Origin of the sequence: Sphingomicrobium aestuariivivum (genome assembly GCF_024721585.1) — a bacterium.
GTDB classification, from domain to species: Bacteria; Pseudomonadota; Alphaproteobacteria; order Sphingomonadales; family Sphingomonadaceae; genus Sphingomicrobium; species Sphingomicrobium aestuariivivum.
Genome location: NZ_CP102629.1, coordinates 1,213,426 through 1,610,000 on the forward strand (window position 1 = coordinate 1,213,426; position 396,575 = coordinate 1,610,000).

At 67.3% G+C, this 396,575-nt stretch carries 390 protein-coding genes, 6 tRNA genes and 1 pseudogene (2 of these 397 only partly in view); 228 read left to right on the top strand and 169 right to left on the bottom strand.

Translation table 11 applies throughout. The features are described 5' to 3' along the window. Positions 1–1,908 carry the 5' portion of a PAS domain-containing protein gene (locus NUW81_RS06350; protein WP_245111605.1) on the bottom strand. It extends 288 nt beyond the left edge of the window, so 1,908 of the gene's 2,196 nt are visible here — the first part of the coding sequence; its start codon is at positions 1,906–1,908; its stop codon lies beyond the left edge, outside the window. Positions 1,909–2,081: 173 nt separating this feature from the next. Here NUW81_RS06350 and NUW81_RS06355 point away from each other — a divergent pair. Next, a tRNA-Thr gene (locus NUW81_RS06355) sits at positions 2,082–2,157 on the top strand. Between the two features lie 139 nt (positions 2,158–2,296). Here NUW81_RS06355 and NUW81_RS06360 read toward each other — a convergent pair. Then, positions 2,297–7,165, bottom strand: a complete 4,869-nt coding sequence (locus tag NUW81_RS06360) for an autotransporter domain-containing protein (protein ID WP_245111608.1) — start codon at positions 7,163–7,165, stop codon at positions 2,297–2,299. Between the two features lie 282 nt (positions 7,166–7,447). Between NUW81_RS06360 and NUW81_RS06365 the strand changes: the two genes are divergently transcribed. Continuing rightward, positions 7,448–8,533 carry a sensor histidine kinase gene (locus tag NUW81_RS06365; RefSeq protein WP_245111612.1) on the top strand — a complete coding sequence of 362 codons (1,086 nt, stop codon included), beginning with the start codon at positions 7,448–7,450 and terminating at the stop codon, positions 8,531–8,533. Continuing rightward, positions 8,530–9,312 (top strand): LytR/AlgR family response regulator transcription factor, encoded by a 783-nt coding sequence (locus NUW81_RS06370; RefSeq protein WP_245111614.1) that lies wholly within the window; start codon positions 8,530–8,532, stop codon positions 9,310–9,312. Before NUW81_RS06365 ends, NUW81_RS06370 begins: the two co-directional genes overlap by 4 nt. A gap of 128 nt (positions 9,313–9,440) precedes the next feature. On the opposite strand, the gene NUW81_RS06375 is transcribed toward NUW81_RS06370, so the two are convergent. Then, positions 9,441–12,650, bottom strand: coding sequence for a TonB-dependent receptor (locus NUW81_RS06375; RefSeq protein WP_245111616.1), 3,210 nt, complete (start codon positions 12,648–12,650; stop codon positions 9,441–9,443). A gap of 236 nt (positions 12,651–12,886) precedes the next feature. Here NUW81_RS06375 and NUW81_RS06380 point away from each other — a divergent pair, with 236 nt between their 5' ends. Then, positions 12,887–14,389 (top strand): tryptophan halogenase family protein, encoded by a 1,503-nt coding sequence (locus NUW81_RS06380; protein ID WP_245111618.1) that lies wholly within the window; start codon positions 12,887–12,889, stop codon positions 14,387–14,389. Between the two features lie 78 nt (positions 14,390–14,467). Here the strand turns inward: NUW81_RS06380 and NUW81_RS06385 are convergent, their stop codons facing one another. After that, on the bottom strand, positions 14,468–16,846 hold the full coding sequence (locus tag NUW81_RS06385) for a glycoside hydrolase family 3 protein (protein ID WP_245111619.1): 2,379 nt from the start codon (positions 16,844–16,846) through the stop codon (positions 14,468–14,470). A 173-nt stretch (positions 16,847–17,019) separates the two neighbouring features. After that, positions 17,020–17,880, bottom strand: coding sequence for a bestrophin-like domain (locus tag NUW81_RS06390; RefSeq protein ID WP_245111620.1), 861 nt, complete (start codon positions 17,878–17,880; stop codon positions 17,020–17,022). 173 nt (positions 17,881–18,053) lie between these two features. Here NUW81_RS06390 and NUW81_RS06395 point away from each other — a divergent pair, with 173 nt between their 5' ends. The 4 genes from NUW81_RS06395 to NUW81_RS06410 all read left to right on the top strand — a co-directional run bounded on the left by NUW81_RS06395 (position 18,054) and on the right by NUW81_RS06410 (position 22,970). Further along, the gene (locus tag NUW81_RS06395; protein ID WP_245111621.1) at positions 18,054–19,097 is read left to right on the top strand and encodes a LacI family DNA-binding transcriptional regulator; all 1,044 of its coding nucleotides are present in this window, start codon (positions 18,054–18,056) and stop codon (positions 19,095–19,097) included. Between the two features lie 22 nt (positions 19,098–19,119). Continuing rightward, positions 19,120–20,328 (top strand): MFS transporter, encoded by a 1,209-nt coding sequence (locus NUW81_RS06400; protein ID WP_245111622.1) that lies wholly within the window; start codon positions 19,120–19,122, stop codon positions 20,326–20,328. 125 nt (positions 20,329–20,453) lie between these two features. Further along, positions 20,454–21,896 carry a sugar MFS transporter gene (locus NUW81_RS06405; protein ID WP_245111624.1) on the top strand — a complete coding sequence of 481 codons (1,443 nt, stop codon included), beginning with the start codon at positions 20,454–20,456 and terminating at the stop codon, positions 21,894–21,896. 126 nt (positions 21,897–22,022) lie between these two features. Then, entirely contained in the window at positions 22,023–22,970 is a 948-nt protein-coding gene (locus NUW81_RS06410; RefSeq protein WP_245111627.1) for a ketopantoate reductase family protein, read from the top strand. Here NUW81_RS06410 and NUW81_RS06415 read toward each other — a convergent pair. The 7 genes from NUW81_RS06415 to NUW81_RS06445 form a co-directional block, all read right to left on the bottom strand. Then, positions 22,962–24,287 (bottom strand): ABC1 kinase family protein, encoded by a 1,326-nt coding sequence (locus NUW81_RS06415; RefSeq protein WP_245111629.1) that lies wholly within the window; start codon positions 24,285–24,287, stop codon positions 22,962–22,964. The two genes, NUW81_RS06410 and NUW81_RS06415, sit on opposite strands and share 9 nt — an antisense overlap. 71 nt (positions 24,288–24,358) lie before the next feature. Next, positions 24,359–26,113: a methyl-accepting chemotaxis protein gene (locus NUW81_RS06420; RefSeq protein WP_245111631.1), complete on the bottom strand. Its 1,755-nt coding sequence runs from the start codon at positions 26,111–26,113 to the stop codon at positions 24,359–24,361. Positions 26,114–26,277: 164 nt separating this feature from the next. Further along, positions 26,278–26,775, bottom strand: a complete 498-nt coding sequence (locus NUW81_RS06425; protein WP_245111633.1) for a DUF4126 domain-containing protein — start codon at positions 26,773–26,775, stop codon at positions 26,278–26,280. Beyond that, the gene (gene fahA, locus NUW81_RS06430; protein ID WP_245111635.1) at positions 26,742–28,040 is read right to left on the bottom strand and encodes a fumarylacetoacetase; all 1,299 of its coding nucleotides are present in this window, start codon (positions 28,038–28,040) and stop codon (positions 26,742–26,744) included. Before fahA ends, NUW81_RS06425 begins: the two co-directional genes overlap by 34 nt. Then, positions 28,033–29,313, bottom strand: coding sequence for a homogentisate 1,2-dioxygenase (hmgA, locus tag NUW81_RS06435; RefSeq protein ID WP_245111637.1), 1,281 nt, complete (start codon positions 29,311–29,313; stop codon positions 28,033–28,035). The genes fahA and hmgA overlap by 8 nt, the downstream gene beginning before the upstream one ends. Before the next feature lie 71 nt (positions 29,314–29,384). Further along, on the bottom strand, positions 29,385–29,585 hold the full coding sequence (locus NUW81_RS06440) for a hypothetical protein (protein WP_245111638.1): 201 nt from the start codon (positions 29,583–29,585) through the stop codon (positions 29,385–29,387). 10 nt (positions 29,586–29,595) lie between these two features. Beyond that, positions 29,596–29,988 (bottom strand): DUF202 domain-containing protein, encoded by a 393-nt coding sequence (locus NUW81_RS06445; protein ID WP_245111639.1) that lies wholly within the window; start codon positions 29,986–29,988, stop codon positions 29,596–29,598. Positions 29,989–30,099: 111 nt separating this feature from the next. On the opposite strand from NUW81_RS06445, the gene NUW81_RS06450 reads away from it, so the two are divergent. Together NUW81_RS06450 and NUW81_RS06455 are read left to right on the top strand one after the other, a co-directional pair. After that, positions 30,100–31,506 (top strand): hypothetical protein, encoded by a 1,407-nt coding sequence (locus NUW81_RS06450; protein WP_245111640.1) that lies wholly within the window; start codon positions 30,100–30,102, stop codon positions 31,504–31,506. Positions 31,507–31,604: 98 nt separating this feature from the next. After that, positions 31,605–32,114, top strand: coding sequence for a hypothetical protein (locus NUW81_RS06455; RefSeq protein ID WP_245111643.1), 510 nt, complete (start codon positions 31,605–31,607; stop codon positions 32,112–32,114). Positions 32,115–32,132: 18 nt separating this feature from the next. On the opposite strand, the gene NUW81_RS06460 is transcribed toward NUW81_RS06455, so the two are convergent. Continuing rightward, positions 32,133–32,207 (bottom strand) — tRNA-Thr (locus tag NUW81_RS06460). A 92-nt stretch (positions 32,208–32,299) separates the two neighbouring features. Between NUW81_RS06460 and NUW81_RS06465 the strand changes: the two genes are divergently transcribed. Continuing rightward, positions 32,300–32,440, top strand: a complete 141-nt coding sequence (locus NUW81_RS06465; protein WP_245111645.1) for a hypothetical protein — start codon at positions 32,300–32,302, stop codon at positions 32,438–32,440. 11 nt (positions 32,441–32,451) lie between these two features. Here NUW81_RS06465 and NUW81_RS06470 read toward each other — a convergent pair whose 3' ends face one another. Next, positions 32,452–34,242, bottom strand: coding sequence for an aminopeptidase P family protein (locus NUW81_RS06470; protein ID WP_245111647.1), 1,791 nt, complete (start codon positions 34,240–34,242; stop codon positions 32,452–32,454). Positions 34,243–34,428: 186 nt separating this feature from the next. On the opposite strand from NUW81_RS06470, the gene NUW81_RS06475 reads away from it, so the two are divergent. The 5 genes from NUW81_RS06475 to NUW81_RS06495 are packed head-to-tail and all read left to right on the top strand — an operon-like array spanning position 34,429 to position 39,818. Next, positions 34,429–36,510 carry a S9 family peptidase gene (locus tag NUW81_RS06475; protein WP_245113717.1) on the top strand — a complete coding sequence of 694 codons (2,082 nt, stop codon included), beginning with the start codon at positions 34,429–34,431 and terminating at the stop codon, positions 36,508–36,510. Next, positions 36,507–37,928: a M1 aminopeptidase family protein gene (locus NUW81_RS06480; RefSeq protein WP_245111650.1), complete on the top strand. Its 1,422-nt coding sequence runs from the start codon at positions 36,507–36,509 to the stop codon at positions 37,926–37,928. Before NUW81_RS06475 ends, NUW81_RS06480 begins: the two co-directional genes overlap by 4 nt. Continuing rightward, entirely contained in the window at positions 37,925–38,329 is a 405-nt protein-coding gene (locus tag NUW81_RS06485) for an acyl-CoA thioesterase (RefSeq protein WP_245111652.1), read from the top strand. The genes NUW81_RS06480 and NUW81_RS06485 overlap by 4 nt, the downstream gene beginning before the upstream one ends. Positions 38,330–38,361: 32 nt before the next feature. Beyond that, on the top strand, positions 38,362–39,003 hold the full coding sequence (gene maiA / locus NUW81_RS06490; protein WP_245111655.1) for a maleylacetoacetate isomerase: 642 nt from the start codon (positions 38,362–38,364) through the stop codon (positions 39,001–39,003). 26 nt (positions 39,004–39,029) lie between these two features. Continuing rightward, the gene (locus NUW81_RS06495; protein WP_245113719.1) at positions 39,030–39,818 is read left to right on the top strand and encodes a class II aldolase/adducin family protein; all 789 of its coding nucleotides are present in this window, start codon (positions 39,030–39,032) and stop codon (positions 39,816–39,818) included. A gap of 4 nt (positions 39,819–39,822) precedes the next feature. Here the strand turns inward: NUW81_RS06495 and NUW81_RS06500 are convergent, their stop codons facing one another. Further along, positions 39,823–40,545 carry a hypothetical protein gene (locus NUW81_RS06500; RefSeq protein ID WP_245111658.1) on the bottom strand — a complete coding sequence of 241 codons (723 nt, stop codon included), beginning with the start codon at positions 40,543–40,545 and terminating at the stop codon, positions 39,823–39,825. Between the two features lie 57 nt (positions 40,546–40,602). Between NUW81_RS06500 and NUW81_RS06505 the strand changes: the two genes are divergently transcribed. Then, positions 40,603–41,298 carry a type 1 glutamine amidotransferase domain-containing protein gene (locus NUW81_RS06505; protein WP_245111661.1) on the top strand — a complete coding sequence of 232 codons (696 nt, stop codon included), beginning with the start codon at positions 40,603–40,605 and terminating at the stop codon, positions 41,296–41,298. 175 nt (positions 41,299–41,473) lie between these two features. Continuing rightward, complete coding sequence (locus NUW81_RS06510; RefSeq protein WP_245111664.1) at positions 41,474–42,259, top strand: YbaY family lipoprotein; 786 nt, start codon at positions 41,474–41,476, stop codon at positions 42,257–42,259. Between the two features lie 49 nt (positions 42,260–42,308). On the opposite strand, the gene NUW81_RS06515 is transcribed toward NUW81_RS06510, so the two are convergent. The 3 genes from NUW81_RS06515 to NUW81_RS06525 form a co-directional block, all read right to left on the bottom strand. After that, a tRNA-Pro gene (locus tag NUW81_RS06515) sits at positions 42,309–42,385 on the bottom strand. An 80-nt stretch (positions 42,386–42,465) separates the two neighbouring features. Beyond that, on the bottom strand, positions 42,466–43,776 hold the full coding sequence (locus NUW81_RS06520) for an FAD-dependent oxidoreductase (RefSeq protein ID WP_245111666.1): 1,311 nt from the start codon (positions 43,774–43,776) through the stop codon (positions 42,466–42,468). Positions 43,777–43,829: 53 nt separating this feature from the next. Next, complete coding sequence (locus tag NUW81_RS06525; protein ID WP_245111669.1) at positions 43,830–44,153, bottom strand: polyhydroxyalkanoic acid system family protein; 324 nt, start codon at positions 44,151–44,153, stop codon at positions 43,830–43,832. Between the two features lie 67 nt (positions 44,154–44,220). Here NUW81_RS06525 and NUW81_RS06530 point away from each other — a divergent pair, with 67 nt between their 5' ends. Beyond that, positions 44,221–44,880 carry a D-Ala-D-Ala carboxypeptidase family metallohydrolase gene (locus NUW81_RS06530; RefSeq protein ID WP_245111671.1) on the top strand — a complete coding sequence of 220 codons (660 nt, stop codon included), beginning with the start codon at positions 44,221–44,223 and terminating at the stop codon, positions 44,878–44,880. Between the two features lie 107 nt (positions 44,881–44,987). After that, positions 44,988–47,564, top strand: a complete 2,577-nt coding sequence (gene clpB / locus NUW81_RS06535) for an ATP-dependent chaperone ClpB (protein ID WP_245111673.1) — start codon at positions 44,988–44,990, stop codon at positions 47,562–47,564. A gap of 91 nt (positions 47,565–47,655) precedes the next feature. Here the strand turns inward: clpB and NUW81_RS06540 are convergent, their stop codons facing one another. From NUW81_RS06540 to NUW81_RS06550, 3 genes are all read right to left on the bottom strand, one after another. Then, positions 47,656–47,943, bottom strand: coding sequence for a hypothetical protein (locus tag NUW81_RS06540; RefSeq protein ID WP_245111676.1), 288 nt, complete (start codon positions 47,941–47,943; stop codon positions 47,656–47,658). A gap of 32 nt (positions 47,944–47,975) precedes the next feature. Next, positions 47,976–48,278 (bottom strand): hypothetical protein, encoded by a 303-nt coding sequence (locus NUW81_RS06545; RefSeq protein ID WP_245111679.1) that lies wholly within the window; start codon positions 48,276–48,278, stop codon positions 47,976–47,978. Positions 48,279–48,360: 82 nt separating this feature from the next. Next, positions 48,361–48,651: a hypothetical protein gene (locus NUW81_RS06550; RefSeq protein WP_245111681.1), complete on the bottom strand. Its 291-nt coding sequence runs from the start codon at positions 48,649–48,651 to the stop codon at positions 48,361–48,363. 159 nt (positions 48,652–48,810) lie between these two features. Between NUW81_RS06550 and NUW81_RS06555 the strand changes: the two genes are divergently transcribed. Beyond that, entirely contained in the window at positions 48,811–50,247 is a 1,437-nt protein-coding gene (locus NUW81_RS06555; RefSeq protein WP_245111684.1) for a putative 2OG-Fe(II) oxygenase, read from the top strand. Between the two features lie 132 nt (positions 50,248–50,379). Here NUW81_RS06555 and NUW81_RS06560 read toward each other — a convergent pair whose 3' ends face one another. The 3 genes from NUW81_RS06560 to xseA form a co-directional block, all read right to left on the bottom strand. Then, positions 50,380–53,400: a TonB-dependent receptor domain-containing protein gene (locus NUW81_RS06560; RefSeq protein ID WP_245111686.1), complete on the bottom strand. Its 3,021-nt coding sequence runs from the start codon at positions 53,398–53,400 to the stop codon at positions 50,380–50,382. Positions 53,401–53,613: 213 nt separating this feature from the next. Then, positions 53,614–53,829, bottom strand: coding sequence for a DUF2093 domain-containing protein (locus NUW81_RS06565; protein ID WP_245111688.1), 216 nt, complete (start codon positions 53,827–53,829; stop codon positions 53,614–53,616). A 2-nt stretch (positions 53,830–53,831) separates the two neighbouring features. Then, positions 53,832–55,454 carry an exodeoxyribonuclease VII large subunit gene (xseA, locus tag NUW81_RS06570; RefSeq protein WP_425335871.1) on the bottom strand — a complete coding sequence of 541 codons (1,623 nt, stop codon included), beginning with the start codon at positions 55,452–55,454 and terminating at the stop codon, positions 53,832–53,834. On the opposite strand from xseA, the gene purD reads away from it, so the two are divergent. From purD to NUW81_RS06585, 3 genes are read left to right on the top strand one after another with little or no spacing between them, the layout of a single operon-like run. Next, entirely contained in the window at positions 55,453–56,712 is a 1,260-nt protein-coding gene (gene purD / locus NUW81_RS06575) for a phosphoribosylamine--glycine ligase (protein WP_245113721.1), read from the top strand. The two genes, xseA and purD, sit on opposite strands and share 2 nt — an antisense overlap. 30 nt (positions 56,713–56,742) lie before the next feature. Further along, complete coding sequence (locus tag NUW81_RS06580; protein ID WP_260508484.1) at positions 56,743–57,198, top strand: hypothetical protein; 456 nt, start codon at positions 56,743–56,745, stop codon at positions 57,196–57,198. An 11-nt stretch (positions 57,199–57,209) separates the two neighbouring features. Continuing rightward, complete coding sequence (locus NUW81_RS06585; protein ID WP_245111696.1) at positions 57,210–57,737, top strand: helix-hairpin-helix domain-containing protein; 528 nt, start codon at positions 57,210–57,212, stop codon at positions 57,735–57,737. Between the two features lie 19 nt (positions 57,738–57,756). Here the strand turns inward: NUW81_RS06585 and NUW81_RS06590 are convergent, their stop codons facing one another. Continuing rightward, positions 57,757–59,085, bottom strand: coding sequence for a hemolysin family protein (locus tag NUW81_RS06590; protein WP_245111699.1), 1,329 nt, complete (start codon positions 59,083–59,085; stop codon positions 57,757–57,759). Between the two features lie 157 nt (positions 59,086–59,242). On the opposite strand from NUW81_RS06590, the gene NUW81_RS06595 reads away from it, so the two are divergent. Then, the gene (locus NUW81_RS06595) at positions 59,243–59,932 is read left to right on the top strand and encodes a YiaD family glycine zipper/OmpA-like lipoprotein (protein ID WP_245111701.1); all 690 of its coding nucleotides are present in this window, start codon (positions 59,243–59,245) and stop codon (positions 59,930–59,932) included. A gap of 70 nt (positions 59,933–60,002) precedes the next feature. On the opposite strand, the gene NUW81_RS06600 is transcribed toward NUW81_RS06595, so the two are convergent. Both NUW81_RS06600 and NUW81_RS06605 read right to left on the bottom strand, forming a co-directional pair. Then, a complete protein-coding gene (locus NUW81_RS06600; RefSeq protein WP_245111704.1) occupies positions 60,003–60,461 on the bottom strand; it encodes a nucleoside deaminase in 459 nt (152 codons plus the stop codon). Between the two features lie 41 nt (positions 60,462–60,502). Then, positions 60,503–60,844 (bottom strand): hypothetical protein, encoded by a 342-nt coding sequence (locus NUW81_RS06605; protein ID WP_245111706.1) that lies wholly within the window; start codon positions 60,842–60,844, stop codon positions 60,503–60,505. A gap of 142 nt (positions 60,845–60,986) precedes the next feature. Here NUW81_RS06605 and rpmB point away from each other — a divergent pair, with 142 nt between their 5' ends. Next, positions 60,987–61,277: a 50S ribosomal protein L28 gene (gene rpmB, locus NUW81_RS06610; protein WP_245111708.1), complete on the top strand. Its 291-nt coding sequence runs from the start codon at positions 60,987–60,989 to the stop codon at positions 61,275–61,277. Positions 61,278–61,318: 41 nt separating this feature from the next. On the opposite strand, the gene NUW81_RS06615 is transcribed toward rpmB, so the two are convergent. The 3 genes from NUW81_RS06615 to cobS all read right to left on the bottom strand — a co-directional run bounded on the left by NUW81_RS06615 (position 61,319) and on the right by cobS (position 65,203). Then, positions 61,319–62,233, bottom strand: a complete 915-nt coding sequence (locus tag NUW81_RS06615) for an esterase-like activity of phytase family protein (protein WP_245111710.1) — start codon at positions 62,231–62,233, stop codon at positions 61,319–61,321. A 145-nt stretch (positions 62,234–62,378) separates the two neighbouring features. Continuing rightward, positions 62,379–64,196, bottom strand: a complete 1,818-nt coding sequence (cobT, locus tag NUW81_RS06620) for a cobaltochelatase subunit CobT (RefSeq protein WP_245111712.1) — start codon at positions 64,194–64,196, stop codon at positions 62,379–62,381. Next, the gene (gene cobS / locus NUW81_RS06625; protein WP_245111714.1) at positions 64,196–65,203 is read right to left on the bottom strand and encodes a cobaltochelatase subunit CobS; all 1,008 of its coding nucleotides are present in this window, start codon (positions 65,201–65,203) and stop codon (positions 64,196–64,198) included. Before cobS ends, cobT begins: the two co-directional genes overlap by 1 nt. Positions 65,204–65,322: 119 nt before the next feature. On the opposite strand from cobS, the gene NUW81_RS06630 reads away from it, so the two are divergent. Together NUW81_RS06630 and NUW81_RS06635 are read left to right on the top strand one after the other, a co-directional pair. Next, positions 65,323–65,682 carry a DUF1428 domain-containing protein gene (locus NUW81_RS06630; protein ID WP_245111715.1) on the top strand — a complete coding sequence of 120 codons (360 nt, stop codon included), beginning with the start codon at positions 65,323–65,325 and terminating at the stop codon, positions 65,680–65,682. 52 nt (positions 65,683–65,734) lie between these two features. Next, a complete protein-coding gene (locus NUW81_RS06635; RefSeq protein ID WP_245111716.1) occupies positions 65,735–66,580 on the top strand; it encodes an oxygenase MpaB family protein in 846 nt (281 codons plus the stop codon). Here NUW81_RS06635 and NUW81_RS06640 read toward each other — a convergent pair. After that, entirely contained in the window at positions 66,577–67,164 is a 588-nt protein-coding gene (locus tag NUW81_RS06640) for a J domain-containing protein (RefSeq protein ID WP_245111717.1), read from the bottom strand. The genes NUW81_RS06635 and NUW81_RS06640 overlap by 4 nt on opposite strands. Here NUW81_RS06640 and NUW81_RS06645 point away from each other — a divergent pair. The 4 genes from NUW81_RS06645 (at position 67,163) to NUW81_RS06660 (ending at position 70,025) form a co-directional block, all read left to right on the top strand. Further along, a complete protein-coding gene (locus tag NUW81_RS06645; protein WP_245111718.1) occupies positions 67,163–67,468 on the top strand; it encodes a BolA family protein in 306 nt (101 codons plus the stop codon). The two genes, NUW81_RS06640 and NUW81_RS06645, sit on opposite strands and share 2 nt — an antisense overlap. Then, a complete protein-coding gene (locus NUW81_RS06650) occupies positions 67,465–68,346 on the top strand; it encodes a pirin family protein (protein ID WP_245111719.1) in 882 nt (293 codons plus the stop codon). Before NUW81_RS06645 ends, NUW81_RS06650 begins: the two co-directional genes overlap by 4 nt. 61 nt (positions 68,347–68,407) lie before the next feature. Beyond that, the gene (locus NUW81_RS06655) at positions 68,408–69,106 is read left to right on the top strand and encodes a hypothetical protein (protein WP_245111720.1); all 699 of its coding nucleotides are present in this window, start codon (positions 68,408–68,410) and stop codon (positions 69,104–69,106) included. Between the two features lie 34 nt (positions 69,107–69,140). Next, a complete protein-coding gene (locus NUW81_RS06660) occupies positions 69,141–70,025 on the top strand; it encodes an alpha/beta fold hydrolase (protein ID WP_245111721.1) in 885 nt (294 codons plus the stop codon). Here the strand turns inward: NUW81_RS06660 and NUW81_RS06665 are convergent. Then, entirely contained in the window at positions 70,005–71,063 is a 1,059-nt protein-coding gene (locus tag NUW81_RS06665; protein WP_245111722.1) for a DUF2332 domain-containing protein, read from the bottom strand. The genes NUW81_RS06660 and NUW81_RS06665 overlap by 21 nt on opposite strands. A gap of 56 nt (positions 71,064–71,119) precedes the next feature. On the opposite strand from NUW81_RS06665, the gene nusB reads away from it, so the two are divergent. After that, positions 71,120–71,563, top strand: coding sequence for a transcription antitermination factor NusB (gene nusB, locus NUW81_RS06670; protein ID WP_245111724.1), 444 nt, complete (start codon positions 71,120–71,122; stop codon positions 71,561–71,563). 3 nt (positions 71,564–71,566) lie between these two features. Here nusB and NUW81_RS06675 read toward each other — a convergent pair whose 3' ends face one another. Continuing rightward, on the bottom strand, positions 71,567–72,583 hold the full coding sequence (locus tag NUW81_RS06675; RefSeq protein WP_245111726.1) for an alpha/beta hydrolase: 1,017 nt from the start codon (positions 72,581–72,583) through the stop codon (positions 71,567–71,569). A gap of 69 nt (positions 72,584–72,652) precedes the next feature. On the opposite strand from NUW81_RS06675, the gene thiL reads away from it, so the two are divergent. From thiL to NUW81_RS06725, 10 genes are all read left to right on the top strand, one after another. Then, positions 72,653–73,621, top strand: coding sequence for a thiamine-phosphate kinase (thiL, locus tag NUW81_RS06680; protein ID WP_245111728.1), 969 nt, complete (start codon positions 72,653–72,655; stop codon positions 73,619–73,621). 186 nt (positions 73,622–73,807) lie between these two features. Further along, positions 73,808–75,976, top strand: coding sequence for a sodium-translocating pyrophosphatase (locus tag NUW81_RS06685; RefSeq protein WP_245111730.1), 2,169 nt, complete (start codon positions 73,808–73,810; stop codon positions 75,974–75,976). A gap of 116 nt (positions 75,977–76,092) precedes the next feature. After that, positions 76,093–76,311 carry a translation initiation factor IF-1 gene (infA, locus tag NUW81_RS06690; protein ID WP_147042814.1) on the top strand — a complete coding sequence of 73 codons (219 nt, stop codon included), beginning with the start codon at positions 76,093–76,095 and terminating at the stop codon, positions 76,309–76,311. A gap of 14 nt (positions 76,312–76,325) precedes the next feature. Further along, on the top strand, positions 76,326–76,901 hold the full coding sequence (locus NUW81_RS06695; RefSeq protein ID WP_245111732.1) for a Maf family protein: 576 nt from the start codon (positions 76,326–76,328) through the stop codon (positions 76,899–76,901). Beyond that, entirely contained in the window at positions 76,894–77,805 is a 912-nt protein-coding gene (locus NUW81_RS06700; protein WP_245111735.1) for a ribonuclease E/G, read from the top strand. The genes NUW81_RS06695 and NUW81_RS06700 overlap by 8 nt, the downstream gene beginning before the upstream one ends. A 52-nt stretch (positions 77,806–77,857) precedes the next feature. Then, positions 77,858–78,718 (top strand): dienelactone hydrolase family protein, encoded by an 861-nt coding sequence (locus tag NUW81_RS06705; RefSeq protein ID WP_245111737.1) that lies wholly within the window; start codon positions 77,858–77,860, stop codon positions 78,716–78,718. 32 nt (positions 78,719–78,750) lie between these two features. After that, entirely contained in the window at positions 78,751–78,930 is a 180-nt protein-coding gene (locus tag NUW81_RS06710; protein WP_245111740.1) for a DNA gyrase inhibitor YacG, read from the top strand. A gap of 43 nt (positions 78,931–78,973) precedes the next feature. Continuing rightward, a tRNA-Phe gene (locus NUW81_RS06715) sits at positions 78,974–79,049 on the top strand. A gap of 63 nt (positions 79,050–79,112) precedes the next feature. Further along, positions 79,113–80,342, top strand: coding sequence for a Na+/H+ antiporter NhaA (gene nhaA / locus NUW81_RS06720; RefSeq protein WP_245111742.1), 1,230 nt, complete (start codon positions 79,113–79,115; stop codon positions 80,340–80,342). A gap of 71 nt (positions 80,343–80,413) precedes the next feature. Then, positions 80,414–81,688, top strand: a complete 1,275-nt coding sequence (locus NUW81_RS06725) for a hypothetical protein (RefSeq protein WP_245111744.1) — start codon at positions 80,414–80,416, stop codon at positions 81,686–81,688. 60 nt (positions 81,689–81,748) lie between these two features. On the opposite strand, the gene NUW81_RS06730 is transcribed toward NUW81_RS06725, so the two are convergent. Next, positions 81,749–82,678, bottom strand: coding sequence for an electron transfer flavoprotein subunit alpha/FixB family protein (locus tag NUW81_RS06730; RefSeq protein ID WP_245111746.1), 930 nt, complete (start codon positions 82,676–82,678; stop codon positions 81,749–81,751). Further along, a complete protein-coding gene (locus NUW81_RS06735) occupies positions 82,678–83,424 on the bottom strand; it encodes an electron transfer flavoprotein subunit beta/FixA family protein (protein WP_245111749.1) in 747 nt (248 codons plus the stop codon). The genes NUW81_RS06730 and NUW81_RS06735 overlap by 1 nt, the downstream gene beginning before the upstream one ends. Positions 83,425–83,549: 125 nt before the next feature. Between NUW81_RS06735 and NUW81_RS06740 the strand changes: the two genes are divergently transcribed. Beyond that, positions 83,550–84,179, top strand: coding sequence for an exopolysaccharide biosynthesis protein (locus tag NUW81_RS06740; protein ID WP_245111751.1), 630 nt, complete (start codon positions 83,550–83,552; stop codon positions 84,177–84,179). Between the two features lie 54 nt (positions 84,180–84,233). Here the strand turns inward: NUW81_RS06740 and sucC are convergent, their stop codons facing one another. Then, positions 84,234–85,430, bottom strand: coding sequence for an ADP-forming succinate--CoA ligase subunit beta (gene sucC / locus NUW81_RS06745; RefSeq protein ID WP_245111752.1), 1,197 nt, complete (start codon positions 85,428–85,430; stop codon positions 84,234–84,236). A gap of 92 nt (positions 85,431–85,522) precedes the next feature. Here sucC and dinB point away from each other — a divergent pair, with 92 nt between their 5' ends. From dinB to NUW81_RS06770, 5 genes are all read left to right on the top strand, one after another. Next, positions 85,523–86,635, top strand: a complete 1,113-nt coding sequence (gene dinB, locus NUW81_RS06750) for a DNA polymerase IV (protein WP_260508485.1) — start codon at positions 85,523–85,525, stop codon at positions 86,633–86,635. Between the two features lie 161 nt (positions 86,636–86,796). After that, positions 86,797–87,330: a CarD family transcriptional regulator gene (locus NUW81_RS06755; protein WP_245111753.1), complete on the top strand. Its 534-nt coding sequence runs from the start codon at positions 86,797–86,799 to the stop codon at positions 87,328–87,330. Positions 87,331–87,513: 183 nt separating this feature from the next. Beyond that, on the top strand, positions 87,514–88,251 hold the full coding sequence (locus tag NUW81_RS06760; RefSeq protein WP_245111754.1) for a head GIN domain-containing protein: 738 nt from the start codon (positions 87,514–87,516) through the stop codon (positions 88,249–88,251). A 24-nt stretch (positions 88,252–88,275) separates the two neighbouring features. Then, complete coding sequence (locus NUW81_RS06765) at positions 88,276–89,022, top strand: head GIN domain-containing protein (protein WP_245111755.1); 747 nt, start codon at positions 88,276–88,278, stop codon at positions 89,020–89,022. 51 nt (positions 89,023–89,073) lie between these two features. Next, entirely contained in the window at positions 89,074–89,766 is a 693-nt protein-coding gene (locus tag NUW81_RS06770; protein ID WP_245111756.1) for a GIN domain-containing protein, read from the top strand. Between the two features lie 3 nt (positions 89,767–89,769). Here NUW81_RS06770 and NUW81_RS06775 read toward each other — a convergent pair whose 3' ends face one another. Together NUW81_RS06775 and mgtE are read right to left on the bottom strand one after the other, a co-directional pair. Next, positions 89,770–90,174 carry a DUF1489 domain-containing protein gene (locus NUW81_RS06775; protein WP_245111757.1) on the bottom strand — a complete coding sequence of 135 codons (405 nt, stop codon included), beginning with the start codon at positions 90,172–90,174 and terminating at the stop codon, positions 89,770–89,772. Positions 90,175–90,214: 40 nt separating this feature from the next. Beyond that, positions 90,215–91,543: a magnesium transporter gene (gene mgtE, locus NUW81_RS06780; RefSeq protein ID WP_245113726.1), complete on the bottom strand. Its 1,329-nt coding sequence runs from the start codon at positions 91,541–91,543 to the stop codon at positions 90,215–90,217. A gap of 194 nt (positions 91,544–91,737) precedes the next feature. Here mgtE and NUW81_RS06785 point away from each other — a divergent pair, with 194 nt between their 5' ends. The 4 genes from NUW81_RS06785 to NUW81_RS06800 all read left to right on the top strand — a co-directional run bounded on the left by NUW81_RS06785 (position 91,738) and on the right by NUW81_RS06800 (position 97,135). Next, the gene (locus NUW81_RS06785) at positions 91,738–93,294 is read left to right on the top strand and encodes an amidohydrolase family protein (protein ID WP_245111759.1); all 1,557 of its coding nucleotides are present in this window, start codon (positions 91,738–91,740) and stop codon (positions 93,292–93,294) included. A 57-nt stretch (positions 93,295–93,351) separates the two neighbouring features. Next, the gene (locus NUW81_RS06790; RefSeq protein ID WP_245111761.1) at positions 93,352–93,801 is read left to right on the top strand and encodes a peptidylprolyl isomerase; all 450 of its coding nucleotides are present in this window, start codon (positions 93,352–93,354) and stop codon (positions 93,799–93,801) included. A 10-nt stretch (positions 93,802–93,811) separates the two neighbouring features. Continuing rightward, positions 93,812–94,570, top strand: a complete 759-nt coding sequence (locus NUW81_RS06795) for an SDR family NAD(P)-dependent oxidoreductase (RefSeq protein ID WP_245111762.1) — start codon at positions 93,812–93,814, stop codon at positions 94,568–94,570. 228 nt (positions 94,571–94,798) lie between these two features. Then, positions 94,799–97,135, top strand: coding sequence for a CDC48 family AAA ATPase (locus NUW81_RS06800; protein ID WP_245111763.1), 2,337 nt, complete (start codon positions 94,799–94,801; stop codon positions 97,133–97,135). A 3-nt stretch (positions 97,136–97,138) separates the two neighbouring features. On the opposite strand, the gene NUW81_RS06805 is transcribed toward NUW81_RS06800, so the two are convergent. Both NUW81_RS06805 and NUW81_RS06810 read right to left on the bottom strand, forming a co-directional pair. Beyond that, complete coding sequence (locus NUW81_RS06805; RefSeq protein WP_245111764.1) at positions 97,139–98,431, bottom strand: MFS transporter; 1,293 nt, start codon at positions 98,429–98,431, stop codon at positions 97,139–97,141. Continuing rightward, positions 98,431–99,591: a phospholipase D-like domain-containing protein gene (locus tag NUW81_RS06810; protein WP_245111765.1), complete on the bottom strand. Its 1,161-nt coding sequence runs from the start codon at positions 99,589–99,591 to the stop codon at positions 98,431–98,433. The genes NUW81_RS06805 and NUW81_RS06810 overlap by 1 nt, the downstream gene beginning before the upstream one ends. 119 nt (positions 99,592–99,710) lie before the next feature. Here NUW81_RS06810 and rpoZ point away from each other — a divergent pair, with 119 nt between their 5' ends. Beyond that, the gene (gene rpoZ, locus NUW81_RS06815) at positions 99,711–100,046 is read left to right on the top strand and encodes a DNA-directed RNA polymerase subunit omega (RefSeq protein WP_245111767.1); all 336 of its coding nucleotides are present in this window, start codon (positions 99,711–99,713) and stop codon (positions 100,044–100,046) included. A 78-nt stretch (positions 100,047–100,124) separates the two neighbouring features. On the opposite strand, the gene NUW81_RS06820 is transcribed toward rpoZ, so the two are convergent. After that, positions 100,125–100,628 carry a winged helix-turn-helix transcriptional regulator gene (locus tag NUW81_RS06820; protein WP_280638875.1) on the bottom strand — a complete coding sequence of 168 codons (504 nt, stop codon included), beginning with the start codon at positions 100,626–100,628 and terminating at the stop codon, positions 100,125–100,127. Between the two features lie 145 nt (positions 100,629–100,773). On the opposite strand from NUW81_RS06820, the gene NUW81_RS06825 reads away from it, so the two are divergent. Both NUW81_RS06825 and NUW81_RS06830 read left to right on the top strand, forming a co-directional pair. Beyond that, positions 100,774–101,064, top strand: coding sequence for a CC_3452 family protein (locus tag NUW81_RS06825; protein WP_245111769.1), 291 nt, complete (start codon positions 100,774–100,776; stop codon positions 101,062–101,064). 107 nt (positions 101,065–101,171) lie between these two features. Continuing rightward, positions 101,172–103,268: a RelA/SpoT family protein gene (locus NUW81_RS06830; protein ID WP_245111770.1), complete on the top strand. Its 2,097-nt coding sequence runs from the start codon at positions 101,172–101,174 to the stop codon at positions 103,266–103,268. Between the two features lie 24 nt (positions 103,269–103,292). Here the strand turns inward: NUW81_RS06830 and NUW81_RS06835 are convergent, their stop codons facing one another. Next, positions 103,293–105,605 carry an NADP-dependent malic enzyme gene (locus NUW81_RS06835; RefSeq protein ID WP_245111771.1) on the bottom strand — a complete coding sequence of 771 codons (2,313 nt, stop codon included), beginning with the start codon at positions 105,603–105,605 and terminating at the stop codon, positions 103,293–103,295. 97 nt (positions 105,606–105,702) lie between these two features. Between NUW81_RS06835 and mutS the strand changes: the two genes are divergently transcribed. After that, positions 105,703–108,315: a DNA mismatch repair protein MutS gene (gene mutS / locus NUW81_RS06840; protein ID WP_245111772.1), complete on the top strand. Its 2,613-nt coding sequence runs from the start codon at positions 105,703–105,705 to the stop codon at positions 108,313–108,315. Next, on the top strand, positions 108,315–111,059 hold the full coding sequence (locus NUW81_RS06845; protein WP_245111773.1) for a [protein-PII] uridylyltransferase: 2,745 nt from the start codon (positions 108,315–108,317) through the stop codon (positions 111,057–111,059). Before mutS ends, NUW81_RS06845 begins: the two co-directional genes overlap by 1 nt. An 85-nt stretch (positions 111,060–111,144) precedes the next feature. On the opposite strand, the gene NUW81_RS06855 is transcribed toward NUW81_RS06845, so the two are convergent. The 4 genes from NUW81_RS06855 to thrS form a co-directional block, all read right to left on the bottom strand. Beyond that, positions 111,145–114,255: a TonB-dependent receptor gene (locus NUW81_RS06855; protein WP_280638876.1), complete on the bottom strand. Its 3,111-nt coding sequence runs from the start codon at positions 114,253–114,255 to the stop codon at positions 111,145–111,147. A gap of 213 nt (positions 114,256–114,468) precedes the next feature. After that, complete coding sequence (gene infC / locus NUW81_RS06860) at positions 114,469–114,987, bottom strand: translation initiation factor IF-3 (protein WP_245111774.1); 519 nt, start codon at positions 114,985–114,987, stop codon at positions 114,469–114,471. A gap of 144 nt (positions 114,988–115,131) precedes the next feature. After that, positions 115,132–117,336: a methyl-accepting chemotaxis protein gene (locus tag NUW81_RS06865; protein WP_245111777.1), complete on the bottom strand. Its 2,205-nt coding sequence runs from the start codon at positions 117,334–117,336 to the stop codon at positions 115,132–115,134. 155 nt (positions 117,337–117,491) lie between these two features. Beyond that, complete coding sequence (gene thrS / locus NUW81_RS06870) at positions 117,492–119,510, bottom strand: threonine--tRNA ligase (protein ID WP_245111779.1); 2,019 nt, start codon at positions 119,508–119,510, stop codon at positions 117,492–117,494. 140 nt (positions 119,511–119,650) lie between these two features. Between thrS and NUW81_RS06875 the strand changes: the two genes are divergently transcribed. From NUW81_RS06875 to NUW81_RS06920, 10 genes are all read left to right on the top strand, one after another. Further along, entirely contained in the window at positions 119,651–119,827 is a 177-nt protein-coding gene (locus NUW81_RS06875) for a hypothetical protein (RefSeq protein WP_245111781.1), read from the top strand. Continuing rightward, on the top strand, positions 119,824–120,435 hold the full coding sequence (locus NUW81_RS06880; RefSeq protein ID WP_245111784.1) for a hypothetical protein: 612 nt from the start codon (positions 119,824–119,826) through the stop codon (positions 120,433–120,435). The genes NUW81_RS06875 and NUW81_RS06880 overlap by 4 nt, the downstream gene beginning before the upstream one ends. Further along, entirely contained in the window at positions 120,432–120,626 is a 195-nt protein-coding gene (locus tag NUW81_RS06885; RefSeq protein WP_312025069.1) for a helix-turn-helix transcriptional regulator, read from the top strand. Before NUW81_RS06880 ends, NUW81_RS06885 begins: the two co-directional genes overlap by 4 nt. A 33-nt stretch (positions 120,627–120,659) precedes the next feature. Further along, positions 120,660–122,378 (top strand): alpha/beta hydrolase family protein, encoded by a 1,719-nt coding sequence (locus tag NUW81_RS06890; RefSeq protein ID WP_245111789.1) that lies wholly within the window; start codon positions 120,660–120,662, stop codon positions 122,376–122,378. 74 nt (positions 122,379–122,452) lie between these two features. Continuing rightward, positions 122,453–123,223: an alpha/beta fold hydrolase gene (locus NUW81_RS06895; RefSeq protein ID WP_245111790.1), complete on the top strand. Its 771-nt coding sequence runs from the start codon at positions 122,453–122,455 to the stop codon at positions 123,221–123,223. Then, the gene (locus NUW81_RS06900) at positions 123,223–123,942 is read left to right on the top strand and encodes a tetratricopeptide repeat protein (RefSeq protein ID WP_245111791.1); all 720 of its coding nucleotides are present in this window, start codon (positions 123,223–123,225) and stop codon (positions 123,940–123,942) included. The genes NUW81_RS06895 and NUW81_RS06900 overlap by 1 nt, the downstream gene beginning before the upstream one ends. Next, positions 123,939–124,361 (top strand): VOC family protein, encoded by a 423-nt coding sequence (locus tag NUW81_RS06905; RefSeq protein ID WP_245111792.1) that lies wholly within the window; start codon positions 123,939–123,941, stop codon positions 124,359–124,361. The genes NUW81_RS06900 and NUW81_RS06905 overlap by 4 nt, the downstream gene beginning before the upstream one ends. Then, a complete protein-coding gene (gene gloB / locus NUW81_RS06910) occupies positions 124,355–125,107 on the top strand; it encodes a hydroxyacylglutathione hydrolase (protein ID WP_245111793.1) in 753 nt (250 codons plus the stop codon). Before NUW81_RS06905 ends, gloB begins: the two co-directional genes overlap by 7 nt. Beyond that, on the top strand, positions 125,107–125,574 hold the full coding sequence (locus NUW81_RS06915; RefSeq protein ID WP_245111794.1) for a YybH family protein: 468 nt from the start codon (positions 125,107–125,109) through the stop codon (positions 125,572–125,574). The genes gloB and NUW81_RS06915 overlap by 1 nt, the downstream gene beginning before the upstream one ends. A 71-nt stretch (positions 125,575–125,645) precedes the next feature. Continuing rightward, positions 125,646–126,041 carry a DUF6491 family protein gene (locus NUW81_RS06920; RefSeq protein ID WP_245111796.1) on the top strand — a complete coding sequence of 132 codons (396 nt, stop codon included), beginning with the start codon at positions 125,646–125,648 and terminating at the stop codon, positions 126,039–126,041. Positions 126,042–126,044: 3 nt separating this feature from the next. Here NUW81_RS06920 and NUW81_RS06925 read toward each other — a convergent pair whose 3' ends face one another. Together NUW81_RS06925 and NUW81_RS06930 are read right to left on the bottom strand one after the other, a co-directional pair. Then, positions 126,045–126,752: a CPBP family intramembrane glutamic endopeptidase gene (locus NUW81_RS06925; protein WP_245111797.1), complete on the bottom strand. Its 708-nt coding sequence runs from the start codon at positions 126,750–126,752 to the stop codon at positions 126,045–126,047. Positions 126,753–126,811: 59 nt separating this feature from the next. After that, entirely contained in the window at positions 126,812–128,578 is a 1,767-nt protein-coding gene (locus NUW81_RS06930) for an AMP-dependent synthetase/ligase (protein ID WP_245111800.1), read from the bottom strand. 142 nt (positions 128,579–128,720) lie between these two features. Here NUW81_RS06930 and NUW81_RS06935 point away from each other — a divergent pair, with 142 nt between their 5' ends. After that, on the top strand, positions 128,721–130,391 hold the full coding sequence (locus tag NUW81_RS06935; protein WP_245111803.1) for a gamma-glutamyltransferase family protein: 1,671 nt from the start codon (positions 128,721–128,723) through the stop codon (positions 130,389–130,391). A gap of 3 nt (positions 130,392–130,394) precedes the next feature. Here NUW81_RS06935 and NUW81_RS06940 read toward each other — a convergent pair whose 3' ends face one another. Then, positions 130,395–131,432, bottom strand: a complete 1,038-nt coding sequence (locus NUW81_RS06940) for a quinone-dependent dihydroorotate dehydrogenase (RefSeq protein ID WP_245111807.1) — start codon at positions 131,430–131,432, stop codon at positions 130,395–130,397. Between the two features lie 71 nt (positions 131,433–131,503). On the opposite strand from NUW81_RS06940, the gene NUW81_RS06945 reads away from it, so the two are divergent. The 10 genes from NUW81_RS06945 to NUW81_RS06990 all read left to right on the top strand — a co-directional run bounded on the left by NUW81_RS06945 (position 131,504) and on the right by NUW81_RS06990 (position 139,353). Then, on the top strand, positions 131,504–133,321 hold the full coding sequence (locus NUW81_RS06945) for a DUF885 domain-containing protein (protein WP_245111809.1): 1,818 nt from the start codon (positions 131,504–131,506) through the stop codon (positions 133,319–133,321). A gap of 123 nt (positions 133,322–133,444) precedes the next feature. Further along, positions 133,445–133,840 (top strand): SUF system Fe-S cluster assembly regulator, encoded by a 396-nt coding sequence (locus NUW81_RS06950; RefSeq protein WP_245111812.1) that lies wholly within the window; start codon positions 133,445–133,447, stop codon positions 133,838–133,840. A 32-nt stretch (positions 133,841–133,872) separates the two neighbouring features. Next, positions 133,873–135,327: a Fe-S cluster assembly protein SufB gene (sufB, locus tag NUW81_RS06955; protein ID WP_245113730.1), complete on the top strand. Its 1,455-nt coding sequence runs from the start codon at positions 133,873–133,875 to the stop codon at positions 135,325–135,327. Continuing rightward, positions 135,324–135,503 carry a hypothetical protein gene (locus tag NUW81_RS06960; RefSeq protein ID WP_245111814.1) on the top strand — a complete coding sequence of 60 codons (180 nt, stop codon included), beginning with the start codon at positions 135,324–135,326 and terminating at the stop codon, positions 135,501–135,503. The genes sufB and NUW81_RS06960 overlap by 4 nt, the downstream gene beginning before the upstream one ends. A 3-nt stretch (positions 135,504–135,506) precedes the next feature. After that, complete coding sequence (sufC, locus tag NUW81_RS06965; protein ID WP_245111817.1) at positions 135,507–136,250, top strand: Fe-S cluster assembly ATPase SufC; 744 nt, start codon at positions 135,507–135,509, stop codon at positions 136,248–136,250. A 2-nt stretch (positions 136,251–136,252) separates the two neighbouring features. Further along, entirely contained in the window at positions 136,253–136,993 is a 741-nt protein-coding gene (locus tag NUW81_RS06970; protein WP_245111819.1) for a SufD family Fe-S cluster assembly protein, read from the top strand. Further along, positions 136,990–138,198 (top strand): SufS family cysteine desulfurase, encoded by a 1,209-nt coding sequence (locus NUW81_RS06975; RefSeq protein WP_245111822.1) that lies wholly within the window; start codon positions 136,990–136,992, stop codon positions 138,196–138,198. Before NUW81_RS06970 ends, NUW81_RS06975 begins: the two co-directional genes overlap by 4 nt. Continuing rightward, on the top strand, positions 138,195–138,683 hold the full coding sequence (locus NUW81_RS06980) for an SUF system Fe-S cluster assembly protein (protein ID WP_245113733.1): 489 nt from the start codon (positions 138,195–138,197) through the stop codon (positions 138,681–138,683). Before NUW81_RS06975 ends, NUW81_RS06980 begins: the two co-directional genes overlap by 4 nt. After that, positions 138,683–139,033 (top strand): HesB/IscA family protein, encoded by a 351-nt coding sequence (locus NUW81_RS06985; protein WP_245111824.1) that lies wholly within the window; start codon positions 138,683–138,685, stop codon positions 139,031–139,033. The genes NUW81_RS06980 and NUW81_RS06985 overlap by 1 nt, the downstream gene beginning before the upstream one ends. A 41-nt stretch (positions 139,034–139,074) precedes the next feature. Beyond that, a complete protein-coding gene (locus NUW81_RS06990; protein WP_245111827.1) occupies positions 139,075–139,353 on the top strand; it encodes a hypothetical protein in 279 nt (92 codons plus the stop codon). On the opposite strand, the gene NUW81_RS06995 is transcribed toward NUW81_RS06990, so the two are convergent. Further along, positions 139,350–141,623 carry a S8 family peptidase gene (locus NUW81_RS06995; protein ID WP_245111829.1) on the bottom strand — a complete coding sequence of 758 codons (2,274 nt, stop codon included), beginning with the start codon at positions 141,621–141,623 and terminating at the stop codon, positions 139,350–139,352. The two genes, NUW81_RS06990 and NUW81_RS06995, sit on opposite strands and share 4 nt — an antisense overlap. Positions 141,624–141,767: 144 nt before the next feature. Here NUW81_RS06995 and NUW81_RS07000 point away from each other — a divergent pair, with 144 nt between their 5' ends. Both NUW81_RS07000 and dapD read left to right on the top strand, forming a co-directional pair. Continuing rightward, a complete protein-coding gene (locus tag NUW81_RS07000; protein WP_245111831.1) occupies positions 141,768–142,442 on the top strand; it encodes a pyrimidine 5'-nucleotidase in 675 nt (224 codons plus the stop codon). Beyond that, a complete protein-coding gene (dapD, locus tag NUW81_RS07005; protein ID WP_245111832.1) occupies positions 142,439–143,257 on the top strand; it encodes a 2,3,4,5-tetrahydropyridine-2,6-dicarboxylate N-succinyltransferase in 819 nt (272 codons plus the stop codon). The genes NUW81_RS07000 and dapD overlap by 4 nt, the downstream gene beginning before the upstream one ends. 90 nt (positions 143,258–143,347) lie before the next feature. Here the strand turns inward: dapD and NUW81_RS07010 are convergent, their stop codons facing one another. Next, the gene (locus NUW81_RS07010; protein WP_245111833.1) at positions 143,348–143,884 is read right to left on the bottom strand and encodes a TlpA family protein disulfide reductase; all 537 of its coding nucleotides are present in this window, start codon (positions 143,882–143,884) and stop codon (positions 143,348–143,350) included. 53 nt (positions 143,885–143,937) lie between these two features. Here NUW81_RS07010 and NUW81_RS12025 point away from each other — a divergent pair, with 53 nt between their 5' ends. Both NUW81_RS12025 and NUW81_RS07020 read left to right on the top strand, forming a co-directional pair. After that, positions 143,938–144,309: a hypothetical protein gene (locus tag NUW81_RS12025; protein ID WP_312025026.1), complete on the top strand. Its 372-nt coding sequence runs from the start codon at positions 143,938–143,940 to the stop codon at positions 144,307–144,309. Next, positions 144,309–145,172: a UTP--glucose-1-phosphate uridylyltransferase gene (locus tag NUW81_RS07020; RefSeq protein WP_245111834.1), complete on the top strand. Its 864-nt coding sequence runs from the start codon at positions 144,309–144,311 to the stop codon at positions 145,170–145,172. The genes NUW81_RS12025 and NUW81_RS07020 overlap by 1 nt, the downstream gene beginning before the upstream one ends. A gap of 2 nt (positions 145,173–145,174) precedes the next feature. Here the strand turns inward: NUW81_RS07020 and NUW81_RS07025 are convergent, their stop codons facing one another. Beyond that, complete coding sequence (locus tag NUW81_RS07025; protein ID WP_245111835.1) at positions 145,175–145,747, bottom strand: HNH endonuclease; 573 nt, start codon at positions 145,745–145,747, stop codon at positions 145,175–145,177. 203 nt (positions 145,748–145,950) lie between these two features. Between NUW81_RS07025 and gluQRS the strand changes: the two genes are divergently transcribed. The 9 genes from gluQRS to NUW81_RS07070 are packed head-to-tail and all read left to right on the top strand — an operon-like array spanning position 145,951 to position 152,392. Next, positions 145,951–146,799: a tRNA glutamyl-Q(34) synthetase GluQRS gene (gene gluQRS, locus NUW81_RS07030; protein WP_245111836.1), complete on the top strand. Its 849-nt coding sequence runs from the start codon at positions 145,951–145,953 to the stop codon at positions 146,797–146,799. A 9-nt stretch (positions 146,800–146,808) separates the two neighbouring features. After that, a complete protein-coding gene (locus NUW81_RS07035; protein WP_245111839.1) occupies positions 146,809–147,006 on the top strand; it encodes a twin transmembrane helix small protein in 198 nt (65 codons plus the stop codon). Positions 147,007–147,025: 19 nt separating this feature from the next. Beyond that, the gene (locus NUW81_RS07040; RefSeq protein WP_245111842.1) at positions 147,026–147,592 is read left to right on the top strand and encodes a cob(I)yrinic acid a,c-diamide adenosyltransferase; all 567 of its coding nucleotides are present in this window, start codon (positions 147,026–147,028) and stop codon (positions 147,590–147,592) included. A gap of 50 nt (positions 147,593–147,642) precedes the next feature. Further along, the gene (gene egtB, locus NUW81_RS07045; protein ID WP_245111844.1) at positions 147,643–148,887 is read left to right on the top strand and encodes an ergothioneine biosynthesis protein EgtB; all 1,245 of its coding nucleotides are present in this window, start codon (positions 147,643–147,645) and stop codon (positions 148,885–148,887) included. Then, entirely contained in the window at positions 148,871–149,845 is a 975-nt protein-coding gene (egtD, locus tag NUW81_RS07050; RefSeq protein WP_245111846.1) for an L-histidine N(alpha)-methyltransferase, read from the top strand. The genes egtB and egtD overlap by 17 nt, the downstream gene beginning before the upstream one ends. Positions 149,846–149,901: 56 nt before the next feature. Further along, a complete protein-coding gene (locus tag NUW81_RS07055) occupies positions 149,902–150,210 on the top strand; it encodes a YggT family protein (RefSeq protein ID WP_245111849.1) in 309 nt (102 codons plus the stop codon). Beyond that, positions 150,210–151,103 (top strand): bifunctional methylenetetrahydrofolate dehydrogenase/methenyltetrahydrofolate cyclohydrolase FolD, encoded by an 894-nt coding sequence (gene folD / locus NUW81_RS07060; protein ID WP_245111851.1) that lies wholly within the window; start codon positions 150,210–150,212, stop codon positions 151,101–151,103. Before NUW81_RS07055 ends, folD begins: the two co-directional genes overlap by 1 nt. Then, positions 151,100–151,738, top strand: coding sequence for a hypothetical protein (locus NUW81_RS07065; RefSeq protein ID WP_245111853.1), 639 nt, complete (start codon positions 151,100–151,102; stop codon positions 151,736–151,738). Before folD ends, NUW81_RS07065 begins: the two co-directional genes overlap by 4 nt. Positions 151,739–151,741: 3 nt before the next feature. After that, on the top strand, positions 151,742–152,392 hold the full coding sequence (locus NUW81_RS07070; RefSeq protein WP_245111855.1) for a MarC family protein: 651 nt from the start codon (positions 151,742–151,744) through the stop codon (positions 152,390–152,392). Here NUW81_RS07070 and NUW81_RS07075 read toward each other — a convergent pair. Beyond that, positions 152,370–154,181: an AcrB/AcrD/AcrF family protein gene (locus tag NUW81_RS07075; RefSeq protein ID WP_245111857.1), complete on the bottom strand. Its 1,812-nt coding sequence runs from the start codon at positions 154,179–154,181 to the stop codon at positions 152,370–152,372. The genes NUW81_RS07070 and NUW81_RS07075 overlap by 23 nt on opposite strands. A gap of 168 nt (positions 154,182–154,349) precedes the next feature. Here NUW81_RS07075 and NUW81_RS07080 point away from each other — a divergent pair, with 168 nt between their 5' ends. Genes NUW81_RS07080 through NUW81_RS07090 form a run of 3 tightly spaced genes read left to right on the top strand, consistent with a single transcriptional unit; the run spans position 154,350 to position 156,543 of the window. Then, the gene (locus NUW81_RS07080) at positions 154,350–154,775 is read left to right on the top strand and encodes a GtrA family protein (RefSeq protein WP_245111859.1); all 426 of its coding nucleotides are present in this window, start codon (positions 154,350–154,352) and stop codon (positions 154,773–154,775) included. Then, positions 154,772–155,740: a glycosyltransferase family 2 protein gene (locus tag NUW81_RS07085; protein ID WP_245111861.1), complete on the top strand. Its 969-nt coding sequence runs from the start codon at positions 154,772–154,774 to the stop codon at positions 155,738–155,740. The genes NUW81_RS07080 and NUW81_RS07085 overlap by 4 nt, the downstream gene beginning before the upstream one ends. After that, positions 155,737–156,543, top strand: a complete 807-nt coding sequence (locus NUW81_RS07090; protein WP_245111863.1) for a class I SAM-dependent methyltransferase — start codon at positions 155,737–155,739, stop codon at positions 156,541–156,543. Before NUW81_RS07085 ends, NUW81_RS07090 begins: the two co-directional genes overlap by 4 nt. Here the strand turns inward: NUW81_RS07090 and NUW81_RS07095 are convergent. From NUW81_RS07095 to NUW81_RS07185, 19 genes are all read right to left on the bottom strand, one after another. After that, the gene (locus NUW81_RS07095) at positions 156,533–158,065 is read right to left on the bottom strand and encodes a hypothetical protein (RefSeq protein ID WP_245111866.1); all 1,533 of its coding nucleotides are present in this window, start codon (positions 158,063–158,065) and stop codon (positions 156,533–156,535) included. The genes NUW81_RS07090 and NUW81_RS07095 overlap by 11 nt on opposite strands. Beyond that, complete coding sequence (locus tag NUW81_RS07100; protein ID WP_245111868.1) at positions 158,055–159,281, bottom strand: SAM-dependent methyltransferase; 1,227 nt, start codon at positions 159,279–159,281, stop codon at positions 158,055–158,057. The genes NUW81_RS07095 and NUW81_RS07100 overlap by 11 nt, the downstream gene beginning before the upstream one ends. Before the next feature lie 46 nt (positions 159,282–159,327). Further along, entirely contained in the window at positions 159,328–160,521 is a 1,194-nt protein-coding gene (gene rlmN, locus NUW81_RS07105) for a dual-specificity RNA methyltransferase RlmN (protein WP_245111870.1), read from the bottom strand. A 57-nt stretch (positions 160,522–160,578) separates the two neighbouring features. Next, positions 160,579–161,043 (bottom strand): hypothetical protein, encoded by a 465-nt coding sequence (locus NUW81_RS07110; RefSeq protein WP_245111873.1) that lies wholly within the window; start codon positions 161,041–161,043, stop codon positions 160,579–160,581. Then, a complete protein-coding gene (locus NUW81_RS07115) occupies positions 161,028–161,495 on the bottom strand; it encodes an A24 family peptidase (protein WP_245111876.1) in 468 nt (155 codons plus the stop codon). Before NUW81_RS07115 ends, NUW81_RS07110 begins: the two co-directional genes overlap by 16 nt. Beyond that, the gene (locus tag NUW81_RS07120) at positions 161,492–162,298 is read right to left on the bottom strand and encodes a tetratricopeptide repeat protein (protein WP_245111879.1); all 807 of its coding nucleotides are present in this window, start codon (positions 162,296–162,298) and stop codon (positions 161,492–161,494) included. Before NUW81_RS07120 ends, NUW81_RS07115 begins: the two co-directional genes overlap by 4 nt. 56 nt (positions 162,299–162,354) lie before the next feature. Continuing rightward, positions 162,355–164,025 (bottom strand): LytR C-terminal domain-containing protein, encoded by a 1,671-nt coding sequence (locus NUW81_RS07125; protein WP_245111881.1) that lies wholly within the window; start codon positions 164,023–164,025, stop codon positions 162,355–162,357. A 40-nt stretch (positions 164,026–164,065) separates the two neighbouring features. Further along, complete coding sequence (locus NUW81_RS07130; protein WP_245111883.1) at positions 164,066–165,046, bottom strand: type II secretion system F family protein; 981 nt, start codon at positions 165,044–165,046, stop codon at positions 164,066–164,068. A gap of 9 nt (positions 165,047–165,055) precedes the next feature. Then, positions 165,056–166,054, bottom strand: a complete 999-nt coding sequence (locus NUW81_RS07135; protein WP_245111884.1) for a type II secretion system F family protein — start codon at positions 166,052–166,054, stop codon at positions 165,056–165,058. Beyond that, entirely contained in the window at positions 166,054–167,250 is a 1,197-nt protein-coding gene (locus tag NUW81_RS07140; RefSeq protein ID WP_376741967.1) for a TadA family conjugal transfer-associated ATPase, read from the bottom strand. The genes NUW81_RS07135 and NUW81_RS07140 overlap by 1 nt, the downstream gene beginning before the upstream one ends. 227 nt (positions 167,251–167,477) lie before the next feature. Further along, positions 167,478–168,680, bottom strand: coding sequence for a CpaE/TadZ family protein (locus NUW81_RS07145; protein WP_245111886.1), 1,203 nt, complete (start codon positions 168,678–168,680; stop codon positions 167,478–167,480). A gap of 22 nt (positions 168,681–168,702) precedes the next feature. Then, positions 168,703–169,353, bottom strand: a complete 651-nt coding sequence (locus tag NUW81_RS07150; RefSeq protein WP_245111887.1) for a TadE/TadG family type IV pilus assembly protein — start codon at positions 169,351–169,353, stop codon at positions 168,703–168,705. After that, positions 169,350–169,871: a TadE/TadG family type IV pilus assembly protein gene (locus NUW81_RS07155; RefSeq protein WP_245111888.1), complete on the bottom strand. Its 522-nt coding sequence runs from the start codon at positions 169,869–169,871 to the stop codon at positions 169,350–169,352. Before NUW81_RS07155 ends, NUW81_RS07150 begins: the two co-directional genes overlap by 4 nt. Beyond that, complete coding sequence (locus NUW81_RS07160) at positions 169,868–171,541, bottom strand: pilus assembly protein TadG-related protein (RefSeq protein ID WP_245111889.1); 1,674 nt, start codon at positions 171,539–171,541, stop codon at positions 169,868–169,870. Before NUW81_RS07160 ends, NUW81_RS07155 begins: the two co-directional genes overlap by 4 nt. A gap of 42 nt (positions 171,542–171,583) precedes the next feature. Further along, positions 171,584–171,871: a hypothetical protein gene (locus tag NUW81_RS07165; RefSeq protein ID WP_245111890.1), complete on the bottom strand. Its 288-nt coding sequence runs from the start codon at positions 171,869–171,871 to the stop codon at positions 171,584–171,586. Then, on the bottom strand, positions 171,861–173,363 hold the full coding sequence (locus tag NUW81_RS07170) for a type II and III secretion system protein family protein (protein WP_245111893.1): 1,503 nt from the start codon (positions 173,361–173,363) through the stop codon (positions 171,861–171,863). Before NUW81_RS07170 ends, NUW81_RS07165 begins: the two co-directional genes overlap by 11 nt. Continuing rightward, a complete protein-coding gene (gene cpaB / locus NUW81_RS07175; RefSeq protein WP_245111895.1) occupies positions 173,360–174,268 on the bottom strand; it encodes a Flp pilus assembly protein CpaB in 909 nt (302 codons plus the stop codon). The genes NUW81_RS07170 and cpaB overlap by 4 nt, the downstream gene beginning before the upstream one ends. 197 nt (positions 174,269–174,465) lie before the next feature. Beyond that, a complete protein-coding gene (locus NUW81_RS07180; protein ID WP_245111898.1) occupies positions 174,466–174,663 on the bottom strand; it encodes a Flp family type IVb pilin in 198 nt (65 codons plus the stop codon). 444 nt (positions 174,664–175,107) lie between these two features. Then, the gene (locus NUW81_RS07185) at positions 175,108–175,917 is read right to left on the bottom strand and encodes a DUF2569 domain-containing protein (RefSeq protein WP_245111900.1); all 810 of its coding nucleotides are present in this window, start codon (positions 175,915–175,917) and stop codon (positions 175,108–175,110) included. A gap of 265 nt (positions 175,918–176,182) precedes the next feature. Between NUW81_RS07185 and NUW81_RS07190 the strand changes: the two genes are divergently transcribed. The 5 genes from NUW81_RS07190 to NUW81_RS07210 all read left to right on the top strand — a co-directional run bounded on the left by NUW81_RS07190 (position 176,183) and on the right by NUW81_RS07210 (position 182,254). Next, complete coding sequence (locus NUW81_RS07190) at positions 176,183–177,544, top strand: glycosyl transferase family protein (RefSeq protein WP_245111903.1); 1,362 nt, start codon at positions 176,183–176,185, stop codon at positions 177,542–177,544. Further along, on the top strand, positions 177,541–178,728 hold the full coding sequence (locus tag NUW81_RS07195; RefSeq protein WP_245111905.1) for a hypothetical protein: 1,188 nt from the start codon (positions 177,541–177,543) through the stop codon (positions 178,726–178,728). The genes NUW81_RS07190 and NUW81_RS07195 overlap by 4 nt, the downstream gene beginning before the upstream one ends. A 67-nt stretch (positions 178,729–178,795) precedes the next feature. Beyond that, complete coding sequence (locus tag NUW81_RS07200) at positions 178,796–179,707, top strand: sulfite exporter TauE/SafE family protein (RefSeq protein WP_245111907.1); 912 nt, start codon at positions 178,796–178,798, stop codon at positions 179,705–179,707. Between the two features lie 2 nt (positions 179,708–179,709). Beyond that, the gene (locus NUW81_RS07205; protein ID WP_245111909.1) at positions 179,710–180,474 is read left to right on the top strand and encodes a TIGR02186 family protein; all 765 of its coding nucleotides are present in this window, start codon (positions 179,710–179,712) and stop codon (positions 180,472–180,474) included. Between the two features lie 91 nt (positions 180,475–180,565). Beyond that, a complete protein-coding gene (locus NUW81_RS07210; RefSeq protein ID WP_245111912.1) occupies positions 180,566–182,254 on the top strand; it encodes an ATP-binding protein in 1,689 nt (562 codons plus the stop codon). 178 nt (positions 182,255–182,432) lie between these two features. Here the strand turns inward: NUW81_RS07210 and NUW81_RS07215 are convergent, their stop codons facing one another. Next, positions 182,433–183,746, bottom strand: coding sequence for a M23 family metallopeptidase (locus NUW81_RS07215; protein ID WP_245111914.1), 1,314 nt, complete (start codon positions 183,744–183,746; stop codon positions 182,433–182,435). Positions 183,747–183,919: 173 nt separating this feature from the next. Between NUW81_RS07215 and NUW81_RS07220 the strand changes: the two genes are divergently transcribed. The 7 genes from NUW81_RS07220 to NUW81_RS07250 all read left to right on the top strand — a co-directional run bounded on the left by NUW81_RS07220 (position 183,920) and on the right by NUW81_RS07250 (position 190,872). Continuing rightward, positions 183,920–186,472, top strand: coding sequence for a helicase-related protein (locus NUW81_RS07220; RefSeq protein WP_245111916.1), 2,553 nt, complete (start codon positions 183,920–183,922; stop codon positions 186,470–186,472). Positions 186,473–186,516: 44 nt separating this feature from the next. Beyond that, positions 186,517–186,759 carry a S4 domain-containing protein gene (locus tag NUW81_RS07225; protein ID WP_245111918.1) on the top strand — a complete coding sequence of 81 codons (243 nt, stop codon included), beginning with the start codon at positions 186,517–186,519 and terminating at the stop codon, positions 186,757–186,759. Positions 186,760–186,862: 103 nt separating this feature from the next. Further along, positions 186,863–187,201, top strand: coding sequence for a ferredoxin FdxA (fdxA, locus tag NUW81_RS07230; RefSeq protein WP_245111921.1), 339 nt, complete (start codon positions 186,863–186,865; stop codon positions 187,199–187,201). Positions 187,202–187,311: 110 nt separating this feature from the next. Beyond that, positions 187,312–189,039 (top strand): DUF4261 domain-containing protein, encoded by a 1,728-nt coding sequence (locus tag NUW81_RS07235; RefSeq protein ID WP_245111923.1) that lies wholly within the window; start codon positions 187,312–187,314, stop codon positions 189,037–189,039. 74 nt (positions 189,040–189,113) lie between these two features. Continuing rightward, positions 189,114–189,962: a MipA/OmpV family protein gene (locus NUW81_RS07240; protein ID WP_245111925.1), complete on the top strand. Its 849-nt coding sequence runs from the start codon at positions 189,114–189,116 to the stop codon at positions 189,960–189,962. Positions 189,963–190,016: 54 nt separating this feature from the next. After that, positions 190,017–190,505, top strand: coding sequence for an EF-hand domain-containing protein (locus NUW81_RS07245; protein WP_245111928.1), 489 nt, complete (start codon positions 190,017–190,019; stop codon positions 190,503–190,505). A gap of 73 nt (positions 190,506–190,578) precedes the next feature. Next, positions 190,579–190,872: an EF-hand domain-containing protein gene (locus tag NUW81_RS07250; RefSeq protein ID WP_245111930.1), complete on the top strand. Its 294-nt coding sequence runs from the start codon at positions 190,579–190,581 to the stop codon at positions 190,870–190,872. A 79-nt stretch (positions 190,873–190,951) separates the two neighbouring features. On the opposite strand, the gene NUW81_RS07255 is transcribed toward NUW81_RS07250, so the two are convergent. After that, complete coding sequence (locus NUW81_RS07255; protein ID WP_245111934.1) at positions 190,952–192,988, bottom strand: alpha/beta hydrolase family protein; 2,037 nt, start codon at positions 192,986–192,988, stop codon at positions 190,952–190,954. A gap of 150 nt (positions 192,989–193,138) precedes the next feature. Here NUW81_RS07255 and NUW81_RS07260 point away from each other — a divergent pair, with 150 nt between their 5' ends. The 8 genes from NUW81_RS07260 to NUW81_RS07295 all read left to right on the top strand — a co-directional run bounded on the left by NUW81_RS07260 (position 193,139) and on the right by NUW81_RS07295 (position 199,614). Continuing rightward, entirely contained in the window at positions 193,139–193,759 is a 621-nt protein-coding gene (locus NUW81_RS07260) for a TetR/AcrR family transcriptional regulator (protein WP_245111935.1), read from the top strand. Positions 193,760–193,928: 169 nt separating this feature from the next. Next, entirely contained in the window at positions 193,929–195,863 is a 1,935-nt protein-coding gene (thiC, locus tag NUW81_RS07265; protein ID WP_245111936.1) for a phosphomethylpyrimidine synthase ThiC, read from the top strand. 40 nt (positions 195,864–195,903) lie between these two features. After that, positions 195,904–197,091: a DUF262 domain-containing protein gene (locus NUW81_RS07270; RefSeq protein WP_245111937.1), complete on the top strand. Its 1,188-nt coding sequence runs from the start codon at positions 195,904–195,906 to the stop codon at positions 197,089–197,091. Continuing rightward, entirely contained in the window at positions 197,091–197,729 is a 639-nt protein-coding gene (locus NUW81_RS07275; RefSeq protein ID WP_245111938.1) for a HEPN domain-containing protein, read from the top strand. Before NUW81_RS07270 ends, NUW81_RS07275 begins: the two co-directional genes overlap by 1 nt. Before the next feature lie 217 nt (positions 197,730–197,946). Next, on the top strand, positions 197,947–198,270 hold the full coding sequence (locus tag NUW81_RS07280) for an HPF/RaiA family ribosome-associated protein (protein WP_245111939.1): 324 nt from the start codon (positions 197,947–197,949) through the stop codon (positions 198,268–198,270). Positions 198,271–198,541: 271 nt separating this feature from the next. Beyond that, entirely contained in the window at positions 198,542–198,787 is a 246-nt protein-coding gene (locus tag NUW81_RS07285; protein WP_245111940.1) for a hypothetical protein, read from the top strand. Positions 198,788–198,827: 40 nt separating this feature from the next. Further along, positions 198,828–199,067 (top strand): hypothetical protein, encoded by a 240-nt coding sequence (locus NUW81_RS07290; protein ID WP_245111942.1) that lies wholly within the window; start codon positions 198,828–198,830, stop codon positions 199,065–199,067. Between the two features lie 334 nt (positions 199,068–199,401). Further along, complete coding sequence (locus tag NUW81_RS07295) at positions 199,402–199,614, top strand: cold-shock protein (RefSeq protein ID WP_245111944.1); 213 nt, start codon at positions 199,402–199,404, stop codon at positions 199,612–199,614. Positions 199,615–199,684: 70 nt separating this feature from the next. Here the strand turns inward: NUW81_RS07295 and NUW81_RS07300 are convergent, their stop codons facing one another. Next, positions 199,685–200,116, bottom strand: a complete 432-nt coding sequence (locus tag NUW81_RS07300; protein WP_245111947.1) for an OsmC family protein — start codon at positions 200,114–200,116, stop codon at positions 199,685–199,687. Between the two features lie 406 nt (positions 200,117–200,522). On the opposite strand from NUW81_RS07300, the gene NUW81_RS07305 reads away from it, so the two are divergent. Beyond that, positions 200,523–200,867 carry a hypothetical protein gene (locus NUW81_RS07305; protein ID WP_245111949.1) on the top strand — a complete coding sequence of 115 codons (345 nt, stop codon included), beginning with the start codon at positions 200,523–200,525 and terminating at the stop codon, positions 200,865–200,867. 22 nt (positions 200,868–200,889) lie between these two features. On the opposite strand, the gene NUW81_RS07310 is transcribed toward NUW81_RS07305, so the two are convergent. The 3 genes from NUW81_RS07310 to NUW81_RS07320 all read right to left on the bottom strand — a co-directional run bounded on the left by NUW81_RS07310 (position 200,890) and on the right by NUW81_RS07320 (position 202,798). Further along, entirely contained in the window at positions 200,890–201,654 is a 765-nt protein-coding gene (locus tag NUW81_RS07310) for a SpoIIAA family protein (RefSeq protein WP_245111951.1), read from the bottom strand. A 65-nt stretch (positions 201,655–201,719) separates the two neighbouring features. Then, a complete protein-coding gene (locus NUW81_RS07315) occupies positions 201,720–202,169 on the bottom strand; it encodes a hypothetical protein (RefSeq protein WP_245111954.1) in 450 nt (149 codons plus the stop codon). 41 nt (positions 202,170–202,210) lie between these two features. Then, complete coding sequence (locus NUW81_RS07320) at positions 202,211–202,798, bottom strand: hypothetical protein (RefSeq protein WP_245111955.1); 588 nt, start codon at positions 202,796–202,798, stop codon at positions 202,211–202,213. A 195-nt stretch (positions 202,799–202,993) separates the two neighbouring features. Here NUW81_RS07320 and NUW81_RS07325 point away from each other — a divergent pair, with 195 nt between their 5' ends. Then, the gene (locus tag NUW81_RS07325) at positions 202,994–203,830 is read left to right on the top strand and encodes a hypothetical protein (RefSeq protein ID WP_245111956.1); all 837 of its coding nucleotides are present in this window, start codon (positions 202,994–202,996) and stop codon (positions 203,828–203,830) included. A gap of 99 nt (positions 203,831–203,929) precedes the next feature. After that, positions 203,930–205,162, top strand: coding sequence for a hypothetical protein (locus NUW81_RS07330; protein WP_245111957.1), 1,233 nt, complete (start codon positions 203,930–203,932; stop codon positions 205,160–205,162). Here the strand turns inward: NUW81_RS07330 and NUW81_RS07335 are convergent. Both NUW81_RS07335 and NUW81_RS07340 read right to left on the bottom strand, forming a co-directional pair. Continuing rightward, a complete protein-coding gene (locus NUW81_RS07335) occupies positions 205,159–205,587 on the bottom strand; it encodes a GFA family protein (RefSeq protein ID WP_245111958.1) in 429 nt (142 codons plus the stop codon). The genes NUW81_RS07330 and NUW81_RS07335 overlap by 4 nt on opposite strands. Next, positions 205,584–205,916, bottom strand: coding sequence for an Mpo1-like protein (locus tag NUW81_RS07340; RefSeq protein WP_245113735.1), 333 nt, complete (start codon positions 205,914–205,916; stop codon positions 205,584–205,586). The genes NUW81_RS07335 and NUW81_RS07340 overlap by 4 nt, the downstream gene beginning before the upstream one ends. Before the next feature lie 96 nt (positions 205,917–206,012). Here NUW81_RS07340 and NUW81_RS07345 point away from each other — a divergent pair, with 96 nt between their 5' ends. Further along, positions 206,013–207,368, top strand: coding sequence for an NAD-dependent succinate-semialdehyde dehydrogenase (locus NUW81_RS07345; protein WP_245111959.1), 1,356 nt, complete (start codon positions 206,013–206,015; stop codon positions 207,366–207,368). 59 nt (positions 207,369–207,427) lie between these two features. On the opposite strand, the gene NUW81_RS07350 is transcribed toward NUW81_RS07345, so the two are convergent. Beyond that, positions 207,428–208,897, bottom strand: coding sequence for a S41 family peptidase (locus tag NUW81_RS07350; RefSeq protein WP_245111961.1), 1,470 nt, complete (start codon positions 208,895–208,897; stop codon positions 207,428–207,430). Between the two features lie 123 nt (positions 208,898–209,020). After that, positions 209,021–209,548 (bottom strand): peroxiredoxin, encoded by a 528-nt coding sequence (locus NUW81_RS07355; RefSeq protein ID WP_245111963.1) that lies wholly within the window; start codon positions 209,546–209,548, stop codon positions 209,021–209,023. Between the two features lie 70 nt (positions 209,549–209,618). Between NUW81_RS07355 and NUW81_RS07360 the strand changes: the two genes are divergently transcribed. Continuing rightward, positions 209,619–210,203 carry a hypothetical protein gene (locus tag NUW81_RS07360; protein WP_260508486.1) on the top strand — a complete coding sequence of 195 codons (585 nt, stop codon included), beginning with the start codon at positions 209,619–209,621 and terminating at the stop codon, positions 210,201–210,203. On the opposite strand, the gene NUW81_RS07365 is transcribed toward NUW81_RS07360, so the two are convergent. Then, positions 210,134–210,820 carry a 1-acyl-sn-glycerol-3-phosphate acyltransferase gene (locus NUW81_RS07365; RefSeq protein ID WP_245111967.1) on the bottom strand — a complete coding sequence of 229 codons (687 nt, stop codon included), beginning with the start codon at positions 210,818–210,820 and terminating at the stop codon, positions 210,134–210,136. The genes NUW81_RS07360 and NUW81_RS07365 overlap by 70 nt on opposite strands. 100 nt (positions 210,821–210,920) lie before the next feature. Between NUW81_RS07365 and NUW81_RS07370 the strand changes: the two genes are divergently transcribed. Both NUW81_RS07370 and NUW81_RS07375 read left to right on the top strand, forming a co-directional pair. Continuing rightward, a complete protein-coding gene (locus tag NUW81_RS07370; protein WP_245111970.1) occupies positions 210,921–211,151 on the top strand; it encodes a hypothetical protein in 231 nt (76 codons plus the stop codon). An 86-nt stretch (positions 211,152–211,237) separates the two neighbouring features. Next, the gene (locus tag NUW81_RS07375; protein ID WP_245111973.1) at positions 211,238–211,834 is read left to right on the top strand and encodes a fasciclin domain-containing protein; all 597 of its coding nucleotides are present in this window, start codon (positions 211,238–211,240) and stop codon (positions 211,832–211,834) included. A gap of 112 nt (positions 211,835–211,946) precedes the next feature. Here NUW81_RS07375 and NUW81_RS07380 read toward each other — a convergent pair whose 3' ends face one another. Both NUW81_RS07380 and NUW81_RS07385 read right to left on the bottom strand, forming a co-directional pair. Further along, positions 211,947–212,603 carry a 5'-methylthioadenosine/S-adenosylhomocysteine nucleosidase family protein gene (locus NUW81_RS07380; protein ID WP_245111975.1) on the bottom strand — a complete coding sequence of 219 codons (657 nt, stop codon included), beginning with the start codon at positions 212,601–212,603 and terminating at the stop codon, positions 211,947–211,949. A gap of 101 nt (positions 212,604–212,704) precedes the next feature. Next, positions 212,705–212,851, bottom strand: coding sequence for a hypothetical protein (locus tag NUW81_RS07385; RefSeq protein ID WP_245111977.1), 147 nt, complete (start codon positions 212,849–212,851; stop codon positions 212,705–212,707). A gap of 190 nt (positions 212,852–213,041) precedes the next feature. Here NUW81_RS07385 and NUW81_RS07390 point away from each other — a divergent pair, with 190 nt between their 5' ends. Continuing rightward, positions 213,042–214,826: an SLC13 family permease gene (locus tag NUW81_RS07390; protein WP_245111980.1), complete on the top strand. Its 1,785-nt coding sequence runs from the start codon at positions 213,042–213,044 to the stop codon at positions 214,824–214,826. A gap of 95 nt (positions 214,827–214,921) precedes the next feature. Here NUW81_RS07390 and NUW81_RS07395 read toward each other — a convergent pair whose 3' ends face one another. After that, a complete protein-coding gene (locus NUW81_RS07395; RefSeq protein WP_245111982.1) occupies positions 214,922–215,110 on the bottom strand; it encodes a PspC domain-containing protein in 189 nt (62 codons plus the stop codon). Between the two features lie 285 nt (positions 215,111–215,395). Beyond that, positions 215,396–215,644 (bottom strand): hypothetical protein, encoded by a 249-nt coding sequence (locus NUW81_RS07400; protein ID WP_245111985.1) that lies wholly within the window; start codon positions 215,642–215,644, stop codon positions 215,396–215,398. 132 nt (positions 215,645–215,776) lie between these two features. On the opposite strand from NUW81_RS07400, the gene NUW81_RS07405 reads away from it, so the two are divergent. After that, positions 215,777–217,591 carry an ABCB family ABC transporter ATP-binding protein/permease gene (locus NUW81_RS07405; RefSeq protein WP_245111986.1) on the top strand — a complete coding sequence of 605 codons (1,815 nt, stop codon included), beginning with the start codon at positions 215,777–215,779 and terminating at the stop codon, positions 217,589–217,591. Between the two features lie 101 nt (positions 217,592–217,692). After that, entirely contained in the window at positions 217,693–219,141 is a 1,449-nt protein-coding gene (locus tag NUW81_RS07410) for a DUF1996 domain-containing protein (protein ID WP_245111987.1), read from the top strand. 6 nt (positions 219,142–219,147) lie between these two features. Here the strand turns inward: NUW81_RS07410 and NUW81_RS07415 are convergent, their stop codons facing one another. Then, on the bottom strand, positions 219,148–220,608 hold the full coding sequence (locus tag NUW81_RS07415; RefSeq protein WP_245111988.1) for a helicase HerA domain-containing protein: 1,461 nt from the start codon (positions 220,606–220,608) through the stop codon (positions 219,148–219,150). Between the two features lie 92 nt (positions 220,609–220,700). Here NUW81_RS07415 and NUW81_RS07420 point away from each other — a divergent pair, with 92 nt between their 5' ends. Both NUW81_RS07420 and recQ read left to right on the top strand, forming a co-directional pair. Continuing rightward, positions 220,701–221,117, top strand: coding sequence for a protein tyrosine phosphatase family protein (locus NUW81_RS07420; protein WP_245111989.1), 417 nt, complete (start codon positions 220,701–220,703; stop codon positions 221,115–221,117). Between the two features lie 41 nt (positions 221,118–221,158). Further along, complete coding sequence (recQ, locus tag NUW81_RS07425; RefSeq protein ID WP_245111990.1) at positions 221,159–222,922, top strand: DNA helicase RecQ; 1,764 nt, start codon at positions 221,159–221,161, stop codon at positions 222,920–222,922. Between the two features lie 13 nt (positions 222,923–222,935). Here recQ and NUW81_RS07430 read toward each other — a convergent pair whose 3' ends face one another. From NUW81_RS07430 to NUW81_RS07445, 4 genes are read right to left on the bottom strand one after another with little or no spacing between them, the layout of a single operon-like run. Then, positions 222,936–223,163, bottom strand: coding sequence for a putative signal transducing protein (locus NUW81_RS07430; protein WP_245111991.1), 228 nt, complete (start codon positions 223,161–223,163; stop codon positions 222,936–222,938). Further along, the gene (gene tldD, locus NUW81_RS07435; protein ID WP_245113737.1) at positions 223,160–224,524 is read right to left on the bottom strand and encodes a metalloprotease TldD; all 1,365 of its coding nucleotides are present in this window, start codon (positions 224,522–224,524) and stop codon (positions 223,160–223,162) included. Before tldD ends, NUW81_RS07430 begins: the two co-directional genes overlap by 4 nt. 56 nt (positions 224,525–224,580) lie before the next feature. Next, positions 224,581–224,781: a zinc-finger domain-containing protein gene (locus NUW81_RS07440; RefSeq protein ID WP_245111994.1), complete on the bottom strand. Its 201-nt coding sequence runs from the start codon at positions 224,779–224,781 to the stop codon at positions 224,581–224,583. Positions 224,782–224,816: 35 nt separating this feature from the next. Next, the gene (locus tag NUW81_RS07445; RefSeq protein WP_245111996.1) at positions 224,817–226,214 is read right to left on the bottom strand and encodes a serine hydrolase domain-containing protein; all 1,398 of its coding nucleotides are present in this window, start codon (positions 226,212–226,214) and stop codon (positions 224,817–224,819) included. A gap of 92 nt (positions 226,215–226,306) precedes the next feature. Between NUW81_RS07445 and NUW81_RS07450 the strand changes: the two genes are divergently transcribed. From NUW81_RS07450 to NUW81_RS07460, 3 genes are read left to right on the top strand one after another with little or no spacing between them, the layout of a single operon-like run. Next, positions 226,307–227,230: an ABC transporter ATP-binding protein gene (locus NUW81_RS07450; RefSeq protein ID WP_245111998.1), complete on the top strand. Its 924-nt coding sequence runs from the start codon at positions 226,307–226,309 to the stop codon at positions 227,228–227,230. After that, on the top strand, positions 227,227–228,813 hold the full coding sequence (gene nadB, locus NUW81_RS07455) for an L-aspartate oxidase (RefSeq protein WP_245111999.1): 1,587 nt from the start codon (positions 227,227–227,229) through the stop codon (positions 228,811–228,813). Before NUW81_RS07450 ends, nadB begins: the two co-directional genes overlap by 4 nt. After that, a complete protein-coding gene (locus NUW81_RS07460) occupies positions 228,810–229,496 on the top strand; it encodes a Crp/Fnr family transcriptional regulator (protein WP_245112000.1) in 687 nt (228 codons plus the stop codon). The genes nadB and NUW81_RS07460 overlap by 4 nt, the downstream gene beginning before the upstream one ends. Positions 229,497–229,504: 8 nt before the next feature. Here the strand turns inward: NUW81_RS07460 and NUW81_RS07465 are convergent, their stop codons facing one another. Together NUW81_RS07465 and NUW81_RS07470 are read right to left on the bottom strand one after the other, a co-directional pair. Next, positions 229,505–229,939, bottom strand: a complete 435-nt coding sequence (locus NUW81_RS07465; RefSeq protein WP_245112001.1) for a hypothetical protein — start codon at positions 229,937–229,939, stop codon at positions 229,505–229,507. A gap of 70 nt (positions 229,940–230,009) precedes the next feature. Next, on the bottom strand, positions 230,010–230,207 hold the full coding sequence (locus NUW81_RS07470; RefSeq protein WP_245112002.1) for a hypothetical protein: 198 nt from the start codon (positions 230,205–230,207) through the stop codon (positions 230,010–230,012). Positions 230,208–230,367: 160 nt separating this feature from the next. On the opposite strand from NUW81_RS07470, the gene polA reads away from it, so the two are divergent. Both polA and NUW81_RS07480 read left to right on the top strand, forming a co-directional pair. After that, on the top strand, positions 230,368–233,181 hold the full coding sequence (gene polA, locus NUW81_RS07475) for a DNA polymerase I (RefSeq protein WP_245112005.1): 2,814 nt from the start codon (positions 230,368–230,370) through the stop codon (positions 233,179–233,181). Then, entirely contained in the window at positions 233,178–234,704 is a 1,527-nt protein-coding gene (locus NUW81_RS07480; RefSeq protein ID WP_245112008.1) for a lipopolysaccharide biosynthesis protein, read from the top strand. The genes polA and NUW81_RS07480 overlap by 4 nt, the downstream gene beginning before the upstream one ends. Positions 234,705–234,836: 132 nt before the next feature. On the opposite strand, the gene purH is transcribed toward NUW81_RS07480, so the two are convergent. Genes purH through NUW81_RS07500 form a run of 4 tightly spaced genes read right to left on the bottom strand, consistent with a single transcriptional unit; the run spans position 234,837 to position 239,974 of the window. Next, the gene (gene purH, locus NUW81_RS07485; RefSeq protein WP_245112009.1) at positions 234,837–236,423 is read right to left on the bottom strand and encodes a bifunctional phosphoribosylaminoimidazolecarboxamide formyltransferase/IMP cyclohydrolase; all 1,587 of its coding nucleotides are present in this window, start codon (positions 236,421–236,423) and stop codon (positions 234,837–234,839) included. Between the two features lie 8 nt (positions 236,424–236,431). Then, entirely contained in the window at positions 236,432–238,042 is a 1,611-nt protein-coding gene (locus tag NUW81_RS07490) for a heparinase II/III family protein (protein ID WP_245112012.1), read from the bottom strand. Then, the gene (rpe, locus tag NUW81_RS07495) at positions 238,042–238,695 is read right to left on the bottom strand and encodes a ribulose-phosphate 3-epimerase (protein ID WP_245112014.1); all 654 of its coding nucleotides are present in this window, start codon (positions 238,693–238,695) and stop codon (positions 238,042–238,044) included. The genes NUW81_RS07490 and rpe overlap by 1 nt, the downstream gene beginning before the upstream one ends. Positions 238,696–238,717: 22 nt before the next feature. Further along, positions 238,718–239,974, bottom strand: coding sequence for an RsmB/NOP family class I SAM-dependent RNA methyltransferase (locus NUW81_RS07500; RefSeq protein WP_376741968.1), 1,257 nt, complete (start codon positions 239,972–239,974; stop codon positions 238,718–238,720). A 28-nt stretch (positions 239,975–240,002) separates the two neighbouring features. Between NUW81_RS07500 and NUW81_RS07505 the strand changes: the two genes are divergently transcribed. Further along, positions 240,003–240,170, top strand: coding sequence for a DUF1674 domain-containing protein (locus NUW81_RS07505; protein ID WP_376741941.1), 168 nt, complete (start codon positions 240,003–240,005; stop codon positions 240,168–240,170). Between the two features lie 127 nt (positions 240,171–240,297). On the opposite strand, the gene NUW81_RS07510 is transcribed toward NUW81_RS07505, so the two are convergent. Continuing rightward, positions 240,298–241,287 (bottom strand): NAD(P)H-dependent glycerol-3-phosphate dehydrogenase, encoded by a 990-nt coding sequence (locus NUW81_RS07510; protein ID WP_245112019.1) that lies wholly within the window; start codon positions 241,285–241,287, stop codon positions 240,298–240,300. Next, complete coding sequence (tsaD, locus tag NUW81_RS07515) at positions 241,284–242,315, bottom strand: tRNA (adenosine(37)-N6)-threonylcarbamoyltransferase complex transferase subunit TsaD (RefSeq protein WP_245112022.1); 1,032 nt, start codon at positions 242,313–242,315, stop codon at positions 241,284–241,286. The genes NUW81_RS07510 and tsaD overlap by 4 nt, the downstream gene beginning before the upstream one ends. An 81-nt stretch (positions 242,316–242,396) precedes the next feature. On the opposite strand from tsaD, the gene hemC reads away from it, so the two are divergent. From hemC to NUW81_RS07540, 5 genes are all read left to right on the top strand, one after another. Next, a complete protein-coding gene (gene hemC / locus NUW81_RS07520) occupies positions 242,397–243,308 on the top strand; it encodes a hydroxymethylbilane synthase (protein WP_245112026.1) in 912 nt (303 codons plus the stop codon). Next, positions 243,308–243,985: a uroporphyrinogen-III synthase gene (locus NUW81_RS07525; protein WP_245112030.1), complete on the top strand. Its 678-nt coding sequence runs from the start codon at positions 243,308–243,310 to the stop codon at positions 243,983–243,985. The genes hemC and NUW81_RS07525 overlap by 1 nt, the downstream gene beginning before the upstream one ends. Further along, positions 243,982–244,794 (top strand): hypothetical protein, encoded by an 813-nt coding sequence (locus NUW81_RS07530; RefSeq protein WP_245112032.1) that lies wholly within the window; start codon positions 243,982–243,984, stop codon positions 244,792–244,794. The genes NUW81_RS07525 and NUW81_RS07530 overlap by 4 nt, the downstream gene beginning before the upstream one ends. A gap of 99 nt (positions 244,795–244,893) precedes the next feature. Further along, entirely contained in the window at positions 244,894–246,066 is a 1,173-nt protein-coding gene (locus tag NUW81_RS07535; protein ID WP_245112033.1) for a serine hydrolase, read from the top strand. A gap of 32 nt (positions 246,067–246,098) precedes the next feature. Further along, positions 246,099–246,848, top strand: a complete 750-nt coding sequence (locus NUW81_RS07540) for an inositol monophosphatase family protein (protein WP_245112035.1) — start codon at positions 246,099–246,101, stop codon at positions 246,846–246,848. Here NUW81_RS07540 and NUW81_RS07545 read toward each other — a convergent pair. The 9 genes from NUW81_RS07545 to NUW81_RS07585 are packed head-to-tail and all read right to left on the bottom strand — an operon-like array spanning position 246,845 to position 254,840. Then, on the bottom strand, positions 246,845–248,017 hold the full coding sequence (locus tag NUW81_RS07545; protein WP_245112037.1) for a BaiN/RdsA family NAD(P)/FAD-dependent oxidoreductase: 1,173 nt from the start codon (positions 248,015–248,017) through the stop codon (positions 246,845–246,847). The genes NUW81_RS07540 and NUW81_RS07545 overlap by 4 nt on opposite strands. 15 nt (positions 248,018–248,032) lie before the next feature. Continuing rightward, entirely contained in the window at positions 248,033–248,632 is a 600-nt protein-coding gene (hisIE, locus tag NUW81_RS07550; RefSeq protein WP_260508487.1) for a bifunctional phosphoribosyl-AMP cyclohydrolase/phosphoribosyl-ATP diphosphatase HisIE, read from the bottom strand. Further along, a complete protein-coding gene (gene hisF / locus NUW81_RS07555) occupies positions 248,629–249,396 on the bottom strand; it encodes an imidazole glycerol phosphate synthase subunit HisF (protein WP_245112039.1) in 768 nt (255 codons plus the stop codon). The genes hisIE and hisF overlap by 4 nt, the downstream gene beginning before the upstream one ends. Then, positions 249,383–250,105 carry a 1-(5-phosphoribosyl)-5-[(5-phosphoribosylamino)methylideneamino]imidazole-4-carboxamide isomerase gene (locus NUW81_RS07560; protein WP_245112042.1) on the bottom strand — a complete coding sequence of 241 codons (723 nt, stop codon included), beginning with the start codon at positions 250,103–250,105 and terminating at the stop codon, positions 249,383–249,385. The genes hisF and NUW81_RS07560 overlap by 14 nt, the downstream gene beginning before the upstream one ends. Continuing rightward, positions 250,102–250,686: an imidazole glycerol phosphate synthase subunit HisH gene (hisH, locus tag NUW81_RS07565; protein WP_245112044.1), complete on the bottom strand. Its 585-nt coding sequence runs from the start codon at positions 250,684–250,686 to the stop codon at positions 250,102–250,104. Before hisH ends, NUW81_RS07560 begins: the two co-directional genes overlap by 4 nt. Beyond that, the gene (gene hisC, locus NUW81_RS07570) at positions 250,683–252,332 is read right to left on the bottom strand and encodes a histidinol-phosphate transaminase (protein ID WP_245112047.1); all 1,650 of its coding nucleotides are present in this window, start codon (positions 252,330–252,332) and stop codon (positions 250,683–250,685) included. The genes hisH and hisC overlap by 4 nt, the downstream gene beginning before the upstream one ends. Further along, positions 252,329–253,627 (bottom strand): histidinol dehydrogenase, encoded by a 1,299-nt coding sequence (gene hisD, locus NUW81_RS07575; protein WP_245112049.1) that lies wholly within the window; start codon positions 253,625–253,627, stop codon positions 252,329–252,331. The genes hisC and hisD overlap by 4 nt, the downstream gene beginning before the upstream one ends. Next, on the bottom strand, positions 253,624–254,511 hold the full coding sequence (hisG, locus tag NUW81_RS07580) for an ATP phosphoribosyltransferase (RefSeq protein ID WP_245112051.1): 888 nt from the start codon (positions 254,509–254,511) through the stop codon (positions 253,624–253,626). Before hisG ends, hisD begins: the two co-directional genes overlap by 4 nt. After that, positions 254,508–254,840 (bottom strand): YerC/YecD family TrpR-related protein, encoded by a 333-nt coding sequence (locus NUW81_RS07585; RefSeq protein WP_245112055.1) that lies wholly within the window; start codon positions 254,838–254,840, stop codon positions 254,508–254,510. Before NUW81_RS07585 ends, hisG begins: the two co-directional genes overlap by 4 nt. Before the next feature lie 312 nt (positions 254,841–255,152). Between NUW81_RS07585 and aroF the strand changes: the two genes are divergently transcribed. Genes aroF through trpA form a run of 7 tightly spaced genes read left to right on the top strand, consistent with a single transcriptional unit; the run spans position 255,153 to position 262,665 of the window. Continuing rightward, complete coding sequence (gene aroF / locus NUW81_RS07590; protein ID WP_245112057.1) at positions 255,153–256,166, top strand: 3-deoxy-7-phosphoheptulonate synthase; 1,014 nt, start codon at positions 255,153–255,155, stop codon at positions 256,164–256,166. Then, complete coding sequence (locus tag NUW81_RS07595; RefSeq protein ID WP_245112060.1) at positions 256,163–257,668, top strand: chorismate-binding protein; 1,506 nt, start codon at positions 256,163–256,165, stop codon at positions 257,666–257,668. Before aroF ends, NUW81_RS07595 begins: the two co-directional genes overlap by 4 nt. Continuing rightward, positions 257,665–258,264, top strand: a complete 600-nt coding sequence (locus NUW81_RS07600; RefSeq protein WP_245112066.1) for an anthranilate synthase component II — start codon at positions 257,665–257,667, stop codon at positions 258,262–258,264. The genes NUW81_RS07595 and NUW81_RS07600 overlap by 4 nt, the downstream gene beginning before the upstream one ends. Positions 258,265–258,274: 10 nt before the next feature. Then, positions 258,275–259,321, top strand: a complete 1,047-nt coding sequence (gene trpD / locus NUW81_RS07605) for an anthranilate phosphoribosyltransferase (RefSeq protein ID WP_245112068.1) — start codon at positions 258,275–258,277, stop codon at positions 259,319–259,321. Beyond that, positions 259,314–260,690: a bifunctional indole-3-glycerol-phosphate synthase TrpC/phosphoribosylanthranilate isomerase TrpF gene (gene trpCF / locus NUW81_RS07610; protein WP_245112071.1), complete on the top strand. Its 1,377-nt coding sequence runs from the start codon at positions 259,314–259,316 to the stop codon at positions 260,688–260,690. The genes trpD and trpCF overlap by 8 nt, the downstream gene beginning before the upstream one ends. Continuing rightward, positions 260,687–261,871: a tryptophan synthase subunit beta gene (trpB, locus tag NUW81_RS07615; RefSeq protein WP_245112073.1), complete on the top strand. Its 1,185-nt coding sequence runs from the start codon at positions 260,687–260,689 to the stop codon at positions 261,869–261,871. The genes trpCF and trpB overlap by 4 nt, the downstream gene beginning before the upstream one ends. After that, on the top strand, positions 261,868–262,665 hold the full coding sequence (trpA, locus tag NUW81_RS07620) for a tryptophan synthase subunit alpha (RefSeq protein ID WP_245112075.1): 798 nt from the start codon (positions 261,868–261,870) through the stop codon (positions 262,663–262,665). Before trpB ends, trpA begins: the two co-directional genes overlap by 4 nt. Here the strand turns inward: trpA and NUW81_RS07625 are convergent. Further along, positions 262,662–263,162, bottom strand: a complete 501-nt coding sequence (locus NUW81_RS07625; RefSeq protein WP_245112077.1) for a DUF2721 domain-containing protein — start codon at positions 263,160–263,162, stop codon at positions 262,662–262,664. The two genes, trpA and NUW81_RS07625, sit on opposite strands and share 4 nt — an antisense overlap. An 82-nt stretch (positions 263,163–263,244) precedes the next feature. Continuing rightward, positions 263,245–263,319 (bottom strand) — tRNA-Gly (locus tag NUW81_RS07630). A gap of 169 nt (positions 263,320–263,488) precedes the next feature. On the opposite strand from NUW81_RS07630, the gene NUW81_RS07635 reads away from it, so the two are divergent. From NUW81_RS07635 to NUW81_RS07645, 3 genes are read left to right on the top strand one after another with little or no spacing between them, the layout of a single operon-like run. Next, entirely contained in the window at positions 263,489–264,400 is a 912-nt protein-coding gene (locus NUW81_RS07635; RefSeq protein ID WP_245112080.1) for a tetratricopeptide repeat protein, read from the top strand. Further along, a complete protein-coding gene (locus NUW81_RS07640; protein WP_245112083.1) occupies positions 264,397–265,029 on the top strand; it encodes an LON peptidase substrate-binding domain-containing protein in 633 nt (210 codons plus the stop codon). The genes NUW81_RS07635 and NUW81_RS07640 overlap by 4 nt, the downstream gene beginning before the upstream one ends. Positions 265,030–265,073: 44 nt before the next feature. Beyond that, complete coding sequence (locus NUW81_RS07645) at positions 265,074–265,448, top strand: hypothetical protein (RefSeq protein ID WP_245112086.1); 375 nt, start codon at positions 265,074–265,076, stop codon at positions 265,446–265,448. Positions 265,449–265,451: 3 nt separating this feature from the next. Here NUW81_RS07645 and NUW81_RS07650 read toward each other — a convergent pair whose 3' ends face one another. After that, on the bottom strand, positions 265,452–266,666 hold the full coding sequence (locus tag NUW81_RS07650; protein WP_245112088.1) for an FAD-dependent monooxygenase: 1,215 nt from the start codon (positions 266,664–266,666) through the stop codon (positions 265,452–265,454). A gap of 94 nt (positions 266,667–266,760) precedes the next feature. On the opposite strand from NUW81_RS07650, the gene NUW81_RS07655 reads away from it, so the two are divergent. The 4 genes from NUW81_RS07655 (at position 266,761) to ribA (ending at position 271,908) form a co-directional block, all read left to right on the top strand. Then, a complete protein-coding gene (locus NUW81_RS07655) occupies positions 266,761–269,094 on the top strand; it encodes an FtsK/SpoIIIE family DNA translocase (RefSeq protein WP_376741942.1) in 2,334 nt (777 codons plus the stop codon). 99 nt (positions 269,095–269,193) lie between these two features. After that, positions 269,194–269,808: a LolA family protein gene (locus NUW81_RS07660; protein WP_245112091.1), complete on the top strand. Its 615-nt coding sequence runs from the start codon at positions 269,194–269,196 to the stop codon at positions 269,806–269,808. A gap of 250 nt (positions 269,809–270,058) precedes the next feature. Then, positions 270,059–270,865 (top strand): exodeoxyribonuclease III, encoded by an 807-nt coding sequence (xth, locus tag NUW81_RS07665; protein ID WP_245112093.1) that lies wholly within the window; start codon positions 270,059–270,061, stop codon positions 270,863–270,865. After that, on the top strand, positions 270,865–271,908 hold the full coding sequence (ribA, locus tag NUW81_RS07670) for a GTP cyclohydrolase II (RefSeq protein WP_245112095.1): 1,044 nt from the start codon (positions 270,865–270,867) through the stop codon (positions 271,906–271,908). The genes xth and ribA overlap by 1 nt, the downstream gene beginning before the upstream one ends. A gap of 5 nt (positions 271,909–271,913) precedes the next feature. Here ribA and NUW81_RS07675 read toward each other — a convergent pair whose 3' ends face one another. After that, positions 271,914–272,561 (bottom strand): YggS family pyridoxal phosphate-dependent enzyme, encoded by a 648-nt coding sequence (locus NUW81_RS07675; RefSeq protein WP_245112097.1) that lies wholly within the window; start codon positions 272,559–272,561, stop codon positions 271,914–271,916. 22 nt (positions 272,562–272,583) lie between these two features. On the opposite strand from NUW81_RS07675, the gene NUW81_RS07680 reads away from it, so the two are divergent. Beyond that, positions 272,584–273,102, top strand: a complete 519-nt coding sequence (locus NUW81_RS07680) for a thiamine phosphate synthase (RefSeq protein ID WP_245112100.1) — start codon at positions 272,584–272,586, stop codon at positions 273,100–273,102. 18 nt (positions 273,103–273,120) lie between these two features. On the opposite strand, the gene NUW81_RS07685 is transcribed toward NUW81_RS07680, so the two are convergent. Further along, the gene (locus NUW81_RS07685; RefSeq protein ID WP_245112102.1) at positions 273,121–273,879 is read right to left on the bottom strand and encodes a hypothetical protein; all 759 of its coding nucleotides are present in this window, start codon (positions 273,877–273,879) and stop codon (positions 273,121–273,123) included. A 174-nt stretch (positions 273,880–274,053) separates the two neighbouring features. On the opposite strand from NUW81_RS07685, the gene NUW81_RS07690 reads away from it, so the two are divergent. The 4 genes from NUW81_RS07690 to NUW81_RS07705 are packed head-to-tail and all read left to right on the top strand — an operon-like array spanning position 274,054 to position 278,527. Beyond that, on the top strand, positions 274,054–274,497 hold the full coding sequence (locus tag NUW81_RS07690; RefSeq protein WP_245112104.1) for a DUF3576 domain-containing protein: 444 nt from the start codon (positions 274,054–274,056) through the stop codon (positions 274,495–274,497). A 3-nt stretch (positions 274,498–274,500) separates the two neighbouring features. Next, positions 274,501–277,023, top strand: coding sequence for a leucine--tRNA ligase (gene leuS / locus NUW81_RS07695; protein WP_245112107.1), 2,523 nt, complete (start codon positions 274,501–274,503; stop codon positions 277,021–277,023). Beyond that, on the top strand, positions 277,020–277,517 hold the full coding sequence (gene lptE, locus NUW81_RS07700; RefSeq protein WP_245112109.1) for an LPS assembly lipoprotein LptE: 498 nt from the start codon (positions 277,020–277,022) through the stop codon (positions 277,515–277,517). The genes leuS and lptE overlap by 4 nt, the downstream gene beginning before the upstream one ends. Further along, entirely contained in the window at positions 277,514–278,527 is a 1,014-nt protein-coding gene (locus tag NUW81_RS07705; RefSeq protein ID WP_245112110.1) for a DNA polymerase III subunit delta, read from the top strand. The genes lptE and NUW81_RS07705 overlap by 4 nt, the downstream gene beginning before the upstream one ends. Before the next feature lies 1 nt (position 278,528). Here the strand turns inward: NUW81_RS07705 and NUW81_RS07710 are convergent, their stop codons facing one another. The 9 genes from NUW81_RS07710 to hemE all read right to left on the bottom strand — a co-directional run bounded on the left by NUW81_RS07710 (position 278,529) and on the right by hemE (position 287,569). Then, complete coding sequence (locus NUW81_RS07710) at positions 278,529–279,389, bottom strand: ParB/RepB/Spo0J family partition protein (protein WP_245112111.1); 861 nt, start codon at positions 279,387–279,389, stop codon at positions 278,529–278,531. Continuing rightward, positions 279,389–280,174, bottom strand: a complete 786-nt coding sequence (locus NUW81_RS07715) for a ParA family protein (RefSeq protein ID WP_245112112.1) — start codon at positions 280,172–280,174, stop codon at positions 279,389–279,391. The genes NUW81_RS07710 and NUW81_RS07715 overlap by 1 nt, the downstream gene beginning before the upstream one ends. Further along, positions 280,171–280,791, bottom strand: coding sequence for a 16S rRNA (guanine(527)-N(7))-methyltransferase RsmG (rsmG, locus tag NUW81_RS07720; protein ID WP_245112114.1), 621 nt, complete (start codon positions 280,789–280,791; stop codon positions 280,171–280,173). The genes NUW81_RS07715 and rsmG overlap by 4 nt, the downstream gene beginning before the upstream one ends. Further along, positions 280,781–282,571 carry a tRNA uridine-5-carboxymethylaminomethyl(34) synthesis enzyme MnmG gene (gene mnmG / locus NUW81_RS07725; protein WP_245112116.1) on the bottom strand — a complete coding sequence of 597 codons (1,791 nt, stop codon included), beginning with the start codon at positions 282,569–282,571 and terminating at the stop codon, positions 280,781–280,783. Before mnmG ends, rsmG begins: the two co-directional genes overlap by 11 nt. A gap of 54 nt (positions 282,572–282,625) precedes the next feature. After that, positions 282,626–283,894: a tRNA uridine-5-carboxymethylaminomethyl(34) synthesis GTPase MnmE gene (mnmE, locus tag NUW81_RS07730; protein ID WP_245112118.1), complete on the bottom strand. Its 1,269-nt coding sequence runs from the start codon at positions 283,892–283,894 to the stop codon at positions 282,626–282,628. Continuing rightward, the gene (locus NUW81_RS07735; RefSeq protein ID WP_245112120.1) at positions 283,894–284,628 is read right to left on the bottom strand and encodes a TerC family protein; all 735 of its coding nucleotides are present in this window, start codon (positions 284,626–284,628) and stop codon (positions 283,894–283,896) included. Before NUW81_RS07735 ends, mnmE begins: the two co-directional genes overlap by 1 nt. Positions 284,629–284,651: 23 nt before the next feature. After that, positions 284,652–285,908 (bottom strand): transcription termination factor Rho, encoded by a 1,257-nt coding sequence (gene rho, locus NUW81_RS07740; protein WP_245113743.1) that lies wholly within the window; start codon positions 285,906–285,908, stop codon positions 284,652–284,654. A gap of 171 nt (positions 285,909–286,079) precedes the next feature. Next, the gene (locus tag NUW81_RS07745) at positions 286,080–286,532 is read right to left on the bottom strand and encodes a CopD family protein (protein ID WP_245112122.1); all 453 of its coding nucleotides are present in this window, start codon (positions 286,530–286,532) and stop codon (positions 286,080–286,082) included. Between the two features lie 5 nt (positions 286,533–286,537). Continuing rightward, the gene (hemE, locus tag NUW81_RS07750; RefSeq protein ID WP_245112123.1) at positions 286,538–287,569 is read right to left on the bottom strand and encodes a uroporphyrinogen decarboxylase; all 1,032 of its coding nucleotides are present in this window, start codon (positions 287,567–287,569) and stop codon (positions 286,538–286,540) included. Positions 287,570–287,869: 300 nt separating this feature from the next. Between hemE and NUW81_RS07755 the strand changes: the two genes are divergently transcribed. The 10 genes from NUW81_RS07755 (at position 287,870) to NUW81_RS07800 (ending at position 293,934) form a co-directional block, all read left to right on the top strand. Further along, entirely contained in the window at positions 287,870–288,445 is a 576-nt protein-coding gene (locus NUW81_RS07755) for a Maf family protein (protein WP_245112125.1), read from the top strand. Then, positions 288,442–289,296 (top strand): shikimate dehydrogenase family protein, encoded by an 855-nt coding sequence (locus tag NUW81_RS07760; RefSeq protein ID WP_245112127.1) that lies wholly within the window; start codon positions 288,442–288,444, stop codon positions 289,294–289,296. The genes NUW81_RS07755 and NUW81_RS07760 overlap by 4 nt, the downstream gene beginning before the upstream one ends. Continuing rightward, a complete protein-coding gene (gene coaE / locus NUW81_RS07765) occupies positions 289,293–289,886 on the top strand; it encodes a dephospho-CoA kinase (protein WP_245112130.1) in 594 nt (197 codons plus the stop codon). The genes NUW81_RS07760 and coaE overlap by 4 nt, the downstream gene beginning before the upstream one ends. Before the next feature lie 7 nt (positions 289,887–289,893). Next, entirely contained in the window at positions 289,894–290,604 is a 711-nt protein-coding gene (gene dnaQ, locus NUW81_RS07770) for a DNA polymerase III subunit epsilon (RefSeq protein ID WP_245112132.1), read from the top strand. 56 nt (positions 290,605–290,660) lie between these two features. Next, on the top strand, positions 290,661–291,227 hold the full coding sequence (gene hpf / locus NUW81_RS07775; protein ID WP_245112135.1) for a ribosome hibernation-promoting factor, HPF/YfiA family: 567 nt from the start codon (positions 290,661–290,663) through the stop codon (positions 291,225–291,227). A gap of 58 nt (positions 291,228–291,285) precedes the next feature. Then, the gene (locus NUW81_RS07780; protein ID WP_245112139.1) at positions 291,286–291,750 is read left to right on the top strand and encodes a PTS sugar transporter subunit IIA; all 465 of its coding nucleotides are present in this window, start codon (positions 291,286–291,288) and stop codon (positions 291,748–291,750) included. Then, a complete protein-coding gene (locus NUW81_RS07785; protein WP_245112140.1) occupies positions 291,731–292,207 on the top strand; it encodes a PaaI family thioesterase in 477 nt (158 codons plus the stop codon). Before NUW81_RS07780 ends, NUW81_RS07785 begins: the two co-directional genes overlap by 20 nt. Continuing rightward, entirely contained in the window at positions 292,204–292,548 is a 345-nt protein-coding gene (locus NUW81_RS07790) for a DUF1491 family protein (protein ID WP_245112141.1), read from the top strand. Before NUW81_RS07785 ends, NUW81_RS07790 begins: the two co-directional genes overlap by 4 nt. Positions 292,549–292,714: 166 nt before the next feature. Continuing rightward, positions 292,715–293,401: a cell wall hydrolase gene (locus NUW81_RS07795; protein WP_245112142.1), complete on the top strand. Its 687-nt coding sequence runs from the start codon at positions 292,715–292,717 to the stop codon at positions 293,399–293,401. A 65-nt stretch (positions 293,402–293,466) separates the two neighbouring features. Beyond that, positions 293,467–293,934: an MmcB family DNA repair protein gene (locus NUW81_RS07800; protein WP_280638881.1), complete on the top strand. Its 468-nt coding sequence runs from the start codon at positions 293,467–293,469 to the stop codon at positions 293,932–293,934. A 4-nt stretch (positions 293,935–293,938) separates the two neighbouring features. On the opposite strand, the gene NUW81_RS07805 is transcribed toward NUW81_RS07800, so the two are convergent. Next, complete coding sequence (locus NUW81_RS07805; RefSeq protein WP_245112144.1) at positions 293,939–294,559, bottom strand: ankyrin repeat domain-containing protein; 621 nt, start codon at positions 294,557–294,559, stop codon at positions 293,939–293,941. 57 nt (positions 294,560–294,616) lie between these two features. Between NUW81_RS07805 and NUW81_RS07810 the strand changes: the two genes are divergently transcribed. Continuing rightward, on the top strand, positions 294,617–295,054 hold the full coding sequence (locus NUW81_RS07810; RefSeq protein WP_245112145.1) for a YcgN family cysteine cluster protein: 438 nt from the start codon (positions 294,617–294,619) through the stop codon (positions 295,052–295,054). Beyond that, on the top strand, positions 295,044–295,745 hold the full coding sequence (locus NUW81_RS07815) for a M48 family metallopeptidase (protein WP_245112148.1): 702 nt from the start codon (positions 295,044–295,046) through the stop codon (positions 295,743–295,745). The genes NUW81_RS07810 and NUW81_RS07815 overlap by 11 nt, the downstream gene beginning before the upstream one ends. Here NUW81_RS07815 and NUW81_RS07820 read toward each other — a convergent pair. Together NUW81_RS07820 and msrB are read right to left on the bottom strand one after the other, a co-directional pair. Further along, entirely contained in the window at positions 295,713–297,833 is a 2,121-nt protein-coding gene (locus tag NUW81_RS07820) for a transglycosylase domain-containing protein (RefSeq protein WP_245112151.1), read from the bottom strand. The two genes, NUW81_RS07815 and NUW81_RS07820, sit on opposite strands and share 33 nt — an antisense overlap. A 49-nt stretch (positions 297,834–297,882) precedes the next feature. Further along, a complete protein-coding gene (gene msrB / locus NUW81_RS07825; RefSeq protein WP_245112152.1) occupies positions 297,883–298,284 on the bottom strand; it encodes a peptide-methionine (R)-S-oxide reductase MsrB in 402 nt (133 codons plus the stop codon). 98 nt (positions 298,285–298,382) lie between these two features. On the opposite strand from msrB, the gene NUW81_RS07830 reads away from it, so the two are divergent. Next, positions 298,383–299,207 carry a universal stress protein gene (locus NUW81_RS07830; protein WP_245112153.1) on the top strand — a complete coding sequence of 275 codons (825 nt, stop codon included), beginning with the start codon at positions 298,383–298,385 and terminating at the stop codon, positions 299,205–299,207. Between the two features lie 4 nt (positions 299,208–299,211). On the opposite strand, the gene NUW81_RS07835 is transcribed toward NUW81_RS07830, so the two are convergent. The 3 genes from NUW81_RS07835 to NUW81_RS07845 form a co-directional block, all read right to left on the bottom strand. Next, entirely contained in the window at positions 299,212–300,240 is a 1,029-nt protein-coding gene (locus tag NUW81_RS07835) for a TIGR00341 family protein (RefSeq protein WP_245112154.1), read from the bottom strand. A gap of 81 nt (positions 300,241–300,321) precedes the next feature. Next, a tRNA-Leu gene (locus NUW81_RS07840) sits at positions 300,322–300,408 on the bottom strand. Positions 300,409–300,497: 89 nt separating this feature from the next. Then, on the bottom strand, positions 300,498–301,361 hold the full coding sequence (locus NUW81_RS07845) for a zinc-ribbon domain-containing protein (RefSeq protein WP_245112155.1): 864 nt from the start codon (positions 301,359–301,361) through the stop codon (positions 300,498–300,500). 114 nt (positions 301,362–301,475) lie between these two features. Here NUW81_RS07845 and ftsE point away from each other — a divergent pair, with 114 nt between their 5' ends. The 4 genes from ftsE to NUW81_RS07865 are packed head-to-tail and all read left to right on the top strand — an operon-like array spanning position 301,476 to position 304,276. Then, on the top strand, positions 301,476–302,177 hold the full coding sequence (gene ftsE, locus NUW81_RS07850; RefSeq protein ID WP_245112156.1) for a cell division ATP-binding protein FtsE: 702 nt from the start codon (positions 301,476–301,478) through the stop codon (positions 302,175–302,177). Next, complete coding sequence (locus NUW81_RS07855; RefSeq protein WP_245112158.1) at positions 302,178–303,032, top strand: cell division protein FtsX; 855 nt, start codon at positions 302,178–302,180, stop codon at positions 303,030–303,032. Then, positions 303,029–303,562: a YdcF family protein gene (locus NUW81_RS07860; protein WP_245112161.1), complete on the top strand. Its 534-nt coding sequence runs from the start codon at positions 303,029–303,031 to the stop codon at positions 303,560–303,562. The genes NUW81_RS07855 and NUW81_RS07860 overlap by 4 nt, the downstream gene beginning before the upstream one ends. 3 nt (positions 303,563–303,565) lie before the next feature. Then, positions 303,566–304,276, top strand: a complete 711-nt coding sequence (locus NUW81_RS07865; RefSeq protein ID WP_245112163.1) for a lysophospholipid acyltransferase family protein — start codon at positions 303,566–303,568, stop codon at positions 304,274–304,276. An 8-nt stretch (positions 304,277–304,284) separates the two neighbouring features. Here NUW81_RS07865 and pheT read toward each other — a convergent pair whose 3' ends face one another. Further along, positions 304,285–306,735, bottom strand: a complete 2,451-nt coding sequence (gene pheT / locus NUW81_RS07870; protein WP_245112165.1) for a phenylalanine--tRNA ligase subunit beta — start codon at positions 306,733–306,735, stop codon at positions 304,285–304,287. After that, positions 306,732–307,808: a phenylalanine--tRNA ligase subunit alpha gene (gene pheS, locus NUW81_RS07875; protein WP_245112167.1), complete on the bottom strand. Its 1,077-nt coding sequence runs from the start codon at positions 307,806–307,808 to the stop codon at positions 306,732–306,734. The genes pheT and pheS overlap by 4 nt, the downstream gene beginning before the upstream one ends. 61 nt (positions 307,809–307,869) lie before the next feature. Here pheS and NUW81_RS07880 point away from each other — a divergent pair, with 61 nt between their 5' ends. Continuing rightward, complete coding sequence (locus NUW81_RS07880; protein WP_245112169.1) at positions 307,870–308,772, top strand: DUF5996 family protein; 903 nt, start codon at positions 307,870–307,872, stop codon at positions 308,770–308,772. A 55-nt stretch (positions 308,773–308,827) separates the two neighbouring features. Here the strand turns inward: NUW81_RS07880 and rplT are convergent, their stop codons facing one another. Beyond that, positions 308,828–309,196 carry a 50S ribosomal protein L20 gene (gene rplT / locus NUW81_RS07885; protein ID WP_245112171.1) on the bottom strand — a complete coding sequence of 123 codons (369 nt, stop codon included), beginning with the start codon at positions 309,194–309,196 and terminating at the stop codon, positions 308,828–308,830. A 21-nt stretch (positions 309,197–309,217) separates the two neighbouring features. Continuing rightward, positions 309,218–309,418, bottom strand: a complete 201-nt coding sequence (rpmI, locus tag NUW81_RS07890) for a 50S ribosomal protein L35 (RefSeq protein ID WP_245112174.1) — start codon at positions 309,416–309,418, stop codon at positions 309,218–309,220. Positions 309,419–309,646: 228 nt separating this feature from the next. Here rpmI and NUW81_RS07895 point away from each other — a divergent pair, with 228 nt between their 5' ends. Continuing rightward, complete coding sequence (locus NUW81_RS07895) at positions 309,647–310,078, top strand: hypothetical protein (RefSeq protein ID WP_245112175.1); 432 nt, start codon at positions 309,647–309,649, stop codon at positions 310,076–310,078. Here NUW81_RS07895 and NUW81_RS07900 read toward each other — a convergent pair. Further along, a complete protein-coding gene (locus NUW81_RS07900; protein WP_245112176.1) occupies positions 310,075–311,007 on the bottom strand; it encodes a ribose-phosphate pyrophosphokinase in 933 nt (310 codons plus the stop codon). The genes NUW81_RS07895 and NUW81_RS07900 overlap by 4 nt on opposite strands. Positions 311,008–311,108: 101 nt before the next feature. On the opposite strand from NUW81_RS07900, the gene NUW81_RS07905 reads away from it, so the two are divergent. The 9 genes from NUW81_RS07905 (at position 311,109) to ribH (ending at position 319,280) form a co-directional block, all read left to right on the top strand. Further along, positions 311,109–312,767, top strand: coding sequence for an NAD+ synthase (locus NUW81_RS07905; RefSeq protein WP_245112177.1), 1,659 nt, complete (start codon positions 311,109–311,111; stop codon positions 312,765–312,767). Position 312,768: 1 nt separating this feature from the next. Continuing rightward, complete coding sequence (locus tag NUW81_RS07910; protein ID WP_245112178.1) at positions 312,769–313,251, top strand: hypothetical protein; 483 nt, start codon at positions 312,769–312,771, stop codon at positions 313,249–313,251. 129 nt (positions 313,252–313,380) lie between these two features. After that, positions 313,381–314,682 (top strand): glutamate--tRNA ligase, encoded by a 1,302-nt coding sequence (locus tag NUW81_RS07915; protein WP_245112179.1) that lies wholly within the window; start codon positions 313,381–313,383, stop codon positions 314,680–314,682. Between the two features lie 97 nt (positions 314,683–314,779). Further along, positions 314,780–315,445 carry an energy transducer TonB gene (locus NUW81_RS07920; RefSeq protein ID WP_245112180.1) on the top strand — a complete coding sequence of 222 codons (666 nt, stop codon included), beginning with the start codon at positions 314,780–314,782 and terminating at the stop codon, positions 315,443–315,445. 47 nt (positions 315,446–315,492) lie between these two features. After that, positions 315,493–315,819 carry a hypothetical protein gene (locus tag NUW81_RS07925; RefSeq protein WP_245112181.1) on the top strand — a complete coding sequence of 109 codons (327 nt, stop codon included), beginning with the start codon at positions 315,493–315,495 and terminating at the stop codon, positions 315,817–315,819. A gap of 26 nt (positions 315,820–315,845) precedes the next feature. Beyond that, positions 315,846–316,814, top strand: a complete 969-nt coding sequence (gene ribD / locus NUW81_RS07930) for a bifunctional diaminohydroxyphosphoribosylaminopyrimidine deaminase/5-amino-6-(5-phosphoribosylamino)uracil reductase RibD (RefSeq protein WP_245112183.1) — start codon at positions 315,846–315,848, stop codon at positions 316,812–316,814. 101 nt (positions 316,815–316,915) lie between these two features. Further along, positions 316,916–317,527: a riboflavin synthase gene (locus NUW81_RS07935; protein WP_245112185.1), complete on the top strand. Its 612-nt coding sequence runs from the start codon at positions 316,916–316,918 to the stop codon at positions 317,525–317,527. Positions 317,528–317,577: 50 nt separating this feature from the next. Next, entirely contained in the window at positions 317,578–318,858 is a 1,281-nt protein-coding gene (gene ribB, locus NUW81_RS07940; protein WP_245112188.1) for a 3,4-dihydroxy-2-butanone-4-phosphate synthase, read from the top strand. Further along, positions 318,858–319,280, top strand: coding sequence for a 6,7-dimethyl-8-ribityllumazine synthase (gene ribH / locus NUW81_RS07945; RefSeq protein ID WP_245112190.1), 423 nt, complete (start codon positions 318,858–318,860; stop codon positions 319,278–319,280). The genes ribB and ribH overlap by 1 nt, the downstream gene beginning before the upstream one ends. Here ribH and NUW81_RS07950 read toward each other — a convergent pair whose 3' ends face one another. Both NUW81_RS07950 and NUW81_RS07955 read right to left on the bottom strand, forming a co-directional pair. Continuing rightward, complete coding sequence (locus NUW81_RS07950) at positions 319,281–319,910, bottom strand: SOUL family heme-binding protein (RefSeq protein ID WP_245112194.1); 630 nt, start codon at positions 319,908–319,910, stop codon at positions 319,281–319,283. Beyond that, on the bottom strand, positions 319,907–320,995 hold the full coding sequence (locus NUW81_RS07955) for an alkene reductase (RefSeq protein ID WP_245112196.1): 1,089 nt from the start codon (positions 320,993–320,995) through the stop codon (positions 319,907–319,909). Before NUW81_RS07955 ends, NUW81_RS07950 begins: the two co-directional genes overlap by 4 nt. A gap of 80 nt (positions 320,996–321,075) precedes the next feature. Here NUW81_RS07955 and NUW81_RS07960 point away from each other — a divergent pair, with 80 nt between their 5' ends. The 4 genes from NUW81_RS07960 to feoB are packed head-to-tail and all read left to right on the top strand — an operon-like array spanning position 321,076 to position 324,802. Further along, on the top strand, positions 321,076–321,951 hold the full coding sequence (locus NUW81_RS07960) for a DMT family transporter (RefSeq protein ID WP_245112199.1): 876 nt from the start codon (positions 321,076–321,078) through the stop codon (positions 321,949–321,951). A gap of 5 nt (positions 321,952–321,956) precedes the next feature. Beyond that, entirely contained in the window at positions 321,957–322,613 is a 657-nt protein-coding gene (locus tag NUW81_RS07965; RefSeq protein WP_245112201.1) for a COQ9 family protein, read from the top strand. Positions 322,614–322,673: 60 nt separating this feature from the next. Beyond that, a complete protein-coding gene (locus tag NUW81_RS07970; protein WP_245112202.1) occupies positions 322,674–322,955 on the top strand; it encodes a FeoA family protein in 282 nt (93 codons plus the stop codon). Further along, on the top strand, positions 322,952–324,802 hold the full coding sequence (gene feoB, locus NUW81_RS07975) for a ferrous iron transporter B (RefSeq protein ID WP_245112205.1): 1,851 nt from the start codon (positions 322,952–322,954) through the stop codon (positions 324,800–324,802). Before NUW81_RS07970 ends, feoB begins: the two co-directional genes overlap by 4 nt. A 3-nt stretch (positions 324,803–324,805) precedes the next feature. Here feoB and NUW81_RS07980 read toward each other — a convergent pair whose 3' ends face one another. Beyond that, positions 324,806–326,962 carry a TonB-dependent receptor plug domain-containing protein gene (locus NUW81_RS07980; RefSeq protein WP_245112207.1) on the bottom strand — a complete coding sequence of 719 codons (2,157 nt, stop codon included), beginning with the start codon at positions 326,960–326,962 and terminating at the stop codon, positions 324,806–324,808. A gap of 176 nt (positions 326,963–327,138) precedes the next feature. Between NUW81_RS07980 and ssb the strand changes: the two genes are divergently transcribed. Beyond that, positions 327,139–327,651: a single-stranded DNA-binding protein gene (gene ssb / locus NUW81_RS07985; RefSeq protein ID WP_245112208.1), complete on the top strand. Its 513-nt coding sequence runs from the start codon at positions 327,139–327,141 to the stop codon at positions 327,649–327,651. A 3-nt stretch (positions 327,652–327,654) separates the two neighbouring features. Here the strand turns inward: ssb and NUW81_RS07990 are convergent, their stop codons facing one another. Continuing rightward, a complete protein-coding gene (locus NUW81_RS07990; RefSeq protein WP_245112210.1) occupies positions 327,655–328,185 on the bottom strand; it encodes a YceD family protein in 531 nt (176 codons plus the stop codon). Beyond that, on the bottom strand, positions 328,182–328,700 hold the full coding sequence (locus tag NUW81_RS07995) for a ubiquinol-cytochrome C chaperone family protein (protein ID WP_245112213.1): 519 nt from the start codon (positions 328,698–328,700) through the stop codon (positions 328,182–328,184). The genes NUW81_RS07990 and NUW81_RS07995 overlap by 4 nt, the downstream gene beginning before the upstream one ends. A gap of 132 nt (positions 328,701–328,832) precedes the next feature. Between NUW81_RS07995 and NUW81_RS08000 the strand changes: the two genes are divergently transcribed. The 3 genes from NUW81_RS08000 to NUW81_RS08010 are packed head-to-tail and all read left to right on the top strand — an operon-like array spanning position 328,833 to position 331,274. After that, positions 328,833–329,291 carry an outer membrane protein assembly factor BamE gene (locus tag NUW81_RS08000; protein ID WP_245112214.1) on the top strand — a complete coding sequence of 153 codons (459 nt, stop codon included), beginning with the start codon at positions 328,833–328,835 and terminating at the stop codon, positions 329,289–329,291. A 58-nt stretch (positions 329,292–329,349) separates the two neighbouring features. Further along, a complete protein-coding gene (locus tag NUW81_RS08005; RefSeq protein ID WP_245112215.1) occupies positions 329,350–330,111 on the top strand; it encodes a tryptophan 2,3-dioxygenase in 762 nt (253 codons plus the stop codon). Then, on the top strand, positions 330,108–331,274 hold the full coding sequence (locus tag NUW81_RS08010) for a kynureninase/PvdN C-terminal domain-containing protein (RefSeq protein ID WP_245112218.1): 1,167 nt from the start codon (positions 330,108–330,110) through the stop codon (positions 331,272–331,274). The genes NUW81_RS08005 and NUW81_RS08010 overlap by 4 nt, the downstream gene beginning before the upstream one ends. Here the strand turns inward: NUW81_RS08010 and NUW81_RS08015 are convergent. Continuing rightward, positions 331,271–331,882: a TetR/AcrR family transcriptional regulator gene (locus NUW81_RS08015; RefSeq protein WP_245112221.1), complete on the bottom strand. Its 612-nt coding sequence runs from the start codon at positions 331,880–331,882 to the stop codon at positions 331,271–331,273. The two genes, NUW81_RS08010 and NUW81_RS08015, sit on opposite strands and share 4 nt — an antisense overlap. Positions 331,883–331,997: 115 nt before the next feature. On the opposite strand from NUW81_RS08015, the gene NUW81_RS08020 reads away from it, so the two are divergent. The 7 genes from NUW81_RS08020 to recF all read left to right on the top strand — a co-directional run bounded on the left by NUW81_RS08020 (position 331,998) and on the right by recF (position 343,732). Next, positions 331,998–334,358: a TonB-dependent receptor gene (locus NUW81_RS08020; RefSeq protein WP_245112223.1), complete on the top strand. Its 2,361-nt coding sequence runs from the start codon at positions 331,998–332,000 to the stop codon at positions 334,356–334,358. A gap of 80 nt (positions 334,359–334,438) precedes the next feature. Further along, positions 334,439–335,716 carry a spinster family MFS transporter gene (locus NUW81_RS08025; RefSeq protein ID WP_245112228.1) on the top strand — a complete coding sequence of 426 codons (1,278 nt, stop codon included), beginning with the start codon at positions 334,439–334,441 and terminating at the stop codon, positions 335,714–335,716. 48 nt (positions 335,717–335,764) lie between these two features. Further along, a complete protein-coding gene (locus NUW81_RS08030) occupies positions 335,765–336,805 on the top strand; it encodes a hypothetical protein (protein WP_245112230.1) in 1,041 nt (346 codons plus the stop codon). Next, positions 336,802–337,323: a fasciclin domain-containing protein gene (locus tag NUW81_RS08035; protein WP_245112233.1), complete on the top strand. Its 522-nt coding sequence runs from the start codon at positions 336,802–336,804 to the stop codon at positions 337,321–337,323. The genes NUW81_RS08030 and NUW81_RS08035 overlap by 4 nt, the downstream gene beginning before the upstream one ends. A 174-nt stretch (positions 337,324–337,497) precedes the next feature. Then, positions 337,498–341,172: a PAS domain S-box protein gene (locus tag NUW81_RS08040; protein ID WP_245112236.1), complete on the top strand. Its 3,675-nt coding sequence runs from the start codon at positions 337,498–337,500 to the stop codon at positions 341,170–341,172. A gap of 222 nt (positions 341,173–341,394) precedes the next feature. Beyond that, the gene (gene dnaN, locus NUW81_RS08045; protein WP_245112238.1) at positions 341,395–342,495 is read left to right on the top strand and encodes a DNA polymerase III subunit beta; all 1,101 of its coding nucleotides are present in this window, start codon (positions 341,395–341,397) and stop codon (positions 342,493–342,495) included. A gap of 184 nt (positions 342,496–342,679) precedes the next feature. Further along, positions 342,680–343,732 carry a DNA replication/repair protein RecF gene (gene recF, locus NUW81_RS08050; RefSeq protein WP_245112241.1) on the top strand — a complete coding sequence of 351 codons (1,053 nt, stop codon included), beginning with the start codon at positions 342,680–342,682 and terminating at the stop codon, positions 343,730–343,732. Here the strand turns inward: recF and NUW81_RS08055 are convergent. Then, entirely contained in the window at positions 343,698–344,990 is a 1,293-nt protein-coding gene (locus NUW81_RS08055) for a DUF2254 domain-containing protein (RefSeq protein WP_245112244.1), read from the bottom strand. The two genes, recF and NUW81_RS08055, sit on opposite strands and share 35 nt — an antisense overlap. On the opposite strand from NUW81_RS08055, the gene NUW81_RS08060 reads away from it, so the two are divergent. From NUW81_RS08060 to NUW81_RS08070, 3 genes are all read left to right on the top strand, one after another. Continuing rightward, positions 344,926–346,548 (top strand): S41 family peptidase, encoded by a 1,623-nt coding sequence (locus tag NUW81_RS08060; RefSeq protein WP_245112248.1) that lies wholly within the window; start codon positions 344,926–344,928, stop codon positions 346,546–346,548. The two genes, NUW81_RS08055 and NUW81_RS08060, sit on opposite strands and share 65 nt — an antisense overlap. 157 nt (positions 346,549–346,705) lie before the next feature. Beyond that, a complete protein-coding gene (gyrB, locus tag NUW81_RS08065; RefSeq protein ID WP_245112251.1) occupies positions 346,706–349,129 on the top strand; it encodes a DNA topoisomerase (ATP-hydrolyzing) subunit B in 2,424 nt (807 codons plus the stop codon). A gap of 36 nt (positions 349,130–349,165) precedes the next feature. Beyond that, a complete protein-coding gene (locus NUW81_RS08070; RefSeq protein WP_245112256.1) occupies positions 349,166–349,948 on the top strand; it encodes an endonuclease/exonuclease/phosphatase family protein in 783 nt (260 codons plus the stop codon). Here the strand turns inward: NUW81_RS08070 and rpoN are convergent. Genes rpoN through NUW81_RS08095 form a run of 5 tightly spaced genes read right to left on the bottom strand, consistent with a single transcriptional unit; the run spans position 349,945 to position 353,962 of the window. Next, complete coding sequence (gene rpoN, locus NUW81_RS08075; RefSeq protein ID WP_245112257.1) at positions 349,945–351,381, bottom strand: RNA polymerase factor sigma-54; 1,437 nt, start codon at positions 351,379–351,381, stop codon at positions 349,945–349,947. The genes NUW81_RS08070 and rpoN overlap by 4 nt on opposite strands. 9 nt (positions 351,382–351,390) lie before the next feature. Then, positions 351,391–352,173 carry an LPS export ABC transporter ATP-binding protein gene (gene lptB, locus NUW81_RS08080; RefSeq protein ID WP_245112259.1) on the bottom strand — a complete coding sequence of 261 codons (783 nt, stop codon included), beginning with the start codon at positions 352,171–352,173 and terminating at the stop codon, positions 351,391–351,393. Next, complete coding sequence (locus tag NUW81_RS08085; protein WP_245112261.1) at positions 352,173–352,703, bottom strand: LptA/OstA family protein; 531 nt, start codon at positions 352,701–352,703, stop codon at positions 352,173–352,175. The genes lptB and NUW81_RS08085 overlap by 1 nt, the downstream gene beginning before the upstream one ends. Next, positions 352,700–353,338: an LPS export ABC transporter periplasmic protein LptC gene (gene lptC / locus NUW81_RS08090; RefSeq protein ID WP_245112263.1), complete on the bottom strand. Its 639-nt coding sequence runs from the start codon at positions 353,336–353,338 to the stop codon at positions 352,700–352,702. Before lptC ends, NUW81_RS08085 begins: the two co-directional genes overlap by 4 nt. Before the next feature lie 3 nt (positions 353,339–353,341). Next, positions 353,342–353,962, bottom strand: coding sequence for a ribonuclease D (locus NUW81_RS08095; RefSeq protein ID WP_245112264.1), 621 nt, complete (start codon positions 353,960–353,962; stop codon positions 353,342–353,344). Positions 353,963–354,205: 243 nt separating this feature from the next. Here NUW81_RS08095 and NUW81_RS12030 point away from each other — a divergent pair, with 243 nt between their 5' ends. Beyond that, entirely contained in the window at positions 354,206–355,066 is an 861-nt protein-coding gene (locus NUW81_RS12030; protein ID WP_280638882.1) for a cold-shock protein, read from the top strand. Positions 355,067–355,256: 190 nt separating this feature from the next. Then, positions 355,257–355,571 carry a hypothetical protein gene (locus tag NUW81_RS08110; protein ID WP_245112265.1) on the top strand — a complete coding sequence of 105 codons (315 nt, stop codon included), beginning with the start codon at positions 355,257–355,259 and terminating at the stop codon, positions 355,569–355,571. A gap of 3 nt (positions 355,572–355,574) precedes the next feature. Here the strand turns inward: NUW81_RS08110 and NUW81_RS08115 are convergent, their stop codons facing one another. Continuing rightward, a complete protein-coding gene (locus tag NUW81_RS08115) occupies positions 355,575–357,161 on the bottom strand; it encodes a cisplatin damage response ATP-dependent DNA ligase (RefSeq protein WP_245112267.1) in 1,587 nt (528 codons plus the stop codon). Between the two features lie 33 nt (positions 357,162–357,194). After that, positions 357,195–357,686 (bottom strand): Dps family protein, encoded by a 492-nt coding sequence (locus NUW81_RS08120; protein ID WP_245112270.1) that lies wholly within the window; start codon positions 357,684–357,686, stop codon positions 357,195–357,197. Positions 357,687–357,881: 195 nt separating this feature from the next. On the opposite strand from NUW81_RS08120, the gene rpmG reads away from it, so the two are divergent. Continuing rightward, positions 357,882–358,049, top strand: coding sequence for a 50S ribosomal protein L33 (rpmG, locus tag NUW81_RS08125; protein ID WP_245112271.1), 168 nt, complete (start codon positions 357,882–357,884; stop codon positions 358,047–358,049). Between the two features lie 167 nt (positions 358,050–358,216). On the opposite strand, the pseudogene NUW81_RS08130 reads toward rpmG, so the two are convergent. Further along, positions 358,217–358,576 (bottom strand): annotated as a pseudogene (locus NUW81_RS08130) (response regulator); the annotation flags it as partial. 61 nt (positions 358,577–358,637) lie between these two features. Between NUW81_RS08130 and NUW81_RS08135 the strand changes: the two are divergent. From NUW81_RS08135 to NUW81_RS08160, 6 genes are read left to right on the top strand one after another with little or no spacing between them, the layout of a single operon-like run. After that, positions 358,638–358,904, top strand: coding sequence for a DUF3572 family protein (locus NUW81_RS08135; RefSeq protein WP_245112272.1), 267 nt, complete (start codon positions 358,638–358,640; stop codon positions 358,902–358,904). Continuing rightward, positions 358,901–359,539 carry an HAD family hydrolase gene (locus tag NUW81_RS08140; RefSeq protein WP_245112273.1) on the top strand — a complete coding sequence of 213 codons (639 nt, stop codon included), beginning with the start codon at positions 358,901–358,903 and terminating at the stop codon, positions 359,537–359,539. Before NUW81_RS08135 ends, NUW81_RS08140 begins: the two co-directional genes overlap by 4 nt. Continuing rightward, positions 359,536–360,285 carry an SDR family NAD(P)-dependent oxidoreductase gene (locus NUW81_RS08145; protein WP_245112274.1) on the top strand — a complete coding sequence of 250 codons (750 nt, stop codon included), beginning with the start codon at positions 359,536–359,538 and terminating at the stop codon, positions 360,283–360,285. Before NUW81_RS08140 ends, NUW81_RS08145 begins: the two co-directional genes overlap by 4 nt. Before the next feature lie 32 nt (positions 360,286–360,317). After that, positions 360,318–360,779 (top strand): RidA family protein, encoded by a 462-nt coding sequence (locus NUW81_RS08150; RefSeq protein ID WP_245112286.1) that lies wholly within the window; start codon positions 360,318–360,320, stop codon positions 360,777–360,779. Next, positions 360,754–361,476, top strand: a complete 723-nt coding sequence (locus tag NUW81_RS08155) for a glycerophosphodiester phosphodiesterase family protein (RefSeq protein WP_260508488.1) — start codon at positions 360,754–360,756, stop codon at positions 361,474–361,476. Before NUW81_RS08150 ends, NUW81_RS08155 begins: the two co-directional genes overlap by 26 nt. Then, positions 361,457–362,584, top strand: a complete 1,128-nt coding sequence (locus NUW81_RS08160; RefSeq protein WP_245112288.1) for a GNAT family N-acetyltransferase — start codon at positions 361,457–361,459, stop codon at positions 362,582–362,584. Before NUW81_RS08155 ends, NUW81_RS08160 begins: the two co-directional genes overlap by 20 nt. Before the next feature lie 3 nt (positions 362,585–362,587). On the opposite strand, the gene NUW81_RS08165 is transcribed toward NUW81_RS08160, so the two are convergent. After that, complete coding sequence (locus NUW81_RS08165; RefSeq protein ID WP_245112289.1) at positions 362,588–363,502, bottom strand: isoaspartyl peptidase/L-asparaginase family protein; 915 nt, start codon at positions 363,500–363,502, stop codon at positions 362,588–362,590. Between the two features lie 94 nt (positions 363,503–363,596). On the opposite strand from NUW81_RS08165, the gene NUW81_RS08170 reads away from it, so the two are divergent. From NUW81_RS08170 to NUW81_RS08190, 5 genes are all read left to right on the top strand, one after another. After that, the gene (locus tag NUW81_RS08170) at positions 363,597–364,499 is read left to right on the top strand and encodes an SPFH domain-containing protein (protein WP_260508489.1); all 903 of its coding nucleotides are present in this window, start codon (positions 363,597–363,599) and stop codon (positions 364,497–364,499) included. Positions 364,500–364,522: 23 nt separating this feature from the next. Next, a complete protein-coding gene (locus NUW81_RS08175; RefSeq protein ID WP_245112294.1) occupies positions 364,523–364,723 on the top strand; it encodes a type II toxin-antitoxin system antitoxin in 201 nt (66 codons plus the stop codon). Positions 364,724–364,832: 109 nt separating this feature from the next. Further along, positions 364,833–365,099: a hypothetical protein gene (locus NUW81_RS08180; protein ID WP_245112296.1), complete on the top strand. Its 267-nt coding sequence runs from the start codon at positions 364,833–364,835 to the stop codon at positions 365,097–365,099. A gap of 10 nt (positions 365,100–365,109) precedes the next feature. Next, positions 365,110–365,352 carry a hypothetical protein gene (locus tag NUW81_RS08185; RefSeq protein WP_245112298.1) on the top strand — a complete coding sequence of 81 codons (243 nt, stop codon included), beginning with the start codon at positions 365,110–365,112 and terminating at the stop codon, positions 365,350–365,352. 2 nt (positions 365,353–365,354) lie between these two features. Continuing rightward, positions 365,355–366,293, top strand: a complete 939-nt coding sequence (locus NUW81_RS08190) for an alpha/beta fold hydrolase (RefSeq protein WP_245112300.1) — start codon at positions 365,355–365,357, stop codon at positions 366,291–366,293. On the opposite strand, the gene NUW81_RS08195 is transcribed toward NUW81_RS08190, so the two are convergent. From NUW81_RS08195 to NUW81_RS08205, 3 genes are read right to left on the bottom strand one after another with little or no spacing between them, the layout of a single operon-like run. After that, a complete protein-coding gene (locus NUW81_RS08195; RefSeq protein ID WP_245112302.1) occupies positions 366,290–367,171 on the bottom strand; it encodes a S1/P1 nuclease in 882 nt (293 codons plus the stop codon). The genes NUW81_RS08190 and NUW81_RS08195 overlap by 4 nt on opposite strands. Further along, the gene (locus tag NUW81_RS08200; protein ID WP_245112305.1) at positions 367,168–368,202 is read right to left on the bottom strand and encodes an isoaspartyl peptidase/L-asparaginase family protein; all 1,035 of its coding nucleotides are present in this window, start codon (positions 368,200–368,202) and stop codon (positions 367,168–367,170) included. Before NUW81_RS08200 ends, NUW81_RS08195 begins: the two co-directional genes overlap by 4 nt. Before the next feature lie 29 nt (positions 368,203–368,231). Beyond that, entirely contained in the window at positions 368,232–368,897 is a 666-nt protein-coding gene (locus NUW81_RS08205; protein ID WP_245112307.1) for an SDR family oxidoreductase, read from the bottom strand. A 90-nt stretch (positions 368,898–368,987) separates the two neighbouring features. Between NUW81_RS08205 and ispG the strand changes: the two genes are divergently transcribed. The 7 genes from ispG to NUW81_RS08240 all read left to right on the top strand — a co-directional run bounded on the left by ispG (position 368,988) and on the right by NUW81_RS08240 (position 375,954). Then, positions 368,988–370,121, top strand: coding sequence for a flavodoxin-dependent (E)-4-hydroxy-3-methylbut-2-enyl-diphosphate synthase (gene ispG, locus NUW81_RS08210; RefSeq protein ID WP_245112308.1), 1,134 nt, complete (start codon positions 368,988–368,990; stop codon positions 370,119–370,121). Positions 370,122–370,128: 7 nt separating this feature from the next. Further along, a complete protein-coding gene (locus tag NUW81_RS08215) occupies positions 370,129–370,497 on the top strand; it encodes a hypothetical protein (protein ID WP_245112309.1) in 369 nt (122 codons plus the stop codon). A gap of 3 nt (positions 370,498–370,500) precedes the next feature. Next, entirely contained in the window at positions 370,501–371,412 is a 912-nt protein-coding gene (locus NUW81_RS08220) for a histone deacetylase family protein (RefSeq protein WP_245112310.1), read from the top strand. A gap of 67 nt (positions 371,413–371,479) precedes the next feature. Beyond that, on the top strand, positions 371,480–371,686 hold the full coding sequence (locus NUW81_RS08225) for a hypothetical protein (protein ID WP_245112311.1): 207 nt from the start codon (positions 371,480–371,482) through the stop codon (positions 371,684–371,686). Positions 371,687–371,734: 48 nt separating this feature from the next. Then, entirely contained in the window at positions 371,735–372,247 is a 513-nt protein-coding gene (locus NUW81_RS08230) for a retropepsin-like aspartic protease family protein (RefSeq protein ID WP_245112312.1), read from the top strand. A gap of 40 nt (positions 372,248–372,287) precedes the next feature. Next, positions 372,288–373,184: a DMT family transporter gene (locus tag NUW81_RS08235; protein ID WP_245112313.1), complete on the top strand. Its 897-nt coding sequence runs from the start codon at positions 372,288–372,290 to the stop codon at positions 373,182–373,184. 121 nt (positions 373,185–373,305) lie between these two features. After that, positions 373,306–375,954, top strand: coding sequence for a TonB-dependent receptor plug domain-containing protein (locus tag NUW81_RS08240; protein ID WP_245112316.1), 2,649 nt, complete (start codon positions 373,306–373,308; stop codon positions 375,952–375,954). Here NUW81_RS08240 and ppa read toward each other — a convergent pair. Beyond that, positions 375,951–376,484, bottom strand: coding sequence for an inorganic diphosphatase (gene ppa / locus NUW81_RS08245; protein WP_245112317.1), 534 nt, complete (start codon positions 376,482–376,484; stop codon positions 375,951–375,953). The genes NUW81_RS08240 and ppa overlap by 4 nt on opposite strands. A gap of 105 nt (positions 376,485–376,589) precedes the next feature. Between ppa and hisS the strand changes: the two genes are divergently transcribed. The 4 genes from hisS to NUW81_RS08265 all read left to right on the top strand — a co-directional run bounded on the left by hisS (position 376,590) and on the right by NUW81_RS08265 (position 380,514). Next, the gene (gene hisS, locus NUW81_RS08250; protein WP_245112318.1) at positions 376,590–377,867 is read left to right on the top strand and encodes a histidine--tRNA ligase; all 1,278 of its coding nucleotides are present in this window, start codon (positions 376,590–376,592) and stop codon (positions 377,865–377,867) included. Further along, positions 377,867–378,943: a peptide chain release factor 1 gene (gene prfA, locus NUW81_RS08255; RefSeq protein ID WP_245112319.1), complete on the top strand. Its 1,077-nt coding sequence runs from the start codon at positions 377,867–377,869 to the stop codon at positions 378,941–378,943. Before hisS ends, prfA begins: the two co-directional genes overlap by 1 nt. Beyond that, positions 378,940–379,749, top strand: a complete 810-nt coding sequence (gene prmC / locus NUW81_RS08260; protein WP_245112320.1) for a peptide chain release factor N(5)-glutamine methyltransferase — start codon at positions 378,940–378,942, stop codon at positions 379,747–379,749. Before prfA ends, prmC begins: the two co-directional genes overlap by 4 nt. 249 nt (positions 379,750–379,998) lie before the next feature. Further along, positions 379,999–380,514 carry a DUF4167 domain-containing protein gene (locus NUW81_RS08265; RefSeq protein ID WP_245112321.1) on the top strand — a complete coding sequence of 172 codons (516 nt, stop codon included), beginning with the start codon at positions 379,999–380,001 and terminating at the stop codon, positions 380,512–380,514. Here the strand turns inward: NUW81_RS08265 and NUW81_RS08270 are convergent, their stop codons facing one another. The 15 genes from NUW81_RS08270 to NUW81_RS08340 all read right to left on the bottom strand — a co-directional run. After that, positions 380,515–381,261 carry a prepilin peptidase gene (locus tag NUW81_RS08270; RefSeq protein ID WP_245112322.1) on the bottom strand — a complete coding sequence of 249 codons (747 nt, stop codon included), beginning with the start codon at positions 381,259–381,261 and terminating at the stop codon, positions 380,515–380,517. It lies immediately after the preceding gene. Beyond that, positions 381,258–381,965: a type II secretion system protein N gene (gene gspN, locus NUW81_RS08275; protein WP_245112323.1), complete on the bottom strand. Its 708-nt coding sequence runs from the start codon at positions 381,963–381,965 to the stop codon at positions 381,258–381,260. Before gspN ends, NUW81_RS08270 begins: the two co-directional genes overlap by 4 nt. Beyond that, positions 381,962–382,435: a type II secretion system protein M gene (locus tag NUW81_RS08280; protein WP_245112325.1), complete on the bottom strand. Its 474-nt coding sequence runs from the start codon at positions 382,433–382,435 to the stop codon at positions 381,962–381,964. The genes gspN and NUW81_RS08280 overlap by 4 nt, the downstream gene beginning before the upstream one ends. Beyond that, complete coding sequence (gene gspL, locus NUW81_RS08285; protein WP_245112326.1) at positions 382,432–383,526, bottom strand: type II secretion system protein GspL; 1,095 nt, start codon at positions 383,524–383,526, stop codon at positions 382,432–382,434. Before gspL ends, NUW81_RS08280 begins: the two co-directional genes overlap by 4 nt. Continuing rightward, positions 383,520–384,482, bottom strand: a complete 963-nt coding sequence (gspK, locus tag NUW81_RS08290) for a type II secretion system minor pseudopilin GspK (RefSeq protein WP_245112327.1) — start codon at positions 384,480–384,482, stop codon at positions 383,520–383,522. The genes gspL and gspK overlap by 7 nt, the downstream gene beginning before the upstream one ends. Next, on the bottom strand, positions 384,479–385,087 hold the full coding sequence (gene gspJ, locus NUW81_RS08295; RefSeq protein WP_245112328.1) for a type II secretion system minor pseudopilin GspJ: 609 nt from the start codon (positions 385,085–385,087) through the stop codon (positions 384,479–384,481). The genes gspK and gspJ overlap by 4 nt, the downstream gene beginning before the upstream one ends. Further along, positions 385,087–385,446 (bottom strand): type II secretion system minor pseudopilin GspI, encoded by a 360-nt coding sequence (gene gspI, locus NUW81_RS08300; protein ID WP_245112329.1) that lies wholly within the window; start codon positions 385,444–385,446, stop codon positions 385,087–385,089. The genes gspJ and gspI overlap by 1 nt, the downstream gene beginning before the upstream one ends. A 2-nt stretch (positions 385,447–385,448) precedes the next feature. Further along, complete coding sequence (locus tag NUW81_RS08305) at positions 385,449–385,916, bottom strand: GspH/FimT family pseudopilin (RefSeq protein WP_245112331.1); 468 nt, start codon at positions 385,914–385,916, stop codon at positions 385,449–385,451. Beyond that, positions 385,894–386,340 (bottom strand): type II secretion system major pseudopilin GspG, encoded by a 447-nt coding sequence (gspG, locus tag NUW81_RS08310; RefSeq protein ID WP_245112334.1) that lies wholly within the window; start codon positions 386,338–386,340, stop codon positions 385,894–385,896. The genes NUW81_RS08305 and gspG overlap by 23 nt, the downstream gene beginning before the upstream one ends. 3 nt (positions 386,341–386,343) lie before the next feature. Beyond that, on the bottom strand, positions 386,344–387,573 hold the full coding sequence (gene gspF / locus NUW81_RS08315; protein WP_245112336.1) for a type II secretion system inner membrane protein GspF: 1,230 nt from the start codon (positions 387,571–387,573) through the stop codon (positions 386,344–386,346). Next, entirely contained in the window at positions 387,573–389,093 is a 1,521-nt protein-coding gene (locus NUW81_RS08320; RefSeq protein ID WP_245113748.1) for a GspE/PulE family protein, read from the bottom strand. Before NUW81_RS08320 ends, gspF begins: the two co-directional genes overlap by 1 nt. 80 nt (positions 389,094–389,173) lie before the next feature. Beyond that, positions 389,174–391,318, bottom strand: coding sequence for a type II secretion system secretin GspD (gene gspD / locus NUW81_RS08325; protein ID WP_245112338.1), 2,145 nt, complete (start codon positions 391,316–391,318; stop codon positions 389,174–389,176). 15 nt (positions 391,319–391,333) lie between these two features. Beyond that, positions 391,334–392,143 carry a type II secretion system protein N gene (locus tag NUW81_RS08330; RefSeq protein WP_245112342.1) on the bottom strand — a complete coding sequence of 270 codons (810 nt, stop codon included), beginning with the start codon at positions 392,141–392,143 and terminating at the stop codon, positions 391,334–391,336. 133 nt (positions 392,144–392,276) lie between these two features. Further along, positions 392,277–395,042, bottom strand: coding sequence for a TonB-dependent receptor domain-containing protein (locus NUW81_RS08335; RefSeq protein ID WP_245112343.1), 2,766 nt, complete (start codon positions 395,040–395,042; stop codon positions 392,277–392,279). A 91-nt stretch (positions 395,043–395,133) separates the two neighbouring features. Further along, positions 395,134–396,575 carry the 3' portion of a beta-helix domain-containing protein gene (locus NUW81_RS08340; RefSeq protein ID WP_245112344.1) on the bottom strand. Its footprint extends 115 nt past the window's final position, so only the last 1,442 of its 1,557 coding nucleotides appear in the window; its start codon lies beyond the right edge, outside the window; its stop codon occupies positions 395,134–395,136.

The following is a 396,575-nucleotide window of genomic DNA, read 5'->3' on the forward strand; positions in this document are numbered from 1 at the left end:
CTCGCCCTGACCGAGATCTTGGCGGTGGCCATAGGAAAGCGCGGCAGCGAATTCGGTGAGGCGTGTCTTGTCGTATTCGACCCCGAAGACGAGCTTGACGATCGGCGTCATCGGCGCGCGAGCCTGGACCGTCAGTTCGGCGGCTTCGAGAAGCGCGGCATAATGGTCGGGCTCGGCCTCGGCGACGAGGCTGAAGTCATAAGCCTGTCCGAGCGCGCGGTAGAGCGCCGAGCGGCTGCGGCTGTCGGCATCGTTGGACAGCGCGGCGGCTTCGCGCGCGGCCTCCAGCCAGGTCTCGAGCTGCGAGGGTTCGGACGCGACCTCTTCCTCGGCGACGTCCTCGACCTCTTCGGCTTCGGCGGCGAGTTCGAGCGGCTCGTCATCCACGATGTCATCCGTGATCACCGTGTCCTCGAGCGCTTCGGGGAGCGGGGCCGGTTCGTCCTCGACCGCCACCAGTTCTTCCGCGACCGGTTCGTCGGCGACGTCCGTAACATCTTCCACTTCCTCGACCGCTTCGAGCTGTCGGGCCTCGACGGCTTCCTCCGGCTCGAAAGCAGGCTCGTCGGCAACGACAGGCGCAGCCTCTTCAACGAAGGCCGGCTCTTCGGCGGCAGCTTCGGCGAGCGGATCAAGAGCGACCGGCTCTTCCTCTTCAACCGGTTCGACGACGGGCACGTCGAGTTCGAGCGCCTCTTCCTCGTCGGCAAGGGCGGCAGCGGGGACATGATCCTCCTCGACCACCGCATCGAGTTCGAGCGGTTCGTCGGCCTCGGCAGCGGGATCCGACTCTTCGACGGCACCGAGCTCGAGCGTTTCGTCGAGCCCTTCCTCGCCCATGTCCGACAGCGGGTCGGGGCGGTCCATCTTCTCGAAGCGGCCGGTCAGCTCGGCATAGGCATCATTGTCGGTCTCGGCTTCTTCCTCGCCCTCGTCGTCCATCTCGTCCGGCAGGTCGACCGCCGCGAGCGCGGCATAGTCGACGCTGTCGGTCTCGCGGTCTTCATCGTCGGGTTCGACGGGCGCGAAAGCCACGACGCCGGGCGCGCTCATGTCGACCTCGGGCAGCGGCTCGGGGACGAAGACTTCCTCGTCTTCCACCTCTTCCTCCGGCGAGGCGATGACCTCGGGCTCGCCCTCGGCTTCGGCCACGGCTTCGAGGACCACCTCTTCTTCGGCGGGTTGCTCGACGGCCTCTTCGGCTTCGGCGAGCACCTCCTCGGCGGCGGCGAGGATGTCGCCGACATCGGCGGCAGCATCGCCAGTTTCGGTTTCGGCCTCGACCTCGGCTCCGGCCTCGGCATCCTGCACCTCCGGCTCGGCTTGCGGGCCGTCGCCCTGCGGCAGCGGCGCGGGTGCATCGAGGTCTTCGAGTTCAGCGGCGGCCTCTTCCTCTGCCTTGGCGCGCGCTTCGGCATCGGCGGCGCGCTGTTCGGCGGTCTTCCAGTTCACGACCGCATAGACAAAGTCGATGGTCCGGTCGTCGGACGAGAAGGGCATGAGGATGCCGCGATAGACGGGACCGTCGCCGACTTCCTCGGCGCTGCCGCTCTCGAAGCCAACAGGCGCGCGGCATTCCATCAGCCGCTCATAATGTTCGGCGACCGCGCCGAGCATCGAATCGCGCGGCACCTCGCTCAGCTTCTCGATCGATTCGCCCACCCCGCACTGGGTCCGGATCGCCTGCCCGACATAGGGCAGCGTGGGATCCTCCGCGCCATTGGTGAAATCCATCAGCACGCTGTTGAGGGCGAAATTCTGCAGATCGGCGGGTTTCAGGTCGTCGATCGAAGGGAAATCGCGCCCGTCGAGCAACGAATACCAGTAATTGTAGGCCCGCACCTGCATGCGGCGATCGGCGATCGCCGTTTCGGCACTCTTGTCGAACTGCTTCTGATCCGCGTGCATTCGGCCCACCCCGGCTAATGATATCTTCTGCGGGAGCATGGCGGAGCGGGCTGAAAAAAGCGTTAAGCGCGCTGAAACCAGTCTTTGCGCGCGATGGACCCACCCAAGGCTTGAAAGGGGCGGGGCACCTTGGTAGAGGCGCGCATCCGCGAGCCCTTCGGGCCGATGGAAACGCCGCAGTAGCTCAGCTGGTAGAGCACGTCATTCGTAATGATGGGGTCGGGGGTTCGAGTCCCTTCTGCGGCACCACTTCCTTTTACATCCAGACCTGTTGCCGTGACGGTTCGTCGCGCATCGTCGCGCGTGTGTCAGTCACAGGAAAAAGGGAGCCGCCACCGGCGACTCCCTCCCCCCCGTTTTCCGGCACAAGAGGTGCGGGTGCTTCCCCTTAGAAGCGTACGCCCAGCCCGCCACGCAGGCTGACCCCTTCCACCTCGCCGAAATCGAATGACCCCTGCGCGAACAGCGAGATGCTGTCGTCGAAGGTCAATGCCACACCGCCGAGCGCCTGCCCGAACAGCCCTACTTCCTCGTCGCTGACGCGGATGCTGTCGGCGCCCGAGGTGAAGACGACGTCATTGGCGCCGCCGCTCTCGTTGACGAGGAACAGCCCCGCATAGGGATTGAGCGTCGCCTTGCCGGTGCCGAGGCGCGCGCCGGCGCGGGCGCCGAGGCGGGCGCGAAGGCTGTCGCTGTCCTCGAGCGCGAAGCTGCCGCCGTCAACGTCGAAGCCGTCGAGCGAGGCCGAGGCATAAGCCACGCTCGCTTCGGGCATGACGTAGAGACGGCCCATGTCCATGCGGTAGCGCAGGCCAAGGCTCGCCCCGAAGGCGTCGACGTCGAGCGTGTCGCGGAAGTCCGCGCTCGCAAGGTCCATCTCGAGTTCGCCCTGGTCGAACTTGATCATGGCATCGGCGCTGAGGCGACCGTCGTCATAGCCCGCGACAAGACCGATGTTGGTCATGTCGGCGTCCATCATGTTGCCGCTCTCGCGGATCCGGAGCTCGCGCGAGCCGGTGCCGGCGACGAGGCCGACATGGACCATGCCGAAGCGCGTGCCGATGCCCGCCTCGAGACCCGTGCCCTGCTCCTCGCCGGTCAGCGCGAAGCTGTAGCCGGTGCCGTCATGGCTGATCGCGAAATCGGTCGCATCGCGCTCCTGCTCGACGTCATAGGCCTGACCGAACACGCCCCAGCGCCCATCGCCCGGCAGGGTGCGCAGTAGCGACAGGCTGTCGCGCGCCGCCTCGGCCGACTGGTGCCACAGGCCGGTGACGAGCACGCCCGCGCGGGCCGGCTCGATGACCTCGCGGTCGGGGGCGAGGGCGAGACCGATGAGCCCCGCCTCTTCGGTCAGGCGCCAGTTGAGGAAGCCCGCGTCGCGGGTCGTTTCCTCGACGGTGAAGACCGCGCCATCGGCATTGCCGGTGACCTCGACGAAGAGGATCTCGTCATCGAGCTCGGGCGTGAGGCCGACGACCTTGAGCGCGCTCGTGCCCTCGACGTCGCCGAGGACGAGGCGGTCGCCATCGCCGCTGGCGTCGAACAGCAGGGTGCTGCCCTCGCCCGCCACGAACAGGCTGCCCGTAAGGTCGAGCACGTCTTCGACGCCATTGTCGAGGAAGGCGATGGTGCCGTCATTCTCGAAGATCTCGAGGCCGGCGAAGTCCGCCATACCGTCGACGCGAACGGTGCCAGTGTTGACGAACATGTCGTCGCCCGCACCGAAGTCGCTGGTGCCGCCGGCGATGAACAGGCCGTCATTGGCGAACAGGTCGTTGCCGGCGCCGAGCATGAACAGCCCGTCGAAGGTGCCGCCAGCCTCGACCGTCACGGTCGTGCCGGCAAAGCCGCCATGCATCATCGGGGTCGAACCGAGGATCGGGTCGTCCGCCTCGTCGCCCGGCAGTTCGTCGCCGCCGATGAGATCGTCGGGATCGGCGGGCATGCTGTCGTCATAATCCTCGACGAGGAGCGCATACTGGCCTTCGGCACCCTTGAGCATGCCGCCATCGCGGATGGTGACGCTGTTGTCGCCGAGACCCGAGATGCGCACGCCGGTGCCCTGCTGCGCCTCGACATGGCCCTCGATGGCCACGTCGACCGAGCTGTCGCCGCCGCTGACGATATTGATGGCGTTGGAGCCGAGTCCCGCGACCGAGACGTCGCCGACGGTCACGTCATGCGCACCGCCCCAGGTGTAGGCGAGGACATCGACGCCGTTGGCGCCGTCGCCCGAGGTCGCGATCGACCCCGCGCTCACGCTGACATTGCCGCCGAAGCTGTCGATGAAGATGGCGTGGCTCGCACCATAGGGCGAGGGTTCGCCCTCGCCGTCGGCGAGTTCGGCGCCGATCGGCAGGCCGGGGCCGTCGAGGTCGTCGCCGGGATCTTCCTCGACCGGCGGGACATAGGTGCCGCCCGTGGTGGTGACGCTGTCGGCGGTGAGCGTGACGTCGGCGCCCTCGCTGACGATGCGGATGCCGCGCGCGCTGTCGCCCGAGGTGGCGATGATGCCGGCCTCGACGACGAGCGCATCGACCGGCTCGCCCAGTTCGCTGGTCATGCCGAGGCGGCCGATGGCGATGGCGTCGGCAAGGTCGCCCGAGGTGACCGCGCTGCCGACCGTGAATTCGCCCGCCTGCGCGAGGAAGGTGCGAAGGCCGGTCGCCATGAAGCCGGTGGTCTCGATGCTGTCGACGGTGACGTCCATGCGGTGGCGCATGCCGTCGAGCCAGACGGCGGCGGCCTCGTCGCCCGAGGTCGTCACCGAGCCTGCATCGAGGACGAGGTCGAAGGTGCCGTAGCCCGCGCCCCAGTCGATCGCGCGGAACTCGATGCCGGTGGCATTCTCGCCTTCGGTCACGACCGAGCCGATGCCCACGTCCCAGCTCGAGATGGTGGTGGTCATGGTCACGCCGCGACCCGACCAGCCGTCGGTGTGGACGCTGCCGATGTCGGCGGTGACGTGCGTGCCCTCGGCATAGGTGCGGTTGCCGAAGGTGAGGCCGATGCCGCCCGCCGCGTCGATCGAGCCGATCGAGATGTCGGCATTGCCGTCACCGCGGATACGCCCCGCCCAGCCATAGCCGGTCGAGCCCTCGAAGTCGGGATTGCCCTGATAGCCCTCGACGGTGATCGCGCCGATGTCGACGGTGATGTCGCCGCGGTAGCTCGCGACCGCCACCGCGCGCCCGAAGGTCTCGAAGGCATAGCCCTCGGGCGGGACGACGGAGAAGCTGACGCTGTCGGCAGTCATCGCGATATCATCGAAGCCGGTCAGCGAGACGCCGAGGCCATTGGTGCCGCCGACCACGTCGACGTCGCCGAGCAGTGCCGAGACGCTGCCGTTGATGGCGGTCGCCTGGAGGCCGCTGGTATTGTCACCACCGACCACGTCGAGGTCGCCCAGTGCGACCGAGACATCGCCGCCCTCGGTATAGAGGTCGATCCCGATGGCCCACGGCAGGTCGAAGCTCGCCGAGGCGCTGTCCGCCATGAAGCTGATATCGTCGTTCGCGACGATCTCGGCGATGCGGCCGTCGGCGACATTCACGCTGCCGAGATCGATGGAAACGCTGCCGCCGGTGCCGACGAGGAAGCCGTCGGCCCCGAGGCCGGCCACGCTGACGCTGCCCGCGGTGACGGCGACATCGCTGCCCGCGCCGCCCATCAGCACCATGCCATGCGCGCCGTCGCCGGCGGTCGACAGGCTGTCGAAGGCAGCTTCGAAATTGCCCGAGAGGTCGGCGGTGACGCCATAAGCGCCCGCGCCCTCAGTCGACAGGTCGCCGATCACGAGATCGACCTTGCCGAGCGTCGACAGGTCGAGGCCGTGGGCATAGGCGCCCGCCGTCGAGAGCGTGTCGAGATCGACCAGCAGATAGCCCTGCCCCGTCATGGCGAGGACGCCCGAGCTGCCCTCGCCCGCGGTGGTGATCGAGGTGCCGACCACGTCGGTGCGATAGATGCCGCCCGTCAGGACGACGCCGTTGGAATAGGCGCCGAGGGTCGAGATGCTGTCGACATAGATGCCATGCTCCTCGGCATCGCTGACGACCGCGGCGGCATTGTCGCCGGCGGTCGCGATGCTGCCGGCCTTGAGGAAGTTCCAGGTCTGGCTGGTCATCTCGACACCGGTCGAGCCATGGCCCGCGGTCGTAACGCTGCCGAGGTCGAGATAGTTGTTGAGATAGGCCTCTGAAACGACACCGCTGCTGTTCATGCCGCTGGTCACGACCTCGTCGACGAGGATGAGCGAGCCGCCATAACTAGCGACCTGGCTGAGGCCGGTGGCGCCGTCGCCCGTGGTCTCGATCCGGTCGCCGATGGTCTCGCCGCCAAGCCAGTTGGTGATCTCGAGACCGGTCGCGCCGTCACCGGCGGTTTCGACCGAGCCGAACTGCGTGCTGGTCAGGAGGCCCTCGGTGACCACGCCCTTGGCATTGGCGCCCTCGGTGGTGAGCGTGTCGACGCTGACCTGCGCGATGCCATAGGCATAGACGTCCATCCCGACCGAATTGTCGCCCGAGGTGTGGACTTCGGTAAAGCTCACATAGGCATAGTCGATATCCGAATGGACACGCACGCCGGTGGCGTCATCGCCTTCGGTGATGACCACGCCGCCGCTGACGCTGGCGCCCGCGATGAGCTCGCCGCCGCCGCCATACCAGCCGCTCTCGCCCGCGCCGCTGCCGAACGGGTCGAGCGGGTCGGACGGACCATAATAGCCGTAGCCGTCATCGGCGGGCTCGAAAAAGCCGTAGGAGAAAACATCGACGCCGGTCGAGCCGTTGCCCGAGGTGGTGACATTGGCGACCTGCACGGTGGCCTTGCCATAGGCATAGACGTCCACGCCCTCGCTATCCGCGCCGGTGGTGACCACGTCCTGCGCGTTGACGAAGGCCGAGCCGTAATAGCTGTCGGCGTCGATGCCCGGCGCGAAGTCGCCGCTCGTCGTCACGCTGCCGACGATGAGCGTGAGGTCGCCGTCTGCATATTCGGCGACGGTCGTGTCGCTCGTCTCGATGATGACTTCCTTGTCCTCATAGACCGGCGCGGGATCCATGGGATCGATCGGGTCGATCGGATCGAGCGGGGGCAGGAGCAGTTCCGACATGTCGGGGGCGACGAGGCCGGCCATGTCTTCCGCCTGCGCATGGGCGGGCGCGGCGAGCGCGAGCGCGGCGATGCCGGCTGCGGCGAGCAGCTGCGCGCGACGGCTGGCGGGGGTGGGCTGAAGGACGGGTTTCGGCACGTGTCGGTCTCCTCGTTCGCGCGGGGAGACGGAGCGAACGACGCCCGTGACGGACAAGTCCGCGCGCCGTTCAATCATCCCCCCGCCCCGGCGGAAGGATGCGTGGGGCAACCGACCGCCGGGATGCTTGTCGCCGCCCCCTGACTGGAGCCGGCTTCACCCTGCCTGTTGCAAATCGCCACGCACTTTCTTGTCATTTTGCCACGAACGACCGTAAGCCTGCTGCGAACAACAACAGGATATGCGCGCGAAGCGGCGCGCGGTGGCGTAATGACGATGTTGATGAAGCGTTTTTCCTATCCGGCCATCCTCGAGGCAGGCCAGCGTTCGGTATGGCGTCCCGCCACCGCCGCCGTGCTGCTCATCTGGCTGTTCCACTTCCTCACCGTGAACGGCATCGGCCTGTTCTACTTCGGTGATGGCTGGCAATATCTCGACCAGCGGGTGTTCGTGATGGCCTTCGGTATCCTCACGAGCCTCGGGCTCGTGTGGGTGATGCAGGCGACATGGCGCTGGTCGGTCATGGCCAAGATCGCGCTGGTGACGGCCTGCGCCTGTCTTGCCGCCGCGCCCTATGCCACCGTCAACTGGTACCTCATGTATTACATCGAGGGCGACGTCGATAACTGGGACATTCCCTGGTGGATCGGCTGGTCGAAGGGCGCCAACCTGTTCATGGCGCAGATGGTCGCCACCGTGGCGGTGCAATATGCCGTGCGCCTGCTCGCGCGCGAGGAGCGGCTCCACTCGATCGAGCGCGCGGCGCGCTCGAGCGAGCTGAAAGCGCTCCGCTACCAGGTCAATCCGCACTTCCTCTTCAACTCCTTGAACGCGGTCGCCGCGCTGGTCGAGGACCAGCGGCACGAGGAAGCCGAGAACATGCTGATCGACCTTGCCCATTATTATCGCGCCGCGCTGACGGTCGACCCGCTCGCCGACGTGCCGCTGGGCGAGGAAGTCGAGGCGCAGCTCGTCTATGCCTCGATCGAGCAGCAGCGCTTTCCCGACCGCTTCGTGATGGAAACCGACATCCCACCCGAGGCCGCGCGCCTGCCCGTGCCCTCGCTCATCCTCCAGCCGCTGATCGAGAATGCGATCAAGCATGGGGTGGCGCGCTCGCGCTCCAAGGTGCGCGTCAGGATTACCGCGGTACGGACCGCCGACGGCGCGCTGCTCGTCAGCGTGCGCGACCGTCATGCGGGCGCGCTCGAACCCGACACGCGCAAGGCCAAGGGCACCGGTACCGGGCTCGGCAACGTGCGCGCGCGGCTCGTCGCCCGATACGGCAATGCCAGCGGGCTCGAGACCGAACAGCATGACAATGGCTTCGAGGTGCGCCTTCGCGTGCCCGTCATGGAGATGGCATGAGGACGCTGATCGTCGATGACGAACCGCTGGCGCGCCGCCGCCTGTCGCAGCTGCTCGCCGCCCTCCCCGACGTCGACCTCGTCGGCAGCGCGAGCGATGGCAGCGAAGCGCTACGCCTCAGCCGCGAGCACCGGCCCCAGCTCATGCTGCTCGATGTCGAGATGCCCGGCACCGACGGCTTCGACGTCGTAGAGGCGCTGGCGGCCGAGCCCGCAGGCCACGCCCCGCTGATCATCTTCACCACCGCCTTTTCCAAATTCGCGGTGCAGGCCTTCGATTGCGGCGCGGTGGATTTCCTCACCAAGCCCTTGCGTCGCCAGCGGCTGGACCTCGCGCTCGAACGCGCGCGGCGCAGCCTCGTGGCGCGCGAGGCCGACGGCCGCCTCGCCGCGCTCCATGCGCAGGTCGACGAATTGCGCCGCGACCGTGACAGCGCGGGCTCGAAGGCCGATCCGCTGTGGATCCCGCAGGGCGGCCAGCTCGTCCGCGTCATGCCCGAGGAGATCGACCGCATCGATGCCGAGGGCGAATATGTCCGCCTCCACGTCGACGGGCAGAATGTCCTCCACCGCATGTCGCTGACCCAGATGCTCGAAGAGATCGGCGATGACGGCATGCTGCGCGTCCACCGCAGCCACGCGGTCCACCACCGCGTCATCCGCGCGCTCACTCGCAACAGCTGGGGCGGGCCGGTGTTGCTGCTCGAGGACGACCGGCAGGTGCCGGTGGGCCGCAAGTTCGTGCCGCAGGTGAAGGCCGCGCTCGGCCTCGAGGGCTAGGCCTTCCCCGACATAGCTGTCCGCTGGCTGCGGCCTCGCGCGCCTCTCCTTGCCACGCGCAAAGAAGAAGAGGCCCCGGATCGCTCCGAGGCCCCTCCCCCTTTTTCGGCCGTTCCCGGCGCTTCGGCTTAGAAGTCGAAGCGCGCGAGGAAGGTGAAGCGACGGTCGTTGCGGAACGCCGAACGGGTGATCCGCGTGCCATCATAGTCGATCAGCTGGCTGGTCTGGGTGACCTCGTCGAGGAGGTTCACGCCCTGCACACCCACCTTCACATTATCCGTGACGGCGTAGAAGATCGACGCGTCGAGCTGCCCGGTGTCCTCGCCGTAGATCGGCGAGAAGGGGAAGATCACGTCGCGCGGGGTCTGCAGGAATTCCGAGCGCCAGTTGTAGGCGGCACGGGCCGACAGGCCGGCATATTCGTAGAACAGCACCGCGTTGACCGTGTGCTCCGAGACCCCCGCGAGCGGGAGACCCTGGGCGAACGGGCTCTGCTGGGCGCCGCCGGCATCGTTGAAGAACTCGCCGCCGTCCACATAGGTGTAGGTCAGCTGCGAGCCGAGGCCGCCGAGCGCGCCGGGCAGGAAGTCGTAGACCTGCTGGTAGGCGACTTCGACACCCTTGAGCGTGCCGCTCTCGAGGTTCTGCGGGCCATCGACGCGAACGTCATAGCTCTGCCCGGTGACCGAGTTGGTCAGCTGGTTGACCACCGCACCCGAGGTGATGACGTCGTCGATGTCCTTCATGAAGCCGGTCACGGTGATCGAGCCGACCGTGTCCCAATACCATTCGAACGAGAGGTCGTAATTCCACGCCTGCACCGGGTTGATGAACGGGTTGCCGGTGAAGATCGCGAACAGCGGACCGCTGTCGAGCGTACCCGAGGCATTGAGGATGCCGATGTTGTCGCCGACCACGCCGCCGACGCCGTTGGCGGCAAGGTCGGGACGGCTGATCGCCTTCGACACCGCACCGCGCACCAGCATGCCGTTACCGAAGTCGAGGCGGGCGTTGAAGCTCGGCAGCCAGTTGTCGTAGCTGCGGCCCGTGCCGAGATCGGTGCTCGCACCGTTCAGTGCCGCGACATAGTCGGGCACGCGCTCGGGCGCCTCTTCGAGGAGGGTACAGAAGCTGCGGTTGAGGTCGGGGTTGCCCGCGATGAAGGCGCAGACCGCCTCGACGTCCGACACTTCGGCGATGCCGTTGCCGTTACCGCCCAGTTCCGGATTGTCGATGACGCCCGGCTCGGGGAAGCTCAGGATACCGTCGCTGCGCACCGTGGTGCGGGCGTAACGGACACCGAAGTTGCCGTCGAGCACCCAGCCGTTACCGAACTCATGTTCGTAATCGGCACGACCATAGAGGCCGAGCGTGTCTTCGCCGACGCTGTTGATGCTGCCCGGCTGGAAGATCGGGTTGCCATCTTCATCGACCGGCAGGAGGTCGCGCGCTTCGGGCGATCGGGTGAAGTCCTGGATCGCCTGGAACTGCGCCTCGAGGGTGCCGCCGAGGTAGCTGTCGAGCAGGCCGTCGTCGCCATAGTAGTAACCCTGGCCGACCGGCTGCGCGACATTGCCGCGCTGGAAGCCGTCACCGAACGGGTTGTACAGGCTCGCCTGGTTCGGGAAGTCGACGACATAAGCGCCGCCGCCCGCACCGTAGAAGCGGTCGGGCTGGTTCTGGCCCCAGCTCCAGTCGCCGTTACGCGTGGTCCAGGTGTCACCGAGGTTCGACCAGACCTGGTAGGTCGCCGCACGGGTCTTCTGGTTGCGCTCGGCCCAGCGGGCGCCGAAGCGAACGCGCTGGAGCGGACCCATCTCGAGATCATATTCGACATCGCCCTTGAGCGAGTTGAGGTTGCCTTCGTTGCGCAGGCGACCGTCGAGGTGGAACCAGTAATAGATGCCTTCCGGATCGGCATTGGCGGTAAGGCCGGTGCCGTCCGCGCCCTGGCCGGCGGCGAGGAACTGGACGTTCGGGGTTTCGCCCGAATTGTCGAAGTAGATGTCGCTGAAGGTGCGCATCGCGGTGATCACACCGTCGAGGCTGCGATCCGAGTTGATCGTCTGGAATTCGACGTTGGCACGCAGTCGATCGGTGAAGACCATGTCGACATCGACCGAGAAGTCCTCGGTCATCGCCTCGTCCTGCTGCACGAAGCGCAGGTTTTCGGTCGGGATGCCCTGGATGCCTTCCTGGCTGGTCTGGGTCAGCGTCGCTGCGACGAGCTGGTTGCCGATGATGACCGGGTTGGTGCCGGGCGCGATGATCGGGCTGAAGGCGTCGTCGTTGACCTGCGCCAGCACCGCGAATTCCTCGAGGCTGCCTTCGGTTTCGGCACGGAGATATTCGGTGGTGATGAGCAGTTCGCCGCCGGCGCTTTCGAACTGGGCGACGCCCGAGAAAGCGTTACGGTCGCGGGTCAGGTCGGTGGTGCGCACGCCCGCGCCCTTCGGCGCGATGATCAGGCCCGAGGTGTCGAAGCCGTCGGGACCGACCGGGTCGACGTCGCCGTTGATGCCGCCCGAACCGGTCGGCAGCGAACGGAAACAGGGCTGGTCGGCGAGCAGCGTGGCTTCGCGGAAGCACGGGTCGGTGATCTGGCTGGCGTCGGTGCGCGTGACCAGTTCCTGCTGGGCGTAGGCCGCCTGCAGGCCGATGGTGCCGGCCTCGAAGTCCCAGGTGTTCGACACGAGGGCCGAGAAACCGGGCGACCATTCTTCGGCGAGGTCGCCGACATTGGCTTCGACCGTGCCCGCGACCTTGAGGCCCGGGTTGTCGAGCGGCTTGCGGGTGACGAGGTTGACCGTCCCCGAGATGCCGCCCTCGACCATGTCGGCGGTCAGGTTCTTGTAGACCTCGACGCGGCCGAGCAGTTCGGGCGAGACGTCGTTGAAGCCGAGCGTACGGCCGCCGTTGGCCGAGAAGATGTCACGGCCGTTGAGTTCCGAACGGACGTAGGGAAGGCCGCGGATGATTACGCCCGAGCCTTCGACCGAGAAGCGGTCGGGATCGTCGCGCTGGACGAAGCGGCTGATGTTGACGCCCGGGACGCGCTGCAGCGATTCGGCGACCGAACGGTCGGGAAGCGCGCCAATGTCCTCGGCGGTGATGACGTCGACGAAGGTGTCGGCGTCGCGCTTGATGTCCTGCGCGGTGTTGAGGCTGCGGAGGAAGCCGGTGATGACGATGCTGTCATCTTCCTCGGTGATCGGGGCGTCGGTGCCCTCGAGCTCCTCGGCTTCGTCTTCGGCCTGGGCCGGATCGCTCGCATCCTGTGCATAAGCGGGCTGCGACATCGCCATGACCATGGCAAGGCCCGAGGCCGTGCCGAACATGCGCAAGTTAAACAGATTCTTCTCTTCGGTAGCCAAAAGATCCTCCCCGATATTATTGGCAAGCGCTGGAATCGCGCAGATTTTGACGGTTCAGGTGTAAAGAAGCGTGTGATCGCTCACAAGAAAAGAATGGTCGTTCACAATATGTCGCATTTCCGTTAATTTGCCGACATTTAGCGGGCTTCGGGGGCTTCGACTGTTGCGCCCGGGTTACAGGTGGAGAGGACAGCAGCGGCATGGGTTTGAAGAAGATCGTGATCGTCGGCGGGGGCACCGCGGGCTGGATGGCGGCGGCGGCGCTGTCGCGTCTGGTGCAGTCGCGAACCGTGGAGATCACCCTCGTCGAGAGCGAACTGATCGGCACCGTCGGCGTCGGCGAGGCGACCATCCCGCCCTTCCAGAACTTCAACGACCGTCTCGGCATCCCCGAGACCGAATGGATGTCCGCCGTCCAGGGCAGCTTCAAGCTCGGCATCCACTTCGTGAACTGGGAAACGCAGGGCGACAGCTATTTCCACCCCTTCGGCAACTATGGCTATGCCGTCGACAGCGTCTCCTTCCACGAGATCTGGATGCGCTACCGCATGGCCGGCGATGCGCGCCCGCTGCACCATTTCAGCCCCGAGACCATGGCGGCGATGCACCGCAAGTTCATGCACCAGGAGGAAGGGCAGGAACTGCCGGCGATCAACTATGCCTACCATCTCGACGCGACCGCTTATGCGCGCTTCCTGCGGCGCTATGCCGAGGGTCGCGGCGTGGTCCGCAAGGAGGGCAAGGTCGTAAAGTCCGACCTTCATGGCGAGAGCGGCTTCGTGAAGTCGATCACCATGGACGACGGCACCGAGATCGCGGGCGATTTCTTCATCGACTGCTCGGGCTTCCGCGGCCTCCTCATCGAGGGCGCGCTCGAGACGGGTTACGAGGACTGGACCCACTGGCTCCCGTGCGACCGCGCGGTGGCGATCCCGAGCGAGGGCGACGGTACCGTCCTTCCCTATACCCGCGCGACCGCGCACAGCGCGGGCTGGCAGTGGCGCGTGCCGCTGCAGCGCCGCAACGGCAACGGCCATGTCTATTGTTCGCAGTTCATGGAGGCCGACGAGGCCACCGACATCCTGTTGAAGAACATCGACGGCAAGCCGCTCGCCGACCCCAATCACCTGCGCTTCACCACGGGACGCCGGAAAAAATTCTGGAACAAGAACGTCGTCGCCGTCGGCCTGTCGGGCGGCTTCATGGAGCCCTTGGAATCGACCTCGATCCACCTCATCCAGAGCGCCATCGCGAAGGTCGCTGGCATGCTCAGCACCGACGGCATCACGCCGGCGCAGGAAGACACGTTCAACCGCCTGATGGGCAAGGAATTCAGCCGCATCCGCGACTTCCTCATCCTCCACTACAAGGCGACCAAGCGCGACGATTCGGACTTCTGGAATTACTGCCGGACGATGGACATCCCCGATTCGCTGCAGGAGAAGATCGACCTGTTCAAATTGAACGGGCAGGTCTTCCGCGAGGAGGACGAGCTGTTCGCCGAGACGAGCTGGGTGGCGGTGATGATGGGCCAGGGCATCCTGCCCGGCCGCCCCAGCGCGATGGCGCAGAGCCTCGACCTCGACAAGCTGCGCGGCGAATATGAGGGCATGGACCAGTCGATCAAATATCTGGTCGGCAAGATGCCCGGCCACGACCAGTATCTGCAGCGCTTCTGCCCCGCCGCCATGGCCGCCGAATAAGCGCTTGCACCTCGCAACGAGAAAGGCCCGCCCCCCGATGAGGGGAGCGGGCCTTTTCTTTTGTCCCTTGGCGGCGGCCTAGAAGGAGCAGGCCATCCCTTCGGGCATGTCGACGCGCGACACTTCGGCGATGACCATCGAGAAGGGCGCTTCGCTCGAGATGGTGATGCTGTCGCCCATCCCCGGCATGCAGGCCTCGGTAATCAGCATCTCGCGATCGGCCTTGCCGGCCGCGACCGCCATTTCCTGCGTCACATCGACGGTGGTGTCGCCGACGCTGACGCGGACGGCGCCCGCAGGCGCGGTGTCGACCGAATAGAGGATGCGGTAGCCGCCCTCGCCCTCGGGGCCGGCCAGCGTCAGGCTGCTGCCCGGGCCGAAGGTGACGAGGCGGGCATCTTCCTGACGGTTGCGGTCATAGCCGCGCACGACCACGCCGCCGCCCGAACCGACGAGGTTGGGGAAGGCCGTGCCGCCCGCGCTCGCGGTGATCGAGGAGGCGAGGCGACCGTCGGCGTACCAGGTCGAGCCGGCAGCACCCAGATAGGCGCATTCCTCGCTGAGCTCGGGCAGCGCACTGGTCTCTCCGAGGCCGCGACCGTAGCCGACCTCGAACAGCGCCCCTTGCGCGCCGTTGACGGGGGTGCCGTCACAGGCGGCGGGCCAGCTGAACGAAAGGCGGCCGGTGGCGGGCATGGCGCCGTAGAGGACGTCGGCAACGCCCGCGCCCTCGCCGCCCGGCAGCCAGCTCGCCACGAAGGCGTCGGCGGCGTTGATCTCGCGGTTCATCCACATCGGGCGGCCCGAGAGGAAGACGGCGACGGCGGGAATACCGGCCTCTTCATACTGGCGGAGCAGTCCGAGGCCTTCCTCGTCGGCGAAGACCATGTTCTTCCGGTCGCCCGCGAATTCGGCATAGGGCTCCTCGCCGAAGACCACGACGGCGACGTCGGGCTTGGCGTCATAGCTGCCGTCTTCCGACAGGGTCGCGCTGCCGCCGCTCGCGGTGGCGGCGGCCTCGAGGCCCGCCCAGATGGAGGTGGCGCCCGGGAACATGTCGTTGCCCAGCTCCTTGCCGCCCTGCCAGGTCAGCGTCCAGCCGCCCGCGGCCTGCGCGATCGAATCCGCGGCCGTGCCGGCAACGAGGATGTTGGTGCCGGGCTTCAGGGGCAGCACGCCGTCATTCTTGATGACGACCTGGCTCTTGGCGACCGCCTCGCGGGCGATACCGCGATGCTCGGCGCTGCCGAGCTTCGAAAGGTCGCCCGCATTGGCGCGCTCGGACGGACGCCGGGCATTGTTGCCGATGATGCCGGCGCGGATCTTCATGCGGAGCACGCGGCCGGTGGCCTCGTCGAGGCGCGCCATCGGGATGGTGCCGTCGTTCACTTGAGCGACCAGCGTGTCCATCAGCCCCTTCCAGTCGTCGGGGACCATGTAGATGTCGAGACCCGCGAGGAGCGACTGCGGGCAATTGGTGACGGTGCAGCCGGCAACCTGCTGGTGCCCGTTCCAGTCGCCGACGACGAGGCCGTCGAAGCCCAGTTCGCCGCGCAGCACGTCGGTCAGCAGGGCCTTGTTGCCGTGCATCTTCTTGCCGTTGATCGAGTTGAAGCTGGCCATGATCGTCTCGACCCCGGCGTCGATCGCGGCGGGATAGGGATAGGCGTGGATCGCCTTCAGCGCCTCGATGTCGCCGTTGACGTCGCCCTGGTCGACACCCTGTTCGGTGCCGCCGTCGCCAAAGAAGTGCTTGGCGGTGGCGATGACATGGCCTTCGCCGAGACGGTCGGCATCGCCATTCGCGCCCTGCAGGCCCTCGACCAGCGCGGCGCCCATGGCGGCGACGATGCGCGGGTCTTCGGAATAGCTTTCGTAGCTGCGGCCCCAGCGGTCATCGCGCGCGACCGCCACGGTCGGCGAGAAGTTCCAGTCGATGCCGGTCACCTCGATCTCGGTCGCGGTAGCCGCGCCGATGCGGCGCACGAGGTCGGTGTCGCGCGTCGCGCCGAGCCCGATATTGTGCGGGAAGATGGTGGCGCCGATCACGTTGGTGTGGCCGTGCACCGCGTCGGTGCCCCACATGGTCGGGATCACGGGCTCGTCGCCCTCGAGGGGCTGGACCGAGGCCATGTACATCTCGTCGGCATAGCGCAGCCATTCGCCGGCGGGGGCATATTCATCGCCATAGGGACCGCCGTTGCCGCCGTTGAGGTAACTGCCGAAGCGGTAGCGCTCCATATCCTCGGGGGTGAAGCTGTTGATCTGCGGCTGGATCAGCTGGGCGACCTTGCGCTCGACGCTCATGCGCGAGAGGAGGTCGGCGACCAGCGCGTCCTCGGCATCTTCGACGCTCGTGGCGGCGGGCGTGGAGGTGGTCTCTACGGTGGTGGTGGCGCAGGCGCTCAAGGCGGTGGCGGCCATCAACAGGCCGAGCGTAGGGGCGATGCGACGCATGGGTGTCACTCCTGTTCAACGCGGGATCGGGCTTCGACGGGCCAGCGCTTGGGCTGCCCGCCTCGTTCCCGAACCGCTAATCTCTCTCCTGACGAGGATCCGACCCGTGCGGGAAGGCGCCTCGCTCCGCGCCAAGCTGTATCAGATTTGTGAGCGTTCACAAGGGCTAGGGACTAGCGCATCTCGAGATAGGGCTGGATCGCCTGCTCCATGTCGCGGTCTGGATCGAAGGAGAGGAGCAGCGCCTTCAATGGCGCCTGCTGCTCGCGCAGCATCCCCACCGTCGGCCGATCGATATCGATGATGAGGAGCATCGACAGGCTGAGGAGGAGGAACAACACCACCGCCGCCAGCCGCGCCCAGAAGCCGACCAGCGAATAGCCCAGGATCAGCGCGGCGATCATGATGTAGACCAGCAGCACCGCATAGACCGCCGAGGGCACCTTCGCGAGGCGGGCGTTCTTGCGCGCGGTATCCATGTCGATGACCTCGTTGATCGAGCCGACGAACTGGGCGGTGATCGGGCTCGCGCCCTGCCCCTCCACCATCGCGCTGGTCTGCGCCCACATCTGCCCGAGCAGCACCTCGTTGCGCACGAGCCGTTCGGGTAACTCCTCGTCGATCCCCCCCGACAGGTCGAGCCGGTTCTGCGCATAATCCTCGAGCGTCTCGCGCAACTGGCCGCGCCACGGCTCTTCGATGAGCGAGGTGCGAAGATGCGCGGTGCCGATGGCATTGGCCTCGACCAGCACCAGCTCGCGCCGCTCCTCGAACCGGCTCAATGACAAGGAAAAGGTGAAGCCCATCAGCAGCGCGAGCAGGCCAAGCACCGCGGAGACGACATAAGCCTCCTGCCCTCCCTCTTCCTTGCGCTCGGGCAGGAACAGTCGCGGCGACTTGCGGATGGCATAGCCGACGAGCGCGGCGACCAGCATGCCGCCGAACAGCACGAGCGAGATGTCGATGAGCGAGGAGCGGTCGAAGATATCGACGAGGGTTTGGGGAATGAAGATGTTCCCGTCTGCCTCGTTCATCCGCGCTTCCCTTCGCTGCCCCGCCGACTCCGGAAATTAACGCAAATCTATACGCGCATGCCGGGTGAACGGAAAGCTGGGCTGTTCGCCGATAACTTGACTTCCTTGTCCCCGCGGAGCTTTTTGGCTTGTGGGGCCGCCCTGCGGAAGCGTAGGGCGCGCAGGGAGGGATTATGAAAAAGCGTTCGGTGACCATCGAGGATGTTGCGCGCGTGGCCAACGTGTCGCGCCAAACGGTAAGCCGCGTGCTCAACCGGCTGCCCTCGGTCAGCGCCGATGCCAAGGCCCGCGTCGAGGAGGCGATCGCCGAGTTGGGCTATGTCCCCAACCTAGCGGCGCGGCGCATGGGCGGCGCGAAAAGCTTCCTCATCATGGCGATCAACGATCGCGCCCGCACCATCGAGAACTGGGCCGCGGGGCGCGGCAACGACTGGGTCGACCAGATGCTCTACGGCGGCATGATGGCCTGCGAGGAACGCGGCTATCACATGCTGTTCGAGCTGGTGGACACCGAGCCCGCGCTGGCGGCAGGGCAGATGCAGCGCATCCTCACCAGCCTCCAGCCCGACGGCTTCATCCTGACCCAGCCGCACAGCGAGAATCCCAAACTGGCCGAGCAATTGAAGGAGCGAGGGCGCCCCTTCGTGCGCATCGGCCTGCCCAATCCCGACATCCCCGCCGTCTCGGTCCACATGGACGAGGCGGGCGCCGCGCGCGCGGCGGTCGAGCATCTGATCGATTTCGGCCATCGCGACATCGCGCTGCTCGCGGGCAACAAGCAATATGCGGGCAGCATCGCGCGCCGCGAGGGCTATGCCGAGGCGATGGCCGAAGCGGGCCACGAGCAGCGCATCGAGGAAGGCGACTTTTCCTACGACAAGGCCGCCGAGATCGCCGCCCACTGGTTCGACGGCGATGACGGCCCGAGCGCCATCATCGCCGAGAATGACGAAATGGCCTTTGCCGTGCTGCGCGAGGCGGGTCGGCGTGGCATCAAGGTGCCCGAACAACTGTCACTGCTCTCCTTCGAGGACACGCCCGGCGTGCGCTTCTCGGTGCCGCCGCTGACCGCCATCCGACAGCCGACCGCCAAGATGATCGGCAAGGCCTGCGACCTCCTCATGGACCGCGCCGAGGGCAAGGACGCGGAGGAAGATGTCCACGTCCTGCCGTTCGAACTGATCATCCGCGAGACCACGGGTCCCGCGCCCAAGTGACCTTGCGCGAAAGGCGCCGAGCATGACCGGTTTCGAGCGCCGCCTCGTCCTTGCCAACCTCGGCGCCTTCACCGCCTTCATGCCGCTGCTCGTGCTGCTCTTGCCGCGGCGGATCGAGGCGGTGGCGCCGACCGGGGCGCTGGCGCAGCTCTCCCTCCTCCTGCTCGTCGGCGGCCTCGTCGCCAGCGGCGCGCATGTGCTGGGCGGCTGGTGGAGCGATCGCTGGATGGCGCGCACCGGCAGCCGCCGCACCCAGATCGCGATCGGCCTCGTCGCCGTCCTCGCCAGCCTCGTCGCGTTCGGCAGCGCGATGACCCTGACCGGCCTGATGGCAGCGATGATCGGCTTCCAGTTCAGCTTCAACATCCTGTTCGCGCCATTGAATGCGCTCCTCGCCGACTATGTCCCCGATCCGCGCAAGGGACTGGTCGCTGGGGCGGCAGGCGGCATGCTTCCGCTCGCCGGCTTCACGGTCAGCATCGTCGGCTGGGTTTCGGCCAGCGATGCCGCCTGGCCCTTCGCGATGGTCGCCGCCGCGGTAGGGCTCGGCATCGCCCCGCTGCTCCTCGGCTGGACCCGCGATCCCGTGATCGCCACCGCACCGCTCGGCGAAGCACCGGGCTCGGCGGCATGGAAGCTACTCAAGGGCGATTTCGCTTATGCCTGGATCGCGCGGCTGCTGGTCCAGTTGGGCGCGGTCGTGGTGATCAGCTACCTCTTCCTCTACGTCGACACGGTCGCGCGCGGGGCACCGGGCTTCGGGGAACGCAATGCCTCGTCGGCGGTGGCGCTGCTGGCGCTCGTCTCCAACCTCTTCGCCATCGCCGCGGGGCTGCTCGCGGGGCGGTGGAGCGACCGGCTCGGCGCCCGCCGTCCGGTTCTCGTCGCTACCGCGCTTCTCATGGCGGCGATGCTGGCGCTGCTCGCGCTCGCCCCGCACTGGGGGGTGGTGATCGCCGCCCATGCGCTCTTCACCGCTGCACTGACCGCCTTTCTCGCGGTCGACAGCGCGATGGTCGCCAGCCTCGTTGCCGGCCGCCGCCGCCGCGGCGCGCTCCTCGGCATGATGAACCTCACCAACACCCTGCCCTCGGTGCTCGCCCCCGCCATCGCGCTCACGCTCGCCCAAGCGGCGCTGGGCGGCGCGGCGCTCGTCACGCTGCTGTGGCTGGCGGCAGGTGCCACGGTCGTCGCCGCGTTGGCAGTGTTGCGCATCCGCACCATACGCTAACCCCTTCCCTTCAAGCGACAATCGCGGCACAAAAGCGATAGACGCGCACTCTGTGATCGTTCACAGTCGCGCCTCGTTTCCCGGCAGGCCCCTGCCGGGTCATTCTCTATGGGGGAGGATTTTTCATGGTTTCAGTGTCGCCCGATGCGGCCACCAGCACCGATAGCCGCCCGGTTATCGACGAGGACGGCGGCGTGCATGCGCCCGGCCTCAACTATTTCGTCTTCGCGCTCTTCTTCATCTTCGGCGGGATCACGTCATTGAACGACGTCATCATCCCCAAGCTGAAAGAGCTGTTCACGCTCAGCTACACCGAAGCCATGCTGGTGCAGTTCTGCTTCTTCACCGCCTACCTGCTGATCGGCATCCCCGGCGCCAAGCTCGTCAAGAAGATCGGCTACATGCGCGGCGCGGTGGCGGGTCTCGTCACCATGATGGCGGGCTGCCTGCTGTTCATCCCCGCGAGCCAGACCGCGACCTATCCGGTCTTCCTCCTCGCGCTCTTCGTCCTCGCCTCGGGCGTGGTCGTGGTGCAGGTCGTCGCCAACCCGCTGATCAGCATGCTCGGGCCGCAAAGGACCGCGCACAGCCGCCTCACCTTCGCGCAGGCGTTCAACTCGCTCGGCACCACCGTCTTCCCGATCGTCGGCACGATCGTCATCCTCGGCAGCCTTGCCACGGTGACCGCCGACCAGCTGTCGGGTGTCGAACTCCAGCAGTATCGCCAGGAAGAGAGCGCTGCCATCTGGAAGGGCTATCTCGGCCTCACCGTGCTGATCGGCATCGTCGCGGCCGCCGTCTGGGCCTTCCGCAAGCGCCTGCCGCATGATGCCAAGAGCATGGGCGAGAGCAAGCTGGTGTCGTGGAACCGCTATGCCATCGGCATCGCCATCGTCCTCGTCGGCGGGCTCGTCGCGATCAACCGCTTCGGCCTGTTCGAGGAAGACCAGGTGGCGCAGGTCGTCGGCCTGCTCATCATCCTCGGTGCGCCGATCCTGTGGCTCTTCGACAACGACCTCCTGAAGCGCACCCGCTTCGGCTATGGCGCGCTCAGCATCTTCCTTTACGTCGGTGCCGAGGTCGCGATCGGGTCGATCATCGTCAACTACCTGATGCAGGAAAGCGTCCTCGGGCTGCCCGAGAGCGAAGCCGGCAAGCTCATTGCCGTCTACTGGGGCGGCGCGATGGTCGGCCGCTTCATCGGCTCGGGCCTCTTGCGCATCTTCTCGCCCGGCAAGATCCTCGCCTTCAACTGCCTTGGTGCCATCGCGCTGATCACTGTCAGCATGATGTCGACGGGCGAAGTGGCGGGCTATTCGCTGCTCGCGGTCGGCCTCATGAACTCGATCATGTTCCCGACGATCTTCAGCCTCGCCTGCGAGAAGCTGGGGCCGCGTGCGGCCGACGGGTCGGGCATCATCAACATCGCCATCTTCGGCGGTGCGGTGGTTCCCGTCGTGTTCGGCATGGTGGCCGATGCCACCAGCCTGTCGAGCGCGCTCGTCCTGCCGATCATCTGCTACGCGATCATCATGGGCTTCGGCATCTTCGCCCGGCGCCCTGCCTGATGCGCTGACCGCCCGCGGGCGATCCAGAAGAGGGCGTCGCGGCCAGCCGCGGCGCCCTTTTTCTTTGTGGCTCGGAACCGCGCCCCCACAGCTCGCGCTTGGTCAGGAACAGATGGACGGGTGGATATGAGTAACAAGAAGTTCGTGGCAATCATCGGCGCCGGTTCGGTCGGCTGTTGGCTCGGCGGGCGCCTGCGCGCCGCGGGCCACGAGGTCGCCATCCTGCGCGAGAAGTCGCGTATCCAGCGCGACAACGAGATCATCGTCCTCGAGGAGGGCGAGGAAGAAGAACGCGTCGAGCTGCCGGTATGGGAGGCGCTCGAGCCCAAGCCCGACATCATCCTCCTCGCGGTAAAAGCGATGTTCCTGCCGCAGGTGGCGCCGCTCTTGGCCGCCAACATGAAGGAGGACACGCTCGTCCTGCCCCTGCAGAACGGCGTCCCCTTCTGGTTCGCGGGCGACGAGACGGTGATCGATGTCGATCCCGTCGGCTCGGTCCGTACCGCGGTCGGCCAAGCCAATATCATCGGCACCGTCGTCCACGCCTCGGTCAGCCGCAAGGGCGACTGGATCACTGTGGGCAAGGCCGACAAGCTCTTGCTCGGCGAACCCTCGGGCTCGCACAGCGCGCGCGTCGCCGAGCTGGTACAGCTGTTCCGCGACGCCGGCGTGCCGAGCGCACAGTCGGACAATATCCGCAACGACATCTGGTACAAATTGTGGGGCAATCTCACGATCAACCCCTTGTCCGCGCTGACCCGCCAGACGGTCGACCGGCTGCTCGACGACGAGGACGTGCTGTCCTTCATCCGTCGCGGCATGGAGGAATGCGCGGCGATCGGCGAGGCGATCGGTTGTTCGATCAGCGACAGCATCGACGACCGGCTCGACGTCACCCGCACGCTGGGGGTGTTCAAACCCTCGATGCTACAGGACCTCGAGGCGGGCCGCCCGCTCGAATATAAGGCGCTGGTGGCCGCGCCCCGCGCCATCGCGCGCGAGCATGGCATCGAGACCCCCGCCATCGACGCGCTGCTCGGGATGATCCGCCAGCTCGATGGCGGCCTAGTCTAACGCCGCGTCGACCAGCGAGCGGATCTCGACCCGCGCCTTCAAGTTGGCCGCGAGCAGCGCGGTGCCCGAAATCTTGCGCTGGACGAACAGGGTCTCGGCGGGCGGCAGGTGCCACGCCGAGCGGTCCTCGGCGATCCGCATCCCCTGTTCGCGCAGCCCCGCGACAAAGCCGCGGTCGCCGAAATCGAACGGGCCGGGACGCGCGAATTCGGTGACGATCACGTCGATCATGCCGTCGACCAGCGCGCGATGCTTGTCGGCGGCCACGGCGCTCATGAAGCCCGCCGCCACCGCCGCCTCGCGCACGCCGTCGCGATCCTCACGGCGTACGGCGGCGAGGATGTCGCGATAGGCAGCGGCGATGTCCGGATCGACGGCCCGCGCCGCGCCGAAGTCGAGCAGCACCAGCCGTCCCGTCTCGGGCTGGTAGCGGTAGTTGGCGAAATTGGGATCGGTCTGCATGACCCCGAAATCGAACAGCTCGCGCAGCACCAGCTCGATGAGCTCGCCCATCACGCGGTCGCGCACCTCTTGCGGCTCGGTCAACAATTCCTCGATGGCCACGCCCTCGACGAAATCCATCGCGAGAATGTCGGGCGTCGTCAGCTCGGGCACCAGCCCCGGGACGACATAGCGGTCATCACCCTCGAGCCGCGCCTTGTAGGCCGCCAGCTGCTGGCCCTCGCGCTCGTAATCGGCCTCCTCGGCGAGCTGCGTCTTGGCCGCCTCGAGCAGCGGCGCGATGTCGAGTTCCTTCGGCAGCAGCCCCGACACGCGCAGCAGCGTCGCGACATTGTCGACATCGCTGTCGATCGATTGCGCCACCCCCGGATACTGGATCTTCACCGCCAGTTCGCGCCCGTCGGGAAGGGTCGCGCGATGCACCTGCCCGATCGAGGCCGCCGCCATCGGGGTCGGCTCGAAGCGCTTGAAACGGCGGCGCCAGTCGGCACCCCATTCGGCCTTGAGAAGGTTGTTCAATTGCTGCGGCGGCATGCGATGCGCCTGGTCGCGAAGACGGGCGAGGATGGCGGCAAGCTCGGGCGGCAACAGGTCGCCCGCGTCCATCGAGATCATCTGCCCCAGCTTCATCGCCGCGCCGCGCAGGTGCGAGAGGCGGTCGGTCACCCGCGCGATATTGGCCGGCGTCAGCATGAGGTCGCGGGCCTTTACCCCCTCCCCGCGCGCGAGCCGCCGCGCGCCTTCACCAACCATGCCGCCCACGACACCGAGGCCGAGCCGCGTGAACTGGCCGACGCGTGCGGCGCGGCCTGCGGGAACGGCGCGTGTCGGCCTGTCGTCTCGGGGATCGTCCATGCCCCCCAGATGGGAAGCGGGGGCGGCTCTCGCCACCCCCGCCCTTGGTCCCGTTCCTGCGCTCCGGCCGTTCAGGCCGCGCGCAAATGCTCGAGGAATTCGTCGAGCTGGTATTTCAGCTCTTCCGATTGCGTGCGCAGCTGGCCGGCCGCATCGAGCACCGCCTTCGAACTGGCACCCGCCGTCCGCGCGGCCTGCCCGACCTCGGCGATATTGTCGTTGACCATCTGGGTGCCGCGCGCGGCCTCGTCGATCGAGCGCGCCACTTCGGTCGAGGCCAGCGACTGCTGCTCGACCGCCGAGGTGACCGCGAGGCTGACTTCCTCGAGATGGCCGACCTTGGCGGCGATCGCGCCCAGCGCTTCGGCGCTTTCCGACGAGCCTGAACGGATCGATCCCAGGAGGCTTGCGATCTCGCCAGTGGCATCGCGGGTCTGCCCCGCCAGCGCCTTCACTTCGGCGGCCACGACCGAGAAGCCCTTGCCCGCCTCGCCCGCGCGCGCCGCCTCGATGGTGGCGTTGAGGGCAAGCATGTTGGTGCGTCCCGCGATCGAGCCGATGAGGCCGATGATATCGTCGATGCGCGCGACCGAATTGGCCAGCTCCTCGATCCGCGCGTCGGCGGCGCGCACGTCCTGCGCGACCTCGCGGGTGATATTGGCGGCGCCGCCCATCTGGCGGTTGATCTCGCCGATCGACTCGTTGAGCTCGTCGCCCGCCGACGCCACTGTCATCACGTTGGACGAGGCCTGCTGCGAGGCCGAGCCGACGAGCTGCGCCTGCTGCATGGTCTGTTCGGCGGTGCTCGCCATGCCTTGCGCGGTGGCGTGCAGTTCGTCCGAGCTTTCGCCCACTTCGCGCGCGACGCGGCCGACATATTGTTCGAAGCGTGCGGCCAGTTCGAGCATCTCGAGACGGCGTGCCTCGTCGGCCGCTTCCTTCTCGGCTTCGCGTGTCCGCTGGGCCTCGACCTCGCGGCGCGCGGCATCGGCCTGCGCACGCTGGAGCTCTTCCATCTCGGCAGCATTGGCCTTGAAGACCTCCATCGCGCGGGCCATTTCGCCGACCTCGTCGTAACGCTCCTGTTCGGGCACCTCGACATTGCGCTCGCCGCGCGCGAGGCGCAGCACCGCATCGGTCAGGCGCCGCACGGCATTGGACAGGTCGGTGGACGTGCTGAAGGCCGCACCCGCGCCGACCAGCATGACGATCACGACCATGATCGAGATGCCCCATTCGGTCTGGGTCGCGAGCGTCTGCGTATGCTCGTGGAGCCTGGCTTCTTCCTGCGCCGCGATTTCCTCGACCTCGGCGATGTCGGCGGTGATCTTGGCGGCATCGGCCTCGACCCGCCCGAGCAGCGCCAGCGTCGCCTCGTCCATCACCACCTCTTCCACTTCCTGTGCCGCGAAGTGCGTCTCGGCCTCGTCGATTATCGCGCCGAGATCGTCGAGCCGGACGCGCACGTCGGCCAGGTCCTTGCGCTCGATCTCGAGGTCGGCGAGCGCCAGCGATTCATCGACCATCTGGTAGGCGCGCCCGAGCGAGGCGAGCGCCTTCTCGCGGTCCTCGTCATGATGCGCCTCGAGATAGGCGGTGGCATAGCCGGTCGCGCGCGCGGCTTCGGTCTCGAGCCGCGAGGCGGTCAGCGCGAAGCTGGCGGTTCGGGCATATTGCTCGGCATCCGAATTGATCGAGATGACGCTGACGCAGCTGGAAATACCGAGGATGGCGGTGAGACCGAGGACGGCGCCGAAACCGCTCCGCAGTTTGACGTTGATTGCCTGCCGCTCGTACCAGCCGGACAGGACGGGAATCTTAAACATGCTTTACAAATCCGCTACTTAACTACTGACGCGGAGCTTGCCCGTCTTGGCTCACTCTTAGCGAAGCGGAATTGATCGGAGATGCTTAAAACGCCGTAAATGTGAACGTTCCCGTACCGTCTTTTGACGGTAGCGTAGCGGGTCCGGACGGCGAACGACCCGTTTCAGGCTGCGAACGACACGATCAGTATGATCCCGCCGATGACGAACGCATCCTCGAGCAGCGCGGCGGGAAGGTCACGGCCGAATCGCTTGCCCAGCGACAGGCGGAGGGGGAGCGTCGCATAGGTGCCGACAAGCGCACCAAGTGCACCAAGCGCGGCGCCGAGCCAGCCCGAGGCCGGATCGCTTGCCCCGAGCGCGATCGCCCCGCCGACGAGCGCCCCCATCGCGCTGCGGCCGATGACGGCGGGCACCCAGGTGCGCTTCCGCGTCGTGACCTTGTCGCCATAGAGCTCGCCCAGCGCGAGCAGGGTCAGCAGCGCGGCGGGCGCGGGCGCGCCGAGCCAGCCGAGCCCCGTGCCGGCGATGTCGAGCCAGCCGAAGGCCGCGCTCCACGCCACCAGTGCGATGGCTGCGAAGGTGCGCGGCCCGTTGAGGACTCCCGCGAGGAGGGCGAGCAGCAGCGTCATCCGCGCGCCGCCAACACGCGTCCCGAACATTCGCCGAGCGAGATGCCGGGCTGGCCCTCGGCATGCGCCCGCGCGGTGAGCGTCACTTCATCCCCATCCTCGAGGAAGGTGCGGGTCTCGCCATTGGGCAGGGTAATCGGCGTCTTGCCCCCTTCCGACAGCTCCATCATCGAGCCGAAGCCCGATTTTTCGGCGGTCGAGAGCGTGCCCGTGCCGATGAGGTCGCCGGGCTGGAGGTTGCAGCCGTTGCTGGCATGGTGGGTGACGATTTGCGCCGCCGACCAGTACATGGCCGCAGCCGCCTCGCCCTCGCTCAGCCGATAGGGCGCTTCGCCCGCAGCGCGCATCTTCTCGGTCGACAGCAGCACTTCGAGGCGGATGCCGAGCGCGGCCTTCTCTGGCCCGCCCTGCAGGTAATCGAGCGGCTCGGGGTCACCCTCGGGGCGCTTGGGCATGTCCTGCATGTAGGGCGCGAGCGCCTGCGGGGTGACGACCCACGGGCTCACGGTAGTGAGGAAGCTCTTGGCGAGGAACGGCCCCAAGGGCTGGTATTCCCACGCCTGCAGGTCGCGCGCCGACCAGTCGTTCAAGAGGCAATAGCCCGCGATATGGCTCTCCGCCTCGCCGATGGGGATCGGTTCGCCGAGCGCGTTGCCCTCGCCAATCCAGATGCCCATCTCGAGCTCGTAATCGAGCCGCGCCGAAGGGCTGCGCACCGGCGCGGCACCGTCTTCGGCGGGGCGCTTCTGGCCCGCGGGGCGCACCACCGGATGGCCCGAGGCGCGGATGCTCGAGGCACGGCCGTGATAGCCGATCGGCACATATTTATAGTTGGGCAAGAGCGGATTGTCGGGACGGAACAGCTTGCCGATGTTGGTCGCGTGATGGATGCCGACATAGAAGTCGGTATAGTCGCCGACCAGCGCGGGCAGCTCCATCTCGACCTTGTCCTTGCCGATGAGATGCTGGCCGACGACGGCGCGATAGTCGCTGTCGGTGAGCAGCTGCGACAGGCGGCTGCGAAGGCCCTGCATCGCCTCGGCGCCCAGCGCGAAGAGCGCGTTGAGCATCGGCTGCTGGAGCGCCTCGCGCACGTCCTCGTCCTCGATCAGCTCGCCCTGCGCCAAAGCGTCGAGATCGAGCACATAGTCGCCGATCGCAGTGCCGATACGCGGCAGGCCGTCGTCCGCCGAGAAGACACCGAGCGGCAGGTTCTGGACGGGCCAGTCGGCATGGCCGTTGGCGCCGTCGACCCAGCAGTCGAGATCGGGCGAATTGGTCGGGTCGTTATGCATCGGTCACCTTTGCTTTGGGGAAGCCCTGCCAGGCTTCGTCATAATCGGGCTGCGCGCTTTCAACTGCGAAATCGGTCGGGCGGTAGGGCCAGCAGGTCTCGACCATGAAGGCCAGCGTGCCCTCGTAACGCTCGGGCTCGAGATCGGCTGCGCTCGCCTTCTTCCACGTGTCGACGTCGGGGCCGTGGCCGCTCATGATATTGTGCAAGCTGATGCCGCCCGGCGAGAAGCCCTCGGCCTTGGCGTCATATTGCCCGAGAATGAGCCCCATCGCCTCGCTCATCACGTTGCGGTGGAACCACGGCGGGCGGAACGTGTCCTCGGCCACCATCCAGCGCGGCGGGAAGATGACGAAGTCGGCATTGGCGCGCCCCGGCACTTCTGACGGGCTGGTCAGCACGGTGAAGATCGAGGGGTCGGGATGGTCGAAGCTGACCGTGTTCATCACGTTGAAGCGCGACAGGTCGTAGCGCATCGGCGCGACATTGCCGTGCCAGGCGACGACGTCGAGCGGGCTGTGGTCGAGCATGGTCGCCCACAGCTTGCCGCCGTGCTTCTGGACGAGCTGGTGGTCGCCGTCCTTGTCCTCAAAGGCCGCGACCGGCATCTCGAAATCGCGCGGATTGGCGAGCCCGTTGGCGCCGATGGGCCCGAGGTCGGGCAGCCGGAAAGGCGCGCCGTAATTTTCGGCAACATAGCCGCCCGCACCGCCTTCGGGCACCTCGACACGGAAACGGATGCCGCGCGGGATGAGCGCGATATGCCCCGGCGGCACGTCGAGGCGGCCCATCTCGGTAACGAGGTGGAGACTGCCGCGCTGCGGGATGAAGAGCAGTTCGCCATCGCTGTTCATGAAGCTGCGGTCCGCCATCGAGACATCGGCCCGGTAAACGTGCAGCGCCACGCCGGTGAGGTCGGCCGGATCGCGCGTCACGAGCATGGTCGCGAGGCTGTCGACGAAATCCTTCTCGGCATCGAGCGCGGGCGGGTCCCAGCGCAGCCGGTTGGGCGCAAGCGGCTTGTCGCTCCCCTTGGCGGTCAGCAGCGCATTGCCTTCATAGGGCTCGTAAGGCGGGTGATCGGCGGTCGGGCGCAGGCGGTAGAGCCAGCTGCGCAGGTTTTCGGGCCGCGCCATGGTGAAGGCGCTCGCCGAGAACTGCTCTGCATAGAGACCGAAGGCGGGCCGCTGCGGGCTGTTGCGCCCGACGGGCAGCGCGCCCTCCACGGCCTCACTTTCGACATGGCTGCCAAAGCCCGTCAGATAGTCACCCATAGCTGCTCCCTCCTGTGGGCGAACGGGTGGCGGCTCGCCGCGCTCCTGTCAATCGCACCGGGCGCGCGGGGTCAGGCGACCGCGCCCTCGGCGGCCGAATAGGCGCCCTCGGGGACGTCGGCGGGCACTTCGACATCGACATCGGGGATGGTGATGCCGAGCTCGGCGCGGAACAGGAAGACGAGCAGGATCAGGATCACCGCGAACAGGATGATCAGCGCCACCATCGAGCGCTCGGAGCCTTCGACGGCCAGCGGATTGTCTTCGGTCATGGGCAATGCCCTAGCCGAAAAAGAGCCAGATGCCGACAGCAACCATGACCGCGCCTGCCGAAATCCCCGCGGCGACGACCTCCATTCCCTTGGTCGAGGGCTCCTTCACGAAATTGGCGCTCATCCGCTTGATCGCCCCGCACATGCGGCGCTTGGCGCCCTGCACGACGATGATCGCGAGGATCATGAAAAAGGTCGCCATCGCCTTGGGGACCCAGGCGGGCTCGAACTGGCCGAACAGCGCGCGAAGGCCGAGGCCGAGGCCGATCAGCCCCATGCCCGAGCCCATCCAGCTGGCCATCGTCCGCTCGACCGCCATGATCGTGCGATCCTCGGCCAGATCGGTGCGATCCTCGGCCAGTTCGTGATTGTCGCGATCGTGACTGCTGACGCCGCCAACCATGCAATTCCTCCGCTTGCCTGCCTCTGAAACGGCTGGCGAGCGGGATCGTTTCGCAAGTGGATTTGTCGCCGGCACCTTGCGGTGAGGCAATAAACGTGGATGAGTTCGCGCATGTCGGGAGCCCATGCGACGCGCCAGCCGCCCCGCCACCTGCTGGTGGCCCTTGGTCCCTTTGCCGTGCTTCTGGCGGCCGCGCTCTACAACGGCCACCCGCTCCTCCTGCCCGACAGCGGCCCGTTCATCCACGGCGCGACCGGCCATAGCGTCCAGTACGAGCGCTCACCGGTCTACGGCTTGTTCGGCGCGATCTTCATGCTCGGGCGCGAGACGACCGCCATGTTGTGGCTTTGGGCGATCGCTCAAGGAGCGCTGGTGGCAATCGCGATGGCGCTCCTGTCGCACCGCCTCCTGCCCGGCTGGTCCGCCCGGCAGCGGTCGCTGCTGCTCGGCGCGCTGGCGCTGGTCACCTCCTGGGGCTGGCACGCGATGCAGATCTCTCCCGACGCCTTCGCCGGGCTGGTCGTCATCCTCGCGGTCCTGCTCTTCGCCGAGCCGCGGCAGGGCGGTGCCCCCTTCATCGGCATGCTGCTGGTGCTTGCAGCGACGGTCCATTCGACCCACCCCCTCCTGCTCGTGGCGGTAACGCTGGGCAGCGCGGCGGTGGCGGCGCTGTCGCGGCAGGCGGTCGCCCCGATCCTTGGCAAGGGCCTCGGCTTTTCGGCGCTGTCCATCGGCCTGCTCGTCATCGTCAACGGCCTTGCGCACGAGCGTTGGTCGCACGCCCCGATGGGCGATTACTTCGCCTTTGCCGCGCTCCAGCAGGAAGGGCTCACGGCGGCTTGGCTGGAGGCAAGCTGCGCAGGGGACGCACCGCCCACTCCGCAGCTTTGCGCGATGCGCACGCAGCTGGGCCGCGACAGCCAGCAGATCCTGTGGCAGCGCGGTCATCCCCTGAATGCCGCCGTGCACGACCGGACGGACGCCCGTCCGCCGCACCTGCAGGGCGAGATGGCCACCGCCTGGAAGGGCGCGATCCTCGCCGACCCCGCGGGCTTCGCGCGCTCGGCCATCCGCGACCTGGGGGCGCAGCTGGTCATGGTCGCGCCGCTCAACGACTATTGCCCCGACCCCTGCGCGGTTCGCGGCGCCACGCTCGATCGCTGGGTCGGCGACGTCGATCCGGCGCTGATGGAGAACTTCCTCGCCTCGCGGCAGGCCACGGGTCGGCTGCCACGGCAGGAAATCCGGATGCTGGTGGTGCCCCTGACGCTGCTGTCGCTCCTGCTCCTGCCGGTCCTGCTGCTCCTGTGCTGGCGGCGGCTGCGTTTCCCGACACGGCTGTTCATGGCCGCGCTCTTGAGCGCGCTCCTCGCCAACGCCTTCCTCGCGGGGGTCTTTTCGGAGCCCGATGACCGCTACCAGAGCAGGATCGCCTGGCTGGCGCCCTTCGCCATCGTGGTGGCGCTGGCCGACCTTCGTTCGAGACGCCACGGGCGCCACGACGGAAGGAGCGGCTGAAGCATGCCTCGACGACCCCGCACGACCAAGTCTCGGGGTCCCCTCGCGGAACGCCGCCCCCTATCGCCGTGTTGTGGCCGGGAAAAGGGGGAAAACCCATGCCGACCAAGACCACCACGCTCGCCTGGAGCGCTTTCACCTTTTTCCTGATCCTCGGGGTCGGGGCCTGGTATGCGATCGGCGCGACCTATCGCGATGCCGAGGCGACCCAGCTCCTCGAAACGCTGTCCGACACGGGCCTTTATCTCGGCTCGGCGGGCGCGGGCGCCTCGGCAACGATCCTCGCGCTGATGCTCACCCTGCTCGGCTTCGTGCGCAAGATCGACGTCGACTTCGACCAGGTCGTCAACGGCCATATCGACCGCATCTCGAAATTCGCCACCGCCTCGCTGATGCTGTCGCTCCTGCTCCTCCTGCTGCTCGCTTTTCCGATCGGCGACTTCCAGCAGATGCCGCAAAGCTGGTTCGGCGTGCTGTTCCACCTCGTCTTCGCGGCGATGACGCTGGTGATCGCCTTCATCGCGCTTACGGTGGCCACACTCTACGCGACCGTGCAGGCCGTCATCGGCGGGGTCGCGGACGCCGTCGAGGACGAGCAGGAAGACTGAATGTCGGCGGAAAACCGCTGGTGCTGCCGGAGAGATTTGAACTCTCGACCTCTCCCTTACCAAGGGAGTGCTCTACCCCTGAGCTACGGCAGCATCTCTAGCGGGAACGGCGCGCCCTATCGCCAAAGCATGGCGACCTGTCAAGCATCTTGGCGAGCGCTTCGTGCTGTTTTAACGAGCCCCCCATGACGACCGAGAAGGACGAGAAGGCAAAACGCCTCGCCGAAGCGCTCCGCGCCAACCTGCGCCGCCGCAAGGGACAGGGCAAGGAGATGGCGAAAGAGCGCTCCGGCGAATCGAAAAAGCCGGACGAATCAGGCGCCTAAGGCCGCTGGCGCTAGAGCGGCTTGCACTGGGCCTCGAGCCACTCCTTGTCCTCGCCCGTGAGCTGCGAGCCGATCTTCTCCATCACCTGCGCGTGATAGTCGTCGACCCACCGACGCTCCTCGGGGGTCAGCATCTCCTTGTCGATGAGGCGCCGGTCGAGCGGCGCGAAGGTCAGCGTCTCGAACCCGAGCACGCGGCGGCCCTCCACCTCATGCGCGACGACGAGCACGAGATTCTCGATCCGCATGCCGTACTCGCCTTCCTTGTAGAAGCCGGGCTCGTTCGACAGGATCATGCCCTCGCGCAGCGGCTCGTCGGCGCCCGCATAGGCACCGCCCGGCGGCGAGATGCGCTGCGGCCCCTCGTGCACCGCGAGGAAGGCGCCGACGCCGTGCCCGGTGCCATGGGCGAAGTCCTCGCCGATCTCCCACAGATATTGCCGCGCGAAGCTGTCGAGGCGCCCGCCCGAAATACCTTCGGGGAAGCGCGCGCGGGCGATGGCGATATGGCCCTTGAGGACGCGGGTGTAGCGGTCGATCATCTCGTCCGTGGGCGTCCCGACGATCACCGTGCGGGTGATGTCGGTGGTGCCGTCGAGATACTGCCCGCCCGAATCGACGAGGTAGATCTGGTTGTTCTCGAGCTTGGCGTTCGACTTTTCATCGACGCGATAGTGCGGCAGCGCGCCATTGGCGCCCGCGCCCGAGATGGTGTCGAAGCTGATGTCCTTCAGCTCGCCCGTCTCCTCGCGCAGCGCATAGAGCTTGGCCGCGACCGACAATTCGTCCTGCCCGCCCTTGGGAGCTTCCTCCTCGAGCCACTTGAGGAACCTGGAGATGACGACACCGTCGCGCTCCTGCGCGGCGCGGTGGCCCGCGATCTCGGCCTCGTTCTTGATCGCCTTGGGCAGCACCGCGGGATCACGCCGCGCGATGACCTTCGCCCCGCCCCGCTCGAGCGCCATCTCGATCGCGGCCACCGAGCGTTCGGGATCCACCGCGACGGCCTTGCCCGAATAGCTGCCTTCGAGATGCGCCTCGAAGTCCGAGCGCTCGTGGATGCGCACCTCCTCGCCGAGGTGGTTGCGAAGCTCGCCATCGACCTTGTCGCCGTCGAGGAACAGGTCGGCCGTGCCGTCGGCCTGCACGACGAGAAAGGCGAGCGCGACCGGCGTGTGGGTCACGTCCTTGCCGCGCACGTTCAATGCCCATGCGATCGAATCGAGCGCGGCGATCACCGCCGCATCGGCTTCCTCTTCCTTGAGCCAGGCGGCGATATCGGCGCGCTTGGCAGCCGAGGACTTGCCGGCGAGGTTCTGCGAATAGGGTTCGAGCTTGGCCTTCGACGGCGCGGGCTGGTCGATCCACACCTTGTCGATGGGATTGCGCTCGACCGCGACCAGCTCGGCGCCCTTGTCGGCGAGCGCCTTGGTCGCCGCCTTCACCCAGGCGCGGGTGTGGAGCCACGGGTCGAAACCGATGCGCCCGCCCGACGGCGCCTTCTTCGACAGCCACTGGGCGATGCTCGTCTGCGGCACGTCCTCGTAGCTGAAGAGCTCGCCGTCGACCTGGTTGCGCACCTGGATGGTGTAGCGCCCGTCGGTGAAGATGGCGGCTTCCTCGGGCAGCACCGCGGCGGCGCCCGCCGAACCGTCGAAGCCGGTCAGCCACGCCAGCCGCTGGGCGTAGCTGCCGACATATTCGGACATATGTTCATCGGTAAGCGGGACGACGAAGCCGTCGAGCGCATCGTCCTTCAGCTGGGTGCGCAGGGCTTCGAGGCGGTCGGCGTGGGTGGACATTCATTCTCCTCTGCCCGTCTGTTGGGCGAAATTCTCTGTTGCTTGGTCTCCTATAGCACCTAGTGTCGCGACAACGAATGTGAAGGAGCATCATCGATGAAGCGTCGCCTCCTCGCGGCAGGCATTGCCCTCGCCGCGCTCAACGCCCCCGCCATTGCCCAGCCTACCCCTGCCCAGAAGGACAGCATGACCGACATGCCAAAGCCCCCCGTCGCCGAACAGCGCGACTACAGTTTCACCCGTCACGGCATCACCGTCGAGGACCCTTATGCGTGGCTGCGCGACGAGGGCTATCCGGTCGTCGATGACGAGGATGTGCTCGCCTATCTCAACGAAGAGAATGCCTATTTCGAGGCGTGGAAGAAGCCGCGCGAGGAAGAGATCGAGGCATTGTTCGAGGAGATGAAGGCGCGCATCAAGGAGGACGACAAGGGCGTCCCGGTGAAGAATGGCGACTATGTCTACTGGTCCGAATTCGCGCCGGGCACGCAATATCGCCTGTGGTATCGCAAGAAGGCCGACGGCACCGCCAGCGACGTCACGCCCGACAATGGCACCCTCATCTATGACGAGAACAAGGAAGCCGAGGGCCACGAATATTTCCGCCTCGGCGGCTATGAGGTCAGCCCCGATGCGACCAAGGCGATCGTGCTGACCGACCGCAACGGCTCGGAGCGCTACACCATCGAGGTCATCGACATCGCCAGCGGTGAGGTGCTCGAGACGGTCAGCGATACCGCGCTCGGCAGCCCCGAATGGGACAAGGCGGGCACCGGCTTCTTCTACACCGTCGCCAACGAGAATTGGCGCACCTACGAGGCCTTCTATCACCCGCTCGGCGCCGATCCCGACAAGGATCGCCTCGTCTTCGAGGAAACCGAGAACCAGGCCTTCACGGTGAGCCTCGGCAAGTCGACCGACGAGAATTACATCTTCCTGTCGACGGGCGAGAACAGCTCGAACGAATATTATTTCATTCCCGCCGACCAGCCCGAGGCCAAGCCGCAGCTGATCATGCGCCGCCGTCCCGACATCCAATATTCGGTCGATGCGAGCCACGGGAAATTCTGGATCGTCACCAATGACAATCACGTCAATTTCCGCCTTGCGCAGGCCGATCCCGCCGATGCGCAGAAATGGCATACGGTGATCCCGGGGTCGGATACCTTCTATCTCGAGGATATCGACGCGCACCGCGACCACCTGCTCGTCTCGGGCCGCCTCGACGGCTTGGACCAGCTGTACCTGCGCGACTATGACAGCGGCGAGATGACCCGCATTCCCTTTGAGGAAGCAGCCTATACCGCGGGCTTCGCCGGCATGGCCGACTATGCGCCCGACCAGTATCGCATCGGCTACAGCTCGATGGTCACGCCCAATACGGTCTACGACTACGACCCCGACACGCAGCAGTTCACCACCCTCAAGGTGCAGGAAATCCCCTCGGGCTATGATCCCGAGAAATATACCGTCGACCGCCTGATGGTGGACGCGCGCGACGGCGCCAAGGTGCCGGTCTCGATCGTCCGCCGGAAGGACCATGAGCTCGACGGCTCGGGGCGCCTCTTCATCTATGGTTATGGCGCCTATGGCAGCGCCATCCCGCCCTATTTCTCGACCGCGCGCCTGAGCCTCGTCGATCGCGGCTATGCCTATGCCATCGCCCACATCCGCGGCGGCGACGACCTCGGCTACCAGTGGTTCCTCGACGGCAAGCTCAAGAAGCGCACCAACACCTTCAACGACTTCGTCGACGTCACCCGCGGCCTCATCGAGGCGGGCTATGCCAAGGAAGGCATGGTCGCCGCGCAGGGCGGCTCGGCGGGCGGCGAGCTGATGGGCGCGATCGTCAACCAAGCGCCCGAGCTTTACGGCGCGATCGTCGCCGACGTGCCCTTCGTCGATGTCTTGAACACCATGCTCGACGACACGCTGCCGCTCACCCCGGGCGAGTGGAACGAATGGGGCAATCCCATCACCGATCCCGAGGCGTTCGAATATATCCTGTCCTACAGCCCCTATGACAATGTGAAGGCGCAGGACTATCCGCCCATGCTCATCACTGGCGGCCTCAACGATCCGCGCGTGACCTACTGGGAGCCCGCCAAATGGGCCGCCCGCCTGCGCGCCACCAAGACCGACGACAACCCGCTGTTCCTCAAGATCAACATGGGCGCGGGTCATGGCGGCAAGTCGGGGCGTTGGAACTCGCTTTACGAGACCGCCGAGGCCTATAGCTTCGTGCTCGACCAGGTCGGCGCGGAGTGAAGTTCGCGCTCGGCCTCGCGCTGAGCCTCCTCATGGGGGCGGCCGCCTGTTCGGCCGCCCCCAGTGATTATGAACGCGCCCGCGCCGGCACGCCGGTGATGGAAGCCACCGTCGCCGTCGCCGAAGAGGTCGCCGGTGCGCCCGGGCGCTACGACCTCACCCTGAAACTGCGCGACGAGGCGCCGGTGTGGATCTTCCTGCGCTCGGGCCTCGCGCGGGACGACCGTACGAGCTGGCGCGCGCAAAGCTGGAAGGTGATCACCGACGGGGTCGAGCTGGTCCGCATCGGCCATCATGAAGCACTCGTCGCCTCCGACGGGGGCTACCTGCCTCCGACGGTCGAGATCGCCTTCACCCCCTACGAGCGCATGCTCGAGGCGGACTACCAGCCGGCGGTCCCTCTGGGCGAGGCCACCGCGCTCTTCTCCGACCATTTCACCCTTCGCCCCGCCGCCTCGGTCGCCGCCGTGCAGTCGCTTGGCGCCGACTGGACGATGCTGCCCGACTATGCCGGCGGCCACCCGCTGGTGCGCTTTCGCGAAGGCTTCCATCATGGCAGCGACGAGGGGCCATTCGCGCTCGAGGCGCCCGCCTATGTCGTTCATGGCGAGGTGCCCTCGACCGGCAACCGCGCCATCGCCATGCGCGTCCATCCGGGCGTGCCCGACTGGCTGACAACCCAGCTCGAGACCGAAATCCCCGCCATCCTCGGCTATTATGCCGACCGCCTCGGCCCCCACGACAACGGCCGCCCCGACCTGTTCGTCACCTGGGCCGGCCCCACGCAGGGCACCGTCAGCCTCGGCGGCAGCGTGATCGACAGCCAGATCGTGATGCGGCTCGAGGGCGAGGGCCTCGCCGTTCCAAGCACGATCGCCGGCCGGCAGGCGCGCCAGTTCATCGCCCATGAGGCCGCCCATTTCTGGCTCGGCAACCTCGTCGACTATGGCCGTCCCGGCGATGCCTGGACCAGCGAGGGCGGCGCCGACCTCCTCGCGCTGCGCGCTACGCAGGCGGTCGATGCCGCCGAGGGCGCGGCGCTCGAGGCGCGCACGCTGCGCTCGAGCTGGCGCGAATGCCTCCGCCTCGGTGCCGGCGGCCCGCTCGCCAGCGCGCCCGAGCGCGGGGCGGGGCAGGCCTTCTACGGTTGCGGCTTCCTGTTCGGGCTCGTCGCCGAAAAGGCCGCGCGCGATGCCGGCGGCGACTTCTTCAGTTTCTGGTCGGGGCTGATCGACCGCCACGGCGGCGACGGCACGGTGAGCGCCGAGGAATGGCTGCGCCACTATGTCGACATCGGCGGCAACCAGCTCGCCGCAGCGCGCATGCGCGGGCTTGCCTTCAACCGCGCCACCGACGCCGAGCAGCTCGAGACGCTGTTCGCCGCCGCTGGCCTCACCCCGCCGGAGTTCCAGCCATGAGCAGGCCAGAATTCACCATGGAACTGACCGCGCAGCGCGCCGACATCGACGAGCTCGGGCACGTCAACAATGCGGTCTGGGTGCAGTGGATCCAGAAGGTCGCCATCGCCCATTGGGACGCCGCCGCGCCTGACGAGCTCAAGGACGAGGTCTTCTGGGTCGTGACCCGCCACGAAATCGACTATCTGCGCGCGCTCGAGGAAGGCGAAACCGTCACCGCGCGCACCTGGATCGATCCTGAAGCCAAAGGCGCGCGCTCGGTCCGCCATATGGAGTTCGAGAAAGACGGCAAGGTGCATGTTCGCGCCGCCACGCAGTGGGCGATGATCGACAAGGCAAGCGCCCGGCCCGCCCGTGTCCGCGCCCGCCACCTCGCGCCTTTCACCGGCACGGGTGATTGACGCGGCATTAGGGAAAGCGCAGTCTCCCGCCAATGACGCGACCCATCCTCCACGATTATTATCGCAGCTCGGCCAGTTACCGGGTCCGTATCGGCCTCAACCTCAAGGGGATCGATTACCATTCGGAGAAGGTCGATCTCGTCTCGGGAGCGCAGAAGGACGAGGCCTACAAGGCAAAGAACCCGCAAGGCTTCGTGCCGATGCTGGAGATCGACGGCCACCGCCTGACGCAGAGCCTCGCCATCCTCGACTATCTCGACGCCACCCGGCCAGAGCCGCCCTTCGTGCCCGACAATCCCGCCGATCGCGCCCATGTGCTCGCGCTGGCCACGCTGGTCGCCTGCGACATCCATCCGCTCAACAATTTGCGCATCCTCAAATATCTCAAGCAGGAGCTGCGCTGCGAGGAGGCCGCGAAGGACGAATGGTATCGCCACTGGGTGCGCGAGGGGTTCGATGCGCTCGAGAAACTCGCCGCACCGCGTGCCGGTGCCTTCCTGTTCGGCGACCAGCCGACGCTGGCCGACATCTGCCTCGTGCCCCAGCTCTACAATGCGCGCCGCTTCTCGGTGCCGATCAACGATTATCCGCATCTCCGGCGGGCCGACGAGAGCGCGAGCGCGCATCCGGCATTTGCCGACGCCCATCCCGACAAGCAGGAAGATCATCCATGAACCGCGCCGACAAGCTCACCGAGGCCATGAAGGGCGCGGTGCCGATCGACAGCACCGACATCCCGAGCCTGAAGGGCAAGGTGTCGGAAGAAGAATGGCAAGCCCGCGTCGAACTCGCCGCTGCCTATCGCCTCGTCCACCATTTCGGCTGGGACGACCTCATCTTCACCCACCTGTCGGCGCGCGTGCCGGGGCCCGAGCATCATTTCCTGCTCAATCCCTACAACCTCATGTTCGACGAGGTCACCGCCTCCTCGCTGGTCAAGGTCGACCAGAACGGCCATGCGGTTGACGACACCCCCTTCATGACCAACCCCGCGGGCTTCACCATCCATTCGGCGCTGCACATGAACCGCGAGGACGCGCATGCGGTGATGCACCTCCACACGCCCCACGGGCAGGCGGTGAGCGCGCATGAGGACGGGCTCCTGCCGCTGACCCAGACAGCCATGCTGGTGCTCGGCGATCTCGCCTTCCATGACTATGAAGGTGTCGCCGTCGACCTCGACGAGCGCGAACGGCTCGTCGAACATCTCGGCGACAAGTCGATGATGATCCTCCGCAACCACGGCACGCTGGCGACCGGCGGGTCGGTCGGAGAATGTTTCATCCGGCTCTATTATCTCGAGCGCGCCTGCGAGGCGCAGGTGCTGGCGCTCTCGGCCGGCCCCGGCAAGCTCAACATGCCCCCGCAGGGCGCTCCCGAGATCACCGCGCAGCAGGGCGGCGCGGGGCTTCCGATCGTCGCCAAGATGCTCGCCTGGCCCGCGCTGATGCGCAAGGCCTATCGCCTCGACCCGAGCTTCGCGACCTAGGGCGCTAGAGCCCCTCGTCCATCCGGATCCACAGCGCGCGCGCCATCGCGATGGCGTGGCCCGACTCATCGTGGATCACGCTGCCCGAATGGAGCTTGCGCCCGTCGGCCTCGAGCGACCAGCCGGTGACGGTGAGCGCTTCGCCGGGTGCGGGGCGCCGCTGGACCTGCGCTGCGATCCCCGCCAGCAGGGCCGGCGTGTCGACCAGCCCCGTGGCGAAATAGGAGGGACAGTCGAGCGCTGCCCAGACATAGCGCGTTGCCACCAGCCCGTTGGCACCGCCAAGGTCGCCGCGCGGCACCCAGCGGTCGGCGGCCAGTCCGCTCGCCGCATCATGGCCGGTGATGAGGTGCAGCGCCTCTTCGGGATCGCGCAGCGGGCCGCACACGAAGCAACGCGGTGCCATATGCTGTTCGGCTGTCGGGAAATGCGCCTTGGCCCGTGCGATCGCCTCGTCTCCCGGCGGTGACGGCATCGGATCGAGATCGAGCGGTTTGCCCAGCGCCTCTGCCTCCACCAGGAGCCTGTCGCCGTCCATCAACCGCGCACCGGACGCATCGCGCACCAGCTGTAAGGCGCGATCGAGCGGGGTCGGCGCATGGAGCCGGACCTTCGCCGCCGGGCCGCCAACCGCTTCGGCGACGACCCCCGAGACATAGCCGCCATTGCCCATCCCGTCGGGTCCGCGGAACCGGCTGTCGATGATGATCGGATCGCTCGCTGTCATGGGCGCGTTGTAGGAGGGAAGACGCGCGCCGTCACCCTCATCACAGGAGCGAACATCATGAATATCCTCATCGTCCTCACCAGCCATGACGAACTTGGCGACACCGGCGAGAAGACCGGTTTCTGGCTCGAGGAGCTGGCCGCGCCTTACTATGTCCTCAAGGACGCGGGCCACCGCCTCACCCTTGCCAGCCCCAAGGGCGGCCAGCCCCCGCTCGACCCCAAGTCTGACAGCGAGGACAGCCAGACCGAGGACACCAAGCGCTTCAAGGCCGACCCCGAGGCGCAACAGAAGCTGGCCACCACCAAGCTCCTCTCCGACATCGACCCCGGCGACTATGACGCGGTCTTCTATCCCGGCGGCCACGGCCCGCTGTGGGACCTTGCCGAGAGCGAGACCTCGAAGAAGATCATCGAGACGACGTTGCGCTCGGGCAAGCCGGTCGCGCTCGTCTGTCACGCTCCCGCCGTCCTCAAGATCGTCGAGAGTGAAGACGGCAAGCCGATCGTGGAGGGCCGCAAGGTCACCGGCTTCACCAACGAGGAAGAGGAACAGGTCGGCCTCACCGATGTCGTCCCCTATCTCCTCGAGGACGTGCTCAAGCGGCAGGGCGCCGAATGGAGCGAGGGCGGCGTGTTCGCCGAACATGTGGTCGCCGACGGCCTCCTCATCACCGGCCAGAACCCGCCTTCCTCGGGTCCCACCGCGCAGGCGCTGTGCAAGGCACTCGCGGCCAAGGAGGAATATGCCTGATCAGCGATAAAATCGCTGGATTCCGCGATGAACGGGGCCGGTTCGCCGGCCCCGCTTCTTCAACTCGAAACTAACATATGTTAGTTCATGTGCTGCGCTGCCGGGGGTGGAGAGACAGCGACGGCCCCGGCGCCATGTCCGGTCCGGGGGCGTGCAATGTCAGGAGTGCCGCCCCATGAGCCGCCATATGACGTTCGATCCCGCTTATGCCTTCGCCATCGCGGCGTTCCTTCCGCTCGCCGCCTGCGCCACCGACGATTACGACACTGCCGCCGAGACCTACACGATCGAAGGCGAGATGACCTATCGCGAGCGCATCGCGCTGCCCCCCGGCGCCTATTATCGCGCCACCCTGCTCGACGTTTCGCGCGCCGATGCGCCCGCCGACGTGATCGCCTCCGAGGTGCGCCGCGTCGACGAGGGCGAATCGGTCCCGCTCGACTTCTCGATCGAGGCCGACAGCGACCGCTTCATCGCCAATCACCGCTACAGCGTGCGCGCCATGATCTACAATGTGAACAACGAGTTGTTGTGGACCAGCGATACCAACCACCCTTACGATCCCGCGCCGGGCGCGACCGACATCGGCACCATCATGCTGGTGCGCACCGGCGGCCAGCAGGGCGCGACCGGCCTGTCGGGCACGTGGGAGGTCTATGCCATCAACGGCACGGCCATCACCTCCGAGAACAAGCCGAGCATCACGTGGAACGACGGGCAGGTTTCGGGCTCGACCGGCTGCAACCAGTTCACGGGCTCGTTCCAGCAATATGGCGACCGCGTGCAGATCGGCGACAATGTGGCGATGACGCAGCGCGCCTGCGTGCCGCCCTATGACGCCATGGAGCAGCAGTTCATCGGCACTTTCAACGATCTCGCGGGCTTCCGCTTCAATGGCGAAGGAATGGTGACCTTCATCGCCTCGAACGGCGGAACGCTGACGGCGCGCCCCGCCCAATAGGGCGCGGCCGCCCGCGGCGGGGCGATCCGGTAACGGTGCTGTGAGAAAATGGTCGGGGAGAGAGGATTCGAACCTCCGGCCCCTGCCTCCCGAAGACAGTGCTCTACCAGGCTGAGCTACTCCCCGACTGACGCTCGATATCCCGAACGGAGGGGCAAGGACGAAGCGCTCCCTAGCTTCCCCTTGGGGGTGATGCAAGCGGCATCTTACTTGTGACCGAGCAGGCGCAGCATTTCGCTGGTCGAGACCATCTTTTCGCGCGGGCTGCCGGCGCGCGCGGCGGCCTCTTCCGCCGCCTCGATCTTGCGCCAGTCATCGAAGCAGGTCGCCAGCACATCGCGCGAATCGAGCAGGGCATCGAGCCCCTCGCCGCCCGCCTTGCCGCCGTCCGAGCCGGCCGGCATCGCCGCCTCGATCTGCCCCGCGACCTCATAGCCGTCTGGCCGGTTGGTACCGATCGTCCCCGTCGGACCGCGCCGCGCCCAGCCGACCGCATAGAGCCCGTCCCCGATGACCCCGTCCTCATTGGCGAAACGCCCGCCGCGATGATCGTAGGGCACCCCCTCGATCGGCGGCGATGAATAGCCGATGCAGCTGATGACGAGGCTGGCGGACAGGACATATTCCTCGCCTGTGCCCCGCGCCCGCCCGTCGGGGTCGAGCCGCGTGCGCTCGACGATAACCCGTTCCACGCGCCCCTCGCCCTCGATCCGCACGGGCCGTGCGAAAAAGTCGAAGCGGATCGCCTTGTCCTTGTCGCAGTCCTCCGCCGCATAGCCGCGCAGCAGCGCGACCGACTTGGCGAGCCCGCGATCCTCGAGGTCGTCATCGGCGCTCTGCGGCGGAAAATCCGCCTCGTCCACCACCGGACAGGCGATCTCCAGCTGGCCGAGCTCGGAAAGTTCCTTGGGTGTCATCGCGATCTGGTGCGGCCCGCGGCGGGCGAGGATGGTGATGTCGGCGACGCGGCTGCGCTCCAGCGCCTCATAGGCATGGGCGACGATGTCCGACCCTTCGAGTTCGCCCAGCGTCTTCGACAGGATACGCGCGACGTCGAGCGCCACATTGCCCGCGCCGATCACCACCGCGTGCGTGCCATCCAATGGCGGCTCGTGGGTGGCATGGTCGGGATGGCCGTTATACCAACCGACGAAGGCGGCCGAGCCCATCACCCCGGGCAGGTCCTCGCCCTCCAGCCCAAGCTGGCGGTCGTTGGGCGCGCCGGTCGCCATCACCACCGCATCATAGAGCTGGCGCAGTTCGGCGACGGTCACCGCATCGCCGATCGACACATTGCCGAGGAAGCGCACATTGTCGGCCTCGGCGACCTTGTCGTAGCGGATCGCGACCTTCTTGATCGACTGGTGGTCGGGCGCCACGCCGAAGCGGATGAGACCGTAGGGGACAGGCAGCCGGTCGATGATGTCGATGCGGGCGCTGTCGCCATAGGCCTTGGCGAGTGCCTCGGCGGTATAGAAACCCGCCGGTCCCGAACCCACGATCGCGAAGTGACGCATGGCCCTGCCTCCCTGTTTTCCAGGAACGACCATAGCAGCCGTGCGAGCGCGCGCTAGTCGAGCGAGCGATCCTCGAGGAGGAGGTCCTGCCCGTGGGTCTTCATCGCGCTCTCGATCGCGCCCTTGAACATGCCGAGCATGCCCGGAAGGTCGATGGTGCAATGCACATTGGCGTCCTCGACGATGATCACCGCCTTAACCTCCTGCCCCATCGCGCCCACGGTGAGGTTGAGCGTGTCGCCCTCCCACGCCTCGTGGACCTCGGCCATCCCGCCCGGGATCGCATCCTTGAGGCGGTGGGTATTTCCGGCAATGCGCGCATGTGCCTCGGCTTTTCCGAGGCTGTGCGGCAAATCGACTTCCAACGGCGTGCTCATGGGCCTAGGCTGGAGTGATGCAGGACCCTTTGCAAGCCTTGTTCGTCGATAAGGCATGGTCACTCCGATGAGCCTTGTCACCGCGATGCTGCTCGCCATGGCGCCGGTCGCGCCCACGCTGCCCGACACGGCCGCCGACTATATCGAGCCGGGGCAGGACTTTGCGGGCTACAATGCGTGGCGCGCCAACAATCCCGCGCGGCAGGCCGAGATCGACGCCTATTTCTCCTATCTCGACACTTCTGGCGTCGGCGACGTGGTGCCCAAGTGGCAGCTCCTGCGCACCGCCAGTTCGTGGCGCGAATGCAACCAGCCGCCCTATGAAGTGCCGCCGCGCCAGAACTGGGACGGAATCGTCAACACGCTGCGCTATCTCGGCGAGGCGGTGAAGCCCGCGGTCGGCGAGATGGAAGTGCTCTCGGGCTATCGTAACCCTTACCTCAACAGCTGCGCGGGCGGCTCGGCGCGTTCGGTGCACCGCACCAACATCGCCTTGGACGTCGTCCCCCGCTATCCGTTCGACCGCAACGAGCTGATGAGCCGCCTGTGCACCATCCATGCGCGTTACGGGCGGCGCTACGACGCGGGCTTCGGCTTCTATGTCGGCATCCGCTTCCACGTCGATGCGTGGAAATATCGCATCTGGGGTGTCACCGAAGAGGAAGGCGGTCGCCAATGCGGCATCGCCCTCCAGCGCCGCGAGGCGGCGCGGATCGACCAGTTCTGACTGTGTTGGTCGAAAAATACAGTCGACCCCTTGTGTTGCAGCTTTGCAACATTACATTCGAGCCAAGAACAGACCTTTTCTCCGCTTTTTGTTGAGGGGCAAAACAGATGGATCTCGAAAAACTCACCGAACGCGCCCGCGGCTTCCTGCAGGCAGCCCAGACCATCGCGGCGCGCGAAAATCACCAGCGCATCACGCCCGCGCATCTCGTCAAGGCGCTGCTCGATGACGAGCAGGGCATGGCCGCGGGGCTCATCGCCAAGGCGGGCGGCGATGCCAGGCAGGCGCGCTCAAATGTGGACACGCTCGTCGCCAAGGAGCCGAGCGTCACCGGCGGCGGCGCAAGCCAGGCGCCGGGCGTCGACGGCAACACCATGCGCCTTCTCGACAAGGCACAGGAAGTCGCCGAAAAAGCGGGCGACAGCTATGTCACCGTCGAGCGCCTCCTCCTCGCCGCGACCCTCGGCTCGGACGATGTCGCCAAGGGCCTCAAGGACGCGGGCGTCACCGCGCAGGGGCTCAACAAGGCGATCGAGGACCTGCGCGGCGGGCGCACCGCCGATACGCAAAATGCCGAGGACCGCTATGACGCGCTGAAGAAATATGCCGTCGATCTCACCGAGAAGGCGCGTGCTGGCAAGCTCGACCCCGTCATCGGCCGCGACGAGGAAATCCGCCGCACCGTGCAGGTGCTGGCGCGCCGCACCAAGAACAACCCGGTGCTGATCGGCGAACCCGGCGTCGGCAAGACCGCCATCGCGGAAGGGCTGGCCCTTCGCATCGCCAACGGCGACGTCCCCGATGGCCTCAAGGACCGTACGCTCGTGTCGCTCGACATGGGCGCGCTCATCGCGGGTGCCAAATATCGCGGCGAATTCGAGGAGCGCCTCAAGGGCGTGATCGACGAGGTGAAGCAGTCCGACGGGCAGATCATCCTCTTCATCGACGAGATGCACCAGCTGGTGGGCGCGGGGAAGAGCGAGGGCGCGATGGACGCCGGCAACCTTTTGAAGCCCGCCCTGTCGCGCGGCGAACTGCATGTCATCGGTGCCACCACGCTCGATGAATATCGCCAATATGTCGAGAAGGACGCCGCGCTCGAACGCCGCTTCCAGCCGGTGATGATCGAGGAACCGACGGTGCCCGACACCATCTCGATCCTGCGCGGCCTCAAGGAGAAATACGAACTCCATCACGGCGTGCGCATCACCGATGCCGCGCTGGTGGCGGCCGCGACGCTGTCGAACCGCTACATCACCGACCGCTTCCTGCCCGACAAGGCGATCGACCTCATGGACGAGGCGGCGAGCCGGATCCGCATGGAGGTGGAATCGAAGCCCGAGGAAATCGAGAAGCTCGACCGCCGCATCATCCAATTGAAGATCGAGCGCGAGGCGCTGAAGAAGGAAAGCGACCAAGGCTCGAAGGACCGGCTCGAGAAGCTCGAGAAGGAGCTTGCCGACCTCGAGCAGGAATCGGCCGAACTGACCCAGCGCTGGCAGGCCGAGAAGGACAAGATCGACGCCGAGGGCGACCTCAAGGCCGAACTCGATCAGGCCCGCATCGAACTCGAACAGGCGCAGCGCGGCGGCGACCTCGCACGCGCGGGCGAGCTGCAATATGGCCGCATCCCCGAATTGGAGAAGAAGCTCGAGGCCGCCTCTGCCGCCACCGAGGGCGCGATGCTGCGCGAGGAAGTGACCGACGAGGACATCGCCTCCGTCGTCTCGCGCTGGACCGGCGTGCCCATCGAGAAAATGATGGAAGGCGAACGCGAGAAGCTCCTCCAGATGGAAGAGCTGCTGGGCAAGCGCGTCATCGGCCAGAGGGAAGCGGTCGACGCCGTCTCCAAGGCCGTGCGCCGCAGCCGCGCCGGGCTCCAGGACCCGGGCCGTCCGCTCGGCTCCTTCCTCTTCCTCGGCCCGACCGGCGTCGGCAAGACCGAGCTCACCAAGGCGCTTGCAGAATTCCTGTTCGACGATCCCACCGCCATGGTGCGCATCGACATGTCCGAGTTCATGGAGAAGCACAGCGTCGCCCGCCTCGTCGGCGCGCCTCCCGGCTATGTCGGCTACGAGGAAGGCGGCAAGCTCACCGAGGCGGTCCGCCGCCGCCCCTATCAGGTCGTCCTGTTCGACGAAGTGGAGAAGGCGCATTCGGACGTCTTCAATATCCTCCTGCAGGTGCTCGACGACGGCCGCCTGACCGACGGGCAGGGCCGCACGGTCGATTTCACCAACACGATCATCATCCTCACCTCCAACCTCGGCAGCCAGTATCTGGCGCAGCAGGATGAGGATGCCGACCCCAAGGTGGTCGAGGACCAGGTGATGGAAGTGGTGCGCGGCCATTTCCGCCCCGAATTCCTCAACCGCCTCGACGAGATCATTCTGTTCCACCGGCTCTCGCAGAGCCACATGGGGCCGATCGTCGATATCCAGCTCAAGCGCCTGCAGAAGCTGCTCGACGACAAGAAGATCGAGATCGATCTCACGCAGGCTGCCCGCGACTGGCTCGGCCGTGTCGGCTACGATCCCGTCTATGGCGCGCGTCCCTTGAAGCGCGCGGTGCAGAAATATCTGCAGGACCCGCTCGCCGACGAGATCCTCGCCGGGCGCGTGCGCGACGGCATGACCGTGAAGGTCGAGGAAGGCGACGGCCAGCTCGTCCTGACCCCCGCCTAGGGCGGCGGCAAGCGACCAACGAGAAAGGGGCGTCCACCATGCGGTGAGCGCCCCTTTTTTATCGTCTCGCCGGGCCGTGGCCCGCGCGGTCCTATTTGAAGTCGGTAGGCGTGCGGGTGGCCTCGCGCACCGAATCCTGCACGTCGCGTTCGATCAGGTCCCATTCCTGCTGGGTCTTGCAGATCTGGCGCTTGCCAAGGCGCGTGCCCGGGGGCGGCGGGAAGCGCTTGCAGACATAGGCATTGTCGCCGCGCGCCTCGGCCGTCTCCTCGGCGGCCTTGGCGGCGGCTTCCTCGCGGGCGCGCTGGTCGGCCGGCTGCACGGCGAGCGCGCCGCTCGGCACGGCGATGACGAGGCCTGCGATCAGGATCGACTTCATTCCACTTCCCCTTTGGACGCCGAGCGCCCCGCTTACTGGCCCGGTCCCTTGCTCTGCAGCGCCCGGCGGGCATTTTCCTGCGACGAGGTGCGCACGTCGCTGTCGATCTGGTCCCACTCCTGCTGCGTCTTGCAGATCTGGCGATCACGGCCGAGGCGGGTGCCCGTGGGCGGCGGGAATTTACGGCACACATAGGCATTGTCGCCGCGCGCATCGGCAGTGGCCTCGGCGGCCGCGGCGGCGGCCTCCTCGCGGGCCTGCTGCTCGGCCGGCGGTGCCGCCGTCACGGCGGCGCTCGCGCCGAGGATCAGCGCGGCGGTCAGAAAGGTCTTCATCGGTCTTGGCTCCCTCTAGTCCCGGCGACCGGCCGGGGTCTTCGGGGGGAGCCTAACGCGCGTCGCGGCGAAAAGCGAATCGCTAGTCCTGCAGCGCCTGGCGGGCGTTTTCCTGCATCGCCGTCTTGATCTGCTCCTCGATCGACTGCCACTCGGCAGCAGTCTTGCAGATCTGGCGGCCGCGGTTGAGGCGCGAGCCCGTGGCGGGCGCGATCCGCTTGCAGACATAGGCGTTGGCACCGCGATCCTCGGCGGTCGCCAGGGCGGCCGCGGCAGCGGCGTCTTCCTTGGCGCGCTGGACATCGCCCCGGTCCTGCTGCGGGCCACCCACCAGCATCGCGCCGGCGATCATCGATAGGGTCAGGATGGTCATGTCGCTTGCTCCTTACCGGCCCGCTCCCCTCATGGCGGCGGACACAGCATCATAGCGCAATGATGCCGGTCGACAAAGCAAGGCCTTGGCGATGAAGCCGGGGCAGCCATCGATGAAGGGGGGTGGACAAGGCGGAGGCACCCCTCCAGCAATGCGGGGATGAGCGAGACGGACGCGGCGATCGGACAGGCCCTCGAGGCATGGGACGAGGAGGAAGCCGCACGGCTCGTCCTCGAGGTGCATGAGAGCGCCACCCTGCCGCCCCGGCGCCTTGTCGAGCGCGCCCGCCAGATCGACCGCAACGACCTTGCGCTGCGCATCCTCGGCGACCAGTCCCGCCCCAACCGGCTAGGCATGCTGTCGCTGCGCAAGGAGATGGGCGAGCCGGTCGCCGACGAACTGCTCGCACTCGCCGATAAGGGTCGCCCCGCGCTACTCGAGACCGTCTCGGCGTTCGAGATGGAAGGCCGCGCGGACGAAGCCGTCGCCCTGCTCGAGGCGCGCCTTGCCGACGAGCCCGACTGGGTCGAGGGCCACCAGTCGCTGGCCCAGCTCGCATGGATGGGCGGGCATGATGATGCCGCCGCAAGCTTCCGCGACGCGATCGCGGCCATGCCCGGCAACGAGGTCCTGCGCGCCGCCTGGCTCGGCACGCTGAAGACGATGGACGACCCGGAGGCGCTCGACGCCGGCTGGGCCGCCGCCATCGCCGATTTCCCCAATTCGCCGCTTATCTCGATGGTCGGCGCCGACCTCCTGTCCGAGCGCGGGCGCTACGACGAGGCCGACGAGCAATTCCGCCGCCTCGTCAACATGCAGGACCAGGCGTTCGACGGCGCGCGCATGCGCCACCTCATGCGCACGGGTCGCTACGAAGGCGTGCTGCAGGTCGGACAGGAAGCGCTATCGCGTCACGGGGACGGCGAATGCTGGGCCTGGTTCGGGGCGGCGCTGAAGGCGCTCGGCCACCCCCACGCCGACTGGTTCTTTCGCGGCCACGACCTGTTCAGCGAGCAACGCATCGACCTCGAGGAGGAAGAACGCGCCGCACTGGCCGCGAAATTGCGCTCGCTCCACCATGCCGCGGGGCCGCCCTTCGGCCAGAGCCCGCGCGGCGGCACCCAGACCTTCGGCAACCTGTTCAAGCGGCGCGATCCCGAGATCGTCGCCGCGCGCGCCGCGATCCGCCGCGCCGTGCGCGCGCATGTCGAGGCGCTGCCGCCCGCAGAGGCCAACCACCCCTTCCTCGCGCACCGCGACGCGCGCCCGATCGCCATGGTCGGCAGTTGGTCGATCCTGCTGAAAGGTGGCGGGCGCCATGTCAGCCACATCCACAGCCAGGGCTGGCTGTCCTCGGCGCTTTATGTCGACCTGCCCGACACGCTCGGCAGCGGCGATGATGCCGGCAGCCACGACGGCTGGCTCCAGATCGGCGAGCCGCTCATCACCGGCGGCAAGACGATCGAACCGATCGCGCGGATCCGCCCCGAGCCATTGAAGCTCGCGCTCTTCCCCTCGATCTTCTGGCACGGCACCGAGCCGTTTTCGGACGGCGAGCGTCTGACCATCGCCTTCGACATGACCCCGCTGCGCTAGGCGCGGCACCTGCTGCCATTAGCGAAAAGGCAGCGCCACCGGCGCCGCCTCTCTCCTTGCGCGCACGGCGCAAAGAAAAGGGGGCGGAGCTTTCGCTCCACCCCCCAATCCTTCGGTCCTTGACCCAGTTCGTTAGAACTTGATCGAGGTGCTCGCGAACAGATAGCGACCAACCGGCGAGTAGGTACCCGCCCAGGTGTTGGCGTTATCCGTGCCGTAGTCCGCGGGGACCAGCGGCGGCGAGATGTCGAAGATGTTGTTCACACCGACCATGAGACCGATGTCGTCCGTCACGTCGTAGGTGAGCGTGAGGTCGAACAGGTTCCACGATTCGATGTTACCGGCCGGATCGGGTTCACCCGAGAAGCCACGGTCGGCGTCGGTGATGAACTCGTCGAGTTCGACACCGCCGATGTGACGCCAACGGATCGAGGCACCGAAGCCGTTGTCCATGTTGTACGCCGCACGCAGGGTGTGACGCCATTCCGGCTGCGGGAAGCCACAGGTGCCACCGACATAGCCGGCGCAATCCACGACCCCGTCACCACCGTCGGCAGGGATGCCCTGATCGAAGGCATATTCCATCAGGTAGGTGCCGAGCAGGTCGAGGTTGAGACGACCCGGGCCGACGTCACGGCCGTAGCTCAGACCAAGGTCGAGACCTTCGGTCGAGAAGCCACCGATGTTGACGTTACGGTCGACGACGAAGCCGTTCTGACCCGCCCACAGCGAACCCGAAACGGGGTCACGGGTGATGCGGTCACAGAATTCGGCGTTGCCGGTCAGGCCGCACTGACGAACGATCAGTTCGGCACCGTAGGTCGAAATCGCCTGTTCAACGTCGATCTGGTAGTAATCGAGGGTGGCAACGAAGCCCGGAAGGGTCGTGCCGCCTTCGAACACCACACCGGCAGTCCAGGTGTCGGCTTCTTCCGGCTGGAGGTTCGGTTCACCGCCGAACACACCGTTGTACTGCGACGCCGGGCTCGGGGTGATGCCGCCATACTGGCCAGCGGTCACACCGGTGTTGGCGCACTGCGCTGCGGTGAATTCGGGCGTGGCGCCCGAGCACGGATCGGTACCGTTCCACAGGCCACGCTGGACCGGGCCGAACAGTTCGACCACGTTCGGGGCGCGGACCGCGCGGTTGTAACCACCACGGAACTTCACCTCGTCGATCGGCTGGTATTCGGCCAGGATCTTGTAGGTGTCGGTGGTCGCACCGGTCGAGTAGTCCGAGTAGCGATAGCCGAGTTCGAGCGCGAGACGCTCGACACCGGTCATGCCCGAGATGATCGGAACGAGAAGTTCGCCGAAGATGTCGGTGACGTTGTAGCTGCCTTCGACCGGCGGCTGGTTACCACCCTGGCCGGCAAGGTCGCCGGTCTGGAAGGTGATGTCCGGCTGGGTCACGAGGCCGACGTCGCGATATTCAACACCGATGAGGCCGCCAACGGCTTCCATCGGATCGATGTTGAACAGTTCGCCGGTGACATAGCCCTGGACGACGGTTTCATCGACGTAGCCGGTGACCTGGCCCGGGACGAGCACATAGTCGAGCGACGCCTGGGTGATGCCGTCTTCGGGGTTGTCGACGATGCCCGAACCCTGGAACGGGTTGTAGGGCACACAGCCCGCGGCAACCGCGGTCGGGTCGGCGCAGATCACGTTGCCGTTCGAATCCGTGGTGGCCTGGAGGGCCTGGCGGAGACGCGACAGCGAGAAGTCGTTCGAGTAGAACGAGGCATAGTCGGTCAGGCCGTACTGGGCGCTGACGTCGTAGCTGAAGCGGTCGGTGATGTCGCCGCGAAGGCCACCGACGAGGCGATAGGCGGTGTGGCGCAGGTTGTTGTTACGACCACCACCTTCGACGTTACGCTTACCGATGAGCAGCGGGACGACGCCGTCGGCGACGGGATCGTCACCGGCATCTTCCACACCGTCGATCGCGGCGCAGAGCTCGGCGCCCTGGGCAGCCGACAGCAGCGGGCTGTCGCACGAGATGTTGTAGACTTCCGCGAAGAAGGTGCCCGATTCAGCGATCTGGGCGTCCGAGCGGTCGTCCATGAACATGAACTCGGCATAGGCTTCGACGTTGTCGTTGACTTCATAGTTGGCGAAACCGCCAGCGGTCCAACGCTTGTCGGGACGCTGGAAGAAGTTCACCGGCGCATAGTTGTAGAGCGGCGCACCCGCACCACCGAAGTCCGAGAAATCGTCCGAACCACCGGCGATACCGAAGAAGTAGTCACCGAAGGTCGGGTCGACGATGGTGGCCCACGGCGAGTTGAACGAACCGCCGCAAACGCCTTCGTCATCGATGGCGCAGGACGAGTAGTCGCGGTCGCCCTGGAGGATCGGTTCGATCTCGCGGTAGCCGACGTAGAGGACCGCGTTGCCGCGACCGTCGTCGAAGCCGGCGCCCATGGTCAGGGTGACGTCGAGCGTGTCGCCGTCCCACACCGAACCCGTCGGATATTCGAAGCCACGCGCGTCGAGGCTGTCGATGATCGACACGCCGCCGAAGTCACGCTCGCCACGGTTGTCGTGCTGGTAGACACCGTACGAAGCATCGAGCTGGATGCCTTCGAAGTCGGTGTTCATGATGAAGTTGACAACACCGGCCACAGCGTCGGCACCGTAGGTCGCCGAGGCGCCGCCGGTCAGAACGTCCACGCGCTCGATGAGCGAAGCGGGGATCTGGTTGATGTCGGCGACGGGGTTGTTGGGGTCACCCGGCTGGAGGCGACGGCCGTTGACCAGCACGAGGGTGCGGGCCGAGCCGAGGCCGCGAAGGTCGACCGTGGCGGTGCCGCTCGCGCCGTTCGAAACGAACGCGGTCTGGCCCGGGGTCACCTGCGGGAGCGAGTTGAGAAGGTCTTCGACGCGGGTGGTACCGGTCTGGGCGATGACTTCCTCGCCCACGACGGTCACCGGGCTGGCGCTGTCGATGTTCGGACGCGCGATGCGCGTACCGGTGATGACGATGTCTTCGACTTCGTTGATGGGCGTGCCCTCAGCGTTGACGTCGACATTCTGCTGTTCGACCGGGCCAGTTTCCTCGCCCATGTCCTGTGCAAAGGCAGGCGCCGAGAACGCCATGCCGGCGATCACGGTGCTGGCCAGCAGCACGTTCTTCTTTTCGATCTTCATAAATTCCCCTCTCGTCGTCAGCCCCCGGGCCGACGTGAAAAGCTAGATGTAACGACGCTCATCGCCGCCATCGCTCGGGACGCTAAGGGGAAAGGTTCGTTACGCAACCGCAGGAGCGCTCGAAAAGACACTTTTGCGACAGCTGTTGCTTAGCCGACACAGGGGCCGGAAACGGGGTTACGGGCGCGTAAACCCCAGAGTTCAGCCAATCGTTCAGCCGATCGTGCCGCCTCTAGCCCGCCGTTCGGCTTCCAAGCTAGCATGGGCGTCGACATAGGCCTCCTGCCGTTCGACAGACCAGTATTTCAGTTCTGCGAGCGGAATCCGGCTTCCGGTGACGGCGCAGCGCACGAAGGTGCCGTGAGCGATCAGCCGGAAGGTGGCATCGTCATAATGAAGGCGCGCCTCGCGCCCGCCGCCCAGCAGCATGATCAGTCTCCGTTGTCGTCGCGGGCGTCGAAAAGGCCGCCCTGGTCGGGGGCGAGATAGGGTTTCCGCGCCCGCTTCGCAACGGGGCGGCGGGCAGGAGGTGCCCCCTCACCCGCCGGCACCACGGCAAGGCGCCCGTCGTGGAAGACGAGGTCCAATGTCCCCGCCCTTCTTGCGACCTCAACGCCGGTGACGACATCGTCCCCCGCCATGACCCGCACGAATCCCCGCTCGAGCGGCCCGTCGGGGTGCGCGAGCCTGGCCATGCTCCATGCAGCATCGAGCCGCTGCGACAGGTCGTCCAGTCGCCGCTCGATCGGTTCGGGCCGGAGCCGCGCGAGGATCGAGCGGCTGCGCGCCTCCTCGCGGCGATAGTGCTGGCGGAGCCCCGCAAGAGCGCGTTCGCCCTGCTGGTCGAGCCGCGCCTGCCCGCGCCGCGCGCCCTCGCGCAGCCCGTTGGCAAGGCGTTCTCCAGCAGCCGTCACCCGCTCCTGTCCGGCGACTACCCGGCGATCGAGCACCGCAGGCTGTTGCCTTGAGGCAACTGCTGACAGCCGAGCCGCCGCGGCCTGCGCCTGCATCACCAGCCCCGAGCGCAAGCCGCGCGCCGCTTCTGCGAGACGCCGCTGCGGCAAGTCGGTCAGTCGGCGGGCCGTGGGCAGCCGCTCGGCCAGCCCTGCCACCCGTTCGCCGCGCTCGCGCAGCGTGCGCGCCATGCGCTCGTTCATGCGGCGGTCGAGTTCGCCGAGCCAGCCCTTCAATTCGGCCAGCACCGGCACCGCCATCTCGGCAGCGGCGGTCGGGGTCGGGGCACGCTTGTCGGCGGCATGGTCGATGAGGGTGACGTCGGTCTCGTGGCCGACCGCGCTGATCAGCGGGATCGAGCAGTCGGCGGCGGCGCGCACCACCACTTCCTCGTTGAAGGCCCACAAATCCTCGATCGAGCCGCCCCCGCGTGCGACGATGAGGAGGTCGGGACGCGGCACCGGCCCTGACCCGTCGAGCGCGTCGAAGCCGCGGATGGCGGCGGCGACCTGCGCGGCGGCCGTCTCGCCCTGCACCGGCACCGGCCAGAGGATGACATGGCTCGGACAACGGTCCTCGAGCCGGTGAAGGATGTCGCGGATGACCGCGCCGGTCGGGCTGGTGACCACCCCGATCACGCGCGGGAGATAGGGCAGCGGCTTCTTGCGCGCCTTGTCGAACAGCCCCTCGCCCTTCAGCGCCGCCTTGCGTTTTTCAAGCAGCGCCATCAGCGCGCCCTCGCCCGCCAGCTCCATCGAATTCACGACGATCTGGTATTTGGAGCGGCCGGGGTAGGTGGTGACCTTGCCCGAGGCGATGACTTCGGCGCCATCCTCGGGGGCGAAGGCGAGCCGCCCCGCCTGCCCCTTCCACAGCACCGCGTCGATGCAGGCGTCCTCGTCCTTCAGCGTGAAATAGCAGTGGCCCGAGGCCGCGCGCTTCCAGCCCGAGATCTCGCCGCGCACGCGCACATGGCCGAAGCGGTCCTCCACAGTGCGCTTCAGCGCGCGGGAAAGTTCGCCCACACCCTGCGCGGGCGAATTGTCGCCGGGGCTTTCGGACGCTAACAGGCCGGAAACGGGTGGCTTGGAGGCGATGATGAAGATCCTGCTCTTGGGTTCGGGTGGACGCGAAGATGCGCTGGCGTGGCGACTTTCGCAATGCGGCTCTTGCGAGGAACTGCATGTCGCGCCGGGCAATCCCGGCATGGCGCGCTGGGCCGACGAGGTCCACAGCCTCGACCTCGGCGACATCGACGGCACGGTCCGGCTGGCCCACGGGCTCGGCGCCGACCTCGTCGTCGTCGGCCCCGAGGCGCCGCTGGTCGCCGGCCTTGCCGACAAGCTCGAGGCGGCGGGCATCCCCTGCTTCGGCCCCGGCAAGGGCGCGGCCATGCTCGAGGGATCGAAGAGCTTCACCAAGCGCATCTGCGACGATGCGGGCATCCCCACCGCCGCTTATGAGGAAACCGCCAGCGTCGAGGCCGGCCTTGCCGCGATCGAGCGCTTCGGCGTGCCCGTCGTGGTCAAGGCCGACGGCCTCGCCGCGGGCAAGGGCGTGACCGTCGCCATGACCCGCGAGGAAGCCGAGGAGGCGGTGCGCGAGGCGGGCGATGCGCCGCTGGTGATCGAGGAATTCCTCGAGGGCGAGGAAGCGAGCCTGTTCGCCCTGTGCGACGGGGAGAGCGTGCAGTTCCTCGCCTCGGCACAAGACCACAAGCGCGTCGGCGAGGGCGACACCGGGCCCAATACGGGCGGCATGGGTGCCTATAGCCCCGCCCCCGTCCTCACCGACGACCTCGCCGACCGCGCGATGCGCGAGATCGTCGCGCCGACCGCCAAATGGCTGAGCGAGCAGGGCATGGCCTATCGCGGCGTTCTCTATGCCGGCCTCATGCTGACCAAGGACGGCCCCAAGCTGATCGAATATAATGTCCGCTTCGGCGATCCCGAATGCCAGGCGATCATGCCGCGCATCGCGGGCGACCTTGCAAAGGCGCTGCACGCGGTGGCGTCCGGCGGGCTCGAGAAGGCCGAGCCGCTGGCGCTCGAGGAGGCGCATGTGATGACCGTCGTGGTGGCCTCGAAGGGCTATCCGGCGGGCTCGACCAAGGGCGGCGCGATCAACGGCATCGAGGCGGCCGAGGAGGATGGCGCGATCGTCTTCCAGGCGGGCACCGCGCGTGCCGACGACGGCCAGCTGGTCGCTGCGGGCGGGCGCGTGCTCAACGTCACCGGCGCGGGCGAGAGCCTCGAGGATGCGCGCGATGCGGCCTATGCGGCGCTCGAGAAGATCGACTTTGCCGACGGTTTCCACCGCTCCGACATCGGCTGGCGCGAGTTGGGCCGGGATGGCTGATTGCCGCCCCTTGCCAGCCCCTCGCGGGCCGTGGCACAGCGGTCGGCGATGAAGCCGCGCCTCGTCCTCCTTCTCGGCATCGCCCTCGTGGTGGTCGCCACTGCCCTGTGGCACGGGCCCGCCGGCCAGGCGGCGGCGCGCTATACCTTCGAGACCGAGGAACTCGCGCGGCGCAATCTCGACTATTACGAGATGCCGCACATCACGCCCTTCGTCGAGCGCGAGCCGTTGACGCGGCGGCTGTGGCTGGCGGGAGAGGCCAATGACTTCCAGCGCGAGGAACTGGCGCGCATCCTGTCGGGCCTGCCGCAGGTCGAGGACGTGCAATGGATCGTTCCGGACGGTCCGCGCGTCGTCGAGGGCACACCGCTATTGCCGCTCGTCATCGAGGTCGAGCTGGCGGGGCTCGCCGCCTTCGGGGCGGGCCTGTTGATCGCCTTCTTCCTGTTCGGTCGCCCCCGCGACCCCTATCGTTTCGAGATCTGAGGAGCATTTCCATGGACACGCTCATCCAAACCTACTGGCCGGTGATCGTCATCGCGCTGGTCGTCGGCATCATCGCCGGCTGGCTCATCTTCCGCCCCAAGCAGCGCGTCACCCTGTCGGATGACAGCGCGCCCAAGCGCCCGCATATGCAAGCGGCCGAGACCAAGGGGACGATCATCGCCGACGGGCGCTCGAAGGAAGGCCGCACGGTGGTCGACGAGGCCGCCGCGGGGCTGACCGACGTGACCGGCCAGTTCATGCAGGCCGAGGTGCACGAGCAGTTGCCCGGCGCGACCGGCGAGCCCGACGATCTTCGCAAGCTGAAGGGCGTGGGCCCCAAGCTGGCGACCGCATTGAACGATCTCGGCATCGTGCGCTACGACCAGCTCGCCAAGCTCACCCCCGCCCAGCTCGAGAAGATCGACGAGCATCTCGGCAGCTTCAAGGGCCGCCTTCAGCGCGACCGCGTGGTCGAGCAGGCCGACTATCTCGCGCGCGGCGACATGGACGGTTACCGCACGAAGTTCGGCAACCTTTAGGGGCCGAAACTTCTAAGGTTCAGGACGCCGCCGGAGCTTTCCGGCGGCGTTTTTTCTGGCGCGCGGCGATGAGCTTGTCGATCTTGCGCCCGTCCATATCGACGATCTCGAAGACCCAGCCCTGGAAGGCGAATTTCTCTCCTTCCTCGGGGAGGCGGCGCAGCACCGCCAGCGCGAGCCCCGCGGCGGTCGAATAGTCGCGGTCCTCGTCGAGCTTGAGGCCCAGCTTCTCGACGAGGATCTCCGCATTGGCGGTGCCCGAGACAAGCCACGAGCCGTCCTCGCGGGCGCGCACGGGCTCTTCCTCGTCCTCGTCGTTGCGGAAGCTGCCGGCGAGCGCGATGAGGATGGAGCCGGGCGTCACGATGCCGTCGAGATGGCCATATTCGTCGTGGACGAGCGCGAGCGGCACCTCGGCCTCGCGCAGCACGTCCAATGCGTCCATCGCGTCCATGAGGTCGGGGATGATCGGCGCGGGGCGCGCGAGCGCGGTGAGGTCGAGCGCCTGCCCGTCGAGCATGGCGTCGAGGAGGTCACGCGCGCTGACGATCCCGACGATATCGTCGACCGAGCCATTGGCGACCGGCAGGCGGCTGTGCGGGGTGTTGGACAGCTCCTCGCGGATGTCGGCCACGCTGGCGTCGGCGGCGAGCCAGTCGATCTCGGTGCGCGGGGTCATGATCTCGCGCACGGGGCGGTCGGCAAGGCGCACGACCGAGGAGATGATCGCGCGCTCGGATTCCTCGAGCACGCCTGCCGATTGCGCCTCGGCGACGACGAGGTGGAGTTCCTCGGCGGTGACCGCCTGGTCGTTCTCGCGGTTCATCCCGGCGAGCTTGAAGATGAGCGCGCTGGTCTTGTCGAGGATCCAGACGAGCGGCGCGGTGATGCGGCTGAGGCTCGCCATCGGGCGCGACAGCATGGCGGCGATGGGCTCGGGGTTCCTGAGCGCGATCTGCTTGGGGACGAGTTCGCCGATGACGAGGCTGACATAGGTGGTCAGCACGATGACCAGCCCGAAGCCGACGCTGTCGGCGGTGGCCCCCGCCATCCCCAGCAGCTCGAGCCGCTGCGCCACGGGTTCGCCGAAGGTCGCGCCCGAATAGGCACCCGCGAGGATGCCGATGAGGGTGATGCCGATCTGGACGGTCGAGAGGAAGCGGCCGGGTTCGCTGGCGAGGTCGAGCGCGCGCGCCGCGCCGCTCGAGCCCTGCTCGGCCATCGAGCGTAGCCGCGAGGGGCGCGCCGAGACGATCGCCAGTTCGCTCATCGCGAGCACGCCGTTGAGCCCGATCAGCGCGAGCAGCACGAAAAGGTCGAGAACAGGAAAGGGTTCGGGCGAAATCATGGTCGTTATCGTCATTCCTTTGGCGGCTTAACGGTGATCCGACAAGTTCGCGCGTTCAGTTGAGGTTCCGAAACGTTTCGTAAAGGGCACGGATGGAACCAAGGAGGGGGGAGGCTCTTTCTTCCTCCGATATTTGAGTTTCCAAGGGAGTTTTTCAATGAAAATGACGCACAAGATGACCGCGATCGCCGTCGTGGCGGGTCTCGGGACCGCGGCCTGCACGACCGATGCGATGACCGGCAACAAGCGCGTGTCGACCGAAGCCGCGATCGGCACCGGCGCCGGCGCCGTGCTCGGTTACCTCCTCGGCGACATCATCGGCGGCAAGAACGATCGTACCGCCAAGATCATCGGCGCGGGTGTCGGTGCGGTCGCCGGCGGCGCCGTCGGCGCCTACATGGACAAGCAGGAGCAGGACCTGAAGCGCGCCACCGCGGGCACCGGCGTCGATGTCATCCGCGACGGCGACGAGCTCCTCCTCCGCATGCCCTCGGGCATCACCTTCCCGACCGACAGCTACTCGATCCAGCCCGAGTTCCGCACGACGCTGAACGAGGTGGCGAACACGCTGAAGACCTATGATTCGACCTATATCGACGTCATGGGCCACACCGATTCGACCGGTTCGGACAGCTACAACCAGACGCTGTCGGTGAACCGTGCCAATGCGGTCGCCGACTATCTCGCCATGCAGGGCGTGCAGCGCGCGCGCATGGCCACCGTCGGCTATGGCGAATCGCAGCCGATCGCCGACAATTCGACCGAATATGGCCGCGCGCAGAACCGCCGCGTGGAAATCAAGGTCGTCCCGGTGACCCAGAATGACGTGAACGCCGCGGGCTACTAAGCCCCGGCGCGATCGTTCGCGAATGATGAGGCCCTCGTTCCTTCGGGAACGGGGGCCTTTTCCTTATGCGCTATCGCCGCTCGGCGAAGAAGGCGCGCAGCATGGCGGCGGCCTCCTCCTCGCCCAGCCCCGCCAGCACCTCGGGGCGGTGGTGGCAGGTCGGCTGGCCGAACAGGCGCGGGCCATGGGCGACGGCGCCGCCCTTGGGATCCTCGGCGGCATAGGTGAGCCGTTCGATGCGGGCCAGCGCGATGGCGCCCGCACACATGGCGCAGGGCTCGAGGCTCACATAGAGATGGCAACCGACGAGCCGCTCGCTGCCGAGCGCCTTCGCGGCGGCGCGGATCGCGACCATCTCGGCATGGGCCGAGGGGTCGGCGTCGCGGCGCATGCGGTTCTCGCCCTCGGCCAGCAGCTTGCCCGCGGCATCGGTGACGACCGCGCCGACGGGCACCTCGCCTGCCGCTGCGGCAGCGGCGGCAAGGTCGAGCGCACGGCGCATCGGGGCGGGGAGCGGAAAGGCGGTCATCGCCTCCCCCGCTAGCGCGAGATCGAGGGGATTGTCACGCCTCAGGAGGCGGCAGGGAAGGTCCCGGCCGGCGCGGCGTCGCGCTCGGCGCTGCCGGTCTCGGGCTCGTCGGCAGCAGCCTCGGTATCGGCCATCCGTTCGGTCGCCGTTCCGACAGGCGGCTCCGGTGCGCCGGGGGAGCGGGTGCCCGCCTCGACTTCGAAGCCCGGGCCCTGGTCACGCATGTCGGCGACCCCGTTGTCGATGGTCGGCGTGGCGGCGCGGATCCGCTCGTTACTGCCACCGATGAAACCGAAGCCGACCGCGATGATGGCGGCGACAAGGATCAGCAAGATGATAGCGACAAGGGCGCGCACGGCTTTCTCCTCCGGTGGATGGGTCACGTCAAAAACGTCAAAATCGCGAGTCGGGTTGCCGACACTGGTGGAAACGGTCGGCGAATCGGTTGACCTTCGCGACAGGTCGGGCTAGGTGGCAGCGCTTTCCGGGACCGGTGCGGTCCCCAACCGACACAGGACGAAGATTATGTCGCGCGTCTGCGAACTGACCGGCAAGGGCCGGCAGGTGGGCAACAACGTTTCCCACGCCAACAACAAGACCAAGCGGGTTTTCCTTCCGAACCTGCAGAACGTCACGCTTCTGAGCGAGACCCTCGACCGCCGCGTCAAGCTGCGCGTGTCGACCCACGGTCTGCGCTCGGTCGAGCACAATGGCGGTCTCGACAACTGGCTCCTCAAGACCAACAGCGACAAGCTGTCGGCCAAGGCTGCCAAGCTCAAGAAGGAAGTCGCCAAGGCGAAGGCCGCGCAGGCCTAAGCTTTCGCGTCTGACCGGTCGCGTCCGCGGGCGCGATCCGACTAGCCGAACGGCCACCCATCAGGCGGGACATCGTACCGGACCAGCAAGGTCCGCTGCGGTGCCCGCCCGTTGTCGTCCGTCACCAGCCAGACATGATAGCCGTCATCCGCCGCCGCGCTGATGGCGATTCCCTCGGCATTGTCGAGAATGCCGAGCCCGAGCGGCTGCGGGTCCGAGACAAGGAGCCCGCCTTCCGCGACCTCGAGCCGCGCTACCGTCGCGCGCAGCCCGAAGATCGAGATGCCGCGTTCGAGCAGCAGCCCGTCATCGCGCCCAGGCCAGCGCGCCGCGCCGGTCGGCATGAGGCTCGTGCCAGTGATGGCGACGGGTTCGAACCGCCCGCCGGCGAAGCGCAGGGCGCGCTCGCCGTCCTCGCCGATGACGTAAAAGCTGTTGCGCGCGGCGAACATCGCCTCGGCGCCGCGATTGTCGTCGGCAAAGCCCGGCAGCGGTTCGAGATGCTCGACCTGCGCATCGCGCACGAGGAGGCGGGCATAGCCCTCGAAGGTGACGACCAGCCGGTCACGGTCGATGGCGATTGCCTCGGCATCCGATGGCCAGCCGATGGCGGTGAGCGGGAAGCGGACGAGCCGCGCGCGCCGCTGGTCCGGTGCGGGCGGCTCCATTTCGACGCCGATACCGAGATCGCTGAGGATGACGAGCTGGCCATCGGGCGCGATATCGAGTCCCGACCATCCCGAGGCCGCGAGGGCGCCCGGCGCCACGTGCCATGCCGCGCCGACCCGCCAGCCGGGCGGCAGGTCGTCGCCGAGGGCCGCAGGCGAAAGCGAGCGATCGATGTCGCCCTCGCGCAGCGGCGGTGTCCACCCCCAAAAGAGGTCGTGGCGCAAGTCGAACTGCATGATGGCGGCAAACAAGAGGCCGGCACCGAGGAGCCTGAACGGTAGCTGCATCGGCTATTCAGTCCCCGTCAGGCGCGAATCATGCATAAGTGTTTGCAGAGACAGGGTTTCCCCCCTTTTCCCTGTCCCATTATCCCTCGCGTCGCGTATCGAGGGTGGGCCCGGACGGCTGCTACCGTCCGGGCCCGTTTCATGTTCAGCGCATCTCGACATCGAAGAGCCCGGCGAGCTGGTCCATCAGCGCGCCGCCCAGCTGCTCGGCATCCATGATGGTGACCGCGCGCTTGTAGTAGCGCGTGACGTCATGGCCGATGCCGATGGCGGCCAGTTCGACGGGCGATTTCGTCTCGACCCAGTCGATGACCTGCCTGAGGTGCGTCTCGAGATAGGCGCCCGAATTGGCCGAGCCGGTCGAATCGTCGACCGGCGCCCCGTCCGAGATGACGATCAGCAACCGGCGCTCCTCGGCGCGCGCGATCAGTCGCTGGTGCGCCCAGATCAGCGCCTCGCCGTCGATATTCTCCTTCAAGAGTCCCTCGCGCATCATCAGGCCCAGCGGGCGGCGGGCGTGGCGATAGGGTTCGTCGGCCTGCTTGTAGATGATATGGCGAAGGTCGTTGAGGCGCCCCGGCTGCGGCGGGCAACCCGCCGCGCGCCAGTCCTCTCGGCTGAGACCGCCCTTCCACGCGCGGGTGGTGAAGCCGAGGATCTCGCTCTTCACCCCGCATCGCTCGAGGGTGCGCGCCAGCACGTCGGCGCAGATGGCCGCGATCGAAATGGGGCGCCCGCGCATCGAGCCCGAATTGTCGATGAGCAGGCTGACGACCGTGTCCTTGAACTCGGTATCGCGCTCGATCTTGTAGCTTAAGGAATGGGTCGGCGAGACGACGACGCGGGCGAGCCGCGCGGCATCGAGCAGGCCTTCCTCCTGGTCGAAGTCCCAGCTCCTCGCCTGCTGCGCCATGAGCTTGCGCTGGAGGCGGTTGGCGAGCCGCGTGACGACGCCCGCCAGCCCCGCCACCTGTCCGTCGAGATAGGTGCGCAGGCGATCGAGTTCGTCGGCGTCGCACAATTCCTCGGCATGGACGATCTCGTCATGCGCAGTGGTGAAGACCTTGTAGCCCTCGCGCGGGGCCTCGGCCCAGTCGGGGCGGCGGCCCTGCCGCGGCTCGTGCGCGGCGTCCGAATCCTCGCCCGTCTCGGGAATGTCGGCATCGTCCATCTCGGCCGAGCCGTCATCCTCGCCTTCCTGTTCCTCGGGCCGCTGTTCGGGCTCGCCTTGGTCCTTTGAGGCGTCGTCTTCTTCCTCACTGTCCTCGCCGTCGTCGCCGCCTTCCTCGGGGGGCTGTTCGTCCTCTCCCTCGTCGGGATCCTCGGCCTCGCCGTCCATGTCCTCCTCAAGGTCGAAGTCGAGGTCGGCGAGCACCTTGCGGATGAGCGCGGCATAGGCGTCCTGATCGTCCAATGCGTCGGCCAGCGCATCGAGGCTGTCGCCGGCCTTGGCCTCGACCGTCTCGCGGACGAGGTCGAGCTTGCGCTGGACGGCCTGCGAGGGCGGCTCGCCCGTCAACCGCTGGCGAGCCATGAGGCCGACCGCGATCTCGAGCGGCACCTCCTCTGGCGAGCGCGCGCGCATCAGCGGCGACACGCGCACGCGCGCTTCGGCATGCGCCTTGAGATTGCCCTTCACCCCCGGAAACTCGCGCCCGCCCAGCGCCTCGACGCGGGCGGTCTCGAGCGCATCGTAGAGCGCGCGCGCCTCGACATCGGCGGGGGCGCGCCGCAAATGCGCGGGTTCGTCGTGGAAGCGGTGCCGGAGCGCCAGCGCATCGGCGGCGCCGCGTGCCTCGGCGACCAGCGCGGGCGCGAGGTCGCGGCCCGGCGAGGGGATGCGCCCCTCCCCGCTCTTTCCCTGCTCGGCAAAGGCGACCTCGAGCGTCTCGTCACGGGCAAGCGCCCGCGCCGCGCCGGTCAGCGCGCGGCGGAACAGGTCGAGATTGTCGGGCTCGGGCATCAGCCCGCGCGGCTCGCCACGCTCTCGGGCAGGTCCTCACCGAAGACGCGCTGGTAATATTCGGCGATCACCGGACGCTCGGCCTCGTCGCACTTGTTGAGGAAGGAGACGCGGAAGGCATAGCCGACATCGCCGAAGATAAGCGCATTCTGCGCCCAGCTGATGACGGTACGCGGGCTCATGACGGTCGAGATGTCACCGTTGATGAAGCCCTGGCGCGACAGGTCGGCGACCTTGATCATCTGCTCGACGGTCTTCTTGCCCTCGGGCTTGTCATATTCGCCCGACTTGGCCAGCACGATGCGCGCCTCGGTCTCGGCGGGGAGATAGTTCAGGGTGGTGACGATGTTCCAGCGGTCCATCTGGCCCTGGTTGATCGCCTGCGTGCCATGATAGAGGCCGGTGGTGTCGCCGAGGCCGACCGTGTTGGTCGTCGCGAACAGGCGGAACCAGGGGTTCGGCTTGATGACGCGGTTCTGGTCGAGGAGCGTCAGCTTGCCTTCCGTCTCCAGCACGCGCTGGATGACGAACATGACGTCGGGGCGGCCGGCGTCATATTCGTCGAAGACGAGCGCGACGGGGTGCTGGAGGCACCAGGGCAGCAGCCCTTCCTTGAACTCGGTGACCTGCTGGCCGTCCTTGAGGACGATGGCATCGCGGCCGACGAGGTCGATGCGGCTGATGTGCGCATCGAGGTTGATGCGGATGAGCGGCCAGTTGAGGCGCGCGGCGACCTGTTCGATGTGGGTCGACTTGCCCGTGCCGTGATAGCCCTGGACCATGACGCGGCGGTCATGCGCGAAGCCCGCGAGGATCGCGATCGTCGTGTCGGGATCGAACACATAGGCGGGGTCCGCGTCGGGAACGCGGGGGTCGGCCTTGGAAAAAGCGGGGACCATCATGTCGCTGTCGATGCCGAAGGTGTCGCGGACGCTCACCTCCATGTCGGGGGCGGACAGGACCAGCTCTTCGGCGGTGTCGATGGGCGCGTTCATCGGATCGTTCATGGGGGTGGACTTAGGGGTTCGGGCCCGATCCGACAACAATGGTCTTTCGGGAGGTGGTCGCGCGATAGGCCCGACTCCGCCGACGCTGCTATGGCCTCATTAGCAACAGGGAGACGATCATGGCCTATGTCGACGGTTTCCTCATTCCCGTTCCGAAGGACAAGCTGGATGCCTATCGCGCCACCGCCAAACGGATGGCGCCGCTGTTCAAGCAGTGGGGCGCGCTACGCGTCGTCGAGACGATCGAGGATGATTGCCCCAAGGGCGAGCGGAACGACTTCCACACCGCCGTTCTGGCCGAAGCAGGAGAAGTCACCGTCTTCAGCTGGACCGAGTGGCCCGACCGCGACACGCGCAATGCAGCGTGGGGGAAGATGGAAGAGCATATGAAGGCGCATCCCGAGCTGATGGACATGCCCTTCGACGGCAAGCGCATGATCTACGGCGGCTTTATGCCCCTGCTCGACACCGAGGCGTGACGGCACAAGCGCCAGCTAGGCAGGCAGCGAGCGCCTCGCTTATGCTGGTGCCATGCCGGTCGAAGCCGTCCGCCAGCGCCTGATCGCCCATGTCCGCTCGGTCTTCAACGAGCGGGGGCAGCAGCCTGTCCCGCCGTCCGATGACGCCTGGTTCGAGAAGGACAGTCCGATCCGGCTGGTCCATGCCGATATTGTGGGCATGATGGTCGGCGGGGTTCGCGGGCTCCTCCTCCAGATGCTCCATCCGCATGCCCTGCAGGGCGTGCTCGACCATTCGGACTTTCGCGCCGACATGCACGGACGCCTGCGCCGCACCGCGCGCTTCATCGCGGTGACCAGTTTCGGCCATGCCGATGCTGCGCAGGAGGCGGTCGACCGCGTCAATCGCATCCATGCCGCGGTGGGAGGCAGCCTGCCGGACGGCGGCGCCTATCGCGCGACGGACCCGAGGGTGCTGGCGTGGGTCCATGTCGCCGAGGCGACGAGCTTCCTTGCCGGCTATCGCCGATATGTCGCGCCCGACTGGCCGCAGGCCAAGGCCGACCGCTATTTCGAACAGTTCGCGCTGATCGCCGACAAGCTGGGTGCCGATCCGGTGCCGCGTAGCGAGGCCGCGGCGACGGCGATGTTCGAGGACATGCGCGGCGACCTCGCGACCAGTGCGGCGGCGCGCGAGGTGGCGCGGCTGGTGCTGGCCCAGCGCCCGCCGGGAACCCCAGCCGCGCTGCAGAAAATGATCGCCGCCGAGGCGGTGGCTCTACTGCCCGACTGGGCGCGGGGGATGCTGGGCCTCAATGCGCCGCGGCTGTCGGCGCTGCCCGCACGGCTCGGCACGCTGGCCACCGCGCGGACCCTGCGCTGGGCGTTCCGGCAGCAGGGCGGCTATCGCGGGAGCTAGGCGAAAGCGGGGCTCTTCTTCAGCCGCTGGAAGGCGTCGATGACGGCGCGCAATCTGGCTTCGTGGCGCCGGTCGCCGCCATTGCGGTCGGGATGATATTTGCGCACCAGCGCGGCATAGGCCTTGCGCACGCCGTGGAGGTCGGCGTCATTGCCGAGCCCGAGGACATGGAGCGCTTCCTGTTCGCTCGCCGAAAAGCGGGCGCGCACCGCCTCCTCGCGCATCGAGGCGCCGTTCCGGAAGCGCGCGGCAATGGCATCGAAGGGATCGTCGAAATCGGCCCAGCGCGGCCCCGGGTCTCCGACATCGGTGAAGTTGAAACGCTTGCCGCCGTGGCTCTCGCGCCGCGGGATCGGCGACTGTTCCTCGGCGATTTCCTGCGGGCTCATGCCGGCGAAATAATTGTAGGCGCTGTTGTGCTGTCGGACATGGTCGAGGCACAGCCAGCGCACCTCGCCGGGGCCGTCGAAATCGCCCGGCGTCACGGGCGCGCGGAATTCGCCCGCATCGCCGCAGCCGGGAACGGCGCATCGCCGGCCCGAGCCTTCGACGCGGCCATGGAATTTTTCGTGTCTTCTGGTCATGCGCTCGCGCCCCTATATGGGAGCGATGGAGACAAAAACCAGCGCCGAGATCATCCGCCGCCTGACGAACGCCCTCGCGCCCGTCACCCTGAAGCTCGACAATGACAGCGCCGCCCATGCCGGCCACATGGGCGACGACGGCTCGGGCGAGACGCACTGGTCCCTGCATATCGTGTCGGCGCAGTTCGACGGATTGAACCGCGTCCAGCGCCAGCGGCTGGTCTACAAGGCGATCGGCGACCTCATGGACAATCCGATCCATGCGTTGGCGATTCTGGCGCAGACACCAGCGGAGGCCGCATGAGCGAATTGAAGGAAATCACCCCGAGCGTCCACGACCTCGGCAGCTTCAAGGTCCGCCGCGTGCTGCCGAGCCGCCCGCGCACGATGGTCGGCCCCTTCATCTTCGTCGACGAATTCGGCCCCGCGCAGATGGCCACCGGCGAGGGCATGGACGTGCGCCCGCACCCGCATATCAACCTTGCCACCGTGACCTATCTCTTCGAGGGCGCGATCCATCACCGCGACAGCCTCGGCACCAGCCAGGTCATCCGCCCCGGCGCGATCAACCTGATGACCGCGGGCGAGGGCATCGTGCATTCGGAGCGTAGCCCGCAGGAAGAACGCGATGCGGGGCCGCGGCTCTACGGCATGCAGACATGGCTTGCCCTGCCCGACGGCAAGGAAGAGATCGCCCCCGCCTTCGACCATGTCACCGAGGAGCATCTGCCGCTGATCGAGGACGTCAATGCCTCGGCCCGAGTGCTGATGGGCAGCCTGTGGGGCAAGAGCGCAGGCACACTGCAGCACAGCCCGACCATCTATGCCGATATCATCCTCGACAATGGCGCGATCCCGATCGACGCCGACGCCGACGAGCGCGCGGTGATGGTGACCGAAGGCGTGATGAGCCTCGATGACCAGCCGCTCGAGCCGTTCAACCTCTATATCCTCAAGCCCGGCGAGGCGATGACGCTGAAGGGCAAGGGCCGCGCGATGCTGCTTGGCGGCGGGGCTTTTTCCACCAAACGCCACGTGTGGTGGAATTTCGTCTCCTCGAGCCGCGAGCGGATCGAGCAGGCGAAGGAGGACTGGAACGCACACCGCTTCCCGACCGTGCCCGGCGACGATGTCGAGCGCATCCCCATCCCCGAGGTGCCCAAGACGGTGAGCTATCCTTGAGACTTGCCGCGCTAGCAGCGCGCTGACAGGGTGCACCGCGTAGCGTCTGGGGAGTGAGCCGATGTTGATGGCAGGTCTGTTGATGGTGTTGGCTGCTCCCGACTGGGATAGCCGACATCCTCACGCCAAGGCCTTGCCTGCCGCGCCGGTCGAGGAAATTTCGCCCGACACATGGCGGGAATTGCTGCTGCCCGAGCGCGAGCCTGGCCCGGTCGAGCGGGTGCAGATCAGCTATCGCAACGACAGGCCCGACCGGGTGACCCTTTACGCCGCCGCTGAAACCCATCGCGCAAATATCTGTGTGCGAGCCGCTCACCGCTTCTATTTGACGCACGAGGACGGACGGATCTTCGCCTTTGGCGGCAAGACATCGCACGAGCTACGTTATGGCGGCGACTGCGCGTCCGAAGAACAATGGGCGCGGGTCAGCCCGTTGCTTGATGTCGAGCAGGCCGTTTCACTGGTCGAACGGCTTCATGTGCTACAGGTCGAGGCCGCAACGGGCGATACCGCGGCGACATTCCGCTGCTGGGACCGGAGTGAGCAGGACAAATGCGATGGCAGCGCGGCGACGGTCTTCTCGAACATCGACTTGTCGCGGCTCGTCTTCATCGGAACCACCACACGAGCCGGCACTTTCTCGGCCCGGGCATCGGACGGGGATGATGAGCTTGGCTGGAGCTTGAGCGGTCGGATGGATTTGACGCCGCGGGCATCGCTCTTCATCGACTATGGATCGCCCCCGCCCGCGGCCTTTTAGGCGCGGCCCGGAAGCCATGGGAGGAAAGCCCTAGATGAAGACCGAGCGTATCAAGCTGTCGACCGGCATCAGCCTCAACGTCGCCACCGCCGGTCCCGGGGACGCGCGGCCCGTCATCCTCCTCCACGGCTTTCCCGAATCGCACCGCACGTGGCGCGGGATCGTGCCGCTGCTCGAGGACCGCTTCCGGCTCATCATGCCCGACCAGCGGGGGTTCGGCGGGTCGGACAAGCCGCACGACCTCGATGACTATCGCACCGACAAGGCGATTGCAGACCTGCTCGCGCTGGCCGAGGCGCTGGGGCACGACAGGTTCAGCCTCGTCGGCCATGACTGGGGCGGTGCGGTGGCCTGGGCGGCGGCGCTCAGGGGCGGGCCGCATATCGAACGCCTCGCCATCATCAATTCGCCCCACCCGCTCATCTTCCAGAAAACGCTGATCGACGATCCCGCCCAGCGCGAGGCGAGCCAGTATATGCGCCGCTTCCGCGAGACGGCGATGGAAGAGCATATCCGCGAAATGGGGCTCGAGACCTTCTTCGAGAAGAGCTTTGCGCCGCATGTCGACCTCGCTTCCATCCCCGACGAGGATCGCAGGGCCTATCTTGAGGAATGGGGCGGCGAACGCGCGCTCGAGGGCATGCTCGCCTGGTATCGCGCGGGGCCGATCCTCGTGCCCGCGATGGACGAGGAGGATGTGCCCTATCCCGACTGGGTGATGACGGGCGTGCCGAAAATCCGCATCCCCACGCTGGTCGTCTGGGGGATGAAGGACCCGGCCCTCCTGCCCTGCCAGCTGGACGGGCTCGATGCACTGGTCGAGGACCTGACCGTCAAGAAGATCGACGATGCGGGTCATTTCGTCCCGTGGGAGAAGCCCGAACCGGTGGCCGAAGCGCTACACGCCTTCCTCGGCTAGCCAATCGATCCAGCCGCCATGCGCATGTCCGTGCGCGAGCGTGACTTCCGCCTCCCCGCGCGGCCAGTAGCGGACCTTCAGCACATGGCGCAGCAGCGTGCGGTCGCCCTCGAGGCTGACCCAGGCGAGCGGCTGCGCTGGGGTGGCCGCCCTCCCCGCCTCCTCCATCGCGAGGCGGATACGGGCTTGCGTCTCTACCGGCAGATATTGCCAGACGAGGCTGTGCATCAGCACGCGGGTGACGTGATTCGCTCGCGGCGCGGCAAGCTGCGTCTCGACGAACTCGGCGGCATCGGCGTGGACGACATGCGGAGCGCCGTGGGCCTCGGCGAGGTCGAAGACGGCATGGAGCCGCGCGGTGCGCTCTTTCATCTCGGGCCAGACATAGGCAGCAAGGCGGATGCGGTCCGCCTCGCTCGAAAGGTCGAGCGGGTCGCGGTCGCAGCCGGTGGTAGAGATGATCTCGACCGGCGCGTCGGGCGGCGGGGGGCCTTTCCATTTGGGCGCGAGCCGGACGGGGCTGTCCGCAGGGCCGGCGCGCGTGCCGCCGAGGTCGATGCGGAAACGGTCCAGCATGAGGTTGATGCCCGCGCTCGAGCCGATTTCGACCAGCTCGAAGCGCGGGCCGAGCCCTTGGCCCGCCAGCCATTTCAGCCCCGCCATCAGCCCGGCCGCGCGGCCCGCCTCGTTGGTCTGCGGCGGCCCCTTCATCCACGGCAGGATCGCAGCCTCATGCGTTGCGAGCACCGCGGCGACGAGGGGCCCGACCTCCTCACGCCGCAGTTCGCCCGCATAAAGCGGCGTAAGGCGCGGCTCGGCGCCCGACAGATGGAGCGCCTGCAACCCCGCCGCGACGCGCAGCGGCACGACATCGTGCAGCGGATCGCGCGGCCAGTCGTGGACCAGCCGCCCGAGCGCGCTTTCGGGATCGAGCCCGTCCCACACCGCCTTCACGATGGCGGCAGTGAGCGGCGCGCCATTGGCGCGGCAATAGTCGACCTGGTTCGAAAAGGCCTGTGCAGGAGTGGCGGTCATCATCGCTCCTTCGCGCACACCCTTGCATTCAAATGGGTTAGCGCGCAAAGGCACGCCCCATGTCGAGATCGAAAAGCCGTTCCGCCGCGCGGCTCGCCGCCGTCCAGGCCCTCTACCAGCAGGAAATGGAAGGCACGGGCACCGCGCAGCTCATCCACGAATTCCACGAACACCGCCTCGGGCAGGTGATCGAGGACGTGCAATATGCCGAGGCCGAAGTGCTGTTCTTCGACGACATCGTCGCGGGCGTGCTGGCGCGCAAGGACGATCTCGACGAGAAGATCTCGGCCAAGCTCAGTGAAGGCTGGAGCCTCGACCGTCTCGACCGCGCGATGCGCGCCATCCTGCGCGCGGGCACCTACGAGCTGGTCGCGCGCGCCGACGTGCCGCGCGGTGCGGTGATCGACGAATATGTCGATGTCGCCGACGCCTTCTTCGAGCAGCGCGAAAAGGGCTTCGTCAACGGCCTGCTCGACGCCATCGCCAAGGATGTGCGCGGCTAGCCCTTACGGGTCGTAGCGGTCGAGAAAGCCGAGCGGGATGTCGACCCGCTCGCGCCAGCCGTCCTCGTCATGCTCGGCGCCCTTGAAGCGGCGGCTCTCGAAATGGGTCGGCGCCCAGCCGCCCTTCGTCATCATTTCCGCAAAGGCGACATAATAGGGTTCGTAGCTTGCATCGAGCGTGGCGGTGCCATGATCGACGTAGAGCATGTTCATCTCGGGATCGATGTGGGTCGAATCGAGATAGGCGTCCCACGCCGCGACCATGTCGGCGACATGCGCGGGCACTTCCGCCTCGTCCTCGATCGGGTTGCCAAGCGCGAAATGGGTGGAAAGCCCCGCGCCCTGCCCGAACACCTTGGGATATTCGGCCACCGCATAAAGGCTCATCAGCCCGCCCATCGAGGCGCCCATCACCGCCGTGTTGGCGGGGTCGGCATGGGTCGGATAGCGGCGGTCGATATAGGGCTTGAGGCGCGTGACCACCCAGTCGAGATACTCGTCGCCGCGAAAGGCCGAGCGGTCGAGCCGTTCCTCGCCGATCGTCGCGGCCAGCGCAGCGCGTCGCTGGGGCGGCAGGAAGTCGAGCAGCTTTTCCGGAAAGAGCGAGAGCCAGCGCGTCTCGGGGCTGCGGATGCCGACGACGATCCATTCACGCAGGTCGCCGCGACGGCTCAATCGCGTGATCGCCTCGTCCATCCCCCATTCCTTGCCGTAATTGGTGAAGGCGGGGTCGAACAGGTTCTGGCCGTCATGCATGTAGAGAACGGGAAAGCGGGCACGCGGGTCGCGGCCATAGGATGGCGGGGTCCAGACCCACACCTCGCCGACACCGGCGGCGGCGCCATCGGCGAACATCATCTGGGTGATACGGCCCGAGGAAATGGCCGGCAGCGCGGCGGCGCCCGGCAGCGTGTCCTCGGGGCCTTCGGCAGTCACCTGGTCGCTTGTCAGGCCGGCGGCATCGACGGGCGGCACTTGTGCCGGCGGGGCATCCTGCAGGCCAGCCAACAGGGCCAACATCAACGCGATTGGCAAAATCCCCTCCCTCGTGCGATTGCAGGAGCGATCATGCCGCCAGAACGCCCCCCTGTGAAGCCGTCATCGAGCCTCGAGGCGCGGCTGCACGCGCGTCTCCGGCTGCTCGCCGACCATCCTGCCGCTGCCGGGCTTGCCGACGATGTCGCGCATCTCGACGGCCGCGTGCTGACCCATGACACCATTGTCGAAGGGGTACATTACCGCGCCGACGACCCACCCGAGAGCGTGGGCTGGAAGCTTGCCGCGGTGAACCTGTCGGACCTCGCTGCCAAGGGTGCGCGGCCCGTCGGTGCGCTCCTGTCGCTGACCATCGGCGCGCCCCTCGGGGACAGCGAAGCGGGCGAATGGGAAGAGCGGTTCCTGGCGGGCCTCGCGGCGGCGGGCGAGAGCTACGGCCTGCCGCTCATCGGCGGCGACACGGTCGCGCTACCGTCAGGCGCGCCGCGCGTCCTCGGCCTCACCGCGATCGGCGAGCCGGCAGGACCGCCCCCGCGCCGCGACGGCGCGCGGGACGGCGACCTCCTCCTCCTCGTCGGCACGCTTGGCGGGGCGATGGCGGGGCTCGAGGCGCTCGACAAGGACGCCGCCGCCGAAGGGCCGCTGGTCGACATCTACCGCCGCCCCGTGCCGCTGCTGGCGGCGGGACAGGCGCTGGCGCCCTTTGCCCATGCGATGATGGACGTGTCCGACGGGCTGCTGCTCGATGCGCGGCGCATGGCGCAGGCGAGCGGGCTCGGCGCGAGCATCGACCTCGGCGCGCTGCCGCTCGAAGCCGCTTTCGTCGCGGAGAAAGGCGACACGCGCGCCTCGCGGCTGTTCGCGGCGACGGGCGGCGACGATTATGCGCTGCTCGCCGCCATCGCCCCCGAAGACGAGGATGTGGTAAGACAATCTTTACCAAGACGGGCGAGGGTGGAGATCGTCGGACGATTGGCGTCCGGCACCGGTCTTGCCCTCACCCATGACGGCGAACCGGTCGCACTGCCCGAAAGGCTCGGCCATGAACATGATCGCGATTGATCCCCGCCGCTTCCTTCTCGGCATGCTCGGCCTGATGAGCGGCAGCCTGTTCGCGCTGACCCTTTCCTAACCCACATCAACCTCCCTTTTGACCAGCCTTGCGCACTGGCAAATGTGCGTTACACCTGTTGGTCGTTACATCATGGGAACGGCATACTCGCCGTCCCGAACAGGGGGGTTTCCAGTATGGATCTGGTGTTGATCGCGATTGCCTGCGGCGTCGTTGCGCTGCTCTACGGCATCATTACCTCCCGCCAGGTGCTCGGCGCACCGGCGGGCAACGAGCGTATGGTCGAGGTGGCCGGCGCCATCCAGGAAGGCGCCAAGGCGTATCTCAAGCGCCAATATACGGCGATCACCATCGTCGGCATCGCCGTGGCGATTGTCGTGCTGCTCTTCCTCGGCGTGGTCGCCGCGATCGGTTTTGCCATCGGCGCCATCCTGTCGGGTGTCGCGGGCTTCATCGGCATGAACGTCTCGGTCGGCGCCAATGTGCGCACCGCCGAAGCCGCCCGCACCAGCCTGCAGGGCGGCCTGACCATGGCCTTCCGGTCGGGCGCGGTGACGGGGCTTCTCGTTGTCGGCCTCGCGCTGCTCGCGATCGCGGGCTACTTCGCCTATCTCATCGGGCCCGGCGGCTATGCGGCCGACGACAGCACCGTCGTCATCGGCCTCACTGCCCTCGCGCTCGGCGCGAGCCTCGTGTCGATCTTCGCGCGTCTTGGCGGCGGCATCTTCACCAAGGCCGCCGACGTCGGTGCCGACCTCGTCGGCAAGGTCGAAGCCGGCATCCCCGAGGACGATCCCCGCAACCCTGCCGTGATCGCCGATAACGTGGGCGACAATGTCGGCGACTGCGCGGGCATGGCGGCCGATCTGTTCGAAACCTATGTCGTCACCGTCGGCATCACCATGGTGCTCACCGCGCTGCTGCTCGGCCCCGTTGCGGGCGACCTGCTCGTACCGCTCATGGCGCTGCCGCTCCTTATCGGGGGCGCGTGCATCCTGACCAGCGTCATCGGCACCTATTTCGTCAAGCTCTCGGGCAATTCGACCAACGTGATGGCGGCCATGTACAAGGGCTTCATCGTCTCGGCGGTGCTCGCCGTGCCGCTCATCTGGTTCGCCATCCAGTTCGCGCTTGGTGACATGACCGCCGAAATCGGCGGCGTGATGACCGACGTCGATCCGGGCGCGCCGCTCGCCGAAGAGGGCACGACCACGCTCAGCGCCTTCACCGGCATGGACCTGTTCTGGTGCGCCATGGTGGGCCTCGTCGTCACCGGCCTCATCATCTTCATCACCGAATATTACACGGGCACCAACTACCGCCCCGTGAAGTCAATCGCCAAGGCCTCGGAAACGGGTCACGGCACCAACGTCATCCAGGGCCTCGCCATCAGCCTCGAGGCGACCGCGCTGCCGACGCTCCTGTTCGTCGTCGCCATCGTCATCGCCTTCCAGCTGGCAGGCCTGATGGGGCTGGCCTATGCGGCCACCGCGATGCTCAGCCTCGCAGGGATGGTCGTGGCGCTCGACGCCTATGGCCCCGTCACCGACAATGCCGGCGGCATCGCCGAAATGTCGGGTCTCGATGACAGCGTGCGCGAGAAGACCGACCTTCTCGACGCGGTCGGCAACACGACCAAGGCGGTGACCAAGGGTTATGCCATCGGTTCGGCGGCGCTCGCGGCGCTCGTCCTGTTCGCGGCCTATACGACCGATCTCCGGAAGTATTTCCCCGACACCGATGTCGATTTCAGCCTCGAGAATCCTTACGTGATCGTCGGCCTGCTCCTCGGCGCGCTGCTGCCCTACCTCTTCGGTGCCCTCGGCATGACCGCGGTCGGCCGTGCGGCGGGCGACGTCGTCATCGACGTGCGCGAGCAGTTCAAGGCCAAGCCCGGCATCATGGACGGTTCGGAACGCCCCGATTACGCCAAGACGGTCGATCTCGTGACCAAGGCAGCGATCAAGGAAATGATCGTCCCCTCGCTCCTGCCGGTGCTCGCGCCGGTGGTGGTCTATTTCGCGGTCACCGCGGTGGCGGGCCAGCAGAACGGCTTTGCCGCGCTGGGTGCGCTGCTCCTCGGCGTCATCGTCTCGGGGCTCTTCGTGGCCCTCTCGATGACCTCGGGCGGCGGTGCCTGGGATAACGCCAAGAAATATATCGAGGACGGCAATCACGGCGGCAAGGGCAGTGAAGCCCACAAGGCCGCGGTGACGGGCGACACGGTCGGCGATCCCTACAAGGATACCGCGGGTCCGGCCGTCAATCCGATGATCAAGATCACCAACATCGTCGCGATCCTGCTGCTCGCGGCGCTGGCGGGGGCGGGTCACGGGCTGATCTGACCTCGATCAACAGCCAAGATGGGCGGGAGCGCGGGGCAACCCACGCTCCCGCTTTTCTTTTCAGGGGCTTCCCGCTAAGGGGCGTGGCACCACTTAACCGCGAAGAAGGATGGACATTGGCCAAGGAAGAACTTCTCGAGATGCGGGGTCGGGTGGTCGAGCTGCTGCCCAACGCGATGTTCCGCGTCGAGCTGGAGAACGGCCATGAGATCCTCGGGCACACCGCCGGCAAGATGCGCAAGAACCGCATCCGCGTGCTGACCGGCGACGAAGTCCTCGTCGAGCTGACCCCCTACGATTTGACCAAGGGTCGGATCACCTACCGCTTCAAGTAAGGGCACCGCCCCCGATGAAGCTTGTCCTCGCCTCGGCATCGCCCCGCCGCCGCGAATTGCTGGCGCGCATCCATGTGACGCCCGACCTGATCGATCCCGCCGATATCGACGAGGATCCGAAGGCGGGCGAACTGCCGCGCCCCCATGCCGGCCGCCTCGCGTCGGAAAAGGCGGCGGTAGTCGCCGCGCGTCACCCCGACGCGCTCGTGCTGGCGGGCGATACGGTGGTCGCGGTCGGGCGCCGCATCCTGCCCAAGGCCGAGGACGAGCAGACGCTGCGCGACTGCCTCGCCTTGCTCTCGGGCCGCCGCCACCGCGTCTTCACCGGCATTGCCGCCGTCGCCCCCGACGGGCGCAAGTGGGAGAAGGTCGTCGAGACCATCGTCGCCATGAAGCGCCTCAGCCAGGACGAGATCGACACCTACGCCGCCATGACCGAGGAATGGATGGGCAAGGCCGGCGGCTATGGCCTGCAGGGCTATGGCGAGGTCTATGTCCGCTTCATCCACGGCAGCCATTCGAACGTCGTCGGCCTGCCGCTCGCCGAGACGCGCAACATGCTGAAAGCAGCGGGATACCCCCTTGCCTGAGTGGATCCTCGAGGAAGGCATCGGCGAGACCCGCGCCGCGCTCATCGAGGGCGATGACATTCTCGAGGCCCGCGTCCGTCGTCATGGCGTGACGCCCGCGGGCACGATCCTCGATGCAAAGCTTCTCGCCATCGCCCCCCGTGTCACGGTGGAAGCGAACGGCGAACAATTCCTCCTGCCGCGCGGCGCAAGCGGGATCAGCGAGGGCGCGACCATCCGCATCCGCGTCACCCGCGAGGCGCTGGGCGGCGCGGAGCCGTGGAAGCGCGCGCTCGCCATCCAGAGCGACGAGGCCCCCGCCCCTGCCCCGCCTCTGGCGGACGGCACACCCGGCACGATAACCGGCTGGGACGACCTCATCGAGGAAGCCCGCACCGGCATGATCGACTTCGACGGCGGCCAACTGCGCATCGAGCCGACCAGCGCCATGACCATGATCGACGTCGACGGCTGGCTCGTCGCCGACAAGCTCTCGCAGATGGCCGCCTGGGCGAGCGCCCGCGCCATCCGCCGCCTCGATCTTGGCGGCGCGACCGGCATCGACTTCCCCACCATCGAGGGCAAGGAGGCGAAGAAACAGGTCGGCGACATCCTCGACATGTATCTCGAAAAACCCTTCGAGCGGACCGCGATGAACGGCTTCGGCTTCGTTCAGGTCGTGCGCCCCAGGACGCGCGCCAGCCTCATCGATCTCGCCGCCGACCGCGCCGCCTTTGAGGCCCGCGCCCTCCTGCGCCGCGCCGAACGCCACGTCGGCGCCACGCGAATCGAGGCCCACCCCGCCGTCATCGCCGCGCTGCGCCCCGACTGGATCGCCGCATTGGAGCGCAAGGTCGGCGGCACGGTAACGCTCGAACCCCGCCCCGACCTCTCGCTGTCAGGCGCGACGGTCCAGGGCGCATAAGCGGAACTTCGGCCAGCGCTCCCGCCTTGGGGTCTCGAAGGAGACACCATCCATGTGCAAGCGCTCGCCCCTCGACCCCGACCTGCTCAAGATGAGCCGCCGCCGCTTCGCGGTGCTCGGCCTCGCCACCACGCTCGCGGCCTGCGCGGGCGGCGGCATGGGCAGCCCCAAGGGCCTGCGCGAGCGCCGCGTCTCCATTTCCACCGCCAGCGGCACGATGGACGGCTTCTTCGTCCACCCGAAGGGCGAGGCGTCCGCCGCCGTCATCATGTGGCCCGACATCGCCGGCCTGCGCCCTGCCTTCGAAGTGATGGCGCGCCGGCTCGCCGCCACCGGCCGCGCAGTGCTCGTCGCCAATCAATATTATCGCACCGGCACCGCCCCCCTGTTCGACGACTTCGCCGACTTCCGCGAGCAGGAGGGTTTCTCCAAGGGCCGCCCGTGGCGACAGGCGCTCACCCCCGAGGCGATCGCCGCCGATACCCGCGCCATCGTCAACTGGCTCGACGAAGAGGACGCCGTCGAAAGCGATGCCGGCATCGGGGTGCAGGGCTATTGCATGGGCGGTCCCTTCGCCTTCCGCTCGGCCACCGCGCGGCCCGACCGCATCGCGGCGGTCGCGAGCTTTCACGGCGGCGGGCTGGTGACCGACGCGCCTGACAGCCCGCACCGCCAGCTCTCGGGCAGCGAGGCCGCCTATCTCGTCGCCATCGCGCAGGACGACGATGCCGAGGAACCCGAGAACAAGTCGGTGCTGCGCGGCGCGATGGCCGCCACCGGTCGCCCCGCCGAGATCGAGGTCTATGCGGGCGACCATGGCTGGACCGTACTCGACAGCCCCGCTTACGACGAGGCCGCCGCCGAGCGTGCCTTCGGCCGCCTGCGCGCGCTTTACGACCGCGTGCTGGGTTGAACGGGCGCGCCGTCCGCGCCATGTGAAGCCGCATGCCGAACACGCCCGCCACCTGCCCCGTCTGCAAGAAGCCGACGGTGAATGAATACCGCCCTTTCTGCTCGCGCGGCTGCAAGGATCGCGACCTCCTGCAGTGGCTCGGCGACGGCTATCGCATCCCCGGTCCGCCCGTCATGCAAGAAGGGCTGGACAGCGATGACGAGGCTCGCTAGAGGCCCCTCACCGCAAGCGGCATCCGCCGCGCGATGACCCGGCGCCTGGGTAGCTCAGTTGGTAGAGCATGCGACTGAAAATCGCAGTGTCGGCGGTTCGATCCCGTCCCCAGGCACCATTTTCCACACACTGTGACCTTTAGGCCCTTGGCGAGCGCGCCTGCGTCTGTCTATCAGGCGTCATGGCCAAGACCCCCCAAGATGTCGCCGCGCAGGAAAAACTCGCCGGGTTGGTGCTGATCGGCGCCGCGCTCGCCGCCCTGATCGCTGCCAATTCGCCCTTCGCGGAAAGCTATCACCACCTGCTCGAGTACAAGTTCGGCCCGAGCTGGCCGCGCTTCGGCACCTTCAGCGTGGAATATTGGGTCGTTGACGGCCTCATGGCGATCTTCTTCCTGCTCGTCGGGCTCGAGGTGAAGCGCGAATGGTTCGAGGGCCGCCTGTCCTCCCCGCGCGAACGCCGCCTGCCGATCATCGCCGCGATCGGCGGCATGGCCGTGCCCGCCCTCGTCTTCGCGATCGTCGTCGGCTTCGATCCCGCCGTCCTCCACGGCTGGGCCATCCCCGCCGCCACCGACATCGCCTTCGCGATCGGGGTGATCGCCATCCTCGGCCGCTATGCGCCCGCTTCGATCAAGCTCCTCCTCGTGACCATCGCCATCGTCGACGATATCGGCGCGGTCATCATCATCGCGCTCTTCTATACCGCCGACCTCAACACCTATGCCCTCGGCGGCGCGCTCGCCGTGATGGGGATGATGGCGGTCATGGCGATGTACGGCGTACGCCGCCTTCTCTGGTATCTCATCGGTTTTGCCATCCTCTGGTATCTCGTCCTCGCCTCGGGCGTGCACGCGACCATCGCGGGCGTCATGGCCGCGCTCACCATCCCGCTCGGCACCGGCGAGAAGAAGTCGCCGCTGCGCCAGCTCGAGCATGACATCCACCCCTGGGTGATGTTCCTCATCGTGCCCGTCTTCGGCTTCGTTGCCGCCGGCGTCGAGCTGCCCTCGAGCATGGACGCATTGTTCCAGCCGCTGCCGCTCGGCATCATGCTCGGCCTGTTCATCGGCAAGCAGATCGGCGTCTTCGGCGCCATCTGGGCCGCGGTGAAGCTGCGCCTCGCCACCCGTCCGCGCGGCACCCGCTGGGCGCAGATCTATGGCGCGGCCATGCTGTGCGGTATCGGCTTCACCATGAGCCTGTTCATCGGCGCGCTGGCCTTCCCGGGAGAGCCCGAGCTGGTCGATGCCGCCAAGATCGGCACGCTGGCAGGCTCGCTCCTTTCGGCAATCGCCGGCTTCCTCGTCCTGCGCTTCACCCCGCCGATCCCGAGCCGGACCGACGACATGGAGCGGGTCGACGACCTGTTCGCGGGCGACGCGGACGATCCCGAGGCCGCCAAGGAATAGACGCGGGACTTTCCCGCATCCGCCAAGCCGACTAGCCTCCTCCGTGACCATCCACGGGGGAGCCCTAGTCCATGCGCCTGATCACCGCCCTTCTCGCCACCGCCGCGCTTGCCGGCTGCGCCACGACCGATGCGCCGCCCGCGCTGACCCTCGACGAGATCGCCGAAGCCTATGTGAAGGCGACGCTGGAGATCGGCACGCATGAGGAGGGCTATGTCGATGCCTATCACGGCCCCGCCGAATGGCGCGAGGCCGCCGAGGCGAGCCCGCGCGACAAGGCGGCGCTGAAGGCCGAGGTCGGCCGCCTGCGCGCGGCGCTCGGGGACATCGCGCCCGAGGACCCGCTGCTCATCGCGCGCCGCGACGCGCTCGATGCCCAGCTGCGCGCGGCATCCGCCCGGCTCGAGATGATGGAGGGGCGCGCCTTCTCCTTCGACGAGGAGGCCCGCCTCCTCTATGGCGCCACGCCCGCGCCCCGCGACCTGTCGAGCTTCGATGCGGCGATCGCGCGGCTCGACGCGCTGGTGCCCGGCGACGGGCCGGTGGCGGCGCGGGTCACCGACTATGTCGATCGCTTCGTCATTCCCGACGACAATGTCGGCGAGGCGATCCTTGCGGCCACCGCCGCCTGCAAGGCCGCGACGATCCCGCACATCGCCATGCCCGAGGGCGAGGCCTATGAGCTGGAGCTGGTGCGCGACAAGGTCTGGGGCGGCTACAACTGGTACCAGGGCGGCTCGCAGAGCCTCATCCAGGTCAATCTCGACAGCGACGTGACCCCCGACGAGGCGATCATCCTCGGCTGCCACGAAGGCTATCCGGGGCACCATCTGTTCAATTCGCTGCTCGAGCAGGAGCTGGCCGACAAGCGCGGCTGGGTCGAATATTCGGTCTATCCGCTCTACTCCCCCCAGTCGCTCATCGCCGAGGGGAGCGCCGACTATGGCCGCCGCCTCGCCTTCGACGATGCCGCCACGCTGGCGCTCTACCGCGACACGCTCTTCCCGCTGGCGGGGTTCGATCCGGCAGAGGCCGAACGCTATCACGCCGTCACCAGCGCGATGGGCGGGGTCGAGGAGGTGCAGCAGCTCGTCAGCCGCGCCTATCTCGACGGGGACATGACCCGCGCCGAAGCGGTGCGGGCGCTGATGGACTATTACCTCCAGAACGAGGCGCAGGCCGAGCGCAAGGTCGCCTTCGCCGAGGCCAACCGCGCCTATGTCATCAACTATGCGCTGGGCGAGCAGATGGTCGAGCAGTGGATCGAGGCGCGCGTCGCCGAGGGCATGACGCACTGGGAAGCGCTCGAGCTGATGCTGACCACCCCGGTCGTGTTGGGCGAATAGCAAAAGGGCCGCGCCACCCGACGGTGACACGGCCCCTTCCTGTCCGGTTTCGGAAAAGCCCTAGAGCTTCTCGGTCAGCTCGGGGACGATCTGGAAGAGATCGCCGACGAGGCCGATGTCGGCGACCTGGAAGATCGGCGCTTCCTCGTCCTTGTTGATGGCGACGATGACCTTCGAATCCTTCATGCCGGCAAGGTGCTGGATCGCACCCGAGATGCCGATGGCGATATAGACTTCGGGGGCCACGATCTTGCCGGTCTGGCCGACCTGGTAGTCGTTGGGAGCATAGCCCGCATCGACCGCGGCGCGGCTGGCGCCGACGGCGGCGTTAAGCTTGTCGGCGAGCGGGTCGAGGAGCTTGTGGAAGTCCTCGTTCGAGCCGAAGGCACGGCCGCCCGAGACGATCACGCCCGCGCTGGTCAGCTCGGGACGATCGCCTTCCGACAGTTCGGCCGAGACGAATTCCGACTTGGCGCTGTTCGCGCCGGCGTCGATTGCCTCGACGCTGCCCGAACCACCCTCGGCGGCGGCCTTGTCGAAGGCGGTGCCGCGCACGGTGATGACCTTTTTCGCATCCGACGACTGGACCGTCGCGATGGCGTTGCCGGCGTAGATCGGGCGCTTGAACGTGTCGTCGCCGTCGACCGCGATGATGTCGCTGATCTGCGCCACGTCCAATTTGGCGGCGACGCGCGGGGCGACATTCTTGCCGGTCGTGGTGGCGGGCGCGAGGAAGGCGTCATGGTGACCCATCTGGTCGACGATGATCGGCGCGACATCCTCGGCGAGCTGGTGCTCGAGATGCGCGGCATCGGCGACATGGACCTTGCCGACACCGTCGATCTTGGCAGCGGCTTCGGCGACGCCGCCGACGTCCTTGCCGACGACGAGCAGGTGCACTTCGCCGAGCTTGGCGGCGGCGGTCACCGTGGAAAGGGTGGCGTCCTTGATGGCGGCGCCGTCATGTTCGACGAGAACGAGCGTCTTCATCAGGCAACTCCCAGTTCTTTGAGCTTGGCGACCAGTTCATCGACACTGCCGACCTTGTCACCGGCCTCGCGCACGGGCGGCGGGGCGACATTGGTGATGGTGAGGCGGCGCGTGACGTCGACGCCATAGTCATCGGGCGTCTTGGTCTCGAGCGGCTTCTTCTTGGCCTTCATGATGTTGGGCAGCGAGGCGTAGCGCGGCTCGTTCAGGCGAAGGTCGGTGGTGACCACGGCGGGAAGCTGGAGCTTCACGGTCTCGAGGCCGCCGTCGATCTCGCGGGTCACGCTGACCGCGCCATCGGCGGGCTCGACCTTCGAGGCGAAGGTGCCCTGGCCCCAGTCGAGCATGGCGGCGAGCATCTGGCCCGTCGCATTGCTGTCGTCGTCGATCGCCTGCTTGCCGAGCACGATCATGTCGGGGTTCTCGTCAGCGGCGACCTTGGCGAGCAGCTTGGCCACGCCCAGCGGCTCGACGTCTTCATCGCTCTGGATGAGGATGGCACGGTCGGCGCCCATCGCGAGCGCGGTACGCAGCGTTTCCTGCGCCTTGGCCGGACCGACCGAGACCACGACGATCTCGTCGGCCTTGCCGGCTTCCTTGAGGCGCACGGCTTCCTCGACGGCGATTTCGTCGAAGGGGTTCATGCTCATCTTGACGTTGGCGAGATCGACACCGCTGCCATCGGGCTTGATCCGAGGCTTGACGTTGTAATCGATCACCCGTTTCACGGCGACCAGCAGCTTCATGGGCTGACTTCTCCTGACTGAAATTTCGAGTGCGATATGCTTGGCTAAAGAGCGCGCGTCAAATGGTCGGAGTTCCGTAGGGGCCGGAAACGCAACATTTCGCGACCATCCGTTGTTGGGCCGTCATGAGTACGCATGACAGCAAGGGCGAGATCGGCCCCGTGAAGTCGGTCGGCGACATCGTCGAGGGGCTCGAGGAGATCGGCGAGAAACAGGACTGCGTGTCGGTCGGCGACGTCGCCGATGCCTTTGGTACGCGTACCTATGCGCCCTTCCTCATCGTGCCCGCGCTGCTCGAGATCACCCCCTTGGGCGCCATCCCCGGTGTGCCGACCGTGCTCGCGGTCACCATCTCCATCTTCGCCTTCCAGATGCTGCTCGGGCGCGACCATATCTGGATTCCCGACTTCCTCGAGAACCGCCGCGTTACCGGCGACAAGCTCAAAAAGTCGGCGGAGAAGGCCGAGGGCGTGGCCGAACATATGGACCAGTGGTTTCACAGGCGCTTCAAGGGGCTGACGCGCGGCGTCTTCATCAAGCTCGCCGCCATCGTCATCCTCGCGCTGTGCGCTGCCGTGCCCTTCCTCGAGGTGCTGCCCTTCGCCAGCTCGGGCCCGATGCTGGCCATCGTCTTCATCGGGTTGGCGCTGCTGGTGCGCGACGGGCTCCTGCTCGTCATCAGCGTGAGCGTCGGCCTCGCTGCGGTCGCGGCGGGGCTCGGCTATTTGCTGATGGGTGGCGGTGGCGGCGGCTGATACGAAAAAGGGCCGCCGAAGCGACCCTTTCCCTTGTTCGATGATGGCAGGGGCCTAGGCGGCCTGCTTGACCTCCGCGACGATCTTCTTGGCGGCATCGCCAAGGTCGTCGGCGGCGATGATCTTGAGGCCGCTGCTGCCCAGGATTTCCTTGCCCTTCTCGACATTGGTGCCCTCGAGGCGGACGACCAGCGGACGGTCGAGGTCGACTTCCTTGGCCGCCGCGACGATGCCCTCGGCGATCGTGTCGCAGCGCATGATGCCGCCGAAGATGTTGACGAGGATGCCCTTCACGGCGGGGTCCGACAGGATGATCTTGAAGGCCGCGGTGACCTTCTCCTTGTCGGCGCCGCCGCCGACGTCGAGGAAGTTGGCGGGGAAGGCGCCGTGCAGCTTGATGATGTCCATCGTCGCCATGGCAAGGCCCGCGCCGTTGACCATGCAACCGATGTCGCCGTCGAGCTTGATGTAGGCGAGGTCGTACTTGGAGGCCTCGACTTCCATCGGATCCTCTTCGGTGAGGTCGCGCAGTTCCTCGATGTCCTTGTGACGGAACATGGCGTTCGAATCGAAGCCGACCTTGGCGTCGAGGACCATCAGCTTGTCGCCCGACACGGCGAGCGGGTTGATCTCGATCTGCGAGGCGTCGGTGCCGTGGAACGCCTTGTAGAGCGCGGCGGTGACCTTGGCGGCCTGCTTGGCGAGGTCGCCCTTGAGGCCCAGCGCGGCAGCGACCGAACGGCCGTGATGCGGCATCAGGCCGGTCGCGGGATCGATGGTGAAGGTGTGGACCTTCTCGGGCGTGTCATGCGCGACCTGCTCGATGTCCATGCCGCCTTCGGGGCTGGCGACGATGGCGAGGCGGCCCGAGGCACGGTCGACCAGCATGGCGAGATAGAATTCGCTGTCGATGTCGACGCCATCGGTGACGTAGAGGCGCTGGACTTCCTTGCCCTCGGCGCCGGTCTGGATGGTGACGAGCGTGTTGCCGAGCATGTCCTTGGCGTGGGCTTCGACTTCCTCGATCGACTTGGCGAGGCGAACGCCGCCCTTCGAGCCCTCGGGCAGTTCCTTGAAGGTGCCCTTGCCGCGGCCGCCGGCATGGATCTGCGCCTTGACCACCCAGAGCGGGCCGGGGAGCCGCTTGGCCGCCTCGACCGCCTCTTCCACGCTCATCGCGGGGATGCCGGCAGGCACCGGGGCGCCGAATTCCTTGAGGAGTTCCTTGGCCTGATACTCATGGATGTTCATGCGGTTCGTCCTTCGCTTCGCGAAATGTCTAAAGAGTCGCCGCGCCCTAAAGCATATCGGGGCGGAGAGGAAAAGGCGCTAGGAGGGGACATGTGAGTGTGAACCCCGATTCTCCAGACCTGCCCGAACCCGGGGCCGACGGGCGCAAGATCATCCATGTCGACATGGATGCCTTCTTTGCGTCGGTCGAACAGCGCGACCATCCCGAGCTGCGCGGCAAGCCCGTCGCGGTGGGCGGCGGACACAGGGGTGTCGTCGCGGCAGCAAGTTACGAAGCGCGCGAGTTTGGCGTGCGGAGCGCGATGCCGAGCGTCACCGCGCGGCGCAAATGCCCCGACCTCATCTTCGTGAAATCGCGGTTCGATGTGTATCGCGAGGTCAGCCAGCAGATCCGCGACATCTTCGCAATCCATGCGAGCGCGGTGCAGCCCCTCTCGCTCGACGAAGCCTTCCTCGACGTCACCGACGATCCCCACGGCCTCGGCTCGGGCAAGGCGATCGCCGAGGACATTCGCGCGCGGATCAAGGCGGAGACGAACCTCACCGCCTCGGCGGGCGTCTCTTATTGCAAGTTCATCGCCAAGCTCGCCTCCGACCAGAACAAGCCCGACGGCCTGTGCGTCATCCCGCCCGCCAAAGGCCCCGCCTTCGTCCAGAGCCTGCCGGTCAAACGCTTCCACGGGGTGGGCCCCAAGACCGCCGAGAAGATGAACCGGCTTGGCATCATGACGGGCGCCGACCTTGCCGCCTGGCCCTATCGTGAGCTGCGCGCGCGCTTCGGGTCGAGCGCCGACTGGTATTACCGCATCGCCAGAGGCATCGACGAGCGCCCCGTGAGATCGGACCGCGTGCGAAAAAGCTGCTCCGCCGAGCGGACGTTTGGCGAGGATGTGCGCGGCGAGGCCGAGACCTATGCCGAGCTCGACCGCGTGAGCGAGATCGCCTGGGCGCGGATCGAGAAGGCGAATTTCAAGGGCCGGACGGTCAATCTCAAGGTCAAATATGCCGACTTCGAGATCATCACGCGGGCCAGGAGCTTCACTGCCCCCGTGACCGATGCGGAAACCTTCCACGCCGCGGGTCGTTCGCTCCTCAGTCCCCTGTTTCCGCTGGAAAAAGGCGTGCGTCTCTTGGGATTGGGCCTGTCGTCCCCCGTGGAGGAGGAGTTGGGTGGTCCAAAACAACTGGGACTCGCATTTGAATAGGATTTCTGTTATATAATTGTCATTCACGAGCCGCCGCGCCAACGCGACGGCTTCTTCACGCAGGAACACTCACCAACGCTGCACGCAACATGGGGCCGGTCAACGTACGGGGGACGCGACCGCTTCAGCATGCCCAGCGTGGTCCAACGGAGAATTTATCTATGGCGAGCAAGGCCCTTAGCTTCGATGTCGGCGATTATGTCGTGTACCCCAAGCACGGTGTCGGCAAGGTCATCGAACTGCAGTCGACCGAGATTGCCGGTGCCAAGCTCGACCTCTACGTGCTCCGTTTCGAAAAAGAGAAAATGACCCTCCGCGTCCCCGTCAACAAGGCGGAATCGACCGGCATGCGCAAGCTGTCGTCGGACAAGGCGATGAAGGAGGCGATGGAAACCCTCAAGTCCAAGCCCAAGGTCAAGCGCACCATGTGGTCGCGCCGCGCGCAGGAATATGAAGCCAAGATCAACTCGGGCGACCTCATCCTGATCGCCGAGGTGACCCGCGACCTGTTCCGCGCCGACGACCAGCCCGAGCAGAGCTATTCGGAGCGCCAGATCTTCGAGGCCGCCTCGAGCCGCCTCGCCCGCGAACTCGGCGCGATGGAAAAGACCGACGAGAAGACGGCGCTCAAGAAGATCATCAAGGTGCTCGATGACGCCGCGAAGATCTGGAATGCGGAAAAAGAGGACGCCTAAAAACGTCCGGGGGATCCGCGACGCATCTTCTGATGCCTGATCGACCTGATCACCAAGGGGCCCGGCCGGAAACGGTCGGGCCTTCTCGTATCCGCCGTTGGTCGAAAAGCCCGCCCCGCCTTCTTGTGCCTCCCTCTTGGATGGCGTATTAGAGTGCCAACACAGTAGGGACGCCAAAGCATCATGTTCGTCAAAGCCAGCACCATCGCGCTTCTCACCGGCGCCATTTCCTCTTGCGCCGACTTCGTGAGCGAGGATCGGATCGAGATCGAGACCGGTCCCGCCGTCACGCGCACCATCGAGGCGCAGGACTTCGACCGGCTCGCGGTGAGCGGTCGCTATGACGTGATCGTCGTGCCGGGCGAAGCGGTGGCGGTCGAGATGGTCGGGCCCGAAAACGTCATCGACCAGACCGAATTCTCCTTCGCCGACGGGCTTCTCACCATCCGCCCGGAAGAGCGCGGCAGCGTCATTTTCCGCTGGGCCGATGACAAGGTGCCGACGATCCGTATCACTTCGCCCGGCATCAGCGAGGCGACCATCCTCGGCTCGGCCGACGTGCGGCTCGAGGCCGTCGACGCCGAGGCCTTTACCGGCAACATCAAGGGCTCGGGCGACCTTCGCCTCGATGCAGTGAATACAAAGACGCTGGCATTTGACGTGCGCGGTTCGGGCGACATCTCTGCCGCAGGCACGACCGAGCGGCTCGACATTGCCATCGCGGGGTCGGGCGACATCAGCACGCGCGAACTCATCGCCGCCAATGCCGACATCAGCATCGCCGGATCGGGCGACGTCAATTCGCGGGTCACGGGCGAAGCCGACGTTCGCGTCGCCGGCTCGGGCGATGTCGTCGTCAGCGGCGGCGCGACCTGCAACATTTCCAAGGCCGGCAGCGGCGACGTCAGCTGCACGAGCTAGGCACCCAAGGACGGAGCTAGGATCATGATCTTCAAGGCCACCACCATCGCGCTGATGAGCGGCGCCATTTCGACCTGCATGGGAAATCTCGACATTATCGACGGCGATGACGTCTCGATCGAGCCGGGCCGCGTCGTCACCGAGACGGTCCAGGTCGCCGATTTCAGCGACCTCGTTGTGGCGGGCGCCTACAATATCACCGTCGTGCCGGGCGAGGATATCGTCGTCACGGCAGAGGGCGGCGAGAATATCATCCGCCACACCGAGTTCGACGTCGAGGACGGCACCCTCGAGATCAAGACCCGTCGCGACGCCGACGGCAAGCGCGTCAGCTGGGACGGCAACAACAAGATCGACATCCGCATCACCCACCCCAATATCGAGGGCGCGTCCATCGCGGGCTCGGGCAGCGTGCAGATCGCCGAGGCCTCGGGCAGCCGCTTCGACGGCTCGATCGCCGGCTCGGGCGACTTGCGGATCGACAGCCTCACCGCCACCAGCGCCGATTTCTCGGTCGCGGGCTCGGGGGACATCTACGCCTCGGGCAAGGTCTCGCGCCTCGATATCTCGATCGCCGGGTCAGGCGGGTTCGAGAACCCCGAGCTGGAAGCCGAGAGCGCCGATGTCTCCATCGCCGGATCGGGCGATGTCGCCGCGATCGTGACCGGCGCGGCCGACGTCTCGATCATCGGGTCGGGCGACGTCGTCTTCACCGGCGGCGCCGAGTGCACCGTCTCCAAGGCCGGTTCGGGCGACGTGACCTGCAGCTAGGCGCGCGCCTCTTCTGGCGTTGTTAACCATTTTGGGCGATGGTCCTTTTCCATGAGGATCATCGCCCTTTTTCTTGCCGCCCTCTCCCTAGCCAGCCCTGCGCAGGCCGAGGAGCGTCGTTTCACCGTCACCGACTTCGACAAGGTCCGCCTCGATGGCGGCTTTGCTGTCGAGATGGTGACCGATCGCTCGCCCTTTGCCATCGCCGAGGGCAATTCGGCCGCGGTGGACGGGGTGCGCATGCGGGTCGAGGGGCGCACGCTCATCATCTCCGCCAACCGCTCCAACTGGTCGGGCAGCGAGCGCGACCGCGCCGAACCGGTCGCCATCCGCATCGGCACGCACAATGTCCGGCAGGTTTGGGTCAATGGTTCGGGCATGATCGCGATCGACAAGGTGAAAGGTCCGGCTTTCGGCCTTGCCATCCAGGGTGCGGGCCGCGCCACCGTCGGCAATGTCGTCGTCGAGGAACTCGAGGTCGCGCTAAACGGCGCGGCGAGCGCCGAGGTGGCGGGCGATGTCGAGGATGCCACGCTGATCGTGCGCGGCATGTCGTCGCTGGCCGCCGAAGGGCTGGAGAGCGACCGCGCCATTATCGGCGTGGACGGTCCCTCGATGGTCCGTCTCGGCCCCGCGCGCGAGGCGCGGATCGACGCCATCGGCACCGGCGACATCAGCCTTGCCGGTCGCCCCAATTGCGAATTGCGCCTCGTCGGCTCGCCGAGCGTGACGGGCTGCCGCTAGGCCTCAGACCAGCGCCAGCGCGGCAAGCTTGCCGTAGAGCCGCGGCGGCAGGGCACCGATGCCGGTGCCGTCATCCTCGTCGCCGGGCGCATCCTTCGCCTCGAGATAACGCCAGCCCTGGTGCGCGCGCTTGGGCTGCGCCGCGCAGGGCTCGAGCTGGTCCGACAGGACGATATCCCAGCGCCCGTCGGAACGCTCCTCGAAGCCGATGACCTTCGAGCGGGCGACGATGCGATGCTTGACGATCCAGTGCAGGCGACCGCCGTTGAGCACCTCGGCGTGGCGCACGGGGCGGCGCTTGGTGACAATGCGTACCTTGCCCCCGCTCGCGCGCCGCGCGATCCGCTTCTCGAGCGTCGGCAGGCTCGCGCAGCCATAGGCCACCTTGGTCATGTGCACGCAGGACATGGGCCACAAAGTGGCGCTTTCCTGCTGCCCGTTCAATACCTTACAAAAGGACCGCGCTGGCCAGCCCGAGGAAGGCGAGGAAGCCCATCGTGTCGGTCACGGTGGTCACGAACACGCTGCTCGCGACCGCAGGGTCGGCGCCGAAGCGGTCGAGGACGACGGGCACCAGCACGCCCGCGAGGCCGGCAACGAGGATGTTGAAGAGGATGGCGACGGCGATGACCGCGCCGATCATCGGGTCGAGGAAGATCGCCACCCCGACGCCGAGCACCAGCGCGATGGTCACCCCGTTCAACAACGCGACCAGCCCCTCGCGGCGGATCGCACGCCAGCGGTTCGACCCGGTAAGCTGGTTGGTGGCGAGCGCGCGCACGGTGACGGCGAGCGCCTGCGTGCCGGCATTGCCGCCCAATGCCGCGACGATCGGCATCAGCGCGGCGAGGATGGCGAGCCGCGCGATGGTGTCCTCGAACTGGGCGATGACGAAGGTCGCCAGCAGCGCGGTGCCGAGGTTGGCGATGAGCCAGCGTACGCGCCCCGAATAGGCCTCGCGCACCGGCTCGTTGATGTCGCCCTCGCCCGCACCCGAGAGAAGCAGCGTATCCTCGCCCGCTTCTTCCTGGATGATGTGGACCACGTCATCGACCGTGATCATGCCGACAAGCCGCCCGCTGTCGTCGACCACCGCGGCCGAGATGAGCGCGTATTTCTGGAACTTGAGCGCCACTTCTTCTTGGTCGAGCTCGACGGGGATGAGCGTTTGCTCTTCCTGCATGATCTCGGTGATCGGGACGGTCCGCTGGGTCCTGAGCAGCGTCGACAGCTTGGTGGTGCCGACGGGATGGTGCTGGGGGCCCACCACGAAGATTTCCCAGAAGTCGCAGGTCAGCTCGTCGCCGGCGCGCAGATAGTCGATGACCTGGCCGACATTCCAATGCTCGGGCACCGCGATGAGGTCGCGCTGCATGATGCGGCCCGCGGTCTCCTCGGGATAGGAGAGCGCTTCCTCGACCGCGGCGCGATCGTCGGGCTCCATCCGCTCGAGGATGGCCTGCTGGTCCTCCTCGTCGAGATCCTCGAGGATGGCGACGGCATCGTCGGTGTCCATCTCGGAGGCCAGGCCAGCGGCGTCCTCGGGCTCCATTTCCTCGATGACGAGCTCGCGGACGTGCTCGTTCATCTCGGCATAGACGTCGGCGTCGATCAGGCTGCCGAGCGCGGTGATGATGGCGGGGCGGTCCTCGGGACCGGCAAGCTCGATCAGGTCGGCGCGGTCGGCGGGGTGCAGTTCGGCGACCAGCGCGCAGGCATCCTCGATGCGCCCCTCGCGCACATCCTCGACCACCTCGCGGACGAAATCGGGGCGCATGCGATCGTCCTCGTCGAGCACGAGATCTTCGTCATCGAGCGTCGTCGGCAGGTTGCTGATGTCGGATCTCCCCCGCGAAAATTGCGCCTTTCCCTCCTAGGCCGCGCCCGGGGATGGCGCAACAACAGCCTCTATTGCAATGGTGTATTAATACGCTATGACGGTGATCCAGATCCAGTCGTAAGGGGGCTTCCATGAAATTCATCACCTTGGCGGCGACGGCCGCACTCGCAGCCGCAGCCGCCGGATGCACGAGCGCACCGCAAGCCACGGTTGCCGCCACCTCATCGGCCGCAATGCCCGCCGCGATCGGCGCCGACGTGCTAATCCGCGACGTGCGTGTCATCGATCCGGCAACGCGCCGCGTGCTCGAGGCGCAGGATGTCCTCGTCGAAGGCGGGTCCATCGTTGCGCTCCACCCCACCGGATCGGCTCGGGTCGCCGCGCGGCAGGTGGTCGACGGGCGCGGCCTGACGCTGCTTCCCGGCTACATCGATATGCATGCGCATGTCGGTTACGGCATGCTCCACGAGACGACGCTAGCGCTGATGCTGGCCAATGGCATTACCGGCCTGCGCGACATGTCCGCCGACTGCCCGCAAGGCGAAGGGCCGATGAACATGTGCCGCCAGCAGTTGCTCGAGAGCCGGGAGAAGATCGCTGCCGGACAGCTGGCCGGCCCCACCCTGCTCTCGCTGGGTACTGCAAAGATCGACAGCAACCGCCCCGACGAGGCGCAGGGCCGCGCGGCGCGCTACCATGTCGCGACCCCCGAGCAGGCGCGCGAGGCCGTCGCGGCTTTCGATGCCGAGGGCATGACCTTCCTCAAGGTCAGCCAGGAATTCATGCCCGATGCCTTCGAAGCGTTGCTCGACGAAGCTTCCGCGCGCGACCTCGGAGTTGCCGGCCATGTGCCGCTCATGTTCTCGGTTGGCGAGGTCGCCGCCATGGGAATGAGCTCCATCGAGCATGCAAGAGACCTGCCGCTCGACTGTTCGCGCCATGGCGCGGTGTTCCGCGGCGCCGTCGCCGCGGCGCTGACCGGCGCTGGCGACTGGCCCGATCGCGCGGCCATGCCGGGCCTTGCCCGCGACAGTTTCGATCCTTCCATCTGCGAGGCACAGATCGCCGCGATGCGCGAGGCGGGAACCGGCTATGTGCCGACCCACCTCACCCGCGAGATGGACTATCGCGCCGCCGATCCCGCCTATCGCGGGGATCCGCGGTTCGCCTATGTCCCCGCGCTCCAGAAGCATTATTGGGACCGGGACCTCGACCGCACGGCGGCGATGCCCGACGCGCTGCGCGACGACCTCGAGGATTTCTACCGGCTCGGGCTACGGACTACGAAACTGGCGCATGATGCCGGGGTGCCCGTGATGGTCGGGACCGATGCCAATGACACCATGTCCTTCCCGGGCTTTTCCTATCATGACGAGATGTCGCATCTCGTGGCGGCAGGTTTGAGCGAGATGGACGTGCTGCGAGCCGCAACAAGCGTGGCCGCAGGCTTCCTCGGGCGCGAGGACCTCGGCGCCATCGCCCCGGGCCAGCGCGCCGACCTCGTGCTCCTGTCGGGCGATCCGCTGGCGGACATCGATGACAGCGACACGATCGTGGCGGTTGTCCACGCGGGCAGGCTGCACGGCCGCGATCAGCTCGATGCGCTGCTGGCCGATGTGGAGGACAAGGTCGCGGCCATGGGCGCGGGCGCGGCGGGCAACGATGCGGGTCAAGGGGGTGGCCAGTAGGCCACCGCGCGCCTACATCGGCCTGCAACATCAAACCCAAAGCGGAGAAATCGCCTCATGGCCGATACCCTGACCCTCACCCTTTCGACCGGCGGCGACGTCGTCATCAAGCTGCGTCCCGACCTCGCGCCGGGCCATGTCGAACGCATCACCGGCCTCGCCAAGGACGGCTTTTACGACGGCGTCGTCTTCCACCGCGTGATCCCGGGCTTCATGGCGCAGGGCGGCGACCCCACCGGCACCGGCACCGGCGGCTCGGACCTGCCCGACCTCAAGGCGGAATTCTCGGCCGAACCGCATGTCCGCGGCACCTGCTCGATGGCGCGCACCCCCGATCCCAACTCGGCCAACAGCCAGTTCTTCATCTGCTTCGACGACGCGCGCTTCCTCGACAACCAGTATACCGTCTGGGGCCAGGTCGAGAGCGGCATGGAGCATGTCGATGCGCTGCCCAAGGGCGAGCCGGTGCCCAACCCGGGCAAGATCGTGAAGGCGACCGTTTCCTGAGGATCGGCGCATGACCAAGCTTGTCACGCTGATCACCGGGGCCTCGGCGGGCCTCGGTGTCGAATTCGCCCGCCAATATGCGGCGAAGGGGCATGAGCTCGTGCTGGTCGCGCGTCGTCGCGACCGGCTCGATGCGCTTGCCGCCGAGCTCGGCAAGGCGCGGGTGGTGGCGATGGACCTCTCCGAGCCGCACGCCGCCAGCCGCCTCCTCGCCGACATCGCCTCGGCAGGCGAGCAGGTCGGCACCCTCGTCAACAATGCGGGCTTCGGGCTGGTCGGCGCCTTCGATGCGCTCGACAGCGCGCGCCAGCGGCAGATGGTCGACCTCAACTGCGGGCTCCTCGCCGAGCTCGCGCATGGCGTCATCCCCGGCATGAAGCGCCTCGGCCACGGCGGCATCCTCAATGTCGCCTCGGTTGCAAGCTTCCAGCCGGGGCCCGGCATGGCGACCTATTTTGCCACCAAGGCCTTCGTGCTGTCGCTGTCCGAAGCGCTCCACGAGGAATATCGCAAGACGGGCATCCACGTCAGCGCGCTCTGCCCCGGCCCGACCGCGACCGAATTCGGCGATGTGGCGGGTTTCGGCGGCAATTCGGCGGTCGATGTCGTGAAGATGACCGCCGAGCAAGTGGTCGCGGCCGGCATCAAGGGCCTTGAGGCCAACAAGGCGGTGGTCGTGCCCGGCGTAGCCAACAAGATTTCGGCCAATTCCAGCCGTTTTCTGACCCGCAAGGCGGTGCGCAAGGTCGTCGGCATCATAAAAAAGTGAACGTTCACAACTTTTGCACTTGCACAATAAATGGTGCGGTGCGATAAAGGTTGCGTCGAACCACTGGTTCGGCATCCTCTCCTGACGGGGCCCGGTCGTTTCGGCGATCGGGCCCCATTTTCTTTCCGGGCGAGCGCGCACCCCGCCCCTTTTTTCATTCCGGTCCCTTTCCCATCTGAACCTTTGCCGAGCCCGACCCATTGTCGGTGAAAGAGCGAAGGAGCATCCGTGGCCGAGAGTGACAGCGATACCCGCGTAAAGCCCAACCGCGTCCAGGTGGCGAGCCTGCCGCCCGCCGATTCGGGGCGCGGCCTCGCGCGGCTGCCCGCGGGCCTCATGGACGCGCTCGGGCTGGCCGACGGCGATGTCATCACCATCACCGGCAAGCGCACCACCCCGGCGCGCGCGATCCGCCCCTACAAGGACGACGCCGGCCTCGACATCATCCGCCTCGACGGGCTCCAGCGCACCAATGCCGGCGTCGGCGCGGGCGATTTCGTGACTGTCGAGAAGGCGGTGTCCAAGCCCGCGAAGAAGGTCAGCTTCGCTCCCGCCCAGCATGGCTTGCGGCTGTCCGGCTCGACCGATGCGTTGAAGCGAAGCTTCTTCGGCGCGCCGCTGACCAAGGACGATTTTGTCGCCACCGCTGGCCACCAGCGGGTCAATACCGACATGCCCGAGAACATCCGCGAACTCCTGCAGGCGCCCACCTTCGCGCTGCAGGAGATCCGCCTGCGCGTGGTCGCCACCCAGCCGCAGGACATCGTCCATATCGATGCCCAGACCGAGATCGAACTGATGCCCGAAGGGCCCAAGGTCGAGGCGGGCGATCGGCCCGCCATCACCTATGACGACCTCGGCGGCATGACCGACACGATCGACGCGCTGCGCGAGATGGTCGAATTGCCGCTGCGCCATCCCGAACTGTTCCAGCGCCTCGGCGTCGACCCGCCCAAGGGCGTGCTGCTCCACGGCCCGCCCGGCACCGGCAAGACCATGCTCGCGCGCGCCGTCGCCAACGAAAGCGATGCCGAATTCTTCCATATCGCGGGCCCCGAAGTCATGGGCTCGGCCTATGGCGAATCCGAAAAGAAGCTGCGCGAACTGTTCGAGAATGCCGCCAAGGCCGCGCCCTCGATCGTCTTCATCGACGAGATCGACTCGATCGCCCCCAAGCGCGACAAGGTGCAGGGCGAGGCCGAAAAGCGCCTCGTCGCCCAGCTCCTCACCCTGATGGACGGCCTCGAGCCGCGCGCCAACCTCGTCGTCATCGCCGCGACCAACCGTCCCGACGCGATCGACCCCGCATTGAGGCGCCCAGGCCGCTTCGACCGCGAGATCGTGGTCGGCGTGCCCGACGAGGCGGGGCGTCGCGAGATCCTCGGCATCCACACCCGCGGCATGCCGCTGGCCGACGATGTCGACTTGGACAAGCTCGCGCGCCGCACCTATGGCTTCGTCGGCGCCGACATGGCGAGCCTGACACGCGAGGCCGCGCTCGAGGCGGTCCGTCGCATCATGCCGCGTATCAATCTCGGCGAGGACGAGATCCCGCAGGAAGTGCTCGAAAGCCTCGCGGTCACCGCCGATGATTTCCGCGAAGCGCAAAAGCGCGTCCAGCCGTCCGCCATGCGCGAGGTGATGGTGCAGGTCCCGCGCGTCGGCTGGGACGATATCGGCGGCCTCGACGAGGCGCGCGACAAGCTCAAGGAAGGGATCGAGCTGCCCTTGAGGCACCCCGACGCCTTCCGCCGCCTCGGTATCCGCCCGGCCCGAGGCTTCCTCCTCTACGGCCCGCCCGGCACCGGCAAGACACTGCTCGCCAAGGCCGCGGCGCGCGAGTCGGAGGCCAATTTCATCGCCACCAAATCCTCCGACCTTTTGTCCAAATGGTATGGCGAGAGCGAACAGCAGATCGCCCGCCTGTTCAGCCGCGCCCGGCAGGTCGCCCCCACGGTGATCTTCATCGACGAGATCGACAGCCTCGTGCCCGCGCGCGGCGGCTCGATGGGCGAACCGGCGGTCACCGAGCGCGTCGTCAACACGATCCTCGCCGAGATGGACGGGCTGGAGGAGATGAACAATGTCGTCGTCATCGGTGCTTCCAACCGCCCCAACCTCCTCGACCCCGCGCTCTTGCGCCCCGGCCGCTTCGACGAGCTGATCTACGTCGGGCCGCCCACCCTCGAGGGGCGGCGGCGGATCCTCGAGATCCACACCGGCCAGATGCCGCTTGGACCGGACGTCGACCTCGACGATCTCGCGCAGCGCACCGACCGCTTCACCGGCGCCGACCTCGAGGACCTCGTGCGCCGCGCCGGCCTCATCGCCATGCGCCGCGACATGGAGCGCGCCGAGGTGTGCAAGGAGGATTTCGAGAAAGCACTCGAGGAGACCAAGCCCTCGGTCACGGCCAAGATGCTCAAGCAATATGAACGCATCCGCTCCAACCTGAAGCAGGAAGCGCTGAAACCCCAGCCGACCATCGGCTTCGTCTCGCCCGGCATGCTCAGTCCCAAGTCGAAGACCAAGAACGGCCCTTCGACGGACGAGGAAGAGGAGTAGACGTCAGCTCCGGCGAAACAAGGCGAGGCTCGCCACCAGCAGCGCGATCAGCGTCACGAAGGCGAGCCAGGGCGCCAGCTTGTAGAGCAACAGCGTGCCGGTCGGCGCGAAGATGAAGGCGAAGCCGTTCACGCTGGTCGTCAGTCCCGCCACCGCGCCCTGTTCGGCAAGCGGGACCGCAAGGCTCGCCCCCGCGGCAAAGCCCGGGCGGGTGAGGCCGAAGCCGAGGCAGGCCACCCCATAGCTCAGGACCAGCCCGTGGAGCGTGCCCGCGAGCATCACCGCCACCACGCCGAAGATCGCCACCCAGGCGCCAACGAGGATGAGCTGGCGCGGGCTCCAGCCGGTGCGCGGGATGATCCCCCATTGCGCGACCAGCGAGGCGATCGCCCCGCCCATCAGCACCAGCCCGACCTCGCCCAGCGCGCCCGCCGGGTCGAGCCCGAGCTGGTCGATCACGTAAAAGCCCATCACCGTCATCAGCCCCGCCAGCGCGGTATTGGTGATCGCGCCCGCCACCAACCAGTCGCGCACCCGCGCGTCGGTCCATTTTAGCCGCGCGGTCGGGCGCGGGCTGGTCGCGGCGCGCAGCGCGGCGCCCGTCGGGCTTGCGCTCGGATAGCCCATCGCCGCGGCGCGCGACCGGCGCACCCGCTGGCGGTCGTCGGGCAGCCACACCGAGACGGCGACCAGCGTGGCGACCCCGAAAGCGGCAAAGACGTAGAGCGGGCCGATGAGCTCGAGCCCCGGGATGGCGAAGGCGGGCACCAGCGCGGGGCCGATGACGGTGCCGAGCCCGAAGGCGGCGGTGAGCCCCGACAGCGCCACCGTGCGGCTCGAGCGGCGGGTGCGCGCGGCGAGATAGGCTTGCGTGCCCGCGGGCGTGGCGCAGCCGAGCAGCCCGTAGACCGCGCGGATCACGGCAAAGCCGATCATCGCGGGCAGCACCCCGACCCATCCCGCCAGTCCCGCCTGCAGCGCGATGGCGCAGCCGAGGGTCGAGACGATGAAGCCGACCAGACCGATCAGCACCAGCGCCTTGCGCCCGTGCTTGTCCGACCGCCGCGCCCAGATCGGTGCGCACACCACCCAGGCGATGGCCGAGGTGGTGAAGGCCAGCGCCATCCAGTAATCCTCGATCCCGAGCGAGCGGCCGACCGGCGGGATGATCGTCTGCATCGCCGTATTGCCCGTCGCGGTGACCAGCATCGCCCCCCACAGCAGCGCGAAGTCGCGGCGCGTCAATGCGCTCCCCGGCACCTTGCCGAAGGGGGTGGCGGACGGCGCGCTCGCCATCAGTCGTCGCTCCCCAGCGGCAGGTTGAGGCGGCGGCTCACGGTGTAGTCCATGCTGGTGACGAGGAAGTTGGAGATCGCCCAGAGCGTGCGCTGCCACAGCGTGTCGCGGCGTGCGTGAAGTTCGGGGGTGATGGCGCGCGAATCGGCCAGTTCGGTGCGCACCCAGTCACGCATGAGCTGCGCCGCCTTTTCGTCATGGATGCGCAGCATCACCTCGAGGTTGAGGAACAGGCTGCGAAAGTCGAAATTCGAGCTGCCGATATGCACCGCGTCATCGACGATGACGAGCTTGGTGTGCATCTTGGTCTTCTCATATTCGTGGATCTCGACACCCGCTTCCAAGAGCTGGTGATAATTGTGCCGCGCCGCCGCGATGGTGGTGTCATTGTCGGACTTGGCAGGCGTCAGGAGGTTTACCCGTCCGCCATCCTTCGCCACCCGCTCGAGCCGCCGCAACATGGCGGCCGAGGGGCTGAAATAGGCCGCTACGAGGTCGACCTCCTTGGCGCTCCACAGGTCGCGGATCAGTCCAGACGGCCAGGGCGTGTGACGCGGCCAGGGTGCTGAGAACTGCCATTGCAGCGGGCCACTCGTCGTGCTCGCCCGCGCCACGAGGTCGGCGAGCTTGCGCAGCCGCGCCTTCTTGTCCCCCATCCACTCGTAGATGGCGTCATAATAGTCGCCGAGCGCCACCACGCAGTCGCCCTCGACCCGCAGCCACAGGTCGCGCCAGCAGCCGTCCTCGTCGCCGAGATAGTCATCGGCGATATTGGCGCCGCCGATGATCGCGGTGGCGCCATCGGCGATGAGGATCTTCTGGTGGTTGCGGATGAGATAGCGCCGTCCGAGGCTGGCGTTGAAGGCGAAGCCCGAGGCGCCTGCCTCGCGCAAGGGGGCGAAGAAGGTTTCGGCATCGGCCATGTCCCTGAGCCCGAAGCCGTCGATGACCAGCCGCACGGCGACCCCGCGCCGCGCCGCCGCGATGAGGGCATCGCGTACCGCAACGCCGCTCTGGTCGTCCGCGAAATCGTAGAACAGGAGGTCGAGCGTCTCGCGCGCGCCGCCGATGGTGTCGAGGATCAGCCCGCGCCGCCGCGCCCCCGAGGGCACCATCGCGAAGTCGTTGTCCGCGACCGAAAAGGCGATTTCGGGCTCCATGCGGGGAGCCTTGGCGGGCCGCGGGGGCGCTGGCAAGCCGCATTGACTCTTGGGGCGCCAATGCCTATCTCGCCCGTTCGGAATTCCTAACCCCAAGATTTCAAGAGGATCAGCGGCTTATGGCGCGCGTTACCGTCGAAGATTGCGTCGACAAGGTCTCGAACCGGTTCGATCTCGTCCTGCTCGCAGCCGAGCGGGCGCGTCAGATTTCGGGCGGTGCCGATCTCACCATCGATCGCGACCGCGACAAGAACCCCGTCGTCGCGCTGCGCGAGATCGCCGAGCAGACCGTCAAGCCCAAGCATCTCGAGGAAAGCCTCATCTCGGGTCACCAGCGCGTCCAGATGGACGATGACGACGAGACCGATGAACTGTCGAGCCTCAGCGAATCGGCCGAAGCCCTGCGCCTCACCGCCTCGGCCCCGCCGCGCCCGACCCCGGGTGCCGCCGACTAGGGCTCTCGCGACAAGCGACATGAAAAAAGGGCGGTGCCGCGAGGCGCCGCCCTTTTTCGTTCAGGCCCTGGCCGCGGCCTAGAGCTCGACCTTGTCCATCTGGTGACGGCGGATCGTCGCGCCGGTGCGGCGGTCGATCCACATCAGGTCCTTCAATCCCAGCACAGTGCCGTCCTGCGCGGTGACCGAAACGCGCGCCACCGACTTGCCGTCGCGCACGTCGGCGAGCTGGATGTCGGAACAGCCATGACCCCAGTCCTCGCCCCACTGCCGGAGCGCGACCACCACGGGCAGCAGCGCCTCGCCCTTCTCGGTCAGCTGGTAGACCACCTTGCGCCCGTCATTGGGATCGGGCTGGCGGTCGAGGATGTCGCCCGCGACCAGCTTGGACAGCCGGTCCGACAGGATATTGCGGGCGATGCCGAGACCCGCCTGGAACTGCTCGAAATGCTTCAGCCCGTTGAAGGCACCGCGCAGGATGAGGAAGGACCAGCGCTCGCCGATCAGCTCGATCGCGGGCGGAAGCGGACAGCGCAGTGCCGCGTCCCGGAATGACTCGATGTCGGGTTCGATGCCGCTCAATCCTGTGTCCTTTGTCATGGCCGCCTCGCGGGCTAGCCCCCATGGGTGGGCACAGTCATAGGCGCGTCATTTTCAAAATAACAGTTGCTAAACGAGACTGTTTCAACCTAATAGGTTTCCGAACAAAACCGAAAGGACGACCATCATGCGCACCCTTCTGGCCCTCGCTGCCGCCGCCACCCTCGCCGCGCCCGCTGCCGCTGCCGCGCCGCTGCTGAGCGCCGACCTTGCCGCCGCCGCCGAGGCGCGCGTAATCGTCAAGGGCGCCGCTTTCGCCTGCGAGGGCGAGACCTGCACCACCCGCTCGGCCGCCAGCCGCCCCGCCGTGCTGTGCGAGCGCCTCGTCAAGGAAGTCGGTCCCGTGACCAGCTTCAAAGTCGATGGCGAGGAAATCGATGCGCGCGATCTCGAGCGCTGCAACGCCAAGGCGCGCTAACCCGCGTCAAACGCCTGAGGCAACTTGCGAAAGGCTCGTCCGACAGGGCGGGCCTTTCGTGCGTTTTGCACTTGCACAAGCGCCCCCCGCGCCCCCATTAATTAACCGTGCTGAGACAATATGAACTGGTCGAGAAGGTCCGGGCCTATGACCCCGACGCCGACGAGGCGCTGATCAACCGCGCCTATGTCTTCTCGATGAAGGCCCATGGCGCCCAGCTCCGCGCCAGCGGAGACCCCTATTTCTCGCACCCGATCGAAGTCGCGGGCATCCTCACCGACCTCAAGCTCGACGACGAGACCATCGTCACCGCCATCCTCCACGACACCATCGAGGACACGGTCGCCACGCCCGAGCAGATCGAGAACCTGTTCGGCGAGGAAGTGGCCCGCCTCGTCGACGGCGTGACCAAGCTGTCGAAGGTCGAGGCGATGAGCGAATCGCAGCGCGCCGCCGAAAACCTTCGCAAGTTCCTGCTCGCGCTGTCGGGCGACATCCGCGTGCTGCTGGTGAAGCTGGCCGACCGGCTCCACAACATGCGCACGCTGCATCACATTCCCAAGGAGCATAAGCGCCGTCGTATCGCCCGCGAGACGATGGACATCTATGCGCCGCTCGCCGAGCGCATCGGCATGTACGAGATGATGAAGGAGATGCAGACGCTCGCCTTCCAGCATCTCGAGCCCGATGCCTATGCCTCGATCCTCAAGCGCCTCGACCAGCTCAACGACAAGGGCGGCGATGTCATCAACCGCATCGGCCTCGGGCTCCAGCTCCACCTGGCCGACCATGGCCTCGATGCCGACGTCACGGGGCGCGAGAAACATCCCTATTCGATCTGGAAGAAGATGGCCGAACGGCACATCAGCTTCGAGCAACTGTCCGACGTCATGGCCTTCCGCGTCATCGTCGACACGGTCGAGGACGTCTATCGCGCGCTGGGCCTCATCCACCAGCGCTGGCCGATGGTCCCGGGGCGCTACAAGGATTACATCTCGACCCCCAAGCGTAACGGCTACCGCTCCTTGCACACCTCGGTGATCCACGACACCAACATGCGCATCGAGATCCAGATCCGCACGCGCGAGATGCACGAACAGGCCGAGCGCGGGCTCGCCGCGCACTGGGCCTATAAGGAAGGCGCGCCCAAGGGCGACAAGCCGGTCATGTGGATCAACGACCTCGTCGAGATCCTCGACCATGCCGCCGACCCCGAGGAACTCCTCGAGCACACGCGCATGGCGATGTACCAGGACCGCATCTTCGCCTTCACCCCCAAGGGCGAGCTGATCCAGCTGCCCAAGGGCGCCACCGCGGTCGATTTCGCTTATGCCGTCCACACTGACCTTGGCGACCAGACGGTCGGCGTGAAGGTCAACGGGCGCGTCGTGCCGCTGCGCACCGTGCTCGACAATGGCGACCAGGTCGAGATCCTCGCCAGTGACGCGCAGCAGCCCCAGCCGTCATGGCTGCGCTTCGTCGCCACCGGCAAGGCGCGCGCCGCCATCCGCCGCTTCGTGCGCCACAAGGAGCGCGACGAAACGATCGAGCTGGGCACCAAGATCTTCGCCGAGATCCTCGAGCGCCTGCCGTCGGCACCGCGCGCGGGTGCGACCAAGCGCGCCGCCAAGCGTCTCAAGATGGACGACGAAGCCGCGCTGATGGAAGCAATCGCCAAGCGCCGCATCGCCGATGAAGCGGTGATGGAAGCACTCGTCCCCGGCTCGACCGCCAAGCTCGAGAAGAAGGACGGCCGCGCGCCCGAACAGCGCAACGCCATCTCGATCAAGGGCCTCACCCCCGGCGTCGCCTTCGAACTTTCCGATTGCTGTCACCCGATCCCGGGCGACCGCATCGTCGGCGTACGCGGCGAGGACGAGATGATCGCGGTCCATGTCATTGGCTGCGAACAGCTGCTGGCCTCCGACGACAGCGACTGGCTCGACCTGTCCTGGGGCGAACAGTCGGACGGCGGCACCGCGCGCATCCGCGTCATCCTCCACAACGTGGCGGGCGCGCTGGGCGAGATGGCGGGGATCTTCGGCGCCAAGCGCGCGAATATCGTCAACCTCGGCCTCGTCCACCGCGACGGGGCCTTCCACACCTTCGACGTGGATTGCGAACTGCACGATCTGGCGCACCTTCACGCCATGATCGCCGCCCTGCGCGCCAGCGACAGCATCAGCGCCGCCGACCGCATCTAGGCGGCCGGCAGCGCCTCGCGTCTCCTATCCGACGATCGCTTCGGCAGCGCCGCGCGCGGCGGTGTTTCGGCGAAGGCCGTCGGCGCCGCCCGAGGCCAGCACGGCGAGCGTCACGAGGTCGCTCGACGAGGCCGTCATCGGCGCGATCTGCACCGGCAGGCTCATGCCCATGAGGTACGGCCCGAGCAGCGTCTCGCCGCCCAGCGCCTTCAGCAGCTTGGCCGACAGGTTGGCCGACTGCAGCCCCGGCATGATCAGGATGTTCGCGGGCCCGGTCAGGCGGCTGAATGGATAATAAGAGCGCTGGGCGTCGTAGTTGAGCGCGACGTCGGGGCCCATCTCGCCTTCATATTCGAAGTCGGTGGTCATCCGGTCGAGCACCTTCACCGCATCGCGCAGCTCGTCGATGTGGCGGCCCGGCGGGTTGCCGAAGGTGGTGTAGCTGATGAAGGCGACGCGGGGCTCCTGCCCCATGCGCCGCGCGAAGGCCGCCGAGCGCACCGCGATGGCGGCGAGCTGTTCGGCGCTCGGACGTTCGGTCACCGAGGTATCGGCGATCATCACCGTCTGCCCGCTGCCGCCTGCCACGATATGGATGCCGAAGGGCTCGGCGCCATGATCGTCGTCGATCACCGTGCGCACCTGCGCGAGGCTCTGGCTGAAGGGACGCGTCGTCCCCGTGATCATCGCATCGCCCTCGCCCAGCGCGAGCATGGCGGCGGTGAAATAGTTGCGGTCCTGGTTGACCATCCGCTCGACCTGGCGGCGCAGCATGCCGCCGCGCTGGTGCTTCTCGTAGATGAAGTCGACCGCTTTCTCGACCAGCGGCGAATTGCGGCTGTTGAGCACCTCGTAGCTGTGCGGATCCTCGACCCCGAGGTCGCGCAGGCGATCATAGGTGCTCTCGCGCCCGACCAGCACGGGCACGCCATAGCCGCCTTCGCGGAAGGCGATGGCGGCGCGCAGGACATTCTCTTCCTCGCCCTCGGCGAACAGCACGCGCTTGGGATTGCGCTTGGCCGCCTCGAAAGCGAGGCTGAGCGTCGAGCTGGTGGGGTTGAGCCGTGCGCGCAGCTGGGCACGATAGGCGTCATAATCCTCGATCGGCTTCTGGGCGACGCCGCTTTCCTCGGCGGCCTTCGCGACCGCTGCCGGCACGACCTCGATCAGACGCGGGTCGAAGGGGGCGGGGATGATATAGTCGGGGCCGAAGCTCTTGGCCGCGCCGCCATAGGCCGCCGCCACTTCCTCGGGCACCGCCTCGCGCGCCAGTTCGGCCAGCGCCTGCGCCGCCGCGATCTTCATCGCCTCGTTCACCGCGGTAGCGCGCACGTCCAATGCGCCGCGGAAGATGAAGGGGAAGCCGAGGACGTTGTTGACCTGGTTGGGATAGTCCGAGCGGCCCGTGGCGATGATCGCGTCGGGGCGCGCTTCCTTGGCCACCGGGGGCGCGATCTCGGGCGTCGGATTGGCCATCGCGAAGATGATCGGATTGGGCGCCATCGCCTTGATCATCTCGCCGTCGAGCACATTGCCCGCCGACAGGCCGAGGAAGACGTCGGCGCCTTCGAGTGCTTCGGCCAGCGTGCGCTTGTCGGTCTTGACCGCCTGCGCCGATTTCCACTGGTCGAGATCGTCGCGATCCTCGTGGATGACGCCCGTCCGGTCGCACATCAGCACATTCTCGCGGCGCACCCCCATCTCCTTGATGAGGTCGCTGCACGCGATCGCCGCGGCGCCCGCGCCGTTCACCACCACCTTGAGGCTCTCCATCGACCGGCCGGTGAGATGCGCGGCGTTGATGAGGCCGGCCGCGGTGATGATCGCGGTGCCATGCTGGTCGTCGTGGAAGACGGGGATGTTCATGCGCTCTTTCAGCGCCTGTTCGATGATGAAGCAGTCGGGCGCGCCGATATCCTCGAGGTTGATGCCGCCGAAACTGGGGCCCATCAGCGCGACCGCCTCGATGAACTTGTCGGGGTCCTGCGTGTCGAGTTCGAGGTCGATCGAATCGACGTCGGCGAAGCGCTTGAAGAGGACCGCCTTGCCTTCCATCACCGGCTTCGATGCCAGCGCGCCGAGATTGCCGAGGCCGAGGATGGCGGTGCCGTTCGAGATGACCGCGACGAGATTGCCCTTGGCGGTCAGTTCGTAGGCGCGGCCGGGATCGGCGGCGATGGCTTCGACCGGCACGGCGACGCCGGGCGAATAGGCCAGCGCGAGGTCGCGCTGCGTGGCCATCGGCTTCGATGCCTTGATCTCGATCTTGCCGGGGCGACCCTTGGCGTGGAAGTCGATCGCTTCCTGTTCGGAAAACTTGACGTTGGCTTCGCTCAATTTTCTCTCCTGTATGGCGCCGCCATAAAAAGAGGCCCCTGAAGAGTCACGGACTTAATGGAAACGGCGGGGGAAAGCGGCTAGCGTTGCCCGCAAGATGGCCCGCGACGATTCAACTCCCAAATCCACCCCCGTGATGCAGCAGTTCCACGACCTCAAGGCGGAGGCGGGGGACGCGCTCCTGTTCTTCCGCATGGGCGATTTCTTCGAGCTGTTCTTCGAGGACGCCAAGGTCGCGGCCCAGTGCCTCGACATCGCATTGACCGCGCGCGGCACCGACCGCGGCCAGCCCGTGCCGATGTGCGGCGTGCCCGTCCATGCCGCCGAGGCCTATCTCGCGCGCCTGATCAAGGCGGGTCACCGCGTCGCCATCGCCGAACAGACCGAGAGCCCCGCCGAAGCCAAGAAGGCTCGCGGCTCGAAGGCGCTCGTCGCGCGCGGCATCGTCCGCGTCGTCACGCCCGGCACGCTGACCGAGGACACGCTGCTCGACAGCGCCGCCGCCAACTGGCTCGCCGCGGTGGGCCGCGCGGGCGATGACTATGCGGTCGCCGCCTGCGACATCTCGACGGGCCGTTTCGAGCTCATCGCCTGCGACACCGGCGGGCTGCCAGCCGAGCTGGCGCGCCTCGATGCCGCCGAGGTCATCGCCGGCGAGGCCATCCCCGGCGTAGACACGCTCCCGGGCGCGGGCGGGTTCGACAGCCGCGCGGGTGAAGAAGCATTGAAGCGCCGCTACGGCGTCGCCGACCTCGCCGGTTTCGGCAGTCCCGGCCGCGCCGAATGCGCCGCCGCGGGCGGGCTCCTCGCCTATCTCTCCGCCACCCAGAAAGAGGCGACCGCGCACCTCGCCGCGCCGCGCCGCATCGAACGTTCGAGCCTGATGGCGATCGACCCCTCGACCCGCGACAGCCTCGAACTGCTCCGCGGTGCCGACGGCACGCCCGCGACCAGCCTCCTCCACGCCATCGACCGCTGCGTCACCGCAGGGGGCCGCCGCCTCCTCGCCGCCGATATCAGCGCCCCGCTCGCCACGTTGGACCCGATCAACCGCCGCCTCGCGCTGGTGCAATATTTCGTCGAGGACCAGCTGCTGCGCGACGAGGTCCGCAGCCGCCTCAAAGCATTGCCCGACCTCGCCCGTGCGCTGTCGCGCCTCGTCGCTGGCCGCGGCAGTCCGCGCGACCTCGGCCAGCTGCGCGACGCGCTCGCCGGTGCCGCCGACCTGCATGAGCGCCTGTCGGAGGTCGAGGCCCGCCCCGACCTCCTCGCCGAGCTCCTGCCCCGCCTCACCGGCCATGACATGCTGCGCGGCCTGCTCGCCGCCGCGCTGGTCGACAGCCCGCCGATCGAGACCGCCAAGGGCGGCTATGTTCGCGAGGGCTTCGATGCCGACCTCGATGCCCTGCGTGACCTCAGCCGCGGCGGGCGGCAGGCCATCGCGGCACTGGAAGCCAGATATCGCGAGGCGACCGGCGTCACGTCCTTGAAGATCAAGCACAACAACGTCCTCGGCTATCATATCGAGGTGCCCGCCAAGGCCGCCGCCCCGCTCATGGCGGAGGATTCGGGCTTCACCCATCGCCAGACGATGGCCAATGCCGTCCGCTTCAATTCGCCCGAGCTGCACGAACAGGCGACCGCGCTGGGCGAGGCGGGCGACAAGGCACTGGCGCTCGAGGCCGAGCACCTCTCCCGCCTCGTCGCCGCCGCCGTCGGCGAGGCCGCCCCGCTCACCGCCGCCGCCGACGCGCTTGCGCGGCTCGATGTCGCGGCGGGGCAGGCGCACCGCGCGGTCGAGGGTGACTGGTGCCTGCCGAGCCTTGCCGAGCAGCCCTGCCTTGAGGTTGAAGGCGGCCGCCATCCGGTGGTCGAGGCCGCTGTCGAGAAAGCGGGCGAACGCTTTATCGCCAATGATTGCCAGCTCGGCCCCGCCGACCGGCTCTGGCTTATCACCGGCCCCAACATGGGCGGTAAATCGACCTTCCTCCGCCAGACCGCGCTCATCTGCCTCATGGCGCAGGCGGGCGGCTATGTCCCCGCGACCCGTGCCAAGGTGGGCCTCGTCGATCGCCTCTTCAGCCGCGTCGGCGCCTCCGACAATCTCGCGCGCGGGCGCTCGACCTTCATGGTCGAGATGGTCGAGACCGCCGCCATCCTCGCGCAGGCGACAAGGAACAGCCTCGTCATCCTCGACGAGATCGGGCGCGGCACCTCGACCTATGACGGGCTCGCCATCGCTTGGGCGGTGACCGAGGCGTGCCACGACACGATCCGCGCGCGCACCCTGTTCGCGACCCATTATCACGAGCTCACCCGCCTCGCCGACCGCTTGGATGCCCTCAGCCTCCACCATGTCCGTGCGCGCGAGTGGAAGGGCGACCTCGTCCTCCTCCACGAAGTCGCGGAGGGCCCCGCCGACAAGAGCTACGGCATCGCGGTCGCCAAGCTCGCCGGCCTGCCCCCCGCCATCCTCGCCCGCGCCCGCGACATCCTGTCGCGGCTCGAGGCCGGTCGCGACGAAACGGGCGGCATCGCCGCGGGGCTCGACAGCCTGCCGCTGTTCGCCGCCACCGCCACGCCGGAGGAAGAGACCGACCCGCTGATGGAGGCGCTGGCCGCGCTCGACCCCGACGCGCTCACCCCGCGCGAGGCACTGGACGCGCTCTACCGCCTCAAGGCGCTCCACGACGAGGGCGGGGCCGGCTGATGCTGCCGCCGCGCACGTCGCTGATCGAGGATCGCCGCGCGATCATCGACCGCCGCGCGCTCGATGATCGCCTCGAGACACTTCCCTATGGCGACAAGGCGCGCGCGCCCGCGCTCGAGATCATCGGCGAGGCGCTCGAGCAGGGCCGCGCCGAGATCGACCGGCGCATGGTCGCGCAGCCCTATCGCGGGCGGGTCCATGCCGCCGCCACCAGCTTCCTCTACGACCAGCTCCTGCGCCTCGCCTATGACGTCGTCACCCAGCGGCTCTTCCCCAACCCCAATCCCACGCCCGCCGAGCGGCTCTGCCTCGTCGGCATTGGCGGCACGGGTCGCGGCGAGATGGCGCCGCACAGCGACCTCGACCTCCTCCTCCTCGTACCCGACCGCCGCAACGCCTGGGTCGAGCAGGCGATCGAGGGGCTGCTCTACCTCCTCTGGGACCTCCAGCTGAAGGTCGGCCACGCGGTCCGCACCCCCGAGGAAGTGATCGCCCTGTCGAAGACCGACATGAGCGTGCGCACGGCCACCTTGGAGGCGCGCTACATCTGGGGCGACGACCTCCTCTTCCACGAGATGGAAGTCCGCTTCGCCCGCGAGGTGGTGCGCGGCAGCGCGCATGAATTCGTCGCCGCAAAGCTGGCCGAGCGCGACGAGCGCCACGCGCGCATGGGCGACACGCGTTACCTCGTCGAACCCAACGTCAAGGACGGCAAGGGGGGCCTGCGCGACCTCCACACGCTCTACTGGATCGGCAAATATGTCCACGGCGTCGACCGCCCCGCCGACCTCGTCGACAAGGGCATGTTCTCGGCCCGCGAGTTCCGTCGTTTCGAGCGCGCCGAGCGCTTCTTATGGTCGGTGCGCTGCCACCTCCACCGCGTCACGGGCCGCCCCGAGGACAGGCTCGGCTTCGACCACCAGCGCGAGATCGCCGAGGCGATGAATTACGCCGACCGCCCGGGCAAGGCGGCGGTCGAGCGCTTCATGCACTTCTACTTCCTGAACGCCAAGGCGGTGGGCGACCTCACCGGCGTCTTCCTCGCCCAGCTCGATGCCCAGCTGGCCGACGAGGGGCGCCGTTTCGCCCTGCCCACGCTGCTCCGCCGCGAGAAGAAGCTGGGCGGCTTCCCGCTCGATCGCGGGCGCCTGTCGGTGAAGACGCAGGCATGGCTCGAAAAGGACCCGGTGCGCCTCTTGCAGCTCTTCCGCACTGCCCAGAAGGAAGGGGTCGAGATCCATCCCGACGCGATGCGCGCCGCCGCCCGCGCCGCGCGCGCCGTCGACGAGGTCCGCGAGGATCCGCGCGCCAATGCCATTTTCCTCGACATCCTGTCAGGGCGCGAGCAAACCGACACGGTGCTCCGCTGGATGAACGAGGCGGGCGTGTTCGGCCGCTTCGTGCCCGACTTCGGCCGCGTCGTCGCCCAGATGCAGTTCGACATGTATCACCACTATACCGTCGACGAGCATACCATCCGCGCCATCGGCCTCACCGCCGCGATCGACCGCGGCGAAATGGTCGATGACCATCCGCTCGCCAGCGCGCTCATCAAGCAGGTCGCGAGCCGCCGCGCGCTCTATGTCGCGGTGCTGCTCCACGACATCGCCAAGGGGCGCGGCGGCGACCATAGCGAACTCGGCGCCGAGATCGCCTACGAGCTCGGTCCCCGCTTCGGGCTGACGGCGGGCGAGACCGACATGGTCGCCTGGCTCGTGCTCCACCACCTCCTCATGAGCTCGACCGCCTTCAAGCGCGACCTTGCCGACCCCACCACCATCGACGATTTCGTCCGGCAGGTGCAGAGCCCCGAGCGGCTGCGCATGCTCCTCATCCTCACCGTGGTCGACATTCGCGCGGTGGGGCCCGGTACCTGGACCGACTGGAAGCGCCGTCTCCTGCGCACCCTGTTCGAGGCCGCCGAGGAGCGCCTCCGCCTCGGCCACAAGCAGCATGGACGGAGCGAACTCGTCTCGGCACGCAAGGCCGAGCTGGACGAGCAGCTCGACTGGCCGCGCGATGCGCTCCACGCCCACCACAAGCGGCTCCCCGACAGCTACTGGCTGGCCGAACCGACGGGCTGGCAGGTCGACAATGCGCTGCAGGTCGCCGAGGCCGAAGCCGCCGCCGCGCTCGGCCCCGCCCGCCCCTCGATTCGCATGAAGCGCGACCGCGAGAGCGACGCCACCCGCCTCTCGATCTTCGCCGAGGATGCGCCCGGCCTCTTCTACCGCATCTGCGCGGGGCTGAGCGCGGCGGGGGCGAGCATCATCGATGCGCGCATCCACACCACCCGCGACCAGCGCGCACTCGACAATCTCCTCATCACCGATGCGCAGGGGCGGCGCTATGCCGACAAGCGGCGGCGCAAACGCCTGGAAGCGAGCCTTGTCGAGGCGATCGAGGCAGAGGCCCCGCCGCCGCCGCCCGCGCCCGAGCCCCTGTCCGACCGCGATGCCGCCTTCGACGTGCCGCCCAACATCATCGTCAGCCAGACCGCCTCGACCCGCATGACGGTGGTCGAGGTGCATGCCCGCGACCGATCGGGGCTGCTCGCGCGGCTCGCCCATGCGATCCTCTCGGTCGGCGCGGTGGTGCATTCGGCGCATGTCACCACCTATGGCGAGCGCGCGGTCGATACCTTCTACCTGACCGACGATCACGGCCGGAAGCTCAGTCACGAGACCGCCGATGCGTTGCGCGAGGCCTTGCGCGAGGCCGCCGCCGACCCTGTCGCCGCCTAGGGCGACCACCGCTCCATCCCGCCAAAAAGAAAAAGGGCCCCGCGCTCATCGCGCGAGGCCCTTTCCCCCTTTTTAGCCTGTGGCCTTAGCCGCGCTCGGGTTCCGGCAGCGGCGGCGGCGGCGGCGGGCACGTTTCCGTCGCCAGGATCACCGTGCCGTCCGAGCAGGTGATGGTGGCGGGCGGCGGCGGCTCGACCGGCTCGACGACGGGCGGCGGCGGCGGCGTTTCGATTTCGGGCATCGGCTCCGAACGCGGACCGAACAGGCCACGCAGCGTCACGCCATAGGTGCGCGGATCGGCGAGGAAGGCGCCGAACAGCTGGTTGGCGACCGGGTAGAGCCCCTCGTCCACGCCGCGCGCGGTGTTGGTGGCGAAACCGGTGCCGAAGCCCTGCAGCGGGGCGTCGAAGGCGACCTGGATATAATCCTCGTCGGTGATGTTCTGGACCCAGAACTCGACCGCCCAGGCATTTTCCGGACCACGGATACCGACGCGGCCGTTGTAGACCTGGTAGCTGTCCTGGATCTTCTCGATGTCGAGATCCGAACCCGTGTTGTACGAGCTCATGTGGCGGCCATCGAGATAGACGAGGCCCGACAGGCCGTCGTTGCCGATCGGCGGGGTCCAGCTCATCGAGCCGGTCACCGTCAGTTCGTTGGCGTTCGAGATGTAACGGTTGTTGAGCTGGAACAGCTGCGGCGAGACGGGGACACCGTCGGCACCGACAACCTCGTTACGATAGCTGGTGTCGACCCAGGTACCGCCGAAGTTCAACGTCACATTGTCGATCGGGCGCGAGAAGATTTCCCACTCGAGGCCGCGCGAGGTCACGCCACCCTTGGTGTCGCCGACGCAGGCGCCGGTCGTCGGATCGGCATCGGCATCGCCATTGGGGACGTCGAGCTGGTCGCAGCCGTTGATGTTCGCGACCTCGAAGGCGAGGCCGTTGAACTGGTTGAGCTGGAAATTCTCGAAGGTCTGGTGGAACAGCGCCAGGTTAATGTCGATGCCGCGACCGTTATACTTGGCACCGAGCTCCCAGGCATTGTTGGTTTCCGGCTCGAACTGCAGGCCTTCCAGCGTCGAACCCGGGATGATCGCGCCATTGCCGCCAAAGCGCGGCAGCGGGGTGCGGTCGAGGTTGAAACCACCGGCCTTGTAGCCGCGCGAGTAGCTCAGGTAGGTGAGCAGGTCGTCGGTCGGACGGACCGAGACGACACCGGTGCCCGAAAGCTGGTCCTCGGTGCGCTTGTCGGTCATCACGTAGTTGCCGCCCGGCGTCGAGGGCACGAGACAGGGCAGCTGCTGGAAGTCCGGCAGGTTGGCCGAGTAGAAGGAGCAGAGGCGGTTGTCGTCGTTGAGGTCGACCGCCAGTTCCTTCTCATCGTGCGTGTAACGCAGGCCGATGGTGAAGTTCAGCCAGTCGGTCACTTCGATGATGTTGTGGGTGAACAACGCCCAGTTGGTGCCGTCCTGGTTGAAGGTGTCGTTCACCGTCGGGGTGAAGTTGAACGGCACGAAACCGCCCGGGTTGGCCTGGAAGGCCAGCGCGTTGGCAAGGTTCACATAGCCGAGGTTGCCACCGATCGGGCTGGTCGCGCCGAAGTCGGGGAAGGCGACCTGCGGGTTGAGCGTGCCGGCTGCCGGCAGTTCGGCGAAGGCGCTGACCGCGGTACCCAGCGTGGCAAGCTCGCTGATCTGCGCGATGATGCCCTGCGCGACCTCGGGCGGGGTGCCCGGCGGCAGCGTGGCGAGCGCCTGCGTGAGCGCGTTGATGCCGTTGATCAGCTCCTGGCGGGTGCCGAGCGAGATCGTGGTGTTGAGGCAGGTGTCGTTCGACGGGTCGATGATGTTCGACGGCGCGCCTTCCGAGACGAGCAGGAAGCCCGACAGGCAGTTGGCCCAGAGCGCATAGTCCTCGCCGACGGTGAGGTTGTCTTTGAGCGTCAGCGCCTCGTTGGCGTAGAAGCCGCCGACCAGCCAGTCGACCGGGCCGGCCTGGCCCTGGAGGCGCAGTTCCTGCGTGAAGGTCTCGAACTTGGTCGCCGAACCGCCGTCATCGTCGCGATAGAGGATGTCGAGGTTGTTGTAGTCGGCGTCCTGGCCGCGGGTGTAGTCATTGACGCGATAGGCGGTGATGCTGGTCAGCTCGGCGCCGCCGAGGTCCCAGACCACTTCGCCCGAAACGCCCCAGTCGTCGACGTCGCCGCGATAGCTGCGGCCGGGCGTGATGGCGATCTCGCGCTCGAAGGTGTCGTCGTTGATCTCGGCACCGAGACCGCGCAGCAGGCCCGCCACGGTCGAGGGCGCGTCACCGACACCGGCGATATAGTCGCGGGCCGGCAAATAGGTCGCGCCGCAGCACTCCTCGTTACGGGTCGAATAGTCGCCGATGAGGCGGACCGACACGTCGCTCGAGGGCTCCCACAAGAGCTGGCCGCGGACGAGCCAGCGGTTGCGGTCGTTGATGTCGCGGCCCGAGATCTCGTCGGTGAGGAAGCCGTCGCGCTTCATGTAGACGCCGTCGACGCGGGCAGCGAGCGTGTCGCTGATCGGGGTCGTGGCGCCAACCTCGAAGCGGCGCAGGTTGAAGTTGCCGATGGTACCTTCGACCGACAGTTCGGGCTCGAAGGCGGGCTTGGCGGTGATGACCGAGATGAGGCCGGCCGATGCGTTACGCCCGAACAGCGTGCCCTGCGGGCCGCGCAGCACCTCGATGCGGTCGATCGCGCCGAGTTCCGACAGGCCGGTACCGGTACGCGAGCGGTAGACGCCGTCGATGAAGACCGCGACCGAGCTTTCAAGACCGGCGTTGTCGCCGACGGTGCCGATGCCGCGGATACGCGCGGTGGCGCCGGCGGCTTCGGACGAGGTCGAGGAGACGAGCAGCGAGGGGCTGACCTGGGTCAGCTGGCGGATGTCGCTGGCGCCCGAGTTCTGGAGGATGTCGGCGGTGACGGCCGAGACGGCGAGCGGCACGTCCGAGAGCGCCTCGTTGCGGCGCGTCGCGGTGATGACGATGTCGCTGGTGTCGTAATAATAGTCGTCTTCGACGGTGCTGTCGTCGACGGCGGCGCCTTCGGTCGCGCTCTGCGCGACTTCGGCTTCACCACCATCGGTGTCGGTTTCCTGGGCGAAAGCGGGCGTCGCGATCGCGAACGCGCCGACCGACGCCAAAAGGATGGATTTGCGCATGTACATGCCTCCCCTGAATACGAAGCTGTGAAATCCTCACCGGCCTACGCCAGCAACACGGCGTTAGGGAAGCTTTTACAGGGGGCGCGCAGGGCTATTCAGGAGGGGTTGGTGCCCAAATGCAACATCGTGCAGCGCAGCATTTACGCTGCACTGCACGATAGGTTGCTTATACTGTACCGAACTGCCGCGTTTCGCGGCAGGGGTGCGCCGTTACTTGGGCGCAACCACCATCAGCATCTGGCGCCCTTCCATGCGGGGGCGCTGTTCGACCTTGGCGATCTCGGCGGTGTCCTCCTCGACGCGGTTGAGGACCGCCATGCCGAGCTGGTTGTGCGCCATCTCGCGGCCACGGAAACGGATGGTGAGTTTGACCTTGTCGCCGTTCTCGATGAACTGGACGACCTTCTTCATCTTCACCTGGTAATCGTGGTCGTCGATATTGGGACGCATCTTGATCTCCTTGATCTCCTGCGTCTTCTGGGCCTTGCGCTTGGCATTGGCCTTCTTCTGCGCTTCGTACTTGTAGCGCCCGATATCGAGGAACTTGGCCACGGGCGGATCGGCGTTGGGAGAAATCTCGACCAGGTTGAGGCCAATCTCGTTGGCCTGCTCCATTGCCTCGCGGGTGAACATGACGCCCAGGTTGTCGCCATTCTCGTCAATCACCCGGACCTTGGGCGACTGGATGTGCTTGTCATAGCGGGGTCCGGATAGGGGCGGCGGCGACATCCCACGTCGCGAAAGGGGCGGTCGTATAGCGATTTCTCCTTTGAGTCGTTGTCTCTTCTGGGCCCGAAGTAGGGTTTCCGAGCGCTAAAATAAAGGGGCACGGCACGCGGCGGTGCCATGCCCCTCGTCAAGTCGTGGCGTGGGTCAGGCGGCCTGCGCCGACTGGAGGTCGTTGAGGAACTGCTCGACGTCGACGCGGACGGCCTCGGCGAGCTGGGCGAGTTCGCCCGAAGCGGCCTTGACCTGCGTCGCCGCGGCCATGACCGAACCGGCGCCCTCGTCGACCGCGCGGGCGCGGGTGGCCACGGTATCGGCGATGCGCGCGGCACCCTCGACGCCATGACTGAGCTGTTCGGTCGCTTCCGACTGCTGGCGCACGGTGGCGGCGATCGCGGTGGCGGCCTGGCTGATGCGCTGGATCGCCTCGTCGACCTGGCCGAAGCCCGAGACCGAGCGGGTGATCGAGCCCGACATCTCGCCGACGGTGGCGGCCGCGCTCGCGGTCGCCTCGCCGGTCTGTTCGGACAGGGCCTTCACTTCGCCCGCCACGACCGCGAAGCCGCGCCCCGCCTCGCCCGCGCGCGCCGCCTCGATGGTGGCGTTGAGGGCAAGGAGGCCGGTTTTCTTGGCGACATCGTCGATCATGCCGACCATCTCGCCGACGCTGCCGGTGGCATCGGACAGGCGGCGCACTTCGCCCGCCGTGTCCGAGCTCTTCTCGGCGGCCTGGCTCGAGGAGCTGCGCTGCTCCTCGATCTGGCGGGCGATGTCGGAGATGGCGAGGCGGATCTGGTCGGCCGCCGCCGCCGCTTCGCGCACGTGGGACGAGGCATTGCCCGTCTCGCGCGCCACTTCGGACAGCTGGCCCGTCGTGTTGCCGAGCTGTTCGACCATGAGGTCGGCGGTCGCGCTCATCTCGTCGGCGGCGGACGCCAGCGTCGAGATGGTCTCGTGCATGCGGCGGGTGAAATCATTGCCCGCATCGGCGAGCTGGCGGGCGCGCAGCTCGCGCTCCTCGACGGCACGCTGTTCGGCGGCGAGCGCGGCTTCGCGCGCTTCGGCATTGTGGCGTTCGGCCTCGATCTTGGCCGCTTCCAGCGCCTCCCGCTGGGCGACGGCATCCTTGAACTGCGCCAGCGTGCGGGCGATCGAGCCGATCTCGAGCGCGCGGGCCTCGACCGGCAGGCGCACATCGAAGCGGCCCTTGGCGATGAGGCGGGTCGCACCCATCACCTCGTTCATCGGCTGCTGGACATGGCGCACCGTGACCCAGATGAGCCCGAGCACGGCGAGGACGGCCGCCGTCAGGAGCGAGGCCTGGATGACGATCGACCAGAGCGAGCTTTCGAGCTGGCGGTCGACCCAGAAGAGGGTGGCGGCTTCGGCGGCGTCGGTGATCTCGAGCAGCGGCTCGATGGCCTGGGTCGACGCGTCGAACCACTCGTAGGCGCCCATCGGATAGGGCATGCCGCTGTCGCTGGCCATGTAGATGCCGGCGCGCACCCGGTCGTAATCGGCGAAGAAGGTCTTGCGCGCGGCATCGGTCGCCTCGTCCATGTCGAGGCGGTCGGCGCTGGCGGTCTTGAGGACCTGCAGCGCGTCCCAAGCGCTTAGCACGCGGCCGCGGTTCTCGATGATCGTCGCGCGCTGGGCCGGCGTGACCTGTTCGTTCGCGGCGATCTGGCCGGCGACGATGGCGCGCTCGCGCCCCGCATATTCGCCCATTTCCCACGACAGGTGCTTGAGCATCATGAGGTTGGCGATCGAGCCCTCGGTACCCGCCTGCGCGGCGGTCGTGAAGCGCAGCTCCTGCGCAGCGGTGATGCGGCGGGTGGCGGCGCCGAGGAAGCGCATGGCAAGCTCGGGGTCGCGCAGGCTGCCCGCCTCGCGCATGGCGCCGAGCGCCTGCGTCTCGACCTTGGCGAATTCGGCGTCGGCGGTCTTGAACGTGTCGAAGATGGCGCGCTCGCTCACGCTCTGGGGCTCGAAGCGCGACAGTGCGGCGTCCATCGCGCGATTGCCCGCCAGGCGGTGGCGGCGGATATTGTCGAGGGTCTTGCGGCTGACCGGCGCGGGGTCCTTCAGCGCCGTATAGACAAGCCCGCGCGAGACCGCCCAGCGTTCGCCTGCGGTCACGACGTCGGTGGTGAAGGCATTGACGCTGCGCAGGGTCGCGGCCTGCTGGCGGTCGGCGATCGAGCCGACGAATCCGCTCGTCGCCATGCCGACGATGATCAGCGCCATGATCGAGATGGTGATGATAATCGCGCGCGTCAGCGAGAAGGTGCCTTTCGACACGCGTTTGATCGTCAGCGCTGCCTGCGCATAAGCCGTCTTGAAAGGATTCACATCCGCCCCGTCTGTCCCCACCGGCTCCCGAGCGAGCCGGCCTCGACAATGGGGTCTAAACGGAGAGCGCAAATGATTGGTTAACAGCTCCGAAACGAGGAACGGCGAAAAACCGTTATCGTATCGGAGCCGTCACAACTTCCGGCCTGCCGATCTCAGGCGAGGTCGGGCGGAGTCGCTTCCTTGATCGCGGCGGCGATGAATTCGTCGAGGCTCACGATCTCCTGGTCGCGGCTGCCGAGCCGGCGAAGGGCAACCTTGCCCTCCTCGGCCTCGCGCTTGCCCACGACCGCGATGATCGGGACCTTTGCAAGGCTGTGCTCGCGCACCTTGTAGTTGATCTTCTCGTTGCGGAGGTCGGTCTCGACCCGCAGTCCCGCCGCCTCCAGCTTGGCCGCGGCTTGCTTCGCGAAGTCGTCGGCATCGGAGACGATGGTGGTGACCACGATCTGCGTCGGCGCCAGCCACAACGGCATCTTGCCGGCATAATGTTCGATCAGCATGCCGATGAAGCGCTCGTAGGAACCGAAGATGGCGCGGTGGAGCATGACGGGGCGATGCTTCTCGCCATCCTCGCCCACATAGGTGGCGTCAAGGCGTTCGGGCAGCACGCGGTCCGACTGGATAGTGCCGACCTGCCAGGTGCGGCCGATGGCGTCGGTCAGGTGCCACTCGAGCTTGGGCGCGTAGAAGGCGCCCTCGCCCGGCAATTCTTCCCAACCGTAATCGTCATTATCCATGCCCGCGGCCTTCACCGCGTCGCGCATTTCCTGCTCGGCCTTGTCCCACATCTCGTCCGAGCCGAAGCGCTTTTCGGGGCGCGTCGCGAGCTTGACCGAATAGGTATAGCCGAAGTCCTTGTAGATGCGGTCGGCCAGCTTGCAGAACTTCTGGATCTCCTCGACCACCTGCCCTTCGGTGCAGAAGATATGCGCATCGTCCTGCGTGAACTGGCGCACGCGCATGAGGCCATGGAGCGCCCCGTGCGGCTCGTTGCGATGGCAGCAGCCGTTTTCGTAGAGGCGGAGCGGCAGGTCGCGGTACGACTTGATGCCCTGGTTGAAGACGAGGATGTGCGCCGGGCAGTTCATCGGCTTGATCGCCATCCAGTCGGCGTCCTCGGCGACATCGGGGGCCGCGGCTTCTTCCTCGCTCTCCACATTGGGGACGATGTCGGGAACCGCGAACATGTTCTCGGCATATTTCCCCCAGTGGCCCGAGCGGGTCCACTGCTTGACGTCCATCAGCTGCGGGGTCTTGATCTCGCGATAGCCGCCATCGTCGATGGCGCGGCGCATATAGGCCTCGAGCGCACGCCACATCTTGAAGCCCTGCGGGTGCCAGAAGACGCTGCCATGCGCCTCCTGCTGGAGGTGGAACAGGTCCATCTCGGCGCCCAGCTTGCGATGGTCGCGCTTGGCCGCTTCCTCGAGGCGATGCAAATGCTCGGCGAGCTGCTTCTTGTCGAGCCAGGCGGTACCGTAGATGCGGCTGAGCATCGGGTTCGACTGGTCGCCGCGCCAATAGGCGCCCGACACGCGGGTCAGCTTGAACGCCTTTGGGTCGAGATAGCCGGTGCTCGGCAGGTGCGGCCCGCGGCACAGGTCGATCCAGTCGGCCTCGCCGGTGCCGGTCTTGTACATGGTGATGGGTTCGTTCTCGGGCAGCTCCATCACCCACTCGGCCTTGAAGGCCTCGCCATTGTCGATGAAGAACTGGCGCACCTTCTCGCGGTCCCAGACTTCGCGGATCAGCGGCTTGTCGGCCTTGATGACGCGGCGCATCTCTTCCTCGATCGCGGGCAGGTCCTCCTCGGTGAACATGCCGCGGCCGGGGGCCGGCGCGAAATCGTAGTAGAAGCCGTCGTCGGTCGCCGGACCGAAGGTGATCTGGGTGCCGGGATAGAGGTTCTGCACCGCTTCGGCGAGCACGTGCGCGAAGTCGTGACGCACCAGCTCCAAGGCATCGGCCTCGTCGCGCTTGGTCACGAGCGCGAGTTTCGCATCGCCCTCGAAGGGACGCTTAAGGTCGCGCAATTCGCCGTCGACGCGCGCGGCGATCGCTGCCTTGGCAAGGCCGGGGCCGATCTCGGCGGCGACATCATAAGGGGTCGCGCCGGACTTCATTTCCTTCACGCTGCCGTCGGGCAGGTGGATTTTCACCATCTCGGTCATGCCCACCCACCTAATGCAGCGGCGCAAAGCCTTCAACCAAAAGGACAAAGCAAGGACACTTGTCCTTATGTCAACCTCGCTTGACAAGATGCGCGACTCATGTCAAACAAGCTTTACAAATTGAAAAGGGAGTTTGACCCATGAACATCAATGTGCGGGCCCTGCTTTACGCCGCCGCCCTGCTGATCGCCGCCTTTGCGGGCAAGGAAGCCGGCCTGTCGAGCCAAGCCAATTTCGCTATCATGAGCGCTCTCATCGCGACCTTCATCGCCACCCAACGACGCGCCGGCTGCTGCGGCAAGGCAGGCGCCCGATGAACGACAGTGTCCCGACGCGGCGCCGCCCGGTCGTCCTCTGGTTCCTGCTGTTTATCGCCACGCTGGTAGCGATGGGCATCGTGGTGAAGGCGACCGACATCGGCGGCACGATCTACGGCAAGGCGATGATGCTGGCCTCGTTACCCTTCCTCATCAAGGCGGGTTTGAACGCGGCGGCCAACGCGCAGTCGAGCGGGAGCCGCGGTACCCCGCAGGCCAGTTACCTGCGTCGGATGCTCGCGGTCAGTCTCCTCTATCTCGGCTCGCTGTTCGCAGCGGTCGCCCTGATCGATGACGGCGATCCGATCACGCCGATCTCCGCCCTGCTCGCGCTCATGCCCGGCATTGCGGTCGCGGGCTATTTCTGGGCGGTCGGCCGCTTCCTCGTCGAGATCAAGGACGAGTTTCTTCGCATGCTGCAGATTCGCGCCGCACTGTTCGCCACCGGCATCTCGCTCTCGGCCGCCTCGATCTGGGGTTTCCTCGAGAATTTCGGACAGGTCCCACATGTCGACGCCTTCTGGTGGCCGATCATCTGGTTCTTCGGTCTTGGACTGGGTTCGTTGTGGAACAAGCTGACCTACGGCACCACCGGGGAATGCCCGTGAAGAACCGGCTCAAGGTCCTGCGCGCCGAGCGCGACTGGAGCCAGTCCGACCTTGCCGACAAACTCGGCGTCTCGCGCCAGAGCGTGAACGCCATCGAGACCGGCAAATACGACCCCTCGCTCCCCCTCGCCTTCACTATCGCCGAAGTCTTCGACCTCGCGATCGAACAGATTTTCGACCCCAGGGGATAAGCGCGCCGGCGCGCCCATCGAAAAGGTAGAACCATGAAACATCACCTCACGGGCGCGCTCGCCGCGCTCCTCCTCGCCGCGCCCGACATGGCGCTCGCCCAGACCGCTGAAGATCCCGTCGGCAGCTGGCACGGCGATATCGCCACCCCGATGGGCGACCTCACCCTCGTCCTCACCGTCGAGCGCGAGGACGACGGCGACCTCGTCGGCAAGCTTGAGAGCCGCGACCAGGCGCCCGGCCGCCTGACCGAGGTCGACGACCTCGTCATCACCGCCGAGGAACTCCGCTTCGGCGTGGCGCGCATCAACGCCACCTACAGCGCCAGCTGGAACGAGGCCGCGGGCCGGTGGGACGGCCAATGGGTCCAGGGACAGGGCCTGCCCCTCGCCCTCGAACCGGGCGAACCCGACCCCGATCCTGTCATCGAGGGGCTCGACGGCACCTGGACCGGCGAGGTCGTGCGCAACGGCGTCACGCTGCGGCAGGTGCTGCGCATCGCGACCGGCGATGACGGCACGGCCGTCTTCTACGATTCGCCCGACCAGATGATCCAGTCGCTGCCCATCGCCGACCTGTCCCGCGAAGGCGCGGATGTCGGCTTTTCCATCTATCGCGGCGTCGTCCGCTTCGACGGCACGCTCGATGGCGACACCATCACCGGCAAATGGACCGCCGAGAACCAGCCCGACATGGACCTCGTCCTGACCCGCGGCGAGGCGCAAGAGCCTAGGGAAGCCAAGCGCCCGCAGCTGCCCGTCGGCCCTTTACCCTATGAGGTGGAAGAAGTGGAATTCGACAATGCGTCCGCCGGCCACAGCCTCGCGGGCACGCTGACCCTGCCCGAGGGCGAGGGGCCACATCCCGCCGCCATCCTCATCTCGGGCTCGGGCCCGCAGGACCGCGACGAGAGCCTGCTCGGGCACAAGCCCTTCGCGGTGCTCGCCGATCACCTTACCCGCAACGGCATCGCCGTGCTGCGCTTCGATGATCGCGGCGTCGGCGGGTCGGGCGGCGATTTCGCCGCCGCCACCTCGGCCGACCATGCGACCGACGCCAATGCCGCCTTCGCCTTCCTCGAAGGGCGCGATGATATCGCCGCCGACGCCATCGGCTTCATCGGCCATTCGGAAGGCGGGATGATCGGCCCCATCGCCATGCGCGACAATGACGCGGTCGCCTTCCTCGTCATGCTGGCCGGCCCCGGCACGCGGCTCGACCAGCTGCTCCTGTTGCAGCGGCGCCTGATGGGCGCGCAGATGGGCATGAGCGAGGAAGAGATCGACCGCGGCGAGCCGGTGATGAAGGAAATCTTCGCTGCCATCGGCGCCGCGACGAGCGAGGAACAGGCCGCTGCCAATATTCGCGCCATCCTCGATGCAGAGGCGATGCAGGCGCTCGGCCTGCCCGCCGACGCCGACCCCGCGCTGGTGATCGGGCAGATGGAATCGCCCTGGTACGCCTATCTCCTGCGCTACGACCCGCGCCCCAATCTCGAGGCAGTGGATGTACCGGTCCTCGCGATCAACGGCACGCTCGACCTGCAGGTGCCGGCACAGGACAACCTTTCCGCCATCCGCGTCGCGCTGGCGCGCAATCCCGATGTCACGGTTCGCCAGCTCGACGGGCTCAACCACCTGTTTCAGACCGCGACGACCGGTTCGGTGGGCGAATATCGCGACATCGAGGAGACCTTCGATCCGGCCGCGCTCGAAGTCGTGTCCGACTGGCTACGCGCCCGCTTCCTGCGCTGATCCGCACCGGCCCGTGGCGCGTCGCTCCAACGGGCGACTAGCCGCGGGCCGCCATGCTTCCTAGATGGGGGAGCATGAACGACCAGCCGACTATCCAGCACCTCGACGTCGAGGGCCGCCCGATCGCCTACCGCCACCGTCGCGGGTCGAAGGGCATCACCTACCTCTTCCTGCCCGGCTATGCCTCCGACATGGAGGGCGGCAAGGCGACCGCCATCGACGCCTATGCCGCGCAAGGCGGGCGCACCTCGATCCGCATGGACTATTCGGGCACGGGCAGCTCGCCCGGCGACTTCGCCGACGGCACGCTTACCCGCTGGCTCGAGGAAGTACTGGCGGTGATCGACCGGCTCGCCAAGGGCCCCGTCATCCTCATCGGCTCCTCGATGGGCGGCTGGCTCGCGCTTGCCGCCGCGCAGGCCCGCCCGACCCGCGTCGCCGCCGTCCTCGGCCTCGCCGCCGCGCCCGACTTCACCGACTGGGGCTTTTCGGACGAAGCGAAGGCGATGCTCGAGCGCGACGGCAAGCTCGAACGCCCGAGCGACTATGACGACAGCGTCATGGTGACCCACAAGGGCTTCGTCGATTCCGGCGCCGACCTCCGCCTCCTCGACAAGCCGATCGCCTTCGACGGCCCTGTCCGCTTCGTCCATGGCGAGAAGGACAAGGACGTGCCCGCGCGCATCGCCGCCAAGGCGCTCCAGCGCCTCACCAGCCCCGATGTTCAGCTGCGCCTCATCAAGAATAGCGGACATCGCCTGTCCGAGCCGCACGAGATCGCCGCCATCCTCGGCGAGCTCCATGCGCTCGACCTGCTTGTCACGCAAAGCGGAGCGACCGCCTGATGTCCCTTTCCCTCCTCGCCCTCGCCCTCCTCGCGCAGGACGCGCCGCCATCGGTGGCAATGCCGGGCGAACTGCTCGTCTGCGGCACCGACGACAGCATGGAGAGCCGCGAATGCCGCGCCCAGCTCGCCATGAAGGACGGGCGGCAGGCCGATGCCGCCGCCGAATTCATGGCCATCGCGGGCGAGGCGACCGATTTGCGCAGTGCCGGGCAGGCCTATGCCGCCGCCGCCACGCTCTACAATGTCGCGAAGGACTATGAGCGCGCCCACGAGGCCGCCGCCGCGGCGGCCGCCACCAACAGCCTCGAGCCGATGCAGCTCGGCTGGGTGCTGGTCGACCAGGCGTGGGCGCTCCACGAACTGGGGCGGCTCGAGGAATCCAACGCCGCGCTCGCCAGCGCCGGCCAGCTCGTGCAGGACGACCCCTTCTACTGGCTCGCCGCCGCCGAGATGGCCGGACAGTCGGGCGACTATGCCACCGCGCTCACCCGCATCGGCCAGGCCGAGCAGCGCGCCCCCGACAGCCCCGAAGTGCTCTTCACCAAGGGCGAGGTGCTGATGGCCTCGGGCGACGAGGCGGGCGCGAAGGCCGCCTGGCAGGCGGCGATCCTCGCCATGCCCGACCATCCCGCCGCCCAGATCGCCAACGAACGGCTGCAGGCACTCGAGCCGCTTGCCCCCACTCCCGACGTCCCCCCCGAGGAGCCCGCCCGATGACCGCTTTCCTCCACACCATGATCCGCGTCACCGACCCCGAGGCGACGATCAACTTCTTCAAGCTGCTCGGCCTCGAAGGGCGACGCGTGAAGGAAAGCGATCCCGGTCGCTTCACCCTCTATTTCCTTGGCGTGCCCGGCGAGGATGCCGAGATCGAGCTCACGCACAATTGGGACGGCGAGGGCGAGGATTTCGGCGGCGGGCGCAATTTCGGTCATCTCGCCTTCGAGGTCGATGACATCTACGCCACCTGCGAGAAGCTGCAGGCCCATGGCGTCACCATCAACCGGCCCCCGCGCGAGGGCCGCATGGCCTTCGTGAAGACCCCCGACGGCATCTCGATCGAGCTCTTGAACAAGGGCGGCGCGCAGGAACCGAAGGAGCCGTGGGCCTCGATGGAGAATGTCGGCACATGGTGACGCGCGCAGGCTATGAGATCGACAAGGTCGGCGATCTCGAGATCGCCTGTGTCCCCGCGTTCAGCGACAATTATCACTGGCTGGTGAAGCTCGGCAATGCCGTGCTGGTGGTCGACCCGGGCGACGGCGCAGCCTGCCTCCAGGCGGCGGAAAAGCTCGGCTGGACCATCACCCACGTGCTCGTCACCCACTGGCACCCCGACCACACCGGCGGCAATCTCGCCATCAGGGAGGCGACCGGCGCGCAGATCCTCGGCCCCGCCCCCGAAGCCGACAAGATTCCCGGCCTCGACGTCGCGCTCGAGGACGACCAGCTCTTCTCGATCGAGGGCCAGCCGATCACCGTCTGGCACGTCCCCGGCCACACCCTCGGCCACATCGCCTACGTCTTCCACGACGGCCCCGTCTTCTGCGGCGACACGCTGTTCGCGATGGGCTGCGGAAGATTGTTCGAGGGCACGGCGGCCCAGATGCACGCGAGCCTCCGCCGCTTCGCCGACCTTCCCGGCGGCACGCCGCTCTATTGCGCCCACGAATATACGCTGTCGAATGGCCGCTTCGCGATCACCGCCGAGCCCGACAATGCCGCCATCGCCGAGCGCCTCGCCGCCGTCGAGACCGCGCGCGCCGCGGGCCGCCGCACCGTCCCCACCACGGTGGGCGAGGAGCTGGCGACCAACCCGTTTATGCGCGCGGAGAGTGCTGAAGAGCTCGCCCGCCGCCGCACCGCCAAGGACAATTTCTGATGCGCCTCACGATCATCGCCCTCGCGCTCGGCCTCGCCGCCTGCCAGCAGCAGGAGCCCGACGCGCCCGCCGCACCCGACCTCGCCGAAACCCGCGCCGCGATCGAGGCCGTGCTGGATGCCAGCGACGACGGCTGGAACGAGGGCGACATGGACAAATTCCTGTCCATCTATTCGGACGATCCCGCCACCAGCTATGTCGGCTCGAAGGGGCTCTCCCGCGGCAAGGCCGAGTTCGAGGAACGCTATCGAAACGCCTATGACTGGTCGGCTCCCGACAATAGCGAACGCGGAACCCTGTCGATGGAAACGCTCGACGTCCGCCCCCTCGGCCCCGACCATGCGCTCTATATCGGCCGCTATACGCTGACCTATGCCGACGACCGCGATCCCGACACGGGGCTCACGAGCCTCGTCTTCGCGCGTGAGGGCGAAGATTGGCGTATCATCGCCGACCATTCGAGCTGATCCGTTCAGGCCAGCGAAACATCGGCGGGCCGAGAATCGTTTCAAGAGCGGAACCCTTCAGGAGTCGCGCCATGAACAAGATCCTTGCCCTCGCGCCGCTGGCGCTGCTCGCCGGCTGCACCACCTCCGAACCCTATGCGATGAGCGCCGATGACGAGGCCGAGCTCGCCGAGCTGCTCGGCGACCGCGTGCCCGGCGAGCCGGTCAGCTGCCTGCCCGCCAACGTCACTTCCTCGACCGTGGTCGATGATCACACCATCGTCTATCGCGTCGGCCGCACCCGCTACCTCCAGACCTTCGATGCCCCCTGCAGCGGGCTCGACCGGATCGGCCACGTACTGGTGATCGAAAGCCCGATGGGGCGCACCTGCCGCGGCGACCGCGCCCGCGTGGTCGAGACGACGGCGGGCATGACCGGCGGCTTTTGCACCTTCAGCCACTTCATCCCCTATCGCGACGCCGACTAGGCCTCAGGCGACATAGGCGAACCAGATGATCGCCAGCACGGCGGCATTGTGGACGCCATGCGCGAAGATGGGCGCGGTCAGCCGCCGCGTGGCGACGAACAGCGCGGTGTAGACGAGCGTCGGCACGAGGATGGTGATCCACTGCAGCGTATCTTGCGGCAGGTGCCCGACCATGAAGATGACGACCGACAGGGGCACGGCGATGGCGAGGCCGAGGCGCTTGTTGGCGAAGGCCGAGCGCAGCACGTTGATGGTGAAGCCGCGGTTGAAGATCTCCTCCGCCACCCCGCCGCCGAGCACGCCGAGCACGAGCCAGCCCGCCATCGCCGCGGGGCGCCCGCCAATACTCTCGATGATGTCCGCGACGTCGACCTGGTCGGCGCCGCCATAAGCGGGAATGACGACAAGCATCTCGACGAGCGCCCAAGCGAGCCCCACCACCGTGCCGACCAGCGCATCGCCGCGCCACCGGCTCCAGTCCCAGCCGATATCGCGATAATCACCGCCGAGCAGGCGCAGGGCGAACCAGACCAGCGCGCTGACGCTGAAAAGTTGGAACAGCCCCATCCAGAGCCGGTTTTCGCCCGTCAGCCCGCCCGCGGGCTTGAAGATGCCGAGATAGAGGTTGGGCAGGATGAAAAGCGCATAGCCCAGCAACAGCGTGGCGACATAGATCGCCACCGTGCGTCCGCGTCCCGCAGTCAATGCCATGTTCCAGCCCCCGTTAGTGTATTACCTTAATAGGTCACTAGGGGAGCCGGAAGCGATGATCAACCCTTGTAGAGCTTGCTCAGCCGGTCCTCGTAGACCGCGTTGATCTTGTGACGGCGGATCGACTGCTTGGGGGTGAGCATCTCGTTATCGACGGTGAAGGCCTCGTCGGCGATGATGAAGCGGCGAACCTTCTCGATGACCGACAGGTCGGCGTTGACGCGGTCGACCGCGGCGCCAAGCGCGCGCTTCACCTCTTCCTCGTTCATGCCGCGGGTGGCTTCGGCATCGGGCACCAGCAGCGCCACGATATAGGGGCGGCGGTCGCCATAGACCATCGCCTGCCCGATCTCGGGCTGCAGCGTCAGGATGCCCTCGATCCGCTGCGGCGCGACATTGTCACCCTTGTCGAGGACGATGAGGTCTTTCTTGCGGTCGGTGATCTTGATGCGGCCCTTCTCGTCGATATGGCCGACGTCGCCGGTGAGCAGCCAGCCCTCCTCGTCGAGCACCTTGGCGGTGTCATCCTTGTTGCGCCAGTAGCCGGTCATCACCAGCTCGCCGCGCACGCAGATCTCGCCATCCTCGGCGATCTTCACCTCGGTGTTCTTCAAGGGCGGGCCGACCGTGTCCATGCGCAGGCCGGCGCTCGGCCGGTTGCAGCTGATGACCGGACCGCTCTCGGTCTGGCCATAGCCCTGGAGCATGGTGAGCCCCATCGCCTGGAAGAACAGGCCGACATCGGGATTGAGCGGCGCCCCGCCCGAGACCATTGCCTTCATCCGGCCACCGAACTTGTCGCGGACCTTCTTGCGCAATGTGTTCCCGAGGATCGCGTTCATCGGGATATCGAGCACGCTCGACTTGCCGTTGTAGCGCTTCTCCTCGATCTGCAACGCGCGGCGGAGGAGGTAGGCGGCAACCCCACCTTCCTTCTCGATGGTCTTGAGCATCTTGGCGCGCAGCATCTCGAACAGGCGCGGCACGACGACCATGATCGTCGGCTTCGTCTCCTCGATATTGGCGGCGAGCTTCTCGAGCCCCTCGGCATAATAGATTTCCGCGCCGAGCCCGATCGGGAAATGCTGCCCCCCGGTATGCTCGTAGGCGTGGCTCGCGGGCAGGAAGGAGAGGAACACCTCGTCCTCCCAGCCGAAGTCGTTGGCGATGACGTCGACGCAGCCTTCCACATTGTGGAGGATCATGCCGTGATGCTGCTTGACCCCGCGCGGCGCGCCGCCGGTACCGCTCGTGTAGATGAGGCAGGCAAGGTCGCCGCGCGTCTTCTGGCGGGCTTCTTCCTCATAGGCGATGAGGTCGGCCTCGGTGCCGAGCAGCTCGTCCCAATGGTGGAACTTGGCGACATCGGGCGATTGGCCGGTGATGATGTCGTCGATCGAGATGATGTGGTGGCATTCGCTCGCGAACAGCACGGCGGGAATGAGCGGCTCGGCCAGCTTCTGGGTCGAGACGATCACCGCGCGCGCATCCGAATTGCCGAGGATATGCTGGTGGTCGCGGGTCGTGTTGGTGGTGTAGGTCGGCACGGTGACGCAGCCCGCCGCCATGATGGCGAGATCAGCGATCAGCCATTCGGGACGGTTCTCGGAGACCAGCATGACGCGGTCGCCCTCTTCCATCCCGAGATCGCGTAAGCCCTGCGCCATGCTCGCCACCATCTCGGCGGCGCGGCGCCAGCTGGTCGACTGCCATTCGCCGTCCTTCTTGGCCCAGAGGAACGGCTTGTCGCCCTTCTCCCGAGCCCGCGTGAAGAACATCGTCACGAGGTTGGGGAAATGTTCGAGTTCGGTGCGGCGGCTCGCCATGGGGTCTCCTCTCCGAGCGGGGAACGCGCGTCCTGACAGGCACGATCCCGAAGAATTTCGGCGTTCATAGCGCATTTTACCGCTCAAGGAAGAGCGGCGGTCCAATGGACAGCGTCGTGGCGGCGCGATAGCAACCCTTGTCATGACCCGCACGCTCCTGCCGCTTCTCGCGCTTCCGCTCGCCGCCTGCACCACCATCCAGCCGGTGGAGCAGGAGACGCACACCCCCTTCGTCATCGCCGCCAACCCGCTCGCCGCGCAGGCGGGGATGGACATCCTCGAGCATGGCGGGAGCGCCGCCGATGCCGCGGTCGCGGTGCAGGCGATGCTGAGCCTCGTCGAGCCGCAGTCATCGGGTGTGGGCGGCGGCGCCTTCCTCCATTTCTACGACGCGGGCAGCGAAACCACTTTGGTCTATGACGGCCGCGAGATCGCGCCCGCTGGCGCCAGCCCCACCATGTTCCTCGGCGAGGATGGCGAACGGCTCGGCTATGGCCGCGCCGTCCTGTCGGGCCGCGCGGTCGGCGTGCCCGGCGCGGTCGCCGCGCTGCATGCCGCGCACGAGGACCATGGCCGCCTGCCGTGGGACCTCCTCTTCACCGACGCGATCGTCACCGCCGAACAAGGCTTCGCCATCAGCCCGCGCCTCGGCAACTTCCTGACGCAGGACTGGCCGCAACTCTCGCAGCCCGATGCGCAGCGCTATTTCGCGGACAAGGGCACGGGCGATACGCTTCGCAACCTTGCCTATGGCGACTTCCTCCGCCGTCTCCGCCTCGAGGGCCCGTCCGCGCTGCTCGAGGGCGAGACCGCGAAAGCGATCGTCGCCAAGACGCGCGAGGGCGAGCTTCCCGGCACGCTGACCCTCGCCGACATGGCGGGCTACGAGGTCATCGAAAAGGCCAGCGTGTGCAGCGAATGGCTGCGCTATGACGTCTGCGCGCCGCCGCCGCCCTCCTCGGGCGCCGCCTTCCTCCAGCTGCTCGGTCTCCTCGAGCGCACCGACATCGCCGCCACTAGCGCCGATGATCCCGAGGGCTGGTACCTGTTCGCCATGGCGAGCCGCCTCATGTACGCCGACCGCGACGCCTATTTCGGCGATGTCGACACGGTCCCCATCGCGGGCCTCCTCGCCCCCGACTATCTCGACGAGCGCGCCGCCCTGATCGGACCCGTCGCCGGGCCCGCACCGGAAGCGGGCGTGCCCGAGGGCGCCCCCGCCACTACCGTGCCCGACGCCACGCTCGAGCCCACCGGCACCAGCCATTTCATCGTCCGCGACAAATGGGGCGATGCGATTTCCATCACCACCACCGTCGAGAGCATTTTCGGCACGGGCCGGATGGTCGACGGCTTCTTCCTCAACAACCAGCTCACCGACTTCAGCTTCGATCCGATGACCGACGGCGGCGCGCCCCACCCCAATGCGGTGGCACCGGGCAAGCGCCCGCGCTCCTCGATGATCCCGCTGATCCTGCTCGAGGATGGCGACTTCGCAGGCGCCATCGGAAGCGCCGGGGGCAATTCGATCCCCGCCTATGTCGGCAAGACGCTGGTCGGCGCGACCTATTGGGGGCTGACGATGGAGGAGGCGCTCGCGCTGCCCAACATGATCGCGCGCGGCGAGCGCGTCGGTGCCGAGGCCGACAAGCTGCCGCAGGACGTGATCGACGGGCTGGCGCGACGCGGCGTGACGCTGGTGCCGGGGCAGGGCGAGGGCTCGGGCGTCCACGGCGTCATCATCCGCGAGGACGGCACCATCGACGGCGGGGCGGACCCGCGCCGCGAGGGCGTCGTGCTGGTCGGCGACTAGGCCCTAGAGGTCGGCGCCGACGATCTCGGAGATGTTGGCCACGCCTTCCTCCTCGAGCCGCCGCGCGAGCTGGCCGTTGAGGCGCATCGCGAGCCCCGGCCCCTCGTAGACCAGCGCCGAGTAGATCTGGACGAGGCTCGCGCCCGCCCGTATCCGCTCCCACACGTCATCGACCGTCTCGATGCCCCCCGCCGCGATCAGCGGGATGCGCCCCTTGGTCTCGCGCGCAAAGGCCCTGAGCGCCTCGAGCGCCTTCTCCTTGAGCGGCCGTCCCGACAGCCCGCCGGCCTCGCCCGCATGTTCGGACTGCAGCGTGTCGGGCCGGTCGATCGTCGTGTTCGAGACGATGATGCCGTCGATCTTGGTCGAGATCGCCACCCGCACGATGCGCGCCGGATCGTCCTCGGCAAGGTCGGGCGCGACCTTGAGGAAGATGGGCGGCCCGTCCTGCCCCCTCGTCTCGCGCACGGTGTTCAACAGCTCGCGCAGCGCCTTGGGGCTCTGCAGCTGGCGCAGGCCGGGCGTGTTGGGCGAGGAGATGTTGACGGTGAGATAATCGGCATAGGGCGACATGGACACGACCCCGCGCCGGTAATCGGCGATGCGGTCCTCGCTGTCCTTGTTGGCGCCGATATTGACCCCCATCAGCCCGCGCCGGTGGTCGCGATAGCCGATGCGCTTGCGCGCCGCGTCCTGGCCCTCGTTGTTGAACCCCATGCGGTTGATCACCGCGCGGTCCTCCTCGAGCCGGAACAGGCGGGGCTTTTCATTGCCCTCCTGTGGTCGCGGCGTGACGGTGCCGACCTCGACGAAGCCGAAGCCGAAGCCGAGCATCGCGTCGGGCACCTCGCCATTCTTGTCGAAGCCCGCCGCCAGCCCGATCGGGCTCGGGAAATGCAGACCGGCCACGTCCTGCCCGAGGCTGGACGCGAACTTGGGCACCGGCCGCTTGGGCAGCAGCTTCAGTGCGGTAATGGTAAGCCGATGCGCCTTTTCGGGATCCATCCGGAACACCAGCGGGCGCGTGAGACCGTAGAGCATGGTTCGGCACTAGCCTTCCCTCACCATGGCGGGCAAGGTGTCCTCGATCCTAATTTTTCGGAGACGACCTTATGCGCCTAGCCCTTCTTGCTGCCTCGAGCCTTGCCGTGATGGCCTGCACCCCCGCCGTGACCGGGGCGCCCGCCTCCACGGCGGCAGCGCCCGCCGCGCCCGCGGCGGCAGAAGCGCGCGATCCGGCGCTCGCGGCCCTGTTCGAGGCGCATGATGCGGCGATGCTCGAGCTCTCCCCCGTGGCCAAGAGCTATCGCGGCATCATCGACGAGGATTACGGCACCTGGGGTGATGTCTCCGAAGAAGCCAGTGACAAGCAGCTCGCGCTGATGCGCGACACCGCGGCCAAGCTGAAGGCGGGCTTCGACCCCGCCACCCTGTCGGTGCAGGACCGCCTTTCCTACGAGATTTTCCTGCGCAACCTCGCCAACCAGGAACGGCTCGAGCCCTACGACCGCCACGGCTTCATCTTCAACCAGATGTTCGGCGCGCAGGCGCAGGCCGCCGCCTTCCTCATCAACATCCACCGCATCGGCGAGCCCGCCCATGCCGAGGCCTATATCAGCCGCATCGCCGACATCGGCCGCGTCCTGCCCGAACTGTCGCGCCAGTCGAAGGACCGCTCGGCGCTCGGCATCGCGCCGCCCAAGTGGGTCTACCCTTACGTCATCGCCGACGTCGACAACCTCCTCGAGGCGGGCATGGACAATGCGGTGCTCGAGGATTTCCGCGGCAAGGTCGCCAAGCTCGACATCGCGGACGCCGAAAAGGCCGACCTCATCGCCCGTGCCGATGCGGCCTGGGCGAACGAGGCCGTGCCCGCCTATCAGGCACTGCGCGCCGAGATGGTCCGGCAGGAAGCCGTGGCGGGCATGGACGACGGCATCTGGCGCCTGCCCGATGGCGCCGGCTATTATGCGAACCTTCTCAAGCAATATACCGACAGCGACATGAGTGCCGACGAGGTCCACGAACTCGGCCTCGCCAATGTCGCGCGCATCCATGACGAGATGCGGCAGATCATGGAGAAGGTCGGCTTCACCGGCACGCTGTCCGAATTTTTCGAATATACCCGCACCGACCCGCGCTTCTTCGCCAAGAGTCGCGAGGAATATCTGGACCGCGCCGCCACCGTGCAGGCCGCGATGGACGAGAAGCTGCCCGAATATTTCGGCACGCTGCCGTCCGACCCGCTGGTCGTGAAGCCGGTCGAGGCCTTCCGCGAGAAATCGGCGGGCAAGGCCTTCTATAACGCGCCTGCCCCCGACGGCTCGCGCCCCGGCGTCTATTACGTCAACCTCTACGACCTCAATGCGATGAGCCTCAACGAACTGGAAGCGCTCGCCTATCACGAGGGCAGCCCGGGCCATCACCTCCAGCGCTCGATCCAGACCAATCTCGAGGCCCTGCCGCCCTTCCGCCGCTTCGGCGGGCAGACCGCCTATACCGAAGGCTGGGGCCTCTATTCCGAAGAACTTGGCAAGGACATGGGCTTCTATACCGATCCCTATTCCGACTTCGGACGGCTCGGCATGGAGCTTTGGCGCGCCGCGCGCCTCGTCGTCGACACCGGCCTCCACCACAAGCGCTGGACCCGCGAGCAGGCGATCGACTACCTCATGACCAACACCCCCAATCCCGAGGGCGATGCGGTCAAGGCGATCGAGCGCTATATCGTCATGCCGGGGCAGGCGACCGCCTATATGGTCGGCAAGCTCAAGATCATGGAATTGCGCGACCGCGCCATGGCCGAGCTCGGCGATGATTTCGATTGGCGCGGCTTCCACGATGCCGTGCTCGTCACCGGCCCCATTCCCCTCGACCTCGTCGAGGATAGCGTCGAGCGCTGGATTGCGCAGGAAAAGCAGTCGCTCTAGACGCCTCTTTCCGGTCGTTGCGAACGACTCGCAACGACCGGAAATCGCTTGAAATTCCGCCGCCGCATCCCTAGCTCGCCAATCGGAACGAATTGGTCCGATTAAACGCTAGAGCCTAGAGAGATGCGCCTCACCCACCTTGCCGACTATGCGGTCGTGATGATGACCGCCGCCGCCCGCACCCCGGGCGAGCGGCTGTCGGCGTCCGCGCTGGCGGAGGAAACCGGCGTGCCGCTGCCGACCGCGCAGAAGCTGATGCAGGCCTTGGGCCGCGCCGGTCTTCTCGTCGGCCAGCGCGGCGCAGGCGGCGGCTATCGCCTCGCGCGCGATCCGCAGGCGATCAGCCTTGCCGACATCATCGAGGCGGTCGAAGGCCCCATCGCCATGACGCAATGCTCGGACGGCCCCTCGGACTGCGCGCTCGACACGCATTGCCGCGTCAAGCCGCACATGGGCCTTGTCGGACAGAAGGTACGCGGCGCCCTCGACGCCGTGAAATTGAAGGAACTCACCCAGTGAGCGAACAACGCGAACTCACCTCCCGCGAGGAAATGAACCCCGAGGCCCGCGAGGCGCTCGACAAGGATTACGAGTGGGGTTTCTCGACCGACATCGAGCAGGAATTCGCGCCCAAGGGGCTCGACGAGGACACGGTGCGCTTCATTTCGGCCAAGAAGGGCGAGCCCGAGTGGATGCTCGAATGGCGCCTCAAGGGTTTTCGCGCCTGGCTCGAGATGGAAGAGGTCGACTGGGCCAAGCTGACGATCCCGCCGATCGACTACCAGGACGCTTATTATTACGCCGAGCCCAAGAAGAAGCCGACGCTGAAGTCGCTCGACGAGCTCGACCCCGAAATCCGCCGCACCTACGAGAAACTCGGCATCCCGATCGAGGAGCAGAAGGTGCTCGCGGGCGTCGAGGGCGCGCGCAAGGTCGCGGTCGATGCCGTGTTCGACAGCGTCTCGGTCGCCACTACCTTCCGCGACGAACTGGAGAAGGCCGGCGTCATCTTCCTCTCCATCTCGGAAGCGGTGAAGAAGCATCCCGAGCTTGTGAAAAAGTATCTTGGCTCGGTCGTGCCGCAGCGCGACAATTATTTCGCCTGCCTCAACTCGGCGGTCTTCTCCGACGGCACCTTCGTCTACATCCCCGAGGGCGTGCGCTGCCCGATGGAGCTGTCGACCTATTTCCGCATCAATGCCGAGAATACCGGCCAGTTCGAGCGCACGCTGATCGTCGCCGAAAAGGGCAGCTACGTCTCCTATCTCGAGGGCTGCACCGCGCCGATGCGCGATGAAAACCAGCTCCATGCCGCCGTGGTCGAAATCTACGCCCACGAGGATGCCGAGGTGAAATACTCCACCGTCCAGAACTGGTATCCGGGCGACAAGGAGGGCAAGGGCGGCATCTACAATTTCGTGACCAAGCGCGCGCTGTGCGCGGGCGACCGCTCGAAGGTGAGCTGGACGCAGGTCGAGACCGGCAGCGCCATCACCTGGAAATATCCGAGCTGCATCCTCAAAGGTGCCGACAGCGTCGGCGAATTCTATTCGGTCGCGCTCACCAACAATTACCAGCAGGCCGACACCGGCACCAAGATGGTGCACATCGGCCCGAACAGCCGCTCGACGATCATCTCCAAGGGAATTTCGGCGGGCAAGTCGGACAACACCTATCGCGGCCTCGTCAAGGTGATGCCGGGCGCCGAGAATGTCCGCAACTTCACCCAGTGCGACAGCCTGCTGCTCGGCTCCAGCTGCGGCGCGCACACCGTGCCCTATATCGAGGTCAGGAACCCGACCGCGACGATCGAGCATGAGGCGACCACCTCCAAGATCAGCGAAGACCAGATGTTCTACGCGCAGGCCCGCGGCCTCGACGAGGAAGCCGCCGTCGCGCTCATCGTCAACGGTTTTGCCAAGGAAGTGCTGAAGGAACTCCCGATGGAGTTCGCCGTCGAGGCGCAGAAGCTCCTCGCATTGTCACTGGAAGGGAGTGTCGGATGATCCGTTACGTACCGCAAGACATCGCCAAGGACGTTACCGCCTTCGTCGAGAAGAGCTGCAAGGACACCGCCGTGCACAAAGACGAGGCCTCGGGCCGCGTCGCCATCGCGACGACGAGCAGCAAGGACATGGACGCCATCTCCAAGAAATTCGCCGCCAAGGGATTTACCTACTAAGCCATGCTGAAGATCGAAAACCTCCACGTCGCGACCGGCGACAAGCCCATCCTCAAGGGCCTCGACCTCACCGTACCCGCGGGCGAAGTCCATGCCATCATGGGCCCCAATGGCGCGGGCAAGTCGACGCTCGCCTATGCGCTCGGCGGCCGCCCCGGCTATGACGTGACCGGCGGCAGCGCCGACTTCGGCGGCAAGGACCTCCTCGACATGGAGCCGCACGAGCGCGCCGCCGCGGGCCTCTTCCTCGGCTTCCAATATCCGGTCGAGATCCCCGGCGTCTCGATGCTCCAGTTCCTGCGCGAGAGCCTCAACGCCCAGCGCCGCGAGCGCGGCGAAGAGGAACTGTCGGGCGCCGAGTTCATCAAGCTCGCGAAAGAGCAGTCGTCCGCCCTCGGGCTGCCTGCCGACATGCTCAAGCGCCCCGTCAACGTCGGCTTCTCGGGCGGCGAGAAGAAGCGTGCCGAGATGGTCCAGATGGGCATCATGCAGCCGAAGTTCGCCATCCTCGACGAGACCGACAGCGGCCTCGACATCGACGCATTGAAAGCCGTCGGCGAGGGCATCAACCGCATCATGCGCGCACCCGACAAGGGCGTGCTCCTCATCACCCACTACCAGCGCCTCTTGGACTATGTGCAGCCCGACAGGGTGCACGTCCTGTCGGCCGGCCGGATCGTCAAATCGGGCGGCCCCGACCTCGCACTCCAGCTCGAGCGCGAAGGCTATGCCGAGGTGGTGGCCTAAGCATGACCGCCCCGCTCCCCACCCGCGCCGACGAGGCCTATCGCTACGCCGATATCAAGGCGCTGGGCGAGGTCTGGGACGACCTTTCGGCCCCCGAGGCGATCGAAATTGCTGCGCACAAAAAGTTGCAGCAAATCTGGATGCCGAGCGGCGATGCGATCGACGTGAAGCGCGCCGCCGTGACCATCGCCGAGGGCGCGACCTTCGACCTCTATGCGCTCAATTGCGCCGACCGCTACGGCCGCATCGAGCTCGACGTGACACTGCACGAGGGCTCGGATTTCACCTTCCACGCCGCCAATGTCGGCAGCGGTGACGCGACGCTCGAGGTCGTCACCTTCGTGCGCCACATCGCCCCCGGCGCGACTTCGACCCAGACGGTCCGCACGGTGCTGGGCGGCAAGGCCACCGGCACCTATCTCGGGCAGGTCGCGGTCGCGCGCGAGGCGCAGAAGACCGAGAGCGAGCAGGACGTGAAGGCCATGCTCCTGAGCCGCGAGGCCACCGCCAACGCCAAGCCCGAACTCGAGATCTTCGCCGACGACGTCGCCTGCGCGCATGGCGCGACGGTCGGCGAACTCGACGCGATGCAGCTCTTCTACGCGCAGGCCCGCGGCCTCTCGCCCGAAGATGCCAAGGCGCTGCTCCTCGAAGGTTTTATCGGCGGCTTGTGGGACGAGCTTGGCGAAGAGGCGGACATCGCCACCCTCGCCCGCACGAAATTGCGCGAGCTGACGCGATGAACGCCCACGCCGCCATCCCCACCGACCTGCGCGCCCGGTTTCCGGGGCTCGGCGGGTGGCACTATCTCGACAGTGCCGCGACCGCTCAAAAACCGCAGGCGGTGATCGACGCCATCGCCGAGGGCTACGGCCCGCGCTACGCCACCGTGCATCGCGGCGTCTATGATCGCTCGGCGGCGATGACGCGCGCCTATGAAGCCGCGCGTAGCCGCCTCGCCACCTTCCTTGGCGGCAAGGCGGAGGAAGTGGTGTTCACCCGCGGTGCGACCGAGGCGATCAACCTCGTTGCCGCCAGCTGGGGCCGCGCCAACATCGGTGCGGACGACGCGATCCTCCTCTCGCGCCTCGAGCATCATTCGAACATCGTGCCGTGGCAGATGCTGGCGCTCGAAACGGGTGCCGAGATCCGCGTCGCCGACATCACCGGTGACGGCCGCATCGATCTCGACGACGTCCGCGCCAAGCTTGACGGCAAGGTCAAGCTGGTCGCGCTCTCGCACCTCTCCAACGTCACCGGCGCGCTGCTCGACGCCCCCGAGATCGCCGCGATGGCGCAGAACGCGGGTGCCAAATTCCTCCTCGACGGCTGCCAGGCCGCGCCGCGCCTGCCCGTCGATGTCGCCGCCTTGGGTTGCGATTTCTACGTGGCCTCCGCGCACAAGATGTACGGCCCGACCGGCATCGGCGCGCTCTGGGCAAAGGGCGAAATCCTCGATGCCATGCCCCCCTATCAGGGCGGCGGCTCGATGATCGACCGCGTCTCTTTCGAAAAGGGCACCACCTACGCCCCCGCGCCCACCCGCTTCGAGGCGGGCACCCCGCATATCGTCGGCGCGCTCGGCCTCCATGCCGCCTGCGACTGGATCGACGGCATCGGGCGCGAGGCCATCGCCGCCCATGAGAATGCCCTCGTCGCCGCGACCCTCGAGGCCCTTCGCGGCATCAACGACCTGCGCCTTTACGGCCCGGCCGACGCGCATGGCATCGTCAGCTTCAACATGGGCGACATCCATGCCCATGACGTCGCCACCATCCTTGACGATGCGGGCGTCGCCGTGCGCGCGGGCCACCATTGCTGCCAGCCGCTGATGGACCGCCTCGGCGTGCCCGCCACCGTGCGCGCGAGCTTTGCCGCCCATTCGGACATGGGCGATGTCGACGCCCTCCTCGAGGGCCTTCAGAAAGTGAAACGGATTTTCGGATAATGAGCGAGCGCAAGATCACCGTGGAAGAAGTCGACGCCGTCGAGAAACCGCCCCGCGCCCGCGTCGGCGAGACCCCGATGCAGCCCGCAAGCGCGCCTGAATCCGACGGCGCGAAGCTCGAGCGCAAGCGCGACTATCTCGAAGGCTTCCTCAACGCCGAAAAGGCTGCACCCGACAGCGCCGAGGAAGTGAAGGCCGCCATCGTCGAGGCGCTGCAGTCGATCTACGACCCCGAGATCCCCGTCGACATCTACAATCTCGGCCTCATCTATGGCGTCGAGGTGACCGAGGACGGCGATGCCACCGTGACCATGACGCTGACGACCCCGCACTGCCCCGTCGCCGAGACGATGCCGGGCGAGGTCGAGGTGCGCACGCTGAGCGTGCCCGGCGTGCGCGATGCCGAGGTGAAGCTCGTCTGGGACCCGCCGTGGGACCCCTCGAAAATGTCGGACGAGGCGCGCCTCGAACTGGGGATGCTGTGATGACCGAAACCCGCACCCGCCCCGCCGCCATCACCCTGACGCCGGCCGCCGAACAGCGGATCGCCGACCTCATGGGGCAGGCGCCCGCCGATGCCATCGGCGTCAAGCTCTCGACCCCGCGCCGCGGCTGTTCGGGGCTGGCCTATTCGGTCGATTACGTCACCGAGGAATCCACCTTCGATGAAAAGATCGAGACCCCCGGCGGCATCTTCTATGTCGACGGCGCGAGCGTGCTCTACCTCGTCGGCAGCGTGATGGACTGGAAGGAAGACGATTTCGCCGCGGGCTTCGTCTTCGACAATCCCAACGCCAAGGGTGCCTGCGGCTGCGGCGAGAGTTTTACCGTCTGAGCGGCTGATGGTAGGATGGCGCGGCCGACAGGAGACGCGTCATGAAGTTCTTCATCCTCCTCCCCGCCCTCGCGCTGACCGGCGCCAGCCAGCCGGTACTCGAGATCTATCCCGACACGCATATCGAGGTGAGCCCGCGCGAGCCCTCGCCCGACATCCCGTCCTGCGCGCTGGACCGCCTCGCCGGCGAAGAGCCGGTGGTCGTGGAAAAGCGTGACCTCGGCGACCTGCCGCCGGCCGACGCCTATATGGCGGTCTGGCGCACCGATGCCGAGGGCTGCGCCGATCCGCTCACCGCCAGCGCTTATCGCGACCGCTAGAAGTCGAGGCTGTAGCGGATCGCGCCGCCGAGGTCCGCGTCGGCATCGCCGACGTGGCCCGGCTGGCTGCGGCGATAGGCGTTGGCGCTGAGCCAGCCGCCCGCCAGCGCACGGCCGTAACCGACTTCCGCGACCCATTCGCGTCCCGAAGGTGACAGGCTGAAGCGCCGGTCGCCGAAGGTCGCGGTCTCGCTGGCATAGTCCCACGCGGTCGGCAGCCACAGGTCGAACCCGCCCGCCTCGACGCGCAGCGGCTGGGCGAGGCGCAAGGCGAGCCGGTCGCCGCCGCTGAAGACGCCATTCGAGGCGATGGTCGCGCCATAGGCGCTGGTCTCGAGCGCGCCGCCCGCAAAATCGGTCCAGCCGCGCCGTGCCTCGACCGACAGGTCGAGCGGCCCGAGGCTGCGCGACAGGCGGGCATCGAGGAAGCGGCTGCGCGCCCCCTCCCCCCCGCCGAGCCAGGACGCGACGCGCGCCCCGAGCAGGGTCTCGCTTTCGTCGACCTGGGTGAGTTTCACCCCCGCAGTGGCAAGGCCGCCGAGATCGCCCGACAGGCCGAGCGACCAGCTGGCATAGGCGCTTTCCCGCTCGCCCGCGCCGTCGCGGCTCCACACCGCGCCGCGGTCCACGCCAAGGCTCAGCGTCACCGCGCCCATGTCGCGGCTCAGCGCGACCGCTTCGCCCGCCACGGCGGCGAACCCGCGATCCTCGCGGCGCGCGGCGAGCCAATCACCCTCGGCCACGCCCTCGAGCTGGCGCTGCATGGCGCCTGCCCCTTGCGCGAAGCCGAGCGCGACGGCGGTTCGATCATCGATCCGTGCCACCATCCGCGCGGCCAGCAGGCGCGCTTCCTCGCGCTCGGCGCCGACAAGGCCGAGCGGCTCGGCGTTGATGTCGCCGCGCGCCACCGTGTCGGTGCGCGGCTCGATGGTCATCGCCAGCGCGACGGGACCGGCAGCGACCGTCTCGCTGCGCTGCGCGGCACCCGCCAGCGCGCGGCCGAGCGGACGCTCGCCGGGCGCACGGGCCAGTGTCGCGGTCGGATCGAAGGCATATGCGCGGTCATAGCGGTCGGTCACCAACGTGCCCTGTCCGCCGGGCGCATCGGGGCCGCCGCCATCGCCCGCCGCGGCGGGGAGCCCGCCATTGTCGTCGATCGACACGACCATGCCGGTGCCGGCAAGACTGGTCTGTCCCTGCGGCGCGAAGGCCGCCGTGATGTTGAGCCGCCCGTTGCCATAATCGCCGTCGACCCCCGCGGCGCCGAGGTCGTCGGCGCTGTTGAAGAGGATTTCGACGATTTCGCGACCGCTGAGGTTGGGAAAGGCCTGCGCCATCAGCGCGACGGCGCCCGAGATGACGGGGGCCGAGAAGCTGGTCCCCGACCACAGATATTCCTGCCCCGTATGATCGGGCGCGCGCACCCGCGTGCCGAGCGCGGCGAGATAATGGTCCGCGCTCGAGCCCGCATGGTTCGAATAGTCGGCAAGGACGTTTTCATCGAGGCCGTAGCCGCTCGAACTGCCGAGCGCGCCGGCGATGATCACCAGCCCCGGCGCAAGGTCGGCCATCGCCGAGGCGAGCACGTCAGGCTGCGCGCCGAGCCTCGGGTCCTCGCCGTCATTGCCCGCCGAGACGACGATGACGACGCCTGCCGCCGCCGCACCCCGCACCGCTTCCTGCAGCGTGCGGCCCGGATCGCCGCCGCCGAGCGAGATGTTGATGACCCGCGCCCCGCCCGCGACCGCGGCGTCGATGCCATTGGCGATGGCGCTGTCCGAGATGAGGCAGCCATCGGTATCGGCGCAGCTGCCGGGATCGTCGGCGCGGAAGGCGAGGATGGTCGCTTCATAGGCCACCCCCATGGTGTCACTGCCATCGCGCGCGGCCGCCGCGACCGCGGTCACCGCGGTGCCATGACCGTCGACGTCATTGACGCTGGAATTGCCCGCCACGTCGCGGCTGAGGTCCGACACGCGGCCCGCGAAGGCGGACAGCGAAGGATTGATACCGGTGTCGATGACGGCAAGGCCGATGCCCTCGCCGCTCGCACCCGCTTCATAGGCGCCGATCGCCTGCGTCGCCCCGAGATAGGTGGAGGCGCGATATTCGGCGGTGTCGAAGTCGACCGTGGGATCGGGCGCGGGAGCGGGCGCCGGTGCCGGTTCGGGCGGCGGGCTGGCGTCATTGTTCGACGAGGGCGGCGGCAGCGGGGTCGAGCGCGGCGGGCTCGAGCCACCGCAGGCCGCCAGCGCGAACGCCAGTGCCACGATGCTCGTCGTCCCCAGACCCCGCTTCAATTCACGCCCTCCGCTCATACGCTAACCCGTTCCAAACAGTGAGAAATCTCAGGCCTTATAGTAAAGGAAAACTTACGCTTTGCTGAAAGACGGACCAAAAGCTAGACGGGGGCCATGGATCCCCGCCTCTCCCATGTCCGCGACTGGATTTTCGATCTCGACAATACGCTCTATCCGGCGTCGAGCGGGCTGTTCCGCCATGTCGATCGCCGCATGACCGCCTATATCGCGCGCCTCCTCGAGGTCGATCATGACGAAGCCTATCGCATCCAGAAAGGCTATTTCCACGGCCATGGCACGACGCTGGCGGGGCTGATGGCTGAGCATGGGGTCGACCCGCACCATTTCCTCGAGGACGTGCACGACATTCCGTTGGAGGACCTCACCCCCGACCCGCGCATCGTCGAGGGCATCGCGGGCCTGCCGGGCCGCGCATTCATCTACACCAATGGCGATGCGCCTTATGCGACCCGCGTGCTCGAACGGCTCGGGCTGCACAGCCATTTCGTCCATGTCCACGACATCCATGCCACCGCCTATCGCCCCAAGCCCGAGCGGCACGGCTACGAGCTGCTGCTTGGCCAGTTCGACATCGACCCCGCCGCCGCGGTGATGGTCGAGGACATGGCCAAGAACCTGAAGCCCGCCAAGGAGCTCGGGCTGACCACCGTGTGGGTCGACAATGGCTCCGAACAGGCGCAAGAAGCGCCCGAAACGGCGCATGTCGACATCGCCATCGGCGATGTCGGCGTCTGGCTGCAATCGCTTAGGCAAGGGGAACAGGGATGAGCATCGAGCGCGAGATCGAACAGGGTTGGGACCGCCGCGACAGCGTGAGCGCATCGGACGAGGCGCTCGCCGAGGCCGTCAAGGAAGCCATCCTGATGCTCGATCGCGGCGAAGCCCGCGTCGCCGAGCCCGACGGAAACGGCGGCTGGCGCGTCAACCAGTGGCTCAAGAAGGCGGTGCTCCTTTCCTTCCGCCTCAACCCGATGCAGACGATCCCCGGCGGCCCCGGCGGCGCGCCCTGGTGGGACAAGGTCGATTCCAAGTTCCTCGGCTGGGGCGAGGACGCCTTCAAGCAGGCGGGCTTTCGCGCCGTGCCGGGCGCCATCGTGCGCCGCGGCGCGCATGTCGCCAAGAATGCCGTCCTCATGCCGAGCTTCGTCAACATCGGCGCTTATGTCGGCGAAGGCGCGATGATCGACACCTGGGCCACCGTCGGCTCTTGCGCGCAGATCGGCCGCAACGTCCACCTCTCGGGCGGCGCGGGCATCGGCGGCGTGCTCGAACCCTTGCAGGCCAATCCCGTGATCATCGAGGACGACTGCTTCATCGGCGCCCGCTCGGAAGTCGCCGAGGGCGTCATCGTCGAAAAGGGCGCGGTCCTGTCGATGGGCGTGTTCATCTCGGCCTCGACCAAGATCGTCGAGCGCCACACCGGCAAGGTCCATTACGGCCGCGTGCCGGCCTATTCGGTCGTCGTCCCCGGCACCCTGCCCGGCCGCGACGGCGGGCCAAGCCTCGCCTGCGCCGTGATCGTCAAGACGGTCGACGAGAAAACGCGAAGCAAGACCTCGATCAACGATCTGCTCAGGGACTAAGTCGTCGCCCCAGCGAAGGCTGGGGCTCATGCCATTGCGATAGTGCTCCGGGACATGGATCCCGGCCTGCGCCGGGATGACGCGTCTGGACTAGTCCAGCTCGGCGATGAGTCCCGCTGCCTCGGTGCCCGACCAGTCGAGGTCGCCGAGGTAGCGCCACACTTCCTTGCCGTCGGCGTCATAGAGCACCGTCGCCGGCATCACCGCGACGGGAAGCTCGGTCGAAAAGGCCATCTCGGGGTCCTGCCAGCGCTCGACATCGTCGAGACCCGCATCCTCGAGGAAGGCGGCGATCGAGGCGGGAGGTGCCATGTCCTGGCTCAGCGTCAGCACCGCGACATCGCCGCGGTTGGCAAGCTCGACCAGCGTCGGCAGCTCCTCGACGCACGGCGCGCACCAGCTCGCCCACAAATTGACCAGCAGCGGCTCGCCCGCCGCGACATCGGCCAGCGCCACCGTCTCGCCCTCGGGCGACAGGATGTCGATTGCGGGCATGGGCGCGCCGGCGTGGCTGCGATCGACGCCCGCCTCGCTGCCGATGACCGGTTCGTCGGTGACGGGCGCGTCGTTGCCGCAGGCGGCGAGCGATGTGAAAAGGAGCGCGGCTCCGAGGGTTTTCCAAGACATGTCGCTTACCTAGGGAGTTGGCAGCAGCGCGGCAATGCGGCATTGCGGCGGGGATGAAGCTTCGCCTTGCCCTTGTCCTCATGCCCGCCGCCGCGCTTGCCGCCTGCGGCGATGCCGGCCCGTTGAAGCCCGCCGTGGGCAGCGACCTGCCGCCGCGCCCCGCGCTGGCAAGCACCACGCCCGATGCAGATGATCTGTTAACCCCGCCGCCCTATGCGCGCCCCGAACGGATCGACGAGATCGTGCGCAAGTCGACACCGCGGCAGCCCGACCCGTTCGACCTGCCCCCGCCCGAAGGGGGCGCCGCTCCGCAACCCGATCCCGCGACCGATATCGACGAGGCGTCGAACGACCCCTCCGACATCATCGGCCCCGCGCCCGGTCCCGATACGCCCACCGACGTCCCGAACGACGAGGAAGACTGATGCCCAAACCCGTCAAATATGCCGTATTCCCCGTGGCCGGTCTCGGCACGCGGCTCCTGCCCGCGACCAAGACCATGCCCAAGGAGATGCTGACGATCGTCGATCGTCCGCTCATCCAATATGCGGTGGACGAGGCGCGCGAGGCCGGCATCGAACGGCTGGTGTTCGTCACCGGCCGCGGCAAGGCCAGCCTCGTCGACTATTTCGACATGGCCTACGAGCTCGAGAAGACGATGGAAGAGCGCGGCAAGTCCAAGGCCCCGCTCGCCCCCAGCCGCGCGGGGTTCGGCGAACTCCTGACGGTGCGTCAGCAGGAACCGCTCGGCCTCGGCCACGCCATCTGGTGCGCGCGCCACATCACCGGCGATGAACCCTTTGCGGTGCTCCTCCCCGACGACCTGATGGTCGGCAAGCCGGGCGCGCTCAAGCAGATGATGGCGGCTTATGAACAGCATGGCGGCAACATCGTCTGCGCGCAGGACGTGCCGCGCGAGAAGACCTCCAGCTACGGCATCGTCGAGCCCGGCGAGACCGCCAATGGCGCGACCGAGGTCAAGGGCATGGTTGAAAAGCCCAAGCCCGAGGATGCGCCTTCCACCCTCGGCATCGTCGGCCGCTACATCCTCCAGCCCGAGGTGATGGACGAGCTCTCCGCACATGAAAAAGGCGCGGGCGGCGAGATCCAGCTGACCGACGCGATGGCCAAGCTCATCGGCAAGCAGCCCTTCCACGCGGTCGCGGTCGACGCGGTCCGCCACGACTGCGGGACCAAGGCGGGCTTTGCCCTCGCCAACCTCGCCCTCGGCATGGACGACCCCGAGGTCGCGCCGAAGCTCAAGGAATGGATGGCCGCAAACGGCTGAAGCTAGGCTTCCAGTTCCACATCCCAGTAGAGATAATCGCGCCAGCTCTCGTGGAGGTGATTGGGCGGAAAGCCCTTGCCATGCTCCTGCAGCTGCCAGCTCGTCGGGCGGATCGGTTCGCCCGTCAGCAGCGGCATGTGCGCTTCGGCCGGCGTGCGCCCGCCCTTGCGCAAATTGCACGGCGCGCAGGCGGTGGCGACATTCTCCCAGCTCGTCCGCCCGCCCTGCCGGCGCGGCACGACATGGTCGAAGGTCAATTCCTTGCCCGACCCGCAATAGACGCAGGAGAACTTGTCCCGCAGGAACAGGTTGAACCGCGTGAAGGCCGGATATTCGTTGGGTTTGACGTATTGCCGCAGCGCGATGACGCTCGGCAGCTTGATGTCGCAGCTCGGCGAATGCACCGTGCGCTCATAATGGTCGACGATATCCACCCGTTCGAGGAACATCGCCTTGACCGCGGTCTGCCACGGCCACAGGCTCAAGGGATAGTAGGACAGCGGCGTATAGTCGGCGTTGAGCACGAGGCAGGGGCAGCTGTCGGGATGGCGGGTGAGGTCGGGGTGGTGATGCACGGACAAAGCCTTTCGTGTCGTTCCCATCCGGGCCCCGACACCGTCCCCCAGGCGCATCGCACTCACCGAGCGGGAGACCGGCGGCGTTTCAGCCCGTCTTTCCGTCTGTCGCCACCATGGATGCCAACCCATGATGTTGATCTCATGACAACAGAATCTCGGGAATCTGACAAGAGTCACTTTTGCCACAGGGGCGAGTCGCGATGATCACGCGTTTTGCCCCTTCGCCCACCGGCCATTTGCATCTGGGCCACGCCTACAGCCTCGCGCGGGGCCTGAAGGCGATCGCCTGGGGCGGCGAGATCCGCCTCAGGATCGACGATCTCGACGCCACCCGCTGCCGCCCCGAATATGTCACCGCGCTCCACGAAGACATGGACTGGCTCGGCGTGTCCTTCGACGGCCCCGTGATGGTCGAGAGCGAGCGCGTCGCCGCCTATGACGAGGCGCTCGAGGGGCTTCGCCGCCGCGGCCTCCTCTACCCCTGTTTCTGCACCCGCAAGGACATCGAGGCCGCGCTCGCCGCGCCGCATGGCGATCCCGGCGCTTATTATCCCGGCACCTGCCGCGACCTGCCCGACGACCCTGCCCGCCGCGAGGCCGAGCCGCACAGCTGGCGGCTCGACCATGAAAAGGCGCTCGCCCTCACCGGCGGCCTGCCGAGCTGGCAGGACCATGAGGGCACCATGCATTTCGCGCAGCCCGCCGACCTCGGCGATGCCATCCTCGCGCGCAAGGATGCGCCCGCCGCCTATCATCTTGCCTGCGTGCTCGACGATGCCGCGCAGGGGGTGACGCTGGTGACGCGGAGCGCCGACCTTGCCGGCTCGACCCCCATCCAGCGGCTCCTGCAACAGCTCCTCGGCCTGCCCGAACCCCGCTATCTCCACCACCGCATCGTCGTGAACGGGGACGGCAAGCGGCTCGCCAAGCGCGACCAGGCGCCCACCCTCCGCCAGATGCGCGCCGACGGCGTCGACGGCCCTGCCCTCCTCGATGCACTGATGGACGAAAGGCTGCCCTTGGGTTACCGCCTCGCCGACCCTACATAAGGCCCTATCATGACGACATTCCTTATCATCCTCCTCATCCTCGCCATGGGCGCCACCGCCTACGTCCTCGTGCGCGGCGTCATCGCCATGGCCAACGGCAAGGACGTCTCGGGCGCGCAGCAGCAGAATTACATGCAGAAGCGCGTCATCTTCCAGGGCGTGGCGATCATGATCATCTGCGCCATCCTGCTGGTCGCGCGCGACTGATCCCGCTAGGCTCGCCGCCATGGTGAAGCTCACGAAAATCTACACCCGCTCGGGTGACGACGGCACCTCGGGCCTCGTCGATGGCAGCCGCGTCGCCAAGAATGCCCTGCGCATGCAGGCGATCGGCGATGTCGATGAAGCCAATTCGGCGCTCGGCGTCGCCATCAGCGCGGTCGAAGCGGGCAAGGAGGGCGAAGTCGAAGCCCTGCGCCGCATCCAGAACGAACTGTTCGACCTCGGCGCCGACCTCGCCACGCCGGAAGGGATCGAGGGCGCGCTGCGCATCCTGCCCGGACAGGTCACCCGCCTCGAGGACGAGATCGACGCGATGAACGAAGGCCTCGAGCCGCTCACCAGCTTCGTGCTGCCCGGCGGCTCGCCCGGCACCGCCCACCTCTATTTCGCCCGCGCCGTGGTGCGCCGCGCCGAGCGCAAGGCGGTCGCGCTGGCGGCGGAAGAAGCGGTCAACGAGCATGCGCTCGCCTATCTCAACCGCCTGTCCGACCATTTGTTCGTGGCCGCGCGGGCGCTGGCGGCACAAGGGCGGGGCGATATCCTGTGGCAACCGGGAAAAACTCGAAATTAGTCCAATACCCGTAGCGACAGCGTAACTTTAGCTGTTATGCTGCGATTATTGTGGCCCGTAGCGACGAGCAGCCAAGGCCGGATCTCGGCAAAAACTATACGGCGACCCGTAGCCTGACGCTCGACCTCGCCGCGCCTTTGTCCGATGCCGATGCGACGCTCCAGCCGCACCCCGACGCCAGCCCCGCCAAATGGCATCTGGCGCATACCAGCTGGTTCTTCGAGACCTTCATCCTGCGCGACCATGTCGCCAGCTACACGCTCTACGACGAGCGCTGGCCGTTCCTCTTCAACAGCTATTATGACGGCGAGGGCGAGCGCCACGAGCGCTGCCGTCGCGGCATGATCAGCCGCCCCTCGCTCGACGAGATCCGCGCCTATCGCGCCCATGTCGATGCCGCGCTGCTCGCCGCCCTGCCGGGTTTCTCGCCCGAGGTGCGCGCGCTGGTCGAGCTCGGCATCCACCACGAGCAGCAGCATCAGGAGCTGTTCCTCACCGACATCCTCGCCACGCTCCACGAAAACCCGCTCGACCCGGCCTATCTGCCCGGCCGGGCACTGGCGGAAGGCAGCACGCCGCCGCTGGGCTGGACCCGCCATGACGGCGGCGAGGTGATGACCGGCACCGACGGCGACGACGGTTTCAGCTTCGATTGCGAGCGTCCGCGCCACCCCGCCCTCCTCGCCCCCTTCGAGATTGCCGACCGGCTCGTCACGCAGGGAGAATGGGCCGCCTTCATGCAGGACGGGGGCTATTCGACCCCCTCGCTGTGGCTGTCTGACGGTTGGGCATGGGTACGCGACAACCGTATCGAGAGCCCGCTCTACTGGCGCCGGCAGGACGGGGAATGGAGCCGTTTCACCTTGTCGGGCCGCCGCCCGATCGAGCCTTCGCTCCCCGTCACCCACATCAGCTATTACGAGGCCGAGGCCTATGCCCGCTGGGCCGATGCGCGGCTGCCGACCGAGGCCGAATGGGAAGCCGCCTTCGACAATGCCGATCCGCAGGCCGGCAACCAGCTCGATACCGCCGCCCCCGTGATGCCCGATGGCACCCCCGGCCCCTTCGGCGATTGCTGGGAATGGACCGGCTCGGCCTATCTCCCCTACCCCGGCTTCACACCCGAGGAAGGCACGGTCGGCGAATATAACGGCAAGTTCATGTGCGGGCAGTTCGTCCTGAAAGGGGCGTCCTGCGCGACCCCCAGGGGTCATGCCCGCGCCTCCTATCGCAACTTCTTCTACCCCCAGCAGCGCTGGCAGTTCACCGGAGTCCGACTTGCCCGAAACGCTTGAGGCCGAAGCCTCCACCACCGCCGATCCCGCCTTTCGCGCGGACGTGGCTCGCGGCCTCGCGCAGGCCCAGCCCGCCATCCCCGCGCGCTGGCTCTACGACACGCGCGGCTCCGAGCTGTTCGACGACATCACGCGCCTTGAGGAATATTATCCCACCCGGACCGAGACCGCGATCATGCGCGATAATGCCCACGCCATCGCGGCGGCGGCGGGCAAGGGCGGCGCGCTCATTGAATTCGGCGCGGGCAGCGCGACCAAGACCCCGCTGATGATCGATGCGCTCGAGCCCGACCATTATGTCCCGATCGACATTTCGGGCGACTATCTGCGCGCCTCGGCGGCCGATCTCCAGAAGGACCATCCGCACCTCGCCATCGACCCCGTCGAGGCCGATTTCACCAAGCCCTTCGACCTTCCGGACGAGATCGCGGGACTGACACGCGTCGGTTTCTTCCCCGGCTCGACCATCGGCAATTTCGTGCCGCGCAGCGCGACCGACCTGTTGCGCACCTTCCGCGACATCCTGCGCGACGGCTCGAAGCTGCTGATCGGCATGGACCGGATCAAGGACCTCGATCGCCTCCGCGCCGCCTATGACGACCGCGAAGGCGTGACCGCCGCCTTCAACAAGAACCTCCTCACCCGGATGAGGCGCGAACTGGGCGCGGGGCTCGACGAGGACGCCTTCGTCCACGAGGCGCGCTGGAACGAGATGCTGGGACGGATCGAGATGCATCTCGTCGCCATCCGCGACACCGAGATGCATCTCGATGGCCAGCGCTTCGCCTTCGCCAAAGGCGAGACGATCCACACCGAGAACAGCCACAAATACGGCCCCCGCGGGGCGCGCTGCCTCTTGCTCGCGGGGGGCTGGACGCCGACGCATGAATGGACCGATCCGGCGCGCGATTTCGCCTTCATCCTCGCCGAGGCACAGCCCAACCGCTTCGCCCCCTGATCGGCACTCGTCGAAGGATTGTTGCGGGCGCACATGGGGGCGGCTAAGCCGGTCCCATGATCTACGCGCTCTTCGGTATCATCTCGCTCCTCCTGACCGCGCTCTTCTGGGTGATCGTCGCCCAGGTCGTGATCAGCTGGCTCTTCGTCTTCAAGGTGCTCGACCCCTACAGCCGGGTCGTCTCGACCATCGTCGAGGTGCTCGACCGCATCACGCGGCCGCTTTACCGCCCGATCCGCAAGGTGATGCCCGACTTCGGCGCCATCGACCTTGCGCCGATGGTGGTGATCTTCGGCATCATCGCGCTCCAGAATTTCATCATGCCCGGCATCCTGATGGAAATCGGGCCGACGGTGGCGCGCTGATGGGTTGCGCCAGGCCGATCGACGGCAAGGCCGCCGCCGCCGCCCTGCGCGAGCGGGTCGCCGAGGCCTCGCGCGAATTTTCCCGCAAGGCGCTGCGCAAGCCCGGGCTCCATGTCGTCCTCGTCGGCGACGATCCGGCCAGCGCCGTCTATGTCGGCGCCAAGGAGAAAGCGCTCCACAAGGCCGGTATGGAAGGCGCGGTCCACCGCCTGCCCGCCGACACCAGCGAGGCCGACCTTCTCGGCCTCGTGGGCAAGCTCAATGCCGATCCCGCCGTGGACGGCATCCTCGTCCAGCTACCGCTGCCCGCGCATCTCGACGAGGCCAAGGTGCTCGACACCATCGACCCCGCCAAGGACGTCGACGGCTTCCATGTCGTCAATGCGGGCAAGCTCGCCGTGGGCAAGGAGGCGCTGGTCCCCTGCACGCCCGCGGGCTGCATCCGCCTGTTGAAGGAAGAGCGCGGCGACCTCAGCGGCCTCCACGCCGTCGTGATCGGCCGCTCGAACATCGTCGGCAAGCCGATGGCGCAGCTGCTGCTCGCCGAAAATGCCACCGTCACCATCGCGCACAGCCGCACGCGCAACCTTCCCGAGATCGCCCGCACCGCCGACATCCTCGTCGCCGCGGTCGGCCGCCCCGAGATGGTCAAGGGCGACTGGGTCAAGGAAGGCGCCACCGTCATCGACGTCGGCATCAACCGGCTGCCCCCGCCCGAGGAAGGCGCGAAGGGCAAGCTCGTCGGCGACGTCGCTTATGGCGAGGCTGCCGAAAAGGCCGCGGCGATCACGCCGGTGCCAGGCGGGGTCGGGCCGATGACCATCGCCATGTTGCTCGCCAACACGCTGACCGCCGCCCACGCCCGCGAAGGGCTCGAGCCCCCCAAGCTTTGATCCTCGCCCTGCTCCTCCAGGCCGCCGCGCCGGACTATGTCAGTCCGGTTGCCGCCGAAATCGGCTTCATGAGGGACGCGCAGGACAAGGGTCAGTGGCAGGCGTTCGGCCATTGGGCCGCCGAAGAGGGCATTCTCGTCGGACGCCGCATGCTGCCGGCGAAGGAACTGGCGGCAGCGCTTGCCGCCGACGAGCCCGAGCAGCCGCTCTACTGGCTCGCCACCCGCTCGATCCTCAGCTGCCATGGCCGCACCGCGATCAACAGCGGCCCCTATCTCGATCCCGCGGGCGGCACCGGCCGTTTCCATACTGTCTGGCAATGGCAGGAGGGAACGGGCTGGCGCTACCTTCTCGACCTCGGCATCGAGGATGCGGCAGCGCGGCTGCCCGCTGCCGCGCCGGTGGTCGAGCTCGAACGCCCCTCCTGTCGCAACCTGCCCGACCCCGACCCGCCGGTCGACTATGAGACCGACAAAGCGCAGGGGCGCATCGCCATGAGCGGGGACGCCAGCCTCAAATGGGAGTGGCGGCTCGGCCAATGGGGCGATAGGGCGGAACAACGTCGCCTGCTTCGCGTCTGGGGTTGGGACGGCGGCGATTATCGCCTCCTCATCGAGGCCGAACAGGAGAATTAAGTCGTGACGTCGAGCCTCCTTGCCCTCTTCTCCTCGGCCTTCGTCACCTTCCTCGTGATCGTCGACCCGCCGGGCAATGCGCCGATCTTCGCAGGCCTCACCCGCGACGCCGCCGCAGCCGACCGCCGTCGCATGGCGATCCGCGCCGCGATCGTGGCCTGGTTCATCCTCCTCTTCTTCGCCTTCCTCGGCGAGCCGCTGCTCGATGCGCTGGGCATCAGCCTTGCCGCCTTCCGCATCGCGGGCGGTATCATGCTCTTCATCATCGCGCTCGACATGGTGTTCGAGAAGCGCACCGAACGCCGCGAGAACCGCGCCCACGAAATCGAGGGCACGCCCGAGGCCGAGGACGTGTCGGTCTTCCCCATGGCGATCCCGATGATCGCGGGCCCCGGCACCATCGCCGCGATCATGCTCTACATGGCCGAGGCCGACAGCATGGCGGAAAAGGCCACCATCACCGCGGCAATGAGCGCGGTGATCCTCCTCACCATGATCGCGCTGCTGGCGGCGGGGCCGCTGATGAAGCTGATGGGCGCCAAGCTCGAGGCGATGATCACCCGCCTGCTCGGTGTCATCCTCGCCGCGCTCGCCAGCCAGTTCGTCATCGACGGCATCGCCGCCGCCTTGATCAGCGAACTTCGTACAATCTGAGCGGCAGCCCTTCGAGGAAGGGCGCCTCGACCCGATCGAGCCAGTCGGGCGTCTCGCCCCGCAGCAGCCGCTCGTTGAGCCCCGGCCCCTCGGGCGCCTCGTCCATGCCGCCATCCTCGTCGCACACCATGAGGTAGTCGGCGCCATAGGCCCGCACCGTGCGCGCGGCGGCCTCATCCTCCTCGGGCGGTGCGTCGAACACCGACAGGACATGGCCGATCGCCTCGTGGTTGCGGTGATAGGGGCCGGTGATGGTGTCGTGATGCGTCAGCACGAGGAGGCGCGGCGCAAGGTCGATATGGATGAACACGGTCGACGGCTCGATCCGGTTGAGCCGCCCCATCACCCGCGCTTCCTTGCAGAAGAGCCGCACCTCTCCGCCCGCCATCGCCTCGTCCTTGGCCGCCTCGATCCGCTCGTCGCGCAATTCGCTGCTGTTCTTGGGCAAATAGTTGGCGACGATCGGGGCGAGCGCGCCGATCCCCAGCGTGACCGCCAGGTAGGTGCCGATGATGCGCACCAGCGGCGAGCCCGAGCCCAGCGTGCGGGGCAGGAGGATGGAAACGAACAGCGCCGCGCCGGGCACCGCGAGAAGCTGCGCCGCCGCCCCGGCACGGATCTGCCAGCCAAGCAGCAACGCCGTCACCAGCGCGGGCACGGCGATGATCAGGACGCGGCGACGCGCCTCGAAGTCGCCGGCACCGCGCCCGAAGGCCAGCACATAGCCCGCAAGCCCGACAAGGAGCGGCAGCAGCGTGACCAGAGCCACCTTGGGGCTGTGCGTCTGCACCCCGCGCGCCTCGTTGACGCGCTCGAGCCACATGGCGCTCACTTCGGGCGACACCCCCTCGAGGCGGGTCAGGCACTGAGGGAAGGCGAGCGCGTGGAAGGCGGCAATCACTAGACCCGCCACGCCCGCGAGCAGCAGTCGCCGGCGCCAGCCGGCGGGGCTCGCCCACGCCAGCAGCACGGCTGCCGCGCCCGCCAGCAGCATGTCGCTCAGCCAGACAGGCGTGAGCGCATCGCACACCATCGCGCGATTGGCCTCCGACGCGAAAGCGAGGAAACCGCCCGCGCAGCCGAGCGCGAGCGAGGCGCCATAGGCGCCGACGCGCCGCGCTTCATCGGCGCGCCAGATCCAGCCGAGCACCAGCCCCGCGCCGATGATCGCCAGCGGCACGAGGAGTTCGAGGCCGATGACCAGCGAGGTGGCCGTCGCCAGCCCCGCGATGACCCCGCCGCGGCGCTTTTCGGCATCGGTGACACCGACCAGCAGCCAGGCAAGGCAGGCGAGCTGCCAGCCGTGATGGTCGATGCGCAGCGGCATGAAGGCGCTGATCGCGATGCTCGAGAAGATCAGCGCGATGACCCCCGGCAGCCAGCCGAGCGGGCCCGCCAGCCGGCGCGCCACCAGCGCGATACCGATCATGGTGAAGAGCAGCGCGATGAGCGGCACCACCGTGGTGGCGAAACGCTCGGCCCCGTCGAGCCCGAACAGCGGCTCGGTCAGCGCGATCAGCCCCGCGATCGGCAGGTCGACGAGCCGCGACCAGTGGATGTCCGCGCCTTCGGGGCTCAGCATCCGGTACTGGCGCAAATCGTACCAGCCCTGCCCCGCCATCCAGTCGCGGACCTGCAGGAGCCGGAGATTGTCGTCGGTATCGCGCAGGTTGAGCGTGGCGATCGAGACCATGTTGAAGGCGGTCACCACGCTCGTGAACACCATCCACACGATCATCGTGCCCACGACCCAGCGCCGCTCGAGCCAGTTGCGAATACGCGCCAGCATGCTTGCCCCCAATACCCTCGTACCTGTCGGTCGGCCCGACCATTCCTGCTCGGCCCTGCCCATGCAAGCAAAAGCTCTAGGGACAAAATCTTTAGGAGCCGTTTACCATAGGCGTGCCAAGACGCTCGAAAGCGGCTAGATTCGCATGGCTATTGGGGTGGGACAATTATGGGAACCGCGATGCGGCAGGCATGGGAAGGGCTCGATCCCGAGCGGCAGCAGGTGCTTCTGCAGGTCGTGCGCTATGCCGCGACCGGTTTTGCCATCACGCTCGGCGTGGCGCTCGCCTACTGGATCCTCGCCAACTTCATGGATCCCAACCTGTCGCTGCTGCTCGTCTTCATCGTCTTCAACTTCATCAGCTATGCCGCGCACGGGGCGATCAGCTTCAAGGGCCATGGCAGCCGTGACAATCCGGCGCGCCGAAATGTCCGCTTCGCGATCGTCAATGTCGCCGGTTTCCTCGTCAACCAGTTCTGGATCTGGCTGCTCGTCAAGGAAATGGGCGGGCCGACCTGGTGGCCGACCATCCCCCTCGTGCTGGTCACCCCTTGGCTGACCTTCGCGCTCCATCGCAAATGGGTGTACGCATGAACATGATGAGCCAGATCGCCTCGCCCGAACTGACCCTGCTCGTGCCGGTAAAGGACGAGGAAGCGGCCATCCCCGCCTTCCTCGCCACCGTCGTGCCGATCCTCGAGGCACTGGACGATGCCGCCGCGAACAGCTTCGAGATCCTCTTCATCGACGATGGCTCGAGCGATGCGACCCTCGGCCTCATCCGCGACGCCGCCGCGCGCGACCCGCGCATCCGCGGCCTGTCCCTCAGCCGCAATTTCGGCAAGGAAGCCGCGCTTACCGCCGGTATCGACCATGCCCGCGGACAGGCAGTCATCCCCTATGACGTCGACATGCAGGACCCGCCATCGGCCATCGCGCCGATGCTCGCCAAGTGGCGCGAGGGGCATGAGGTCGTCGTCGGCGTGCGGCAGGACCGCCAGTCGGACGGCGCGCTGAAGCGCTGGACCGCGAGCGCCTATTACCGCACCCACAATGCCCTCTCGAAGGACAAGATCCCCGAGCATGCGGGTGATTTCCGCCTGCTCGACCGCAAGGTCGTCGAGGTCATCAAGGCGCTGCCCGAGCGCAACCGCTTCATGAAGGGCCTGTTCGGCTGGGCAGGGTTCAAGACCGCCACCGTCACCTATGCCCGCGAGGAGCGCGAGAACGGTTCGACCAAATTCGGCTTCTGGAAGCTGTGGACGCTGGCATTGGACGGCATCACCTCGGCCTCGACCGTGCCGCTGCGCGTCTGGTCCTATATCGGCGGGTTGGTCGCCATCGGCACGCTCTTCTACGCCGCCTTCATCGTCATCCGCACGCTCGTCACCGGCGTCGACGTGCCGGGCTATGCCTCGATCATGGTCGCCGTGCTCTTCCTCGGCTCGATCCAGCTCATCAGCCTCGGGATCCTCGGCGAATATGTCGGGCGCATCCTCACCGAAACCAAGCAGCGCCCGCTCTATGTCGTGGCCGAAGAGATCGGAGACAGCGAATGACCGCCCAAGGTACCGTCACTGGCCAGATGGCCCCCGACGCGATCCGCGCCGCCGAAGGCTCGGCCGACGATGTCGCCTTCCAGCGCAACCTTTACACCGACCCCAACGCCACCCGCCGCCAGCTCCACTGGGACCGCCGCCACTTCGTGATGGACCGTGTCGAGCGCTATAGCGCGCCCGGTGACAGGCTCCTCGAGATCGGCGTCGGCTGCGGCATTTTCACCGAGGGAATGGCCGGTTCGGGCCGCCTCGTCGATGCCGTCGACATCCACCCCGCCTATCTCGCCAATGTCGAGGGAAAAGCGGGCATCTCGGTCCACCAGAAGGACGCGACGCAAAAACTCGGCCTCGGCCCGCACAAGCTCGCCATCTGCTCCGAAGTGCTCGAACATGTGCCGCCCTCGGGCAGCCAGGGCCTGCTCGACGCGGTCCATGACAGCCTCGAGCCGGGCGGCCATTTCATCCTCACCACCCCGCAGCGCTGGGCCACCGTCGAGCTCATGGCGCGCCTGTTCAAATTCCCCGCTGTCCTGTGGCTCGCGCGCAAGATCTACGGTCATGCCGAGGAGCTGGGGCACATCAACCTGCTCACCGCAGGCCAGCTCCAGCAGCAGATCGACAAGGCTGGCTTCGAGGTCGTCGAGCAGAAGCGCTTCGGCTTCTACCTCCCCCTCATCGCCGAGGCGGGCGGCAAGCCCGGCGCCAAACTCCTCAAGGCCCTCGACAGGGCGCTGGCAAACGTACCCGTCCTGCGCGGCCTGTTGTGGACGCAGGGCTATGTCCTGAAGAAGCCTAGCGCCTGATCTCGTAAAGCGCAGACCCGCCGCCCTCGCGCACGAGGCGGAAATCCTCGTCCATGCCCGCCGGCATGCCGGCATCGACCAGCCAGACATAATCATATCGCTCGCGCGGCAGGTCCTCGAGGATGGCTCGGAAAAGGGCGGGCGCGCGCGTTTCGCAATTGTCCGACCAGGCAAAGGTGTGCGGGTCGGACTTGGTTCGGTCGGCGGCCTCGCGCAGCTTGAGCGGGCTCGCCTCGCTGATCTCCCACATGTTGTTCGCATAACCGGAGTTCTCGGCGATGTGGAACCCGCCGATATGGGCGTTGCGACGCAGTGGCCAGATGGTCCGGCATTCGCGCGGGGCATAATGCGCGAACAGCCGCGTGCCGGGCGCAAGGTCGGCGATCACCGCGCGCTGCGCCGCGATCCGGTCGGACCAGATGAGCGTGCTCGCACTGGTTGTCGCCAGCTTGAGCAGCCCGAATCCGAGCGCCACTGCCGCGATCAACGCGCGGTCCTTTCGCCGCACCCCGTCGAGCGCGAGGAAGAAGGCGAGCAGCATCACCGGGGCCATGCGGAAATCGGAAAAGGCCGAGCCGAACAGCACCCGCGGCATGGCGAAGAAGACAAGCGTGAGGAGCCCCGCGAACCAGAGCAGCATCGTCCGGCGCCAGGCAAAGTCGTTCGACAGCGTCGCGCCGACCAGCAGCAGGACGGTCATGCTTGCCATCGCAAGGTCCAACCATCGCCACTGGTCGAGGAACAGCGTGCCGATCGCGGTGAGCTTGCGCTCGATGCTGAAATCATAGCCGGCATTGCCCGTCACCACGTCGCTGGTGACGAACCAATAGCCAAGATGGACAAAGGGCAGGAACAGCGGCCAGGTCGCCAGCGCGCCGCGCCACAGCGCCGGCCAATGGCCCGCGCCCTCGCGGCGCCGGCGGTCCCATTCGGCGGCAAAGGCGCCGATCCCGAGCACGCCCCAGCCATAGGGATGGGCAAGATAGACGAGGAGCGCGATCGGCAGGAAGGCGAGCGCGCGGCGCGCGACATGCCCCTGCCTCCCCCAGCGCACCCACAGCGCCAGCGCGGCCAGCGCCAGCCCGATCGAGAGCGTGTAATTGACGAAGCCGTAGAGAAAGGGCTGGGCGAAGGCGAAGGCGGGCACGATGCCGATCGCGGGCGCGACCCGCCCGAGGACCTCGCGCGACAGCCACCAGCTCGCCCCCACCCACAAGGGCGGGATCAGGCAAACGATGAGCTTGGTGGCGGCGGACACGCCGATGACGGGCGCCAGCGCGGCGACGAGGAGGTCCCCGCCGATATTGCCGGTGAACTTGAAGCCATGCTCGAAATAGGGCGCCCAATAGGCCGCGCCCTCGCCGCCATGACCGATGGCGAAGCGCGCATAATGGAAGGGCAGGTCGACGAGCGGCGGCATCCCTCCCATCGCCACCGGCAGCAGCGTCGGCAACAGCGATACCGCCAGCAGCAGGAAGAGATATTCCCGCCGCTCCCACCACGGTGCGGCCTCAGCCGACATCAATTGCCCGATAACGCGCTTCGGCCTCGGCCATATAGTCGCGGGTGATCGGCAGTGCGCGGCGGTCCTTCACATATTGGACCTGGTAATTGCACGCGCCCCCGTCCTCGAACATCACCACCCCGCCCGCGAGGTAGAAGCACCACATCCGGTAGAATTTCTCGTCATACATCTCGACGATCGCGTCGCGATGCTTCTCGCACCGTTCGAGCCAGTGGCGCAGCGTGAAGGCATAATGGAGCCGCAGCGTCTCGACATCGCTGGCGATGAGCCGTGCCTTCTCGCTCGCCGCGCACATCTGCGAGAGCGAGGGGATGTGATAGCCGGGAAAGATATATTTGTCGGTGAAGGGGTCGGGCCCCGAGGCCTGCCCGAACTTGCCGATGGTGTGGACGAGCATGACCCCGTCAGGACTGAGCAATTCGCGGCACTTGGCGTAGAATTCGTCATAATGCGCCTCGCCGACATGCTCGAACATGCCGACCGAGACGATGCGGTCGAAGCTGCCGCTGAGCGCGCGATAGTCGATCAGCTGGAAACTGACCGCATCGCCGCAGCCCGCCTCCGCCGCGGCCTTTCGCGCATAATCGAGCTGTTCGGTCGACAGGGTCACCCCCGTCACCTTCACCCCCGCCACCTTGTGGAGGTAGATCGCCAGCCCGCCCCAGCCCGAGCCGATGTCGAGCACATGGTCGCCCTCGCGCAGGTGCAGCTTGGCGGCGATATGCGCCAGCTTGTCGGCCTGGATCTCCTCGAGCCCCAGATTCTCGTCGCGGACATAGGCGCAGCTATATTGCCGCCGCGGGTCGAGGAAGAGCGCGTAGAGGTCGTTGCCGATGTCATAATGGTGGGCGACGTTCTTGCGGCTCGTCACCGGATTGTTGCGCCGGAGCCAACGTGCCGCCTTGCCCAGCGTGGTCGAGGTCCTGAAGGGCGAGGCCGACAGCCCGCCCTCCTCCCAGCGCGAACTCTTCTGAACGATCTCGAGCAGGTCGAGGATCGTCCCGTCCTCGATCGTCAACCGCCCGTCCATATAGGCCTCGCCCAGATGGAGGCGCGGATTGCGCACGACATCGCCGACGACGCTGGCATCGTGCAGCCGGAGCGTCAGCGTCCGCTCGCCCGACCCGATCGTCTCGGTGCTGCCGTCATGCCGTATGAGCGTGATGGTGCCGGCCGTGAGATGCTGGTCCGCGAGCTTCTTCAGAAGTGACATGCGCTTTACCCCCTGTCGCCATGTCTGGCGCGGGTCAGCGCAGGGTTCAAGCCTCTCCGGCCGCCTCGCGGTCGCGCTGGGCGCGGCTCTTCTTCTCCGCCGCGGTCTTCAGCTGCCCGCAGGCCGCGTCGATGTCGCGACCGCGCGGGGTGCGCACCGGCGCCGAAATCCCGCCCTCGAAGACGATGTCCGAGAAGCGCTTCACCCGCTCGGGCGTCGAGCATTCGTAGGGCGCGCCTTCCCACGGGTTGAAGGGGATGAGGTTCACCTTGGCGGGAAGGTCATACTCCTTGAGCAGCCGGACGAGCTCGTGCGCGTCCTCGTCGCTGTCATTCTTGTCCTTGAGCATCACATATTCGAAGGTGATACGGCGCGCATTGTTGGCGCTCGGATAGGCGGCGCAGGCGCTCAGGAGCTCGTCGATGCCGTATTTCTTGTTCAAGGGCACGATCTCGTCGCGCACTTCCTTGGTCACCGCATGGAGCGAGACCGCGAGATTGACCCCGATCTCCTCGCCGCAGCGCTCCATCATCGGCACCACGCCCGAGGTCGACAGGGTGATGCGGCGCTTCGACAGGCCCAGCCCGTCGCCGTCCATGACGATCTTCAGCGCCTGCTTCACATTGTCGAAATTGTAGAGCGGCTCGCCCATCCCCATCATCACGATGTTGGTGAGCAGGCGCCCGTCGGGGCGGCTCGGCCATTCGCCCAGCGCATCGCGCGCCAGCATGACTTGCCCGACGATCTCGTAAGGCTCGAGGTTGCGCACCAGCCGCATCGTGCCCGTGTGGCAGAAGCGGCAGTTCAAGGTGCAGCCGACCTGGCTCGACACGCACAGCGTGCCGCGGTCCGCATCGGGGATGAAGACCATCTCGAAATCGTGATTGTCGTGGGTGCGCAGGAGCCACTTGCGGGTGCCGTCGGACGACACCTGCGCCTCGACCACTTCAGGCCGGCGGATGGTGAACCGTTCCTCGAGCCAGGGGCGCTGCGCCTTGGCGATGTCGGTCATCTCGTCGAACGAGGTCGCACCGCGATTGTAGATCCAGTGCCAGATCTGCTTGCCCCTGAGCTTGGCCTGCTTGTCCGCCATGCCGCCGGCGAGCAGCGCCTCGCGCAAACCCTCCTTCGACAGGCCGACGAGGTTGACCTTCCCGTCAACATCGGGCGCGGGGGCACGGCCCGTGGGCACGGGATCGACATGGCCGGCAATCGGCATCAGGGGGGTATCGGCACTCATGATCGTGGGCGATCTAGTTGCTTTGGCGAACTTTTTCCAGCCCTAAGCGAGTCTCGCTCAGGCACAGCCGGTGGCGGCCGCGTCGATCGCCGCCGGCACGCCGCCGATCGGATAATAGTCGGTGAAGCGCCCGCCACCGCGATGGCGCGCGCTCACCCGCATCTTGGTCGCGTCGCGCAAGGCCTCGATCACGCCCAGCGCCTCGCGCGTGCCGGCAAAGGCGCTATGCCCCTCGCCGGTGAGGAGGAAGGGCTCGTTGTCGACCACCAGCTGCACCCGCGTGCCCTTGGCCACCGCGCGGCGCAGGCGGACGTGGAGGTAGGGCGCCTTTCCCTTCTCGAACAGGAAACTGATCATCGGCTGGCGGTGACGCTGGCTGTCGGGCAACACGCGCCAGCCGCGCCCGCGTGCCTCGCAGCGCCCGTCCTCCCAGCGGATCGCCGCCCAGCGCGCATCGCCGCCGAGCGGTTCGGGAGCGGCCAGCGCGAGGCTCAGCGCGGCAAGGCTCAGCCCCGCAGCCACAGGCCGGTCCCGACCGCGCCGAGGCCGATCGCCACGCCATAGGGGACGAGGCGTCCCATCTCGCGGTCCTTGCCCTTGAAGGCCACCCGCGCCATCAGCATCACCAGCGTGACCAGCCCGCCGACCACCGCGGTCGACACGATCATGCGCAGGCCATCAGCCATGTCGAACCACAGCGCGGTGGCGGCAAGCAGCTTCACATCACCCCCGCCGAACCAGCCGCGCGAGAAGGCGAAGGTGCCGACCGCGAGGATGATCGCGAACATCGCCGCATTTTCCCACAGGCTCGTGTCGAAGCCTTCGAGGACGACGGCGACCACCGCGCCGATGATCAGCGCGATCACCGCGGCGTTGGGAATCTTGCGCTTCGCGATGTCGCTGGCGGCGGCGTAGAGGAAGACGAGCCCGAACAGGATGAACAGCCAGTCGGGAACCATGGAAATGAGCGTCATCGTGCGGTGTCGAGCCTTTCGAGATTGTGCGCGGCACGTTCGTAATGAGTGCTAGAGGCGCCGAGCGCGCGGGTAAAGGCGGCGCGCGCGCGGGCGGCATCGCCCCCCATGGCGGCGGCCACCCCCGCATCGTTGAGGCGCCGCGCGAAGTCGGCAGCGCTTTCACCCGCCCGCCGTTCGGGCAGCCCGCGTCCCGCCGCCCATCCGGCAAAGTCGCGGTTGGCGACATAGCGCGCCACGCCGGGCGCCAGCGCGGCGGCGCGGTCGAGCCGTTCGAGCGCCGCGCGCCACTGTCCGCGCAGCATCAGCGAGAAGCCCCAATTGTTGAGCAGCATCGGCTGGTCGGGGCCGCGCGCCACCCCCGTGGCATAGGCACGGTCGGCGGCGGCATAGTCCCCTTGCCGGTCGGCAATCACCCCGCGCAAATTCCACTGTCGCCAGTCGCCCGCGACGCCCGCATCGGCGAGCGCGGCATCGAGCCACTGCCCCGCCTCGGCCAGCCGCCCGAGTTCGAGCGCGGCCCGCGCGGCGCGCGCGGCCATGGCGGCATCGCCCTCGCCCTTCGCGACCAGCCCGCGATAGAAGCCGTAAGCGCTGTCCCAGTCGCCGAGCGCGAAAGCGAGGTCGCCGCGGCGCGCCTCGCTCGCGGCAGCCGGAGCCCCCGCGACCAGCGCCCGCTCGAGCAGGATGCGCGCCTGCTCATGGCGCCCCGCGGCGATGGCGTGATCGGTTTCGGCGAGCAACCGCTCGGCCTCGCCCCCTACGGGCTGGGCGAGCGCCAGCGCGGGCGCCGGCGCAGACACCGACAGGGGCCCGAGCGCCAACGTCACCGCCGCGCCAACAGCGAAAGGTCGGCGCCTCACCCCCGCGGCAGCAACGCGCGGCCGGCGTCCTTGCCGAGATGGAGGGTGATCCGCTCGACGGGGCCCCGCTGCACCGCAATGGCGAAACCGAGCGCGTCGGCGAGCCGCTGCGCCTCGGCCTCATGGCCCGCGGGATAGAGGATGATCGAGCGACCACGGCGCGCCGAGGCGTCATGAAGGTCGGCATCGGCAATCCCCGCAGCAAGCATCACGCCCGCCGCGCTGGCGGCCAGCGTCGGAACGGCGGGAGCGGCGGCAGACGCGGCGCTTACCGCGACAGGTGCGGCCACCGGCAGGACCGTCGGCGCGGGCATGACCGGCGCGGCCATCACCGGCACGACGGTCGCCGCCGCGGCAGCGGGGGCAGGCACCGGCGGCGCGGGCGGGGCGATGCCGGCGAGCCCGCTGAGGCTCTCGTCGGCGGCAAGCGCGACGGCGGCGATCATCGCCGTGTCGATCACGGTGAGGCGCGGCGCGGGCGCGGCGGCCACCGGCGCGGGCGTGGCGGCGAGCACGGCGCTCACGGCAACGGGGGCACGCGACGGTGCCACCGGCGCCACCACGGGCGCGGCGGCCGGCGCGGCAAGGCTCGAAAGGCTGGTCAGCGGCACCGCGACGACCGGCACCGTCGGCGCCGCGGGGGCGGCGACGAGCGATGCGGCGACAGGCGCGAGCGCGCTGCCGGCCATCGGGATGGCGGCGACGGCCGCGGGGGCAGCCGCGATGCTGACGGCCACCGTCGGCGCTGCAGGTGCGGCGGGCGCGACCACGGGGCCGGTCGCCAGCGGGGCGGCGGCCATCATGGAAGCCATCGGCACGGCGGCGACCGCCATCGCCATGTCGGGCGTCGGCCCGTTGATCGCGGTCGGCAGCGCCACCGTCGCCATCGCCATCTTCGGCGCCCCCTCGAGCGCGCTGTCGCGGCTCGCGATGGTAATGATCGCTGGGCGGTCGTCGACGAGCGCGGCGAGCTCAAGCGCGGGCGCCTCGCGGTCGAAGGCGCGGGCCACGGCGACATCGGGAATGGCGGGCGCGGCGGCGACGGCCAGCGCGGGCTCGCCGGTCGTGCCGCGGCTCGACAGCAGCACCTCATGACCGCTCAGCCGTTCGAGGCGCGGTCCCGTCGCCACCGGTTCGGCGACCGGTGCCTCGACGGGCATGGCGACAGGCGCGGCAACCGGCGCGGCCGAGGCGACCGCGACCGGCGCGGACGACGGCGTCAACGCGGCCTCGTCGCCAAGCGCGGTCATGGCGGCGCGGCGCGCGGCGCGGTCGGCAGCTTCGCCGAGCAGCGCATTGGCGGCGAGACGATCGCCCTGCCGCAGCTTGGAGGCGGCAAAGGCCTCGTACATGGCGGGGTCGGCGGGCGCATGGGCGAGTGCGGTCTCGTAATGGCGCGAGGAAAGATCGTAGCGCCCCATGCGGTCATAGGCGCTGGCAAGGCCGGCATGGGCGCGGGCGTTGGCGGGCTCGGCGCGCAGCACCTTGCGATAGGCCTCGATGGCGAGCCCCGTATTGCCGAGGCGCAAGAGCCCCTCGGCTTCGGCGAGACGTGCGCTCGCACCGAGGTCGGCGCTCGAAATCCCGCGGTCGATCATCCGCATCTCGACCCCGGGCGCGGCGCAGGCCGCGGTCATCATCACGGGCAGGATCATCAGGTAGCGCATATTCGTCCCCCTTCTTCTCTTCTCGTCCCCTCGGCCGCGCTCAACCGAGCGCCGGCACCACCGTCCGCATCGCGCGGATCACCGCGGGCACCATCAGCACCCCGATCATCACCGGCAGCATGCAGCCGACCAGCGGCACCGCCAGCAGCACCGGCAGGCGGTGCGCGCGTTCTTCGGCGCGCATGCGGCGCTTCTCGCGCATTTCGGCGGCATAGACGCGCAGCGTCGCGGCCACCGAGCTGCCCAGCTTCTGGCTCTGGATCAGCAGCGTGGAGAAGGCGCGGATCTCGTCCACCCCCGCGCGGTCGGCAAAGCGCCGCAATGCATCCTCGCGGCTGCGCCCGGCGCGCAATTCGAGCACCACGCCGGCGAAATGGCGCGCCAGGAGCGGGTGCGACTTGTACATTTCCTGCCCGACGCGGTCGAAGGCGGTCTCGAGCCCGAGCCCCGCCTCGACGCAGACGAGCATGAGGTCGAGCGCGTCGGGAAAGCCGTTGAGCAGTTCTTCCTGCCGCTTGTCGGCCTTCACCTGCACGATGAGGATCGGGATGACATAGCCGAGACCGGCCGCGAAAATGGCCAGGAAGTAGCTCGAGGCGAGCCCCACGTTGGTCCCCGAGATGAAGGCATAAGCGAGGATCAGGATCGGGAAGCCGAGCGTCGCGATCGTGCGGATAAGGGTGAAGACGCGCGGCGCGCTCGGATCCTCGTAGCCTGCCGCGACGAGCTTGCGCCGGAGGCCCTGGTCGCGCGTCGAGACGAGGTTGACCCCGCGCTTTTCCAGTTCGTTGACGATGTCGATCCAGGCGCCACGCTGCTGGTCGCCGCGCAGCCGCGCCGCGCCGGTCGCGGCCGCGGCGGCCGCCTCCCCGCGCGAGCCGGTCTGGGCCCGGAGGCGCGAGCGCATCCCGCGACGCTGGGTCGCCGCATTGGTCACGATCATCGCGATGGTGACCACCGCCGCGAAGATCAGCAGGAGCACGGCCCAGCGGGCGAGGTCGTTGTCGAGAAGAAAGTCCATAGCGGCGCCCTACACCTTGAGATCGATGAGCCGGCGGATGATCAGCACGCCGATGAACCACATCAGGACGATGATGCTGAAGCTCGGGATGAAGGCCGGATCATCGGCGACGTCGAGGAAGAAGCCTGGATTGCCGGTGAAGACGATGACCAGCGCGAACAGCGGCAACAGCGACAGGATCCACGCCGTCATGCGGCCTTCCGACGACAGCGCGCGCACCTTCATGAAGAGCGCGTGGCGGTCGCGGATCACCTTCGAGAGATTGTCGAGCACTTCGGCGAGGTTGCCCCCCGTCTCGGCCTGCACCGACAGGCTGACGACGAACATGCGCAGGTCATCGAGGTCCCAGCGCTCGGCCATTTCCTCCAATGCCTCGCGCATGTCGGCACCATAGGTCACCTCGTCGACGACCAGCCCGAATTCGGAGCCGATCGGGTCGGGCATCTCGACCGTCAGCATCTCGAGCGCGGCGGCCACCGGATGGCCCGCGCGAAGCCCGCGCACGAAAATGTCGAGCGCGACCGGGAACTGCTCTTCCATCTTCTTGCGGCGGCGCTCGGCTTTGAAGTTGATCGCCGCGATGGGAAGCAGCGCGCCGATGATGATCGACATGACGACGAACAGGAGGACGCGGCCGGCCGTGACCCCGCCTGCCATCGTCGCCGACACGAGCACGAACAGGACAAACAGCGCGACGGGGGCCAGCATCAGCCCCACCACCATGCGGACCGAGGGCGTCACCACCCCCGCCTGCACCAGCTTGCGGTGCAGCGTGTCGCCCCATTTGCGGAGGATGCCCGGCGTGCCCTCGCCCAGCGTGAAGGCGCGGCGACGCAGCCGCAGCATCGTCTCCTCGCGGCTCACCCCGCTCTCGATCATGCCGAGGCGGCGGTTGATCGCACCGCCGTGGCTGCGGCTGGCGAGCACCGCGTTGGTGATGAGCCCCGCGACCACCATCACGGCGAGCGTGATGAGCGCGAGGAAGAGGACGCGGATGAAGACGTCCATCAGTCGAGCTTCGCGTCAGGTCGGAAGAGTTCGGGCGACACGGCGATGCCATGCGCGTCGAAGGCGTCGAGGAAGCGCGGGCGGATGCCCGTGGCCTCGAAATTGCCCTTGACCGCACCGTCCTCGTCGCGGCCCTTCATCCGGAACCGGAAGATTTCCTGCAAGGTGATCACTTCCCCCTCCATCCCCGTAATCTCGGACACGCTGGTCAGGCGGCGCCGGCCGTCCGACAGGCGGCTGACCTGGATGACGACATTGACCGCCGAGGCGATCTGCGCGCGTGCCGCCTTGGCGGGCATGTCGATGCCGGCCATGCCGATCATCTGCTCGACACGGCTCAGCGCATCGCGCGGCGTGTTGGCGTGGATCGTCGTCATCGAGCCTTCGTGACCCGTGTTCATCGCCTGCAGCATGTCGAACGCCTCCCCGGCGCGCACTTCGCCGACGATGATGCGGTCGGGACGCATGCGCAGCGCGTTCTTGACGAGGTCGCGCATCGCCACCTCGCCGCGCCCCTCGACGTTGGGCGGGCGTGTCTCGAGGCGGGCGACATGCTCCTGCTGGAGCTGGAGTTCGGCCGAATCCTCGATCGTCACGATGCGTTCCGAATGGTCGATGAAGGCGCTCATCGCGTTGAGCATGGTCGTCTTGCCCGAACCGGTGCCGCCCGAGATGAGGATGTTGCGCCGCGCCGCCACGCAGCCGCGCAGGATTTCGGCGACGGGTTCGGGCACCGAGCCAATCTCGACGAGGCGCTCGAGGCTGATCGGCACCTTGGCGAACTTGCGGATCGAGAGCAGCGAGCCGTCGAGCGCAAGCGGCGGCACCACCGCGTTAACGCGGCTGCCGTCGGCGAGGCGCGCGTCGACCATCGGCGATGATTCATCGATGCGGCGACCGACGTCGGACACGATCTTCTGGATGATGCGCAAGAGGTGGCGCTCGTCCTTGAACATCACCGGCGAGCGCTCGAGCGTACCGAAGCGTTCGACGAACACGTCCTTGTAGCCGTTGACGAGGATATCGGTGATCGTCGTGTCCTTGAGGAGCGGCTCGAGCGGCCCGAGGCCGAGCAGTTCGTCGAGCACGTCGTCGACGAGCTGCTTGCGTTCGGTCGCGTTGAGCGCGTGGCTCTTCTTGGCCAGCTCGTCGGCGATGATGTCGCCGATCTCGTCGGCGACCTGCTCGCGGCTCATCGCATCGAGGGCGGCAAGATTGATCTGGTCGAGGAGGCTCTGGTGCAGCTCGACCTTGAGGTCGATATTGGCATCGCGCTTGGCAAAGGCCCCCGCATCGCCGACCGAGACGAGCTTGCGCTTCTCCTCGCGGTCGCGGTCATGCTCCTCCGAGGCGATATCGGTGACGTCGGGCTGGGGCTGCTCCTCGGCGGGCGCCTGCCCCGGTTTCCTGATCTGAAACATACTCATCGCTCCAATCCAAGCCGTGCTGCGACCTCGGTCTCGAGCGCCTTCAGGTCCTTGTTGAGCGCCCCCTTCCGGCGGATTTCGGCGACCGGGATCCCCTGTTCGATCGCCGCCGTCATCGTCGCGTGATCATTGGCCAGCGTATAGGTCACGGGCCGGCCGAGCACACGCTCGGCATCCTCGCGCGTCACATTCTTGAACAGGCCCTTCTCGAACCGGTTGACGGCGATTCGCACGTCGAGATGGCCGAGGTCCTGGCTGGTGATGAGGTCGAGCTGGCGCTTGGCGCGATGCAGGCTCGCGATCGACAGTTCGCACACCATGATGACGAGGTCCGAGCGCGCCAGCAGCGACAGCGACCAGTCGGTCCAGTTGGTCGGCAGGTCGACGAAGACGGTGCCGAATTCCTTCATCGCGATATCGACGAGATGCAGCGCCTGGTCGACGTCCATCGCGTCGAGGCGGGTGATCTCGGCGGGCGCGGCGATGATATTGAGTCCCGAAGGGTGGGGCGCGGCGACGGTGCGCATCATGTCACCGTCCATCCGCGTGCCCGCGGCGAGCAGGTCGTCGATCCCGAGCTTGGGATGGAGCCCGAGCTGGAAGGCGGCATCGCCGAACTGGATGTCGAGGTCGAGCAGCAGCGCCTCGCGCCCCGCCTTCTTCTCGAGCGCGGCAAAGCGGGTGGCGAGCTGGCCCATCAGCGCGGTCGCCCCGACCCCGCCTTCGGACTTGATCATCGTCACGAGCTTGGCGGGGCCCGTCGTGGTGCGCCGCTCGCGCGTCTGGATCTCGTCACGGACCGGTTGCAGCGAGGTTTCGAGCTCGGCCACGTCGAGCGGCAGCGGGATCACGTCATGCGCGCCCGCACGGATCAACGCGCGGACGAAGGACAGGCCGGGATCGAAAGCGGCGGCAAGCAACGGCGTGTCGGTCGCGCGCGCCATGTCGGCGAAGCGCTTGACCGCCCCCTCGTCGTCTTCCGACAGCTGGATGATGGCCGCCGCGGCGCGGTCGAGTTCGCCCATGTCGATGGCATCGCCCGGCCGCGTGATGACGAGCTGGAGCGGCAGCCCCGCCGCCTCCGCCCCCGCCAGCGCGCCGGCATCGCCCTCGGCGACATTGAGGTAGAGCAGCACCGAAGGTCGGGCATCGCTCGCCCGCCAGGTGGCATCTCGCTTGTTGTCGCTGCTCATACGCATGGGTCTTCTTCTTTTTCTCTCGTCAATTCGAAACGGTGCCGACGAGGTCCTCGCCGGTCAGCGCCGCGCTCTGGTCGTGCATCGGGATCGAGCCGAGCCGGAACAGCTGGAAAAACAGGGGGGTGAACTGGAGCCCCGTCAGGCTCACGGTCACAAGGGGGACAATGTCGCTGCCGTTGGGATCGCCCGAAAAGCCGAGGCCGACATTGTCGTAGCGCACGGTCATCGTCCAATTGGCATTGTCGGGACAACTCGTGATGTCGTCGTCCTTGTAATAAAAGCAGATCATCTTCGCGATCTCTTCATAGGCCGTGGGATCGTGGCTGATGCCGATCCCGCCGCATTCCGATCCCGAGCAGCTGCAGCTGGCGTCGGTGCAGACCGAGCTCGACCAATAACTCGCCGGCACCGGGTCGCCCTGTCCGACCGGGGTGGAGGGGTCGATCGCGAATTCGTAGGTTTCGAGCCCGCCGGCCACGGGATCGGTCACGACCGCGTAGCGCACCGCCGCCTGGAGCGCCTTTTCCTGCTGGTTCTGCGCCCACATGAAGCGCCCCGCATCGATGATGCCGAAGATGAAGATGAGCAGGATCGGCAGGATCAGCGCGAACTCGGCCGCCGAACCGCCGCGGCGGTCGCCCATGAGGGCGCGGAAGGGGGCGAGCCGGCTCATGCCCCGAATACCGCGGCCTCGTTGGAGGCATTGATGTCGAGGACGCTGTCGATCCACGGCAGTCCGAACAGGCTCTCGTAGGGGACCACCGCCGACACGTTGACGCGCGGCGCGCCGTCGACATTCTGCGAGAAGCTGCCGGTGTAGGTGCCCGACACATCGCAGCTCATCGTCACCGTGACCGTCGCATTGTCGGTCCAGTAGTTGATCCGTGGCTCGCCGGTGCCGTCAATCGTGCCGGTGCGGGCAAGGTTGCGGATCTGGTCATGCGCGGTGCTCGCCGTATCATAGGTGCAGGCACCCGCCGTGATGTCGTCATAGGGCAGGCGTCCCGCATAGCGGGCGGCATCGCGCACGCCTTTCTGCGCCTGGTGGACCGACGAGAAATAATTGCCGATCTCGAAGGTACCGAACATGAGGAGCAGCAGGAGCGGCACCATCAGCGCCATCTCCACGGCACTGGCACCGCGCTGGTCCTGCGCGAGCGCGCGGACGTCGAGGCGAAGGGCGTTCCTCATTCGATCAGGTAAGGCACCGATTTCTCGACCAGCTGGATCTGCTCGTCCTGCCCGACGGCGGCGCCGCCGACGATCTCGACATAGAAGTCGCCATATTCGGTCTTGGCGCTCGGCCCCGAGCCGCGCGCGAAGGAGGGCTCGACCATGAACACGTCGATCCAGTCGACGACCGGCACGTCGGTCGAACTACCCGCCACGCCCTCGGCGGTGCAGTTGAGCACGGCAACGGTGACAAGGCGGCGGTCGAGCACGGTGTCGTCCATCGTCGCGCCGTCGTAACCGGCCACCTGTCCGCCGCCCGGATCGCACACCGCGCGGCCGTGCCACTTCATTCCGTTGACGGTCTTCCCCTCGATAGGGGAGACGGGCATGTTCGACGGCGTCAACCCGCCCATTTCCCAGCGGTAGACCATGTAGCGGGTGGGATAGGTCCGCTCGGCGCCCGTTTTCGGGTCGATCGGCATCCCGGTCATGCCAGCGGCTTGCCAGATCTGCTCGTTGAGCGCCGTATTATAGCCGCCGCCCGCACCGGCGCCGTGATTGGCGCGCCAATAGGCATCGATATCCCAATAGCCATCGCCGAAGGTCGAGTTCGCCTTCATGCCATGGTTGCAGACACCGAGATTGGAGACGGCGTGACACATATCGCGCGGATGGCCCATCACCTGGGGGGTGACGCTGGCGTCAAGCGGCGCGTTGGTGGTCGGATTATAGGCCGCGGCCGCATCCCACTTCCACCCCTTCGCACCGACGCCGCTGGCACGCCCGCAAGCGTTGGTGCTGGTGCCGTCGCGCAGCAGGTCCTTGATCGAATTGTAGCTCGCCGAACACAGGCTCGTGCCCTTGGTCGGGTTGCAGTCGATGACATTCATCTCGCCGCCCTCGAACAGGTCGAAGCGGGTGTTGACCGCAGCGGTGACGCTTTCCTTGTTGCCCGGCTCGGTGGTCACACCGTCATCCGGCTGGCAGTTTCCGACCGGCGTATTCCAGCCGAGCGAGGCCTTCAGGGCGGTCGAGCCCGAGGCGAAATTCTCGAGGAAGCCGTAGTTGCCGGGCGCCATCCCGCCGCCGTCATTGGCCTTGAGCCGCAGCCCGAAGCCGATGTAGTCGTTGACGTCGAAGCCGGTCGAGGGCGTGGCCAGCTCCTCGTTGGGGTTGCACACCATCAGCGGCGGCACCTTGCAGATGGCGTTGCTCACCCCGGCAAAGGCCATCGCGCTGATATCGCCCGATTCAAAGGCCGCGACGATCGGGGTCAGGGCGAAGACCGCCTTGCGCGCCTCCACTTCCACCTCGACATAGTTGGCGTTGGAATCATCGGTCGCCGCGGTGGTCTTGGCCTTGTCCTGGTAGAAACGGATCTTGCCGGTGGCGTCGCAGGTCTCCTCGAGCGCGATGTCGACGATGAAATCGGTCGGCCCGCCATCATTGGCCATCCGCGTCTCGTTGGTGAGGAAGGCATCGGCCGCCCTGGCAGCCCGCGAGCAGGCGCCCACCTCGCCGTCAAGCTGCGAAGCCGCCGCAAGCGTCGCCTGGTCGGCGGCATTCTGGAGCTCGGTGTCGAGGCTCGCCATCCGGCTATAGTCGAAAGCGATCCCGCCAGCCCCGATCAACGCGAACAGCGACAATGCGACGGTCGGGGCAGCAGCGCCTTCCGACCCGTGGATCAAGCCTTTAACCGAGCGACACACCGTTCATCTCCTCAGCTTCTATCAGCCCCCGCCGCCACTGCCGCCGCCACTCGCGCCCGCGGTGCTGCGCACGGCCTTGGGTTGCTTCACGTCGCCCTGCCGGTAGCGCTCGGCCGCCGCTGCCGCGACGTCACCATTGTCCCCGGGCTCTGCCCCGCCCTCGGGGTAGACGGGGTCGGGGTTCACCGTCTGGACGGCCTTCGCGTAGGCGAGGGTCTCGCCATAGCCGTGGTCGACCGGCGCACAGGCGCCCAGCCCGATGGTCGCCAGCCCGAGGGCGGCGAGACGAAGATCGATCTTAATAGTCATGGCCATAGTCTCCTTCGAGCGTCGCGGGATCGACCGAGGCCATGCCGCCGCCATAGATGTGGTCGGCGGGCGCGGCGTCGGTGGCCGGCTCGCCGATCGGGTACCAGACCTCGGTGTTCGGCTCGCCCGGCAGCGACAGGGTCGGCACCGCGCTGTCGGTGCGGCCGAGCAGGAACAGGTCGATCTCGTCGGGCGGGGTCACGCGGTCGGTCGGCACCGGCAGCGTGCCGGCGGGCACCGGGCGCACGAGGCGCGGGGTCACCACGATGACCAGTTCGGTCTCGTCGCGCTGGAAACCCGAGGAGCGGAACAGCGTGCCGATGATCGGGATCGAGCCGAGGATCGGGAACTGGCGCACCGTGTCGTTGAAGTCGGTCCGGATGAGGCCCGCCAGCGCGAAGCTCTCGCCGTCGCGCAGCTCGACGACCGTCGAGGCGCGGCGGGTCTGGAGCCCGGGCACGACGAGGCCGTTCACGGTGACCGAGGCCGACGGGTCGATCGAGCTGACTTCGGGTTCGACGACGAGGTTGATGACCCCGTCGGCAAGCACCGTCGGCGTGAAGGCGAGGCCGACACCGAAGGGCTTGAACTGGACGCTGATCGCCGAGGCACCCTCTACGCCGCCCTGCGCGACGGGGATCGGGAATTCGCCGCCGGCGAGGAAGCTCGCGGTCTCGCCCGAGAGCGAGACGAGCGTCGGCTCGGCCAGCGTGCTGACCACCCCTTTGCGTTCGAGCGCGTCGAGCGTGCCGAGGATATCGGCCCCGAAGGCCGAGAAGCTGCCCGAGATGACCCCGAAGGCATCCTGGATCGAGCCCAGCGAGACGACCGTGTCGCCGTCGGGGTTGGGCCCGAGGGCGGCACCATCGCCGACCGCGCCGACGACATCGTCGTTCGAGAAGAAGAAGCTGATCCCGAGGTCCTTGAGCGCCGAGCGGCGGATCTCGGAGAAGCGAACCTCGAGCATCACCTGCTGCGAGGAGCCGATCTGGAGCATGTTGATGACCCGAGCGGGATTATAGGCCTCTGCGAGGCGCAGTGCGCGGTCGGCAGCGACCGAGGAGGAAACGACCCCCTCGAGCACGATGGCATCGCCCAGCATGCGCGCACCGACCTGGTCGCCGGGCATCAGCTCGGAGAGCTGGCGCTTGAGGCCGCCGACATCGGGGCCGACGGCGACGTCGACCACCGCGATGAGGCGATCGCTCGCATCATAGAGCGTGAGGCTGGTCGTGCCGATCGACTGGCCGAGCACGTAGAGCGAATCATCGGTCAGCGGCAGGATGTCTGCGATCTCGCTGTTGCCGACGAGCGCCTTGGCATAGGGCCGGTCGACCCTGAGCACCTGGCTCTTGTTCAGGGGAACCTGCAGTTCGCCCGCATAGTCGCCCATCGAGGTACTGACGCCCTGCGCGCTCGCCACCTGCGGCGCGGCCACCGCGCTCGCCAATAGCGCGGCACCGACGATCTTCCACATTGCCCCCATGCTCATTCCCCCACCTCATATGTTTCGGATTGCAGGCCACGCGTCACTTCGACGGTCGGCTTCGGTGCCGGCGCGGGCGCCGGTGCCGCACGACGCGGCGCCTGCGCGCGCTGGGTGATGCGCTGCGCCGGGGCCGGCCGGGCGGCCGGCTCTTCGGCGCGCTGCGGGACATAGCCCGCGGCCAGTTCGTAGCGCAGGTCGTCGAGGCTGACAGTCTCCACGAGCGCGATATTCTCTTCCTCGCCGGGCTTGCGCAGCACCAGGCTGAGGCTGCCGAGCCGCTGGCCGAGCGCCAGCTTCTGCGCCTCGACCGGCGAGACCTCGAGGGTCGCGGTCGAGGACAGGCGGGCGCGTTCGTCGCCGCTCGTCGACTGCTGGTCCATCGCGATGACGCGGATGTTCTGGAGAAGCACGTCGGTGACCTGCTGGCCGCCCTGCCCCTGGATGGGTTGGCGCGTGATCAGCACGTCGACCGTGTCATTGGGGCGGATGAAGCCGGCGACGCCGGACACCGCGTTGATCTGGACGGTCGCGGCGCGCATGCCGTCGGGCAGCAGCGCGGCGATCGAGGCCCCCTCGCCCTCGCCGGTGAGATCGGCCGCCAAGAGCGGCTGGTTCACCTCGATCGGACGAAGCGCGTGGCGCGACCGCCCATCGGGGAGCAGTTCGTCCATCGTCGTGAAGACGCCGGCGGGCAACATGTCGGTGGGGTAATTGGCGAAACGCACCTTGTCGGGCGTGATCGGCGTCCCATAGGCCAGCGGCACCGCGGCGACCGCCACTTCGGTCGTGCCCTGGTTGGCCGCATCGATCCGCGCCTCGCGCGCGCCCAGCCAGCTGTTGGCGAGGTAGACCGCGACGATCCCGAGGACCAGCGCGATGGCGATTGCGATAACCGATTGACGTCTCATGCCTGTCCCCCGAGCCGTGCATCGCGGGTACGATGCCGTTCACCGAATTAACCTATATCAGCATCTCTCTTGAAATCCGAGAGAAAATCAACCTTCTGGAAACCATCTGTCCCAAAAGAAGAAGGGCGGCGGATCGCTACGCAGATCCGCCGCCCCTTTCTTCATCGCCAGGTCTCGGACCGGACGATCATTGCAACTTAGTAGTCGCAGGTGGACGCACGATCCGCCTTCGAAGCCTCGAGGCAGTTGGTGGCGTCGTTCATGGCGTTGCCGATGGCGTTGCCGAGCAGGATCGAGGCGATGGCGACAGTCGCGCCGATAATCGCCAGGATCAGCGCATATTCAGCCGCCGAACCACCGGTTTCGTCTTTGATCATCTTGATGAAGTTGGTCATTGTTCGTCCCCTAAAGTTTGTGTCGTCATGGTTACGAAGCAACCATGACTGGCCACTCCCTCCAATCCGGTCCGGCACTCGCTCCGTATCCGTTTCCCGGAAGGTCATGCCCGGGCCCCGGATGCATCGCTGTGGTGAGTGCCACCCCCGCATCGGATGTCCTCATGAAGGGGCGATTAGTAAGAAACTGTCAACCATTGAAATTTAACTCGCATTAAAATCGTGGCGCAGCGGGTTTTATGAAAATCGCTGAATTCCGGCGTTAAATCAACGTTAAACCCGAGTCGCCGAAAGTTAACTTGGTTAAATTTTGTCTCGTTTCTGGACGCCCGTTCGGGGCCTGTCGGCCGCCCGCGGCGATTTAACTCGCCCTTAAATCACCGATTCGGTTCCGCGAATCGGGTCGCGACTCGACCGAATCGCGATTCGATGCGGTAAAGCGACTCAGCCCTGGCGGGCGATGCGGTGGCGGTAGGTGACGTTGACCCGCTCGGAGAGCAGGAGATAGGGCGCCCACAGCGCCATCGAGATGAGCACCTTCTTCACATTGCCGCCGAGCAGCGTGTGCAGCGGGTCGGCGATCCCGCCGGGCAGCCCCGAGGAGGCCACCACTTCGGCGACGATCATCTGCATCGACAGGTCGAGCATCCACACCCCGCCAAGCAGCAGCGGGAAGAAGGGCACCTTCTTGAGCGCCGCGCAGAAGCACAGCGTATAGAGACTCGTCAGCAGCACCACGTCGAGCGTCATCATGAAATGGAGCGTCGAAAGCCAGTGCGGCGTGACCGAGGGGATGGCGGGGATGGAAACGAGATATTCGACCACCCGCACCGGCACGTTCATCAGCATGCCGACCAGCAGCGAAACCATGATCCCGCCCGCACCATAGAGCTTGTGCGCGCGCGCTTGGCTAGGCTCGACCTTCTCCCAGCGTCCGATGCGCGCAAGATGCGCCTGCGGCCGCGCCATCGCCTCGCCATTGCGGAACCAGCGCAGCCCGAACAGCAGCGTCACCACGGGGGCGAGCACCACCAGCATGTAGGGCGCGGCGGTCTCGAGGCCGCGCATCTGGCCCATCGTCGGGCTGGCGACCACGCGCAGCGAGCAGGCCGACATGGCCAGCACCATCCAGAACAAGGCGATCTTGGCCAGATTGGTCTCGAGCCCGCGATGGATCGCCGCGGCCCGCGCCGACAGCCTGTGGCTGTAGCTCGCGAGGAACTGGCTGATCCGGATCTGGGCACGTGCGGTCATCGGCGGGGATGGCTCCTGTTTCGTCCACCCCCATGACTACCCCGTTAACCTTACCTTCGAGTAAAGACCGGCCACGGAGTCGCGTTCCCAGCCTTTCGGGTCCGTATCGACAAGCCGATTGCAAGGCTTGCGTGGATCAATAAAGCCGTTATGCACATGGGTGCTCGGTGTATCGCGGACAGGGGGACCACCGCTTGACCATCCGAGCCGCGCGGCCGCAGCGCCGCGGCCATGCGCCCGCCACCGGCACCACGGGGCATCGCCGGTGAGCGACCTGCTCCCCACCATCGCCGCCGAGCTCGCGCTGTTCGCTGCGGTCGGCTTCTTCCTCTTCGCGATCGACGACCTGGCCGTCGACCTGCTCTATATCGCGCGCCGCCTGTGGCGCAGCCTGACCGTCTATCGCCGCCATCCGCGCGCCTTCGCCGACCGCCTTCCGCCCGCCAGCGCGGGGTGGATGGCCGTGTTCATCCCCGCATGGGACGAAGGCGCGGTGATCGGCGACATGCTGCGCTCCACGCTCGAGCGCTTCGGTACGGGCGACTATCGCCTCTATGTCGGCCATTATCCCAACGATCCGTGGACCGACGAGGCGATCGCCTCGGTTCCCGACCCGCGCATCCGCGCCGTCTGCCTGCCGCATGCGGGGCCGACCACCAAGGCCGACTGCCTCAACCATCTCTACCGCGCGATGCAGCGCGACGAGGCGAGCCGCGGCGAGCGCGCCCGCGCCATCGTCCTCCACGACGCCGAGGATGTCGTTCATCCGCTCGAGCTCGAACTGTTCGCCGCGCTCATCGGTCGCGGCGGCGCGGTCCAGCTGCCGGTGGTGCCGTTGCCCGATCCCGCCAGCCGCTGGATCGGCGGCCATTATTGCGACGAGTTCGCCGAGGCGCATGGCAAGGAGCTTGTCGTGCGCGAGGCGATCGGCGCCGCCGTGCCGCTCGCCGGCGTCGGCTGCGCGATCGACCGCGACGCGCTTGGCCGGATCGCCGATGCGCAGGGCGGTCGCCCCTTCGACGCCGACAGCCAGACCGAGGACTACGAGCTCGGCCTCAAGCTTGGCCAGCTCGGCCATCGCACCCTGTTCGTGCGCATCCCCGCGCAGCCCGGCAGCCCCGCGATGGTCGCCAGCCGTGGCCATTTCCCCGCCACCTTCGCTGCCGCGGTGCGCCAGAAGGCGCGCTGGATCGGCGGCATCGCTTTCTCGGGCTGGGACCGGCTCGGCTGGCGCGGCGGGGCGGGCGAGCGCTGGATGCGGCTGCGCGACCGGCGCGGCCCGCTTGCCGCGCTCCTCCTCCTCACCGGCTACGCCGCCTTCATCCTCTACGTCCAGCTCGGGCTCGCGGCGCAGCTCGGCGCACCCCTCAACTGGGTCCGCGACCCGCTGCTCGAGACATTGCTGCTGGCCAACGCCGTGCTGCTGACGTGGCGCGTGGTCATGCGCGCGGCCTTCACCGGCATGACCTACGGGCTGGCCGAGGGTTTGCGCGCCATCCCGCGGCTGGTCGTCGGCAACACCATCGCCATCTTCGCCGCCTGGCGCGCCCTGCGCCTCCATCTCACCCCCGGCCCCAAGGCCTGGGACAAGACCGACCATGTCTTCCCGAGGGAGTATCGCGCATGAGCCATGCCACGAGGTTCCTCGGCGTCGTCGTCGCCGGCTGGGTCGGCTTGCGCGTGGTCGGATCGGGACTGGCGGGCACCGACACGCTCGCCGCGCCCGCCGCCGGGGCCAGCGACATGGCCGCCGCCATCACCCCCGCCGCAGACCCCGCGCCCGCGCCTGCGACCTTCGGCACGCGCTTCTCGGCACCGCCCGCCGCCCCGCAACTCCTCCCCGCAGGCGCCATCCTCACCCCCTACGGCTACCTCCTTCCCTTCGAAGGCGCCGCCCCGCTGCCCGATGTCGCGCAGGCCCCGCCGGTGCAGCACGTCCACCATTATGAGCGCGTGCCCATTCCCCTGCCCTATGCGGCCCCCGCGCCGTCGCCCGCATGGTCCCTGCCGCCCGCTTTCCCTTTCCCCGCGCAGCCCGCGCTGGATCCGGCACTGTCGGCCTTTTCGCTCGGCGACGGCAGCGCGCTCTATTCACAAGCGATCGGCGCCGCCGCCGTCCCCCCGCCGATCCAGCATACCCCCGCCGCGGCAGGCACCGCGCCCGCCGATGCCCCCTTCGACCGCTGGCAACTGTCGGGCTGGAGTTTCACGCGCGAAGCCTATGCGGAGGATGCCGCCAGCGCGCCGGGGCTCGCCCCCGGCTCCATGCTCGGCGGCGCCCAGGCGGGCGCGCGCCTCGTCTACAACCACGATGAACGGTTCGGGCTCGGCCTACGCTTTTCCTCGGCGACCGGCAGCATCCGCGGCGACGAGGTCGCGCTCGGCATCCGCTACACGCCCTTCCGGGGCCTGCCCCTCGCCCTCACCGCCGAACGGCGCGAGGCGATCGGCGATGGTGCCGCCGCACGCTCGGCCTTCGCGCTCTTTGCCGAAGGCGGCGTCTGGCAGCGCCCGCTAGGGCTGGGTTTCGCGCTCGACGGCTATGCACAGGCAGGGCTCGTCGGCCTCGAGGAGCGCGACTGGTTCATCGACGGCGCCCTCACCGCGTCCCGCCCCGTCTTCAAGAACATCCGCATCGGCGCGGGGCTGTGGGGCGCGGCCCAGCCCGGGCTCGAACGGCTCGACGCCGGGCCGCGCCTGACGCTTCCCGTCTATCGCGGCGTGCGGCTCCATGCCGACTATCGCGCGCAGCTCCTCGGCAATGCCGCGCCCGGCTCGGGCCCCGCGCTGACGCTCGCCGCCGACCTTTAGGCAAAAAGCGCGGGCGGCCTCCACACAGCGCCTTCATTTCGCCCGCCGTCGCGGCTAGGCGGGATGCGTGGATATCTACCTGCCCGTCGCCGAAATGGCCGTGAACGGCGTCTTCATCGTCGCGCTGGGCCTGCTCGTGGGTATCCTGTCGGGACTGTTCGGGGTCGGCGGCGGCTTCCTCACCACCCCGCTCCTCATCTTCTACGGCGTGCCGCCCACCGTCGCGGTCGCATCCGCCACCACGCAGGTCTCGGGCACCAGCGTCTCGGGCGTGCTCGCCCACATGCGGCGCGGCGGGGTCGACTTCCAGATGGGCGGGGTGATGATCGCGGGCGGCGTGCTCGGCAGCCTCGCGGGCGCCGGCCTGTTCCGCCTCCTCCAGGCGACAGGACAGGTCGATCTGGTCATCGGCTTCCTCTATGTCGCACTGCTCGGCGGGGTCGGCGGGCTGATGCTGCGCGACGCGCTTGTCGCCCTGAAATGGATCGACCCGCCCGAAAAATCGGGGCCGCCCAAGCGCCACCACCGCGCCATCGCCGCGCTGCCCTTCCGCTGGCGCTTCTACGCCTCGGGGCTCTACATCAGCCCGATCGCGCCCATGCTCGTCGGCTTTGGCGCGGGCATCCTCACCGTCCTTCTCGGTGTCGGCGGCGGCTTCATCGTCATCCCCGCGATGATCTACATCCTCGGCATGGCCGCGCGCGTCGTCGTCGGTACCAGCCTCGTCATGATCCTCGCCGTGAGCGCGGTCACCACCCTCGTCCACGCCCTGACCACGCAGGCGGTCGACATCGTGCTCGCCGCGCTCCTCCTCACGGGCAGCGTGGTCGGTGCCCAATATGGCGCCGCGGTCGCGAGCAAGGTGAAGCCCGACCTCCTGCGCCTCCTCCTCGCCGTCATGATCCTCCTCGTCGCGCTGCGCATGCTCCTAGGCCTCGCCTGGCGCCCCGACGAGATTTTCACGATTCAGGTCCTGTGACGATGCGGCGCCTCTTCCTCCCCCTCCTCGCGTGGTTCGCCCTTTCCGGCGCCGCCGAGCCCGCGCCCAACCTCGTCCCCGACGTGTCGGCGCGCGAGGTGCAGATCCGGACCAGCTTCAGCGGTGCCCAGCTCCTCCTGTTCGGCGCGATCCTCTATCCCGGCGGCGAGGCCCCCGAGGAGCCCGCCGAGATCGCGGTCGTGCTGCGCGGTCCCGCCGAGCCGCTGCTCATTCGCCAGAAGAAGAAAATCGCCGGCATCTGGATGAATGCCGATTCGCACCGCTTCCGCTCGGTCCCCGGCTTCTATGCCGTCGCCAGCTCGGCCCCCCTCGACACGCTGATCGACGAGCGTACCGCCGCCATCTACGAGCTCGGCCTCGAGCATCTCCAATTGTCGCCCGGTCCCGGCGCCGATGCCGCCACCATCCGCGCCTTCGAAGAAGGCCTCGTCGAGCGCCGCACCCGCGAGGGGCTTTATGCCGACTATCCGGAGGGCGTCGAGATTTCGGACGAGGTGCTCTACCGCGCCCGCATCCCCATCCCCAGCCGCGTGCCGGTCGGCACCTATACCGCCGAGACCTTCCTCATCTCGGGCGGGCGGGTCCTTGCCGTCGCCACCCGCGAGATCGAGATCGGCAAGTCGGGATTCGAACGCATGGTCGCGCTCGCCGCCCAGCGCCGCCCCTTTCTCTACGGCCTCGCCGCCATCGCCGTGTCGCTGTTCCTCGGCTGGTTTGCGGCCTTCGTTTTTTCGCGCCGGAACTGATCTTTTGAGGGGCGTGTATAACTCGCCTTTAACTGCTATGGCGTAGAAGCGAAGAAACTTCGCATAGGTTAAGAAAAGGCGGGACGGGGCGATGAGTGAACAATCGAACCTCAATGAATTTCTGAGCGAACTCAAAAGCTACGCCGAGGGCGACGGCCCCGGCGGCGCGCATGAGGCACCGCAGGTCGAGCAGGCACCGATCGGCCATGTCGCCGAGATCGCCGGCTCCTCCTCGGCGATCCTGATCGACGCCGCGCGGCTCCACGAGCTCGCCGACGAGGAAGATCCCGCGCTGCGCCTGTCGGGGCAGGTCGGTAGCCAGGTCAAGATGAGCGTCGGCAAGAACTGGCTCATCGCCAACGTGCGCACCATGCGCGCGGGCGAGAGTGGCAAGGTCATTGCCAACGTCGACTTTCTCGGCGAGGGCAATCGCGAAAGCGACGGGCGCCTGTCGGGCTTCAAGCGCGGTGTGACCCGCTTCCCCATCCCCGGCGCCGAGGTCTACCCCGTGACCACCCGCGACCTTCGCAGCGTCTTCGCGGCCGACAGCCGCCCGCATATCGAGATCGGCACGGTCTACCCGACCGACGACATCCGCGGCGCGCTCTATGTCGACCCGATGCTCGGCAAGCACTTCGCCGTCTTGGGTTCGACCGGTACGGGCAAGTCGACCTCGGTGTCGCTCATCCTCCACCGCATCTGCGATGCCAGCCCCGAGGGCCACATCGTGATGATCGACCCGCACGGCGAATATTCGGCCGCGTTCAAGAACCACGGCGAGATCTTCAACGTCGACAACCTCCAGCTGCCCTACTGGCTGATGAACTTCGAGGAGCATTGCGAAGTGCTGCTCACCTCGGAGGATTCGGAGCGCCAGCGCGACGAGGACATCCTCGCCAAGTGCCTTCTGGAAGCGCGCAGCCGCAACAAGATGGCCGACCAGTTCGGCAAGGTCACCGTCGACAGCCCGATCCCCTACCTCCTGACCGATCTCAACCAGATCCTCGTCAACGAGATGGGCAAATTGGACCGCGCCGGCGATGCCACCCCCTACAAGCGCATCAAGAACAAGCTCGACGAACTGCGCGCCGACCCGCGCTTCACCTTCATGTTCTCGGGCATGATGGTGTCCGACACGATGGGCAAGTTCATCGCCAAGATGTTCCGCCTGCCCGCCAACGGCCGCCCCATCTCGATCGTCGACGTCTCGGGGGTTCCCTCCGAAGTCACCTCGACGGTGGTCTCGGTGCTTGCGCGCATGGTCTTCGACTATGCCATCTGGAGCCGCACCGAGACGCTGCGCCCCATCCTCCTCGTCTGCGAGGAAGCGCACCGCTACGTCCCCAAGGAAACCGACGTCGGCAAGGGCCAGGCGGTGCGCCGCATCCTCGAGCGTATCGCCAAGGAAGGCCGTAAGTATGGCGTGTCGCTGGGCCTCATCACCCAGCGCCCGTCCGACTTGGCCGAGGGCGTGTTGTCGCAGTGCGGCACCATCCTCTCCATGCGCCTCAACAACGAGCGCGACCAGGACATGGTGCGTGCCGCCATGCCCGAAGGCGCGCGCGGCTTCCTCGACGCCATCCCCGCGCTGCGCAACCGCGAGGTGATCGTCTGCGGCGAGGGCGTGAACATCCCGATCCGCGTCAGCTTCGACAATCTCGAAGCCGAAAAGCGCCCCGCCTCGTCCGACCCGAGCTTCGCCGAAATGTGGCGCGACGTCGGCGACGAGGAAGGGATTATTTCGCGCGTCGTGAAGCGTTGGCGTGGCCACGGCAAGTGAGTCTGCGGGGAAGGTCCGGGGGACCTTTCCCGCGCCTCACCACGGATTGGCCTGCTGATCCGGGCATCAGGACGAAAAAGCCGGGCTCGATGCCCGGCTTTTTTAATGGCCCGAGACCCGCGCGCGGCAGGACGCTGCCATCCCGCAGCCGGACCGATTCCCAAAGGCGACCTTGTCGCTACCCGACCGGCAGTGCCTGATATTCGGCGTAGCGCGCCTTGAACGCGTCCATCGCCTCGCCGCCCAGCGGCGCGCGCGCCACCAGCTCGACCGAGCGCGGATCGACCGCGCGGCCGCCCTGGTGGACTTCGTAATGGAGGTGAGGGCCCGTCGACAGGCCGGTCGAGCCGACCGCGCCGACCACATCGCCCTGCCGCACCTGCGTGCCCACCGCGACCGAGAGGCGCGACATGTGGCTGTAGCTCGTGACCGTGCCATCGGCATGGCGGATGCGGACCTGGTTGCCCGCCCCGCCCGCACGACCCGAGCGGATCACCACGCCATCGGCGGCGGCCTGCACCGGCGTGCCGTGCGGCGCGGCGAAATCGATACCCTTGTGCATGCGCTTGTAGCGAAGGATCGGGTGGCGGCGCATGCCGAAGCCCGAGGAAATGCGCGCCGCGACCGGCCAGATCATGCCCTCGGCCTGCGGTTCCAGCCGCGCGGCATCGAGCCAGCGCGCCTCGCCGCCGACCTGCCAGTGCATCAGCGCGACATCCTCGCCGCGCGACCGCTCGAGCCCCGCATAGAGCAGGCGCCCCGCGCTCGCATTACCGTCGGCGCTCGAACGCCGCTCGATGACGAGGTCGAAGCGGTCGGCGGGGCCGACCTCGCCAACGTCGATCGCGCTGCTGATCGCCTTGAGATAGTCCTGCGCCGCGCGCGGGGTCACGCCCGCCCCGCGCAGTGCCCAGTAGAGCCCGTCGCCGACGCGGCCCGAGAGGCGCTGCGGGGTCACCTCGACCCCGATGGCCTCGCGGCGGATGATGAAATTGCCCGCCTCGCGCGTCAGCGAGATCGACAGGTCATCGCGCGCGCGCAGCTTCAACGCCTCGAGCGGACGGACGCCGCCGCCCGCCTTGGCACCCAGCCGGATATCGACCCGCGTGCCCGCGGCGATCGTCATGTCCGCCGACGCCTCGATCGCCTGCGCCGCGACCTCGGCATCGCCGCGCGGCACGCCGGCACGGCGAAGGCTCGCCTCGAGCCCGCCATCCTCCCCGACCCGCGCGACCAGTTCGCGGAACGCGCGTTCGGGCGCTTTCTCGAGCATGGTCACCTTCTCGCCCGCGACCATGCGCCGTCCCGACAGCGCGCCGCGCTCGGCGCTCGTCACGCCCGCGGCAGCCAGCTCGGCGGCCATGTCGGGACCGGGCGTCAGCGCGGCATCGTCGGCCATCGCGCCAGACAGGGGCACCGCCGCGACGAGCGCGAGCGCGGCCATGCCGCCGGCGATCCGCCAGCCGCTACTGCCGCCACCCGTCTGTCTCATGCGATGTCCCATCGGCTCCCTTTGCCCGAGGTTCACGACTCGTGTTCCTGCCCTTTTGCCGCATCATGGTTAAGAAGTGCTGATGGCACCGCCAAGACACGGCCGCCGCATATACGACGAGCCGAGTCCCAGCCCCCTTGCCTCGGCCTGCCCGCTCGATCATGCTGCATCCCATGTCCCGACCCGACGGCGGTCTAGTACGGGCCATCCTGGGGCCCACCAACACCGGCAAGACCCACTTGGCGATCGAGCGGATGTGCGCCCATTCATCGGGCGTCATCGGCTTCCCGCTGCGCCTCCTCGCGCGCGAGGTCTACGACCGCGTTGTCGCCATCAAGGGCGAGAAACAGGTCGCCCTCGTCACCGGCGAGGAGCGCATCGTGCCGCCGACCGCGCGCTACGTGCTGTGCACCGCCGAGAGCATGCCGGTACCGACCGACGAAGCGCTGCCCGGCGATCCCGGCGACCTGCCGCGCGACTATGCCTTCGCCGCTATCGACGAGGCGCAGCTCGGCATCGACCCCGAGCGCGGCCACGTCTTCACCGACCGCATGCTCCGGGCCAGGGGGCGGGAAGAAACGCTGATCCTCGGCTCCTCCACCCTCAGGCCCATCATCGAGGAGCAGCTCCCCGAAGCCGAGATCGTGACCCGCCCGCGCTTCTCGACGCTCAGCTACGCCGGCCACTCCAAGCTCACCCGCCTGCCCCCGCGCAGCGCCATCGTCGCCTTCTCCGCCGAGCAGGTCTATGCGCTCGCCGAGATGCTGAGGCGCTTCAAGGGCGGCGCCGCCGTGGTCATGGGCGCGCTCTCGCCCGCCACCCGCAACGCGCAGGTCGACCTCTTCCAGCGCGGCGAAGTGGACTATCTCGTCGCCACCGACGCCATCGGCATGGGCCTCAACATGGACGTCAAACATGTCGCCTTCGCCGGCCTCGCCAAGTTCGACGGCCAGCGCCAGCGCCGCCTTCACATCCATGAAATGGCGCAGATCGCCGGGCGCGCGGGGCGTCACCAGACCGACGGCAGCTTCGGCAGCCTCGGGGTCGGCGACAACGACCCCTCCTCCTTCACCGACGAGGAAATCCACGCCATCGAGGGCCACCACTTCAAGCCGCTCGACAATGTCTACTGGCGCAATGCCAACCTCGACTTCACCGACGTCAATGCGCTCATCGCCAGCCTCGACCGGCGCCCCGACGACCCGATGCTGCGGCTCGCCCCGCTGTCGATCGACCTTGCTGTCCTCAAGCATCTCGCCGAAGACCCCGCCATCGCGCATTTGAAGGGCGGGCAGGCGCGCCGCCTGTGGGCCTGCTGTGGCTTGCCCGATTTCCGCAAGGTCGGCGCCACCCACCACGCCCGCATGGTGCGCCGCATCTACAGCTACATCTCCGACGGCGGCCATATTTCGCAGGACTGGTTCAACGCCGAGGTCAATCGCCTCGACCATGTCATGGGCGACATCGAAACCCTCGCCGACCGCCTCGCGGGCATCCGCTCATGGGCCTATATCGCCCAGCGCTCGGACTGGCTGAAGGACCCCAAGCGCTGGGCCGAGCGCACGCAGGCCGTGGAGGCGCGCCTCTCGGACGCGCTCCACGCCGCCCTCACCCAGCGCTTCGTCGACCGCCGCACTGCCATGCTGGTGCGCGACATTGGCGCGACGGGGGCCGATGCGCTGCCCGTCACCGTCGCCGCCGATGGCGAGGTGTCGGTCGGTCCCGAGCCCATCGGGCACCTCATGGGCTTCGAATTCACCGTCGACCCGCTCGCGCGCGCCCACGACAAGCGCCTCCTGCTCGCTGCCGCCGAGCGACGATTGGGCGAAGAGCTTGCCCGCCGCGCACAGGGGCTCATCGATGGCCCCGACAGCGCCTTCACCCTCGTCGAGGATGGCGACCGTTTGGGCGTCGGCTGGGACGGACAGCTCCTCGCCCGCCTCGCCCCCGGCCGCTCGCTCACCGAGCCCGCGCTGCGCACCGTGCGCGCGCTCGACCGCCTCTCCGCGCCCCAGCGCGCCGCGCTCCGCGCCCGCCTCGAGCAATGGCTCGACCGCCAGATCGAGGCGCATCTCGGGCCGCTGCGCCGCCTCGCCGATGCCGCGACCGAAGCCGAAACGCCGGGCAGCGTGCGCGCCATCGCCGCCATGCTCGCCGATGCCGGCGGCCACCTGCCGCGAAAAAGCCTCGCCAGCGCCATCGCCGCCTTGGACAAGCCCGCCCGCTCGCGCCTCCACCAGCTGCGCGTGCGCCTCGGCCCGCTCGACGTCTTCATCGCCACGCTGATGAAACCCAAGGCGCAGGAAATGCGCGCCATGCTCCTCGCCATCCGCGAGGGCCGCACCATGCCGCGCCTGCCCGGTCCCGGCGCCTCGGTCCTCGAGGATGACGCCACCCTCGACCGCGAGGGTGCGCGTCTCGCCTATCGCAAGGTCGGCCCGCAATGGCTGCGCATCGACCTTGCCGACCGCCTCGCTGCCCATGCGATGGGCTCGAAGGGCAGCAACGCCGACCCGCTCGACGTCGCGCTCGCCACCTCGGTAGGCCTCCACGACAAGGCGGTGCGCCGCCTCATGGCCGACCTCGGCTTCCAGCCGGGCAAGGCGGGCTATGAATATAAGGGCCGCCGCGCCAAGAAACCCCACCCCCATGCCAAGCGCCACCGCGCCAAGGCCCCGCGCCCCGGCAATGCCTTTGCCGATGCGCTGAAAGGACTGAAGCGCTGAACCCGACGCTGCGCCTCGACACGCTGCTCTGCCGGCTCCGGCTGGTGAAGACGCGGGGGCGGGCACAGAAGCTGATCGGGGAAGGCCGCGTGCGCATCGACCGTCGCCGCGTGGAAAAGGTCTCCTGCCCCGTGGCACCGGGACAGGTCATCACCGTGCCCTTGTCGGGCGATGTCCGCGTTCTCGAGATCCTCGACCTGCCCGTCCGGCGCGGCCCGCCGTCGGAGGCCGAGGCCTGCTATCGCCGCCTCGACGGGACCGGACGCAACGCCCCGCCGGCCTATTGATGAAAATGCGAACCACTCGCATCAGTCGTTCCACCGTTGACGCCCGCCCCCGCCCTTGCTTAGCGAGGGGCCAACAAGACTTTCACCATAGGGAAACCGCCCCATGACCTATCTCGTCACCGACGCCTGCATCCGCTGCAAATATACCGACTGTGTCGAGGTCTGCCCCGTCGACTGCTTCTACGAGGGCGAGAACATGCTGGTGATCAACCCCAACGAGTGCATCGACTGCGGCGTGTGCGAACCCGAATGCCCCGCCGAGGCGATCCTGCCCGATACCGAGCCCGACACCGAGAAGTGGCTCGAGATCAACTCGAAGTTCAGCGCCGAATGGCCCAACCTCACCACCAAGAAGGACGAGTTCCCCGACGCCGACAAGCACAAGGGCGAGGAGGGCAAGTTCGAGAAATATTTCTCGCCCGAGGCCGGCGAAGGCGACTGAGCCTTCGTCCCTTCACGGTTATGATCGAGGCGGCCCCCGTGGCCGCCTTTTTCATGCCCGGAAAAGCGCCGTTAACCGCGCTTTGACGCTTTGCTCGTTAAACCTGCGTCATGATCACGATCCTCTTCTCGCGGCCCAAGAAGTGCCCCGCCCACGCGCTCGCCAGCACGCTGGCCAAGCAGGTCCCTCCCTTCACCTGGACCATCGGCGAGGATGATGACGGCTCTGAAGGCTATGCCCCGCTGTTCAGCCCGCCGCTGCTGCTCGCGGGCCGCGGTGGCGGCACCACCCTGTTCATGGAGGTGCGCGAGGATCATGGCGACGAAACCGGCCTTCCGCCGCACGCGCAGAAGATCGCGATCCATCATCCCACCACCGATGACGAGGGACTTGCCGAGCGCATCGCGATGATCGCCGCCATCACCATCGCCTTCGTCGACCGCGACCACGCCCTCTTGCGCGTGCCGGGCAGCGACAATTGGCTCACCGTCAAGGAAGCCGTGAAGCTGGCCGAACTCGTCCTCGGCGGCGAGCGGATCGCCAAGCTCTCGCCCGCCATGGGCCGCCCCGCCAGCGAGCTTGCCGCACCGGCGCCCGCCGCCGCGCCCGAACCATCCGCCATCCCCACCGGCAACGGCAACCCGCCCGCGCCCGGCCTCGGCCATTCATCGAACCTGCGCGGCATGCCCTTCGACGACCGCAGCCCGCAGGTCCGCGGGGCGATCCTCGGCGCCAATGTCCTCGGCCTTGCCGCCAGCGAAAAGGGCTTCATCGAGGCAATGACCTCGCAGGGCCTCGACGGCCTCGCCAGCATGTACGACTTCAGCCAGCTCCCCGCCTTCCACGACGAACAGGTGCGCGCCGACCGGCTCCCCACCCTCGTCCTCCTCGCCGACCAGCCGGTTGCCGTGGACACGGCCAAGCTGGCCGAGGGGCTGGGCGTCATCGATCCCGACGGCGGTTGGACCGTCTCCACGACCGAAGGCGGCCTCACCGCCACGGGGCGCGAGGCGACCATCACGCTCGCCAACCACGCCTTCCCGCTGCCCGCCTACATGGTCGAACTCGGGCTCGACCGCTCGCTCGGCGCGACCGAGGGCGAGACGATGGCGCGCCTGCGCCGCCACACGCGCCACGCCACCATCACCGCCGACCTCGACCCGACCAGCGCCGACTGGACCGCCGTGCGCGAGGCCGCCAAGGCGATGGTCATGATGATGGCGATCGCGCATATGCCGCAGGGTGATCGCGGCAATCTCGTCGGCGTCTACAATGCCGCGACCGCCAGCTTCTTCACCGACGACATGATCCCCGATCTGGTCGGCGCGCTGGCGCAGGGCGAGGTGTCGATCAAGACCTTCATCTGGCACGCCTTCCCGTCGCAGGAGGAAGGCCGCATCTCTGTCTCCTCGGCAGGCATGCTGCCCTTCATCGGCCGCGAGCTCGAGATCCTCGATGCCCCCGGCACCATCGCCCATGTCGGCGAACAGCTGAACCTCATCGAACGCTACCTGCTCATCAAGGGCCCGGTGATGGGCGATGGCGACACCATCAAGTCCGAGGTGGACGAGGAACCCCTCGCCCGCGCCTTCCACGTGATGAGCGACGCGCACGGCCGCGCCGAACCCGTCCCCGCGCTGCGCTTCGAGATCCGCGGTCCCGACGGCCGCTGGCGCCCGCGTCACGATCCGCCGAAGGGGGATTCGCCGCTCGGCGCGGGCGGCCTGCGGCGCCCCGCCCCCGCCCCGTCGCCCGCACCCCCCGCCGCCACCCCGACGCCGCAACCGCGCCCCATCTTCGGTCGCCGCACCGGCGGGTTCGGACGCAAGGGCCTCTGACCCCCGGACAGCCGCACGGAACCGATCGGGGTCGCGCGCGCTTGGTTCTCCGAACCATTTTCCGGGGGACTTCCATGTACCGTTACGCCTTGCTTCCGCTCCTGCTCGCCGCCAGTCCTGCCATGGCGCAGGTCGAGGATGCCGAGACGCGCATTCCCGACGTCGAGATGCCGTCGACCTCGATCACCGTCGGCGTCGGCATCCTCACCGGGCCCGACTACCAGGGCTCGGACGATTACCGCTTCATTCCGGGCGCGGCCTTCCGCGCGGACTTCGGCGATGTCGAGATGCTGACCCGCGGGCTCAAGCTCTATGTCGACGTCGTGCCCGACAGTGACGCGAAGGTCAGCTTCACCGCCGGCCCCATTGCCGGCCTGCGCTTCGGCCGCGGCGACGATGTCGAGGATCCCATCGTCGCGCTGCTGCCCGAGACCGGCACCGCGATCGAGCTCGGCGGCTTTGCCGGCGTCCAGGTGCGCCAGCTCACCAACCCCTTTGACACGCTCACCGCCCGCCTCGATGTCACCCATGACGTCAACGGCGCGCACGGCTCGACCATCATCTCGCCCGCGGTCGATTTCTCGACGCCCTTGTCGCGCAGCGCCTTCGCCAGCCTCGGCGCCAGCATGGATTTCGTCGCCGACGATTACATGGACACCTATTTCGGCGTGTTCGCCGAAGATCTCGCCGCGATCGATGTGGGCGAACTTGCCCCCTACGACCCCGACGGCGGCCTCAAGTCCGCCACCGGCACCTTCGTCCTTGGCTACAGCCTCGAGGGCGACCTTCGCAAAGGCTGGGCGCTGTTCGGCCTTGTCAGCTACACCCGCCTCATGGGCGATGCCGCCGACAGTCCGCTCGTCGCCGACCGCGGCTCGGCCGACCAGTGGTTCGGCGGCGGCGGCATCGGCTACACCTTCTAGTCATCCCGCCTCCGCCCTACTCTCGGGGCCAGTCACGTCACGAAAGGAAGCATCATGCTGTCCACCATCCTCCTCGCCTCGCTTGCCCTGCAGGACACCCCCGCGACCACCCGCGACCGCTTCGCTACCGAGCTCGACAGCCGCTTCGTCAGCCTCGATGCCGACGGCAATGGCGCGCTCGATGTCGCCGAGATGGAAGTCGCCGCCTCCCGCCGCGCCGAGGCGATGCGCGAGGCCATCGCGCGCAACCAGCGCCAGCGCTTCGACGCGCTCGACAAGGACGGCAACGGCAGCCTCGATTTCGAGGAATTCAAGGCCCTCATGCGCACGCCGCGCGTCACCCCCGACAGCGAGACCGCCGTCGAGCGCTTCGACAGCGATGGCGACGGCACGGTCAGCCAGGCCGAGTTCCGCAACGGCCAGCTCGCCATCTTCGACCGGCTCGATACCGATGGCGACGGCCGCTTGAGCGAGGAAGAGCGCCGCAACGCGGGCGCGCCGGCCGCCCGCGCCCCCACCGGCAACGGCCGCGTCGGCCGCTAGGGGACCGCGCCGTTTTGACGGCAGCCATCACCTGTGACAGGCTCCACCGCATGTTCGTGAAGGAGTAGGCCCGATGACCATCGTTCTGGCCGCCATCGCCATAGCGCTTGCCGCCCAGCCCTCCGACGCGGAGGCACAGGTCAACGGCGTCCTCAACCTGTTCGACGGCAATGGCGATCGCGCGCTCGACGGCGAGGAGCTTTTTGCCCTCCTGAGCTTCACTGCCACGCTCAACAACGAGAACCCCGACAACGCCACGATGGACGAGGCGGAGGTGCGCGCTACGGCCCGCACCGCCATGTCCGTGCTCGACAAGGACGGCAACGGCAAGCTTGACCGCGACGAGCTCATGGCCATGCACCCGTAGCACCGGCCGGACCGGCAACGAAAAAGGGGCGCCTCCCACACGGGAAGCGCCCCTCTTTCTTGTCCGGAGACCTCTTCGCTTATTCGAAGATGCTGTCTGGCAGGTCCGGACGCGAGGCCGGCATCGGCGCCTTGCGGTCACCCGTCATGAGATAGGTGTCGAACCAGCGCATCATGCGAAGGTTATAGTCATACTTGGCCGCCGCCTGGCGGTTGCCATGACCCTCGCCCGGGAACAGCACGAGCCGCACCGGCGTCTCGGGCTTGCGCACCTTGATCGAGCGATAGAGCTCGTAGCTCTGGCTCGGCGCGACGCGCGTATCCTCGGCGCCGTGCATGATCAGGATCGGCGTCTCGGCCTTGTCGACATGATAGATGGGCGAGACCTCGAGCATCTTCTGCCAGTCGTCCCACGGCCAGGCGCGCGAGTGGACATTGTACATCTCATAGGGAATGTCGGTGGTGCCGAACTTCGAGATCTGGTTCGAGATGCCGACGAACATCACGGACGCTGCATATTCGTCCGAATTGTAGGTCGCGCCCCACGCCGAGGCGTAACCGCCATAGCTGCCGCCGGTAATGCCGGTGCGGTCGCCATCGGCGATGCCGTCGGCGACCAGCGCGCGCTTGGCATCGACGAGGTCGGTGAATTCGGGATCGGTATAATTGCCCTGGTGCTGCTTGGAAAAGGCCGTGCCGTAACCGGTCGAACCGCGATAGTTGGGCAGGAAGACCGCATAGCCCTTGCCCGCCGCGACCTGGCCCGGCTTCGAATAGGCCGTGACCCAGCCGTTCGATTCATGCGCTTCGGGACCGCCATGGACGTTGAGGATGAGCGGCGCACCGCCTTCGGGGGCACCGCCGACCGGCTCGATCAGCACGCCTTCGACCTGCTGGCCGTCACGCGCGGTATAGGTGTAGGCGCGCTGGTTGCCGAAGGTGATGTCGCCCAGCCAGTCGTTCGAATTGGTCCAGCGGGTGAAGCTGCTGCGCGACAGGCTGAACAGTTCGCTCGGATGGGTCGGCGCAGAGGCGCGCACGACCACGGTCGAACCCTCTGCTTCGACACCCGACAGCGCCATGCCGTCGGCGGGGATTTCGCGCTTCATGCGGCCGTTGCCATTGTAGATGCGCAGCAGGCTGTCGACGCCCTGGTGGATCACCACCGCGATGTCGCCATTGCCGAGGTATTCGGCATCGACGGCGGCTTCCGGCGCGCCGGCGTTGAGCGCGCGATATTCGCCGGTCGCGACATCGACGAGGTGCAGCGTGGTCTCGGCGGGGTCATTCATATCGACGCCCGCGATCAGCGTCAGGCTCTTGCCGTCGGGCGAGATTTCGGCATCGCCGATCTTGCCCGGCGTCTTCACCTCGGTGATGCCGCCCGAGGCGAGGTCGATGATGTTGATCCGCTGCTTCACATAGGTGTCGTCGACCTGCGGGGTGGGCTGGGTGCCGACGATGATGAAGCGCCCGTCGCTCGACACGTCGAAGCTGTTGACGAAGCCCGGCAGCGCGATGGCGGTCGGCTCGGCGTCAACGTCATCGTCCATCAGGTTGGCGCGGAACAGCCGCGGCGCGCGCGCCTCTTCCTCGTAGACGATCGAATTGAAGCCCTTCTTCGATTCCTTCTCGCGCTGGTCGTCCTCGCCGGCACCGACCAGCATGTAGACGGTGCGGCCGCCCGGGCCCCAGACGAAGTCGCGCACATTGGTGCCCTCGACCGCGGCGATCTTCTTGTAGGCACCGCCAGCGATCGGCACGGCATAGACGCCGGTTTCCTCGTCATCTTCGCCCTTGTGGGTAAAGCCGAGCCATTCGCCGTCGGGCGAGAAGGCGATGTTGCCCGCGCTCATGCCCTCGGGAAGATAGGCCTTCGCTTCGCCCGGCGCGGTGGCGACCATCAGCGTGGCGTCATAGCTGCCATTGTCCTCGCCCGAGAGGATGTCGGGCGCCCCGCCCTGCATGTAGGCGACCTCGCCATTGGGGCCGAGCGCGATCGCGCCGACCGACTGGAGCTTGGCGACGTCCTCGGGGGTCATCGGGCGGGCAAGCGCGGGGCTCGCCACGATCATGGCGCCCAATGCGGCGGCAGCGGTAAGACGGATTTTGGTCAAGCGTTCTCTCCTCGTGACCCTGGTCGTTTCGATTGCGCGCCACCCTAAGCAAGGATCGCGCAAAGGCAACCATCGCCCAAAGGCCGCGCGTCATCATTCCGTAACCATAAAAAGGGTGACATCCGACCCGCCCCCCGCTTTGATGCGCGCATGGTTCAGTCGCGTAGCAAGACCACCCGCGAGCGCGTCCTCGCTGCCGCCGCCGACCTCCTCATGGAGCGCGGCATCGCCGATGTGACGATCAAGGACATCCGCGATCGCTCGGGCGTCTCCAATGGCTCGATCTTCCACCATTTCGGCTCCAAGGACGGGGTGGTGGCCGAGATTTTCGCGCGCGAACGGCTCGCCTATCTCGGCCGCGTGGCCGAGGCGATCCTCGACCATGACGGCGATCCTTGCGATGCGTTCGGCGAGGGCGCGCGCGCCGCGCTCGAATGGCAGGTCGCCAACCCGCAGCGCTTCTCGCGCCTCGTCGCCGCCTTCAACGACAGCGACTGGCTGCGCGAGAATGGCGAAATCTGGCGCGACCTCGCGCACGAGATCGAGGTGCCCGTCATCACCTGGGCAGTGCCCCATTTCGAGGCCGGCCGCCTGCCACTCCTGCCCGCCACCTTCTTCCAGGCGATGATCACCGGCTTCACCGAGAAGCTCACCCAGACCTGGACCATGCAGCGGCTCGAGCGCGACCCCACCCATTTCGGCGACGAGGTCGCCCTCATGACCGCCGCGGGCCTCAAGGCCCTGCGCGAGAAGCAGGGCCAGCAGCGCTGATTGCCAAGCGCCCGCCGCTGTCCTAAAGCGACCTCATCCCCGGGGAGCCATGAAGGCTGAGAGGGTGGTTCAAGTCCACCGACCCGTCGAACCTGATGCTCGTCGAAGAGCCGTAGGGAGTGGAGCGCGGGGCTAACCGTGTCCACTCCATGCCAATGGAGAAGAAGACATGGCCGACCGCGACCCCAACCTCACCCCCGCCCCCGGCGAGTTCGGCGACCAGCGCGGCGGCGCGCTTCAAGTCACCACCGGCCCCATTCGCGGCTCGAAGAAGATCCACGTCGAGGGCAAGGGCGGCATCAAGGTCGCGATGCGCGAGGTACATCTCGAACCCTCCTCGGGCGAGCCCCCCGTCCCGGTCTACGATCCCTCCGGCCCCTACACCGACGCCGAGGCCACCATCGACATCACCTCGGGCCTCCCCGAACTGCGCCGCGACTGGATCCGTAGCCGAGGCGACGTCGAGGAAAAGGCCCAGCGCACGGTCAAGCCCGAGGATAACGGCCAGCTCGGCCCCGACCGTTCGGGCGGCGTCGACCCTTTCCCCAACGTGCGCCGCCAGGTGCTGCGCGCGCGTGCCGGCCACAACGTCACCCAGATGCACTATGCCCGCAAAGGCATCATCACCCCCGAGATGGAATATGTCGCCATCCGCGAAAACCTCGGGCGCGCCGAGGCACTGAATCGCCCCCGCGACGGCGAGAGCTTCGGCGCCGCCATTCCCGACTTCATCACCCCCGAATTCGTCCGCGACGAGATCGCCCGCGGCCGCGCCATCATCCCCAACAACATCAACCACCCCGAGAGCGAGCCGATGGCGATCGGCCGCAACTTCCTCGTCAAGATCAACGCCAATATCGGCAACAGCGCGGTCGCCAGCGACGTCGCCAGCGAAGTCGACAAGATGGTCTGGGCGATCCGCTGGGGCGCCGACACGGTCATGGACCTCTCCACCGGCCGCAACATCCACGACACGCGCGAATGGATCATCCGCAACTCGCCCGTCCCCATCGGCACCGTCCCCATCTACCAGGCCTTGGAAAAGGTCGGCGGCGTGGCCGAAGACCTCACCTGGGACATCTTCGCCGACACGCTGATCGAACAGGCCGAACAGGGCGTCGACTATTTCACCATCCACGCCGGCGTACGCCTGCCCTACGTCCCCATGGCCGCCAAGCGCGTCACCGGTATCGTCAGCCGCGGCGGCTCGATCATGGCCAAATGGTGCCTCGCCCATCACCGCGAGAGCTTCCTCTACGAGAAGTTCGACGAGATCTGCGAGATCATGAAGGCCTATGACATCGCCTTCAGCCTCGGCGATGGCCTCCGCCCCGGCTCGATCGCCGACGCCAATGACGAAGCCCAGTTCGCCGAACTCTACACCCTCGGAGAACTCACCAAGAAGGCGTGGGAACAGGACGTCCAGGTCATGATCGAAGGCCCCGGCCACGTGCCGATGCACAAGATCAAGGAGAATATGGAAAAGCAGCTCGAGGCCTGCGACGAAGCCCCCTTCTATACCCTCGGACCGCTCACCACCGACATCGCGCCCGGCTACGACCATATCACCAGCGCCATCGGCGCCGCCCAGATCGGCTGGTACGGCACCGCGATGCTCTGCTACGTCACCCCCAAGGAGCACCTCGGCCTCCCCGACCGCGACGACGTGAAAGTCGGCGTCGTCACCTACAAGCTGGCCGCCCACGCCGCCGACCTCGCCAAGGGCCACCCCGCCGCACAGGTCCGCGACGACGCGCTTTCCAAAGCCCGCTTCGAATTCCGCTGGCGCGACCAGTTCAACCTGTCGCTAGATCCCGACACCGCCGAGCAATATCACGACCAGACGCTACCCGCCGAAGGCGCCAAGACCGCCCACTTCTGCTCCATGTGCGGGCCCAAATTCTGCTCGATGAAGATCAGCCAGGAAGTGCGCGAGTTTGCCGCGAAGAAGGAAGCCGGCCTCCTCAACTCGCTCGCCCCCGAAGCCGACGCCCCCGTCGACGGCAGCAAGGTCGAGAGCGCCGAGGAAGGCATGGAAAAGATGAGCCGCATCTACAAGGAGAAGGGCGAAAAGCTCTATCTCGACGAGGATGAGGTCGAATAAAGTAGTTGCGAAAAATATGTATGGCGGCAAGGTTGAAACCATGACCGAAGAAAGACTTCAGTGGGATGACCGCGACCAAGAATTTGAAAGCGAAGACCCACAAGAAGATAGCGAAGACGGCGCTGTCAACCTAGCTGAATTTGACAATTTGATTCTTGCGCCGAGCGATTGGACGGTTGGCACGATTTACGAGCAAATCGGTAAGCAAATCGATCTGGACCCCGACTTCCAGCGTCGAAACGTGTGGTCACCGCTAGCGAAGTCCAAGTTTATTGAGTCTATCTTTCTGGGCGTACCAATCCCGCAGATACTTTTGACCTCGAAGAAGGGCCATAGAAGTTCGTTTTTGGTTCTGGATGGCAAGCAGCGACTAACTACGATCCGCGAATTCCTCGACGGCGAGTTTTTGAGCGGTAGAAAATTCAAACTTCGCAGGCTTCAGGTACTCGACGAGCTTAATAACAAAGGTTGGAGTGAAATATCGAAAGATGCGGAGTGGCGTGATCGTTTTCTGAATGCCACTTTGAGAACTGCTGTATTGCGAGGCTGGGACAGCGAACCCGTCTTGTACGAAATTTTCCATAGGCTGAATTCGGGCTCTGTCCGTCTCTCGCCCATGGAACTTCGAATGTCTTTGCATCCTGGTGCATTCCTAAAGTTCATTATTCAGTGGACCGAAAAAATCGGCCCACTTCATCATCTACTTAGAAAGACAGTACCCGATCAGAGAATGAACGATGTCGAGCTTGCGGTTCGTCATCTAGCTTTTTCAGACCCAAACTTCGAATATCGAGGAAACCTGAAGGAGTTTCTTGACGAATGCGCCTTCACTTACAACGATCTCTTTGATGAAGACGGTTTCGAAAAAAGCGTTCGAACGAGGCTAGATCGGATGAACTCGGCTATTCAGCTAGGCCTCGACATTTTCGGCGACAAAAAGTTTTGTCGCAAATGGCTCGGTGATGGGTACGAGAGCCGTTTCAATCGAGCGCTATTCGATGTTTTGGTCGGCTCGCTCTCTGTTCCCAAGGTAGCGGAATGGGCATCGGAACACGGTGCTGAGTTCGAAGCCGCCTTCAAAACCTTATCCGAGTCAGATTCTGATTTCGTTCGCTCGATTGAGACTACCACTAAATCAAGCGAAAACACGGCAAAACGCTTCGATGCATGGTATTCGAAGGTGGAAGAAATATCGGGTGTTGCCCTAAGGCGACCTAGCATCGCCTGATGACAGCAGGGCTGTCACAATACGAATCGCTCAAAAAAAACATCGGTCATGCTAAGAAAATCGTGGCCGGCGTTGACCCCCATGAATGCAAGACGGATTTGCAGCATTTGAAGCTGCAGTCTTACATCTTCCTGTGCCACGCCATCATTGAGGAGTATGTTGAACAACTCTGCCTCGAAGTTGCCAAGGCAGCGCGTGTCCAATTTGTGGAAGAGGGCCTAATTACAAAAGCGCTTGTTGCCCTCATCGCGGCGCAAGTTCTGCAGGAACGCGGATCTGGTAAGGCAAGTAAAAAAATAGGCTCAGAGCTAGTTCGGAACCTAGATGAATTCTCGAGAGAAGCTTTTAACCGCTTCAATTCCGTGGTCAGCTCCAACAACGGAATTAAGAAGGAAAACGTAAGGGCGCTTTTCACACCCATCGGGGTCGATCCCATGCATGTCGATACCGCACTCGTGAACGCAATGGATGCATTAGGCACAGAGCGAGGCGGCATCGCTCACAAGTTCGCAATTAGAAGAGAAAGCACCCTCAGCGACACCGAAGAAAAAATTGGTTCTATTGTGAGGGATTTAGAAGCTTTCGATGAAGCGGCACGCGAAGCTTTGAAAATCGCACTAGCAGGCGATAACGCCTAGTGGCGCGAGGGCGGCCTCGCGCCGTCGAAGCTGTCGGCGCCATAGCGCCGCAGCCCGGCCGTGTCGGCGCGGCTCTTCGACGCAGCTTTCGCTCGCTTCGCTCCGCTCTGGCTGCGCTCGGCGCGCCTTGGTGCAACCGCACCCCTTCCTCGCGCTTTGTCCTTTCGAACCCCGCCGCGTCACCCCCGGCGCGGGGGAAGCAGCGTAAGGAACCCCCATGCAGTTCATGTTCAACACCGACAATAATATCGACGGCACCGAAGCCGTCGCCGAGCGCATCGAGACCGGCATTCGCGGCACGCTGTCGCGCTTCGAGGACCAGCTCACCCGCGTCGTTCTCCACGTGAACCAGGAAACCGACGAGCATTATACCGCTTCGCTGGAAGCCCGCATCGAGGGCCAGCAGCCCCAAGCCGTCACCGCCGACGGCGGCAGCGTCGACGGCGTCGCCATGGAAGCGGGCGAGAAGATGGAGCGCCTCCTCACCAGCCACTTCGGCAAGCTCAACGACCGCCGCCCCGAACCCGACACCATCGGCTAAAGGCCGGCACCACCTGCAACATCACGAAAGGCGGCGTCCCCGGGGCGCCGCCTTTTCTCATCCTCGGCGCGCCGATATGGGCGCCCCTGCCCCCTCGCGCCGCCTTGTATTCCCCCCGCCCCTCCCCATATCGCTTGGGCTACCAGTCGCAATCGACGGTTGCGGGGATCGCGTCCCATTTTCCCTTCATCTTTCCGTTCCGCCTCCTAGCGCGCGCACGTGCGGTCGCTTCCGGCTTCTCGGCGCAACCACGATGACGAAGGGACTTTGCATGCCGAACATCGGCCTCATCCAGACATTCGACCCCACCCGCGGTACCGGGACGATCCTGCCCGAAGAGGGCGGTTCGCTGCTCCTCTTCTCGCGCAGCGAACTCGTCGACCCCCACCGCGCCCCCCGGCCCGACCAGCGCTATCTCTATGACGTGAGCGCACTCTCGAGCGGGCAGAGGCGCGCCGTCAACCTGCGCCGCGAAGGTCGGGAAGGCCATCCGGGGGCGACCCCGGTCCACCGCTAGCAACGCCTCCCCGCCCTCTTCCCCACGATTGGAAACAGTGATGGACTATAACCGCTTCTACCAGCTCTACCGTGCCCGCGCCGCCAACGAGAACGACCACCCGCCCGGCACCGCGCCCCCGGCGCCCCGCGCCACCCCGCCGGTCAATGCGTGGGAGGAAGAGGGCGGCGCGCTCGGCAGCGATCCGCGCGCTTCGATCGCCGAGGCACTGGCGCGGCAGGCCCGCCGCGCGCTCGAACGCGCCCGTGCGGTCACGCCGCTGCCACGTCGCACCGACTAAGGGCGACCCACGCCGACGCGCGCGCCTTGGCCCAGCGCCGCGTCGAGCGTGATCTCGCAGTCGAGCAGCTTGGACAGCGGGCAATTTTCCTTCGCTTCGCTCCGCAAGCGATAGGGGCAGCGACCCGCGATTAGGTGATCCCGCCTTTCCGTGCTACACGGTCCCCGCTGACGTCGACCTTTGCGACGGATTCGTTTTTTGACTGCCGCCGTCTGTGCCCTTGGCACCCCGGCGTTAAACAGACTTCGACTTCCCTTCAAACGACACGAATACGCATCCCCATCCGCACTGTCGCGGGTGGGTCAACGACACGTTCTTTGAAAGGAACTCGACCATGGCCAACACCGGCACCGTGAAATTCTTCAACGCCGACAAGGGCTACGGCTTCATCTCGCCCGAAAACGGCGGCGGCGACGCCTTTGTCCACATCACCGCCGTCCACGCTGCGGGCCTCGACGGCCTGCGCGAAGGCGACAAGGTGAACTACGAGCTCGAAACCGGCCGCAACGGCAAGGAAAGCGCCTGCAACCTGTCGATGGCCGACTAACCGCAAGGCTCTTGCGAGACAGTGAAAGGCCCCCGCGCTCCCCAACGGCAGCGCGGGGGCCTTTTTCGTGTCAGCCCTCGAGGTTCGCCTCGAGCGTGATCTCGCAGTCGAGGAGCTTCGACAGCGGGCAATTCTCCTTCGCCTCGCCCGCGATCTTGTGAAATTCCTCCGCGCCGATCCCCGGCACGCTGGCGTTCAGGGTCAGCGCAGACTTTGTCACCGTGAACCCCTCGCCCTGTTTCTCGAGCGTCACTTCGCACTTGGTATCGAGCTGCCCGTCTTCATAGCCCGCCTTGGCGAGGCCAAAGCTCGTCGCCATCGTGAAACAGGCCGCATGCGCCGCGCCGATCAGCTCTTCGGGGTTGGTGCCGGGCTCGTCCTCGAAGCGGGTGTTGAAGCCGTAGGGCTGCGCATCGAGCGCCCCGCTCCCGGTCCAGATATGGCCCTTGCCCTCCTTGCCCATGCCTTCATAGCGCGCCGAGGCGTGGTTGGTCGTCTGCATGTCGTCTCGCTCCTGTCCTACACCCCGCCCCCTGCGATATGAGGGGGCGATGACCCTCTTCCATCGCCGCCCCCCCCGCCAAAGTTCCCGAAGTGGACAAAGTGGACACTGTTCGGAATTGCGTCCGACAGCCGGCATTCACCCAACCTTGGTTAACGATTTCTCGCAAAACCCCCTCCCTGGCGCCGGAAGGCTTCCGCCGGCCCGATTAACGTCCAGAGAGGGTGGAAGGTAACGGGACAATGGTTTCAACAGCTCACCGCCACCAGCACTCGGTTCACCGCTAACCCGTATACGGCTTACTTTTGCCGGTCGGCCTGCCGGTAGAATGAGGGTCACCAACCGTGGGGAGACGGTGCGGCAGGCTGCGTGGGGCGGCGCCCGCACCGGAAAAGGGAGACGAACCATGAGGAAGACGATGATGCTGGCCCTCGCGGCCACGACGCTGCTGGCCACCGGCACCGCGCAGGCGGCAAGCGCCGACAAGCCCATTGCCAAGGCCGCCGCGCCCGAACAGTGGCGCGCCGCCTATGCGCCGCAGATCGCGCAGCACGAGGCCACGCTGGCGCAGGCCAAGGCGCGCTTCGACGTCGTCATCGACAGTGCCGAATCCTCCTCGCTCGACATCGAGCGCGCCGAGATCCGCTACAACGAAGCGCGCGCCGACTATCACTATCACATGGACCGCCTGCGCGCCGAGCATGACCGCGCCAACCGCGGCACCGCGCTCGTCGCCGCCGCGGCACGCTAACCCGCGACTTGCCGGGCCGGCTCTACGCCTTCACCCAGCTCTTGGCATCCTCGAGCTCGGACAGGACGAAGAGCCGGCTTTCGACATCCCACATCGGCGCGAACAGCTTGGCCGCCCGCCGGATCCAGCCGATGTCGGTGACCAGCCCCACCTTCTTGAAATTGCGGATGTGGCCGAGCCCGAATTTCGCATCCGCCCACGCCGCATCGGCGCTATAGCCGGTGTAATCGTCATCAAGCACCACGAGCATCTTCACCTGCTCACGCTCTTCCAGCGCCTTCTCGATCATCGGCACCAAAGTTTCCTTGTAATCGGCCGCCGTGATGATGCCGACCGCGCGTACCCCGATGACGTCGCGGGGCAGCCCCTCGATCGGCTCGAACCGACCCGGATCGTCCTTCGCCGCCTTTGCCCAGTCGATGGCAGCGCCCTTCTTGTCGGCGGGGAAGTGGCGGACCTTGGCGGCGGCGAACATGTCGGCCATCTGCGGCGCGAGGCCGACCAGTGCCCCGTCGCCGACCACCGCGACCTTGCGGATGATCTTGTGATGGACCTGGACGAAATGGAAATGCCGCCCCATCGCGGCAAAGCTTTCCCAGTGCGGCAGGTGATCGAGCAGGACGACGAGGCTCGGCACCACGTCATGCTCGTTGATGCTCCCGTCGATCGCCGCCTCGAGCGCCTCGAAGTCGCTGGTGTTGAGCGCGCCCTCCGGCGTCAGGACGGCAACCTTGGGATCGGAAAGGTCGATGTTCAGCATGGCATCCTCCTTGATGGCCGATGCCATAGCATGGCGGGCGACTTGCCCGCCTTGATCGCCGTCAACCTCCTGCGATCAGGGCAGAAAGCCGGTCAGGCGAAGGCGGGCTTTGCGGACGGTCGGCGCAAGCGGCGCGCCTGCCACAGGACGAGCCAGCCGGCGATCGTCGCGCCCCAGAGCCAGAGCTTGGGGTTGATCTCGAGGAAGTTGACGAACAGCAGCCCATGAATGCCAAGATAGGCAGCAAGGAAGCCGAGCCCGCCACGCTGCAGGAGGTAGCGTCCCGCGCCAGCGAGCAGCAGCGCGCCCATCGCCATGATGACGAGAAAATAGGCGGTCGGGCTCATCGCGAAGATCGCGACCGCATTCTTGCGCTCGAGGAAGGCGGTGACCTCGGCGACCGGCTCCGCCAGCCAGGCCGTCTCGACCATGCCCATGCTCTGTAGCGTGAGCAGCGCACCGACCCCTAGGCGGACGAGGCCGAAGAGGAGGAAAGCGAGCGCAATGGCGAGTGCGGCATAATGCCAAAATCGTGCGGCCATGCTGTATTGCTAGGGCAACACAGGGGAGGAGGCAAGCTTGCTCATCCGCCCCACGGCGGCGGCGGGGCGGGGACCGGCTCGGTGAGGTCGAATTCGGCGCGGAAATAACGGCCCGTCGGGCGGCGCAGTTCGTAGGCGAAGGTCTCCGCCCCGATCTCCATCGCCCAGACGTTGACGGTCGAAGCGGACAGGCCCTCGGCCTCGAACAGCGCGACGCTTTGCGCATCGACCGGGAATGACTGCCGCGCGGCAGTGCCGTCTGTGACGCTCGTCCCGCCATACATGGTCACCGCATCGGGCGAGCCGTCCTCGTGCCGGTGGTCGTGCTTGAGCTCGAGCCGGTCATCGCCGACCCGCGAGACCACCCAGGTGCGCGAGCGATCCTCGCCCACGCTCAGGGGGATGCGGATGACGTCGTCGGTACAGTCGGCGAGATGCATGACGAGCCGTTCGCCGTCCCAGCCACCATCGCCGCCGTCGTCGGCGACAGCGCGGCCGGCATAGGCTTTGCCGCAATGCGCGCTCAATGCCTCGAAAAACCCGGCGGCCGGGGCCTGCTGGATGGGCTCCACGCTGGCACAGCCGGCCAGTGCCGCCGCCCCGCTCACTATCCCTGCCAACATCCGCATGCCCCGCTCCTGTCCTGTTAACCGGCCTGCATGATAGCCTTCCCCCGGCCGCTGCCAACCGCTCGCCGTAATCTTCGCCAAACGGGCCGCCCGACCTCCTCGACGACGAGGCCTCCTCGTTCGACCGGCGGGCTGGCAGACGAGGAAGGACAATGTAAAAATCGACGCACGCGATCCTCTCCCGGGAGCCCGACCATGTTCACGCTGTTTGCCGCCGCTATCCTCTCGATCGTGCCGGGCGACGCACAGGACCCGATCGTCGTGACCGGGACGATGTCCTTCGAAGAGCGGATCGACGACTATGTCTCGACACTCTCGGCAGTCGAGAGTTTCAGCCCCATGTCGCGCTACGAGGAAGGCAAATATTGCCCCCGCGTCATCGGCCTGTCGCCCGCCACGAATGCCGCGATCGAACAGCGCATGCGCACGGTAGCGGACGCGATCGGCGTGAAGCCCGCAGGCGAGGATTGCTGGACCAGCGCGCTGGTCGTGATCGCCGAGGATCGCGCCGCGATGTTCGAGACGTTCAAGAAGGAACATGGCCGCTACTTTCGCACGCTGTCGCGCGACCCGATCGACTATCACGGGATGGAGGATGATGTCCTGTCCTGGTCGATCCTCGCGCGCATCGATCGAAATGGCGGCGTGCTGCCACGCGGCCGGAATGGCCCGGCAAGGGTCGAGGTGCCCACTGGAATGACGCGAACGCAAGCCGCGACCCGCGAGGTCGTGGCCATGTCGGTGGTTCTCGTCGACATCGACGCCATCACCGGCCTGTCGACGACGCAGGTCGCCGACATGGCACTGATGCGCACGCTCATCGACGGCGACCCCGCGCGGCTCGCCAATCCCGACAGCATCCTTGCCGTCACCGATGCGGTGGAGGGCGAGAGCGCTCCCGCTTCGCTGACGCAATGGGATTTCGCCTATCTGAAGGCACGTTACGCGTCCGAGCCGTGGCTCCTGGGTCGCAGCCAACGCGCGCAGATCCGCGGCGACATGCGCCGGACGTTGTTGCCGCAGGGCGACTAGCGGCGCCCGCGTCCACCCTTCCTTAACCTCGCCGATTTACCCCCGACACAACTGGAACTGCGTGCGGATGGGAAGATGGGGCGAGAGGAACGGCTGAACGTGGCCGGACAGGAGGTGGCCGATGCGGTCCATCACCCGGGCTATGTCCATATCCCGAGCGCGGGCACCGAAGGCGTGCGCTCCTATCGCGAGCCGCCCGAGCCGCATCCCGCCCAGCTCACCTTCCTCACGCCTGAGGGCGAACATGGCTATGTAGAGCGGCTACGCGGCCTCCTGATCGACGGCCGCTTCGACGAAGCCGCCCGCATCCTCGAGACCGACCTTGCCCCCTTCGAGGGCCGCATCGCCAAGCTTTGCAAGGCCACCCGTGTCGAGGATATCGTCATCGAAGGGTGGGAGGATCTCGAAGAGATCATCGCCGAATTCGAGGGCCCGCCGATCAGTGCGATCACCGCGGGGCTGGGCAACGAACCCGACCTCGTCTTCGACCTCACCAAGGAGCATGAGCCAACGCTCATCTTCGCGCTCTATTCGGACGACATGTTCGATTTCTCGGCGCTGTCGGACGAGCAGCTGCTCGACCAGTGCATGAGCGAATGCCCGGGCTGGGTCGGGCATGAAGAGGACGTGGAATTCTACGTCAACATCGAGGGGCTCGCGCCGCTCAACACCGCGCTCATCCAGTGCAAGCACATCCACTTCCTGCGCGACGGGCGCGACGGGGTCGAGGGCCGCGCGCCCGGCGGCTATGTCGAATATCAGCTCGGCTGCTGGCTGCGCGCCACGCGCTTCCTGCAGGCGATCGACGCCAAGGTGAAGAAGGTCGGCCTGCCCAAGGGCGTGCGGCTGATCACCGGCCTCATCGGCATGAACGCCGACCTGGCCACGCTGCTCGGCCAGCGCAAGGCACCGGCCGCGCCCTCGATGCTGGCGCAGAAGGGCGGCGCGAAGGGCAGCAGCGAGGACCAGTTTGCCACGCTGACGATGAAGAAATGGGTGCCCAAGCACGACCCGCTTGCCGACATGGAGTCGGGATCGAGCCTCCGGCAGCGCATCGCCGCCAGCGAGGAGGAAGCGCCCGCGCCCCAGCCGGCACCGACGCCTGCGCCGGCGCCCGTCGCCTCGGCGCCGTCCGCTCAGTCCTACCGACCGCAGCCGCAGCCGCAGCAGCCGGCGGAGCATATGATGGTGTCGGCGCCGGTCGCGCCGCCCGCCACCGCGCCCGATGCCAGCGTCTTCGACCCGCGCCCTGCGCCCGAGCCCGCCGAGCCCGCGCGCCCGCGTGGCGGCTTCCTCAAGCGGCTGTTCCAGCGGCGCCGGAAGAAGGACTAGGCGTCCAGCGCCTTTCGCAGCAGGGCGAGGCACTCCGCGCCCGTCTTGCGCGGTCGATCGCCCTCGAGGCTGTAATAGCCGGGCTTTTCGTCGATGAAGATTTCCTCGGCGCAGTCCTCGCTCGTATCGAGCGCGGGGAAGAGCCCCGCCATGAAGCTGCGCCCGCCCGAGGGCAGGAAATGGAAGAAAAGCGCGCTGCCGCACGAGCCGCAGAAGCCGCGCTCGGCATGATCGGAGCTGCGATAGGTGCGGACATGCTCCTCGCCCTCGAGCGTGAAGCCCTTTACCCCTTGGGTAGAGATATAGGGACCGCCCACCCATTGGCGGCATCTGGTGCAGTGGCAGACTTCGACCGAGCGGTCGGGCAGTTCGGCGCTCACCTTCACGCTACCGCACAGGCAGGCGCCTTCAACATGCACGCTCATGACTTCACGCCCGCCCGCTCGAGCTCGGGGCCGAGGCGACCGGTCAGCCAGTACCACCACATGCGAAAGTCGGCGGCGAGCGACCAACCGGGATATTTGAAGGTGGCGGGGCGGTTCTTCTCGACCCCGAAATGGCCGACCCAGGCGAAGAAATAGCCCGCCAGCGGCATGGCGAGGAGCAGCAGGAAACTGCCGCTCCACAGCGCGTAGAGCGCGATGAGGACGACGAGGCTCGTGCCGATATAATGGAGCGCCCGTGTCTGCGGCTTACTATGCTCGCGCAAATAATAGGGCCAGAAATCGGCGAAGCTCTGGATGCGGTCTGCCATGGCGCGATCCTGCGCGCGGTCGAGGCGGCTGTCCATCCCCGGAACGGGGGGCGCGCGAGCCTCGTTCGGCAAGGAGGACAAAGGAGACTTTCCGCCATGCTCAAGAGCGTCAATCCGGCGACCGGCGAAACCATCGCCACCCATGAACCGCTCGATGAGGCGGGGATCGAGGCGGCGCTCGCGAGGGCCGAGGAGGCGGCGACGGCGTGGCGCGCCTCGTCGATCGGGGAGCGCACGCAGCTCCTGTCCGCCATCGCCGACCAGTTCGACCGGCAGCGCGACGAGATGGCCGAGATCGCCACGCGCGAAATGGGCAAGACGTACAAGGAGAGCCGCGGCGAAGTGGAGAAATGCGCTAACGCGCTGCGCTATTTCGCCGACCATGGCCCCGCGATGCTCGAGCCCGAGCCGATCCCGGGCGGCAAGGGCGAGCTGCGCTGGCTGCCAATCGGGCCGGTGCTCGCGGTGATGCCGTGGAATTTCCCTTACTGGCAGGTGGTGCGCTTCCTCACACCCACGGTGCTCGCGGGCAATGTCGGGCTCCTGAAGCATGCGAGCAACGTGCAGGGTGTCGGCAAGGCGATCGCGGCGGCGGTGCTCGACGCGGGCGGCCCCGAGGGACTGTTCCAGAATTTGTGCATCGGGTCGAAGCCGGTCGCGGGCATCATCGAGGACGAGCGCGTGCGCGCCGTCACGCTGACGGGGAGCGAGCCCGCGGGTCGCGCCGTCGCCGAGACGGCGGGGCGTCGCCTCAAGAAGGTCGTGCTCGAATTGGGCGGCTCGGATCCCTTCATCGTCATGCCCTCGGCCGACATGGACGCGGCGGTGGAGACGGCGGTCAAGGCGCGCATCCAGAATGCAGGGCAGAGCTGCATCTGCGGCAAGCGGATGATCGTCCACCGCGACATCTTCGAGGAGTTCGAAGGGCGCTTCATCGAGGCGATGCTCGCCGTGAAGGCGGGCGATCCGTTCGACGAGGACAGCGACATCGGCCCGATGTCGAGCGAGGAGCAGCGCGAGACCGTGCTCGGCCAGCTCGACAAGGCGATGGAGGCGGGCGGTCACTTGGTCGGCGGGGAGAAGAAAGACGGGCCCGGCGCCTATCTGACGGCGGGCGTGCTGACGGGGCTCGAGCCCGATGGCGCGATGCAGGACGAGGAGCTGTTCGGGCCGGTCGCCATGCTGTTCGAGGCGCAGGACGCGGAGGATGCGATCCGCATCGGCAACATCACGCCCTACGGTCTCGGCTCGGCGGTGTTCACGCAGGACGAGGCGGAAGCCGAGACCTTCATCACGGGGCTCGATGCGGGGATGACCGCGATCAACCAGATGACCGCCTCGACCCCCGAGGCGCCCTTCGGCGGGGTCAAGAATTCGGGCCACGGGCGCGAGCTGGCGCGCTTCGGGCTGCACGAATTCATGAATTTGAAGAGCGTGTTCCGCAAAAGCTGAAGGCCGCCCGTCCCCTTGGGAACGAGCGGCCTTCCACGCCTGATACTGGCGGCGCCGTCCTAGCGGAGCGGGCCGTAGAGCGACTGCTCGCCCAGCGTCGGATTCTTCGGCATGAGGACGATCTCGTCCCTGGCCGAAAGGGTGGTGATACCCTTCGACGCGCTCGCCGAGATAGGCGAGCAGACCGCTGCGCCGTTGGTCATGTAGCCCAGCGCCTTGGCGATCGAATCCTCGCGACTGTCCCCGAGCGGCAGCATGATGTTGTCGGACGCCGTGCAGGTCACCGGATAGGTGTCGGCGAGGCCGTCGATATAATCGCCGACGCCATCGGCGTTGACGGTCTTGAAGGCGATGACGCGGAGGCGGTCGTCGCAGGCGTCGCGGTCGATCGCGATCTGGCCAACGGGCTTGCCGAAGGTGTTCGACCCGACGAGCGCGGTGTCATTGCCGTAATAGGGCGGGAAGGCGTTGGCGAGCAGCTCGCTTGCCGAGGCACTGCGGTCGGTGGTCACGAAGGCGAGCTGCGAGGCCTGGATCTGGTTGGAGACCGACTGGAAATATTCGAGACGGTCGGCCTCGGTGATCGCGTAATTTCGCTCGACGCCTGCCGAATAGATGGTCTCGCTGAACAGCTCGCCGTTGAGCCCCTCGCTCAGGAGGTCGCCGAAATATTCGGCCACGCTGACAAGCCCGCCGCCATTGTAGCGCACGTCGACGACGATCTTGCTGACGCCCGCGCTGCGCAGGGTCGCGAAGGCCGCGCCAAGCTGGTCGCTCGCCTTCTCCGTCGCGAAGGTGCGCAGGTTGATATAGCCGGTGTTGCCGAAAGTCTCGACGCCGTAGCGCGGCGAGATCGGGTCGAGGCTATATTCGGCCGCCGACAGGGTGACCTGCCTGGCAGCGAGATAATTGCCCGGGTTGGCATAGTCGGGATTGGCGAATTCGACGACGACCTGTTCCCCGTCGCTGTCGGGGAAGAGCAAGTCGATGAGGACGCCATTGTTGTAGGCCGTGACCGGGTCGGTCAGGTTGCTGGCGCTGCGCCCGATACGCAGGATCTCGGCGCCGCGGTCGATGCCGCCCTGCGCGTAGGCAGGGGCGCCTTCGAAGGTCTCGAGGATGACGAGGCTCGACCCGCGGAAGGTCGGGCGCCAGCCATAATCCTCATAGGTCGCATTGGCGATCTGCGCCTGTTCCTGCTCGATCGAGGTGACGTAGGTGAAGCCGTCCTTGTCGACCCGCTCGGCATAGGCCGGCGCGAGCAGCGCGCTGATATAGGCATCGAGCGTCCCATATTCGTCGGGATTGACGTTGGTCGCGATGAGATTGGGGTAGAGATAATATTCCTGGAGCTGCGCCAGCACCCATTCCTTGCGCGCCGACAGCGAGCAGCTGTCCGAGGTCGGGGGCGGGTTGACCGTGCCGCCGCCGCCGGTCGGGGGCGGGGTCGAGCCGCCGCCACCACCGCCGCCGCAGCTCGCCAGCATGGTGGAGGCAAGGATGACCCCGAGAAACTTCTGTGCTCGCATGAAAATCTCCGTCCGATACGCATCCCCGCGCCCGTTCGCGGGTGCGGGACACTCGCAAAAACCACTAGGTCCAAGCATCTATTTAAGAAATACGGATGAACGTACCGTTTCCCGCGCCTGCGTCTAGCGCGAGGCCATTTCTTCCACCGCCTGCAGCGTTTTTGCCACATGGTCGGCATAGTCCATCTCGCTGTGCACCATCGCGATGCTGCCGTCGGGGGCGATGACATAGGAGGTGCGGTTGGCGACGGGCACGACCGAGCCCATGCCGGCAAGGTCGACGTCATAGGCCTCAAGCAGTTCGGGCGAGGCATGCGCCATCGGCACCTTCGAACGGCAGACGTCGGTCGAGAAGCGGGCCAGCGTCTCGAGGCTGTCGGTCGACAGGCCGATGACCTGCGCGCCCGCCGCCTCGAAACGCGGCATGGCGTCGGCAAAGGCCTTGCTCTCCAGCGTGCAGCCCTTGGTGAAGGCCTTGGGGAAGAAATAGAGGACGACGGGGCCCGAGCGCAGCTGTTCGGCGAGATGCAGGCGGAACGGCTTGTCACCGAGCTGGCCCATTGTCTTGAAATCGGGGGCGGGCGCGCCGCTCGCCAGCTGGGCGGCGGCGGGCGTGGCCAGCGTCAGGGCAATCGCCAGGGCAGGAAGCATGCGCATCGTCGGACATCCTCTTGTCATCATCATCTTGCGCATCCTCTCCCGCCTTGTGCGTTGGGAGACCATGCGAACGAAGCGGGAGAGTGTCATGATCGCGGGTAAAGTCAAAGCGCGCTTTTTTGCGGTAGTGCTCGGCGCGGCTGCCCTCGTCGCCTGCGGACAGGACAGCGGCGAACCCGCGTCCGAAGGCTCGACCGTGACCGGGGCCATGGATGTGGACAGCCGCGGTCCCGACGAACTGGTGGCGCCGCTCTCGCCGCTCGGCGCCTCGCAAGGCTGGACGGTCGAACAGTCCGCCGGCGGCGTCCGTCTCGTCTACGACCCCGTCGATGCCGCAGTCGATGCGCCGGACGATCCCGTCCTCGTCCTCACCTGCACCGGCGGGGGCCGCCTCATCGTACGCCTGCCCCGCGTCGCGCCCATCGGCAGCGAGGAACGGCTGAGCATCGGCTCGGGCGACGATGTCGCCGCGCTGGTCGCCGACCCGGGCAACGAGGTCGGGGGGATCGCGGGGCGGGGACCCGTGCCCGAAGCGCTGCCGGAGATGCTGGAGGCGGGCTTTGCCGCGACCTATGGTGCCTATTCGACCGGCGTGCTGCCGCCGGTGCCCGTGGACAGCATCGCGGCCATGCGCTCTGCCTGCAACTGAGGGTCAAGGCCGCTGCCGTCGGGAAAGGCGACCAGGTCGGGATTGGCCGGATGGAGGCTTTTGAAGAAGCGCATGGCCGGCTCCATGTCCTTGTCCATGTCCCCGGTCGGGTGGATGATCGGTCCGACGACGCCCAGCTTGTTCACATAGTCGGGGCCCGCGCAGACGATCGGGATGCCCGCTTCCTGCGCGATGCGATAATAGCCCGAGCGCCATTCGTTCGTTTTCGAACGCGTGCCCTCGATGGCGATGACCAGCGCGAAATCGTCCGCTTCCTCGATCTTCTGCACCACCTGCTGGACCATGTTGGCGCGCTTGCGACGATCGACCGGGACCCCGCCCATCGAGCGCATGAACCCGCCCATCGGCCAGCGGAACAGCGTATGCTTGCCGAGGTAGCGCGGGGTCACGCCGAAATGCTCGACCACGCCGAGGAAGACGAGGAAGTCGTAGTTGGAGCTGTGCGGCGCGGCGGCGATGATGAACTTGTCTGTATCGGGCAAAGTGCCGATGACGCGCCAGCCTTGCGTCCTGAACCAGCGCAGCGACGCCCATTTGAGTAGGCGCGCGAGCAGCGACAGGGAGGGCGCGGACGAGGTGTCGTTCGGGACAGTCATGCCTTCCTGTCGGCGCTGGCGCGCCGCGAATCAAGCCGGAACCGACGCACCAAGAGAGGCATTGGCCTTGTCGAAACCCCAATTCTGACGAGGAACCGACATGCACCGCCTGATCCTTCCCGCGCTCCTGCTCGCCACCACGGCGGCCTGTGGCAACACCGAGACCGACGCCGACACGGCGCTCGACCCGACGCCCGACGTCGAAGAGTTGCAGGACGTGCCCGAGGACTATGAGCCCGCGGTGGTCAACGAGGAGGAGGCGATGACCCAGCCGCCCGCCGAGGACCCCGACCTTTCGGCCACCGAGCCCGATCCGGCTCCCGTCGACTAGACCTACCTCCTTTGGTCCAAGCCGGGAACGGGGGGTTGGGACTTCCCGTTGATGGGGGAGATTTCCACTATCGACGGAGTTTTCCGATGCAGAAGCTTACCCTTGCGATCCTCGCCTCCTCCGCGCTCGGCCTCAGCGCCTGCGGCGACGCCGACACGACGGTCGAACCCGAAGACGATATGGCGATGACCGCCGATGACGGCATGGATGGCGACATGGCCGATGCCGGAACGCCGGACACCGTCGTCGCGGCCGCGCAGGCCAACCCCGACTTCTCGACGCTGGTCGATGCCATCACCACCGCCGAACTCGGCGAGACGCTGTCGGCCGAAGGTCCCTTCACCGTCTTCGCCCCCACCAACGCCGCTTTCGAGAAGGTCGATGCGGAAACGCTCCAGGGCCTGATGACCGAGGAGCAGCGCGAAACCCTGCAGAAGATCCTCACCTATCATGTGGTGGCCGGCAAGGTGGGCTCGTCCGACCTCGTCCAGCAGATCACCGATGCGGGCGGCTCGCTCGAGCTGACCACCGCTTCGGGTGGCACGCTGACCGCCACCGCCGAGGGTGAGAGCGTCGTGCTGACCGACGGTGAAGGCAATAAGGCGACCGTTACCTCGACCGATGTCGAGGCCGGCAATGGCGTCATCCACGTCATCGATACCGTGCTGATGCCCGCTTCCTGAGCGATCATCCGCTTTCGGACGGCGCGCTCCCGCTCAAGACGCGCGCCGTTCGGTCCGGCGTCGTCGATCCTCGCGATCGGCGGCGCCTTTCCTTTGCGGTCCGTTGACGAAGTCAGGCGTCGGCGGCGGCGCGGACGAAATGATCGCCGGCCTCTGCGGCGCGCTGGGCGGCGCGGTTGAGGTTGGCCTCGAACTCGGCGACCCCTTCGCCCGAAGCGGCGTCGGAGACGGCACGGATGCCACCCCAGGGAATACGGTGATGTTCGGCGACCTGCGCCAGCGCACCCGTCTCCATGTCGACGAGTTCGGCCTTGAAGCGCTTCGCCATCTGGTCGGAGCGCTCGCGGTCGTCGATGAAGCTGTCGCCGGTAAGGATGGTGGCGCGCGGCAGGTCGATGCCGAGCGGGGTCATGGCCTCGAGCGCCTCGAGCGGGGCGCTGCCGATCGGCATCGTCCCGGCGCGGAAGGCGACGAAGGCAGAGCGGCGCCAGGCACCATAATCATGCTGGAAGGCGCGCTCGGTCCAGTAGACCTGCTCGCGCCCCGAGCCGATACGGCCCGCGACGCCCATGCTGATGAGACAGTCGATGCCCTTGTCGATCAGGTAGGTGCAGGCCATCGCCGCATTAACCTTGCCGACGCCCGCACAGGCGACGATCCAATTATCGCCCTCGCGGCAATAGAAGGGCACGCCGCGGTGCGGCCTGCCTTCGCCGGGGCGGAAGCTGTCGGCTTCCTCGATCAGTCCGGTGATGATCCCGACCCGCATCGCCAAAAATTCCTTCTACTGGCGAGCATGGGAACGGTCCGCCGATTCGACCCCCACCTAGCTTGCAGACGCTACGGATTGCTTACAATTTTGCAGGAATACTAGAGGGAGGGAATAATCCAGGCCAGCGACATGGCGATGACGATCAGGAAAAGCGACACGCCGAGCACCCAACGGGTGATGTGCGGCTTGACCGCGCCCGTGGCCTCTTCCTCGGAAACATGGATTTCTTCGCCCTTGCGGTACATGCTCTGGTCCCTTTGCTATTCGGTTCATCAACCGCCAAGCCCGCGACTTGGTTGCACCGCAGCAGCACCCGCTTTGGTCGGTGTCGGGCGCGAAGCGACGAAAAGCCTGTATTTTCGCGCTCGCGCTACCTAGGCTTGCCGCCGTGCCACGCGCAGATGCCCGTTCCGACCCCCGAGGTGACCCGCTCTCGTGCTGAGCCTTCCCTCCCTTCACGCCGCGCTCGCGCTGCTTGTCGCCATCTGCATGTTCGTGGCCTTTGCCTCGAACCGCTTCCGCGTCGAGATCATCAGCCTGATGACGATCGGCGTGATCGCGCTGATGCTCTACCTCTTCCCGTTGCCGCAAACCAACCCCAAGGACGGGCTCGAGCTCGCCTTCGGCGGCTTCGGCCATACCGCACTGGTGACCATCTGCGCGCTGATGGTGATGGGACGCGGGCTGGTGGTGACGGGTGCCCTCGAGCCCGCGGCCCGCGCGCTTGGCGGGGTGTTCAGGATCAACAACCATCTCGGACTTCTGGTGACGCTGCTGCTCGCCATGTTCGCCTCGATGGTGGTCAACGACACGCCGGTGCTGGTGCTGCTCATCCCCGTGATGGTGCAGCTGGCGGCGGGCGGGGCGATGCCGGCGTCCAAGACGCTCATCCCCTTGAATGCCGCCATCCTCATCGGCGGGATGGCAACGACGATCGGCACTTCGACCAACCTGCTCGTCGTCTCGATCGCCGCCGATCTCGGCATGCAGGAACTGCCGATCTTCCATTTCACGCCGATCGTGCTGATGGCCGCGCTGATCTGCCTGCCCTACATCTGGCTGGTGATGCCGCGGCTACTGCCCGACAACAGCCCCGAGGCAGGGCACGAGCCGCGCAAGTTCATCGCCACGCTGCGCGTTGGTACGGGGTCGAACTGGCTCGAGCGCAGCTATGAGGACTTCAAGGAAAAGCTGCCCGAAACCTTCTCCTTCCTGCGCAACCCCCGGACGCTCCAGCCGGGACAGCGGCTCGCCGCCTTCGCGACCGCCGATGCGCTCCGCGAGGCGGGGCGCAAGCTCGGCGCGGCCGCCGCGCCGCGCTGGCTGATCGACCGGTTGCAGAAGGAAAGCTCGGAAACCGGCGAGGATCTCGTCGAGGCCGAAATGGCGTTGAGCGGCGACAGCCGCCTCGTCGGCCGTACGCTCCAGACCGCGGGGATCCGCGGCGTCGCGGTGCTCGGGGTCGCGCAGGCGCCGAGCCGCAGCTTTGCCGCCCCGCGCGAGATGAGCGCCGAGGCGCGGCTCGCCGAGGGCGACATCCTCCTCGTCCTCGGCCGCGAAAGCGCGCTGCAGGAATTCGCCCAGAACGATGCGCTGCTGATGCTCGACGGCGCGCGCCCGCTACCGCGGCGCAGGAAGGCGCTGACCGCCATCGCCATCATGGGCACCGCCGTGCTGCTCGCCTCGCTCGGCATCGTGCCCATTGCCATCTCGGCGCTGGCGGGCGCGGTCGCCATGTTCGTCACAGGCTGCGTGCATTTCGACAAGGTGGGGCGCGCCCTGTCGGCCAAGGTGATCGTGCTGGTCGCCGCCTCCATCGCCATCGGGCGGCTCATCTTCGAGAGCGGTGCGGCGCAGTGGATGGGCGAGGTCCTCGGCTATGCGATGGCGGGGCTCGCACCGCCCTTCGTGCTGGCAATCATCATGCTGTTCGTCACACTGCTCACCAATTTCGCGTCCAACGCCACGGCGGCGGCGGTCGGCACCCCCATCGCTTTTTCGCTCGCAGGGCAGTTGGGGCTCGAGGTCGAGCCGATGGTGCTCGCCGTCCTGTTCGGCTGCAACCTGTGCTACGCCACGCCGATCGCCTACCAGACCAACATGCTGATCATGGCCGAGGGCGATTACCAGTTTAACGACTATCTCAAGACCGGCATCCCGCTCGTCATCCTGATGGTGGCGAGCCTGTCGGTCATTCTCTCGATCACCTACGGGCTCTAGGTGCCCCGCTGCGGCCAAAAGAAAAGGCCCGCCGGTTGACCGGCGAGCCTCGTCGCGTCGCCCCGGCCCATTGGCCGGGGGGCGGGTCGGGTCTCTTACCGCGCGCTGTCGGCGACGAGGCCCGTGATCAGGTAGAAAAGCAGCGCGGTGCCTGCCGAGATGAAGAAGCCGAGCACCCAGGCGAGGCGGACGAGCGTGACGTCGATCCCGAAATAGTCGGCGATGCCGGCGGAAACGCCCATCAGCTTGCCTTCAGCGGGTTTGACGAGAAACTTGCGGTCCATGATGTGATATCTTTCCTTATTCGGTTGTGATGGTGGTGGTGGCCGGTTAGGCGATCGGGGCACCCGACAGCGCGGCGCTGAGGAACAGGCTGGCGACGATGATCGAACCGGCGAGCGAGACGAGGACGTCCTTGGCAGCATACTGAGCATTCATTTTCATTCTCCCTTTTTTGTCGGCCCGGCCGTTGTGGCGGGCTTGCCAGTTACAATGCAGGGAGCGTGCCAAATGAAAAAAGCGAGCAAAATCAATGCTCGCCTTTCCGGTTCATGAACGGAGTTGGGACTTTATCCCGACTGTTTGGGGTTTTCCCCCACATGGGGGACAAGCGCCACGGGAATTTTCTCGATCTTGGTGCATTCCGCCTCGATCCATGGGGCGTCGATGTCCATCCGGCGCTCGAGCTCGGCGTCGATCGTCGCGATGCAGGCGGCCTCATTCTCGAAGCTCATGGTGCTGGCGGCGACGGGTTCGCACATGGCGCCGCCATCGGCGCAGGCGAAGAGGAGGACGGCGAAATCGGCGGGGGAAAACATGCTAGGTCTTTCACATTACACGATGAATTTCCAAGACGAACGCGATGACGGGGCCCCCGTTCCGTGATTTCCGCAGGCGTAACGACCAAGGGCCGCATTGCGGATCGCTTCCGCGCGCCCTACCTCCCCGCCATGGCCCGCCCCACCAAAGGACATGCCCCCGAGGGCGGCGACTTCCGCATCCTGCTCCGTTTCCTCCCCTGGCTCTGGCCCGAGGGGCGCACCGACTTGCGCGCGCGCGTGGTCGTCTCGATCCTCCTCGTCATCCTCGGCAAGGCGATCGTGCTGGCGGTGCCCTTTTTCTACAAAGAGGTGGTCGACCGCATGGCGGGCGAGGGCGGGGACGCCGCGCTCGGCATCATCCTCGGGCTTGTCGCGGCCTATGCGAGCATGCGGCTCCTCGGCACGCTCATAGACAACATCCGCAACGGCATCTTTGAGCGCGTCGGGCAGGAAGCGGCGAGGGGGCTGGCCTCCAAGCTCTTCCGCCACATCCACCGCCTCTCGCTGCGCTTCCACCTCGAGCGCCGCACGGGCAGCCTGACGCGGCTCGTCGAGCGCGGGACCAAGAGCGTGGACTCCATGCTCTATTTCATCCTGTTCAATATCGCGCCGACCGCGATCGAGCTCATTGGCATCGCGATCATCTTCACGGTGGAGTTCGGCTGGGGCCTGACCGCCGCGACGATGGTGATGGTGGTGGCCTATATCTGGTTCACCCGCGTGGTGACCGACTGGCGCAACCAGATCCGCCGCGACATGAACAAGGTCGACCAGAAGGCCGCCCAGCGCGCGGTCGACAGCCTCCTCAATTACGAGACGGTCAAATATTTCGGTGCCGAGGAGCGCGAGAGCGCGCGCTATGATGCGGCGGTCGAGAGCTATACCGACGCGGCGGTCAAGAACGAGACCAGCCTCGCCTGGCTCAATGCGGGCCAAGCGGTCATCACCAACCTGATGATGGCGGGCGCGATGGGCTATACCGTCTGGGGCTGGAGCGAGGGGCGCTTTACCCCGGGCGACGTGGTGCTCGTCAACTCGCTCCTGATGCAGCTCTACCGCCCCTTGAACATGCTCGGCTGGGTCTATCGCTCGATCAAGCAGGGGCTGATCGACATGGAAGAGATGTTCGGCCTCCTCGACACGCCAGTCGAGATCGAGGACGCCGAGGGCGCGCGGGACCTCACCGTCTGCGCGGGCCATGTGCGCTTCGAGGACGTGCGCTTCGGCTACGGTCCCGACCGCGAAATCCTGAAGGGCATCAGCCTCGACATCCCCGCCGGCACCAGCCTCGCCGTCGTCGGTCCCTCGGGGGCGGGCAAGTCGACGCTCGCGCGCCTCCTCTACCGTTTCTACGAGCCGCAGGACGGGCGCATCACCATTGACCGCGTGGACATCGCCGAGGTGACGCAGGCAAGCTTGCGCGCCGCGATCGGCATCGTCCCGCAGGACGCGGTGCTGTTTAACGACACGATCGGCTACAATATCGGCTACGGCCGCGAGGATGCCTCACAGGCCGAGGTGGAAGCCGCCGCGCGGGGTGCCGCCATCGACCGCTTCATCGCCTCGCTGCCCGAAGGCTATGACACCAAGGTCGGCGAGCGCGGCCTCAAGCTGTCAGGCGGCGAGAAGCAGCGCGTCGCCATCGCCCGCACGCTCCTCAAGGACCCGCCGATCCTGATCCTCGACGAGGCGACCAGCGCGCTCGACAGCGCGACCGAGCAGGACATCCAGGCGACGCTCGAGGATGTCATGCAAAAGCGCACCTCGATCATGATCGCCCACCGCCTCTCGACGGTGGTGCATGCCGACCAGATCGTTGTCCTCGATCAGGGCAAGGTCGCAGAACGCGGCACGCACGAGGAATTGTTGGCGCTGGGCGGGCTCTACGCCGATCTCTGGGCGCGGCAGGCACGCGAGCGGGCGTTGGAGAAGGCGGCGGAGTAGAAGCGCGCCAAACGACAATATGCGACAATTTGGGCGAGCGCTGCGATACGGCTGCGACGGGCCGGTGGCACAAACACTGCGTTCATCACCGGAGTGTCGCCATGTCCTTCAAGCCCGTCTCCCATTCGCTCTCGCTCGTCCTTGCCGCCTGCCTTGCCGCTTGCGGCGGAAGCGCGGGCAATGACGATCCCTCGGCCCCGGATAGCGGGGGGAGCAGCAGCGGCGGCGGCGAGATCGACGGACCCGCGGTGGCGATCGATGCCCGGCCCGCAGCCGTCACCAAGGACGCCTTTGCGACCGTCGGCTTTTCCAGCAGTGGTGCCGCGCGCTTCGAATGCAGCCTCGACGGTGCGCCGGCATCCACCTGCGCGAGCCCCTTTGTCGCCATGCCGCTCGATGTGGGGGCGCACCAGCTGAAGGTCACCGCCTTCGACGCGAGCGGGCGGGCGGGGGCACCGGCGCTGGTGCAATGGACCAACAGCAGCATCTTCGGCGATGCCGCCGATTCCGTGCTCCACCCCGATCTGATCCGCACCAGCGTCGTTCCCGCACCGGTCGCGCCCAATAGCTGGAAGGGCATCCTGCGGATCAACTGCGACTTCGCCCACGCCGCCTATGACGATCCGATCGTCTTTCCCGACCAGCCCGGCAAGGCGCACCTCCATCGCTTCTATGGCAACATGCTGACCGACGCATCGAGCACGACGCAGAGCCTCTTCACGCAGGGCGCATCGACCTGCCAGGGCAACGAGCTCAACCGCTCGGCCTATTGGGTGCCGACGCTCCTCGCCCCCGCCTACGAGGCTGGCGGCGGACGCGCTCGCGACAGCAACGGCGATCCCGCCTTCAAGGCCGTGCCGGCGGTCGTCGGCAACGACGAGGTCGCACACGAAATCTTCTATTATTCGGCAGGGGTGAGCGACCTCGCCTCGATCCAGCCGATCCCGCTCGGCCTCAAGATGATCGCGGGCGATCATATGGGATCGCCGGGGATGGAGCAGGACAGCTCCATCGCGCGCTGGCATTGCCAGTCGTGGGAATCGGACGAGGCGACGAACCCGCGCTGGAGCACGAGAATTCCAGAATGCGCGGCCCCCGACCGGCTGCGCTTCGACCTCTTCTTCCCCAGCTGCTGGAACGGCACCGATCTCGACAGCGCCGACCACAAGAGCCACCTCGCCTATCCGGTCGCCTCGGGCAGCCGCACGGTCTGTCCCGCCACCCATCCGGTGCCGATCATCCGCGTCAGCTTCCATTATGCCTTTGGCGTACTGCCCGATGTCGCCGATCCCGCCACCGGCACGACGCGCGGCTGGCAGCTGGCCTCGGACGGCTACACCGTCTCAACGGGCGCGCCGGGCGGCATGTCGCTCCACGGCGACTGGTTCAATGCCTGGCATCCCGAGGCGCTGGACGCGATCCTCGAGGGCTGCATCCAGCGCGGGCTCGACTGCCACGACGGCAATCTCGGCAACGGCTATCGCCTGTCGGGCACCCAGCCCGGCACGCAGGTCGAACCGGCGGTCATCAATGGAGGCAAGGGCGGGTAGACGCGATCACGCCGCCGCCGTCGTCCAGCCGAGGGCGGGCAGGGTGATGCTCGTCTTGCCGCCCATGTCGGTGCGCTTCACGATCAGTTCGCGCTCCTCGATATAGTCGATCAGGCGGCGCGCGCGGCTGAGGCTCGCGGTGCCGTAGATGGCGGCGATCTGGTCCTCGGTGGGCGAGGGGGCGCCGTCGCGCGCGGCCTTGGCGATGAGGAGGAAGGGCGCGAGCATGTCGTCGGGCAGCGCCTCGGCGGCCGCGAGCACCTCGCCCCAGTCGGGCTGCGGATCCTCGGGGATGCCCGCGCGGGCCGCTGCCAGCCGCCGCCCGAAAGCGGGCAGGTCGAGCGGGGGCGTCCGCAGCCCCTTCATCCGGCAGCGCACCGAAAAGTCCTGATAGGCAATGGGGGTGGAACGGGGCTTGCCGTCCTCTTCCTCGACCATCGCGCCGAGCGCCTCGGCGATGATCGGCTCGACCTCTTCGGCATCGGGTGCGGGGACGGGGGGCTCGTCGGCGGCGCGGCGCGTGGTCACGGCGGCGGCAAGCTGTTCCATCATCGTTTCCGACGGCAGCGGCTTGGGCGCGGCCTTTTCGGGCTTGGGCGGCTCGGGCGCATCGGCGAGATCGTCGAACAAGAGCGAGGCGGCTTCCTCGCCCGTCGCGGTCGGCAGCGGGGTGAGCTGCGGCGTGGCGTCCTTGGGGCCGGTCTCGACGGTGCCGATCTTCACCTTGATGGGGCGCCGCGAAATGGCGGGGCCGAGGCCGAGGAACTGGCCGCGCTCGAGGTCGCGGATCGCCTCGGCCTGCCGCCGTTCCATACCGAGCAGGTCGGCGGCGCGCGCCATGTCGATGTCGAGGAAGGTGCGGCCCATGAGGAAATTCGAGGCTTCCGCCGCGACATTCTTCGCGAGCTTGGCGAGGCGCTGAGTGGCGATGATGCCCGCGAGCCCGCGCTTGCGCCCGCGGCACATGAGGTTGGTCATCGCGCCCAGCGAGGCGCGGCGAACGTCTTCGGGCACCTCGCCGCCCGCTGTGGGGGCGAACATCTGCGCCTCGTCGACGATGACCAATGCTGGAAACCACATGTCGCGGGGCGCGTCGAACAGGGTATTCAGGAAATTGGCGGCGCAGCGCATCTGGCCGTCGGCTTCCAAGCCTTCGAGGCTCAACACGACGCTCAACCGATGCTCGCGGATGCGCATGGCGAGCTTGCCGATCTCGGTTTCGCTGTGCGCGGCACCTTCGACGACGACATGGCCGTATTTGTCCGCGAGCGTCGTGAATTCGCCTTCGGGATCGACGATGACCTGCTGCACCTGCCCCGCCGATTTCTCGAGCAGGCGGCGCAGAAGGTGCGACTTGCCGCTCCCCGAATTGCCCTGGACGAGCAGGCGGGTGGCGAGCAGTTCTTCAAGATTGAGGGTCGCGCTCTTTCCGTAAGGATCGAGACCCATGTCGACGCTGATAGGCATTGTCAGGACCCTGCCCCCCAAGTGCTTGCGAGACAAGCGCGAAACCCGCATGGGGGGCCGCGCATTGGGCTTTTGCAGCAGGAGTGTGGTCGATGATCCTCAAGAAAGTGTCGCTGGACGGCGAATTCCATGTCGGTAGCCAGATCGCGCTCGACGATGTCGAGGCGTTGAAGGGCGAGGGCTTCGCGATGATCATCAACAACCGGCCCGATCACGAGGTCGACGACCAGCCGACCGCGGTCGAGCTCGAGGAAGCCTGCAAGGCGGCCGGCCTCAAATATGCGCATATCCCGATCGGGCGCGGCATCTCGCCCGCCGATGTCGCAGCCGAATGCGCAGCGCTCGACGAGGCCGGCGGGGCCAAGACCTTCGCCTTCTGCCGCTCGGGCACGCGGTCGACGCTGATGTGGGCGCTGGCGCATCACGACAAGGGGCGCCCCGTCGCCGAGCTGCGCGACAAGGCGCAGGACGCGGGCTACAGCCTCGATCCGATCAGCCACCTCCTCTAAGCAGGTTGTGGCGGCGCCCGCGCCGCGCTAGCGGTTGACGGGTGCGTAACCCACTGGACATCCTTCACGAGACTTTCGGCTTCTCCGCCTTTCGCGGCGTGCAGGAACAGGTCGTCGACCGCGTGCTCGAGGGCAAGGACGCGCTCGCCGTCATGCCGACGGGCGCGGGCAAGTCGCTCTGCTACCAGCTGCCCGCCGTGGCGCTGGACGGCACCGCGATCGTCATCTCGCCGCTCATCGCGTTGATGGAGGACCAGGTCCGTTCGGCCACCGCCAACGGCATCGCTGCCGCCGCGCTGACCAGCGCCTCGGCCGACCGGATGGGCACCGAGCGTGCCTTCGAGGCGGGCGAACTCGACCTTCTCTATGTCGCGCCCGAGCGCGCCACCACCGAGCGCTTCGGACGGATGCTCGAGGGGCAGCGGATCAGCCTCGTCGCGGTGGACGAAGCGCATTGCGTGTCCGAATGGGGCCATGACTTCCGCCCCGACTATCGCCTGCTGCGCCCGCTGCTCGACCATGTCGGCGCGCCGCGGCTCGCGCTGACCGCGACGGCGGACCGGCGCACCCGCGCCGACATCCTCCACCAGCTCGGGATCGAGCCCGAGGGGCTCGTCATATCGGGCTTCGACCGGCCCAACATCCGCTATCATGTGGTGCCGCGTGCGGGCCTGCCGGGGCAGGTGCGGGGGCTGCTCAAAGCGCATGAGGGCGCGGGCATCGTCTATTGCCCGAGCCGTGCCAAGACCGAGGCGCTGGCCGCCGACATCCGCGAGACGGGGCGGCCGGCGGGGGCCTATCACGCTGGGCTCGACCCGCACATCCGCGCCAACAACCAGGACGCCTTCGTGCGCTCGGAGGACATGGTGATGGCGGCGACGATCGCCTTCGGCATGGGCATCGACAAGCCCGACGTGCGCTTCGTCGCCCATGCCGCCACGCCCAAGTCGATCGAAGCCTATTACCAGGAAACCGGCCGCGCGGGCCGCGACGGCGAGCCCGCCGAGGCATGGCTCTTCTGGGGCGCGGAGGATTTCGCCCGCGCCCGCCAGCGCATCGAGACCGAGGTCGAGCCCGATCGCCAGCCCGCCGAGCGCGAGCGCTTGAACGCCCTTGCGGCTTTCGTGGAATCGGCGACCTGCCGCCGCGCGATCCTGTTGCGCCATTTCGGCGAGGAGCCGCCCGAGACTTGCGGAAATTGCGACAATTGCATCGACCCGCCCAAGACGATCGACGCCACCGTCGTGGCCCAGAAATTGCTCTCGGCGGCCTTCCGCACGGGGATGCGTTTCGGGGTCGGCTACCTGAAGCAGGTGCTGTCGGGCGACGATAACGAGAAGGTGCGCACCAACGGGCATCACGACCTGTCGGTGTTCGGCATCATGGACGCCGACGAATTGCGGCTGGTGCAGCCGGTGGCGCGGGCGCTGATTGCGCGCGATGCCTTGCGCGCCGATGCCTATGGCGGCCTCAGTTTCGGGCCGGGCGCCAAGCCCATCCTTAAGGGCGAGCAGGGCCTCGAGATCGCGGTGCCGCCCAAGGCGTCGGGGTCTGGGCGTCGTCGCAAGAGCGCCGCCGATTATCCGCCCGACCCGCTGTTCGATGCGCTACGCGAATGGCGGCGCGAGGAAGCGAAGAGCCAGGGCGTGCCGCCCTATGTCATCTTCCACGATTCGACGCTCCGGCAGGTCGCGGCGATGAAGCCGGACAGCCTTTCGGCGCTGCGCGAGGTCGACGGGGTCGGGGAAAAGAAGCTCGAGCGCTATGGCGAGGGGCTGCTCGTGGCGCTTCGCGCGGCGACCTGATCTTGTCCGACGCCTAATCCTCGGCGACGACGGCGTCGGGGGGCAGTCTCAGGATGTCCTGCGCGATGGCGAGGTCGCTGTCGTCGACCATCAACCGGACCCAGGCGAGCCCGCCCCCGCCGAACACGCTGTTGAGCCCACCGTCGAAGATCATCGCGGGGATATTCTCGGCCTCGAGGCGGTGACGCGCGAGGTCGGCTTCGACCTGCGTGGGATAGCGCGCCGCCTCGACGAGGCTCATGTCGCGGTGCCGCCCACGGTGATGGCGGAGACGAGGAGGCTCGGCTGGCCGACGCCCGCGGGGACCGACTGGCCACCCTTGCCGCACATGCCCACGCCTTCATCGAGCGCCATGTCGTTGCCGATGCCGAGGACGCGCTGCATCACGGTGGGGCCATCGCCGATGAGGGTCGCGCCCTTGATCGGGTCGCCCAGCTTGCCGTTCTCGACCTTGTAGGCCTCGGTGCAACTGAAGACGAACTTGCCCGACACGATATCGACCTGCCCGCCGCCGAAGCTCTTGGCGTAAATGCCCTTGTCGAGCCGTGACAGGAGGTCGGCGGGATCGTCCTCGCCGCCGAGCATGAAGGTGTTGGTCATGCGCGGCATGGGGGCGTGGGCGAAGCTCTCGCGGCGCCCGTTGCCGGTCGGCTCGACCCCCATCAGGCGGGCGTTGAGGCGGTCCTGCATATAGCCACGCAAGATGCCGTCCTCGATGAGGACGTTACGCTGCGTGGGCGTGCCTTCGTCGTCGATGGTGAGGCTGCCGCGCCGGTTGGCGATATTGCCTTCGTCGACCACGGTGACGCCGGGCGAGGCGACGCGCTCGCCGATCCGGCCGGCGAAGGTCGACTGGCCCTTGCGGTTGAAATCGCCCTCGAGCCCGTGGCCGACGGCCTCGTGGAGGAGCACCCCGCACCAGCCGGGGCCGAGCAGCACGGGCATGTCGCCCGCGGGCGCGGCGACCGAGCGCATGTTCACATCGGCCATGCGAACCGCTTCGTCGACGCAGCGCATCCATGTCGCGCGGTCGAACAGGCGGTCGTAGAGATAGCGTCCGCCGAGTCCGTGGCTGCCGCTCTCGCGGCGCTCGCCGTCGGCCATGACGACCGAGACGTTGAGGCGCACCAGCGGGCGGATGTCGGTGGCGAGGAAGCCGTCGGGACGGACGATCTCGACGACGCTCCACGAGCCCGACAGGACGACGCTGACCTGGTCGACCCTCGGGTCACGCGACCGGGCTTCGGCCTCGATCTCCTTGATAAGGGCGAGCTTCTTCTCGAACGGGACCGCGACCAGCGGGTCCTCGTCGGTATAGAGCCGCGCGTTGGTGCCGTGCGGCGGGCCGGCGGGGGCCTGCTTCGAGGGATCGAGCAGCCTAAGCGTCTCTGCAGCGCGCTGGATCGCGGCGGTCGACAGCTCGTTGGCATGGGCAAAGCCCGTCATCTCGCCGGTCACGCCGCGCAGGCCGAAGCCGCGGTCGGTCGAATAGTCGGCGCTGCGCAGGCGGCCGTCGTCGAAGGCCACCATCTCGGAGGCGCGATATTGCAGATAGAGTTCGCCGTCGTCATGCCCCGACAGATGCGCGCGCGCGGCGGCCATCGCGTCGGAGGGCTCGAACTGGCCCGGCGTGTAGAGAAAGCCCCGGGGGCCGAGGCTCACGCCACGTCCTTCGTGTCGGCCGGGCCACCCTTGAGCACGAAGCGGCGGTCGCAATATTTGCATTCGACCATGCCGTTGTCGTCGATGTGGTAATAGACGCGCGGATGGCCGAGCGCGGGCGAAATGTCGCCGGCACCATCGCAATGGACGCGCAGCGTATCGACTCGGATCGTCTCGGGGGGCGGAATCTTTGACATGACCGCCGATTAGCGAAGCGCGGCGGGCGCGGCAACTAGTCGGCGCGCGGCAGTCGCGTATCGCCCGCCACCAGCGCGGTGACCTCGCCGCCGGGGCCGCGTTCCACATCGACGATCTGGCCGCCCTGCGGGAAATAGAGGCGATCGCCCTCGATCAGGATCGACGGTTCGATCTCGCCCTGCGGGTTGCGCAGGCTGAGCCGGTCGCCGTCGACCGAGAATGCAAAAGCGCGCTCGTCGAGCAGATAGACGCCGGCGATCCGGGCAAGCGCCTCGGGGGTGGCGGGCGCGCGCACGAGGCGGCGCTGCTCGAACCCCGGCCAGTCCATTTCGCGGGCGACCGCCGCCGCGATCGACTGGAACAGCGGCGCGCCAAGTTCGCCATTGGTCATGATGACCAACCCTTCGCCGCGCTCGGGAAAGGAGAACATGTAGGCCTTGTACCCCATGTTCGACCCGCTGTGTCCGATCCGAAAGTCCGCGCCCGACCCGCTCGTCCCGAAGCCGAGCGCATAGTCGCTGTCGCCGCCCGGCGCGGTGAGAAGGGTGCGCATTCCCGCAGGGCCGACCGGCAGGCCGGTCTCGCCTGCATGGGCGCGATTGGCGGCGATCAGGAAAAGGGCGAGGTCGCGCGGGGTGGTCCACAGGCCGGCGGCGGCCTGCTCGGGGTAGAGATGGTAGCCGCCGGCGATCAACCTCCCCTGTTCGTCATGCGCGAGCGCGAGCTTCTCGCGCGCCGCGCGCGGCGGCTGGGCGAAGCTCGACCGGTCCATGCCGAGCGGTACGAGGAGGACCCGCGCCGCGACATCGGCGAAGGGCTGGCCCTCGACCTCCTCGACGAGCAATTGCGCGACCGAATAGCCGCCGCCCGAATAAGAGAAGGTGCCGGGGGCAGAGACCAGCTCGACCGGATCGGTATTGCCGCGTCCCTCGAGCACGGCGACGAGGTCGGGCGTCGCGGCGGGATCGGCATAGCCGGGAAAGCCCGAGACGCTCGTCCCGGCGCGATGCGACAGGAGGCTGCGCAGCGTGGCGGGGGCATGCTCGCCCTCGGGCAGCCGCCAGCGCGACAGGCGGGCATTGACGGGCAGGTCGAGATCGAGCGCGCCCGCCTCGACGAGCGCCATCATCGTCATCGCCGCGACGGACTTCGACAGGCTCGCGGCTTGGAAGCGCGTGTCGAGATGCGCGGGCACGCGCTGCGCCGGATCGGCCCAGCCGAAGCTGCGCGCGGCGACAATGCGATTGTCGTCGATCAACGCGATCGACACGGCGGGGACCCGCAGCTCGGCCATCGCCTCGTGGATCGAGCTGGGCGCCGGTTCCTCGCCCACGATCACCGTGCCCGGCACCAGCGCCTCGATGGCGCGGTCGAGCGGCGTGCCCTCGGCGGGGACGGCGGCGACGAGAAGCGTGGCGACAGACAGGAACATGGCTCTTGGACCCCCGCGATGAAAAACGCGCCTCGGGCCTAGGTCAGCGCAGACCGTAGCGCAATCGCTCGCGGCCCGCTAAGGCGCTCGGGATGACCCAAGCCCCCGCGATCAGCATCGAGAACCTGTCCAAGACCTATGCCGGCGGCAAGCAGGCGCTGGACGATGTCAGCTTCGAGGTCCCGCAGGGGCAGATCTTCGGGCTGCTCGGCCCCAATGGCGCGGGCAAGTCGACGCTGATCAACATCCTCGCTGGCCTCGTCACCAAGACGAGCGGCACGGCGGCGATCTGGGGCTTCGACATCGACCGCGACCATCGCAATGCCAAGCGCTCGATCGGCATCGTGCCGCAGGAAATCCTCTTCGACCCCTTCTTCACGCCCGCCGAGGCGCTCGAGATACAGGCGGGGCTCTACGGCATCCCCAAGGACGAGCGCCGCACCGCCGAGCTGCTCGAGGCAGTGTCGCTGACCGACAAGGCCGATGCCTATGCGCGCACCCTTTCGGGCGGGATGAAGCGCCGCCTGCTGGTCGCCAAGGCAATGGTCCATTCGCCCCCCATTCTCGTCCTCGACGAGCCAACCGCTGGCGTCGACATCGACCTTCGCCAGCAGCTGTGGGACTATGTCCGCACGCTCCACGCCCGCGGCGTCACGGTCGTGCTGACCACGCATTACCTCGAGGAAGCCGAGGAGCTGTGCGACCGCATCGCCATCATCAACCACGGCAAGCTCGTCACCAACGAGCCGACGAAACAGCTCATCGCGCGGGCGCAGGAGAAGCAGGTCGTCGTCACCTTCGACCGCGCGGTGGCGCAGTTGCCCTCCGACGACCGTTTCGAGAAGATCGAGCGGATCGGCGAGGAAGAGGTCGCCATTTCCTATTCGAAGGACAAGGTGAATGCGGGCGAGGTGCTGCGCCTGCTGGCGCGCGAGGGTTATGACATCGTCGACGTGCGCACGCGCGAACCCGACCTCGAGGACGTCTTCCTCTCGCTGACGCGGGGAGCCGAATGAGCGACCACGACTTCGACGTCCTCGTCATCGGCACGGGTGCCGCCGGCCTTACTGCCGCGCTCAACCTCGCCGAGCGGTTCAAGGTCGGCGTCCTCGCCAAGGGCAAATTGGGCGGCGGGGCGACCGAATGGGCACAGGGCGGGATCGCTGCCGTGCTCGAGGACGAGGACAGCTTCGAGAACCATATCCGTGACACGATGATCGCGGGCGCCGGCCTCAATGATCGCGACGTGGTCGAGATGGTGGTGCAGCGCGCGCCCGCCGCGATCGAGAAGCTCGCCAAATTGGGCGTGCCCTTCAACCTCGACACCGATGGCGACTGGCACCTGACGCGCGAGGGCGGGCACAGCCACCGCCGCATCGTCCACGTCCATGACGCCACCGGCTGGGCGGTCGCACAGGCGCTCGAAAAGGCGGCCGTGATGCACGAGAATATCACGCTCCTGCCGGGCCGCGTGGCGATCGACTTCATCCAGGGCCGCCATGCGCAGCATTATTCGACGAGCGGCACGGTGCATGGCGTCTACGCGCTCGACCGCGCCGCGGGCGAAGTCGAAACCATCACCGCCCGCGCGACCGTGCTGGCGGCGGGCGGGGCAGGGCGCGCCTACCAGTTCTCGACCGCGCCGCGCGGCGCGACCGGCGACGGTATCGCGATGGCGTGGCGCGCGGGCTGCCGCGTGTCGAACATGGAATTCATGCAATTCCACCCGACCTGCCTCTACAATCTCGAGGTGAAGAACTTCCTCATCACCGAGGCCGTGCGCGGCGAGGGGGGGATCCTCGTCAACCCGACCAGCGGCGAGCGCTTCATGAAGAATTACGACGAGCGGCTGGAGCTGGCGCCGCGCGACGTCGTCGCCCGCGCCATCGACGCCGAGATCAAGCGCGACGGGCTCGACTATGTCCATCTCGACATCTCGCACCGCGGGCCGGACTTCGTGAGGGAGCATTTCCCGACTATCTACGACAAGCTGATCGGGCTCGGCATCGACATCACCAAACAGCCGATCCCCGTCGTGCCGGCACAGCATTACACCTGCGGCGGCGTGGTGGTGGACATGGACGGGCGCACCGATGCGCCGGGCCTCTATGCGGCGGGCGAGGTCACCATGTCGGGGCTGCACGGCGCCAATCGCCTCGCCTCCAATTCCTTGCTCGAATGTTTCGTCTACGGCGATGCGGCGGCCGAGCATATCAAGGCGAACTGGGACAGCCTGCCCCGGCCCATTGATGTGCGCGACTGGGACGAAAGCCGCGTCACCGACAGCGACGAGGAAGTCGTCATCCAGCAGGTGTGGGGCGAGATCCGCCGCTTCATGTGGAATTTCGTCGGCATCGTGCGCACCACCAAGCGGCTCGAGCGGGCCAAGGCGCGCATCGACCTCCTGCGTCAGGAAGTCGACGACTATTACAAGAATTTCCGAGTCACCCCCGACCTCATCGAGCTCCGGAGCCTCGTCGAGGTCGCCGACCTCATCGTGCGCTGCGCCTTGAAGCGCCACGAGAGCCGCGGGCTGCATTACACGCTCGATTATCCCGAGACGGATAGCGTCGCACAGGATACGGTGCTGGCACCATGAAGCTGCAATGCGAGACCTGCCCCGTTCGCGACAGCGCTGCCTGCGCATCGCTTTCGATCGAGGAGCGTGACGAGCTGGCGCGGATCGGCGCGCATCGCAACCTCAAGCGCGGCGAGGTGCTGTTCCATGCCGGCGACGAGGCCGATGTGTGCGCCACGCTCAACAGCGGGCTGCTCAAGATCTCGCACCTCGATGCCGAGGGCAACGAGCGCATCCTCAGCCTCGTCCACCCCGCGGGCTTCGTCGGCGAGATGTTCGCACCGGTGGAAAATCACGACATCGTCGCGCTGACCGACAGCCGCCTGTGCCTGTTCGACCGGCGCGAATATGAAAAAGCGATCGAGCGCTTTCCCGCGCTGGCCCGCGCGCTGCTGCGGCGCTCGGCGGCGGACCTGTTCGAGGCGCGCGCGCAGATCGCATTGGATGCCAAGAAGGGCGCGGGGGCCAAGATTGCCAACCTGCTGCGTTCGCTGGCACGGGCGGCGAGCAGCTCGCCCTGTCATTCGGCCGGTGAATTCGACCTGCCGCTCACGCGCGGCGAGATGGCGGGCCTCCTCGGGCTCACCATCGAAACGGTCTCGCGCCAACTCACCAAGATGGAAAAGCAGGGCATCATCGCCCGCAGCGGCACACGCGGGATCCGCATTGCGGATCCCGCGCGGCTCGCGGACCTGGCCGAATAGCCGGGAGGCTAGGCCAGGGCGGCGATACTCACCGCGGCGATGCCCCAACCGACGATGAGCAAGGGGAGGATGAGGACCTGCGCGACCGCGTCGCCGCCCGAGCTCTTCCCGGTCTCGGTGGCGATGCCCTTGGCGAGCAGGGTATCGAGGCGCATCGCGCGGCTGCTGCGGTCGGGCGCGATGCGGGTCCACGCCATCGGCACCGCGAAGGCGGCGATGACGAAGGTGAAGAAGATCGCCATCGGCAGCACCATTTCGGGGTGGGGGAAGCCCACCGCCATGATGCCGAGATAGGCGAGGAAGGCACCGAAGTAGATGACATGCAACGCGGCGGGCAGGCCGAAGCTGCGGTCCTCGATATCGGTGCGGATGTTGCGAAGGCTCGGCGCTTGCGCCCGCTCGGCGGCGGCGATGACTTCAGCTTCGGTGATCGGTTTGGACATCGGGCATCTCCTTGATGGATGCCCTCTTTTGACGGCGCGCTGACGCCCCCGCCTTGATCGGAATCAAACCCTAAGCAGGAATCCGGAAAGGCACGGCTTCATGCCCGCCAACCTCGCCGACGCAGCGCGGCCCCGACCAGATTTCGGCGCGCCGCCCGCGCCGCACGCGATTGGCGTAATCGATCGCCTCGAGCACGTCGCCGCCGGGCAGCGTCTCGGCATCGACGACCGTGCTCTGTTCGAAATAGAGGATGGAAAAACGGGGCATTGGAACACCTTACGCGACTGTCAGAGCAGACAAGACGCGCGAGCGGGCCGATGGTGCCATGCCTTTTGCACCATTCGTCGAGCGGGCGCGGCGGCTCGTGGTAAACAGGCGAAATCATTTTGGCATGGCAAGGCGGGCAAGCCCTGCTAAACCCCCCGCCATGGCCGACCAGCCCCACCTCTATCTCGTCGACGGCTCGAGCTATATCTTTCGCGCCTATCACGTCCTTCCGCCGATCACGAACAAGGCGGGCACCCCCGCCGGCGCGGTCTATGGCTATACCGCGATGCTGTGGAAGCTCGCCGACGGCCTCAACAAGGAGGAAGGGCCGAGCCACCTCGCGGTGATCCTCGATGCCTCGGGCAAGACCCACCGCGACGAACTGTTCGAGGAATATAAGGCCAACCGCCCGCCCGCGCCCGAGGACCTCGTGCCGCAATTCCCGCTGGTGCGCGAGGCGACCCGCGCCTTCTCGCTGCCCTGCATCGAGCAGAGCGGGCTCGAGGCCGACGACATCATCGCCTGCTATGCCAAGGCCGCCGCCGACAAGGGCTGGCGGGTCACCATCGTCAGCTCCGACAAGGACCTGATGCAGCTCATCGAAACGCGCGACAATGGCGCCGATGTCGACATGCTCGACACGATGAAGGACAAGCGCATCCGCCGCGAGGACGTGATCGAGAAGTTCGGCGTGCCGCCCGAGAAGGTCGGCGACTTGCTCGCCATGATGGGCGACAAGGTCGACAATGTCCCGGGCGTGCCGGGCGTGGGGCCCAAGACCGCCGCGCAACTGCTCGAGCAATATGGCGACCTCGACAATATCCTCGCCAATCTCGACAATATCACCAAGCCCGCGCTCAAGCGGAACCTGACCGAACACCAGGACAATGCCCGCCTGTCGCGCGAGCTGGTCGAGCTCGTCTGCGACCAGCCGCTGCCGCAGCCGCTCGAGGAACTGAAGCTCGACGGCATCCCCGCCGAGCCGCTGCGCGCCTTCCTCGAGGAGCAGGGCTTCAAGCGCCTGCTCGACCGCATGGGCGGCGGCTCGAAGCCGCAGGCCGAGCGCGGCAAGGCGGGCGAGACCGGCATGGACAGCGCCGATCACGGCCCTGCCGCCCCGCCCGCGTCCGAGAAGATCAGCGTGGACCGCTCGAAATATGAGACGGTCACCGACATGACCGACCTCGAGCGCTGGATCCTCGCCGCGCGGCACGTCGGCCATGTCGCGGTCGATACCGAGACCGACTGCCTCGACTGCGTGACCGGGCAGCTTGTCGGCATCAGCTTGTCGGTCGGCCCCGATGTCGCCTGCTACATCCCGCTCGACCATGGCGGCACCGACCTCCTCGGCGAGCGCCCCGACCAGCTCGACAAGGCTGCGGTGCTCGAGAAGCTGAAGCCGCTGCTCGAGGACGAGAGCGTGCTCAAGATCGGGCACAACCTCAAATATGACCTCGCCATGTTCGCCCGCGAGGGGATCGTCATGGCGCCCTATGACGACACGCTCGTCATGAGCTTCAACCTCGACGCCGGCCGCAGCCTGCAGGGCCACGGCATGGACACGCTGGCGAGCCAGCATTTCGAACACACTTGCATTTCCTTCAAGGACGTCTGCGGGACCGGCCGGAAACAGATCAGCTTCGCCGAGGTGCCGCTCGACAAGGCGACCGAATATGCCGCCGAGGATGCCGATATCGCGCTCCGCCTGTGGCAGCGCCTCAAGCCCCGCATGGCGCCCGAGCGCGCCGCCACTGTCTACCAGCGCGTCGACCGGCCGATGCCGGAAGTGCTGAGCCGGATGGAGCTACGGGGCATCAAGGTCGACCGCGCCGCGCTCGCCGGCCTGTCGAAGCAGTTCGCCGAGGACATGACCGCGCTCGAGGCCGAGATCTACGCCGCGGCGGGCGAGGAGTTCACCATCGGTTCGCCCCAGCAGCTCGGCAACATCCTGTTCGAGAAGCTCGGCGCCAAGGGTGGCCGCAAGGGCAAGTCGGGCAATTATTCGACCGACCAGAGCGAACTCGAACGGCTCGCGGGCGAAGGGTTCGATGTCGCCACCAAGGTGCTCGAATGGCGCCAGCTTTCGAAATTGAAGTCGACCTATACCGACGCGCTGCAGGAGCAGATCAACGCGAAGACGGGGCGGGTGCACACCAGCTACAGTCTCGCCGGGGCGCAGACGGGCCGCCTGTCGTCGAACGATCCCAACCTCCAGAACATCCCCATCCGCACCCCCATCGGCGCGCGCATCCGCGACTGTTTCGTCGCCGAGGAAGGGCACAGCCTCCTCAGCGCCGACTATAGCCAGATCGAACTGCGCCTCGCCGCCCACATGGCCGACGTGCCCCAACTGAAGGAGGCGTTCCGCGAGGGCGAGGACATTCACGACCGCACCGCGACCGAACTGTTCGGCGAGGTGACGAAGGAGACCCGTGGAAAGGCCAAGACGGTCAACTTCGCCATCCTCTACGGCATTTCCGCCTTCGGGCTCGCGGGCCGCCTCGACATCGGGCGCGACGAGGCCAAGGCGATCATCGACACCTATTTCCAGCGCTTCCCCGGCATCCAGAACTATATCGCGCGGACCACCGCCGAGGTGAAGGAGACGGGGTTCACGACCACCCTGTTCGGGCGCAAGACGCATTTCCCGAACATCAATGCGCGCATGCCGAACGTGCGCGCGGGTGCCGAGCGCGCCGCGGTCAACGCGCCGATCCAGGGCACCAGCGCCGACCTTATCAAGCGCGCGATGGCGCGGATGGACGATGCGCTCGTCAAGGCCGGGCTCGATGACGTGAAAATGCTCCTGCAGGTGCACGACGAACTGCTGTTCGAGGTGCCCCACGGCAAGGAAGAAGCGGCCGCCGCCGTCATCCGGCCGGTGATGGAAGAGGCGGCAAGGCCGATGCTCGAGATCGACGTGCCGCTCGAGGTCGTGATCGGCTGGGGCGCCAATTGGGGAGCAGCGCATTGAGCGCCGATAATGCCGCCGACGGGGGCAAGAAGGATCTCGCGGCGCTCGCCCGCGGGGGCCGCATCAACTTCTTCGGTTTCGTGCTGCGCCTCTTGGCGCGCATCCCCTTCCTGTTCATCGCCGGCCAGTTTTATGGCGCGGAAGCGCTGGGGCGCTTTGCCTATGCGCTGATCGTCGTCGAATTCTCGGCGCAGATCGCGACCCTCGGCCTCAAGCGCGGGCTCGCCCAGCAGCTGTCGGCCTCGAAGGGTAAGGACCATACGCATATCGTCTGGGACGGCATGGTCGTGGCCATGCTCGGCAGCCTCCTCATCATGGCGGTGCTGTTCCTCTTCCCGCAGATGATGTTCCCCAACTCCGAGGTGCGCGGGCTGGAGCGGCTGCTGCCGATCACCGTGCTGGCGCTGGCGTGGACCGAGGTGGCGCTGGCGGCCTGCAACTATCGCCACAATATCGCCGCCACCGTGCGCAGCCGCGCCATCGTCGAGCCTTGGACCATCTCGATCGTCGCGGGGGTCTGGGCTTTCATCTCGACCGATGACGGGCTGATCGTCGCCTATGTCGCCTCGATGGTCGGCGCGCTGCTCGCCGCGCTCTGGCCCTTCATCAAGGACTATGGCCTGCCGCACCATTGGAAGCCGCATTATGCCGAGCTTTGGGGAATGGCGCGGCGCAACCTTCCGGTGGCCGCCGCCGATGCCACCGAATGGGCATCGCGCCGCCTCGACATCCTTGTCCTCGGCCTGTTCTTCACCCCCGCCATCGTCGGCATCTACTGGGCCGCGCAGCAGGTCGCCTCGCTGCCGTCCAAGTTGAAGACCAGCTTCGACCCCATCATGGGGCCCGTGATCAGCCAGAATGTCGAGGCGGGCAACATGGGCGCGGTCGCGCAGCAGGTGCGGCAGGTCGGCTTCTGGATCATCGCCGCACAGGCGGGCGTGGCCCTCGCGCTCGGCATCCCCGCGATGGCGGTGATGAACCTCGTCGGCGAGGAATTCGGCGCGGGCTACATCATCCTCGCCGTGCTGCTCGCCGCCGAAGTGATCGCCGCCATGGCCGCCGTGTCTGAGGCCGCGCTCATCTATCTCGCGCGCCATCGCAACATGATCATCGGCTTCATCATGCTCGCATTGGAGGCCGCGATCGGCGCCGGCGCGATCATCGTCCTGCGCAACATGGGCTATCCGGTCGAGGTGCAGGCCGCGGGCGCCGCCATCGGCCTTGCCGCCGCACTGGGCTTTGCCGCCATCGCCAAGGCGTGGCTGCTGTCGGGCATCGTCAATGCGAGCGTGTCGGGCTGGCGCTGGCCGCTGGTCTGGGCGGGCATTGCGACGATCCCGCTCGGGCTGATGATCGGGCGCATCCCCGACTGGGCGCAGCTCACCATCGGCGCGCCCGCCATCCTGCTCGTTTTCGGCATCGTCGTGTGGCGTTGGGGTTTCGGCCCCGAGGACCGCGAACTGTTCAAGATGAAAAAGGAGCGCCCGGGCGCAGCGACGCCGGGCGACGATCTTTCAAACTAGGCACTAGCGGGGTCAGGGCGGCCTGACCCCGTCAGACGGGTTCGCTGCCGCGACCCGCTGGCCGCGGCTTGCCGTCTCTCGACGGAAGGACGCGTTGCCCTTGCAACGCTACCCTTCCGCTCGGCGGCGCGCCTAGTGGCGGAAGTGGCGCATCCCCGTGAAGACCATCGCCAGCCCCGCCTCGTCGGCAGCAGCGATGACTTCCTCGTCGCGGATCGACCCGCCCGGCTGGATCACTGCCGTGGCACCCGCTTCGGCGGCCGAGATGAGGCCGTCGGCGAAGGGGAAGAAGGCATCGGAGGCGACCGCGCTGCCGATGGTGCGCGCTTCGCCGAAGCCATGCGTTTCGGCGGCTTCCTTCGCTTTGATCGCGGCGATGCGCGCTGAGTCGCGGCGGTTCATCTGGCCCGCGCCGATCCCCGCCGTCGCGCCGTCCTTGGCATAGACGATGGCGTTGGATTTGACGTGCTTGGCCACCGTCCAGGCGAAGAGGCAGTCTTTCAGCTCCTGTTCGGTCGGCTGGCGTTTGGTGACGACCTTGAGGTCTTCTTGGCGGATCATGCCATTGTCACGGTCCTGGATGAGGATGCCGCCCGCGATGGGCTTGAACATCTGCCCCGGGCGCGCCGGGTCGGGGAGCTCGCCGGTCAGCAGCAGGCGCAGGTTCTTCTTCTTGGCGAAGACGGCCTTCGCGGCGTCATCGGCGTCCGGCGCCACCACGACTTCCGTGAAAATGTCGGTGATGGCGCGGGCGGTGTCTTCGTCGAGCGGGCGGTTGACCGCGACGATGCCGCCGAAGGCCGAAACGCTGTCGCACTGGAGCGCGTCGTTCCAGGCGGTGAGGAGGTCGGCGGCCTGCGCGACGCCGCAAGGGTTGGCGTGCTTGACGATGACGCAGGCAGGGGGACCGTCGCGGAACTCGGCGATCAGCTCGTAGGCCGCGTCGGCGTCGTTGAGGTTGTTGTAGCTCAGCGCCTTGCCCTGCACTTGGGTAGCGCCGGCGAGGCCGGGACGGACCGCCTGCGGGATGTAGAGCGCGGCCTTCTGGTGCGGGTTCTCGCCATAACGCAGCTCGTCGGCCTTGGTCATCGCGATCGAGCGGGTCTCGGGATAGCCCTGTCCGAGGTCGGCGAAGGCGAACCAGCTCGAGATGGCGGCATCGTAGCTCGCGGTCAGCGCATAGGCCTTGTGCGCGAGCATGGTGCGGAATTCCTGCGTGAGGCCGCCATGCCCCTCGATCTCGCCGATGACCGCGTCATAGTCGGCGGGGTCGGTGACGACCGCGACCGAGGCGTGGTTCTTGGCCGCCGAGCGCACCATCGCGGGGCCACCGATGTCGATATTCTCGATGATCGTCTCGCGGTCCGCGCCGGAGGCCACCGTCTGTTCGAACGGATAGAGGTTGATCACCACCATATCGATCGGCCCGATGTCATGCGCTTCCATCGCGTCGAGATGGTCCTGCTTGTCGCGGCGGGCGAGGATGCCGCCATGCACCTTGGGGTGGAGCGTCTTCACGCGCCCGTCCATCATCTCGGGAAAGCCGGTGAGGTCGGCGACGTCCTTCACCTCGAGGCCCATCTCGCGCATCGCCTTGGCGGTGCCGCCGGTCGAAACCAGTTCGGCGCCATGCGCGGCCAGCGCGCGCGCGAGCGGCTCCAACCCCTCCTTGTCCGAAAGCGAAAGCAGCGCGCGGCGAATGGGGGTGTGGGTGGCCATGATGTTCCCTAGCTGGAGCGGCGGAATTGCCAGTTGACGGTGGCGCCCTCCTTGCCCGCTTCCGAAGCGATGACAAGTTGGGTCGAATTGATGGGCCGCGCGCCGGGGCCGATGACGAGGCTCTGGTCGAGCGACAGGCTGCCGCCGGTACAGCGGAACTGCCATGGCGGCGCGGCCTTGGGACGCAGGAGCGCGCCCTGCCCGTCGGCGGTCGGGATGACCTCGACGTCGGGCGAGAGATGGAAGCGAAGGAGGAAGGGCAGGGTCTTGCGCCTGAGGCGGCGGCCCTCCGGCGCTAGATTGTCCTCGCCGCGCACTTCCTTACCGTCATTGGCAAGCGCGAGCTTGCGCTCGTGGATAAGGCCGTAACGCTTGAGATAGCCGTCATGGGTCGCGGTGAGGCGGCTGAAATGATCGTCCTCGCGGCGCTCGACGTCGACTTCGGGCAGGCCCTTCTTGGGCGCGCCGTCCTCATCGAGCTGCGTCGCGTTGGCCCCATCGAGGACGAGCCCCGAATGCGCATCCGACCCGCGCAGCCCCGCGACTAGCGGCGGCGGCAAGCGGTCGGGGCGGTCGGCGGGGCCGCCACAGCTCATGACGAGGCGCTGCTCGCCGTCGCACAACTCGATGGCGAGGGCGCTGCTGTGGGCGGCGGCGGCATGCGGGGGTGTCGGCGGGGCAGCGCCGTCGAGCTGGACCACCGTGCCGAGCGCGGAGAGGCGGTGATAGCCCCAGCCGCGGGGCTTGCGCAGGGGCCGTGCGCGCATGCCGCAGCCCTCGACCAGCGCATTGAGCTGTTGCGGATCGCCCGGGTGGCCGCCCTGCCAGCTGGCCAGCCCGCCATCGCCCATCCGCACCCCGTGGAGCGCGGCGAGCGCGGCGCCGGCGGCATCCTCGAGCGCGTCGGGCAGCGTCTGCTTGGCAGCGAAATAGGCAGCGCGGACGAGGCCGAGGCGGTCGACCAGCTGCGCCTGCTCCCACGGGCGGCGGCTGATCAGGCCGCCATCCTCGTGCTGGCCCTGCGCCAATGCGCGCATGAGACCCGCTTCGGCGCGGGCGACGCGCGGCAAATCGCCTTCCATGCACAGGCAGGCGGCGGTCATGCCGCTCCAAGCGGTGATGCGCGGCAGGCCGGGCGCGACCTTGTCGGCATGTTCGCCGAGGTGCCGCGCAGCGCGCGCCATCGCATTGAGCAGCGCAGCGCGGTAATTCTCGTCGCGGCTCGACAGGATGTAGGGCGCATAGGCCATCCAGAAGAGGAGCCGCTCTCCCATCAGGTCGGGCGCCCAGGCGGCATCGGGTTCGCCGCCATGCTGGGCGAGCCAGCGGCGGATCACCGCCTCGCCGAGCCGTGCTCCCTGTTCGCGGCCGCTCGCGGCGGCGAGATCGCGCAGCCACGCAAAGCCGTGGAGATGGCGGTGGATCGGTTTCGCCAGATCGAGCGCGGCAAAGTCGAGCCCTTTCAGAGAGTAGCGTTCGCCGTCGTGGAAAAGCACGCCCTTGCCGAGCGCTTCGCCGATCTGCCGGTCGCCCTCGACATGGTCGCGCGCCACCGCCGCCAGCCGCAACGACTGGCGCCTGCCCCCGAGCAGCCGACCAAGCCAGCCGCCCTCGAACATCAGGCGTTCTTCAGTGCCGCGATGTTGGAAGCGTAGGCGTCCGGACCCCCGCGGAAGACCGCCGAGCCCGCGACCAGCGCGGTGGCACCGGCCTCCTTGCATTTGGGCGCGGTATCGGGATCGACCCCGCCATCGACCTCGAGGTGGAAGTCGAGCCCGCGCTGTTCCTTAAGATTGGCGATGCGCTCGATCTTGCGGAGCTGGTCGTGGATGAACTTCTGCCCGCCAAAACCGGGATTGACGCTCATCACGAGGACGAGGTCGGCCTGTTCGATCAGGTAATCGATCGCGCTCTCGCTGGTACCGGGGTTGAGAACCACGCCCGCCTTCTTGCCGAGCGAGCGGATCTTCTGGAGCGAGCGGTGCGCATGCGGCCCCGCTTCGGGATGGATCGTCAATATGTCCGCACCCGCCTCGGCAAAGTCCTCGAGATATTGGTCGACGGGGCTGATCATCAGGTGGACGTCGAAGGGCTTGTCGGTGTGCGGACGGAGCGCCTTCACCACCGCCGGACCGATGGTGATGTTGGGCACGAAATGGCCGTCCATCACGTCGACATGGATCCAGTCGGCACCGGCTTCGTCGATGGCGCGGACCTCTTCGCCCAATTTGGCGAAATCGGCGGAGAGGATCGAGGGAGAGATGATCGTCATGATGGTCTTTCCAATGCCCTGATCAGGCGTCGCGAACAAGGTGCGCGATGAAGAAGCCGTCGAGCCCGCCTTCGGCCTCCAGCATGCCGGGCGTGATGCGCAGCCAGCCCTTCGAGGACGGCGCGATGCCGGCGAACGTGGGCGCGGGTTCGATGCGGAAGCCCGGGTTGCGCGCGAGGAAGGCGGGGACCTGCAATTCGCCCTCTTCGGGCTCGAGGCTGCAGGTGGCGAAGACGAGGCTGCCGCCGACCTTCACCAGCCCCGCCGCCGCGTCGAGCAATTGCGCCTGCAGCTCGGCCATCTCCGCGATGATGCGCGGGCTGGCGCGATAGAGGCTCTCGGGATGGCGGCGGAAGGTGCCGGTGGCGCTGCACGGCGCATCGAGCAGCACGGCATCGAATGCCTCGCCCTTGTGGCGGCGCAAGTCGCGGGTGACGACGCGCGCCTTGAGGCCGGTGCGCTCGAGATTCTGCCGGACGCGCTCGTTGCGGCGACCGTTGAGGTCGAGCGCGGTGACGTCATGGCCGGCGGCGGCGAGTTGGAGCGTCTTGCCCCCGGGCGCGGCACAGGCATCGAGGACGCGGCGCGCATTGGCCGGGATGAGCCGCGCGGGCAGCGAGGCGGCGAGGTCCTGCACCCACCAATTGCCTTCATCGAAGCCGGGCAGGCTGGTGACGCTGTCGCCCGAGGTGACGCGGACGTGGCGCGGCGCGAGCGATTTGCCCTCGGGCGCGGTGGCGTCATCGGCCTTGAGACTGATGTCGAGCGGGGGGCGCTCGCCGAGCATGGTACGGGCGGCCTCGAGCGCATCCTCGCCCCACAGCGACCAGCGTTCGGCGATGGCCTTGGGAAGCTGGGGCTTGGACAGGTCGGGGAGGTCCGACTTCAGAAGTTTCGAGATCACACCGTGGACGAGTCGCCGCTGGCCGCCTTCGACCAGCGGGAGCGCGGTGGCGACGACGGCATGATGCGGGATCTCGAGCGTGATCGCCTGCGTCAGCGCGAGGCGCAGCACCATGCGGACCTTGGCATCCTCGGCGACGGGACGCTCCATCGCGCCGTCGATCAGCGCATCGAGGTCTGGCAGGCGGCGCAGCGTCTCGCCCGCGATGGCCTGTGCGAGGCGCGCATCCTCGGGCTTCAGGCCCTTGGTCGCGGCGGGCGCGGCGGCATCGATCGTCTCGGCGCGGCGCAGCACGGCATCGAGCAATTTGAGGGCGGCGCGGCGTGCGCCGGTTCCCGCGGCGTCGGGAGTACGACTCTTCTGTGGTCTTGGCATGCGCCCCCATAGCGCCCAAATGGGCAGCATGAAACGGCCCGAACACCTCAAACCGCCGAAATATCTGTCGCCCAGCCCGCCCGTGCCCGAACCCGAGCCGGTCGAGGACAATGACGGACCGGTCGGCGAGAAGGAAAAGAAGGACCCGACGCGCTACGGCGACTGGGAGCGTAAAGGCATCGCCTGGGATTTCTGAGCGCGCCACCGAGCGCAGTGACGCCGACCCGCAGGGTCGCCGGAACAGCGCGAGAGATGGCAAGCCACGGACGGCCTGCGCGAAGCGACAGGACCGACGGGGTCGGGCCGCCCCGACCCCCTAGCGCCTAGGCATTCTCCGGCCGTGCCGGCCGGCTCAGGATCTGCTCCACGGCCTCGTCGATATTGAGCTCGCCCGCGAGCAGCGCTGCGACCGTCTCGACGATCGGCATGTCGATATCCTCGTCCTTCGCGATCTTTGCCAGCACGGGCGCGGTATGCGCGCCTTCGGCCACAGTGGTGCGGTCGCTCATGAGCGCGGCCGCCGACTGGCCCTCGCCAATCGCCTTGCCGAGCGAGAAGTTGCGGCTCGCGGTAGAGGTACAGGTCAGCACCAGGTCGCCTAGCCCTGACAGCCCCGCCAGCGTTTCCTCGCGGGCGCCGACGGCGGCGCCATAGCGCTTCATCTCGGCAAAGCCGCGGGCGATGATGGCGGCGCGGGCGTTCTGGCCCATCTGCCGCCCCTCGACGATGCCGCAGGCGATGGCGAGGACGTTCTTGATCGCCCCGCCGACCTCGGCACCCGCGACGTCATCGGTCGAATAGAGGCGGAAGGTGGGCAGCGCGAGCCGTTCGTGAAGCGCCTTGCCGAGCTCCTCGTCCTCACAGGCGAGCGTGACGGCAGTGGGCAGGCCGCGCGCGACCTCATGGGCGAAGCAGGGGCCCGACAGCACCGCGACCGGCGAAGACGCGCAAACGTCCTTGGCGACATGGTGGAGGAGCTGGCCCGAGCGTTCCTCGATCCCTTTCGAGCAGAGGACGAGCGGCATGCCGGGGCAGGGCGCGCGGCCGAGGACGGCGCGCATATGCTGCGCTGGCGTGACGACAAGCCAGGCGTCGGCCTCCGACAGCTCGGAGAAATTGCTGGTCGCGCGGATCGCCGGCTCGAGCGGGATGTCCTTGAGGTAGACGGGATTCTGGTGGATCTTGTTGACGGCGCGGACGACGTCTTCCTCGAGCGCCCACAGCAGCACCTCGCGCCCGCCGGTGGCGGCGACCTGTGCGAGCGCGGTCCCCCAGGCGCCCGCGCCGACGACGGCGATCTTCTCGATGGTCATGCTTTCACTCCTGCCCCGCGCACCTTCTCGGCGCTCCTGTCCAGCGGCCAGCGCGCCCGCGCCGGCGTATCGAGCGGATCGACGAGGCCGGCGGCAAAGCGCTCGGCCCCCGCCCAGCCGATCATCGCCGCATTGTCGGTGCACAGCCAGCCGGGCGGTACCGAGAAGCGGCGGCCATGTTCGCCCGCCAATTGTTCGAGCGCGCCGCGCACCGCCTTGTTGGCCGCGACCCCGCCGGCCACGACGAGCGCGGGCGCGTCGGTTTTCCCCAGGGCGATGCGGGTGCGGTCGACGAAACAGTCGAGCACTGCCTGCTGGAAGCTGGCCGCGATATCGGCATGGCTGTGCTGGTCGGCGACGACCGCGCGCTGCACCGCGCTCTTCAAACCGGCAAAGCTGAAATGGGGTTCGCCCGAGCCGACCAGCGGTCGCGGCAGGGGCACCGCCGTGGGATCGCCCTTCATGGCGAGCTTCTCGATCTCCGGGCCGCCGGGATAGCCGAGCCCCATCAGCTTGGCCGCCTTGTCGAAGGCCTCGCCCGCGGCATCGTCGATGGTGGTGGCGAGGCGTCGATAGTCATCGACCCCGCGCACCTCGAGAAGCTGGCAGTGGCCCCCGCTGGCGAGCAGGAGGAGATAGGGAAAGTCGAGGTCGGGATCGGTGAGGCGCGGGCTGAGCGCATGGCCTTCGAGATGGTTGACCGCGATGAGTGGCTTGCCGGTCGAGAGCGCAAGGCCCTTGCCCGCCAGCAGGCCGACCATGACGCCGCCGACGAGGCCCGGCCCCGCGGTGGCGGCAATGGCATCGACCTCTGTCGCGTCCATGTCGGCATCGGCGAGTACCTGCCGGACAAGGTCGGGCAGGATCTCGGCATGGGCGCGGGCGGCGATCTCGGGCACGACCCCGCCGAAGGGGGCGTGGCGCTCGTTCTGGCCGACCACGGCCTGCGCGAGAATCTGGCGGTCCGAGCCGACAAGGGCGGCGGCGCTGTCGTCGCAGCTGCTTTCAAGGGCGAGAATGACGCTCATCTGGGCTTTCCATAGACGTTCCGGCGGAGAGAAAGCCAGCGCCACTTGTGCCGATGCCCGCAAACGGGCAGGGGAAAATCCATGACTTTCCGACTAGGCACGCGCGGATCGCCGCTCGCCCTCCTGCAGGCCGAGATGGTGAAGGCAGCGCTCATTGCCAAGAATGGCTGGGCCGAAGGGGACGTCGATGTCGTCATCCTGTCGACCCGCGGCGATCGCGACCGCGTCGCGCCTTTGACCGAAATGGGCGGCAAGGCCGTCTGGACCAAGGAACTCGACCGAGCGCTCCTCGATAGCGAGACCGACGCCAGTGTGCACAGCATGAAGGATGTCGAAAGCGACCCCTATCGCCCCGAGGGTCTCGGCATTGCCGCGATGCTGCCGCGCGCCGACGTGCGCGACCGGCTGATCGGCGCGGCTTCCTTCAACGAATTGCGCGAGGGCGCGGTGATCGGAACCGCCAGCCCGCGCCGTGCCGCGCAGGTCCGGCGGCTGCGCCCCGATCTCGTGACCACGCTGCTGCGTGGCAATGTCGCGACGCGATTGGAGGCGGTGAAAGCGGGCAAGGTCGATGCGACCATGCTCGCGGCGGCAGGGCTCGAACGGCTCGGCGTCGACGAAGGTACGCCGGTCGGCACCGACGTCATGCTCCCCGCGCCCGCACAGGGCGCGATCGGGATCGACGCGCGGCGTGACGATATGCGGGCGCAGGAAGCGCTGGCGGCCATCGATCATCGGGCGACCAGCGATGCGGTGCGTCTCGAGCGTGCCTTCACGGCCGCGCTCGGCGGCGATTGCCATTCGCCCGTCGCCGCGCTGGCGACGCTGTCGGGCGATGACGTCACCTTCCGCGCCGCGCTCTACGCCGAAGACGGCGGTGCAGCGGTGACCCGCGAGATCACGCTCGACCGTTTCGACACGGACGGGGCCGCCGCGCTTGCCCACGACATGCTTGGCGCAGCACCCGAAAGCATAAAGGGCCTGTTTCGCTGATGCGGCCGATCCTCCTCCTCCGCCCCGAACCCGGTGCCAGCCTGAGCGCGGCGCGGGCGGCGGACATGGGGATCGAAGGCGTCGAGACGCTGCCCCTGTTCAAGGTGCGCCCGATCGACTGGACCCCGCCCGACCCCAAGCGCTTCGATGCCATCCTGATGACCAGCGCCAATGCGGCGCGGCACGGCGGCGAGGGGCTCAAGGCCCTGCGCCACCTGCCGGTGCAGGCGGTGGGCGAATCCACCGCGGCGGCGGCGCGCGCGGCGGGGCTGATGGTCGACGAGATCGGCTCGGGCGGGGTCGATGCGCTGCTCGAGCGGCTGCCCCCCGACTGCCGCCTGCTCCATCTTGCGGGACAGCATCGCCGTGCCCCTGCCTCGGCCAGCCAGACGATCGTGCCGCTGGCCGTCTATTCCTCGGTCACGCGCGACGACCCGCCGGGGCTCGAGCGCCTCGCGGGCGCCATCGCGGTGGTGCACAGCCCCCGCGCTGGCAAGCGGCTTGCCGAGCTGTGCGATCGCGAAGGGATCGACAAGAGCGGCATCGCGGTGGCCTCCATCAGCGAGGACGCCTGCCCGCCCGACCGGCTCGACTGGGAGGACGTGGCGGTCGCCAGCGCCCCGCGCGATCGCGAACTGTTGCAACTGGCCGCCCATTTGCGCGACAATAGCGCATGAGCTGGAAGAAGCGGGTCGGGCTGGGGGCAGCCCTTGTCGGCGTCGGCATGGTCGCGGCGCTCTATGGCGTGAGCCAATGGGAAACGGGCCAGCAATGGCTTGGCCTCGAGGCGCGCGATGCACCCGCCACCGCCCCGCAGGCGCTGGCCGCCATGCCGGTCGATCCCGCTCCCGACACGACCGATGCCGCACCGCCGAGCGCCGACCCCGCACCGGTGCAGGATGACCTGGAGGCCCAGGCGGTCGAGAATCGCATCGCCGCGCTCGAACAGGCCATGCTGCGCGCCGAGGGGGCTGCGGGGCGTGCCGACGGGCTTCTTCTCGCCTTCGCCGCGCGCCGCGCCATCGAACGCGGCCTGCCGCTGGGCTATCTCGAACCGCTGCTCGTCGACCGCTTCGGGCGCGATCATGAAGCCGCCGTGGGCACCGTCATCGCGGGCGCCCGTACGCCCGTGCCGATCGAGACGCTGGTCGCAGACTATGGCGGGCTTGGCACCGTGCTGCGGGGCCCCGGCCCCGACGCGGGCCTCGGCACGCGATTGAAGCGGACATTGGCCAGCCTCGTCATGGTCTATCCCGCGAGCGAGCCCAATCCGCGCCCCCGCGCCCGCTACGAACGGGCACTCGTCGACCTCAAGCTCGGCAATGTGGAGACCGCGCTTGCCGAGACCATGCGGCTACCCGGCGCGGGCGACCCGGCGGCGCAGGCGTGGATCGCCAAAGCCCGCCGCTATGTCGCCATCCAGCGGGCGCTCGACAGCGTGGAATCCGCCGCCTTGCTCAGCCGTGAGCAAATCACGACCAATTGATTTCGCCCCCGATATCTTTTCGAGACAGCCTCGGTTAAGCATATAGGTGATAATGATTAACCCATTGATTTTCGGGGTTTAAGGGGAACGTCTCACAATATGTCGAACTGGCTTGGAAGGGTCCTGATCGCCGGCGCGGCCGTGTTGTCGTCGGTGGCGAGTGCGCAGCTTGTGTCCGAGAACCGGACGCAGGTGGTGCCCGATCGCCCGCTGCTCGATATCGACCTCGATGCCGACGAAAATGACGAGGGCGTGCAGCCGCGCCCGATGGCCAACGACTTCACTGTCTCCATCCCGCAGCGCCCCGCCGTGGCCAATCCCGCGCATGTCGAGGAGCTCAACGCCAAGATCCTCGAGCGCGTCCGCTCCTTCCGCGGGTCGAGCGGGCTCGCCATCAAGGCGATCGATGCAGGCTGGGAAGCCGGCTGGCAGGTCGACAAGCGTTTCCCGCAGCAGTCGGTGTCCAAGCTGTGGGTCAGCCTCGCCGTGCTCGACCAGGTCGACCGTGGTCGCCTCAACCTCGGGCAAACGGTGCGTTTCGACCGCAATGACGTCACCCTCTGGTCCTCCTCGACCACCGCGCAGATCCTGAAGGGCGGCTACAGCCGCTCGCTCGACGGGCTGATCTTCGATGCGCTGACCAAGTCGGACAACCATGCCAATGACAAGATGCTCCGTCTCGTCGGAGGGCCCGAGGCGATCCGCCGCATGGTCCGCGACAAGGCGCTGGGCGACATCCATTTCGGCGATGGCGAGCGCGCCATGCAGGCCCAGATCGCAGGGCTGAGCTGGCGCCAGAGCTATGCCTATAACAATGGCTTCAACCGGGCCCGCGCGGCCGTGCCCTCGGGCCAGCGCCGCGCCGCCTTCCAGCGCTATATCGACGATCCCTATGACGGCGCCGCGCCGATGGCGATCGCCCGCGCACTGGCCCGTCTCGAACGCGGCGAACTCCTCTCGCCCTCCTCGACCGCCAAGATGCTGACCACGATGGGGCTGACCCGCACGGGCCGGCTGCGCGTCAAGGGCGGGCTCAAGTCTGGCTGGGAGTGGAGCCACAAGACCGGCACCGGCCAGACGCTCGGCGGCTGGCGCGGCGGCCTCAACGATGTCGGCATCCTGACCGCCCCTGACGGCACCAGCTACGCGCTCGCCTTCATGACCGTGCCCAATCCCGACGACGGCAGCGCGCAGGAACTGATGCGCGACGTAACGCGGATGGTGATCGCGCATCACGAGCGCTACGGCAACGCGAGCGTCGCCAGCCGCTAGGCAAGCCGTGCCCCAGCCTCTAGGCAGGGGGCATGGACCGCGCCTTTTTTGACCTGCTCCGCGATCGCGCCCGCCGCGCCATCGCGGGCGTCGCCGACCTCACCCCCGACAACAAGCTCGATGAGGGGTTCGACCCCGTGACCGAGGCCGACCGCGCCGCCGAACGGGCGCTGCGCGAGGCGATCGAGGCGCATTTCCCCGGGCATGGCATCTGGGGCGAGGAATATGGCTGGAGCCGCGAAGGCGCGAACCGCCACTGGAGCCTCGACCCCATCGACGGCACCCGCGCCTTCATCTGCGGCCTGCCGAGCTGGGCCGTGCTGGTCGGCCATCTCGAGGACGGGACCCATGTCGCGGGGATGATCGACCTGCCCGACCTCGGCGCCACCTATGTCGGGATCGAGGGCGAGACGCGGCTCAATGGCGAGATCACGCGCACCAGCGGTTGCCGGTCGCTGGCGCAGGCGCGCATCGCCACTACCGACCCCTATCTCTTCGACGCGGTCGAACGGTCCCGCTTCGAACGCTTGCGCGATGCGGCGCGGCTAACCCGTTTCGGTATGGACGCGATGGCCTTTGCCAAGGTCGCCTCGGGCGGGCTCGACCTTGCGACCGACACCGGATTGAAGCGGCACGACTATGACGCGCTGGTCGCGGTCGTGCGCGGCGCGGGCGGGCATGTCGGCAACTGGTCGGGGGGAAGCGACCTCACGGGCGGCGATGTGATCGCGGCGGCGTCGGAGGCGCTCTATGAAGAAGCCGTGCGGGCGCTCGAGGATTAGGCTGCCTGGCCCGCGGCCACCCCGCTCGCCCAAGCCCATTGGAAATTGTAACCGCCGAGCCAGCCAGTGACGTCGACCGCCTCGCCGATCGGATAGAGGCCGGACACCTTCTTCGCTTCCATCGTCTTCGATGACAGTTCGGCCGTCGAGATGCCGCCGACGGTGACTTCCGCCTTGGCGAAGCCTTCGCTTCCCGACGGAAAAAATTCCCAGCCCGACAGCCGCTCCTCGGCCTGCGCGAGCGCCTTGTCCGACTGGCCCTGCAGCGGGCCCGCCAGGTCGAGCTTTTCCGCCAGCGTGCCGGCGAGCCGCTCGGGCAGTCGCTCGGCGAGCAAGGTGCCGAGTTGCCTGTTGGGGGTGTCGCGCTTGGCCTGTCGCAGCCAGCCGTTCGCATGGTCGGGAAGGAAGTCGATCCGCACCGGCTCGCCATTGCGCCAGTAGCTCGAGGCCTGGAGGATGGCGGGGCCCGACAGGCCGCGATGAGTGAAGAGCGCGGCTTCGGCGAAGGCCGGCCCGCTTTTCGCGCGCGCCGTCACGGGGGCGGCCACCCCTGCGAGCTCGCGGAACAGGAGCTGGTCGCCCGCCAGCGTCAGCGGCACCAGCGCAGGACGCGGCTCGACGATCTTGAGGCCCCACGACCGCGCGAGGTCATAGGCGAAACTGGTGGCACCGAGCTTGGGGATCGACAACCCGCCGGTCGCGAGGATGAGCGAGGACGCCCTTACCTTACGGGCGCCGATGGTGGCGATGAAGCCATCACCGTCACGCGCCACGTCGGCTGCCTGCCCGAAGGCGAAGTCGACGCCCGCGGCGGCGCATTCGTCCATCAGCATGGCGACGATCTGCTTGGCGGAGCCGTCGCAGAACAGCTGGCCGAGCGTCTTTTCGTGCCAGGCGATGCCGTGCTTCTCGACCAGCGCAATGAAGTCGGCGGGGCGGTAGCGCCGGAGCGCCGACTTGGCGAAATGCGGGTTCTGGCTGAGATAATTGCCGTCGGTCGCGCCGAGGTTGGTGAAATTGCACCGTCCCCCGCCCGAGATCAGGATCTTCCTGCCGGGTGCGTCATTATGATCGACGACCAGTACACGGCGCCCGCGCTGGCCCGCGACCATCGCCGCCATCAGCCCCGCGGCACCCGCTCCCATGACAATGACGTCGACCTGTTCCATGGGGCCGCGCCTAGATCAGCCGTGGCGGCGCTGCAACTCGTCGGTGACGTCGGATAGCGCGAGCCCCTGGTCCTTCAGGAGCACGAGAAGGTGGTAGAGGAGGTCGGCGGCCTCGTTTGTCAGCTCGTCGCGGTCGCCCACCGTGGCGGCGAGCGCGGCCTCCACCCCTTCCTCGCCGACCTTCTGGGCGACGCGCTTGGTGCCCTTGGAAAGGAGGCGCGCGGTGTAGCTCTCGTCCGGATCGGCCGCGGCGCGTTCGGCGATCACCGCTTCGAGGCGCGCGAGAAAATGCGGCGCGGTGTCCAAGTCGAAACAGCTGTCCATATCCTTGTGACAAGTCGGACCCGCTGGTTCTGCAATGACGAGGATCGCATCCGAATCGCAGTCGGCGTGAATGGAAATCACGCTGAGCGTGTTGCCGCTGGTCTCGCCCTTGACCCAGAGACGCTGCTTGGAGCGGCTGAAGAAGGTGACGGTGCCGGTCTCGAGCGTGGCCTCGAGCGCCGCGCGATCCATGTAGCCGAGCATGCGCACGCGGCCATCATCGCCGCCCTGCACCACAACAGGCAGCAGCCCGTCCATCTTGTCCCAGGCGAGCGCATTCACATCGATCATCGGCGCACCTCCAGCCCTTCTTTTTCCAGATAATCCTTCAGCTCGGGAATCGCGATGCGGCGGTCATGGAAGACGCTAGCCGCCAAGGCGCCCGAGCAGCCGACTCCGAAGGCCTCGGCGAAATGGGCCGGCGTGCCGGCGCCGCCCGAGGCGATGACCGGAACGTCGACCGCCGCGCACAGCGCTTCGAGCTGGGGCAGGTCATAGCCCTGCCGCACGCCGTCATTGTTCATGGCGTTGAGCACGATCTCGCCCGCGCCGAGCGCCACGGCCTCGCGCGCCCAGGCGATGGTCTCCAGTCCCGCATCCTGCGTCGCCTCGGGGCGCCCGGTGAATTTCTTCACGCGAAGCACGCCCTGCTCGTCGGTGAAACTGTCGATCCCCAGCACCACGCATTGCCGCCCGAAGGCTTCGGCGAGGCGGGTGATGAGCGCAGGCTCGCGCAGCGCGGGGGAGTTGACGCTGACCTTGTCGGCGCCCGCGCCAAGCACGGCGGCGGCCTTGTCGACGCTGTCGATCCCGCCCGCCACGCTGAAGGGAATGTCGATGACGGTCGCGACCTTGTGGACCCAGTCCACCTCCACGCTGCGCCCGTCGGCGCTGGCAGTAATGTCGTAGAAGACGAGCTCGTCGGCGCCCTCGCGCGCATAACGCTGGGCATTCTCGACGATATCCCCGATGACGCGGTGATCGCGGAACTGCACGCCCTTGACGACCACCCCGTCGGCGACGTCGAGACAGGGGATGATCCTAGCCGCGGGCACGGGCGACCCCCTCGGCAACAGTGAAAGCGCCTTCCCAGATCGCCTTGCCGGTGATGGCCGCGGCAGCGCCCGCATCGCGCAGGGCATCAAGGTCGTCGAGGCTGGCGACGCCGCCCGAGGCCTGCACCGCCTTGTCGGGCCAGCTTTCGGCGAGCGTGCGATAGAGGTTGGTGTTGGGCCCCTGCATCATGCCGTCCTTGGCGATGTCAGTGACGAGCAGATGGCGGATGGCGGGGAACTGGCCGAGCACCTCGTCCAGCGCCTTGCCGCTATCCTCTGCCCAGCCGTGCTTGGCGACCATCGGCACGCCGTCACGCAAGTTGACGTCGAGCGCCAGCGTGATGCGCTCGGGGCCGAAATAGGCGAGCATGTCGGCAAAAGCCTGCGGCTCGTTGAGGGCGAGGCTCCCGACGACGACGCGCGCGACCCCCGCCTCGAACAGCGGCTTGGCGTGAGCGGTGCCGCGGATGCCTCCGGCGACCTGAAGTGGCAGGATCGGGGCGAGCTCCATGAGGAGGTCGTGCTGGACGGGACTTTTCGCGCGCGTACCGTCGAGGTCGACGACATGCGCCATCTCCGCGCCCGCCTCGCGGAAGGCGGCGAGGGCGTCGGCGGGCGAGGGGTCATAGTCGGTGCGGGCGTCGAAATCGCCCTGCCGCAACCGCACGGGCTTGCGGTCCATGAGGTCGAGAGCGGGGAGCAGGATCATGAGCGGAGAAACGCCTTCAGGAAGGCCGCGCCGGGGGCGGACGACCGTTCGGGATGGAATTGCGCGCCCCAATAGGGGCCGTGGCGGACGATGACTGGGAAGGTGCGGCCATAGGTGGCGCTGGCCCCATCCGCGTGTGTCGACGGACAGGCATAGCTGTGCGCGAAATAGACATGGTCGCCATTGGCAACCCCCAGACCTTCGCTCACGCCCTCCAGCCGCGTCCAGCCCATGTGTGGGACGGGGCGACCGGGCGCGGGCTTCAGTGACGTCACCTTTCCAGGCAGGATGCCGAGCAGGGGGCGGGCGGTCTCTTCGGAGCCTTCGAACAGCAGCTGCATGCCGACACAGATGCCGAGCGTGGGCCGCGTGCGCTCGCGCAGAACGTTGGCGAGCCCCGCCATCTCGAGCTTTTCCATCGCATAGCCGGCGTGGCCGACACCCGGCAGGATGACGCGATCGGCACCGGCGATGACGTCGGGGTCGGCAGTGCGCAGCGGCTCGGCACCGGCGCGCTCGAAGCCGAGCCGGACCGATTCCACATTGCCATAGCCAAGGTCGATCAGGGCCAGCGCGGTCACAGCGACCCCTTGGTCGAGGGGATGCCCTTGCCGCTCGCGCCGGTAGCGAGGCCCTGGCGCAGCGCGCGACCGAAGGCCTTGAAGGCACCCTCGACCTTGTGGTGATCGTTCTCGCCCTCGACGCTGACATGGATCGCGGCGCGCATGCTGTCGGCAAGGCTGCGGAAGACGTGCGGCGTCATCTCGGTCGGGAATTCGCCGAGATGTTCGGTCGTAAAGCTGCCGTCGAACTTGGCATAGGGGCGCCCCGACAGGTCGACGAGAACCTCGGCGCGGGTTTCGTCCATCGGCAGCGCAAAGCCGAAGCGGCCGATGCCGGCACGGTCGCCGAGTGCCTTGTCGAGCGCGGCGCCGAGCGCGAGCGCTACATCCTCGATGCTGTGGTGCGGGTCGATATGCGTGTCGCCGGTGCATGCGAGCGTGAGCGAAAAGCCGCCGTGGCTCGCGACCTGGTCGAGCATATGATCGAAGAAGCCGATGCCGGTCGAGATCTGCCGCTTGGGCTCGGGATCGTCGAGATCGACCGCAACCGCGATGCGCGTTTCGGCAGTATCGCGGGTGACGCTCGCCCGGCGGCGGCGCGGCGCCGCATCGGTAATGCCGAAGACGGCGAGCAAGGCGCGATTCTCGGCTTCGGTACCGATGGTGACGCGGACCCCGCCCGGTGCGGCATTGGGGCGGAAGCGGACTTTGACGGCCGCCGCTTCGAGGCGTTGTGCAAGCCCTTCGGGATCGGCGACGGTTAGGAAAAGGAAATTGCCGCCCTCATAGAGCGCTTCCACCTCGTCGACTCCACGCAAAAGCGCGGCAAGGCGCGCGCGCTCGGCGAGGAGGTCGGCGATGCGGGCCCTGTGGATCGGCATGCGCTCGGGCGCCAGCGCGCCCAATGCGGCGGCGATGGACGGACCGGGCAGCGGGTAGGGCGGCGACACGCGCGCGAGCCAGTCGATGACATTGGCATCGGCAATGGCGCAGCCGATGCGGGCGCCGGCAAGGCCATAGGCCTTAGACAGGGTACGCAGGACGACGAGATTGTCGACATTGCCGGCATCAGGGGCAAGGCTCGGCGCATCGGCAAATTCGCCATAGGCCTCGTCGGCGACGACCAGCGTGTCGGGGAGAGCGGCGGCGATATCGCGCACGGTCTCGACCGCGATCGGTGTGCCCGTGGGGTTGTTGGGGGTGCACAGGAACAGGAGCTTTGGCGCCGGCCCATCCTTGGCCGCCCTCAGCACTGCGCCCGCGTCGAAGGCGAAGTCCCCGTCCATGCGAACGCTGTCGACCTTCGCCCCCTGGATGCGGGCGAATTGCGCATAGGCCGAGAAGGTCGGCTCGACGACGAGGATACGATCCTCGCCCGGCCGCAGGAAAGCGCGGCAGAGAAGGTCGATGGCGTCATCGCTGCCGCGCGTCACCCACAGGCGCTGGGGGAAAACGCCGTAAAGGCCCGCCATCCGCCGCCGCAGCGTATCGGGCTGGGGCTCGGGATAGCGGTTGATGTCGCGGCCGCCCGCGAGCGGCTCATAGGGATTCTCGTTGGCATCGAGACGGATGGTGCCCGGGACCGGCGCACCGGCAAGGTCGGTGCGCGGCAGTTGGCGCAGGTCGCGGCGCGCGAGGCGGTCGCCGATGGGTTGCTCGCTCACAGGGCGGGTTCCTTGATGGCGGCGCCGCGGATCTCGGCGGCGCGGGCATGGGCTTCGAGCCCCTCGAGCCGCGCGAGGGCGGCGGCGGGGGCGGCAAGGCGGCGGGCAGTGTCGGGGCTGATGCGCTGGATACTGATCGCCTTCAGGTAGGTGAGCGCGGTGACGCCGCCGGTGTAGCGCGCCGCGCCGTCGGTCGGCAGGACGTGGCTCGAACCGGCGAGATAGTCGCCGAAGCTCTCGGCAGCCCCTTCGCCGACGAAGACCGCGCCAGCGTCGGTGATGCGCGCGGCAAGGTCGGCGGCGACGTCATCGGCGAGCGCGATGCTGAGATGCTCGGGGGCATAGGCGTTGGCGATCGTCACGGCTTGCGTGAGGTCGGCGCAGCGGATCGCCCGCACGGGGGCGAAGTCGCCGCCCATGTCGGCAGCCTGCCGGTCGACCTCGGCAAGCGCGGCGGCAATGGCGCCATCGCTGGTCGAGACGAGGAGGACCTGCGCATCGCGGTCATGCTCGGCCTGGCTCAGGAGGTCGGCGGCGACGCGCGCGGGATCGCTGGTTGCATCGGCGATGACGAGCAGTTCGCTGGGACCGGCGGGCAAGTCGATGCCGGGGCCGCCGGGCAGGCTCGACACCTGCCGCTTGGCGGCGGCGACCCACGCATTGCCGGGGCCGCAGATACGGTCGACGGGGGCGATGTCGCCGGCGCCGAAGGCGAGCGCGGCGATCGCCTGCGCGCCGCCCACGGTCCAGATGCGCTCGACGCCGCAGATTTCGGCGGCCAGCGCGACGGCAGGGTCGAGACCGCCATCAGGGCGGGGCGGGGTGACCACGGTCAGCCACTCGACACCGGCGACGCGCGCCGGGATGGCGAGCATCAGCAAGGTAGAGAAGAGCGGCGCCTTGCCGCCCGGGACATAGAGCCCGGCGCTGCCGAGCGGAGCCCATCGTTTCTCGACGGTGAGGCCCGGCATGGTTTCGACGCTGACCGGCTGCGGCAGGGTCGCACGGTGGAAAGTCTCGATATTGTCGGCGGCGAGCCGGATGGCCGCCAGCGCTTCGGCAGGAAGTTCGGTGCGGGCACGCTTTGCGTAAGGGGCGACCTCGAGCGCACCGGGCGCACTGCCGTCGATGCGGGTGGCGATGGCGCACAGCGCATCCCAGCCGCCATCGCGCACGTCGGCGATGATGTCGCGCACGGCGTCCTGCAGTGAGGCGTCCTCGCGCTGCTGCGGGCGGGCGAGCGCAGTCTTTCGTCCGGCATCGTCGAGGCCGGTCCAGTCGATCACGCCGGTCATAGCATCATCTTCTCGATGGGCATGACGAGGATGTCCCGCGCGCCGGCGGCTTTGAGCGCCTCGAGCGTCTCCCAGAAGACCGATTCGCGGGCCACGGCCTGGATGGCGACATGGCCTTCCATCCCGAGGAGCGGCATCACCGTTGGTGCCTCGGCGCCCGGCAGGATGCGCGTAATCTCGGGCAGCGCGCTTTCGGGCGCGTTGAGGACGATATATTTGCTCTCCGCCGTCGCGATGACGCCGAGCATCCGGGTCTTCAGCGCATCGGCGCGGTCGACCTGCTCGTCGGCGAGCGTCGCACGGGTGCGGATCAGCACGCTTTCCGATTCGAGGATCGTATGCACGGGCTTGAGGCCGTTGGCTTCCAGCGTCTGGCCAGTGGAGACGAGGTCGCAGACATAATCGGCGATACCGAGACGCGGTGCGAGTTCGACCGCCCCGTGCATGGTCACCACTTCGGCGCTAATCCCCTCCTTCTCGAGGAAGGCGCGGGTCAGCAGCGGGTAGCTGGTGGCGATGCGCTTGCCTTCGAGGAGGCCGAGCGACCAGTCCTCGGCGACGGGGATGGCGACCTTGAGCGCGCAGCCGCCGAAGCCGAGCCGCGCCAGCACGTCAACATCCTCGTTGGCGGGATCGAGGCGATATTCCTCGAGCACGTTCAACCCGACGATGCCGAGGTCGCAGACGCCATCACCGACCAGCGTCGGGATGTCGTCGTCGCGCACCAGCATGAGGTCGAGCGGGAAATTTGTCGCGCGGGCAGTGAGCTGGCCCTTGGCGCTGCGGATGCGGAGCCCCGCCTTGGACAAGAGGCCCTCGCCCGCGTCGGCGAGGCGGCCCGATTTCTGTACCGCCATGCGCAGGCGGGTCATGGTCGCGGTCATTGGTCGTCCTTTGTCGTCGCGGCCAGCGCGGCGCGATAGCCGCCCGCATCACCGCCTTTGAGGAAACGCGCGACGCGCGTGATGGTGGTCGTCGACACGCCGGTCAGGTCGTGGATCTGGCGGTAGGTGTAGCGCTCCTCGGCGAGGAGGCGCGCGACGTGCCAGCGCTCGGCCAATGCGCGGCGCTCGGCTGGCGTACAGAGGTCGTCGAGCAGCATGGCGACGGCCTGCGGATCGCTGAGACGTGCAAGCACCAGCGCGAGCTGAGCCTGCGCTTCGGCGCGCGATTCGCCTGCCGCGCTTTGATCGTTATCCCGGATTTCCACCATATTCTTGTTCCAACGTGTTAAAACGCTGGCATGGATGTAGCGATGTTCGTCGTGATTGCAAGACCGTCCGCCTACCGACTTTTTGCCGCTTGACGCCGGCCGGAAAATGGGGCTCTCTCGCATGCATGCGTAAGACCGCACCCGTTCACAGCCTCAATGCCGCTGCCCTGCAGTGGTGGTGGCGCTCGTCCTGACGGCGGCGCTGCGCTCACGATTGACGTGAACCCACAGCCCGCCACCGAGCGGGCTTTTTCATGACCTCGATCAGGTCCGCTCTCCTTCTCCCCCCTTCGAGAACAAGAGACCCGACCCATGATCATCGTAATGAAACCCGACGCCAGCCAGGACACCATCGACCGCCTCCTCGGGCGGATCGAGGAAAAGGGCCTGAAGCCGCTCCACATGCCGGGCGCCGAACGCGTCGTCCTTGGCGCGCTAGGTGACGAGCGCGTGCTGGCCGAACTGGCACTGGAGGCGGAACCCTCGGTCGAGAGCGTGAAGCCGATCCTCGCCCCCTACAAGCTGGCCGCGCGCGACCTCCACCCGCACGACAGCCGCGTGAAGGTGGGTGACGTCGCGGTGGGCGGCGGCCGCTTCGCCCTGTTCGGCGGGCCCTGCGCGGTCGAGGGCGAGGAGCAGTTGCGCGCCTCGGCGAAGGCGGCGAAGGCGGGCGGAGCGCGGATCCTGCGCGGCGGTGCCTACAAGCCGCGCACCAGCCCTTACAGCTTCCAGGGCAAGGGCCCCGAGGGCCTGTCGTTGCTCCGCGAAGTGGGCGACGAGCTCGGCATGCCGGTCGTCACCGAGATGGTCGATGCGCGCGACCTCGACCTCTTTCTCGAGGCCGCCGACGCCATCCAGATCGGCACCCGCAACATGCAGAATTTCGAACTGCTGAAAGCGGTCGGCCAGTGCGGCAAGCCGGTGATCCTGAAGCGCGGCATGGCGGCGCGGATCGACGACCTGCTGATGGCGGCCGAATATGTGCTGGCCGGCGGCAACGAGGATGTCATCCTTTGCGAGCGCGGCATTCGCACCTTCGAGACGGCGACGCGCAACACGCTCGACCTCGCCGCCGTGCCGCTGCTCAAGGAGAAGACCCACCTCCCCGTCATCGTCGACCCGAGCCACGGCACGGGCAAGCGCAGCCTCGTCGCGCCGATGGCGCTGGCGGCCGCCGCGGCGGGCGCCGATGGCGTCATGGTCGAGGTCCATGTCGATCCCGCCACCGCCTTGTCCGACGGGCCGCAGTCCCTCTATCCCGAGCAGATGGAGGCGCTCGGCCACCAGTTGTCGCGGCTGCTCCACGCGCTGGGCCGCGAGCTGTGAGCCATCTCCGCCTCCTCTCGCGCCGCCTGCCCGGCGTGCACGATCCGGTGAGCCTGTTCGCCGCGCTCCATGCCGAAGGGCGTGCGCGGATGCTGTTCCGTCGCACCGGCGGGACGAGCGTCATCCTGTGCGACAGCGCGCTGGCGGTCGATGCCAAGGGGCGCGAGGCCGAGGTGCGGGTGGCGGGCGCACAGGGCGCCGCACTGCTCGATCCGCTGCTCGCGCCGCTCTCCGCACAGGTCGTGGAGCGCGACGGCGAATCGGCTCGGCTCGTCTTCGACGCGCCCGACGAAAAGGGCGATGAGGGCGAGCGCGGCCGACGGACTAGCCCGCTGCATCTCTTGCGCGCCGCCGCGGCACTCGGGGCGGACGAGGATGACGCCTACGGGCTCGCGCTGTTCACGCTCATTGGCTTCGATCATGCCGACATGGTCGAGAGCATCGCGGTCGCCGCCCCCGAAGGCCCGCTGCCCGACCTCGTCGCACGTCTCGCCGAGACGCTGGTGGTCGTCGAGGCCTCGGGCGCTGCACGGGTGCTCGCCATCGCCGCCGTCACCGGTGAGCGCGGGGAAGATCACCGCCTGTCCTGCCTCGCGCAGGAGAAGCTCGGCAAGCTCGCCGCGCGGATCGAACAGGCACCGGTGCCGCCGCTTCGCGAAGCGGTCGCAGGCGCGCCGTCGGTCGATATGGATGACTTGGACTTCGCCGCCACGGTCGAGGCGTTGCAGGGCGAGATTGCCGCAGGCGAGATCTTCCAGGCGGTGCCGAGCCGCAGCTTCTCCCTCCCCTGTCCCGACGCCCTCGGTGCCTTCCGTCGCCTCGTCGCCGCCGACCCCTCGGCCTACCAGTTTTTCGCCGAAACCCGCCACGGCACGCTGTTCGGTGCCTCGCCCGAAAATGCCATCGCGCTCGAGCCCGGCGCGGACGGGGTTCGGCTGTCGGTCAGCCCGATCGCGGGCACCCGTCCGCGCGGCGCCAGCGCCGACGAGGACGACCGGCTCGAGGCCGAGCTCCGGCTCGATGGCAAGGAAGTGTCCGAGCATCTCATGCTGGTCGACCTTGCCCGCAATGACGTCGCCCGCATCGCGCGGCCCGGCACGCGGCGGGTGACCAGCTTGATGCGGGTCGAACGCTTCGCCCGCGTCATGCACATCGTCTCGACCGTCGAGGGCCTGCTGCCGGAGGGTCGCGATGCGGTCGATGCCATCCGCGCCTGTCTCAACGTCGGCACCCTGTCGGGCGCGCCCAAGCTGCGCGCCATCGAGCTTGTCCGCCGTCACGAAGCGACGCAGCGCGGCTTCTATGGCGGCGCCATCGGCGTCCTTACCGGACGCGGCGCCTTCGACAGCGCGGTGGTGATCCGCTCGGCCTTCGTGACCGATGGCATCGCCCGCGTCCGCGCGGGCGCCGGCGTGGTCGCACATAGCGATCCGGCCGCCGAAGCCGCCGAAACGCGCGCCAAGGCAAGCGCGGTACTGGCCGCGCTGGGAGCGGCGGCATGAAGTTCACCGTGATCGACAATCGCGACAGTTTCACCTTCAATCTCGTCGATGCGCTTGCGGTCGCGGGGGCCGAAATGCAGGTGCTTCGCAATAGCATCAGTGCGGAAAAAGCGCTCGAAAGCGCCAATGGCGGCGCGCTGCTCCTTGGCCCTGGCCCGGGCGATCCGGCGAGCGCGGGCTGCTGTCTCGACCTATGCGTGAAGGCGCGCGGCATTGTCCCGCTGATCGGCATCTGCCTCGGCCACCAGGCCATCGTCGAGGCCGCCGGCGGGCGCGTTCGCCGCGCCGCCGCGCCCGCCCATGCCGAAACCGCACGGCTCGCCCATCGCGGCGACGGCGTCTTGGCGGGGCTGCCCGATCCGCTGATCGTCGGCCGCTATCATTCGCTCTGCACCCCTGTCTCCGACCTGCCCGCGCGATTCGCCGTCGATGCCGAACATGGCGGCATGGCGATGGCGGTGCGCGACGAAGCCGGCCTCCAGCTCGGCCTGCAATTCCATCCCGAATCCATCCTCACGCCGCGGGGCGACCGGCTCGTCGCCAACATGCTTGCATGGGCGAAAGCCTGTCTCGACCGCCCCGCCAAAGCCGCCTGAAAGGACCAACATGCTCGATAAAGCCCATCTCCCCGCCGATCTCGGCCCCGTTCCCAACCCGCTGCCCAAGCTCCTGTCGGGCGAGGACCTGCCCTCGGAGGACGCGCAGCACCTGTTCGAACGGCTCGTCCTCGGGCGGCTGTCCGAAGCCGAGATCGCAAGCGTGCTGGTGGCGCTGCGCATGAAGGGCGAGACCGCCGAGGAGATGATCGGCGCGGCGCGCGCGCTGGGCGCGGCGGCGGAGGAGTTTCCCTCGCCCGACACGTTGTTCGCCGATTGTTGCGGCACGGGCGGCGATTCCTCGGGCATCATCAACGTGTCGACCGCGGCGGGGTTCGTCGCCGCGGCCTGCGGGCTGCCCATCGCCAAGCATGGCAACCGCTCGGTCAGCTCGAAATGCGGTTCGGCCGACGTGCTCGAGGCGCTGGGCGCGCGGATCGACATGCCCGCCGACGAGGCGCGCGCGGTGATGGACGCGACCGGCTTCACCTTCCTCTACGCCCCCGCTTACCATCCCGGCATGAAGCATGCGGGCCCCGTGCGGCGGCAACTCGGCGTGCGCACGGTGATGAACCTGCTCGGTCCCTGCATCAATCCGGCGCGCCCGAGGGTCCAGCTCCTCGGCGTGGCCGATCCGACGCTGATGCGCCGCATCGCGCGGACGCTCCAGGCGATGGGGGTCGAGAAAGCGCTGGTGGTGCATGGCGCAGGGCTCGACGAACTTGCACTGCACGCCGACAGCCGCGCGCTGCGGCTCGAGCATGGCGAGATCAGCGAGGAAGTGATCGCGCCCGAGGAAGTCGGTCTCGACCCCGCGCCGCTGAAAGCGCTGGCGGGCGGCGATGCGCAGGAGAATGCGCGTCGGCTGCGCGCCATTTTCGAGGGCAAGGGATCGAAGGCCGAACGCGACATGGTGGCGCTCAACGCAGGGGCGCTGTTGCACCTTGCGGGCACTTCGCGCACCTTGGCGCAAGCGGTCGAGGCGGCAGGTGCCGCGATCGACGGGGGCAAGGCGGGGGCCGTGCTCGCCGCTTATGTGGAGGCAAGTCATGGGTGACGTTCTCGACAGGATTATCGCGCGTAAGCGGCGCGAGGTGGAGGAGCGGCTAGGAACACGCCGCTTCAACGCCCAGCCGACGACGCGGAGCCTCTCGCAGGCGCTGCGCAAGCCCGGCGCGCGCTTCATCATGGAGGTAAAGCCCAAATCACCCTCGGGCCATGTCGCGGCGCATCGTCCCGAAGAGGCGCTCGCCGCCTATCGCCCCGTCGCCGATGCCATCAGCATCCTCACCGACGAGGCGGATTTCGGCGGTTCGCTCGCGCTGCTCGAACGGCTGCGCAAGGATTATGGCGGGCCGATCCTCGCCAAGGATTTCATCGTTGACCCGCGGCAGGTGGACGAGGCGCGCTCCTGCGGCGCCGATGCCGTGCTGGCGATGATGTCAGTGCTCGATGATGCCACCGCCGGGCAAGTCATGGAGCGCGGCCGCGCGCTTGGCATGGACGTGCTGGTCGAAGTGCATGACGAGGCCGAACTCGCCCGCGCGATGGCGCTCGGCGCGACCCTCGTCGGCATCAACAATCGCGATCTCAAGACACTCTCCACCGACCTTGCCGTGACCGAACGGCTCGCACCCCTCGTGCCCGGGCATGTCACGCTGGTTTCCGAGAGCGGCATCTCCACCTTTGCCGATGCGCAGCGGCTCGGGCCGCTGGTCGACGGTTTCCTCGTCGGTTCCGCGTTGATGGCGGCCGACGACATCGCCTTTGCCGCGCGCACGCTGGTCCACGGTCCCGTGAAGCTGTGCGGCATGACACGGGTCGCCGACGTCGCGCTGGCGGCTCGCCAGGGCGCGAGCCACGTCGGCTTCATCTTCGCGCCCGGCACGCCGCGCGCGATCGACGTCGAACGGGCGCGCACGCTGACCATGCTGGCCTCCGATTTCGGCATGAAGACCGTCGGCGTGTTTCGCGGCCGCGACCCCGAGGCCATCGCCGAGGCCAGCCGGATCCTGCGGCTCGACGCGGTCCAGCTCCACGAGCCCGGCGCCGACACAATCATCGCGCAACTGCGGCAAAAACTTCGCCCCGGCACCGAATGCTGGGCGCTCTCGCAGGTCGGCGAGCAAGGGCCCGACCCCGTGCCGCTGGCCGACCGCACCCTGTTCGACACGCTCGTGGGCGGCTCGAGCGGGGGCACCGGAATCGCTTTCGACTGGAGCCGGATCGCGGGGCGCGACGACCTTACCCGCGCCTTCCTCGCTGGCGGCATCGGTCCGGACAATGTCCGCGAGGCCGTGCGTACCGGCGCTTATGGCATCGACGTCTGCTCTGGCGTCGAGAGCGAGCCCGGGACCAAGGACCCCGAGAAGATCGAAGCGCTGTTCGCCGCGCTGCGCCATCCCGACCGCCGGAGTGCGCGATGAGGCAGGACGGCCGTTTCGGCGATTTCGGCGGTGCCTATGTTCCGGAAATCCTCGTTCCCGCGATCGAACAGCTCGAGGCCGCCTATCTGGGCGCGATGGAGGACAAGGGCTTCCTGGCCGAGCTCGACCATCTCCTGCGCACCTATGCGGGGCGGCCGACCGCGCTGACGCGGTGCCGCAATATCGGCGATGAACGCGTTCGGCTCTACCTCAAGCGCGAGGATTTGCTCCACGGGGGCGCGCACAAGACCAACCAAGTGATCGCGCAGGCCCTTCTGGCGAAACGCATGGGCAAGACGCGGCTGATCGCCGAGACGGGCGCGGGCCAGCACGGGGTGGCGACCGCCATCGCGGGCGCGCTGTTCGGGATGGAGACGCGCATCTACATGGGCGCGCTCGATGCCGAGCGTCAGGCGCTCAATGTCTTCCGGATGAAGCTGATGGGCGCCGAAGTGATCCCCGTCGAGATCGGCAGCCGGACCCTGAAGGATGCGGTCAACGAGGCGCTGCGCGACTGGACCGCGAGCTTTGCGGACACCCATTACCTCCTCGGCACGGTGGCGGGGCCGCACCCCTTCCCGCAGATGGTGCGCGATTTCCAGGCGGTGATCGGCCGAGAGGCGCGCGCGCAGATGCTGGAGCGCGAAGGGCGCCTGCCCGACAGCGTCATCGCCTGTGTCGGCGGCGGGTCGAACGCCATCGGCATGTTCCATGAATTCGTGCCCGACGAGGGCGTCGCGCTGGTCGGCGTCGAGGCTGCAGGCAAGGGCATGGACAGCGGCGAGCATGGCGCGACCCTCCAGAAGGGGCGTCGCGGCATCCTCCATGGCGCCGAGACCTATCTCATGCAGGACGATGTCGGACAGGTCGGCGAGAGCTGGTCGGTCTCGGCCGGCCTCGACTATCCCGCCGTCGGCCCCGAGCATGCACATCTGATGGCCTCGGGACGCGCCACTTATGTCGGCGCGACCGATGCCGAGGCCATCGCGGCCTTCCAGCGGCTCGCGCGTGAGGAAGGGATCATTCCTGCGCTCGAGACCGCCCATGCTCTCGCCGAAGGGTTCAAGCAGGTCGATGCCGCACAGGCTGTGGGCGAGGAGAAGATCATCCTCGTCAACCTGTCGGGGCGCGGGGACAAGGACATGGCGCAGGCCATGGAACTGGTGGGTCTCGCCGCATGAGCAGCCAACGATATGGAAAGATGTTCGCCCGGCTCGACGCGGCGGACGAGGGGGCGCTGGGCGCCTTCCTGATGCTCGGCGATCCCGATGCGGCAACCAGCGTCGAATTGCTCCACGCCTGCGTCGAAGGCGGCGCCGACATGCTCGAGGTCGGCATTGCCTTCTCCGATCCCGTCGCCGACGGGCCGGTCATCCAGGCCGCCGCCGATCGCGCGCTCGCAGCGGGCATGACGCCTGCGGCCTCCTTCGGCATCATCGCCGAAGTCCGTGCTCGCCATGCCGACGTGCCGATCGGGATCCTCACCTATGCGAATCTCGTGGTGGCGCGGGGATTGGACGCCTTCTGCCGCGATGCCGCCGGAGCGGGGGCGGACAGCCTGCTCGTCGCCGACGTGCCCAGCCTCGAAGCGCCCCGCTTTGCCGCGGCGGCGCGGGCGGCCGGGCTCGACCTCGTGCTGATCGCAGCGCCCAACACCGGCGACGCCGCGCTCGAGCGGATCGCCGAGCTCGGCTCGGGCTACACCTATTGCGTGGCGCGCGCGGGCGTGACGGGACAGCGCAGCGACATGGCGCTCGACCATGATGCGCTGTTCGAGCGATTGCGCGCGCTCGGCGCACCGCCACCAGTGCTGGGATTCGGCATCTCCACCTCCGAGCAGGTGCGCGCCGGCATCGAGTCGGGCGCCGCGGGCGTCATCTCGGGTAGCGCCATCGTCGCGGCAGCGCAGGGTACCGACGATCCGGTGGCGGCGGTGCGGTCACTGGTCGCCGAGCTGAAGTCGGGGACGCGTTAGCCTTCGCGCTCGCTGATCCGGCGCGCCAATTCGCGCGTATCGTGGAGGTTCCTGGTCGCGAGCGACGTCTCGCGCAGGAAGAAGGTGAGGGCTGCGAAGATCAGCGCCATCGCGCCGATCCACGACAGTGCGACGAAGGTCCCGAGCGCGGTGCGCACGAAGGCCGAGACGAACAGGAGCCCGACGACGAGGCAGATCATCAGCGCCGCCGCGGTCGACAGGTTGACCGCATGATGGGCGTAGCGCTGGCGACGCAGCAGCACGGGCAATTGTTCGGCGCGGCGGTCGTCGGGGCGGTCCTCGAGGGCAGCTTCGATGCCGTTCACCCGCTCAACCAGCCAGGTCAGGCGGATGTTCATCACGTTGAGGAAGGCGCCGATGCCCGCGAGAAGGAAGACGGGGGCGAGGCTCAGTTGGAGGATCGACTGGACGCGCGGTGTCGAGGCAGTGCGCTCGATGAGGTCGGCGACCCCTGCGGCGATGGAAAAGTCGATCATCTGTTCCCCCTTCGGCTCACGACCATAGCGCGCCCGGCGGCGCGATCAACGCGCCGACTTCACAAACGGATTGGAGGAAAAATGGAGCGGGCGAGGCGATTCGAACGCCCGACCCTCACCTTGGCAAGGTGATGCTCTACCCCTGAGCTACGCCCGCTCACTGGCGTGCCGGGAAGTGGCCGGTTGGCCGCGTCTCCCGACTGGGTGGAGGCGCAGATAGCGGGACATGTCGGATGCTGCAACCCCCAATTTTATCCCGCGGTTGTCGAGAGGCCCCGGAACCCCATATGACGGGGGAAAGCACATCAATCTTGGGGACGAAATCAATGGCCACGCTGGGAATGAGCGACGACGACAAGGCTGCGCTCAAGCGATTCGAGGAGGAGGTCATCAACCCCTCCATGTCCAAGCTGGTCATTCTCCAGTTCACCGCCAGCTGGTGCGGGCCGTGCAAGCAGCTGACGCCGATTCTCGAACAGGTCGCGGCCGATTATGCCGACAAGGGCGTCATGCTCGTGAAGGTCGATGTCGACGAGCAGAAGTTCATCGCCGCCCAGTTCCGGATCCAGTCGGTGCCGACCGTCTATGCGCTGTTCCAGGGCCAGCCGCTCGGTGACCTCACGCAGTATCGCACGCCCGGCCAGCTCGGGCAGGTGCTCGACCAGATGATTCGCCAGCTCCCCCTCGACGGCGAGGCGCAGCAGACCCAGCAGCAGGTCGAACCGCTGCTCGCGATGGGCGAGGAAGTGCTGGCGGGCGGCGATGGCGAGCGCGCCATGATCCTCTTCTCGCAGCTGATGGAAATGGCCCCCGACAACCCCAAGGTCGTCGCCGGCATGGCGCGCGCGCAGATCCTCGGCGGGCAGGTCGAGGCGGCGCAGGCGCTGCTCGACGGGCTCGACGACAAGGTCGCCGGCGACCCCGCGATCGCGCAGGCCCGCGCCCAGCTCAAGATGGCCGGCATGGGCGAGGAAGCGGTCGACACCAGCCCCTATATCGCCCGTCTCGAGGCCGACGCCGACGACCATGAAGCCCGCTACAAGCTTGCCGAAGCCGCGATGGCGGCGGGCCAGCGCGATGCGGCTGCCGACAATCTCCTCGAAATCATCGGCCGCGAAAAGGAATGGGAAGGCGGCAAGGCGCGCACCACCTTCCTCGAATTGATCGAGGCGGCAGGGCTCGAGGACGACTGGTCGAAGACGCAGCGGCGGCGCCTGTCGGCGGTGCTCTTCACATGATGGACGCCCGCCCCGCTCGCGTGCGCATCTTTCCGCTCGCGGGGGCGATCCTCTTTCCGCGCGCCCAGCTCCCGCTGCATGTCTTCGAGGCGCGATATCGCGACATGGTGAAGGACGCGATCGACGGCGACGGGCGAATCGCGATGGTACAGCCGCTCGACCCCGAGGATGACGAGGCGCTCCACCAGGTCGGCTGCATCGGCGATATCGTCGCCTTGGAAGAGCTCGATGACGGGCGCTACAACATCATCCTCGAGGGCGTCGAACGCTTCCGCACCATCCGCGAACCGCAGGTCGACACGCTCTACCGCCAGCTCGACGTCGATTTGAACGCATATGATGACAGCATCGTCGGCACGCTCGGCCCCGCGCGGCGCGTGTCGGTCGAGGAGGAAGCGCGTGCCTTCGGCAATGCGCTCGGACTCGAGGTGGACTGGGAAGCGGTGACGCGGCTCGACGACGAGACGCTGGTCAACGCCATCAGTCAGGTCGCGCCGTTCGACGTGCCTTCGAAGCAGGCGCTGCTCGAGGAGCGCGAGCTTGCCGGCCGCGCCGACCTGCTCGTCCAGCTGATGCAGTTCCAGCGCATCGCGCCCGGCGGTCCCGAGGCCGACCAGACCTTGCAATAGGAAGCGGCTTGGCCATGATCGCCTCCCATCAACGGGGGGACGGAATGAAGCTCGCATTCGACATTTTTCGCATCGCCTATGGCGCCTGGTTCCTCTTCTGGGGCCTCGCACCCTTCATCGGGGTGGCGCCGCCCGAGACGAGCCAGCCCGACGCGGTCGCCCTGCTCGAAGCCAATCGCGCGGCCTTTCCGATGAAACTGGCGAGCGCGAGCTTCATCGCGGGCGGCGCGGCGCTGATATGGAAGCGCACGGCGCCGCTTGGCGTGGTCATCCTCGCCCCCACGGTGGCGTGGATCTTCCTGTTTCACGTGACGATGACTGCCGACTATCCGTGGGCGGCCTTCTGGCTCGCGGGGCTGGCGGTGCTGGCCCTGCGCATGCGCAAGGCCTATCGCCCGCTCTACACCTGGAAGGGCTGACGCCTAGATCGGCAGGCCGCGCAAGAGCAGCGGCAGGTCGCCCGAGGTGCCCTGCGCCTCGTCCTTGAGCCGTTCCTTCAGCGGGCCGATGCGGTCGATGATGCCCATGCCCAATCGCCGGACGACCGACGCGGTGCGGCCGGGAACGCCGAACATGCGCACGAAGCCGTCGGTCGAGGCAGCCACGCTCAGCGAATCGAGCCCGCGCCAGGTCGCGTAACGGTCGAGCAGCGCGGCATCGCCAAGGTCCATGCCCAAACGGCGGCCCTCGACCAGCACTTCGGCGAGCGCGGCGGCGTCGCGATAGCCGAGATTGACCCCCTGTCCGGCAATCGGGTGGATGCCGTGCGCGGCATCGCCGACCAGCACCAGCCGTTCATCGGTGATGCGCGCGGTCCGGTGGAAACCGAGCGGGTAGGTCGAGCGGGGGGCAAGCAATTCGAAGCGCCCGAGGAAACCGCCCGCTGCGGCCTCGGCCTCGGCGGCAAAGTCCGCATCGGACAGCTTGAGGAAGCCTGGCGCATTGTCCGACGGCACCGACCAGACGATTGCCGAGCGGTGGCGCCCGTCGGGAAGGTCGGTCATCGGCAGGAGCGCGAACGGCCCTTCGGGATAGAAGATCTCGTAGGCGACATCGCCGTGCGGCTCGTCATGCGCGAGGACCGAGACGATGGCGTGATGGTCGTATTTCCAGCGCGCAACGCGGATCCCCGCAGCCTCGCGGGTCGGCGAATTGCGACCTTCGGCGGCGACATGCAGCGGCGCCGCGATTTCGCTGCCATCGTCGAGCGTCATGCGCACGCCATGCGCGTCGCGCACTGTCGAGACGGCACGGCGACCGTAGCGCAGGTCGAGGTTCTTGCCTGCACGGGCGCGGTCGATGAGCGCGCGGCGCAAGTTGCGGTTTTCGTGCATCCAGCCGAGCGGCTCGCCTTCCTCGCCCGCCTCGAAGGCGAGGCCGCCGGGGGCAAGGCCGTCGGCGACCTGGATGGTGCGGATCGGGCTGCCCGGCGCGGGGAGATGGTCGGCGATGCCGATCGTCTCGAACATGCGCATCGAGGAGGAGGAGACCGCGCTGGTGCGCCCGTCGAAGGCGGCATCGGCCTGCGCGTCGGGATCGGCGGGGTCAACGACGACCGCCTTCAGGCCCGCGCTGTCGAGCGCGGCGGCGAGGGCGAGGCCGACGAGGCCGCCGCCCGAGATGATGACATCGCTCATGGCCCCTCGATAGGCAAATTGACGCGCGCGCGATAGGGCGTTGACCGCCCCATGGGGCTAGCCGCTATATTGCCGGCCACGAAGGGGAATGGGCATGGCGACCAAGGCAGCCAAGGTGACGCGCGGCAAGGGCGGCGCGGGCGAGGCGATTCACGGGTTTTTCGCGAGCATGGTGCGCCGCACGGGCGGCCTCGCGATGGTCCTCGGCGGGCTGGCGCTGGCGCTGGCGCTCCTGACCCACGAGGCAACCGATGCCTCGCTGTCGACGGCGGCGGGCGGCGTGCCCGAGAACTGGCTCGGCAATTTCGGCGCCTATGCCAGCGACCTCTTCCTCCAGGCCTTCGGCATGGCCTCCTTCGTTTTCGTGCCGCTGCTGCTGGTCGGCGGATGGCGCCACCTGCGGCTTGCCGAAACCGGTCATGCCGCGCGCCCCGTGCTGCTCGGCATCGGTAGCGCGATCGGCGTCGGCACCGCGCTGGCGCTCCTCACCGACAGCAGCGTCAGCGAGCTTCCCGCTGGCTGGGGCGGGCTGGCCGGCATGGGCGGCGCGGGGCTGGTCGAGGCGGCAGTCGGTCTGATCGATGATACGGGGATCGCCGGACCGGTGCGGCTCTCGCTCCTCATCATCGCCGCGCTCGGCGGGGTAGCGCTCTTCCTGATGGCGCTCGCGCTTCGTGAGGAGGAACGCGAAACGCTGGGCCAGCTGGTGCCGAGCCGCGAGGCGCTCAAGGCCCCGACCCTGCGTCGCGAGAAATCGTCTAAGCCTCTGAAAGAAAAGAAAAAAGCGGAAAAGCGCGCCCGTCCGCCCCGCGCGGAGGTCGAGGTCGCCGAGCCCGCCGCGCCCGTCATCGCGGCCGCCAGCCCCAAGCCCAAGCGGCAGGCCAGCGGCCAGCAGGCGAGCCTCGCGCTGGGCGACGGCTACGAGCTTCCCGCGCTCGACCTCCTCACCCCGCCGGGCGAGGCGATCAACGCCAAGATCGACAAGGCCGCGCTCGAGCGCAACGCGCGTCTCCTCGAAAGCGTGCTCGAGGATTTCCACGTGCGCGGCGACATCGTCGAGGTGAAGCCCGGCCCCGTCGTCACCATGTACGAGCTCGAACCCGCGAGCGGCATCAAGGCGAGCCGCGTCATCCAGCTGGCCGACGACATCGCCCGCAATATGTCGGCGCTGTCGGCGCGCGTCGCCACCATCCCGGGACGCAGCGTCATCGGTATCGAACTGCCCAACAACGAACGCGACATGGTCAACATGCGCGAACTGCTGGGCTCGGCTGATTTTGCGGGCGACAATCGCTCGCTCCCCATCATCCTCGGCAAGAATATCGGCGGCGAGCCAGTGATTGCGGATCTCGCGCCCATGCCCCACTTGCTCGTCGCCGGCACCACCGGCTCGGGCAAATCGGTGGGTCTCAACGCAATGATCATGAGCCTGCTCTATCGCCTCAGCCCCGACGAGTGCCGGATGATCATGATCGATCCCAAGATGCTCGAACTGAGCATCTACGACGACATCCCGCACCTCCTCGCCCCCGTCGTGACGGAACCGCAAAAGGCGATCCGCGCGCTCAAATGGACGGTCGAGCAGATGGAAGAGCGCTATCGCATGATGGCGAGCCTGTCGGTGCGCCAGCTGTCGGGCTTTAACAAGAAGGTCGTCGAGGCCCGCGCCAAGGGCAAGCCATTGGAGCGCAAGGTGCAGACCGGCTATGACGCCGACACGGGCCAGCCGACCTATGAGGTGGAAGAGCTCGATTACGCTCCGCTGCCGCAGATCGTGGTGGTGGTCGACGAGCTCGCTGACCTCATGATGACCGCGGGCAAGGAAGTCGAATTCCTCATCCAGCGCCTCGCGCAGAAAGCGCGCGCGGCGGGCATCCACCTCATCATGGCCACCCAGCGCCCCTCGGTTGATGTCATCACCGGCGTCATCAAGGCCAACCTGCCGACCCGAATCAGCTTTGCCGTGACCTCGAAGATCGACAGCCGCACCATCCTCGGCGAACAGGGCGCCGAACAGCTCCTGGGCAAGGGCGACATGCTCTACATGCCCGGCGGCAAGAAGATCGAGCGCGTCCACGGCCCCTTTGTCTCGGACGAGGAAGTCCGCGCGGTCGCCGATTTCTGGCGCGCGCAGGGCACGCCCGATTATATCCAGGCGGTCACCGAGGAGCCCGAGGACGGCGGCTTCAGCCTCGATGGCGAGCCGGGCGGGGAGGACGATGCCGAAACGCAGCAGTTCCGCCAGGCGATCCAGATCGTCGCCACCAGCCAGAAGGCCTCGACCTCCTATCTCCAGCGCCAGCTGCGCGTGGGCTACAACACCGCCGCGCGCCTGATCGAACGGATGGAGGACGAGGGGCTTGTCGGCCCGCCCGACCATGTCGGCCGCCGCGACGTGCTCATCGACCGCGACGGCCAGCCGATCTAGCCACTCGTTTCGGCTGAACACGACGGAACGCGCGGGTTCAGTACGCATTCAACCGTGGATGCCCATCAGGGGCGACAAGGTTTTTCAGGAGTTCTGCCGATGTTTTCACTGGCCAAGCAGCTTGCTTTCCCCGTCGCGGCGGTCGCCGCCGTGGCCGTTGCCGCCCCCGTCGAGGCGCAGAGCAGCAAGGCGAGCATCGACCAGGTCGAGCGTCATCTCGGCGCGACGCGCTCGATGACCGCTACCTTCACCCAGACCGATGGCAGGAACCGCTCGATCTCGGGCGAATTGTCCCTGAAGCGCCCGGGCAAGGTGCGCTTCGACTATGGTGCCAATGCCGACATGCTCCTTGTCGGTGACGGGGCGAACCTGCACTTCATCGATTATGAGGTCGGGCAGAAGTCGAGTTGGGAGATCGCCAACTCGCCGCTCTCGGTGCTGTTGCAGAACAATCCGAACCTCGGCCGCATCGCGCGGATCGTGCCGAGCCGCGATGATCGCGTCGTGATCGTGCGCGCCCGCGATGCGCGCCGTCCCGAATTCGGCACCCTCATCCTCGCCTTCACCAAGAATGGCGCCTATCCGGGCGGTCTTCGCCTCGAGGGCTGGACCGCGATCGATGCGCAGAACAAGCGCACGGCCGTGACGCTCAAGAACCAGCGCTACAATGTGAGCATTCCGGACAGCAAGTTCGCCTATCGTGATCCAGCATAAGGGTTTTTTGGGTTTCGATTGTAAACGTGTTCAGCAATTTGAAAGCTTGCGAATCGTAATATCCTTTTGATCGTCGATGTCCGGGGTTTCCCCCTGTTACCCGGTGATATCGACCTTCGCCTTGCGTGACGAACGCTAGGTCGGCCCTCGCTCCACGCCCCCGGAGCGGGGGCCTTTTGTTTGGCCGGTGCCAATCATTTGAAAGGGCGGGGAGGGGCGGCTAAGGGTCGTTGCGATCCCTTCTTTCCCAATGCGAAAGTCCCCCGTGACCCGTCTCAAGATTGCCAGCTGGAACATCAACTCGGTCCGCGCGCGTCCCGACCTCGTCAGCCGTTTCCTCGAACAGTCCAATCCCGACATCCTCTGCCTGCAGGAAACGAAGGCCGACAACAACGCCTTCCCCAAGAACTTCTTCACCGATCGCGGCTACGACCATATCGCGCTCAATGGCCAGCGGATGCACCACGGGGTGGCGACCATCTCGAAGGTCCCGCTCGAAGAGGACCTGCGCCATGACTGGCAGGACAATGGCGAGGCGCGTCACATCGGCGTGCGGGTCGCCGGGCAGTTCCGGCTCGAAAATGTCTACATCCCCGCGGGAGGCGACATTCCCGACCGCAACGAGAACCCGAAATTCGGCCAGAAACTCGATTTCCTTGAGCGCATGACGTCGTGGGCTCAAAAGTTGGCTGAGCCGACTTTGCTCGTTGGTGACTTCAATGTGGCACCGCTGGAGTGTGACGTCTGGAGCCACAAGGCGCTCCTCAAGGTCGTCAGCCACACGCCGGTCGAGGTCGAAGCGCTGTCGCGGTTGCAAGAGGCGCATGACTGGGTCGACCTCGGGCGCAAGTTCATTCCCGCGCCGCAGCGCTGCTACACCTGGTGGAGCTATCGCTCGAAGGACTACACCAAGAACGATCGCGGACGCCGCCTCGACCATATGTGGGCGAGCCCCGTGCTGGCCGAGAAGGTCGTCGCCCATGAAGTGCACGAGCCCGTGCGCGGTTGGGAAAAGCCCTCGGACCATGTCCCGCTCGTCTGCGAGGTCGCGCTTTGATGGCAATCCTCTCTCTCGAGCGCGCGGTTGCCCGGCTGAGGCTGGGCCAGCCGATTGCGATCGAGGGACGCGAGGGGCGGATCACCTTCCTCCCGCTTGAAAGTGCGAGCGAAGCGATGCGCGGCGAAGTCGAAGCCGGCAAGGGCGCGCTGCTGCTGAGCGGCGAACGTGCGGCGGTGTTGGGGCTTGGCAACCAGAAGGACGCCGCGAACGAGGATCGCGCGACGCGGATCGCGCCCGCCGATTGGTTCGACCATGAAACGGCGATGGCGCTCGTTGACGCGGGCCGCGACTTCGACCGCGCGCCGACCGGACCGGTGACCACGCAAGCCGCGGGGCCACTCGACGGCGCGGCCTTGGCGCTCCTGCGCTTTGCGGGACTCTTGCCGGCCGCGCGTATCCTCGGCAACGACTTGGCGGTCGACGCCGTGCCTGTCTCCGCCTTTGCCGAAGCGCGGCGCAGCGTCACGCTCGTCTCGCGAGCGCAGATCCCGCTGCACGACCTGCCGTCCTCGCAAATGGCGGTTTTTCGGGACCACCAGACCGGCGCCGAGCATGCGGCGATGATCCTCGGCGCCTTCGGTGGCGAGCCGCCGCTGGTGCGGCTCCATTCGGAATGCCTGACGGGCGATGTCTTCGGCAGCCTCAAATGCGATTGTGGGCCGCAGCTCGACGAGGCGATGCGGCTGATCGGCGCGGGCGGGGGCGGGATCCTCCTTTACCTTCGCCAGGAAGGGCGCGGCATCGGGCTCGCCAACAAGCTGCGCGCCTATGCGCTACAGGACCGCGGGCTCGACACCGTCGATGCCAACCGTCGCCTCGGCTTTGCCGACGATGCGCGTGATTATGGCCTTGCCGCCGCGATGCTCGAGGCATTGGGCGTGCGCGAGGTGCGGCTGCTCACCAACAATCCCAACAAGATGGCAGGGCTGGAGGCCGAAGGCGTGCGCGTCGTCGAGCGCGTCGCGCACCATCTGCCGACCAATCCGCACAATGCCGATTATATCGCGACCAAGAAGGCCCGCTCGGGCCATCTCGACTAGGCTCGTCAGCCGCGCGGTCCAAACAGCGCGGTCCCCACGCGCACCGCGGTGGCGCCGAGCATCGCCGCTTCTTCGACATCGTGAGTCATGCCCATCGACAGGCCGTCCACGCCGTGGCGCCGCGCCAATTCGGCGAGTAGAGCGAAAAAAGGCGAGCTTTCGAGCTCAGCGGGCGGGATGCACATCAGCCCCTTGATCTTCAGGCCCTTGTCCTTCGCCATTGCGAGCAGGTCGCCGAGTTCGGTGACCGCGACGCCGCCCTTCTGCTCCTCGGCACCGATATTGACCTGGACATAGAGGTCGGGCTGGCGGCCCTGCGTCTCGACCGCCTTGGCGATCGCCTTCAGGAGCGAGGGGCGGTCGAGCGAGTGGATCGCGTCGAACAGCGCCACCGCTTCCTCCGCCTTGTTCGACTGGAGCTGGCCGACCATGTGCAGCCGCACATCGGGATATTCTTCGCGCAGCGCGGGCCATTTGTCGGCCGCTTCCTGCACGCGGTTCTCGCCGAAGTCGCGCTGCCCCGCCTCGAGCAGGGGACGGATCTCCTCCGCACTACGCGTCTTGGAGACCGCGACCAGCGTCGGCAGGGTGTCGCGACCCGATCGCTTGGCGGCTAGCGCGATCCGCGCTTTGACTTCTTCCAGCTTGTGCATGGGGCGCGCTATAGGAGAGGCGATGCTTCCCCGCCAGACCCTCTTCACCGACGACCGATTGGGCGACCGGCTATGGCCCACCCTGGAGGCCTTGCCGCGCGGCAGCGGGGTGGTGCTACGCCATGATTCGATGCCCGAAGAGGAGCGCGAACGGCTTGCGATGGAGGTCGCGCGCCTCGCGCGGGCGCGCGGGCTGCTGCTGTCGGTTGCCGGCGACGTGGCACTGGCGGTGCGGGCGGGAGCGGTGATGGTCCACCGGCCCGACGGCCCGAGCTTCGGCCTGCCGTTCAGCCTCCCCGTCCACGACGAAGCCGAGGCCCTCGACGCACGCCGTCGCGGCGCCGCGCTGGCCTATGTCTCGCCGGTGCATGCCACGGCCTCGCATCCCGGCGCTCCGGCGCTAGGCGAAGCGGCGGCGATCCGGCTTGCGCGCCTCGCCGCCATGCCCGCCATCGCGCTCGGCGGGATGGACGCAGGACGCTATCGTCCGCTGGCCGCCCACTTCGCGGGATGGGCCGCGATTAGCGCGCTAAAAACGTAAGTTTTTCAGGGACTTAAGCTAGAATTTCAGCTTGGTGCCGACGTAGACCGCTTGGCTGTCGAAGCGCTGGCCGTCGACATTGGCCTCGGGGAGGCGTTCCTGGTCGATGCGGTAACGGACGCCGCCGGTGATGGCGATGTTGTTGGTGATCTTGACCGCGCCGCCGACGTCGAGCGCATAGCTGTCGGTGGCGCGCACGCCGGGCACGGCACGCGTGGTCTCGCGATCGGCCGAAACGGCGACCTGCCCGCTCACCTTGCTGCCATAGCTCAGGCCGACGCGAGCGCGATCACGATTGAGCAGCGCGGGGCCGCCCTGGTTGTTCTGTTCTGCCACCTCGGTGGTGAGACGGAAGCGCTTCCAGCCGACGTCGACGCCGAGATCGTAGTTGCTCGGCGTGAGGGTGGCGGTGCGGCGCTGGCTGTCGACCGCCTCGGCGACGCGGCGCGTCGGTGCGGGCGTGGCTGCGGCGCTCGAGGATCCGCGGACGGCGACCTTCACCTTGGGCGTGTCCTCGCCCTTCGATCCGGCGGGCGTGAAGCTCAGCGCCTCGCCCTGCCGTTCGGCGAAGGCGGCGGCGAGCCGCGGGTCACCGCCGGCCGGCGTGAAGCGTCCGGTCGGGGTGCGGCTCGGCGGTGCCTCGACACCGGTCTGCGCGAAATTGACGGCGGCGATGGCGGGAATCGACGTTGCAGCGAGGCCGAGGGCGAGCGCAATGCCGACGCCCGCGCTGCCGCGAGCGAGTCGATTCGCTTGTTTCTGCCCCTGTACGTCCACTAATACGACTCCAATCCTTGCATGGACTCATAGCCTGACAGACCTGTTCGTTCCATGACTCAGAATCCGGTTTCGTGCCGACTGTGTCATGAGTCCCACAATGATCCTCCTTCACAAGGGGGAGGCATGGGGCTAGGCACGGTTGAAAGACCATCAGTTGCGAGGCCTATCGTCATGAAATTCCCCCTTTCCACCGGATTGATCGCTGCCAGCGCGCTGGCCCTCTCGGCCTGCGGCGGCGGCAACAAGGCGATGGCGCCGGTCGCAATGGCGCCCTCGGCGATGACCCAGATCGGTGTGAACGCCTATCTGTACCAGGCCGCGGTCGACACGCTGAGCTTCGCCCCGCTGCTCCAGGCCGATGCCACCAACGGCGTCGTGCTGACCGACTGGTATGCCGATCCCAACACCCCGGGTGAGCGCATCAAGCTGACCGCCGCGATCCTCGATGCCGCGCTGCGGGCCGACGCCGTGCGCGTCACCGCCGTGCGCGAGGTGAACCAGAACGGCATGTGGGTCGTCGCCCCCGTCGAGGCCGCCACCGTGCAGAAGCTCGAGGACATCATCCTCACCCGCGCGCGCGACATCCGCCGCACCACCATCGCACCCGCAGGATAAACCATGACCGACCGCTTCGACTCGGCGGCCGCCGAGCGGCGCTGGCAGGACAAATGGGACGCTGAAAAGACCTTCGTCGCCGACAGTGGTTCGGCGCGGCCCAAGGCCTATGTCCTCGAGATGTTCCCCTATCCCTCGGGGCGCATCCACATGGGGCATGTGCGCAACTACACGATGGGCGACGTCCTTGCCCGCTACAAGCGGATGAAGGGCTTCGAAGTGCTCCACCCGATGGGGTGGGACGCCTTCGGCATGCCCGCGGAAAATGCGGCGATGGAGCGCAAGGTCCATCCCGGCGCCTGGACCCGCGACAATATCGCGACCATGCGCGCCCAGCTAAAGCGCCTCGGCTTCGCGCTCGACTGGAGCCGCGAGCTCGCCACCTGTGAGCCCGACTATTACGGTCACGAGCAGGCGCTCTTCCTCGACCTTTATGAAGCCGGACTCGTCTTCCGCAAGGAAAGCGAAGTGAACTGGGATCCCGTCGACATGACCGTGCTCGCCAACGAGCAGGTCATCGACGGCAAGGGCTGGCGCTCGGGCGCCCCCGTCGAGCGCAAGAAGCTTAGCCAATGGTTCTTCCGCATCACAGATTTCGCCGAGGAACTTCTCGAGGGCCTGGGCAGCCTCGACCGCTGGCCCGACAAGGTCCGGCTGATGCAGGAAAACTGGATCGGCAAGTCGGTCGGCATGCAGTTCGACTTCCGGCTGGACGACAATGTCGGGGGCCAAGACAAGGTCACCGTCTTCACCACGCGCCCCGATACGATCTTCGGCTCGAGCTTCGTCGCCGTCGCCGCCGACCATCCGCTCGCGCAGGCGATCGCCAGGGACAATCCCGAAGCCGCTGCCTTCATCGAGAAGGTCAAGCAGGGCGGGACCAGCGCGGCGGAAATCGAGACGGCGGAGAAGGAAGGCTACAACACCGGCGTCGGCGCGGTGCATCCCTTTGATTCCGATTGGAAACTTCCAGTCTTCATCGCCAATTTCGTGCTCATGGACTATGGCACCGGCGCCGTCTTCGGCGTGCCCGGCCACGACCAGCGCGACTTCGAATTCGCGACCAAATACGGCCTGCCGATCAAGCGTGTCGTCGCCGCCTCGGCCGATGAGGCCGACAAACCGGTCGAGGGCGAAGCCGACACCGAAGCGGGCGTCGCGGTCAATTCGCGCTTCCTCGACGGCATGGACACCGACGCCGCCAAGGCCGAGGTGATCGCACGCGCCGGAAAGGACGGTTGGGGCGAGGCCAAGACCACCTATCGCCTGCGCGACTGGGGCGTCAGCCGCCAGCGCTACTGGGGCACCCCCATCCCGATCGTGCATTGCGACCAGTGCGGACCGCAGCCGGTGCCCAAGGACCAGCTGCCGATCGTGCTGCCCGAGGACGTCACCTTCGACGTGCCCGGCAACCCGCTCGACCGCCATGCCGAATGGCAGGCGACCAGCTGTCCCAAATGCGACGGCGCGGCGCGGCGCGAGACCGACACGCTCGACACCTTCGTCGACAGCAGCTGGTATTACATCCGCTTCGCCTCACAGCCCGAGGGCAAGCCCTTCGATGCCGACGAGGCCAACAGCTGGCTCCCTGTGGGCCAGTATATCGGCGGCGTCGAGCATGCGATCCTCCACCTCCTCTATGCGCGCTTCATCGCGCGCGCCTTGTCCAAGCACACCGGCCTCGAGGCTCCCGAGCCCTTCGCCGGCCTGTTTACGCAAGGCATGGTGACCCACGAAACCTACAAGAGCCTCGATGGTCGCTGGCTCAGCCCCGAGGATCTCGGCGTCGGCGAAGAAGGCCACCTGGTCGAACGCGCCAATGGTGCCGAAGTCGTTCGCGGCCGCGTGGAGAAAATGTCCAAGTCCAAGCGCAACGTGGTTGATCCCGACCCGATGATCGCGCGCTACGGCGCCGATGCGGTGCGCTGGTTCATGCTGTCCGACAGCCCGCCTGAACGCGACCTCGAATGGTCCGAGGGCGGCATCGAGGGCGCGGGTCGCTTCGTCCAGCGCGTGTGGAAGCTCGCGCAGGAAGAGGCGGGGGCCGAAGGCGAGGACAAAGATCTCGACGTCAAGCGCCACCAGGCCATCGCGGCCGTCTCGGCAGCGATCGAGGGCCTCCAGTTCAACAAGGCCATCGCGGCGCTGTACGAACTGGTCGCCGCGATCGAAAAAGCCGGAAAATCCGCCACCCGAGACGAGGTGACCGACACGCTCCTGCGTCTCATCGCCCCGATGGCCCCGCACCTTGCCGAGGAAGCCCATGCGCTGCGCGGCGGTTCGGGCTTGCTCGCGGAGGCTGAATGGCCCGCGCACGACCCGAAGAAGCTGGTGAGCGACGAGGCGACTATCGTCGTCCAGGTCAACGGCAAGCTGCGCGACAAGATGCAGCTGCCCCGCGGGACCGCCAAGGACGAGGTCGAGGCCAAGGCGCTGGCGCTGGAGAAGATCCAGGCCCAGCTCGAGGGCAAGGCGCCGCGCAAGGTCATTGTCGTGCCCGACAGGCTCGTTAACATCGTCGCATGAAGCGCGCGCTCGCCCTCCTGATCCTTGCCGCCCCGCTCGCGGCCTGTGGGCTTCGCCCGCTCTACGGGACGGGGGCGGGGTCGGCGACCGCTTCGGCGCTGGGCGAGATCGAGGTCGCGCCCATCGACGAGCGTTCTGGCTGGCTCCTGCGCAATGCGCTGGTCGACCGACTCGCGGTCGGCGGCGATTCGACGGCGCGATACCGGCTCGACGTGATCATCGATGACGATATCACCAAGTTCGGCCTGCGCGGCGATGCGGGCGCCACGCGCGAACGGCGCACGCTGCGCACCCGCTACCAGCTGATCGATCTCGCGACCGGCGAGACGCTCGTGGACGCCACCGCAGGGTCCGATGCGGGCATCGACATTACCTCCTCGCCTTATGCGACCGTGGCGGCCGAACAGAGCGCGCTTGAACGGCTCAGCATGGAAGTCGCCGACGATATCGTCGCCCGCCTTGCCCTCTATTTCGATCGGACACGCGGGCAGTGAAGGCGAAAGCCGCGGAAATCGGGCAGTTCCTGAAGCGTGAGCCGCTTCGCCTCTATCTTTTCCATGGCGTCGACGTCGCCGGATCGCGCGGTGCTGCGACCAAGCTGGCGAGCCATCTCGGCGGCGAGCGCAACTCGCTCGATCCCTCGGGCTTCAAGGGGGATCCGGGCCGTCTCGTCGACGAGGCGGCGGGCGCGGGCCTGTTCGGCGATGCCAAGCTCATCTGGCTCGAACCGGTTGGCAACGAATTTACCCCCGCCGCCGAAGCACTCCTCGGCGCCCCGGCGACCGAGCATCCGGTGATCGCCATCGCCGGCGCACTCACCAAGGCAAGCAAGCTGTTGAAATTGGTGGAAAGTTCCTCCGAAGCCGTCGCGCTGGTCAGCTACGAGCCATCCCTCCGCGACATGGTCCGCGAGGTCGGCAACATGATCGAGGCGCGCAGCCTCCAGGCCGACACCGGCATCGCCGAGCGCATCGCCGAGACCTGCGATCTCAACCGCGACATCGCCGAGCGCGAGATCGAGAAGATCGTGCTCTATATCGCCCCCGAAACGCGGATCGATCACGAGGCGGTCGATGCCATCGGCGCCGCTTATGGCACGACCGAGTGGATGGGCGTGGGCGATGCGGCGATGGATGGCGACGTCGAGGCGGTGGAAACCGCCCTCGGCGCCGTCTCCCCGCAGGCGAGCGAGGCCGTGCTCGTCTGGCGCGCCGTCCAGCGCCGCGTCCAGATGCTGCTCCCGCTCGCGGCGCGTGTCGCGGGGGGCGAACCCACGCAATCGGTCATCGCGTCGCAGGGCAGGGCGCTATTCTGGAAGGACAAGCCCCTCGTGACCCGCCTGCTCGGCAAATGGCCGGCAGGACAGCTCGATCGCCTCGCAGCCCGTGCGATGGCGGCCGAACGCGCGGCGATGCTCGAACCGGGCGCCAAACGCGCCGCTCTCGGCGAGGAATTGCTGGCGATCGCGCGTGCCGCTCAGCGACCGCGGCGACCGCAGCGCTGAGCTAGATGGCTTCGCCCGACAGGCGCTGGCAGATCATGTCGAGCTGGTCGAGAGTACGATAGCCAAGCTGGACCTTGCCCCCGTTGGGACCGTGGCTGACATTCACCTTCAGCCCGAGCAGGTCGCCGAGCTGGCGCTCCAGCGCCGCGATATCGGGGTTTGACGGGCCCTTGGCACCCTTCTCGCCCTTGTCGGTCTTGAGGCTCCGTTCGCCACGGACCAGTGCTTCGGTCTGGCGGACCGAAAGCTCGTCGGCAATGACGTGATCGACGAGTTTCTCAGCCTCGGGATGACCGATCAGCGCGCGGGCATGGCCCATGCTGATACTGCCCTCGAGCAGCGCCTGCTGGACATGTTCAGGCAGGTCGAGAAGGCGGATAAGGTTGGCGACGTGGCTGCGCGACTTGCCGACCTTCTTGGCGATATCACCTTGGGAATGCTCGAAATTTTCAGCCAGCGCCGCATAGGCACGGGCTTCCTCGAGCGCGTTCAGGTCCTCGCGCTGCACATTTTCGATGATGGCCAGCTCGGCGACCGCGCTATCGTCACTATCGCGCACGATGGCGGGGATCTCATGCAGCTGCGCGATCTGCGAGGCGCGCCAGCGACGCTCGCCGGCGATGATCTGGTAGCCGTCGCCCGCCGGGCGGACGAGGATGGGCTGAAGCACGCCGCGCGCCGAAATCGACTGGGCGAGCTCTTCGAGCGCATCCTTGTCGAAAAGGCGACGGGGCTGGTCGGGGTTGGGCGCGACCTTGTCCATCGGCAGCTTGCGGATTCCGGCCGTGTCGGGCCCCGTGCTACGCGGCGAATCCTCAAGAAGGGCGGAAAGCCCCCGACCCAGCCCAGCGGAACGCGCCATTATGCGGCCTCCTTCGCAAGCGCCGGCAGGCGATCGATGATTTCGCGGGCAAGGCTGAGATAGGCAGCGCTTCCCGGGCATTTGAGATCGTAAACCAGCGCGGGAATCCCGTGGCTCGGCGCTTCGGACACGCGCACGTTGCGCGGGATGATGGTGTTGAGCACCTGGTCACCGAGGCAGGCCCGCACGTCGTCGGCGACATGCTGTGACAGCTTGTTGCGACGGTCGTACATGGTCAGCGCGATGCCGAGGATGGCGAGCTCGGGATTGATACCCGTGCGCACGCGCTCGACGGTTTTGAGAAGCTGCGAGAGGCCTTCCAGCGCGAAGAACTCGCACTGCAGCGGGACGATGAGTTGCTTTGCCGCCACCATCGCATTGACCGTGATCAGGCCGAGTGAGGGCGGGCAGTCGATAAGGCAGATGTCCCACTTGCCCTCCGGAAGCGCGGCGAACTTGCTGCGCAGGCGGGTCACGCGGTCTTCCATGTCGACCATCTCGACCTCCGCGCCCGACAGGTCGACGGTGGCAGGAACGATGTCGAGACGCGGCACCTTGGTCGCGATTGCCAGTTCTTCCACGCCATTGTCGCCGACAAGCAGGTCGTAGCTCGACCGGTCGCGCTCGTTCGACGCGATGCCGAGACCGGTGCTGGCATTGCCCTGCGGGTCGAGATCGACGAGCAGGACCTTCCACCCGATCGCGGCAAGCGCGGTAGCAAGGTTGATAGCGGTCGTGGTCTTGCCGACCCCGCCCTTCTGGTTGGCAATGGCGATGGTGATCATCGGCGGCCCCTCCGCTTGGCCCGCTCGACCAGGACGATCTTCGCCTCGGGGTCGGTCAGGCTCTGTTCCACTCTTGCATCAAGGTGCCAGATGCGGCGCGCCTGTTCCAGTTCCTCGAACGCCTTTTTCCCCTTGGGGAGGACCCAGCGCGTTTTTTCTGTGGATAGATGGTGGGAAAGATCGAGAAACTTGGCGAGTGCCGCGACGGCTCGGCCGGTAATGACGTCCTGTTTTTCCGCGGCGGCGGCGGCTTTTCCCGCGATCACCGTGCAGTTGGGGATATCCAGCGCTGCAATCGTCTCGCGCAGAAAGGCGACTCGCAGGGCTCGCGGCTCGATCAGTGTTACCGGACCCTGGTGGAGCAGCGCGATGACGATACCGGGCAAGCCCGGGCCCGAGCCGATGTCGCACCAAGACGCGTCGAGCCGGTCGTCATGGCGCAAGAGCTGGGCGCCATCCAGAAGATGGCGGGTGAGAAGATCCTGCTCCGTCGCGCGGGAAATCAAATTCTGGGTCTGGTTCGCCTCGAGCAGGCGCGCGGCAAACTGCTCGAGCCTCTCCACTGTTTCACGTGAAACATCGCGTTGGGCCGCTTGGGCGAAATCGTCAGCGTGCATGGCGAAGCGCAAAATGGAGTGAAGTGAGGGCGGTGGGGGTGATGCCTTGTATGCGCGAAGCGCGCTCGAGGGTCGAGGGGCGGACGGCTCCGAGACGCTCGACCATCTCGGTCGAAAGGCCCGGAACCCGCGCAAAGTCGAAGCTCTCCGGGATCGTCACGTCGAGGTCGCGGTGTACGGCCTGCCAATCGCGCTCCTGTCGTTCCACATAGGGCGCGTAATAGACATCGTGACCCACCTCGCGCGCGGCAGCGCCCTCGCCCAGCAAGGCAAGCGCAGCCTCGCGGCTGTCGCTTCGGGTTAGCCAGTAGCGGAGGGGGCGAACCTGGCCTTCTCCAGACAGGGGGTCGGGGCGCGGCTCATCGAGCCGCGCTTCCACGTCCGACTTGGCGTTCAAGTGATCGTCGAGCAGTTTCTGGTGTGCCTCCGATATTCCGCTCCCTCGCGCGAGACCGGCGAGACGGGCCACCGCATTGTCCGCGCGCAGGTGCAGGCGACGCTCCGCCCGGGCGGTCATCATGCGATAAGGCTCGGTCACCCCCTGGAGGGTGAGGTCGTCGATGAGCACGCCGATATAACTCTCACGGCGATCGAAGGTGATGCTGTCGAGCGCGCAGGCGTGCGCGGCGGCGTTGAGGCCGGCGACCAGTCCAAGAGATGCCGCTTCCTCATAGCCGGTGGTGCCATTGATCTGCCCGGCGAGGAAAAGCCCGCCGATGTCGCGGTGCTGGAGGTTGGGGGCGAGCGCGCGCGGATCCGAATAGGCATATTCGACGGCATAACCCGGCTTGACGATCTCGCAGGCCTCGAGCCCCTCGATCGTCGCCATCATCTCGACCTGCGCATCGAGCGGCAGCGAGGTAGAAATGCCGTTGGGATAGACAAGGTGCGTGTCGAGCCCTTCGGGTTCGAGGAAAAGCTGGTGCCCGTCGCGGTCGCCGAAGCGCCGCACCTTGTCCTCGATCGAGGGACAATAGCGCGGCCCGCGCCCCCCGATGTCGCCCGAATAAAGCGGCGACCGGTCGCCGTGCCGCGCGATCACCTCGTGGGTTGCGACATTCGTGCGGGTAATGGCGCAGGCCAGCTGGGGCGGTGGCGGGCCGCCTGGCTGGATCGACATAGCCCAGGCTTCATGATCGCTCGGCTGCGGCGTGAGACGCGCCCAGTCGATAGTGCGGCCATCGAGGCGCGGCGGTGTGCCTGTTTTCAGGCGTCCCGACACGAGCCCCAGATCGGCAAATTGTTCGCCGAGGCGACTGGCAGCCCGCTCCTCGATCCTGCCGCCTGCCTCGCTCTCGGTCCCCCGGAATAGCCGGCCGCCGAGGAATGTCCCCGTCGTAATCACCACCGAACGGCAGGCAAGGCGGCTGTCATCGGAAAGGCAGCAACCCGCGACCACATCGCCCTGCAGTTCGAGTGCGGTCACCTCGCCGGCAATGAAGGTAATCGAGGAGCTCGCAACGCGTTCGCGGACCGCCTCGGCAAAAAGGCGTCGGTCGGCTTGAACGCGAGGGCCGAAGACCGCAGCGCCCTTGCTGCGGTTGAGCAAGCGATGGTGGATCGCGGCGCGATCCGCGGCCCAGCCCTGCGCTCCTTCGAAGACGTCAAGCTCGCGGACGAGATGTCCCTTGCCAACACCGCCGATCGACGGGTTGCAGGACATCTGGCCAATATTGTCCCGGTCGAAACTGACAAGCGCCACCGAGGCGCCGCGGCGGTCGGCCGCCAGCGCCGCCTCGACACCCGCATGCCCGGCGCCAATGACGATCACATCAAACATGCGACGCCTCTGCCGAGGAAAGGGGAAGGCCACAAGAGTGTTTCACGTGAAACATCACTTGCCGAGACAGAATTTGCCGAAGATACGGTCGAGAACCGCGTCGAGGCGTTGGGTGCCTGTTAAAGAAGAGAGGTGCTCGCGTGCCGAACGAAGTTGTTCGGCGAGCAACAGGGGGTCTTCTCCACCGACGAGAGCCTTTGCCATCTCTTCGATCTGGCTTCGCTGCCGTCGATTGAGCGTTGCCTGATCGGCATCGGGCAAAAGCGTCCGGGCTTCCTGCTCGATGGCCTCGAACAATTGCTCGATACCTTCACCCGAGCGAGCCGAGACGTCGATCGTGGACGGATGCGTCGCACTACCCAAGTCTGATTTCGAGGCCACCAGGAGACAATGGGGGTGAGGCGGTGCCTCCAATGGGTCGCCTAGCCAAAGCAGGATATCGGCTTCCGCAACCGCTTGATGCGCGCGGTCGATCCCCTCGGCCTCGATCCGCCCAGCGCCCTCGCGCCAGCCGGCCGTGTCGATCAGCAGGTAGGCGATCTCCCCTACACGCAACGGCAGTTCGATCGTATCGCGGGTCGTCCCGGCTTCATCACTGACGATGGCGCGATCATAGCCCGCGAGGCGGTTGAAAAGGCTCGACTTGCCCGCATTGACGGGACCGGCGAGAACGAGCCGTATGCCGTCTTGCAGGACGCGTCGCTCCGGAAGGTCGAGCAGGGCCCGGATATCATCCTTCAATTCGAGGATCGAGGTTCCGAGGTGTTCGGTCCGTCCGGTCTCTTCCTCATCCCCGACATAGTCGATTGCCGCCTCTGCCTCTGCTGAGAGCGTGAGAAGACGCTCTTCAATCTGCTCGAGCGCCTTGCCGAGGCCGGTGCGATACTGCCGCAACGCCGCCTTTCGTTGGCTCTCCGTCTCGGCATGGATGAGATCGCCTAAGGCCTCGGCGGAGATGAGATCCATCTTGCCGTTGAGCATCGCGCGGCGGGTGAATTCGCCCGGCTCGGCGAGGCGCACAGCGTCGCTCGCCTCGAGCACGCTCAGCAACCGGTCGACGACAGCGCGGCTCCCGTGGACATGATATTCGACCACATCCTCACCAGTGGCGCTGCGCGGCGCACGGAAGCCGAGGACGAGGGCTTCGTCGAGGAGCGAGCCATCGGCGGGGTCACGCAACATGGCGTAGCTCGCCTTACCGGGCTTGGGCTTGGCGCCGAGGCGTTCGGCGAGTGCGAACGCCTCGTCACCCGAGCTGCGCACGATCGCGATGGCGGCGGGTAGGGCGCCCGACGACAAGGCGACGATCGTCTCGCCCGGCATCAGCCGAAGAGGGTGCCGATCCCGACGTTCGGATCGACGATCCCGTCATAGATCATGTTGCCGGCGACCCAGAGGATGACGGCGAGCCCGATATAGGCGATCCATTTGTAGCGCTCGATATATTTGGCGATGATGTTCGCCGCGATGCCCATGAGCGCGACCGAGAGAATGAGGCCGACGATAAGAATGCCGGGATGGTCCTTGGCCGCGCCTGCGACCGCGAGGACGTTGTCGAGGCTCATCGAAACGTCGGCGACCGCGACCGCCCAGGCAGCGGCGGCAAAGCTCTTCTGCGGGCGCAGACCCGAATGTTCGTCGCCTTCGATTTCGGGGCTGCCCGGGCTTTCGCCCATGTGATGCAGCTCGCGCCACATCTTCCAGCTCACCCACAGGAGGAGGAGGCCGCCGGCGAAAATAAGTCCAACGATCTGAAGGAGTTGGACTACGATCAGCGCGAAAAGGATACGCAGCACGAGTGCTGCGAGAACGCCGATGACGATGACCTTCCTGCGCTGGTCGGCGGGAAGCCCCGCGGCGAGCGCACCGACGACGATCGCATTGTCGCCGGCAAGCACGAGGTCGATGGCGAGGACCGACAGGAAGGCGGCCATCGCTTCGGGCGTCCCGATGTTCGAGAAGTCCTTGACGATGGCGTTCCACATGTCGGCGGGACCGCCGAGCGAAAGACCCTCGGCCGCCGCGGCGCCGAGGAGGAGGAGAAGCTGTTCGATCATGCTCGGCTAACCCTTTTCGAGACCTACTGGTTCATCGAGGCGAAGAAGTCCTCGTTGGACTTGGCGTCCTTCATCTTGTCGAGAAGGAATTGCATCGCATCGACGGTGCCCATCTGCATGAGGATACGGCGTAGCACCCACATCTTCGAGAGGGTGGCCTGGTCGACCAGCAACTCTTCCTTGCGGGTGCCCGACTTGCCGACATCGAGCGAGGGGAAGATGCGCTTGTCGGCGACCTTGCGGTCGAGGACGATTTCGCTGTTACCCGTGCCCTTGAACTCTTCGAAGATGACCTCATCCATCTTGGAGCCGGTGTCGATCAGCGCGGTGGCGATGATCGAGAGCGAGCCGCCTTCCTCGATGTTGCGCGCGGCGCCGAAGAAGCGCTTCGGACGCTGGAGGGCGTTGGCGTCGACACCGCCGGTCAGCACCTTGCCCGAGCTGGGCACGGTGGTGTTGTAGGCGCGACCCAAGCGGGTGATCGAGTCGAGGAGGATGACGACATCCTTCTTGTGCTCGACGAGGCGCTTGGCCTTTTCGATAACCATTTCAGCGACTTGCACGTGGCGCGACGCCGGTTCGTCGAAGGTCGAGGAGACGACCTCGCCCTTCACCGAACGCTGCATGTCGGTCACTTCCTCGGGACGTTCGTCGATGAGCAGCACGAGGAGGAAGACCTCGGGATGGTTGTCGGTGATCGCCTTGGCGATGTTCTGGAGAAGGACGGTCTTACCCGTGCGCGGCGGCGCGACGATGAGCGCGCGCTGGCCCTTGCCGAGCGGCGAGACGATGTCGATGACGCGCGCCGACTTGTCCTTTTCGGTCGGATCCGAGCTGTCGAGCGTGAGCTTCTCGTCCGGATAGAGCGGGGTGAGGTTGTCGAAGTTGACGCGGTGACGGACCGCCTCGGGGTCGTCGAAATTGACCTGCGTGACCTTGGTCAGCGCGAAATAGCGTTCGCCGTCCTTGGGGGCGCGGATCTCGCCCTCGACGGTATCGCCGGTACGCAGGCCCATCTTGCGGACGATCGAGGGGGCGACATAGATGTCGTCGGGCCCCGCGAGGAAGTTCGCCTCGGGGCTGCGCAGGAAGCCGAAGCCGTCGTTGAGCACCTCGATGGTGCCCATGCCCATGATCTGCTCGCCCTCTTCGGCATGCTCTTTCAGGATCGCGAACATGAGATCCTGCTTGCGCAGCGTGGAGGCGCCCTCGACACCGAGTTCCTCGGCCATGGCGACGAGTTCGGCGGGGGGTTTGGCTTTGAGTTCCTGGAGATGCATCATGGGGCTGGACTGCCTTATGGAATATGGGTCTGGGAAACCCGGTACGCTGGTCGCAGGACGCGAATGGAAAACGCACCGTCGCGGCGGGAAGGATTGGCCGCGCATCGAGACCCTAGCCGGTAGGCGCGGGCCCCTGTTTAGTCAACAGCGCGAAGGCCTTGCCGTTCCCTAGAAGGGGCGGACGACCGCGAGGATGACGATGAGGATGGTGGCGATGCCCGGCACCTCGTTGAGGATCCTGAGCGTGCGTCCCTCGAGCGGGCGCTGGCCCGCCGCGAGCTTCTTGCCGAAGGCCGAGATCCAGCCCTGGTAGCCTGACAGGAGGATGACGAGCAGAAGCTTGGCGTGGAACCAGCCCGCGGCGAAATAGCCACCGTTCAGGGCCAGCGCGAGGCCGAGCCCCCAGGTCAGCAGCATGGCGGGCAGGAGAATGATCGTGCGCGCCCGGTCCTCGCGCTCGATCCAGGCGCGATCCTCGGCCGAGCCGGGGGTCGTCTCATGGTGATGGACATAATAGCGCGGCACGATGAACAGCCCCGCGATCCAGAAGATCACGAAGATGACATGCGCCGCCTTCACCCAGATGTAGGCGGCGCCGAGCCAGCCGATCATGCCGTCCATGCTGCTTATCCCCGAACCCGTGCGATCATCGTCTCGACATTAGCGATGGGGGTCGACTTGTCGATCCCGTGGCCGAGATTGAAGATGTGGGGGCGGCCGGCAAAGGCGCTTTTCACCCGATCGACCGCCTGTTCGAGACGCTCACCGCCGCCGATGAGGAGCAGCGGGTCGAGATTGCCTTGGACGGGAAGCCCCTCGGGCAGGTTCTCATGCGCCCAGACGGGATCGATGGTCTCGTCGACCCCGACCGCATCGACACCGGTCGCGCGCGCATATTCGGGGAGCTTTTCGCCTGCGCCCTTCGGAAAGCCGATGACGGGGACATCCGGGTGGCGCGCCTTGAACGCGGTGACGATGCGCTTCGTGGGTTCGATCACCCAGGCACGGAATTCCTCGGGGGCAAGGCTGCCCGACCAGCTGTCGAACAGCTGGACCGCGTCGGCACCGGCCTCGACCTGTCCCGACAGGTAATCGACGGTCATTTCGGCGATGGCCTCGATCAGCGCGGCGAAGCGTGTCCGCTCCGTGTAAGCCATCACGCGCGTCGCCATCTGGTCCTTCGAGCCTTGCCCCGCGACCATGTAGGTCGCGACGGTCCACGGGCTCCCTGCAAAGCCCAGGAGCGTGATGTGAGGCTCGAGCTGCGCTTTGACGAGGCGCACCGTCTCGTAGATCGGTTCGAGGCGCTCAGGGTGCCTCGTAAGGCTCTCCAGCGCATTCTCGTCGAGCGTGGGCTTCAGGCGCGGGCCTTCGCCGGCGACGAAGGTCAGGTCCTGCCCCAGCGCGTAAGGGATGATCAGGATGTCGGAGAAGAGGATCGCCCCCTCGAACGGGAAGCGGCGCAGCGGCTGCAAGGTGATCTCGGCCGCGGCCTCGGGGTCGTAGACGAGATCGAGGAAGCCACCCTTCTCGGCGCGCAGCTCGCGATATTCGGGAAGATAGCGTCCGGCCTGGCGCATCATCCAGGCGGGAGGCGGATCGTGACGCTCACCCTTGAGCACGCCAAGCAGGCGCTTGTTCGTTGGCATGGACGCCACCCTCTCTTCTTTCATTCTTATATATATAGAAAAGGATTCAGTAAGTGATTGGCCGCTTGGCAGCGGGATTTAGGCGGGGATACCGCTTTTGCCAACAGCGGAGGGTGATTCAGCGCTTCGATGATTCACTCTCTGAATCTCGCAGAATCATTCCCGCTATCCACAGGATTCATTTTCGGCGTGGCGGCTGTGGAAAGAACCTAGCAAAGATTCAGTAGATGCGGGGGCCGATGGCCCGATTGCAGCGGCTCACATTTTCGCGCTAGTCCCGACCACAGACTTTTCCACAGAACGGTGCCCATGAGCCTCATCCTTGCCTCCACGAGCCCGATCAGGCGGGCCATGCTCGACCAGGCGGGCGTCACCTATGATGTGATGAAACCCGCGGTCGACGAGGATGTCATCAAGGCGCGCCATATGGGCGATGGCGAGACCTTGTCGGTGCGGCTAGCCGAAGCGAAGGCGCAATCGGTCGATGTCGAGGGCTATGCGATCGGCTCGGACAGCGTGGTGTCGGTCGAGGGCCGCCTCTTCGACAAACCCGCCACCCGCGAACAGGCGGCCGAGCATTTGCGCTTCTTCTCGGGCAAGGTGATGCAGTTGTCCTCCGCGGTGGCGCTCGCCAAGGGCGGCGCGGTCGACTGGATCCACGGCGAGAGCGCGCGGCTGCAGGTCCGCGACCTGTCGGACACCTTTATCGAGGAATATCTCGCCGCCGAATGGCCCGAGGTTTCCTATTGCGTCGGCGTCTTCCGGATGGAGGGGCCGGGGGTGAATTTGTTCGACAGTATCGAGGGCAGCTATTTCACCATCCTCGGCATGCCGCTCTTGCCGCTGCTCGGGGCGCTCAGGGAGCGGGGGTTGATGACGCGATGAGCGAAAAGGACCAACAGCAAGAACCGCCGCCGCTTCCCGACGGTGCATATGCCGAAGTGATCGGCGACCCGATCGAGCAGTCGAAATCGCCGCTCATCCACCGGCATTGGCTCGACGAGCTCGGGCTGGCCGCCGACTATCGGCGCGCCCGCGTCGGCAAGGACGGGCTCGAGGCCTATCTCGCCGAGAAACGCGGCGATCCCGCCTGGCTCGGCTGCAATGTCACCATGCCGGTCAAGCTCGAGGCGATCCGGATCGCCGACGAGGCGACCGACCGCGCGGTGACGACGGGCGCCGCCAACATGCTCGTGCCCCGCGATCACAAGATCATCGCGGGCAACAGCGATGTCGGCGCGGTGATGCTCATCCTTGCCAGTCTCCACGAGGCGGGACGGCCGATGGCGCGTCTCCATCTCTATGGCACGGGCGGCGCGGCGCGCGCGGTGCTCGTGGCGGCGGCCTCGCTCGGTCTGACCGGCATCGTCATCCATGCCCGCGACGTCCAGAAGGCGGTGCAGCTCGCGGTGCAGTTCGGGCTCGCCTACGAACCCGTTCCGCTCGATGTGCGTCCCGCGGGCGACGGCATCATCAATGCCACCCCGCTCGGCATGGTCGGGCATGATTGTCTCAATTGCGACGTGTCGAAACTGGTCCCCGAAGGCTGGGTCTTCGACATGGTGTCGGCGCCCGTCGAGACCGAATTGCTTCGCGCCGCGAAAAAGCGCGGGCTCGGGATCATCGACGGCATCGACATGCTCGTCGAACAGGCCGCCTCGAGCTTCGAGCTCTTCTTCGGCCAGCCGCCTCGCCGCGAGGATGACGCCGCCCTGTTCGAAAAGCTGCGTGCATGAAGAAGCTCGCCATCACCGGCTCGATCGGCATGGGCAAGTCCACCGTCGCGGCCATGTTCGAACAGCGCGGCGTCCCCGTCTTCGATGCCGATGCGGTGGTGCGCCGGTTGCAGGGGCCGGGCGGGGCGCTGGTCCCCGAGATCGAACGCATGTTCCCCGGCACCACCGGGGAGGGCGGGGTCGATCGCGATGCGCTCTCGAAAGTGGTGCTTGGCGACCCCGACAAGCTATCGCGGCTCGAGGCGCTGGTGCACCCCGCAGTCCATCATGAACGCACCCGTTTCATCCTCGAGCATGGCGACCGTCCCGCGCTCCTGTTCGACATCCCGCTGCTGTTCGAAACCGGCGGTGAGGGGCAGTTCGACGCGGTCATCACCGTGTCGGCACCCCCCGAGGTCCAGGAAAAGCGCGTGCTGGCGCGCCCCGGCATGACCCCTGAAAAATTCGCCGCCATCCGTGCCCGGCAGCTGCCCGACGCGGAAAAGCGCGCCCGCGCCGACCATGTCATCGATACGAGCGGCTCGCTCGAGGATAGCGAGCGACAAGTCGAGGCGATCCTCGCTTGCCTCGGCCTCGGCCAAGGCGCATAAGATCGGCATGCGTGAAATCGTCTTCGATACCGAAACCACGGGCCTGTCGCCCGCGGGGGGCGACCGCATGGTCGAGATCGGTTGCGTCGAACTCATCGGGCGGGTCGAGACCGGCCGCACCTTCCACGCCTATTTCAATCCCGAACGCTCGATGCCGTCCGAAGCCGAGGCGGTGCACGGCCTGTCGGAGAAATTCCTCTCGGGCCAGCCCTTGTTCCGCGACAAGGTCGAGGAACTGCTCGAGTTCATCGGCGGCGACCCGCTGGTCGCGCATAATGCCAGCTTCGACTTCGGCTTCCTCAACAACGAACTCGGCCTGTGCGCGCGCGAGGCCGTGTGCATGAGCCGCATGGTCGACACGCTGGTCATCGCGCGCGGCAAGTTTCCGGGCGCCAAGCACAGCCTCGATGCGCTGTGCGGCCGCTTCGGCGTCGACCGCTCGGCGCGCGTCAAGCATGGCGCGCTGCTCGACGCCGAACTCTTGGCGCAGGTCTATATCGAGCTGACCGGCGGGCGGCAGATCGGACTGGGGCTCGACCCCGCCGAAATCGCTTCAGAAGCGGCGCCGATCGCAGTTGCGGTCGCGGCGCCCGAACCGGCCCGCGCGGCCCGTCCACCGCGCCCGCATGCACCGACGGAACAAGAAGCCGAAGCACATCGTAATTTCATCGCCAAGATGGCCGACCCGTTGTGGAACAGCGTGGGAGTGACCAGCTAGGCAAAAGCGGAAGTCCCGCCGCGCGAACCTGGCGGGCATATAAGAGGAGGAAGCGCATGGAAATCCGTGTCGCCGGCCACCAGGTCGATACCGGAGCCGCCCTGCAGGATCATGTGGCGGATCGGATCGAGACGATGACCGAGAAGTATTTTTCGCGGGCCGTGGCCGCCAACGTGACCTTCGGACGCGCTCCTCATGACCAGTTCCGCTGCGATATCGTCGCCCCGGTGACCAATGGTCACGTCCTCAAGGCCTCGAACCGGGCCGGGGATGCGCACATCGCCTTCGAGGGCGCCGCCGACAAGATCGAACGCCAGCTCAAGCGCTATGCCGAACGGCTGCGCGAGCGCCGCTCGGAACCGATGCAGGAACTGCCGGCCGAAGCCGAATATCGCGTCCTCGAGATCGGCAATGACGACGAGACGCCGGCCAGCGACTCGCCCGCGATCGTCGCGGAGACACATACCGACATCCCCAAGGCGAGCGTCGGTGATGCGGTGATGATGCTCGACCTCAGGAACGCCAATGCGCTGATGTTCAGGAACAGCCAATCGGATGAATTGAACATGGTCTATCGGCGTGACGATGGCACCATCGGATGGGTCGAACCCGGCCGAGGCTGACAAAAGCATTTATCCGCGTTAAGGAGCCCCCCGCCAGGGAGGGCAAAAGAGTATTGTGATGAATTTGAGTGATTTCATCGACTTGTCGTCGATCCGTCTCGACGTGGCTGCCAAGGACAAGCGCGCGTTGCTCCAGCAGATGGGGCAGCTCGCGGGCCTGAAGCTCGGCATCGAGCCGGCGCGCGTCGTCGATGCGCTGATCGAGCGCGAGCGCCTCGGCAGCACCGGATTCGGTGGCGGCATCGCCATCCCGCACGGCAAGATCGCCGGGCTCGACAAGGTACACGGCCTCGTCCTCCGGCTCGACCAGCCGGTCGATTACAAGGCGATCGACAAGATGCCCGTCGACCTCCTCTTCTGCCTCCTGTCGCCGATCGACCGAGGTGCCGAGCACTTGCGCGCGCTTGCGGCGGTGAGCCGCGCGGTGCGCGACGGCGCCACCGTCGAGCGGCTGCGCGGCGCGCGCGACCGCGATGCCTTCAACGCGGTGTTGATGAGCTGCGATGAACGCACCGCTGCCTGAGGGGGCGCATCCGAGCGGGCTCGAGGCGCATCTGCGCGGGCTCGAGCAGCTTTATGCCGCCGCGCCGATCAACCACCGTTTCATCTCCAGGCTGACACTCGCCGAGGCGGGCAAGGCGCGGATCGACTTTACCGTCGAGGAACGCCACTTTCACGCCGCGGGCGCCGCGCATGGCTCGGTCTATTTCAAGATGCTCGACGATGCCGCCTTTTTCGCGGCCAACGGGCTGGTCAGTGACCGCTTCCTCCTGACCACCGCCTTCAACCTCCATTTCACCCGGCCGATGGCCGCGGGTCCCGCAGTTGCCGAGGGCACCTGGATCTCCGGCAAGCGCCGCGTCCTCGTCGCCGAAGCGCGGATCGTCGATGCCGAGGGCGAGGAATGTGCGCGCGGCACCGGCACCTTCATGCGCAGCCGCATCGCGCTGGCCGGGCTCGACGGCTACCGCAGCGAGTGACGGGCGAGCGCCTTCCCGCCGGGCTCGAAGCGCGGGCGCTGATGCGCGCGGCAGAGTCGCAGGGCGGGATGGGGATGCTGTTGCAAAAGGGTGATGAGGAGCGCGGATCGCTGCTCATCCTGCTGCTCGAGCGCGGAAACACCCGTTTTTGCCTCGGCCGCGAACTGTCCCGCTCGGGGACATATGAATGGGCCGATATCGGGCCGTCCGATTTGACCGATCCCATTGAATTGCAAGGCTTTCTGTCAAAGCGTCGTCAATATGACCCCGACCTCTGGATCGTGGAACTCGACCTGCCGGACGCCGAGTCTTTTCGGAAAGAAACCATTTTCATTTCTTGATTTTGCCATTTTTAGCGTACATTGGCGCCGGGAATTGAGCGGAGGGTGCGGCATTCAGCACGCATCACGCAGACGGGGTTGCAAGCTTTTCGGGTAGTTTTTTCGTGCGGACGCATCGGCGTCCGGCTCCCGAAACAGCAAGCGCACCGCCAGTACCGGGATAGGGATGAAAGCCAGTCTTCGAATTGCCGCCTTTGCGCTTGCGGCGACCGCGACCACCCAGGTCGCTCCCGCGCGCGACGTGCCCAACCTTGCCAGCCTGCCGGTCGTCGGCTCCGCGCTGGTCCCGGTGGTGGCACTGCCCGAGGTGACGGTCCCCGCGACCGAAGGCCTCCTCGAACAGGGCGATTTGCTGAGCGGCGACGAAGCGGCGTTCGATGCGCTGACCGCCTCCGAGGCGGATGAACTGGCCGAAACGGTCGAAGCCGAGGTTCCCCTCGACCTTCCCACCCTCGTGGCGCAGCATGCGGGCGTGAACCCGCGTAACGAGCAGATGGATTGCCTTGCGCGCGCGGTCTATTTCGAGACCCGCGGCGAACCGCTCGACGGCCAGCTCGCGGTGGCCGAGGTCATCCTCAACCGCGCCGACCATCATCGTTTTCCCGACAGCTATTGCGCGGTGATCAAGCAGCACCGCCAGTTCAGCTTCGTGCGCGGTGGCCGCATCCCGCAGCCCAACCGCGACAGCCGTGCCTGGCGCACCGCGGTGGCGGTGGCGCGCATCGCCGATGCGGGCCATGCAGGTACCGAGATGGGCGAGGCGCTTTTCTTCCATGCCAATTATGTCAGCCCGCGTTGGCGGCTGAAGCGCATGGGCGCCATCGGCAACCACATCTTCTACCAGTATCACTAGGCACTGAAGCGCAGGAGGCGACCAGATGGTCGCCTTTTGTTCTCATGGCGGCTAGGATGACCGTCATGGACTGCCTTTCCGATTCGCCGCCTGTCGCGCTCGACGTGGCGCGCGGGGTGACGCGGCTTTTCGCCCGGGCCTCGACCTTCATGATCTGCGAAGTGCCGCTGCCCAACGGACGGCGTGCCGACCTCATGGGGCTCGATTCGAAGGGCAAGCTGGTGATCGTCGAGGTGAAGGTGGCCAGGGCCGACCTCACCACCGACGCAAAGTGGCGCGACTATCTCGACTATTGCGACCGCTTCTACTGGGCAGTGACGCCCGACCTCGCCGCCATCTGCGATGGCGAGGATTATCTCCCCGACCTGTCGGGGCTGATCGTCGCCGACCGTTATGACGCGGCGATCCGGCGCGAGGCGGCGGAGGATGCACTGGCACCGGCGCGGCGCAAGGCCGAGACGGCCCGCTTCGCGCGGCGCGCGGCGCGGCGGTTGGCAGCGGGGCTCGACCCCAGCCTCGGCGACGAACGCTAGGGCGTCAGCGCAGGATGGGGCCGAACTGCAGGCCCTCTTCTTCCTTTTCTTCCTCGGACTTGCGCTCGGCTGCCTCGATCATCGCGAGGATGTCGGGATTGCGACTGTCGCGGCGCGCATAGTCGCGCGCACTGAGGCCGGCCGAACTGTCGGCGATGTCGGCATCCGCGCCGCGCTCGAGCAGCGCTTCGATGATCGGCTTGTTGCGCAGGCGCACCGCCAGCGTCAGCGCGGTCTCGCCGGCGCGATTGGTGGCGTTGGGGCGGGCGCGGGCACGCAGGAGGGCCTCGACGCTCTTCAGGTCCTGTCGCTCGGTCGCGATCATCAGCGGGGGCATCCCGTCACCGCGCTTGATATTGGCATCGGCGCCGCGCTGCAGCAGCAGGCTGGTCCAGCCCGGCCGCTTGTTGTCGAGCGCGACATGGAGCGCGGTCTCGCCGGTCACGCTGCGATAGTTGATCGAGCGGAAATCGTTGTTGTCGAGCAGTTCGAACGCCTTGCCGGTGTCGGCCTTGCGCACCGCCGAAACGAAGCTTTCGCCGTCCGACAGACCCTGCGCCGAAGCAACGGCGGGGGTAGCGAGAAGGGCGAGGCCGGCCATCGCGGCGAAGAGCGTACGGGACATGGGAACAACCACCTTTTCGACTTGAAGATGCGGGCGTCGCCGCCCAAGGTCGCGCCAATGAATAGCAAAAAACCCTTCTGGGAAAAGCCCTTGCGCGAACTCGACGCCGGACAGTGGGAAGCGCTGTGCGACGGGTGCGGGCGCTGCTGCCTGCACAAGGCGGAGGACGCCGACACCGGGGCCTATTATGCGACCAACGTGGCGTGCCGCCTGCTCGACACCGAAACGGGGCGCTGCACCGACTATGGCGACCGCAAGGCCCATGTGCCCGACTGCCTCCAGCTGACCGCCGAGGCGGTGCCCGAGACGCGCTGGCTGCCGACGACCTGCGCCTATCGCCTGCGCGCCGAGGGCAAGCCGCTGCCGGCGTGGCACTATCTGATCAGCGGCGATCCCGAAGCGGTGCACCGCGCGGGCGAATCGACACGCGGCTGGACTGTCAGCGAGGACGAGGCCGGCGATATCGAACATCATCTCGTCGACCGTGCCCTCTGAGGCGCTGATCGACACGCTCGACCCGCCGATCGCGGTCGATCTCGTCCGCCACGCGCGGGCGCGGCGTTTCTCGCTCCGCTATGACGCGGCGCGGGACCGCGTGCGGCTGGTGCTCCCGAAACGGGGATCGGCACGTGCGGCGCTGGCCTGGGCGAGCGGCGAGGCGGGCTGGATCGAGCGGCAGCGCGCGGGGCGGCCCGAGGCCCGATCCTTCGCACCGGAAACGACCATCCCCTTTCGCGGCGAGGAATTGCTCCTGCGCCACGCACCCGATGCGCCGCGCCGCCCAGTCCTCGACGATGGTGCGCTGCTGGTTGGCGGGCCTGCCGACGGCTTCGCGCGGCGGGTCGAAACCTTCCTGCGCGAGGAAGCGCGGCGGCTGCTGTCGGACGATGTCGCTTATTATGCCGGAAAGGCGGGCGTCCGTGTCAGCAGTGTGTCGGTCGGCGATGCGAAAAGCCGCTGGGGCAGTTGTTCGGCCAGTGGGAGCATCCGTTTCTCGTGGCGGCTGGTGCTCGTGCCCGATCCGCTACGCCGCTATGTCGCCGCGCATGAGGTCGCGCACCGCATCCACATGGATCACTCGCCCGCTTTCCACGCGGTGCAGGACGCCATTTACGAAGGTGATGCCAAGGCCGCGCGCGCGGCGCTGCGGGCGCTAGCGCCGGGGTTGCGGCTGGTCGGGGCCTGAGGGCTCGGGCGGCGGGGCCAGCGGCTCGACCCTGATCACATCCATATTGTCGCGCGGCTGGGCCGGCTGGCGCGGCGGCTGGGGGCGCTGTGGCTGTTGGCCCGGGCGGGCGAGCGGATCCTCGCGCTCGCCGTCGCGGCGCAGCACGTCGTCGAGCCAATCCTCGTCGACCGGGGCGAGCGCATCGTCGTTCGGAAGCGGCGCGAGCGGGTCGGTCTCGACCGGCATGCCGTAGGGATCGAGCAGCGGATCGCCCTCCATCCACGCTTCCTCGTCGGGCTCGAGCTGCCAGTCGGGCAGTTCGCCGGGAATGTCGAAGGATTCGACCGGACGGTTGGCGACGGCCTTCGACATGAAGTCGCGGAAGGCGCGCGCGGGCGCGGTGCCGCCTTGCAGGCCGCTGACCGGACGGTTGTCGTCATTGCCCATCCACACGCCGGTGGTGAGCCCCGAGGAGAAGCCGATGAACCAGCCGTCGCGGTTGGACTGGGTGGTGCCCGTCTTGCCCGCCGTCGGGCGGCCGAGATTGGCGGCGCGGCCGGTGCCGCTCATCACGCCGGTCTGGAGAAGATCGGTCATGTCCTGCGCGACCCAGGGCGCGACAAGGACGCGCGGCGCGGCGGGCTCGTGGCTGTAGAGCAGGCGGCCATCGGCGGTGACGACCTTGCGGATCGCATAGGGCGGCAGCGAGACGCCGCCGCGCGCCACGTTGGCATAGGCGCGGGTCATGTCGATGAGCCGCACCTCGTTGGTGCCGAGCACCATCGAGGGATAGGGGTCGATGCGGTCCGAGACGCCGAAGCGGTTGGCCATGGAGGCGATGGTGCCGAAGCCCATTTCCTGCCCGATCTGCGCGCTGATCGTGTTGACCGAACGGGCAAAGGCCTCGCGCAGCGTGATGGCGCCGAGATAGGTACGGTTCGAATTGCGCGGGCTCCAGTCGCCGATGGTGACCGGCTCGTCCATGACCATGTCGTCGGGCCGCAGCCCGCGTTCGAGCGCGGTCAGGTAGACGAACAGCTTGAAGGAGGAGCCGGGCTGGCGCTTGGCCACGGTGGCGCGGTTGTAGATCGAATCGACATAGTCCTTGCCGCCGATGAGCGCGCGCACCGCGCCGTCGCGGTCGATGGCGACGAGTGCGCCCTGTGCGCCGCCGGGGGCATGGGCATTGATCGAGTCCGACGCCCACTGCTGCATCTTGGGATCGAGCGTGGTGTAGACGTCGATCGCATCGGAGGTCTCGCGAATGAGCGTATCAAGCTGCGGCAGCGCCCAGTCGACGAAATAGCGCGAGGCGTTGCCGCCCGTGGGCTTCTCGATCTTGATCTCGGCGGGGTCGACCATCGCGGCTTCCTGCGCCGAGACGAAGCCGTAGCGGACCATCGAATCGAGGACGACGCCGGCGCGGCCGCGCGCGGCCTCGGGGTCGGCGGTCGGCGAATAGTTGGACGGCGCCTTGACGAGGCCGGCGATGATGGTCGCCTCGCCGAGGCTCATGTCGGTCGCGGGATGACCGAAGAAGGTGTTGGAGGCGGCATCGATCCCATAGGCGCCGCCGCCGAAATAGACACGGTTGAGGTAGAGCTCGAGGATCTGGTCTTTCGAGAATTTCTGTTCGAGCGCGAGCGCGATGACGCCCTCGCGCGCCTTACGCACGAAGTTGCGGTCGGGCGTGAGGAAGATGTTGCGCGCGACCTGCTGGGTGATCGTGGAGACGCCGCGCGCGCCGCCGAAGCCGTCACCCGCCTTCAGCGAGACCCACATGCCGCGTGCGATGCCGATCGGGTCGACACCGGGGTGCGAGCGGAAGCGGCGATCCTCGACCGCGACCATCGCTTCCTTCATCACGCCCGGGATCTGCTCGTAATCGAGCCATCGACCGAAGCTCGGTCCCATCGAGACGAGGATGCTGTCGTCGGCGGCGCGGACGCGGATCGTCTGGCCGAGGTCGCCGCGCGTGCGCAGTTCCTCGTAGCTCGGAAGCGACTGGTAGGCGATGAAAACGGCGATGCCGAGCGCGAGGACGCCGAGGGCGGCTAGCGCGGCACCCCACTTGGCGATGCGGAAGGCGATTTTCCGGACAGTCATTGGGCCTCGGGAGTAAGACGGGCTGCGACGCGGGGCAAGCGGCTAGTCGTCAGTCCTCGCCTTCGGGCTCGAAATCGAGGCTCGCGGAATTGACGCAGTAGCGCAGCCCCGTCGGACCAGGGCCGTCGGGAAACACATGCCCTAGATGCCCGCCACAGGCTGAACAGCGGATTTCCACGCGCTCCATTCCGTGCGAGCTGTCCGACCGTTCGTCGATCTTGTCGGCACCCGCTGGGGCAGTGAAGCTGGGCCAGCCCGAGCCGGAATCATATTTGCTCCCGGCTTCGAACAGTTTTTCCCCGCAGGCAGCGCAGCGGAAGGTGCCGGGGCGTTTCTCGTCGTTGAGCGCACCAGAGAAAGGGGGCTCGGTCCCGCCCTCGCGCAGGATGCGATATTGTTCGGGGCTGAGCCGGTCACGCCATTCGGCGTCGGTAAGATGCTTGTCGGCCATGATGTCCAAACCTCCCAGCCACTGGCTTTGTTGCCCGAATTGTCGGGGCGAGCGTCAAGGCGTATCATGCCGGGCAGGAAAACGGCAGGAGGCGGTGCGTGTATACGATCCTCGTCCATGTGGTCGGCGACCGGTTGCTGACGCTGCGGCTCGAGACCGCGCTCGCGGCGGCCCGCGCCATCGATGGGCACCTGCGCTGCCTCCACGCCTCACCCACCCACGCCTTCGGGGTGGTCGACAGTTTCGGCGCGGTCCATGTGACGCCGAGCATCCTTGCCACGCTCGCCGATGCCGAACGGGCGACCCGCGAGGCGGTCGAGGCCGAACTCGGCAACGAGGACGTGAGCTGGGAATATCTCCACCTCGAGGCGACCCGGGTACGCAGCCTCGCCGCCCATGCCACGCTCGCCGACTTCCTCGTGGTGGCGCGCGATCCGGTGGGCAAGGCGGGAGAGAACCGCTCGATCGGCACCGTCGCCCATCTCCTCATGCACAGCAGTGCGCCAATGCTGGTGCCGTGCGAAGCGGGACCGCGCTTCGACCCGTTCGAGCCGGTCGTGATCGGCTGGAACGGCAGTCGCGAGGCCGCCAATGCGGTGCGCGGGGCGCTGCCGCTCCTGCGCCTGTCGGCCCGAGTGGTGGTGGTGTCGGGACGCTCGGCGACCGACCGCGAGGAGGCGGATTTTCCCGCCACCGACCTGCTTGAATATCTGTCGCGGCACGGCATCACCGCCGACTATCGCGAACAGCGGGTGCACAATGAGGCAGTGCCCGACCTCCTGCGCGACCAGGTCGCCAATGTCGGCGCGCGGCTGCTGGTCATCGGCGGCTACGGCCACCGCCGCCTGTCGGAATATATGTTCGGCGGGGTGACGCGCAGCCTCCTGCGCTCGAGCCCCGTGGCGCTGCTCGTCGCGCATTGAGGCGTCAGAAGGTGCCGAGCGGGCCGAGGTCGAGGACGATGCGGCCCGCGATGCTCGCGGTGAGCAGGACAAGGAGCCCGACCCAGATCGACAGGATGCCGCCCGTCAGTCGCCAGTTCTTGGGCGGGAGGCCCTGGAGGAGGAAGGTGAGGATCCCCGCCACGTTCACGCAGGTGAGATTGACGGCGAAAAGGAAGATCGCGCTCGCCCCCGCTGCTGCATAGCCCGCCCCGGCATAGAGCCCCGCAGCGGCCAGCGGCGGCACCAGCGCGACCGCGATCATCACCCCCACCAGCGCCAGTGAAGCGCCCTGGCTGAAGGCGAGCACGCCCGCCGCCCCGCAGGCGAGCGCGAGCGCGACGTCGGCAGGCTGGACGAGGGTGCGGTTGAGAAGCTCGGGGGTGAAGGGATCGAAACTGACGAATTGCGCGACGAGGACGCCGGCGAGTATGGCGCAGAGCGAACCGGCGGCGAGCGTCGTCGCCGCCCGCCGCCCGATACGGGCATTGCCAACGGTGGCGGCGAGCGCGAGCCCGAGGGTGGGGCCGAGCAGCGGGGCGATGACCATCGCGCCGATGACCACCGCGGTCTGGCTCGAGCGCATGCCGAGCGCGGCGATGATCGCCGACAGGGTTACGGTCAGCAGGTAGGCGGGGCGCAGCCGCAGGCTCTCGCGAATGTCGGCGTAGAGCTCGTCGGTGCTGAGCCGGTCGCGGCTGAAGAAGCGCTCGAGCGCGGTCGGCGGGCGCAGGTCGGGATCGAGCGGGAGCGCGCTGGCGGCATTTTCCTCGACCGAGGGCAACACTGCCTCGAGCCGCGCTACATGGGCGGTGAAGTCGGGCAGCGCGCCGAAGCGCGCCTCGAGCTCGTCGAGAAGGCGCTCGGTATAACGCTGCTGGACGATGCAGCTGTATTTCTCGAGGGGGCCGGGGACGACCTCGCGCCAGAAGCGGCGGCTGTGCCGCGCGAGCACGGCTTCGAGCGCGGGCGCCTCGGCTTCGGGCAGGTAGATCTCGACGATGCGTGCCGTCATCGCTTCCCCTTCGCGGGGCAAGGATAAGCGCGGGGGCGGCAAAAAGCCATCATACCCCGATCGGCAGCTTTGGGAGGAAAATGGTGCGGTCGAGAAGACTCGAACTTCCACGGCCTTTCGGCCACAACGACCTCAACGTTGCGCGTCTACCAGTTCCGCCACGACCGCACCCGGAGCATCGCGGATCGAAGCGATCCACGCTGGTAAGGCGCGCCCTCTAACAGGCGAATCGCACCCGTGCAAGGACGAATTGCGCGCTATTTCGCGAAGGTCACGACGAGGTCGCGCGCGCTCGGCGGAATGTCGGCCTCGGCGCTGTTGAAACTGGCGCTTTCGCCGGGGTCGAGCTGCTCGGCGGGGGGCGGGATCGTCCAGCTGGCGACGACCGCGCCGGCCTCGTCGACGAGCTCGACGCGGATTGGCGGCACGTCCTGTTGTTCGGTCGAGCTGTTCACGACCCGCCCGCCGAAGGAAAGGAAGTCGTTGCCGCTCTCGAGCTTCTCGCGGCTCTGGCTCGTGAGGATGAGGTCGAGCGGGGTCTCGCTCGCCGGCGCGGCGGCGGTGAGGCCGAGCTGGTCCTTCCACTGCGGCGGCGCGAACACCGCGGCGGCGGCGACGAGCGCGGCGAGCAGGGCGACGAGCAGGAACAGCCAGATCCAGCGGCGGTTTTTCGCCTCGGGCTCGTCCGCATCCTCGATACCGGTGAAGCCGATGTCGTGGATCTCGGGTTCATGGTCGAAGGGGTCGCCGACATGTTGCTCGGCGATCGCTTCTTCCTGGTGGGCGGCCTGTTCCTCGGCCTCGGCGCGCACCTCGGGCTCGACCGGCTCGTCATGGAGGACGGGCTCGGGCTCGGGAACGGGGGGCGGCGGCGCGACCTCGCTTTCCTCGGGGACCGGCGGCGTTTCGACCGGCGCAGCGGTCTCGGGCTCGGTGACGGGCGGCGGGGGCGGCGGCGACGCGACCGGCTCGGGCGCGGGCACCGCGTCGGCGGGCGCCTCTTCGGGTTCGGCGTGCCATTTGTGGCCGCAATTGGCGCAGCGCACGGTGCGCCCTTCGGGGGGGATGGCCCCCGCTTTGACATTGTAGCGCGTCGCGCAGGCGGGACAGGTGAGGATCATGGTTTCCCTACTCGACTTTTAACGCACAAAGCGCAACATGGCGCGGATGGCAAGTTTTGGCGGTTATCGGGGGAGTCGGGTCGTTGGTGCGGCGCGGCGAAAGGAGCGCGGGCAATGATCGCCGCCTTCGACCATGTGGGGCTGCGCTATGGCACCGGCGCCGAAGTTCTCCACGACCTCGACTTCAAGCTCGCCAAGGGCGGCTTCTACTATCTCACCGGACCCTCGGGGGCGGGCAAGACCTCGCTCCTCAAGCTCCTCTACCTGGCGCAGAAACCGACGCGCGGGCGGCTGATGCTGTTCGACGAGGATATCATGGACCTGCCCCGCAGCGCGTTGCCCGCGCTCAGGCGGCGGATCGGCATCGTTTACCAGGACTTCCGGCTGGTCAACGAGCTGTCGGCCTATGACAATGTCGCGCTCCCGCTCCGGATCATGGGTCATGACGAGGAGGAAATCGCCGGGCCGGTCGGCGAGATGCTCGACTGGGTCGGCCTGTCGGACCGCGCCGGCGCCCGCCCGCCGACGCTGTCGGGGGGCGAACAGCAGCGCGTCGCCATTGCCCGCGCGGTGATCGGCAAGCCCGACCTCCTCGTGGCCGACGAGCCGACCGGCAATGTCGATGCCGAGATGGCCGGACGCCTCCTGTCGCTGTTCAGCGGATTGAACCGGCTCGGCACGACGGTCTTCGTCGCCACCCACGACCTGTCGCTCGTCAAGCAGACGCCGGGCGCCACGCTGTTGCGGCTCGACAAGGGCACGCTGAAGGATCCGACGGGGGCGCTCAGGAACCCGCCGCGGCGGGAGGCGCCCTAGATGGCACGCGAGACCAACCTCCTTCCCGGCACGCGCGGCAAGGGCACCGGCGCGACCGGCTATCTCCTCGCCATCATGCTGTTCGTGATGACCGTGACGGGCGCGGCAGGGCTCGCCCTGTTCAACGGCAGCCGCATGGTCGAGCAGGCGAGCGCGGGCGATTTCGTCGTCCAACTGCCGGGCGGCGCGGGGCAGGCGGCCGAGCTCGAAAGCTTCATCGCGGCGCAGGAGGGCGTGCGCTCGGCGCAGGCCGTGCCGCAGGCCGAGGTCGACGCGCTGCTCGAACAATGGCTCGGTCCTGCTGCCGAGGATGCCGACCTGCCGCTGCCCGCGCTGGTCGAGGTCGAGATGGCGGGCGACGGGGCATCACTCGCCCAAGCACTGGCCGAGGAATATCCGGAAGCGGGGCTGGCCGCGCAGGCGGAAACGCTGGGGCCGCTGCTAAACGCGCTCGAGGCCGTGGCGCTGGCGGGGCTCGGCCTCGTGCTGGCGATCGCGCTGGCCACCGCCGCGGCGGTAGTGCTCGCCACCCGTGCGGCGCTGGCAGCCAACCGCTCGACGATCGGCACCCTGCACGGCATGGGCGCGACCGACGGGCAGGTGGCGCGCCAGTTCGACCGCCGTATCGCCCGCGAGGCGCTGGTCGGCGGCACGCTCGGCACGCTGCTCGCCATCCTCCTCCTCTTCGCCATCTCGCGGACGGGGGGCGAGAGCCTCTCCTTCCTCGTCGGCGGGGCGCGGCTGGTCGGCTGGGGCGAGTTCGCCCTGCTCCTGCTCCTCGCGCCGATCGCGGCGGCCATCGCATATGTGGTTGCGCGCGCGACGATCCTGCGCGATCTCAAGCGCGAACCATGATCCTGCGTCTCTTCTCTTTCGTCGTCGCGCTCTACGCGCTCGGTTTCATCCTCTTCGCGGTGAGCCTCGGCCAACCCGCGCCCGGCGAGGCCAGCGCGCAGGCCGCAGTCGTGCTGACCGGCGGCAGCGGGCGGATCGAACAGGGCATCGAGCGGCTCGAGGAGAAACGCGCCGACAGGTTGCTGATCGCCGGCGCGGACCCGCTGGTGACACAGGCCGACCTCGTCGAGGTGACCGGCGGGCGCGAGCGCCTGTTCGACTGCTGCATCACAATCGGGTCGGAATCGGTCGACACGCGGACCAACGCCGAGGAGGCCAAGGCGTGGATCGATGCGGGTGGTTATGACGAGATCATGCTGGTGACGAGCGACTGGCACATGCGCCGCGCCGCCTTCGAATTCCGCGAAACGCTAGGCGATGACGTCACGGTGATCGAGGATGCGGTGCGGACCGAACCCACGCTGCTCACGCTGTTCGGCGAATATAACAAATATGTGCTGCGCCGCGTCGGCCTGCTGGTGGGGCTCTAGGGCATGGACCTTCTCCGCAGCATCCTGTTCGCGCTGATCTTCTATCCGGCCACCGTGCTCGTCTGCGTGACCGCGCTCATCGTCGCGCCATTCGGCACCAAGCCGCTCCAGGCGGTCGTCCGTTTCTGGGCCGTGCTGCACCGCTGGCTGATGAAATATGTGCTGCGCATCCGCTTTACCTGGAACCGCGAGGTGCCCGAGGGCGCCTATCTCATCGCGGTGAAGCATCACGCGATGCTCGAGGCAGTCGACACGCTGCGTTTTGCCCGCACGCCGATCGTGGTGATGAAGCAGGAGCTGGTCGACCTGCCCCTGTGGGGATGGGTGACGCGGGTGTTCGGGGTGATCGGCGTCGACCGTTCGGCGGGGGCCAAGGCGCTCCGCGACATGGTCAAGAAAGGCAAGAAGGCACAGGCCGACGGTCGCCCCATCGTCATCTTCCCCGAAGGCACGCGCGTGCCCGAGGGCGCCGCGCCCAAGCTCGGCTCGGGCTTTGCCGGGCTTTACCGCATGCTCGGCATGCCGGTGATCCCGATCGCGCATGATTCGATCCACGTCTGGCCCAAGGGCTTCGTGAAGAAGGCCGGCACCGTACGCTTCCACGTCGGCGAGATCATCCCGCCGGGCCTCAGCCGCGCCGAGATCGAGCGCGAAGTGTATGAGGCGATCAACCGCTTCGTCGCCGAGGAACAGGCCCCGCGCGACGAAGCGTAGATCGGGTTTTATCCGCGCAGCTTGGCGCCTTTTGCCTCGGCTGCCGTCACAATCTTCTGCGAGATTTCCGAGAGCTCTTCTTCCGTAAAACTCTTGTCGCCCGGCTGGAGCGTGACCTCGATCGCGAGGCTCAGTCCGTCCTTGCCCTCGAAGCGGTCGAAGATGCGGGTCGCGACGATCCGCTTCTTTTCGGCACCGGCGACCGCGCGCTCGAGCTGCGCGGCCTGCAGCCCCTCGGGCACGATGAAGGCGAAGTCGCGACTGACCGGCTGGAGCGCGGGCGGGGCATAAGCGGCGCGGGCGCGATCCTTGTTGCGGGGCGCGGGGATGGCGTCGAGATAGATCTCGGCCGCCACGCTGCCCTCGGGCAGATCGAGCGTCTTCAGGAGCGCGGGGTGCAATTCGCCGAAGCGGGCGAGGATCTTCTTGGGGCCGAGACCGAGCGAGGCCGAACGACCCGGGTGCCAGTCGTCGCCAGCGCCCTCGAAGATCGACAGGTTGGCCGTCGGGGCCCCCGCGGCATCGAGCAGCGCATAGGCTTCTGCCTTGGCGTCATAGGCGGTGAAGGCGCGCGCCTTGCCCGCCTGCCAGCCGCGCGGGGCCGCCTCGCCGACGAGGAGCAGCGTCGCGGTCGGCTTCTCGCCGTCGGCGAGGTAGCGGCGCCCGATTTCGAACAGCCGGACCGAGGACTGGCCGCGGTCGAGGTTGCGGCGTGCCGCGGCGGCAAGGCCGGGCAGGAGCGAGGGCCGCATGACCTTGAGGTCTTCGCTGATCGGGTTGGCGAGCACATGCGCGCCGCCGCCGAAGGCCTCGGCCTGCTTCTCCGAGATGAAGCTCCAGGTGATGGCCTCGTGGAGCCCGCGCGCGGCGGCAGTGCGGCGCAGGCGGCGCTCGGCGACCTGGCCGCGCGTCGCGGTCGGACGGGCGACCCCGAAGTCGCGCGGCAAGGCGGTCGTCGGGATCTTGTCGAAGCCGTGGAGACGGGCGATTTCCTCGACCACGTCGCTCTCGCCCTCGATGTCGGGGCGCCAGCTCGGCACGTGGAGGAGCCAGGCGCCCTCGCGCGCGACGTCCTCATAGGCGGCGCGGGCGGCGGCTTCGTCCTCATGGTCCTCGACAAGGCTGTCGACATCGGTCGAGAAGATCGACAGGCGCGCGAGGATGGCGAGCTGCTCTTCGTCGGACAGCTGGATGCCGGCCAGTTCCTCGAGACGCTGCGGGCGATAGCTCACGACGTTGAGGATGTAGGGATAGCCGTCACGCGGCAGGTTGTTGGTGATGCGCGGGGTCGAGGCGACGCCGCCCGCGTGGGCGATCATCATGCGCACCGGATCCTCGACGCCCTCGCTCGTGGAGGCGGGGTCGATGCCGCGCTCGAAGCGCATGCGCGCGTCGGTCACGAGATTGTGGCGCTGGCCGGTCTTGGCGATGGTCTCGGCGTCGAACCAGGCGCTTTCGACAAGGACTGTGTCGGTGGTCTCGTCAACACCGGTGGCCTCGCCGCCGATGACGCCGCCCAGCCCGATCGCGCCGCGATCGTCGGCAATGACGATGTCATGCTCGGTCGGCTCATATTCCTTGTCGTTGAGCGCCATGAACTTGTCGGCCTCGCCGCGGCCACGGCGCACGACGATATCGCCCTGCAGCTTGGCGACGTCATAGACGTGGAGCGGGCGGGCCTGGTCGAGCGTGAAATAGTTGGTGATGTCGACGAGCGCGCTGATCGGCTTCTGGCCGACCGCTTTCAGGCGGCGCTGGAGCCAGTCGGGGCTCTGACCGTTCTTCACGCCGCGGATCTCGCGGCGCCAGAAAGCGTGGCAGCCCGAACCTTCCTCGATCGTCACGCCGACCGAGGGTTCTTCATCGCCGTGGGGGAGGAGGTCGGTCGTCGGCAGCTTGAGGCTGCCGAGGCCGGCGGCAGCGAGGTCGCGCGCGATGCCGTAGACGCCCATGCAGTCGGGCCGGTTGGCGAGCACATTCACGTCGAAAACGGGGTCGTCGAGGTGGGCATAGTTGGCATAGCTCTGGCCGACGGGGGCATCGGCGGGCAGCTCGATGATGCCGTCATGGTCCTCGCCAAGCTCGAGCTCGCGCGCCGAACACATCATGCCGAAGCTGTCGACGCCGCGGATGGTGGCGTTGCCGAGTGTGAAGTCGGGGCCGGGAACATAGGTGCCGGGGCCGCCGAAGACGCCGACGAGCCCTTCACGGGCGTTGGGCGCACCGCAGACGACCTGCAGCTGCTCGGTGCCATTGTCGACGGTCAGGACCTGCAGCTTGTCGGCTTGCGGATGCGGCTCGGCCGAGAGGACCTTCGCGACCTTGAAAGGCCGGATGGCTTCGGCGGGGTTGGTGACCTCCTCGACCTCGAGGCCGATGGCGGTCAAGGTAGCGGCGATCTCTTCGGCCGAGGCGTCGGTGTCGAGATGCTCTTTCAGCCAGCTCAGGGTGAACTTCATGCGCCGACTCCCGCCGACAGGGTGGGCGTGTCGAGCATGCCGAATCCATAATGTTTGAGCCAACGAAGGTCGCCGTCGAAGAAGGCGCGCAAATCGTCCATGCCATATTTGAGCATGGCGAGGCGGTCGATGCCGCAGCCGAAGGCAAAGCCCTGCCATTCATCGGGATCGAGCCCGCAATTGGCGATGACCTTGGGATGGACCATCCCCGAACCCAGCACTTCCATCCAGCCTTCGGAGCCGCCGACGACGCGGCGGCCCTTCACCTCGGACCAGCCGACGTCGACCTCGGCCGAGGGCTCGGTGAAGGGAAAGTAGCTGGGGCGCAGGCGAAGCACGATATCTTCGCGCTCGAAGAAAGCCTTGAGGAAGGTCTCGAGCGTCCACTTGAGGTGACCCATGTGGATGTTGCGATCGATGACGAGGCCCTCGACCTGGTGGAACATCGGCGTGTGGGTGGCATCGCTGTCGGAGCGATAGACGCGGCCCGGCGCGATGATGCGGATCGGCGGCTGCTCGCGCATCATGGTGCGGATCTGCACCGGCGAGGTATGGGTGCGCAGCACCGGCGGGGCGCCCTCTTCGCCGGTCGCGACGTAGAAGGTGTCCTGCATCGCGCGGGCGGGGTGCGCCTCGGGAATGTTGAGCGCTTCGAAATTGTGCCAGTCGTCCTCGATCTCGGGACCCTCGGCGACGGCAAAACCCATGTCGGCGAAAATCTCGGAGAGTTCGTCCATCACCTGGCTGACCGGATGCACGCTGCCGAGCGGGGTCTGGTCGACGGGAAGCGACAGGTCGAGCTTCTCCGACGCGAGGCGGGCCTCGAGGGCTTGCGCTTCGAGCGCGTCCTTGCGCGCCTCGATGGCGTCGGCGACCGACTGGCGGGCGCCCTGGATCTTCGGGCCTTCGACCTTGCGGGTTTCGGGGTCCATCTTGCCGAGGGTCTTCAGCAGCTGGGTGATTTCCCCCTGCTTTCCGAGGGCTTCGACACGGATGGCGTCAAGCGCGGCGAGATCGCCGGCCTTGGCCACTTTGTCGCTGTAAAGCGTTACGAGTTCATCAGGTGCGGGCATGGTTCTTCCTTCGCGGCCCGCCTTGCCGTCTGCAACCCGCATTTTCAAGGAGGTTAAGCCCATGCACTGGCCCGAACTGGACGCGGAAAGCGACGGATCGACCTGGGCGCGGCTGCATCTTGCCAGCCAGATGATCGGCAAGGTGAAGCTGGCGAACAGTCCGTGGACCAATCACGGCTGGCACATCGCGTTGCAGCCGGCGGCCGAAGGGCTCGCCACCTTGCCGATCGATGCGGGCGGGCGGCGCTTCACGCTGGCGCTCGACCTGTGCAGCCATGCCATCGCGCTCAGCACCGACAATGGTGCGCGCGATGGGGTGCCGCTGGGCGAAGGGACGATTGCCGACATGCATGACGCGCTGGTCGCGATGCTCGGGCGGCACGGGCTCCCGAACGATTTCAACGGCATGCCCAACGAGGTGGAGGATGCCGTGCCCTTTGCCAGTGACGATCGTCCGCTGCCCTATGACGAGAATGCAGCGATGCGGTTGCGACAGGCGCTGGTGGCGATGCTGCCCGTGTTCGAGCGCTATCGCGCCGGCTTCATCGGCAAGTCCTCCCCGTTGCATTTCTTCTGGGGCAGCTTCGATCTCGCCGTGACGCGCTTTTCGGGACGCGAGGCGCCGCGCCATCCGGGCGGCATCCCGGGGCTGCCCGACCGCATCACCCGCGAGGCCTATAGCCACGAGGTTTCGAGCGCCGGCTTCTGGGGTGGCGGGGCGGCGGGGGCGGACCCGATCTTCTATGCCTACGCCTATCCCTCGCCCGAGGGCTATGCGGACGCATCGCTGTCGGTCGGCGGCTGGTCGGACGAGCTGTCGGAATGGGTGCTGCCCTATGCCGAGGTGAGGGGCGCCGATGATCCCGAGGGGATGCTCGCCGCCTTTCTCGAGGAGAGTTATGCGCTGGCGGCGCGGCTGGGCGGATGGCCGGCGGGGCTGCTGCGCGCGCCGGTCGCGCCATAGAAAAAGGCGCCGGAGCGAGTTGCTCCGACGCCTTCGTCTGTTCGGTCAGGTCCGCTTAGGCGGCTTCGGCGGGAAGCGCCTTCTTGACCTGCGCGACGATCGCCGAGAAAGCCTCGGCTTCGTGCATCGCCATGTCGGCGAGGACCTTGCGGTCGAGCTCGATGCCCGACAGCTTGAGGCCGTGCATGAAGCGACCGTAGGTCAGGCCTTCCGCGCGGACCGCAGCGTTGATGCGCTGGATCCAGAGGGCGCGGAAGGTCCGCTTCTTCACCTTGCGATCGCGGTAAGCGTACTGGCCGGCCTTTTCGACGGCCTGACGGGCGATGCGGATGGTGTTCTTGCGACGACCGTAATAACCGCGGGCTTCCTTGAGGATCCGCTTATGCTTGGCCTTGGTGGTCACACCACGTTTGACGCGTGCCATAGTCTATATCCTTCCTGATCCTTAGAGCCCGTAGGTCGCCCACTGCTTGAGACGCTTGGCGTCGCAGGCGGGCAGCACTTCGGTGCCGCGGTTCTGGCGGATGTACTTGGCGTTGTGGCTGATCAGGCGGTGGCGCTTGCCAGCGACACCGTGCTTGACCTTGCCCGAAGCGGTCATCTTGAAGCGCTTCTTGACGCCGCTCTTGGTCTTCATCTTCGGCATTTTCGTCTCCGTTTGTTGTCGCGACTGACGGCGCGACGACGATTTCGACCTGCCACGGCAGCCTAGGTGGCCGGACCGGTCGGATTTCCAATGATTTGGAAGATCAGGCGCGCACTTAGCGAGGGCGCACCGATTCTGCAAGCTAATCCGCGCTTGACATATGATCGAATTGATCTAAGTCGCATTAGACGTGCAAAACAGCACAAATAATGCAGAAGGGGAAATTCGGTGGGCGCTCAAGAATTTCATTTTAAAGACGTTGCGTTTTACGGGGATGGAGATCGCATCTGGGCTCAGGCCCAGCAGATTTGGCAAATCTTGGTCGGCTTAGTGACTACGAACCAAATCGAAGGGACACCGGAAAAATCGAAGATCACTTATGGCCGGTTAGCGGGTGTGATGGGAAAGCCGACACAAGCTGGGCGCACTCTCACCCGACAGCTCTGGATGATAGGCGAATATTGTCGTTACAACGACCTTCCAACGCTTAACACGATTGTCGTCAATAAAGAGACGGGTCTACCTGGCCACGACGTCGTCCTTAATAGCGGCAACTCGATCGCCACCGAGCTTTCCAACGTAGCTGATTACAACTGGGCTTCGGTCAGGCAGCCCACAATTTCGACATTCAGAGACGTTTGGGAGCAGATCAGCGCCTAATCGAACAGGCTCGACACGCTCGATTCATCGGCAATGCGGCTGATCGCTTCGCCGAACAGGGGCGCGATGGTGAGGGTACGGATCTTCTGGCTGTCGCCCATGCCCTCGTGATGGATCGAGTCGGTCACGACCAGTTCGTTGAGGACGCTGGCGTTGACCTTGGCTTCGGCGGCGCCCGAGAGGACGCCGTGGGTGCAATAGGCCATCACGTCGGTCGCGCCCTGTTCCTTCAAGGCGGCGGCGGCGTTGCAGAGCGTGCCACCGCTGTCGACGATATCGTCGATCAGGATGCAGGCATGGCCCTCGACCTCGCCGATGATGTTCATGACTTCGCTTTCGCCGGCGCGTTCGCGGCGCTTGTCGACGATGGCCAGCGGGGCGTTGTCGAGCCGCTTGGCGAGGCTGCGCGCGCGGACCACGCCTCCGACGTCGGGCGAGACGACCGCGATCTTCTTGTCGCCGTAACGCGCCTGGATGTCGGCAGCCATGACGGGCGCGGCCCACAGGTTGTCGGTCGGGATGTCGAAGAAGCCCTGGATCTGGCCGGCGTGGAGATCCATCGTCAGCACGCGGTCGGCGCCCGCCTGCGTGATGAGATTGGCGACGAGCTTGGCCGAGATCGGCGTGCGGGGGCCGGGTTTGCGGTCCTGCCGGGCATAGCCGAAATAGGGGAGCACCGCGGTGATCCGCTTGGCCGAGGCGCGCCTGAGCGCGTCGATCATGATGAGCAATTCCATCATGTTGTCGTTGGCGGGGTAGCTTGTCGACTGGATGACGAACATGTCCTGCCCGCGGACATTCTCATGGACCTCGACGAAGATCTCCTCGTCGGCGAAGCGTTTGACGCTGGCCTCGACGAGGGGGAGTTCGAGATAGTCGCCAATCGCCTTGGCGAGCGGTTGGTTCGAATTGCCGGCGAGCAGTTTCATGCGCTGGGAACCCCCATGAAGAAGATGTGACGGTTTCTTAGCGGGGTGAAGACAGGAAGCACAACCTTGTGAGTGCCCGAAATGCGGCTTAAGCGGGCCGGATGAAATTTCGCCTCGCGCTGTGCCAGATGAACCAGAGGGTCGGCGACCTTGCCGGCAATGTCGAGCGGATGCTCGAGTGGCGGAGGAAGGCGGCCGACGCGGGCGCCGACATCGTCATGTTTCCCGAGATGCAGGTCACCGGCTATCCGACCGAGGACCTCGTGATGAAGCCCGCCTTCGTGCGCCGCGCGATGGAAGCGAACGAGGATGTCGCCGATGCCACCGCCGATGGCGGCCCGCCGATCATCTTCGGGTCGATCCACGAGCATGACGGCGCGCTCTACAATGCGGTCTTCCTCGCCGAGAAGGGCGGGATCGCCGCGTGGCGCGCCAAGCACGAGCTGCCCAATTACGGCACCTTCGACGAGCATCGCATCTTCGAGCCGGGCCCGCTGCCCGAGCCGGTGGAATGGAACGGGGTGAAGCTCGGCCTGCCGATCTGCGAGGATATCTGGCTGGAAAAGGTGAGCGATTACCTGTCCGACGCGGGCGCCGAGATGCTGCTCGTCATGAACGGCAGTCCCTATGAGCTGCACAAGGACGAGACGCGCCAGCGGATGGTGCGCGAGCGGGTCAACGAGACCGGCCTGCCGCTGGCCTATCTGAACCGCGTTGGCGGGCAGGACGAATTGGCCTTCGACGGGTCGAGCTTCGTCGTGAACACGGGCGGGGGCATCGCCGTCCAGCTGCCCGACTGGGACGAGAAGATGGTCCTCACCGACTGGGAGAAGACCGAGGACGGCTGGGTGTGCGCCGACGGCGAGAAGACCCCGCTCGATCCCTATCCCGAGGATGTCTACCACGCGATGATGGTCGGATTGCAGGAGTATGTCGACGGCAACGGCTTCCCGGGCGTGATCCTCGGCCTGTCGGGCGGGATCGACAGCGCGCTGTCGGCGGCGGTCGCGGTCGACGCGCTGGGCGCGGACCGCGTATGGTGCGTCATGCTGCCGAGCGATTACACCAGTTCGGAAAGCCTCGAGGATGCCAAGGCCTGCGCCGAGATGCTCGGCTGCCGCTATGACATCATCCCGATTCTGCCGGGCACCGATGCGCTCCACGAGATGCTCGGGCCGAGCTTCGAGGGGCGCGAGGCCGATACCACCGAGGAGAATATCCAGTCGCGGCTCCGGATGGTCATGCTGATGGCGCTGTCGAACAAGTTCGGGCCGATGCTGCTGACCACCGGCAACAAGAGCGAGATGAGCGTGGGCTATGCCACCCTCTATGGCGACATGGCGGGCGGCTACAACGTGCTGAAGGACGCCTACAAGACGACCTGTTTCTCGTTGTCGCGCTGGCGCAACCGCCACAAGCCGCGTCTCGGCAAGGGGCCCGAGGGGCCGGTCATGCCGATGAACATCATTACCAAGCCGCCGACCGCCGAACTGCGCCACGACCAGAAGGACGAGGACAGCCTGCCGCCCTACAAATTGCTCGATCGCATCCTCGAGAGCCTCGTCGAGGAAGAGAATAGCGTCGCCAAGACCGCGCGGCAGACGGGCGCGGACGAAGCGCTCGTCGCGGATATCGAGAAGCTCCTGCTGCGTTCCGAATACAAGCGCCGCCAGGCGCCCATCGGGGTGAAGATCGGCAGCCGCAACTTCGGGCGCGATCGCCGCTACCCCATGACCAACTTTTTCAGGACCGGAAGATAAGATGAAGAAACTGATCGCCCTTGGCCTTGCCCTGCCGCTGATGCTCGCTGCCTGCGGCGATGCCGACGCGCCCGAGAATGACGTCGAGGAAGAGGCAGCGCTCGACCAAGAGGCCGCCGCGCCCGCGATCGACCTGTCGGGCGAGTGGCAGGTGATCGCGCATAACAGCGTGAAGCTGCCGTCGGTCTTCCCCGCCATCGCGACCTTCGACGGCGAGGGCGGCATGACGGTCAATTCGACCTGCGTGACGATGAACTTCGCGCTCAACCGTGAAGGCAATATGATCGCCCCCGAATTCCTCGGCAAGGACACCAGCGGCTGCGGTCGCCCGCAGACCGATGGCGAACTGCTGATCGAGGAAGTGGTGCCGCAGTCGAACATCCTTGCCGACACCGGCCACGAGCTGATGATCTCGGGCCCCGGCGGCACGCTGCGCCTCGCGCGTCCGGCGGCGACCGTGGACGAGGCCTCGTCCGAGGGTTGATGGCGCGGGCGGGAGGCCCCCGCTTGCGCAAGCTTGCCACAGCCGCCTAGCTCATGCCCCTCGTGACCGGGGGGCATGATGTCGTAGCGCTGGTGACAGCACCGGCGCGGCGCAGTAAGCGCTCGTGCCATGAAGACGCGTTTCGCTCCCTCGCCCACCGGCCGGCTGCATGTCGGCAATATCCGCACCGCGCTGCATAACTTCCTGCTCGCGAAGAAGGCGGGCGGGCAGTTCCTGCTCCGGCTCGACGATACCGATGCCGAGCGCTCGACCCCCGAATATGCCGACGCGATCCGGCTCGATCTCGACCGGCTCGGGCTGGAGCCGCATGCGATGTTCCGCCAGTCGGACCGCTTCGCGCGCTACGAGGAGGTGTTCGACCAGCTCAAGCGCGACGGCCGCGTCTATGCCTGTTACGAGACGCCCGAGGAGCTCGAACTTCGGCGCAAGGTGCTGCTCGGGCGCGGGCTGCCGCCGATCTACGAGCGGCCGGAGGGAGAGAATGACCCCGTCGATGGGGTGGCGCCGCACTGGCGCTTCCGCCTCGACCATGATGCCGTCATCGAATGGGAGGATGGCGTGCGCGGGCCCCAGCATTTCGAGCCGGCCAAGATTTCCGATCCGGTCATCCGCCGCGCCGATGGCTCGTGGCTCTACATGCTGCCGAGCGTGATTGACGATGCCGACCATGCGATCACCCATGTCGTGCGCGGCGAAGACCATGTCACCAACTCGGCGATCCAGCTGCAGATGTTCGATGCGCTCGGGGCCGGGCGTCCGAGCCTCGCGCATACCGCGCTGATCGTTTCCGACACCGGCAAGCTGTCCAAGCGCGAGGGCGCCAAGGGTCTCGAGGCGTTGGACGAGATGGGATTCGAGGTGATGGCGCTGCTGTCGGTGCTGACGCGGATCGGGACTTCGCAGCCGGTGGAGGCGGTGCACGACCTCGAGGCGCTGGCGGCAGGGTTCGACCTTTCAAGTTTCGGCCGCGCGCCCGCACGATTCTCGTGGGACGAGGTCGGGGTGGTCAACGCCAGGTTGCTGCACGAGACGCCCTATGAGACGCTGGCGGACCGCCTGCCCGAGGGGGTGACGCCCGAGCGCTGGGAGGTGCTGCGCGGCAATGTCGAGCGGCTGGGTGACGTCACCTCATGGCTCTCGGTGTTCGAGGGCGTGATCGAGGCGCCCGAGAGGGACGAGGGCGACCGTGCCTATCTCGCCGAAGCGGCTGAAGTGGCCGAAGGGCTGGCGTGGGACGAGGGCGCGTGGGGCGCGCTGACCGGCGAGCTCAAGGCGCGCACGGGCCGCAAGGGCAAGGCGCTGTTCCTGCCGCTCCGGCTTGCGCTCACGGGGCAGCGGTCGGGGCCCGAAATGGCGGCGCTACTGCCGCTCATCGACAAGGAACACGCACTCGCCCGCCTTCGCGGCTGACGTCATACGGGCCGGCGCGGCACTCGGCTGCTGTGGCTCCGACTTGCAATTCTGATGATACAATGTAACATTACATGTTCCCGGAAGGAGAGATGTGATGCTTGCCTATGCCCCCCGCGAACAGAAGAAGAGCGCGTTTTTGCCGCTGGCCGCCGTCGCCGCCGCCCATGTCGGATTGGTCGCGTTGGCGATGACGATGAACCCCGCCATCGTGACCAAGATGAAGGACACCATCACCAAGGTCACGCTGATCGAGGAGCCGGCGCCGCCGCCGCCCCCGCCGCAACCGGCGCCCCCCGTCGAGAAGCAGGCGCTGCCCGACCCGGTGCAGAGGGTCACCGTGCCCGATCCGATCGTCGACGTGCCGACCCTGCCGGGGCCGAGCGCCGAGCGCTTCGTGTCGGACAATCCGATCGTCACCCCGACCCCGCCGCAGGTGCTGCCGACCCCGCCGCTCGGCGGCAGCGTCGGCATCGCGCCCGTCGCGGTCGCGGCGACCCTGCTGACCGCGGGTGCCGACCTCCAGCCCGACTATCCGGCGTCGAAACTGCGGATCGGCGAGGAGGCGGTGCTGCGCCTCAAGCTGGCGATCGACGCGCGCGGACGGGTGACGTCGGTCGAGCCGGTGGGCGAGGCCGACCGTGCCTTCCTTCGGGCCGCCGAGCGCCACCTCAAGCGGGTGTGGCGCTATGCCCCGGCCACCAAGGATGGCGTCGCGGTGGCATCGACCACCGAGATCACGCTGCGCTTCGTCCTGCGCTAGGAAGGGCGGGGCTGGTGCGAGCCGCCCGTCCCGCCTATCTAGGGGGCATGGCCATCATGCCCCCTTTCCGACCGCGCCAGGCGTGGAGCGACATCAAGAGCTTCATCGGGCATCGCGACCGCGATCACCTGATCGGGCTGACGCTGTCGATCCTGACGGTGGCGATCATCCTCGTGGTCTTCTTCGCGGATTCGAAGGTCAACACCTCGCCCGGGCGCAGCGTGACCTATGTCGAACTCTATGAATCGAACCGCACCGACGAGGAAATTGTCGCGCGCCAGCAGGCCGACAAGGAAGCGATCGAAGCGCGCGCGAAGAAGCGGCAGGAAGAATTCCAGAAGATCGACGATGCGCTCGAAAGGGCGGGTCTCTGAGCGGCAGGATCACGCCCGCCACCGCGATGGCGCGGGCCATCGAACTGGGTGAGAAAGCGCGCGGCCGCACCGCTCCCAATCCAGCGGTCGGCTGCGTGATCGTGCGCGATGGCGTCATCGTCGGCGAGGGCGCGACGCAACCCGGCGGGCGACCCCATGCCGAGGCGGTGGCGCTGGAGCGCGCAGGCGAACGGGCAAAAGGCGCCACCCTCTATGTCATTCTCGAACCCTGCGCGCATGAGAGCGAGCGCGGGCCGACCTGCTCGCGATTGGTCATGGAGGCGGGGATCGGCAAGGTCGTCATCGCCTGCACCGACCCCGACCCGCGCACGGCGGGCAGCGGCATCGCCATGCTGCGCGAGGCGGGCATCAAGGTCGAGACGGGGCGGGGCCAAAAACGCGCGGCGCGCAGCCTCGGCGGCTATTTCACGCGGCTGGCGCTGGGGCGTCCGCGCGTCACCCTCAAGCTCGCCCTGTCGATCGACGGCAAGATCGCGCTCCCCTCGGGCGAGTCGAAGTGGCTCACCGGTGCAGAAGCGCGCGCTGACGTGCATCGCGAGCGCGCACGGGCCGATATGATCCTTGTCGGGCGCGGCACTTATGAGGCCGACGATCCGGGGCTCGATGTTCGCTTGCCAGGTCTCGAGGACTGGTCGCCGCAGCGGCTCCTCCTGTCGCGCACGATGGAAGCGCCCGAGGGATGGACGGTGCTGCGCGACCCCGAGGAGATCCGTGGGCTGGCCGCCAACGACCTGCTCGTCGAGGGCGGGTCGGGGGTGGCGACAGCCTTCCTCAAGGCCGACCTCGTCGACCGCATTCTTATCTATCGTGCACCCATATTGATCGGCGAGGGACAGTCCTCCATCGGCTATATCGGGCTCGACCGCATCAACGATGCGCACGGGCGCTGGTCGATCGGGCAGGGGCGCGACCTCGGCTTCGACCGCCGCGAAGTCTATGAACGCGTTCGGGAAATTCCCGTTACCAAAATTTGATATCAAATAAATGAACCGCGCCATTTTGCCTCTTCGGCTTCCCTCCCCGCACACATCGCGATAGGCAGCAGGCAGCCCGAAGGCGCGACAGGAAGGACAGCATGTTTACCGGCATCATCACCGACATCGGCACCGTGCGCAGCGTCGAGGAACGCGGCGACAAGCGGCTCGTGATCGGCTGCTCCTATGACATGGGAACGGTCGACCTCGGCGCGTCGATCGCCTGTTCGGGCGCGTGCCTCACGGTGGTCGACAAGGGCCAGGACTGGTTCGCGGTCGATGTCTCGGGGGAGACGGTGTCGAAGACCGCGCCCGGCCTGTGGACCGAAGGCGCGCGGCTCAACCTCGAACGCGCGCTGAAGATGGGTGACGAGCTCGGCGGGCATATCGTCACCGGTCATGTCGACGGCCTCGCCGAAGTGGTGGCGGCCGAAGAAGAAGGCGACTCGCTCAAGGTGACGCTCGCCGTGCCGCGCAGGCTCGGCGCCGCGCTGGCCCCCAAGGGCTCGGTCACGCTCGACGGCGCGAGCCTTACCGTCAACATGGTCGAGGACGAGGGTGACGTCACCCACTTCACCGTGAACCTCATCCCGCACACGGCGCAGCATACGACCTTCGATACCATGCCCGTAGGGCGGCAGCTCAACTTCGAGGTGGATGTGCTCGCGCGCTATCTCGAACGCATGCTCGAGGCGCGCAAAACCACAGGCTGATGTCTGACGTCATGGCTGGACATCACATTTCGATGTGATATTGGCCCGCCATGGCTACAGAATTGCTCGACCGCATCACATCGCTCGTCGACGAGGGCAAGATGACCCGCGCCGGCCTTGCCCGCGCCGCGGGGCTTCATCCCAACAGTCTCAGGAAGCTCGGCACGGACGAATGGAATCCGACCGCCGAGACGCTCGCGCGATTGGAGCGGGTGATCGGGCGGGCCGACGTGCTCGCCGATGCCGAGACCATCATCGACGAGGCGCGCAACGGGCGCATGTTCATCCTCGTCGACGATGACGACCGCGAGAATGAGGGCGACCTCGTCATCCCCGCGCAGATGGCGACGCCGGCAGCGATCAACTTCATGGCCAAGCATGGCCGCGGGCTCATCTGCCTGACCCTCACCAAGGACCGCGTCGAGCAGCTCGGGCTCGAGCCGATGGCGCGGGTCAATCGCGAGAGCATGCAGACCGCCTTCACCGTGTCGATCGAGGCCAAGCATGGCGTCACGACCGGGATCAGCGCCGCCGACCGCGCGCGCACCATCGCGGTGGCGATCGATGCCAATAACGGCCCCGACGAGATCGTCTCGCCCGGCCATGTCTTCCCGCTGACCGCGCAGCCGGGCGGCGTCTTGGTGCGCGCGGGCCATACCGAGGCGGCGGTCGATGTCGCGCGGCTCGCCGGCCTCAACCCCTCGGGCGTGATCTGCGAGATCATGCGCGAGGACGGGACGATGGCGAGGCTCGACGACCTCATCGACTATGCCGCCGAGCATGGCCTCAAGATCGGCACCATCCGCGACCTCATCGCCTATCGCTTGCGCTCCGACCATATGGTCGAGCAGGTGTCGGACAGCGATTTCACCAGCGCGACCGGCGCGCGCTGGCACGCCCGCGTGTTCCGCGACAAGGCGAGCGGCGAGGAGCAACTCGCGCTCGTCCACGGCAGTGTCGATCCCGAGCAGCCGACGCTGGTGCGCATGCACAGCCTCGACCTTTTCGCCGACGTGCTCGGCGAGGCGGGCGAGCGCTCGGGCCTCCTCAAGGGCGCGATGCGCATGATCGAGGCGCAAGGCCGCGGCGTCATCGTCGCGCTCCACGCCGCCGCGCCCGGCAGCCTCAGCCGCTCGACCGATCTTCGTTCGGGCCGGCCGGCGGAGAATGGCCCGGCGCTGCGCGGCTACGGCATCGGCGCGCAGATCCTTGCGGCGCTCGGCCTCCAGGACATGGTACTGCTTACCAACACGCGTCACGCACCGGTGGCGCTGGACGGCTACGGGCTTCGGATCGTCGAGGAACGCGCCATCGAAACGGGGAATGACTGATGGGCAAGATCCTGATCGCCGAAGCGCGTTATTACGACGACCTCAACAACAAGCTACTGGCGGGCGTGAAGGCCTCGCTCGAGGCAGCGGGGCACAGCCACGAGACGATCACCGTGCCGGGCGCGCTCGAACTGCCGGGCGCGATCGCGCTGGCGAGCCAGTCGGGGCGTTATGACGGCTATGTCGCGGTTGGCGTGGTCATCCGCGGGGACACCTATCATTTCGAGATCGTGTCCAACGAGAGCGCGCGCGGGATCATGGCGCTGACCCTCGACGGGCTGGCGATCGGCAATGCGATCCTCACGGTCGAGAACCGCGAGCAGGCCGAAGTCCGCGCCGACCCCAAGCAGAAGGACAAGGGCGGCGAGGCGGCCAGGGCCGTGCTCGCGATGATGGAACTGGCAGACCGATACGGTCAGTAGCTAGTCGGCGGCGGGCGGCTCGATGGCGAGCGGCAGCCACAGCTCGTTGCGGCGCAAGGGGCCCGGGATCGCTGGCGAATTGTAGAAGGCATAGAGCGGGCCGCCGGTGACCTGCACGCCCTGGTCGCGCAGCCAGCCGCGCAGGCTCAGTTCCTCCGCCTCGAGGTCATAGTCGCCGGGCGCGCCCGAGAAGCGGATCACGCCATAACGCTGTCCGACCACTTCGCTGAGGCGCACCCCGCTCGGCGGAGCCGGCAGGCTGGCGGCGGTCTCGCCCTCGGGCATCACGAAACGCACCGTCCAGCGGTCGCCCCCCTGCCGTTCCTCGATCACGGGGGCCGTCATGGGAATCGTGTCGCCATCGTGGCTGCGACCGAAGATATAGTCGGCGAGCGTGCGGAAACCCGAGCGGATCGCCTGGCGGCGGTCGCCATAAGCGGTGGTCTCGGCGACCCAATATTCGGGATAGTCGCGGATCTCGAAATCGCCTTCCTCGTGATGGACGAGATAAGGCGGCTCGGGGGTGGCGCGTTCCTTCATGAGGTAACGAATGCCACCGATCAGCGCGAGCCCGCCCAATGCGGCCGCGCCGCCGATCCATTTCCACTTGTTCGAACGATTTTCGGTCATCGGGCGGGCGCCTCCTCGAGCGTGGGATAGTCGATATAGCCCTCGGGGCCACGGGTGTAGAAGGTTTTCGCGTCGGGCTGGTTCAGCGGAGCGCCCTCGCGAAAGCGGCGGACGAGATCGGGATTGGCAATGAAGGGCCGGCCATAAGCGCAGAAGTCGGCGATACCGTCATCGAGCAGCGCCTGTCCCGAGGAGCGGTCGAGATCGCTGTTGAGCCCGATCCTGCCCGAATAGACCTCGCGCATGGCGGGGCTGACGCGCGGATGGGCGGCCTCGACGAAGCTCGACTCCTGCCCCGGCTCGCGCATCTCGATCCACGGCACGCCGATTTCCTCGAGGATGCGGGCGACAGTGGTGAAGGTGCCGGTCGGATCGCTGTCATCGACCCCGTTCACCTCGCCGATAGGGGAGAGGCGGATGGCGGTGTGGCCCGTGCCGATCTCGGCGGCGATGCCCTCGAGCACCTCGCGCATCAGGCGGGCGCGATTTTCCGCGCTGCCGCCATAATCGTCGTCGCGACGGTTCGAGCTGTCGCGCAGGAACTGGTCGATCAGATAGCCATTGGCGCCGTGGACCTGCACGCCGTCGAAGCCCGCCGCGATGGCGTTCTTCGCAGCAGTCACATAGTCTCCGACGACGCGCTGGATCTCGTCGCGCGGCAAGCTCCTCGCTTCGACGGGGTCCTTCTTTCCCTCATAGGTGTGGAGGCGATGCGGGCCGCTGGTCGCGCTGGCGGAGACCGGCTGGTCTTCGCCGAGGTCGGGGTGGACGAGGCGGCCCATGTGCCAGAGCTGGGCGACGATGCGCCCGCCGGCCTGGTGGACGGCTTCGGTCACCGGCTTCCAGCCTTCGACCTGTGCCTGCGTCCAGAGGCCGGGCGCATAGGGCCAGCCAAGGCCTTCGCGGCTGATCCCCGTAGCCTCCGAGATGATGAGACCGGCCTCGGCGCGCTGGCGATAATATTCGACCGCGATGTCGGGCTGTACCCCCGCCCTGTCGGCGCGGCCGCGGGTGAGCGGGGCCATGACGACGCGGTTGGGACATTGGATGTCGCCGAGGGTGATGGGGTCGAACAGGTCGGGCATGGTGATCCTTCGTGGTCTCTCTTTGGCCAATGCACGTGGACACGCTTGTTTCCGCATTCAACCCGCGCCAAGGCCGGGAAATGGAACGGACCGTCACACCATTGCCGCTGATCGCGCTGCTTGTGGGCGCCAGTGCGCTGGCGGTGGGGCCGTGGTTCGTGCGGCTTGCCGATGTCGGGCCCATCGCCAGCGGGTTCTGGCGCCTCGCCCTCGGCAGCGTGATGCTGTTCGCGCTGGCCGGCGCGATGCACGAGCGGCTCAGGCTGCCGCCGCGTCACCTGACGATCCTGCTCGTCGCCGCCGCCTTCTTCTTCGCCGCCGACCTTGCCGCGTGGCACGAGGGCATCCTGCTGACGAAGATGGGCAATAGCGTGCTGTTCGGCAATTTCGGCAGCTTCGCCTTCGCCTGCTACGGCCTGTGGTTGGCGCGGACCTGGCCGAGGCCCGCACAGGTGGGCGCGCTGTTGCTCGCGGCGACGGGGACGCTGCTTCTCCTGTCGGGGAGCCTCGATCTCGGCCCCGAGACCTTCTGGGGCGACATCCTCTGCCTGACGGCGGGGCTGCTATATGCGGGCTATCTCATTGCCGTCGACAAGGCGCGTCCCTCGCTGTCGCCGCTGCCCTTGCTGGCTTGGGTCAGCCTGTTCGGCGCGCTGATGCTGCTCCCGGTCGCGGCCTCGACCCCCGAGGCGCTGGTGCCGACCAACTGGGGACCGGTGCTGGTGCTGGCATTGTCGAGCCAGGTGATCGGGCAGGGGCTTCTCGTCTATGCCATCGGGCGGTTGCCCCCGCTCGTCGTCGGTCTCGGCCTCCTCACCCAGCCCGCGGTGGCGGGGCTTGTCGGATGGCTGGTCTATGGCGAGGTCTTCACGCTGAAGGACTGGGCGGGCGCGGTGATGATCGGGGCCGCGCTCGTGCTGGTGCGCTTGCGCCCTCGCACGGCAAGGGCCACATGAGGGGCATGGCCGACCCGACCCCGCTCGAAGCGACTCGCCTCAAACTCGCGCCCGCCGTGGCCGAGAATGCCGTGTTCGACGGCTGGACGATGGAGGCGGTCGATCTTGCCGCCGACCAGCTCGACATTGACCGCGACGTGGCGCGGCTGGCGTGGCCCAAGGACCCGGGCGAGATGGTCGCGGCGTGGATCGAAAGTGTCGATGCGCGCATGATCGAAGCCTTTCCACCCGAAAAGATCGGCGCGATGAAGATCCGCGATCGTATCCGCGCGCTCGTCTGGTGGCGGCTCGAGGCGGCAGCGCCCGCGCGAGAGGCCGTGCGCACCGGCCTGTCGATCCTGTCACTGCCGCAGAATCTCTCGCTGGCGGCGAGAACCGCCTGGCGCAGCGCCGATGCGATGTGGCGGCTCGCGGGCGATACATCGACCGATTACAACCACTATACCAAGCGCGCGATTCTGACCGGCGTCTATGGCTCGACGCTCTATGCCTGGCTCGATGACGACAGCGCGGGTTGGGCCGATACGGCGGCCTTCCTCGACCGCCGGATCGACGATGTCATGCAGTTCGAGAAGTGGAAGGCAAAGTGGACCGGCGGGGCCGAGCGGCGCTTTTCGATGGCGCGTTTTCTCGGCCGGCTGCGCTATCCGCCGACCGCCTGAGCGCGCCCGCGACCGAAAAGGGTGGCATGCGCCATTCGAAATTGATAATCAGTCGCAATAATGACCGAGTCCACTGCCATCCTCTGCACCCTCGACCAGCTGCCCAAGGGCGGTTCGGGTGCCGTCGCCGCGATAGACTGGGACGCGCTCGAAGCGCGTGACGCGACGCGGCTCCAGCATTTCGGCTTTGATGCGGGGGTGCGGGTGACCGCGCTCCATCGCGGGCCGTTCGGGGCCGACCCGATGGCTGTGAAGGTCGGGCGCATGACGGTCGCGATCAGCCGCGCCCATGCCCGCGCCATCAGCATCACCAAGGCAGACGAAGCGACCGACGCCGCGTGAACAAGACTCCGTTGATCGCCGTCGCCGGCAACCCCAATGCCGGCAAGTCCGCCCTGTTCAACGCGCTGACCGGCGCGCGGCAGAAGATCGGTAATTATCCCGGCGTGACGGTCGAGCGGCACGTCGGCAGGCTCACCCTGCCCGACGGCGCGCCCGCCGATCTCGTCGACCTGCCCGGCGCCTATGCGCTCGAGGCCGCGAGCCCCGACGAGCAGGTGACACGCAGCGTCCTCCTCGGCGAGGGCGAATACGAGCGGCTGCCCGACGCGCTGCTCATCGTCCTCGATGCCGCCAATCTCGACAACCATTTGCGTTTCGCGCTCCAGCTGATCGACCTCAAGCTGCCGACGGTGGTGGCGCTCAACATGGTCGACCTCGCCAGGCGCGACGGGCTCGAACTGGACCCCAAGGTGCTCGAGGCCGAACTGGGCGTGCCCGTGATCGAGACGGTGGCGGTGCGCCGCCGCGGCATCGATGCAGTGCGCGAGGCGCTCGCAACCGCGGCCCGCACCCCGCACGAGCGCCCCGATCCCGAGGACCTGCCGCACGAGGGGCTGACGCTCCAGCAGCGCGCGCGCAAGATCGCCACGGCGGCGATCGTCTCGGAAACCCCGTCGCGGGCGCTCACGCACAAGCTCGACGCGGTGCTGCTGCATCCGGTCGCGGGGCCTCTGTTCCTAGCAGGCCTGCTGTTCGTGATGTTCCAGGCGGTCTTCGCCTGGGCCGCACCGCCCGCCGACTTCCTCGAGGGGCTGGCGATCGATGCGGGCAATGCGGTCGGTGCCGCGATGCCCGAGGGTTGGCTGCGCTCGCTCGTCGTCGACGGATTGTTCGCGGGCGTGGGGGCGGTGATCGTCTTCCTGCCCCAGATCCTCATCCTTTTCCTCTTCATCCTGCTGCTCGAGAGCTCGGGCTACATGACGCGGGCGGCCTTCATCATGGACCGGCTGATGCGGCGGGCGGGGTTGAACGGATCGGCCTTCATCCCCCTCCTGTCGTCCTTCGCCTGCGCAGTGCCCGGCATCATGGCGACGCGCACCATCGACGATGAAAAGGACCGGCTGCTGACGATCCTGATCGCGCCGCTGATGACCTGTTCTGCGCGGCTTCCGGTCTACACGCTGATCATCGCCGCCTTCATTCCCAACACGCTGGTCGCGCCCGGCGTGGGCCTTCAGGGCCTCGTCCTGTTCGGTCTCTATGTGGCGGGCATCCTGGGTGCAGTGCTGCTCGGCTCGCTGCTGCGATCCAAGGTGGTGAAGGGCGGCGGGGCAGCCTTCATGATGGAAATGCCCAAATACCAGCTGCCGCGCCTCGGCGATGTCCTCATCGGCCTGTGGCAGCGGGCGTGGATCTTCCTCAAGCGCGCGGGCACGATCATCGCGGCCGCCACGGTGATCCTCTGGGCGCTGGCCTCCTATCCCAAGGCGGGACCGGGCGAAGTGCAGTCCGAAGTCTCAATCGCGGGTAAGATCGGCGATGCGATCCACGTCGTGGTCGCGCCGATCGGCTTCAACCGCGACGTGTCGATGGCGCTGTTGCCGGCGATGGCAGCGCGCGAGGTGGCGGTCGCCGCGATCGGCACCGTCTATGCGCTCGACGCGGAGGACGAGGAAGGGCTGGAGACGCTCGAGGCCCGTATCGCGGGGCGCTGGAGCCTCGCCACCGCGCTCGCCTTCCTCGCCTGGTTCGTCTTCGCGCCGCAGTGCATCTCGACGATCGCGGTGACGCGACGCGAGACCAACGGGTGGAAGTGGCCGCTCTTCATGACCGGATACCTGTTCGCCGTCGCCTATGTGGCGGCGGGCGTGACCTACTGGACGGCGGTCGCTTTCGGCCTCGGCTAGGGCCTAGAAGGTGCCGCTGACGGTCACGCGGAAAAAGCGGCCGAATTCGCGGTCGAAATTCTCGGTGTAGGCGATCGGCCCGGTGCGCCGCCCGACATAGGCGGTGCGATCGAAGCGGTCGCTCTGGCCAAGGACGTTCATCAGCTGGCCGCGCACGGTCAGCCCGGCGACGTCCTTATGCTCGACAAACAGCCAGCTGAACGGCGCGGACTTATAATCCTTGAAGACCTGGTCGAGGCGATAGACGGGCGCGAACTCGCCATGATCGATGCCGCCGCCCCACGCCCAGTCGCTGCCCGGGATGTCGTGACGGAAGTCGGCCTCGATACGGAAGCGGTCGATGCCGCTGATCTCGCGGTCCTCGCCGGTTAGCGGGTCCTCGACGCTGCTGTCGACCACGGTCGAGAAGAGATTGAGCCGCGCGCCCTCAAGCCCGATCGGGTCGAACAGGAGGGTGCCGCGCAGGATCCCCTGGTAGATGACCGCCGTGTCCTCCAGATTGCCCAGTGCCTGTTCGGTCGGCGAGACGGGAATGGTCTCGACGGCATCCTCGATCAGCGCGACACGGAATTCGGGCGTGATCGTGCCCCACGCCCCGAGCTTGGTGACGAACTGCAGTTCGCTGCGCCAGCGCTGCGGCGGAACCAGCGAGAAATTGTTGCTGCGCCCGTCGGTGTCGTTGGACACGTCGACCGAGGAGAGGAAGTCGAAGAAGCTGAGCTGGTCGACGCGGCGTTCGAGCTTGGCATTGACGGTGAGGTCGTCGCTCGCGGTCCAGGCGAGCGCGACCGAGCCTTTGGGGCGCACGAAGCTGCGCGTCACGTCGCCCGCGCTGATCTCGCTATATTCGGCGCCCGCAGCGACCTGCAGGTTGAGCGCGCTACCCAGGGCGCGGCCGTAGCTGAGGATCGATTCGGCGCGCTGCTCCTCGACGGTGGCGTTGGCTCCGGGCAGTTGCTGTTCGACCTCGGCCCCGTCGGCGTCGCGGACGAACAGCCGGGCCTCACTGTCGAGGCTGTTGTAGGCGCCCTCGAGGCTGAACTGGACGTCGCCGCCCAGCACGGGCAGCGCATATTCGCTGCGCAGGATGCTTTCCGCCTCGTCGACGGTCTGGACGAAGCGGCTGCCCTCGAGCACGGCACCGGGGGCCTGTTCGAGACGCTCGAAGGCGAATTCGGTAGGGCTGTGCTCCTGCCGACGCAGGCCGATGAGCTTGAGGCGGCCGGTGCCGAGGTCGAATTCATAGTCGCCGCCCAGCTCGAAATTCCATTCGTCCTCCGCGCCGGTGCTGCGTTCGTCGGCGCCGCTGCCGTCGGCGGCCACTTCCTCACCGGTGACCACGCGGTCGAACATGAAGAATTGGAGACTGCCGTTCACATTGACGATATTGCCATTGGCGGTCTCGCGGTTGAGCGAGGCGGCGAAGGTCGGGCGATCCCCGTCATAGGTTGCCTTCTCGTCGATGACGCGGATGAGCCCGCCATCGGCATCGCGCCGCGTTTCGGGACCCCAATGGCCTTGCCGGAAGGCATTGTTCTCGAACGACAGCGTGACGTTGCTGCCGCCGACCTGACCGCTCGCGCTGACTTCGCCGCGCAGCCAATTGTCCTCGAGCCCGGGGCGCCATTCGGGCTCATATTCGAAATTGCCCGACCAGCCACCGGCCCTGGCGATGACATTCGCGACTTCGCCCGACAGGCCCGCGATGGCGAGCGTGGCGCCGTCGACCACGTCGATCCGCTCGACCGCATCGACGCCGATGCGTGACAGGGCATCGCGCGCATCGTTGGACTTGCCCGACACGCGTTGGCCGTTGATCAGCACATTCTGGTTGGCCTGCCCGAGGCCGCGCTGGCCATTGTTGCCGCCCTGGATCGAGAAGCCCGGAATACGGCTGACCATGTCCAACGCGTTCTGCGGCGCGAATTGCGCGAAGTCTGCGGGGGTGTAGCTGCGGCCGGTGATCGGTGCCTCGCCCTGGAGCGTCTCGGTCGCCTCGCGCTCGATCTCGGTCTCGCCTTCGGGAGGCGCCGGATCGCCGGGCACCTCGGCCGGATCGCCCGTGGCAACGTCGGCAGGCTGCGCATGCGCGGCGGCGGCGTGAAGGCACGCGATGGACGAGGTGGCAAGCAATGCCGCGACGGACCGGTGGATACGCATATTCTTTCTCTCCCTGACCGTTTCGCCAGCAGCACAATCATCCCGCGGCGGACAGCGGGCTTCGACGAAACGACCGGTGGAGAAGTCAAACGACCACAGTTGTAGTCCTAAGCGGTGGTGGACTTGCGCGGCGCGGCTTCCTAGTCAGGGGACAAGACAATTGAAAAGGACGTGAAATGGCCGGCGTGAACAAGGTGATCCTGGTGGGCAATCTCGGGGCGGACCCCGAGGCGCGCTCGCTCAACAATGGCGGCGAAGTGGTGAACCTTCGCGTCGCCACCTCGGAGACGTGGAAGGATCGCGACGGCAACCGCCAGGAGCGGACCGAATGGCACCAGGTGGTGATCTGGAACGAGAATCTCGGCCGCGTCGCCAAGAACTACCTGCGCAAGGGCTCGAAGGTCTATCTCGAGGGCCAGCTCCAGACCCGCAAGTGGCAGGACCAGAACGGGCAGGACCGCTATTCGACCGAGGTCGTGCTGCAGCGCTATCGCGGCGAACTCGTGCTGCTCGACAGCCGCGAAGGCGGTGGTGGCGGCGGCTACGGCGGCGGTAGCCAAGGTGGCTATGGCGGTGGCGGCCAGGGTGGCGGCTACGGCGGCGGCGGGCAGGGCGGCGGCAACGCGCCCCAGCAGCGCCCGCAGCCCGCGAGCTTCGACAACGACCTTGACGATGATGTGCCGTTCTAGGGCCTAGTCGTCCTTGCCGCCGGCCTCGAGTTTCTTCTTGAGGCCGGCGAGCGCACCGAAGGCGCCGGCTTCCTCTTCGGAAAGCACGCCCGCCGCCTTGAGGCGGGCATCGGCATCCGCAACCCGCGGATAGGGATCGAGCGCCAGCGCCAGCGTGTCGATCAGCGCATCGCCCAGTTCGAGCTCGCGACCGTCATGGAAGATGGTGTCGAGATCATCGACGCCGAGCTCGATCTCGGCATCCTCGTCATGCTCGGGGTGGGGCGCGAAGAGGAGCCCGAAATGCTCCTCGATGGTCTCGGCCACGGGATCGCCGGTCGCCACGCAAGCGTGGGTGACACTGGCGGACAGCGTGCCGTTGACCGCGATACCATCGCCGTCGCGCTCGATCCTGCCGTCGATGGCGAGCTTCTCGATCGACGGGAGGTGCAGCCGCTCGGCGACCGAGGCGCGCATCGCCTCGTCGGCATGGATGGCGATGGTCTCGCCGTCCTTGAGCGTCGCCAGTGCGACCTTTCCGAAATCGTCGATCACAATTCACCTCGCAGCAGATTGGCGTCGGGCTCGCCGTCGATACGCTCGGCAAAGCGCCGGAGTTGCTCGGAGACATAGGTGAGCGCGCCCTCGTCGGGCTGCGTGTCGCGAAAGACGCTCCAGCGTGCAGCCTCGCGCCACTGGTCGGCATCCACCTCTTCCTCTTCGGCAAAGCGCCAGCGGTCGACGCGGGCGGCGAGTGCGCCGACCATCGAGCGAACCTGCTTGCCGAGGCCGGCGTCGAACCCTTCCTCGCGCATCTGCGCATCCATGTCGGCGATGAAGGCCTCGGTCAGCGCGACCGAGCCGCGCACCGCATCTTCTTCGCCCCGCTCGAGCCGGAGCACGGCCAGCGCGACAAGCGTGGACAGGACGCCGAAGCGGCCGTCGAGCGTGTCGGGCACCTTGCCCTCGCGGTACCAGTGCGGGTCGCGCGCGGCACCGACCAGCGCGCCGTAGAGGCTGGCGGCCTCGGCGCCGGGCGGGGGACGCAGCCATGAAAAGAGCTTGCGCATCTTGTCTCTCCTTGTCGCGGCCCGGCAAGGCGCGGTTCAGCCTTTTCCTTGCAAGCCGGCGGTGAGAGCCGCATAGTCCGGCGCGACCGTGCCCGGCAAGGGCCGACGACAGTCAAGAATTGGAAGACAAACATGCGTGCACGCCATCTCCTGGCCCTCACCGTGGCCACCGCCGCGCTCGGCGGCTGCGCCGGGATCCGTTCGGACCAGGGCTATGTCTACAACCAGGAACTGACCGAGGCGATCGCGCCGGGCATCGACAATCGCGACTCGGTGCGCGCCACGCTCGGCACGCCCAGCTTCGTCGGCCAGTTCGAGGACGACACCTGGTATTATGTCTCGCGGCGCACCGACCGCTTCGCCTTCCGCCAGCCGCGCATGACCGACCAGCGCATCATCGCGGTGACCTTCGATGAATATGGCAATGTCGCGGACGTCGCGGAAACCGGCCCCGAGCTTGCCGTCAACATCGACCCCTCTGGCGACGAGACCCCGACGCTCGGCCGTGAGAAGAGCTTCTTCGAGGAAATCTTCGGCAACATCGGCCAGGTCAACCAGGCCGGCGGCCTCGTCGGCGGCCAGCAGCAGTAACCACCGTATCGTGGCGCCGGGCCTTGCCGCTCCTTCCGGGGAGGGCTAGGCCAGCGCCATGACTGCCATTCCCGACGACCAGACTTACGGCGACTATCTGTCGCTTCCGCAGCTGCTCTCCTCGCAGAAGCCGCATAGCGACGTGCATGACGAGATGCTGTTCATCGTCCTGCACCAGACCAAGGAACTGTGGCTCAAGCAGATCCTGTTCGAGGTGGAATATGCCTGCGAGGAACTGCGCGCCGACCGCTTCCTGTTCGTCCACAAGGCGTTGAGCCGCGTCAGCCGCATCCAGACGGTGATGACGATGAGCTGGGACATCCTGTCGACGCTGACCCCGTCGGATTATATGAAATTCCGCCATCATTTCGGCTCGGCCTCGGGCTTCCAGTCGGCGCAGTTCCGCGCCTTCGAATATCGCCTCGGCCTGAAGGATCCGCGCTTCCTCAAGAATTACGAGCCCGGCAGCGGCGAGCATGATTTCCTCACCGCCGCGCTCGAGGCGCCGAGCGTCTATGACGAGGCCAATGCGGCGCTGGGGCGCGCGGGCTTCGACATTTCGGGCGACGAGGCGATCAAGGACAGCTGGAAGAGCGTCTACCAGAACACCGAGACCTATCCCGAGCTTTATGGCCTTGCTGAAAAGCTGGTCGATCTCGACGATGCGCTGGCCAGCTGGCGGCACAAGCATGTTATCACGGTCGAGCGCGTGATCGGCGGTCGTAAGGGCACCGGCGGATCGGCGGGCGCCGCCTATCTCAAGACGACGCTCGACAAGCGCGCCTTCCCCGCGCTGTGGGAATTGCGCTCCGAGCTATGAGCCACAAGCGGCTCTTCTCGCGCAGCCTCGAGGCTGCCCCCGACAGGCTGCACTTCGCGGCGCACAGCCATCATTTGTGGCCCGACGCCAGCCGCGAAGGGCAGGTGGCCTGCTGGGACGATGCCGCGCGGCTCGCCGATCTCAAGTGGGACCGCGTGATGGGCGAGGTGTGGCCCGAGGCGGCGCGCCATGTGGCCACCGAACTCGGCATGGGCGGGGACAAGGCCGACCGCATCGTCTTCGCCGCCAATACGCACGACTTCATCCTGCGCCTCGCCGCCGCGGCGCCGCGCCGCGCGCGTGGGCCGCTGCGGGTGCTGGCGAGTGACGGCGAATTCCACTCGGCGCGGCGCCAGTTCGCGCGCTGGCTCGAGGCGGGCGAGATCATTCTCGACACCGTGCCGACCGCCCCGTGGGAGGATTTTGCCGAGCGCTTTACCGCGGCCGCCAAGACGGGGCGCCACGACCTCGTCATGGTCAGCCAGGTGATGTTCGGGACGGGGCGCGTGACCGCGCCGATCGAGCCGATCGTCGAGCTCGCTGATCCCGACGGGCCATGGGTCGTCATCGACGGCTATCACAGCTTCATGGCGATCGACGCGCCCTTTGGCGGGGGCCTGTCGGACAAGGCCTTCTTCCTCGGGGGCGGCTACAAATATGCGATGGCGGGCGAGGGGATGGGTTTCATGTCCTGCCCGCCGGGCTTTGGCGACCGCCCGCCGCTGACCGGCTGGTTCGCCGAATTCGAGGACCTCACCCTGCCGCCCGGCATGGTCGGCTATGCGAGCAATGCGATGCGCTTCATGGGCGCGACCTTCGACCCCTCGGCGCTCTATCGCTGGAACGCGGTCCGCGCGATGCTCGAGGCCGAGGGTCTCGATACGGCAGGCATCAGTGCGCAGGTTGCAGCGCTCCAGCAGCAGGCAGTCGACGTCTTTGCCGACACGCCGCTCGCCGATGCCGAACTGCTCAACCCGCTGGGTGACGGGCCGCACGCACGTTTCCTCGCCTACCGCCACGAGCAGGCGGCGGCGTGGTGCGATGCACTGAAGGCGGAGGGTGTCGTGACCGACGTGCGCGGCGATGTCATCCGCTTCGGCTTCGGCCTCTATCATGACGCCGACGATGTCGCGGCGCTGGCCCGGGCGCTGCGCGGCCTCTAGCGCAGCCCGTTCGCGAGCAGCCGGTTGGCGGCGGCGGCCACCGCCTGCGGATCCTCGTCACCCCAAACGGCAAAGCGCAGCCCGAGGAACACGTTCATGCCCATCAGCGCCCAGGCGCGCACCTCGGCATCGAGGTCGCTCTGCGGCGCGGCAAGGTCCCCGCTCGCATCGAGCCGGTCACGCATGCGCGCGGCAGTGGTGCGATAATGGCGCTCGAAGCCCTGCGGATCGACGAATTCCGCCTCGTCGATGATGCGATAGACCTCGGCTTCCGTGCGGGCGAAGCGCAGGAAGGCGCCGAGCGCCGCTTCCTCGCGCGGCAGGCTCTTCTCGACCCCGGCAATGGCCGGGCCAACCGCCTCGGCGACGCGCCGCGACATGTCGGCGACCAGCGCGGAGAAGACCTCCTCCTTGCTGTCGAAATAGGTGTAGAAGGTGCCGAGCGCGACCTTGGCGCGCTGCGTGATGGCGGCGATCGAACTGTCGGCAAAGCCATGCTTGCCGAATTCGATCCGCGCGGCGTCGAGGATCTTCGCGCGCGTCGCCTCCCCCCGCTTGGTACGCGGTTGCTTGGCGCTCCTCCCACCGTCCGTCTGTGTCTGTTTCATCACTCCCCCTGCACTTGTTCCTAACCAAAGTTGAAAGTTGGTTCAACTTTCATTACGCAAGGCTGCGATGGGGCATGGTGTCAGGACCTGTCCCGCCTGAACAGGGGAGGATTTCATGTTGTCGTTCCGTATCGAGAAGGCGGGCCTGCTCGCCACGACCGCCATTGTCGCCGCTTTCGCCATGCCCGCGGGGGCGCTGGCGCAGGAGGCTGCCGTCGAGGAAGCCGAAGGCGTGGAGGCCGCGCCCGTCGCCAACGAGAGCGCCGAAGGCGGCCCCATCGTCATCACCGCGCGTCGCCGCGCGGAAAGCCTGCAGGATGTCCCCCTCGCGGTGACCGCCTATTCGGGCGAGATGCTCGAACGCGAGGCCGCGCTCGATATCACCGACATCGCCGACACCACCCCCAACGTGACGCTCGAGGCGTCGCGCGGGACCAATTCGACGCTCACCGCCTTCATCCGCGGTGTCGGCCAGCAGGACCCGGTGGCGGGCTTCGAGCAGGGCGTCGGCATCTATCTCGACGACGTCTACCTCAACCGCCCGCAGGCCGCCGTCCTCGACATCTATGACGTCGAGCGGATCGAGGTGCTGCGCGGGCCGCAGGGCACGCTCTACGGCCGCAACACCATCGGCGGCGCGGTGAAATATGTCACCCGGCCGCTGCCCGAGGGCACGCATGGCTCGGCGCGCGTCAGCGTCGGTACCCATGGCCAGCTCGACATGGTCGGCAAGGTCAGCATGGGCAACGAGGTCTTCCGCGCGGGCGCGGCGGTCGCCTGGCTCCAGAACAACGGCTTTGGCGAAAATATCGTCACCGGCGAGGAGAACTATAACAAGGACGTGCTCGCCACCCGCCTCTCGTTCGAGGCGGGCGATGCCGACACCATCCTCGCGCGTGTCGCCTATGACCGCACCGAGGACGACAGCAATGCGCGCGGCGGCTTCCGCCTGATTCCGGGCCTCGCCTCGGGCGCGCCGCTGCTCGACGACGAATATGACACGCGTGCGGGTCTCATGGATCCCGTCCAGCAGGTCACTGCCGAGGGCATCAGCTTCCACCTCGATGCCGGTATCGACGATCACTGGACCTTCCGTTCGATCACCGCGTGGCGCGACGATGAAAGCGCGACCCCGATCGACTTCGACACGCTCCAGGCGGTCGATCTCGACGTGCCCGCCATCTACGAGAACGAGCAGATCAGCCAGGAACTGCAGCTGCTCTACGAAGGCGACCGCCTGCAGGGCCTCCTCGGTGCCTATTATCTCGACGCCGACGCCTACACCGTCTTCGACGTGCGCCTGTTCACCTTCATCAATGGCCTCACCGCGCTGACGCAGGGCGATGTGAAGACCAAGACCTGGGCGATCTTCGGCGATCTCGACTTCGACATCACCGACCAGCTCTCGGTCTCGGTCGGCGGCCGCTACACCGACGACGAGCGCCGCAGCGCGGTCTTCCGCGAGACCTATTTCGGGGGCGGTTCGCCCATCTTCGGCGGCGCTGGCGTGGTGTTCGCCACGACCTCGGACTTCGAGGGCCGCCGCAATGACGAGGCCTTTACCCCGCGCGCCTCGGTCACCTTCAAGCCGAGCGCCGACCACACCATCTACGCCAGCTATGCAGAGGGCTTCAAAGGCGGCGGCTTCGATCCGCGCGGCCAGTCCTCGGCGGCGCCCGACATGGATGGCAGCGGCACCGTCACCTATGAAGAGATCTACGACTTCTTCGCCTTCGCGCCCGAGACGGTGAAAAGCTACGAACTCGGCTGGAAGGGCAATCTTTTCGACGACCGCGTCTATGCGGCGCTGGCGCTGTTCAACGCCGATTACGAGGACGTCCAGATCCCGGGTTCGATCGGGGTGACCGACTCCAGCGGCAACCAGACCTTCATCGGCGTCACCACCAATGCCGCCAAGGCGCGCATCCGCGGCCTCGAGTTCGAGGGCAATGCGACCCTGATGGGCGACAGCTATTCGGACCGCCTGACGCTCGGCTGGTCGCTCGGCCTCATCGATGCGAAATATCTCGAATATATCGACAGCCGCGGCCTCGACGTGGCCGACGATCGCGAGATCCAGAACACGCCGGATGTTACCGCCTCGGGCACGCTGGCCTATGTCACGCAGGTCGGTGGCGGCGAGCTCATCGCCAACACCACGCTCAGCTATCGCGGTGACAGCCAGCAGTTCGAACTCGCCTCGCCGCTCGACCAGGACGGCTTCGCCCTGTGGGATGCCGGCGTAACGTGGGAGAGCGAGGACGGTCACTGGACGCTCGGCCTTTATGGCAAGAACCTGACCGACGAGCGCTACATCACGGCGGGTTACAACTTCCTCGCGCAGGACCCCGACAGCGGCGCGCTCATCCTCGGTGCAGACGGCAACCCCATCCCGACGCTCGGGACCGAGGGGACGCTGACCGCATATTACGGCAACCCGCGGCAGATTTTCGCCTCGGTCGGCTATCGTTTCTAGGACGATCGTGTAACGCTTGACGCCGTCTCGTCCCCCACGGGCGGGACGGCGTTTCGCGTCAGGGGAGGAAGAAGGACATCATGGCGAGCAACACGATCGACCCGGCGGCAAGCCGCGGGCCCAACCCCAATGTCGTGCTCGGCATGCTGCTCATCGCCTATATCTTCAACTTCCTCGACCGGCAGATCCTCGGCATCCTCGCCCAGCCGATCAAGGACGACCTCGGGCTGAGCGATGCGCAGTTCGGCGCGGTGGGCGGGCTCGCCTTCGCGCTGCTCTACAGCTTCTTCGGCGTGCCGCTTGCCATGCTCGCCGATCGTACCAATCGCTCGGGCGTCATAGCGGGCGCGGTCGCGGTCTGGTCAGGCTTCACCGCCCTGTGCGGCACCGCCAACAGCTTCATCCAGCTCTTCCTCTTCCGCCTCGGCGTCGGGGTCGGCGAGGCGGGCGGTGTGGCGCCTTCCTACGCGTTGATCGCCGACTATTTCCCGCCCGAACGCCGCGCCCGCGCGCTCGCCATCTTCTCGCTCGGTGTGCCCATCGGGCTCGGCGCGGGCACGGTGTTCGGCGCCTATATCGCCGAGCTCGTCAACTGGCGTGTGGCCTTTGTCGTCATGGGCGTTGCGGGCATCCTCTACGCCCCGATCTTCAAGCTCGTGGTGAAGGACAAGCCCCGCAGCCACGGCGCGCCGCAGCGGCTCGCCGACCTGTTCGCGGTCTTCCCGCTGATCGGGAAGAAGCCCAGTTTCTGGCTGCTCGCCTTCGGGGCCTCGCTGTCGAGCCTGTGCGGCTATGGCCTTGCCATCTGGATCCCCAGCGTCCTCATGCGCTCCTTCGACATGAGCCTGATCGGCGCGGGCCAGTTCATGGGCTCGCTGCTGCTCATCGGCGGCACCATCGGCGTGTTCATGGGCGGCTGGCTCGCCGACCGGCTCGGATCGAAGGACCGCCGCTGGTATGCCTGGTTGCCGGCGATCGCCTGGCTGGTCACCGCGCCGCTCTATGCGCTCGGCCTCCTGAGCGAAAACCTCGTGCTCGTCTGGGCGCTGCTCCTCATTCCCAACGCGCTCAATATCCTGTGGCTGGGACCGGTCACGACCGCGATCCAGCATATCGTGACGCCGCCACTGCGCGCGACCGCGAGCGGGGCCTTCCTCCTCATCAACAACCTCATCGGCCTTGGTGTCGGTCCGCTGCTGATCGGAGCGATCTCGGACGGCCTGCGCGAAACCTACGGGGCGGACAGCCTTCGTTATGCCGCTTTGGCGGTGCTTTCGGTCTATCTGCTCGCCGCATTGCTGATGGTGTTCGCCGCACGTCGCCTCCCGGGCGACTGGGTCGAGGAAGCCGCCGGATAGGAACGCGAATCCCGCCTTTGTCGTTTGTCACGGCGAAGGAGATTGCACATGCGTAATATTCTCTGCGGCGTGGCCGCTGCCAGTCTCGCGCTTACGCTGCCGGTGGCGGCGGGCGCGCAGCCCGAGGGCAAGGGCAAGCCTGAAAAGGCCGAACGCGGGGGCGGAAAGCCCGATCGCGCCGAGGCCCGCGGCAACGGAAACGGCAATCGCGGCAACGGCAATGCCGAACGCGGTGGGCCGCCCGACCGCGCCGAGCGCGGCCAGGCGCGCGGCAATAAGGGCAATGACGATCGCGGCCGCGGCAACGAACGTGTCCGCGTGGCGCGCGACAATGACGACCGCCGCGGTCCGCCCGCGCGCGCCAATAACGGTCGCGGCAACGATCGCATGGTCGTCCGTGACGACGGCCGCTTCGTCGTGAGCCGCGACGACCGGCGCGACATCTTCGATTATCGCAGCGGCGCCTATCGCTATGGCGATGCCAACGGGCGCGGGCTGGTCAACGGCTGCCCGCCGGGACTTGCGAAGAAGAACAATGGCTGCCTGCCGCCTGGTCAGGCCAGGAACCTCTACGGGCAGCGCGTGCCCGCGAGCTATGCCGACCGCCGGTTGTCGGGTGTGCTGAGCGACTGGTTCGGGCGCGATGACCGCTACGACTATCGCTATGGCGACGACTATATCTACCGGCTCGGCTCGAACGGGCTGATCGACGCGCTCATCCCGCTCTACGACCGCCGCGGATATTATTATCCGGTGGGGAGCCGCTATCCGTCAGCCTATGACAGCTACAACCTGCCATACCAGTATCGCAGCTATTACGATGATCCCTATTATCGCTACGGCGACGGGGCGATCTATCGCGTCGACCCCGAGACCCAGCTCATCCGCTCGGTGGTCTCGCTGCTGACGGGCGACCTCGGGGTGGGGCAGCCGCTGCCCAGCTCCTATTCGGTCTACAATGTGCCCCATGCCTATCGGGACACCTATTATGACAGCCCGCAGAACATGTACCGCTACAGCGACGGCTACATCTATCGGGTGGATCCGACGACGATGCTGATCGCCGAAGTGATCGAGGCGGTCCTGTGATCGGGGGCATCGCGCGCGCAGCGCTCATCGCCCTCCCGCTCACGCTCGCGGCCTGCGGCAATGACGGAGCGACCGAGGAAGCGGTCAGCGACGTCTCGGCCGATCCCGAAACGCTCGCTGGCGCCATCCCCGCCGACAGCCGCTTTGCTGAGGCGCTCGGTGCGGCGGGGCTCGACGGGCTGTTCGAGGGGCCCGAGCCCTATACCGTGCTCCTGCCCGCCGACGACGCCTTTCCCGCGACCCTGCCCGAGGACAAGGAAGAGCTGGCCGCGCTGGTGACGCTGCATATCCTGCCGGGCACGATCCTTGGCGAGGATATCGCCAGCGCCTTCGACCAGGCCGAGGGCGGCGAGCTCACGCTGCCGACCTATGGCGGGAGCGACCTCGTCGTCACCCGCAGCGAGGGCGGCTTCATGGTCGCGCCCGCGAGCGGCGGCGAAGCGGTTGCGCTGACCCCCGGGGACGGTCCCCTCGAAGATGGCGCGGTGCACCGTGTCGGCGGGCTCCTCGGCGGCTAGTCGCGGGTCTCGGGCGGGCGGGCGCCGCCGGCTTTTCCCTCCGATTGCGACCCTTATTTGCGGGGCCTTGCGCCGTCCCGGGCGTAGGAAAGGCATCGGTCGGAAATCGTGCCCGCCATACCGCCCGCCGCGGTATCGCGAGAGGTTCGCCAGCATCCGGCCCGAGGAGGCCGGATGTCCATTTCGAGAAGCGCTTTTTTCTCTCGCCGCGGGATCGGCCTGCTGCTCCCCTTTGCCGGTGCGATGTTGCCGGGCGCGGCGCTCGCCGCCGCCGCCTATGCGCTTGCTGCGGTGGTCGGGCTCCCGCTGCTCTTCTGGCCGGTCAGTGCGCTGGCCGTGGCCGTCATGCACGGACAGCCGCCTGCCCTGCGCCGTTCGCTGGTCGCGGGGCTGGCGAGCGGGGTCGCGATAGCGGCGGCGTTGCAGCCGGCGGCGGGCGCGCTCGCGTGGCTCGCGGGCCCGATTCACGCGGCCGAAGTGCTTGCGGTGAGCTACTGGCTGTCGCGAACGTCCGAAAATCGCACCGAAACGGAGAAAGGCGGGGGGCCACAACCGCTCGACGTGTCGCTCGTGCGCCTGCTGGGCACGACCCAGCTGGCCAGCCTCCTTGCCGCTGCCGGCCTCTGGCTGGTCTCGGGAGGCCTGGCCAGTGGTGTCGCCGCTTTGGCCGCAACCTTCCTCGCGCTGTCGCTCGGCCACCTCCTGCTGCTCCCGCCGATTCTCGCGGGACGTTCGGCCGCGGCGTCGGCGGCAGCGCCCGGCACCGACCGCGCGGCGCGCGCGCTGCTCATCCTTGCCGCCACGCTGCTCGTGCTTGCCGCTTTCACGCGGCCGCCCTCGCTCTTCCTCCTGCCGCTGGTGCCCGTGCTCTTGCTGGCATCCTACCGGCTCGCGCCTGCCGCGATGATGACCGCAATCCTCGGCTGGACCGCGCTTGCCGCGGTCGCTAGCGCGGCGGGCATGGGGCCGATCGCGGTGATGGCGGGGTCCACGGGGGAAGCGGCGCTGTGGCTGCAACTGTTCACCGCCAGCCTTCTCCTCGTCGCGCTACCCGTGCGGGCGCTCGCACTGGAACGCGATGGCGCCGCCGCGCGCGCCGCCACGGGCGACCGCCTCATCCGTTCGATCGCCGAACAGTCGCGCGCGGCCATGCTGCATTGCGATGCCGCCGGACGTCCTCTTTGGGCCAACGGGCCGTGGCGCGACTTCGCCGGCCTGTCCGACGACGTCCCGCTCGGTGACGACTGGCTGCGGCTTCTCGACCCCAGTGACGCCGTCCGCTTCGACCTCGCCTGGTCGCGCGCGCTCGTGGTCAAGGAAGATGCCATGCTCGACGTGCGCGTCCCGCAGGGCGACAGCATCGCGGATTATCGCATGCGGATCGCCGCGCTGGTCGAGCAGGACCGCTGCACCGGCTTCCTCCTCCTGCTCGAGGACCGCACCGCGCAGCGCCGCGATGCCGAGGCACTCGAGCGCAGCGAGCGGCTCTACCGCCTCGTCGCCGAAAACAGCCGAGACATCATCTTCCGGCTCGATCTCGAGGCCAATGTGCTGTTCGCTTCCTCGGCGGCCGAGCGGGTCCTCGGCCTGTTGCCCGAGGATCTGTGCGGCCAGTCGATCCGGCCCTATGTCCACGGCAACGACTGGCCGGTCTTCACCCATATCCTGTCCGACCTGCTGATCGGCGCCGAGCCGCCCGAGCTGCGCTTCCGCTTGCGTCACGAGGACGGGCAGTGGCGCTGGGTCGAGGCGATGTTCCAGCTGGTCTACCATCCGTCGGGCCACCCGCGCGAGATGATCGCCACCGTGCGCGACATCCACCGCCGCCAGCTGATCGAGGACATGATGACCGAGAGCGCGGGCAAGCTGCGCGAGTCCAACCGCCTCCTCACGCTGGCCGAGGAACTGGCGCAGGTCGCGCACTGGCGCTTCTCGTTCGTCGATGGTGGCTTCGATCACGGCCACCAGCTCTACCGCATGCTCGGGCAGGTGCCGGGCCGGTTGATCGAGGCACGCGCGCTGTTGCGCCAGCTCGACGGCGCGGCGCGACACACGCTGCTCAATGCCGTTCGCGAGGCCCGCCGCCGCAAGTCGAGCGTGGAATGCGCGGTTGACTTCAGTGCGGGCGAGGAACGGCGCCATGTGCGCATCGCGCTCCACGCCGACCGCGACCCGCGCGGCGAGGCCGTCGGGGTCATCGGCGTGGTGCGCGATATCACCGAGGAGCGACAGGCGCATCGCGAGATCGTCTCGGCCCGCGACGCGGCCCGCGCGGCAGCGAGGGCCAAGGCGCAGTTCCTTGCCGTCATGAGTCACGAGATCCGTACGCCCATGACCGGCGTCATTGGCCTCATCGACCTCCTCCGCGAGGACGGGGACGCGGTCGCGCGCGAGGCCAATCTCGCGACCCTTGCGCAGAGCGCCGAGGAGCTGATGGGCATTCTCGACGAACTGCTCGACTATTGGCAGATCGAGGGCGGCCATCTCGAACTGGAGATGCGCGACTTTCGCGTCGAGGAGCTGGTTGCCGAGACGCTCGACCAGCATGCCCCCGCCGCCCGCGCGAAGGGGCTTTCGCTCCGGCTCGAGGCCGATGTCGGCAACCCGTTGCCTGCCCGCGGCGATGCAGCGCGGGTGCGGCAGATCTTCTCCACCCTCCTGTCCAACGCGATCAAGTTCACTGCCGAGGGCGAGGTGGTGGTCGAGCTGGCGCGCCGCTCGCGGATCGACGAGCAATTGTGGACGCTGGCCGTGCGCGACAGCGGGGCGGGCATTTCGCCGGCCGTGATGGAGCGATTGTTCGAACCCTTCGGGCAGGCCGATTCCAGCCTGTCGCGCGGCGCGGGCGGTGCGGGGCTCGGACTGGCGATGGCGCAGCGACTGGCGGGCGCGATGGGGGGACGCATCCATGTCGAAAGCGACCGTCATCATGGCAGCCGGTTCAGCCTGACGCTGACCCTGCCGGTTGGCGAGGAGCCGGTGCCCCTGCCGCGTCAGGAGGTCGCGACCGGCGCCGCGCTCGACCTGCTCGTCGCCGAGGACAATGCGGTCAACCAGATGCTGATCCACTCGATGCTGGCAGCGCGCGGGCACCGTGTGACCTGTGTCGGCAACGGGCTCGCGGCCGTCGATGCCGTGCGGGGCGGGAGCTTCGACGCCGTGGTGATGGACATGCAGATGCCCGAGATGGACGGCATCGCGGCGACCCGCCAGATCCGCGCACTCGGCGGGCAGCGGGGCCGAGTACCCGTCATCGCGCTGTCTGCCGATGCCTCGCCCGAGCGCCGGCGATTCTACGACAATGTCGGGCTCGACGCCTTCCTCACCAAGCCGATCGACCGCGCCGCGCTGTTCGACACGCTCGACCGGCTCGTGTCGGCGAGCGCGGGCGTGGCGGCAGAGTTACGGCAGGGGCAGGACGAGGCCGGCGGCCAGGGTGCGGAGCTTAAAGCGCGTGCCGCGGGCACCGGCGATGGCGACGGGGGGACGCCGGTGCTGCTCGATGGCGATCGGCTCGAGGAACTCGGGCAAGTACTCGGGGCGCAACGGCTCGACAATCTGCTCGGGCTCCTGAGGGTCGAGCTCGAACTGCGCCCCGGACAGATCGCGCGTGCGATCGCCGATGGTGACCTCCCCAAGGTGGCGAGCGAGGCGCATGTCCTGAAAGGCGCGGCGGGCAGCGCGGGAGCAGCGAGGGTGGCCGCCCTGGCCGCTCGCCTCGAGACCGCCGCGGATCTCGATGAGGCATCGCTGCGCCTTGCCGCGATCGAGCGTGCCGCGGAGGAGACGCTGGCCGTGCTCGGGAAGCGGGAGAATATTCTCCCGCCGGCGACCGAACGCCGCGCCTGACGCGGACAGGTCATTGCCCGGGGCGTCGTTCGGCCCTGTCCAACCCTTGCAGCAAGACACCGCTCCTGCGTCGCGGCGGGCCGTTGCCCCGCCAGCACCGCCCGGAGGCGAAACACGGCGGGTGCGCGAAAGGGCTGGCACAGTTGAATCGTCGCGTTATAACGAAGAATGACCCGGCCGATCCCGGCCGTGACCACATGACTTTGCGGGGGCTTGCAGCACATGAAAGCGACGTTGGAACGGGCGGTTCTCCTCAAGAGCCTCGGCCATGTTCAATCGGTGGTGGAGCGCCGCAACACCATCCCGATCCTGTCGAACGTGCTCCTCGAAGCCGGGGACAACGGCCTCCGCCTGATGGCAACCGACCTCGACCTGCAGGTCGACGAAACCGTGGCCGCCGACGTTTCGCAGGCCGGTGCGACGACCGTGCCCGCGCACACCTTCTTCGACATCGTCCGCAAGCTGCCCGAAGGCGCGCAGGTCGAGCTGACCGCCGCCGACGGCAAGATGCAGGTCGTTGCCGGCCGTGCCCGCTTCAACCTCCAGACGCTGCCGCGCGACGACTTCCCCGTCATCGCCGAGGGCGAGCTGCCGCACCGTTTCGAGCTGCCCGCAGCCACGCTACGCCAGATCATCGACAAGACGCGTTTCGCCATCTCGAACGAGGAAACGCGCTATTACCTCATGGGCATCTTCTTCCACGTCACCGAGGATGCGATGAAGGCCGCCGCGACCGACGGCCACCGCCTCGCCCGCGTGACCGTCGAGAAGCCCGAAGGGTCGGACGGCATGCCCGACATCATCGTGCCCAAGAAGTGCGTCGGCGAATTGCGCAAGCTGCTCGACGAGGTCGAGGGCACGGTCGAGGTGTCGCTGTCGGATTCGAAAATCCGGTTCGGCCTCGGCTCGGCGGTCCTCACCTCCAAGCTCATCGACGGCAAGTTCCCCGACTACAACCGCGTCATCCCGACCGCGAACGACAAGCTCCTGAAGCTCGATCCCAAGAGCTTCATGGCGGGTGTCGACCGCGTCGCGACCATTGCCAGCGAGAAGACCCGCGCGGTCAAGATGGCGGTGTCGGACAATACGGTCACGCTGTCGGTGACCAGCCCCGAAAATGGCGTCGCGGTGGAAGAGATCCCCGCCGACTACAAGAATGACGGGCTCGAGATCGGCTTCAACGCGCGCTATCTCATGGACATCCTCCACGAGATCGAGGGCGACACGGTGGAGGTGCATCTTGCCGATGCCGCCGCGCCGACGCTGCTGCGCGAGAAGGACGACAGCCCTGCGCTCTACGTCCTGATGCCGATGCGCGTCTGACGCGTCGATCATCGACCTTCAGCAAAAGAGGGGCGGCACGGATCTCGTGGCCGCCCCTTTTCCTTACGAAGCGCCGTGGCCAGCCGGGCGTCGGTGACTTGGTTTTCCGGCAGGGTGGTCCTGACAAGCGGCGTGATTGTCAGGCACGCTTGATCCGCCGCCTGTGGCGGGCCAAGCAAGGGGCGTGATCAGCCGCCTCGCCCTCACCGATTTTCGCAACCATCGCGATACGCTGATCAAGCCGGCGGCGGGATTCAACCTGCTGACGGGCCCCAACGGGGCGGGCAAGACCAACATCCTCGAGGCGATCAGCCTGCTGTCGCCGGGGCGGGGCCTCCGTCGCGCGGCGCTAAGGACGATGGCGCGTAGCGACGGGGCGGGCGGCTTCGCCATCGCCGCGCGGCTCGAGGATGGAAGCGAGGTGGGCGTGGGGACGCAGGCCAATGCGCCCGACCGGCGCGTGGTGCGGATCAACGGCGCCAATGCCTCGGCCAGCGCGCTAGCCGAGCGCATCGCCATCCTGTGGCTTACACCCGCGATGGACCGCCTGTTCCTCGAGGGGGCGACGGGGCGGCGGGCGTTCCTCGACCGGCTGACATTGGCGCTCGAGCCCGAGCATGCGCGCAATGCGAGCCTCTATGAACAGGCGATGCGCGAGCGTAACCGGCTATTGTCGGAGGAGGAGCGACCCGACCCGGCCTGGCTCGACGGGCTCGAGTTGCGCATGGCCGAGGCGGGACACGCGCTGCACGATGCCCGGGTGCGCACCGTCGCCGCGCTCGACGGCGCGGGGGCGGGCGATGACGATTTTCCCGCCGCGCGGCTGGCGCTGGAGGGCTTCGACGGCGACGATCTCGCGCGGGCGCTGGCCGAAGGGCGGCGGCGCGATGCGGCGGCGGGGCGTACGCTCGCCGGCCCGCACCGCAGCGATCTTGCGGTCACCTATGCCGCCAAGGGCCAAGCGGCTGCCGACTGTTCGACCGGCGAGCAGAAGGCGCTGTTGCTCGGACTGGTGCTGGCGCATGCCAACAAGGTGAGCGAGGCGCGCGGGCTCGATCCGGTCCTGCTCCTCGACGAGGTGGCGGCCCATCTCGATCCGGCGCGCCGCGCCGCGCTCTACACCCGCCTCGAGGGACGCGGGCAGGTGTTCATGACGGGCACCGAAGCCGCGCTGTTCGACGCGGTCGATGACGCCGCGCGTTTCACCGTGCGCGGTGGCGCTCTGGTTCGGGATTAGTCTTGCCGAAGGCGGCCTCGTGCGCCGCGCACAGCCGCTCGCGGTCACGTTCGTCGTCGAGTTGCGACAGCGCGCGATCGAGCGTTTCCCTCGCGAGCGCATGGAAGGGCGCGCGATGCTCGCCGGCATGGTGGGCGACCGAGCCGAGCACGTCCTGCAACCGCATCTGAACCTCGACCAGCTGCGCTCCGTCGCGGGCAATGGGGACGAGCAGGTCGCGCACCATTTCCTCGAGGCTGAGCGCGGGTTCGACCACGTCGTCGATCGCGCGCTCGCCATTGGTATTGCAAGCCTCGACGAAGCGGTCGAACACGCGGAGCCCGGCGGCCAGCACGGCGATGGCGGTGCCGGGGTCGTTGACCGCGGGCGAAAGCGCGCGGCTCGCGATCTCGCCAAGCACGGTGATGCCGAAGCGCGGGTCCTGGTCGAAATCGCGGGCATCGCGCACCGTGAAGGCGGCGCCGAGCCGGTCGGAAAAATCCTTGCCTTCCTCACCTTCGCTCTCGGCCGCGAGCTTGGTCCACGCCAAAGGGCGGTCGCGCCCGACGAAAGTGCCGGAGGGCGCGCCGACATGGACGATGACCTCGCCCTCCTTTGCCAGTTCGCCGAGCGCCTTGCGGTCGATGTGAGCGACATAGCCGCTTCGAGAGGGGAAGGCGGTGCAGGCGGCGCGGCCGGCGGGGTGGCGCGGGTCGCGCCCCGACAGCTTCAGCGGCCCCGAATAATCGGTGACCGCGTCGATGGCCTTGCGCTCGACCCGCTCGATGGTGTCGGAGACGCGGCCGAAATGGGCGAGCTGGTCGATCCAGCGCAGGAGGACGATCGAGATCCAGGCGATGACGCCGACCGTCCCGACCAGCAGGACGGCGCGGCCCTGCACGCCGTAGTAATTGGCCTTGAGCGCGATGATGCCGACGATCGAGAAGAGGAAGGCGCCGAGGAAGGTGGACAGGGCATTTTGCGCGGAGGCGTCCTCGACCAGCAGTTCGGTCGCCCTCGGCGTGCCGTTCTGGCTGGCGCCCGAGAAGGCGGTGACCATCGCGGTCATCGAGAAGGTCGTCACCGCGAGCATCGAGGAGGCAAGGACGGTCAGGACATTGTCGACCGCATCCGAGCCGATCCGCCCGAAATCATAGGGAATGAGCGGCGCGAGCTGGTTGGCGGCCAGCGCGAGCAGGACCGACAGGAAGGCGATGAGCGCGGCGCGGAACCAGATCCGCCGCGTGATGTGGGTGATGAACCAGCGCCATCTCGGCATTGGCGAGAAACTCCTGCTTTTGCCCCCAACGATGGAGCGGCGCTTTCGTCGCATCCGCTGCTGCGCTAGCGTTGGCCATCAGTGGGAGACGAGCGTGGCGATCGACCGGCGGGGGATGTTGATGGCGACAGGCGCCGCGGCGGCGCTTGGCACCGCGCCCCTCGCCCGCGCGGCGCAGGGACAGGCGCAGCAAAGCGAGGGCGCGATCGCGGTCCGCCTCCTCGAACGCTACCACCCGGGGCTGTTGCGCTATCAGTCGGTGCGCGACTGGCAGCAGCGCGCCTCGGGCTTCGCCGCTAGCTTCGATCGCGAGACGCGTCCGGCCGCACGGTTCGTGAAGCTCGCCCGGCTGCTTGGCGCGATCCGCTGCAGCCATACGCACATCAACCCCTTCAACCAGTCCGACGAGATGGTCGCGCGCCATTATGCGACCGGTTCACGGCTGCTGCCGTTCGACTTCGAATGGCGCGGGGGGCGTATGTTCGTGACGGGCGATCCCCATGGCGTCGGGCTCGAGGGGGGGCGCGAAGTCTCGACAGTCGATGGTGGCGGTGTCCTTGCGATCCAGGCCGCAATGCTCCCGATGACGCGCGCCGATGGCGGTCTCGATAACAAGCGCCGCGCGCTACTGTCGGTCGGCAAGGCGCGTCGGTTCGAGACGTTCGACTGGCTCGCCGCACCGCTGATGAACGTTCGCGAGACGGTGGTTCTGGGGCTTGGCAGGCGCGGGCAGCGGCAGGAGCTGCGACGCGTCCCGACGATCACGCTGGCAGGGCGCCGCGCCGTGGCTCCGCCGCCGCTGCCGCGCGATGCCGACATGCCCTGGTGGACGATGGAGACGCGCGGGGACATCGCCGTGCTCACTATGCCGAGCTGGGCGGTGTTCAACACGCGCTGGGACTGGAAGGGCTGGCTCGACACCGCGATGGACGGGATCGCGCGCGACGGCACGCGGGCGCTGGTCATCGACCTGCGCGGCAACGAGGGGGGCTATTTCGACTGCGGCCGCGCGCTGCTCGAACGGCTCGCCGCCGCTCCTGTCCCGCTGCCTGCCGAACAACGGCTCAGCCGGCTCGGGACGGTGGCCGAGGAGGATCGCCCCTATCTCACCACCTGGGACGATAGCCTCTACACGATCGGCGCCGCCTTTCGTGCGGCGGGCAACGGTTTCCGCGAGGTTCCTCGAGAGGGCGACCGCACGATCCGGCCGCGCGGGCAACGGTTCGCCGGCCCCGTGGCGGTGCTCGTGGGAGCCGACAACAGCTCGGCGACCGGCATCTTCGCGGAGATCGTCAAGGCGCATCGTCTCGGGCTGCTGGTCGGGCAGGAGACGGGGCGTAACCGCCGCGGGGGCAATGGCGATGCCTTCTTCTTCGCCCGCCTGCCGCGCGCGGACCTGGGCTTTGATATCCCGCTGGTGGCGAGCCATCGGCGCGGCTTCCATGCCGATCGCGGGACGCTTCCCGACGTGCCCGTTCCGCTCGCCGCGACGCTGCGGACCGACGGGGTGGACGTGACGCTCGAGGCTGCGCTCCGAAGCCTTGGCGCGCGGGGGTGAAAACAGGGCCGAAAGGCTTGGTTTCGCTGCCCGTTTCTGCCATAAATCGGTGATGAAATCCGGGTTCAGCCTTCCCACCACCGAGCGCCCCTTCGCGGCGGCCTGCTGACGACCCCGGAAACCCCTTCCAAAGCATTGAGAAACTTGCGGAAAATCCATGGCTGAAGAACAGAACAAATCGCAATATGGCGCCGACAGCATCAAGGTGCTCAAGGGCCTCGACGCGGTGCGCAAGCGTCCCGGCATGTACATCGGCGACACCGATGACGGATCGGGCCTTCACCACATGGTTTTCGAGGTCTCCGATAATGCCATCGACGAAGCGCTCGCGGGGCACTGCGACCGCGTCCTCATCACCCTCAATGCCGACGGATCGGTCAGCGTCGAGGACAACGGCCGCGGCATCCCCGTCGACATGCACAAGGAAGAAGGGGTGAGCGCGGCCGAGGTCATCATGACCCAGCTCCACGCTGGCGGTAAGTTCGAGAATACCTCCGACGACAATGCCTACAAGGTGTCGGGCGGTCTCCACGGCGTCGGCGTCTCGGTCGTCAACGCCTTGAGCGAATGGCTCGAACTGACCATCTGGCGCGACGGCAAGGAGCATTGGATGCGCTTCGAGCATGGCGATGCGGTCGAAAGCCTGCGCGTCACCGGCGAGGCGCAGGGCAAGAAGGGGACCAAGGTCACCTTCCTGCCGAGCCCCGCGACCTTCAAGATCGTCGAATTCGACTTCGACCGTCTCGAACACCGTTTCCGCGAACTGGCCTTCCTCAACTCGGGCGTGCGCATCCTCCTCGCTGACGAGCGCCATGACGAGCGCAAGGAAGTCGAGATGTATTACGAGGGCGGGATCGCCGCCTTCGTGCAATATCTCGATCGCGCCAAGACCGCGCTGCTGCCCGAGCCGATCGCTATCACCGGCCAGCGCGACGACATCGGCATCGAGGTCGCGCTCGAGTGGAACGACAGCTATTACGAGAATGTCCTCTGCTTCACGAACAACATCCCGCAGCGTGACGGCGGTACGCACCTCGCGGCTTTCCGCGCCGCGCTGACGCGCACGCTCAATGCCTATGCCGACCAGACGGGCCTGCTGAAGAAGCAGAAGGTGAACCTTACCGGCGACGACATGCGCGAGGGCCTGACCGCCATCGTGTCGGTCAAGCTGCCCGACCCCAAGTTCAGCTCGCAGACCAAGGACAAGCTGGTCAGCTCGGAGGTGCGCTCGCCGCTCGAAAGCCTGATGGCCGACAAGATGCGCGAATGGCTGGAAGAGAACCCGCAGCACGCCAAGGACGTCATCCAGAAAGTGATCGACGCCGCTGCCGCGCGCGAGGCCGCCAAGCGGGCGCGCGAGATGACCCGCAAGGGTGCGATGACGGTTGCGAGCCTGCCGGGCAAGCTCGCCGACTGCCAGGAAAAGGATCCGTCCAAGTCCGAACTGTTCCTGGTCGAGGGTGACTCGGCAGGCGGCTCGGCCAAGCAGGGCCGCGACCGCAAGACGCAGGCGATCCTCCCGCTGAAAGGCAAGATCCTCAACGTCGAGCGCGCGCGCTTCGACCGCATGCTGTCCTCGAAGGAAGTCGGCACGCTGATCCAGGCGCTGGGTACCGGCATCGGGCGCGAGGACTTCAATCTCGAGAAGCTGCGCTATCACAAGATCGTGATCATGACCGACGCCGACGTCGACGGCGCGCATATCCGCACGCTCCTGCTCACCTTCTTCTATCGCCAGATGCCCGAGCTCGTCGAAGCCGGTCACCTCTACATCGCCCAGCCGCCGCTCTACAAAGTCGCGCGCGGCAAGAGCGAGGTGTACCTGAAGGACAATGCCGCGCTCGACGATTATCTCGTCGATGCCGGCATCGAGGGGCTGGTCCTCGACACCGACCAGGGTAGTCGCTCGGGCGCCGACCTGCGCAGCCTAGTCGACCATGCGCGCCGGATGCGCACCGTGCTCGGCTATGCACCGCGCAAATACGACCCCGCGTTCATCGAGACGCTGGCGCTCGCCGGCGTGCTCGAACCCAACCTGCCCAAGGCCGACCTCGACAAGGCGGTCACCCGCGCGGTGGCGCGCCTGCAGGCGGGCGATCTCGAGGCCGAATGGTCGGGCCAGATGGACGGCGAGGACCTCGTCCTCAAGCGCGAATGGCGCGGCGTGACCGACGCCATGCGTTTCGGCACCGGCTTCCTCCACTCGGCCGAAGCGCGCAAGCTCGCCGCGCTCGCCAAGGAACAGGCCGACAGCTATCTCACCCCCGCCGTCCTCAAGAAGGGCGATGCGGAAGATGGGAAGACCACGGCGATCACCCGCCCGACGGGCCTTCTCGACGCAGTGCTTGCCGCGGGCCGCAAGGGCCTGTCGATCCAGCGCTACAAAGGCCTCGGCGAGATGAACGCCGACCAGCTGTGGGAAACCACGCTCGATCCGGACGTGCGCTCGCTGCTCAAGGTCGAGGTCGACCAGGCCGACGTGGCCGACGAGATCTTCACCCGCCTGATGGGCGATGTCGTCGAGCCGCGCCGCGAATTCATCCAGGACAATGCGCTCAACGTCGCGAACCTCGACGTCTAGCGGAACGGGACGCCTAAGGAGGCGGTTGGTCCGGGCATGAGCCTCACCATCGCCTCCTTCAACATCCGCAAGGCGATCGGGACCGATCGCAAGCGCGATCCCTCGCGCATCCTGCGGGTGCTGGAGGAAGTGAACCCCGACATCGTCGTGCTGCAGGAGGCCGACAAGCGCGTGGGCACGCGCGGCGCGGCGCTGCCTCACGAGATCATCGCGGCGCACGGCCATTGGCGGCCGGTGCCGGCGGCGCGCAGCCATGACAAGCTCCTCGACCTCCTGCCCGAACATCCGCTGACGCGGCCGCTGCTCGACCGGCTCGATACGCGCAACATCGGCTGGCACGGCAATGCGATCCTCGTGCGCGAGGACCATGAGGTCGAACAGGCGATGTGCCTCGACCTGCCAAGCCTCGAGCCGCGCGGTGCCCTGTTGGCGGAGCTGACCGTAGACCAGCAACCGCTGCGGATTATCGGCTCGCACCTCGACCTGTCGGGGCTCTATCGCAAGCGGCAGGTGGCGCATCTCCTCGAGACGATCGACGCGCTGGGCCACGACCGCCCCACGATCATCGCGGGCGATACCAACGAGTGGCGAACGGGGACCAACAGCCTCGATGCGCTCGAGGAGCGCTTTGCCTGCGCGGCCTGCGGGCCGAGCTATCACACGCGCAAACCCATCGCGACATTGGACCGCATCTTCGTCGACAAGCGGCTGACCGTCTATGAGAGCGGGGTGCATCGCAGCCCGGCGGCGCGCCGCGCCAGCGATCATTTGCCGGTCTGGGCGAAGGTCGGCTTTGCCGCGCCGGTGAAGGCGGACTAGCCCCCGCCCTGCATCTTGCGCTGGCGGCGCCGCTGGACCGAGGAGCCGATCCCCATCGCCTCGCGATATTTGGCGACAGTGCGGCGGGCGAGGTCATAGCCCTGCGCCTTTAACGCGGTGACCAGCGCATCGTCGGAGAGGATCTTGTCCTCCTCGTCGATAAGCTTCTTGATCGCCGCCTTGACCGCGAGCGCGCTGGCGCCGTCCTCGCTATCGGCCGAGCCGACCCCCGAGCCGAAGAAATATTTGAGTTCGTAGAGACCGCGCTCGCAGAAGAGATATTTGTTCGAGGTCACGCGGCTGACGGTCGATTCATGCACTTCGATCTTCTCGGCCACCTGCGCGAGGGTGAGGGGCTTGAGCGCGGACACGCCTTCGCGGAAGAAGCCTTCCTGCACGCGGACGATCTCGATCGCGGTCTTGAGGATGGTCTGGGCGCGCTGGTCCAGCGCCTTGACGAGCCAGTTGGCGCTCTGGAGATGGTCGGCGAGCCAGGCCTTGGACGCCTTGTCCGAGGCGCTGGATTTCAATTCGGCGTGATAGGCGCGGTTGACGAGAACGCGGGGCAGGGCGTCAGGATTGAGTTCGACCTGCCAGCCCTCCTTGCTTTCGCGAACGAGGACATCGGGCAGGATCTCCGTCGCGGGGGTGGAGGAGAATTGGCAGCCGGGCTTCGGGTCGTATGCGCGCAGCTCGCGGACCATGTCGGCAAGGTCTTCCTCGTCGACGCGGCAAATGCGCAGGAGGTCCTTCATCCGACCCTTGGCGAGGAGGTCGAGATTGTCGATGAGCCGCGCCATCGCGGGATCGTAGCGGTCGGCGGCCTTGGCCTGCAGCGCGAGGCACTCGCTCAGGCTGCGCGCGCCGACGCCGGGCGGGTCGAGCTCCTGCACGAGCGCGAGGGCTTCCTCCACCTCTACCACTTCGGCGCCGAGGCTGTCGGCGATGTCATCGAGCGATCGTTCGAGATAGCCGGTCTCGGCGAGACTGTGGACGATGGCTTCGGCGAGCGCGCCCAGCGTGCCGGAAAGGCCGGTCATCTGCTCGAGGAGATGCTCCTTGAGGCTGTGCGGGCGCGCTTCGAGGCGGTCGAAGTCGAACGCCTCGCCCGCCTCGGCCATCGGCAGGTCGGGCAGGCTGTCGGTATCGCGCGCGGCGTCGGTCATGTCGTAATCGAGCGCGCCGCCCTCGGCATCGAAGCTGTCGGCGCCGCTGGGGTCGGGGGCATCGTCGAAACCGTCGCCGATCTCCTCGGGGGTCGACTCGGGTTTCTCGCCGCCTTCCTCCAGCAGCGGGTTCTTGGCCAGTTCCTGGGCGACCACCGCCTCGATCTCGAGGCTCGACAGCGCGAGCAGCTTGATGGCCTGCTGCAGCTGCTGGGTCATCACCAGCGACTGCGTCTGGCGGATGTCGAGGGAGGGGCCGAGCGCCATCAGGACGCCTTAGAGGGCGAAGCTTTCGCCGAGATAAAGGCGCCGCACCTCGGCATCGGCGACGAGAGCCTGCGGGGTGCCCTGGAACAGCACCTGCCCGTCATAGATGATGCAGGCACGGTCGACGATATCGAGCATCTCGCGGACATTATGGTCGGTAATGAGCACCCCGATGTCGCGTTGCTTCAATTCCTTGATGAGGTCGCGGATGTCGCCGATCGACAGCGGGTCGATGCCCGCGAAGGGTTCGTCGAGCAGCATGATCGAGGGACTGGCGGCAAGCGCGCGGGCGATTTCGCAGCGGCGGCGTTCGCCCCCCGAAAGCGCCATCGCCGAGCTTTCGCGAAGGCGCTGGAGGCCGAATTCGTCGAGCAGCGTCTCGAGCCGTTCCTCGCGCGCGCGCTTGTCGGGCTCGGCGATCTCGAGCACCGAGAGGATGTTCTGCTCGACCGTGAGTCCACGGAAGATCGAGGTCTCCTGCGGCAGATAGCCGAGGCCGAGGATGGCACGGCGGTACATCGGCAGGCCCGTGATGTCGTTGCCGTCGAGGATGATGCGCCCGCTGTCGGGGCGCACGAGGCCCATGACCGAATAGAAGCTGGTCGTCTTGCCCGCGCCATTGGGGCCGAGCAGGCCGACCACCTCGCCGCGTGCCACTGCCATCGACACGTCCTTCAGCACGACATTCTTGCCGTAGCTCTTGGCGATCGAATTCACCTGGAGGCCGCGATAGGCGACTTCCTCGGGAACCTCGCTGAGGTCGGTGCGGTGAAGGTCGGCCTGGTCGTGCATCAATCGCGTTCCGGCACCGTGAAGCGCCCGGTGACGCGGCCGCCGCGCTGGTCGACGCCGCGCGGACCGCCGTCGATCACCGCGCGCCCCGAATCGAGGTCGATGGTGAGACGCGAGCCGCGCAATTCGTTGCGCCCCTGCTTGAGCTCGACATCGCCGACGAGCGTGATGATCCCGCCGTCGAGGTCATAGACGGCATAGTCGCCGCGCGCGGTCTCGGCGCCCGAACTGACGGTCACCCCGCCCGAGGCGTCGAGCCGCTTGATGTCGATGCCGCCGTCGGAGGCATAAGCGATGCGCAGCTGCGCGGTGTTGAGGGTCAGCCCCGCCTGCTGCACGACGACATTGCCGACGAACAGCGCGCGGTCGTCGCGGTCCTGCACCTCGATACGGTCGGCCGCGACCTCGACGGGGGCCGAGATGTCGTGGCCGCGCAGCGCCGAGGCGGTGTCCTGCGTGAAGGCCGACGCGCCGGTGGCGGCGGCGAGGAGGAAAGCGGCGAGGAGCGACTTGGCATGCATATTGCTCATCTGAAGGCCCCTTGCTCGATTTTCAAGCGTGCTCGCTTGGTAAGGCTGATCGTGCGCTGGTCGAGATTGGCATAAAGTCCGCCGGCCTCGAACTTGCCAAGGCGCGTCGACCCCGAGACGGCCCCGTCGGACTGGAGGATCTTGGTATCGAGGTCGAGCGTCACCTTCTCGGTGTCGAGGCGATAGCCGTCGGGCCCGGTGACCCGCAGCGGTCCCGGCACGGCGATAACCTTCTCCTCGATGTCGTAGCGCGCGCGCGGGGCGATAACCGTAATCGGGCCCTCGCCGGTCTCGAGGCGCGCGGCCATGCCGTCGATGTTGACGATCGGCACGCGGCTCGTCTCCTGGACAGCTTCCGAAGCGACGATGAGGAACTTTCGGCCCTGTGCATCCTCGCCGCGGTAGCGCGCCTTTTCGACCCGCATCCGCTCCTCGGCCTGTTCGACCTCGGTCTTGTCGAGGATGAAGGTGTTTTCCTCGCGGTTCGAGAAAGGCGCGAAGGCGAGGATCGCGAACATGACGACGAAGGCGGCGGGCAACAGCCACTTGGCGAGCCGGACGACGCTGTCGTGCCGGCTTCCGGGCTCGGCCCAGTGGCGCTTGATGGCGCGTTGCTTCCGGGCCGCCTGGCTCATCGCCTAGCTATGCGCCAGGAGGTCGACCTCGTCCCAGCCCTCGAGATCGAGCAGCGCGCGGGTGGGCAGGAAGTCGAAGATGCCGTTGGCCAGTTCCATGCGATGTTCACGCAGGAGGCGGCGGTCGAGTTCCTCTTTCAGGCGATGCAGGAAGCGGACGTCGCTCGCGGCATAGTCGCGCTGCGCCTCGGAAAGCTCGGGGCCGCCCCAGTCGGACGACTGCTGCTGCTTGGAGATGTCCTCGCCGAGCAGTTCCTTGACGAGCTCCTTGAGGCCGTGACGGTCGGTATAGGTGCGAACGAGGCGGCTGGCGGTGCGGGTGCAATAGAGCGGCGCGGCCATGATGCCGAGATAGGCGGCCATGATGCCGATGTCGAAGCGCGCGAAATGATAGAGCTTGAGGCGGTCCTCGTCGCCGAGCAGCGCTTTCAGGTTGGGCGCGGCATAATCGGAGTCGGGCGAGAAGCGGACGAGATGCTCATCGCCCGAACCGTCCGAGAGTTGCACGAGGCAGAGGCGGTCGCGGCCCGGCATGAGACCCATCGCCTCGGTGTCGACCGCGATCGGACCGTCCGCGAACGTCACGTCGTCGGGCAGGTCTTCCTCGTGAAAATATACCGCCATTACCGCATCTTCCTTCAAGTCGATCGAACTGTTGCGGCGCTCATAGCCTTGCTCATGCCCGAGGGCCAGAGGCCTGCTCCGGCCAAAATGCCACGAAACGGTAGGAGTGACATGGTTTATAGTGTAAGCAACACAGCGAATGCGGGCCGAATCCCCGGATTCGGTCTAGGATGGGGGGAGTGTCCCGGTAAGCCCCCATTTGTCTCACTTGTTTCCGGGACGGAATATAAAGTCTGGACGGGCATGGGTTACGATAGAGGGCGCAAGGGTGATCGCGGTGGACGCGGTCGTGACAAGCGCGAAGGCGGTTTCTTCGGCGAGGACAATTACCAGGATCGCGGCGGTTTCGACGACCGTAGCGGTGGTGGTGGCGGCTACCGCGGTGGCGGTGGCGGCGGTGGTTATCGCGGCGGTGGCGGCGGTGGCGGCTACGGTGGAGACCGTGGCGGTTACGGCGGCGGTGGCGGCGGTGGCGGCGGTGGCGGCTACGGCGGCGACCGTGGCGGTGATCGCGGCGGTTACGGCGGCGGCGGCGGTGGCGGTGGCTATCGCGGCGGCGGCGGCGGTGGCGGCGGCTTCCGTGGCGGCGGCGGTGGCGGGATGCCTCCGCAGGTCGTCGGCGAAGGCAAGGGCGTCGTCAAATTCTTCAACCCGCAGAAGGGCTTCGGCTTCATCGTCCGTGACGATGGCGGCGAAGATGTCTTCGTGCACATCAGCGCGGTCGAACAGGCCGGTCTCAGCGACCTCGCCGACGGCCAGCCGCTCAACTTCACGCTGGTCGATCGCGGCGGGCGCATTTCGGCGACCAACCTCGAGATCGAGGGCGAACCGATGGCGGTCGAACGTGGCGGCGGCGCAGCAGCCGGTGGCAACACCCGCGAGCTGACCGGCGAGAGCGCGACCGGTACGGTCAAGTTCTTCAACGCCATGAAGGGCTTCGGCTTCATCCAGCGCGATGACGGCCAGCCCGATGCGTTCGTGCACATCAGTGCGGTCGAGCGCGCCGGCCTGCAGTCGGTCAACGAAGGCGACCGCTTCGAATTCGACCTCGAGGTCGATCGTCGCGGCAAGACCGCGGCGGTGAACCTGAAGCCGGCCAGCTAGGCCGCTTCTTCACCATCGACGAACAAGGGGTCGCTGCCTTCGGGGAGCGGCCCTTTTTCGTTGCGCGCCTCTCGGGCCACCGTGGCTGCGACACGGGGCAGCGGACGTTGGTGGAAAAGTGGTTGAATGCATGCGGCCGACCGCCGACCCTCGCGCGTGACAGGAAAATCCCCCGATTGGAGAATGACTTATGCTGACGCTCATGGCGCTGGCGCTGCAGGGCGCCCCCATCACCGACACCTCGAGCCTCGAATATGACCTGCAGTGCGTCTCGGCACTGTCCTTCGTCTCGCAGCAGGAAGGCGTCGACCGGGCGCAGCTGGTGCCGATGTCGACCTTCTTCCTTGGCCGGATCGACGCGCGCGGCACGAGCGGCGCGGCGCTGAAAGCGGCGGGCGAGCGGGCGATGGCCAAGCTCGAAGGGGCGGACGTCAACGCCGTGCTCCAGCATTGCTCGGGCCGCATCGATGCCGCCAATGCCAAGCTGCAGGCGCTCGAAAGCTAGGGCTCAGGTCACCAGCTTCATGAGGCCGGCGATAGTGTCGGCTTCATGGGCGGGCTTGTCGTCGCGGATGCGGGCGATGCGCGGAAAGCGCATGGCGAGGCCCGACTTGTGCCGCGCGCTGGTATGGATCGAATCGAAGGCGACCTCGAGGACGAGGCTCTTCTCCACCTCGCGGACCGGGCCGAAGCGATTGACCGTGTTCTGCCGGACGAACTTGTCGAGCCATTTCAGCTCCTCGTCGGTGAAGCCGAAATAGGCCTTGCCCACGGGGAGCAATTGCCCGTCCTCGGTCCAGCAGCCGAAGGTATAGTCCGAAAAGAAGCTCGAGCGTTTCCCGCTGCCGCGCTGGGCATACATCATGACACAGTCGGCGGTCAGCGGATCGCGCTTCCATTTGTACCACAGCCCGACCTTTCGACCCGCGACATAGGGCGAATCACGCCGTTTGAGCATGAGCCCCTCGACGCCCGAATCGCGGGCTTCCTCGCGCAGGGCTTGGAGATGGTCGAAGGACCGCGCCTCGACAATCTCGGAAAGGTCGAAGCGGTCGGGGTCGAGCCGCGGCAGGAAAGACTCGAGGCGCGTGCGCCGTTCGCTCCAGCCCATCTGGCGCACGTCCTCGCGGCCGTGGATGAGGATGTCGTAGAGCCGGACGAAGGCGGGGGCTTCCTTCAGCATCTTCGTGCTGACGGTCTTGCGCCCGAGCCGTTGCTGGAGCGCGTTGAAGCTGCCCGCCTCGCCGCCCTGCGCAGCGCCGCGCACGAGCAATTCGCCGTCGACCACCCCTTCCTCCTCGAAGGCGGCGCAGACATCGGGGAAGCTCGCGCCGATATCGTCCCCCGTGCGGCTGTAAAGGCGGGTCTCACCCGAGGCGCGCACCAGCTGGACGCGGATCCCGTCCCATTTCCACTCGGCGGCATAGTCGGCGAGGTCGACCTTCTCGTCATCCTCGAGCGGATGGGCGAGCATGAAGGGGCGGAAGACGGGCAGGTCGGCGACGTCGGGCGCCTCGCTGCGTCCCTCGGCCCAGTCGAACAGCTCCGTGAAGGGCGGGGCATAGGCGTGCCACACCTCTTCGACCGCATCGACATCGAGGTCGAAGGCTTGGGCGAAGGCGACCTTGGCGAGGCGCGCGGAGACGCCGACCCGCAAGCCGCCGCTCGCCAGCTTGATCAGCGCATAGCGGCCCGAAGGATCGAGATGGTCGAGCATCTCGGCGAGGAGGGCGGGGGCGTCGGCCTTCTTCGCGGCGGTCAGCTGAGCGACCGCGTCGGAAAGGCGGAGGGTGCCATCATCGATCATCGGGCGCCCGTCGGCGGCCTGGTCCCAGAGGAGCGAGATGGTCTCCGCCGAATCGCCGACATAGTCGCGGCTCATCTTGTAGAGGATGGGGTCGATCCGCTCCTCGGCCAGAGCGCGGATGGCGGCGGGCTTTACATGCGGGATGTCGAGCGTGTCGGTGAGCGCGGCGAGCGCCAGCCCGCGATCGGGATCGGGCTGGCTCTTGAGATAGTCACCGATCCGGCGCAGCTTGGCATTGCGGCTGCGCGTGTAGGTGAGGTCGTCGAGCAGTTGCGAAAAGGGACGCATGGTTGCTCAACCGCCCAGCCGGCAGTTTCGCTCCTAACCCTTCTGGGCCGCCTCGAAGAGGAACCAGGCGCGCTCTTCAGCGGCGTCGGTCCATTCGTCGACGATGGCGCTGGTGGCATTGTCCTTGGCCTCGTCGGCGACGTCCTTCAGCTCGCGCAGCGTCGCGACCAGCGCAAGATTGTCGTCGCGCAGTTCCTTGAGCATGTCGGCGGGGGCGACGAACTCCTCGTCATTGTCTTCGAGCGTCTGGTGACGGCCGACATCGCCTATCGAGCGCAACGTGGTGCCGCCCGTCTTGCGTACCCGCTCGGCGATGGCATCGGTCGTGCCGAGGATGGCGGAGGCCTGCTCGTCGAACATCAGGTGATAGTCGCGAAAATGCGGGCCCGAGACGTGCCAGTGGAAATTCTTGGTCTTGAGATAGAGCGCGTAGCTGTCGGCGAGCACGCGGTTGAGGCCGGTCGCGACATCGTCGATCTTGTTGGACTTGAGGTCGGTCGGGGTGGCCAGCTTGGCGGTAGTCATGCTTGTCTCCGTTCGATTCGCTTGTCTTGCCTGTCCAACGAACGGCACGGGGCACGGGTTCTAGGGAGTTTCTCGGTCACAGGGATCGGTCCGCTCACTTGACAGAATCGCGACAATGCGACAAAGACGCGCTCGATCCGGGGCGGCCGAAAGCGCCGCCTTTCTTTTTTCACTGTTTTTCTAGCGGGATAGACCATGGCCAAGCCGGCAACCGTCAAGATCAAGCTCGTCAGCACTGCCGACACGGGCTTCTTCTACGTCACCAAGAAGAATCCGCGGAATATCACCGAAAAGATGAGCTTCCGTAAGTATGACCCGATCGTGCGCAAGCACGTCGAGTTCAAGGAAGCCAAGATCAAGTAGTCGCTTTCGCTGTCCCGCGCGGGCAGCGAATCGCTACTTCACGCGCCGGCACTGTCGGCAGCGGGCGGAACGGGGTCGCTTGCGGCCCCGTTTTCCTGTGCTTGCGCGGCGCCTTCCACGCCGTCCGATTCGCGCTCCTCGCAGGCCGACTTCACGGGGCCCTTGGCGAGCAAATCCTCGACCGCCTCGGCGAAGCGCGCGACCGAGATCGGCTTGGAGACATAGGCCTGCGCGCCCGCCTCGCGGATGCGGTCGTCATCGCCCTCGCCGGCATAGGCCGTGACTGCCATGATCGGTACGCAGCACAACTCCTCGTCGGCGCGCAGCCGGCGCATCAGCTCCATGCCGTCGACATGCGGCAGCTGGATATCGGTGATGACAAGGTCGGGCTTGAGCTCGCGCGCGGTGTCCATCGCCTCGCGGCTGTCGGTCACGCCGCGCGTGTCATGCCCGTGCGCATTGAGAAGATCGCAGAACAGCTTGATGTTGAGGGCATTGTCCTCGACAATCATGATCCTTGCCATCATGAACCCTTCTGACGCGACTTCAGACGCGACTTTGCGACCACTTCTCAGGCGGCAATAGGCGATGATGCCCGAAAAACCAAACGACCCGCATATCCTGGGCCTCAAGGCCCTCGCCGCGACACTCGGAGAGCAGCGCCGCGCCGACCGGCTGTTGGCCACCACCGGCCTGTCGGTCGAGGCCCTGCGCGCCGGTGCTGCCGATCCGGCGATGCTTGCCGCGACGCTCGCCTTCCTCGAGGCGCACGAGCCCGATCTCCTCGACGTGGCGGGCGAAATCGGGGTGAAGCCCGAGGAACTTGTCGCCAGCCGGGCGTTTCTCGAACGATGATCGATCTCCAGACCCGGCGCCGCGGGCGCCCGCTTCTCATCTGCGACTGCGACGAGGTGCTGCTGCACATGGTGGCGCATTTCGAGGCGTGGCTCGATGAATCGGAGAATATCCACTTCGACCTCGAAAGCGGCGAATTTGCCGACGGGCTGACCTATCGCGATGGCGGTCATACGGTGCCCGAGGAGGAGGTCTGGCCGCTCCTCGAGAAATTCTTCCGCCGCGAGATGCACCGCCAGACGCTGGTGCCCGGCGCAAGGGAAGCCCTCGAGACGCTGGGCGAGCATGGCGACATCGTCATCCTCACCAATATCGGTCACGAGGCGCATGGCTTTCGCGTCGAGCAACTGCGCGGCTTCGGGCTCGATCACGAGGTGGTGACCAATCGCGGTGGCAAAGGGCGCCCCGTGCTCAAGCTGCTCCAGCGCCACCATCCGAGCGCTGCCGTCTTTGTCGACGACCTCCATTCGCAGCACCGCTCTGTGAAGAAGCATGCGCCGGGCGTGCGGCGGCTGCACATGGTCGCCGAACCCCGCCTCGCCCCCGCCATCCCGGCGTCGCACCATGCCCATGCACGGATCGACGACTGGGCATTGGCGACGCAATGGATTCTCGAACAATGGGGACGCTCATGAGCCGCATCGCCTTCATCACCGGGGCGACCTCGGGCATCGGCGCGGCAAGTGCGCGGGCGCTGGCGGGCGAGGGCTGGCGGATCATCGGGCTGGGCCGCCGCAAGGACCGGCTCGAAGCGCTAGCAGACGAGCTCGGCGAGGGCTTCCTTCCCATCACGGGTGATATGCGCGACCTCGAGGACCTGCAGCGCATCGTGCGCCAGCTTCCCGAAGAGTGGCAGGGGGTCGACCTCCTCCTCAACAATGCCGGCCTCGCGCCGCCAATGGACGATTTCCAGGATGCCGACCTGTCGGCTCAGCTCAACGCCATGCACACCAACATGGACGGACTGGTCGCGCTGACCCGGGCGCTGCTGCCGAGCCTGATCGAGCGCAAGGGCAGTATCATCAACCTGTCGAGCGTGGCGGGCAGCTACCCCTATCGCGGCGGCGCGGTCTATGGCGCGACCAAGGCCTTTCTCACCCAGTTCGGCCTGTCGTTGCGCTCGGACCTTTCGGGCACGGGGGTGCGCGTCACCTCGATCGAGCCCGGCATGGTCGAGACCGAGTTCACGCTGGTGCGCAACGGCGGTGACCATGAGGCCTCCGACAAGCTCTATGCCGACATGGACCCGCTGACCGCCGATGACATCGCCGAGGCGGTGCGCTGGTGCGCGATGCTGCCTGCCAATGTGAACATCAACCGCCTCGAGGTGATGCCGACCAACCAGAGCTTCGCGGGCTTCAGCGTTCACCGCGATACTTGACGCTTTACTACGGAGGAGGCAGGGGCTGGGCCATGTCGATCGAAGCCAAACTCCAAGAGCTGGGCATTGAACTGCCCGAACCCGCCGCTCCGGTGGCCTCCTATCTCCCCGCGGTCGAAGCCGGTGGCTTCCTCCACATCTCGGGGCAGATCTCGATGCGCGAGGACGGCTCGCTGATCGTCGGTACGCTGGGCGAGGATTATGATCTCGAAAGCGGTATCGCGGCGGCGCGTCGCTGCGGGATCATGCTGCTCGCTCAGATGAAGAAGGCGCTCGGCTCGCTCGACCGCGTCGAGAAGGTTGTGAAGCTCGGCGGATTCGTCAATTCGGCGGCCGACTTCACCGACCAGCCCAAGGTCGTCAACGGCGCCTCCGACCTCATGCAGGAAGTGTTTGGCGAGGCCGGACGCCACGCCCGCTCGGCGGTCGGCGTGAACACGCTTCCCCTCGGCGTTGCGGTCGAGGTCGATGCGATCGTCAAGATCCGCGACTGATCCGCTCGATCCCGGGCCCGGTGGATTTGCCCACCGCGGTCTTCACGACGATTCCGCACCCGAAAATTCGATGGCGGCCTTTCGCGCGGCCATCGAGCGGGGCTGCGGGATCGAATGCGATCTCCAGCTGTCGGGCTGTAATAGCGCGATGGTCTTCCACGACCGCGACGGGCGCCGCCTGTGCGGCCACGAGGAACGCGTCGCGCATCATGATGCGGCGAGCATCGGCGGCTGGTCGATCAACGGCACTGCCGAGAAAGTCCCGAGCCTCGCGCAGCTGCTCGAGCTCGTGGACGGGCGGGTGCCGCTGCTCCTCGAGCTGAAGGAAGAGCATCGCAACGGCGAGCGTATCGCCGCCGCCGCGCTGCGTGACCTCCATGGCTATGATGGGCCCGTCGCGCTGATGAGCTTTTCGGCGCGCGCCATGCGCTTCGTGCGCACCACCGCCCCAGAGGTGCGGCGCGGGCTCGTCCTGTCCGACCGCGACATCGCGATGCGGCGCTGGGACAAGCGCCAGCGCGCACAGCCGCATTTCCTCGCCGTGAAGGTGGCAATCATCGGACGCGGCTGGGTCCAGTCGGCGCGCGACGAGATGCCGGTCTACAGCTGGACCGCGCGGACGGCGGCGGACGCGGCAAAGGTTGCACGATATGCCGACGCCCCCATCTGGGAGGGCGATGGACACCCCCGCCCCTGAACTTTCCGCGCGGCTGCTGCCCGCCATCGACAGTGTCGCGCCCGCGCAATGGGATGCGCTCGCGGGGGGGAGTGATCCTTTCGTCAGCCATGCCTTCCTTTCATTGCTCGAGGCCTCGGGCAGCGTTGGCGAGGGGACGGGCTGGTCGCCGCTCCACGTGCTGGTCGATCGGGGCGGGGAGGTCGTCGGCGTGGCGCCCGCCTATCTCAAGGCACACAGCCAGGGCGAATATGTTTTCGATCACGCCTGGGCCGAGGCCTATGAGCGTGCAGGCGGCGACTATTATCCCAAGCTCCAGCTTTCCGTGCCGTTCACGCCTTGCCCGGGGCCGCGCCTGCTCGGCGATCGCGCCGCACTGATCGCGGGGCTCGAGACGGTGGCGGTGCAGAACGGCCTGTCGGGCGCCCACGCCACCTTCATCGAGGAGGGCGACCTTGCCGCCTTCGAGGCGCGGGGCTGGCTGGTCCGCGAAGGCGTCCAGTTTCACTGGTTCAACCGCAGTTATGCCAGCTTCGACGACTTTCTCGGCTCGCTATCGAGCGGGCGTCGGAAGAATATCCGCAAGGAGCGGGCGCGCAGCGTCGAGGGGCTCGAGGTCGAGATCCTGAGAGGCCGCGAGATCGGGCCGGACGCCGTCGAGGCGATGTGGCGCTTCTACCAGGACACGGGGAGCCGAAAATGGGGCTTTCCCTATCTCACCCGCGCCTTCTTCGACGGCATGGTGGAGGCGCTCGGCGATGCGCTGCTCCTCTTCCTCGCGCGCGAAGGGGGCGAGCCGGTCGCGGGCGCACTCAACCTTGTCGGGGAGGACACGCTCTACGGTCGATATTGGGGGACGGTGGTGGACCGTCCGGGTCTCCATTTCGAGCTGAGCTACTATCGCGCGATCGAATGGGCCATCACGCATGGGCTGAAGGTCGTCCAGGCGGGTGCGCAGGGCGAACACAAGCTGATGCGCGGCTACGAACCGGTGCGGACGTATAGCGCGCATTTCCTGCCCGACGCGGGCTTCCGCGCCGCCGTCGCCGACTTTCTCGAACGCGAGAAGGTCGCGGTCGCGCAAGAGATGGAATGGGCGGCGGACGCGCTGCCCTTCCGTAAGGGCTGAACCCTATTCCTCGCCGAAGACGGCGACTTCGCGGCTGCCGTCATGGCTGGCGAGGCCGCGATACATGCCGGGCGTGGTGAAGCTCCATGCCGCATCGCCCTCGGGCGAAACGGCGATAATGCCGCCGGTGCCGCCCATGTCGCCGATCTCCTCGAGGACCTCGTCGAGCGCTTTCTGGAGGTCATGGCCGCAAAACCGCATCCGCGCGCAGATTTCGTGCGCGGCGGCGGTGCGGATGAAGATTTCGCCGAGCCCCGTGGCCGAGACGGCGGCGGCGCGGTCGTCGGCATAGGTGCCCGCGCCGATCAGCGGCGAATCGCCGATGCGGCCCCAGCGCTTGGCGGTCAGCCCGCCGGTCGAGGTGGCGGCGGCGACATGGCCGTTCGCGTCGACCGCCACCGCGCCGATGGTCCCGTACTTGATCTCGGCATCGAAGGCGTCGTGACCCTTGGCGAGTAGCTCGTCGAGCTGGCGCCGCCGCTCGGAGGTGACAAACCAGCTGTTGGCGACCTGTTCGAGCCCCGCCTCTCGGGCGAATTCGTCGGCGCCGCCCTTGGAAATGAGGACGTGGGGGCTGTCTTCCATCACCTTGCGCGCCGCCGAGATGGGGGCGCGGGTGGAGCGCAGCCCCGCGACCGCGCCTGCATGGCGGCCGTTGCCGTCCATGATCGCGGCGTCGCATTCGACATGGCCATCGGCGGCGAGCACGCTGCCGCGGCCGGCGTTGAAGGCGGGATCCTCCTCGAGCACGCGGGCGGCGGCCTCGACCGCGTCGACCGCGCTGCCGCCGTCGGCGAGGATCGCGGCACCTGCCTCGAGCGCATCGGCGAGACCGGCGCGCGCGGCGCGTTCCTGTTCGGCGTCGAGATGGCCGGGCCGCATCGAGCCCGCACCGCCGTGAATCATGAGCTTCCACATGGTGCCCGCCCTAGCCGCTGCGCGCCTCGCTTTCCAGTTTCGCTTGCGAATCGACCCGCTCTGATATAAAAGTGATATCAATTAAAAGGAGAGAATGATGAACGCGATCGAAGAGGGTCGTCTGCGCGCAAGCGACGAGCATGCCGCTTCCACCATGTCGGGCTATCCGATGCTGCTGGTGCTGCTGGCGGCCGGCGCGGCGATGGTCTGGACCATCAGCCAGCTGATTGCCGACAACCATAATTGGATGACCATCGGCGGCATCATCTTCTGGCCGCTGGTCTTCACCTTCTTCTCGGTCGGCTTCTACATGCTGCAGCCCAACCAGGCGGCGGTGATCACGCTGTTCGGCACCTACAAGGGCACCGACCGCACCGACGGCCTGCGCTGGGTGCTGCCGTGGCTCGGCAAGCACAAGGTGTCGGTCCGCGCCAACAACTTCATCTCCGACCGGATCAAGGTCAACGACAGCCGCGGCAACCCGATCGAGATGGCCGCGCAGGTCGTGTGGCGCGTGGTCGATACCGCGCAGGCCGTGTTCGACGTCGACGATTACAAGGAATTCGTCCGCGTCCAGGTCGAGGTCGCGATCCGCACGGTGGCGTCGCGTCACCCCTATGACGATTTCGAACATCAGGACATCACGCTGCGCGGTCACCTCGAGGAGGTCGGCGTGGAGCTCCTCAGGGAAGTGCGCGAGCGTCTCAAGGTCGCCGGCATCACCGTCGACGAATGTGGCTTCACCCATCTTGCCTATGCGCAGGAAATCGCGAGCGCCATGCTGCGACGCCAGCAGGCTCAGGCCGTCGTCGCGGCGCGCCAGACGCTCGTCGAAGGCGCCGTCGGGATGGTCGAGCAGGCGCTCGCCGACCTGTCCAAGCGCGATGTCGTCGAACTCGACGACGAGCGCCGCGCGGCGATGGTGTCGAATCTCATGGTCGTCCTGTGCGGCGAGCGCGACACCCAGCCGGTCGTCAACGCGGGCAGCCTCTACTAGGGGCGCCCGCCCGACGCTGACCGATGGCCAAGCGCAAAGCCTTTCCCCTGCGGCTCGATCCCGCGCTCTACGAGAAGATCGAGATGCTCGCCGGCATCGAGCTGCGCTCGGCCAATGCCGAGATCGAGATCCTGCTGCGCGAGGCCCTGAAGAGCCGCGGGATCAATCTCGATCCGCCCAAGACGGTGAAGCGGGGCCGCCCGCCCAAGAAGGAGAGCGAATGATGCTGGGACTGATGTTGAAGGACGCGCCGCTGGCGGTGCGGATCGCCGCCTGGGTGGCCGCGATCGTCTTCCTTGTCGCGGGCATCACCCTGCTGGTGGGAGGCCGCTGATGGAAGATGGTTCGAACGGTTGGTTCTACGCCAAACGTTATGGCTATGGCGCGGGCCTGCCGCGCAGCTGGCAGGGTTGGCTGGTCACGGCGCTGTTCGTTGGCGGTGCGCTCGCCGCCTCCCTCCTTCTGGCACCCCTCAGCATGCTGGCCTTCGTCGGCGTGATGATCTTCCTCACTTCCATTTTCCTGCTGGTTGCCAAGCGCACCACCACGGGGGGCTGGAAATGGCGCATGGGCAAGGACCGCGACGGCGGCACTTGGTAGGAGTGAAGCGATGACCGACAAGAGCTGGTTCAACCCCTCGCGGCCCGGGTACGGCACGGGATTTCCGCACAATTGGAAGGGCTGGGCGGCGATGGCCGTGCTCGCCGCCATCGTGGCGCTGATCGCCTGGCAATTTCACGACAATGAGCCGCTGGCGGTGGCGCTGATCCTGCCGCCGCTCGTGGCCTTCATCCTCGTCGCCCGCGCCAAGACGCGCGGCGGCTGGAAGTGGCGTGGACGACAAGGAGAATGACGATGCTGGGACTGACGGTGGCCGCCATGCTCGCGGCGAGCGAACCAGTGATCTTCGAGGAAGTGACCGTGCCCGGCCCCGAGGGAGCCTTGTCGGCGCTCCTCAGCGATCCCGCTCCCGACGCGCCCGTCGTCATCCTCATCCCGGGCTCGGGGCCGACGACCCGCGACGGCGAGAACCCGATGCTCGGCGGTGGCGGGAAGATCTACGCCCAGCTCGCAGAGCAGTTGGCGGCGCGTGGGGTTGGCATGCTGCGGGCCGACAAGCGCGGCATGTTCGCTTCGGCAGGAGCCATCGCGGACGCGAACAAGGTGACGATCGCCGATTATGCCGGCGATGCGCGGCAGTTCGTCGACCTCCTCGTCGAGCGCGACAAGCCCTGCGCCTGGCTGATGGGGCATAGCGAGGGCGGCTTGGTCGCATTGTCCACCGCACAGGATGCGGAAAATATCTGCGGTACCATCTTGCTCGCCTCGATGGGGCGGCCGGCGGGCGTGCTGTTGCGCGAACAGCTCGGCCGCGCGCTTTCCGACGAGCAGAAAGTCGAACTCGATAAAGTCGTCGCCGCGCTCGAAGCGGGCGAGACGCCCGATCCGAGCGGACTGCCGCCGCAGGTGGCGGCGCTCTTCAATCCCGTTATCATCGACTATCTCGGCGATCTCGTTCGCAGTGATCCGGCCGCACTGGCAGCGAAGACCTCCAAGCCGATGCTGATTGTCCATCTTGAGGAAGACCTGCAGGTGCTCGCCGCCGATGCCGACGCGCTCGCCGCGGCCCGGCCCGATGCCACCCGCATCGACTTCGACGCGGTCAATCACGTGCTCAAGCCGGTCGAGCCGGGCAACCTGTCCGACAACCAACTCGCCTATATGGATTCCGAGCGGGTCATCGACCCGCGGATCGCCGAAGCGATCGCCGACTTCATCCTCGCCGAACGCTAGAAGCGGCGGAAGCGGGGAGCCTTGCCCTCGATCAGCGCGTCGTCGAGCAGGCGCGCGAGCCGCATGCCGCCCTTGACCGCGCTGTCGCGCATCACGGGGACGAGCGTCTCGATATCGCTCGCGCTGAGCACGGGGCGTTCGACCTCGGCATCGCAGGGGTCGGTGTCGAGCAGCAGCGGATAGGCATAGTCCTTCGACACGCCCCACATCTCGCGGCTCCAGTCGACGACGTCGCCCTGCTTGAATTCATCGAGCTGGCTGCGGCTGTAGCCGGTGACCACGCCGTCGGGCCCGCCGGGCGGGGTGGTGAAGGCGCGTTCGGCGAGATAGCCGTCCCAGATCGCATGGAGGTTGGTCTCGTCGATGACGCCGTAGAGCGCGGCGACGCCATTGCCGCCGCGGTCGGCCATGTCACCGGCATGCATCGGCTGGTGGAGGTCGCCGACGAAGTGAAGGAGGAAGGCAAGCGCCTCGACACGCACGCTGGTCGGCAGGCTGGCGTCGGCGAGCAGGCGCGCGTTGCGCTCGACCTGCGCGGCGACGCAATTGCCGCCTTCGCAAGCGGGGCCGAGGTCGAACGGCTTGCAGATGTTGACGTTCTGGTAGTGCCACGGAAAGGCGTAGGCGTAGCGGTCGCCCATCGGCTTGATGCAGTCGGCCCAGATGCTGGCGTCCTCGACCGTCGCGACCGAGCATTCGGGCGTCTCGATAAGATCGCCCTGCGCCAGCAGCGCGCGGATCGCGGCGCGGGTTTCGGGCTGCACCTCGTTCATCGCTATGCGCGCGATGAGGCCGTGGCCATATTCCCAGTAAGCGGCGGCGGGGCTGGCAATGAACATCGTGGCGGCCGCGACCATCGCGGCGAGGAAACGGATCATTCTTCGTCCTTGTAGATGGCGACGACGCGGTCGCCGTTGGAGCGTGCGTAGCCCCGGTACATGCCCGGCGTGTCGAAGGCAAAGACCGGCGTGCCTTCGGGACCGAGCACGATGACGCCGCCCGAGCCGCCAAGCTCGCCGACCTCGGTGATGGCGCGGTCGGCAAAGCGGCGCGTGAAGCTCTCCCAGATGCCACCCCGCACCTTCGCCGCATCGCCGATCTGCTCGTTGCCCGACAGGCCCGAGATGAAATTGCAGATGTTGTAGGCAACCGCGAGACGGATGAAATACTCCCCCGTGCCGGTGGCCGAGACGCCGCAACCCGCATTGGCATAGGTGCCCGCGCCGATGATCGGCGAATCGCCGATGCGGCCCCAGCGCTTGCCGGTCATGCCGCCGGTGGACGTGCCCGCCGCATAGACCCCGTTCGTGTCCATCGCGACGGCACCGACGGTGCCGAATTTATGATCGACCTCGAGCTGCGAGACCTGCTCCTCGGCCTCCACTCGCGCCTTGTAGCGGATGAGGGCGTCGTGGCGCTCCTGCGTGAAAAAATAGGAGGGATCGACCTGCTCGATACCGCGCTCGGTCGCGAAGCGGTCGGCGCCTTCGCCCGACAGGAGGACATGCGGGCTGTCCTCCATCACCTCGCGCGCGGCGAGGATGGGGTGGCGGGTGGTCGACAGGCCGGCGACCGCGCCCGCCTCGAGCGTGTCGCCGCGCATGATCGAGGCATCGAGGCTGTTGGTGCCCTCCCAGGTGAAGACCGCGCCGCGTCCCGCGTTGAAATTGGGATCGTCCTCGAGGAGCGTGATCGCCGCCGTCACCGCGTCCATCGACGAGCCGCCCGCCGCCAGCACCTCTTCACCCGCCGCGAGCGCGGCATCGAGCGCGGCGCGGATTTCGGCGTCCTTCTCGGCGGTCATATTCTCGCGCAGGATGGTGCCCGCGCCGCCATGGATGACGATGCTCCATTGCGGCTGGTCGGCGGGTTGGGCGGCGGCGAGGCCGAGTGCGAGAAGGATCGACATGAGGCGGGCTCCTTGAAGCGGTAGCGGGGCTACCAGGGAATATCCTGCCCGTCATAGGCCACGAAGCGCCCCGAATTGTCGAGGCCCGTTTCCTCGATCCGCTGTCTCAAGCCCTCGACACTCGTCTTCGTGTCAATGAGCGCATTGGGGCCGCCCATGTCGGTCTCGACCCAGCCGGGATGCAGCATGCCGATGGCGATGCCGTCGTCGCGGAAATCATGGGCGAGGCTCTTCCATGCCGCGTTCACCGCCGCCTTCGACGAGCGATAGGGGATCGAGCCGCCCGACGAATTGTCGGCGATCGAGCCCATCTTCGAGGTGAGGACGACCATCTTCTTCTGGTCCGACCCGGCGACATTGGGGCGCAGGCGCTGGGCCAGCAGGGTGGGGGCGATGACATTCACTTCCATCAGCTCGAGCCAGCCCTCGCGCTCGGGCTCGCGCGGGCCGTAGATGCCGGCATTGTTGATGAAGACGTCGACCGCCTCGTCGCCGATCTCGCCCATGAAGCGGTCGATCTCGTTGGGGTCGAGCACGTCGAGCCGGTGGGCACGGACATTGTCGATGCCGCCGAGCTCGCTGATGTCACCTTGCGACCGCGCGGTGGCGATGACGTCCCAGCCGTCATTGGCATATTGCTCGGCCATCTCGCGGCCGATGCCGCGGCTCGCACCGGTGATGAGGACGGTGGGCATGAGGGATCTCCTTCGGGAAAATTGCGCTTTCAGCCTCAATGAACGAAGGCCCGCCTTGGGTTCGTCATCAACCGCGTCTATATCGCCTTCATGTCCGAGATCCGTCCGTGGCGCACGATCGAGCGCCGTCAGTCCCGCCAGATCATGGTCGGCAATGTCCCCGTTGGCGGGGATGCGCCGATTTCGGTGCAGACGATGACCAATACGCCAACCTCCGATGCCAAGGCGACGATCGACCAGATTCGTCGCTGCGAGGAAGCCGGCGTCGACATCATCCGCGTCTCCTGCCCCGACACCGACAGCACCGCGGCCATGCCCGAGATCGTGAAGGCGGCGAACGTGCCGATCGTCGCGGACATCCATTTCCACTACAAGCGCGCGCTCGAGGCCGCCGATGCGGGCGCGGCCTGCCTGCGCATCAACCCCGGCAACATCGGCAGTGACGAGCGGGTGAAGGAAGTCATCCGCGCCGCCAAGGCCAATGGCTGCGCGATCCGCATCGGGGTCAATGCGGGCAGCCTCGAGAAGCATCTCCTCGAAAAATATGGCGAGCCCTGTCCCGACGCGCTGGTCGAAAGCGCGATGGATCACATCAAGATCCTGCAGGACCATGATTTCCACGAATATAAGGTTGCGGTGAAGGCATCCGACCTGATGCTCGCGGTGGCCGCCTATGGCGAGCTGGCGGCGCAGGTCGACTGCCCGCTGCACCTTGGCATCACCGAGGCGGGCGGATTGATCGGCGGGACGGTGAAGTCCGCGCTCGGCATCGGTTCGCTCCTGTGGGCGGGCATCGGCGATACCATCCGCGTCTCGCTCTCGGCTGAGCCCGAGGATGAAGTGCGCGTCGGCTACGAGATCCTGAAATCGCTTGGCCTGCGCTCGCGCGGCGTGCGCGTCGTCTCCTGCCCGAGCTGTGCGCGGCAGGGCTTCGACGTCATCCGCACCGTGCAGACGCTCGAGGAGCGTCTCCAGCATATCAAGACGCCGATGAGCCTTTCGGTCCTCGGCTGTGTGGTCAATGGTCCGGGCGAAGCGCGCGAGACCGACATCGGGGTGACCGGCGGCGGCAACGGCAGCCACATGGTCTATCTCTCGGGCGTCAAGGATCATCACATCCAGGACGAGAGCATGGTCGATCACATCGTCCGCCTCGTAGAGGAAAAGGCCGCAAAGATCGAGGCGGGCGAGGCCGAGGCCTTCGTGCCCGCCGGCCACGGTTGAGCGGGGAGTGAGCGGGCAGCCCGTCCCCTTTGACGTCATCGAGGCGCATTGGTGGGTGTTGCCCGCGCTGTGGGCGGCGGGTGTCCTCCTGCTGGCGATCATCGATGTGCGCTTCGGGGGCGCGCGCGAGCCCGGCAAGGCGATGGGCGGCTGGCGGCTGCTCGCCATTCTGGCGCTCATGACGATCTTCATGACAGGCGGGCTGGCCGGCATGATCGTGGCCACGCCGCTGATGATGGCGGGCGACATGCATATCGCGGCGCCGCTGTTCCTCCTCAGCCCGATTGTCGGCATCGTGCTCGCGGTGCAGGCGAAGAAACTGTTCGTGGCGCTGCTCGGCGGCAGGTCGCGCTGGATCGGCGCCCCGCCGCGTTAAGCCATGCTCCACGTCGTCCATCACGCCGATTACATGGCGCCGCAGCCGACGCGGGGCAGCTTCAAGTTCGACAAGTACATGCTCGTGATGGAAGCACTGCGGGAGAGCGGCGCCGCCATCACCGAACATGCCCCGCCGCCCATGCCGAGACGGTGGCTCGAGGCGGTGCATGATCCCGACTATGTCGCCGAAGTATTCGAGGCGCGGGTGCCGCCCGACAAGGAGCGGCGCATCGGCTTTCCGGTCACCGCGCGAATCCGCGACCGCGTGCGCCACACCAACGGGGGCACTTGGCTCGCCGCGCATCTGGCGATGGATCATGGCTATGCCGCCAACAGCGCGGCGGGGAGCCACCATGCACGCTATGACAGCGGCGCGGGCTATTGCGTCTTCAACGATCTCGCGGTTGCCGCCAACCGTCTGCTGGCGGAAGGAAGCGTGGGGCAGGTGCTGGTCGTCGACCTCGACGTTCATCAGGGCGACGGCACCGCGAGCCTCACGGCCGGGCGCGGCGACATCTTCACCTTCTCGGTCCATGCCGAGAAGAACTTTCCCGTCCGCAAGGCGGCTTCCGACGTCGACATCGGGCTGCCCGACGGGACCGGCGATGCGGCCTATCTGGACGTGATCGAGCGCGAACTGCCGCGCCTGCTCGACCATGTCCGCCCCGACGTCCTGCTCTATCAGGCCGGCGTCGACCCGCATAAAGGCGACAAGCTCGGACGGCTCTCGCTCAGCCATGCGGGGCTGGAGGCGCGCGACCGCATGGTGGTGCGCATGGCGCGGGCGCGGGGCGTGCCCGTGGCGAGCGCACTCGGCGGCGGCTATGGTGCCGACCAGCGCGAGGTCGCCGCCCGCCATGCCGCCTCCATGCTCGCGATGGCCGACGAAAACCGCGTCTTCGCAATGGCTTGAACGAGACGCGGCGAAGCAAATTTGCTATGGTGCCGCTGTCCACGCCGGGGGGCAGAGGAGAATGCTGATGGCTGACCTTGCCCGACATGATCGCGAAATCGCGGCCCGCCACCGCTACGAGTTGCTGCGCGCCTTCGCTATCGGCGCTACCGCAGTGGGAGCGCTGGCGATCGGCGCCGTCGCCATCGGTCGTTTGGCGATCAGGAACCTGAAGATCGGCGATGCCTGGATCGACCGTCTTACGGTAAACGAACTCGTCGCCGACATGCGCTGACACCGCGCCAGCCCATAATATTTACCATTACACGCTAGACCCGCGTGCATGCGCGTTTTTGCCTTCACTGTCATCCTGCTCGCCCTCGGCGTGGCCTTTGTCATGCCGGACGAGGGACTCGAGGCGTCGGGCGAGGCCGAAACCGTCATGGTCGAACCGCAAGCCGCGCCGCCCGCTCCAACGCCGGCGGCGAACGTCTATGGAGCGGTGTCCTTCGAGCGCGGGCCGGGCGGCCACTTCTGGACCGACGCCGAGGTCGAATATGGCCATGTCCGCTTCCTCGTCGACACGGGCGCCACCGGCGTGGTGCTGACCGAGGAGGATGCGCGCCGCGTCGGCATCCGGCTCGATCCCTCCTCCTATCGCGTCGTCGGGCGACAGGTGTCGGGTGACGTGCGCGGCCAGTTCGTCACGCTCCGCTGGATCAGCGTCGGCGGCAGGCGCGTCGATAATGTCGAGGGCATCGTCGTCGAGGGCGCGCATCTCTCGCTGCTCGGCCAGTCCTTCCTGTCGCGCGCGGGACGGATCGAGATGCAGGGCGACCGGATGATGCTCCACTAGGACGCTTGGCGGCAGCGCCAAGCTCGGGCAAGGGCGGGGCATGAGCCAGCGCCATTCCCTCACCGCTTTCCTTGGTGCCGTGCTGGCGATCGGCTTCCTGTCGGCGATGGACGCGGCGATGAAGACGGTGAGCCTTGCCTATGGCGCCTATGCGGCGCTGGCGTGGCGCACGGTGATCGCCGCGCCGCTGCTCGCCATCCCCTATTTCCTCTTCCGCAAGGCGGTGCCCTCGCGCCGCGTCATGCGCTTCCACCTGATGCGCGGCGCGATGATGGTGCCGATGAGCTTCGCCTTCTTTTACGGCCTTACTCATGTGCCGATGGCACAGGCGATCGCGCTCGCCTTCGTCGCGCCGCTCCTCGCGCTCTGGCTCGCCCGCGCGTTCCTCAAGGAAGAGGTCGGGCGGCGGATCGTCACCGGCTCGCTGCTCGCCTTCGGCGGCGTCGTCGTGATCTTCCTCGGGCAGGCGCAGGCCGATCTCGGGCGCGAGGCGCTGGTCGGCAGCATATCGATCCTCGTCTCGGCGCTCCTCTACGGCGTCAACATCGTCCTGATGCGCCAGCAGAGCCAGCATGCAGGGCCGGTCGAGATCACCTTCTTCTATTTCGCGGTATCGGGGCTCGGATTCTGGCTCGTCGCGCTGGTCGTCGGCGCGCCGCCGCTGCCCGCCTCCGAGCCGGTGGCGATGCTGCTGGCGACGGGGCTTGCCATCTGCGGCATGATGGGGCTGGCCTGGGCCTATGCGCGGGCCGAGGCGAGCTATCTGTCGACGACCGAATATGCGGGCTTCTTGTGGGGCGCGCTGTTCGGCTTCCTTGTCTTCGGCGAAGTGCCGAGCGGCTGGACGGTGATCGGCGCGCTGTTTATCGTCGCCGGCAGCTGGATCGCCGCGCGCCGCGCGCCCGAGCCAGGGCCGACGCTCGAAGCCGCGCCCTGAACACTACCGCCTTTTTCCCCAAGGCACGGATCGCGCGACCATTTGTTACCAAGAGGCAATTGCATCGCCGCTCGCCCCGCCTAAGCCGGGACGGCACGGCAAGTAGCGGGAGTGTTCGTCGATGGTGGCCAGTCAGATCGCGCTCGGGCTCGCGCTCCTGCAGGCCGCGCCACAGGAGGCGCCCGAAACCCCGCGGGAACAGCCCGTTCCCGTCGAGGATTTCGGTGTCGAGGGCGACAGCATCATCGTTACCGGCACGCGTCCGCGCGGATCGGTGATCGGCGACGTCGATCCCGTCATTACCCTCGATGCGCGCGACATCCGCTCGACCGGCGCGACCAGCGTGTCCGAACTGCTCGAGGCGCTGGCCCCCGAACTGGGTTCGACCCGCGGGCGCGGCGGCGGGCGTCCTATCCTGCTCGTCGATGGCCGGCGCATCTCGGGGTTTCGCGAGCTGCGCGACCTGCCCGCCGAGGCGATCGAGCGGGTCGATATCCTGCCCGAGGAAGTCGCGCTCAAATATGGCTATCGCGCCGATCAGCGCGTGGTGAACTTCGTCCTGCGGGAGAATTTCTTCTCCACGACGCTCGAGACCGAGGCGCGCTTCCCGACCGCCGGCGGGCGCTTCGGCGGCGAATGGGAGGTCGACCGGCTGATGCTCTCGCCCGGCAAGCGCACGACCTTCAATTTCGACTATGAGTTCGACGGGCTGCTGACCGAGGATGAGCGCGACATCGTCCTCGAACCGGTCGAGACCGCCGATGGCGTCATCGATCCGCGCCCGTTGCGCAGCCTCGTTTCCTCCGAGGAGCAGCTCCAACTGTCGAGCGTGATCAAGCGCCCGATCGGGGAGGCGACGGGCACGATCAACGTCGAGCTTTCCGAGGCCGAGCAGCGCGGGCTGCTCGGCCCCGCCATCGCCACCATCGACGTGCCGGCCGGCAGTCCCTTCGGCGACGGCACCGCCTACAGCCTCGTACGTGACAGCGGGCTGGGCGCACTGGAGCGCGAGCGGCGCACCCGCGAGGGCGCGCTTGCCTTTGTCGTCAATTCGGCACCAGGCGACCGGCGCTGGTCGACGACCGGCAACCTCGAGGTGACCGAGACGCGCACGCTGACCGACCGCGGTCCCGACGTGGCGGCGATCCAAGACGGGCTCGATGCGCTTGATCCGGCGGTGGATCCGACCGGCGCCTTCGCCTTTGCCGCCCTGAGCCCGCGCGACCGTGCGCGCTCGACGGTCCTGTCGACGGGGGTCGACGGACTCCTGAGCGGCGACTTGTTCAAGATGCCCGCCGGTACAGTCACGACCAGCCTGCGCGCGGGCGCGACCTACCTCTCCATCGATTCGGCGAGCCTGCTGGACGGCGTGGCGGAGGACGTCTTCCTCGACCGCCGCCGTCTGTTCGCGGCGGCCAGCCTCGACGTACCGCTGCTCGACGACAGCGCCATCGGGAGCCTGTCGGCCAACATCAACGGCGGGGTGGAGGACCTTTCCGATTTCGGTACGCTGACGATTTACGGGGCAGGGCTCAACTGGGAGCCGACGGGGCGGCTCGACCTGCTCGCCAGCTTCACCGTCGAGGAAGGCGCGCCCGGCCTGTCGCAATTGGGCGATCCGCAGGTGACCGACCCTGCCGCGCGCGTGCTCGACCTCGTCACCGGCGAGACGGTGATCGCGGCGGTGACCACTGGCGGCAATCCCGCGCTGCTGGCCGACAGCCGCACGGTGTGGAAGCTCGGCGCCAATTACGAGCTGCCGATCGACAGTGACGACTGGCAATTGAGCCTGCGCGGCGATTTTACCTCGACGCGGATCGACGACCCGATCGGCGGTTTCCCCGAGCTCACGCCGGAGATCGAGGCGACCTTCCCCGAGCGGGTGACGCGCGATGCGGACGGGCGGCTGGTGGCGCTCGATGTCACCCCGATCAACTATGCCGAGGAGCGGCGCGACGCGCTTCGCTGGGGCCTCAACTTCCGCAAGAACCTTGCGCCCAAGCCGCCGTCCGAGGCGACCATCAACCGCTTTCGCGAGCGCTTCCGCGGCATGCGCGGGCAGGCCGGGCAGGCCGGGCGTGCCGGACCACCGCGTCCCGAAGGCGAGCAGGGGCCGCCCTCACCGCCGCAGCAACGGCCGCAAGGCGAGGGACAGCAACCAGCAGCACAGGCGCAATCTCCGCAGCACGAGGCGCGGCGCGGTGGCGGCCGTTTCGGGCGCTTTTCTTCCGCGCGGGGTCCGCGCGGCGGTCGCCTCTATGGCTCGATCACGCATGAGGTGAATTTCACCGACCAGCGCACTATCGTGGAGGGCGGGCCGGTGCTCGATTTCACCGACGGTGCCTCGCTCGGCCGCTTCGGCGGGCGCTCGCGTCACAAGGTCGAGAGCCGCCTGGGCATCTTCAACAACGGCTTCGGTGCGCGCGTCAGTGTCGACTGGTATGGCGCCACGCGCGTCGACAGCGGGATCGGCGAGCTGCGCTACGACGACTATGGCACGGTCGACCTCAGGCTCTACGCCAACCTCACCGAGCGGCTCGACCTCATGGCGAAGCACCCGTGGCTGCGCGGAACCTCGGTGCGAATCGCGATCGACAATGTCCTCGACCAACGTCCGCGCGTGACCAACGAAAATGGCGAAGTGCCCCTCGCTTACCAGCCGTCATTGCTGGTGCCCGAGGGGCGAACCTTCGCCATCCAGTTTCGCAAATTGTTCGTGCCGCGGCGCTTTATCCGTGAGGAACGGGAGCGTCGCCGCGCGGGCAGTTAGCCCTTGTTCTTGCAGCGCTCGATCGAGTCGCGCACGACCTGCATCGCATCGTCGCGGTCGCCCCAATGGCCGATGCGTACCCACTTCTCGGTCTCGAGATCCTTATAGTGGGTGAAGAAGTGGTTGATCTGCTCGACCACGATCGGCGGCAGGTCGGTGTAATTCTCGACGTCCTTGTAATAGGGCGAGACCTTGGTGACCGGTACGGCGAGCAGCTTTTCATCGCCGCCGGCCTCGTCCTCGAGGTGGAGCACGCCGACGGGGCGCGCCTTGATGACGGTGCCCGGCAGCAGCGACCAGCGCGTCATGACAAGGCAGTCCAGCGGATCGCCATCGTCGCACAGCGTCTGCGGGATGAAGCCGTAGTTGGTGGGATAGCGCATCGGCGTGTGCAGGATGCGGTCGACGAACATCGCGCCCGACTTCTTGTCGAACTCGTATTTGACGGGTTCGCCACCGATCGGGACTTCGATGAAGACGTTCAGTTCGTGCGGGGCGTTGTCGCCCACGGGAATCAGGTCGAGGTTCATGGTGGCGCTCCCTTAAGACTTTGAAAGCGCGGCGCAAGGGGCTTCGGTTCCCATCCCGCGAAAACGGGTGGAAAGGGGCAGCGCCAGCGGCTAATCGCCGTGCCTATGGAAAAATTGCGTCCCCTGAAGGGCACCCAGAGCCTGTATGGCGAAGCGGCCGACCGTTTCGCGCATGTCGTCGCCACCTTCGAGCGCGTGCGCCGCCTTTACGGCTTCGGCCGCGTCGAGGTGCCGATGTTCGAGATGACCGGCGTCTTCGCCCGCACGATGGGCGAGACGAGCGATGTCGTTTCGAAGGAAATGTGGACCTTCGAATCGCGCTCGGAGGGCTCGGTCACGCTGCGCCCCGAATTCACCGCGGGCATCGCGCGCGCCTTTCTGTCGGAAGGCTGGAAGCAATATGCGCCGATGAAGGTCGCCACCCATGGCGCTGCCTTCCGCTACGAGCGCCCGCAGAAGGGCCGCTATCGCCAGTTCCACCAGCTCGACGCCGAGGTCATCGGCTCGGCCGACCCGATGGCCGATGTCGAATTGCTGTGCTTCGGCGCGCAGCTGCTCGAGGAGCTGGGCATCGAGGGCGTGCGCCTCAAGCTCAATACGCTGGGCGACAGCGAGAGCCGCGACAATTGGCGCGCTGCGCTCATCGAGCATTTCGCCGCGCACCGCTCGGAACTGTCGGAGGACAGCCAGGAGCGGCTCGAGAAGAACCCGCTGCGCATCCTCGATTCGAAGGATCCGCGCGACCGGCCTTTCGCCGACAGCGCGCCGACCATGCAGCTTTCCGCCGAGGCGGAAGACTTCTTCGGACAGGTAAAGGCGGGTCTCGACGCGGCGGGGGTGGCCTATGAGCTCGACCCGCATCTCGTGCGCGGTCTCGATTATTATCGTCATACCGCCTTCGAATTCGTCACCGACCAGTTGGGCGCGCAGGGCACGGTGCTCGCGGGCGGGCGCTATGACGGGCTGATCGAACAGCTCGGCGGCCCGCACACGCCGGCGGTCGGCTGGGCGGCTGGCATCGAGCGGCTGTCCATGCTGCTCGACCATGACGCGAAGGACGCCATCGAGGCGGCGATCCTGCCGATGGGCGAGGAAGCGCGTACCTATGCCATCCGCGCCGCGCAGGTCCTGCGCGAGGCGGGCATCGCGGCGGAGATCTTCTGGTCGGGCAAGATGGCCAAGCGGATGAGCCGCGCCGATGCCGCGGGCGCTGGCGCCGCGCTCATCATCGGCGAGGACGAGGTCGCCGCCGGCACGGTCCAGTACAAGGACCTTCGCACCGGCGAGCAGCGCCAGCTGACGCCCGAAGACACGATCGATCCCATCACCGACCTCGCCGCCGAGGCGATGCTCGCCGAGTGGGAAGAAGGGGAGAGCCGCTGATGGCGACCGTATCCGACGAGCGCATCGAGCAGCTCCTCGCCAAGAAGGAAGACCTCCAGGGCCGCATGGCGGCGGGCGACCTCGACCCCGCCGACTTCGTCAAGCTGTCGAAGGAATATGCCGAGATCGAACCGGTCGCCGAAGTGGCGGCCGAGCTGAAAAAGCTGCGGTCCGAAAAGGCCGACCTCGCCGGGATGCTCGAGGATCCCGAGATGCGCGACATGGCCGAGGAAGAGGCGCTGGCCATCGACAAGGCACTGCCCGGCGTCGAGCGCAAGCTCGCGCTCCTGATGCTTCCCAAGGATGCGGCCGACGACAAGCCCGCCATGCTCGAGGTGCGCGCCGGCACCGGCGGTGACGAGGCCGCGCTGTTCGCGGGCGACCTCTTGCGCATGTACCAGCGCTATGCCGAGGAACAGGGCTGGAAGGTCGAGCTGATCAGCGCCAATGCCAGCGATGTCGGCGGCTACAAGGAAGCGGTCGCATCCGTGAAGGGCGCGGGCGTGTTCGCCAAGCTGAAATTCGAGAGCGGGGTTCACCGCGTCCAGCGCGTGCCCGCGACCGAGAGCGGCGGGCGCATCCACACGTCGGCGGCCACCGTCGCCGTCCTGCCCGAAGCCGAAGAGGTCGACGTCCACATCGACGAGAAGGACCTGCGGATCGATGTTTTCCGCGCCTCCGGCCCCGGCGGCCAGTCGGTCAACACCACCGACAGCGCGGTACGCATTACGCACATCCCGACGGGCATCGTGGTCAGCCAGCAGGACGAGAAGTCCCAGCACAAGAACAAGGCCAAGGCGATGAAGGTGCTGCGGACGCGCCTCTACGAGCATGAACGCGCGATCGCCGATGCCGAGCGTTCGGGCGCGCGCAAGTCGATGGTGGGTTCGGGTGACCGTTCGGAGCGGATCCGCACTTACAACTTCCCGCAGGGCCGGGTGACCGATCACCGCATCAACCTCACGCTGCACAAGCTCGACGCGATCCTCGAGGGGCCGGGGCTGGGCGAGCTGGTCGACGCGCTCATCTCCGAGGATGAGGCGCAGCGGCTCGCGGGTCTCGAAGAGGAAGCGTGAAGCTAAGCGAAGCGGCGGCGCGGCTCGAAGGGGCGAGCGAAACGCCGCGGCTCGATGCCGAACTGCTGCTTGCTAACGCGCTGGGCATGGAGCGCGACCGGCTACTGCTCGAGGGCATTCGCGAGGGTGACGCCACCTTCGCGGCGCTGGTCGAGCGCCGCGCCGCGGGCGAACCGCTCGCCTATATCACCGGCAGCCGCCACTTCTGGACGGTCGAGATCAAGGTCGGTCCCGGCGTGCTGATCCCGCGTCCCGACAGCGAAACGCTGCTCGATGCGGCGGTGGCGCACTTCAAAGGCGGTAAGGCGCCCGCGCGCATCCTCGATCTCGGGACGGGACCGGGCAGCCTCCTGCTGGCCGGGCTCGATGAATGGCCCGGCGCCACGGGGCTCGGCGTCGATGCCTCGCAAACCGCGCTCGGCTATGCGCGTGCAAACGCGAAGGCGCTGGACATGGAGGAGCGCGCCAGCTTCCGGCAAGGCGACTGGGGCGCGGGGATCGAGGAGCGTTTTGACCTCATCCTGTGCAACCCGCCCTATATCGCCGAGACCGACCCCGACGTCGCGGCGGACGTTCGTACGCACGAACCGGGCGAGGCGCTGTTCGCAGGCGAATCGGGGCTCGACGACTATCGGCGGATCGCGCCGCAGCTCGGCCAACTGCTCGCACGGGGCGGGCTGGCGGTGCTCGAGATCGGCCACGACCAGGGCGAATCGGTGGCCGCGATCCTCGAATCGAGCGGTTTTTCGCCACTCCTGCACCGTGACCTTGCCGGCCGCGCCCGCGCGCTTTCTATCAGAGGTTGACGAAAAAACTTGGATTCGCAGCGCCGAAGCGCTAGATCGGGTACCGGAACGGGGCTCCGACAGGTCTGTCGCACGACATTTGTCGGCATCTCATTCCAAGAACTCCCATCGCCTTTCTTCGCCTTCACTGCCTTTTCCGGCAGTTGCGCGCAGTAAACAGGATGGGATCCGTGCGGCCGACGGCCCCTTGCCCCGGCCGGCTCCTGGCGCCGCCCTGTGGGCGTGCGTCCTTAAGACAAGGGACGAATTTTGATCAGTAATCGTCAGAACCGGCGGCGCGGCCGCGGTGGACAGCGTGGACCGCAGGGCGGCCGCAGCGACAATCGCAACCGCGGCAATGCCTCGCAGCTCCTCGAGAAATACAAGGGTCTCGCGCGCGACGCCCAAATGTCCGGTGACCGCGTCCAGGCCGAATATTACCTGCAGTTCGCCGACCATTACTTCCGTGTCCTCGAGGAAATCCGCCTCGAACAGGAAAAGCGGCAGGAAAAGCAGCAGGGCCAGCAGGGCAAGAAGCCCAGGCGCCAGCACGACGACGACGATCGCGACCATGACGGTTACGACGACGATGGCGAGCTGGCCGAGGACAAGCCCGAGAAGAAGTCGCGTCGCAAGCCCAAGGCCGAGAAGGCCGACGGCGAGGACAAGCCGCAGCGCAAGCCCCGCCAGCGTCGCAAGAAGGACGATGGCGATGAGGGCGCGGGCATCTCGAGCGATGCACTGCCCCCCGCGATCGGCGCCGACGACGAGGCCGATGCGGCGTAACTAGAGGAACAGGGTGCTGGCGAGCGTGACGGCAAAGGCCGCCGCCGCCAGCGCACTTCCCAGCGGATATTCGCGCGCGGGCTCGCGATGCGCGCCGGTGGCGAGCGCCACCCCCAAGAGCCCGACGCTGGCGACCAGCAGGATCGGCGCGAGCAGCCACCAGCCGCTCCATAGGCCGATGGCGCCCATCAGCTTGGGGTCGCCCGCCCCCATTCCCTCGATCCCGCGCAGGCGCTGGTGCGCGAGACGTAACGCGGCGAGGAAGCCGAAGCCCGCCGCGCCGCCGATCAGGCGGTCGGCGAGCGGCACCCCCGTCGCCACTTCTCCTAAAAGCAGGCCCGCCAGCGCCAGCGCGACGACAAGTCCGTCGGGCAGCCAAAGGTGCTTCGCGTCGATCCAGCCCAGCACGAGCAGCAACCACCCCATGAACGCCAGCGACAGCCCCTGCCCCAACGGCAGGAGTGCAAGGCAGGCCGCGCCGATGGCAGCGGCAGCCAGTTCGATCTTTAGGTGCTCGCTCGCCACGGCGGCGCCGCAATGGCGGCAGCGACCGCGGGCGAGCAGGTAGCTCAGGACGGGAACGAGATCGCGGGCCCGAAGCGTCGTCCCGCAGGTCTCGCAGGCAGAGCGACCGCCAAGCGCACTCCGTCCCTCGGGGAACCGGCGGACGATCGTGGCAAGGAAGCTGCCGACGATGGCACCGAGCAGCGCGCCGACGATCACACCCCAGGGGAGCGGCAGGATCAATCGAGGCGGCCGCGGCTCGACAGGGTCCAGCCCGCGTCCGAGCGCTCGAACCCGTAGGTCGCCAGCAGCTCGCCGATCGCGGGTGGTGCGCCGGCGATGGTGAGGTAGGCTTCGACATTGCCATTGGCGTCGAGATAAAGCTCCACCTCCTCGCCGCCGCGCGGGCGCGAGAGGAGCGCGAGGACACGGCCGTCGGGGGCGCAGCTGACCGGTCCCGAAAGCTCGCCGGCAAGGAAGGCGATGGCGGTGGCGGGGATGGCGGTCACGGTGCCGGCTGCGCTCTTGCAGGCCCCGCCGTCGAACAGTGCATCGACGTCCTCGAAGCGCACCGCGTCGATGGGCAGCGGGGACACGAGCCCGCCGATATTGACGCGCCCGTCGAGGCTGGCGACGCCTTCGCTCGGTCCCGACAGGAAGAAGCGCCCGGTCAGGGGACCGTCGGGGTCGGACAGGCGCTCGACATCGACCTCGGTGCGGCCGATCAGCAGCGGTAGAGGGCGCAGGCCCACATCGAAGGTGCCGAGACGTTCCTCGCCGACCATCACGTCGCCGATCCGGCCCGACCAGATGCTGCCCGCGACCTGCCGCGAGGACAGGAGCGCGTCGCGTCCCAGCGTCATGTCGAGCGCGAGGCGCAGCGGGAAGAGCGTGACGAGCGCGATGGCGAAGACCGCCAGCGCGTAGAGGAACCAGCGTTTCTTCATCGATTTGCCTTGATGATCACGAGATCGACCGCGACCCCGCCTTCGCCATTGTCGGTCAGCCGCACCGATTCCACGCCAACGCCGGCGGCGCGCAGCTGCGCGATCCAGCCGAGGACGGCATCGGGACGTGCCTGTGCGATGCCGATATCGACGCGCGCATCGCCGTCGGGAATGTTGCGGGTGAGGGCGAACCCCGCCTGCGCAGCGGAGGCGGCCACGAAATCGCCGAGCGGCTGCGTGATGCGAACCCCGTTCGCGCCGCCGCCTTCGAGACGGTCCGCGAGAAGCACCGCACGGCCATAGCGTTCGGTCGCGTCGAGATAGGTGTCGCGCGCTTTGTCATGCCAGCCCAGCGCCGGGGCGATCATCAGGAACCAGCCGATCACTGGCACGGCGACGAGCGCCATGACACCGAGCATGAGCTGCTCGCGACGGCTGCGTGCCTTGTACCAGTCGGCGAGCGGGCTCATGCGCCACCTAGCAGGGAAAGGTCGACTGCCGCGCGCCCGTCGCCGCCCGGCACCGGATTGGCGGTCACCGTCCATCCCCGCTGTTGCAGCGTCATGAGGATGCGGTTGATGGCGCCTGCGTCGCTTGCGGCGAGGCGCGCGTTGAGCATGCCGTCGGCGCCGAAAAAGATCATGCTCGCTTCGACCGTGGGCTCGGCCTGCATCGCGGCGAGGAGGGTCGCGATCGCCTGCGTGGCACCGGTCGCGGCGCCGCCCTGCCCGATGGCGGCGCGCAGTTCGGCTTCGGCGGCGGCAGCCTCGACCGGGCGCCCGAGCGCGGCGGTAGCGATGGCGGCGGTCTCGCGGTCGAGCGAGCCTGCCTCGCGCTCCCACAGGACCGCCTTGGTGACGGGGATGGCGAGCGCGACGAGGAAGATAGCGAGGATGAGCCAGGCGAATTCCCGGAGGCGGCGTGGATCGGGTTTCCAGCGGCGGACGCGCGCGAAGCGGCCCTGTCGCAGGTCAACCGGCACGCCGTCCTCGAGGGCGACAAGCGCATCGACGATCGCGTCATTGTCCATGCTGTCGACGAAGGCATCGCCAACGAGCGCGGCGACAAGCGCCTCGTCGTCGGGGATGGCCATGCCGTCTTTCGCGATGACCACGTGCGGCCCGAAGCGCGCCTCGTGCCAGTCGCCGTCGCGCGGCAGGAGCGCGGCGGCAGGGACGATGCGGTCGAGCGCGATGTCCTGCGCCGCGGCCCAGTCGAGCCAGTCCTGCATGCGGGCCCCATCGGTGGTGGCGATCCACGCGTCCGAGACGGCGGCATGCGGGTCGGTCCCCAGTGCCTTGCCCTCGGCTCCGAGGCGGGCGGCGGTCTTCGCCTGGGGGCTGGTCGGTGCATCGGCCGCGCGCGGCTCGAGCCGCACCTCGGCGGGACCGACAAGGCCGATGGTGGTGACGGGCTCGCTGCTACCCTCGGCGCTGCGCGGCAACCAGCCGCTGTCGCTGCCATGCGCGACGAGGCGCCCCTCGGCCACTTCCCACCACGGGCAGGCGGCAGGGGCATCGGCGCGCGTCGGCAACCAGAGAAGGAGCGTGCGCCCTACCATCGGCTGGTCCAGCGGCGGGCGTGCAGGCGCGGCTCGTCGCCTTCCACCGAAAAGAGCGCCTCCTGCCGCAATTCCCCATCCCCTTCACCGACCCGCGAGACGAGCCGGAAATAACGTGTCTCGACCGCCACCTGCGCATCGCGTCCGCGGGACGGACTGATGCCACGCAGCGGACCCGACTGCCAGAAGTCGACAACCGACCCGTAGCCGCCTCGGGGGCGGGCAAGCAACTGTGCGCGCGCTGCCGACAGGCTGATCTGTTCGGGATCGAGCATCGCGAGCAGCGCGGCGCGCTCCGGCGACAGCGTTTCGACGTTGATCGTGACGGGGTCGTGACTGGGCAGGGCGCATAGCCACGGGCGGAGCATGTCCCAGGTCGCGGCGTCCATGCCCTCGATACCAGCGAGCTCGTCGGCGCTGGCGAGGGCGCGGTTGGGCACGGGATCGCCATTGGCGAGTGCCTCGCGCCCAAGGGGCCTTGCCAGCATGTCGCTGTCGATCGCATCGCCTGCGGCGTCGGCGAGCTGCTGGGCGCGGGCCTCCGGCAGGCCGAGCAGGACGAGGAAGTCGCGGAACAGGAACACGCGGCGCGCGGTCGCCTGCAAGGTGCCTAAATTGCGTTTGCGGACGAGCGCATTGACGTTGAAGCAGTTGGTGCCGTCCTCGATCCGCGCGCGTACCACCTGTCCATCGGGCAGGGTGATCGAGCGCTCGACGCCGAGAAGCGCGGCCTGGTCGGCGCCCGACAGCTGGCCCGCCTCGACGAGCCGCGCGGCGGCAAGCTCTTCCGCCATCGCCAGCCAGTGCCGCCCCTGCGTGGCGACCTGTGCATTGCCGGCGAGGCGGGTCGAGAGGCTGAGCCGGTCGAGCGCGGTGGCGGCGATCGCGGCCATCACCGCGACGATCAGCAGCACCGAGAGGAGCGCGGTCCCCTTGTCGCCCCGCCAGCGGGTCATCGGCGCGCCCCCGCACCGCTCTCGTTGGCGCTGAGCGCGGGGAGGGCCACGATGAACTCGGTCTGCGGGATGCGCGGCGCCGACAGGGTGAGGCGCACCGCGCGTGGCATGGGCTCGCCTGACCCGTCGGGCCAGCGCTCGACCCAGCCACCGGACGCATCGCGATAAGCGAGCGTCATGCCCGACAGCGGGTCGAGCAGCACCGCCTCGGGCAGCGCGTCATCGCCGCCATCGACCGCTTCGTAGGTACGGCGCACGAGGAGACCGTCTTCGGCGCTCCAGCCTATACGGCGCAGGTCGCTTGACGGGCGCGCGTCGAGCGAGATCACGCCGCCGCGGACGAAAAGCATGCTGTCGGTGCTGCCGATGAAGGCGGGGCGTTCGTTGCCGCTGCCGTCGCGGGTCGGGCGGATGACCGCCTGCCCGAGGTCGGCTTCGAGCAGGAGCGCGATGCGTTCGACCTGCGCCTGCTCGCCAAGTGAGGCATCGACCGCGACCTGTGTGTCGGCGCTGGTGCGCAGGAGCCCCACGCCCGCGCCGGCAAGCAGCGCGAAGATGGTGAGGCCGACGAGCATCTCGACGAGGGTGAAGCCGTTCCTCTGCATCACGCTGCCTTCCGGACGGTCACGAGCCGCTTCGACGGGCCGCCGCCAAGCGGTCGCACGGTGATGGTCACGGTAAGGAAGCGCGGGTCGGGAGTGGGCGCGACATCGGTGATGACGGCAAAGGCCTGCCCGCCGTTGGTGACCTGCCGCGACGACTGGCCGCGGGTCGGCGCGGCAGGGGCCGAGGCGATCAGTGCGGCCTCGTTGGCGGCGACGAGGCGGGCGAGGCCGTTCTCGCGCAAATTGGCGGCGGTCGATACGGCATAGGCGTCGATCCTGAGCAGCGCGAGGGCGGCGATCGAGAAGACGCTCAGCGCGACCAGCATCTCGATCAGGGTGAAGCCGCGCGGCGCTTTCATCGTCAGAGCGCCTCGACGCTGCCGTTGGCGGCGATGCTGATGGTGGCGGTGCGCCCGCCGCGATCGTCGAGGACGAAGACGGTCGGCGCGGACGGCATGCCGAGATTGTCGAAGCGAAGTCCCTGCGCCTCGCCGCCGACGCGTGCAGTAACGCCGTCGGCAAAGCGGCTGCGCCCGTCGAACCGGTTGTTGTCGAGCGGCACCCACTCGCCGCTGCGATATTGTTCGAAGGCGAAATCGGATTGCCGGAGGACAAGGCCGGTGGGCAGGCCGCGTAGGATCGCCTCGTCGCGCAGCGCCGCGATGCGGCCGGCGAGCATCACCGCTTCGGCACGCGCGGCATCGGGTGGGCGCAGGGTGAGGACGACGGCGGTCGCCGCGAGCCCGAGCAGGACCAGCACCACCATCAGCTCGACCAGCGTGAAACCGGCCGATCCGCGGTTTCGCCTAGCCGGCGTAAATGTCCGCATTCTCGCCCTCGCCGCCCATCGCGCCGTCGGCACCGAAGCTGTAGATGTCGAAGGGTGCGCCGTTCCGGCCCGGCACCTGCACCTGGTAGGGGTTGCCCCACGGATCGGCGGGAATGTCGCGGACATAACCGCCCGGGCGATAACGGTCGGGCTGGGCAAGGCCGGCGGGCGGCGTCTTGAGCGCCTCGATCGTCGCGGGATAGCTGAAATTGTCGATGCGATACTGTTCGGCTGCATTGGTCAGCTGCGAGATATCGGCCTGCGCCTTAGTGCGGTTGGCCTGGTCGAGGCTGGGCAGCACGTTGATCATGACGACGGTCCCGAGCAGGCCGATGATGACGATCACGACCATCAGTTCGACGAGGGTGAAGCCGTTCTTGCGCTTCTTCGACTTCGCGGGGGCACTCTTGCGGGCACTGGTCATGACTTATCCGATCAGGGTTTGCAGTTGCAGGATGGGCATCAGGATGGCGAGCACGATGGCGGCGACCACGGCGCCCATGATGATGATGATGAGCGGTTCGAGCAAGGCCAGCGCGCTCGACGTGAAGGTGTCGAACTCGCGCTCGAGATAGTCGGCGGCTTGGCTGAGCATGGGGCCGAGCTGGCCCGCGCTCTCGCCGCTCGCGGTCAGGTGGACGAGGAGCGGCGGGAAGAGGCCCGTACGCTTCAGTGCACCCGACAGGCTGCCGCCCCCGCGGATCTCTTCCTCCATTGCCCGCGTGGCTTGGGCGAGGCGGCGGTTGGAGATGGTACGCGCGGTGAACGCGAGGCCCTCGACGAGCGGCAGGCGCGCGGCGACCATCGTCGCCAGCGTGCGCGCCATGCGCGCGGCGTTGAGGTCGCGCAGGAGCCGCCCGAAAAAGGGCAGGCGCAGGAGCCAGCTGTCGAATTTTAGCCGGAACTGCTCGTTGCGGAGCATCGCGCCGACAATGGCGACAGTGCCGACGATGAGCGCGGCAAGCAGCCACCAGTAATTGGACAGGAAGTCCGACAAAGCGATCACCACGCGGGTGATGAAGGGCAACTGCTGTCCGACATCCTCGAATTGTTCGACCACCTTGGGCACGACCGCGATCATGAGCGCGGCGACCACGCCGATGGCGACGAGTGTGAGGACGGCGGGATAGGCAAGCGCGCTAAGGAGCTTGGAGCGCATCTGCGCCTGCCGCTCCTGGAGCGCCGCCAGCCGGTCGAGCTGTTCGGCGAGCGTGCCCGAGCTTTCGCCCGCCGCGACCATCGCGCGGTAGAGCGGATCGAAGCTCTTGGGTTCCTTACCGAGCGCATCGGCGAGGCGGCGGCCTTCGACCACCTGGTCGGCGACGCGGTTCACGACCGCGCGATGCTCGGGCTTTTCGGACTGGCGCGCGATGGTGCGTAGCGCTTCCTCCAAGGGCGAGACCTTGATGAGGGTGGCGAGCTGGCGGGTGAAGAGGACGCGCGCCTTGGCATTGAAATGCTTGCCGCGACCAAGACCGATCTGTTTCGCCCCGCCGCCGGCAGCGGGCGCAGCCTTGTCACCGGCGGTCAGTCGCACGGGCAGCAGGCGGCGCTTCTCGAGCGCGGCGCGGGCCTCGGCCTCGCTGCCCGCGTCGATCGAACCGCGCTTCTCGCGGCCCTTGGCGTCCACCGCCAGATAGGCGAAGCGCGCGGCCATCAGGCGGCGTCGTCCTGCCCCTCTTCACCCTCGTGGCGCGAGATGCGGATGGCTTCCTCGGGGGTGGTTTCGCCGGCGCGCACCAGCTTGCGGGCGGCCGAGCCGAGGTTGGGGGCATTAAGGAAGGCGTGGCGCGCGATCACCGCCTCGTCGCCGCCGTCGGCGATGAGGCGGCGGATGGTGGGATCGACCCGCACCGCTTCGAAGACGCCGATCCGGCCCTTGAAGCCGGTGTCGTGGCATTCCTCGCAGCCGCGCGCGCGATAGATGATCTCGCCTTCATCGAAGCCGAGGAGCGCGGCGATCGAGCGGTCGGCCTTCACGGGTTCGCGGCACGACGGGCAGAGGCGGCGCACGAGGCGCTGGGCGACGACCGCACGCAGCGTCGAGGCGATGAGGAAGGGCTCGATCCGCATGTCGCGCAGGCGGGTGATCGCGCCGACGGCGTCATTGGTGTGGACGGTCGACAGGACGAGGTGGCCGGTGAGCGAGGCCTGCACCGCGATGTCGGCGGTTTCCTTGTCGCGGATTTCGCCGACCATGACGATGTCGGGATCTTGGCGCAGGATCGCGCGAAGGCCAGCGGCAAAGCTCATGCCGACTTTCGAATCGACCTGCGTCTGGCCGATGCCGTCGATCGAATATTCGACGGGGTCCTCGACGGTGAGGATGTTGCGCTGCCCGTCATTGAGATGGCTGAGGCAGGCATAGAGGCTGGTCGTCTTGCCCGAGCCGGTGGGGCCGGTGACGAGGATGATGCCATTGGGCTCGGCCAGCGCCTCGCGCAGGATTTCGTCGGCGGCGCCCGAGATGCCGAGGAGGTCGAGGCTGAGGCCGGCGTTGTCCTTGTCGAGGATACGCATGACGACCCGCTCGCCGGCACGGCTGGGCAGGGTCGAGACGCGCACGTCGAGCTGGCGGCCGCCGAGCTTCAGGGCGATGCGCCCGTCCTGCGGGACGCGGCGCTCGGCGATGTCGAGGCGTGCCATGACCTTGATGCGGCTCACCACCACGGGGGCGGCATGCGCGGGCATGCGCAAATGCTCCTTGAGGACACCGTCGCGGCGCAGGCGCACGACGAGACCGCTTTCATAGGGTTCGACATGGATGTCGGAGACGCCGAGGCGCACCGCTTCGGCGATGATGCCATTGATGAGGCGGATGGCGGGGGCGTCGTCCGAACTGTCGAGAAGGTCCTCGGCGCTCGGGATGCCGCTGGCCAGCGCGTCGAGTTCATCGCCGCCGCCGAGTTCGTCGAAGCCCTCGGCAGCACCGCCCGCATAGCGGCTGTGGAGAAGCCGGTCGAATTCGCCCGCATCGACGAAGTCCACGCCGAAGGGGCGCGCGAGATAGCGGCGCACCTCGATGAGGATCGACGGATCGCTCCCCTCGCGCAGCGCGACCTTGAGGTCATCGCCGGCGTCGGGGCGGATGACCACGCCATGTTCGCGCGCGAAAGCATAAGGCACGTCGATCACCGCGCTCACCGGCACCTCGGCGCCGGGGGCCTCGAGCGACATGTCGCCGGGCACGGGCTGGAGCTCGTCGGGCACGAAGCTGCCTGGCTCCTCGATGGGGTCGCGATTGCCGCGGCGGATGATCACTGCGCGCCCTCCGGCATCGTCTCGCCCGCGGGCGGCACCTCGACCACGGCGGGCGGATAGTAATAGCGATCGCCGGGGGCGAGCGGCGCAGGCACCGGTGCGGCGGCGCCGAGATAGTCGCGGACCAGCGCGTCGAGCGAGGGCTCGTAGCCCGGATTATTGTACCACTGGGCGGTGCGCATATAGTCGTAGCGGCGCGCGGTCATGTTGCGCGCATCGGCAGCGTCGCGGATGATCGTCGGGCGGATGAAGACCATGAGGTTGGTCTTCGACTTCGCCCGCGAGCGCGACTTGAACAGTTCGCCGACCAGCGGGATGTCGCCCAAGAGCGGGATCTTCTCGATGGTGTTGCGCTCGTTCTCGTCGAGCAGGCCGCCGATGGCGAGGATCTCGCCGTCATCGACGGTCAGCACCGTCTTGAACTCGCGCTTGTTGATGACGAGGTCGGCGGAGCCCTGGCTGACGGGGCCCGCAACCGAGCTGACTTCCTGCCGGATGAAGAGCTTGATCGACCCAGACGAGTTTACCTGCGGCTTCACGTCGAGCTGGATGCCGACATTCTGGCGCTCGACGGTGCGGAAGGCATTGTCGAAATTGGTCGACAGCGCCTCGCCCGTGGTGACCGGCACTTCCTGACCGACCAGCAAGCGCGCTTCCTGGTTGTCGAGGGTGAGGATCGAGGGGGTCGAGAGGATGTTCGACTCCGTATCCGACTGGACCGCGTTGACGATGGCGCCGAACAGCGCGTTGCCGGCAAGGTTGACGACGCCGCCGGCGAGGCCGCCGTTGGTACCGAGCACCGAGGCAACCGCCGCTTCGGTCACGCCGTCGCCGAGCGGGCTGTCGATGGTGCTGGTGACCACCCCGTCGGCATTCACGCTGGTCTCGCGCCCGAGCTCGTAATTGGCGATCGCGCCGCCGACGGCGAGGATGTTGGGCTGGGCGTTGGAATAGTTGGCGGCGAGGAAAGGCGAATTCTCGCCCGCCAGCAGGAACTGGACGCCCAGCTGGCGCGCGGCATTGTCGCCGATCTCGACGATGATCGCCTCGACCAGCACCTGTTCGCGGCGGGTATCGAGCTGGCGCACGATCTCGCCGATCTGGCGCTGCACATTGGGATTGGCGGCGACGATGATGGCGTTGGTGCCGGTATAGCGGGTGACGACGGCGGGGCCGAAGCGGGCGATGCCGTTATTGTTGCCCGAAACGGTCTGCGAGAAGGCGGGCTGTGCGGGCGGCTGGGCGGGACCGGCGCCGGTGCCTTCGCCTTCCTGACCGCGGATGAAGCCGGGTTCGCTCGAGGTCACGGTGACCGGTTGGCCGAGCAACTGCTGGAGCACGGGAAGCAGCGCCTCGGCATCGGCATGTTCGAGCCAGTAGATGCGAATGTCGGACCCGCCCGCGGCCTGTGCGTCGAGCTCGCGGGCAAGGCTGGCATAGCGCGCCACGCTGTCGGCGGGACCGCGAAGCGCCAGGCCGTTGGCGCTGTCGATGGCGCTGACCTGCACGGGGGCGGCGATGCCCTCCGCGCCGCCGTTGAGGCCCTCGAGCGCCTCGGCGACTTCGCGCGCGCCGGCATTCTGGAGATAGACGATGTCGGTTGTCGCATTGTCGGCGTCGATGCGCCCGATCAGCGTCCGGATGCGCACGACATTGTCGGCATAGTCGGCGACGATGATGGAATTGGCGTTGCGGTTGGCGGTGATCGAGCCCTCGGAGCTGACCAGCGGGCGCAGCGTCTCGATCGCCCCCGCCGCATCGATCGTGTTGAGGCGGAAAATCTCGGTCACGAACTGGTTGCGCGCCGCGCCGCGCAGTCCACCCGTCGGCTGGGTCGCGGCTCCCTGCGCGGGCTGGATGCGATAGCCGCCCTGGATCGGGATGGCGACGAGGCCGTTCGCGCGCAGCGTGGCGAGGAAGACCTCGAAATATTCCGAGCGGCTGAGGTCGCGGTTGGTGACCACGCTGATGGTCTGGTTGACGCGGCTGTCGACGACGAAGGTCAGTCCCGTCACCCGCGCGGCATCGTCGACGAAGGCGCGCACGTCGGCCTCGCGGAAGTTCAGCATGTACTGCGCGCTGGCGACCGAGGGTGTGGCAGCCATGATCAGGGCGGCAGTGACGAGGGAGAGACGCTTCATGGGCTTACGAACCTTCTAAAGGTTGACCGCGATGGGCACGGTACTGGCGCCGCGCTCGACATCGAGGCTGAGGCGGGCGGCGGGTTTGAGACTGGCTTTGAGCTGGTCGATATCGGCCTGGCTGCGCACCGGTACGCCGTTCACGCCGACGATCACGTCGCCCGGGCGCAGGCCGATGACGGCAAGGAGCGCGGCGTCGGTCGTCGGGGGCAGGCGGATGCCGGTGATGCGGTTGCCGGTCATGCGCGGCTGGAAGGGGTAGTCGGGAATGCGCGCGGCCTGCGCGACCTCGGTGCCCGTGGCGGCATTGCTGGTGTCGGGCACCTCGACCGTGTCGGCGGGCACCGAACCGTCGAGGTAGAGACGCTCGCGCACGCCGCCGCGGTCAAGCACGACATGGTCGAAGGCGACCTCGGCGAGACGGACGCCGGGCGAGACCTCGTCGCCGACGGCAAAACTCTGCTGCACCCCGTCCTCGGTCGCGATGATCGCGCTGCCTGTCCCGGCGCCGCGATTGAGGGTGGTGCCGAACAGTTCGAGATCGAGGTCGGTCACGCCCTCGCCGCCAGCGGCCACGGCGGCGGCCGGAGCGGGGAAGGGATCGTAGCTACCAAGCAGGCTCGCCTGCGCCTGTTCGGAGAGAAGCCGCGGGGCGGCGGCTCGCCAGTCGCCGAGTGGGCCGACGGGAGTGACGAGGACAAAGAGCAGTCGCGCGACAAGCGCGGCGAGGATGGCGATCAGCAGCGCTCGCGCGAGCAGGTGAAGCTCGGCGAAGGCAAGCCGGTCGCCGCGTCGCCCGCGGCGCCTGAGAATCGCGTTCAGCATGCTGCCCTTTCCCGCTGATTTCCTACGCTTACCCGAGTTCGTGACTCTTTGAAGACATGATTTTGACTCAAATGCGACAGCATGAGGGCCGGGGCGCGTCTTGCGCCCCGGCCCGCGCTGCGCCGGAAAGCGATTAGAAGGTCAGCGAGGCCGAGAGCGAATAGCTCGTCCCGCGCTCGTAGGTCTGGATCAAAAGCTCGCTGTCGCCGAGCGTCTGGATCTCTTCATAGTCGGTGCCGAGGATGTTGCGCACCTCGCCCTTCAGTTCGAGCTCCTTCGAGCCGATCCCGAAGCCTTCGCGCCAGACGAAGTCGAGATTGACGCCCGGGGTCTCGACATAATCGGGCGTGCCGTTGGGGCCGCGTGCGGTCACGCGATCCGACGCATAGGTCAGGAGGAAGGTCTGCTGTGACAGGCGCTCCTCATTCTCCAGCCCGAGCTGGAGGTTCACGAGATGCTCCGACTGGCCGGTGAGCGGCGCGCCATCGTTGAAGATCGAGCTGGCGAGCGTTTCCGAGGGCTGGCTGACGAAGCTGATCGTGGTGTCATCCTCGCCCACGACCAGTTCCGAGTTGGTGTAGGTGTAGTTGGTGATGACCGCGATGCGGCGATCGCCGAGAAAACCGCTCTCCAGCCCCATGTCGTAGAAGGGGAAATATTTCCGCAGTTCGACCTCGGCGCCATAGAGGCGGGCCTTGGGCGCGTTGGCGAAGCTGGTGATCGAGAAGGAGCCGATGTTGGTGGCCGCCGATTCGATCGGATTGTCGATTTCCTTGAAGAAGCCGGCGAGGCTGAAGATCTGGTCGCGATCGAAATACCATTCGTAGCGCGCGTCGAGATTCAGGATCTCGCTGTCGGTGAGGAATTGCGAGCCGAAGAAGGTGCGGCCCGATTCATAGTCGACGAAGGGCTGCGGCGCGAGTTCGCGGAACTGCGGGCGGGCGATCGTCTTCGAGGCACCGAGACGGAACTGCATGTCGTCGGCGAAATTCCAGGTGAGCGTTCCGGCGGGCAGCCAGTAGTCGCGCTCGAGGGTGGTCGCCGCCGACGGCGTTTCGCCAAACAGGGTCTGCGGGGTCACCGACTGGCTGCCGTCCTCGTAGCGGACACCGATGTTGAGGAGGATGTCATTGGTCGGCTCGACTTCGAGCATGCCATAGGCGCCCTGCGTCTCCAGGTTGGCCTCATAGGCCGCCGAACCGAGGCCACCGGTGGATTCGCGCAGGATGATGTCGCTGGTGTAGACGTTGTAGTCGCTCAGCAGATAGTCGATGCGCTGCTGGGCGATATAGTCGGGCAGCGCGGCCTGCGGGAAGAAGTCGAAGTCGCGGCGGATCGCCTCGCGGCTGTTGTCGGAATAGGCATAGCCCGCCGAGAGGGTGACCGGCATGTCGACCGGCAAATACCAGGCAAGGTCGACCGCGCCGAACCACAGTTCGTCGTCGAGCTCGGAGAAGCTCAGCGTGGCGCTGTTCCCGGGCGAGCGCAGGTCGTTCACATAGTCCTCGAACTCGTCCGAATAGACGTAGCTGTAGGCGCGCTCGTAGGGCGCGTCGCGGCGCGACTTGGCGTAGCTGCCGCGCAGGTCGAGGTTGAAGTCGCCGAACTCGAATTCGCCGACGACCTGGCCGTCATAGAGTTCGCGTTCGAAATAGCTGGTCGCGCCCTGCTGGAGGGTCGGGACGGCGGGGTCGACGGGGGCGATCGCCTCGAGGTTCTCGCCGAGCTTGACCTGCGCTTCCTTGAGCGCGTCGCGGATGTAGACGCCGACGAGGCGGACCTTCTGGTCGTCGAGCGACAATGTGGTCGAGGCCATGCCGTTCACGACGACGCGGTTCTGGGTCGATACGAAGTCGAAGCTCTGCTGCGCGAACAGCTCGGCATCGGGGGCGTTGACGTCGCCGAGCGCGACACCGAATTCGCGCTTGCCCTGGCGAGTGCGCCAGCTGTTCGAGATGCCGCCGACGAGGATGACGCCGAGGTCGGCCGCGCCGATCTCGAAGGTCTGGCCCGCGCCGAGATCGCCCGACCAGTTCACCGGCACGTCATAGGTGGTCTGGATGAGGTTGGTCGAGGCGTTGTCGAGGCTCGCCGTGAGGTTCTGGATGTCCTCGAGGCTGAAATTCTCGCCCGGCGTGATGCGGTTGCCCGAGGCAAAGGCGGCCTTCAAATTCGCGGGAAGGGCGCGCTTGCCGTCGTCATAGCCGAGGAAATCGGTCGAACCGCCATAATAGGTGTAGCCGAGGTTGAGGCTGGTCTCGCTATCGAAACCGACGCCGCCGCCGACCGAGAAGAAGCCTTCTTCGGGGGCCGAGCGGGTGGTGAGGTTGATGACGCCGCCACCGAACTCACCCGGATAGTTGGCCGAATAGGTCTTCTGGACGACGGTTGAGGCGATCACCGAGGTCGGGAAAAGGTCGAGCGGCACGACGCGGCGCAGCGGTTCGGGGCTGGGCAGCGGGGCGCCGTTGAGGAGGGCCGAGGAATAGCGCTCGCCGAGGCCGCGGACATAGACGAAGCGCCCGCCGACGACCGACAGGCCGGTCACGCGCTCGAGCGCGGAGGCGATGTCGCCATCGCCGGTGCGGGCGATGTCTTCGGCCGAGAGCACCGAGACGACCTCGGGGGTCGCGCGCACGGGGCTCGGGATATAGGTGCCGCGGATGATGATGGGGTCGTCATCGTCGCGGCTGGCGCCGGGACCGGAGATCTCGATGCGGTCCTGCGGGTCGGCGGCACCGGGCTGGGCAGCCTCGAGCGTCTCCTCCTGCTGGTCTTCGGGGTCGCCGACCATGCTGGCCGAGGGCGAGGCGGGCGGGGCGCCCTGCGCGAGCGCGGGCAGCGGGCCGAGAAGCGCGGTGGTCGCGAGGAGGGCTTTGATCGTGGCGGTCTTGGTCATGGGGTCGTCTTTCACGCGCATCGTCTAGGCGACGGGGGAGCGACAGCCGTGGCGGCCGCCGCTCCCCGCATCATGGGTCCGGGTGCGGCGGCTAGCCGGCGGACGGGATCTCGAGGCAGCTCATCTGGCCTTCGAGGCCGCAGGTCCAACCGACCCACCAGTCGTCGTTCGCGTCCTCGACGGCGCCGACATAGTCGACCGCATCGAAGAAGCTGCCGAACTGGAGGGCGCTGTAATCGTCGAACTCGGTCGCGGCGTTCGAGTTGATGAAGTTCACGCTCGAGATCGCATAAGGCGAGGGCAGCGTGATCGAGCTGTCGAAGGTCGTGTTGCTCGAGCCATCGAACAGCGCCGCGATCTCGGCCGCGGTGACTTCGGCATCGTCGCGGATCGGGTCGGTGGTGCAGTCGAGGTAGACGCCCTTGATGCGCGGGGCACCCAGTTCCTCGCCAAGGCCGGTGCTGGCATCGACGGTGTTCTGCTCGTCCATGTCGATGCAGGGGCCGGCCGCGACGATGAGGCCGTTGTAGAGCGCGATGTCCGCGGCGCCGCGAACGTGGACATATTCACCGTCACGCGGGGTGATGTAGGTGAAGTTGGCCACTTCGATGTTGGTGCGCGGCAGGAGCGCCTGGTCGCCCGGCGAGTCGATTTCCATCAGCTTGTCGCCGCCGGTCTCGCGCTGGATGATGAGCGCATATTGGATGGCGCCCTTGAAGCCGTTGTCGGCGTCGATCGAGTCGTCGTCGTTGCCGGTCAGGACGAGATACTTCTGGTTCACGCGGCCACCGAACCACTCGATGCCGTCGTCCGAGCTGTTGTGGACTTGGACGTGGTTGAAGGTGGTGCCCGAGCCGACGCCGGCCAGGGTGATGCCGTTCAGTTCGCTATCCTCGGCGGCCTTGAAGCCCGAATAGCGGATCTGGAGATATTCGATCGAGCCCGAGCTGTCGCCCGCCTCCACGCCGCCATAGGACGAACCGGCAGTGCCTTCGACCGCCACGCCGCAGGGTGCGCTGGTGGTGCCGTCGCCGCAGCCTTCGGTCGGGGCCTGCCCGAGAATGACAAGGCCGCCCCATTCGCCGATGGTGTCGGCATTGGCCGACCCGACGACATTGGCGCGGGCGGTCATGACCACCGGCGCATCAGCGGTGCCCTGGACGAACAGCTGCGAGCCGCGGTTGACGACGAGGAAGTCGGCCTGCGTGCGGCCGAAGAGGACAACGCCCGCATCGAAGGTCAGGCTGGCCGCATCGCCGCCAGGCAAATTGCCGTCGGCGCCGGTGTCGATGCCCACTTCGGTCTTGCCGCCCAGCGCGTAGATGACGCCTTCGAGATTCTCGACGAACAGGTCGTTCGTGATCTGGCCCGGAAGCTGGCAGATGCGGCGCTCGTCGCCCGAACCCGACCCGCCGACCTCGATGGTGCCGAAGTTGGTGAAGCCGTCGGGGCAGCTCTCGGCCGCTTCGCCGCTGCCGTTGGTCGGCGGGGTGGTCGGCGGGGTGGTCGGGGTGCCGCCGGTATTCTCGACGA

Coding starts and splice junctions, on each gene's coding strand:
- NUW81_RS06370 (WP_245111614.1), top strand. CDS start 8,530: ATGAGGACGCTGATCGTCGATGACGAACCGCTGGCGCGCCGCCGCCTG.
- pheT (WP_245112165.1), bottom strand. CDS start 306,735: ATGAAGTTCACCCTGAGCTGGCTGAAAGAGCATCTCGACACCGACGCC.
- NUW81_RS06710 (WP_245111740.1), top strand. CDS start 78,751: ATGCCGAACACGCCCGCCACCTGCCCCGTCTGCAAGAAGCCGACGGTG.
- rpmI (WP_245112174.1), bottom strand. CDS start 309,418: ATGCCGAAGATGAAGACCAAGAGCGGCGTCAAGAAGCGCTTCAAGATG.
- NUW81_RS07680 (WP_245112100.1), top strand. CDS start 272,584: ATGCTTCCCCGCCAGACCCTCTTCACCGACGACCGATTGGGCGACCGG.
- NUW81_RS07370 (WP_245111970.1), top strand. CDS start 210,921: ATGCACCGCCTGATCCTTCCCGCGCTCCTGCTCGCCACCACGGCGGCC.
- hisS (WP_245112318.1), top strand. CDS start 376,590: ATGGAAAAATTGCGTCCCCTGAAGGGCACCCAGAGCCTGTATGGCGAA.
- NUW81_RS06645 (WP_245111718.1), top strand. CDS start 67,163: ATGCGCTCGCGCCCCTATATGGGAGCGATGGAGACAAAAACCAGCGCC.
- NUW81_RS06450 (WP_245111640.1), top strand. CDS start 30,100: ATGTCGGGAGCCCATGCGACGCGCCAGCCGCCCCGCCACCTGCTGGTG.
- NUW81_RS07130 (WP_245111883.1), bottom strand. CDS start 165,046: ATGGACTTTCTTCTCGACAACGACCTCGCCCGCTGGGCCGTGCTCCTG.
- gspG (WP_245112334.1), bottom strand. CDS start 386,340: ATGACCAGTGCCCGCAAGAGTGCCCCCGCGAAGTCGAAGAAGCGCAAG.
- NUW81_RS06730 (WP_245111746.1), bottom strand. CDS start 82,678: ATGAAGACGCTCGTTCTCGTCGAACATGACGGCGCCGCCATCAAGGAC.
- NUW81_RS07910 (WP_245112178.1), top strand. CDS start 312,769: ATGAAGAAACTGATCGCCCTTGGCCTTGCCCTGCCGCTGATGCTCGCT.
- NUW81_RS08225 (WP_245112311.1), top strand. CDS start 371,480: ATGGCTGACCTTGCCCGACATGATCGCGAAATCGCGGCCCGCCACCGC.
- NUW81_RS07235 (WP_245111923.1), top strand. CDS start 187,312: ATGATCACGATCCTCTTCTCGCGGCCCAAGAAGTGCCCCGCCCACGCG.
- NUW81_RS06805 (WP_245111764.1), bottom strand. CDS start 98,431: ATGGCGAGCGCGCCGTCCGCCACCCCCTTCGGCAAGGTGCCGGGGAGC.
- NUW81_RS07820 (WP_245112151.1), bottom strand. CDS start 297,833: ATGACTGTCCGGAAAATCGCCTTCCGCATCGCCAAGTGGGGTGCCGCG.
- mnmG (WP_245112116.1), bottom strand. CDS start 282,571: ATGTTTGATGTGATCGTCATTGGCGCCGGGCATGCGGGTGTCGAGGCG.
- NUW81_RS06675 (WP_245111726.1), bottom strand. CDS start 72,583: ATGTTGGCCCTGTTGGCTGGCCTGCAGGATGCCCCGCCGGCACAAGTG.
- NUW81_RS08115 (WP_245112267.1), bottom strand. CDS start 357,161: ATGCGTCCCTTTTCGCAACTGCTCGACGACCTCACCTACACGCGCAGC.
- NUW81_RS07600 (WP_245112066.1), top strand. CDS start 257,665: ATGAAGTTCACCGTGATCGACAATCGCGACAGTTTCACCTTCAATCTC.
- NUW81_RS07305 (WP_245111949.1), top strand. CDS start 200,523: ATGAGGAAGACGATGATGCTGGCCCTCGCGGCCACGACGCTGCTGGCC.
- ssb (WP_245112208.1), top strand. CDS start 327,139: ATGGCCGGCGTGAACAAGGTGATCCTGGTGGGCAATCTCGGGGCGGAC.
- thrS (WP_245111779.1), bottom strand. CDS start 119,510: ATGACCGAGATGGTGAAAATCCACCTGCCCGACGGCAGCGTGAAGGAA.
- NUW81_RS06770 (WP_245111756.1), top strand. CDS start 89,074: ATGAGGATCATCGCCCTTTTTCTTGCCGCCCTCTCCCTAGCCAGCCCT.
- NUW81_RS08170 (WP_260508489.1), top strand. CDS start 363,597: ATGATGAACGCGATCGAAGAGGGTCGTCTGCGCGCAAGCGACGAGCAT.
- NUW81_RS07460 (WP_245112000.1), top strand. CDS start 228,810: ATGAAGCTGCAATGCGAGACCTGCCCCGTTCGCGACAGCGCTGCCTGC.
- NUW81_RS06740 (WP_245111751.1), top strand. CDS start 83,550: ATGAGTACGCATGACAGCAAGGGCGAGATCGGCCCCGTGAAGTCGGTC.
- purD (WP_245113721.1), top strand. CDS start 55,453: ATGAAGATCCTGCTCTTGGGTTCGGGTGGACGCGAAGATGCGCTGGCG.
- NUW81_RS06400 (WP_245111622.1), top strand. CDS start 19,120: ATGACCGGTTTCGAGCGCCGCCTCGTCCTTGCCAACCTCGGCGCCTTC.
- NUW81_RS07215 (WP_245111914.1), bottom strand. CDS start 183,746: ATGAGACAGACGGGTGGCGGCAGTAGCGGCTGGCGGATCGCCGGCGGC.
- NUW81_RS07375 (WP_245111973.1), top strand. CDS start 211,238: ATGCAGAAGCTTACCCTTGCGATCCTCGCCTCCTCCGCGCTCGGCCTC.
- NUW81_RS07210 (WP_245111912.1), top strand. CDS start 180,566: ATGAGTGAACAATCGAACCTCAATGAATTTCTGAGCGAACTCAAAAGC.
- NUW81_RS07155 (WP_245111888.1), bottom strand. CDS start 169,871: ATGAGGAACGCCCTTCGCCTCGACGTCCGCGCGCTCGCGCAGGACCAG.
- NUW81_RS06785 (WP_245111759.1), top strand. CDS start 91,738: ATGAAATTCATCACCTTGGCGGCGACGGCCGCACTCGCAGCCGCAGCC.
- NUW81_RS06590 (WP_245111699.1), bottom strand. CDS start 59,085: ATGATTTCGCCCGAACCCTTTCCTGTTCTCGACCTTTTCGTGCTGCTC.
- NUW81_RS07465 (WP_245112001.1), bottom strand. CDS start 229,939: ATGTCCAAACCGATCACCGAAGCTGAAGTCATCGCCGCCGCCGAGCGG.
- NUW81_RS07625 (WP_245112077.1), bottom strand. CDS start 263,162: ATGATCGACTTTTCCATCGCCGCAGGGGTCGCCGACCTCATCGAGCGC.
- NUW81_RS06495 (WP_245113719.1), top strand. CDS start 39,030: ATGAAGGGCGCGGTGCCGATCGACAGCACCGACATCCCGAGCCTGAAG.
- NUW81_RS08230 (WP_245112312.1), top strand. CDS start 371,735: ATGCGCGTTTTTGCCTTCACTGTCATCCTGCTCGCCCTCGGCGTGGCC.
- NUW81_RS08330 (WP_245112342.1), bottom strand. CDS start 392,143: ATGCTGAACGCGATTCTCAGGCGCCGCGGGCGACGCGGCGACCGGCTT.
- ribB (WP_245112188.1), top strand. CDS start 317,578: ATGGCTACAGAATTGCTCGACCGCATCACATCGCTCGTCGACGAGGGC.
- NUW81_RS07395 (WP_245111982.1), bottom strand. CDS start 215,110: ATGGACCGCAAGTTTCTCGTCAAACCCGCTGAAGGCAAGCTGATGGGC.
- NUW81_RS07350 (WP_245111961.1), bottom strand. CDS start 208,897: ATGCGAGCACAGAAGTTTCTCGGGGTCATCCTTGCCTCCACCATGCTG.
- NUW81_RS06445 (WP_245111639.1), bottom strand. CDS start 29,988: ATGGTTGGCGGCGTCAGCAGTCACGATCGCGACAATCACGAACTGGCC.
- NUW81_RS06510 (WP_245111664.1), top strand. CDS start 41,474: ATGAGCCGCCATATGACGTTCGATCCCGCTTATGCCTTCGCCATCGCG.
- NUW81_RS07220 (WP_245111916.1), top strand. CDS start 183,920: ATGTCCCGACCCGACGGCGGTCTAGTACGGGCCATCCTGGGGCCCACC.
- NUW81_RS07925 (WP_245112181.1), top strand. CDS start 315,493: ATGGCCATCATGCCCCCTTTCCGACCGCGCCAGGCGTGGAGCGACATC.
- NUW81_RS07445 (WP_245111996.1), bottom strand. CDS start 226,214: ATGTTCCTGTCTGTCGCCACGCTTCTCGTCGCCGCCGTCCCCGCCGAG.
- NUW81_RS06790 (WP_245111761.1), top strand. CDS start 93,352: ATGGCCGATACCCTGACCCTCACCCTTTCGACCGGCGGCGACGTCGTC.
- NUW81_RS06735 (WP_245111749.1), bottom strand. CDS start 83,424: ATGAAGCTGCTGGTCGCCGTGAAACGGGTGATCGATTACAACGTCAAG.
- NUW81_RS07960 (WP_245112199.1), top strand. CDS start 321,076: ATGGAACGGACCGTCACACCATTGCCGCTGATCGCGCTGCTTGTGGGC.
- NUW81_RS06900 (WP_245111791.1), top strand. CDS start 123,223: ATGTCCCTTTCCCTCCTCGCCCTCGCCCTCCTCGCGCAGGACGCGCCG.
- NUW81_RS06935 (WP_245111803.1), top strand. CDS start 128,721: ATGACCCGCACGCTCCTGCCGCTTCTCGCGCTTCCGCTCGCCGCCTGC.
- NUW81_RS07020 (WP_245111834.1), top strand. CDS start 144,309: ATGCCCAAACCCGTCAAATATGCCGTATTCCCCGTGGCCGGTCTCGGC.
- NUW81_RS07135 (WP_245111884.1), bottom strand. CDS start 166,054: ATGGACGTCTTCATCCGCGTCCTCTTCCTCGCGCTCATCACGCTCGCC.
- NUW81_RS06665 (WP_245111722.1), bottom strand. CDS start 71,063: ATGATGACCGCCACTCCTGCACAGGCCTTTTCGAACCAGGTCGACTAT.
- NUW81_RS06810 (WP_245111765.1), bottom strand. CDS start 99,591: ATGGAGCCCGAAATCGCCTTTTCGGTCGCGGACAACGACTTCGCGATG.
- NUW81_RS07965 (WP_245112201.1), top strand. CDS start 321,957: ATGGCCGACCCGACCCCGCTCGAAGCGACTCGCCTCAAACTCGCGCCC.
- NUW81_RS07315 (WP_245111954.1), bottom strand. CDS start 202,169: ATGGCCGCACGATTTTGGCATTATGCCGCACTCGCCATTGCGCTCGCT.
- NUW81_RS08155 (WP_260508488.1), top strand. CDS start 360,754: ATGCGATCGTCAAGATCCGCGACTGATCCGCTCGATCCCGGGCCCGGT.
- NUW81_RS08150 (WP_245112286.1), top strand. CDS start 360,318: ATGTCGATCGAAGCCAAACTCCAAGAGCTGGGCATTGAACTGCCCGAA.
- NUW81_RS06415 (WP_245111629.1), bottom strand. CDS start 24,287: ATGGACGATCCCCGAGACGACAGGCCGACACGCGCCGTTCCCGCAGGC.
- leuS (WP_245112107.1), top strand. CDS start 274,501: ATGACCGACCGCTTCGACTCGGCGGCCGCCGAGCGGCGCTGGCAGGAC.
- NUW81_RS07080 (WP_245111859.1), top strand. CDS start 154,350: ATGGGAACCGCGATGCGGCAGGCATGGGAAGGGCTCGATCCCGAGCGG.
- cpaB (WP_245111895.1), bottom strand. CDS start 174,268: ATGAGACGTCAATCGGTTATCGCAATCGCCATCGCGCTGGTCCTCGGG.
- NUW81_RS06585 (WP_245111696.1), top strand. CDS start 57,210: ATGGACACGCTCATCCAAACCTACTGGCCGGTGATCGTCATCGCGCTG.
- NUW81_RS07525 (WP_245112030.1), top strand. CDS start 243,308: ATGCGGCCGATCCTCCTCCTCCGCCCCGAACCCGGTGCCAGCCTGAGC.
- sufB (WP_245113730.1), top strand. CDS start 133,873: ATGAACCCCGAGGCCCGCGAGGCGCTCGACAAGGATTACGAGTGGGGT.
- NUW81_RS08180 (WP_245112296.1), top strand. CDS start 364,833: ATGGAAGATGGTTCGAACGGTTGGTTCTACGCCAAACGTTATGGCTAT.
- coaE (WP_245112130.1), top strand. CDS start 289,293: ATGAAGAAGCTCGCCATCACCGGCTCGATCGGCATGGGCAAGTCCACC.
- NUW81_RS06970 (WP_245111819.1), top strand. CDS start 136,253: ATGACCGCCCCGCTCCCCACCCGCGCCGACGAGGCCTATCGCTACGCC.
- trpD (WP_245112068.1), top strand. CDS start 258,275: ATGCTCGATAAAGCCCATCTCCCCGCCGATCTCGGCCCCGTTCCCAAC.
- NUW81_RS06945 (WP_245111809.1), top strand. CDS start 131,504: ATGCGCCTAGCCCTTCTTGCTGCCTCGAGCCTTGCCGTGATGGCCTGC.
- NUW81_RS06725 (WP_245111744.1), top strand. CDS start 80,414: ATGCGCCTGATCACCGCCCTTCTCGCCACCGCCGCGCTTGCCGGCTGC.
- NUW81_RS07415 (WP_245111988.1), bottom strand. CDS start 220,608: ATGCCTATCAGCGTCGACATGGGTCTCGATCCTTACGGAAAGAGCGCG.
- NUW81_RS06420 (WP_245111631.1), bottom strand. CDS start 26,113: ATGTTTAAGATTCCCGTCCTGTCCGGCTGGTACGAGCGGCAGGCAATC.
- NUW81_RS06925 (WP_245111797.1), bottom strand. CDS start 126,752: ATGGCATTGACTGCGGGACGCGGACGCACGGTGGCGATCTATGTCGCC.
- lptC (WP_245112263.1), bottom strand. CDS start 353,338: ATGAGCCAGGCGGCCCGGAAGCAACGCGCCATCAAGCGCCACTGGGCC.
- NUW81_RS08135 (WP_245112272.1), top strand. CDS start 358,638: ATGATGCCCGAAAAACCAAACGACCCGCATATCCTGGGCCTCAAGGCC.
- prfA (WP_245112319.1), top strand. CDS start 377,867: ATGGCGACCGTATCCGACGAGCGCATCGAGCAGCTCCTCGCCAAGAAG.
- rpoN (WP_245112257.1), bottom strand. CDS start 351,381: ATGGCGCTCGGCCCCTCCCTCGACATCCGCCAGACGCAGTCGCTGGTG.
- sucC (WP_245111752.1), bottom strand. CDS start 85,430: ATGAACATCCATGAGTATCAGGCCAAGGAACTCCTCAAGGAATTCGGC.
- NUW81_RS08335 (WP_245112343.1), bottom strand. CDS start 395,042: ATGACCAAGACCGCCACGATCAAAGCCCTCCTCGCGACCACCGCGCTT.
- NUW81_RS08110 (WP_245112265.1), top strand. CDS start 355,257: ATGCTGACGCTCATGGCGCTGGCGCTGCAGGGCGCCCCCATCACCGAC.
- NUW81_RS07635 (WP_245112080.1), top strand. CDS start 263,489: ATGGCCACGCTGGGAATGAGCGACGACGACAAGGCTGCGCTCAAGCGA.
- NUW81_RS06755 (WP_245111753.1), top strand. CDS start 86,797: ATGGCGAGCAAGGCCCTTAGCTTCGATGTCGGCGATTATGTCGTGTAC.
- NUW81_RS06485 (WP_245111652.1), top strand. CDS start 37,925: ATGAGCAGGCCAGAATTCACCATGGAACTGACCGCGCAGCGCGCCGAC.
- tldD (WP_245113737.1), bottom strand. CDS start 224,524: ATGGCCGCCGCGCGCGCGCATCTGTCGGGGCATGACGACGGCGAACTC.
- NUW81_RS07010 (WP_245111833.1), bottom strand. CDS start 143,884: ATGTCTTGGAAAACCCTCGGAGCCGCGCTCCTTTTCACATCGCTCGCC.
- NUW81_RS06880 (WP_245111784.1), top strand. CDS start 119,824: ATGAACGACAGTGTCCCGACGCGGCGCCGCCCGGTCGTCCTCTGGTTC.
- hpf (WP_245112135.1), top strand. CDS start 290,661: ATGGAAATCCGTGTCGCCGGCCACCAGGTCGATACCGGAGCCGCCCTG.
- NUW81_RS07915 (WP_245112179.1), top strand. CDS start 313,381: ATGAAGACGCGTTTCGCTCCCTCGCCCACCGGCCGGCTGCATGTCGGC.
- NUW81_RS06390 (WP_245111620.1), bottom strand. CDS start 17,880: ATGAACGAGGCAGACGGGAACATCTTCATTCCCCAAACCCTCGTCGAT.
- NUW81_RS07125 (WP_245111881.1), bottom strand. CDS start 164,025: ATGCGCTACCTGATGATCCTGCCCGTGATGATGACCGCGGCCTGCGCC.
- NUW81_RS07430 (WP_245111991.1), bottom strand. CDS start 223,163: ATGAGCCTCGTCGAGGCGGCGCGCTATCCCACGCAGGTCGAAGCCGAC.
- NUW81_RS07365 (WP_245111967.1), bottom strand. CDS start 210,820: ATGACTGTCCCGAACGACACCTCGTCCGCGCCCTCCCTGTCGCTGCTC.
- NUW81_RS07040 (WP_245111842.1), top strand. CDS start 147,026: ATGGTGAAGCTCACGAAAATCTACACCCGCTCGGGTGACGACGGCACC.
- NUW81_RS07165 (WP_245111890.1), bottom strand. CDS start 171,871: ATGACTATTAAGATCGATCTTCGTCTCGCCGCCCTCGGGCTGGCGACC.
- rpmB (WP_245111708.1), top strand. CDS start 60,987: ATGTCGCGCGTCTGCGAACTGACCGGCAAGGGCCGGCAGGTGGGCAAC.
- ribA (WP_245112095.1), top strand. CDS start 270,865: ATGGCAATCCTCTCTCTCGAGCGCGCGGTTGCCCGGCTGAGGCTGGGC.
- hmgA (WP_245111637.1), bottom strand. CDS start 29,313: ATGGGTGACTATCTGACGGGCTTTGGCAGCCATGTCGAAAGTGAGGCC.
- tsaD (WP_245112022.1), bottom strand. CDS start 242,315: ATGAGCGTCATTCTCGCCCTTGAAAGCAGCTGCGACGACAGCGCCGCC.
- NUW81_RS07195 (WP_245111905.1), top strand. CDS start 177,541: ATGAGCCATGCCACGAGGTTCCTCGGCGTCGTCGTCGCCGGCTGGGTC.
- NUW81_RS06990 (WP_245111827.1), top strand. CDS start 139,075: ATGAAGTTCTTCATCCTCCTCCCCGCCCTCGCGCTGACCGGCGCCAGC.
- NUW81_RS06365 (WP_245111612.1), top strand. CDS start 7,448: ATGAAGCGTTTTTCCTATCCGGCCATCCTCGAGGCAGGCCAGCGTTCG.
- NUW81_RS06395 (WP_245111621.1), top strand. CDS start 18,054: ATGAAAAAGCGTTCGGTGACCATCGAGGATGTTGCGCGCGTGGCCAAC.
- fahA (WP_245111635.1), bottom strand. CDS start 28,040: ATGCATAACGACCCGACCAATTCGCCCGATCTCGACTGCTGGGTCGAC.
- xth (WP_245112093.1), top strand. CDS start 270,059: ATGCGAAAGTCCCCCGTGACCCGTCTCAAGATTGCCAGCTGGAACATC.
- sufC (WP_245111817.1), top strand. CDS start 135,507: ATGCTGAAGATCGAAAACCTCCACGTCGCGACCGGCGACAAGCCCATC.
- NUW81_RS07290 (WP_245111942.1), top strand. CDS start 198,828: ATGGACTATAACCGCTTCTACCAGCTCTACCGTGCCCGCGCCGCCAAC.
- NUW81_RS07345 (WP_245111959.1), top strand. CDS start 206,013: ATGCTCAAGAGCGTCAATCCGGCGACCGGCGAAACCATCGCCACCCAT.
- clpB (WP_245111673.1), top strand. CDS start 44,988: ATGGATCTCGAAAAACTCACCGAACGCGCCCGCGGCTTCCTGCAGGCA.
- NUW81_RS06545 (WP_245111679.1), bottom strand. CDS start 48,278: ATGAAGACCTTTCTGACCGCCGCGCTGATCCTCGGCGCGAGCGCCGCC.
- NUW81_RS06845 (WP_245111773.1), top strand. CDS start 108,315: ATGCTGCCGCCGCGCACGTCGCTGATCGAGGATCGCCGCGCGATCATC.
- NUW81_RS06960 (WP_245111814.1), top strand. CDS start 135,324: ATGATCCGTTACGTACCGCAAGACATCGCCAAGGACGTTACCGCCTTC.
- NUW81_RS06795 (WP_245111762.1), top strand. CDS start 93,812: ATGACCAAGCTTGTCACGCTGATCACCGGGGCCTCGGCGGGCCTCGGT.
- mnmE (WP_245112118.1), bottom strand. CDS start 283,894: ATGCCGGGCGAGACGATCGTCGCCTTGTCGTCGGGCGCCCTACCCGCC.
- NUW81_RS08020 (WP_245112223.1), top strand. CDS start 331,998: ATGTTGTCGTTCCGTATCGAGAAGGCGGGCCTGCTCGCCACGACCGCC.
- NUW81_RS06905 (WP_245111792.1), top strand. CDS start 123,939: ATGACCGCTTTCCTCCACACCATGATCCGCGTCACCGACCCCGAGGCG.
- NUW81_RS07810 (WP_245112145.1), top strand. CDS start 294,617: ATGAATAGCAAAAAACCCTTCTGGGAAAAGCCCTTGCGCGAACTCGAC.
- NUW81_RS08205 (WP_245112307.1), bottom strand. CDS start 368,897: ATGCCCACCGTCCTCATCACCGGTGCGAGCCGCGGCATCGGCCGCGAG.
- ribD (WP_245112183.1), top strand. CDS start 315,846: ATGGCGCGGGCCATCGAACTGGGTGAGAAAGCGCGCGGCCGCACCGCT.
- lptB (WP_245112259.1), bottom strand. CDS start 352,173: ATGCACGACCAGGCCGACCTTCACCGCACCGACCTCAGCGAGGTTCCC.
- NUW81_RS08305 (WP_245112331.1), bottom strand. CDS start 385,916: ATGCGGACATTTACGCCGGCTAGGCGAAACCGCGGATCGGCCGGTTTC.
- NUW81_RS08095 (WP_245112264.1), bottom strand. CDS start 353,962: ATGGCGGTATATTTTCACGAGGAAGACCTGCCCGACGACGTGACGTTC.
- NUW81_RS07955 (WP_245112196.1), bottom strand. CDS start 320,995: ATGCCCGACCTGTTCGACCCCATCACCCTCGGCGACATCCAATGTCCC.
- NUW81_RS06875 (WP_245111781.1), top strand. CDS start 119,651: ATGAACATCAATGTGCGGGCCCTGCTTTACGCCGCCGCCCTGCTGATC.
- NUW81_RS06565 (WP_245111688.1), bottom strand. CDS start 53,829: ATGCTGCTGGGCGGCGGGCGCGAGGCGCGCCTTCATTATGACGATGCC.
- NUW81_RS07035 (WP_245111839.1), top strand. CDS start 146,809: ATGACGACATTCCTTATCATCCTCCTCATCCTCGCCATGGGCGCCACC.
- trpB (WP_245112073.1), top strand. CDS start 260,687: ATGAGGCAGGACGGCCGTTTCGGCGATTTCGGCGGTGCCTATGTTCCG.
- NUW81_RS08000 (WP_245112214.1), top strand. CDS start 328,833: ATGCGTGCACGCCATCTCCTGGCCCTCACCGTGGCCACCGCCGCGCTC.
- NUW81_RS07585 (WP_245112055.1), bottom strand. CDS start 254,840: ATGGTGGAAATCCGGGATAACGATCAAAGCGCGGCAGGCGAATCGCGC.
- gyrB (WP_245112251.1), top strand. CDS start 346,706: ATGGCTGAAGAACAGAACAAATCGCAATATGGCGCCGACAGCATCAAG.
- NUW81_RS06695 (WP_245111732.1), top strand. CDS start 76,326: ATGAAGCTTGTCCTCGCCTCGGCATCGCCCCGCCGCCGCGAATTGCTG.
- NUW81_RS07845 (WP_245112155.1), bottom strand. CDS start 301,361: ATGATCCTCACCTGTCCCGCCTGCGCGACGCGCTACAATGTCAAAGCG.
- NUW81_RS06650 (WP_245111719.1), top strand. CDS start 67,465: ATGAGCGAATTGAAGGAAATCACCCCGAGCGTCCACGACCTCGGCAGC.
- NUW81_RS07115 (WP_245111876.1), bottom strand. CDS start 161,495: ATGACGCTCATTTCCATGGTTCCCGACTGGCTGTTCATCCTGTTCGGG.
- NUW81_RS07380 (WP_245111975.1), bottom strand. CDS start 212,603: ATGCGGGTCGGGATCATCACCGGACTGATCGAGGAAGCCGACAGCTTC.
- NUW81_RS07675 (WP_245112097.1), bottom strand. CDS start 272,561: ATGCACAAGCTGGAAGAAGTCAAAGCGCGGATCGCGCTAGCCGCCAAG.
- gspI (WP_245112329.1), bottom strand. CDS start 385,446: ATGAAAGCGCCGCGCGGCTTCACCCTGATCGAGATGCTGGTCGCGCTG.
- NUW81_RS07970 (WP_245112202.1), top strand. CDS start 322,674: ATGACCGAGTCCACTGCCATCCTCTGCACCCTCGACCAGCTGCCCAAG.
- NUW81_RS06825 (WP_245111769.1), top strand. CDS start 100,774: ATGCGCACCCTTCTGGCCCTCGCTGCCGCCGCCACCCTCGCCGCGCCC.
- NUW81_RS07360 (WP_260508486.1), top strand. CDS start 209,619: ATGCGAACGAAGCGGGAGAGTGTCATGATCGCGGGTAAAGTCAAAGCG.
- NUW81_RS06500 (WP_245111658.1), bottom strand. CDS start 40,545: ATGACAGCGAGCGATCCGATCATCATCGACAGCCGGTTCCGCGGACCC.
- NUW81_RS07530 (WP_245112032.1), top strand. CDS start 243,982: ATGAGCTGGAAGAAGCGGGTCGGGCTGGGGGCAGCCCTTGTCGGCGTC.
- NUW81_RS07865 (WP_245112163.1), top strand. CDS start 303,566: ATGGACCTTCTCCGCAGCATCCTGTTCGCGCTGATCTTCTATCCGGCC.
- NUW81_RS07245 (WP_245111928.1), top strand. CDS start 190,017: ATGCTGTCCACCATCCTCCTCGCCTCGCTTGCCCTGCAGGACACCCCC.
- NUW81_RS08085 (WP_245112261.1), bottom strand. CDS start 352,703: ATGAGCAATATGCATGCCAAGTCGCTCCTCGCCGCTTTCCTCCTCGCC.
- maiA (WP_245111655.1), top strand. CDS start 38,362: ATGACGCGACCCATCCTCCACGATTATTATCGCAGCTCGGCCAGTTAC.
- NUW81_RS07000 (WP_245111831.1), top strand. CDS start 141,768: ATGGATCCCCGCCTCTCCCATGTCCGCGACTGGATTTTCGATCTCGAC.
- NUW81_RS07905 (WP_245112177.1), top strand. CDS start 311,109: ATGAAATTTCGCCTCGCGCTGTGCCAGATGAACCAGAGGGTCGGCGAC.
- polA (WP_245112005.1), top strand. CDS start 230,368: ATGGCCGACCAGCCCCACCTCTATCTCGTCGACGGCTCGAGCTATATC.
- NUW81_RS07145 (WP_245111886.1), bottom strand. CDS start 168,680: ATGCGTATGAGCAGCGACAACAAGCGAGATGCCACCTGGCGGGCGAGC.
- nadB (WP_245111999.1), top strand. CDS start 227,227: ATGAGCGACCACGACTTCGACGTCCTCGTCATCGGCACGGGTGCCGCC.
- NUW81_RS07260 (WP_245111935.1), top strand. CDS start 193,139: ATGGTTCAGTCGCGTAGCAAGACCACCCGCGAGCGCGTCCTCGCTGCC.
- cobT (WP_245111712.1), bottom strand. CDS start 64,196: ATGCCCGAGCCCGACAATCTCGACCTGTTCCGCCGCGCGCTGACCGGC.
- rplT (WP_245112171.1), bottom strand. CDS start 309,196: ATGGCACGCGTCAAACGTGGTGTGACCACCAAGGCCAAGCATAAGCGG.
- NUW81_RS07900 (WP_245112176.1), bottom strand. CDS start 311,007: ATGAAACTGCTCGCCGGCAATTCGAACCAACCGCTCGCCAAGGCGATT.
- NUW81_RS06505 (WP_245111661.1), top strand. CDS start 40,603: ATGAATATCCTCATCGTCCTCACCAGCCATGACGAACTTGGCGACACC.
- NUW81_RS07795 (WP_245112142.1), top strand. CDS start 292,715: ATGAAAGCCAGTCTTCGAATTGCCGCCTTTGCGCTTGCGGCGACCGCG.
- NUW81_RS07150 (WP_245111887.1), bottom strand. CDS start 169,353: ATGAGCCGGCTCGCCCCCTTCCGCGCCCTCATGGGCGACCGCCGCGGC.
- NUW81_RS08240 (WP_245112316.1), top strand. CDS start 373,306: ATGGTGGCCAGTCAGATCGCGCTCGGGCTCGCGCTCCTGCAGGCCGCG.
- NUW81_RS06775 (WP_245111757.1), bottom strand. CDS start 90,174: ATGTCCTGCGTGCACATGACCAAGGTGGCCTATGGCTGCGCGAGCCTG.
- NUW81_RS07995 (WP_245112213.1), bottom strand. CDS start 328,700: ATGCGCAAGCTCTTTTCATGGCTGCGTCCCCCGCCCGGCGCCGAGGCC.
- rpoZ (WP_245111767.1), top strand. CDS start 99,711: ATGGCGCGCGTTACCGTCGAAGATTGCGTCGACAAGGTCTCGAACCGG.
- thiC (WP_245111936.1), top strand. CDS start 193,929: ATGGCCGACCGCGACCCCAACCTCACCCCCGCCCCCGGCGAGTTCGGC.
- NUW81_RS07240 (WP_245111925.1), top strand. CDS start 189,114: ATGTACCGTTACGCCTTGCTTCCGCTCCTGCTCGCCGCCAGTCCTGCC.
- msrB (WP_245112152.1), bottom strand. CDS start 298,284: ATGGCCGACAAGCATCTTACCGACGCCGAATGGCGTGACCGGCTCAGC.
- NUW81_RS07785 (WP_245112140.1), top strand. CDS start 291,731: ATGAACGCACCGCTGCCTGAGGGGGCGCATCCGAGCGGGCTCGAGGCG.
- NUW81_RS06975 (WP_245111822.1), top strand. CDS start 136,990: ATGAACGCCCACGCCGCCATCCCCACCGACCTGCGCGCCCGGTTTCCG.
- cobS (WP_245111714.1), bottom strand. CDS start 65,203: ATGAACGATCCGATGAACGCGCCCATCGACACCGCCGAAGAGCTGGTC.
- NUW81_RS08200 (WP_245112305.1), bottom strand. CDS start 368,202: ATGTCGATCCTTCTCGCACTCGGCCTCGCCGCCGCCCAACCCGCCGAC.
- NUW81_RS07735 (WP_245112120.1), bottom strand. CDS start 284,628: ATGATCGAACAGCTTCTCCTCCTCCTCGGCGCCGCGGCGGCCGAGGGT.
- NUW81_RS07450 (WP_245111998.1), top strand. CDS start 226,307: ATGACCCAAGCCCCCGCGATCAGCATCGAGAACCTGTCCAAGACCTAT.
- gspN (WP_245112323.1), bottom strand. CDS start 381,965: ATGAAGAAACGCTGGTTCCTCTACGCGCTGGCGGTCTTCGCCATCGCG.
- NUW81_RS07690 (WP_245112104.1), top strand. CDS start 274,054: ATGAAATTCCCCCTTTCCACCGGATTGATCGCTGCCAGCGCGCTGGCC.
- NUW81_RS06890 (WP_245111789.1), top strand. CDS start 120,660: ATGAAACATCACCTCACGGGCGCGCTCGCCGCGCTCCTCCTCGCCGCG.
- NUW81_RS07100 (WP_245111868.1), bottom strand. CDS start 159,281: ATGTCACTTCTGAAGAAGCTCGCGGACCAGCATCTCACGGCCGGCACC.
- infC (WP_245111774.1), bottom strand. CDS start 114,987: ATGTCGCCGCCGCCCCTATCCGGACCCCGCTATGACAAGCACATCCAG.
- NUW81_RS07490 (WP_245112012.1), bottom strand. CDS start 238,042: ATGTTCGAGGGCGGCTGGCTTGGTCGGCTGCTCGGGGGCAGGCGCCAG.
- NUW81_RS08235 (WP_245112313.1), top strand. CDS start 372,288: ATGAGCCAGCGCCATTCCCTCACCGCTTTCCTTGGTGCCGTGCTGGCG.
- ftsE (WP_245112156.1), top strand. CDS start 301,476: ATGATCGCCGCCTTCGACCATGTGGGGCTGCGCTATGGCACCGGCGCC.
- NUW81_RS08055 (WP_245112244.1), bottom strand. CDS start 344,990: ATGCCGAGATGGCGCTGGTTCATCACCCACATCACGCGGCGGATCTGG.
- NUW81_RS08005 (WP_245112215.1), top strand. CDS start 329,350: ATGACTGCCATTCCCGACGACCAGACTTACGGCGACTATCTGTCGCTT.
- NUW81_RS07335 (WP_245111958.1), bottom strand. CDS start 205,587: ATGAGCGTGCATGTTGAAGGCGCCTGCCTGTGCGGTAGCGTGAAGGTG.
- NUW81_RS06685 (WP_245111730.1), top strand. CDS start 73,808: ATGGATCTGGTGTTGATCGCGATTGCCTGCGGCGTCGTTGCGCTGCTC.
- NUW81_RS06470 (WP_245111647.1), bottom strand. CDS start 34,242: ATGTCCACCCACGCCGACCGCCTCGAAGCCCTGCGCACCCAGCTGAAG.
- NUW81_RS08160 (WP_245112288.1), top strand. CDS start 361,457: ATGGACACCCCCGCCCCTGAACTTTCCGCGCGGCTGCTGCCCGCCATC.
- NUW81_RS06635 (WP_245111716.1), top strand. CDS start 65,735: ATGCCGGTCGAAGCCGTCCGCCAGCGCCTGATCGCCCATGTCCGCTCG.
- NUW81_RS06940 (WP_245111807.1), bottom strand. CDS start 131,432: ATGCTCTACGGTCTCACGCGCCCGCTGGTGTTCCGGATGGATCCCGAA.
- NUW81_RS08070 (WP_245112256.1), top strand. CDS start 349,166: ATGAGCCTCACCATCGCCTCCTTCAACATCCGCAAGGCGATCGGGACC.
- mutS (WP_245111772.1), top strand. CDS start 105,703: ATGGCCCGCGACGATTCAACTCCCAAATCCACCCCCGTGATGCAGCAG.
- trpA (WP_245112075.1), top strand. CDS start 261,868: ATGAGCAGCCAACGATATGGAAAGATGTTCGCCCGGCTCGACGCGGCG.
- NUW81_RS06660 (WP_245111721.1), top strand. CDS start 69,141: ATGAAGACCGAGCGTATCAAGCTGTCGACCGGCATCAGCCTCAACGTC.
- NUW81_RS07540 (WP_245112035.1), top strand. CDS start 246,099: ATGGACCGCGCCTTTTTTGACCTGCTCCGCGATCGCGCCCGCCGCGCC.
- rpmG (WP_245112271.1), top strand. CDS start 357,882: ATGGCCAAGCCGGCAACCGTCAAGATCAAGCTCGTCAGCACTGCCGAC.
- NUW81_RS08190 (WP_245112300.1), top strand. CDS start 365,355: ATGCTGGGACTGACGGTGGCCGCCATGCTCGCGGCGAGCGAACCAGTG.
- purH (WP_245112009.1), bottom strand. CDS start 236,423: ATGGCCACCCACACCCCCATTCGCCGCGCGCTGCTTTCGCTTTCGGAC.
- NUW81_RS12025 (WP_312025026.1), top strand. CDS start 143,938: ATGAAGCTTCGCCTTGCCCTTGTCCTCATGCCCGCCGCCGCGCTTGCC.
- NUW81_RS08040 (WP_245112236.1), top strand. CDS start 337,498: ATGTCCATTTCGAGAAGCGCTTTTTTCTCTCGCCGCGGGATCGGCCTG.
- NUW81_RS07860 (WP_245112161.1), top strand. CDS start 303,029: ATGATCCTGCGTCTCTTCTCTTTCGTCGTCGCGCTCTACGCGCTCGGT.
- NUW81_RS07510 (WP_245112019.1), bottom strand. CDS start 241,287: ATGACCATCGAGAAGATCGCCGTCGTCGGCGCGGGCGCCTGGGGGACC.
- NUW81_RS06855 (WP_280638876.1), bottom strand. CDS start 114,255: ATGCGCAAATCCATCCTTTTGGCGTCGGTCGGCGCGTTCGCGATCGCG.
- NUW81_RS06465 (WP_245111645.1), top strand. CDS start 32,300: ATGACGACCGAGAAGGACGAGAAGGCAAAACGCCTCGCCGAAGCGCTC.
- nhaA (WP_245111742.1), top strand. CDS start 79,113: ATGGCCAAGACCCCCCAAGATGTCGCCGCGCAGGAAAAACTCGCCGGG.
- NUW81_RS07170 (WP_245111893.1), bottom strand. CDS start 173,363: ATGAGCATGGGGGCAATGTGGAAGATCGTCGGTGCCGCGCTATTGGCG.
- NUW81_RS06615 (WP_245111710.1), bottom strand. CDS start 62,233: ATGCAGCTACCGTTCAGGCTCCTCGGTGCCGGCCTCTTGTTTGCCGCC.
- NUW81_RS07055 (WP_245111849.1), top strand. CDS start 149,902: ATGATCTACGCGCTCTTCGGTATCATCTCGCTCCTCCTGACCGCGCTC.
- trpCF (WP_245112071.1), top strand. CDS start 259,314: ATGGGTGACGTTCTCGACAGGATTATCGCGCGTAAGCGGCGCGAGGTG.
- NUW81_RS06550 (WP_245111681.1), bottom strand. CDS start 48,651: ATGACCATCCTGACCCTATCGATGATCGCCGGCGCGATGCTGGTGGGT.
- NUW81_RS06380 (WP_245111618.1), top strand. CDS start 12,887: ATGGGTTTGAAGAAGATCGTGATCGTCGGCGGGGGCACCGCGGGCTGG.
- aroF (WP_245112057.1), top strand. CDS start 255,153: ATGATCATCGTAATGAAACCCGACGCCAGCCAGGACACCATCGACCGC.
- NUW81_RS07800 (WP_280638881.1), top strand. CDS start 293,467: ATGGACTGCCTTTCCGATTCGCCGCCTGTCGCGCTCGACGTGGCGCGC.
- NUW81_RS07090 (WP_245111863.1), top strand. CDS start 155,737: ATGACCGCCCAAGGTACCGTCACTGGCCAGATGGCCCCCGACGCGATC.
- NUW81_RS06440 (WP_245111638.1), bottom strand. CDS start 29,585: ATGACCGAAGACAATCCGCTGGCCGTCGAAGGCTCCGAGCGCTCGATG.
- NUW81_RS07095 (WP_245111866.1), bottom strand. CDS start 158,065: ATGTCGGCTGAGGCCGCACCGTGGTGGGAGCGGCGGGAATATCTCTTC.
- NUW81_RS06555 (WP_245111684.1), top strand. CDS start 48,811: ATGAGCGAGACGGACGCGGCGATCGGACAGGCCCTCGAGGCATGGGAC.
- NUW81_RS07640 (WP_245112083.1), top strand. CDS start 264,397: ATGATGGACGCCCGCCCCGCTCGCGTGCGCATCTTTCCGCTCGCGGGG.
- gspJ (WP_245112328.1), bottom strand. CDS start 385,087: ATGCAGAGGAACGGCTTCACCCTCGTCGAGATGCTCGTCGGCCTCACC.
- NUW81_RS07650 (WP_245112088.1), bottom strand. CDS start 266,666: ATGAGCGATGTCATCATCTCGGGCGGCGGCCTCGTCGGCCTCGCCCTC.
- NUW81_RS08165 (WP_245112289.1), bottom strand. CDS start 363,502: ATGTGGAAGCTCATGATTCACGGCGGTGCGGGCTCGATGCGGCCCGGC.
- ispG (WP_245112308.1), top strand. CDS start 368,988: ATGTCCGAGATCCGTCCGTGGCGCACGATCGAGCGCCGTCAGTCCCGC.
- NUW81_RS07980 (WP_245112207.1), bottom strand. CDS start 326,962: ATGCGTATCCACCGGTCCGTCGCGGCATTGCTTGCCACCTCGTCCATC.
- NUW81_RS07715 (WP_245112112.1), bottom strand. CDS start 280,174: ATGATCACCATCGCCATTGCCAACCAGAAGGGCGGGGTCGGCAAGACC.
- dnaN (WP_245112238.1), top strand. CDS start 341,395: ATGAAAGCGACGTTGGAACGGGCGGTTCTCCTCAAGAGCCTCGGCCAT.
- NUW81_RS07075 (WP_245111857.1), bottom strand. CDS start 154,181: ATGCTGGCGCGTATTCGCAACTGGCTCGAGCGGCGCTGGGTCGTGGGC.
- NUW81_RS12030 (WP_280638882.1), top strand. CDS start 354,206: ATGGGTTACGATAGAGGGCGCAAGGGTGATCGCGGTGGACGCGGTCGT.
- NUW81_RS07310 (WP_245111951.1), bottom strand. CDS start 201,654: ATGGCATCGGCCATCAAGGAGGATGCCATGCTGAACATCGACCTTTCC.
- NUW81_RS07180 (WP_245111898.1), bottom strand. CDS start 174,663: ATGACCAACTTCATCAAGATGATCAAAGACGAAACCGGTGGTTCGGCG.
- NUW81_RS06985 (WP_245111824.1), top strand. CDS start 138,683: ATGACCGAAACCCGCACCCGCCCCGCCGCCATCACCCTGACGCCGGCC.
- NUW81_RS08185 (WP_245112298.1), top strand. CDS start 365,110: ATGACCGACAAGAGCTGGTTCAACCCCTCGCGGCCCGGGTACGGCACG.
- NUW81_RS07505 (WP_376741941.1), top strand. CDS start 240,003: ATGAAACGGCCCGAACACCTCAAACCGCCGAAATATCTGTCGCCCAGC.
- NUW81_RS07660 (WP_245112091.1), top strand. CDS start 269,194: ATGTTTTCACTGGCCAAGCAGCTTGCTTTCCCCGTCGCGGCGGTCGCC.
- NUW81_RS07270 (WP_245111937.1), top strand. CDS start 195,904: ATGACCGAAGAAAGACTTCAGTGGGATGACCGCGACCAAGAATTTGAA.
- NUW81_RS07645 (WP_245112086.1), top strand. CDS start 265,074: ATGAAGCTCGCATTCGACATTTTTCGCATCGCCTATGGCGCCTGGTTC.
- mgtE (WP_245113726.1), bottom strand. CDS start 91,543: ATGCGCCCCGATTTCGTCCGCGAGGTGGTCGAGGATGTGCGCGAGGGG.
- NUW81_RS07440 (WP_245111994.1), bottom strand. CDS start 224,781: ATGTCAAAGATTCCGCCCCCCGAGACGATCCGAGTCGATACGCTGCGC.
- NUW81_RS07325 (WP_245111956.1), top strand. CDS start 202,994: ATGTTCACGCTGTTTGCCGCCGCTATCCTCTCGATCGTGCCGGGCGAC.
- NUW81_RS06530 (WP_245111671.1), top strand. CDS start 44,221: ATGAGCCTTGTCACCGCGATGCTGCTCGCCATGGCGCCGGTCGCGCCC.
- NUW81_RS08025 (WP_245112228.1), top strand. CDS start 334,439: ATGGCGAGCAACACGATCGACCCGGCGGCAAGCCGCGGGCCCAACCCC.
- NUW81_RS07950 (WP_245112194.1), bottom strand. CDS start 319,910: ATGACCGAAAATCGTTCGAACAAGTGGAAATGGATCGGCGGCGCGGCC.
- dnaQ (WP_245112132.1), top strand. CDS start 289,894: ATGCGTGAAATCGTCTTCGATACCGAAACCACGGGCCTGTCGCCCGCG.
- NUW81_RS06410 (WP_245111627.1), top strand. CDS start 22,023: ATGAGTAACAAGAAGTTCGTGGCAATCATCGGCGCCGGTTCGGTCGGC.
- hisIE (WP_260508487.1), bottom strand. CDS start 248,632: ATGATCGATGTGAATGCGCTCGCCTGGGACAAGATGGACGGGCTGCTG.
- NUW81_RS07400 (WP_245111985.1), bottom strand. CDS start 215,644: ATGTTTTCCCCCGCCGATTTCGCCGTCCTCCTCTTCGCCTGCGCCGAT.
- NUW81_RS07560 (WP_245112042.1), bottom strand. CDS start 250,105: ATGATCCTGCTCCCCGCTCTCGACCTCATGGACCGCAAGCCCGTGCGG.
- NUW81_RS06375 (WP_245111616.1), bottom strand. CDS start 12,650: ATGTTCGGCACGGCCTCGGGCCTTGCCATGGTCATGGCGATGTCGCAG.
- NUW81_RS07275 (WP_245111938.1), top strand. CDS start 197,091: ATGACAGCAGGGCTGTCACAATACGAATCGCTCAAAAAAAACATCGGT.
- dapD (WP_245111832.1), top strand. CDS start 142,439: ATGAGCATCGAGCGCGAGATCGAACAGGGTTGGGACCGCCGCGACAGC.
- NUW81_RS07295 (WP_245111944.1), top strand. CDS start 199,402: ATGGCCAACACCGGCACCGTGAAATTCTTCAACGCCGACAAGGGCTAC.
- NUW81_RS06595 (WP_245111701.1), top strand. CDS start 59,243: ATGAAAATGACGCACAAGATGACCGCGATCGCCGTCGTGGCGGGTCTC.
- NUW81_RS07545 (WP_245112037.1), bottom strand. CDS start 248,017: ATGGAACAGGTCGACGTCATTGTCATGGGAGCGGGTGCCGCGGGGCTG.
- NUW81_RS07500 (WP_376741968.1), bottom strand. CDS start 239,974: ATGCCAAGACCACAGAAGAGTCGTACTCCCGACGCCGCGGGAACCGGC.
- NUW81_RS06520 (WP_245111666.1), bottom strand. CDS start 43,776: ATGCGTCACTTCGCGATCGTGGGTTCGGGACCGGCGGGTTTCTATACC.
- ribH (WP_245112190.1), top strand. CDS start 318,858: ATGGGCAAGATCCTGATCGCCGAAGCGCGTTATTACGACGACCTCAAC.
- fdxA (WP_245111921.1), top strand. CDS start 186,863: ATGACCTATCTCGTCACCGACGCCTGCATCCGCTGCAAATATACCGAC.
- NUW81_RS06765 (WP_245111755.1), top strand. CDS start 88,276: ATGATCTTCAAGGCCACCACCATCGCGCTGATGAGCGGCGCCATTTCG.
- NUW81_RS07805 (WP_245112144.1), bottom strand. CDS start 294,559: ATGTCCCGTACGCTCTTCGCCGCGATGGCCGGCCTCGCCCTTCTCGCT.
- rlmN (WP_245111870.1), bottom strand. CDS start 160,521: ATGAGTGCCGATACCCCCCTGATGCCGATTGCCGGCCATGTCGATCCC.
- gspL (WP_245112326.1), bottom strand. CDS start 383,526: ATGGTAGGGCGCACGCTCCTTCTCTGGTTGCCGACGCGCGCCGATGCC.
- NUW81_RS07410 (WP_245111987.1), top strand. CDS start 217,693: ATGTCCTTCAAGCCCGTCTCCCATTCGCTCTCGCTCGTCCTTGCCGCC.
- NUW81_RS06705 (WP_245111737.1), top strand. CDS start 77,858: ATGTGCAAGCGCTCGCCCCTCGACCCCGACCTGCTCAAGATGAGCCGC.
- NUW81_RS07880 (WP_245112169.1), top strand. CDS start 307,870: ATGCACTGGCCCGAACTGGACGCGGAAAGCGACGGATCGACCTGGGCG.
- NUW81_RS08320 (WP_245113748.1), bottom strand. CDS start 389,093: ATGTCGCTCGAGGCCCCCGGCGCCGAGGTGCCGGTGAGCGCGGTGATC.
- NUW81_RS06915 (WP_245111794.1), top strand. CDS start 125,107: ATGCGCCTCACGATCATCGCCCTCGCGCTCGGCCTCGCCGCCTGCCAG.
- nusB (WP_245111724.1), top strand. CDS start 71,120: ATGTCGAGATCGAAAAGCCGTTCCGCCGCGCGGCTCGCCGCCGTCCAG.
- NUW81_RS06405 (WP_245111624.1), top strand. CDS start 20,454: ATGGTTTCAGTGTCGCCCGATGCGGCCACCAGCACCGATAGCCGCCCG.
- NUW81_RS07755 (WP_245112125.1), top strand. CDS start 287,870: ATGAGCCTCATCCTTGCCTCCACGAGCCCGATCAGGCGGGCCATGCTC.
- NUW81_RS07760 (WP_245112127.1), top strand. CDS start 288,442: ATGAGCGAAAAGGACCAACAGCAAGAACCGCCGCCGCTTCCCGACGGT.
- NUW81_RS07085 (WP_245111861.1), top strand. CDS start 154,772: ATGAACATGATGAGCCAGATCGCCTCGCCCGAACTGACCCTGCTCGTG.
- NUW81_RS07935 (WP_245112185.1), top strand. CDS start 316,916: ATGTTTACCGGCATCATCACCGACATCGGCACCGTGCGCAGCGTCGAG.
- NUW81_RS07340 (WP_245113735.1), bottom strand. CDS start 205,916: ATGGCAGACCGCATCCAGAGCTTCGCCGATTTCTGGCCCTATTATTTG.
- NUW81_RS06920 (WP_245111796.1), top strand. CDS start 125,646: ATGAACAAGATCCTTGCCCTCGCGCCGCTGGCGCTGCTCGCCGGCTGC.
- NUW81_RS07250 (WP_245111930.1), top strand. CDS start 190,579: ATGACCATCGTTCTGGCCGCCATCGCCATAGCGCTTGCCGCCCAGCCC.
- hisD (WP_245112049.1), bottom strand. CDS start 253,627: ATGACCGGCGTGATCGACTGGACCGGCCTCGACGATGCCGGACGAAAG.
- hisG (WP_245112051.1), bottom strand. CDS start 254,511: ATGACCGCGACCATGACCCGCCTGCGCATGGCGGTACAGAAATCGGGC.
- rpe (WP_245112014.1), bottom strand. CDS start 238,695: ATGACGATCATCTCTCCCTCGATCCTCTCCGCCGATTTCGCCAAATTG.
- NUW81_RS06640 (WP_245111717.1), bottom strand. CDS start 67,164: ATGACCAGAAGACACGAAAAATTCCATGGCCGCGTCGAAGGCTCGGGC.
- NUW81_RS06455 (WP_245111643.1), top strand. CDS start 31,605: ATGCCGACCAAGACCACCACGCTCGCCTGGAGCGCTTTCACCTTTTTC.
- NUW81_RS07470 (WP_245112002.1), bottom strand. CDS start 230,207: ATGCCCCGTTTTTCCATCCTCTATTTCGAACAGAGCACGGTCGTCGAT.
- hemC (WP_245112026.1), top strand. CDS start 242,397: ATGACTTTCCGACTAGGCACGCGCGGATCGCCGCTCGCCCTCCTGCAG.
- NUW81_RS06760 (WP_245111754.1), top strand. CDS start 87,514: ATGTTCGTCAAAGCCAGCACCATCGCGCTTCTCACCGGCGCCATTTCC.
- NUW81_RS07855 (WP_245112158.1), top strand. CDS start 302,178: ATGGCACGCGAGACCAACCTCCTTCCCGGCACGCGCGGCAAGGGCACC.
- NUW81_RS07320 (WP_245111955.1), bottom strand. CDS start 202,798: ATGCGGATGTTGGCAGGGATAGTGAGCGGGGCGGCGGCACTGGCCGGC.
- NUW81_RS07405 (WP_245111986.1), top strand. CDS start 215,777: ATGGCCCGCCCCACCAAAGGACATGCCCCCGAGGGCGGCGACTTCCGC.
- NUW81_RS07920 (WP_245112180.1), top strand. CDS start 314,780: ATGCTTGCCTATGCCCCCCGCGAACAGAAGAAGAGCGCGTTTTTGCCG.
- NUW81_RS08175 (WP_245112294.1), top strand. CDS start 364,523: ATGGCCAAGCGCAAAGCCTTTCCCCTGCGGCTCGATCCCGCGCTCTAC.
- NUW81_RS08010 (WP_245112218.1), top strand. CDS start 330,108: ATGAGCCACAAGCGGCTCTTCTCGCGCAGCCTCGAGGCTGCCCCCGAC.
- rho (WP_245113743.1), bottom strand. CDS start 285,908: ATGCATCTCCAGGAACTCAAAGCCAAACCCCCCGCCGAACTCGTCGCC.
- NUW81_RS06630 (WP_245111715.1), top strand. CDS start 65,323: ATGGCCTATGTCGACGGTTTCCTCATTCCCGTTCCGAAGGACAAGCTG.
- NUW81_RS07285 (WP_245111940.1), top strand. CDS start 198,542: ATGCCGAACATCGGCCTCATCCAGACATTCGACCCCACCCGCGGTACC.
- NUW81_RS07710 (WP_245112111.1), bottom strand. CDS start 279,389: ATGGCGCGTTCCGCTGGGCTGGGTCGGGGGCTTTCCGCCCTTCTTGAG.
- NUW81_RS07535 (WP_245112033.1), top strand. CDS start 244,894: ATGTCGAACTGGCTTGGAAGGGTCCTGATCGCCGGCGCGGCCGTGTTG.
- gspD (WP_245112338.1), bottom strand. CDS start 391,318: ATGAAGCGTCTCTCCCTCGTCACTGCCGCCCTGATCATGGCTGCCACA.
- NUW81_RS06425 (WP_245111633.1), bottom strand. CDS start 26,775: ATGTTCGGGACGCGTGTTGGCGGCGCGCGGATGACGCTGCTGCTCGCC.
- NUW81_RS08015 (WP_245112221.1), bottom strand. CDS start 331,882: ATGAAACAGACACAGACGGACGGTGGGAGGAGCGCCAAGCAACCGCGT.
- NUW81_RS08145 (WP_245112274.1), top strand. CDS start 359,536: ATGAGCCGCATCGCCTTCATCACCGGGGCGACCTCGGGCATCGGCGCG.
- NUW81_RS07385 (WP_245111977.1), bottom strand. CDS start 212,851: ATGTACCGCAAGGGCGAAGAAATCCATGTTTCCGAGGAAGAGGCCACG.
- gluQRS (WP_245111836.1), top strand. CDS start 145,951: ATGATCACGCGTTTTGCCCCTTCGCCCACCGGCCATTTGCATCTGGGC.
- NUW81_RS08280 (WP_245112325.1), bottom strand. CDS start 382,435: ATGAGCCCGCTCGCCGACTGGTACAAGGCACGCAGCCGTCGCGAGCAG.
- NUW81_RS07280 (WP_245111939.1), top strand. CDS start 197,947: ATGCAGTTCATGTTCAACACCGACAATAATATCGACGGCACCGAAGCC.
- NUW81_RS07140 (WP_376741967.1), bottom strand. CDS start 167,250: ATGAGCCGCGAGCAGGTCGCCGACGAGATCGGCGACATCATCGCCGAC.
- pheS (WP_245112167.1), bottom strand. CDS start 307,808: ATGCCCGCACCTGATGAACTCGTAACGCTTTACAGCGACAAAGTGGCC.
- NUW81_RS06560 (WP_245111686.1), bottom strand. CDS start 53,400: ATGAAGATCGAAAAGAAGAACGTGCTGCTGGCCAGCACCGTGATCGCC.
- NUW81_RS06600 (WP_245111704.1), bottom strand. CDS start 60,461: ATGACCGCCTTTCCGCTCCCCGCCCCGATGCGCCGTGCGCTCGACCTT.
- NUW81_RS07745 (WP_245112122.1), bottom strand. CDS start 286,532: ATGGACGGCATGATCGGCTGGCTCGGCGCCGCCTACATCTGGGTGAAG.
- NUW81_RS06950 (WP_245111812.1), top strand. CDS start 133,445: ATGCGCCTCACCCACCTTGCCGACTATGCGGTCGTGATGATGACCGCC.
- lptE (WP_245112109.1), top strand. CDS start 277,020: ATGAAGCGCGCGCTCGCCCTCCTGATCCTTGCCGCCCCGCTCGCGGCC.
- gloB (WP_245111793.1), top strand. CDS start 124,355: ATGGTGACGCGCGCAGGCTATGAGATCGACAAGGTCGGCGATCTCGAG.
- ppa (WP_245112317.1), bottom strand. CDS start 376,484: ATGAACCTCGACCTGATTCCCGTGGGCGACAACGCCCCGCACGAACTG.
- NUW81_RS06475 (WP_245113717.1), top strand. CDS start 34,429: ATGACCGACATGCCAAAGCCCCCCGTCGCCGAACAGCGCGACTACAGT.
- gspK (WP_245112327.1), bottom strand. CDS start 384,482: ATGACCCGCTGGCGGGGCGACAAGGGGACCGCGCTCCTCTCGGTGCTG.
- NUW81_RS08030 (WP_245112230.1), top strand. CDS start 335,765: ATGCGTAATATTCTCTGCGGCGTGGCCGCTGCCAGTCTCGCGCTTACG.
- NUW81_RS07355 (WP_245111963.1), bottom strand. CDS start 209,548: ATGCTTCCTGCCCTGGCGATTGCCCTGACGCTGGCCACGCCCGCCGCC.
- rsmG (WP_245112114.1), bottom strand. CDS start 280,791: ATGCACGCTGACGATTTCGCCCAAGCGGCCCAACGCGATGTTTCACGT.
- NUW81_RS06930 (WP_245111800.1), bottom strand. CDS start 128,578: ATGGCGAGCCGCCGCACCGAACTCGAACATTTCCCCAACCTCGTGACG.
- NUW81_RS08120 (WP_245112270.1), bottom strand. CDS start 357,686: ATGACTACCGCCAAGCTGGCCACCCCGACCGACCTCAAGTCCAACAAG.
- NUW81_RS06655 (WP_245111720.1), top strand. CDS start 68,408: ATGTTGATGGCAGGTCTGTTGATGGTGTTGGCTGCTCCCGACTGGGAT.
- folD (WP_245111851.1), top strand. CDS start 150,210: ATGGGTTGCGCCAGGCCGATCGACGGCAAGGCCGCCGCCGCCGCCCTG.
- NUW81_RS07835 (WP_245112154.1), bottom strand. CDS start 300,240: ATGACGGCACGCATCGTCGAGATCTACCTGCCCGAAGCCGAGGCGCCC.
- NUW81_RS07300 (WP_245111947.1), bottom strand. CDS start 200,116: ATGCAGACGACCAACCACGCCTCGGCGCGCTATGAAGGCATGGGCAAG.
- NUW81_RS07780 (WP_245112139.1), top strand. CDS start 291,286: ATGAATTTGAGTGATTTCATCGACTTGTCGTCGATCCGTCTCGACGTG.
- NUW81_RS07205 (WP_245111909.1), top strand. CDS start 179,710: ATGCGGCGCCTCTTCCTCCCCCTCCTCGCGTGGTTCGCCCTTTCCGGC.
- NUW81_RS08220 (WP_245112310.1), top strand. CDS start 370,501: ATGCTCCACGTCGTCCATCACGCCGATTACATGGCGCCGCAGCCGACG.
- NUW81_RS07185 (WP_245111900.1), bottom strand. CDS start 175,917: ATGACCGCACGTGCCCAGATCCGGATCAGCCAGTTCCTCGCGAGCTAC.
- NUW81_RS08140 (WP_245112273.1), top strand. CDS start 358,901: ATGATCGATCTCCAGACCCGGCGCCGCGGGCGCCCGCTTCTCATCTGC.
- gspF (WP_245112336.1), bottom strand. CDS start 387,573: ATGGCCGCGCGCTTCGCCTATCTGGCGGTGGACGCCAAGGGCCGCGAG.
- NUW81_RS07420 (WP_245111989.1), top strand. CDS start 220,701: ATGATCCTCAAGAAAGTGTCGCTGGACGGCGAATTCCATGTCGGTAGC.
- NUW81_RS08060 (WP_245112248.1), top strand. CDS start 344,926: ATGAGCGCGGCGCGGAACCAGATCCGCCGCGTGATGTGGGTGATGAAC.
- NUW81_RS06540 (WP_245111676.1), bottom strand. CDS start 47,943: ATGAAGTCGATCCTGATCGCAGGCCTCGTCATCGCCGTGCCGAGCGGC.
- NUW81_RS06385 (WP_245111619.1), bottom strand. CDS start 16,846: ATGCGTCGCATCGCCCCTACGCTCGGCCTGTTGATGGCCGCCACCGCC.
- NUW81_RS06895 (WP_245111790.1), top strand. CDS start 122,453: ATGAACGACCAGCCGACTATCCAGCACCTCGACGTCGAGGGCCGCCCG.
- NUW81_RS07655 (WP_376741942.1), top strand. CDS start 266,761: ATGGCGACCAAGGCAGCCAAGGTGACGCGCGGCAAGGGCGGCGCGGGC.
- NUW81_RS08195 (WP_245112302.1), bottom strand. CDS start 367,171: ATGATCCGTTTCCTCGCCGCGATGGTCGCGGCCGCCACGATGTTCATT.
- NUW81_RS06525 (WP_245111669.1), bottom strand. CDS start 44,153: ATGAGCACGCCGTTGGAAGTCGATTTGCCGCACAGCCTCGGAAAAGCC.